This is a genomic window from Marinobacter sp. ANT_B65 (genome assembly GCF_002407605.1).
In the GTDB taxonomy this organism is placed as follows: domain Bacteria; phylum Pseudomonadota; class Gammaproteobacteria; order Pseudomonadales; family Oleiphilaceae; genus Marinobacter.
In genome coordinates, this window is record NZ_NXGV01000001.1 from 57005 (window position 1) to 514953 (window position 457949).

Sequence of the window (457949 nt, forward strand, 5' to 3'; positions counted from 1 at the left end):
AAACTGGTGTGCGAGACCAGTATCACCGGTAACCTCGAGCCGTTTGTCAGTAAACACGCGGTTGTCGCCTGAGGCCAGTGCCGCAAAAGCCAGGGGCCTGCCGCTGATCTCAATAGATGGCTCTTCTGCTGGCTGGCTGTGTACTTGCACGCGTTGTCCGGCGCGGTGCAGAGACAGGGTCAGCGAAACCGGCTCCGTAATGCGGAATTGTACAGGCCCTTCGAGAGCATCCAGCAGCGCCTGTTGCCCGGCGGGGTCCAGTTCCAGCGCCTGGTTCAGTGCCCGTTCTATTATGGCGGTTATCGCCGTAAGCAGGGTCGGGCCGGGGAACATCAGGGTTTGATTCCCACGTGCAGGGCAACAATGCCGCCGGTCATATTGTAGTATTTGCAGTTCACCAGGCCGGCGTCTTCCATCATGCTTTTGAGCGTGTCCTGATCCGGGTGCATGCGAATGGACTCAGCCAGGTATTTGTAACTTTCGCTGTCGCCGGCAATAAGCTTGCCCATTAATGGCAGAGCCTTGAATGAATAGGTGTCGTAGGCTTTGCTGAGCAGCGGGTTGGTGGGCTTGGAAAACTCAAGTACCATCAGCTTGCCTCCGGGCTTCAGCACGCGGGTCATGTCACGTAAAGCCTGATCCTTATCGGTTACGTTACGCAGGCCGAAGGCAATGGACACTGCGTTGAAGTTGTTATCCGGGAAGGGAAGGTGTTCGGCATCCGCCTGCACATATTCAATATTGCCAGCGTAACCGCGATCGGTCAGGCGGCTGCGACCAACCTGCAGCATGGAAGCGTTGATGTCGGCGAGAACCACTTTGCCGTCACGGCCCACCAGATCAGAAAATTTCATGGTCAGGTCGCCGGTTCCGCCGGCAATATCCAGTACCTGATGCCCCGGACGCACACCGGAAAGCTCAATGGTAAAGCGCTTCCACAACCGGTGAACACCCATGGACATGAGGTCGTTCATAAGGTCGTATTTGCCCGCGACACTGTGAAACACCTCAGCCACCTGGTTTGCTTTCTGGCTCTTTGGTACGTTGCTGAAACCGAAATGGGTTATGTCGTCCTGGCCATTGCCGGGGCTGGCCGGTGTTTGTTGCTCGCTCATGGGGCATGTCCTGTCAGAATCTGAACCCCGTATTCTAACGGTTGACGGGGTTGCTACAAGGGTGGCTCGATGTTTAATACCGCCTTACACTGTAAAACCGTTCAATTTTGAAGAGAAAACTGACTCATGTCCGTAATCGATGTACACCGCGCTCACTCTTTTGATAAAGGTCATGCCCGCGAAGCGGCGGAAACGCTTGCCCGCGATCTCTCCAGCCAGTTTGATGTGAATTACCAGTGGGAGGGCGATCATCTGACGTTCAAACGCTCTGGTGCCAAAGGCCATCTGAACATTACCGATGAAGATCTGCACGTGCATCTGGAGCTGGGAATGCTGCTGCGCCCTTTCAAATCGAGGATTGAGCAGGAGATCAACAGTCAGCTTGATCAGATTCTGAAGGCGTGACCTGACGCGCAGGTATTTATTACAGGTCGTCCGGGAGTGAAAAGGGTTCCGGATGACCGTTGATAATATTCTCCATAACCCGCTGCTCCCGTGTTACCAGCCGGTCAATCAGCAGGTCTACCTTATCCATTTTCCGGAACGCGGAATAACCTCTGTGAAGGAAGTCGTGCAGATCGCTGAGGTTGGCCATCTCTGCCGGAGTCCTGCTCATGGATAGCAGCCAGCCCAGTGTGCGATTGCGCACGTAACGGTCGAGTTGCTGCCCCACATCTGCAACCAGTATTACCTGCTTTCTGCGCTGTTCCAGTTTCTTGCTGGCCCGGTATGCCTGGCAATACTGTTCAGTGGTCAGTAATGAGGCTTGTATATCATGCTCTTCAAGACGTTCAGCCAGTTCAAGATCCAGCTGTTGAGTGATCAGGTTCAGTTCTACCAGCCCGGAAAGTGTTTCCAGAAGATGATCGGGTAGCCACTTGACCATCTTCGGGAAGACCCGGTCTATGTTGTCGTCGCGTCGTGTCATGCTGGCAGGGGCGTAAAGGTCAGTGAGCAAAAACTGAAGGCCAGCGTGATAGGCAGGTTGCTGATACAGGTCCTGATGGGTCAGTTTAAGGCGGCTTGCCTGCCAGTCCGCAATACTGAACGTACTGTCGAGCAGCCGGTGACCGGCTTTAGTGTGCCGGAAATCGTGATAATCCAGTAGCAGTTGCTGCAAGCGCCGGGCGCTGTCTGAGCGCACGTCTGTGCTGATAATGCGCTCACGATACATGGGGGCAGCTCCGATAAAACCAGGTCGAGTTTGAATAGCGCTGGCTAGTTTACCGGAGGAAAAGCGCGGGCGCAGTAAACCTGACCACTTGTCGGGTGTCAGCTTGCTGAGTATGCAGGGGGGGGCAGAACCGGGTGTCAGCCCTGGGCAGCGGCTTTCAGTGACTCAAAGCCTGGCAGCCATTCCTTGCTGTCGAGAGTAATAAAGTGGCTGGGAGCCCCGGTCTCTATAATGCGCATGGAGGTCGGGCTCTGCCTTGCGCTGGCGAGCATGGCCGGCCGGTCCAGAATGTGATCCACACCTGGAATCAGGAAGGTACCGTGGCGCACATGGCTATAAATATCAGTATGAGTGCGTGACATCCACTCAAGCAGGTTTTCGATATTGCGGACAATAGTGAGATGGTCGCGGGTAGAGTAAAACAGCTTGCTGAGCAGCTGTTTTTTTCGGGGGTTCATCTTGCCAAAAAAAGTCTGTCCGTATGCGGAAGACGGCGCGCTGTTGATCAGCCGGACTACCCAGGGCCACATGCCATGGCTGACGGGTTCCAGAATGGTTGAGACCAATGGGTAAACCTTACCCTGGGGCAGGGCTGGTGCTTCAAGAACCACTTCTACGTTTTCGTAGAGTTCCGGTCGGTGTTTAATCGCTTCAAGAATAACGGCACCGCCCCGTGAATGGCCGTGAATTCGTATATTCCGGGTGCTGGGCAGATTTACCAGTGCCTGATTCAGGATGCAGGCATCGTATTCAACGGTGCCTTCCAGATGCTTGATCGGCACCTCCCATTCCGGTGTTTCCGGCGTTACACCGTTTACCGGGATATGGTAGTTGCTGCAGGTCAGAAGGATCAGCTCAGTGGTTGGTGCTTCATAGGTCTGGGTGAAATAGCAATGATTTTCCAGAAAGCCATGTACTCCAATTACAGTCTGCTTTGCTTCGCCGCTGTGATTGCGAACAGACACTGCCCCTTCACCCACACGATAGACTCGCCCCGAGAACATCTCGGAGTAGGCGCTGTTGATTGGTTTGATCAGTTTGCGGATGTGGCTCGCTTTCATACTGTTTCCCTCCCAGCCCGGCTATAGTCTTTTATTTTGCGCTGGACCTTGAAGTCTATAGTCAGTATAGGGTTGAGGGGGTGTCGGAGTGTAGTTTTTTTGTAATACATACTGCCGGAGGCCTGGTGGAGCCGGTAATGTATGTCTGGCACAATGCTGATCACACTTTTTTCCATACCACCACTTCCGGGGACGTTCGGGTTTGAGTCACGAGCAAACGCATCCCATGCTTCCTGCGGATTCAGCCTGGCTGGCTCTGGAGAGTCACCGAAACCCTATGGCTATTACCGTCATGATGCGGGTGGATGGCCTGACCGCGCCCCGGCTGCGGGGATTCCTGAGGGTTTATTGGATGGCCTGGGAGCGCTTCCGGTATATGCCGGTCAAACGTGCACCTGGGTGGTGGTGGGAACCGGATCCGGCTTTTGATCTCAGGCACCATCTGGATGTGGTGCTTAACCGTTTTACGGAAGGCGAACTGCAGGACTGGGTTTCTGCCCGCCTGAATCAGCCTCTGCCTTTTTATCGGCCGCTGTGGAAATTCTGGCTGGCACCGAATGCAGAGGGCGGGGCGGTATTGTTGCTTCGGCTGCACCACTGCTATGCAGACGGGGTATCCCTGACAGGTATTTTTGATCGTCTTTGTCCTGTGTCTCCGCAACAGCATCCGGCAGTTTATGGCGCCCGGCAAACCGGCGGATTATCTCCCTGGGTGTCGGCGGCCAGGAGCCATATTGAGCAGTTGGTCGGCGGTGATCTGACGCCGGAATCCGGTACTGACGAACCTCATGCAGAGCCGGGAAGTCAGTGGGATCAGGCGGGCGTGTTGCTGGATCAGCTGGCCCGCAATGGATTGAAACTGGTAAATGAGTTCAGTGATTTTCTGGCCGAGCCAGAAGATACGCCGTCCGACCTCAAGCGCCCACTGTTGGGCCGGCGTCATTGCCGGTGGTCTGAGCCTGTTCCACTGGAACGGTTCCGGTCTGTTGCCAGAGCCGCAAATGTAACCATCAATGATGTCTTGCTCAGCTGTGTGGCTGCGGCGGTTCGTCCGCGCCTTGGCCTTTCGGGTAAAGCTCTGGATGATGCCGTTATGCATGCTGCCGTTCCTGTTGATATCCGCAGCCGCCTGCCGGATGACCTGCGGCCTGAACCGGGTGCGCTGGGGAATTACTTTGGTACGGTGTTTGTTCCTCTGCCGGTAGATGGCGAGAGTGCTCTGGAACGGCTTTATCGCATCAAGCAGGAAACCCGGCGACTGAAAAAGAGCTGGCAGCCAGGAATTGCCTGGAGCTTGTCAGCCTGTTCAACCCTGGTTCCTGAACCCCTGCGCCAGCCGCTTTCAGATATTTTCTACCGCAAGGCCAGTGCTGTCGTTTCGAACGTCCCCGGTACTCCGGAGGTGCGCTATATTGCCGGCTGCCGGATCAAAGAGCAGATGTTTTGGGTGCCTCAGGCCGGTAGTATCGGCTTGGGTATCAGCATTGTCAGCTATGCCGGGCAGGTTCAGTTCGGTGTGGTCGCAGACGAAGCGGTTCTGGCTGATCCGGAAGACTTTCTGCAGGATTGTTTGCAGGAGTTGTCTCAGTTCCCGGAAGGGTCGTAATCCCAAAGTTCTGTTTCGCCTCCCTCCCAAATGAGCACAAAACCAGCCCCCTTGGCTGATTCCCCCCTTCTCCCCGCTAACAGAAGATGAAACTCAGGCGACAGACCACGCCTGGGGTAGCCAGATGCATTGGTACCCCAAACCAGAATTTCAAAAACAATCGGGGGAACTATGAACAACAACAATTTCAGAAAAACAGGCATGGCAATGGCAATGGCCAGTGCTCTGTGTGCCAGTGCGGGAGCAAATGCTGCCGTCGAGTTATACAACCAGGATGGGACGTCCTTTTCTGTGGATGGCTACTTCAACGCGTTTTATGTAAACCGCAGTGAAGACGTTTCTGACACCCGGGATTCCCGTATCAAGATGGGTTTTTTGCCCAACACTATCGGGTTTAATTTCAGTAAGGAAATGGGCGACCTGACCCTGGGCGGCCGTTCCTCCTTCTGGACGACCATCAACGACAGCCTTGACTCTCCAACTGATACTGCCATCGATGTGCGTCAGTTCTACGCCACAGTGGATGGCAGCTTTGGTCAGGTGCTTATCGGTAAGGACTTTGGCCTGTACGCCCGCTCCAATATCTTCCTGGATGAAATCCTCATGGGGTTTGGTTCGCCGGGTGGCAGCCCGGGTGGTGTTTCTTTCGGCAATATCCGGACAGGTTATGCTTACCCGACTCCATCGGCCCAGATCACCTACCGTTCTCCCGATATGAGTGGTTTGCAGATCGCTGTGGGTGCTCTGGATCCGGCCGATACCGTTACGGGCGTGGCCGATGAGAACTCGGCGCCACGATTTGAATCCGAGGTTACTTACAGCACTAACCTGAGTAACGTTGCTCTGACTGGCTGGGTGAATGGTCGCTATCAGTCGGCGGAGAGTGGAGCTACAACAGTTGACAGCACGGCTGTTGGTTATGGCCTGAAAGCTTCAGTTGCCGGCCTGACTGTGGCGGCATCAGCCTTCACATCCAAGGGTGATAACCCTGTACTCATTGTCAACGCTCCTCTGACTGAAGACGATGCCGATGGATTTCTGGTTCAGGGTTCCTATGCCTTCGGGGCCAACCGTGTCGTACTTTCCTATGGCGAAACCGATGCTGAAATTCTTGATATTGAAACTGAAAACACGACCATTGGTTTCTTTCACGACATTAACAGCAATTTCAAAGTTGTTGCCGAGTACAGTATGTATGAGGACAAAAATCGTTCAAGCGGCGTAACTACTACGGATGCGGACACAATCGCACTTGGTGCGATTGTTATGTTCTGATCCTGGTGTGAGGGGTGGCCGGAGCCGTTCTGTGCCGCCCCGAACTCGATCTGTTTGTAGAACTAAAGTGTCGGTTTTGTCGTGTCCAGGACGGACGCGTCATCAACTGTTGATGCGGGAGTAATTTAATCAATGGCTTACGATCACTTTGGCGCTCCGGTGAAAAGCACTGAAGTCGCATTGGCGGGATATCCGGATGCAGTAAAATTACCGGGAAGACCTTTTCCTGTGGAACCTTCCTCTATGCAGTCAGTGATGTCTCAGCCCGCGGTTCGAGTTGCAAGTTCCGGTACTCGTGATCCGGCTATGGCTGCGGCTAGTCTCGCTGACGAGCTCCGGCACCCGTACCTGGGGTTTGTGCTGTTTTTCTGTTCCGCAGAATATGACCTTGCACGCCTTGGCGCTGCACTGGAAAACGAGTTTGCGGGTGTGACTGTTTCAGGGTGTACGTCTGCTGGTGAGATAACCTCCCGTGGTTATGATCGCGGATGCATTTCGGCCATCGGCTTTGACCGTCGTTATTTCTCGATTGATTGCGCACTGATTCGGGAAATGGATCGTTTTACGTTGCAGGATGCCCAGAACGTCATAGACGGATTGTTGTCACATTGCCGTAGCGCGAGACTGGCCCCTATTAAAGGTAACACCTTCGCAATTACGCTTCTGGACGGACTGTCGAGCCGGGAGGAGCTGGTGCTGGCAACTCTTAATGCGGCGCTCGGAAGTATTCCCCAGTTTGGCGGGTCTGCCGGTGACGATGAACGCCTGACCAACACACATGTGTTCCATGGAGGCCGTTTTCACTCAGGGGCGGCAACCGTTCTGCTGGTAAATACCCCTCTGGATTTCCGTGTTTTTTCCACACACCACATGGCTGAGGGCAGAGAAAAGCTGGTTGTCACCAAAGCTTGTGCAGACACCCGGACTGTCTACGAACTCAATGCAGAGCCTGCTGCTGAAGCCTATGCCCGGGCTGTGGGTTCAACGGTTGAGGCGCTGGACAGGGAGATATTTGCGCTCCGGCCTCTGGGCGTAAAAATTGGTGACCATTATTTTATTCGCTCGATACAGCGTGTTAATCCGGACAAAAGCCTGACCTTTTATTGTGCAGTTGAAACCGGAATTGTAATGACCGGAATGGAACCTGGAGCACTGCTTGATACAGTGCGGACCCAGCTCGAAGCCTCGGAACGTGTTGTTGGCCGGCCTCTTGTGACTATTGGCTGTGACTGTTTCCTGCGTCGTCTGGAGGCTGAACTTACCGGAGAGTCAGACGCAGTGTCTGAGTTCCTTCGCTATCACAAGGTTATCGGGTTCAATAGTTACGGGGAGCAGTTCAATGGAATGCATATCAACCAGACGTTTACGGGAGTAGTTATTGGCCAGCCTGATGTCTGTTCCGGGTAAAGACAAATCCCCGGTGAGCTGTCCTCTTGAGCGGCGGCTTGCCGAGCTGGAGGCGGAAAATGATCGCCTTCGGAAGATTCGCGATGCCCTGATTGTCCGGGTTGAATCCGGCGATGCACACAAGCCTGAACCCTATGCGGCTTTTGAACACTCGGTTGTCCTGGCTGAACAGGTGCGTGAGCGTACGGAAGCTCTCAGTCTGGCGATGGATGAGCTGAAAACCAGTAATAAAGCCCTGACCCGTGCCCGGGAAGAAGCAGAGACCTCCCGTCAGCGCCTCAATGATGCAATTGAGAGTATTGCTGATGGTTTCGTGCTTTTTGACCGTCAGCACCAGCTGATTCAGAGCAATAGTCGTTTCCGGAGCTACTGGCGCCATGCTGGTGCCCCTATGCCGGCTCCGGGCGCACATATCAGTGAAGTGCGGGCGTTGGCAGTGGCTTCGGGTTTGATTGTTGAGGAGCACAGTGAGCCGGATTCCGAAGGGGAAGTCTTCCTGCTGTCCAACGACCGCTGGGTACAGATGACTGAACGACCTACCCGTGAAGGTGGTCTGGTGGTGCTGTATTCCGATATTACAGACGTTAAGAACAGCGAGATGGCCCGACGTATCAGAGCGCTTGAGGACAGCGAGCGCTGGATTCGCGTTGTAACGGATCACGTTCCAGCTCTGATTGCTTATGTGGGGGCGGATCTCAGTATCCAGTTTTGTAATCGGGTTTATGCAACCTGGTATGGCCGCAATGGTGAATCACCGCTTGGAAAGAGTCTGGATAAAGTACATCCGCCTGAACTCTACAAGCGCCTTCTGCCACATATTCTCGAGGTATTGTCCGGGCGCAACGTAACCTTTGAATTTGAAGAGGCGGGAGAGATGGGGCAGGAGCGTTATATGTTGCGCTCCTATGTTCCCAACTTTGATGAACAGGGAGATATTGTCGGCTTTTTCGTACTGATCCGTGATATCACCGACAGGCGCAAGACCGCGCTGGCGCTGGAGCAGGCATACGGCAGCCTGGAGCGCCGGGTTAAAGAGCGCACAGCTGCACTGACTGATGCCAATTGCCAGTTGCGTACGGAAATTGAGGAACGCGCTGCGGCAGAAGCTCGCCTGCGTGACGCAAAGCGTGAAGCAGAGCAGGCCAATCTCTCCAAAACCAAGTTTCTGGCAGCTGTCAGTCATGACCTTTTGCAGCCCCTGAACGCGGCAAGGCTCTTCACCAGTGCCTTGCTGGAGCAGTCCTTTGGCCCCAAGGCTGAAGGGCTGGTGCGCTCGGTAAGTACGTCACTTGATGATGTCGAAAATCTCCTGGGCACTCTGGTGGATATTTCCAAACTGGATGCGGGAGTGATTCAGCCGGATGTAACGGCATTTGATTTGCGGGATCTGCTTAATAATATTGCCCGTGAGTTTCGCCAGATGGCCTTGGCGGAAGGGCTTCGGCTCGATTTTGTAGCCAGCTCGGCCATTATTGAATCGGATTCCCAGTTGCTGGCCCGTATTCTCCGGAATTTTCTCACCAACGCTCTTCGCTATACCGAGACAGGTCGTGTCCTGCTGGGGTGCCGGCGGGAAAAAAACTCAATAGTGCTACAGGTGTGGGACACAGGCCCCGGCATTCCCGCGGACAAACTCAAGGAAATATTCCAGGAGTTCAAGCGCATCCAGCCATCGGGAGCTCATTCGGATAAGGGCCTTGGTCTGGGGCTGGCTATTGTTGATAAAATTTCCCGCATGCTGGGCCATGATGTGAGTGTATCGTCGGTAGAAGGCCGGGGGTCAGTGTTCAGTGTCAGGGTGCCTTTGGGGCAACTGAAACCCCGCCTTGAGGCAGTGGAAAGCAACCTGGTGGCAGCGAACGGACAAGGGCTTGGCGGTGCGAAAATCTGGGTTATCGACAATGATCGTGCGATTTGTGAGGGCATGAAGACGTTGCTGGAAGGCTGGGATTGCCAGGTCACGACGGCGGTTTCTCTGGAGGATCTGGAAACGCAGTTAAACCCGGCCCGGAACCCGGTGGATGTGATACTGGCTGATTACCATCTGGACAACGATGAAAACGGAGTTGATGCGGTTTCGGCTATAAATAGCCGACGTCGGAAGCCTGCGCCGGTCGTGATGATTACTGCCAATTACACCAACGAGTTGAAGCAGCATATCCGTGAACTGGGCTACCTGCTTATGAACAAGCCTGTAAGGCCATTGAAGCTACGCAGCGCCCTCAACCATCTGCTCCGCGGCCAGTAAGCATGCAGTGAGCACTGATGCTCTTATCGTTTCAGGTACTGGCTGAAGTCTACATCACCGGCGGCAAGAATGGCCTGCACCCGGTTGTGCACCGAGAGCTTGCGCAGAATTGCTGAAACGTGGGCTTTGACTGTGGTTTCGGCAATATTGAGGTTGTAGGCAATCTGTTTATTGGATTCACCCTTGGACATACGCTCCAGCACAAGCAGCTGGCGGCGTGTCAGAGAGTTCAGAAGCTCCGGAGAAATCGGATTACTGTCATTGCGATGGCGGCGCTGACTTTCCTTGCCGGTCCGGATAATGTCGGATGGCAGGTAGACGTTGCCATTCAGGATCTGCTGTATCGCCTCGGTCATCTGGGCGCGGGGTGAGGATTTGGTAATGAATCCTATGGCCCCGTAGGTGATGGCCTGTAATACCACCTGTTTGTCTTCCTCGGCGGATACAATCACCACCGGAATCGTGGGTGCTTCGTTGCGCAGGGCGATCAGGCCGTTCAGGCCGTGCATCCCGGGCATGTTCAGGTCGAGCAGAATCAGGTCCAGATCGTCGTGCTCCCGGGTCAGCGCAATTGCACTTTCAAGATCCGCAGTTTCGATTACGTCGCTGCCGGCAAAGCCGGATTCGATCACGCTGGTAATGGCTTCCCGGAACAGTGGGTGGTCGTCCGCGATAAGGATTTTGTAGGCTACTTCCGGAGTTTCCGTCATCTGAGGTTCGCTTTGCGCCAGTGGTTGGTTGTCTCTGTCAGCATAGCTTTTTTTCGAGTCGATAGTTGCAGTCAGCATGTATATCCCTCAATTGTTGTTTTGGTGCTGAGCAGTGAATTCAGGCTGTATCGGGTCGGCTGGCTGTGTCGGGAGGCCTGCATTTTGCCAGCTGTCGACGCCATCTTTATACCAGTACAGTGTTTTAAATCCAGATTCGGAAAGGCGTTTTACTGCATTCCAGGAGAGCCAGCAGTCGGACTTGCACAAGACTGCGACCGGCTGATCCTGGTCGTTGTCCGTGAGCTGGCGAACATTGTTGATCAGGTAATCGTGCCAGTCCTTGTTCAGTTCACCTTGCCCGGTGTTGGGTAGCCAGTGAGCTGAGGGCAAGGAGTGGTGAGGTTCTGTCTGCAGGAAACGGTTGTGGCGGAACTCGAGATTAATAACATCGATGATCACCAGTGCCGGCTCATCCTTGATCAGCTCCTCCATAGCTTTGGTGTCGACGGTGACAGCTCCGGTGGCCTGCCCTGGCGTCGGGCTCCGGTATCGGTCCACACGATAGCCCGCATCGGAAAACAGCCCGGCAGATTGCGGGTCAGTACTTGCAGTGGCATTCCCGGCGATGAGCGGCAACAGGAGCGTGAGCGGAATCGACAATGCTAGCTTGACTAAGGGCCTGAACACTGGACTGAACCTCGATTTATTATTGTGATGCTGCCATTACACGGTATGTCGCAGGTCAGGTGAATGAGACCATCGCACCAAAAAAGAAGCACTAAAGTACTATTCTCGCGCGAGGGGTGATGATGGGCGAGAGGCAAGAATCCGGGTGCGCTGAGGCCGGAATCCGGCTGTTGCCAGTGTGGCGAGCACCAGAGTGACTGTTGCGGTAATACCGAATGCCAATGGGTTCCATTGCAGGTAGAGGGCGAACCGGATTGCTTCTACTGCATGGGTAAACGGGTTGAACTGGCATAGCCAGTACAACCAGGGGCTGGCTTCCTGCATTTTCCAGAGTGGATACAGAGCCGAGGACAGAAAGAACATCGGGAAAATGACAAAATTCATCACGCCGGCGAAATTTTCGAGTTGCTTGACCCAGGTTGCAATCAGCAGGCCGAATGCGCCCAGCATCAGCGAAACCAACAGAACCGCTGGCAGCACTGCAAGATAACCCCATGCGGGTGGTTCCACGTCGAGAAGCCGGGCCACCAGAAGGAACAGATACACCTGTGCGACTGATACGATGCCCATGGAGAGTAGTTTGGTGATCAACAGAAAGGGGCGTGGCAATGGGCTCATCAGCAGCACCCGCATGCTGCCCAGTTCGCGGTCGTACACCATGGATAGCGCACCCTGCATGCTGTTGAACAGGATGATCATGCCGCACAGCCCTGGGGCGATATAGGTCTCATAGGTGATGTAGGTCTGGTAGGGCGGAATAATGGAAATCCCCAGAACCGCCCGAAAACCCGCAGCAAAGACCACCAGCCATAACAGTGGCCTGACCAGCGCGCTGAAAAAGCGGGTTCTTTGCTGCCAGAAACGCAGCCATTCCCTGGCCTGAATGCCTACAAAGCAATGCCAGTAATGGGCAGCTTTCATGGTGATCCGGCTCCGGTCAGGGTGTGGAAGGTTTCGGCCAGATCACGGGCACCCTCAGCTTCGCAGATGGCGTGCCCCGTCCCGTCAGCCAGTAACTGCCCCTGGTGCAGGATAAGCACCTGGTCATTCTCATGTACTTCCTCAATCAGGTGTGTGGCCCAAAGCACGGCCAGCCCGTCTTTCTCACATAGCGCCCGTACATGCTCATTAAGGGCCTGGCGGCTGGCAACATCCAGTCCTGCCGTGGGTTCATCCAGTAAAAGCAGCGAAGGTTCATGGAGCAGAGCGCGGGCAATTTCCACGCGCCGGCGATGACCTCCATTGAGTTTACGCACGGCATCGTTTGCGCGATCCAGCAATTCAAATCGCTCCAGTTCCCGGTCACCCCGTACCCGGGCTTCCTTGCGGGATAACCCGTGCAGCGCGGCGTGATACTGCAGGTTCTGACGCACGGTCAGGTCCAGATCAAGGGCATTGTGCTGGAACACCACGCCGATCCTGCGCATGGCTTCGGCTGGCTGCTTCTTCAGGGACTGACCCGCCAGCAGGATATCGCCCTGTTGCAGTGCCAGAAGCCTTGTCAGTAGCCCGAATAACGTGGATTTGCCAGCGCCATTGGGCCCAAGCAGGGCGTGGAAATGACCAGAGGCCAACTCGAAGCTTACGTCCCTGAGCACAGGCTTGTCGCCGTAGCGAAAGCTGATGTTGCTTGCCTGGATGGTCACGACGACGGATCTATGACCACGCCCCAGGGGTAGCGGCCGACCTTGATGGTTTTGATCACCTTCATGGCGTCCACATCAATGACCGATACATCTCCGGACACGCCATTGGTGGTAAACAGGCGTTTCTCGTCCTTGTCCAGATCCAGTTGCCAGACCCGGCTGCCAACAAGCAGATAATCCAGCACCTCATAGGTTTTGGCATCCACCACCGCAACATGGTTGGCTGGTCCAAGGGCCACGAACGCATATTTGCCGTCGGACGTCAGCCTGATACCTACAGGCTGAACACGGTCCTGGTTAACGCCGCGCACCTTGAAAGACATCTCATGGATCTGTTCCAGACTGTCCACATCAATGATGTGCACGGTGCCGCCGATTTCCGAGGAGGCCCAGGCAATCTTGCTGTCTTTGCTGAATTCCACATGTCGGGGGCGTTGCCCGATCACAATGTTTTTCTCTATCTCGAAGGTTTCGGTATTGATCCAGTGCAGCATACTGGTGGTTTCGGACGTATTTACTGCCCATTTACCATCCGGGCTCACAGCCATGCCTTCCGGTTCAATGCCTACATCAATCTGGGCCAGCACATCTTTGTTGGTTACATCCACTACGGTCACGATCGCATCGTCTTCGTTGGCGATGTACAGGTGTTTGTTATTGGGGTGCAGGGAGAACTGCTCCGGGTCTTCACCGGATGGCAGGCTGTCGATGATCTTGCGGGTGGCCAGGTCCAGCACCTGCACTGTGTCATCGTCGCTGGCGCAAATGTAAAGTCTGGTGTGATCCTTGGAGAGCAGAATTCCCCGGGGGCGTGCACCGACATCAATAGTGTCGATCACCTCCATGGATTCGATATCAATAACCGATAGCGTGTTGTCTTTTTCGTTGGACACGTAAGCCAGGCTGGCAAGCGCAGGCGTAGACAGTCCGATCATAGCGGCCAGGGCTGTCTTTTTGAGTAAGGATTTCATGAAATAACTCCTTCTTGTTTTAAGTAACTGCAGTCAAGGCGGTCAGCCGTTAATGCGACAGTTGCTCTCGGGCTTGTCGAAGCCGAGCGTGTCCATGTCAGAATTTGGGTGCAGGAAACCTTCAAACGGTGCCCGGGCTACCAGCCCCCTGGGATGTACCAAAGGCACAGGCTGTCTGAGTTGCCCGTTCCAGTCGCGGTAGTTGAGCTTGCGACCTTTGAAAGCGGCCAACTGGAATCTGTCGCTGTACAGGAAGCTCCGGATTTCGGCTGGGCTCGGGTTGTTGATGCCTGTCACTGCTGTGCCAATCGAGCGGATAGCGGCCCAGGCAGCATAGTCCTCACTGTTCATGTCGCGGCTGGCGAGTTTGCGAAAGCGGCTCTGCAGTTGTGCTGCTCCCCAACTCTCCACTACCCGGTGCCAGGCCACTGGCGACATACCCTGTGTGCCGACCACGGGGCGCGGCAGCCAGGTATTGAAGGGGACGTACTCGCCGAAATCACCGCGAACATCGGCCACCACGACAGCGTCGTAATTGCTGGCCTGGGTAAACAGAGGCAGTTCCTTCGAAGCTGTCCTGCGAAGATCGGCATCGAAAGTCCAGAGTTTGTCCTCAACAATTTTCAGGCCGAAGCGTTTGGCGGAGCGGCGGAAAGCATCGGCCCAGCCTTTGTCGGCATCTGTCGGCCCGCCGATCAGGAAAACCTCATCCCAGCGGCGCTGGTTCAGCCACTGAGCCAGTGCGTCCGTCAGCATGGCGTAGCTTGGCATGGTGTGTAGCAGGTTGAGGTTGCACTCATCGGTGCGAAGTTTGTCGTCCCTGGCTCCAGCGTTGAAGAACAGCGTTGTTTCCTTCGCCCTGGAGGTGATTGTTTCCAGAGTCTGTGCCGGAGCATTTATCACGAACAGCTCGATACCCTTCCCGAGCATGGTTTCGAAGGCTGTTATGGCTTCCTCTTCAGAGTTGGCGCGGGTGCTTTGAAGGGTGTAAGTCTGGCCAAGGAATTTGCCGCTGGCGTTGTTGTCCTGTATGGCCAGCTCAGCGCCTTTCAGGCCAGCGTCCTCCGGTTCCGGGAGGACGTTGGACAGCACAGGCCCCTGGTCTGGGTGCCATTGCACGTAGCCGACGCGAACCTCCAGAGATTCGGCCTGCAGTGGGGCCGCGTTGACTAGCGTTATCAGTATCGCTGTTGCAGCTCTGAACAGGACAGACATGGAATTCTCCGGTTTATTGTTGTGCCTTCAGCTTAGAGAAGGGAAAAAGTCCCGAAAATATCCAGAAAGTAGGAAAGTGGCAGTACTAAAGAACTATTCCTGTCAAAAATGATGCCTTTAGCATGGTTGTAATGGTGGCTGATGCCTCGAACAGGATAAAAACCCATGACGGCGTACCGGAAGATTTCCCTGACAATGCTGACGGTGTTTATCCTTGTTTACCTGCTGGGCGCTGTCTTTTACATCGGACAGGCCCGCCATGATGTGCAGCGTGAACTCATTGGTGTGCATGGCCTGGCTGATAGTCTGGGCAGCCCGGGAAACCTGCCTGCGAGTGTGGTTGAGAACATGCGCCACATGCGGCCATTGGCTGGAACTGCCAGCGCCGCAAAGGCCGGTGACAGCGTGCCCTCCTGGTTTTCATCCATGATTGCGGGGAATGTCTCCTTTGCTCCGGTCAATGGCTGGAGGATTGATCCATCTGATGAGGCAGAAGAAATCTGGGAAGGCTTCCTGTTGATCTCGTTTTCATACGCTGTGGGTATGGTTTTGTGTTTTGCCGCCCTCTATGGTTCTGTCAGGCAGGGATTGCGGCCGCTGGAATCTCTGGCCTCCGGCCTGGAAGCCGTGGCTGGAGGCAAACTGACCTCCAGGCTTCCGCGTCAGGATATCCGGGAACTGGATGCGCTCGCAGGGAGGTTTAATACCATGGCCGTGGCACTGGAGAATGAACAAAAAACCGTTAGCCTCCTGCTGAACGAGTTGCTCCAGTTACAGGACCGTGAGCGGTCGCATATTGCCCGTGTTTTGCACGATGATCTGGGCCAGTATCTCACCGGCATCCGCGCTCAGGCGCGGAGCTGGGTTTATGACCCGGAACTTGACGAGCAACACAAACAGCAAGCCAGAGATATGGCGGGGCATTGCGAAACCCTGCAGCAGCACTTTCGCCATCTGTTGCAGGATCTGCACCCGCTGGTGATGGAGCAACTGGGGCTTGGCAGTGCCATCCGCCACCTTACAGAACAGTGGCAGCAACTGAGTGGGCTGGACTGCCGGCTGGATATGGATGATCGTTTGCCCCAATTGACGGATGAACAGCAGACCCATCTCTATCGTTTTCTCCAGGAGGCTCTCAATAACATCTCCCGCCATGCCAGGGCCAGCTGTGCGACTCTTGCGGTAGCAGGAAACACCCAGGGCTTGCGGGTAGAGATTCGTGATGACGGCGAGGGCAATGACAACCTCCCGGAAAAAGCCGGGCTTGGCCTGCGTTCCATGCGGGAGAGGGCTCGTTGTCTTGGCGGTAAAGTTCAGTTTTTCAGCAAGGCTGGTGAGGGCACCTGCATCTGTCTGGCGGTGCCGCTGCCCAATTCTGGTTCAGGTTCGGGAGGTGCGTTATGAAATTGTTGCTTGTGGACGACCATCAGGTTGTACGTCAGGGAATTGCCAGCCTGTTGCGGTCCATGATCCCGGCCATCGCTATTGTTGAGGTTGAGACCGGGCTGGATGCTGTGGCCCGTTACGGGGATTTACAGCCCGACGTGGTGCTTCTGGACATGGGGTTGCCGGATATTTCCGGGCTGGAAGCCGGGCGTCGGATCCGCCAGCGCTGGCGTGGTGCCGCAATATTGTTTTTCACCATGCATGATGAGCTGCCTATGGTCAGGCAGGCACTGGATGTGGGCGGGCTGGGGTTTGTATCCAAGAGCTGCGCCCCGGAGGAGTTGGCGGAGGCCGTCAAGAGAGTGGCTGCGGGCCAACCTTATATCGAACACCCGATAGCGACCCGGCTGGCTATGAACGTGGAAAGGCCGGTGGATCATCGCCTGCGTGATATCACTCAGCGGGAGATGGAGGTTCTGTTGATGTATGCCCGTGGTGAGAGTATTCCCGGTATTGCCGGGCGTTTGTGCGTCAGTAATAAAACGGTTTCCAATCACCTGGCCGTGCTGAAAAACAAACTGCAGGTATCTTCATCGGTAGAGCTGATTCACCTGGCCGTGGATGCAGGGCTGATTCGCTACGGCCAGCTGGGAGAGGGTCAGCGGGTGTAAACCCGCCAACGGTTACCAGTCAAAAGGGCAGTTTGTGCAGCCTTCCATGAAGGTGCCTACAAAGGTGGCGTAGTGTATCCGGGCTCCTGTCAGATCGGCGTCCGCCAGGTTGGCTCGGCCGAGTTTGGCTTCCTGAAGGTTGGCTCCGAGCAAACTGGCACCTTTCAGGTTGGCTTTCGGCATCCATGAAATTTCAAAACTGGTGAATGCCAGATTGGCGTTTGGCAGTGATGCTCCCGAGAATCTTGAGAAGGCAAAGTTGGCGCCTGTAAGGTCTGCGCCGCTAAAATCCGACCCTTGGGCAAACAGGTATTCGGCCTGCATGCCCTGAAAGTTAACGTTTTTCAGTGACGCTCCCCGCATGCTTGCACGGTACGCCTGCAAACGGTACCCAGTGGCGTTGTCCAGGTTTGCACCATCCAGATTGGCGCCCCTTAGGTTGGTATGGCTGAGGTTGGTTCCCGATAGATTGGCCCCTTTGAAGTCCGCAGAGCTCAGGTCCATATTGGACAGGTCCGCACCCCGCAGGTCCATGCCGGCGCAGCTGGCTTCCTGTTCAAGAACACAGCCGTTAATGACTGGCGCCTTATCCTTGCCTGCAAGGTAGTCACCGGCTAGTACTGGTGAGCACAGCGTAATCATGGAGGCGGCTATAACTGATTTCATGACATTTACTCCCGAACGGATGTTCGAAAACAGGGCCTGGCATAACGCCAGGCCCTGGCCGGAGGCTGGTTATTTCGAGGCCTGTGCCCAGGATGGCATCTTGAAGACCCAGAATGACCCGCCCTGGGAAATGGGCTTGGTCAACTCGGCCATGTCGCCACCCCAGAGTGGCACTGCGCCGCCATAACCGGATGTGACACCGATATACTGTTCACCATCCATTTCCCAGGTGATCGGGGGAGAAATGATTCCCGAGCCAGTCTGGAACTTCCAGAGTTCTTCGCCGGTTTCGGCATCAAATGCCTTGAGGAAGCCGTCACCTGTGCCTGTAAACACCAGGCCGCCTTTGGTGGCGAGAACGCCCGCCCACAGAGGCATGTTTTCCTTGTGCTCCCACTCGATCTCTCCGGTGATCGGGTTCATGGCTCGCAGGATGCCAACATGGTCGTCATACATGCGCTTGATACGGAAGCCCTGGCCCAGATAGGCAGCACCTTTTTTGTAGGTGACTTCCTCAGTCCAGTAGTCCTCTTTCCAATGGTTGGCTGGCACGTAGAACAGGCCGGTGTCCTGGCTATAGGCCATGGGGTTCCAGTTTTTGCCTCCGAGGAAGGGAGGGGAAACCTCAATAGTCTCGCCGCGGGTCTCACCCTCGGCTACTGGTGGTGGCCGCTGCCCTTCTACTTCTATGGGACGGCCGTCTTCGCCGATTCCTTTAGCCCAGGTAATGTTGTCCACGAACGGGAAGCCCTTCTTGAATTCTCCGCTGGTGCGATCAACTACGTAGAAGAAGCCGTTACGGTCAGCATGAGCTGTAGCTTTTACAGTCTTTCCATTCTCGTCGTACTCAAAAAGAACGAGTTCGTTGTTACCGGAGAAATCCCAGGCATCATTAGGTGTGTGCTGGTAGAACCACTTCACTTCCCCTGTGGAGGGGTCAACGCCTACCTGACCAGATGTGTACAGGTTGTCGTAATCAGCCGGGTCACCGCCAGGTGATGTTCGCTTCCAGGTATTCCAGGGAGCCGGGTTGCCGGCGCCGACGATGATTGTGTTGGTCTCGGCATCGAAACTGGCGCTCTGCCAGGGTGCGCCTCCGCCCTGACTCCAGGCTTCAACTTTTCCGGTTTCAGTATTCGGGTCATCGGGCCAGCTTGGCGCGCTGGCGTCACCGGTAGGGGTGCTTTTCTTGCCGTTCAGGCGGCCGTAATGTCCTTCAACAAACGGACGCATCCAGATTTCTTCGCCGGTATCAGGGTCACGGGCAAACAGCTTGCCCACAACGCCGAATTCATCGCCGGAGGAACCGTGAATCAGGAGAACCTTGCCGGTTTTCTGATCTTTAGCCAGGGTGGGTGCTCCGGTCATGGTGTATCCGGCTTCGTGGTCGCCGAACTTTTCCCGCCACACAACTTTCCCTGTGTCCTTGTTCAGGGCAACAATGCCTGCGTCCAGAGTGCCGAAGAAAACTTTATCCCCGAAGATGGCTGCGCCGCGGTTGACGACGTCGCAGCATGGCCGGATACCATCAGGCAGCCGGTGATTGTATTCCCAGAGCTTGTCGCCGGTTTTGGCGTCCAGAGCATAGATGCGCGAATACGAGCCGGTTACATAGACAATGCCATCGTGGATGAGAGCCTGGGACTCCTGGCCACGTTGTTTTTCATCACCGAACGAGAATGACCAGGCAGGGACCAGTCGCTCAACGTTGTCACGGTTGATGGTTGTCATCGGGCTGTAACGCTGTGCTTTGGGGCCGATGCCATAGCCAAGAACGTTTTCTGTTGTTTCCGCATCGTTGGCGATGTCGTCCCAGGTAACTTCTTTTGCCTGGGCCTGCAATGACAATGCGACTGATGAGCTCAGCATCAGGGCCAGGCCTATTCCGCGTACAAGCGGGTGTTTCTCAATGGTGGTTTTCATGGTTTCCCCTTGATTTTTGTTGTGACCACAACGTCCTGCTTCTGACGTCGACGCAATGAGTATTAGCGTTGCAGCCGAGTGTAAGCGACGGAAAAAATCATGATGAATGCGGGAAAATGCCGCTAAAAACCGGGAAAAGTTCCCGGCTGTATCGCTTGTCGCTGAGAAGTAGGAGGTTTTTCGAGAGCGCCTCAGGCTCTCATGCTTTAGCCCTTGCTCTGACCGTCTACTACCAAGGAACTACACCAAAACCCCCAAAGTGGCATTCGGATCAGGCTGCGGGGTTCCTAGACTTGAGACAAGCAGTCTGGTGTTTGATAAACCCTAACGCCTGGGCATCAAGATCCGAACAAAGAGGTACTAACAATGACAACGTCCTTTTCTGTAAAAACACTATTCGCAGCTGCGCTGTTTGGCATGGCTGGACTGGTAATGGCGCACGGTAATGTAACGCCGCAACCCGTAGATACAGGGGACCTGCCAGATCTGGGTACAGAGCCCCTGGCAGAGAATCCGTTTCGGGAGGGCAGTTCCAAGGGTGACCTGAATGCCCAGGCCGTAGCTATCGGTGAGAGCGGTTATGCCGGGAACTGTGCGGGTTGTCATGGTATCCAGGCTATGTCGGGCGGCCTGACACCGGATCTGCGTGAGCTTTCTCCCTGGGACGATGAGTACTTTATCGGTCGTGTCATGAACGGAACTGATCGGGGGATGCCCTCTTTCAAGAGCAACCTGGGGCAGACTGCCATCTGGGCCATCAGAACCTATGTGGAATCTCTTCCTGCACCTGAGTAATCAGTCGTTGGTGAAGGCAGGAACATAATCCTCAAGGCGAATGTCAGAAGGGGTCACAGTGAAAATCACTCGATATTTGATGGCATTGGTGTTGTTTTTTGTCGCTGGCTTTGTGGTCGCTCAGGAGGGTGTGCTCGACCGGCCACCGGAGCGAACCTACGACATCGTAGTGGCCTCAGGGTTCCTGAAAGTAGGTATGTACGAAAATTTCCCGCCTTATTCTTTTGAACAGGATGGTGTTGCCAGGGGCATTGATGCGGATATTGGCAGATATATTGCCAAAGAGCTGGGGGTCGAGTTCCAGCCCCACTGGATCGTGCCGGATGAAACTCTGGGCGATGACCTCCGCAACAATGTTTGGAAAGGCCATTACCTGGCAAAGCGACGTCTGGCAGATGTGATGATGCGTGTGCCCTATGACAAGAAATTCGCCTATATGCAGGATTCCACCGGGGAGTACATGAACGAGCAGGTGGTGCTGTTCGGCCCGTACCAGCAGGAGCAGTGGCAGATCGGATTTAACCCGGAAATGATCCAGGATGTCTCGACCATTGCCCTGTTTCAGTATCACCCGATTGGCGTTGAGATCGATACGCTGCCTGACTTCTATCTCAGCTCGACCCTTGGTGGTCGGTTACGAAATCAGGTTCACCACTTTCCGAACGTGGCGACTGCATTCGATAAGCTGGAAGCTGGAGAGGTCAGTGCTGTGATGGGAATGCGGGCCGAGATTGATTTTGAAATGCAGCAGCGCGCTGGCAGTGGCCTGAAAACAGCATCCAATGGGTTTCCCGGTATTGGCAAGCAAGTCTGGGATGTCGGGGTAGCAGTCAAACATACCCATCGACAACTGGGTTACGCGATAGAGGCCATTATTGACCAGATGGTTCGTAATGGTGAGATGGAGGCTCTGTTCGGTCGCTATGGCCTGAGATACACGATACCCGCCTACTATGATGAGATTCTGGGTGTCCGGGAGGAGTAAATTGCTATGACACAACTCTGGGCAAGAACAGCGCTGCTCGCAGTGCTCGGTATGGGGTGGTCTGCAATTTCGCAGGCTGGAATTCCTGAAGATCCGTTCGACTCTCCAATGTGGACGTACAACCTTAACAAGTATCTGGGTGACAATCTCAGTGTCGTGATCGATCCCAGCGTCCGGCTTGAAGTGCCACCTTTTGCAGAAAATTCAGCCCAGGTGCCTTTGACCCTGAACCTGGAAGCCTTTGCCGGCACTATTCGCAAGGTGGTGGCCTGGGTTGACCTGAACCCGATTCCGCATCTGTTTACCTACGAACCGGGTGAGCGTCTGGCGGAGGTCATTGCGCTGAATTTTCGGGTTCAGCAGGCGACGACTGTCAGAGCGGCGGTGCTCGACAGCGACGGAGTGTGGCATATGGGTGGTGCGTTTGTTGATGCTGCCGGTGGTGGCTGTACGGCACCCAGTATGACCGCCGGTAATCCTGACTGGGAAAAGGAATTCGGCCAGATTCGTAGTGGTGCATTTTCCCGGGCGGACCACATTCGCTTCAAGGTTAATGTCATGCACCCGATGGATTCCGGCATGGTCGGAAACATTCCCGTTTTCCACATAGAGCAGGTGCAGTTGAAGCAGGCAGAGAATACTGTGCCATTGCTTTCAATGAACCTGTCGGAATCAGCATCCGAGAACCCGATGTTCGTTTTTGAGCTGGAAGGCAACGACCCGGACCTGATCCTGTGGATGCGTGACAATAACGGCAATGTCTTTGAGCATAGTCTTGGTGAGAAGACAGGGGGTGCCCAATGAGTGCCTGGCACCGGTTCGCCGCTTTCGCCCTGTTAACCCTCATCTCACTGTTCCCGGTTGTCCATGCGGCGGAGCTCAGGTACGGGCTCAAGCCAGTGGAAATCGCGCCAGGTGTCTGGGTGGTTGAGGGTCGTACTGAGAATTTTTCCCGCATCAACGGTGGCAATATCGTCAATACGGCTTTCGTGATTACCAGTGTCGGCGTTGTTGTCATTGATACAGGGCCATCCCGCCAGTATGGCGAGGAATTGCGTGCTGCGATTGCTGAGCATACCGATCAGCCCGTCACCCACGTGTTGCTGACACACCATCATCCGGATCATGTGTTTGGTAACCAGGCGTTTGACCCCTCGACGTTATATGCACTTCCGGCAACCCGGGAACAACTGGCGTCTGACGGAGAAGCATTCTCTGACAACATGTACCGAATGATCGGTGACTGGATGCGGGGAACAGAAATTGTTCTGCCAACCCGCGAGGCTGTTCCGGGCGAGTTGGTGGTGGGCGATCACCGTTTTCAGTTGATGGCCTTTACCGGACATACAGGTGCCGATCTGGTGGTGTTCGATGAGACCAGCAAGACGCTGTTTGCCTCTGACATGGTGTTCTACAACCGTGCACTCACAACCCCTCAAACCCCGGGCCTGAAAGTCTGGGCTGCAGAGCTGGAGCAGCTTGAGGCGCTTGATTTTGACCGGCTGGTGCCTGGTCATGGTCCGGTTGTTCACGACGGAGTGGCATTTGCCCAGATGAAAGACTACATCACCTGGCTGGACAGCATGATGACTGAATCAGCCCGGCAGGGGCTGACCCTAAGCGAAGTTATGGATCAGCCAGTTCCCCCACGTTTTGATACCGTGGCGGAAAGCCGGTATGAGCTGATACGGACAGCCACACACCTGTACTCCGATTACGAGAAAGCGTCGCTTGGCGCACTGGCCCGATAGCCTGTACAGGGCCTGAGTAATGTTAAAACCCGCAGCCTGCAAGCTGCGGGTTTTTTTATGCCGTAAGAGGATTACTACCAAGTGATTAGAGAAGTTGGTCGGGGGAGCAATTGTTGCGGACTGCGAGACGTCCAAGAATTGGTACAGAGGCGGGAAGATTTCCCGGCTCGCCGCCAAAACTGAAAACAAGAGACTTTGGAGAGCGCAACCATGAGATCGAACAAGATCGGTAAGCAGTTCGCAGCCAGTGCACTTGCCCTGGCTGTTTCGCTAGGTGCCCAAGCGGTCACCGACCAGGACATCCTGAATGACCAGGACACAGCTGATGACGTCGTCAGTTACGGTATGGGTCTGCAGGGGCAGCGTTATAGCCCCATTGATACGCTGAATACCAGTAACGTCAAAAGCCTGCAACCTGTGTGGGCATTTTCGTTTGGTAGCGAAAAAATGCGTGGGCAGGAATCCCAGCCAATGATTAAAGATGGCGTCATGTATGTGAGCGCTTCATATTCCCGGGTCTATGCCATTGATGCGATGACCGGTGAGGAAATCTGGCAGTACGATGCCCGCCTCCCTGACGGCATCATGCCGTGTTGCGATGTGGTCAACCGGGGCGTCGCCCTGTATGGCGATCTGGTGGTCTTTGGCACTCTGGATGCCAAGCTGGTTGCGCTGAACAAAGACACAGGTAAGGTCGTCTGGATCAAAAAGGTAGCGGACTATCAGGCCGGTTATGCCATTACCGCTGCGCCAATCGTCGTCAAAGGCAAAATTATCACCGGTGTCTCCGGCGGTGAATTCGGTATTGTCGGTAAAGTTGAAGCCTATGACGCCAAAACCGGCGACCTGGTCTGGACCCGACCTACGGTAGAAGGCCATATGGGCTATGTCTACAAAGATGGTAAGGCCGTAGAGAACGGTATTTCCGGTGGTCAGGCTGGTCTGACATGGCCCGGTGATATGTGGAAAAACGGTGGTGCGGCAACCTGGCTGGGTGGAACCTACGATGCCGGTACCGATTCGCTGTTCTTCGGTACCGGCAACCCGGCGCCCTGGAACTCGCATCTGCGCCCTGGTGACAACCTCTTCTCATCCTCGCGTCTGGCTATTGATCCGGATGACGGCAGCATAAAATGGCACTTCCAGACCACGCCTCACGACGGTTGGGATTATGACGGTGTCAATGAACTGATTTCTTTCGATTACAAAGAAAATGGCAAGACGGTCAAGGCAGCAGCTACAGCAGACAGGAACGGCTTTTTTTACGTGCTTGACCGTACCAATGGTGAGTTCATTCGAGGGTTCCCGTTTGTAGACAAGATCACCTGGGCTACCGGCCTTGATAAAAATGGCCGCCCGATCTACAACACCAAAGATGGTCGTCCTGGCGATCCATCCAAGGCGGGAGGCGATAAAGGCGAAAGTGTCGTCGCCCAGCCCGCTTTCCTTGGTGGCAAGAACTGGCAGCCCATGGCTTACAGCCAGGACACCGGGTTGTTCTATGTGCCCTCCAATGAGTGGTCCATGGATATCTGGAACGAAGCCGTATCCTACAAGAAGGGAGCAGCCTTCCTGGGCGCGGGTTTCACCATTAAACCGACCAATGACGAGTTCATTGGTGTCTTGCGTGCCATGGATCCTAAAACCGGTAAGGAAGTCTGGCGCTACAATAACCCTGCACCACTTTGGGGTGGGGTCATGACGACGGCGGGCAACCTGGTATTCACTGGGACGCCGGAAGGTTATCTGAAGGCATTTGACGCCAGAACAGGAGAGGAACTGTACAAGTTCAATACCGGCTCGGGTGTAGTCGGTACGCCGGTTACCTGGACCATGAACGGAGAGCAGTACGTTTCGGTTGCATCCGGCTGGGGCGGTGCGGTTCCACTTTGGGGAGGCGAAGTTGCCAAGGTTGTCAAACACTTCAACCAGGGCGGCATGGTCTGGACTTTCAAGCTGCCTGAAGACCGGGTAGTCAGCCGTTAATTATGGCTATCAGCGGGGAGGGTCGCTATGCGGCCTTCTCTGCGCAACGAGTGTAGTTTTTTCATCTAATACCAAATAACGAGTGTTACGCACCGAAGGAATTATTTCAGGAGTGCGTTTTCGGGTCTACAGTTATCGGGTAAACGCTAGAAATGCGTTGTCCAGCGTCAAACACAACAAGAGGTCTAACTCATGATCTACGCACAACCAGGCAAGGACGGATCCGTCGTCTCATTCAAATCCCGTTACGGGAATTACATTGGCGGCGAGTGGGTTGCTCCGGTTAAAGGGCAATACTTTGAGAATATTACCCCTGTGACGGGTGATGTAATCTGTGAAATTCCTCGTTCTACGGCGGAAGATATCGATCTGGCTCTGGATGCGGCGCACAAGGCAGCTCCGGCGTGGGGGCGTACGTCAGCAGCAGAACGCTCCAATATCCTTCTGAAAATTGCTGATCGTATTGAAGCGAACCTTGAAGCACTTGCAGTTGCAGAAACCTGGGATAATGGCAAAGCCATACGCGAGACGCTGAACGCAGATATTCCATTAGCTGCAGACCACTTCCGTTATTTTGCTGGCTGCATTCGTGCCCAGGAAGGGCATATGGGTGAAATTGATCACAATACAGTGGCTTATCATTTCCACGAGCCGCTGGGTGTTGTTGGTCAGATCATTCCCTGGAACTTCCCGATCCTGATGGCTGCATGGAAACTTGGGCCGTGCCTGGCTGCAGGTAACTGCACCGTGTTGAAACCAGCTGAGCAGACACCTGCAAGTATTCTGGTTCTGATGGAGATCATTGGCGATCTGTTGCCGCCGGGTGTTCTTAACATTGTGAATGGTTACGGTATCGAAGCAGGGCAGGCTCTTGCGACCAGCAAGCGCATCGCCAAGATTGCATTTACAGGTTCTACACCCGTTGGCTCCCACATTCTCAAGTGTGCTGCCGAAAACATCATTCCTTCAACAGTAGAGCTGGGTGGCAAGTCCCCGAACATCTATTTCTCTGATGTTATGAAGGCCGAGCCTGAGTTTGTAGACAAATGTGTTGAAGGTCTGGTTCTCGCATTCTTTAACCAGGGGGAGGTCTGCACATGTCCGTCCCGTGCCCTGGTTCAGGAAGATATGTTTGAAGAATTCATGCAGAAGGTTGTTGAACGCACCAAGGCAATCAAGCGTGGTAACCCGCTGGACACCGATGTTCAGGTAGGTGCGCAGGCCAGCAAAGAACAGTTCGACAAGATCATGTCCTATCTCCAGATTGGCAAGGACGAGGGCGCGGTTGTGCTCACCGGTGGTGACCGTGAAGACGTTGGTGACGAATTCAATAACGGCTTCTATATCCAGCCCACGCTGTTCAAGGGCGACAATAACATGCGGGTATTCCAGGAGGAGATCTTTGGCCCGGTTGTTGGTGTGACCACTTTCAAAACCGAGGAAGAAGCGCTCGCGATCGCCAACGATACCGAGTTTGGTCTTGGAGCCGGTGTCTGGACCCGCGATACCAATCGGGCTTATCGCATGGGCCGCAGCATACAGGCTGGCCGGGTGTGGATGAACTGTTATCACGCGTATCCTGCGCATGCTGCTTTTGGCGGCTACAAGAAGTCGGGTATTGGCCGTGAAACCCACAAGCTTGCCCTGGATCACTACCAGCAGACCAAGTGCCTGCTGACCAGCTATGACAGTAACCCGCTAGGCTTTTTCTGATCGAAGTGTTACTGGCCAGCTCCTTCACACAGGCTGGCCAGTGGCCCTGCACGAGGGACGTGCACCTTTGTTTCCTGGGGCTTCCAGGGAACCCTTTGCTGAGAGTCGGGATTGTTGTGTCACTCTCTTTTGGCCCGTTACGGGCCTTTTTTTGTTTTTGTCTTCTCTGCCTGAACTCCTGATTCCGGCTTTGGAATTGATCCCGTTGCCCATACAACTTATGGCCTTGCCAAAACAGTGCGAAAGTACCATATGGCCCCCTGTTGTCTGTCTTTAGGATGGATTGTGGGGCATCGGCAATGCCGCCGATCCACCCTTAATGCACAAATAATCATGACAAAAGAGGTGAGCATTATGTGGACCAAGCCAGCTTACGAAGATCTGCGTATCGGTTTCGAAGTCACTATGTACTTCGCCAACCGCTGAAAGCTGAAACGGCCAGCGTGGTATTGCTGGCCGTTTTACTTCCGGAGCTTCTGCCCATGTATATCCATATTCTTGGTTCTGCTGCTGGAGGCGGTTTTCCGCAGTGGAACTGCAATTGCGCTAACTGTGACGGCTTTCGTAAAGGCACCCTGAATGCCCGTGCACGAACACAGTCCTCCATTGCTGTCAGTGAGGATGGCGAGCGCTGGATACTGTTTAATGCTTCGCCGGACATTCGCGCTCAACTGGCTTCATGTCCTGCCATGCAACCAGCCCGGGCCCTCCGGGATACTGGCATTAACGCAGTTTTGCTGTTTGACAGCCAGGTTGACCACACCACAGGTCTGCTGACCCTGAGAGAAGGGTTGCCACTGGACGTGTGGTGTACCGCTCAAGTGAAAGACGATCTGAGTTCCGGGTTTCCCCTGTTCACTATGTTGAAACACTGGAACGGAGGGCTTAACTGGCGGGAAGTGCAGGCTTCTGAGTCTGCTGCGTTCGCTATTCCCTGTGCGCCATCACTGAATCTGACCGCAATTCCTCTGCTAAGCAACGCGCCACCTTATTCTCCACGCCGTGATAACCCGCATCCCGGTGACAATATTGGTATTTTTATCGAAGACACCCGGACCGGACAGAGCGTGCTATACGCACCTGGCCTTGGGCAGATGGATTCGCGTGTCCTCTCGTGGATGCGAAAGGCCGATGTGTTGCTGGTTGATGGAACTGTGTGGCACGACGATGAAATGATTCGCCAGAAGGTTGGCACCAAAACCGGGCAGGATATGGGCCATCTCGCCCAGAGCGGACCAGGCGGCATGATTGAAGTGCTTGATACTATGCCGGCCAAACGCAAAATTCTGATCCATATAAACAACACCAACCCGATCCTGAATGAAGACTCTCCCGAGCGTGCGACCTTGTCGCAGCATGGCATAGAGGTGGCTTGGGACGGGATGCAGATTGAACTTGTGGGGCAGCCATGAACGCCATTGCAAACACTGTCATGAACCGGTCGGATTTCGAGCAGGCTTTGCGGGATAAAGGGCGCTTCTACCATATCCATCATCCATATCATAAAGCCATGTACAGCGGGCAATGCACCCAGGAACAGATCCGGGGCTGGGTTGCCAATCGCTACTACTACCAGATTATGATCCCGCGAAAAGACGCTGCGATTATGGCGAACTGCCCGGATGCGGGTGTGCGCCAGTTATGGCTACAACGCATTCTTGACCACGATGGCCACGATGGGGATTGCGGTGGTATTGAAGCCTGGTTATGCCTGGCGGAGTCGGTAGGGCTGAGTCGCGAAGAAGTGATTGATCAGCGCCATGTATTGCCTGGAGTAAGGTTCGCGGTAGACGCTTATCTGAATTTTGCCCGGCGGGCGACCTGGCAGGAGGCGGCCTGTTCTTCCCTGACGGAACTGTTTGCGCCCGAAATACACCAGTCCCGGCTTGATAGCTGGCCCCTGCATTATCCCTGGATAGAGGAGGGGGGGTACAGCTACTTCCGTAAGCGGCTATCAGAAGCCCGGCGTGATGTAGAGCATGGCCTGACGATTACGCTGGAGCACTTTACTACTCAAGCCCAGCAGGCCCGGGCCCTCGATATTCTTCAGTTCAAGCTGGATATTCTGTGGTCCATTCTGGATGCCCTCACTATGGCGTATAGCCATGAAACACCACCGTTCCATACAGTTACTGACCAGCAAGTCTGGCACCGGGGGCTTTGATGGAAGTCGACATGGTAAATGTACTTCGCCTCAGGCGCGGTTTCCGGTTTCAGTGGGAGCCCGCGCAGCAGTGCCACGTTCTCCTGTATCCCGAAGGTATGGTAAAGCTGAATGACAGCGCGGGAGCCATTCTCAGCGAAGTGGATGGTAAGCGCAGTGTTGCAGACCTCGTTTCGGTGCTCGAACAGAAGTTCCCGGATGCAGGGGAATTGAAAGATGACGTGTGCGAGTTTCTCGAACATGCATGTAATCAACACTGGCTGGAACTGTCATGACACTTTCTTCCCCGGTCGCAACAGGTAAGGCTGATGTGAGTGTAGGACCTCCGCTGTGGCTGTTGGCGGAGTTGACCTATCGTTGCCCGCTCCAGTGTCCTTACTGCTCAAACCCCCTGGACTTTGCCCAAACGGAACGTGAACTCACTACAGAGCAATGGGTTCAGGTGCTGCGGCAGGGGCGGGAAATGGGAGCGGCACAGCTCGGGTTTTCCGGCGGTGAACCTCTGGTGCGTCAGGATCTGGAAGAGCTTATCGCAGAGGCTCGTTCGCTGGGGTATTACACCAACCTGATTACCTCTGGACTGGGCCTGACAGAAGCAAAAGTACAGGCCTTTGCCGAAGCGGGCCTGGATCATATTCAGGTGAGCTTTCAGGCATCAGACCCTGAGCTCAATAATGCCATAGCCGGCTCGCGAAAAGCATTTGAGCAGAAGCTGAAAATGGCCCGCGCGGTAAAAGACGCGGGTTATCCGATGGTGCTTAACTTTGTGATTCACCGCCATAATATTCACCAGATGAAGGACATAATGGCGTTGTGCGAGCGTCTGGGTGCTGACTTTGTTGAGTTGGCGACCTGCCAGTATTACGGCTGGGCTCTCGAAAATCGCGAAGGGCTGATGCCGTCCAGAGCGCAACTCGAACAGGCAGAGCTTGAGGTGAATGACTACCGCGCCGGGCTTGAGGCTTCGGGCTCGCCTATGAAGCTGATTTTCGTAACGCCGGACTATTATGAAGAGCGCCCTAAAGCCTGTATGAACGGATGGGGGAATCTGTTCCTGACGGTTGCCCCGGATGGCACCGCTTTGCCCTGCCACAGTGCCCGTCTGTTGCCGATCGACTTTCCGAATGTTCGTGACACAAGCCTGAAATCTGTCTGGTACGACAGCCCCGGGTTTAATCATTATCGTGGCGATGCATGGATGCCAGAGCCCTGCCGTTCATGTGATGAGAAGGATAAGGATTTCGGCGGCTGCCGTTGCCAGGCTTTTCTGCTCACGGGTAATGCAGATAACGCAGATCCGGTTTGCAGCAAGTCGTCTTATCACGATCGCATTCTGGCTGCCCGCAAAGCCGCAGACCATGCCTCTGTTGGCATCGCTGAGCTGACCTATCGCAACGCAGAAAACTCCAGACTGTTCTTCAAGAGCTGATTATGCCGGAGGCTCCTGAGTTCCGGGTACTTAGCGCCAGTGAAGCCTGTGAAGGCTACACCCAGCGCGCCAGTCTCGTTGCCTGTGAGGCAGGTCTGTTCTGGCTGCAGAGCGAACCTCATACAGGTACTAACCGGTTATGGCATCTTCCCCTTGGGAATAAAGGATCTGCCCGGCTGCATAATGCCTGTCTCAGTATTCGTAGCCGTGTGAATGGTTATGGTGGTGGCGCTATCGCAGCCTCATTAACGGGCACGTTTGTAGTAAGCGACTGCCAGCGAATTCATTTTGTTCACCACGAAGGTGGTCTTAGCCGGGCACTGACAGACGATGAGGCCGCCTATGGCGGGCTTGTTGCCGACCCGCTGAGAGACCGGGTACTGGCCGTCAGGGAGACTGGTGACGCCGAAGGAAGTTCTGCTCAGGGCCGGCAGGAACTGGTTGCTGTCGGGTTAACGGGCGAGCCTGAGGTGTTGCACTGCGGTGAGGATTTTTATAGCGCACCCGCGCTATCCGCGGATGGTCGCCGTATAGCCTGGGTAAGCTGGCAACTGCCTGACATGCCCTGGTTGCGGACCCGCCTGTGGACGGCAGACATCGGTAGTGACGGAAAGCTGGTCGATTGCCGGGTCCGGGATGCACCCAAAGATGCCTCAGTGCAGCAGCCCGTTTTCGCCGGTCAGACACTTTGGGTGATGTCGGATCATGAAGGCTGGTGGCAGCCCTGGCAGGTTGATCATCAGGCGGTTTCGGGTAGCTGGCTGATTGGCAATCAGGTGCCTCCGCTGGATCATGCAAATGCTCCCTGGCAACTGGGAGAGTCATATCATTGCCCCTTACCTCACTCCCGGTGGGCTCGGGTGTGTTATCGCAATGGTTCCGGTGAGCTGTGGCTTTCAGAACCGGGTGCTGGTGGCGGTGTAAGGGTTGCCGGCAATTTCACTGATTTCCGCTCTTTGTGTGCCGCCGGTGGTTATCTCTATGTGATTGCCAGATCTCCTGTGCAACTGGATGCAGTGCTGGAGGTTGATCCTGACACTGGCCGTGTATGCGTTGTCGCCGGAGGCGAGGAAGCACTGCCGGGATATCAGGTTTCATTGCCCCGGGCGTTTCAGATCCCGGCGTACCACGGTGAATCCCAGCCCCCTGAGGGTTTCTACTATGCTCCGGTTGCCGATGCTGCGAAGGCGCCGCCCCTTATTCTTGTGGCGCATGGAGGTCCAACCTCTGCGGCTTACCCTGTTTTTAATCCGCAGGTCCAGTTCTGGTGCCAGCGAGGCTTTGCGGTAGCTGAAGTAAATTATCGTGGAAGCAGTGGCTTTGGCAGGGAGTTCAGGCTCTCGCTGGCAGGCCGGTGGGGCGAGGCTGATGTAACGGATATGGCGCAGGCTGCAGACTATCTGGTGGCGGCCGGCCTTGCTGATGATCGCCGGTTATTTATTCAGGGCCGCAGTTCCGGAGGCTATACTGCATTAATGGCTCTGGTCGGGAGTTGTCGCTACGCTGGTGGCGCCAGTTTGTATGGTGTTACCGACCCGCTGCAACTCCGGCGCATGACCCACCGTTTTGAATCCGGGTATCTGGATTGGCTGCTCGGGGATCCTCAGCAGTACTTGCAGCGCTGGAACGCCCGCACCCCCAGGCTTCAGGCGACAGCTATAAACACGCCTGTTATCTTTTTTCAGGGGGGCCAGGACAAGGTTGTTGTGCCCGAGCAGACCCGATGTATGGTCGGAGCTATGAAAAAGCTGGGGCAGCTATCCGAACTGCACTGGTTTGAAACCGAGGGGCACGGCTTTGTTCAGCAAATTAACCAGGTGAGAATGCTGGAAGCGAGTTATGGGTTTTACAGGAAGCACGGGCTAAAGCCTAAAGCCGGTGAACCTCCGGAAAACTTGAGTTAAACTGTCGGGTATACCTATAAAAAAATGTAACGACGAGTGCATTCCCATGAGTCATGACGTATCGGAACTGAGAAAGTTCGTTTCGCCGGAGATTGTGTTCGGTGCGGGGGCTCGAAAGTCTGTTGCCAACTTTGCAAGTAATCTTGGCGCAAAGCACGTTTTTCTGGTGTCTGATCCGGGTGTTGCAGCTGCAGGCTGGGTTGGTGAAATAGTTACCTTGCTAACAGACGCGGGCCTGCGTTCAACTGTTTTTACCGGTGTGTCTGCCAATCCTCGTGTGGATGAGGTGATGGCCGGAGCAGAGCTTTATAAAGCCTCGGAATGTGATGTCATCGTCTCCATCGGCGGCGGCAGCCCTATGGATTGCGCTAAAGGCGTCGGGATTATTGCCAGCAATGGCCGTCACATTCTTGATTTCGAAGGCGTCGACACCATTGCTAACCCACCGCCTCCCCTGATCTTCATTCCGACGACAGCGGGCACCTCGGCCGATGTGTCACAGTTCGCCATCATTTCCGACCAGAATCGACGGTTCAAGTTTTCCATAATAAGCAAAGCGGTGGTACCGGATGTTTCGCTGATTGATCCGGAAGTGACCGAAACAATGAGCCCGTTCCTTACGGCCTGTACGGGTGTAGATGCGCTGGTACATGCTATAGAGGCATTTGTTTCTACCGGCAGCGGGCCACTGACAGACTCCCATGCGCTTGAAGCCATACGGTTGATCAACCGTAATCTGGAACCGCTGGTTGATAATACAGCCGATCCGTTCCTGCGCGAGCAGATCATGCTGGCCTCCATGCAGGCGGGGCTTGCTTTCTCCAATGCCATACTCGGTGCCGTCCATGCTATGTCCCATAGTCTTGGCGGCTTTCTGGACCTGCCCCATGGTTTGTGTAATGCGCTGCTTCTGGAACATGTGGTGGCCTACAATTTCCGTTCGGCAGAAGACCGCTTTCGCCGTGTTGCCGAAGCTATGGATATAGACACACGGGGGATGGGCAAGCCTGAAATCCAGAAGCGTCTGATGAACCGCATCGTTCAGCTCAAACGCCGAGTCGGTCTGGCAGACAGTCTGGCTAACCTCGGCGTCAGCGTATCTGATATTCCCTATCTCTCAGGGTTTGCGCTACAGGATCCCTGTATTCTGACCAACCCCCGAAAATCATCACTAAGGGACGTTCAGGTTGTTTATGAAGAAGCCCTCTGATGAACAGGCCGACAGCTATGGAATCGGCGATCTGTTGGGTTTTGGCAGCCAGTCTGTCCGGAAAAACTATTACCCGGCACTTCAGGAGCGTATTGAAGAGCTTGAGCTTGAGCGTAACCGCTATAAGTGGCTGTTTGAAAATGCGTTGCATGGCATTTTTCAGGGCAATTTAAGGGGTGGGTTTCTGGCGTGTAATCCCGCAATGGCGAAAATCTGCGGTTATTCGGGCCCGGAGGATCTGAAGACGCGGGTAATCCGGCTGCGGGAACAGCTCTTTTGCAGTTCCAGTGAGTTCGATAGCCTGCGTCAGGAATTGCTTGATAACGGCAGCCTCAGTGCTCGTGAAATCCGGCTGCGGCGGGCAGACGGAGCTCCGGTTCATGTTGCTATAACGTTGTTGCGCCGCCCGGATCTGGGGCCTGAAGTGGTGGAAGCTTTTGTGGCTGACATTACTGAGAGGGTGCAGTCCCGGGAAAAACTGATGCAGATGAATGCCGATCTTGAGCGCAGGGTTGAAGATCGCACAACAGCACTGCAGGATGCCAATGTTGGTCTGCGTTACCAGATCGAAGAACGCGAGAAAGTGAAGCGCGAGCTGGTGGTTGCGGTGAAGGCCGCACGGGATGCGAACCGCAGCAAAGACAAGTATCTGGCTGCCGCCAGCCACGACCTTCTGCAGCCACTGAATGCAGCCCGGCTCATGGTTTCGGCGCTTCAGGAGAGTGTGCTTCCGGCTGAAGAGAGCCGGATGGTTCAGCAGGTACATCGTGCGCTTGAGGGCGCGGAAGACTTGCTGGCGGATCTGCTGGACATCTCGAAGCTTGACCAGAAAGCCATGCTGCCAGATCTGGCAATGACGGATGTGGCGGCACTGGTTAAAGGGCTTGGTGAGGAATTCGATGCTGTTGCTGCGAATGCCGGGCTTCATTTTCGTGTTCGAACAATACCTGCAGTGGTTAAAACCGACCAGCGCATGCTCACGCGCATTCTCAGAAACCTGCTGAGCAACGCCTTCCGCTACACCTCCCACGGCCGTATCCTGCTGGCCTTGCGTGCCCGGGAAAATGCCCTGCGTATTGAGGTTTGGGATACCGGTCCGGGTATCGAGAAAAGTAAGTTGCGGGAGATTTTTACCGAGTTTCATCAGCTTTTACCCCAGGGTTCCGGTGGCCGTCAGGGTGCCGGGCTTGGTCTTGCTATTGTTGAACGTATGGTTCGGGTACTGGAGTGCCAGATAGATGTTGTTTCCCGTCCTGGTCGAGGGTCGCGGTTTGCAGTGACGCTGCCGATGGAAGCGACGGATAGACAGCACGCTGTCGTGCCTGGAACTGGATCTGCACAAACCTTTTCTCATGGGTTTTCAGGCGCGAATATACTGGTAATCGATAATGACCTGGCGGTTCTCGAGAGCATGAAACTTCTGCTTGAGCGCTGGGATTGCACAGTTGAAACGGCACCGGGTGAAGCGGCTGCTCTTGCGTATCTGGAGCGAGCTGTCAGGCCGCCGGCGGCTGTTCTGGCAGACTACCATCTCGACAATGGGCAGACAGGTCCTGATGCCATTCATGCCATCCGGCAAAGACTGGGGCAAAAGGTGCCCGCAGCCCTGATTACCGCAGATCACAGCGCTGAGATGCGTAAAAAAATGCGGGCGCAGCACCTTCCTGTTCTTAACAAGCCGGTGAAGCCCAATCGCCTGCGTGCCCTGTTAACCAGCCTTTTGTCCTGAGATTTTCCAGGCACTAACCCCTGCAAGTACAGGGCCGCTGGTAGCATGCTGTGGGGCGCTGACCTGCTTATTCTGCTTGTGTGTCATGAACGCCAGTGCTTCGAAGGGCTACACTGGTTACCAACAGGGAAATATTCCGTTGCGTAATCGTGCACACCTTTATGGAGGAATCATGAACGACTTCAGAACAGAAACCGATAGCCTGGGCGAGGTTCGTGTGCCCGCCGGAGCACTCTGGGGCGCTCAGACCCAGCGCGCTGTCGATAACTTTCCGGTCAGTGGTTTGCCCATGCCGCCTGCCTTTATCTCGGCGGTGGCTCTTGTAAAGCAGGCGGCGGCAGAAGCTAATGCCAGCCTGGGGCTTCTCGATAACCGGAGTTGTGAGGCGATCATGGACGCCTGTCGGGAGCTGATTCGTGGAGAATATGCCGATCAGTTCCCGGTAGATCGTTACCAGACAGGTTCGGGAACCAGCACCAACATGAACGTGAACGAAGTGGTTGCTGCCATTGCTGCACGAAAGGGCGTAGAGGTTCATCCTAACGACCATGTGAATATGAGCCAGAGTTCCAACGATGTCATTCCAACGGCCATTCACGTAAGTTCCGTGATCGGAGTGAGGGAGCGGCTTATTCCTGCGTTAACCCATTTGCGCGGGGTGATTTATGAGCGCGAAGCGATTTTTTCCGGGCAGGTCAAAACTGGCCGGACCCATCTTATGGATGCCATGCCGATTACCCTTGGTCAGGAACTGCGCACATGGCGGGAGCAGATACTGGCCGCAGAAAAGAGGCTTGATGCTGCGGCGGATGAACTGCTTGCGCTGCCTCAGGGCGGAACAGCGGTAGGTACAGGGGTAAACGCACTACCTGAGTTCTCTGGCCAGTTTGCAAAATTCCTCAAGTCCAATACTGGGCACCCGTTTCGTTCTATGGAGCACAAATTTACAGGGCAGAGCGCGGTAGATGCTCCGGTTGCACTCTCCTCTCAATTACGTGGGCTGGGTATTGTGCTCACGAAAATCGCCAATGATCTGCGGTGGATGAACAGTGGCCCTATTCATGGACTTGCGGAGATCAGTCTGCCGGCACTGCAGCCGGGCAGCAGTATTATGCCGGGCAAGGTTAACCCGGTTATTCCTGAGTCTGTAGCCATGGTGGGAGCGCAGGTAATGGGCCTGGACGGTGCCAATGCTATCGCGGGACAATCCGGCAATTTCCAGCTTAACGTAATGCTGCCGCTTATTGGTGCCAACCTGCTGGATATGATCGGGCTGCTTGGTAACGTAACCGGCATGCTGGCAGACAAAGCCATCCGGGACTTTACTGTAAATACTGACACACTGAACTCCAGCGTTGGACGCAACCCGGTGTTGGTGACCGCACTGAACCCCGAGATCGGTTACAGCCTGGCTTCAGATATTGCCAAAGAAGCGTATAAAACTGGCCGGCCTGTCATTGATGTTGCCGAGGAAAGAAGCGGCTTGCCCCGTGACCGGCTGGAACAGTTGATGGACCCGCTGAAGCTGACTCGGGGTGGAAACGAGTAGCATAGGCCAATCGGGAGTGCCGGCGATTGCTGATATCCCTGGAGTTGTTTGTGATGCTGGTGCTGGCTAACGGCGCGCCAGTGGTTGCTGCAAAGTTGTCAGGGCACCGCTGGTCAGCGCCGGTAGATGCCGGCCTGAACTGGTTTGACGGTCGCCCCTTGCTGGGAAAAAGCAAGACCTGGCGGGGGATTGCCTCCGGCGCCCTTTGCTGTGTGCTGTTTGCCTGGGTTACAGGGCTGGGTTTCGTATTCGGGCTGCTGTTCGGTTTGCTGGCTCTTGTCGGTGATTTGCTCAGCAGTTTTATCAAGCGTCGGCTCGGGCTTAAATCCAGTGCGCGCATGCCCGGGCTGGATCAGGTGCCGGAGGCGGCTTTTCCGGTATTGCTTGCTTTGGGGTGGGGGCTGACTGAAGTCTGGACTGCTGTGTTTATCGTGGTGTTTTTTACGCTATCAAATATGTGGATATCACCGCTACTCTATCGCCTGGGCATCCGGCGCCATCCTCACTGAGACGGGCCGCGGGTCAGGGTATGAATGGTTACTTCCGGCGGGCAATTAAGACGAACATTAACAACCGACGTACCCGCTCCGGGCGAGGTATACCCCTGCATTCCGTTTGCTTGCCAGTAGCCCCGGCCCAGATGGCGCGGGCAGTCTGCGTCCAGTGTTAACGGAATTCCTCCAGGCAGGCAGATCTGGCCCCCGTGGGTATGGCCACACAGGAACATATCGTAGCCGGCGTGGGAGGCTTCCCTCCAGATCTCAGGCGTATGGCTGAGAAGAAGGCTGATGCCACCGGGGGGAATGTCATCGCCGGCCCGTTGCAGGTTGTGAACCTTGTAAAAATGCGGGTCATCTACTCCAGCGAGGTACAGGCGCTCGCCATTCCGTTCTATCGGAACCATCTCGTTCATCAGCAGGGAGAACCCCATATCTTCCAGGGCGGGCACCATACGTACACTGTCGTGGTTGCCGAGAACTGCGTAGGCTGGCCCCTGAATCGCTTTGCGTAGCCGCGCCATGCCTCCAAGGGCCGCTTCAACCGGCCCCCAGGTCTGTTTGCGATAGTCACCTGTAAGTACGCACAGGTCGTAATTCAGCGGGGATATCTGCTGTATAACTGCCTCAAGATTGGCTTCATCCATATCTACGTGAAGATCCGTCAGGTGCAGGATGCGAAAGCCTTCGAATGATGCAGGCAGATCCGGTAAGTGAAAGCTGTTGTAAGCTGTTTTCAGGCGCCGGCTATTGGCTTGCCCGCGCCCGAGCAGCCCTGAAATTCTCAGGCAGAAGCGAATAAAGGCTGGTGCGGATGTCAGGTTTTCGAGATGAAAAGATGTGTGGTCACGGCCGAATACACGGGCTTCGGCCTCACGCTCAATGCCCAGACGCTGGCGGGCATGAACAGGTCCGAGTCTCAGGCTCAGACGGTACTCCAGAAGTTCATCCTGATGTTCCTGTGTTCGGGCCCGTGAGGTCATCTGTTGTCCTTTGGTTTCAGGCAGGCTCAGTGTATTGTTTCGCCAAGCCTGTCCTCACATTACGATAGGCCGCAGAAGCGATGCAACCTGATTGGCATTTGTTCGTATCTCTCCGTGAGCGCCATTCTTTCCGGTTTGTCGCAGCTGGTTGGAAATATGCTGGTTTTGCGGCCACAATCTGTAGTCTGTCGATATTCATATTCGTAGAAGAGGTCATTATGACATCATCATGCAGCATCCCGGGCCTGAAAGTACCCCGCAGCCGCTTTCCTGAGCCAGAGCAGGATCTGCCCGCCGAAGAGGGGGAACAGAGACTGGTTCTTGCTGGCGGCTGCTTCTGGTGTGTGGAGGCAGTGCTTCTGGCGCTGGATGGTGTAAACCGTGTGGAGTCAGGGTATGCGGGCGGATCTCCGGAGACCGCTAACTACGAAGCTGTGTGCACAGGCACAACCGGGCACGCGGAAGTGGTGGGGGTTTACTACGACCCCGCGCAAATCAGTTTTGGGGAATTGCTGCGGGTATTTTTCTCAGTGGCTCACGATCCGACTCAGCTGAACCGTCAGGGTAATGACCGGGGCACTCAATACCGGTCTGCTGTTTTTTACGAAACCCCCGGGCAGAAGCAGGTTACGGAGGCATACATTCGCCAACTGGATAAGGCTGGAGTCTACCCGGAGCCTATAGTAACCACACTGGAACCGCTGGATGTATTTTACCGGGCCGAGGAGCACCACCAGAACTTTGCGGCGCGTAATCCGTATCAGCCATACATAATGGCGGTGGCCGCTCCGAAAATGGAAAAGCTGATTGACGGTTTTAGTGACCGGCTGAAGCCTGAGTACTCCGGCCCCGACGACAATCTTGCCTGAGGAGATAGCAAAAATGGGTAGTTCCGCTGCAGGTTATGACCTGACACCTCTGACAGAGGCACAAGTTCAAGAGAAGGCTGCCGGGCTGACACCGGAAGAGCGTCAGGTATTGCTGGATCACGGTACAGAGCATCCTTTCTGTGGAACTTTGCTGGATAACAAGCTGGATGGTGTTTATCACTGCCGGCTCTGTGATCTGCCTCTGTTCAGTTCCAGTTCCAAATTTGACTCCGGAACAGGCTGGCCAAGTTTTTTTCAGCCCTTTGATCCCGAGCATATTCGCTATATTGATGACACCAGCCTGGGCATGACCCGTACTGAGGTCAGGTGTCAACGTTGTGATAGCCACCTGGGGCACGTATTCCCGGATGGTCCACCACCAACAGGGCGACGTTACTGCCTGAATTCTGTTGCGCTGGTGTTTCGCGAAAAAGACTGAATCCTTATTGGATTTGAGGTTAAGCGGTGCCTTAAGAATCAGCAATTCTTTCGGGGCGTATGAATAAGCGCCCCGGGAGAATTGTCGGCGAACCTGAGTGGCAGGCTCTGTTGTCAGCTTGTGCTGGCGGCGACAACCGTGGAAAGCAGGTAGCCGGTGTAGGCAACGTAAACCAGCAGCAGAATGGAGCCGTCAAACCGGCTGATGACTTTTCGCCAGCCGGTCATTCCAAAGCCCATAACCAGCAGGCCGAGGGTCAGAGCCAGCATCAGCGTCCAGTCACGGTATAGCACTTCCGGATCCACAGACAGCGGCTGTATGACTGCGGCAAGGCCAACAACGGCGAGAGTGTTGAAGATGCCTGAGCCGAGAATGTTACCCAGAATCAGATCATGTTCGTTTTTGCGGACTGCCGCCAGGGCTGAGGCCAGTTCTGGCAGAGACGTACCAATGGCTACGATGGTCAGACCGATGACCAGATCACTGACGCCAAGGCTTTGGGCTATGGTAACCGCGCCCCAGACCAGGAGGCGGGAGCTGACAACCAGCAGGATAAGGCCAATAATCAGCCACATTACGGCTGTTTTCATCGGCATGAGATCTGAGTCTATCCGGGCACCGGCTTCATCCGCCAGTGGGTCGCCCTTGCTTCGCATGCCCTGAAATATGGACCAGCCCATAACGGCGCTGAATACGCCCAGCAACACCCAGCCATCAAACCGTGAGAGCTCTCCGTCCAGCAATTGGGCGCCGGCAATCAGGGTGAGCACCACAAGTAACGGAAGTTCTTTCCGGATAACCTGGGAATGGACAGCAATGGGGGCAATCACAGCCGTAAGGCCAACAATCAGGGCTATATTGGTGATGTTGGAGCCATAACCGTTACCCAGAGCAAGCCCCGGGTTACCGTCAGCGGCGGCCATGGCGGAGACTGCCAGTTCTGGCGCCGAAGTTCCGAAACCTATAATCACCATGCCGATAAGGAGTGCGGGCATTCCCAGGTGTTTTGCGACCGCGGCCGCCCCTTCCACAAACTTGTCTGCGCTCCATACCAGCAATACAAGGCCGGCGATAATTGCGCCTATAGCCATTACCATAGATAAACCTCAGTCAGGTATCTTCTGCAAAACAGGTGTCTGAACCGCCCGGATAACCGGGGGCGTATACACCGGGAAGGTGTGCAAGATACCGCATAAAGGCCTTTAAGGTCAGCCCCTTTCGGATGAAGTGGTATTATTGGGGCCAAGGTAGGGCATGAGACTAAAGTTGCGGTGATATTGCTTCTGAAAGAGGAGAGAATTTGAAGTCGTCTGTCACTTCAAGACAGACCCGGATGATTACCTATACCCGGTACAAGCCTCTGTTCGTATGCTAATGAAATAACCGCTAGACTAGAGCACAGACCATATACTGATCCGGTATATTTTGTAATCGCAATTTATATTTCTGCGAAAATCCGGATAATTACGCGCACATTCAGAACGGATGCTCACAGCAACGTCTTTTTACCTTGCGACTTGCCGGCATCCGACAGACCTCTCCGCTGATCGTGGGGGGGCGAAAGGTTCAATACTAGCTAAGGTGAAGAACCAATGGCCGTAAAACAGGCAGATGTAGTGTTGGTCGGAGGTGGTGTCATGAGCGCCACACTCGGCATGATGCTAAGGCAGTTGGATCCGTCGTTGAAAATTGTCATGCTGGAGCGTCTTGACCACGTTGCACATGAAAGTACTGACGGATGGAATAATGCAGGAACCGGGCACGCGGGATACTGTGAGCTCAACTATACGCCCGAGACCGACGATGGTGATGTGGCAATTGAGCGTGCGCTCCAGATCAATGCGCAGTTCGAAGTGTCGCTGCAGTTCTGGTCGCATCTGGTAGAGCAGGGCATGCTGCCCGAGCCTTCAAAGTTTATTAATCGCACGCCGCATCAGAGCTTTGTCTGGGGTGAGGACGATGTGGCTTTCCTCAAACGCCGCTATGAGCGCTTGAGCTCCCATCATCTGTTCCGTGATATGGAATATACTGAGTCACCCCGGGATCTGGAAGAGTGGATGCCTCTGATTGTCCAGGGCCGGGATCCGATGCAGCGTGTTGCAGCAACCCGCATACGCCATGGTTCGGATGTGGATTTCGGTTCCCTGACCCGCAACATGGTTGAGTATCTGCAAAGTCAGCCTAACTTCGAGTTGATGCTGGGCTGCCCGGTGCATTACATAGACCAGCGCGATAATGGTCGGTGGAAAGTCCGGGTTAAAAACCAGCACACTGGTGAGCAGACCAAGCTGGAAACGGAATTTGTATTTCTGGGGGCTGGTGGTGGTGCACTGCCAATGCTGCAGAAATCCGGAATTGACGAAGCCCGCGGCTATGGCGGTTTCCCTGTCAGCGGGCAGTGGCTGGTATGTCGCGACCCGGCGGTGGTAAAAAAGCACCACTCCAAGGTATATGGCAAGGCTCCGATTGGTGCGCCGCCCATGTCAGTGCCACATCTGGATACCCGTATCATCAATGGTGAACCGGCCCTTCTGTTTGGCCCGTTTGCAGGATTTACCACCCGTTTCCTCAAACAGGGTTCCATCTTCGATCTGTTTGGCTCCGTGCGCACGAGCAACCTGAAACCCATGTTGTCAGTGAGTAAGAGTAATATGGACCTTACCCGATATCTGATCGGTGAAGTGTTCCAGTCACACAGTGACCGTGTAGAGGCTCTCCGTAACTTCTTCCCGGAAGCCCAGGAAGGTAACTGGGAGCTGCGTAATGCCGGTCAGCGTGTTCAGATCATCAAGCAGGCTGAAGGTGGTGGTGGAAAGCTGGAGTTCGGAACTGAAATAGTGGCATCAAAAGATGGCACTCTGGCTGCTTTGCTTGGGGCCTCTCCAGGTGCGTCTACGGCAGCGAACGCTATGCTCAGTGTGATTGAGCGTTGCTTCCCCAAGAAAATCCAGACGCCCGAGTGGCAGGAACGCATGAAGTTGATGGTGCCTTCGTACGGCCAGTCACTGGTGAACGATGAAGCTCTTTTGACTAAAGTTCGTGAAAGAACACTCTCTACCCTGAAGCTGAACTGATATTTCCGCTTGATCTGAGCAAATCTCAGAAAGCTTTGTGGGTAGCGCTAAAGCACGCTGGGTGCCGGTATTCAAACCAGTGCCCAGCGTGCTTTTGCATTTCTTACCGGATTGATATTTGCGATTCTCATATATCAGCGTAGGGTGGAAACGACACCCTGATGCAAGGAGATAGCCCGTGAGCGAGCACAAATACAATCCTGAGAAGGGGTATGTTGCGCTACTCGGCTGGAGCCTGAACGCTGTAGAGGCTGCTGATAAATTTGATCGCCGATACGTGGTGGTTGCTCCCGACTGGGCTGAGCCCTACTGCAAAGAACATGATATCCCCTACGTACCCTGGAACTTCGAGCGACTTAACGACCGCTCGGTCGAGATCGCCCAGACGCTCAAAGGCATGGGAGTAGATGTAGCCATTCCCCTGTTTGAAGAAACCGTTGAGTGGGCGGGCGCTATCAATTCAGTCCTGATGGATAAGCCGCGACTTTTTGGTCAGGCAATGTTGCTGCGAGACAAGGCACTGATGAAGCGCCGCGCTCAGCTCGGTGGTATCCGGGTGGGCATTTTTGAAGAAGCCCATGACAAGGGCGATGTGATCCGTTTTCTCAAGCGTGTTAACCAGACGCTGCTTAAACTCGATGGCGACCCCAACGATCCAATTCACCTCAAAGCGTTTGATAAAGCCGGCTGCCTTGGCCACAGAGTCATTCGTACCCCTGACGAAGTGGATTCCATCCCGGACGAAGAGTTTCCCGTGCTTATGGAATCGCACCTGGATGGTTGGGAGTTTGCAGTCGAGGCCTGGATTCATAATGGCAAGATTGCTTTCCTGAACATCTCCGAGTACGTCACTCTGGGTTATTCTGTATTCGTTCCTGCAACGCCCGATCTTGAAAAATATCGCGACCAGATCCGCAGCGAAATTGAAAAGCTGATCAAGGCATTTGATATTGATTTCGGATTTATTCATCCGGAATATTTCGTCACCAGCGACAGCACCATGTACTTTGGTGAAGTGGCCTACAGACCACCCGGGTTCAAAGTCTTTGAACTGCTTGAGAAAGCATACGGCTTCAATGCCTATCAGGGTCTGATCCTTTCATTTGATCCCAAAACCACGCCGGAAGAAATCAAGGCGTTCTTCCCGAGAGAGGTTGTGGATGCCAAAGGTTATGCAGGCTGCTTTGGCGTGTACCCAAGGCGGCGGGTGGTCAGCAAGCTGGAAATTCCGGAAGAAACCGAGAACCATGAATATTTCGAATCGCACGAACTGACGCCCCCACTTGAAGAGACCGTCACCAAACGTACGGCATTTGGTACGCACTGGGGCCTGGTGTATTTCTTCGGTGAAGATCCTTATGTCATGCGCGATCTCCTGAAGCACCAGGAAGATCTGGATTTCTATGTATAATCGGGCGATGCACTAACAACTATGGGGTTTGATGCAGGCCCTGAGGAACATCGTTTGAGCGATAACCAATCGGGCAGCACAGTGCCGGCTGTTAATCTGGATAAGCTGGCGCAAAGGCTGGATGATTCGATCCAGGTACTGGAAGAAAGCAGGTCCTTTGCCAAACTGGACAAGCTACCTCGCGTATTTGATCTTGTCCGGAGAATACTGCTGCAGGCGGAAGGCTGTGCAGTCATCGAAGCCCGGGTTGAGCGTTTGGAAAATGCGGGAGTGTTTGCCGGAACAGATTGGGCAGAGCCCGCGATTCTGTTACCTGCACTTACCACCTATTCCCTGCAAAGCCAGAACGCAGACACGGTAATTATTGAAGTGCTCAGTGAGCTCCGGCTATTGGCGGTAGCTCGCGGAGCATACCTGCACCCTTCAGTATCGGCCGAGCAGGCTCACCATTACCTGACGCAGGTTCTTGCGATCAATCTTGGTCTGCTTTTTGGTATGACCGGTGAGGCCGAACGTGAACAGCGCAAACTGGCACTGATCAGTCAGCAGGTTGTGCAGTATGTGGCTCAGCATATTGGTTACGAACATGTAATCGACAGCCTGATTGAAGAAATCTGGCGAATTCTGCAACAGCGGCCCATTCAAGTGGCTGGAGTGCGCAGGATGATCACCCAGATTGCCATTTGCCGCGCCGAGCCCGATGTTGATCTTGGTGGTGCCGGACGCGGAGCGGACAGGCTGATTTCAAGTCTGTACGGTCCGACCCGGGGGTGCAGCGAGGATCCCGGAACTGTGGTTTACCAGCAGCGCCTGGACTCCATGGACTCCCAGACCCTGCAGAATGAAGCTACCGGGTTCGCCCGGTCCATGCACGATACCGGTCTGGTCTCTCCCTACCACGCATCCTTTGTACGCTATATCCTGGAAAGCCATGATAACCTGCTTAGCGAGGCGCTAGGGCTTTCCAGTACAGGGCGCGACTGTCTGATGTGCTATCGCGACCTGGTGTATAACCTGATCACCGAAGGTATTTTCCCTGAAACTGCTCAAGGTATTTATGGCCTGGCGCTCATGCTGGAGCGGGGCATTCTCTATCAGCCTCCTGTAGCACCTGCACTTTGGCGTCAGGCCCGGCTGAACCTTTGTCCGCAAGCGCGTGAGCGCCTGCAGCTTGCCTATGGCTACCAGCCTCAAGCGGGCGCCTGGCTGATTCAGGGCGTGCTGAATATGCTGGGACAGCCGCTGGGGGTTGGCCAGGGAAATAATCCTACCTGCCAGTCTGCCCGGGCTCTTTCCATGTGGGCCTATAACGATCCGGATTATCTGCTGCAAATGGTTGCATGGGCTGCACGGGATAACGAAATCATCATGCACTTTGAGGGGCAGCCTGTTTCCTCGGCGCAAAGCTCCGGGGGGCTGGCATCGGAAGTGACCCTTGATCTGGACCCGGTATCACTGGTTGTAGTGCCTCATCTTGATCGGATATACGGCGAGATGGGCCGCATGTGCATCGGCCGGGAAGGTGATCCGCACAGGTGGATAAACCCGGAATTCCACGGCTGGTCTGCGGGGAGAGGGTTTGCTATCAATGTGGATGTGGCCACCGGCAACCTGGACGATCTGGAAGGTTTTATCCGGCATTTTTACGCCAGTTATCACCCGTATTACAACGGCAACCAGCCGCTCATACACCCTCAGCCTGCCGGCATTGCCGTAACGGACAGAGCTGCGCGCTTTATTGGCTGGCATGCAATAACGATTCTCAGGGTGGCCCTCGACCCGGAGGGTGAAATGCGCGTGTATTTCTATAACCCTAATAACGACAGCGGCCAGAGCTGGGGTAATAATGTACACGTGAACACGGAGGGCTGTGGGGAGCGGTTTGGTGAGGCGTCTCTGCCGTTCGAACAGTTCACATCCCGGTTGTACATATTCCACTTTGACCCGCTTGAACGTGGCGAGCCTGCGGATGTAGGGGTAGACGAACTACAACGGGTAATGGAAGGGGTTTACCAAAGCTGGGGCCAAAACCGTGTTCCCGCCCAGGAACTGCAGGCTCAGAATCCGCAGACGTAAACAGGCCGGCAGGGTGGTAATCCGGGCTGTTACCCGGGCTGGGTGGCGCCTCTAAGCATGGCATGCAAGAGTTCGTCGGCATCGAACTTGGTAAGAGCCTCGTTGGCACCCACCTGGTTGGCGTAGCTCAGGCTCATCTCGCTGTTCAGAGATGTATGCAGAATGATGTAAGGCTGCTTCAGTGCGCCATTATCCCGCACATCGAATGCCAGTTCGTAGCCGTCCAGACCCGGCATCTCGATATCGCTTACCAGAATATCAACAGGTTGTCCGAGCTCGTTGTCCTTCAGGAGGCTTTGCAGCGCGTCATCACCGTTGGTGGTGACCTTGTAGGGGATATCCTTTGCGTCCAGTACATCGCAGAGCTGTTTACGGGCGACACGGGAATCGTCCACCAGCAGAATGTTGAGGGCTTTCAGGGTTTCGCTCTGCACGTCTGTAAGAGCGACATCCCCTGTGTCCAGAGAAGCGGGGTATACGTTTGCCAGTAACAGTTCGACATCCAGCAGCTGAATGATGTCGCCTTCGGCCTCCATCAGGCCGGTTATAAAGGCTCTGTCTCCCAGTGCCGCCGGTGGTGCTTTTACCTTCTTCCAGTCGGCCTCAATGATCTTGTCCACGCCGCGCACCAGAAAGCCGATTTCCTGACGCTGAACATCCGTGATGATGATTGAGGCAGCCCCCAGTTCTTCAGGCGTCAGCCCCCGGTAGCCCACTGCGGCGGCCATATCAATCACTGGAACTGTGGCGCCACGGAAGCTGGTTGTTCCAACAACTGCATGGTGGCTGTGGGGTAATCTGGCCAGTGGTTTGAAGGGGAGTATTTCCCGGATTTTCAGCGTGCCGATGCCGAACAGCCGGGTGCCGGATAAGCGGAACAGAAGGAGTTTCTGGGATTGTTTGGCTTTGCTGGTCATAATCCGGTCCTTGCGAGCATACCCTTCCGGGAAAGCGGGAGGCTTTCCCGGAAGGGTAGTCAAAAACGATATGGACCGAAGATAGCAAGCTTACGGGCTCTTATCATCCGTTACCGTGACAACTTTGGTAACGAATCGTATTCAGCATTGTTGCGTTACCGCCAGGTCAGCAATCAGATTCCGCTATATTAGCAGGGGCAGGTGTCGAGAACCTCGGGTCCAGCATCGACTCCTTAAGTTGAGAAGAGGTCACGCCCGATGAAGCTGGATTTTCAAAGTGAGATAAACCAACCCGTAGATCGGGTGTTCCAGTTTTGCACCTCAAAATCAGGGTTCCTGGCTCACTTTCCATTCAGTGCCAAATGGATCAGCGGCCCGGATGGCTGGAACGGCCCCGGAGAAACTTTGAGCTTTTCGTTTCAATTGTTTGGTATACCTGTCCGTTACACAGCTGAAATAACTGAATTTGAAAAAAACGCACGTTTTGTCGATGTCATGCGAAAAGGGCCTTACAAATTTTTCCGCCATGAACATATTTTCACGCTAATAGGAGACAGGACTCTTTATACGGACCGCCTTGAATTCTCGGGAGGGTTTGGGAATATGGCCGATACCTTGATCAGCGCTCCTTTAACAAGGCGGGTTTTCAAGAAACGTCATGAGCTTATGAGGCAGGCACTGGAAGGATGAATTAACCTTTAACGTCGCTGTCTGGCTTTTCCCTTCAATACCGAAGCCCTTTTTGACCATTTTTGATGCCAGCAGAGAGCCTGGGTTTACTGCTGCGAATACTGGACCCTGGCTACTCTTCAATACTCGCCTGATTAAGCCGCAGGTTCAGTACAACAGTACTTCAGATAGAGGCAACCCGCAGGGGCTTTTTTCCATAGCGGAATCAAGCCTCAGGCAGCCATGGCTAAGCTAGTTATGATCATGAGGAGGAGGTGGCGTCTCGAAGCCTTCGCCTCCAGGAGGAGGGCCTCCACCTGGAGGTCCACCGGCAGCGTGATTGATGGTTGTGCCCATGTAGCAGGTCAGAACTCCGTTCAGCTCGGGTGAGCGGGCGTGGTAATGGTAACCATACCCGTCGGTGGTATGGCCGTTGCACTCGTCCAGGTCGCCGGCCTTGTCCAGGTCTCCGCTCTCAAGAACGCCGTGGATTAAATATCCGTCCATGGCAACCGCAAAGGGTGGCGTCTCTCCATCGGGAGCATCGCCAACTTCACTGCAACCAGTCGCGGCGTGCATATGGTAACCCTCGAATGGGTTAACGTGGCCGCCGCAGTCATCAAATGCGGCGATGGTGTGAGCGCCCAGAATGGCATCCACGGGCGCGGCTGCGTCAATACGGATGCCATTGAAGGTTACGCCGAGTGGTCCTCTGGCGGGGGTGGGGGTACCCTGATGCACCGGGGTGACCGGGATCTGTACAGTAGTCGTGACAGGTTCGCCGCCTTCGAGCCATTCCATGCGCCCTTCAACGCAGTAGTTTTCGTATTCTTCCGCTACATTAGGGCGCGCAGCCGCTTCAAACGCTTCTTTGGTATCGGTTACTCGCACATGGCCCTGGCCGTCGTGGAGCATCCAATGGTCGTCGTTATAGATGGAGGGCAGATCTAGGATGAACTGGCCTGTGACATCATAGAGATTGTCTCCGTCCAGCCAGATACCCACCTCATCCTCGGTCGCCGTCGTAGTCCTTGGGCAAAAAGGACCTACGCCATGATTGGAGGGCGTGCCCGCCACGGTGATTTCATAACAGGACGTTGCCGTGCCATCGGAGAGGGTACATTCCACCGTTGCGACGTCCTTTACCAGCGCATCCGGCATGAAGAAGTCCAGCCAGCCGTGTGTGTGCTCTGGCTCAGAGACTGGTTCGGGCGTATTACTCATGCAATTTGTGAGGACAAGCACCAGAGCCAGTGGGATGGTCACAGAGGTGTATCGCACAGAAGCTGTCTGCCACGGCTTCATAGAAACTCCCCAAAATGTTGGTCTGGCCTGAACCGGGCCGCTTCATAGCTTGTTCGTGTGTATTTCAACTATAACAGCAATTGCGTTTGACGAATTCAGAGTCATCCCTGGAACTTTCAGGGCGATATTGTTCCATCGTTTACCATCATAACTCTGCCACCACACCCCAGGTTCAGCCATATCCACCCCAAAAGCATTCCCTTAATGCTCAAATCGGAAGACTTTGACATGTGACTGGATTTGTACATAACCAATACAAACCCGTTCCAGCGCTTGCTGAAACCCGCATTAGTGAACCGTTGTCAGTAGAACCGATAAAGTCACCAGGTAACCTGGGAAAAGCGGGGCAGGGTGAAAAGATCGAAACGGACGAGGCGTAACAAAAAATACCGTGTAGGAGATCTCTCACACAACCTTAGGTAATGTCCTCTAAAAACCACCACCAGGAACCGTAAGCTGGTACCGAGCTGCTTGGCCAGGAAGGTCAGAGCATACCGCCGGCAAGGAGCCAGGCAAGCGCGACACCTCTAGAGTGGTGTGACTTCAGGGAGAGGTCTGGTAGCGATTTTTGAAGAGGATATATGTGCCGTTCGCAAGGGATTATTGGCGTAAGGGCCATCGCTCCGGTCAATCAAGACTTCGGCTAGGTGCTCGGTCAGGCCCATCTGGCGGTCGACGCAGTCTGGCCTCTGAAAAGTTGGAAGTGAGATAATGTCTGATCACAAAGTAAACAAGCGTGTTCAGCCATCAAAAGACGAGATCAATTCAGGGAAAAAGTATGTCTAATTATTATCTGAACCGCCGTAAGTTCCTTCAAGGCAGCGCTGTTCTGGGCGCCGGTCTTCTTGCGCCGGCCATCTTTTCCAGTGCAGCCAGCGCAACCAGTCCTTGCGATAGGGGTGATGTAACGTATCGAAAACTTATTACGGCTATCGGTGAATCAACTTTCCGAGGTTATTTGGGCGGCACAGACTACCCTTGGTGTTATGATAAAAGCATACCACAGCAAGTGGAAGATGCAGTGCGCGCTAAGGGGTTGAACTATTCAGTGGACAACAGGGCCATATCGTCTACGAAGGTAATTTGTCATGTAGCACCCGGTGCTGCCGGATCAGATGAGGTGTTGGCAGAAACGAATACCAATATAGTCATTCTAAATTTTGGTATCAATGATGCTGTTTACGGGACTGTTGACGAGTTTAAATCTAAATTTTGTGAGTTAATTGAGAACTGCAAAAAGGCAGGAAAGCGTGTCGTGGTTACCCACCCGAATAAAATCAAAATGGATGACCCTGATGACCGTTGGATAGAAGAAACGCTAACGGAAATTAGCGCTGCCATCACAACTATTTGCCAAAACAAAAACGTTGAACTAGTTACTGATGGACTTGTTTACGTCGAACTGGATGACCAGTTTCATCCAGTTGCCGGCGCCGAAGGTTACATCAAAGCCGGGAAAAAACTAGTTGACCATGTTTCGACTATTGCCCCGGTGGTCGCACGTCAAGCTCGTATTGTCGGTGCCTATGTTGCTCTATTTGGCCGAACAGCTGAAAAAGGTGGTTTAGACTATTGGGAATCCCGTCTAGCTAATGAAGATCAAGATGAACTGCTCACCGAGATGGCGAATTATTTGCCTGATTACACCCCCTCAGCTTTTGTCAAAACTGTTTACCAAAACCTTTTCGGTCGTTCCGCTGACCAAGGGGGGCTTAATTTTTGGTCGAAAGTCATTACAGATAACCCCCAGTCCGGAAAAGGGCAAATGCTCAACGGTATAATTGACACGATGCAGAATGGAACATCATCCAGGCAATCGGATATTGATACTTATCGTCACCGCGTGCATTGTGGTATGGCATATGGTGCGGTGTATGGAATAACCGATGTTGCTAGTGACCATAACTTGGCTGTTGTCAATAATACGTGGCAGAGTGTTCGTGCATATACCGAATCTTTATTTTGATATGAGGGGTGCTGTTTTTGGAGCTCCTTTGCAGTTTGAAAGAATTTTCAGAGTTAATTGAGAGCTGCAAAAGGGGAGAAAGCGTGTCGTGGTTGCCAACAGGAACAGCATCAAAAAAATCTGATAGCCATGAGGAAATAGACATGATGTTTTGGCCTGTCCTTCTCAATGTGGCTCTGCATTCGAGTATACCATCCTCAAATGTAACCAACGAATGTTGAGGGTGGGTAGGTCAAATATCGTGTCTAGGTCTATCAGATTAGTCCTTCCTGACGCAGATTTGATTAATTGATTTTCGCTTGCGATATTCTCTGAATAAATGGAATCGCCGTATTCAATTTCTTGATGAGGAGACTCCTTCTCGTCACTAAGTAGCAGTAATCGTTCGATCCAAAGGGGTTGAATATGCGTAGCGAGCAGGTTGTGTCAGTTCCGAATCACTTAAATGTCTACATTCAGAAACTTTCTTTAACTGATACTCACTATCATTGTGTCATACCGCAGAAATGCGTTGGTAGCCGGAGGCATTCACTACTCGACGTTTCTGCTGCATCTGATTACCTGAAACTGCCACCACACACTACGACGGCCATTTTGTCGTCCCCCTCGTCGGTTTCCGTGCCAGGAGTTTGCTATTATCTCTGCCAGACCGAAACCCGCCCTGTTTTCAGGTAGTTCTCTCTTTTAGCTAATTCTGTGTTCGGATCTACCTGACCGCATTCCGGGTCTGTTGAGCTCGTCACCAGCCAATGTGTGTACTTCTGCCCAGTCTGTCCTGATACCATTGTAAGTGGATTAGTGCGCATTATTGTTCAAGAAAATGGAACGCAGGAAAATTGGATTGCTGTCGAAGCTGTGATCTGAAATCCATAGCTTAGATAAGCTGGTGAATATTAAATTGAGCTGCGCCCTGGGAGAGAAGTTAGCGTGTTAGCCGTGAAAATTTGAAGAGTGTCTTTCAGTAGGGCATAAAAAAAGCCCCTGAAGTCAGGGGCTTTTTTCTCTTTGGTTGGTGGAGACGGCGGGAATTGAACCCGCGTCCGCCAGCACTGTGCCTTGAGATCTACATGCTTATGTCCTTCAATTGATTTAACCTCAAGCGACCCGAAGGCCAGGGTGCAAGAGGCGAGTTCTTTAAATCTTAGCCGCTAGCCAGTGAACTCTGGATAACGGAGCATCCCGTAAGCGATGACGTCCTGAGATGTAGCTCTGGGCTACGGGCGACCCAGTCAGGACGACTAGCAGCTTACGCTGCTAGTGCGTAGTTTTCGTCGTTTGCGACTATTGCATTGCAGCTTTGGATTAACGAGATTCGCTGCCATCTCGACATGCACCCAAGGGTTCGCCACCAGCGTCGAAGCCATGTCGTCCCCTTACTCACAGTATATGTGGGCGTCTTGCCCAACTTCAAGGCTTCTTTGTTGCTGTTTTGCACAAGCGGCTCTGTAACCCCGTTAAATGTCAGCCTGTCTTTTGCTTTGTTCTTTTGTGTCTGCCCGCCAGGGCCGCGTGGTTCAGGGCTTTAAAGCTTTCGTGGAAGTAGTTCATTACGGCGTTCGGGTCTGCATGAATAGCTTTGTCGACGGTAATGCCAAACTGAACTGTGCCGGCGTAGCTGAAAATACTCATGCCAATACCGATGTTTCCGCTTTGAGGTACCCAGAACATGGGCTGGGTTACCTTGCTCCCTGCCAGATACAGGGCTTCTTTCGGCCCGGGTACGTTGGTGAGCACGGCAGATGCTTTGTTGCTCAGGAGTTCCAGTGCCCGCCGTTCAAGAATGTCGGGACCACGGCCGAATAAATCAAGGAGGCTGTAGGTAACCTGTGCCTGATACGACTGTTTCAGGCTGTTCATGTTCTCGTGAACCTGCCGGAAGCACATCAGTGGATCCATCACTTCCGCCGGAAGTGTCACCAGTACCATGCCGAACTTGTTCCCCAGGGTTTCTATAGGCTGGTCGAGAGGGCGGAGGTTGAACGGAACGGCAACGCGGATTCCGCGCTCCGGCACGGCCTCCTTATTAGCTGCAAAGTGTCTTTGCAGGGCCCCTGTTACCGTACATAGCAGTACGTCGTTGATGGTGCCGCCCAGAGCCTTTGAGCACGCCTTTACTTCTGCAAGATCCAGCGGATCTGCCCAGGACACCTGCTTGCGGCCTGAGAGGGGCGTCTTTAGTCCGGTTTTCGGCTCGAAGGGGGCAAGGCCCAGTTTTATAAGATCTACAACAAAGCTGCTGGCGGTTGAAGCCAGCTTGATGGGGTAGCTGGGTTCTTCCCGCATGGACTGGATGAACAGGCGGGCCTGACTTGTGGCGGCCTGGGTATTGTCGACCACGCGATGGAGCAGCCGCTGAACCGGGGATCTCTGTTTGGTTTTTGACGCGCGTCTGGGTGCTACCTTTCCCGGTTTTGGGTCTGGAGTTTTGTCTGTGAGGGACAGCATGACCCGAACCAGTGAAATACCGTCAGCAATACAATGATGGATGCGCACCAGCAGGGCGCTGCCGCCATCATAGTTATCGATATAGTGCATTTGCCAGAGCGGTCGGCGGAAATCCAGCGAGGAACTGTTCATATCACTCGCTAGTTTCTGAAGCTCGGCTTTGTCAGCCTTGCCGGGGAGGGCAATCTGGTGGAGGTGATTGTCCAGGTCAAACAGGGGGTCGTCCTGCCAGTAGGTTTTGTCCCCGTTGTCCACAACCCGCTGTCGGAAACGGCTGAAGCGCAGGAACCGCTCCTCAATCGTATGTTTAAGACGGCTCATGGGAATGGGGCGTTCAAGGGTAAGAACGCCGCATATCATCATTGGATTCTCTGGCGTGTCCATTCGCAGCCACGCTCGATCTACGGCCGACATGGGAATTTGAGTTGGTGGTGGCATAGGCCCTCCCTCGATGCTGCACCGGACAGCTGCAGTATATGCAGCATAAAAATGGGTGCATAGAGAGTGAGTATGCGACACAAGTTACCCGCGGCCCATGACGCGGGTCAGGAAAACTGTCTGTTAAATTAACCGTCAGGCGTTGCCGTCACGCAGGATGCGCTGTTTCTGGCGATTCCAGTCCCGCTCTTTCTCGGTGGCGCGTTTATCAAACAGTTTTTTGCCTTTCACCAAGGCGATTTCGCATTTTACTTTGTTCTTTTTCCAATACAGCGCCAGGGGCACGCAGGTTTGGCCTGCCTGGCTCGTTTCCCCAATCAGTTTGGCCAGCTCTTTGGCATGGAGAAGCAGCTTGCGTGTACGGGTGGGGTCGGCAATAACGTGCGTGGAGGCTGCGGTAAGAGGCTGAAAGTGCCCACCCAGCAGGAAGGCCTCACCATCTTTCAGCAAGACATAAGCGTCCGTTATCTGGGCTTTCCCGGCGCGGAGTGATTTCACTTCCCAGCCGAGAAGGACAAGACCCGCCTCAAAGCGTTCTTCTATGTGATATTCGTGCTTCGCCTTCTTGTTCAAGGCGATGGTACTGCTCTGCGTACCAGGTTTTTTCTTGCTCATGAATCAATTATCCGGTTTCGGACGAATGAACGGGCCGACCGCACGCGGGTCGGCAAAAGGCGCATTGTAGCTCAGGAGTGCCAGACTGGTCACGAAATGGCCGTGAAAGGCCTGGTCGGTTCGTACGCGAGGGAGTCCTTCGGCTACACTGTCAGGCCAGACACTTTCCTGAGGCCAGAGGCGAAAATGCCTACGCCATATCAAATACATATCGGGTCATTTACCCGGAAATCAACTTTTTTCTGGGCTGCAGTTGGTGCGACTGTAGGCCTGGCTAACCTGTGGCAGTTTCCCTATCTGGCAAGTCTGCACGGTGGTGGGTTGTTTATTTTGCTGTATCTCGGCTGTTTGTTGCTGGTCACTCTGCCTCTGATGGTTACCGAAGCCTCTATTGGCCGCTATGCGCGCCACGGCATTGTATTGGCAATGGATGGTCTGATTCGCAGTGCGAGAAGCTCAAGAGCCTGGATGGCTGCAGGCCGGTTCAGTATTCTGGCTGCTTTTTTGGTGCTGTCGTTTACTGCGGTGTTTGGGGCAATTGCGCTGGCCTATGTGTTTTTCGGTGCTACGGGTCAGTTTTCAGGCGCTGGTGAGCCTGAAGCGACAGAGGTTCTTGCAGGGCTGGTTTCTGATCCAAGGGCTCACCGGGAGTTTATGGGTTGGCATGCTTTTTTTCTGATTATGGTGCTCTGGGTGTCCGGGCAGGGGGTGGTTGAAGGTCTTGAGCGAGCTTTCAGAATAGTGGTGCCGGGCACGCTTGTACTCCTGCTTGCCTTGTTTGGTCTTGCGACCTGGTATGGTCGAATTGATGGTGCTATCAGCCAGATTCTTGGGATGCATCCGCAGGACCTCACCTGGGATAGCCTGCGTGCAGCACTGTTTCATGCATTTTTTACTTTGGGCCTGGGAATGGGAGTGTGGGCAGTTCTGGGTGCTTACACAACACCGGACACGCGGTTGAAGCGATCCATTCTGGCGGTTGTTCTGATGGACACGCTGGTAGCGATTCTGGCTGGATTGATGATTTTCGCCATGGCTACGGATAACAGTATTTTTGATGGCGAGAGAGGGTTTAGCCTGCTGTTTGTGTCGCTGCCGGTTACGCTTGCTGAGCTTCCTGCAAGCCAGTTCATTATCGCGACTGTTTTTCTTCTGGTGGTAATGATTGTGTGGGCGACCGCCCTGGCTTTGCTGGAGCCGGTTGTCGGCTGGTTTCGTGAATGGACCGGCGCGCCCAGAGAACTGACAGTAATTCTTGTAGGGTTGGCGGTTTGGGTCGCGGGCCTGGCATCTCTGTTCTCATTCAATGTGTGGGCAGACTACAGGCTTGGTGGAGCGACAGTTTTTCGCTGGCTGGAGTTGATAACCGGAGGGTTGATGATTCCTCTGGTGGCGATTCTGATCGCTCTTTTTACTGGCTGGTGCATGACGCGCAACCTCTCAAAAATTATGCTCGGAACAGCGCCAAAACTCTTTGGTGCAATCTGGTTTTGGGTTATGCGCCTGGTGCTGCCCGTAGTCGTTGTCTATATCGGAGTTCACTATACCGCGGCTTCGCTGGTAAACCTGTGCGACAACGGCAGCAGGGCCTTCTGGTGTGAGCCTGCTCCCGGTATGGTTTTACAGGACAAGACGGGTGCGTCTTCTGGAGCGACGGCTGCAGCCGGCCATACTGAAGATAGTAGTGGGGAGAGCACTCTGGCAGGGAAGGAAGCTGATGACAGCTCAGATGAGCCGCGCCCTGCCGGACAGGCACCTGCAAGTGAGCCGGTTGAAGAGCAATCGCCTCCTGAAAATGCCCCTAAAGACGACGATATCCTTTATCATAGTGTCTGATTGCAGTCGTGCTGGGTCTTCATGCGCCTGTCATCATTTTTAAAGCGTGTTTGTAAGCAGGACAACCCGTTCCAATGCCACATCAGATTGATAAGACAGCCCTGGTTATGCACTCTGCCGAGCGCATGTTTCACCTGGTTAATGACGTAGCCCGTTACCCTGAGTTTCTTCCCTGGTGTGCGGGTGCCGAGATTCATCAGCAGAGTCCGGAACAGATTATGGCTTCGTTGGAAATAGCCAAGGGTGGGGTGCGGCACAAGCTTACTACCCGTAATCAACTGCTGATGCCGGAAGCGATAGAAATGAATCTGGTCGATGGGCCATTCCGTAATCTTACGGGGCGCTGGCACTTCAAAGCGCTGGATGAGAATGCCTGTAAAGTGATCCTGACACTGGAGTTTGAGTTCTCGGGCACGCTGTCGCGCATGACATTCGGGCCGGTGTTCAGCCAGGCAGCGACCACCATGGTGGATGCTTTCTGCCGCCGCGCAGATGATATCTACAAGGGGGTGGCAGATGCCGCACGTTGAAGTGGCATACGCCCGTCCAGATAAGCAGGAGATCATTCCTGTCCAGGTTCCGGACGGTACAACCGCTGTTGAGGCGGTCAAGCTGTCAGGTATTGCTGAAATTTTTCCGGAAATTGATGCCGATTCGATTGATATGGGGATATTCGGCAAGGTTATCAAGAAACCTGCGGAGCATGAGTTGCGCGATGGAGATCGGGTAGAGTTGTACCGTCCTCTCCAGATTGACCCGAAACAGGCTCGCCTGAACCGGGCCAAAAAGAAGTCCTGACAGGGTCAGTAAGCCGGAGTTTCTTCCAGAAGCTGGGCTTCGTAATGTGAGTAACGATTGCCATCGTAATAGATGATGATGCGTTGTTCTTCAATATCGCCGCCACTGCGCTGGAACGTGTAAACATAATATTCGCGGGAGCTGTCAACCGGGTTCAGCATAAGAGGGCTGCCGAGCAGCGCCTGAACCTGACTGCGTGGCATGCCTTCGTTAAGTTTGGTGAGCTCTTCATCAGTAACAATGTTGCCTTGTTGGACGTTGATCTTGTAAACGCCCGGGAAGGAACAGCCGGACAGAACCAGAGTGAGAATGAGAGCTGTGAGCTTTTGCATCGCCGGAGGAAATCCTCTATCTTGAAATCGCCTGCCAAGGGCAGGTGTGGCACGGGTTAACCGTTAAATGGCGGCTTCATCATACCGGAAGCCGTGAGGCACACCAAAGAGTGAATAGTAACATGTCATCTGAAAACACCGAATTAAGAAAAGTCGGTCTTAAAGTCACTCTTCCGAGAGTGAAGATCTTCAACATCCTGGAGAACTCCAAGGATCACCATCTCAGTGCAGAGGATGTGTACAAACGACTCTTGGACCAGGGTGATGATGTGGGATTGGCCACCGTTTACCGGGTGCTTACCCAGTTCGAGACAGCGGGTCTGGTGCTGCGCCACAATTTTGAGGGCGGTCACGCGGTTTTCGAGATGGCCGGTGAAGATCATCACGATCACATGGTTTGTACCCAGACCGGGCAAGTGATTGAGTTTGTTGATGAGGTGATTGAAGAGCGCCAGAAGAAAATTGCGAAAGAGCATGGCTATGAAATCGTTGAACACAGCCTTATTCTCTACGTTAAGCCCATCAAGTCGTAATTGAATGGCCGAATAAAAAAAGGGCAGGCCGTGAAGCCTGCCCTAATAGCTCTCAGGGTTGAGAGGGGAAAGTGGAAATCGTGATCACTTCAGTGATGGGTTGCCTGTCCTTTGGAAAACATTTCTGTGGCGTGGGCAAGGGTATGTTCGGTCATATCCACGCCGCCCAGCATTCTTGCCACTTCGCTGATTCTTCCCTGGTCATCCAGAGATTCGATCTTTGAGAAGGTCGCTTCCTGGCGGGTGAACTTGCTGACAAACAGGTGCTGGTGGCACTGAGCCGCAACCTGAGGCAAATGAGTTACGCAGATAACCTGGCCATTGTCTCCCAGTGATCGCAGCAGTTTGCCAACCACCTCGGCCGTGCCTCCTCCAATGCCCACATCGACTTCATCAAAGATCAGGGTCGGGGTTGTGGATGTTTGTGCAACCACCACCTGAATGGCAAGGCTGATGCGTGACAACTCTCCGCCGGAAGCAACCTTGGCCAGTGGTCTTGCGGGTTGACCAGGGTTGGCGCTGACCAGAAACTCTAATTCTTCTGCGCCGTGGGGTGCGGGTTCATCCTGGCTGTTACGATTCAGTTGTGTGATGAACTGTACCGACGGCATGCTCAGCTGAACCAGTTCACCGGCAATACGCTGATCCAGCTCTGCTGCTGCTTTGGACCGGGCTTTGGAAAGCTTGCTGGCGAGTTTGTTGAAGTTTTTGAGCTGGTTTTCCAGCTCCGCTTCCAGCTTTTCCAGGCTTCCCTCTCCGCCATCAAGCTCCGCCAGTTCTGCGCTTAACCGTTGGTGGAATTCCGGTAACTCTTCGGGGTTGATGCGGTGTTTGCGTGCCATTTGGTAAAGAGCGCTAAGTCTTTCTTCAACGTCCGCAAGGCGTGCGGGGTCTGCCTCATAGTCGTCCACAAAATGGCGAAGGTTATCGCCGGCCTCACTGACCTGGATCTGGGCTTCGCTGAGCATCTGAATGGTGTCGGCCAGTGCAGGGACCGCAACAGGAAGCTGCTCAAGCTGTTGCAATGCCTGCCGTATCAGGCCTGCTGCGCTCGTTTCATCTTCAGTGCAAAGCAGGGCAGCCTGATGGCTGTTGTGCAGAATTGCATCCGCCTGGCTTAATTGCGCCTGTTCCTGCTCTAACTGTTCCTGCTCGCCATTTTCTATTGCGAGCCGGTCAAGTTCTTCGACCTGGTAGCGCAGTAGTTGTAGTCTGGCTTCAGACTCTTCGGCGTTCTGCTGCCGTTCGGACAGCTTTGTGCGTATCTGATTCCATGCTTTCCATGCCTCGCGGGTCTGGTTAGCGAGTTCTTCTGCGCCAGCGAATTCGTCAACGAGTTTGCGGTGCGTTTCTTTGCGCAGGAGAGATTGATGCTGGTGCTGACTATGAATATCCATCAGCAATCCGCCAAGGTCTTTCAGGTGGGCAAGGGGACAGGGCTGGCCGTTAATGTAAGCTCGTGATCGTCCGTCTTTGCTGATCGCCCGGCGCAGGATGCAGTCACTGTCGTCATCCAGTTCGTGGGTCTCCAGCCATTGCAGGGCTTCGGGGATGCCGGATACGTCAAATGTGGCGGTTATATCTGCACGCTTGGCTCCGTGGCGGACGGCTCCGGCGTCAGCGCGACCGCCCATGGCGAGTCCCAGTGCGTCCAGTACTATGGATTTGCCGGCGCCTGTTTCTCCGGTGAGAGCTGTCATGCCTTTGCCAAATTGCAGTTCTACCCTTTCGGCAATCGCGTAATTGGAAACTGTGAGCTGTGTGAGCATGCAGATAACCTCCACCGTAAAAGATACTGTTTGTGCATACAGTGACTGTGAATATATACAGTGATTTTCATGTTTGCAAACATATAGGAGAGATTTTCTTCGGTAATGGGGGCTCTGATGGTTGAAACCTGAGCAGTGGGCCCCATATTCGTTCGCAATAACATTCTTCCGGCTCCGTGGGGCTGGAGCCTATGTTCAACTGGCCGCGTTTAAGCCGGTCACCGGAGATCTGGCAGGAGTAGTCATGAGCACCGACGAAAACCGCAATGAGCAGATAGATGAATTGAAAGCGGCCGCTGAGGCAGCTGCCGAAGACTCGCAAGCGAGTGAGCAGGAGACAGAGCCGGGTGAAACTTCCGAGATGGAAGCCCTTAAAGAGCAGGTTAAGGAGTTTCAGGAGCAGGTGTTACGTTCTCAGGCCGAAATGCAGAACGTGCGCCGCCGGGCAGAAATGGATGTTGAAAAGGCGCACAAGTTTGCGCTGGAAAAATTTGTCAAAGAACTGCTTCCGGTAGCCGACAGTCTCGAGAAGGCGGTTGAAAGTACGGAAGGTCAGGAAAATTCCGGTGATTTGGTGGCATCTATTCGTCAGGGTGTCGAAATGACGCTGAACCTGCTCGAATCCAGCCTGAAAAAATTCAATGTTGAGCCGCTGAATCCGATTGGTGAGCCGTTTGATCCCCAGCGGCATGAGGCTATGTCTCTGGTTTCGGCGCCGGATGCCGAGCCGAACAGCGTCGTTGCTGTGGTTCAGAAGGGCTACCTGCTGAACGGGCGCGTGGTTCGCCCGGCAATGGTGATGGTAGCGAAGGCTCAGGATGCACCAAAAATCGATGAGCAGGCTTGAAAAAACAGTTAAAGCGCCAATATATCCATCAAACAGCAGAAGCCGGAATGAGCTTTTCCGGGCAACTATTTAGTACAGTATTCAGAAGAACTGGAGCGATTCAATGAGCAAAATTATCGGTATTGACCTTGGAACAACAAACTCGTGCGTGGCCATCATGGATGGCGACAAAGTCCGGGTTATTGAAAACGCCGAGGGTGACCGCACCACCCCATCCATTATCGCTTACACCGAGGATGGCGAGATTCTGGTTGGCCAGTCGGCCAAGCGCCAGGCGGTTACTAATCCGCACAACACTATTTACGCCATCAAGCGTCTGATCGGCCGTCGTTTTACCGATGATGTTGTTCAGAAAGATATCAAGATGGTTCCCTACAAGATTGCCGGAGCGGATAACGGTGATGCGTGGGTAGAGGTTAAAGGCCAGAAAATGGCGCCGCCTCAGGTGTCTGCAGAAATTCTGAAGAAAATGAAGAAAACTGCGGAAGATTATCTGGGCGAAAAAGTGACTGAAGCCGTTATTACTGTGCCGGCTTACTTCAATGACAGTCAGCGTCAGGCTACCAAAGATGCTGGTAAAATTGCTGGTCTGGAAGTTAAGCGCATTATCAACGAGCCCACTGCAGCAGCCCTGGCCTATGGTCTGGACAGGAAGAGCGGTGACCGTACTGTAGCGGTTTACGATCTGGGTGGCGGTACTTTCGACCTTTCCATTATCGAAATTGCGGATGTGGACGGTGAACACCAGTTTGAAGTGCTGGCAACCAATGGTGATACTTTCCTTGGTGGTGAAGATTTCGATATGAAAATTATCGAGTTCCTTGCTGACCAGTTCAAGAAAGACAGCGGTATCGATCTGCGTGGTGACTCCCTGGCCATGCAGCGTCTGAAAGAAGCTGGTGAGAAGGCCAAGATTGAGCTTTCCAGCAGTCAGCAGACTGATGTTAATCTGCCGTACATTACTGCAGATGCCAGTGGTCCCAAGCACATGAACGTCAAGCTGACCCGTGCCAAGCTTGAGTCGCTGGTGGAAGACCTGGTTCAGCGCAGCCTGGAGCCTTGTAAAGTCGCTCTCAAGGATGCAGGCATGAAGGCCAGTGAAATCGATGAGGTTATCCTTGTTGGTGGCCAGACCCGTATGCCTCTGGTTCAGGAAAAAGTTAAAGATTTCTTTGGCAAAGAAGCCCGGAAAGACGTTAACCCGGACGAAGCTGTTGCCATGGGTGCTGCGATTCAGGCAGCTGTACTTTCAGGCGATGTGAAAGACGTTCTGTTGCTGGACGTGACTCCGTTGACCCTGGGTATTGAAACCATGGGTGGCGTAGCGACTCCGCTGATCGACAAGAACACCACTATCCCGACCAAGAAGTCTCAAACCTTCTCAACAGCGGATGACAGCCAGACTGCTGTAACCATTCACGTGGTTCAGGGTGAGCGTAAACAGGCAGCTCAGAACAAGTCGCTGGGCCGTTTCGATCTGGCGGATATTCCGCCTGCACCGCGCGGCGTGCCGCAGATCGAAGTAACTTTTGATATTGATGCCAACGGTATTCTGAATGTGTCTGCAAAAGACAAGGCTACCGGCAAAGAGCAGTCTATCGTCATCAAGGCTTCTTCTGGTCTGAATGATGAAGAAATCGAGAAAATGGTTCGCGATGCCGAGGCGAATGCTGACGAGGATCGCAAGTTCGAAGAGCTGGTTCAGGCCCGCAACCAGGGCGATGCTATGGTTCACGCGGTACGCAAGACTCTGACAGATGCCGGTGACAAGGTCAGCGACAGCGAAAAAGAGTCGATTGAAGCGTCTATCAAGGAACTGGAAGAGGCGTTGACCGGCTCTGATAAAGACGACATTGAAGCCAAGACCCAGAAGCTGACAGAAGTTTCCGGCGAACTGGCTCAGAAGATGTACGCAGATCAGGATGGCCAGGCCCAGCAGGCCGGTGGTCAGGAAGAAGCGCAGTCTCATGCTGCTGATGACGCGGTTGATGCCGAGTTTGAAGAAGTTAAAGACGACGAGAAGAAGTAATTCCGGCGTACATCAGGTAGTTGGAAAACGCGGAGCTGCTCCGCGTTTTCCTCGTTTAAAAAACAGGGTTTTAAAGCATGGCCAAGCGTGACTATTACGACATTCTCGGAATCTCTCGGGATGCGGATGAGAAAGAAATCAAGCGGGCGTACCGAAAGCTCGCGATGAAGTTTCACCCCGACCGTAACCCGGAAGACAAAGATGCCGAGAACAAGTTCAAGGAAGCCAGCGAAGCCTATGAAATATTGGCTGACCAGTCCAAGCGGGCGGCCTATGATCAATTTGGCCATGCTGGAGTAGATGGCCAGGCCGGTGGTGGCTTCGGGGGTGGTGGTAACTTCTCCGACATCTTCGGCGATGTATTCGGTGATATTTTTGGTGGAGGTGGCGGCGGTCGCGGTCGCAGTACTCGTGGTTCTGATCTGCGATATACCCTGGAACTGGATCTTGAAGAGGCTGTAAGGGGCAAAACTGTCAAAATCACCATTCCGGGACACAAGGAATGTGAGGCCTGTGATGGCAGCGGTGCAGAAAAAGGTTCGCGGCCTGAGACCTGTGGTACCTGTAAAGGTATGGGGCAGGTGCGTATGCAGCAGGGTTTCTTTACTGTTCAGCAGGCCTGTCCTACATGTCGGGGCTCTGGTCAGATAATCAAAAATCCATGCAAGGCCTGTCATGGGCAGGGCAGGGTGCAGGAGGAGAAAACGCTCTCCGTGAAAGTGCCGCCGGGTGTTGACACCGGTGATCGTATCCGGCTCTCCGGTGAGGGTGAGATGGGTACGGATGGTGGGCCTCCTGGTGATCTGTATGTGCAGATGTCAGTGCGGGAGCATTCGATATTTACCCGTGATGGCCGTAATCTTTATTGCGAGGTGCCGATCAGTATCGTGGATGCAGCGCTGGGGGGCGAGTTGGAAGTGCCTACGCTGGATGGTCGGGTGAAACTCCGGATTCCTGCAGAGACCCAGACCGGCAAACTCTTCCGGTTACGTAATAAAGGCGTCAGTCCGGTTCGGGGAGGCCCTTCCGGTGACCTGCTCTGTCGCGTGACGGTAGAAACTCCGGTTAAACTGACCAAGCGCCAGAAAGAGTTGCTCAATGAGTTCCAGGCTACGCTTGATGGTACTGGAGGTACGAATCACGCTCCGAAGAAGACCTCCTGGTTTGAGGGTGTTAAGAGCTTTTTTGACGAAATGAAATTCTGAACAGCTTCATATAGGAAAAGACCATGAGGGTAGCAATCATCGGCGCCGCCGGGCGCATGGGTAAGGTGTTGATTGAGGCGGTTGATGGCACTGAAGGGCTAACGCTTGGTGCCGCTGTCGTCCAGCCGGGTAGCAGTCTTATAGGGGCTGATGCTGGTGAAATGAGCAGTATCGGAAAAACCGGCGTAAAGATGGTGGGTGCCCTGGAGGATGTGAAAGATGATTTTGATGTGCTCATCGATTTCACCTTTCCGGACCTGACCCTGGAGAGTGCGCAATTCTGTAAGGCCAATGGCAAAATGCTCGTCGTCGGAACAACCGGCATGTCAGGCGCTGAAAAAGAGCAGTTGGCTCTGGCCGCAGAGTCTACCCAGGTGGTGTTTGCTCCTAATATGAGTGTGGGCGTGAATGTCGTTCTCAATCTCTTGCGTACTGCGGCAGCGACTCTGGGTGATGACTACGATGTAGAAATCATTGAAGCCCATCATCGCCACAAAAAAGATGCGCCCTCTGGAACAGCTCTGCGTATGGGCGAAGTCGTTGCTGATGCGCTTGGTCGTGATCTCAAGGAGTGCGCGGTCTACGGTCGTGAAGGTTTTACCGGGGAGCGTACCCGCAAAGAAATCGGGTTCGAAACTATCCGTGCCGGTGATGTTGTTGGCGATCACACTGTGCTCTTTGCTACAGAAGGTGAGCGCGTTGAAGTCACTCATAAGGCCAGTAGCCGCATGACATTTGCCAAAGGCGCGATGCGTGCAGCCCTTTGGCTTAAAGATAAACCTGCTGGTTTATACGATATGCAGGATGTCCTGGGGCTGAAGTAGTGCTTGTCAGGCGATTTTGCATGGACATAAAACCGCATACTCCATATAATAAGGCAGTTTAACTGCACCAAGCGTAGGCTTTTAAAAGCTCGGGGACAAAAACCGTTCCCGGATAACAAAAAGCGGGACGGAGTTTTTACTCCCTCTCGCTTTTTTGCGACCTGAATTTGCGCTTGCGTTCCTGTTCGTGACGAACCGATACGCCACTCGATGAGGATACAAGCCTTGAGAACACCCGCAATCCTTGCACTCGCAGACGGAAGCCTGTTTTACGGCACTGCTATTGGCGCTGACGGCGAAACCAGTGGTGAAGTGGTGTTCAACACCGCCATGACTGGCTATCAGGAAATACTGACTGATCCGTCATATGCCCGCCAGCTCGTTACCCTGACATACCCGCACATCGGTAACACCGGTGTGAATGATGAGGATGTAGAATCAGATCGTGTTCAGGCGGCTGGCCTTATCATTCGTGATCTGCCTCTGGTGGCAAGTAATTGGCGTAGTAGCGGGTCGCTGGATGACTATCTGCGAAGCAGTAATGTGGTCGGAATTGCCGATATTGATACCCGGCGCCTTACGCGTATTCTTCGTGATAAAGGCTCGCAGAACGGCGCGATTGTAGCCGGCGCTGACGCCACTGCCGAGCGTGCGCTGGAGTTGGCTAACGCATTCCCCGGGCTCAAAGGCATGGACCTGGCCAAAGAGGTCACTTGTGACAAACCCTATAAGTGGGCTCAGGGTGAGTGGTCGCTTGACTCGGGCTACGCTGAGGCTGGTGAAGCGAAGTTCAGGGTTGTGGCCTGGGATTATGGTGTCAAGTTCAACATCCTGCGTATGCTCGCGTCCCGTGGTTGTGATATTACCGTGGTGCCTGCGCAGACACCGGCCGCAGATGTGCTGGCGATGAACCCTGATGGCATATTTCTTTCCAACGGTCCGGGTGATCCTGAGCCATGCGATTATGCAATCAAGGCGATCCAGGAAGTGCTTGAAACCGAGATTCCCGTATTTGGTATCTGTCTGGGGCACCAGCTTCTTGCGCTGGCCAGCGGAGCAAAAAGCATGAAGATGGGCCACGGTCATCACGGTGCCAATCATCCGGTTCAGAGGATTGATAAGGGTACGGTCATGATCACCAGCCAGAACCACGGTTTTGCTGTTGATGAAGCATCCTTGCCTGCTGTCCTGGAGGTTACCCACAAGTCTCTGTTCGATGGCACTTTGCAGGGTGTTCGCCGTACCGACAAGCCTGCGTTCAGCTTTCAGGGGCACCCCGAGGCGAGCCCTGGGCCAGGTGATGTTGCACACTTATTTGATGAGTTTATCCGTCTGATGGAAGTCTCCAGGGCGTAAGGCCAGCATACGGAGAAATAAGTCTTCCCGGACACGCGCCGCGTTTCTGCGCTGCAAGAATTTAAACGTTGCTGACAGGTTTACCAAGACATGCCAAAACGGACCGACATTAAAAGCATCCTGATTCTGGGCGCAGGCCCGATTGTGATCGGGCAGGCGTGCGAATTTGACTACTCCGGCGCTCAGGCCTGTAAAGCCCTGCGTGAAGAAGGTTATCGGGTAATCCTCGTTAACTCGAACCCGGCCACGATCATGACCGACCCGGTGATGGCGGATGCCACCTACATCGAGCCGATTACCTGGCAGACAGTCGCCAAGATCATTGAAAAAGAAAAGCCGGATGCATTACTGCCCACCATGGGTGGCCAGACTGCGCTTAACTGTGCGCTTGATCTCGAAAAACACGGAGTGCTGGAAGAGCACGGCGTGGAAATGATTGGTGCCAACGCTGATACGATCGATAAAGCGGAAGACAGAAGCCGCTTTGATACTGCCATGAAGGCTATCGGTCTTGAGTGCCCCCGCGCATCGATTGCCCATACCATGGCTGAGGCCTGGGAAGTTGCTGATGACATCGGCTTTCCATGCATTATTCGTCCATCATTCACTATGGGCGGTTCTGGCGGAGGTATTGCTTACAACCGCGATGAGTTTGAAGAAATCTGTACGCGTGGGCTTGATCTCTCTCCAACCAATGAACTGCTCATTGATGAGTCGCTGATCGGCTGGAAAGAGTATGAGATGGAAGTTGTCCGCGATAAGGCGGATAACTGCATTATTGTCTGCGCCATCGAGAATTTCGACGCCATGGGCGTGCATACCGGGGACTCTATCACCGTTGCTCCGGCACAGACGCTGACCGATAAGGAATACCAGATCATGCGCGACGCCTCTCTGGCGGTGCTGCGTGAGATTGGTGTGGAAACCGGCGGTTCCAACGTCCAGTTTGGTATCAACCCGGACACTGGCCGCATGGTCGTCATCGAGATGAATCCCAGGGTTTCCCGTTCATCGGCCCTGGCCTCCAAGGCTACGGGTTTTCCTATAGCCAAGGTGGCGGCCAAGCTGGCTGTGGGCTACACACTCGATGAGCTGCGAAACGAAATCACTGGCGGCGTAACGCCTGCGTCCTTCGAGCCCAGCATCGACTATGTCGTTACCAAGATTCCCCGTTTCACCTTTGAAAAGTTTCCTCAGGCCGATGCCCGCCTGACGACCCAGATGAAGTCTGTGGGTGAGGTCATGGCCATTGGCCGCACATTCCAGGAATCCCTCCAGAAAGCCCTCAGGGGTCTGGAAGTCGGGTCTGACGGTTTCGATGAGCAGCTTGAGGAGTTTACTTCCGAAAGTTCCCGGGAAACGCTCACCCGCGAGCTCAGTGTTCCGGGCGCCGATCGTATCTGGTATATCGGCGATGCATTCCGGGCCGGGCTGACCGTTGATGAGGTGTTTGAGTTCACCAGAGTAGATCCGTGGTATCTGGTACAAATTGAAGATCTTATCCGTGAAGAACAGGCGCTGAAGTCTGCTGGCAAGGCTGGTCTTGATCATGCCACCCTGTTCCGTCTCAAGCGTAAGGGTTTCTCTGATGCCCGTCTGGCCAGTCTGCTGGGCATGGCTGAGTCGAGCCTTCGCAAGGTAAGGCACGATTTGAATATTCGTCCGGTGTACAAGCGGGTGGATACCTGTGCCGCTGAATTTGCCTCCGACACTGCGTATATGTACTCCACCTATGAGGAAGAGTGTGAAGCGGATGCGACCGATCGTGAGAAGATTGTGGTCATTGGCGGCGGCCCTAACAGAATAGGTCAGGGTATCGAGTTCGATTACTGTTGTGTGCACGCGGCTCTCGCCATGCGTGAAGATGGTTATGAAACCATCATGATCAATTGCAATCCGGAGACGGTATCAACCGACTACGATACTTCCGACCGGTTGTACTTTGAGCCGATTACGCTTGAAGACGTGTTGGAAATCATCAATGTCGAGAAGCCCAAGGGCGTGATTGTCCAGTATGGTGGCCAGACACCCTTGAAGCTGGCCCGGGGGCTTGAGGCGGCTGGGGTACCTATTATTGGTACCAGTCCGGATGCTATCGACCGGGCAGAAGATCGTGAGCGGTTCCAGCAGATGATTACCCGTCTGGGACTCAAGCAGCCTGAAAATGCCACTGTGCGCAGCCACGAGGAAGGTATTCTGGCGGCCCGTGAAATCGGTTATCCGTTGGTTGTGCGCCCGTCTTATGTTTTGGGCGGCCGGGCCATGGAAATTGTTTTCGGAGAAGATGAACTGGTGCGCTACATGCGCAGTGCGGTGCTGGTTTCCAACGACAGCCCTGTATTGCTCGACCATTTCCTGAATGCGGCAATCGAGGTGGATATTGATGCCATCTGCGATGGCAAGGATGTGGTTATCGGCGGCATTATGCAGCACATTGAACAGGCGGGTATCCATTCCGGTGATTCCGCCTGCTCGCTGCCGCCTTATACCCTCCCGTCTGACGTTCAGGACGCCATGCGTGAGGCCGTAAGGAAAATGGCGATCGAGCTTGAGGTTGTGGGGCTGATGAATGTGCAGCTGGCCTGGCAGGATAATGAAATATATGTAATTGAGGTTAATCCGCGCGCCTCGCGCACAGTACCTTTTGTGTCCAAGGCTATCGGAGTATCCCTTGCCAAGGTTGCTGCGCGGGTTATGGCTGGTACGTCTCTTGCCGAGCAGGGCTTTACAAAGGAAGTGGTGCCCAGCTATTACGCTGTAAAGGAATCTGTATTCCCGTTCAACAAATTTCCATTGGTTGATCCGATCCTCGGGCCGGAAATGAAGTCTACTGGCGAGGTCATGGGGCTTGGTGACAGTTTTGATGAAGCCTTTGCCAAGGCTTCGCTGGCTATTGGAGAGCGCCTGCCTTCCAGTGGTATTGTGTTTATGTCTGTTCGTGACGTAGACAAGGCCGGTGCTATTCAGGTTGCCCGTGATCTGGTTGATGCAGGTTTCAGGCTTGTTGCTACTACAGGTACCGCGAAAGCTCTTCGTGAGGCGGGTATCGATGTGGAGCGAGTGAACAAGGTGGGCGAGGGTCGGCCTCATATCGTGGACGCCATCAAGAATGGGCAGGTTCAGCTGATTATTAATACAACTGAGGGCCGCAAGGCAGTGTCTGATTCGGCGCAGATTCGCCAGTCAGCTCTGCAGACCAAGGTAGCCTATACAACAACACTGGCGGGCGGCGAAGCCTTCTGTCGGGCCATCAAATTTGGTCCGGAGCGTACAGTACGCCGCCTGCAAGATCTTCACGCAGGGAAGTAAAGTTATGAGCGAAAGAGTACCTATGACAAAAGCGGGCGAGTCCCGTCTCCGTGTGGAGCTTCAGAAGCTGAAATCCGAGGATCGCCCCCGGGTAATCGCTGCTATTTCAGATGCGCGGGAGCATGGTGATCTTAAAGAAAATGCCGAGTATCACGCTGCCCGTGAACAGCAGAGCTTTATTGAAGGTCGTATTCAGGAAATTGAAGGTAAGTTGTCCGCCGCTCAGGTGATTGATGTCACCACTATGGAAAACACCGGCCGGGTTATCTTCGGAACTACTGTTCACCTGATGAACATGGATACAGATGAGCAGGTGGTCTATCAGATCGTTGGCGAAGACGAGGCAGATATCAAGGAAGGCAAGCTTTCCATCTCGTCGCCCATAGCTCGCGCTCTGGTTGGCAAGAGTGAGGGGGATGTTGTTGCTATCCGCGTGCCTTCGGGTACGGTGGAGTACGAAATCGAGCAGGTGGAATACATCTGATTTGCACCGGACTGGAATTCCCTGTCCGCAGGGAACAAAAAAACCGGCTGTGTTTTACACGGCCGGTTTTTTTATGTTCGGGGGTGTCAGTGTTTGTGGCGTAACAGGTTGGATAGTTTTGGGTTGGGCTTCTTTGCCCTGCGCATAATCACCGCAATTTTACCGATGGTTTGTACAATTTCTGCGCCACTGGATGCGCAAAGCGCGCTGATTGCTTCCTGGCGGGCCTCCCGGTCCTGGCTTGCAACTTTGATTTTGATGAGTTCGTGGTCGTTCAAGGCGCGCTCCAGTTCTTCCTGGAGGTTTTCGGTCAGGCCTTTGTCGCCCACAATAATGACGGGTTTCAGGTGGTGGGCAATGGCCCGGTATTCCCGGCGCTGTTCCGGTGAAAGGCTCATGATGTAATCTCTTTATCGGTGCTATTAACAAAAGGTCAGCGGCATATTCGCTGGCAACGTCGTATAATTCGCGGATTGTAGCAGACAACCTTGCACACAGATCACCTTGCAGACGTTGTAATTTCCGAGATGGTGCCCACATATAATGAACATGGGGATTATTCCGGCGTTCAGAAGCGTCTTCAGATTGATCCGCCGCTGCGTTTTTCTGTGGCCGTTACGGGTAGGCCGTTTCTGGTGGATAGACGTACATTTGGTGTAAGGTGTCGATAAAGAGTAGCTTCTTTGCAGACACGCTCTTCAATTCACAGGTGATGATCCTTGAACGATATGGCAAAAAATCTGGTTCTCTGGCTGATAATAGCCGCCGTACTGCTGATGGTGTTTCAGAATTTCTCTCCCACCACCAGCGGGCAGCAAGTCAATTATTCCCAATTCGTTGAAATGGTCCAGCAGGGCCAGGTCAACAAAGTCACCATTGATGGTCTGGAAATCCAGGGCACCCGCGGTGACGGTTCCCAGTTTCAGACGATTCGCCCTCAGGTGGCGGACAACAAACTGATGGACGATCTTCTTGCGAACAAAGTTGAAGTGATCGGTAAGGAGCCTGAGCGCCAGAGTCTGTGGACTCAGTTGCTGGTGGCGGCGTTCCCTATACTGATCATTATTGCCCTGTTTGTTTTCTTCATGCGCCAGATGCAGGGCGGAGGTGGCGGCAAAGGCCCCATGTCGTTCGGCAAGAGCAAAGCGCGCCTGATGAGCGAAGATCAGATCAAGACCACCTTTGCCGATGTGGCTGGTGTGGATGAGGCCAAAGAGGACGTTAAGGAACTGGTGGATTTCCTGCGGGACCCCAGTAAATTCCAGCGCCTTGGTGGCAGTATTCCCAAAGGCGTCTTGATGGTGGGTCAGCCGGGTACCGGTAAAACCCTGCTGGCAAAAGCTATTGCTGGTGAAGCCAAGGTCCCGTTCTTCTCGATTTCCGGTTCCGACTTCGTGGAAATGTTCGTAGGTGTTGGCGCATCGCGTGTGCGGGACATGTTCGAGCAGGCCAAGAAGCAGAGCCCCTGCATTATTTTTATTGATGAAATTGATGCGGTTGGCCGCCATCGTGGTGCGGGCATGGGCGGTGGTCATGATGAGCGCGAGCAGACTCTGAACCAGTTGCTGGTTGAGATGGACGGCTTTGAAGGTAACGAGGGTGTTATTGTCATTGCAGCGACGAACCGTCCGGATGTTCTTGATCCGGCGTTATTGCGCCCTGGTCGTTTTGACCGTCAGGTCGTTGTTGGTTTGCCAGACATTATTGGCCGGGAGCAGATCCTCAAGGTGCACATGAAGAAAGTGCCCCTGGATGAGAATGTTGAGCCTGCGCTGATTGCGCGAGGCACGCCTGGCTTCTCCGGTGCTGATCTTGCGAACCTGGTTAACGAAGCAGCTCTTTTTGCGGCGCGCCGTAATATGCGTCTGGTTTCTATGGAAGAGTTTGAGCTGGCTAAAGATAAAATCATGATGGGCGCTGAGCGCAAGTCCATGGTGATGAGTGAAAAGGAAAAGCTCAATACGGCTTATCACGAGTCTGGCCACGCAATCGTCGGGCGGCTGATGCCAGAACACGATCCGGTCTATAAGGTAAGCATTATTCCCCGTGGTCGGGCCCTGGGTGTGACAATGTTTCTGCCTGAAGAAGACAGGTACAGTCACAGTAAGCGCTTCCTTATCAGCTCTATCTGTAGTCTGTTCGGCGGTCGTATTGCCGAAGAGCTGACTCTTGGTTTTGATGGGGTCACTACCGGCGCTTCGAATGATATTGAGCGCGCTACCAGTCTCGCCCGCAATATGGTCACCCGCTGGGGCTTGTCTGAGAAGCTTGGCCCGCTCCAGTATGATACGGATAGTGAAGAGCCGTTCCTTGGCCGTTCCGCTGGTCAGGCTCAGACGGTTTACTCGCCCGAAACGGCGCAGCGTATTGATGAAGAGGTCCGCAACATCATCGATACCTGTTATGAGAAGGCTACGCAAATTCTGGTCGAAAACCGGGACAAGCTGGATCTCATGACTCAGGCGTTGATGAAGTACGAGACCATCGACCGTCACCAGATTGATGACATAATGGAAGGTCGGATTCCGCGTCCTCCGAAAGGTTGGGACGACCGGGGTTCTGCCGGAGGCGCCAAGACGGACGCCCCGGAGCAGGCTTCCGGATCCAAGCCTTCGGGCGATAACCATCAGTCCGATGTAGGTCGTCCGGCCGGAGAGCACTAGGATTTTCGGTTTCAGGTAATCTGAGTTAACTTGCGCCGCCCTGTTTATGGGCGGCGTTTGTTTTTGCCATGCTTGGATTCTTGCGTGTCTGTCCAGGAAAATTTTGTTATGGAAATGAGCTTTGCCGGGCGAGCGCTGAATATGTCTCGCTGCCATGTAATGGGTGTTCTCAATGTGACGCCGGATTCGTTCTCTGATGGTGGTCGGTTCAACCGTCTGGATGCTGCGCTGCTGAAAGCGCGGCAAATGGTATGCGATGGCGCAGCCTTTATTGATGTGGGTGGGGAATCCACCCGCCCCGGCGCGGCCAGAGTGTCTGTGCAGGAAGAGCTCGACAGGGTTTGTCCCGTGGTAGAGGCGATTTCGCGGGAGCTGGACGTGGTTGTCTCGGTGGATACAAGCACTCCGGAAGTAATGTCTCAGGCGGTCAGCCTTGGTGCCGGGCTGATTAACGATGTGCGGGCTCTTCAGAGAGAGGGCGCGGCATCGGCTGCGGCAAGAGCTGGAGTCCCTGTATGTGTGATGCATATACAGGGAGAGCCTGAAACCATGCAGGACCGGCCGGTGTACGAGAATGTATTGCGTGAGGTCGGTGAGTTTCTGAGCATGCGGGTTCGTGTCGCAGTGAAGGCGGGTGTTTCTGCCCGTAACATAATCCTCGATCCGGGTTTCGGGTTTGGGAAAAACCTTGAGCATAATCTGCGGTTACTGGCGTCGCTGGAGCAGCTGCATGTTCTTGGTCATCCCCTGCTGGTAGGTATGTCGAGAAAGTCCATGCTGGGCCAGATAACGGGCCGGGAGGTAGACGAGAGGTTGTCGGCGAGTCTTGCGGCCGCGACAATATCTGCAATGAAGGGTGCGGGCATTGTTCGCGTGCATGATGTCAGGGAAACCGTGGATGCCGTCAGAGTCGCGACGGCCGTAATGGAGGCAGTTTGATGGCCGGAAGAAAGTATTTTGGAACGGATGGAATACGCGGCAGGGTGGGTGAACACCCGATAACGCCGGAGTTCATGTTGCACCTGGGGTGGGCTGCAGGGCAGGCTTTCAAGAGAAGTGGGCAGCGGAACAGTGTGTTGATTGGCAAGGATACACGGCTATCGGGTTATATGTTCGAGTCTGCACTGGAGGCCGGTTTGTCGGCTGCAGGTGTGGATGTGAAGCTGCTGGGTCCGATGCCAACGCCAGCAATCGCCTACCTGACCCGTACCTTTCGGGCGTCTGCAGGCATTGTTATCAGTGCTTCCCACAACCCCCATCATGATAACGGAATAAAATTCTTTTCTGCCGATGGTACCAAGCTCGATGATGCGCTGGAGGCGGAAATCGAGAGCTGGCTGGATAGGCCTATTGAAGTCTGTGGTCCGGGCGAACTGGGCAAGGCCTCGCGGATAGAAGATGCTCCAGGGCGTTATGTAGAATTCTGCAAGAGCACGGTTCCAAACCAGTTCACACTGGATAATATGAATATTATTCTGGACTGCGCTCATGGCGCGACTTACCACGTTGCTCCGAAAGTTTTCCGCGAACTCGGTGCCAGGGTGTCGGTTATAGGTGCTGAGCCCGACGGGCTTAACATCAATCTTAATGTGGGCTCTACCCATCTTGAAGGGCTGAAAGAGGCTGTTGTCGATAGGGGAGCTGACCTGGGTATAGCTTTTGATGGCGATGGCGACCGGGTGTTGATGGTGGATCGGGATGGTTCCGAGGTAGACGGGGATGAGCTGCTCTACGTTATTGCCTCTCAGCGATTTGCCGAAGGCCGGCTCAGAGGTGGGGTGGTCGGTACTCTGATGACAAATCTGGGTGTTGAGCTCGCGCTAAAAGAGATGGGAATCATGTTCGAGCGCGCCAATGTTGGTGACCGTTATGTTACCGAGCGCTTGCTGGCCAACAATTGGGTGCTCGGCGGCGAGGGGTCCGGGCATATGGTTATCCGCGATTGCACCAGTACCGGCGATGGTATTGTCTCTGCGCTTCAGGTGTTGTTAGCTATCGGAAAATCAGGTAAAACTCTCTCCGAGCTGCGCCGGGGTATGAGCAAGCTGCCTCAGACGATGATCAATGTGCGGGTTGCAAGGCGCTTTGATCCATTTAGCCGCGACGATATTGTTGCGGCAGTAAAGCGCGCCGAATCAGAGCTTGGCAGCTCCGGAAGGATCCTGTTGCGGGCATCAGGGACAGAATCCCTGATCCGTGTAATGGCCGAAGGCCAGAGCGCTGATGGCATCCGTCGTGTCGCTGAAGAGCTTGCGCAGGTCGTGGAAAACTCAACGCCCTGATTTGTTGGATTCAGGCTGTTGTCTGTTGTGGGGGAGTGCTGTATAGTGCGGCCTCCCTAACGTTCGGGAACTGATATGCGTCGCAAGATTGTAGCCGGAAACTGGAAGATGAACGGGTCGAAAGACCTCTCGGAAAAACTGGTTGGCTCGATCCGGTCTGAGGCCGGAACTCTTGATAAAGGTGTGGAGGTTGTTATTATTCCTCCCGCAATTTACATCGGTGATGTATTGGTGCAGGCGGAAAATGCCCTGTCCGTCGGTGTTCAGAACGTTGGGCGGTGGCAGTCAGGTGCCTATACCGGGGAAATTTCGGCCGGTATGGCCAGAGATGCGGGTTGTCGTTATGTGCTCGTTGGCCACTCTGAACGCCGCCAGATTTTCGGCGAAACTGATGAGCTGGTTGCTGAAAAAGTATCTCTTGTGGTTTCCAGTGGTCTGACGGCCATTGTATGTGTCGGCGAAACTCTGGAAGAGCGGGAGTCAGGGCAGGCTGAGGCGGTAGTTGCTGCTCAGGTTCGTGCAGGTCTGGCTTCAGTGCCGGCAGGAAAGTGGCATGATATCGTGGTAGCCTATGAGCCGGTCTGGGCAATTGGTACCGGTAAAACGGCAACCTCGGACGATGCTCAAGCCATGCATGCAGCGGTGCGGAAAGTGCTGAAAGATATGGGCGCTCCATCAGAAAGTATTTCATTGCTTTACGGCGGCAGTGTAAAAGCGGATAATGCTGCGGCGCTTTTTTCAGAACCAGATATAGATGGCGGTTTAATCGGCGGCGCATCATTGGTCGCAAAAGAATTTATGTGCATCTGCCGGTCGTTTCCGGTTGGTGCCGAAAATTAAAGGTTCGCGAGAGTCAATATGGATTGGATGGAAACACTAGTAGTCGTTGTGCACGTCGTGATCGCGGTGGCGCTGGTGGGTCTGGTGCTGATCCAGCAGGGCAAAGGTGCGGATGCGGGTGCAGCCTTCGGTGGTGGTGCTTCCCAGACTGTATTCGGTAGTCAGGGTAGCGGCAGTTTTCTGACCCGCATGACGACCATGCTTGCGATCGTGTTTTTTGTTACAAGTTTTTCGCTGGCAGTATTTGCCAAGCAGCGGGCTGAAGTAGCGGGTGAGGCAGGTATTCCGGTTGTTGAGGAATCCCGCCAGGCTCCGGTTCAGAATGCTGCGGATGGTGAGGCTGGCATTAGCGAAACCGGGAGCGGGGAGTCTGATCTCCCCGAGCTTGAGTAAGAGTGTTGCCCAAGTGGTGGAACTGGTAGACACGCTATCTTGAGGGGGTAGTGGCGAAAGCCGTGCCGGTTCGAGTCCGGCCTTGGGCACCAATTAAGAAGAAAAACGGCTTGGATTTTCCAGGCCGTTTTTTTGCTCAGTCCTTGACCAGTCCGTCCGGCGTCTCTATACTCCGGCGGTTATTGGGGCCAGATATATTTATGTTTTCGGGCTCCTGGCAGGCCAGGTGTCTGTCAGCAGGAGGCGGTATACCGGTTTGCTTCCTGTGAGTTCTTGCAACAAAAGGCCCCAGTTATCGGGGGTTTTTGATTAAGGGGCCTGGCGCAACGGCCCCTGGTGCGTAAAAAGGGCTGATTGACAGCCCTTTTTTTGTTTTTGGTGCCGGTAAATTTCATAACGGAGACAGCCTAACTTGTCAGGCAAGCTTAAACAATTGGAAGACATTCTTCGGCCTGTGGTTGAAGGTTTGGGTTATGAGTTCTGGGGCATTGAGTTTCGCTCCAAGGGCTATCAGTCCATGCTGCGGGTGTTTATAGACCATGCCGAAAACGGCATCGGAATCGATGACTGCGAGAAAGTCAGTCGTCAGATCAGTGGCGTGATGGATGTGGAAGACCCCATTCAGACCGAGTACACACTGGAAGTTTCATCTCCGGGGATGGATCGGCCTCTGTTTCGGCTTGAGCACTATCAGGCATTTGTGGGGCATCAGGTACAAATTCGTTTGCGCATGGCGTTTGAAGGCCGGCGTAAGTTTCAGGGGCTTATCAAAGGTGTAGAAGGTGATGATGTCGTCGTGGTCGTTGATGACCATGAGTATCTGTTACCTTTTGACAGCATTGAAAAAGCCCAAATTGTTCCGGTATTCGAGTGAGCCATTTGAACAACTCAGTAGATGCACAGTTTATTTTCAGGGCAGGGCAATCCAATGAGTAAAGAGATCTTGCTGGTGGTTGAAGCCGTCTCGAACGAGAAAGGTGTCGAGAAGGAAGTGATTTTCGAGGCGATCGAGTTGGCACTCGCTACCGCTGCCAAAAAGCGTTACGAAGATGAAGAGTCGGATGTGCGCGTATCCATTGACCGCCGTACCGGTGAGTACGAAACTTTCCGCCGTTGGCTGGTTGTTGATAACGATGCTGTTCCTGCGCTGGGTACCGAGTTGACGCTTCAGGAGGCAGAAGAAATTGATCCTTCGCTGAAGCCGGGTGACACCTATGAAGAGAAAGCAGAGTCTGTCGCTTTCGGCCGTATTGGCGCTCAGGCAGCCAAGCAGATTATCTTCCAGAAGGTTCGTGAGGCTGAGCGCAGCAAAATCGTCGACAGCTATCGTGACCGTGTAGGTGAACTGGTTTCGGGTACTGTAAAGAAGGTTACCCGCGATAACGTCATAGTCGACCTTGGCGCGAACGCAGAAGCACTGCTGCCCAGAGAGAACCTGATCCCGCGTGAAACCTTCCGTATGGGTGACCGGGTACGTTCGCTGTTGCTCGAAATCCGCACGGATCACCGTGGTCCGCAGCTTATCCTCAGCCGTTCTGATCCACAGATGCTGGTTGAGCTGTTTCGCATTGAAGTGCCTGAGATTGCAGAAGAGTTGATTGAAATTCGGGGCGCGGCCCGTGATTGTGGCTCACGGGCAAAGATTGCCGTGAAGACCAATGACCGTCGTATTGATCCGGTTGGTGCCTGTGTAGGTATGCGCGGTTCCCGCGTGCAGGCTGTTTCCAATGAACTGGGCGGCGAGCGAGTGGATATCGTGTTGTGGGATGATAATCCCGCTCAACTGGTTATCAATGCCATGGCGCCGGCGGAAGTTGCATCCATTGTGATGGATGAAGATCGTCATACCATGGAAGTAGCCGTTGCAGAAGATAATCTGGCGCAGGCTATCGGGCGTAACGGGCAGAACGTGCGCCTGGCTACCGAGCTCACTGGTTGGACACTGAATGTCATGACCGAAGAGGAAGCCGGCGAGCGCCAGGAGCAGGAGTATAATACTCTGGTTGCACACTTTGTTGCCCATCTCGATGTTGATGAAGAGTTTGCGGGTGTGCTGATTGACGAAGGCTTTACTTCTATTGAAGAAGTCGCCTACGTACCCATGGAAGAGATGTTGGCGATTGAAGGTTTTGATGAAGAAACCGTCGGTGAGCTGCGTCGCCGTGCCAAGGATGTCCTGTTAAATCAGGCCTTGGCCAGTGAAGAAGCCCTGGACGGCTCTGAGCCGGCGGAAGATCTTCTGAGTATGGACGGAATGGATCGCACTCTGGCGTTTAAACTCGCAGGAATGGGTGTGCGTACCATGGAAGATCTGGCGGAGCAGTCAGTTGATGACTTGCTTGATATCGAAGGTATGGATGAAGAGCGTGCAGGACAGTTGATTATGACCGCACGCGCCCCCTGGTTTGAAGACCAGGCTTAATTCGGGAGGAGACCAGTATGGCTGAAGTAACGGTAAAACAACTGGCCGAAGATGTAGGCGCTCCCGTGGATCGTTTGCTGAAACAGATCGTGGAAGCTGGCCTGAAAGCCCGCTCAGAAAGCGACGCTGTATCCAGTGATGAGAAGCAGCAGTTGCTGGCTTATCTGAGAAAGACCCACGGTGAAGCAGGCGCTGAGCCGAACAAGATTACTTTGAAGCGTAAAACCACAACCACGCTCAAGGCTGGTAAAGCCAAGACCGTCAATGTGGAAGTGCGCAAGCGACGCACTTATGTAAAACGTGCGGATCAGGCGCCTGAGGCGGAAGTGGAAGCTCCGGAAGAGCTTCAGCAGGAAGTGCCGGTAACAGAACAACCCAAGGCAGAGCCAGTCGAGAACACAGAGACTGTGGAGACACCGCAGGTCAGTGCTGAGGCTGAAGCGCCAAAGGCGGAAGAGCCGGTTGCTGAAGCGGAAGACAAGGCTGAGCCGAAAAAGGCACCTGAGCCAACTCCGGCTCCGGCAGACATGCCTATACCGCCGCCAGAGAGCGATGCCAAAGACCGGAAGCCGAAGAAGAAGAAAGAAAAAGTTCGTGAGCGTGGCGAAGAAGTTGAGGATGGCAAGCCCAAGAAAAAACAGGCTGGTCACCGTGGTCCACGTGGTCGTACTGCAGATGAGCCGCTGGTTATCTCGGAAGATGATGACAGCACATTACGTAAGCCACTGCGTGCGAAAAAGAAACCCAAAGAGAAGCGTCATGGCTTCGAGAGGCCGACCAAACCAATGGTCAGAGAAGTAGAAGTTCCAGAAATTATTACCGTTGGCGATCTAGCCCAGCGGATGGCCGTCAAATCCGGTGATGTCATCAAGACTTTGATGGGCATGGGCGTGATGGCAACTATTAACCAGGCGCTGGACCAGGCGACATCGACTCTGGTCGTTGAAGAGTTGGGCCACAAAGCCAAGCCCATCAGTGATGATGCCTTTGAAGAAGGCGTGCTCAGCGAATTCAACGTTGAGGGTAAGGTAAAGGCCAAGCGTGCACCGGTTGTAAGTGTAATGGGGCATGTTGACCACGGTAAGACATCACTGCTGGACTACATTCGCCGCACCAAGGTTGCCTCGGGAGAATCCGGTGGCATTACCCAGCATATCGGTGCGTACCATGTAGAAACTGATCACGGTATGATTTCGTTCCTGGACACCCCTGGCCACGCGGCTTTTACCGCGATGCGCGCCCGTGGAGCCCAGTGCACCGACATAGTGATCCTGGTGGTAGCGTCTGACGATGGCGTTATGCCGCAAACCAAAGAAGCGGTTGAACATGCCCGCTCTGCCGGTGTTCCTATCGTTGTCGCTATTACCAAAATGGACAAGGAACAGGCAGACCCTGACCGTGTGAAGAACGAGTTGGCGGCGATTGAGGTTATCCCTGAAGACTGGGGCGGTGACATTCAGTTTGTTCCTATCTCTGCTCACACAGGTGAAGGCGTCGACAATCTGCTGGAAGCCGTATTGCTACAGGCAGAGATTCTTGAGTTGCAGGCTTCGCCTGACGCGCCGGCACAAGGTGTTGTGGTTGAGTCCAGTCTTGAGCGCGGCCGTGGTTCTGTAGCCACAGTGCTTGTTCAGAATGGTACCTTGCGCCAGGGCGATATGGTTGTTGCAGGCTCATACTTCGGTAAAGTCCGCGCGATGACCGATGAAGCAGGTAAACAGGTTAAAGAAGCCGGGCCGTCTATTCCGGTCGAGGTTCTTGGTCTGAATGGTACGCCAAATGCCGGCGATGAGTTCTTTGCTGTAGCCGACGAGCGCAAGGCAAAAGAACTGGCTGAATTCCGCCATATTCGTGAACGCGAGCAGCGTTTGCAGCGCCAGCAGGCAGCCAAGCTGGAGAACCTGTTCGAGAACATGGGTAAGGACGAGGTCAAAACCCTCAACGTTGTTCTTAAAACAGATGTTCGCGGTTCGCTGGAAGCTATTACCAAGTCGCTGATGGATCTGGGTAACGATGAAGTTCAGGTCAAGATTGTGTCCTCTGGTGTTGGTGGTATTGCCGAGACAGACGTAAGTCTTGCCATGGCGACAGGCGCGGTTATTTTTGGTTTCAATGTGCGCGCCGATACTGCCTCCAAGCGTCTTGTGGAGCAGGAAGGTCTGGATCTGCGTTACTACAGCATCATCTACAACCTGCTGGACGATGTTAAAGCAGCGCTGACTGGCATGCTGGCACCTGAATTCCGCGAAGACATCATAGGTATTGCCGACGTTCGCGATGTGTTCCGTTCACCGAAGTTTGGCCAGGTTGCAGGCTGTATGGTGATTGAAGGCAACGTATATCGGAACAAGCCGATTCGGGTACTGCGCGACAACGTGGTTATCTTCGAGGGCGAGCTGGAATCCCTGCGTCGCTTTAAAGACGACGTTCCTGAAGTCCGTAATGGCATGGAATGTGGTATCGGGGTTAAAGGCTATGACGTGAAGGTTGGCGACCAGATCGAAGTCTTCGATCGTGTCAGAGTCGAGCGTAAACTCGAATCTACGGGGGCCTGATGCCTAGAGAGTTCAGTCGTATTGATCGCATCGGCGATCAGATGCAGCGTGAGCTTGCTCAGCTGATTCAGCGTGAGGTCAAGGATCCACGGCTGGGGATGGTAACTGTCAATGCAGTCAAGGTCAGTCGCGACCTTGGCTACGCTGACATCTATGTCTCTTTGCTGTCCACTGAGGAGCTCACTGCTGAGTCCCCGGAGGTGAAGGATTCGATTTCGGTGCTGAACAAGGCTGCAGGGTTCCTTCGTGGTCAGGTTGGCCGGGCCATGAAACTGCGGGTTATACCCCAGTTGCGGTTCCACTTTGATGCCCTTCAGGGTTACAGTCGCAGAATGGATAGTCTGATCCGTGAAGCAGTGGGTGATAAGCCAGCTGTTAAAACGGAAGATGACAACCAGAGTGATCCGGAGTCGAACGCTTGAGTCGCAGACGTAAGGGCCGTGAAGTCAATGGCATTCTGGTCATCGACAAGCCGATGGGCATTACATCCAACGGTATTCTGCAAGAGGTCAAACGTCTGTATGGTGCCGCCAAGGCTGGCCATACGGGCGCCCTCGATCCGCTGGCAACGGGAGTCTTGCCCCTTTGCTTTGGTGAGGCGACAAAGTTCTCACAGATGATGCTGGACAGCGACAAGGCATATGTCGCTACAGCCCGGCTCGGTGAACGCACCGAAACCGGCGATAGTGAAGGCTCTGTTGTTGCCACAAAGCCAGTCCCGGAAGGTCTCGTGCCAGAAGTGCTCGAACCGATACTCGAGAAATTCCGTGGCAATATTCAGCAAGTTCCCTCCATGTATTCTGCGCTTAAACACAACGGTCGTCCGCTATACGAATATGCCCGTGAAGGCATTGAGATAGAGCGACCGGCGCGTCCGGTAACCATTTACGATCTCCAGCTCCTCGATGTGCGGGAAAACGAAATGGATATCGCAGTGAAGTGCACCAAAGGTACGTACATTCGCTCACTCGTCGAAGATATCGGCGAAGCACTGGGGTGCGGAGCTCATGTTATTGCGTTGAGGCGCACGTTGGCAGCAGGGTTTACTCTCGCTGATGCCCATGCGGTGCCTGATCTTGAAGCAATACGTGATCGTGGAGAAAGCCTGGATGGCTTATTGGTTGCGCCTGATGCTGCTCTCTCGATGTTCCCTGAGCACCGCCTGTCGGGCCAGCCTTTGGTGTCGATATTGAATGGACAACCGGTTAGAATACCGGGTCTGGCTTATGAAGGTTTCGTACGCATTTATGGCAACGAAGGTTTTGTAGGACTCGCAGAAGCAATGCCTGAAGGCGAGGAAACCAGATTGGTGCCTCGTCGGCTGGTAAGTGACAGTGGTAAACGTTAGGTAAGCCACTGTATAGCCGGGCTGTAGAGATGCGCGGTTCGGCCGGATTTGACAGCATCGCAAACATGAGGTGAGTTATGGCACTTTCTGCCAATGAAAAAGCACAAATCGTTCAAGACTATCAGCAAGCTGATGGAGATACTGGTTCCCCGGAAGTGCAGGTTGCACTGCTGAGCGCCAACATCAACAAGCTGCAGGATCATTTCAAGGTTAACAAGCAGGATCATCATTCCCGCCGTGGCCTGATCCGGATGGTAAACCAGCGTCGTAAACTGCTGGACTACCTCCGTCGGAAAAATGGCGATCGTTACCTGGAGCTGATCAAGCGCCTGGGTCTGCGTCGTTAAATCCGGTCTTATACGACCTGACGGCTGTTCTGGTATTGCACCGGTGGCAGCCACCAGCCGGCGGGTTCCTGAAGGGGCCTGCCGGTTGTGTTTTTTATCACCGCATTGATTATTCAGTGAATCTGAGATTTCCTGTTGGATTGGAAAGCTGAAATTGATAGCAGGTTGTTGAAAGCCCGGGCGGTACGCAATTGCAGCGTACCAGTTGCCTGGCCGGGGTTTTACAACAGCCTGTTAGCTTTCAGGCAGGGCACTTTCAGAGTCACACTTCAATCATTCTGAATAGATAACGCAGGAGTTCGTTGTGGATCTGCAACCGCGTAAAAAATCATTTGAACTGGGTGGCGAAACCGTCACTCTGGAAACGGGCCGTATTGCCCGCCAGGCTACGGGTTCCGTTCTGGTCACCATTGGTGATATTTCGGTTCTGGGTACCGTGGTTGGTGCCAAGGAAGCCAAGCCGGGTCAGCCGTTTTTTCCGCTGACCGTTAACTACTTCGAAAAAACCTATGCCGTTGGTAAAATCCCGGGTGGTTTCTTCAAGCGTGAAGGCCGCCCCTCCGAGAAAGAAACGCTTACATCCCGCCTGATCGACCGTCCGATTCGTCCGCTGTTCCCGAATGGCTACATGAACGAGACTCAGGTTATCTGTACGGTTATGTCGTCCAGTAAGCAACAGGACCCGGATATCGCTGCCATGCTGGCTGCTTCTGCTGCCTTGGCCATTTCCGGTATTCCTTTTGACGGCCCTATCGGCGCCTGTCGTGTTGGTTACACCAACGAGAAGGGTTACTTCGTAAACCCGAGTTTTGAAGATCTGAAGACGTCTTTGCTGGATATGGTCGTTGCCGGAACTGATGAAGCGGTTCTGATGGTTGAATCCGAAGCCAAAGGCCTGACTGAAGACCAGATGCTGGGTGGTGTTCTGTTTGCGCACCAGGAAATGCAGACTGCTGTTACAGCGATCAAGGAATTTGCCGCTGAAAATGGCAAGGCCCGTTGGGACTGGCAGGCACCTGCTGAAAACACTGAATTGCTGGGCGCGATCAAGTCTGAGTTTGCCGGGGCTATCGAAGAAGCCTACGGAATTCATGACAAGATGGCCCGCTATGCCCGTCTTGGCGAAATCAAAACGGCTGCTGTTGAGAAACTGGCAGGCGAAGAGGAAGCCCAGCCTTCCGCTGATGATGTTAAAAAGAACTTTGCAAAAATCGAAAAGTCGGTTGTTCGCCAGCAGGTTATCGATGGTAAGCCGCGTATCGACGGTCGCGACAACAAAACAGTCCGTCCGATCGAAATTGAAGTTGGTATTCTGCCGAGTGTTCACGGGTCTGCACTGTTTACCCGTGGAGAAACCCAGGCGATTGTTACCACGACTCTGGGTACTTCCCGTGACGTTCAGACAATTGACGCTCTGGAAGGCGAGCGCAAGGATCCGTTCCTGTTCCATTACAACTTCCCTCCATACTCCGTAGGTGAAGCTGGCCGTGTCGGTACTCCTGGTCGCCGTGAAGTAGGTCACGGTCGTCTGGCGAAGCGCGGCGTGATGGCGGTTATGCCGACCATGGAAGAGTTCCCGTATGCTATTCGTGCGGTTTCCGAGATTACTGAATCCAATGGCTCCAGCTCCATGGCGTCTGTCTGTGGTTCAAGTCTGGCGCTGATGGATGCCGGTGTTCCTTTGAAGGCCCCGGTAGCCGGTATCGCCATGGGTCTGGTCAAGGAAGGCGACAAGTTTGCGATCCTGACTGACATTCTTGGTGATGAAGATCATCTGGGTGACATGGATTTCAAGGTTGCCGGTACCAAAGACGGTGTGACCGCACTGCAAATGGATATCAAGATCCAGGGTATTACCGACGAGATCATGGAACTTGCTCTGGAACAGGCTCACGCAGCGCGTCAGCATATTCTGGGTGAGATGAACAAGGTTATCTCTGTATCGCGGACTGAGCTTTCACCGCGCGCTCCGAGCATCACAGCTATCAAGATCAACCCAGAGAAGATCCGTGACGTTATCGGTAAGGGCGGTTCCATGATCCGTTCTATCTGTGACGAGACCGGCGCTTCTATTGATCTTGATGACGACGGTAACGTGAAGATTTATGCAGATAACCAGGAAGCAGCCCAGGCGGCGGTTAACCGGGTTAAGGAAATCACTGCAGAAATCGAAGTGGGTGCTATCTACAAAGGTCGCGTTGAGCGCATTGTGGACTTTGGTGCTTTTGTTAACATCCTGCCTGGCAAGGATGGTCTGGTGCACATTTCCCAGATCTCTGATCGCCGGATCGAGAACGTGACTGACGAGCTGAGTGAAGGTCAGGAAGTTCTGGTCAAGGTTCTGGATGTGGACAACCGTGGTCGTGTGAAGCTGTCTATGAAGGAAGTCAAAGAAGGCGAGCAGCCGACGGACTTTTCTGACTGATAGCTAGCAGCTACTGAAAACCCGCCTTTCCTCTGGATTGGCGGGTTTTTTGTTTTCTGGCCTTTAGCCTTGAGGTAACAGGTATCGGGTAGGGCTTTTCAAAACACGCTGTGAATACTTCCCTGTACGCTTGGCTCCGCCATCCATGGCTACGCACAGTTTTGAACAGCCCTCCCCAATACCCGCCGCCTGTAAGCCTAGTTCCTCCCCAGAAAATCCAGCACGGCGTCTCTATAGGCAGGAATTATGAACGTGGCCGCGTGGGGCGTATCCGTTTGCAGGAATTCTTTCGGTTCAGCGGCAGCTTCATAAAGTGCCTGGCCGTGGTGGAAGGGGATGATGCCGTCGCGGACACTGTGGATGATCATAACGGGTACGGGGCTGATGCTGGCAATCAGGTCTATACCTTCGTATTCGTCTGGAATTGTCCAGCTCAGGGGGGCCTGGAGAGCCCAGGTGAGCCAGAAGCTGTCCAGTTTTTCCCGGGCTATGCCGCGGAAGCCGGAGAAGGTTCCATCGAGGATGACGCCGGTGAGTTCCGGTGTCTCACCCCTTTTTTCCCATTCGCTGGCGAGTGCCAGGCCCAGGGCCCCACCAAGGCTCTGGCCGAGAAGGAATACCGGCTTATCTTTTGTGTCAGGTTCAATGACCAGCCAGCGCAGGCCGGTTTCAGCGTCGTGAAGGGCACCTTCTATGTCCGGGGCGCCAGAGGATTCGCCATAGCCCCGGTAGTCGATGGTGAAGACGTTGTAGCCTTCAGCAGGCAACCAGGCGATGTTGAGAAGGTGGCTGCTGATGTTCTGGGCATTGCCGTGCAGGAAGTAAACTGTTCCCAGTGGCTCGCTTTCAGCGGGTAGCCACCAGCCGTGCAGCGTTTCTCCATCTGCAGTGTCGAGGTAGACGTTTTCGTATGTCAGGTTAAGGCGGTCCGGAGTTATATAAGTGGTTCTGTCCGGATAGAAAAACAGACTGCTGCAGCCGCTCTGCAGCAGTACGGTAGCTATGAGAAGCAGAGCCAGTGAGCCAGTTTTCAGCCTGGGCATTTTCAGAAGTATGCGTGAAGTCCGGTTTGCCATGTGCTCTGGTACCTGTCGTAGTGATCTTCCCGGGTGAATTCTGCGAACAGGCTGAACTCACGGCCGATGTGCCAGTTGGCTTTTAGGTATACCTGATCTTGCCGGTGCTGGCTGCTGACGATCCAGGCTTTGGTTTTGGCTCCGGCTGCCAGACTGAAGCGGTTGTTCTGGTGCAGCAGCCCGATATCGGCGCCGGGAGCGGCATCGTATCCACGACGCAGATCGTCGTCGATTTCAAGGTCTGCAGTGGCAATAGCGAAGGCCTGGGTTTTTTCGCCGAGGCTCCAGCTGCCGCCTGCGCCGCCGTCCAGATATGGGGCCAGAACACGGGTTTCGCCGCTATCTGTGCGGCGCCCACCAAAGCCCACTTGCCAGGATAGTGGCGAAAAGAAGGCATCTCTCGGGCTCAGGGAGCGTATTTCTACGGCGGTAAGCTGTTCCAGCTGTAGCTCGTCGTTATCTGTGTAGTAGCGCGCGTCCAGACGGAGAAATTGCAGTTGCGCACCGCTACGGTAACCAGCTGGCGGGTCAAGAATATCGTGATACGCGGGGCGGAATGTGAGTCGGGTAAACTCCCTGTGGGCTTGTTGTCCGGCGCCCAGACTTAAGCGGAATGTGTCGTGGCCCTGATCGTCGCGGACTTCCGGTTCGGGTGGTTGTTCAACTGGTGCAATGCCATCGATTTTACTTCGTTCCCGAAGCAGACTGTGGGAGAGCGGGGCGGCAATCTCTCTTGGCCAGCCATCGGCTTCGCTCTGATAACGCACATAGTCGTAGGTGGCATCCAGCAAATGAGCGCGTTCGCGAAGCGGGAGGGCCCGGACTTCCTCGCTGTCAGGTTTTACATATCCATTGGCAATGGCGGCTGCAAGCGTCTTGTTCGGTTGGGGTAGCGTCGAAAGGCTGTGTGCAACGGCAGTGGCTGCCGATGCACGATAGTGCACATCTTCAACCAGGTCTTTGCCGATTACCCAGCGCACAGTATCGGACGGTATGGCGTGCGTGCTGACCTCACCCAGAAGATCTGTTCCCGGGCGGGCTACGTCGATGAGAGCCAGCAGGCGGTAGGCACAGTTTTCGTCGAAAAAGTAATAGTCGAAATTACGATCCCGGATTTCCCAGGCATGAGCCAGCATGAAATCCACTTCCTGCTGGTTCAGGTTCAGTTTGTATTCCCAGAGATCCCGGTGCTCGATGTCAGAGTAAAGACGGATCTTTTCATAATAGGGTTGAATGGTGGTGATGCCGGGGTAGCCTCCAAAAATCCCCCGGTAGGCGAACAATAGCTCGCTGTCATGGGCCGCGGCATCGGCCGCATAGGAAATCGTGCTGGCGAGCAGCAGGTTGGTCTGCTCATCTTCCTGTGGCGGATCCAGCCGGAGAAATGTATGGCCGAACATGGATGATGGGCTGTTCAGGTATGAGGCTGCAAACACCAGAGTAACGCTTTCAGTGTTAAGTGTTTGTGTCCAGTTCTCGTATTCAGGGCACACGGCGGCTTCTGCGGGGATATCAAGTTTCTCCCGCAGCCAGCTATCCCTGGCCGGAAAGCGACATCGGGCGTGGCTGTCGCCACCTCCCGGCTGCTGTATTGCCTCAAGGGTGGCTTCCAGCTCCGCTTTTGGGGAGGTTTTGCCGTTTTCACTCAGAAAAAAATCAGCATCATCCGCCTGGCTGGTGTAACTGCCACCAAATCTGTCCGGCTGATAATGAATAAGCGTGAGCCAGGCAGGGTCCAGATACAGTGGGGTTTCGGCGATTTGTGTCTGAGCCTGCAGAGGTAAGCTGGTGATGAGCCAAAGCACAGCTGGCCCAATGCGAAGCGAGTTGCCCATGGGTAATGCGGTTTCCGTTAGAGATGATAAAACGGGGAAGTGCGCCATCCTTGGCGCTTTTGCATCCCTGCGGTTCAGCTATCAGGCCGCTACGTATTTGCTCAGCGACTCATTCTTTTCCAGCAGAGCGACAATTGCGTCGACTGCTTCACCAGAGGTGGTGTCGGAGTTAGGGAAAACAGCTGCGAAGTTGTCCTGCAGAACCTGACGGAAAGCACCGCGGTCAGCTTCTTCAACGCCCAGAAGAACGGCCAGGGTTTCCAGGTTTTCACCGTTCCCGCGAGACATGTCACGGGCTACTTTGTCGATGTTGCTGTCCATGTACATAGCCATGGATTGCACAGATTCGTTGGTCTGGCAGCCCAGGGTGCCAGTAGTCATGCCGAAAGTCTGGTTGCCAAATGTACCGTTGGTTGTTGCAGCCAGTACGTGAGGGGCAATGCCGGATTGTCCTTTCCAAATCATGGCGCCAACACCGCAGCCAGGTTGAGCGAAGGCCATAGAGGAAGCGCCCAGAAGAATTGCACCTGCGATCAGTTTTTTCATTATCCACTCCTAGATTTATGTTTTAGCTGTTGTCGCAATATATACATAACCAACTCGGATGTTGAATATGTAGAAACGGCCCTGACGTATTCCTGTAATCAGGTATAAAGACCGTTGCCTAAGTATAGTGCAGATTTAATGACGACAAGTCCATAATTACGTTACCATTTGATTTTAAGTAATTATTTTGCTTTTTGCGGGGAAAAAGAGTAGCTGAAAAGGGCACAAAAAAACCGGAGTAACCTCCGGTTTTTTTGTTCAGGCTGGTAGAACTATCCGCCCAGATACGCGTTCTGCACATCCGGATTTGCGAGGAGGTTCTTGCCCGTGTCGTGCAGCCGAATGTTTCCGGTTTCCAGAACGTAGCCCCGGTCCGCCAGATTCAGTGCCTGGTGAGCGTTCTGCTCAACCAGAAATACGGTAATACCTTCGTCCCGCAGATGGCCGATGATCTCGAATATCTGTTTGATTACCAAGGGGGCAAGCCCCAGTGACGGTTCATCCAGAATAATCATGGTTGGCCGGCTCATCAGGGCCCGGCCAATGGCGAGCATTTGCTGTTCGCCGCCAGACATGGTTCCCGCGCGTTGGTGTTCGCGTTCCTGCAGGCGAGGGAACAGTTCATAGACATGGGCCTGGCTTTTGCGGATCTCGGATTTTGTGTTGAAGAACCCCCCCATGTGCAGGTTTTCTTCAACGGTCAGCCCGGAAAATATTCTCCGGCCTTCGGGTACTATGGCAAGCCCTGAGCGCATGATCTGCGCAGTGGGCTCGTTGGTTATATCACGGCCTTCCAGAATGATGCGCCCGGAACTGGCCTGCGGAGTCCCGCACACAGTCATCAGCAGAGTAGTTTTCCCTGCACCGTTTGCGCCGATCAGGGATACAATTTCGCCCCGGTTCACCTCAACAGAAACCCCGTGCAGGGCTTCAATCTTTCCGTAATGGGTGTGGACGTTTTCTAGTACAAGCATGCTCATATTCAGGCCTCGCCCAGGTAAGCTTTGATCACGTCGTCGTTCTGGCGGATTTCTTCCGGAGTGCCACTGGCCAGGGGGCATCCCTGGTTGATGACGTTGATCCGGTCGGAAATGTCCATTACCAGGCTCATGTCGTGCTCAATCAGCACCACGGAAACGTTGTAGTCCTCTTTCAGACTTATGATAAGTTGATTGAGTTCTTTTGTTTCCGCGGGGTTGAGGCCGGCTGCCGGCTCGTCCAGCATCAGAAGTTTCGGTTCTGTGACCATGCAGCGTGCTATTTCCAGCCGTCTCTGCTGGCCGTATGCGAGGTTGCCCGCATCCCGGTTGGCGAGGTCCAGCAGGCCTACCCGCTCAAGCCAGTAAGCAGCCCGGTCAAGGGCTTTCTGTTCACGCCGCTTGTAGTCGGGAGTACCGAATAACCCGGCTAGCATGTTGGTATTGAGGTGGCGGTGCTGGGCTACAAGCAGGTTTTCCACAACGGACATCTGGGTGAACAGACGAACGTGCTGGAAGGTCCTTACCATGCCCAGCCGGGAAATCTTGTAATCGGGCTTTCCCTGAACCTCTTTGCCTTCAAAAAGGATTTTGCCACCGCTGGGCTTGTAAAAGCCGCTCATGCAGTTGAATACGGTGGTTTTCCCTGCGCCGTTAGGGCCAATAATGGAAACAATCTCCCGTTCCTGAATGTCCAGTGATACGCCGTCTACCGCCAGCAGGCCTCCAAAGCGCATGGACAGATTCTGTACTTCAAGCATCGTCTGTCACTCCTGCCTGTTCAGTTTGATATGAATGCGGCGCATGGGCAGCAGGCCCTGTGGTCGCCATATCATCATAAGGACCATAGCGGCGCCAAAAATCAGCATTCGGTATTCGGAAAACTCTCGTGCGAGCTCCGGCAGAATGGTCACTGCAATGGCGGCCAGAATGACGCCAAGCTGCGAGCCCATGCCGCCCAGAACCACAATCGCAAGGATTATTGCGGACTCAAGAAAGACAAATGACTCGGGGCTGATAAAACCCTGCTTGGAGGCAAATACGGTACCAGCAAAGCCAGCAAAAAAGGCGCCAATGGTGAAGGCTGAAAGTTTGACGGCAGTGCGGCTCAGGCCCAGGGAACGGGCTGCAATTTCATCTTCACGCAAGGCTTCCCAGGCGCGACCCACGGGCATGCGCATAAACCGGCGAATAATCAGCGCAGTAATAACGGCCAGCACCAGTGCGATCAGATACAGGAAGATGACTTTGTGTTCGCCGCTATAGGCAATGCCAAAGGTTTCATGGAACGACGTGTTGCCTTCTTCCTTTACGCGCCGGCCAAACTCCATACCAAACAGAGTCGGTTCGGGAATGCCGCCAATACCGTTGGGGCCACCTGTCAGTGTTGTCCAGTTATTGAGCAGGATGCGGATGATTTCGCCGAAACCGAGGGTGACAATAGCCAGATAGTCCCCGCGCAGTCGCAACACTGGAAAACCCAGCATCAACCCGAACAGGGCGGCAAGCAAAGCGCCGATTGGCAATGCCATCCAGAACGAGATGCCCGTATATTGCGACAGCAGGGCGAAGGTGTAGGCGCCAACTGCGTAGAAGGCCACATACCCGAGGTCCAGCAGGCCAGCAAGGCCGACAACCACGTTAAGGCCAAGTGCCAGCATGATATAGATCAGCACCAGTGTGGCAAGGTCTACGGAGCCCCTCGACACTACGAACGGCCAGAACAATGCAAGCACTACAATGCCTGTGAGTATCCAGGACTCGAGTTTTGCCTTTTTGGCCTGCTCCATGGGTTCCCGGTCGGCAAGAGGGTTGAGCCTGGGTAGCTTGCCGAGCAGACCCGTGAAGGAGTCTCGATATGCCTGGAAGACAAAAACTGCCACAGCCGCCAGAACAACCGCAATGATGGTTGAGGTTTTTGCTCCGGTGAGCGTGATGTTGATGCCCTTGGCTTCAAGGTTAAAGCCGAGAATAGGAAACGAGATAATCAGCGTAACGATCGCGCAGAAGAGCGCGTGTCTGTAATTTTTAGCAGCCATCAGATCTTCTCAACCTCCGGTTTGCCAAGCAGGCCCGTGGGTTTGAACAGCAGAATAAGAATCAGCAGGCCGAAGGAAACAACGTCTTTGTATTCACCGCTGAGATAGCCGGATGTCATACTTTCAGACACGCCAAGGATCAGTCCGCCGAGCATGGCGCCGGGAATGCTGCCGATGCCGCCCAGAACGGCGGCAGTAAAGGCTTTGAGCCCCGCAATGAAACCGAACAACGGGTCGACAGACCCGTAATACATGCCCAGCAGCAGGCCGGCAACAGCAGCCAGTGCGGCACCTATTATGAAGGTTGCGGAAATAATACGGTTGGTATCAATGCCCAGCAGGCTGGCCATACCAAGGTCCTGCGACACTGCCCTGCAGGCACGGCCGGTCCGGGAACGTGAGATGAAAAGCGAGAGAGCCGTCATGCAGACCAGTGTCGTTATAAAAATAGTGATCTGCATGTAAGACAGCGACATTTCGAATGCGCCGTCAGCGCTAAAGTTAAATCCACCTTCGATAAGAGCAGGGAAACCAACGTTGCGGGAGCCCTGGGCCAGGTGCACGTAGTTTTGCAGGAAGATGGACATACCGATTGCAGATATCAGTGGGATCAGGCGGTGGCGGCCACGCACCGGGCGATAGGCCACACGTTCCACGGCCCAGCCCATGGAGCTGGAGACGATCATGGCGCACAGGAGCGCAACGATAAGTATAAGTGGAAGCCAGGCAAGGCCAAGAGCTGTCAGGCCTGTTATGGCGATAAGCGCAGTGTAGGCGCCGATCATATAGATTTCACCATGGGCAAAGTTGATCATGCCGATGATGCCGTAAACCATCGTGTAACCGATGGCGATCAGAGCGTAAGCGCTCCCGATCGTTAGCCCGTTAATGAGCTGTTGAGAGAAATACAGGAGGTCTTGCATTGTTATTTGACTCCAGAGGCCTGCTCCCTCCCCTGGAACGCATCAGGCACGGGATAACCGGGCCGAAATGGAACAGGATCAAGGGGAGCCTAGAAAAACACCTTCTCCCGGATCGCGGTGAGAAGGTGCTCTCATGATTACCGTTAATTAACGATTTGGCTTAGTTTACCGGAGTTTTGCTGCCATCTGAATGCCATTCGTATACAACAAACTCGAATGACTTCATATCGCCGGCTTTGTCATACTGCACAGTGCCGATAGGGGTTTCAAAACTGCCGCTACGCAGTGCTGCAGCAACATCGAACGGGTCTTTTGACTTGGCCGCTTCGATACCTTCAGCAACCAGTTGGACAGCAGCGTAAGAGGTCAGAACGAACGGGCCGGAAGGATCTTCACCTTTGGCCTCAAATGCTTTTACCAGCTCCTGGTTCTCAGCTTTTTCGTCGAAGCTGGGTGGCAGGGTTACCAGCAGCCCTTCTGCGGCTTCACCGGCAATGGTATTGATGTCCTTGTTACCAACGCCTTCCGGGCCCATGAAGATGGCGTCCAGATCTGCCTGGCGTGCCTGACGAAGAATCAGGCCAAGCTCCGGGTGGTAGCCGCCGAAATAGACATAGTCCACATCAGCTTGCTTGAGCTTGGTGACCAGGGATGAGAAATCTTTGTCGCCTGCGGTAACGCCTTCAAACATGGCAATTTCGATGCCTTTGTCTTTCAGCGTATCGCGTACCGCCGTAGCAATACCTTCACCGTACTGCTGCTTGTCATGAACGATTGCGACCCGCTCCGGGTTCTGCGTGGCTATGTAGTTGCCGGCAACGGGGCCCTGCATGCTGTCAAGGCCAATGGTGCGGAACACCAGCTCATAACCCCGCTCGGTAATTTCCGGGCTGGTTGATGCTGGTGTGATCATAAGAATGCCTTCATCCTCATAGATATCTGAGGCGGGCTGGGTCGAGCTGGAGCACAGGTGTCCGATTACATAGCTGACGCCATCGTTCACCAGCCGGTTTGCGACAGTCACCGCTTGCTTGGGGTCACACACGTCATCGTATTCTACAGCGACGAGCTTTTCGCCCATCACGCCACCGTTGGCGTTGATCTGTTCAATGGCCATACGGGCACCGGAGAACTGCATATCGCCGTACTGGGCAACAGGACCGGTCATTGGGCCTGCGATACCAATCTGAATATCCGCAGTGGCATGGCCTGCGGCCATCAGGGCAACGGAAGTGCTAACGGCGGTTACGAGCTTTTTCAGTGTAGTTGTCATTTGTGTCTGTCCTGTTATGTTCAGGGTTATTCTTTGTGTTCTCAGAAGCCTAAACAAACACTACACATCCTGCCTTGTCAAGTTAGCCCCGGGCTTCTTTGATTATTTAACCTTCCCGTGTTCAGGCTTTGGTGTTGTCGAGATGACACAGGAACGCCGATTCCGGGAAACCGCTACTTGCATTTGAGGGGGGCAAGACCTCTAATAGTTAGTGTTGTAAACAAAATATTGAATGGCTGCAGCGGAGCAAGTAACACAGTGCATAATTATGACCATGTTCTGGTAGCGCTCAGGCGTGTTATCCGGGCAACGGATCTTCATTCCAAGCGTTTAAGCAAGAATGCCGGGCTCACTGGCCCGCAACTGTTGATTATGCGGACAATCCGGGATTTGGGCGAGGTTACCATCGGGACCATCGCCGAAAAGGTGAGCCTCAGTCAGGCAACGGTTACGACCATTCTTGATCGTCTGGAGCACCGGCAACTGGTTTACCGTGTCCGCAGCACGCAGGACAAACGTAAAGTGCACGCACATCTGACGGAGGGAGGGGCGGATATACTTTCCCGGGCGCCAAATCCCCTGCAGGAAGATTTTATAAAGAAGTTTCAGAGCCTTCATGAATGGGAGCAGAATATGATTCTCGCGTCCCTTCAGCGGGTTGCCAACATGATGGATGCTGACGACATTGATGCTTCACCGGTGCTGGATGTCGGCCCGGTTCTGAAAGATGATGGCTGGAAAGAAAAGGAAAAGGCGTGAGCCTTTTCCTTTTCTACTGATTCAGTGAACTGACGATCCCTTTCGGGGCTTGCTGCCAAAGCACACCTGGAAAACATCGTTGTAGTTTCGGGCAAAGTTGACGGTCAATCCCTCCCTGAGATAATCCGGAAGCTCTTCATAGTCTCCCCGGTTTGCCTCTGGCAGGATCAGGTTGCTGATTTTCTGGCGGCGTGCTGCGATAACTTTCTCGCGAATGCCGCCAACAGGCAGCACCTGGCCTGTGAGTGTCAGCTCTCCTGTCATCGCTGTATTTTGCTGGGGAGCTTCCCTGCGGGCAATAGACAGCAAAGCCGTTGCCATGGTAACGCCGGCGCTGGGGCCGTCCTTGGGTGTTGCGCCTTCCGGCACATGAAGATGCACGAAAGATTTGTCGAAAAATCCAGGGTCCCCTTTGAACCGCTTGAGGTTTGAGCTGACGTAACTGTAGGCGATTTCGGCTGATTCCCGCATCACATCACCAAGCTGGCCGGTCAGTTTGAAGCCGCGCTGACTGGTATGTATCCGCGAAGCTTCAATGCTGAGCGTTGCGCCTCCCATGGCAGTCCAGGCCAGGCCGGTAACTACCCCGACACCCTTGAGTGACTTTTCTTTCCGGAATGCTGGTTGCCCCAGATATTCCTGCAGGTCGGATACGCCCACCTTCACAGGTTCATCCGGGGATTGCAGCAGTTTTACTATGCCTTTGCGCATGACTTTGTGCAGTAATTTCTCCAGATTCCGGACGCCCGCTTCACGGGCATAGCCTTCGATTATCTGGCGGATGGCAGCATCAGTTATGTTGAATTGCTTTTTAAGCAGTCCTGCCCGTTTCAGCAGGCGCGGCAGCAGGTGATGCTTGGCGATTGCCAGCTTCTCCTCGCCAATATAGCCAGACAGACGGATCACATCCATCCTGTCCAGAAGCGGTCGCGGAATGGTGTCCAGCTGGTTGGCCGTGCAGATGAACAGTACCTTGGACAGGTCCATGCGGACGTCCAGGTAATGATCCAGAAACTCTCTGTTTTGCTCCGGGTCCAGAGTCTCCAGAAGGGCGGAAGCCGGGTCTCCCTGATAGGAGGTGCCAATCTTGTCGATCTCGTCGAGCATAATAACCGGGTTGGCTACTTTGCTGTCTTTCAGGGCTTGTACAAACTTGCCGGGCATGGCGCCAATATAGGTCCGCCGGTGGCCTTTGATTTCAGCCTCATCCCTCATGCCTCCAACGCTGAAGCGATAGAACTTGCGGCCCAGAGCGCTTGCAACAGAATGTCCTATGGACGTTTTACCAACACCCGGCGGGCCAACCAGCAGAAGAATTGAACCACTGATTTCGCCTTTGAATGTGCCCTCTGCCAGGAATTCGATAATCCGGTCTTTTACATCGTCAAGGCCGTCGTGGTCGCGATCCAGTATGCGGCGGCCTTCTGCCAGATCAAAATGATCCTCTGAGTGTTGTCCCCAGGGTACCTGAGTCAGCCAGTCCAGATAGTTGCGGGTAACACCGTATTCTGGCGAACCCTGTTCCAGAATCTGCAGCTTCTGCAATTCTTCTTCAAAGCGCTCTTGTACGGCGTCTGGCGGGTTTAGCTCTGCCATACGGGATTCAAAGCGTTCGGCATCCGCCGTTTTATCGTCTTTCGACATGCCCAGCTCACGCTGGATCACTTTCAGCTGTTCTTTCAGGAAGAAATCCCGCTGGTGCTTCTGCACCGTCTCATTCACTTCTTCGCTGATTTCAGATTGCAGGCGTGCTACTTCCAGTTCCTTGCGCATCAATAACAGCACTTTTTCCATGCGCCTCAGCAAGGGCAGGGTGTCCAGAATGTCCTGGAGTTCGTTGCCCGGGGCGCTGGTCATGGATGCGCCAAAGTCTGTCAACGGGGAGCTGTCTTCCGGACCGAAGCGCGAAAGGTACTGTTTTACCTCTTCGCCATAGAGCGGGTTGGTGCGCAACAACTCTTTGATGGCGCTGATGATCGCCAGCGTGTAGGCCTTGGTTTCATCTGCATCTTCTTCAGGCTCCTGGGGATACTCAACCTCTACGAGATACGGTGGCTTGCGGCGCAGCCACTGAACGATACGAAACCGCTGCAGTCCCTGAGCGATAAACTTAACGTTTCCATCTTTGTTTTGTGCGTGATGTACCCGAACGGCGCAGCCAACGGATGCCAGTTCACTGCTTTCAGGAATATCCTGGCCGGATTGTTGGTCTTCAACAAAACAGATGCCCAGCATTTTATGGTCGGTTTCACCCACGCGCTTGAGTGTCTCCTGCCAGGGGTTCTGGTTGACCATGACCGGTTGCACCTGAGCAGGAAAAAACGGCCGGTTCGAAACGGGCAGAATATACATCCGTTTGGGCAGAGAATGCCGGGGCAAGGCCAGGGCTTTGCTGTGCTCGTTCTTGCCGATGTATTCGGTAACGTCTTCCTCGAATTCTTCCAGCGAGTCTTTTTCGTTGTCGTGATTCATGCCGTACCTGTGTTCCGATAGGAGGAGTGTCTTACCTCTAACTAGAGCCTAAAGTCATATTTTCAAGCATGGCGGCCATGAATACCCTGATCCGGCACTCTTGAATTCCGGGGTGGGGCGCCCCATCTCTACGCATTAATCAAATGAACATTTCAGGTGCCCGACATGAGCAGCTCTCCTTTTATATTTGAAGCCACCATGGAAAACTTTCAGCAGGAGGTTATGGATGCCTCTGCGACAGTGCCTGTCCTTGTGGACGTATGGGCTGAGTGGTGTGCGCCCTGCAAGCAGCTTATGCCCCTGCTGGAAAAGCTGGCGAATGAGTATCAGGGCGCCTTCCGGCTTGCCAAGGTTAATGCGGATGAGCAGGAGCAGCTCACCTCCAGTCTTGGCGTGCGTAATCTGCCAACAGTAATCCTGGTGAAAGATGGCCAGGCCGTTGATGGTTTTAACGGCGCGCTGCCTGAGAGTGAAATTCGCAAGGTGCTGGAAAAGTACGTGGAGTTGCCTGAAGAGCCTCCCTATGAGAAAGCTCACCGCATCTGGGAAGAAGGCGATATCAGTGGAGCAATGGAAATTCTTTCAGAACTGAATAGAGAGGATCCGGAGAACCTTAAGGTGCTGATCGATCTTGCCCAGCTGAAAGCGGAAACCGGCGATATCGAAACTGCCGAGCAGGTTCTTGAAAGCCTGCCGCCGGAAGAGAAGCTGCAGCACCAGGCAAAACAGCTGGCTGCGAGAATAAAGTTTCTGAAACAGTCCGCCGAACTTCCGCCGATGAAGGATCTGGAAATGGCGCTGGAGCAGAACTCGAAAGATCCCAATGCTCTGCATTTGTTGGCATTGCACAAGGTGTTGCAAGAAAAAAATGCAGAAGCGATGGAGTTGCTGATTCGGCTGATGCAGGCAGACAGTAAATATAAAGATGAGATAGCCAAAACCACGTTGGTTGAGCTGTTTGAGAAGTTGGGAAGCAGCAACCCGGATGTGCGCACATATCGTCGCAAGCTATATACGCTGATGCACTGATTTGGTGGCGAGATTTTTGTGAGTGTTCCGCCCTCTCACGTGGCGCTCATGAAAAAGTGGGCTTGTTGGACGTTTTAGGTTTCTATTCTATGCCCTTCTGGTGAGTTGTCAGACTGTGTTTGTGCATGCCTTGAGAAATAAACGTTTCGGCGTTAGATCTGAATGTTCTGCATAACTCGCCAGAGTAATGAGGCTCCGGGTGCTCTGACAGCTCATCGAATACTACGACCATTGCTGCTGGCATGGCTTCGTTGCTCCAGTTGGACGATTTGACGGTTTCTAATAGTCTCCCAGAGATCGTTTGATATATTTCGGCTTTGTCGCTGGCGCCACGCGAGGCCGCAAAATTTGAGCAAAGTGATAAGCCGATGAAAGTTCTTGCTACAGGGAGGAGTCGCCGGTCAACTTCAAAGTGCTCATTTCCAAGTGAGCATGGGGGTGTTAGCGCTGCTACAATGGCCAAGACAAGCAATGATGGTTTGAAGCAATGGTTTCTATATCTCATTATGAGTTTCCAGTGCTGTAACATCTGGCCGTTTGGCCATTCGAAGCGCTACCAGATAACCCGCATGAAGAGCGGGTGTGAATATGAGCCACAAGCAAAGTGTTAAAAAATAGCTTAGTTCAGCGTGAAAATATTGAGCAATCATCGTGGCACTGATAGATAACAAAAAGGCATTAGCCCCAACGCAACGCGCCCAGTAAAGTCGAGTTTTCGGAAGCTCTCTGGTGGCCAGTCCAAGCAAAAGGCTGTAGTACACAAAGACGCCAGAAAGCCCTGTCGCAATCATAATAATCAACATGCTAGAGCTCGCTATAAGCTAGCAGCCCTCGAGCGGCAAGCTCTTTCTTTGCCTTGGCAGATTCGTTTTTGGCCATAATATTTAGGCCAGAAATAACAATAATTGCGGGAACGCTGAGAGCGCCTAGAGTTCCCGCAAGCTGACTCCCTGCACCGAGTTTTCTGGCAACGACTTTAATGAGCTCACTCTCTTTAAGAGCTTGTAGTTGGGCGCTCACATATGCTCTTGGCCCCTTTTGCGACATCAAAAATATTCCAGTAGCAACGGATCCAACCGTAAAGTCAGGAAGAGCTAGAGGGTTAAATTGATTAGTTGTTTTTTCTTTATTGCGAGAGAACCTGAAAAACTCAATTAGCTCTTCATCCGACAGAGACCACATGTACCAGCGGTTCTGCACGCTGAGTTCGCCTATCAACCCCAAAAGTTTCGTTGTGAGGCTGCCGTAAGGAACGTTGTTAATGATTGCACTATTCACCTGTCGGCGTTCAGCTGAAGGAAGATGACGGTAGAGTGCTATGCCATTGAGGATGGGGGCGTACACTTCAGGATTTTTGGCTATCTGAGACTGAAATGCTCCCAGACCCATAAGGTCCGCCAGAGCGACCAGAGGCGCACTTCTGAAGTCGGCGGTAACATATCTTTCTGTAGCAACAATATTGCTCATCAAACACTCCTTGTTTGATTTAAAATCTATTCATCCTTGTTTTAGCCGATAATCGTCGCTAAACCAGCAGTTTCTGTCAACCCCGCGCCAAAAAATGCCCTTTCTCAGGAAGGTAGTCGTCTTTTCAATCCTAGCCTATCCAGGGGGCTATTATGGCGCGAGGTCTGGTTTCATCTATTCGGTTGTAGCGGAATCCTTTGGGCTGTTGGCATGATCAGGCGTCAGCCATTACCCTTTTTCATTTCTTCAAACTCATCTTCAAAGAAGAACTTCTCCTCTCCGAAAGCTGGCTCCAGCTCGTGCAGCCAGGTCGCTGTCTCGCTGTATTTGGCAAAGAACGGGCGCTGAACCCAGTCCGGGTTCCGGCCTTGCAGAAAGCGCAGTACAAAAACCTTCTCGCCATTCACTTCCGCAATCCCCTGGATTTCGACTTTGCCCGGGCCGGCGCTCATGCTGGGGCCTCGTGCGGTGCGTGCCAGGCCGCTGACTTTTTTCATGGCTTCGCGGTATATGTGGAAGGCTTCCGCAAGGGGTACTTCAAAGTAGTTCTTGGCGCCGGTGTCTCGCTCTACAAACATATAGTATGGGATGATTCCCAGCTGCACTTCTTTTTTCCACAGTTTGGCCCATGCGTCCGCATCATCGTTCACATGTTTTATCAACGGGCCTTGTGCCCGGATTTCGGCGCCGGTGGCGCGGATTCGGCGAATGGCCTCCTCGGCTATGTCGGTGGTGATTTCCTGCCAGTGGTTGTAATGCGCCATGATTGCGACATGTTTGCCGGCATCTACCAGCCTGGCGAACAGTTCAATCAGTTCGTCTGAATCCTTGTCGGTCACAAAGCGGTATGGCCAGAAGGTCAGGGCCTTGGTGCCGATGCGGATAGTCTGGATATGGTCGAACTCAGGCTGTAGCAGAGGCTCAAGATACTGGGCCAGGCTCTTGGTTTTCATTACCATGGGATCACCGCCAGTAACCAGTAAATCGGTTACTTCAGTGTGCTCCTGAAGGTAGCCATGCAGTTTGTCTGCCTCGGTGCTCGACATTTTCAGGTCTTTGTCGCCTACGAACTGCGCCCAGCGGAAACAGAAGGTGCAATAAGAGTGGCAGGTCTGCCCCTGGGCCGGGAAGAACAGTACTGTCTCGCGATACTTATGCTGCACGCCGTCGAGAACTTCACCTTCCAGTTCCGGCATGTTCATTTCCATCTGGCCGGCGGGATGAGGGTTCAGTTCATCGCGGATTTCTTTTGCGACGGCCTGAATCTCTTTTTTCTCTGCACCATCTCTGTGCATTCTGGCCATGCGCTCAAAGTGTTCGTCTTTGAGCATTCCTTTTTGCGGAAAAACCAGCTGATAGATGGGGTCGTTGGGTACATTGTCCCAGTTGATCAGTTCATTGATCACATACTCATTTACCCGGAAGGGCAGCACGCTCGCAACCACCTTCATTTCGAACAGGGTGTCTTCAGGGAGGTTCTGTATAACCTCGATCTTGTCTAGCTGCCGGTCTGTGTAAACCTTGAAGCGTCGCTCCTCGAATTCTGTAGTGGGAATCCGGTCTGGAAAAGTGACTATGGAGTTCATGGTTCACCCTCTGTGGTTGCATGTCTGGATTAACAGGAGGGCAAAATTATCGCCGCTCCGATGGTCAAAAATTGGGCAGGCGAGTATACATAAATTGTTGTTTAGTTTCAGGTCTAATTAAAAGGTCTCTGGTGTCTGGGCTTGTTGTCAAGCAGGATGTTATTTAACGCATTGAAAATATTGGTAAATAAATAATGTCTGGCTATGTTTTGATGCATTTATTTCATTTAGCACGGTAACTAAAATGGTGTCTGCATACCCACTAAGACGTTGGTCTGAGTCTGGTTGTCGAGTGATCGAAAAAAGGGCACTATTACGTAACTAATCGAAACTATAGTTGTCGTTTGGTGCGAAGATTCGAGTTTGAGCCAAAATATTTATTTAATTGTAGTAAAAATACTACGGGATTCGAGGCTCAGGCATGTTGGTTCAACCGGCTGCTGGTGTGTGGCTGGTCAATCTTCCGGGTCGGGCGGTAAAAGTAATAAAGCTGTTCTATGCTTGGTGAACGCACGCTACGCCGCTGGCCGGTTAATATTCTGGCGGGTTGTTCATAACTGACGAGGCTGTATTTCGCAGCTCATTGATACCGCGAGCGCGGGGCCGGCCTTGGCACCTGCCGCATTTTTTGAAGTACAAAGGGGGGAGGTTTGATGTACCAGGATGATGATCCCATTGAAACCGGTGAATGGCTTGATGCGCTTGAGTCGCTGATAGAGAACGAAGGTATAGACCGGGTAAAGTATATTCTTGAGCGGCTCTCTGAACGTGCCAGCCGGGATGGCACGGAGTTGCCGTACTCAATTACGACCCCGTTCCGAAATACCATTCCTTTAACCGAGGAAGCCCGGATGCCGGGTGACCTGTTTATGGAGCGACGAATTCGCTCTTTAATCCGCTGGAACGCAATGGCGATGGTTGTGCGGGCCAACAAGCGCCCGGGTGATCTGGGTGGCCATATCTCCACTTTCTCGTCAGCAGCCACGTTGTACGATGTTGGCTTTAATTACTTTTTTCATGGTGGTGACGAGAATCGTGAGTCAGACCTTGTGTATTTTCAGGGTCACGCTGCGCCGGGCATTTATGCCCGCTCTTATCTTGAAGGCCGGTTCGAAGAATCGCAACTGGACAAATACCGCGAGGAAGTCGATGGCGGTGGTTTGTCATCCTACCCTCATCCCTGGCTGATGCCGGACTATTGGCAGTTCCCCACTGTGTCTATGGGGCTGGGGCCGATTCAGGGTATTTATCAGGCGCACATCATGAAGTATCTCGATAGCCGTGAGCTGGTCGAGATGGGGGACAGGAAAGTCTGGTGTTTCCTCGGTGATGGCGAGTGTGACGAGCCTGAAACCCTGGGGTGTATCTCCAAAGCGGGGCGTGAAAAGCTCGACAACCTGGTGTTTGTGGTGAACTGCAACCTGCAGCGCCTGGACGGCCCGGTACGCGGGAATGGCAAAATCATTCAGGAGCTCGAAGGTTCCTTCCGCGGTGCTGGCTGGAACGTAATCAAGGTGGTTTGGGGTCGTATGTGGGACCCGCTGTTCGAGAAAGATGAAGACGGCACCATGCAGCGTGCCATGGATGAAGTGGTCGACGGTGAGCTGCAAAGTTTTACTAACGCTGGCCCTGCGGCGACGCGAAAGCAGTTCTTTGGCAAATATCCCAAGCTCGCCAAGATGGTTGAGAACTGGACTGACGATGATATCAACAAGCTTAACCGTGGTGGCCACGACCCATACAAAGTCTACGCCGCCTATAAGAAGGCAGCTACCGAAGCGAATGGCCGGCCCACTGTTATTCTGGCCCACACTATCAAAGGCTATGGCTTTGGCGCGGCAGGAGAAGCCACCAATACGGCTCACTCACTGAAGAAACTGGATACTGAAACTCTGAAATCTTTCCGTGATCGTTTTGCGATTCCGCTGAAAGATGAAGAGCTTGACGAAGTGCCATACTACCGTCCGGCGCCGGACAGCCCTGAGCTGGTGTATATGAAGAAGCGCCGGCAGGACCTGGGTGGATTCTATCCCAAGCGCCGTAAAGACAGTCAGCCGCTGAAAATTCCTGACCTGGATATTTTCAAGCAGGTTCTGGAAGGCTCCAACGACCGTGAAATTTCTACCACTATGTCGTTTGTGCGTATTCTGAGTGCGCTGGTAAAAGACAAGCGCGTGGGTAAGCGGGTTGTGCCGATTGTTCCTGATGAGGCCCGTACTTTTGGCATGGAAGGAATGTTCCGCCAGCTGGGTATCTATACCTCGGAAGGGCAGAAATATGTGCCGCAGGACCGTGATCAGATCATGTATTACCGTGAAGATAAAAAGGGTCAGATTCTGCAGGAAGGCATCAACGAAGGCGGCTCAATGGCGGCCTGGATTGCAGCTGCAACATCTTACAGCACTAATAATTTCCCGCTGATACCCTTTTACGCGTTTTACTCGATGTTCGGTTTTCAGCGGGTTGGCGATCTGGCATGGGCGGCTGGGGACATACAGGCCCGAGGCTTCCTGATTGGTGGTACCGCCGGGCGCACCACGCTGAACGGTGAGGGTTTGCAGCATCAGGATGGTCACAGCCATATTCTGGCCAATACCATTCCCAACTGTAAAGCCTACGACCCTGCTTATGCCTACGAGATGGCGGTGGTTATCCACCACGGTATGAAGGAAATGTACGAAGACAACAAGAATGTCTACTACTACCTGACTATGGAAAACGAGAACTACGTGCAGCCGCCAATGCCTGAAGGGTGTGAAGAAGGCATTATCAAGGGCATGTACAAGTTCAACTCGGTTGAGGCAAAAGGCAAAACCAAGTTGCGGGTTCAGCTGTTGGGCTCCGGCGCCATCATGAACGAAGTGACTGCGGCGGCTGAACTGTTGAAAGACGATTGGGGTGTCAGCTCTGATGTATGGAGTGTTACCAGCTTCAACGAACTGGCCCGTGACGGGCAGCACGTAGAGCGCTGGAACCTGATGCATCCGGATGACAAGGGCCGCAAGGCTTACGTTACCCAATGTCTGGAAAATCAGGTTGGCCCGGTGGTGTCGTCTACCGACTACGTTAAGTTGCACTCGGAACAGTTGCGGGCATTTATTCCTAAAACTTTCCTGACGCTGGGTACGGATGGTTTTGGCCGCAGCGATACCCGTGAAAAACTGCGTGATTTCTTTGAGGTTGATCGTTACCACGTTGCCGTAGCGGCGTTGTCCGCTCTGGCTAAAGACGGTGAGGTCAAGCACGAGCAGGTTCTTGAGGCCATGCGCAAGTACGGAATCGATCGCAATAAACCGAACCCCGCGCACCGCTAAGGAGACCGCTATGAGTGAACAGGAAATCAGGGTCCCGGATCTTGGCGGGGCAGACGAAGTTGAGGTTATTGAACTTCTGGTAAGTGCCGGAGATTCGGTTGAGGCAGAAGATCCGATTCTGACAGTTGAAACAGACAAGGCCTCTGTAGAGTTGCCGTCCCCCGGCGCCGGCAAGATCATCAAGCTCACCGTCAAGGTAGGTGACAAGGTCAAGGAAGGCGACGTTGTGGGTACCATGGAGTCCAGTGGCGATTCAGCTGGCGCTACTGAAGGCTCAGGCAGCCAGCCTGAACAGAAACCCGAAGAGGCGCCGGAGGCCAGGCAGGAAAGCAAGCCTGCACCGAAGAAGCAGTCTGGTGGTTCCCGGAAGGAAACCGTGCTTGTTCCGCCGCTGGATGGTATGGAAAAGGTTCCGGTTATCGAAATCAACGTGTCTGAAGGCGATGTCATTGAGGCAGATGATGCCTTGGTGACTGTTGAATCCGATAAAGCGTCCATGGAAATTCCGTCACCATACGGCGGCAAAGTGGTCAAGATTCTGGTGGCTGAAGGCGATAAGCTGTCTGAAGGCGACAAGCTGCTTGAGCTTATGATTGAAGGCGGCGAAGGCGAAGATCAAGACGAAGAACCCGATGGCGTGTCTGAGGCTGTTCCCGCTCAGGATGAAAAATCTGAAGCCAAAGCTGACGAGAAGGTACAGGGTAAAGAGCCTGCGCCACAGTCTCAGGGCTCAGTTTATGAGCCGCCAGGATCTGGCTCCAAGGTTCATGCTGGCCCTGCGGTGCGCAAGCTGGCCCGGGAGTTGGGTGCGGACATGACGCGCATCAAAGGCTCTGGTCCAAAAGGCCGGATCCTGAAGGACGATGTTCAGACCTATGTGAAGAGCCAGTTACAGCAGGCTCAGCAGAGTGGTTCAGTAGCTAGTGGCTCCGGTATCCCGGGCGTTAAGCTGCCGGACTTCAGTCAGTTTGGTGACATTCAGAAAGAAACCATGTCGCGGATGATGGCTGTAACAGCTGCCAACATGCAGCGTAGCTGGTTGAATGTGCCCCACGTAACCCAGTTTGAGGACGCGGACATCACCGATATGGAAGCGTTCCGCAAATCGCAGAAAGCTGCCGGTGAGAAGAAAGGCGTGAAGATGACGCCTCTGCCATTCCTGCTGAAGGCCTGTGCAACGGCACTTGCGGAGCTGCCCCAGTTCAATGTGTCTCTGGATATGGAGCGTAAAGAGGTTATCCGGAAACAGTACATCCATATTGGTATTGCTGTTGATACGCCAAATGGATTGATGGTCCCGGTGATTCGCGATGTGGACAAGAAGGGTCTCTGGGAGCTGGCGGCAGAAAGTGCAGAGCTTGCCCAGAAAGCCCGGGACAAGAAGCTGAAACCCGCAGAAATGCAGGGAGCCTGTTTCACTATCACAAGCCTGGGTGGTATCGGTGGCACAGCGTTTACGCCTATCGTGAATGCGCCGGAAGTAGCAATTCTCGGTGTCTCCAGGGCGGCGATGAAGCCGGTCTGGGACGGCAGTGAATTTCAGCCAAGGCTGATGTTGCCGCTGTCGCTGTCCTACGATCACAGGGCGGTGAACGGGGCTGACGCAGCGCGATTCACATCGTTGCTTGGTCAGCTTCTTGGAGATATTCGCACCTTGTTGCTGTAAGGAGTTGATGCTGGTTTCTGATCCGGCTCAACAAGCGTTGGCTGAAACCCGTTAAACTCGTAATCTTAAAAAGGATCAGGGGGTGCAGAGCAATCTGCACCCCCTTTTCTGTCGTGTCAGCAAAGAGCAGGCAGGGTTTTCCTGTCGGGAGTCCATATGAGCAGTGAGCTGAACCTCGCAGCGATTATCTACGATAACGATGACCAGCCCGTCGATGCCTTGTTGCATACGCTTGCTGCCAACCTTAACCAACGTGGTCGCAGGGTGGCCGGATTGGCTATGGCAATAAATGAGCAGGGCCTGCGGCGTGAGCCTATGGCATTGCAGGATCTGGAAACCGGATGTGAATATTCCATTGCGCAGAACCTGGGGGCAGAATCACAGTCCTGCTGTCTTGATCCTTATGGTCTTGCAGAGGCGACTGGTGTGCTGCGCTCCCTGCTGAATAATCCTCCCGGGCTGGCTATCGTGAACCGGTTTGGGCAGCAGGAGATAGATGGCAAAGGCTGTCGTGCTGAGTTTCTTCAGTTACTTGATGCGGGCATACCTGTGCTGACTGTGGTGAGGCGCAAATTTCTGCATCAGTGGCAGGAGTTTTGTGGCGGGGAAGCGGTTGATCTTCCGTTTTCTGAAACGGCGGTGCAGCAGTGGTGTGATGAGGTTTTGAAAAAGTAAGGCCAGAAACAGATACGCCCCGGAAGACCGGGGCGTATCTGTACTAGCTAGCTGAACAGTACGATTTAGAAGTTGTACTGAGCTGCGAACAGCAGGCGGCTTGCGTCGCCGTCGTCACCATTCTGAACTTCGCGCATACCATACTGGTATTCAACGCCCATCATGACGTTTTTGACCGGAGTCCATTTGTAGTTTGCCATAACAGCTGATACTGATTCAGTGTCGCCAGCAGTGATCGCGCCGCCTGAGTCTGCAACAGCGTCGTCCAGATCTACTTCAACCATACCGTAGCCGATGTTGATGCTGCGGCCATTGCCGATGTTGAAGCCTGCACCAATGCTGCCGCCGTAGCCGGAGATGGCTTCTACATCGCCACTGCCGTCAACGTAAGCACTGGCGGTGCCAGAGCGGTACAGGTAGCTGCTTGCGCCATCTGTGTAGCTCAGGGTGCCTTGCAGGGTGATCATGTCTGAAACCGCGATTTTACCAGCTACGAAGGTTGCGAAACCCATAGTGCTGTCATCGGTTGTTCCAGTGTCATAGCCTACTTGCTGGGCCAGGACGGCTGCAGAGTAAGACATTCCGCCAGAGCTATCTTCGATACGCGCAGTCAGAGCTGGCATGCCATCTTTTTTCGCGCCGCCAGCAAGTGAGTTCTGCGGTTGCTCTGCAGAGAAAGAGAAAGGTCCGGTGGTATAACGCAGCTGCGCGGTACGAGACTGGTAACCAGCCAGGCCGGGCAGTGAGTCAAAGTCCAGGGTAGAGGTGCTGCCGACAAAGCTGGTGAAGTTAGACCAGGTCTGACCCGCCAGAACGCCGTTGTATGAACCGTAGGCATGGCGCAGACGCAGAGAACCGCCGCCGCTGCCACGGAAATCGCCTTCAACGTTGAAAGTAACGCCTTCAGTGCTGGTTGTTTTCACGCCGATACGGCTTTGAAACGCGTCAGCGCCGAAATAGCCAGTTGGCTCGTTGTTTTCAGCAGCGCCCACGTTAATGGCGTTGTAGTTGAATGACCGGGTTGATGATGCGGCATTCTCATCAATATCATAGCTTGCTTTAAGGCTTGCGTAACCGTAGATGCTGGTGTTCCAGCCGCCTGCGTCAAAGCTTACAGCGCTTGCGTGACCAGCCATACCAAATACTGCCACGGCCGCGGTCGCACGAATGGCCATTCTCAATTTGTTGCTTTGCATTGTTGTTGTCTCCACACATTAGACATTTTTTTTGTAGGACCCACGGACAAGATAGTTACCATTGCATGACAATTCAAATAAATTTGCATCACGCTTAGACAAAGGTCTATGAAAGCTTTCTGTTTCTATACAGTTATCTGCGCGCTTTTTCGGGTATTAACCTGGGTTCATGGCACGTGAAAAACTGTGCTTTAGTGCAATTTATATTCGCATTTTCCGATATTGAGGCTACCAAAGGCAGTTCGTTCCACGGCCGGATTAACGAAATCGGCACCCGCTTCTGGCCTGGCGGATGTGCTCGGGCCGTGAGTGGCGTGTTATAGTCAATCGATCCGCACACCTACGTACTTGCCCCCGCTGGCAACTCTACTATTTTGTAGGTTTAACTGCTTTCCTGAGAGAGACCCATGAACAAAGAACCTGTCAGCCGCGAACTTTTTGATGAAGTCATGGTGCCCAACTACGCCCCCGGATCGATTATTCCGGTGCGAGGCGAGGGTTCCCGGATATGGGATCAGGACGGCCGTGAGTTCATAGATCTGCAGGGTGGCATTGCCGTGAACTGTCTCGGGCATGCACATCCAGGGCTGGTTGGGGCGCTGCAGGATCAGTCGCAGAAAATCTGGCACCTGTCCAATGTGATGACCAATGAACCAGCTTTGCGGCTGGCGAAAACCCTGTGCGACCTGACGTTTGCTGAACGCATATTTTTTGCCAACTCCGGAGGCGAGGCTAATGAAGCTGCCTTCAAGCTTGCGCGCCGTTACAGCTGGGAACACACAGGGCCGGAAAAGCACGAGATTATCTCCTTTAAAAATGCATTTCATGGACGCACTCTGTTCACTGTAGCCGTCGGCGGTCAGCCGAAATACCTTGAAGGCTTCGAACCCGCGCCGGGCGGTATTCACCATGCAGACTTCAACGATCTCGAATCAGTCAGGAAACTGATTTCGAAAGAGAAGACCTGCGCTGTGGTTGTAGAGCCAATTCAGGGCGAAAGCGGGGTAGTCCCTGCAGACCCGGAATTCCTGAAGGGGCTGCGCAAGCTTTGCGACGATAACGATGCGCTGCTGATTTTTGATGAGGTCCAGTCTGGCGTAGGCCGTACAGGTTATCTTTATGCCTACGAAATGTACGGTGTGGTGCCTGACATTCTAACCAGTGCCAAGGGGCTGGGTGGTGGCTTCCCCGTTTCGGCGATGCTGACCACAGCGAAAGTTGCAGCCAGCCTTGAAGTGGGTACGCACGGCAGCACATACGGAGGTAATGCGCTTGCCTGTGCTGTGGCTCAGAAGGTCATGGATACGGTAAGTCAGCCAGAAATACTCAAAGGCGTGAAAGCCCGTTCTGAGCATCTGCGTAAAGGTATGATGGATATCGGGGAGCGTTACGGGATTTTCAGTGAGGTTCGCGGGGCAGGGCTTCTGCTGGGCTGTGTGCTGACTGACAAGTGGCAGGGCAAGGCCAAGGATTTCCTGAACGCAGGTCTGGATGAAGGTGTGATGGTGCTGATTGCAGGTGCCAATGTGATCAGGCTCGCGCCTTCGCTGATTATTCCGGATACAGATATTGATGAGGCGCTTGAACGTTTTGAAGCGGCGGTGAAGAAACTCACTGCCTAGGAGTTTATATGTGGCTGGTACGTCCGGCGTTGCCGGATGACGTGGACCAGATACTTGATATTGCGGGCGCGGCTGGTTCTGAAACGGCCCGCCTTTCCTCCACGTTACCCAGGCAACGCGATGTTCTTGCGGAAAAAATAAATTATTCAATGGCTTCGCTCGCCGGCAATGTCACTACGGAGGCTGGCCGGCCAAAGCGGTTTTTGTTTGTACTGCAGAGCACGTCTACGGGCAGGATTCATGGCACTGCCGGCATAGATGCCCGGGCGGGTAATAGTCAGCCGTTCTATAACTACCGCCGTGACGCACTGATTCATGCCTCCCACGAACTTGGTGTTTCCAGCCGGGTCGATGTCCTTTACCCCAGTCATGCGCTGACTGATCAGACTTTGCTTTGCTCATTCTCCATTACGTCCGAACTGCGTAACACTGAAGCGTTTGAGCTTCTGTCCAGAGCCCGGATACTCTTCATTGCCGGGCACCGCGACTGGTTCACCTCGACTATTGCGGTCGAGATCCAGGGTGTTCAGCTGGAGGATGGCAGCGTTCCATTCTGGGACAGCCTGGGGCGCCATTTTTTCAATATGGATTTCGAAACCGCCGATCAGTATTCGGGCCTGCTCAGCAAAACCTTTATCGCTGAGCTCATGCCCCCTAACCCTGTGTATGTAACCCTGCTTTCAGAAGCTGCTCAGGCGTCAATTGGTCAACCCCATGAGCTGACTGTGCCGAATCTTGAACTCTTGCAGCGTGAAGGGTTTCGTGCCGGCAGCTACCTTGATATTTTCGACGGTGGCCCCGTTCTTGAGGCGCGCACGGATGCTTTGCGCACACTGGTCACCAGTCAGCCAAAAACGCTTCATGGTACGTTTGAAGATTGTGGTGATACCTGGCTGATCTCTGCGGGAGAGGGTTCCGGGTTCCGGTGCACCCTGGCCAAAGTATCGAATACGCTTGAAGGCACGCTCAAAGTGCCGGTGGGCGTCTGGAAGCTGCTGGGTAAGACGGCTGGTGATGAAGTGAGGATAGCGCCATGCTGGTAATCCGCCCGCTCCAGGAAACTGACCTTGAAGATCTTTATTGCATGGCACAGAAGGCTGGCAAGGGGTTGACGACACTGCCAGCCGATCGGGACCTGTTGCAACGCAAGATCAGTTCCGCCCGGGAAACTTTTAACCAACGCTGCGCTCCGGAGGCGGGTCTGTACCTGTTTGCTCTGGAAGATACGGAAGCAGGGAAAATCGTAGGCATCAGTGGTATTCAGGCGCGAGTGGGCCTGGATGAGGTGTTCTATAATTACAGGCTCAGCGTGACGGTAAATGCTTCCAAAGAGCTGGGCGTTCACGTGCGTACGCCAACGCTGCATCTCACAAACGACATGACCGATACCAGCGAGATATGCTCCCTGCTCCTGTCCGATGACTATCAGGGCGGGGGGAACGGGTTGCTGCTCTCACGCTGCCGCTTCATGTACATGGATGAGTTCCGCAAGTATTTCTCGGAAAAGGTGTTTGCGGAAATGCGCGGGGTTTCTGACGAGCAGGGGCTGAGCCCTTTGTGGGATGCTTTGGGTCGCAAGTTTTTTGATATGAAGTTTACGGAAGCGGACATGCTTTCCGGGCTTGGTAATAAAGCTTTCATTGCAGAACTTATGCCTAAGTTCCCTATTTATTTGCCCATGCTCCCGGATTCGGCGCGCGAGGTTATCGGCCAGGTTCATGGTAATACGGCGCCTGCACTGAAGATGTTGCAGGCCGAAGGGTTTAACTTTAATGGTCTGGTGGACATCTTTGATGGCGGTCCGGTGGTTGAAGCATTTGTGCGCACTATCCGCACAGTACGCGACAGCAGAAACCGGTATGCCATGATCACCAGCAAGGCGGTCGATCTGGACGTGCCGGCGGCTGAACGGGTGATGGTGTCCAATCGCTCGTTCCGTAATTTCCGTGTAACGACAGTGCCCGCCAGCTGCGTCCGCACAGATACTGTCAGCCTGCCTCCGGCTGTGGCGGAAGCCTTGCAGATTGAATCGGGTGATCTGGTCCGGCTGGCCCCCCTGAAAGACAGAGTCAAAACATCGGCAAGGGCGGCAGGCTGAAATCTTTGCAATTCGAGTAACGGGAGGTGTAGTGATATGGCAAACCTGACAGGCGAACTGTTTATCGGGGGGCTTTGGCTTCAGGGGCACGGCGCAGCATTTGAGTCGGTTCAGCCCGTTACCGGCGATACCGTATGGGAGGGCAGCGGTGCCAGCTTTGCGGATGTTGATGCAGCGGTACGTGGTGCCCGGACCAGCTTTCTGAAATGGCGCCGGAAAAGCTTTGCCGAGCGCCAGGCGGTTATTGAGGCCTTTGGTGAGTTACTCGAAACCAACAAGGAAAAACTTGCCTGTCAGATCGGGCTGGAAACCGGCAAGCCGTTATGGGAATCCCGCACAGAAGTCGCGGCGATGATTGGCAAGATAGGTATTTCCGTCAAAGCCTATAATGATCGCACCGGGTATTCCGAATCTGATGTAGCTGGAGGTCATGCGGTACTCCGGCACCGGCCCCACGGAGTTGTTGCGGTGTTTGGGCCCTATAACTTCCCCGGTCATCTTCCGAATGGTCATATTGTGCCAGCTTTGCTGGCTGGAAATACGGTCGTATTCAAGCCCAGCGAACTGACCCCTGGTGTGGCAGAGCTCACGGTTAAGCTCTGGGAAAAAGCCGGCTTGCCGGAAGGTGTTATTAATCTGGTTCAGGGTGCTTCCGATACCGGGAGGTCACTTGCAGGTCATCCGATGATTGATGGCCTGTTTTTTACCGGTAGTTCCACTGTGGGCCATTTATTGCACCAGCAGCTTGGCGGGCAACCCGAGAAAATTCTTGCCCTGGAAATGGGTGGCAACAACCCACTGATCGTTCAGGATGTCTCGGATCTTGACGGCGCTGTACATCATGCCCTGCAATCGGCGTTTCTGTCCGCCGGTCAGCGTTGCACCTGCGCCCGCAGATTACTGGTACCCAAAGGTAAAAAAGGCGATGAGTTTCTGGACCGGCTGGCGACCGTGTCTGCACGTATTCAGGTGGGGGAGTTCGATGCCACGCCCCAGCCCTTCATGGGGTCGGTTATTTCGGTGCAGGCCGCGGAAAAACTGCTGGCTGCCCAGTCCTCCATGCTGGAGAAAGGTGCGAAGTCCCTGTTGGAAATGAAACAGGTGAAGCCAGGCACCGGCCTTCTATCACCCGGCATTGTCGATGTGACCGGACTGGAGATGCCTGATGAAGAGTTCTTTGGGCCGCTGCTGACAGTCTATCGCTACAAGAGTTTTGATGATGCTCTGGAGTTGGCTAACAATACCCGCTACGGGCTTTCAGCCGGCATTCTTTCCGACGATCGCAAGCTGTACGAGCGCTTTCGGGAAGAGATACGGGCCGGAATTGTCAACTGGAACCGCCCCTTGACCGGGGCCAGCAGCGCAGCGCCCTTTGGTGGTGTGGGCGCCAGCGGTAATCACCGGGCGAGCGCTTATTATGCGGCAGATTACTGTGCGTGGCCCATGGCGTCCCTTGAAGCCGGTAAAAGCGAGGTGCCGGACAATCTGGCACCAGGCCTGAATTTTGAAGCCTGAATGTACGGAACCCGAAGCCATGACAAGACATGCGGTAGAAGCAAATTTTGATGGACTGGTTGGCCCCACACACAATTATGCAGGGCTGTCCTGGGGCAATGTGGCGTCAAAATCCAATGTGAATGCGGTGTCCAACCCCAGGGAAGCAGCGCTTCAGGGACTGGCAAAAATGAAACGCCTGGCTGACCGGGGTTATGTTCAGGGTGTTCTTCCTCCCCATGAACGTCCTCATGTTCCGTCGCTCAAGGCTCTGGGATTCAGGGGTACAGATGCACAGATTCTGGAGCAGGCCGCTGAATCCAGCCCGGCTATTCTGGCTGCCGTGTCTTCTGCATCCTCAATGTGGACAGCGAATGCCGCAACCGTTTCGCCCAGTGCTGATACTTCGGATCACAGGGTGCATTTCACTCCGGCTAACCTGAACGCCAAGTTTCACCGTTCTATTGAACATACCGTGACAGGTCGGTCACTGAAGTCCATTTTTGCGGATGAGGGATATTTTGCTCATCACCCGGCGCTACCCTCGGTCAGTCATTTTGGCGATGAGGGCGCGGCCAATCACACCCGGCTTTGTGGCCATTATGGCGAGCCTGGTGTGGAGTTGTTTGTGTATGGTCAGGCTGCGTTTGATGAGCAGGCGCCGGCGCCGGTAAAGTACCCGGCCCGGCAGACTCTTGAGGCCTCGCAGGCTATCGCCCGTTTGCACGGTCTTAAAGATGTTAACCGGGTGTTTGCCCAACAGAACCCGGCCGCCATTGATGCGGGCGTGTTTCATAACGACGTCATTGCTGTGGGTAATGGCAATACTCTCTTCTATCACGAAATGGCTTTTCTGAATGAAGAGAAGGTGCTGACAGATATCCGTGCACGCCTGACCGGGGCTGAGCTTGAGGCTGTTCGTGTAAGTAGTGCAGAGGTGCCGCTTGAGGATGCAGTGGCTTCGTACCTGTTCAACAGCCAGTTACTGAATACGCCTGATGGAATGTTGCTGGCAGTTCCGGGTGAGTGCAGGGAAGTGGCGTCTGTAAGCCGGTATCTGGACAAGCTGCTTGCTGCGAACGGGCCGGTTACGGCGGTGGAGGTGTTTGATGTGAAACAGTCCATGCGTAATGGCGGTGGCCCTGCGTGCCTGCGTCTGCGTGTGGTTCTGAGTGATGATGAGCTGCAGGCCATGCATCGCGGCGTTATTCTTACCGGTGAATTATACGAGCGCCTGACTCTCTGGGTTGAAACCCATTACCGCGATGAGCTTGCGCGGGAAGATCTGGCTGATCCGATGTTGCTGGATGAAGTGCGCAAAGCTCTGGATGAGCTGACCGGGATTCTGGGGCTGGGTTCGATCTATGACTTCCAGCTTTAAATGTTCTTGAAGCCTCTCAGGAGGCAGCGAGCGACGAACTCAGCATGTCCATCGTATGGCGGATAAGGCTCTCGGCGGGGAAACTGTCCTGGTTCCCGCTCGTTTCCGACTGGCATAGCAGGATGGTTCCATGTAGCGCCCCGCGTAGATAAAGAGCGGTTTGCTCCGGGTTTTTTATGCGTTGTCGGCTCATGGTTCCGTCTTCAAGTCCCAGGTTGATGGCCTCTGTCATCAGCTTCATAAGTTCTGATTTAGAGCATAGCATTTCCATTGTCTGGGCCTCATCTGCCTCTGCCATGGCGGTTGAGGCTGTGGTGAGTGCCGAGAAGTAGTCTGGCTCCTCCATATAAAAACGGTAGTAGGATTCTCCCATCGCCCTTATTTGTGCCAGCCCTGTGTCGGCAGTTTTTCTGGCAGCCCGGAAGCGCTCAGAAAGACTGTAGCCAGCTCTCAGCATGATACCCCGCTGAATAGCGGCCTTATCCTTGAAATAGACATACAGAAGCGCCCGGCTCAGGCTGGCGGTTCGTGCAATATCGTCCATGGATGTGCGCTCATAACCCTTTTCAGAGAAGACACGCTCCGCAGCGTCGAGAATGGTGTCGTAGCGGGCCTGTTTTTCCTGTTCGCGGCGTGTTTTCAGTGGTTCAGTCATCTGGAGCTCTCATCAGGGGATTCTGTACTATATTGACATAATGTCAAAGAATGACATTATGTCGCAACCAATAAGCCGGATTTCCGCAGGATGCGGTATCGACAAAACACAAGCATGGATGAAAGGACACTCTATGACCTCATTCCGTATCCCTGTTGCCGTTATTTTTATCGCTGTTTCCGGCCTTTTTCTTTCTGGCTGCAAGGCCGGGGACGCGCCGGTGGCCTCAGCCGGGCACGGGGTATCAGTGCGTGTTTCCGAAGTTACCGGGGGGCAGGCTCAGGAAATAACTCTGCGTTTTTCCGGTGTTGTGCGATCAACCCAGAGAGCGACGCTGACATTTCAGGTCAGCGGCACTCTGAAAGAGCGTGCGGTTGAGCTGGGCCAGACCGTTGCAGCCGGTGATGTACTTGCCCGTGCTTACAATCCGGCACTGGAGCCGGCGCGGGATTCCGCCAAAGCAAAACTGGACGAACTGATAACCGGATACGAGCAGGCCAAACGGGAATGGGATCGCTCCAGCCGCTTGCATGAGAGAGGCGTGGTTTCCGAACAGAGTCTGGAGCAGCTGGCAGCCCGTCGCGACTCCCTTGAAGCCAGCGTTGCCACAGCCAGGGCCTCACTCGCAGAGGCCACTCAGCTGCTGCAAGAGAGTACGCTGCGTGCACCATTTTCCGGTCGGGTGGAAGCTCTTCTGGTAGAAAAGGACGAGTTTGTAGCTGCTGGTCAGCCGGTTATGCGATTGTCTTCCCCTGTAGGTAGGGAAGTAGAGGTCCGGGTGCCAGCTTATCTGCTGGCCCATGTTTCCCTGGGTCAGAATCTGCCGGTGTGGTCTGTTCGCAATCGCAATGGGGCTCCGGTGACGGGTTCCGTTGTCGAAATTGCCCAGGCCGGCTCGATCCGTGGGGAGCTGCACCCGGTTCTGGTCAGTCTGCCGAAAGACACACTTGATGCCGGTGAGCCGGTTGAAGTCGGTATTACGCCGCTCAGAGACTCAGCAATCACTGTTCCCCTGTTATCGGTCATCCGTGGCGCCGGAGGCATGTCGGTATTCCGGGTACGCGATGGCATAGCCCGGCGTGTCCCTATCGAGGTTGAGCGTGTGGTAGGTGAGCGGGTTGTAGTGCGTACCGGCGAGCTGGAGCCTGGTGATCAGGTAGTTTATTCCGGGATAACCCGGCTTGCAGACGGTGATGCCGTGGAGGTGCGTTGATGACGCGCCGGCTGCTCAATTTTCAGCGTTTACTGGGCATGGTGGTTACCATGCTTTGTCTGCTGGGTATTGCGGCATACAGTACCATGCCGCGTCAGGAAGACCCCTCGTTTCCCTACCGGGCCGGTCTGATAAGCGTGAATTATCCGGGCGCAAGTGCTGATGCTGTAGAGCGGTTGGTGCTCAGGCCTCTGACCGATGAGCTGCGTCAGGTGGAAGAAGTAGACTTTTCTCAAGGTACCGCCCGAACCGGTGTAGCGTTGGTCAGGTTGCGCCTCAAAGACAACATTTATGATACAGATCCCGCCTGGGATCGAATTCGCCAGGCGATGGAGCGTGCACAGCAGGATTTCCCTGGTGACGTTGGCTCGATGGTTCTGGATGACAGGCTGATTGACAACCCGGCCATTGTGCTGGCAATTGGTGGGGCTCCGTCGGTGAGCGAGCTGTCTGATGTGGCGGAACGACTCAAACAGAATCTATCCGATCTTGCGGGTGTGTCCCGCATTGAGCTGGAAGGAGACGCCGATGAACAGATTACCCTGGCTCTGGATGATGCCGCACTTTACCGGCTGGGTATCTCGCCGGCGCGGATTCTGGAAACCCTGGCCCAGCGCAATCAGACCACTCCTGGTGGATTTGTGGTGGTGGACGGGCGCCGGTTATCTGTACTTCCCAATACAGAATTCGCCGATATTGAAGCTATTCGTGCGACGCCTATTGAACTTCCGGATGGCTCTCAGGTGCCGCTGGCAGCGGCTGCGGATGTATGGCGTGGCCCGGTCGAGCCACGTCAGCCAGAAACCTGGTTTGATGGAGAAAGGGTCGTATTGCTTTCGCTGATCATGGAAGAGGGTACGACTGACGCCATTCGCTTTGGTGAGCGGGTGCGGGAGCGGATCGCGCAGATTCAACCGGACTTTGAGCCCTACGAAATCCGTGAGATGTTCTTTCAGCCGGATAAAGTCTCGGAGCGGCTGGATAATCTTGCCTGGAGTCTGGTGCTCTCTGTTCTGATTATTGTGGCTGTAGTGTTTACTGGCATGGGCATCCGGATGGGCTTGCTGGTGGCATCAATTCTGCCGATGGTGGCACTGATCAGCGTTGGGCTTTACGATCTCGGCGGCGGCGTTCTCCACCAGATAGCTGTGATCGGTATGGTGATTTCCCTGGGCATTCTGATCGACAACGCTATTGTGATCGTTGAAAACATACAGGGCCATCTGGACGAGGGTATGCGTCGGATGGACGCCTTGCGCAAGGCTGTCAGCGAACTTGCAGGGCCACTCGGTGCATCCACCGGCACCACGCTTGCAGCCTTCGCTCCCATGCTACTTGCAAAAGGGGGCGCCGCTGATTTCACCCGGGGAGTGCCGGTGATGATCATGCTCACCCTGTCTGTCAGTTACCTGCTTGCGATCTCGGTGGTTCCTCTGCTGGCGGCACGGTTCCTGAAACCCCGTCGCAATGCTGAGGCTGATCGGTTGATCGGACTGGCACGGTTTCTGGGCGGTCTGGTTTACCGTCATCCGCGCCGCCTGATTGCGGCTGGCACTTTGCTGGTTGCCATCAGCCTGGCGATGACGCCGTTTATGGCACAGCAGTTTTTTCCTGATGCCGACAGGCCTCGGGTCGTTGTGGAAATCTTTATGCCTGAAGGCACGGATCAGGTGCGTACAGCCGAAGCTGCCGCGAATCTGGAGCGGGCGATACGCACCCGTGCTGAAGCACTTGAAATTCACCGGTTCGTCGGATTTACCGGCCCTACTTTCTATTACAATCTCCAGCGTGCACCCCAGGCGCCGAATCGTGGCCGGCTGGTGGTGACCACGCCAACGCTTGAGCACACAACAGAAATGATTCACTGGATCCGTGCTCACGTGAATGAACAGATGCCGGAGCTGGATATAAGTGTTGGCGTTCTCGGGCAGGGGCCGCCGAGGATCGCCCCGGTAGAGGTGCGTGTATATCACGCAGATGATCAGGTTCGTACCCAGGCGGTGGAGCAGCTTTTTGTCGCTCTGCGCCAGGTTGAAGGCACGGTGGATGTTCGTCATGATCTGGACATCGGGGTGCCCAGTATTGCGATCAACGTAGATGATGCGACTGCTGCAAGATATGGATTAACCCGTGCGGATGTGGCTCAGAGCCTCTATGGCCAGAGCTTCGGTGTTGTTGCTGAGCGTTATCGACAGGAAAAAGACCCGATACCGATGGTGCTGCGCTCCCAGGAAGGAACATCCTTGCCTCTGGAGCGCCTTCTCTCTGTAAATATCTATAATGATCGTGGTGAGGCGATTCCTCTTTCTGCTGTTGCCAGCGTGGAAACCACTTGGGAGCCCGCGGCGCGCTATTTGCGTAACGGAACCCGGCTTAATACCGTTACTGCGAACCTGCTTACGGGTTATAGCTTCAGTCAGGCGTTGGATGGCCTGAAAAACGCCCTGGAGGAGAATCCTCTGCCAGAGGGTACCCGCCTGGAAATGGGTGGCGATGCAGAGGGCTCCGGTGATGCCAACGGTGCGCTGTTAACTGCTGCACCTATTGGTGTACTTTTGCTTCTCTTTTTCCTGCTGCTGCAGTTCAATTCGTTCCGGCGTGTTGGCATCATCCTGCTGACAGTTCCACTGGCGACGGTGGGTATTTTCCCGGGGCTGGTGCTTTCGGGTTCACCCTTCGGGTTTCAGTCGTTGCTGGGAGTAATCGCACTGGTCGGCATTGTTGTGAACAACGCCATAGTGCTGCTCGATGTGATGGACAGAGAGTTGGAGCTAGGTGAGAGCATTCACGAAGCCATGCGCAAAGCGGTTGTGCAGCGAACCCGTCCAATCCTGCTGACCACGGCGACTACAGTAGCTGGCCTGCTTCCATTAGCATTCTCAAGTTCCACGCTCTGGCCACCTATGGCCTGGGCGATAATCTCAGGGCTTCTTGCGTCCACAGTGCTGACCTTGCTGGTGATTCCGGCTGTGTGCACTCAGCTGATCAGGGCCCGGGTTGCAGAACCGGAAAATGCACCTGCATAGGCCAGCTTGGCTTTTGGTGAACAGGCATACTACGTCCTCTGCCCAAAGGCATCGTCAATTGGAGCAAATTTTGCTGACAGGGGTGTTTAAAGATGTCTTCTAAGCTAAAAAGGACATTGTTTACTATATTTGCCTGTCTGGTTATTAGTCTGCCAGCCAAAAGCAATACCATGAGAGCGAGTCTGCAAGGCGTAGAAGAACAAGACCCTCAACTTACAATTCTTCGGTTGCCAGGTTATCAGATAAACTTGTATACGCTCCCATTGGAAGAGAAGGTGCTTCTGTTTTCGGAAGAACCGAGAGTAGTGGGCTGCAAAAAAGTCGAATACAGTGTAGTTCAGTTGCAGGGCTTTGAAGAATCAGGAGATGGTTATCTTAGGTTTGAGCACTTTATAGTTTTTTCGCAAAATGACGAAAAATACGTAAAGCATTTCAGGTTTTCTGAATCTGATTTAAATAAAAACAATCTTCTGGACGAAGCCGGGGCAGTCACTGAAAGATTATGTCGGTTTATTGGTCATCATTCCAAGTACCAGTCTTCTATAGTTGAGCGGGATACATCCAGTGACTTGTATCTGGCGGAGCTTGTGCATATAGAAGGGCGAAATTATTTTCTGTACTTTCCTAACTTCAAAAATATAAAAGTCACTGTAGAGGCTGATGGCGGGGCAGAGGTTTCACTACTGGAAAAGCAACAGATTACTTGCCAGGGTGATAGTTGGTTAGTCGTTCCTGTACAGTTTACCTTCAGTTCTTTGGAAGGTAAGCGCCTATACCGATATTACCTGTTCGAAGCTCAAGAAGAGTCTCTCTCTTCGCCAAATGTCAGTGTCAGCTCAAATAAACTTTCTACTACGCAGTTATGCGAAAAGATAAGTAGTTTGTAACATGCATCTCCTTGGTGCAAAAGCGGCGAGGAGATCCTCAGGCTTGCCGGGCCCTGATCATCAGGCCCACTCTTTGACCAACCGGTACATCCCTGTTGGGAAATACAATTGCCTGAGGTGAGAGCTCAACTTTGTAGCAGGTATCATCATCCTCCCAGATGACGGTGCCTGTAGGGTATTCGGTGAAATTGGCTACGTCATCCGGAATATGAAAGCGGAAGTTTTTCCCGGTATTGAGGATCTCATGCACCACCTCAAAGACTGTGAAGTGCTCAAGCTGAGGCAGCTTTTCCGGGCGCGGCTCGCCACAAAAACGTCTCCGCAAAGCCTTTTTGATTCCCTCAAAACGCGCCAGATCATTCTCGCCAAAAGGCCGGACCTTGCCCAGTTCTATGGTGAAGCTCTCTGCGCCGAGTACAGAGGATGAAAACGAAGAAAATGTAGTGCCAACCTTATGCTGAAGCAACAAGGTGCCCACCTCTGCTTCCAGCAGAAGATCACACTGGTCCTCCGGCACCTGCCGGCCCTCCACAAACGGATAAAGCGCAAACTTCTCTCGCCTGGACGGCTTTATAGCCGTATGCAAGTCGTAGTGGGACAGGGCCTGTGGATGCATCGTGGCAAACTGACGGCATGCCTCCTCCAGGAACTTTGCGCGGGCTGCCTCAGGTAGCTCATCATATTCCGGTCTGTTATGGGCACAGTTAAACAGCCGGTTAAGATTTGCTTCCAGAAACCGCTTCCCGGCCACCATAGCCGGCGGGTTCCCCAGAATCAGCAAAAGCGGACAGGCGAGCTCCCACTCTTCGTTAAGCAGTTCACTGACCAGCGCGTTCAGTACTTCAATGGGTGCGGTTTCATTACCGTGAATGCCGGCGGAGATAATCAACGCCTCCTGATTAGGATTGGCGCGACCGGCTGGAGGGGTTAGGTGTAAAACACCAACAGCCTTGCGGCTTATGCGAGTTCCGTCAGAAAGCGTGATGTTAGACCCCGTGGGGTTCGATGTGGCCTTGGCAAGCGTGTGCGACAGCCAATCAGGGTTGGTATCAAATAAGTGTATTGGTGCGTGTTCTGTCATGAAGGCTCCCCGAAAAGATCGAAGGGCGGGCGGTTATAGCCTTTCCGGGAGTGACTGAAGCCATGGATGGCTTCAGCCAAGCGCACATGGATGTGCTCGTAGCGTCTCCCGGAAGGTGATGCCCTGCCAGACCTTGCGCAGACATAGAAGCCTGATGATCGATGAAAACTCAGGAACCCACAGGCCGCTGATGCCGCAATAAATGATTCTCAAGTTTGCGGAACGCAAACACCAGAATAAACGTCAGCACCATGTAGCAAAGTGCCACAAAGATAAACGCATCAAACGGTGCATAGAATCGTGAATAGATATTCCGCGCAGCACCCGTCAGATCAACAATGGTTACCACACTCGCAATCGCACTGGAGTGCAACATGAAAATAACCTCATTGGAATACGCCTGAACCGCGCGGCGCGCGGCGCTTGGCAGTACAATACGGCGCATCCGCATAAACCAGTTCATGCCATAGGCTTTTGCTGCCTCAATCTCACCGTGAGGGGTCGAAATAATCGCACCCCGAATAATTTCCGTGGTATAGGCGCAAGTGTTCAGGGCAAAAGCCAGCAGGGCAGGGTAGAAGGGCTCCCGGAAAACCTCCCACCAAAACGTCTCCTGAATGCCGGGGATCTGGGCCACGCCATAGTAGATGATATAGAGTTGAATCAGCAGCGGTGTGCCACGGAACAGATAGGTGTAAAGCCAGATAGGCCCGGATACGAACGGGTTTTTGACCGTGCGCAGAATGGCAAGTGGGACAGCACACACAAGCCCGATGATCAGACTCACGAATACCAGTTGTACGGTTGTAACCGCTCCATCCCAGTATTCCATGATAGTCATGGCATTGAATATGTCGTTCTGGTCGAGCCAGGCAGCGAGGAAATCAGGCATCATCCATTCTCCTGAATCACGCCGACATTGGCTCGCTTATCGAGCCATTTGATGAAAAGTTCTGAGCCTGCAGTTAGTGCAAGATACACGCAAGCCACTGGAACAAAGAAGTGAAAAGGCATGCGTTCTGCCTTGGCCGCCTCTTCCGCCACCCGGACCATATCCGTGAGGCCGATAATAGAAACCAGGGCTGTGGTTTTAAGCAGCACCTGCCAGTTGTTGCCGATACCTGGCAGGGCGTGGCGCAGCATTTGCGGAACCATCACTCTGCGGAAAGTGTGCCAGCTACTGAAGCCGTAGGCCCGCGCAGCTTCGATCTGGCCAGTCTCAACCGCCAGAAAGGCACCGCGGAAGGTTTCCGTCATATAGGCGCCAAAAATCAGCCCGATGGTTGCGACACCGGAAATGAACGGATCAAACTGAAAGAAAAAATCGACCTCGTAGGTCTCCCAGATATAATCCGAGAGCATGTTCACACCTACCTGACCGCCATAATAAAACAGCAGCATCATCACCAGATCGGGAACACCACGAATCAGGGTAGTGTAGGAAGTAGCAATTCCGACGGCTATCCGGTTGTTTGACAACTTGGCAGCCGCGCCGATCAACCCGAGGGTCAATGCAAGGGCAAGAGACAGGAAGGCGAGTTCTATGGTGACAACTGCCCCGTTCAGCAGGGCCGGCCCATAGCCTTTCAGATCAAACATGGGAGTGTCCGGTGATCAGGGGCTACCGTTGAGGCGGCCCCTGAGGCTCGTGTTATCAGACCTTGACGTCGTAAGCGAAGTACTTCTTCATGATGGCGTCGTAGGTGCCATCTTCTTTAAGCTTGCGCAGCGCCGCGTTCACTTCGTCGGCAATGTCTTTGTCGCGTTTGCGCATTGCCACGCCAACGCCTTCACCCAGTTTGACTGGCTTGCCAATTTCTTTGAAGCCATCTTTGGTCAGAACAGTCTGTTCGCCAACAGGATAGTCTACAAATACTGCGTCCAGACGCTGTCCTTCCAGATCCAGAACCATGTCGTCAGCGGTGGTATAGCGCTTGATCGTTACAATGTCGGCCATTTCCTCGGTCACGAAAGTGTCCATGGTGGTGCCACGCTGAACGCCCACCGTTTTGCCTTTCATGGAGTCCATATCGGTAACGTCAGCTTTGAAACCTTCAGGGCCGAACCAGCCGCCTGGTGTGTTGTAGTATGGCTCGGAGAAGAGTACGCGTTCTGCCCGCTCCGCTGTGATTGACATGGAAGACATGATCAGATCGAATTTGCGAGCCAGAAGACCGGGGATCATTCCGTCCCACGCCTGAATGACAAACTCGCAGTCTGCCTTCATTTCTTCGCACATGGCCGTAGCCAGATCCACTTCGAAACCGGTCAGGTTACCGTTTTCATCTTTATATTCGAACGGTTCGTAAGGTACATCGAAAGCAATGCGCAGGTTACGTTCTTCCGCCTGGGCACCGCTGGCGAGCATAGCCAATGCACAACTCGCGGCAATCATCAGCTTCTTCATGAGTCACTTCTCCAGTATGTCGCCTCTATGGGCGTTATTATTTAGGACGTTGTATGTCCAACACCAGTTACGATAGCACTGGATGTCAGAACTTGGGAGCCAGAAACTGCTTCATGCGCTCCGAGTCCGGATGATCAAACACCTTTTCGGGTGTGCCCTGCTCTTCGATAACGCCCTGGTGCAGAAACAGCACCTGGGTCGACACATCCTTTGCAAACGCCATTTCGTGGGTTACCACGATCATCGTTCTGCCTTCCTCTGCAAGGCTTTGCATTACTCTAAGGACTTCTCCGACCAGTTCCGGGTCCAGTGCTGAGGTGGGTTCATCAAACAGCATGACTTCCGGTTCCATGGCCAGGGCTCTGGCAATCGCCGCCCGTTGTTGCTGGCCGCCAGACATCTGTGCCGGGTAGTAGTCCTTGCGCTCGTATATGCCGACTTTGTTCAGGTACGCCTCGGCCCGCTCAATGGCTTCCTTTTTGGGAACTTTGAGTACGTTGACCGGAGCTTCAATAATGTTTTCCAGCACAGTCATGTGTGACCAGAGGTTAAAACCCTGAAACACCATGGAGAGCTTGGCGCGGATCAGTTCTACCTGCCTGTTGTCTGCAGGAATTCGATCGCCTTTGCGGTTGTTTGTAAACCGGATAGGATCCCCGTGAACAATGATGTCACCGGATGTAGGTGTTTCCAGCAGATTGATACAGCGCAGAAAAGTGCTTTTACCGGAACCGGAGCTGCCGATCAGGGAAACGACATCGCCTTTACGAGTCTCCAGTGAAATACCTTTGAGAACCTCTAGCTGAGCAAAGGTTTTGTGTATGTCCCTGCAGATCAAAGGCGCTTGGTCCGCCATGGGTGTGGCTCCTGAGGCTGTCGTTCAAAGGCGATTGTTTTACGGACTGTGGAAGTGGAAATCAATACCTTATATACACAGTTTTACGATTTTTTAGTATCGATATCCGCAAGTTATTGTGGCGTAATGAATGCTCAATGCAAGCATTTTGCCGGTTTCAGCTGTGTGTGCCCGAGTGGTCGCCCGAGGTCACCTGTTCAACCGGAACACGGATCAGAGTGCTGCCATCTTTCTCCATATCGCGCATGGCTTTACTGACAAAGCGTACATGGGCCATGGCAACCTTCTGGGCGCTGGCCGGCCGGCCAGAAGTGATGGCCTCATACAGCTGCCGGTGCTGCAGAACAATTTTCTTGCGCATCTCTGCGCGCGGGTTGAGGTTGGCCACCGACGCCTGCACGGTCATCAGCATCATGTTCTTGAGACTATTGAGCACGTGAACAAGAATCGGATTGTGGGATGCCTCCACAATTGCCTGGTGAAAGCTGTGGTCCGGCCGGGCGTTGCTCAAAGGGTCGGTTTCCTCCAGAGCGCGGAAGGCTTTTGTTATCCGGTGCCGGTCCAGGCTGGTTGCCCGCTGCGCGGCCAGGAAGGCGGCCTGGCCTTCCAGTTGCTCCCGGACCTCAAGCAAGTCATAGAGTGTTCGTGGGTGCCCTTCAAACAGGTGCATCAGGGGGCCTTGCGCACTGATGTCAGCTGACCCCGGTACCATGGTGGATACAAAGGAGCCTTTGCCATGCCGGGTTTCGATCACGCCGCGGCCCTGCAACTCATGGAGCGCTTCGCGGATAACCGATCGCGACACCCGCAGGCGCTCGGCAAGTTGCCGTTCCGAAGGTATTTTTTGCTCCGGAGCCAAGCCCCCATCGAGGATCATACGCTCCAGCCGGTAAGAGATTTCCTGGGAAATAGCCATCAGGGTGCCTTTGAGTGCGCACTGGTCTGACCAGTGTTTGCTGTATTTATTGTTAGCCAGTTTTGGCTTTTGAACGCGCTTCAGCCCTGTAAATATGGCCTATTCAGGGAAGTTCGTCCATTTTTCTGAATTTAAAAACTGGTCTGACCAGTACCTTGCCAGCTGGACTAAACCGGAACTGCCCACGAATATCTTGGGGATGCTGGGTAATTATGCCCGTGTTGCTCTGAACTCTATAAAAACAATTTCAGTGGAGACGTTTCGATGAAACCGAGCAAAAATAAAACAAATACCCGGGAAACCGGTGCTGACTCGCCCCGCAGGCGCTTTCTGAAGACCGCAGCTATCGGCACTGCCATTGCCGGGGCGTTGATGATGGGGGCTGGCCAGGCACACGCTGCGACCACATGGAAGATTCAGTCCGTCTGGGATGCTGGTACCGTCGGTTACGATCTGTTTGAAGAGTGGTGCGAGAGCATTGAAGAGAAGAGTGGTGGAGAGCTTGTTTTCAAACCCTTCCCTGCCAAGGCCGTTGCCGCTGATAACAATGCGTTGTTTGAGGCCGTTCGGAATGGTGTGTTGCAGGGCATGAATCCGTTTACTCTTTACTGGTCAGGAAAGATCCCGGCATCGGTGTTCCTGTCTTCTTATCCTGCGGGCCCGGACCAGCCACATCAGTGGGATACAATGTTCTATTCTCTGGGCATGCTGGAGAAAACCCGGGAAATCTATAAAAAATACGGCCTGTTTTATGTGGGGCCAATCCAGCACGACGCCAACATCATCCATTCCAAAAAACCGGTTAACAGTCTTGATGACCTCAAGGGCATGAAGATGCGTGTGCCAGGCGGTATGGTTGCGGAAGTATTCCAGCAGTTCGGAGTATCTACGGTCAGCCTGCCAGGCTCTGATATTTTCCCAGCGCTGGAAAAAGGCACTATTGATGCGGCGGACTATGTGGGACCGGCGGTTAACTACGAACTGGGCTTCTCTCAGGTTACCGACTACATCATGTTCGGCCCCCCAGGCGTCATGTCTATCTATCAGCCGGTGGACCTGATGGATCTCACCGTTAACCTGCGGAACTGGAACAATCTGGATCCGAAACTGCAGAAGCTGGTGGAAGAGGAGGTCCGTAATTACTCTCAGCGTCATTACCTCACCATTCAGAAACGTAATATCGAAGCTATGGAGAAGTTCAGGAGCGATGGCGATACGGTGACCCGGCTCAGCCAGGCTGATCTTGTAGAGTTCCGTCGTGCAGCTATTCCCATCTGGTACAAGTGGGCCAATAAAGATGAGGACGCACGTGCAATATTCGATATGCAGCTGAAATACATGATGAACGATACCGTTGGTTATGTGACAGAAGCTGATCTTGAAGGCGTGGAAGGCAAGTAAGCCTGCGTTATCTGACAATAATAAAAACACAGCGGGGAAGGGCAGGGAATGCTCCGGAAAAGGGGCCTCCTCCTTCCCCCGTTTTGTGGCTGAGGTAGTAACAACATGTCTGAACTAGAAGGCTTCGGATTTGTAATGCCGCACTGGTTTTACTGGGGATGGCTGGCGGTGATGCCGCTGATAATGATGGCTTGGGACCGGTGGGCCCAGGCCCGTGCGGGAGAGCCCGTAGTGCCGGGAAAGACTCCTGGTGAACTTCAGGCTGAAGAGGATGATCCTCTGATTTACCTGAAGTTTGAGGGCAACTGGTTCACTCGGGCTATTGACTGGACGAGCGAAAAATCCGGCGAGTTTGTGTCCTTCTGGACGATCAATGCGGTCGTTTTCTACTTTTTTGAAGTGGTCATGCGTTATGTGTTTAACCAGCCAACCATATGGGTACATGAAGCCAGCTTTCTGCTGCTGGGCATGCAGTACCTGCTGGCGGGGGCGTTTGCAATGCTCCATGGAGCCCACGTGCGTGTTGATGTGATGTACAACCTCTTACCGGTACGCGGCAGGATTGGCATGGACATTTTCACCTCTATGTTCTTTTTCGTGTTTGCCCTGGTGCTGATGCATACCTCATGGACCTTTTTCGAGAACTCTTATGGTATGAATGAAACCACGGTTGAGACCTGGGGCATTCAGTACTGGCCTGTCAAAGGCATGATGCTGGTTGGTTCCACTCTGCTTTTACTTGCAGGTATTTCGAAACTCATAAAAGACATTGTTCTCTTCGTTCGTCTGGGACAGGAGCGTGTCGCATGACTGTCAGTACAGCAACCGCGTCAGGCCCGAACATGGCGGGCAAGCTTGGCACCTGGCTGATGATCCTGGCCACGGTGGGATTCGGGTTTGTTATCTGTGTTGAGATGATCAACATTCTTTTCTACGACCCGTTCAGTGATGAAAAATTCCTGTTCAAACTGGCAGGCAGCCTGGCCAGTGTAGACATAGGTCCGTTGACCTATCTGATGTTCGGCTCACTCCTGTTAGCTCTGATGATGGGCTTGCCGCTGGCCTTCGTAACAGGTGGGCTTGGAGTGTTGTTTGTCTATCTGGTTGGCGATGCGATGATGCTCAACATCGTGCCGAGCCGGATCTTCCCCATGATGACAAACTCCGATCTGGCGGCAATTCCCCTGTTCATCTTTATGGCGTCCATGCTGGAACGGGCTGGTCTGATAGAGGAAATGTTCAGCGTGGTCTACAAATGGATGGGCGGGCTCAGCGGCGGTCTGGCAACCGCGACTATTCTGGCGTCTACCCTTCTGGCTGCCATGGTCGGGGTTATTGGTGCAGCGGTTGTGACCATGGGCATCATTGCGCTGCCTGCCATGCTAAAACGGGGCTATGACCACAAGATTGCCATTGGCTCGATTATGGCTGGTGGCACCCTGGGTATTCTGATTCCGCCATCTATTCTCGCCATTCTGTATGCCGTTGTGGCGCAACAGTCTGTGGGCGAGTTGTATCTGGGTTCTGTGATACCCGGGCTTATGCTGTCCAGCCTGTATATCGCCTATGTACTTATCCGGAGCTGGCTCAACCCAAGTCTGGGGCCACCTGTTCCCGAAGAGGAGCGTATTTCTTTACGGGAAAAGCTGCTTCTCCTCAAAGGTCTCATTGCGCCCCTGATTCTCGTAGGCCTGGTTCTTGGCCTGCTGTTTGGCGGTATCGCGACACCGGTTGAAGCTGCGGGAATTGGTTCGTTCGGCGCCATTATTGTTGCCATGATGCATGGAAGGTTCTCGATTGGCGGCCTGCGTGAAGCCTCGGTAACCACGGCTAAAGCCTCTGCCATGGTGCTCTGGATCATGTTCGGTGCATCGGTGTTTGTCGGATTTTATATCCTCCAGGGCGGCCAGCAGTTTGTGACAGACGCCATTCTTGGTACGGGAATGTCTTCCTATGGCATCCTGTTTCTGCTGATGGTATTGCTGGTTGTGCTAGGGATGTTCCTGGACTGGGTCGGCATTCTCCTGCTGGCAGTTCCGATCTTCATTCCGATCGTCAAGGCGCTGACGTTCGATGGGCTTTTTGGTTTCCCACCGGTAAACGGTGACGATGTGGTGCTCTGGTTTGGCGTCTTGTATCTGGTCAACATGCAGATGTCCTTCCTCAGTCCACCCTTCGGCTATGCACTGTTTTACATTCGTGGTGTGTGTCCGCCCGAGATATCCATGGGCACCATTTTCAAATCTTCCCTGGTGTTCCTCGCCATTCAGGCTTTTGGCCTGATGGTCTGCATCCTTATTCCGGGTGTGGTGACCTGGTTGCCAGGGCTTGTTTACGGCTGATTTTCTGGAGGTAAATAGTATGTTGACGATAAAGAGGCTTGATCTTGCCGAGGCGCGGTTACTGATTGAAGGTGCTGCTGCCAAAGCGCGGGATATTGGTGTTCCCATGTGTATCGCCATTGTGGATGAGTCTGGCAACCTGATTGCGTTCGAGCGCATGAATGGCGGCAAGACCAGCAGTGTTACAATTGCTCAGGACAAAGCGTTTACAGCGGCTGCGGCAAAAAAAGCTACCCATGATTACAATTCGGTGAATGTGCCGGGAAGCCTGGCGTTTGGCATTCACACCGAAGTGGGGGGGCGCATAAGTTCCGTTGGAGGCGGCCTGCCGGTGATTGTTGATGGCGAGGTCGTAGGCGGCATAGGGCTGAGTTCCGGCACGCCGCAGCAGGATATGGACTGTGCCCAGGCGGGGATAGACCATTTCGAAACTCAACGTGGTTGAGAGAGGCGTTATGACAACCAAGCCAAGGATCAGCAAAGCAGAACTGGCTGATCAGTTCCGGACCTTTATTGATCCGGACTACGTCATTACAGACGACGAAACAATAAAGCCCTACGAATGCGACGGCATGTCGATGTACTGCGAAATGCCATTGCTGGTGGTGCTGCCGGAAACCGTTACTCAGGTGCAGCGGGTAATGCGTATCTGTCACGAACACGGGGTTCCTGTTGTTGCCCGGGGCGCAGGTACCGGCCTGAGCGCGGGAGCTATGCCGAACAAAGAGGGCATAGTGCTCTCGCTGGCCAAATTCAATCGGATTCTGAACATTGACCCGCTGGCACGGACGGCCAGGCTTCAGCCTGGTGTCCGTAACCTTGCCATCAGCGAAGAGGCAGCGCAGTACGGCCTTTACTACGGGCCCGATCCCTCGTCGCAGATTGCCTGCACAATTGGCGGAAATGTGGCGGAAAACTCGGGCGGCGTTCATTGCCTCAAGTACGGGCTGACTGTGCACAATATTCTCAGCGTCGAAATAGTCACAGCTGAGGGTGATGTGGTTACCATTGGCAGCGATGGCCTGGATGGCTGCGGTATGGATCTGCTTGCCGTGTTTACTGGTTCGGAAGGTCTGCTGGGTGTTGTGACAGAAGTGAAGGTAAAACTACTGACCAAACCTGAAGTCGCACGGGTGGTGATGGCCGGCTTTGACAGTGTTCAGAAAGCCGGTGATGCGGTTGGCGGGATTATCTCTCACGGCATTATTCCCGGTGGGCTGGAGATGATGGATGGCCATGCCATTGTCGCCGCCGATGATTTCGCCGGTGCAGGCTACCCCCGCGAGGCCAAAGCTTTGCTGCTATGTGAAGTGGATGGTACGGAAGAGGAGGTGCATGAGCATATTGCCGAGGCTGAGGCTGTTTTCCGTAAACTCGGAGCTACTTCTGTCCGCACATCCCAAAGCGAACAGGAGAGAACGCTGCTCTGGCTGGGCCGGAAGTCCGCCTTCCCGGCGGTTGGGCGTATTTCTCCGGATTACTATTGCATGGACGGTACGATTCCTCGTCGCCATATCGCCCAGGTACTGACAGACATGCAGAAGCTGTCTGAAGAGTTTGGTTTGCGTGTGGCAAACGTCTTCCATGCCGGTGATGGCAACCTGCACCCTTTGATCCTTTTCGATGCCAACGTGCCGGGAGAGTTTGAACGTACAGAGGCTTTCGGCGCCTCCATTCTGAAAATGTGTGTTGATGTCGGTGGGTGTATTACGGGTGAGCACGGTGTGGGCGTGGAGAAAATCCGTCAGATGGCTGTTCAGTTCAGCGACCAGGAACTCCAGCAGTTTCATGATTTAAAGGCCGCTTTCGATCCAACGGGCATTCTCAACCCGGGTAAAGCCGTGCCCGCCCTGAAATTCTGTCAGGAATATCGCTCGCTCGAGCACAAACAACACAAGCACGAACATACGGAAGCCGCACATGGCTGATATCTCACAAAAACTTCAGGAGCAAGTGCTCCAGGCCCGCACAAGCGGAGAGAAACTCAACATCGTTGGTGGTGGCAGTAAAACTTTTATAGGCCGGGAAGCAAACGCCGATGCCGGCACTCTGGACATTAGCGGACATACAGGGATCGTGGATTATCATCCTGTTGAACTGGTAATGACGGTTCGTGCGGGCACGCCTCTGATCGACATTGAAACCGCGCTCGCGGAACAAGGCCAGGCGCTGCACTTTGAACCTCCGCATTTTGGCCCGGGTTCTACCATTGGCGGCACACTTGCCTGCAACCTCTCCGGACCTGCAAGACCCTGGGCAGGGTCAGTCCGGGATCAGGTGCTGGGTATACGTCTGATCAATGGTAAAGGCGAACACCTGCGCTTTGGCGGTGAAGTCATGAAAAACGTTGCTGGCTACGACGTTTCCCGGCTTCAGGCCGGCGCCTTGGGTACATTGGGTGTAATGACTGAAATCAGCCTGAAAGTCATGCCCGGCCCGGCAGCGAGCCTGACTCTGGTGCAGGACATGGCAATAGATGAAGTGCTGCACTACATGAATAGCCGAGCTGCTGAGCCTAAGCCAATTACTGCTGCCTGCTGGTTCGACGGTAAGGTCTACCTGCGTCTCTCTGGCGCAAAAACAGCCGTTGAAGCAACCGCTGAAAAGTGGAGTGGCGACATCATGGCAAATGGCGAGGCTTTCTGGCGCTCGGTTCAGGACATGCAACATGAATTCTTCGCAGACCAGAGTGCGCCGCTCTGGCGCTTCTCGGTGGGTTCCACGGCAACTAACCCGGGCCTGGATGGTGAGTGGTTTATCGACTGGGCCGGCTCCCAGCGCTGGTTCCGGGGAGCTGGAGAACTCGGCGACATGGAGCCACTGGCTCGCGCCGCTGGCGGGCAGGTAAGCCTGTTCCGTGGAGGCGATCGCACTGGTGAGGTAATGCATAGCCAACCCAATGCCCTTAAAACGATCCAGCAGCGAGTGAAAAGCTCGTTTGATCCCGATGGGATATTTAATCCCGGTCGACTGTATAGCTGGATGTAAGCTCGCCAAGGTCAGATGAGTGATCAGGCAGATGTGTCTCTGAAACTGTGCGAAGCCATGGATGGCTTCGCCAAGTGGACAGGGAAGTATTCACAGCGTGTTTCAGAGACACATCTGCCTGATCGCGACACCACCGAACAAGATTCTTTAGCAGGTAAAACATGCAAACTAACCTGGTTCAACAATTTGCCAATACAACAGAAGGGCAGGAGGCAGAAGCCATCCTCAGAGCATGCGTTCACTGCGGCTTCTGCACCGCAACCTGCCCGACCTATCAGGAGCTGAACGATGAGCGAGACGGTCCCCGTGGCCGCATTTACCTCATGAAAATGTTCCTTGAAGGCGCCGAAGTTACTGAAAAAACCCGAGAGCATCTTGATCGTTGCCTCACCTGTCGCAGCTGCGAAACCACCTGTCCTTCCGGGGTGCAGTACGGCCGCCTGGTGGACATCAGCCGAAACCTCATCGATAAAGAGCTGCCCCGGGCTCCGAAAGACAAATGGATGCGCTGGGCTCTGGCACGGGTGCTTCCCAACCGTGCGCTTTTCGGTTTCATGCTACGCCTCGGGCAGGCATTCACGCCCATACTGCCTGGTAAACTGCGTGCCAAAGTACCTCCCAAAAAACAGGCAAGCCCCTGGCCGGCGGCAAGCCATAACCGGATTGTTCTGGCTCTGGCCGGCTGCGTGCAGCCATCTGCAACGCCGAACACTAACGCGGCGGCGGCCCGGGTTCTGGACAGGCTCGGTATTACCATGGTGGAAGCGCCGGAAGCTGGCTGCTGCGGTGCGGTGAATTATCACCTTTCCGAGCATGAAAAAGGCCTGGAACGTATGCGTCAGAATATTGATGCCTGGTGGCCTGCCATCGACGCTGGCGCAGAGGCTCTGGTGATGACTGCGTCTGGTTGCGGAGCCATGGTTCAGGACTATGGGCACCTGTTGAGAGATGACCCTGTGTATGCGGCAAAAGCTCAGAAGGTCAGTGAGCTGTGTACAGATCTTGGCGCCTTCCTGCTGAAACAGGATCTTGAGCCACTCAAGGTCAAGCAGAGTCCCGGGAAAGTAGCTTTCCATTGCCCATGTTCATTGCAGCACGCCATGAAACAGAGCGGCGTCGTAGAGCAGGTCCTGACCAGGGCGGGCGTTAATCTCGCTATTACCAAAGACAAGCATTTGTGTTGTGGTTCGGCAGGCACTTACTCAGTACTGCAGCCAGAGCTTAGCCAGAAGTTGCTGGGTAACAAGCTCAAGGCCCTGACCATTGATGATCCTGATCGTATTGTAACGGCCAATATCGGTTGTCAGATGCATCTTGAAACGAAATCACAGGTGCCGGTACAGCACTGGATAGAGTTGCTCGACCAGTAAATATTACGGCACCATGTGCCGGCTTCTGCGATGCCTCATGCCATTCTCTGTTGTGCGCGTTATACTGCTTCAGCAATTAACGTCACCACAGGGAGTGGATGCTCGTGCCAGGGATTATGGCTTTAGCGATTCTGATGTTGGTATTCTCTTTGCCGGCTGTTGCCGGTATTTATACCTGGACAGATGCCGAGGGTGTGGTCCATTTTACGGACAACCCGCCATCTGACAAAAGCCATCGGCCCATTGATGTTGCTGCGCCAGTGACTGTGCCCATGGTGGTTAACCTGCAGCAGCACAAGCGGGTTTCAGGAATCCACCGGCAGGTTCAGGGAATGCTCTCATCTGACCGTAAACGCGATTCAGAGCCTGGCAAGGCAAAAGCGAAAGCCGTTGCCAGGCAGGAAGACGCCTGCGCCGGTTACCGGCGAAAACTGAAGCAGATCCAGTCCCAGCTTCGTGCAGGTTACGGAAACAGTAAAGGCAACAGGCTGCGCGATAAACGCCGCAATATCAGCCAGGCTTTAAGTCGGGAGTGTATTTTGCGTTGAAGTTGTAGCCTGGCTGCCTGGTAAATACCCTGACAAAGTAAGGTTTTCCATGTTCAGTCTGATCATTCCTGTTCAACTTTCAGTTCGAATAGCGCTTTGAAAACAACACCCTTATCCCATCTTCAGCTGGCCATCCTTCTGGGTATGACCGTTGCGCTTGGCCCGCTTGCACTTGACGCATACCTGCCTGCCTTTCCCCTTATTGCTGATGAGCTGGGTGTTGGCCATGGAAGTGTCGGGCTGACGCTCAGCGCATATGTCGGTGCCCTCGGGCTTGCGCAGTTGCTGGGCGGCCCCTTGTCTGATCGTTATGGACGACAGCAGGTTCTGCTAACCGGGCTGGCAGTGTTCTCCTGTGCTGCCTTCATGATTGCGCAGGCACAAACGCTGCCGGAGATGCTTGGTTGGCGTATTTTACAGGGTGTTGGCGGGGCATTTTGTGCGGTGTCTGTCCCCGCTATTGTCCGGGACCAGACCCACGGGCAGGACGCTGCGCGTCTGTTCGGGCTGATTGGTCTTGTGATGTTCATAGCTCCAGCGGCGGCACCCTCAATTGGCACCCTGCTGCTGTATCTGAGCGAGTGGCATGCGATCTTTATAGCGCTGGCCTGCTATGGCGTGCTCCTGGCGGTTGTTCTTCACTTCGTACTGTTCCGGCGGTTGCCCCCCCGACAAAAGGAACAGACGCCCCTGTCTACTCTGGTTACCAACTATGGGCTGGTTCTCCGCCACAGTGTAACCATGCGGTTTGTGGGCTTGCAGGCGCTGTGTTTCAGTTCCATGCTTGTGTTTATCACCCACGCATCGTTTATTTATCAGAAATGGTTCGGGCTCTCAAACGCCACATTTTCCACGCTGTTTGCCGCCAATATTGTCGCAATGGCAGGCCTGAACCTGTTGAACCGTCGACTGCTTAAGCGGTATCAATCGGTGCGGATACTCAGAGCCTGCGTGTTTCTGCAGGCTATTGCTGTCAGCGTATTGGTGGTCTGCGCCTGGGCTGGCGCTCCCTACTGGGTTGTCGCTATCTGCATCATTATGTCGGTTGGTTTCATGGGGGCAATTGTTCCCAACAATATGGCCAATGCGCTGGAGTTCTTTCCCCATCTTGGGGGCACTGCTGCGGCGATGCTCGGGGCGGCGCAGTTCACAATCGCTGGCGCCATAAGCGCATTATCGACTTCTCTGGCTGGCGGATCGCTGCTGCCTATTGTGATGGTGATGGCTGTCTGTGTGTATGGCGCAGCCATACTGGCCGCAGGCGGGCCAGGGGCAGTTGAGCGGGAAAGCCGGGCGTAGTCAGAGCATCATTTCTGGCGCCGTCGGGTTTTTGCGGCATTACTTTGTCTGGCGATTGAAGCCCGGGAGCTGATGCCCTGATCAATGTACAGCACGGCATCAGTTATCTGGGGGAACATGTGCTCATTCAGCAAATACTCCCGCAATGCCGCTGAGTGTGTGAGAGTGTCACGAACCGGGCCAATCAGGCTCACAAGGTAAAACTGGATGCCCTGTCCCTGCAGGTTTTCGATCACGCTTTCCAGCATGATCAGCGAGGTGCTGTCGATACTGCTGACGGCCTGTGCATCCAGTATTACGGCCTTCAGTGAACCCTCGGGACGCTGCTTTATCATGTTGTACAGCCGCGACTTGAAATAGTCCTTGTTGGCAAAATACAACGGCGCATCAAAGCGAAAAATCAGCAGATCCTTACGTACACTGACACTTTCGAAACGGTGGATGTTCCGGTAGAGATCCTCTCCATCGATCTTGCCAAGCTCTGTGATGTGTGGGGTTGTGCTGTTGTAGATAACCAGCAACAGCGATACTGCCACGCCCACGAGCAATCCCTGCTGAACACCCAGCAACAATGTGATCAGGAAAGTGACCATCAGGATCCCGAATTCTTTTCTGTCCTGCTGGAACAGAGCTTTCATTTCCTTGTACTTGAACAGCCCCAGTACCGACATCACGATGATTGCTGCCAGAACGGCCTTTGGTAAGGGGTAGTCGGTAAACAGTGGCGTAAGAAAGACGACTGTGACGCCAATCAGGCCAGAAGAAACGATTGCAGATACCTGGGTCAATGCCCCGGCCTCCCGCAAAGCAGCACTGCGTGAAAAGCTGGCGGATACCGGAAAGCTGCGGAACATCGCGCCCAGGGCATTGGCCAGACCAAGCGCGACCAGCTCCTGGTTAGGCTGTACGCTATGTCTGTCCTGCGGCGACTCCTGCGATTTGCAGATGGACATAGTGCCCACGAATCCCATAAAAGCCACTGTAAACGCCACTGGTAGTAACTCTCCAAGCTTCGCAAAACTGATATCAGGTATCTGAAGTGCCGGGAAGCCCTTTGGTACAGAATTGATTACCTCTACCCCCGCCTGTCCCGCATGAAAAAGCCCGGAGAGCAACATGGTGCCGACAAGCAGCATCAGAGCGTTAGGGAATTTTGGCAGGTGGCGTTTGCAGAAAAAAATAAATAGCAGGCTTGCCACTGCGATGCCCACGGTGATCGGGTGCCAGTGGCTTATGTTTGTTAATAGTTGCCAGCAGAGGTCCAGCACATTTGCGCTGTCTATATGAAAACCGGTCAGATTCTGGAGCTGGCTGCCAATGATGATAATAGCTGCCGCTGAGGTATAACCAACGACAACCGGGTAGGAGAGGAAGTTCACTATAAAACCAAACCGGAGAAGTCCGAACAGGAACTGGATCAGACCCACCAGCAGGGTCAGCTCTATTGCAAGCTGAAGGTACTGGTCTGATCCGGGCTCGGCCAGCACGCTGAGGCCGGAGAGGATCAGTATGGCATCCAGAGCTACCGGCCCGACGGAGATCTTGTTGGAGGTTCCCAGTAAGGCGTATAAAAGTGGTGGGAAGATTGAGGCGTAGAGCCCGAACTCCGGTGGCAAGCCTGCGAGCACCGCATAGCCCATGCTTTGCGGAATCAACATGACGCCAATGGCGAGGCCTGATATCACATCCTGTCTTAGCGTATGGGTTGTGTATCCCTGCAACCAAAGCAGACCGGGCAGCAATTTATAGAGCATAAAAGCAGTTTTCGTTTGAGGGCGGGCCGGTCTGCAAGTGTGTGGAAATCAAAAGGCTGAATCAAGAGATATCAGCCTTCTGCTTTGCCACCCTCTGGTTTCCGGTAGCTCAATAAGCTCCCCGGATCAGATTAATTCCCGGTGTCAGCACTTCTTTCCACGCGTTTTCGAGTTCTTTGGTGTACTGGGGGTCATGGCGGCGCACGGTTTTCATCAGTGCATCAAGCCACAGTGAGTACCATTCAGGCTGAATGTTATAGTTTGAGCGGTTATGGCTTTCACCAAGTGCCTTGAGTTTGCGGTCTGGCATTCCTCGTGCTGTCAGGATCAGCTGCAGTACCCCGTTGCGCAACAGGTGCCTCTGTGCGGCCATATCAGTGTTCACAAAGCGTTTTTTGATAGCCTCTGAACTTGACATGAAATACTCATAAAAATCGACAAAAAACTCATCACGGTTACAGCACCGTCCATAACTTTGAAAAACCAGATCTGTGTTATTCATGTGCAGTAAGTGTCCTTGCGAAATATAGGGTCTTTGGATAAAGGGGGCCAGAATAGAGGTTGCATTTGATGCCTTCAGTTCGATTTTGTAAACGATACCTTCCTCTATAGCCGCCAATGAGTGGGGCGCTCATGCCTGGCGGTCACTGAGATTACCCATCCAGCTTTCAAGACTGCCTGGTCCGGCTACTGGTTGAGGTTCTGTTCAATAACGGCTTTTAAATGCTATTAATTACGATTATCACTCGCCTGGCGCTATAAGACGCCAACACTTTGTTCGAGCCCGCACTATGTCTCCTAGCACTTTCCCTCTTCGCCGGCGCCTGAAGGGCATAGGTTCTGCAGCATCCATAGCCTGGCTGGGCGCTGTGCCTGTTGCCATGGCGCAGACCCTCGATAACCAGCCCGAGTTACTCAGCCCGCTTGTTGTAACCGGCACTGCACTCAAAGTGGAGGCACCTATTGTTGAAACGCCTCCGGGCGGGGTTATAAACGCGATTAGCAAGCGCCCCACAGAGGACCGGCAGGGGGAAGTTATTATCGAAGGTGGCACGAATGACCACCAAAAATGCGGTTGAACTGCCAGCGTGAGAGGCCACAACGTTCTGCCAGTGCAGGCACAGCCAGCGGCTTATCCAGGTTGTGATGGACGTGGTCAAGCACCTGCTGAATTCTGGACAGCTGTAACCGCCGGTTACCCATCATTTAACCTCGTGTACTGCTGTTCAGAAATGTTCAGAGGCTGAACGCATATGGTGTAGCGACCAAGTGATCACCAATGGCATTGTACGGTTTTCCTCCACTACAACAAAACGACTGGCTCCGCCGACTGCCCGAATCCGCTCTGGTTCATCTCATTGGCACAGAACCGTGCAGTATCTGTCTCAGTTTGGTGCGTTTCACTTCCTGGTTTAAGTGAATTCCGCAAACTGTCGGCTTTTCCTACAGGCTGTGCCCGCTATCAGCGCCCCCTGCCAAAAACTGAACTCTTGGCCAGCTTTTTGCAAAAGACCTTTTGAAGCATTTTCACTTCAGAAACTATCTGAGATGCAATCCGCAAGGAGAAGTTCGATGACACTCAAGTCTGGTCTGGTGCTCGCTGCGATACTGACGCTGCCCACATCTGCTATGGCAGATGACCCTACGAAAGTTGGTTTTGTCTATGTTGGTCCTATCGGGGATCACGGCTGGAGTTATCAGCATGATCAGGGCCGCCTTGCTCTGGAGGATCATTTCGGTGAAAAAGTTGCAACCACCTATGTGGAAAATGTAAGTGAAGGCGCTGATGCTGAACGCACAATAAGGCGTCTTGCACAGGCAGGTAACGAGATCATCTTCACAACGTCTTTTGGTTTCATGAACCCCACTTTACGGGTCGCAAAAGAGTATCCGGACATAACATTCCTGCATGCTACCGGGTACAAGAGAGACGAAAATCTGGGTACCTACCTGTCTGTTACCTATGAGGGCCGTTATGCAACAGGTGTGGCCGCAGGTCTGGCAACAGAGACAGATACCCTTGGCTATATTGCGTCTTTCCCGATTCCTGAAGTCATCCGTGATATCAATGCTGTGTATCTCGGTGCCAAGGAAGTGAACCCGGATATTGAGTTAAAAGTTATCTGGGTCAATACATGGTTTGATCCCGCTAAAGAGGCCGATGCTGCCAATGCTTTGATGGATCAGGGCGCAGACGTCATTGTTCAGCATACAGATAGCCCGGCTCCCCTGATTGCTGCCGACAAACGCGGAAAATGGGGCGTAGGTCAGGCCTCTGATATGCGCGGGTTTGGCGGAGACGCGCACCTGTTATCCGTTGTGAATAACTGGGGGCCTTATTACATCGAGACCGTGCAGTCTGTTATGGATGGTACCTGGGAGCCTGCAGATTACTGGGGTGGAATGTCTGAGGGTACCGTTGAGGTTGTAGGATTGAGTGAACGTCTCTCTGCGGAGCAGCAGGAGAAGGTCAATTCGGTGATTGATGCCTTGACCAACGACGAGTTCCATCCATTTACCGGGCCGCTCAAAGATCAGTCGGGTGAGTTGCGTGTTCCTGCAGGCGTTTCCATGACGAATGAGGAACTGGCAGGTATGGACTGGTACGTGGAAGGGATGACTGCCACCTTGTCCAAATAAGGCTGGTTGTTAACGGGCTATCCGGGCCGGCGGGAGCGTATCCTGCCGGCTTTTTGCGTTTTGCTTGTCAGGCTTCGCGTAATAGCCGGGAAACACAGTCCTGAACGTTTCGGGTCAGTTCGGATTCATCCAGCCCATTTACCTGGCCTCCTGTTACTATCTGCCGCCCCTGCACGAAGCTGTCCCGCACGTGCACAGGTTCACCGCACATAAGTGGCGCCATCAGAGGGCTGTGGACACCAGCGAAACGGGGTTGGTCAATGTCATACAGAACCAGATCGGCGGCCTTGCCAACGTCCAGAGTGCCGGTGTCATGCAGCCCCAGCATCTGAGCGCCATTGCGGCTGCCCCATTTAAGTACCTGTTCCAGTGTGGTGGCCCTTGGCCCTTTCATCGCACGGTGGATCAGCCAGGCAAGGTTGAGTTCCTGGAGCATGGAGCCCGACTCTGCTGACGCCGAACCGTCCACACCCAGAGTTATCTGGATGCCCGCAGCCTCCATATCAATGGCCGGAGCTACGCCACTGCCCAGCCGACAGTTTGATGTAGGGCAGTGGGCAATGCCCGTACCTGTAGCTGCAAGACGTTTTATGGCATGGGGATCACTGTGTACCAGGTGGGCATACCAGACGTCAGGCCCCACCCATTCGCAGGATTCCGCGTAGTCGATGGCACTCATTCCGTATTTGCTCTGGGCCTGGTTTTCGTCAAAGCTCACCTCGAGCAGATGGGAGTGCATTTTCAGATCGTTTTCCCTGGCCCACCGGGCCTGGGCTTTAAGCCCTTCCGGCGAGCTTGAATGAATCAGGCTGGTAGGAGCGACCACCAGTTTCTTCATGGCGTCAGGGCTGGTCTGATGGTGCTTCTTCCGAGTGGCATCAAGGCGGTCAATGATCTGCTCTATGCTTTCCGGTGCAACCCCGTGCTCGATCATGCCTTCATGAGACCCTGCCTCTGTCGCGCTGCCGCGGCAGAGAACCATACGAATTCCCAGTTCCTCTGCGGCCTGCCAGACCGCCTCTTCAAGCTCGGGGCTGGTGGTGCTGTGGTACAGATAATGGTGGTCAGCACAGGTTGTGGCGCCGGACCGGATCAGCTCATACAGGCCGAGGCGTGCAGCGTGATACATCATGTCGGGCGTTACCTTTGGCCAATAACGAAACGGCACGCTGCTCAGCCATTCGCCCAGGTTGTGGTTGAGCCCTTCCGGGACACCTTTCATGATGGATTGGGCAAGGTGGTGGTGAGTGTTGACCAGGCCTGGCCATATGACGCAGCCGGAAGCATCAACAAGGGTTTCCGGGCTCTCCGGCGTCGGGGCCAGATTGAGCCCCATTTCGACAATGTAGCCGTCGCGAATACGTATATCCCGGGCGTCCGGGGCTGTGTCGGACGCTATGGCTTTGGCGTTCTGAATCAGATAGTTCAATGGTTGCTCCTTCATGTTACCAAGAGCAATGTCCCGAGGCTGGCGCTTGTCTGCAGCGCCTCTGACAGCTTCTACTCTTTTGCTGGGTGTTTGGCTCTGATTCGGATGCAAGAACTCTTCCATTTATTGACCGTATGGTCAGGGCAATGGTTCTGGCCAGGCAAACTGTGTTGGAGGGTGCTGTATTGGGGCAGAAATCCGGGGCTTGCCCTTAATTGGTTCGTTTTGATGTTCAGTAGGAGGCGGGTTATCTGCCGGGTTGGCGGTGCGAGGGAAGTTATGGGGGGAGTTTTAAAGTAAGTATGCTGGCATGGATCCTGCTGCATTTCCGGAGTTAAGGCAGGCTGCAGATTGATAGCCTGCCACTCTGAGTAGAAGCTGTCAGGGATCCTCTGTAAAAGGGGTTTCGGGTCATTGCTCAGTCGCTGATCGGATGCGCAACAGGCGTGATTGGCGGCGACGGCTATGAGTTTGCCTGACCGCCCGGTTTTCACACCAGTTTGCCTCCGGACACTGTTTATCTTCTGATGTTATGCCCGGGAGGCTCAATGACTAATCCTCAAGAAAAATACGCACTCAAAGAACTGAACCTGGAAACTACCTTCGGTGGTATGGGGAAGGAAATTGAGTGTGACGTCCCCGTAATTGACCTGACTGACTTCGAACTGCGCCGGGAAGAAATTACCGATCAATTGTGGCAGGCCGCTACGGAAGTCGGTTTTTTCCAGCTGTCAGGACATGGTCTGGATCTGGCGTTGATAAAGCAGGCCTTCGGCCTGTCTGAACAATTTTTCGCGTTACCTGAGCCAGAGAAACAGCGCTACCCACTCAAAAAGGGCCTCAACTCTGGCTGGGAGTTCAGGTCACAGGTGCGGCCTTCAACCGGTACGGCCGATGACAAGGAATCCTTCCAGATTACTCTGCCGCACATGGATGATCTCTGGCCAAACCAGACTGTGGTGCCGGAGTTTCAGAGGGTCATGCTGGATTTTGAACACAATGCCTGGCAACTGGGTATGAAGGTCTTGTCGTGTTTTGCCGAGAGGCTGGGTTTCGAACGGGAGTTCTTCACCCATGCCCATGACCGGAGCTCGGCAGAGTATCAGAGCACGCTGCGTCTTTTGCATTACCTGCCATTGGCTGAAGACTCAACTCTGGATGCATCGATCTGGCGGGCGGGGGCGCATACCGATTTTGACTGCCTTACCATGGTCTTTCAGCAGGAGAATCAGGGCGGTTTGCAGGTAAGCCCGGGTAAGAACGCAGAAGATAAAGGCGATGAGCGTGAATGGTTCACTGTTACTCCGAAGGAAGAGCGCATAACCTGTAATATCGGCGACATGCTCATGCGCTGGAGTGATGACCGTCTGAAATCCACCCTGCACAGAGTGCGGATGCCGAAGCCGGGTGACTATAATGGTCCCCGCTACAGCATGGCGTTCTTCTGCCAGGCCAACAAGGACAAGATCATCCAGGGCCCGGAGAAGAAGTATCCCCCGATTTCAGCCCGTGATTACCTCTTGCAGCGTATTCAGGCCAACTTCGATGCGGCGGAGAAAACAGCCAAAGCGATGAAGCAGCAATAACCATGAAGTAAAACCATTATCCTAGGCCTCCTGTTGGAGGCCTTTTTATTTTGCCTGTTTACTCCGGCTTGTTGCTCATCAGCCATTGTCCAAGTTGCTGGCGCTCCTCGTCGGTCATACCGGTAACATTGCCCAGGGGCATGTAATGGGAGTCAACGGCCACTTGCCGAACCTTGCCTGCGTGATTAGCCAGCAGTGACAGTTCATCAAACATAATACCTGCTGGCGGCGACTGGAATGCCGGATGGCTGGGGGCACTGGAATGGCAGGCCACACAGTGAGTGCTTATGATTGCACTGGCGGTTTCGTCGCTTACAGCCTGACCATCGGCAGTTTCTGATGTGACCGGAGCAGGGGCGATAGCCCAGATCAGAGTGGCGGTGAGAAAGGCAGCAACAACCAGTATCCATGGCTGGTTGATGTCTCTGTGTCGCAAATTGAAATAATGCCGGGCAAAAGCGGCAATAAATCCAATCGAGGCAAGAACGGCCCAGCCGTAGGAGTGTCCATACAGTAAAGGGTAGTGGTTGCTGATCATGATCAGCAAAACCGGCAGGGTGAGGTAGTTGTTGTGAGTGGACCGCAGCTTGGCAAGCATAGCCAGGCGGGCCACACGAGCACCCGGATCGCCACCTTTCTCGATGGCATTTACCAGCGCCCGCTGGGAGGGAACAATCCCCAGGAAGACATTGGCCACCATGATGGTTCCTATTATGGCGCCCACATGAATGTAAGCACCCCTCCCGGTGAACACCTGGAACAGGCCCCAGTCTGCCAGTACCAGAATGGCGAACAGTATCAGGCCGAAGGCCTTGCCGTTGTCTGCCAGCGGGCTGCGAATCAGCGCTTCGTATATGGCCAGCACGACAGCGATGGTGCCCAGGCCAATGGCTATGGCGGTGCCGATACTGATGTCTGCTTTCGATGGATCTATCAGGTAACCGGGTGAACCCATGTAGTAGACAACAAACAGCAGAGACAAGCCGCTTAACAGTGTCGCGTAAGCCTCCCATTTGAACCAGTGGAGTTCCTTGGGCATTTCCCTGGGACTGAGCTCGTACTTGGCGATTTCATAGATGCCACCACCATGGATGGCCCAAAGGTCACCCTTGATGCCTTCCTGCTTTTTCCATTCCGGAGGTTCCCGAAGGTGGTTATCCAGCCAGACAAAGTAGAATGAGGCACCGATCCAGGCGACTCCGGCAATAACATGAAACCAGCGAACGAGAAGGGATAGCCATTCGCTCAGATATGCTTCCATGGGTCAGGCTCCTTGCGTGTGAGAATGGGTGGGCGAAGTTCCGGATTGAGGCAGCGCGGGCCGCAGGTATCGCACCTGACCGGCCACAACCGTTGCGGCGATGGCGCGGTCATCCCCGAGGATCATCAGGTTGAAAAGTGTTTCCGAAAGGTTGTTGATGTAGGGCTCCTTCATGGCAAGCATCGGCGAGGCGTGATGATCTAGCACGACAAAATCGGCGATTTTTCCCGGCTCGAAGTTGCCACTATCTTCATCCCGGTGCAGTACCCGGGCGTTACCAAGAGTGGCCAGGTAAAACGCCTGCCAGGGCGTCATGGTTTGCCCGCGCAGGCGGCAGACCTTGTAGGCTTCGGCCATGGTGGCGAGCATAGAAAGGCTGGTGCCGCCGCCGACATCCGAGGCGAGACCTACGGCCACGCCCGCATCGCGGGCTGCGCGGAAATCAAACAGGCCGCTACCAAGAAAGGTGTTGGATGTGGGGCAGAAGGCAACCCTGCTGCCTGTGTCTGCAAGTCGCTGGCGGTCCTCATCATTGATGTGGATGCCGTGGGCCAGCACGGTATGATCTCCGAGCAGACCATAATGATCGTAGATGTCGAGGTAGCTTGTGCGCTCGGGGAAGAGTTCGCCGACCCATTTGATCTCCCCGGTGTTTTCGGCCCAATGGGTCTGAACCATGGCATCCGGGTACTCTTCAGCCAGCTGTCCTGCGAGAGCTAACTGCTCCGGCGTGGAGGTGGCGGCAAAGCGGGGCGTAATGGCGTAACGCTGGCGGCCACGGCGGTGCCACTTTTTCAGCAATGCCAGGCTGTCAGTGTAGCTCCCGGAGGTGGTGTCTTTGAGATTCGCCGGTGCGTACCTGTCCATCATTACCTTGCCGGCGGTCAGCCCCATGCCGCGTTCTTCGGCGGCCTCGAACAAAGCGTCCACCGATTCCGGGTGTGAAGTGCAGAACACCAGTGCCGATGTAGTGCCGTGACACAACAGCAGATCGGCAAACCGGCGGGCTTCGACTCCGGCCCAGTCGACATCGCTGAAACGCGCCTCGTGGGGAAAGGTGTAGGTTTCCAGCCAGTCGAGCAGTTGTGTGCCGTAGCTGGCCATAACGCCGAGTTGTGGCATATGGACGTGTGTGTCGATGAAACCGGGAACAATCAGGCCATCCGGCCAGCAGGTAACCTGAGTGGTGGCGGCCAACCGTGGGAGCCATTCGCTGGCTGTGCCTGCGGCAAGCACCTTGCCCTGATGCAGAACAAGCAGGCCGTCCTCAAAATACGCCACGCTGTTCGGCCTGGGTTCAGGATCATTGCCGGGATCATCCAGGAAATGCAGCAGGGTTCCACGATGCGCTTCGCAGCCATGGGGCAGTGTTGTGTCGGAGAATGTGCTCATCAGCTTCCCCGGTAGGTTGAGAAGCCCCACTGGTTCAGCAGTAGTGGGACGTGGTAGTGGGTGTCCGGGTCACTGACCTGGAAATCCAGGCAGACCTCGGGGAAGAAGGTGTCCAGGCCACGGGACTGATACCACTCGCCGGTGGCGAACCGGAGCCGGTAATGGCCGGTTGCGATGGGAGTGTCGAACCAGCTCATCACGCGTCCGTCACCGTCGGTAGTGCCCTGGGCGACGGGAGTCTCGTTCTGGCCATTGATCCGGTACAGTGCAACGTTCACCCCGGCTGCAGGAGTCCCACTCCCCAGGTCCAGAATGTGCGTAGTCACGGGGCTCTTCTGGCTCATAGCAGTTTCTCCAGTCGTAGTTCGGTGATTTTTGCCTGTTCGGCGGCGGCGGTGGCTATTTCCTGGGCCCGGGTCTGAGTCAGGCGAGCTTCCAGAAGCTCCAGCATTTCCCCGGCGGATTTGCCGGTCGCGCACACAATGAAGATAAAGCCGAATTTCTCCTGATAGGCGTCGTTGCCGGCCTTCAGGCGCTGCAGAATGTCCTCCGGGGCCTGGCGGGCACCTGCCTGTTCACCGCTGGCCATTGCCCGGGTGCTGGCGTATTTCGCTCGCAGACTGTCGATATCGCCTATTTTCGGGTGTGCGCTGAAGGCCTGAAGCCAGTCCTGTTCTGTCAGCTTTGGCCACAGGTCACGGCTTTGAGTGATCAGGGCACTTTTGTCACGATAGGGTAGGCCTTCCAGCATGCCCTCCACCCAGGTTTCAGCGGCACAACAGTTTCGCAGCTGGGCTTCTGCTTCATCCCGGGGCAGGGTATTGAGTGTTTCTGCGGTCATTCGGAGATGTCTCCTGTCTCAGTGTTTTTGATCAGTCCCTTGAGCTCCTTCCAGGGCAGACCCCGGCGAGCTGGTGTTGTCTGAGAAGGCGAGACGGCCAGGGTGAGGAGTTCGGCACTGATAGAAACAGCGACCTCCATCGGGCGTTTTCCAGGTACATCGGTGCGCCCGACGGGGCAGCGAATGCTGTTAATGTCGGCGGCACTGAAGCCCCTGTGGTCCAGTCGTTTGCGGAACCGCTCGGCCTTGGTGTCCGAGCCGATCAGGCCAATGCCTGCGCAGTCCCCGCTGGTCAGCAGGATACGGCAGAGATCGAAGTCCAGCTGGTGGTTGTGGGTCAGAATCAGCACTTGCTTGCCGGCACATAGTGCCGGTGCATCACCGACAGGATCATCCGTATGGTGAATGCGGACATTGCCCGGGCACTCTGCCGGAAACTGGTCGGCACGTTCATCTACCCAGGTTATTCTCCAGGGCAATCCGCCGAGAATTGTCACCAGGGCTTTAGCTACATGGCCAGCGCCAAAAATAACCAGTTCCTGTTCGCACCCCGGGTTAGCCTCCAGGAGAACCGAGACGCTTCCGCCGCAACACTGACCAAGGCTCGCGCCCAGAGGGAAATTGGCCATTTCGCTGGTAAAGTCCTGCCTCGCCAGGTGCTCCCTTGCCTGCTGGCAGATCCGGTATTCCAGGTGTCCGCCACCAATGGTGTCGTAGCTCTGCGTGCCCGTGACCACCATCTTGCTGGAGGGCTCGCGGGGCACTGAACCTGTAACTCCCAGTACCGTCACCAGAACATAGGGCTCGCCCTGGTCTTCACACAGAGCAACGGCCTGGTACCAGTTAAGCCGGCGATCCATCAGGCAGTCTCCTTATGCTGTTCCTGCGATGCCTGACACGCGGTGATCGCAGCCAGTACCCGCTCTGGCGTTGCAGGCGTGTCCAGTGGCGGGCTGAAGCGATAGCCGGTGACGCTGGAAACCGCGTCGCGGAGCGCGCTCCATACAGCTATACCGAGCATCAGCGGTGGTTCGCCCACGGCCTTGGAATGAAATACCGTGGCTTCGCGGTTCGGGCTGTCTGGCAGCAACCCGACGCGCAGATCCGGCGGGCAGTCTGATACCGCAGGAATTTTGTAATTGGCGGGGCCGTTGGTCAGCAGCCTGCCATCATTGCTGTAAACCAGTTCCTCGGTGGTGAGCCAGCCCATACCCTGAACAAAACCACCTTCAATCTGGCCAATATCGATCTCCGGATTCAGCGAACGTCCGGCGTCGAAAAGGATGTCGGTGCGCATTACCCGGTATTCCCCGGTTAATGTATCCACCACTACTTCGGAACAGGCAGCGCAGTTTGAGTAGTACAGAAACGGGTGCCCCGTACCTGTTTTGGGATCGTAGTGGATCTTTGGTGTGGCGTAGAAACCGGATGATGAAAGGGGAATCCGGTTCATGTAGGCGGCCTGGATAAAGGTTTCCCAGGGCATTGTCAGGTCGTTGATGTGTACCTGATTGTCCGCAAATGTCACGTCTTCGGGTGTAGCGGACCAGTGGGTGGCCGCAAATTCCGTCAGGCCGGCCATAAGCTTCTCGCAGGCATCCAGTGCTGCCATGCCGTTCAGGTCGGAGCCCGATGATGCCGCAGTAGGTGAGGTGTTGGGCACCTTGTCGGTACGGGTTGCGGATACCTTTACGCGTTCAATGTCGACCTGGAAGGCCGATGCCACAACTTGCGCCACCTTGATGTAAAGGCCTTGCCCCATCTCGGTACCGCCATGGTTTACCTGAATACTTCCATCTGTATAGATGTTTACCAGAGCGCCCGCCTGGTTCAGGTGCTTGGCGGTGAACGATATCCCGAATTTAACCGGCGTCAGAGCCAGACCACGCTTGAGTATCGGGCTGGACTGGTTGAAGGCAGTAATGTCACTGCGCCTTTTGCGGTAGTCGGAGCTGGCCTCGAGTTTCCCGAGAAGTTCCGGGAGTACGTGCTGCTCAATTGTCTGGCCGTAGTGGGTCGTATCCCGTCCCGGCCGGTAGAGGTTGAGTTTGCGGATGTCGAGCGGGTCCTGGCCGAGATGGCGGGCAATATCGTCCATGGCGTGCTCGATGATCATCATGCCCTGCGGGCCGCCGAACCCCCGGAATGCCGTATTGGATACAGTGTGGGTTTTACAGCGGTGACCTGTCACCCTTGCCTGGTCCAGGTAGTAGGCGTTGTCAGCGTGGAACATGGCCCGGTCAACTATGGCGTCAGACAGGTCCGGGGAATTGCCGCAACGCCCGGCAACCATAAGGTCAGCGCCGAGGATCAGGCCATCGTCATCAAAGCCTATGTCGTAGGTGTTGTAAAAGTCGTGTCGTTTGCCGGTCTGGATCATGTCATCCGGGCGGGACAAACGGTATTTCACCGGTCGGTTGGTGGCATTGGCAAGCAGTGCCGCGATACAGGCCACAGGTGCGGCCTGGGTTTCCTTGCCACCAAAACCTCCACCCATTCTGCGCACCTCAGCATGAACTTCGTGGATGGGCAGCCCCAGTACTTCAGCCACCAGCTTCTGAACTTCAGAAGGGTGCTGGCTTGAGGTATGAACGAACATGCCCCGGTCTTCGGTAGGCTCGGCCAGCGATGCCTGGCCTTCGAGATAAAAGTGTTCCTGACCACCTACGAACTGTTCTCCGCTGAGACGGTTAGGCGCCTGTGCCAGCGCCAGGTCAGGCTGGCCTCGTTGTTGTGTCTGGCTGGGGCGAACAAAGAACTCTTTGTTGAGCGCCTGGGTAACGGTTACGACGGCATCAAGGGCCTCGTACTCAATCTTTGCCAGCTTCGCTGCCTTGCGGGCCGCTTCATGGGAAGTTGCGGCGACGGCGAAGACCGGCTGGCCGATGTATTCAACAATTCCGTCAGCCAGTACCGGGTCGCCCGGAAAAACCGGCCCGATATCCAGGTGCCCGGGCACGTCTTTGGCGGTAATGACTGCAATAACACCGGGGTATTGGCGAACTGCGTCCAGGTCCATGGACACTATGCGGGCATGTGCCTGTTCGCTGTGGCCCACAGCTGCGTGGAGGATGCCCTCAGGCGTGGGCATGTCATCAATATAGCGCGCCTGGCCACTGACGTGTTTCCAGGCACTGTCGTGCTTGACGCTGTGACCAGCCAGTCCGCGGGCGCTGTGCGCCGGAGCTGGCGTGTTCAGGGGTAGTTTACGCATAGTCGGTCACCATCAGTTGTTCGCCGGGCAGAGAGGTAGACGCCAGTAAGGTGCGTCGTAACAGGTTTCCCGCAACCTGCAGCCGGTAGGTGGAGGAGGCACGAACATCGCTCAGCGGCGAGAAATCACTGGCCAGGGCCGCTATTACGGTCTGCAGGGATTCTTCGTTCCAGGGTTGGCCGGTCAGGGCGGCTTCTGCCTGGGCGGCCCGCGCAGGGATGGCTGCCATGCCACCGAAGGCGAGACGGCAGGCACGGACAACACCGTTATCGACCGTCAGGCGGAAGGCTCCCAGAACCGCCGAAATATCATCATCCAGGCGTTTGGAGACCTTGTAGATGTAGAGCGCCTCGTTGGCTTCGGGTACTGGTACCCGCACAGAGTGAATGAACTCGCCGGGCTGGAGACTGGTTTGTTTATAGCCCTGGAAAAAGGCTTCCAGTGGCAGGCGGCGCTCGCCTTCGGGGCCGTCCAGTACCAGTGTCGCACCGAGGGCGATCAGGGGCGGCGGCATGTCACCAACAGGCGATGCGTTGGCGATGTTGCCCCCCAGCGTGCCCCGGTTGCGGATCTGGAGAGATCCCAGTCGGTCCAGCATGGAGTCAAAGGCCGGCCAGAGTTCGCACAGGGAAGCCCGGAACTGCTGGTAAGTTGCAGCGGCGCCGATCACAAGTTCATTGCCGTCCAGCGTGCAACCCTGCAGTTCGGGTATGCGCTCCAGGCTTATCAGGTGGTCCAGGGTTCTGAGCTGCTGGGTAATCTCCAGCATCAGATCGGTGCCTCCGGCCACCAGCCGTGAATCGGGCGCTTCGCGGCGCAGGGCGCGGAGTTCTTCCAGGCTCACAGGGGAGTCATAGCGGGCGCCCAGGGGTGTCGTCAGGGTAAAACTGTCCTGATGAATCCCCGCCAGCTCCGTTGCCGGGAGCCCGTTGGCCATTGCTGCTGCGGGATGATCTGAACCCGGCTTCCATTCCTCAACCATGGCCTGATGGCCTGCCTCAATAATAGGCCGGTAGCCGGTACACCGGCACAGGTTGCCAGACAGAGCTTCAAGAATCTGGCTGTTGCCGGTTTCACCTTCTTTTCGATTGGCGTGCAGGGCTGCCAGGGACATAACAATGCCTGGTGTGCAGAAACCGCACTGGGCACCGTGCTTTTCTACCATATTGCTCTGAACGGGATGCCCTGGCTCCTGCTGGAAAGCCTCTATGGTGATCAGCTCCTTGCCGTGAAGACTGCCCAGAAGGGTGATGCAACTGTTTATTGCCTGATAGCGGGTGTTCCCGTCCGGGCCAGGTGCACCGGTAATGACAGTGCAGGCGCCACAGTCACCGGAAGCACATCCCTCTTTGGTGCCGGTAAGTCGCATTTTGGTGCGTAACCATTCCAGGATGCTCAAATTTGGGTCGATCTGGTCAAGTTTTTCAATTTGACCATTTAGAAGGAATTCGATCACAGCTCTCTCCGCTAGCAGTCTGTTTGCGGTGTTTCGGGGTGTCCTGCCTTTGGCTACAGGCAGGCTGCTCAATGTTTCATGGAGGGTTTCTGCAAAAAGCTGACCAATTGGTTTATTTCGTTGTTTTTTACTGTTCATTAATTTTTGGCAAGCATATTGCTGGTATCCAAAATGTTGATTGTTTGGTCAGTTTATGAATTTGGCTGCCAGATACATTCGAATGAACATGGGATTGTGTATGACTGCGGCGATACGCCTGAAACTGGAAAACATCGTCAAGGAATACCCGGGGTGCCGGGCCAATGACGGCATTGACCTCACAGTGGGCGCGGGAGAGATTCACGCGCTACTGGGTGAGAACGGTGCTGGCAAGAGCACTCTGATGAAGGTGATCTATGGCGTGATCCAGCCGGATCAGGGGCGGATTGTCTGGAATGGCCATGAAGTGCGGGTGGATAACCCCGCCCAGGCTCGCCGTATGGGTATTGGTATGGTGTTTCAGCACTTCTCACTGTTCGAGACTCTGACCGTAGCTGAAAACATTGCGCTCAGCCTTCCGGCAGACGAAGCCCGCAACCGCAACAAACTGAACCAGCGTATACGCGAGGTTTCCGAGCGCTACGGAATGGCTCTGGACCCCCGGCGCTACGTGAGTACTTTGTCTGTCGGGGAACGTCAGCGCGTGGAAATTGTTCGTTGCCTGATTCAGGAAACGACCCTGCTGATTCTGGATGAGCCCACATCGGTGCTCACTCCCCAGGAAGTTTTCTCCCTGTTTGCGACGCTGCGAACGTTGTCGAAAGAAGGCTGCAGCATTCTGTTTATCAGTCACAAACTCGAAGAGGTACGCAGTCTGTGTCACACAGCTACAGTGTTGCGCCAGGGGCGGGTTAGCGGTGATTGTCAGCCTGCAGATATATCGGCCTCCGACATCGCGCGGCTGATGGTAGGTGACGATACTCCGATTTCTACCCAGGTTGCTGCTGCGAAACCGGGACCTACCCTGGTGGAAATCAGAGGGCTTGGTTGGAAGAGCAAGGATCCCTTCGGAACCAGTCTCAGCAATGTGAATCTGGATTTACACAAAGGGGAGATCGTTGGTATTGCCGGAGTCGCCGGTAATGGTCAGGACGAGCTACTTAAAGCCTTGTCCGGCGAAATCCGCTCCGGAACCGGAACTATCTGCCTGGATGGGGTGAATATCGCAAGCCTGTTTCCGGATCAGCGCCGGAAGCTCGGCGTGGCAATTGTGCCCGAGGAGCGCCTTGGGCGAGGGGCTGTGCCTGATATGTCTCTCGCTGATAACGCCCTGTTGACCGCTTCCGGTCAGGGACTGGTAAGCCGGGGACTGATTCGCGCGGGCCGGGTCCGGGAGTTTTCCCGTGAGGTAATCCGTCGGTTTGGCGTTCGCTGCACCAGTGAAAACAACACCGCCGGGAGTCTGTCCGGTGGCAATCTGCAAAAATACATTATTGGCCGGGAAGCTCTGCAGAGCCCCCGTCTTCTGGTGGCATCTCACCCCACCTGGGGCGTTGATGTCGGCTCAGCCGTCGCTATCCATGAATCACTGGTACGGCTGCGGGATGAAGGTGCCTCTATTCTGTTGATTTCTGAAGATCTGGATGAACTCTACCAACTGTGTAATCGCCTGGGCGCACTTTGCGATGGCCGCTTGTCTCCAATGGCTCCCACGTCGGAACTGAACATCGAGCAGCTCGGGCAGTGGATGGCCGGGGGTTTTGAATCCGGGGAGCTTGCCCATGCTGTTGCTTGAACGCCGCCCTGTTGCATCCTCACTGATGCGTTGGGCTTCGCCGCTGCTGGCCCTGATTCTGACCATCATTACCGGCTTTGTGCTGTTCCTGGTGATGGGAAAAGATCCGGTGGAAGGCCTGAAGTTCTTCTTTATAACGCCAGTCAGTGACCTGTCAGGACTCTCGGAACTGGGCCTGAAAATGGCGCCGTTGTTATTATGCGCTGCCGGTCTGACTGTTTGTTATCGTGCCAGGGTGTGGAACATTGGTGCCGAAGGCCATTTCCTGATGGGTGCTCTGGGCGCCAGTGCGATGGCCATACAACTCTCGGAATCCAGTGGGTTCTGGGTGCTTCCCCTTGTACTGCTGACAGGTGTTCTCGCTGGCATGCTCTGGGCGGCGATTGCAGCCGGGTTGAAAACCCATCTGCACTGCAATGAAATTCTTACCACCATCATGCTCAATTACATCGCATTGAATCTTCTGTTGTTCACTGTGCATGGGCCTCTCAAGGATCCCTTCGGGTTCGGCTTTCCTCAATCAGTCATGTTTTCCGACTCGGCACTGCTGCCGGCCCTGATTCCGGGTACCCGTTTGCACCTGGGGCTGGCATTCGGCTTGCTGGCGGCGGTGGCGGTGTGGGTCCTGTTTGCCCGCAGCTTTATTGGTTTTCAGTTGAATGTCGCTGGTCAGGACCACCGGGCGGCAGCGTTCGCCGGCTTTGGTGTACGTCGCCTGACCTGGTTTGCCTTTCTGGTTGGCGGCGCCACTGCGGGACTGGCTGGAGCTTCGGAGGTAACAGGCCCTATTGGTCAGTTGGTACCGCAGGTGTCCCCCGGCTACGGCTATACCGCGATCATTGTTGTGTTCCTGGGGCGAATGAATGCTTTGGGTATTGTTGCCGCCAGTGCCTTGCTGGCGCTGACCTTCATCGGCGGAGAAATGCTGCAGATTGCCATGCATATGCCGAAGGCTGTGACGGGATTGTTTCAGGGGCTATTGCTGTTTTATCTGCTCACATGCGATGCCTTTATCCATTACCGGATCCGGCGCAGGAAAACGGCACTGCAACCCCTAAGTGCGGCAGTCACGACTGCGCCGCAGGAGGCTTGAAATGGAACTGATTATTAATGTGCTGGCCGCAACCGTGGTTGCCGGAACCCCTCTCTTGCTGGTGGCCCTGGGCGAACTGATCTGTGAACGTTCAGGGGTCCTCAATCTGGGTCAGGAAGGCATGATGCTGATGGGAGCAGTGGCTGGCTTTGCTGCAGCACTGTCCAGCGGGAGTCTGCTCGTAGGCGTCGCCGCAGCCATTGTGGCCGGTATTGGTATGTCTCTGCTGTTTGCGTTCATGGCGGTCACTCTGGCAGCGAACCAATACGCAGCAGGGCTGGCACTGACCATATTCGGCACAGGCCTGAGTGCATTTCTCGGAGCTGGGTTTGTCGGCTCATCCATTGAGGGTTTTTCCCGGGTGGCCATTCCGTTGCTGAGTGATATCCCCGTATTGGGTCGCGTGTTTTTTGATCAGGATCCGCTGGTTTACGTTTCTTTTGTTGCTTTTGCAGGTGTAGCGCTGTTTCTGCGTTACAGCCGGGGAGGCCTGTTGTTAAGAGCTATTGGCGAGGATCCGGAAGCGGCTAACGCCAACGGTCTTCAGGTGTTGCTGGTGAGATACCTGGCGGTGGCTTTTGGCGGTGGTATGGCTGGGCTTGCAGGTGCATATCTGTCTCTGGCCTATACCCCGCTCTGGACCGAAAACATGACAGCCGGGCGTGGCTGGATTGCCCTGGCTCTGGTGGTATTCGCCACCTGGCGGCCGGAGCGTTTGATTCTGGGGGCCTACCTGTTTGGTGCGGCCAGTATCCTGCACCTGGTGCTACAGGGCCTGGGCTGGAAGAGCTCCACGGAGTTACTGGCCATGCTGCCTTATCTGGTCACTATTCTGATGCTGATTCTGCTGTCCTGGAACCCGGCCCGAACCCGACTTAATACTCCACTTTCCCTTGGTCAGCCATACCGGCCGGGGTGCTAACAATAATGATCTGAAGAGTTCCAACCCTAACGTAATAAAGAAAGTAACCTTAGAGGATTTACCATGAATGCACTTCGTAAAACACTGATTGCAAGCTGTGTAGCTGCCGCATCTTTCGCTCCTGCGGCCCACGCTGAGAAGTTCTTCGGAGGATCCAGTGTCTCCATACTGCACAGTAACCAGTATCAGGGTGTCCAGTTCGACGCAGGCGGTAATGGTGGTTTTGAATACGAAGCGACTTACTTCACCTTCGAAAATGCCACTGCCCATAACTGGGGCAGCACCTTCTTCTTCATCGACCGTGACCAGGGTCAGGGTTCAGTGGAAGGGTCAGATAACGTCTACGGGGAATTTGCGCCCAACGTGAGTGGCAGCTGGCTGACTGGTGCAGATCTCAGCTTTGGTCCGATCAAGGATGTAAGCCTGGCGGCTCAGTACGAGTTTGGTGGCGGTACCCAGGTAAATAACTATATGGGCGGTATCGGTCTGGCATGGGATGTTCCTGGCTTCATGTATTTCAATACCAGTGTTTACTATGTCGACAATGATCAGATCGCTGATGAGAAGCAGCTGACCGTAACCTGGGCATATCCGTTCGGTATTGGTGCCGCCAAATTCCTCATTGATGGGTATATCGACTGGACCACCGCCGAATCCGATCACAAGTCCGAGTTCCAGTTCACCCCGCAGGTCAAGATGGACGTGGGTAACTTCTGGGGCGCGCCTGGTGTTCTTTACGCCGGTGTCGAGTACCAGTACTGGAACAACAAGTATGGTCTGGGTGACACTTTGATGGACGATCAGAGTTCTGTCAGTGCTCTGGTGAAATTCCACTTCTGATCCGGTGCAGGAGTCCGGCAGAATTATTCTGGCGGACTCCTGAACAAATGGATAACAAGTGAGAGGCTCATGACTAACAACTCAGTTGCAGACAGTGTTGCTTCAGACAGGGCGGGTGAAGGCACTAAAGGCAGAAAATATCGGCCGGGAAGGATTCGGGAGCGCAACAGGGAGAAAATTCTGGCTGCTGCCGAGGAGGAGTTTGCTCTTAACGGCTACAAAGGCGCTACGATCCAGAGTATTGCCGAGCGGGCAGGGCTGCCCAAGTCCAACGTTCTGTATTACTTCAGTAACAAGACACGAATGTATAGCGCCATGTTTGATGACATTCTGGCGCGCTGGAACAGGGTATTTACGGAAATCCGGCCAGAGGATGATCCGGCTGAGGCGTTGGCCACTTTCATCCGGACCAAAGTCGAAATGTCACGAAAGTACCCTTTGTCTTCCCGTCTGTTTGCCATGGAGATCATCCAGGGCGCGCCTTTTCTTATGGATCATCTGCGCACCAATATGCGTGAGTGGGTCCGGGGCCGGGCTGAGGTCATGCAGTCATGGATAGACGATGGCCGTATGGCGCCGGTGGATCCGGTGCAGTTGATTTTCCTGATCTGGTCATCCACACAACATTATGCCGACTTCCAGGTTCAGATCCTGATGGTTGAGAACAAGGCCGAATATGAGAAGCGTGACTTTGACCGCGCGGCTGACTTCCTGACTGGCGTGATTCTGCGGGGGTGCGGCCTTGAGAGCCCGACATGAATGAGAACGTCTCATACCCGAGAGATATGCGTGGTTACGGGGAGCATCCTCCCCATGCCCGCTGGCCCGGAAACGCCCGGGTAGCTGTTCAGTTTGTACTTAATTATGAAGAAGGCGGAGAGAACTGCGTACTTCACGGCGACGAACACTCCGAGACGTTCCTCTCCGACATCATTGGTGCCGAAGCCTACAGAGGGCGGCACATGAGCATGGAGTCCCTCTACGAATACGGGTCTCGTGCGGGTGTCTGGCGCGTCCTGCGTGAGTTTCGCAAGCGTCAGTTACCCCTGACAGTATTCGGGGTGACTATGGCTCTTTCCAGAAACCCGGAAGTGGTGCAGGCATTTATTGATGATGGCCACGAGATTGCCTGCCATGGCCAGCGCTGGATTCACTATCAGGATATGGCAGAGGCCGAGGAACGCCGCTGTATGGAGCTGGCACTGGAGCAGCACGCCCGGTTGACCGGAGCACCTGCGCTGGGCTGGTATACCGGCCGCGACAGCCCGAATACCCGCCGTCTGGTTGTAGAGCATGGCGGACTGGAATACGACAGTGATTACTACGGTGATGACCTTCCTTTCTGGACCACGGTTGAAACCCGGGACGGCGAACACAAACCCCATCTGGTTGTTCCCTACACCCTTGAAGCCAACGATATGCGCTTCTGTTCGCCCCAGGGATTTAACTCGGGAGAGCAGTTCTTTCAGTACCTGAAAGACAGTTTTGATGTGTTGTACGAAGAAGGTGCAGATACCCCCAAGATGATGTCCGTTGGCCTGCATTGCCGGGTCGTTGGCCGTCCAGGCCGCTTCAGGGCTTTACAGAGGTTCCTGGATTATATCCAGAAGCATGAGCAGGTATGGGTGTGCCGGCGTATTGATATTGCCCGCCACTGGAAACAGGAACACCCCTTTCAGGCGACTGACGCCGGAGTAGAAGAATGACTGATGCAATAGTGGCCCCCATCGTTGAGGGGCCGGAGTTTACCCGTAAAGGCCTGAACCTGGCCAATGGTAGCCTGGGAGCCGAAGTGACTCAGGTGACTGATGAATTTTTTGCGTCCCGTGAGCGCATGCTGAACCCTGATCAGCCGGTGTTTTACCCCGACCGTTTTGATGACAACGGCAAATGGATGGACGGATGGGAAACCCGCCGTCGCCGTACCACTGGTCATGACTGGTGCGTTGTTCGCCTGGCGACACCTGGTATTTTGATGGGCGTGGATTTTGATACCAGTTTCTTCACCGGAAACTTTCCCCCGGCGGCCTCGCTGGAGGCCTGTTACTGCCCGGATGGGGAGCCCGGCGAAGGCACCCGCTGGCAGACACTGGTGCCAGCTATCGAATTGCAGGGTAATGACCACTGCTTCTGCGAAATCGCTTCGGATCAGCCCTGGAGCCACGTGAGGGTACACATTTTTCCCGATGGCGGTCTGGCGCGCCTTCGGATTTACGGCAAACCATTCTGTGACTGGTCCGCATTACTGAACAGTGGCCCTGTGAACCTGCTTGCTCTGGAACATGGTGGTGATCAGGTGGCCTGGAGTGATGCTCACTATGGTGAGCCCCGCAAGCTGCTGCAACCTGGCCGGGGTATCAACATGGGGGATGGCTGGGAGACCCGCCGCAGGCGTGAGCCGGGTAATGACTGGTGCATTCTGGTCCTGGGTCATAAGGGTATTGCCGAGCGTATCGAAGTGGATACAGCGCACTTCAAGGGAAATTTTCCTGCGGCCTGTTCTATACAGGCGGCCTGTGTCGAGGCAGGAGAGAGTACTGCCCAGTCTCTCATCACCCAGAGTATGTTCTGGCACACGTTGATGGATGACCAGCCGCTGACTGCAGATGCTATCCACCAGTTTACTGATCTGAAGGGGCTGGGTGCGATTACCCATATCCGTTTCAATATGATTCCCGATGGTGGTGTCAGCCGGGTGAGGCTGTTCGGAACGCCAGTGTCATGAGTCAGCCCCGGACAATCGTCCGGGAATGGTACGGCCCATAACACCGGTACTGCCGGCCAGCCAATGTTTTGCCAATGCCTGATGTTCTCCCTCAAATAAAAACTATAGGGAAATCAAGAGTGGGTGTGACGCTGAATGTCTGATCACCCACATGACCTTATGTATGGAGAGAGTGCATGACGACCAAGACAGTATCTTTTGCAACGAAGGCACGACGCCCCGGTCGGGTAGCGACTATGTTGATGGCAGCGGGGCTGGCCGTACTGGCAGCGCCCGGTTCCGTGTGGGCAGACGACCTTGAGAAGGTGACCTTCCGCACCAACTGGTTCCCCCAGGCCGAACATGGAGGTTGGTACCACGCGGATTCGCAGGGCACCTATGAGGACTATGGGCTTGATGTGGACATGGCTCCCGGCGGCCCTCAGGTCAACAACCTGCAATTACTGTTGGGTGGCCAGGCTGATTTTGTGATGCTTCATTCCAGCGGCCAGATTCTCAATGCTGTGGAGGAAGGTTTACCTGTGGTGGCGCTGGCGGCGTTCTACCAGAAAGACCCGCAGATCATCATGACTCACCCGGGTGTCGGGAACGACAGGCTGGAAGATCTCAAAGGCAAGTCGATCCTGCTGTCCCAGGATGCTCACCAGTCATTCTGGCCGTGGCTGAAGCAGAAATATGGCTATACCGATGAACAGGTTCGCCCGTATACCTTCCAGATGGGGCCGTTCATTGCCGGGCCTCAGGTTATCCAGCAGGCCTATGTCACCTCGGAAACGTTTGTAGTGAAACAGGCGGGTATCGAACCCAACGTGTTTCTGCTGTCGGATAATGGCTGGGAGTCATACTCCACCATGATCGTTACCACTCGCAAAACCCTGGAAGAGCGACCTGAAGTTGCCCGCAAGTTTGTGGAAGCGACCATCGAGGGCTGGTACCAGTACCTGCAGGACCCGGCAGCCACCAATGAATACATTCATGGCCTCAACGAGAATCAGGGCCCGGACCAGCTTGCCCATTCTCTCAGGGAGATGGATGAGCGCGGCATTGTCCTGTCTGGCGACGCCCTGACCGGTGGCATAGGCATCATGACCGACAAACGTTGGCAGGATATCTATAAGCAGTTGGTTAGTCTGGATCTGATTGATGAATCCGTCGATCCCACCAAGGGCTATACCACAGAGTTTGTTGGTACTGAGGCTATTCACGACATTATGGCCCGGTATCCGGATGTGTCCGGTGCAGGCAGCGACTGAGTGGAGCCGGTGAACAACGAAGTTACCGAACGGCAGGCGGTCCGGGTTATGCGCCCGGAGTCGCCCCGTCAGGCTGTCAGTTTCGCCAAACGGTTCCAGGCACCTTACATCGCTGGTGGCACCTGGCTGCAGCCGTCCTGTGAACGCAGCAGGCAGTGGCCCGCGCAGCTCGTAGCGCTGAACCCTGACTGGCCGGAATTTCGTGGCATTCAGGAGACGGAAGCTGGGCTCAGCATTGGAGCGCTGACAACGCTGGACGAGCTGGCCGGCCATCCTTTGACGGCTCTGTACCTACCTCCATTGAGCGGTTTGCTTAATCGGGTAGCAGGTCCCGGAGTGCGTCATCTGGGTACGGTTGGTGGCAATCTGCTTGCTGGTGGAGACCTGTCAGCACTGGCCTTTGCTCTGGACGCTGATGTGACCGTTGTGGGGGGTAAAGGGAGTAACCGCCAGCCTTTGGTCCGGTGGTTGCAGGATCGGCCGGCTGGCGATCTGCTCAGGTCTGTCACCGTACCGGACTGCCGTGGCTGGAGAGTCTCTCTGGAAAAACTTGGCTATCGGGAGCGTTTTAGTCCTACCCGTGCCACCGTGGTTTGTGTTCATGATGGTTATCAGGTGCAGCTGGCGGTGTGCGGTGAAGGGGGCCCCGGCCGGCTGATGGTTACCGAAGCCATGCTGAGAGATGAGGGCATTCGTGAGCTCACGGACCTGGAGATAGTGGTAGACAGTGAGCTCGAAACTCTGGGCTGGTATGACCCCCGCTTAAGACTGGCAGTGCGACGTATGCTGGAGTCTGGACTGATGGAGGTGACCCGTGACCCATGAAAATTCACAGGGGGGCGTCAGAAATCTGGTGACCCTGGACGGGGACGCGATCCGCAGGGCAACCTCCGGGATGAACCTGGCTCAGCGTATTGAAGGCCGCCTGGCTTATACCACTGATCAGCGCCACCTCTCCGGGTTGCTGCATGGTGCCATCCTTCGCAGTGCCTGCGCTCATGCGCTGATTACCCGGGTAGACATCTCCAGGGCTCTTGAGATGTCCGGTGTGCACGCAGTGATCAAGGCGGACGATGTGCCGGGCCTGAATCGCTTCGGCATAGTGATCCGGGACCAGCCGGTGTTTTGTGATGAGCGGGTTCGTTATGAAGGGGATGCCATAGCTGCCGTGGCGGCGGACACCCCGGAGCAGGCAAGAGCAGCGCTGAATGCAATCGAGGTGGATTATCAGCCACTTCCGGTGGTCAGTGATGCTGCGTTAGCCGAACAGCAGCCTGCCCTCCACGACTCCCGGGAAACACACGGTGGCAGCAATCTTCTGGCCCGGGAAACACTTGAACGCGGTGACCTTGACGACGCCTTCTCCCGTTGTGCTGTGATCGTTGAACATCATTATCAGACCCCCCGTCAGATGCATGCGTTTATGGAAACTGAAGGCGGTGTGGCCATTCCTGATGGCAAAGGCGGTGTGTTATTCCGGGCAGGCTGCCAGTCTGGCCATCGGGATGCGGAACAACTGGCGGATATTCTTGGTGTCGCCCGTGAACAGGTGACAGTTGAGTCCACTGCCACCGGTGGCGCCTTTGGTGGTAAGGATGAACTCACAGTGCAGCCGGCTGCCGGGTTGCTCGCGTTGAAAACCGGGCGCCCGGTGATGATTCATCTGGACCGGTTCGAGTCCTGCCGGACGGGCATGAAGCGCCACCCGGTGGCGGTAAAAATGACTACCGGGTGTGATGCCGGAGGTCGTTTGCTGGCCCACAAGGCAGAGGCGATTCTGGACACAGGTGCCTACGCCAGTCTGGGGCCTGCAGTGCTGGAAAACTATCTGGATCACGCCACGGCACCCCTGTACCGGATAGAGGCATATCGTGTTTCCGGCCGCCTGGTTTATACCAATAACGGTGTATGTGGAGCCTTCCGGGGTTTTGGCGGAAATCAGGCCACTTTTGCAGTGGAATCGCAGCTGGATGAGCTTGCCCACGGTCTTGGTATTGAGCCTGCGATTCTCCGCCGGATCAATTTGAGGTCCCCGGGCGATGCCGGTAGCCGCAATCAGACTGTTCGCTGGACTGCGCCGCCCGCCTGTGTGCTGGCAGCAGCTCTGGACTCCCCTCTTTGGTCTCGCTCTGACACGGACACTGGTCGCTGGCTGACCGGCACAGGTATGGCTATGGGTGCTCAGGGCAATGGTCTGGGAGATGGTTTGCCTGACAGTGGTGGTGGTCGTATCAGCCTGTCACCGGCTGGTCGTATCTGTGTGGAGTTCGGATTCTCGGACTATGGACAGAACATTGTTGAGTCCATTACCCGGTCTGTCTGTAAGGGGGTGGGTTGCCGGGAGGCTGACGTGGAAGTTGTACTTGGTCGCTCCCGGGGGCCGGATTCCGGGCCCACCAGCGCCTCTCGAAGCTCTGTACTGGTGCACGGCGTACTGGCCAGTATTCTGCCCCGCTGGATGAGTGCTGTGCGCCGATTTGCAGCCCGCTTGAGCGGTCTCCCGGAAGAAGCGCTGGAGTTTGGTCCGGAGGGCATGTTTTTCAATGGTGGTCAGGTGTTGAGTTATAGGGAGCTGGCCGGGAGCGCCAGCCCTGATGAAATGACAGCCAGCGCCAGTCAGGATTTCCCGGTGGCACCGGACAGCGGTCAACCCGTGGGCCGTTATCTGCAACTGCAGATAGCGACTGTAGCCCGGGTAGAGGTGGATCGTCTCACCGGTCGGGTCCGGGTGACGGATCTTCATCACGTCACGGCAGCCGGACGTGTGATCTACCCGCCCGGTTATCTGGGGCAGATCGAGGGTGCCGCTGTGATGGGGCAGGGCATGGTACTGACTGAAGATATGACAACTCATGACGGCTGCTATCAGGCGGACAATCTGGACCAGTACCTGATCCCCACATTTCACGATGCCCCTGTCCAGCGGGTCGATGTTCTGGACGATACACCAGAAGACGATCCGTACCCGGTAAGGGGCGTGGGTGAGCTGGGTATCGAGGCTGTAGCACCAGCTATTACCGCTGCGATCGAGGCTGCGACCAGTGTCCGGGTCCGGCGACTGCCGGTAGATCCCGGAGACTTGCTGGTGGCGATGGCTGCACAGGAACAAAACCTATGAGTGATCATTATCAGGTACCGGAAACACCGGCACAGGAAAACATCAGTTTCGAGCTGAATGGAGCGGCGGTTACCCGGTCAGTGCCGGCTGCCGGGACCTTGCTTGACATCCTGCGGGAATCTGGCCAGATCACTTCCGCCCGCCCCGGGTGCCGTGTAGGTCGATGCGGTGCCTGCCAGGTACTGCTGGATGGTCGTGCTGTGCCCTCTTGTCTGGTGATGTCATGGCAACTGCCAGGACATTATGTGCAGACCGTAGAGGGGCTGAACAAGGATCCCGATTTTCTCGCTGTACGTGACGCACTGGCAAGTGAGAGTGCCTTGCAGTGTGGCTACTGCACACCGGGTTTTGCGGTCTCTCTGGTTTCGGGCATCAGGCAGCGCCGGCAGGGAAGTACGGCGGATCTTACGGAATCTGTTGCTGGCAATCTCTGCCGTTGTACCGGTTATGGCGGCATTCGGCGTGCCATTGATCAACTTTCTGCCCCTGGCTGTCCGGATGAATCGGATGACCGGAGCGCCTTACTATCGGAAAAACAATGATGACTACGACCTTTGCCAGTAAACGCCGGCTCCTGCTATGCGCGGACGCCGTGCTGCCCATGACTGCTGGCAATCCCATAATCCAGGACGGTGCAGTGCTGGTGACGGGTGAAACCATTGAAGCTGTTGGCCCCCGTTCGAGGTTGCTGGAACGTGCTCCGGATGCTGAGGTCCGGGATTACGGGCGCGCGGTGCTGATGCCGGGGCTGATCAATACCCACAGTCATTCCGGCCTCCTGCGGGGCACCGCAGAGGAATTGCCTGTGTGGGAGTGGCTGCAGCAGTATATCGATCCGATGCACCGTGTACTCAGGCCAGAAGAGGCGGAGGCAGCCTCCTGGCTGTGTTATGCGGAAAGTCTGCTGGCCGGCACTACCACTTCGGTGGATATGTGGCGCTATATGGCTGGCTCTGCCCGGGCGGCAGAAGGTCTGGGGAATCGTGTGGTCATGGTGCCCTACGTAGGTGAAGCGCCGGGTTACGATTATTTCGATACTTTGGATGACAACGAGGCCCTGATTTCACAATGGCATGGCGGGGCTGGTGGCCGGGTCAACGTATGGGTGGGTCTGGAGCACCAGTACTACGCTACAGAAGCTGCGTGTCGTCGGGCGGTGGATCTTTGCGATCATTACAGCACCGGGTTTCATACCCACTCGAACGAAAGCCAGAGCGAAATCCCCGAGGCCATGCGCAGGCATGGCATGAGCCCTGTCCGGGCTCTGGAGAAGCTGGGCCTGCTGTCGCCAGAACGGGTATTGCTGGCCCATTGTGTCTGGCTTGATGATGACGAACTCCAGTTGCTGGCAGCCAACAACATAGGCGTTGCTCACAATCCCTCAAGCAATATGAAGCTGGCCAGCGGTCCGGCGCCTGTGGAAGCCATGATCGCCGCCGGTATCGCAGTGGGTATTGGCACAGATGGTGAGAAGGAAAACAACAATCTGGACATGTTTGAGGAAATGAAAATCGCTTCTCTGCTGGCCAAGTTGCGGGCCATGGATGCTGCAGCCTGGAAATCCTGGGATGTTCTGCGGGCGGCTACCATCGACGGTGCCAGGGCATTGGGCATGGATCGTGAAATTGGTTCTCTGGAGCCGGGCAAGCAAGCGGATGTGATTGCCGTGCGTGCCGATACGGCCAGGATGACGCCGTTTATTCCCTCTGGGGCATTGCAGAACCTGCATCACAATCTTGTGCATTCCGTGCTGGGCGGAGATGTTGCAATGACAATGGTAGCGGGAAGGATACTGGCCGAGAATCAGATATTGCTCAGTGGTGATATGGGTGAATATATCGACCACGCCAACCAGGCGGCTGACCGGCTGCTCACGCGCCGTGACCGGTGGCTTGCCTCGAACAGGAAGGGAGTGGCGACGCCGGTATAAACTCTTGCAGAGCAGGGAGGGCGTTTAAACGCCCTCCCGGTTTATTCCTTTCAGTAACGGGCTTTCTCAGACCGAAAGCAGGACGAAGTCATCCTTGGTAACCAGACACTCCGGGCACACCCAATCATCCGGGATGTCATCAAATGGCGTTCCTGGCGGAATGCCTGAGTCCGGGTCACCTACCGTCTCATCATAGATCCAGCCGCACACCTGACACACCCATTGGGGAGCTGCGCCTTCACTGGCCTGGGCAGGCGGTTGTCCGGTGGAATCGTTGGCTGCTTGTTCGCGGATTGCACCAAGGCGGCGTTCGAATGCCAGCCGGCCCTTCTGTTCCAGCTCAAATGCCCGCAAGACCCTCGCTTCAACGCGCGCCTGCCGGTCCTGGGTGGTGGCGTAGCGGTGTACGGTCATACGCCCCAGAGAAACATGGAACTTCTCATCAGGAATGATCTTCTGAAGCATCGCGCGGGTGCTTTCGGGGATTCGCGGCAGCAGTCCCTCGAAGGCGTCCATGGCGCCCAGTTCTCCGGTGATATTATGGGCCGCTACCCGTTCCAGGGTATCGTCGCCGCTGGCGTAAAATTCGCTGACCCACTCAACCCATTCGGGTTCCGGTGACCAGCCCTCCATGGATGTCCCCAGAGACTGCAGGTGGGACAGGATCAGCTTGTAGTGTTTGCCTTCGTCGGCGACTTGCTGGCACAGTCCAATAAACACCTCTGGTTCCGGGGTGTCCCGGAGCCACGAACCAATAAATCCAGCGGCTTCCTGTTCATACCAGCACTGGAATTTAAGCCATTCAAGCAGTTCAGCCCGATCCAGTGGCTGGTAGCCGCCAAAACTCTTTTCCGGCTCGGAGAGAGCGTCCCGGCGCTGTTCAAGGGTTCTTACCAGATCATCATAGAAAACTTTCGGGTCGACAGCGGGTTTCTGCATGGCGGTAGCGCTACTCATACAGCCTCCTTCAGTTCTGCGGTCTGCTTCTGGTCGTGAATAGCGTCATACCACTTGCCGTTACGCAGGCATCCCACCGCTCGCAGTCGACGCTGGGCAACGATTTCCTCATTGCCGTCGGACAGAGTGCAAGGACCTTCCTCGATATCCAGCACGCTGACTTCAGCCGGCCGCCCGATACTCAGCGAGCCATAGGTGTCCTGCTTGTTGATGGCGCGGGCCGGGTTAATGGTGGTCATGGCGATGACCTGATCCAGTGGTACGTCGAGAGCCCAGATTTTGGACATGGTGGTGGACAGCGAATACACCGGCCCGTCCACGTTGAACACGTTCAGGTCGGTAGAGATAGTGGTCGGGGGATAACCCCGTTCGATCAGCCTCCGTGCTGTGCGGAAGTGGAAGTCCCCGGCGGAATGACCGATGTCCATGAGCACGCCCCGCTCGTAGGCATCCTTGTAGGCTTTGGTCGGCTCGCCGTTCTGGTCGAGCTGGCCACCGCCGCCGCGGCAGGCGTGGGTGATCATGTCGCCCTTACGAAGCTTGTAAAGCAGCTTTTCCGTGTCCAGTACCGGTGTGTGCGGGAAGGCGCCTAGGTGGATCATGACGGGCAGGTCCGGAGCAATCTGGTGGGCAGCTTCCAGAAATGGCGACCGGTCCGGGTCATCGGTAATGGTTGCCCGCACCTTGAAGCCGACGATGACATCGCGGTTGTCATCCACCACTTTTTTTGCAGATTCAACATCGATATTGCGCTCATCATCTGCAATGCGCAGGTAGTGGCAGACGAATGTTTTGTTGGCCAGGTAGATCTGCGAAGGGTCGAGAAGAGCGAATATTTTGGTTTTGGTGTCAGGGTGGTCAATGATGCCCTTGCGGGCGAGCCCGAAAATGGTGCTGCTGGTGGTCCCTGCGTCGACCATGATTGGCACCCCTGAATCGACCCCCATGAGATCCGTTGGCAGACAGAAGTCGCCCAGCCCGGTGTAGCAGTGGGTATGTAGATCGATCAGGCCGGGAGTCACAACCTTGTTGGTCATGTCCAGAACCCGGGCGTCTGCGTATTGCAGGCCGGCATCCGGTCCAACGGCAATAATGGTGTCACCCTTGGTGACGACGTCGGCAATGCCGTCGAACCCGTTAGCGGGGTCGATAACCCGGCCGCCTTTCAATACCTGCACATCGTTTTGCGCGGAAGGCATAGCATTCCTCCAGAATCTCTCGAGAACCGTACGCCGGAGAGGCGTTATGACAGAGGAATGTCATCTTGACTCAGGAGTCTGATCCAGGAGGTTCTCTCGGCCCGGAAATTCCCTGAGAAAGGCCAAGCAGGATATATGCCAGCGATTCCGGAGGCGTCGTTAATGGCCGGAACATCAGGTAATTAATGATCAGATGGTCAATAAAGCTGTTTGTTTATGGTGCAAGTTGAAGCGAAATGAGCGCTTGCGGTGCATCTGGAAGCCAGATTCAGGGTGCTCACTGACGACGGGCAAGGTCTGAGGCGTGGCATAGCGATTGCTTTTAAAAACTGATCAATTGGTCAGAAAGTATCAGGAGTCAGTATGTCCAGTTTTGCAATCTGCCATGCCGCGATATTCACTGTTGATCCTCGCGATCGGGTGATTCCGGCTGGCACCCTGGTGGTGCAGGACGGCATCATTACCCAGATAGGCGATGACAGAGAGGTAAACATCCCGGAAGGCTGTGAGGTGATTGATGCCCGGGGGCACGCCCTATTGCCGGGGCTGATCGACTGCCACTCCCATTCCAGCCTGATGCGGGGTGTCACGGAAAACATGCCGCTGATGGAGTGGCTGCCATGGTACCAACTGGAACACCGGGCGATGACAGAAGAGTTCGCCTACCATTCCGCCCGCCTGTGCTATCTGGAAGCTCTGCAGTCCGGCACTACCTGTGTTATGGACATGTTCCGTTTCATGGATCGCTGCGCTGATGCGGCTGCCGAGCTGGGCCTGAGGGTTCAGCTGGCGCCTTATGTGGCAGACAAGCCTGGTAAGGATTTTTTCTCTACCCGGGAAGAAAACCGCCGGCTGATCCATAGCCATCATGAATCCCGGAACGGTCGCATCCGTGTATGGATGGGGCTGGAACATCTGTTTTACTGTACCGAAGACGCCTATCGCGAGGCGGCTCAGCTGAGTCGGGAATATGGCGTGGGCATTCATACCCATTGCAGCGAGCAGAAAGAGGAAGAACAGGCGGTCACCGCCGAGCTGGGTCGCCGGTCACTGGCGATGCTGGATCACTACGGAATTCTGGGTGAACGGACTCTGTTGGCCCATTGTGTCTGGCTGAACGATGACGAAATCGCCCGGGTAGCGGGCACTGGTACCAGCATTGCCCATTGCCCGGTAAGTAACGCAAAACTGGCCAGCGGTGTGGCGCGAGTGCCGGAAATGCTTGCGGCCGGCGTAACGGTGGGACTCGGCACCGATGGTCCTGTCTGCAATAACAGCCTGAACATGTTTGAGGAAATGAAGTTCGCCTCCCTCATTCAGAAGGCTACCCGACTCGACGCCACCACCATGCCCGCCGACCAGATCCTGCGCATGGCTACCATAAACGGAGCAAGAGCACTGGGGCTGGACCAGGAGATAGGTTCTCTGGAGGTGGGCAAAAAGGCTGATTTACTATTGCTGGACCTTATGACGGCTAACATGACGCCGGTCAGCGTGAATGAAGCTGGCGGCAGTCTGTTGTGGAATCTGGTGTTTTCTGCAGGTAGCACGAATGTGGCCGGAGTCTGGGTGGATGGCGTTCGCCTGATTGAAAACGGCGAAGCTACTCAGGTTTGCCAGTCCTCAGTCATTGTCGCGGCCCAGCGCCAGGGCCTGGCCCTGCATGAAGCCGGGCAGAAGTTTTCGCATACCCTAACCACCATGATTTGATGATATCTGCGACTCTGGAACAACACTATGTCTTCATTACCTGTTATTTCCCTGAAGGGCTTGCGCAGCAGCAACCTTCAAGAGCGCCTGGCCACTGCGGCGGAACTGGGCCATGCATGCCGTGACGTCGGTTTTTTCTACGTGACCGATCACGATATTCCCCTGGCAGTCTGCAAAGGTGCCTTTGATCTCGCCAGGCAAGTCTTCGCATTACCAGCGGACGACAAGGCAGCCATGTCGATCAGGCGTTCACCTCATAATCGTGGCTATGTGGCCATGGCCGACGAGAAGCTGAACCCGGAATCGGGTGCAGACATGAAGGAGGCGTTCAATATCGGGACAGACTTCCCTGAAGGTCACCCTGATGTTCTGGCTGGCAAACCCTTTCGGGGTGTCAATTTCTGGCCACCAATCGAGGGCTGGAGGGAGCAGGCCCTGAACTATTTTGATCACTGCCTGGAACTGGGAAGGACAATTCATCGTGGCTTCAGCCTCGATCTTGGGTTGAGCGAAGATTTTTTTGCGCAGCATCTGACCCTGCCCATTGCGACTTTGCGAATGCTCCGTTATCCGCCGACTGCCGGAAGCACGGATCGCGAAGATGGGGGCGCAGGTACCCACTCGGACTATGGCAATATCACCATCCTCGCAACGGATGAGGTGGCAGGACTGGAGGTTCTCAATCGAAAAGGGGAATGGATTCAGGCGCCTCATGTGCCTGGAGCCTTTGTCTGCAATATCGGTGACTGCCTGATGCGCTGGAGCAACGATGTATATGTCTCCACTCCCCACAGGGTCAGGCCGCCGGCCAGGGAACGTTACGCGATTGCTTTCTTTCTCGAAGTGAATCCTGCGTCAGTGATAGACCCAAGGGATGTTATGCCGGACCAGGTGCCGAAATATGAGCCGGTGACATGCGCTGAATATCTGGCTGCGCGACTCAACGCCACCTACGATCACCGTCAGGCCGAAACCTGAAGGGTGAAGGCCGGGCTCACAGGCCCGGCTGGCGTATGTTGGTTTTTGCTTTGCTCAGTTTCGTAATGCTTTGTCGGGGTCACGATGAATGGCGTAGGGGCCCCATGACTGACGAACAGGTACCATTTCCACCCGGTTGATATTGATGTGATCGGGCAGATTGGCAATGTGGGCGACCTGGTCAGCCACATCGCTGGCAGACAGGGGCACAGTTCCTTTGTAGACCGAATCGGAAGCGGCCTGATCGCCACTGTTCCGCACGAGTGAAAATTCCGTTTCGGCAATGCCTGGAGACAGGTCTGTTACTCGCACGCCTGTACCTGGCAGATCACACCTGAGGTTGTATGAAAACTGCTTGATGAAGGCTTTGCTGGCGCCGTACACGTGGCTGCCCGGGTAAGGCCATTCACCGGCGGTTGAACCTATGTTGATGATGTTGGCTCCAGCACCGGTCCGGATTAATGTGGGAAGCAGTGCATGGGTAACATTGACCACGCCGGTGATGTTGGTATTGATCATGGTGTGCAGATCAGCCAGCTCCACATCCTGCATGGCTGCAGGTGCCAGAGCCAGCCCTGCATTGTTGACCAGTGTATGGATGTTACGAAAGCTGGCGGGCAGGGATTCAATGCCCTGTCGCACCGCACTGGCATCCTGCACATCCAGTTTTAACGGGTGAACCTGAGTTATTTCACCCAGCTCATCGGCCAGAATATACAGGCGCTCCGTGCGCCGCCCGCAGATGACCAGGTTCCAGCCGTCCCGCGCGAACCTGCGTGCGATGGCCGCCCCGAAGCCGGACGTGGCACCGGTCACAAATAGGGTTTTGTTCAATGTTCTCTCCTGGGTTGGTTGGGGAGTGGGTCAGGTACGTTCTTCCCGGATAAAGGGGGCTCCCAGAGCTCCCGGTTGACTGCTGATATCCCGCTTCGACGCGGCCACCCAGATCATTACGCCAAGAGTAATGGCATAGGGCGCCATGAATACGAAGTACTGGGGTAGTTTGATGCCCGATGCCGCCAGCTGGGGTATCAGTGCTTCAATACAGCCAAACAGGAGGGCTCCGGCGAGTGCTTTCCACGGGGACCAGCGGGCGAAAATAACCAGAGCGACAGCTATCCAGCCCCGGCCGGCGGTCATATTGGATATCCAGAGTTTGTTGCTGAGTACAGCGATGAAAGCGCCAGCAAGACCGATCAGGGCGGCGCCAATCATGATCGCCGCCAAACGATAACCCAGCACTGATATGCCGGCGGCATCTGCAGCCTGTGGGTTCTCGCCAACTGCCCGCAGCCGCAGGCCGGGGGTTGTTCTGTTCAGGGCCCAGACAGCGACCACGAAGATCACCGGGACGAGGTACACCACAACATTCTGTATGAAGAAGCGTCCCACATATGGCAGCTCGGATAGCGGCCAGAGTGCTATGGCTCCCAGCCCGGAAACCGGCTGATTGGTCCAGCCCATCAGTGTGCCTGTCAATGTGGTCAGCCCCTGGCAGAAAAACACCAGAACCAGCCCGGAAATGACCTGGTTGATGCGCATAACCAGCACCATCAGGGCAAATAGAAGAGAGACCACGCTGGCCGCAATCATGGCTATCGCTAAAGCGACAGCCGTATTGTCAAAGGTAAGGGCGGCGCCGACACCGATAACGGCGCCAACCAGCATCAGCCCTTCAGCACCGAGTGCCAGCACGCCGGATTTCTCGGTGATGATCAGCCCGAGGGCGGCCAGTGCAAAAGGAACAGCGAATTCAGGAATGTTACCCATCCAGCTGGTAATCAGGTCCATGGTCAGTCTCCCCCCTGAACGCGACGGATACGATGACGGATAAAGAAGTCCGAAGATGCAACGCAGATCACCAGCACGGCCTGGATAAGCTGCACCATGGCAAATGGAATCTGGTAGAACACCTGCAGACTGCGGCCCGATACGAACAGAGTGGCAATCAGCAGAGCAGCACAGGTGGCCGCGATGGGGTTGTTACGTGCGAGAAACGCGATGAGAATCCCGGAAAAACCATAACCTGCATAGAATGAGTGTGTAAGGCGGCCTTCCTGTCCTGCGGCTACCATCAGGCCAGCCAGCCCGGCAAGAGCACCGGAGAAGAGAACCGCAATCAAAATGGTTTTTGCCACAGGAACCCCGACAGCCCCTGCTACTTTTGGGCTTTTGTCCACAAAGCGAAGATACAGGCCGGCGCGGGAGATATTGACGAACCAGAGTACGATCAGTGCAATCACAATGGCGATAGGGATCGAAAGGCTGAGGCCGTTGCCAAGTTCTGGCAGGAGCTCAAAGCTGTCGTACTTGGGCGAATAGGGAAAGGCGTCCTTTGGGTCCTTCCAGGGACCATACATCAGGTGCAGCAGGACATTGATTGCGATGTAGTTCAGCATCAATGTGGAGACAATCTCGTTAACCTGCAGTTTGAGTTTCAGCAACACAGGTGCAACTGCCCAGAGCAGCCCACACACCATGGCTACGGCCATCATCAGGGGCAAGCGCATGCCCGGGCTGCCGATGTCCCAAATAGTGACGGCTGTTGCGCCTATAGCCCCGAATATCATCTGGCCTTCGAGCCCCAGATTCCAGAATCTGGCCCGGAATGCCAGGCAGCCAGCCAGGCCGACCATAATCAGTGGTGATGCCTGAAACAGCACAGACTTCAGGCTTTGGGCATCAAACAGTGTGAGAATGACAAATTCGTTCAGTAGCTCTCCGGCAGGTACGCCCGCCAATACCAGTATGATGCCGGACAACAATAGTCCCAGAATCATTGATGCCCCGAGGATCAGAGCCTGCCAGGGCCACGCCATCTGTTGGCGGACTTCCAGAGTGTATCTGCGGTTCAGCAGGGGGCGCCTTAATGCAAAGTCAGACATGGTTCACCATTGCTTGCCCGATGGCCTGGCGGTCAGCCGGCTGTGAAAATTCGGCCACGATGCGGCCGGCGGACATGACGCCAATCCGGTCTGCCATGGCCATGACTTCATCCAGGTCCTCACTGATCAGGAGCACCGCTGCGCCGTCATCCCGCGCTGCCCGCAACCTGTCGCGGACAGCTTCTGTGGCCTTTACATCCAGGCCGCGACTCGGGCTATGGGCAAGCACCAGTCTGGGTGGGTGGTTGAATTCCCGGGCTATGACCAGCTTCTGGGCATTCCCCCCGGAAAGCAGGGCGGCTTTCTGTTTCAGGGACCGGACGCCCTGGACATCAAACTGCCGTACCGCTTCTGCAGCATCCGCTTCAATCGCCCGGGTTTTCAGGTACCAGAAGGGGCCATAACGGCCGGAGTGAATATCACCAAGAGCAAAGTTGTCGGCTATAGAAAGAGGGCCGGCCAGCGCAGCGCCATAGCGGTCAGCTGGTATGGAGGCAATGCCAATATCGCGCCTTCTGGCTGCGTCGAAATCCGCAAGGTCGCCTTCGCCGACTATTTCCATTTGTCCTTCTACCGGTTCGGGAATACCCATCAGGGCGTTGGCCAGTTCACTCTGGCCATTACCACCGACCCCCGCAAGCCCATAGATCTCGCCCTGGTTCAGGGTGAGGTCCAGACTGTTGAGTGCGCGTAGCGCGCCCGTGCTGGTAAGGCCTTTTACCTGCAGGTAGGGTGCCCCAGGCGCGCGTTTCTCAGTTGGGGCTGACTGGTCGGGGGCGGATTCACCCACGGTGAGTCTGATCAACTCATCTACAGACACAGAATCCGGTTTGAGGCTTTTGACTGTCTGGCCTGCCCGCATGATGGTGACCTGGTCTGCGTAGCGCAGGACATCGTTCATCTTGTGCGTCACCAGAATGACGGCTGCGCCCTCCCGGGCAAAGCCCTGCACTGTGGTCAGCAGCCGCTCGGCTTCTTCTTCGGTGAGTACCGCTGTCGGTTCGTCCAGGATCAACACCTTGGCTCCGGCCAGCAGTACTTTAAGAATCTCTACCCGCTGCTGTTCAGCTATGGATAGCTGGTCAACACGAGTATCGGGATTGATCTCAAATCCAATGCGCCTGGCCATGGCACGGATGTCATCAGACACCCGGCGCAGGCGTTCCCGGTAAAGCCCCGAAGTCTGGATATGCCCCAGGTTCAGGAGAATATTTTCAGCAACAGTAAAAGGCATGACCAGTTTGAAGTGCTGGTGGACCATGCCAATGCCCAGCTTCGCTGCTTCTTTGGGGCCTTTGAGTTTTACCGGGTTATCATCAATGAACAGCGATCCGCCTTCGGGGCCATACAAGCCGGCCACAATGTTCATCAGGGATGACTTTCCGGCGCCGTTTTCCCCCAGCAGGGCATGCACCTCTCCCCACTTGGCGGTAAAGTCAGCGTCAGACAAGGCCTTGAAACCATCAAAGGTCTTGCTGACACCGCTCAGCTGGATCGCGTTCTGTTTATTCATTGCTGTGTAATAACCCCATCAACAAACCAGTCCATCTGCCATAGATCGCCATCAGATACGACTTCGCCTGCGGCGGCGCGAACCGTGCCGTTCTGGTCAGTCAGCGGGCCGGCATAGACTTGCAGTTCGCCATTCATCAGTTTCTCGCGGGCAGCCATGATCCTGGCTTCTTCTTCGTCATCAATGTTCGGTCCACAGCAGGCGATGTCAGTACCACCTTCTTCCATGGAAAGAAGCGCGCCGTGTGGTGCAGGTACCCAGTTTCCGGCGATGATTTTTTCCAGCTCGGTTTTCAGGAAGCGATCCCAGACCCACACTGATGAACAAATGGTGGCTTCCGGAGCAAACTCACGGAAATCACGATGGTGCCCTGTGCCGTAGACGCCATTTTCCTGGGCAACCAGTTGCGGTGTCGGAGTGTCTACGTGCTGGCCGATGACATCAGCACCCTGATCGATCAGGGCCTTGGTTGCTGAGCGTTCTTTGGTGGGGTCGTTCCAGGCGCCGGTATAGACGACGGTGACGGTCGCGTCCGGGTTCATTTCCCGGGCACCCATGGCGTAGGCGTTGATCGTCCAGTTCACCACGCCGAACGGGTTAGCGGCGACGAAACCGAGCTTGCCGGATTCAGATGCTGCGCCGGCTGCCATGCCACAAAGGTACTGGCTTTCGTAAGTACGACCATAGAACGACAGCAGGTTGGGACCGTTGGTGGTGCCGGAACCGTTCAGGAAGGCTACGTCCGGATAGTCTTCGGACAGAGATTTGAACGTATCGGAGTAACCGAATGCTGTACCGATAATGATGTTGGCGCCACGCTTGATAAAGCGTTCGACGGCTGGCCGGATAGCAGAGGCGGATTCAGGAACGCTTTCCACGTACTGGATTTTGATATCCAGCTCCTTTTCCAGGCGCTGGCGCGCTTCATCGAAGGCCTGGGTCCAGCCGCCGTCATTGGTTGGGGAAATATACAGCATGGCGATCTTTGGCGGCTCGTCGAGAGTCAGACCCTCGGCATTAGCAATGTTCATAAGGCCAAAGAAGCTGGCCAGTGCAAAACCGGCACTGAGTATTAGCTTTTTCATCGAGTTATTTCCTTTGGGTTGGTAAGGCGCAGTTACATCATGTAGTTGATTCGAAAAACGTTACCTTCAGGGTCCAGGAGCACTGCCTGATACCAGTTGTAGTAGGTTTTGTAGGGTTCCTTGATGATGGTGGCACCTGCGGCCAGAGCCTTGGGCACGAACTCGTCAACTTCTTCCTGGCTGTCGACATCTATGTTGAGAAGAAACTTGCAGCCTTTAGTGTCCGAATACTCGTCCAGTTTCAGAAGCTCATAGGCGTCTGTCGCGTTAAAGCCGATGCAGGAGCGACCTGTGTCCAGCCCACGGAAAATGGGCGAGCGGATTTCAGGAATTTCCTTGAATCCGAACAGGTCCCGGTAAAAAACGCTCAGGCCCTCAATGTCGTCGGCAAAGATGTTTACATAAGAAAGCGTGCTCATTTCAGGCAACCTCCTGGGTACCACCAAAAGTGGTCTGTTTAACGAACTTGGATTTGAGGTGATCGCCGGAACTGACCGGGGGGTAGGTTGCCTTGCCATTTTCGTCCAGGCAGCTTGGCAGGCATTCGATCATGGCGTCGTAGTTGGGCTGATGGAAAAAAACGATGGACTGGCGTGGGTGAGCCGTACTTGCATCCAGCGGCGGGTTGACGACACGGTGCAGGGTAGAAATCCACTGGTCGTTGGTCCAGCGCATCATGAGATCGCCGATATTGACCGCGAAGCTGTCCTCTGCGTAAGGCACACTCACCCAGTCCCCGTTCCGGTTACATACCTGGAGGCCGCCTGGAGAGTTATCCGGTTTGACAATAGTCAGGCTGCCATAGTCGGTGTGGGCGCCAGCACGCATCTGGCCTTCCTCTATATTGGAGCCCATGTTGGGGTAACTGAGGGTCCTGAGCATGCTGATTTCTTTGTCGATCTTGTCGTCGAAGAAATGCTCATCAAGCTTCAGGGAGAGAGCAAAAATGCGCATCAGCGAACGGGCCAGGCTGCTCATGGCGTCGAAATACTCGGCGTAGGCTGCCTTGAAGCCTTCGATGGTTTCGGGCCAGACGTTCGGGGCAAAGTGGGGGCCTGCAGCGGCTCCTCGATGGTAATCATCTTCGGGCACATCGGTAGGCCCTATAGAAAATGACTCCTTCAGGTCCCCGGGAGCTGCTTCTTCCATAGAGTAGGACAGGCTTTCTTCTGCTACTGCGCTATAACCGCGCACCATATCGGGGCTGGGGCGGTCTACTTTGCGTTTTTCAGCCATGGGCAGCTGGAAAAATTTCTGGCTCAGAGAGTAAACGCGCTCCACCAGATCCCTGGGGATGCCATGGTTGGTAATTACCAGGAAGCCGATATCCTTACAGGCCCTGTCGATTTCTTTTGCCACCTGCTCTTTGCCTTCAGGGGTACCCTCGAAATACGGGGCAAGGTCAATCGTTGGTACGTGTTGTAACTGCATGGTACACACCCTCCTTTCAGTACTGTTGTGGCGAGAAGGGCCTGGCGTTGGCCAGAAAAACGGATTCTCGCTTGCTGAAAGACTCAGCAGCAAGTGTGCCAGTTTATTAAATTACATAAAAAACAGCGTCTTAGGTTTTTAGCGAGGTTTTATGCGGATCAAATGGTCTGGATTAGAGTGCATGGTTCTGAGTTAGGCTCAAAGATAGGCACAAAATGGGGGCGGGAGGTTTCCCTGATACAGATCAGGTGGTTTTTCGAGGGGTTACACCATTCAGGATGATCGTTTCGAGACTGATCAGCGTTTCTTTAAAGAAGCCGGGGTCGTCCAGAGTCTTCCCGGCGACGGCTTCGACCTGAACGCGAAAGTCTGCGTAGTGCTGGGTTGTTGCCCAAAGCGAGAAAATCAGGTGATAGGGTTCTACGGCGGTCAGTTTGCCCTGGTCAATCCACGTCTGAATAACTGCAATTTTGTTCTCCACCAGGTCGTGAAGTGGCTGTTGCAGTTCTGTCAGCATCAGTGGGGCTCCCTGCATGACTTCCATGCAGAAAAGGCGGGATTCCGCCGGGTGGTCACGGGAGAATTCCAGCTTGACCCTGAGATAGTCCCGTATGGCTTCTATCGGGTCCCGGTCTTCCGTAAAGGATCTGAGCGGCTTGAGCCACAGGTCCAGAAGGCTTCGTAGTACGCTGACATAAAGCTCTTCTTTATTGTTGAAATAATAGAAAAGGTTGGTTTTCGATACATCTGCCAGCGAGGCTATCTGTTCGATGCTTGCTCCGTGCAGTCCGTACTTTGAGAAGGTTGCCAGTGCGGCTTCAAGTATAACCGCGCGTTTTCTTTCACTGTTGCGAAGTCTTCTGTTAAGTGATGCAGCAGACGGCACCCGCTGTTGCTTGCGTGAAGGCTGTCGGGCTGGTTCCTTGCCTTTAATGCTGGCACTCACATGACTCTCCGCTGTTTGAATCCGGGGCTCATTCTAGCACCGGAATCTGCAATGAATAGGTCCTTTGATCGTTTCATTGACCTTGCCCCAAAAACGAACGTGGTGCACAAACCAAGTGCTCTAAAGCAGACCATATGGTCTGAACCTTCTCTTGTTTATTTCCTACTTCACTGAAAATAAAGAATAAAACAACTTATGGCCGGTATTGTGCTGAAGCTTGACTCAAGAGTGGTGTTTCTAGCGTCACCATAAAACCGGAACCGTGAGGTGAAACAGATGAGCGAACAGATGAATATCGGGGTCTTCATTCCTATCGGCAACAATGGATGGTTGATTTCAAAGAACTCGCCGCAGTACATGCCGACCTTTGAGTTGAACAAAGAGATCACCCAGAAAGCTGAAAGCTATGGCTTTGACTTTGCACTGTCGATGATCAAATTGCGCGGTTTTGGGGGAGAAACGGAGTTCTGGGAGCATAACCTGGAGTCTTTTACCCTGATGGCCGGCCTGGCAGCGGTCACCAGCAAGATCCAACTGTTCGCTACTGCAGCCACACTTACCATGCCTCCGGCAATTGTTGCCCGTATGGCCTCCACCATCGATTCCATTTCGGATGGCCGTTTCGGGGTTAATCTGGTAACCGGGTGGCAGAAACCTGAATACTCCCAGATGGGCCTGTGGCCAGGGGATGAGTTCTTTGGTTCCCGTTACGAATATCTGGGTGAGTATGCACAGGTATTGAGGGATCTCTGGGCCACTGGCCGCAGTGATTTCAAGGGTGAGCATTTCCAGATGGACGACTGCCGGGTAAGCCCCCTTCCCAAGGCAGATATGAAGGTTATCTGCGCCGGCCAGAGCGAGGCTGGCATGGCGTTTACGGCCAAATATGCCGACTACAACTTCTGTTTTGGCAAGGGCGTGAATACCCCGACTGCCTTTGCACCGACAGTGGAACGCCTGGTAGAGGCTATCGAAACATCCGGCCGTGATGTCAGCTCTGTTGCCCTGTTTATGATTATTGCTGACAAAACCGATGAGGCCGCGCGTGCGCGTTGGGAATTCTACAAGGAAGGTGTCGATGAGGAAGCTGTGGCCTGGCTGGGTACTCAGGGCGCGGCAGACAAGACGTCGAAATCTGATACCAACATTCGCCAGATGGCAGACCCTACTTCTGCAGTAAATATCAACATGGGCACACTGGTTGGTTCCTATGAGAACGTTGCCCGGATGCTGGATGAAGTGTCCACCGTGGATGGTGTCAGCGGTGTCATGCTCACCTTTGATGACTTTGTTCAGGGCATTGAAGACTTTGGTAAATACATCCAGCCACTGATGACGAGTCGTGTCCACGTAACGGGTCAGGTGGAGGAGGCCGTATGAATATCGCAACCGAAAAGTCAGGTTACGCCCTTTGTACCGGTGGCGAAGCAGTACTTGAGCTGCCGGGTAGGCCAGAGCCGCTGCACATGCGTGCCAGTGAAACAGCACTGATTGTCGTTGATATGCAGAATGCTTACTCCACCATTGGCGGCTATCTGGATAAAGCCGGTTTTGATGTGTCTGCGACTGGCCCGGTTATCCAGCAAATCAAACGGGCCATTTGCGCGGCAAGAGCAGCCGGTATACCTGTGATCTTCTTCCAGAATGGCTGGGACCCGCAGTACGTTGAGGCGGGCGGCCCGGGCTCTCCGAACTGGTACAAGTCCAATGCCCTGAAGGCTATGCGCAAGGAACCAGAGCTTAATGGCAGTCTCCTTGCCAAGGGTACATGGGACTACGATCTGGTAGACGAACTGCAGCCGCAGGCGGGCGATATAGTTATACCAAAGCCCCGTTACAGTGGCTTTTTCAATACTGCCTTTGACAGCATCCTGCGCAGTCGTGGTATCCGCAATCTGGTGTTTACCGGTATTGCTACCAACGTTTGTGTTGAATCCACCCTGCGTGATGGCTTCTTTCTGGAGTACTTCGGAGTGGTTCTTGCCGATGCCACCTACCAGGCCGGGCCTGAGTTCATTCAGCAGGCGGCTCTGTACAACATTGAAACCTTCTTTGGCTGGGTATCCAGTACCGACGATTTCTGCAATACGTTTGGCTCTTCAAGCGAAACAGCAACATCCACCCAGTCTCAAACCAGCCCTGTATAAACAACGGAGATTTATCATGCCTAAAACATCCATTATTCCAGAAGGTACCGGCAAGCCGCTGGCACCCTATGTACCTGGCTCCATGGCTAACGATGTACTTTATGTTTCCGGAACCCTGCCGTTCGACAAGGACAATAACGTAGTTCATGTGGGTGATGCTGAAGCCCAGACCCGGCACGTGCTGGAGGCTATCAAAGGCGTTGTTGAAGCGGCGAATGGCACCATGGATGACGTTACTTTCAACATGATTATGGTGACGGACTGGGACAACTATGACGCAGTCAACAAGGTCTATGCCGAATACTTTCCGGGTGAAAAACCTGCCCGTTATTGTATCAAGTGCGGTCTGGTCAAGCCGGATGCTCTGGTGGAAATCGCCAGTATTGCGCACGTAGGAAAATGATGAACGGTACAGCCGGTGCACTCTACTGGGAGACCTGTGGCCCGGAAGACGGTGAAACGGTCGTGTTGAGTGCCGGTCTGGGAGGTTCAGGTAAATACTGGGCTTCCCAGATACCGGCACTCGCTGAGCGCTACCGGGTTCTGGTTTATGACCAGTTTGGCACTGGTCGCAGCCCGGGTGAGGTGCCGGAACTCTATACTGTTGCAGATATGGCGGCAGAGCTCGATGTGCTCCTCGCAGAAACTACCGCCGGCCCGGTGCACTTTGTAGGCCATGCACTTGGCGGGCTGATAGGCCTTGAGCTGGCGCGGCTCTCACCGGAACGGGTAGGAAGCCTGCTGCTGATAAATGCCTGGGCAGAGCCTAATGCCTATTCCAGCCGTTGTTTCTCTGTTCGTCGCAAACTGTTGATAAGTGAGGGGCCAGAGGCGTATCTGGAGGCCCAGCCTCTGTTTCTCTACCCCCCGGTGTGGATTGCGGAGAACAGCGACTGGCTTGAGCAGGAAACTGCTCACCAGCTTGCAGGCTTTCCGCCGCCGGAGAATCTGTTACATCGCCTGCGGGCCCTGCAAGCCTGGAAAATAGCTCCTGAGGAGCTGGCGGAGGTGCAGGCAGGCTCCCTCGTTCTGGCCACCAGGGATGACGCCCTTGTGCCCTGGAATTGTTCCCAGAAACTGGCCGCAGGATTGCCGTGCTCCAGCGTACAGCTTTTACCGGCGGGCGGACATGCGATCAATGTCACTGAGCCGGAACGGTTTAATGCGCTGATGCTCAACCATCTCCGGAAATACCGCCTGCCCACGGCAACCATAACGACTCAGGAGGCTTCATGAGCCAACAACTGGAAACCAGAGCTCTCGACCAACTGTTTTCCGAGGCCCGCACCCATAATGGCTGGCAGAGCCAGCCGGTAACCGATGAGACCCTGCGTCAGCTCTACGAGCTGGTAAAAATGGGGCCTACGTCGGCCAACTGCAGCCCGGCCCGGTTTGAGTTTATTTGTAGTGACGATGGCAAGAAGAAGCTGGAGCCGTGTCTGTCCAGTGGCAATCGGGAAAAGACAATGACGGCGCCGGTAACGGTCATAGTGGCATATGACGAAGAATTCTATGAACGCCTGCCAGAGCTGTTTCCCCACGGTGATGCCCGCAGCTGGTTTACCAGCAGCCCGGAAATGGCACATGAAACGGCCTTCCGGAACAGCTCCATGCAGGCGGCTTATCTGATTCTGGCGGCACGCTCTCTGGGCCTGGACACTGGCCCAATGTCTGGTTTCGATCCCGGGAAAGTGAATGAGGCTTTTTTCGCCGGTACCAGCTGGAAAGTGAATCTTCTGATCAATCTGGGCTATGGCGACCCGGAGAAACTCTACGACAGATTAATGCGGCTTGAATTCGATGACGCCTGTCGCCTGTCCTGAAAGGAGAAAACCATGAAACCACAGCAGCAACTTCGTGAGGTTATGGCCATGCCACCCCAGGTGGACAAGCAGACATTCCGGGACGCCATGTCGACACTGGCTGCAGCCGTGAATATTGTGACTACGGACGGGCCAGGTGGTCGCGCGGGGTTTACCGCAACGGCAGTCTGCAGTGTCTGCGATGAGCCCCCCACGTTACTGGTCTGCCTGAATCGGGGTGCCTCGGTTTACGATGCATTCAGCGACAGTCAGAACCTGTGCGTTAATACTCTTGCAAATAGTCAGTCTGACTTGTCAGGCATATTTGGAGGGAAGTCTGAGATGGAGCAGAGATTTGCGGCTGCAGACTGGACTACGGCGGTTACGGGTGCACCTGTGCTGGAAGGTGCCCTTATCAGTTTTGATTGTACGATCAGTAAACGGGTAAGCGTAGGAACCCACGATATCCTGTTTTGTGAAGTTGCCAGTGTCAGACAGCAGGAAGAGGTTGGCAGTCTGGTTTATTTCGATCGTGGTTATCACCAACTGAAATCCAGTCGATAAGTAGCAGATACAGCCAGGCCAGAGCCCGGCTGCATTGTTGTTCATCTGAGTAAATAGTTATGCAGGGGGTGTCTGCATCACACTGACGTGAGCGGCCACCACCTTCCAGCCTTCAGCGAATCGGACCCAGGTCTGCATCTGGCGGCCCAGATTGTCTGTTTCGCCATCCCGGAACTGAGTGCTGACGGTGGCGAAGGTGTCACCAAAGGTAGTTACCACCGTGCCATGAAGGGTCCGGCCCGGCCCTACTGGCTGGCATTGCCGCCTATAAGCTTCGATAGCGTCGGCGCCGTAGAGATTTTCGGCAACGCCAAAGCGGACCGTGAATTCAGAACTCCAGAAATAGCCGTCAAGTACCTCCAGTTTGTTATCGAGCAGGGCCTTTTCATAGGTCTCGAAGGCATAGGTGACGCTGGCAACTGCGTCGGGTGCATTGACGATCAGGTCAGTCATTATGGATCTCCGGGGATGCTGGGGTAGATGCGGAGGAAGGCTTGGCCATGTACTGGCGCCAGCCTCCTGTAGCACTGATATCTGTGGCGCCTTCTATGCCGCAGGGTTCGCAGATAAAGCCGGTACACCAGGAACCATCTTCAAGCTCCAGCTGGCCGATGCCCAGAGGGTGAGGGATACCGGCTACAAACGTGCCAAACCTGTCTTCCGGTACCCGCCATACTTCTACCTCAATGGAGAAACCTGTGTCCTCAGATCTCACCAGTCCAGGTCGATACGGTGGGCCTCCTGCCAGTGCATAGAAGCGGTAGCGGGGGGCTGTGCGGGTTTGTCTGACCAGAACTGCGTCGCGTTCGGTTAACTGGCTGTTCAAAGGGTACCCTTCCAGGTGGGCGCCGCAGACTGCAACATCCAGTGTGTTCGGGATTCCGGACAGGCTCTCCTTTGGCAGCGGGTCAGTGGTTGCACCAACTGTTTCTGTAACCCGTTGGTGGAGCTCGTTGGCCAGACTGCTTAGTACGGTATCGCTCCAGGCTGGGCCAAACAGGGTGACACCCCACGGCATGTTGTTAGCCAGGGATCCAGCAGGAACGGACACTGCCGCGTAGTCCAGCAGATTCATGAAGTTGGTAAATGCGCCGAGGCGGGCATTGAGTGCTATGGGGTCGGCGATCATGTCGGCTATGGTGCAGGGGCCGGGGCAGGTGGGTGTAATGATTGTGTCCACCCCTGCCAGGATACGGTCGGCCTCTTGTTTCAGTGTCGCGAGCCGGTACTGGGCACGAAATGCGTCGCTGGCGGAAAGCTTGTCGCCATTGGCCACGATATCGCGGACCACAGGGTTGATCATCGCAGGATTGTCTACGAGTTCGCTGATAGCCAGTTGTCGCTCTGTAACCCAGGGGCCATCATAGAGTAACTCTGCGGCCTCGGAGAAAGGGCGAAAGTCGATTTCCACAGCTTTCCCGCCAAGGGCTTCGAGATGTTCGACAGCGGCTTCGAAAAGCCCTTTTGCTTCCTGGTATTCCACCAGTCCAAGTTGATCCGCAGGGGGTATACCGAACGTAAAGGATTCGCCGATCAGGCGGCTGGGTGGTTGGCGATTTTTTTGCCAGGGGTCGTCCGGGTTATGTGTGTCCGCCAGAGTCAGAACCTGATTGGCCTGAACCATGGTGCGAGCGAAGATCGATACGCAATCAAGGGTCTGGCAAGCAGGCACAACCCCTTCAACGCTCAGCCGTCCCAGGGTGGGCTTGAGACCGGCGATATGGTTGAGTGCTGCCGGTACCCGGCCAGAGCCTGCGGTATCGGTACCCAGAGCAAAGCTCACCATGCCCAGTGCCACGGCCACTGAAGAACCTGCTGACGACCCGCCGGAGACCCAGTCTCCATCAAAGGCATTACCACAGGGTCCGAAGTCAGAGCGGGTGCCGTTGAGCCCGGTAGCGAACTGATCCAGGTTGGTCTTGCCCACGGGGATGGCCCCTGCGGCCAATAACTGTCTGACTACGAACGCGCTGTCCTCCGGAAGAATGTTCACATGCCGGTTTGCCACGGTAGTCGGGATCCCCTTCAGGTGGATATTGTCCTTGATGGCAAAAGGTACGCCATACAGTGGTAATGATTCCGGTGCTTTGCCATCAAGGAATTGCAGAAAGGGTTCACGCTCTTCCGGTGTCAGGTAGTGAATCCAGATATTGCGGTCGCGGAAAGCCTCCTGATAGTCGTCGAGCTTCGCCAGCAGTGCTCTGGGAGTCATGTCTCCGGAGCGGTACAGGTGTTGGAGATGATCAATGTCGAGCCTTACAGGTGGTGTAAATCGTTGGTTCATAACGCCTCCAGTCGTTGGAGCAAGCTTTCGGAATCAGTAACGGCACCGAAGACGCCGCCCTGCATCTGGATCATCTTGATAGCATGGTCGTGATTCGCCGGATCTGTCGCGCCGCAGCAGTCTTCTACCAGCACACACTCGAAGCCCCTGTCATTGGCATCGCGCATGGTAGTGTGAACGCAGACATCGGTGGTGATGCCGGTCAGTACCAGGTTCTGGATACCCCGGGTCTTGAGGATCAGGTCCAGATCGGTGGCATAAAAAGAGCCTTTGCCGGGTTTGTCGATGATCGGTTCGCCTGCAAGGGGAGCCAGTTCCGGAATGATTTCCCAGCCGGGTTCGCCCCGAACCAGAATGCGCCCGCATGGGCCAGGGTCACCAATTCCTGCGCCGATCTGCCGGGAACGCCAGCGCTTGTTGGCCGGCAGGTCGCTGAGGTCGGGGCGATGCCCCTCACGGGTATGGATCACTGGCATGGCCAGGGCACGAAAGCGGGCCAGGAGTTGGCGGATGGGATTGATAGGAGCCCGGGTAAGGGAGAGGTCATAGCCCATGGTGTCGACATAGCCGCCCTTGCCGCAGAAATCTGTCTGCATATCGATAATGACCAGGGCGGTGTTGGTCTTGCCCAGGTTGTTGTCCCAGGGCCAGGCATAAGGGCGGGAATTCAGTGTTGTGGTCATGGCTGATGGCTCCATAATTGGTCAAACGGTTGAAAGGGCTTCAAGGAGTTGTCCGGAGGTCGCCGTAGCACCGAACAGCCCACCCTGCATTTCTGTCATGGTGAATATGGCGTCCCGGTGCCGGGTTTCGGTGGCGGCGGTGCAGTCCCGCAGAATCAGTGTCTCAAGTCCCCGGTCGTTGGCATCACGGATGGTGGTGTGTACGCACACATCGGTGGTCAGGCCAACGACGATGAGGTGAGTAATGCCTCGCAACCGCAGAATGTGATCCAGATCGGTAGCGTAGAAGGCGCCCTTGCCTGGTTTGTCGATTACGATTTCACCAGGGGCGGGCGCCAGTTCCGGAATGATTTCCCAGCCGGGTTCGCCGCGCACCAGAATTCTGCCCAGCGGGCCGGCATTGCCGATACCGGGACAGACCTGTTCGCTGCGCCATTGCTTGTTGGCAGGCAGGTCCACCAGCTCCGGTCGATGACCTTCACGGGTGTGGATGACCAGCGCCTCCGGCAGCTTTCGGAAAGCTGCCAACACGCGCTGAATGGGATCAATGGTTGCTCTCGCGGGAGTCAGATCGACCCCCTGGGAGTCGATGTAACCTCCCGGAGCGCAGAAGTCTTTCTGCATATCGATAACGATCAGCGCCAGTTTCCGAGGCTCTACCGGTGCTATGCAAGGCCACGCATATGGCCTTGCATCTGCTACCGTGAAGGTTGCCGCTTCGCTCACTTAAGCCGCCCCTGTACGCCTTGCACCAGGAAGTCCATCTTCTCGGTTTCTTCAAGGGTCATGGTGTCACCTTCCTTGACGATCACTTTCCCATCCTGACCAAACACCGGGCCGGCCCAGACCTGAAGCTCTTCATTCATGATTGCTTCCCGACGATCCAGTACGGTCTGTTGGTCCTCTTCGCTGACGGCACTGCCGAAATCGCTAAGCTTGGCGGCCTCGGTCAGCAGGTCGCCGCGCAGGTGCTCGGATTTCCAGCTGCCGTCTTTAGCAGAATTGACGATATTTACCATCATCGGGCCCCAGTTCCAGATGGCGCCAACCAGCCAGCCTTTCGGTGCGAACTGGCTCGCGTCGGCATGGTAGCCCACGGAGTAGACACCCCGGCGCTCAGCTACCTGAACATAGTTAATGGGGGAGTCCACATGGCCGGTCAGTACATCGGCACCGCCGCTGATCAGGGCTTCTGCTGCTTCAGCTTCCCGGGTCGGGTCCGACCAGCTGGAAGTCCAGATCACGGAAGTGGTGACCTCTGGATTCACGCTCTGGGCGCCCCGGGTGAAGGCATTGATGTTACGCAGTACCTGCGGGATCGGGTGCGCGGCGATAAAGCCAAGTTGGTTGGTCCCGGTGGTCAGGCCAGCAGCGACACCCGCCAGGTACATGGCCTGGTCGATCTCGGCAAAGTAGGTCATCAGGTTATCGGAGGTCTTGAGGCCACCGGAGTGGGCAAAGTGAACGTCGGGATACTTCTCGGCAACCTTCAGCGCGTGGTCAAGGTAGCCGTAGCTGGTAGGGAAGACCACCTCCACGCCGGAACGGACCATGCGTTCCATAACGCGCTGAACATCTGCGTTCTCCGGAATGTTCTCGAAGTACACAGTTTCCACGTCGTCCATGTGTTCTTCCAGGTAAAGCCGGCCCTGTTCCTGAGCATAGTTGTAGCCATAGTCAGACTTCGGGCCAACGTAAATAAAACCAACCTTGGTCTCTGCGGCGGCCTGGACGCTGATTGCCAGGATAGAAGTAGCGAGTAGAGTGCGGATTACTTTTTTCATGGAGATTCTCCGTTTGATAATGTCTGGTTGGTTATCGGGCATTTTGGAATACCACCCTGAGACCGGCTGGCATGCCGCCACCGCTTGCCTTGAGGCCGCGATAGCTGAGCATCAGCACGCTCAGGGGGATCATGTAAGGGAGGGTTGCCAGCAGGTAGGGAGAAATATTCACGCCCCAGGACTGCAGTTTCAGGTTGAGGGCTTCGGAGGCGCCAAACAGCAGGGCCGCTGGTAATGCGTACCAGGGGTTCCAGCGGGCAACAATTACCAGGCCGACAGCAACCAGCCCCCGGCCTGCGGTCATGCCTTCGACCCAGTTGGCGGTGTAGTCCACCGCCAGTGCAGCGCCGGCAAAACCTGACATCAGACCACCAAAGGCAATGGCTGCCAGTTGATAGTGCATCGGGTTGTGCCCGAGGTTGCGGGTGATGTCCTGGGATTCACCGGTGGAGCGCCAGCGCAGGCCGGTGCGGGTCCGGAACAGGAAAATGGAGATAACCGGGATCGCGAGCAGGGTGAGCAGCACAGTTGGAGTGATGGGGCCAAGAAACTGGCCGAGCAGCGGAATATCGCTGACGAACGTATGGTTCAGATTGCCCAGGGTGTCGATCTTGTCGCCTACGAAAGGCGTGCCATAGTAGGCACTGAGACCACTGCCGAGAACCAGTACCGCAACGCCGCTGGCAATCTGGTTGGCGCCACACCCGAGTACAAGTATGGCGTGCACCATTGATAGTGCGATGCCGGCAAAGCAGGCGGCCATAACGCCCAGCCAGGGATCGCCGGTCACGGACGCTACCGCGAAGCCGGTCATTGCGCCCAGCAACATCTGACCTTCTACTCCAAGGTTGATAACACCACTGCGCTGGGTCATGGCCTCGCCAAGCACCACGGCGAGCACCGGTGTGGCACTGCGCAAGGCAGCAAACAGAAGGGTAAGGAGTTCAGTTGTAAAGTATTCCATACAGGATCCTTTGGATTGCTATCGGGCTATGGGCCGCTCAGGTGTTACGGCGCCGGCCCCACAGGCTTGCTACGGCGAGCACGATGATGAACAGCAGTGCCTGAAGAATGTCGGCGCTGGCTTTGGGAAGCTGGGCATACAGTTGCAGAGAGTCTGCGGAGGCCAGCAGGCCGCCCATCAGCACCGATAACGGAATGATTCGCAGGAAATGCTGGCCGGCGAGCCATGCCACCAGAAAGCCGGTCATGCCATAGCCACTGGCCAGACCATCCTGCAGGCGATTCTGGATCACAGAAGCTTCGGCGATACCGGCGAGGCCAGCCAGTAATCCGCCCACGGCCATGACAATAAGTACGTTGCGCTCGTAGGAAATACCGGCAGTCGCGCCGACCCGAGGGTTGCTGCGGCTGACCTGAAGGCCAAGGCCCCAACGGCTTCGGGTTACCAGTATGTGCAGGATGACGGCGGCTACAATGCCGAACACCAGCCCCATGTGGACCCGGGTGTCGAAGAATTGCGGCAGGATCGCCCCGGCCGGAAACTCAATAGTGGCAGGCCATCCGAGAGAGTTAGGGTTTTTCCAGGGGCCATGGACCACAAAGCTCACCAACAGGATTCCCACGTAGTTCAGCAACAGGGTGGATATGGTTTCATTGACCCCGAGACGGGTCTTGAGCAGCCCGGGGATTACTCCCCAGAGCGCGCCACCAGCCATGGCGCCGGTAAGCATCAGCGGCATCAGTATCCAGCCGGGCTGATCCACCGCGGCCAGCACGGCCCCGGTGCCAAACAGGGCGCCCAGGTAGAGTTGCCCTTCGCCACCAACACTGATCAGTCCAAGCCGGGCAGGCAGGGCAACTGCCAGGGCAGTCAGCAGAATGGGAGCGGTTTTAACCAGGGTCTCGCTGAAGGAATAGCTGTCGCCGAAGGCGCCCATGACCATTTCCTGGAACAGGGATACTGCTTCACGGCCATTGATGGCAAAGAACGCCAGGGTTGCCACCACGAAAATGATAGCCATGACCAGAACGGCGCCGGCCGGGCCCGCCAACAGTCGCAGCCCAGGTTTTAAAACAGGTTGGGTGGCGTTTGTCATGATGCGGCCCTCGCGTGTGAGTCAGCGGGTTTCTGTCCGGTTGGTATTTGGGGGTTGGCAGGCTGATGTTCGCCAGTCATGGCCCTGCCTATATCCAGCCGGTCGCACTCCCGCGGGTCGAAAATCCCGGATATCCGGCCTCCCTGCAGCACAGCAATGCGATGGGCGTAAGACATGAGGTCGTCCAGGTCTTCCGAAATCCACAACACCGCAGCACCGTCATTAGCTTTGGCAAACAGGGCCTGGTAAATGTCGTGGGCGGCGCCGGCATCCAGCCCCATGGTGGGGTAGGCGGCGACGATCAGATCTTTATCTCCTTCCAGTTCTCTGCCCACAACCAGTTTCTGAAGGTTGCCGCCAGACAGTTGGCCTGCCGCCAGCGCCGGGTTATCGGGGCGTACCTGGTAGCGTTGGATAATGTCCCGGGTCAGTTGCTCTTCCGGCGCCCAGGCAGGGAAGAAGCTCAAGTGCCGGAAATGAGCGAGGGCTACATTGGTTGTCAGCGACAGATCTGCCGCGACCGCGTTAACCGCCGGTTGTTCCGGTATATAGGACACCCGGTCTGAAGTGCTCGGGGGGCGGCTGGCGGACTGCAGGATATGACCATCAATGATGACTTCTCCCCTGGCTAGTGGCGTCAGGCCTACCAGTGCGTCTGCCAATAAGTGCTGGCCATTGCCGGAAACTCCGGCAACTCCGAGAATCTCGCCGGGTGCAATATCCAGTCGGATGTTCTCCACTGACTGGACTCCGTGACGGGCACTGAGGTCCCGGATCGAAATCCGGGGCGGCCGGTTGGCGAAGGCTTCACGGGGCGTGACCTCAATGGCGGAGCGCTGGTTGCTGTCCCCCATCATAAGGCTCACCAGAGAGGATTCTGTGCACTGTTTACGATCCAGTGTCTGAACCACCTGGCCGGCCCGCATCACGACAACCCGGTGAGCACAAGCCATCACGTCCTGCATTTTGTGGGTGATAAGCACCACGCTGCGGCCAGCCTCTGACAGTTTCCGGATAAGTGCCCAGAGGCGTTCTGCTTCCTGGGGTGGAAGCACTGATGTGGGCTCATCCAGAATCAGAACCTTTGCGTCCAGATTCAGAACCTTGACCAGTTCAAGCAGTTGCCGTTGTCCCACGGAAAGGTCTCGCACCAGTGTGTCCGGTGTCAGACCCGGGGCCAGCTCCTGCAGATAGGTGAGTACGGCCTTGCGAGGAGACGTGCGGAAAAGCCGGCGAAAGGTCCAGAAGGGCGGTTTCGGGTAGGCCAGTAGCAGGTTGTCCAGTACGGACAGGGCGGGTACCAGGTTGAACTGCTGGAATACCATGCCAATACCCAGAGACATTGCTTTCTGGGGCGACTCAATGGTGGTTTCTTTGTCGTCAATGAGAATGGCGCCGTCATCCGGAGGATACAGCCCAAACAGCATCTTCATGAGGGTGCTTTTACCCGCGCCGTTCTCTCCGAGCAGTGCGACCACCTCTCCGGTACAAATGTCCAGAGAGATTCCGTCATTTGCCGTAACGTCGCCGAAGCGTTTGGTGATGTTGTAAAGCTGGATGTTCATGACAACGACTCTTTTCGTTTATTTCTGTTGTATACAAGATTGCATGGATCATGCCAGATGAGGTCCGGGCGTATGGTTAAGGTGCCTGTATTCCATTGAGCTTAATAACTGTCAGAAATAACGAGAAAAATAATACGGTTGGTGTTTTATTTTGGTGCGGAAAGTCTGTATCTGCACAGAATAAGTGCGCTAACAGAGGTGTGGAATGGATTGAAAAGTCTTCCTCTATAGTTAATGATGTATGCAACAAAGAGTAGGAGCGAGACATGACTGAATTAACACGGAAGTGGACCGCTGACCGCATCTACGACGAGCTGCGTCAGGGGATTATGACTCTTGATCTGTATCCGGGGAGTCGGGTCACGGAAACTGAGCTGGCGCAACGGTTCAGCGTCAGCCGGACACCGGTCAGGGAGGCGCTTCAGCGCTTGGCTGTAGAAGGATATCTGACTATTCGCCCCAAGCATGGTTGCTACATTCGCCAGCTTGATGTTTTTGAACTGGCGGAATACTACGACGTGCGGGTTGGTCTTGAACTGGAGGGAGTGGCGCTTACAAGTCAGCGGGTGCCCTACCGGGAACTGGCGCAGCTTGCGGATGACTGGGACCCGCGGAAGCTGATGTACGGTTCCGAAGGAACGGAATGTTTCAAGGATGCCGAAGAGGCCTTTCATATCCGGCTCGCCAGCCTCAGCGGCAATATGGTGCTGGTGCAGTACCTGAAGGGTGTGAATGACCATATCAGGATTGTTCGGCGCCTGGGGCTGCCCGATACGGAAAGCGTGATAAAAACCTACGAAGAACATCATGAGATCTGTCAGAGAATTCTCGCCAACGACCTGGCTGCGGCCACGAATGTACTTCGGGCTCATATTCACGAGAGCCAGACCAAGAGTCGTGAGGTGACTCTGGTTCAGCTCGAAGCCCGCCGGCGTTTGAGGGAAGAGGAAGGCTAGTTCGGTCGGACGCCCAGCCTGATGGCATGGTTCCTGCTCCATAGTTTTCATTCCGAATGACACCGACAAGACTGGAGGCAGTATGAGTGGACTAGGTGGGTTGAATAAATCTCCCAATGGCGTTGTGATAGGTCTGGTTCAGCTGCAGCTGCCAGATGTGTCTACGCCAGAGCAGCTGGCGAGTCAGACCCGCCGCGTGTGTGAGTTGGTAGGCAAGGCTCGCCGCCAGTCACCAGTCATGGATCTTGTGGTGTTTCCCGAGTATTGCCTGCACGGTCTCTCCATGAGCATCGACCCGGCCATCATGTGTGACCGCGACGGCCCGGAAATGGCGGCGTTTCAGGCCGCCTGCCGGGAGCACGACATCTGGGGGTGTTTTTCCATCATGGAGAGCAACCCTGAAGGCAACCCCTATAACACTGGTGTGATTATCGATAACACTGGTGAATTACGGCTGTTCTATCGCAAGTTGCACCCATGGGTGCCAGTGGAGCCATGGGAGCCAGGTAACCTTGGCATTCCCGTCTGCGATGGCCCTAATGGCAGCCGTCTGTCACTGGCCATCTGTCATGATGGCATGTTCCCGGAAGTCGCTCGCGAGTGCGCCTACAAAGGCGCCAATATCATGCTGCGCACAGCTGGCTACACAGCGCCGATCCGACATTCCTGGAAAATCACCAATCAAGCCAATGCATTCTGTAACCTGATGGTGACCGCCAATGTTTGCCTGGCGGGGAGTGACGGCACCTTTAACTCCATGGGCGAAGGTATGGTGGTTAATTTTGATGGTGAGCCGATGGTAGAAGGTAATGGCTTTGCCGATGAAATCATCACTGCAGAAGTGCGCCCTGACCTGGTAGATGAGGCCCGTATCCACTGGGGCGTCGAGAATAATATCTATCAGCTTGGACACCGTGGCTATGTAGCGGTGAAAGGCGGCGCCAGCGATTGTCCGTACACATTCATGCAGGATATGGTGCGTGGCCAGTACAGGCTGCCCTGGGATGATGATGTGAAAGTGGTGGATGGCAGGGGCTTTGGTTTTGAACCGCCGGAACGTGAATACAAGCCTGGCTGATGGCAGGTGAGCAGGATTGCCAGGAGGGCATGTGCCCTCCTGATTTTGTGTTGTTCAGATCCCCACTAACTGCGAAGCCATCCGGTTCTGCTCTTCAATGATGTGCGTTAGTGACCGGCTCCGAAGATGGCCGTCTTCAATAACGATCCGACCATTGATGATGCTCCAGTGCACCCGTGGCGGTGTGCAGAAAACCAGAGAGGCAAGCGGGTCACTCTGGCCTCCGGCCATGCCGATGTCATCTGTGCGGAAAGCGACTATATCAGCGCAGTAACCAGGCTGAATGCGGCCAAGAGCGTCGCCTCTTCCCAGAACTTCGGCACCACCACGAGTGGCGATACGCAGTGCTTCGCGGGCAGTCATGGCTCCGGGTTGCTGATCCCTTACCCGTGCGGACAACATGGCCAGCCGGGCTTCATCGAGAAGATTTCCGCTGTCATTGGACGCGCTGCCGTCTACACCCAGGCTTACCTTGACTCCGGCATCCAGCATTTGCCTTACAGGTGCAATGCCTGAAGCCAGCCGCATATTGGAGCAGGGGCAGTGGGCAACTCCGGTACCTGTGCGGGCAAACAGTTCAATACCTGGTGCATCAAGATGTACGCAGTGCGCATGCCATACATCTTCGCCCACCCAGCCTACATCTTCGGAGAATTCCGTAGGTGTCATGCCGTAGCGTTCCATACTGAACGCCAGGTCTTTCCAGTTTTCCGCTGTATGGGTATGCAGCCCCACCTTCAGTGATCTTGCCATGGTGGCTGCTTCGCGCATCAGGTCTTTGGTGACAGTGAAGGGTGAGCAGGGTGCCAGCGCTACCCGGATCATGGCATCCGGGCTGTAGTCGTGGTGAGTCTCAACCGCTCGCTGCATGTCCCTGAGAATCGCGTGTTCGTCTGCTTCCACCAGTTCATCCGGTGGCAGGCCGCCCTGACTCTGGCCGAGGCTCATAGCTCCTCTCGCGGCGTGAAAACGGATCCCCATTTCAATGGCTGCCTGAACACTGTCATCCAGAGTGATGCCGTTCACATACAGGTAGGCGTGATCGGCAGCTGTAGTGCACCCGGACAACATGAGTTCGGCCATGGCGGTACGGCTTGCCGCCCGTTGCATTTCCGGTGTGATGTTGCGCCAGACGGGGAACAGGGCACTGAGCCAGTCGAACAGCTCCCCGTTCTGGGCAGCAGGTAAAGCCCGGGTCAGGGACTGGAACATGTGGTGGTGAGTGTTGATGAGGCCTGGAATCACTACATGGCCACTAAGATCGATTGTGCGGCTGGCATCCTCTGGGCATTCATCGGATGTCCCAACGGCTTCAATGCGGTTGTCGCGGACAAGTATGTAGCCATTTTCAATTTCACGCTCTTCGTCGTCCATGGTGGCGATGACCCGGGCGTTCTTCAGTAACAGTGTGTCTGTCATTGCTGGCATGTTCCCGTTGCGAAAGTTTGTAGTCAGTTTACATGCAATAGTGGTGCCTTATTTAAATGCCTGAAAGGTTGACGAAATGGTCAGAAAATGGGGCGCCTGCACTTTTTTGATGCAGAGAATTACTGTGTATCCCTTGTATGCCATGGTTTTCGGGCTTTTTTATATGGCACGCCTGTTGCAAATATATTGACCAGATGGGTAGTTAATTATTAATGCAACAGGAGAGATCATGGCGGATGAGGGACTGGAAATACCTGTAATTGATTTTGATCCGTTCCTGAATGGAACTGAGGCAGATCGTAAGGCAGTGGCGGCGCAGATGCGGCAGGCCAGCCAGGAATGGGGCTTCTTTTATTTGTCCGGCTGCGGCATGCCGGAAGAAAAGCTGACGGAGGCATTCGCTACGTCAACGGCATTCTTTGGCCTGCCACTTGAAATGAAGCAGCAGGTGGCCTGGCAGAATGCCGAGAGCAACCGGGGCTATGTTGGAGTCAAGCGAGAGAAGCTGGACCCCACTCGCCCGGGGGATCTGAAAGAAGCTTTCAATCTGGCGCCGGAGCGTTCAGGCCCGGAAGCGATTAAAAATCTCTGGCCAGCTGGTCAGCCTCAGTTTGAGGCAGTAATGAGAGGGTTCCTTGCGGAATGTACTCAGACCGCGGGTAACGTGCTGGAAGCATTTGCCCTTGCTCTGGATCTGCCAGCAGACTTTTTTGTAGACGCCCACAACGAGCATGATCATACGTTGCGATTACTGCACTACCCGCCTCTTCCTGAAGGGTTTGAGCCTGAAGGTGGAGAAAGCCGGGCGGGAGCTCATACCGATTACGGAAGTATTACCTTGTTGTTCCAGGATTCGGTAGGCGGTCTGGAAGTCCGTACCCGTGGTGGAGAGTGGCTAAGGGCCACACCGATACCCGGAACTGTTGTGGTCAATACCGGTGACCTGATGCACAGGTGGACCAACCATGTATTTTGCTCAACGCCTCACCGGGTGAATGTGGCTCCGGAAAACCGTTTCAAAGACCGGTATTCCATCGCCTTTTTCTGTCACCCCAATAAATCGGCGGAAATAGCCTGCATTGATAGCTGCGCAACGGCAGAAAATCCGCCGATCTACGGCCCGATTTCGGCAGGTCAGCACCTGCATGAAAAGCTTACCAATACCTATGGGGCATCCAGCCCAGCAACTGAGGAATCACTATGAACAAACTCAAAAACCTGGCGGCCGGTATCACCTTGTCGCTCAGCACCATTTCCGGTGTTGCTTATGCAGAAGACCTCATCCCGGTTACCGTGTCTACCACCTGGTATGCCCAGGCGGAGCACGGTGGATTTTATGCAGCCAAAGCCATGGGGCTCTACGAAGAGCAGGGCCTGGACGTCACCATCAAGATGGGTGGTCCTCAGGTGAACAATGTGCAGTTGCTAATGGGCGGCAAGATGGATTTCATCATGGGGTACAGCCTGCAGTCATTTAATGCTGTGAAGGAAGATATTCCATTGGTAACAGTGGCGGCTTTCTTCCAGAAAGATCCGCAAACTCTCGTGGTACATAAAGGTGCAGGGAACGACTCACTGGAGGATCTGAAAGGTAAATCCATGCGCGTGCCTACGGCCGGTCGTGTGGCTTACTGGCCCTGGCTGAAAACCGAATACGGTTATAGCGATGAGCAGCTTCAGGCTTATGACTACAGCTTTGCACCGTTTATCAGAGACGAACAGGCTATTCAGCAGGGCTACGTGACCAACGATGGCTTCTTCCTTGAACAGGCGGGTGTTGAAGGCAAGAGTCTGTTGCTGGCTAACTATGGCTGGAAAGCCTACGCAGCTACGCTGGATACCACCCGTGAGATGATTGAGGAAAATCCGGAAGTCGTGCAGAAAATGGTGACGGCAACCGCACTGGGCTGGAAGGCTTACTTCGAAAATCCTGAGCCGGCCAATGCGCTGATCAAGGCAGACAACCCGGAAATGCAGGATGAGCTGCTCGCATACACCTACGCAAAAATGCAGGAAGAAAACATGTTGCTTTCTGATGCTGCCGAGGGTGGGCGCTATGGCATGATGACCGTTGAACGCTGGAAGGCATTCTTTGACGACATGGTTGCTGCGGAAACCCTGCCGGAAGATCTGGACTGGGAGAAGGCGTTTGATACTTCGTTTATCGAAGCGGTCTATGCAGACTGAGTTTTAAGGGTATGGATAAAAAGGGCGGCCTGGAGGTCGCCCTTTTTGTTTGTCTAGCCCGATACAAATTCTGCAAGGGCGTCGGCTACGGCCTCGGGTGCCGCTACCTGGGGAACGTGGCCTGTATTCAGGGAGACAACCCTGGCACCGGGTACAAGTTGCTGCATGCGTCGTTGCACTGGCAATACTACGGAACGGTCCTGCAGGGCTTCGACATAGAGCCGCGGTAGCTGTCCGAAACGGGCCTGTGTCCAGCGGGGCACCAGTGCCCGGCTGCCCTCGGCCTGAGGGTTGAACCGGCCAATGGCTTGCTCTGCTACCTGTTCACTGACGTCTTGCAGGAAAATGTTCCGGATAGCTGATGGCTGCACCCGGGATACCTGACCATCGGACTCCCATTCCAGAAAAGGACCAATCCCTGAGGCTTCAGGGAAGTCCTTTATCATTTCGCTGACCAGGTCACCGAAGCCAGTGCCTGACGGCAACATCATACCTGCCAGATACGCAACGCCGATTACCCGCTCGGCTATGGATTCGGCGAGTTGGGTGGCCACGGCGCCACCGCCGGAGTGGCCGACCAGCAACAATGGACCTTCGATTTCTTCGAGCTGTTTTTTCAGATCCTCGACACACAGGTCAATAGATGCCTCAGCCGGGTTTCCCAGTCGTGGGCCGCATCCGGGCAAGTCCGGCGCCAGAACCCTGAACCCGTGTTTTTCAAGATGAGGTGTGAAGGTTTCCCATACCCAGCCTCCGGCCCAGGCGCCATGAATCAGAACCGCGGTAATTTGTGTATCAGGCATAAGTTCTCCGGTACATATCCATCAGGTGGGCTTCCACGGTTGTGGGCGGGTAGTGGGGTTGGTCGCCCTCTGCCAGACAAGTAGGCAGACAGCTGACCTGGTGGTCGGGATTGCCGCTGTAGAAGAAGGGTACCGAGTAGCGCTCGGCCCCGGAGGTATTGATCACGCGGTGCAGGGTGGATCTATAGCGGTCGTTGGTCCAGCGCGCAATCATGTCACCAAGGTTAACGACAAAAGTACCCGGAACCGGGTCCGCATTGATCCAGCGGTCGCCTTTAATGTCCCAGACCTGCAGCCCGGGTTTGTCGTCCAGCAGCAGCACAGTGATGCCGCCAAAGTCTGTGTGGGCCCCGCAACCTTTCTCCCCTGGGGCCGGGTTTGGTGGCTGGGGTGGGTAGTGCAGCAGGCGCAGGATAGACAGGGGCTGACGGCAAAAATTCTCGAAGAAATCATGGCCGAGCCCAAGCGACAGGGCCAGAGCCTCCATGATCCGGCTACTGAGCTCATTCAGGGCCTCGAAGTATTCCGTCATGGTGTCGCGGAATGCAGGCAGGGACTGGGGCCACTGATTCGCTCCCTGATTGAAGCGACCGGCTATTACCCGGGGATCTGATTCATCCAGCTCCTGGCCAATATAGAAACCTTCTTTAAGATCTGGTGGAGAGCCGGGTTCCAGAGTCTGTCCCTTCAGAGGTTCGTATCCCCGGTTGGCCTTGGAGAGGCTCTTGTTGATGGATTCTTTCTCTGACTCGGGCAGATTGAACAGGGCCCGGGATTCCTCGAATACCCGGCTGATCAGTGCCTCGGGAATGCCGTGGCCGCTGGCATAGAAAAAGCCAGTGTGCAGGCAGACGTCAGCCAGGGATCGGGCCAGCTGCTGTCGTTGCTGATCGGTTCCGGTTAGTAACGACATGTCGATAACAGGTAGCGAAGCCCCTGATTCGTTAATGGTGCTCATGATGTGACTCCAGGTTCATTAATAATGCTGTCCATGTGGTCAGTAATTCACGAAGCGTGCCAGTGATAAGCCAGGGCTCAATGACGTGTAAATCGCGCGTGCACTGATGCCTGAGGGGTCCAGGAATTGTTGGTCGCGGGCCTAAGGCCTCAAATAGGGGCACTGCGCGGGATTTTGCACTGGATTCGGGCGTGATTCCTCATTGAAAAGCGGGTGTTTCCGGGTGTAGTGCCTTCTGCTCCTGTGCCGGCATGAAAGCCCGAGTTGGCCCGTTAATTGACGCCTGTTCAGAGGTGAGAGCCAATTATGGTTACGTTTGTTGTGCCTGGATTGGCAAGCTGGCCTGGCCTTTGCTTTGTCTAATAAAACCTGACCGAATGATCAAAAAATTCAGAGCATAAACCTTAGAAGGGGAAAGCAAATGCATAAACGTATCACTCGTTCGTTTCTGATTGCAGCATCATTGGCTGGCGGTCTTTTGAGCCAGTCGGCCCTGGCCGCTGATAAAGTTGTCTACCAGTTGGACTGGTTGCCCGGCGGTGACAAGTCTCCGGTTTATCTTGGGGTGCAGGAAGGATTCTTTGCAGACGAAGGGCTGGAGGTCCGCATTGCCAGTGGCCGTGGCTCAACCGATGCGATAACCAAGATTGCGACCGGGCAAGCCGACATAGGTAGCGCTGATATTGGTGCCTTGATGGCCGCCAAAGCCCAGGACGACAGCCTGCCAGTGAAAGCTGTTTACAGTATCTTCAATCGTGCTCCTCACGCCTTTTTCACACTTGAAAGCAGTGGTATCAGCAAGGTGACGGACATCGAGGGTAAGAAAGTTGCAACCTCGCCGTTCACTTCTTCGAATGCGTTTCTTCCTCTGGTACTGAAGGATAACGGGCTGGCAGATGACGCTGTTCAGCTCACCAAGGCGGACCCGGGTGCCCTCGGCCCAATGTTGATGAACGGTGGTACTGACGCCATTATCGCCTGGGTCACCAATATCGCCCTCTTCGACAGCCAGGCCAAAATAACGGGTAACAAGCTGGTGGTTTTGCCATGGTCTGATGCCGGGCTCGAACTTTACTCATCCTCAGTTGTTGCTGCTGATAAATTCCTTAGCGAACGTCCGGACGTGGCCAAGCGTTTCATGCGCGCCTACGACAAATCCCTGAAACTCACCCATGACGATCCGACTAAAGCCGCCGAAGCCCTGCATACCATGGTGCCTGAGGTGGATGTTGATGTGGCCGTTGCCCAGATTGGCGATTCCATGAAGCTGATTGTTAACGATGTCAGCGAACGTGATGGCCTGGGAGCGCTCACAGAAGAACGTGTGGCTCTGACATGGAGCCGTGTGGCTCAGGCAGAAAAGCTGGCCGGGGATGCCCTGGACCCGGAAACCGTTATCGATCGTACTTTGCTCGAGGCGCTGTAAGTATGACCGGAACCGCCACCAACCGCTCTTTTGTCCGGCTCTCCGGAGTCGGGCACAGGTACGACCCGGACCCGTCGACGCCAATGGCGGTGACCGGCGTCGATCTGGATATTCAGAGGCATGAGTTCGTAGCGGTCGTCGGCCCTTCCGGGTGCGGAAAGTCGACCCTGTTGAGGATGATTGCCGGCTTGCTGAAACCGACAGAGGGAGAAGTCTCTGTTTTTGGCCGGCCAGTGGATGGCCCAAGGGATGATGTAGGTATCGTTTTCCAGAAACCCACGCTGCTGCCTTGGCTGAATGTCCGCAAGAATGTGCTCTTCCCGCTTAAACACAAGTATGGCCGCTACAGCCATGAAGATGAGAAGCGGGCGGATGAGTTGCTTGAGATGGCGGGGCTGGAAAGCTTTGCCGGGAAAATGCCTGACGAATTGTCGGGCGGTATGCAGCAGCGGGTCGGGATTGTCCGGGCGCTGTTGCTCAACCCGGATATCCTTTTGATGGATGAGCCTTTCTCCGCACTTGATGCCATGACCCGGGAACAGATTGGTTTTGATTTGCTGAAAATCTGGGAGGAAAACCCCAAGACGGTGCTGTTCATTACTCATTCGATTGCGGAGGCGGTACTGCTGGCAGACCGTGTCCTGGTGATGAGCAAACGCCCCGGAACCCTGCTGGAGATGCTGGATGTTGATCTGCCCCGTCCACGGACCCGGCATACCATTTCCGAACCTCGGTTCGCGGAACTTACAGAACGTCTGAGGAAGCACATTTATGAGCCTGAAGCAGCCTGATCCCAAAACCAGGCGCCTTGTGCTTGCAGCTGCGCCCTGGTTGTTTTTTATTGCCCTGATCCTGCTGTGGGAGTTGGTGTGCCGGGTTTTCTCACTGCCTGAGTATGTGTTGCCGGCACCGTCAGCTATTGTTGACGCCTTCTTCAAGGTTGAGTTCAGCCGCTGGATGACGCACTTGTGGGCGACCCTGAGAGTGGCTTTGATGGGATTCGTGGTTTCCATTGTGGTCGCTATTCCCATCGCGATTGCCATGATGCGGTCAGAATTGCTGACCCGTACCCTCTATCCCTTGCTGGTGGTTATCCAGTCCACACCTGTTGTGGCCGTAGCGCCGTTGATCATCGTTCTGATGGGGTCTGACGATCCATCGAGAGTGTTGATTACCTGCCTGCTGACCTTCTTCCCACTGGTGGTATCTACGGCTACGGGAATTAACGAGACACCTCCGGAGTTGATAGAACTGAGCCGGTCACTGGATGCACCTACTCGCCGCGAGACATGGCAAATCCGTATTCCTTATGCCATTCCGCACATTTTCACCGGGCTGAGGGTGGCGATCACTCTGGCTATTATCGGTGCCGTGGTTGCGGAGTTCGTTGCGGCAGAAGAGGGGCTGGGTTACTTCATTCAGTTCTCTACCTCGTTTTTCCGGATTCCTCAGGCGTTCGCCGGCCTGTTCTTCCTTGCAGTAGTCAGCCTGTTGCTCTTCAAGTCTGTGCAGTGGACGCAGCAAATTTTCTTCCCCTGGAGCCTGCCTAAAAAATAAGGCTACGGGGTATAAATCAGGATTAATGATATGTCTGAACTGGAAAAACTGAACGATACCGACCTGGCTATGATGCACAAGGTGATTGGGCTGGCCGATAAACTGGCGACAGAGGGAATTCACCCCTTCGCAGCCATACTGGCGGACGGCGAAGGGAATGTTCTTATGGAGCAGGGCAATGCCTACCTGCCAGATCAGGATATGACCGGGCATGCTGAGCGGGTACTGATGACCCGGGCGAGCAAAACCTGGCGTCCGGATTTTCTTGCCGGCTGCACCATGTATGTTTCCGCCGAGCCCTGCTGCATGTGTGCCGGTGCGGCTTACTGGGCCGGATTGGGCCGCCTGGTCTACGGGGTCAGCGAGCATCAGCTGAAGATGATTACCGGTAATCATCCCGAAAACCCGACTCTGGATCTGCCCTGCCGACAGGTGTTTGCGTCTGGCCAGCGGGACGTTGAAGTTATTGGGCCGGTACTGGAAGACGAAGCTGCGCAAGTACACCAAACCTTTTGGCAGAACCACGGAGCATAAAGACGCTATGACTCAAAGCCGTGTAACCGTGATTGTTGATTCCCGCTATGGGAGCACTCTGGCTCTGGCGCGGGCTATTGCCGATGGTGTTGTTTCGCAAGGTGCGGAGGTTCGTCTGTGCCGGGTCTCGATTGTCGAGCCGGAGTTCAGTGTAGATGTGGAACGGCCTGACTTTGTTGCCGCCCAGAAGGAATACAGAGAGCTGCCCCGGGCTACAGCTGCAGATCTCGAGTGGGCTCAGGGAATTATCTGGGGATCACCTACCCGCTACGGGCTTATGAGCACGCCGCTTCGTGCGTTTATCGATGAGGTGGCACCGCTGTGGCGACAGGGAGCACTGATAGGAAAAGTCGGAGCGGCATTTACCTCCAGTGGCGGCATGCATTCCGGTAACGAAGTCACCTTGCTGACTCTTCTGTTGCCTTTTTTGCAACACGGCATGGTCTTGGCGGGTGTGCCCCATAGTGTTCCGGAATTGGTGCATACCGATAAGGGAGGGTCCCCTTATGGTGCCACCACAGTGACGGGCTTCGATGGCACCCGTGGCGTAGATGAAAATGAGCGGGCAATAGCCCGGGCCCTTGGTGCCCGGGTGGCCCGGCTGGCCGGCTGGGTCAAACCTGAGCCGGCATCCGTAGAGCTTGCTGCCTATTCAGTCTGATGCCCAGGCACCGGTAAGATTCTGAGAGTTATGTTGTGTCCCTTTGCCGCCTTCGGGCGGCTTTTCTTTTGCCTTTTTGTTTTGCCGGGGCCCTTGGCGCGGGATGGGTTCTGACACGCACAAAACCAGAGCAGTTGGCTGAAAACAGGTCCAATGTGGTGCGCCTCAAGACCTTTTGTGGCTTCTCAACCTACTGAAAACAGGGAGTTTTCATTTAAATTCCTGAGTGGCATGAGGGTTGCTTTAAAAAGTTGATCAAGTGGTCAATTAAATAGATATCGTCCTCGAACTCAGGAGAGTACCCATGAAGCGTAAATTCAAAGCAGCCTCTGCTGGCTCCCTCTTAATAGCTGGACTGGTCGCTTTCTCCCCGGTATCCGCTGAGGAACTGGACAAGGTAGTGTTTGGAACCAACTGGTACGCCCAGGCCGAACACGGCGGTTTCTACCAGGCACTAGCCACCGGCATTTATGAAAACTATGGCCTGGATGTGGAAATCAAGATGGGAGGGCCGCAGGTAAACGGAACCCAGCTATTGGTAAGCGGGCGCTACGATCTGCTTATGGGTTATCCGATCGGCAATATAAATGCTGTAGAGAAGGGCTTGCCTGTGAAAACGGTAGCGGCCTCGATGCAGGGTGATCCCCAGTCTCTGATTGCGCATCCACACGTTGAATCCTTAGAGCAGATCAAGGAAGAGGGCCTGCCTGTCTATCTGGCGACTTTTGCACACTCTACGTTCTGGCCGTGGCTGAAAGCTGAGTACGGCTTCGAAGATGATGTGGTTCACGCATACACCTTCAGTGTAGTGCCGTTTCTGACTGACGAGAACATTGTGCAGCAGGGATACCTGTCTTCTGAGCCGTTTGCCATCGAGAAAGGCGGCATAGAGCCTAACGTCTTTCTTTTGTCTGACTATGGTTACCCTCCCTATGCAACCACCATTGAAACCACCACGGACATGATCGAGGAGCGTCCGGATGTGGTCAAACGCTTCGTTCAGGCCAGTATGGAAGGCTGGAAAAGCTACCTTGAGTCCCCGGCCAAGGGTAATGAGCTGATCATGCAGGAGAACCCGGAAATGACACCGGAGCAGCTCGCTTACGGTCTGGAAAAAATGAAGGAGTATGAGCTTGTTACCAGTGGCGATGCGCAAACCAAGGGCATTGGTGTGATGACTGACGAGCGCTGGGCCAGGATCAAGAATTTCATGGTAGAGGCTGGGCTGGCATCTGCCGATCTCGACATGAGCGATGTTTACACGCTTGAGTTCCTGCCTGAGACGCCGGTGCTGCCATAAGCATCTGTTAGCCCTATACCCCTGATGCCGGGCGGAAAACAAGCCCGGCTGTCCACGGAGAAATTACGATGACAGCTACCAAGGTTACACCGCTGAATCCGGCGCCGGAACCGGAATCCAGTGTTGCTGAGGCAGGAGCCTCTTCCCGTCCGATCCTGCAGGTGGAAGGCGTTAATAAGGTATATGCCAATGGCACTGTAGCCCTGAAAGGGGCCGGCCTGACAGTAAAGCAGGGAGAGTTTGTCAGTCTGCTAGGCCCTTCAGGCTGTGGTAAAAGCACCCTGCTACGCATCATGGCCGGATTGGGTGAAGTGACTACCGGCACTGTGAAATGGTGGGAGCAGGATTACGATGTAGTTGGCAGCAAAGGCTGCAAGCTGGCCTTTGTTTTTCAGAATGCCACGCTGATGCCCTGGGCACGGGTACGCAAGAATGTAAGTCTGCCACTGGACCTGGAGCATGAGAACAACGCGGAGTCGGAAAAGAAAGTTGATGACGCGCTCGAGATGGTGGGGCTTAAGGGTTTTGACGAGAGCTTTCCTCGGGAACTTTCAGGGGGGATGCAGATGCGCGCTTCCATCGCCCGGGCAATGGTTACCGAGCCTGATCTGTTATTGATGGATGAGCCATTTGGCGCCCTTGATGAGATGACCCGGAACAAACTCAACGACGATGTCCTGAAACTCAAAAAAGAGAACGGCTGGACTATCGTATTTGTTACCCACAGCGTCTATGAGGCGGTTTATCTGTCCAGTCGGGTGGTTGTGATGGCCGCACGCCCGGGTCGGATAGTGGATGACATCAAGATTGACAAGCCTTATCCCAGATCTCCGGATTTCCGGATATCAACGGAATTCGCCGGCTACTGCCGGCAGGTATCGCAGGCTCTTGAACGTGCCAGCGGAATGGGTGAGAGCAAGGAGAATTGCTGATGAGTACGCCACTGATACGGAATGAACGTTTTGTCCAGATTGCTGCACCCCTGGTGGTAGGCGTTCTGGTTCTGCTGCTTTGGCAGATCAGTGTTATGGCTTTCGATGTACCGAAATATCTGGTGCCCAGCCCTGTAGATATTGCTGAATCCCTGGTAACGGATTTCAGTTCCCTGTTTGGTGCCTTGTTGATGACCTTGAAGGTTACCTTTCTGGCTTTCGTGATATCTGTGATAGCAGGTGTTGCGGCATCCCTCTTGTTTGTACAAAGCAAATGGATTGAGGTCAGTCTGTTTCCTTACGCGGTATTGATGCAGGTAACGCCGGTTGTGGCCATTGCGCCCCTGATCATCATCTGGGTAGACGACACGACCTGGGCGCTGACCATCTGTGCCGTGATCGTTGCCATCTTTCCGATCATATCCAATACCACGCTTGGACTGCGCAGTGTTGATCCCAACCTGCTGAGCATGTTCCGTATGTACCGGACCAGCCGCTGGCAGGAACTGGTACGCCTGCGGATTCCCGGTGCCTTGCCGTACTTCTTTGGGGGCCTGAGGATCAGCTCCGGGCTGGCCCTGATTGGAGCGGTGGTTGCAGAGTTTGTTGCAGGTACCGGTGGTGCCAAAGCAGGGCTTGCCTACATGATCCTGCAGTCCGGCTACAACCTGCAGATCCCCAAGATGTTTGCGGCACTGATTCTGATCACGCTAACCGGGATTATTCTGTTTGCAGCCATGGTCTGGATGTCTGACCGGGCTCTTCGTAACTGGCATGAAAGTGCACTCAAGGTTGAACACTGAGCATGTCGCGCCTCGCCGAATCCATGCCTGCGGCGGGCGCGGGCTACGCCTGGCGTAACGGGTACCTGCTGCTGGCGTTCACCGCTCTGACCTGGGGAATCAACTTCCCCATTATGAAAATGGGGCTCGAATACAGCCCGCCGCTCCTGTATACGACTCTTCGGATGACTATCGGGACGATTACCATGTTCGTGATTGCCGGCGCCATGGGGATTCTCCGTTTGCCGCACCGTGCAGATATGCCCGTAGTGTTTTCCGTGGGAATTCTCCAGAACATGGGGTTTATCACCCTGGTCACCATGGGAATGCAGTTTATGCCGGCGGGCAGGGCGGCCATACTGGCCTACACTTCGCCAATCTGGGTGGTTCCGGCGGCTGCGATATTTCTGGGCGAGAGGCTGACCGCACCGAGAGTGGTCGGTACAGCTCTTGGTCTGGTAGGGCTGATGAGTATTTTCAACCCTCTGGATGTGGACTGGAGTTCCGAAGGCACTTTGTTCGGAGGGTCACTGATTGTGCTGGCGACACTGGTCTGGACAGCCGGGCTGATACACGTTCGCAAACACCGCTGGCATGGCAATGTCCTGTCGCTCATTTCCTGGCAGCTGCTGTCTTCCCTGGTCTTTCTCGTACCCTTGTCCCTGATTATGGAAGACACGGCCAGCATACGCTGGGAGCCTGGTTTTCTGGTTAATATCCTGTTCAGCGGTGCTCTGGCCTCCGGCGTCTGCGTAGCTGCACAAGTCGGGGCCATCCGGTCCTTGCCTGCAGTTACCATGTCGCTGAGTTCCGCAGCAGTTCCGGCAGTGGGGCTTATTTCTTCAGCCATTCTTCTGGGGGAAATGCCGGGTTATCACGATGTGTTCGGGTTCCTGATGATTGGCCTGGGAATCGTCCTTGTGGGGCTGACCGACTGGCGGCTGGCACGAATGCGGGCCTCAGGTATACCGAGGTGATATGAAGTTGCCCGCAAGGCCCGTATGGAATGGGTGTTACTCCTTACGCTGGTGAAGAACCCTCCGGTGCTATAATCGGAGGGTACGAACCAACAGCCAATGGAGAAGATTACGATGGCGAAAAAGAAAGCGAAGCCCACTCAGCACAGCGCTGTGCAGCGGGACCTCAGAACACCGAAATACCAGATGCGTGTGGTTGAAGATAAAAGCAAATACCGCCGCAACCGCGACAAGAGTGTACGGATGGAGGATTTTCGCAAAGCTGCCTGAGAGGCTGTTTTACGAAAATCCTTCATTTGTGTTGCTGCTCTTATACCGCTAAGGCTGTGAAGTTGAATGCTCCGGCTGGCTTGGTTCAGTTGTCACGGCTGATGTTTTGAAGCGCTGTTTCATATTCATCTTTTAGCGTTGCAGCAGTCTGTGCAACGGTTGTTAGTTCTGAGATTCCTCCAACGCCCTGACCTGCGCCCCAGATGTCACGCCAGGCCTTGCTCTTGCTGCTGCCTTTCGAACCAAACGACATTTTGCTTTTGTCAGAAGATGGCAGGTTGTCTGGGTCAAGCCCGGCGTTCTCAATACTGCCCCGCAGATAGTTGCCGTGAACCCCGGTAAACAGATTGCTGTAAACAACGTCAGACGCTGAGGACTGCACGATCATGTCTTTATAGGCCTGGTCGGCATTGGCCTCTTGAGTGGCAATGAACCGTGTGCCCATGTAAGCCAGATCTGCACCCATCACCCTGGCACTCAGTATATGGTTACCTTTGGTGATAGAGCCGCCCAGAATGACCGGACCATCAAAGAAGCTGCGAACCTCGGACAAAAGGGCAAAGGGGCTTAATGTGCCAGCGTGGCCTCCGGCCCCCGCGGTTACCAGAATCAGACCGTCAACCCCCGCAGCCAGCGCCTTCTTTGCATGCCGCACGTTGATTACATCGTGAAACACCAGGCCTCCGTAGCTGTGCGCTGCCTCTATCACCATAGACGATGCCTGCAGGCTGGTAATAATGATCGGCACCTTGTGTTTTACGCAGACCTCCATGTCATGCTCAAGCCGGTCATTGGAGCCATGGGCAATCTGGTTGACGGCATAGGGGCCGACTTTGGCGTCCGGGTTTTCCGCCTGGTAGGCAGCCAGCTCGGTTTCAATTTCAGTTAACCACTCATCCAGCTTCTCTGCAGGCCTCGCATTCAACGCCGGAAACGATCCCACAAGGCCGGCCTTACACTGTTCGATAACGAGCCTGGGGGTGGAAATTATAAACAGCGGTGAGCAGATCACCGGCAGCGCTAATTTATCTCTGAGGCTATCTGGAAGGCTCATTTTCCTGAACTCCTGTTTTTGTATTAAATGAACTGCTGTTTGATCTTTTTCTTGGAGATCTTTCCGTTATCGTCTCTGGCAATGCTGTCGACGATATTGATTGTCCGGGGTACTTTGTATTTTGCGAGCCGGTTTTCCAGATGGGTCCTGATTTCAGCGACTGTATCGCTAGTAGGGTTGTGGAATTTAACCAGCCCGACAAGCGATTCGCCATATTCCTGATCCGGAATTCCGATTACTGCGCAGTCCTGAACGCCCTCAAGTTCCAGCAGTACGTTTTCGATTTCAGCCGGGTAGATATTGACGCCCCCCGAAATGACCATGTCTGAGATTCGGTCACATACATACAGATAGCCATCATTGTCGAAATAGCCCATGTCACCTACGGTTACCAGACGGCCGAGCGCGGCTTTATCTCTTGCTGGCTGGTTATTCTGGTATGTGAAGTCCGGGTAAGCGGGCTGCCGTCCGTAGATGACTCCAACGTCGCCGGCAGGGCATTCGTTGCCTTCCTCATTAATGATTTTTACCTCGGCACCCAGCGCCGGCTTGCCAACACTTCCCGGCTTGTTGAGTGCATCTTTGGGGTGCTGGATGGTGAGCATTCCGGTTTCACTGGAGGCGTATGTTTCGTGAATGACGGCTCCCCACCATTCAATCATGGATGCTTTCAACTCGGGTGCGCAGGGCGAACCGGTAGAGGCAACGAATGTCACCGATGATATGTCGTATCGCTGCTTTACCTCTTGTGGCAGGCGCAGGAGCCTCACGTACATGATCGGGACGAGGTACACCGTTGTAATTTTGTGCTGCTCTATGAGGCGCAGAATATTTTCCGCATCAAAGCCTTGAGTCAGTACCAGCAATTCGCCGTATAACAAAGCCTGCAGTGTCATGTTGTTGGGCGCACTATGATAAAGCGGTGCCGGCATTAGTGTTCTTGCGCCGGGTATAACGCCCCAGGCTTTTTCTGCAAGCTCTCTCATCAATGGCAGGAAGGAAGGGTCGAGGGGCAGGCGGCGAACCCCTTTCGGGTTCCCTGTGGTGCCAGAGGTATAAGGCATCATGCCCCTGGGGCTTCTCTCGGGACCGCTGTAGACAGGTTGTTTGCTCAGCCAGTCCTCGTAGTTTGTGTGAGTTCCACCGTGAGAATCTATAACCAGAACGGGTATGCCTTCCGGAATGACGGATTCAATTTCCTCCAGGAATTCCGACTGGATTATCAAGGCTTTGGCATCGGAATCGGTCATGATATGGCGCGCTTCGCCGGCCTTGAAATGCCAGTTGATCGCGCAGTGATATATGCCTATCGTGCGACATGCCACCATGATGTCCATAAACGCCGGGTGGTTTCTCGTCATGACAGCAACAACGTCACCCTCATTCAGCCCCAGTTCTGTCAGCCCGCCGGCAAGTTTCAGCCCACGTAAGTCAATATCAGATCCTGAGCGGCGTATGTCTTCAAAGATGAGTGCAGCAGTCATTTGATTTCCTGTTGTTTTTGATAGTCCGCCAATGCATTCGCATTGCGGCCAGAGTAGAGGTTTAGAGTAGCGACACTTTAGGGCACGATTCTGAATCTCGACAATGCATCAAATTAACCCCAAACTGTTTCCAAATCAGCAACAATAAGGGCTATCTATTGGATATCAAAGACTTGGAGGCATTAGTGGCCATCGTTGAGTCGGGCAGTATGAGTTCTGCAGCCCTTCGGATGAACACCAGCCGCTCAAATATCAGTCGCCGGTTAAAAAAACTGGAGTCGGATCTTCGTGTGCAGCTACTCAGGCGAACGACACGTCAGCTGGAGCCAACTCAAATTGGTTGGGCTATGTATGAGCATGCAGTGAAAGTCACACAGGAGCTGTTGGCGCTCCAGGCTACCGTTCAGGATATGGGGCGGAATATAAGAGGCCATGTGAGGGTGAGTATGCCAATCGGCCTTGGGCAACTGACTCTGGGGCCAGCCTTGCTGGAGTTCTGCAAGCTGCACCCAGGGGTGACCATGCAGATAACCTTCAATAACCAGATTCTGGATCTGCTGGAGGAAGAGGTGGATATCTCTATTCGCGTTGCCAACGCTCCTCCGGAAAACTACGTGGCCAGAGAGCTGTCAGTAATCGAGTGGGTTCCCTGTATTTCTCCTGGTTATATTGAGCAGTATGGCAGCCCAAAAGTGCCTGCTGATCTGTCTGAGCACTACCTGGTGACGCCGCCGGTAAGACACAACCGGCTTATCTGGAGCTTTTTCTCCCAGCATTCAGAGCAACGGCATGTAGTCGAGGTGATGCCGAAACTGCAGTGTGCTGACATGAACTTCCTGAAACAGTCCGTTATCCTGGGGAATGGTATTGGCGTTCTTCCGTATTATCTGATCAGTGAAGAGTTGAAGAGTGGGGTTTTGCTCAGGGCACTGAAGGGGTTTGATTCGGATCCGAAAATGTGGGGCGACAAGATGTTTCTGATAACAGCCCCCAGCTTGTACCCATCGCAAACGGTGAGGACGCTCCTGGACTTTATCAAAGAGTCATTTTCGGAAGAGGGTGTTGTGGGCAAGGTGATGAAGGGGCAGTTTGGAGGTTCTGTTTGAGTCTGTCCGTAACGGAATACGCCGGCCAGGAGCTCCTGTTCGAACTTGGAGTCCATTCCACCTATTTTGGTCTCGCAGCTTCGGCATATAGCCCGGGGGGCGAGGGCAACTCGTCAAGCTCGCCTATACAGCCCCGAACCTCAGATATGAAGCCGATGAAGGTGGAGCCGCGTCGATCGGGCCAGCCACAGGTGTCTGGTTCCCCGTCCAGAGGAACTGGCACGTCCAATTCCGCACGCCGTAATCAAGCCGCTATAAATTCAAGCCTGAATCTGTGCAAATTCTGGAGTGCTGAGTATAAGAAAGACGGGGCATCGCAGAGTAAGGCTCATCGAAATTCTGCCTGTAAACGCTACGAACGCCTTTCAGGCCGGGACAGTAGCAACATAGTTGCCTTGGCAAGTTCCCAGGCGGCAAAACCTACCTATCAAAAACAAAGACAACTCGAAGAGGGGGAGCGGCAAGAGAGGCGTGAGACTGAAGAAAAACGAGAACACGAGCTGTATTGTGATCGAGTACGAGATCGCATTGATCACTACGACTCTTTACTCCGGGCAGGAGGAAAAGCGCATTATGTGAACCGGTTGAGGCGAGAGCGTAGAGAAATCAGCCTGGAATACTCGCGCAAATGCCTATTGGGGCAATGACGCTATCAAACCACTGACATCAGGGTTTTTAACCCGTGTCATAACCACCTCACTGAACCACATTCTTTCACAGTCAATCACTTGCCGACATTAACGGGCCACTGAGTGCCGCATGGAACCACAGATGGGTGGATACTGCGTTGACACCTAGAGGCTGGTGTTAGTCTTTGTCTTTAGATGACAAGTCCCGAATGTTCCGGTTTCTGATAATCACTGTCACCAAATACAACACCTTTGGTGCCCGCGATGTCCCTCTCTATCATGGAGCAAACCGAACCAACTCGGATATTAAACTCACGATGATGTATAGCCATCTTTCGCCACAATTCATGCAGAAAGTTGTCGAGATCAATCCTTTAACTATCGGCTATGGTTGTTGGGCATTCAAAAAAGAAGGAGTGATTTATGAGCAATGCCGCTATGCATGAGAAGTGGAATGAAAAATGTCATTTGGCGCGAAAGGCCCAGGGAAGGTACAACCAGGATCCTAGCCCTACGAACTATTCAAAGCTGCAAAATGCTCTCTATGAGAAAGCCCTTTTTGAGGAAGTAGCGGGCCCAAACGCGTTAGTCACACATACAGGTCAGGGCCATAATTGCGGGTGGACACTTTGTGGATGCCAGAAACAACAAAGCCCGCACAAGGCGGGCTTTATCTGAACCGAATATGACCTGCACCTGCTTTCACTTCAACTGAGTCGTTTCTGTGGGGTAAGTCCAGTCTACTCATGACCTCGATTATTATCTGGGTGTGATTACACCCAAGCAGCCAAGAGCTCAATCCAGCATTCCAACGCATTGAACCGGTCTGGCCACATAGGAGGGGCCACGTACCACGGCAGCAATATGTAAAAATACCATTCCGATCATCATTTAATCGGTCGGCTCTAAATTGAGGGCAGTTGCTAATTATCGAGGCGGGCTCCAATTTCAACCGTCACGCAATGGAGGTTGTCGTGGCGAGTGGATGTATAGTGCCATCCGATCTGCTGACTGAGCTTTGTCGTCAGTTCCAGTCCGAGCCCGTAACCAGTATTTGCTGCTGTTTTTGTGGACCCAATAGCCCCTTCTAACTCTACGGGATTGCTGATCGAAATACGGCTCCCCTGTTGTTCGATAACGACAGTGCCTTCCCAACAGTGTTGATAGGCATTCCGAATCAAATTGCCCAGAATAATTCGTGCTGGCACCAGAGGTACCGTGCAACTAAGTGGGGTGGTGCTAATCTCCATGGTTACGGGCTTCCCTGCCAAAAGATACAACATTTCACCAGCCAGTTCCCGTATCAGCGCAGGCAAATCGACAGCCTCGGACTGAAGCGGTGTATCTGGCTCATGATTCAGCCAGAGCAGCGTTTCAGTTAGATGCTTCATAGTCAGACTGGCGCGGTCTATACGATCGACGATGCTTTGCTCGTCCGCTAACTTTTCTCGCGTTTGAGTTAGCTTTCGGTGTAGCTCGATGTTCGAGCGGATGGTGCTGATCGGTGTCCGGAGTTCATGGCTTGCGTGTCTGAGAAAGCGCCGCTCACGGTCTACCGCTTGCTGCACCGAGGAGAGGCTGTTTCGGATAAGTTCCGCCATTTCATTCAGCTCAGGATAAGAAAAATCCGGCACTGGGTCTGAGAGTTTGTCGTTGTCGAGGGAATGAGTCCAGGCGCGCAACGCTGTCATAGGGCGAGACACGTGCCAGAGGAGCAGCCAGCCAACGATAGAAATAAAACCAATCACCAGTATACTGACGGTCAGCGTGAACACTCGGTTTTGCCGGGAGGCTTGAGGTAGCACCCCCGAGGCTTGTCGAGGTGTCACTTTCTGACTCAGGTAAAGTGGGCCGTGAGCGGTATCGTCGCGCATCGCAAAGATGATCGACCTCGGGCGGCTGAGCCAGGCGCTGTCTGCTTGCTTAAGCAACTGGCCTGATTGGCCCGGCCCACTCGGGAAAGCAGCAAGAGCATAATCCGGCATGTCAGCCCATTGTGTTGCAACGTCAAAACCGCTGAACTCTCTGACCTGCTCGCTTTCCCCTGCGCCAATCACCTCACTGAATGTTCGGGCGGCTTTTTCCATATTGCCTGCCATCGCCGCATCCAGCCCCCGGATAAAATGCTCCTTGGCGACCAGAGTATAAGCCGCGACCAGAATGAGCCCCAAAGCGACAAAAGAAGCGATCAGAACGGCTCTGAGGCTAATCCTGTATCTAAACATTTATTTTATCTGCGCAGGGAGGTCTCAGAGCAAAGCCGGCTCCGCTGATGGTGTGCAGCAGCGGTTCGGCAAAGGGGCCATCAATGGCCTTGCGCAGGTTGTAAATATGAACCTTGAGGCTGTTGCTATCGGGGTGGTCATCCCCCCAGGCCGAATCCATTAATTCTTCACGAGATACCGGGGACGGTGAGGCACGCATCAGGCGTTCGAGCAGGCGCCAGCTCGTGGGCGACAGTTTCAGGGCCTGACCGTTTCGCTGCACGCTCTTCTCACTGAGGTTCATCTGCAGATCACCGCAGGTGAGCTTCTGGATCTGACCGCTGCGCCTGTGTGAAAGCGCTCGGACTCTGGCCAACAGCTCCTCCATTTCAAAGGGTTTGACCAGATAATCATCGGTGCCGGCGTTGAAGCCCTGCAACTTATCGTCAAGCTGGTCGCGGGCTGTCAGCATCAGTACGGGGGTATCGTTGCCCTGCTCCCGCAAACGCTGGCAAAGGCCAAGGCCGTCCAGGCGAGGCATGTTAATATCCAGCAACAGCACGTCGTAGCTGTTTTGTTCGATCAGATTGAGCCCTGCAATACCGTTGCTGACATGGTCACAGATGAACCCCTCCAGCTCCAGGTATTGCACCAACGTCTGAGCCAGGTCGAGATCGTCTTCGGCCAATAACAATTTCAGCATGGATCGGACTCTTGTTTACCTGGCCTCACAGTAAACCAGCGGCGAATATCTGTGAACCTTTCGGTCACGTCGTGCTGAATAGCGACCAGTACAGGTATCAGAATGAGGGTGATGACGGTTGCGAACATAATCCCGTATCCCAACGCCACGGCGGCCGGTATCAGAAACTGTGCCTGCGCTGATGTTTCGGACAGCAGAGGCGCAAGGCCGGCGAAGGTTGTGAACGACGTCAAAAGAACCGCACGCAGACGGCTCCTGCAGGCTTTACTGATCGCTTCGATCTGATGGTCTGCATCGGGTTTCAGTTCATTGTAACGAGACACCAGCAAAAGACTGTCATTCACGACAACACCACTGAGCGCAATAATACCATTGAGCGATAGAATGCTGATGGAAAGATCGTTCATCCAGTGCCCCAGGATGGCTCCGACGATTCCGAATGGAATGGCGGTCATGATCAGAACGGGCTGAATGTAGGATTTCAGGGGAATTGCCAGCAGCATGTAGATGACCAGCATGGCGATCATGAACACCTGCACCATCGAGTTCTGTGTTTCTGCCTGTTCCTCCGCTTCACCGGCAAAATTGATATCCAACCCCGGGTATTGCCGCTCCAGTGTCGGAACCAGATCCTTCTGCAGGTTGGCGACCAGTTCGGAAGCCGACAACATATCCTTGTCCACTTCAGCAGAGAGATAAAGCGCCCGCTTGCCGTCAATACGGGTAATGGTATCCCTGGAATAACCGTAGGTGACTGTAGCGACACTGGACAGGGGTAGCACTGTGCCGTCGTCTGTCCGGATGTTGGCACTCAGTACGTCCGTAGGGTTTTCCCGGGCACCTTCCGGGTAGCGGACTTTAACCTCTACTTCGTCGTTATTGCGCTGAAAGCGTTGTACCACCTGACCACTGAAAGCCTGAAGCACCTGCTGGGCCAGCGTATCCGTGCTCAACCCCAGGGCTTTGCCCTGCGCGTTAAGTTCCAGGAACAGGCGGGGCTGGCTGGCTTCGATGTTGTCTTCAATGCCACTGATCGCCGGGATGGTTGCGAGCTGTTCCTTGATATCCCGTCCGGCTGCTGTCAGCAATTCATCGTCAGAAGCCCTCAGCTCAATACGAAGTGCGTCTACCGTTCCGCGCCGGCTGGCGACACTGAGGGTGCGCACACCTTCCGGCAGGCCAGCGATGCGTTTCCATTGGTTGGAAAAGGTATTGATATCGTACGGGGAGTCCGATGCCAGTTCTACCGTGACTGTGCCGGACTGGTCACTCCCGGAAAGTACCTGCAGGTTGGCAATGCCGGTTTCTGCGTCGACGTTGGCGCGCTTGATGAGCTGCTCATCCACTTGATGAGCTTTTTGCTCAAGAGCAAGCAGGGCGGAGTGAGTCAGGCCAAAACTGGCGTCGGTTTCCATGCTGACGCTCGCCTGGACTGTGTCGCCAGGTATGTTCGGAAAAAAACTGGTCTTGACGGTACCGTTAAAAGGCATCGCCATAACCAGTGCAAACAGCGCAAGGAATAAAACCAGAACGGCATACCGGTAAGCAAGAGCCCAATCGATAACGGTTTTATAGATCCGGTCGTTGAACCACTGAAGACCGGAATCGGCTCCATGCTGGATACGTTGCCAGATTTCAAGGAGCGGGTTCTTGCTGGCTCTGCGGTGGGTATTCAGGTGTGCGAGGTGGGCCGGCAGAATGAGTTTCGACTCGACGATGGACAACAGCAGACAAATAGTGACGACGGTAGCGAACTGGGCGTATATCTGCCCAAGCCTGCCGCTGAGATTCGACAGGGAATAAAAGGCCACTACGGTGGTAAACACGCCGAAGAGTGTCGGTACCGCCACTCGCAGGGTGCCTCGAATCGTGTTGCGAAGGGTGTCGCCTTCCTGTTTGCGCACGGTGTAAACGCTTTCACCCACAACCACGGCATCATCCACCACAATTCCCAACGCCATGATAAAACCAAAGGTGGTGAACTCGTTCAGTGAAAGACCGGCAAACCGGTCGCCCATGAAATACAGGGTTCCGAAGAAGATAAATGGCAGCCCCATGGATACCCAGAACGCCACCGTCAGGTTCAGAAACAGCGCCAGAAGAACGAACACCATCAAAATGCCGGTCAGTGCGTTGGTGACGAGCAGGTCCAGCCGTTCACTGATAGAGGTGCTCCGGTCGTACCAGCTGGTAAGCTCTACGCCCTGTGGCAGAGCTCCGTTGCCGTGCCATTCTTCGACTACCTGCCTGGCCGCTTCAACCGTCTCGGTGATGTCGTCCAGGCCGGTGGTGATCACTTGCAGAGCAATGCTGTTTTCGCCGGCAAAGCGGGACAGCACCGCGGTATCATCATCGTAGGTGTCGTTAATGAAAGCGAGATCACCCAGGGCGACAATCGCACCATCGCTGCTGGTGATCAGAGGAATGGCTGCAAATTCTTCTTTCAGATAAGCCTGTTGCGAGGCTTTCAGTTGCAGATAGACCTGTTCATTTTTCAGAACCGCCGTCATGGTGCTGGAGGAGCCCTGATTGATCGCATCCTCGACATCCGACAGGGACAAACCGTAGGCCTGTAAACGCCCCTCATCAATCTCTATCGACATCATGGGGTCAAGCCAACCGGATTTGCCGACCCGGCTGATGTCAGTCTTTGCCAGCAGGTCAGATTTCAGTTCTTCGGCCAGTTGCTGCAGGGTGTGACGGTCGGTTTCGCCATGGAGCTGCAACCAGAGCGAGTGCTCCTCACGTTCCGCTTTTTCAATAACCGGGCTCTTGGCATCGGCCGGGAAGGTGGAAATCGCATCCACTTTGTTTTTTACGTCCCGCAGCAACACATCCAGGTCGTAATCACTTTTCTTTTCGATTGTGACTTTTGTGCCGCTGGAGGTAGACGTACTGGTGATGTCGGCAATGCCGTTAACATCTTCCAGCTGTTCTTCGATCTTGATAGCCAGCCCTTCTTCCGACTGCTGTGCTGAGCCACTGTTATAGGTGACCGAGACAGAAATGCTGTCTGGTTCTATGCTCGGAAATGCTTCTTTGCGAAGGTCTCCAACCTGGAGAACGCCAAGGCCGATCACCAGGATCAGCAGAAGGTTGGCCGCAACCGGGTTATTGGCAAACCAGGGTATGATGCCTTTGTTCCAGCTTTGATCAGTCATCGGACGCCTCCACCGGATGAACAGCCATGCCTGGCAGATAGGTGCTCAATGGATGCGTCAGCACGTTCACAGTTTGGCCGGAAAGCGAGGCCGGTGGACGGATATAGATGGCCTGCTCATCACTGGCAACCGGGTCTGCGGAGAATCTGGCCAGAACGCCATCGTTTACGTACCAGACTTCCCCTCGCTGGCTGAGTGAGGACGAAGGCAGGCGCCAGAGATCGCTCAGTTCACGGCCTTCGATTTCCGCCCTGAGGAATGTGCCGGGCGCCAGCATGCTGGCCTGCTCCAGCGGCCGATCTAAAGCTGCGATCACTGACTGCTGTCGGTTTGTCTCATCCAGGTGCAGTTGCGTGCGTTGGATATAACCTTGCCATTGCTGTCCGGTTTCAACAGAAACCAGCTTTACCGGCCATTCACCGTTATCCAGAACTTCGATATCCGGCAGCTTCTGCCAGTCGAGTTGAGATAAAGGCAAAGAGATCTCGACTCGGTCCGCACTGTAGAGTTCAGCTATGTCGTTACCGGCCTGCAAATAGCTGCCCGGTGAAACTGAGCGGCTGACAACCAGCGCGTCAAAAGGCGCTTTAACACGGGTTTGTGCCAGATCTTTTTTGGCACTGATTACCGCAGCTTCGGCGTTAGCGACTGCCGCCCGTGCTTGTTTTACCTGAGGTTCACGCAGCACCAATGGAGAGTCAGGCTCGCCGGTCATTCCGGAAGCCTTCCACTCCAGAACGGCCTGCTCTGCTTCTCTTTCGGCCTCGAGAAGATCTACCTGCGCACTGGCCAGATCGTTTTCTGCACTGGCAAGCGCTGCACGATAATCGCTGTCTTCCAATGCCAAAAGGAGGTCGCCCTTGCTGACGATACGTCCGGATTCAAACGCGCTTGCCAGTTCAGAGACCTGGCCGGAAACCTGGGCAGTGAGAGTTATCTCATATCGCGATCTGGCCGCACCAAAAGCTTCAACGTTGACGGCATGAGATCCTGTTATTACCGGAATAACACCGACATCCGGTGCAATACCACCATCCTCTTTCGCGGGCAGTGATCGACTTTCCTGTTCCTGAAGCTTCTGACCGTTATAAAGGAATACGGTGATCAGCACGCCAACGGCGGCCAACAAAACAAGCCATTTTGCGTATGGTCGGATCATGACTGATCGGTCTCCTTGATGCCCAGCCCCAGTGCAAGCCCGAGTGTGATTCGGTTGCTCAGACGCTCGTAGATTAAGTCGTTAAGTTGTGATTCCAGATCAAAGGTCTGCCGTTGCACTTCGAGTAGGTCGAGTACAGAAACCAGACCATTCCGGTATTTCTGCTGGTACTGCTCATAGTTGCGGCGGGCACTCAGCAATGCGCTGTCTATCTGCTGTTGCTGTTTGGCCAGGCTTGATTCCTGGCCGATTGCATTTTCAACTTCCTGCACTGCGTTCAGTAAGGTTTCCCGGTATGCCTGATAGCTCCTGGCTGTGGTCAGTTCGGCGGCTTCCGCATTGGCTTTCAGCTCACCGCCACGAAACAAAGGCGCCGTTAATTGACCGAGCAATGACCAAACCGGGTTTTTCAACAGAGCCTCGCCTGGTGATGTGCCTGTGTCGCTCAGAGCCGCTCCCAGGCTGATCGATGGCAGCATTTCTTTGTAGGCAACAGACGTACGAAAGTCGCTTGCTTCTATGGCCAGATAGGCCGCTTTAAGGTCTGGTCGGCGCTGTAACGTCTGGTCGGCCAGGCCGGCAAGGGGCAAAAGAACTTGCGGGTAGTCGGCGGCAATGGCCGTGCTGCCATAACTCCGGCCGAGCAACAGGTTCAAAGCTCTTTGTTGCTGCTGCAGGGATTCCTGAGTGGCAAACAGCGTCGCTCTGGCACTGGCTGCCGAGCTTTGGGCACTGTCGAGGTCCTCAAGGTCACCCAATCCGGATCGGTAGCGCTGAAGAATCCACTGTTCGTTTTTTTCAAGCAGTTCCACGCGTTGTTCTGCGATAGCAACAGATCGATTCAGATTAACCAGCTTCAGCCAGCCCTGCATAACCTCGGCTGCGAGCGTATCCCGGGCAGCCTGGTAGAGAGCCAGCTGTTCGGCGACATCGCTCTCAGCTGCCGACGCCTTATCAGAGATCTTCGCCCACAAATCCAGTTCCCAGCTGACGCTGATGCTGCCGGTGTAGGAAGTATCGAGGTCTTCCGTTTTATTGGCGCCGAAGCCAGCATCGACCTCGGGCAGCTGGTCAGCCCGAGTCGCCCGGTATTGAGCCTGGAGAATTTCGAGGGAAAGCAGCGTTTGCCCCAGATCCGGGTTAGCTTCGCGCGCTTCGGCAATCAGCGCGCTCAGAGCATCGCTATTGACCAGATCATCCAGGTAGGCGGTTTCGGAACCCTCGTCCAGCTCAGACCAGGAGACAAGGTTCTGATGGTCAGAATCGGCCTGAGCCAGATAATCCGGGCTTGTGGAGAACGAACTGCAGCCGGCAGCAGCCAGCCAGAACAGGACAATCGGTAATGCTTTCAAGCAGGGGAAGCGACACATAAACAAAATCCAATCTAGCGCAGTTGAACCTGCGGTAAGCAACTGGATTCAGACTATCTGTAGGCGGGTTAATGGAGGGTTAAGGTCTTCATGGTCTTGCTTCAAATTCATCATGCGAAATCGCTGCTTGGCCCCATTGCAGGCGGCAAACTCTACAACGAGCCATCAGAAATGGAGAGGTTTTGGACCGGGAGCATTGGGCTTGATCCCTCCGTCTATGCCACTCACTCGATGAGACGCAGAAAAACAATGTTGATGATCTGCTCGTCTGAAGATCGCTTTTTCATGTTCATCGTCCTCTACTGTGATGAACATTACTAAGCTGAAAACGGTTAAGCTAGAGGGGAGCAGGTCAGTCAGGGAATAAATCCCGCGCGGGTATCGGAAGCCAGAAAGCATTTTGAAGTTCAGGAATTGATCACCGTGTCCAAGGAAGGCAAAGCGATAAAAATCCACCGGAATGATCCGATTCTTGATTAACCCTCCCCTCTGATAGTTCGGAAATCCAACCGAACTATCTTTTTTCCTCATCTGGAAGTTCGGAATTATTCGGTTCGATAGTTCGGGAAAGCGAATAACCGGAATCCTTTGTGTCCCAAAGGTTTTGGTACCGAGGATGTTTTTTGTTCGGTTCGGTGGTTCGGTGTCCCGCAATGTTCGTTCGGTGCCCCCCCCCCTTTAGGGGTACCGAACATGCGAACCGTACAGAACTACCCGGTGGTTAAGAGCTGAATTGTGGTGCTATAGAGTTTATGAAAATAACCGAATACCGCGCTCAGCGATCCCCGCGGTGACGAATTACTGGTGGGAAGGACCCGGCCAAGCCGTCAACCGTGGTCTGAAATTAGACGCTCACAGATACTGAGGTATCAGCGGAGACATAGGTTTCTACTTCACTGTAAATGTCGACACTGTTCTCCGGCACTTCCAGCGAAACAATTAAAGAATACCGAGTACTGTAGCGCCAGCGATCCTGAGCCTTTCGGTACTTCCACCACCCAGAAACTGGGTAGACTGCGAGCGTGTGTCGGCGTGCCAAAGCAGCCGCTGAGCCTTCCCATGTATCGCAGTGTATTGATCCTCGGGATCTCATACGAGGCCCAAACAACCAGCCGCCATCGTCCCCTTCCGGCCCATCATAGTTTGTATCTTTTGCGTTATCGTTAATCATAGCCCTGAAATTCGCCTCAGTTTGTTGCGGGCGTATGACCGCGAACCGTAAACCAAAAGATTGATACCTGAACTTGGATCGAAAACCCCTTCGTCCTGGATTCGGCTCGATAAAATAGGACAGTGTGACCTTCATTCTCACGGGAGTTTCTGGCGGCAACTCAGCTAATTTTGCTTTCGGCCAAGGAAGTTTTATAAGTTGCATCTCGTTGAGGCCAGGATCATCGCTAGGACGTGCGCCATCTTTTTTTCGAAAAGGCTGAATCTTATTCTCTGTGATAAGCGTCAGGTAATTATTTGCACTCGATATCGCTTTTTCTAAGTTAGGTGCTCCATTCCCCACCATCCTGAGCATCTCTTCTTTAGCTTCTGATGGCGTATTTGTAGTCCTCAGTGCCTCATATCTGGCCCACATCTTGCCCGTCCATTCGGCGGAATGAACTAACAAGCCCCTTATAGTCTCCGGCCAAAATTCGGGATACATCGCCCATAGGTGAGCTGCGTAGTTTGTTACTAGTGCGGAAGCTGCGCTCGTGTCGCCATGATAGTCAAAAAGAGGCCCCGAGGATCTGCCGGATGTGGTCAGCAAAGCTACCGTATTTGCTGCGTCCGTCTGGGTTTTGCAAGGTGACAATAGATAGTTACCACCTTCAGCCACCATGTCGGGCTTGAAAGGAGCTTGGTCAACCCAGTCCCAGCAGACCGAGCCGCGACTTTGGGGCGCGATATCGCCTATAGAGGCCAGCGGTGTCCAGCCTTCAAACATTGGGTCGGAGTTTGTTTGGTTCTCAGTAAATGCGCCGACCGTAATCGCATTCCAAGCTTGGGCGGGATCCTCAATGGGATTGTCTCGTACTTGTTCCCAATGGTCAGGCATTGGTGCAACTGACGTTCCGTTGCCTGCGCTCACGATAAAAAGGCGTTGTACGCCATCCTCAATGCCAGACGAGAAACTATCGATTTCGGCGGACCAAGAAGAAGGTTGTCCGGTAACGGGTTCTGGAGCTCCGGTCACCGCTAGGGAAAAGACTCGATTGCGATTTGGTCGTTCAATTTCAAGCTTAAGCGCAGTACCACGTGTTATAGCTCCATAAAGATCAGGCTTGTTTTGACCAGTTGGCGGCAGAATCCGAGCCGATTCAAGATCGAATGGTACAGAGATAGAATGTCGACTTGCCAAAACTTCGCGAAGATCCCCGAAAATAGCCAAACCCGCCTGCAGTGACCCATGCGGATGCCACGGACCTGGAGGGTTGTAGTCGTCATACTTCGGCCATTCCGGTTTCCAAACCGCGCTCTTTTCTGCATTACTGAACGGACTCAATAATGGGTGATTATAGTTTACGCCAGTATCTAAGATGGTCGCGGTGGTTTTTCCGAAATCATTTGGCGCCTCCAACCGTTCCAATAGATCAGTTGCCCACTCTTGTTGCTCTTGATTTGTCAGCTCTACCCAAAACGTCGCAGGCTGTTTTGCCAGTCTTAATTCCTCTAAACTGCCAAATAGAGTCACGGCCCGCTCGAGCTCGTGCATCGATGCGTGAATCAGGAAAACAGTAGTGTCGAAAAAATTTAACTGTTGATCACTTATCGTTATGTCCGTGTTTTCGTCAAGGTAAGATTTAACGATTTCCGCGTTACTGGTATTGGGCAGGACTTTCAGCCATAACTCGAGCCATTGCTTTTCGTTCGGGTCAGCTGGGAAGGTGCCCGCTGAATCTGTCCAAAAGCTTTGGATATTCGCTAATCGAACTGAATCGATGCTGTCAATTAACGCTTGGTTGGCAGGTTTTCCTCGGGTATCTTTTCGACGGTCTAGGTATTTTTCAATTTTTTTTGTAAACGCATGTCTTCGGTTTTCGGGAACAAAAACTAACGCTATTTCCTGATTTTCCTCGGTACGAAGTTGGCGAAGATCGAAATCTCTATTGTCTAATTTATCAACAGGTAAGGATTGATTGTCGTAGCCTCGGATTTCTAAATAGATTCCTGGCATTTCGTCGAGAAACGGTGGCTCATCCGAGCGTCGCTCAGTGTACTCGGCGTATGAATCAAGAACACTTCTCAGGATTCTATCCCCATGCTGAGCTCTGTTTTTCCTAGGCACGCCTTTTGTGGGGACTTGAGCTCGCTTGGAGAAAGGTTCAGAAAAAGAGTGGCGAGTTACCAATAGATGGCGTTTTCGTTCTGCCATGGGGCTACTACCTTATTTGAGGTGCCGCTGCTGAAGGGCCTGCAAAATATGCTCAATCCTAAGCTTTCCATCGCACTCAAGTATGGCGGTTTTCGCTGCTTCGTCGCAGGCTTGCACAATCTCTGATGAGCTAAGACCAAGAGCATTCGTGATTATTTTGTCCCAGTCAACTTCGTTGAGTGGGAATCTGGAGAGGCGATTACTTATCAGCAGCTGAATCTCTCTGTCGCTTGGTGGTGTAAAAACGATTAAATCATCGAATCGACGAAATAGCGCGTCGTCTAAAAGAGATGGATGATTCGTCGCCGCAATGATTAGGCTCTCTGAATTATCTTTTTCGAGAAACTGAAGAAAGGAATTTAGTATTCGCCGTACTTCACCTACGTCATTATCTGAGTCTCTTTTGCTCCCTATAGCATCGAACTCGTCAAATAGAAAAACTGCTCTTGTCGAGGAAACGAAATCGAAAACCTTTCGAAGCTTGGCTGACGTTTCGCCAAGGTAGCGGGTGATTAAACCGTCTAAGAGTACGGTATAGAGCGGTAGCTTTAATTCTGTGGCGAGAACTGAGGCAGTCATGGTTTTACCCGTTCCTGGGCGACCGCAGAATAGCAGCTTTCGTTTGGGTGAAAGCCCGTAGTTTCTAAGCTTGTCTCGCTGTCTTTGTTCAAGCAAGATGCGACTGATACGAGAGCTCGACTGCTCAGATAGGATAAGTTCAGAAAGGCGAGTTACTTGATTCGACTTCTCAAGAAGTAAACCAAGATCATTTGGAGTCTGAGTTAATGGCGTTGGCTTGTGAAAAAGCTCCGGTTCAGACTGAGTTTGTGTCTGAAGCTTTTCAACTAGAGACTTTATTTCGGACGCAAGTTTCTGGTGGCCTTTTCGGGCTTCGTTAGCAGCGACCTGTAGCATAACAGCATAAAAGCGATCATCGTCATCGTCAGCGTGACTGCGAAGCAGGGCTTTTAGCTGTGAGGAGTTGGCCATTATTGTGTTCCCAGTTTGGGCAATGCCGAGTCTGAGGGCAGCCTTTGCTTAAAGTGCTAACCGAAATCGTAACCGCTATTCTAGGTTTTGTACAAAACAAGTACGCCATTTTGCGGGCAGTGCCAAGAACCCGTGAAATTGCTTACATATTGCTTACAAATCGGACTTCCAGAAACAACAAAGCCCGCACGGAGCGGGCTAAGTCATTGAATTCTAATGGTGCCCGGAGGCGGAATCGAACCACCGACACGAGGATTTTCAATCCTCTGCTCTACCGACTGAGCTATCCGGGCAAGTTGCAAGACTGCTGTGCAACGGGGCGCTATTAAACCGGTTTCGGTGTGGTGAGTCAAGGCCGGCCCGGAAAAAATCCTGAATCTTTTCAGGGTTGGTCAGGCTTTGATCAAACTGGAGTCATTGTTCCGGTGGTACATAGCCTTCAGCTTTTTCGAAAGGCTCGTTGTTGAAGTAATGCTCCATTTGCGCCTGCAGGTATTTTCGGGTGTTGGGGTCCATCAGGCTCAGGTGCTTTTCGTTGATCAGCATGGTCTGTTGGTTTTGCCATTCTTCCCAGGCTTGTCTGGATACATTTTCGAAAATGTCCTGGCCTTTCGCTCCAGGCATGGGAGGGAAGTCGAGGCCTTCCAGTTCTTTCTGGTATTTGCGGCAGAAAACGGTGCGGCTCATGATTGCTCCTGTTTGGATAAATAAGTGGTCGGATTTGTGAGTAGAGTGCGGATAGGCGCTGGCAGGCCCAGGGTCAGTGCTTCGTGCCGGTGCAGCCATTTCTGTTGAGCGTCATCTCTCACGTTGTTTTGTCCGGTTACATTCAGGCGTGCGGGCTGAATGTGCAGGTGGTAATGGGAAAAGGTGTGCCGGAAGCCGCCGATGAGTTCTGGTTCTTCGCAGGCAAGCCCCAGGCTCCGCTCGCACGCCTCCTGAAGTTCGTCAGCGCCATAGGCTGGGTCCAGTTCGGGGAGGCTCCAGAGGCCGCCCCAGATGCCACTGGGTGGGCGCCGCTCCAGCAGGATGCGGCCTTCCTTGTCCTCCAGTATGACCATCCAGGTTGTTTTCTCTGGCTTGGCTTTTTTTGGTTTGGAGCCCGGGTAGAGGCTCACTTCTTCTCTTGCGTAGGCTGCGCAGCCTCGCTGCAGTGGGCAACTGATGCAAATGGGGCGGCTGCGGGTGCATACGGTTGCGCCCAGATCCATTATGCCCTGGGTGTAATCCCGAACGCGCTCATCCGGTGTGTGGGCTTCGGCATGTTCCCAGAGCTGTTTCAATACAGAGGTCTGTCCTGGCCAGCCGGGAACAGCGTGGTACCGTGCCAGTACCCGTTTTACATTGCCGTCAAGAATTGCAGCGCGCTTGCCAAATGCCTGAGCAATGATCGCGGCAGCGGTGGAGCGGCCTATGCCCGTGAGGGTTTCCAGCTCTTCCTGGGTGTCAGGAAACAGGCCGCCAAAGTCGTTTACAACGGATTGGGCGGCTTTCTGGAGGTTGCGGGCACGGGCATAATAGCCAAGCCCCGACCAGTGGCTCAGCACGTCGTCAACCGGAGCCTCCGCAAGAGACTGGACATCGGGGAACCGTTCCATGAAAGCCTGGAAGTAGGGGATAACGGTTGCCACCTGGGTTTGCTGAAGCATGATCTCGGAAACCCACACCCGGTAGGCGGTGCGGTCATGATGCCACGGCAGGTTGTGCCTGCCGTGCTGGTCGTACCATGTCAGAAGGTTTTCGGCGAAATTGCCTGCTGTCACTTGAACAGACCTTTGAGGGCATCTTTTACTTTCGCGCCTTCCTCTTCACCAAACTTTTCCTTCAGCTTTTCGTTGATTTTGTCTTTAGCTTTGTCCTTTACCTTGTCGACTTCTTCCGTGGCTTTTATGCGTGCAGCATTTTCTGCAATGGTTTTCAGTGTGTCGCGGAAACGGGAGCCGTCAAAGGAACACAGGCTGGCTGCACCCGCCGAGAAATCACCGCGGCATTCCACTGGAATAACTACGTTTTCCACGTATTCGGTCACCCGGCAGGCGTTGTCACGGTGGATCTCCCCAACAATTCTCAGGCCGAGTTCGTAATCAACGAGGGTCTGTTTCAGGTCGACAGTACCATTGCCTTCCAGCTTCATGCCCGCCAGTGAGGCGACCAGATCGGTGTTGTCGAAGACATTGCCATTGATGTCCAGCGTACCGTGCATGTCGTTGAATGGTGTGGTTTCGCCCCAGTCGGTAGTTGTCAGCTGGTCCTGATTGGCCAGTGCAATTCCCTGGCAGGCCATGCGGGTCAGGTTCATGTTGCGGAATTCACCTTCGGCAAGGTTGAAGCTGATCTGACCATCGGCGTTTTCTCTCAGTACAGAGATACGGTTGCCGGAGGTGGTCGCATTGACCTTGAGATTGGCGCCACCAGCAAGCATGGTGACTTCTGCGAGGTCGGCAAGGAGTGGCAGAGCCTGAACGTTGCTTACATCTGAGCTGACTGTCCACTTCGGAGTGTCGGTACGGGCATCAATGGTGACATTGGCCCCAAAGCTTCCTTCATAAAGTTTGCCGCTGAATTCATCCACTTTCAGAAGGCCTTTGCTGGCGGTTGTGCTGGCCTTGATGTCATTGATGGTCAGATTGCTTGCGATCAGCTCTTCCAGCCCGAAATCAATGTCCAGAAGCAGGCTGCGCAGGGTTTCCAGTGGCAGAAGGTCGCCTTCAGGGCCGGTTCCGGCAGTTTGTGCCGGGGCATCGTTTGCTGCTTCAGTAGCGTCGCCCTCGGTTGCGGGCGGCAGGTAACGATCGGCGTTGAGTTTGTCGCCCTGAAGTTCGAACACAATGCCGCCGTTGTCGAGGTTATAACTGCCCGAACCTTTGAACGTGGTGTCATCCAGTTTGATTACGAGGTCAGACAGTGCTGGCTTGCCGGCGGCGCCGCTGATGCTGGTGGAAAATGCGATGGCCTGAAGAACGGCTTCATCTGTTGTCTCAATGGCAGGCTGCCCCAGATTTTCCATCAGTTCTTTGAGAGAAAATTCATCAATGGCTACCTGGCCTTTGAGCGTAGGTTTATCTCCGAAGCCATTAACATCAAGATGGGTAGTCAGGATCAGGTTTGCGAGGCTGGCGGTGAAGTCACTCAGTGTGGCGGTTTCATTTTCCAGGTTGGCTTTGGCAGAGCCTTCAAGTTTCGCTGTTACTGATTTTCCACCAAAGGGTTCGCCGTTCATTTCAAATATGGCTTCCAGACCGGAAACCGTAAAATCGTTGAGTGCTTCGTTGGCTGCCAGGCGGACGTCTATGTTTCCGTCGACAGCAAGTTGTGGCTGTGCGGTCTCTACGCGAAAGCCGATTTCCAGCGGAAATTCGGAGCCCAGAGTAATGTTGCTGGCATTGACCGTGAAGTCTTCAAGGGTGACTGTCTGGCCAGTACGCTGGTCACTGTAGTGCACCTGCGCATTGCTGATCTGGATGTTTTCGACATTAAAGTTCAGGGCTTCGCCGCCGGCTTGTTCACTTTCCGGCGTTGCTGCCCCGGAATTGCTGGCAACATCCTGTTTGTCCTTTTGTTCATCGCCGGCTACAGGTTCTGGCATAATGTGCGTCCAGTTGCCTTCTCCCTGCTCGTTAATGCTGAGGTGAGCATCCAGCCCATCCAGCACAAAGGTGCTGACCTGTGGTGACATGGCAAGCAGGGACCAGAAGTCAACCTGGGCAACCAGTTGCGTCAGCGCGATGAAGCGTTCACCATCCAGAGTGGCTTCTACATCATTCAGCTCCAGCCCGAGAGGGACAAAAGACCAGCCGATATCGCCGTCCAGAACGAGGTTGAGGTTGGTTTGATCCTCAACAACCTGTTTGATCTGCGGTTTGTAGTCGTTCGGGTCTATGACGGCCATGGCAATGGCTATCGCGACAATGGCAAGAACGACTAGTGCAACTATGGCGACCAGCGCATAACGTATGGCTTTCATGATTCAGACGTCCTTTCTTTTGCGGTAGCTTTCAGGATTCAGGGTGAATCCGGGCGCGAATAAGTTAAAGGATAACGCAGGGTTAATAAATTAACAGGGCGGGAGTATGACAATGCCGTAGTGTTGGGCCAAAATACATTTATTATTTTTCCGCTTTATTGTTACGTATAAGCATAAAAAGGAGTTCGCTGTGGCTATTACTGTTTCGATTGAGCTGAGCCGGGAGCTTGAAATTCCAGCCAGTTACGACGAGGTGTTTGAGTTGCTGGCTGATGTGCCCCGCTCTGCGAGCTATTTTCCTAAGGTAGATAAGCTGGCGGATCTGGAGGGCAACATCTACCGATGGGAAATGGAAAAAGTCGGTGTCGATAAGTACGCTATCCAGGCGATTTATGCATGCCAGTACGTTTCAGATAAAGATGCCGGAAAAATTATCTGGGAGCCGGTAAAGGGAGAGGGTAACGGAGTAGTCCATGGGTCCTGGGCGTTGACGGCGAAAGGCGACAAAGCTACGGCTCTGAAGTTTCATACCTGCGCCGAGCTGACATTGCCGCTGCCCAGCCTGCTTAAGCTTGCCATCAGCCCTGTCATCAAACATGAATTCAATGGTTTGGTGGATACGTATATGAAAAATCTGAAGAATGCTTTCTGAATAATTTGTGTTCAGTCTCACACTATCGTGCCGATTAACCCGGCTATGGGACTCCTGCAGGCATAAAAGGTATAATCCGCGAATCAAGTTTTCCGGCGTTGTGCCACCTAAATCTGCTACGGAGTCCCCATGGCCGAACGTAAGGCTCGGGTAGAACGAAATACCCTTGAAACCCAGATCACCGTTGAGATCAATCTCGACGGTACCGGTAAATCCAGTTTCGAGACTGGAGTCCCGTTCCTTGATCACATGATGGAACAGATATCCCGTCATGGGATGGTCGATCTGAACATTGTCTCCAAAGGCGACCTGCACATAGATGACCACCACACTGTAGAAGATATCGGCATCACCCTCGGTCAGGCCTTTAAACAGGCTGTAGGTGATAAGAAAGGTATTCGCCGGTATGGTCACGCCTACGTACCTCTGGATGAGGCGCTTTCCCGCGTGGTTATTGATCTCTCAGGCCGCCCAGGCCTGATTATGGAGGTGCCCTATACCCGGGGCATGGTAGGCGGGTTTGATGTCGATTTGTTTGAAGAGTTTTTCCGTGGGTTCATCAACCACGCGATGGTGACCATGCACATCGATAACCTTCGCGGCAAAAATACTCACCACCAGATCGAAACTGTGTTCAAAGCATTCGGCCGCGCCTTGCGTATGGCTGTTGAAATGGATGAGCGCATGGCGGGTGTTACTCCGTCTACCAAAGGCCTGTTGTAAACCGCCACTCAAGGACCTGCACTAACCATGAAAACCGTTGCCATCATCGACTACGGCATGGGGAACCTTCACTCTGCCCGTAAAGCGGTAGAGCATGTGGCCCCGGATACCAGAGTTCTGGTAACCGATAACGCTGATCTGATTCGTGAAGCCGACCGGGTGATTTTGCCCGGTGTCGGCGCAATCCGTGACTGTATGGCTGAGATGCGTCGCCATGGGGTGGATGAGCTGGTGCGGGAAGTCTCCCGTGATCGTCCATTTCTGGGTATTTGTGTCGGCATGCAGGCGCTTATGTCCCGCAGCGAAGAAAACGGTGGCGTTGACGGCATCAACCTCTTCCCTTCTGAAGTACGTTTCTTCGGTGAGAATCTTGTAGAAAATGGCGAGCGCCTGAAGGTGCCTCACATGGGCTGGAACGAGGTGTATCACACCAAAGAACACCCGCTTTGGCAGGGTATTCCTGATGGAGACCGCTTCTACTTTGTGCACAGTTACTACGCAGAGGCAGAAGGCAATGCGGATATCGCCGGGCGCAGCCATTACGGCGTTGATCTGGCGGCTGCAGTGGCTCGGGATAATATTTTTGCTGTGCAGTTTCACCCGGAGAAAAGTGCCCGGGCAGGACTGCAACTTCTCAAGAACTTTACTGACTGGAACGGAACATGCTGATTATTCCCGCCATTGATCTCAAAGACGGAAAGTGTGTGCGCTTGCGCCAGGGCCGGATGGACGATTCCACCGTTTTTGGTGGTGATCCTGTTGATATGGCCACCCGTTGGGTGGAGGCCGGAGCCCGCCGGTTGCACCTTGTGGACCTGAATGGCGCATTTGCAGGTGAGCCGGTTAACGGGGAGATCGTCCAGGCCATCGCTCGTAAATACCCCGATTTGCCAATACAGATTGGCGGCGGTATTCGTACTGCAGAAACTATTGAGGCTTATCTCAAAGCCGGTGTGCAGTGGGTAATTATCGGGACCAAAGCGGTGAAAGAGCCGGAATTTGTGACTGAAATGTGTAAGCGCTTCCCTGGCCATATTATCGTAGGCCTGGACGCCAAAGATGGCCGCGTAGCTACAGATGGCTGGGCCGAAGTGTCCGAAGTTATGGCGACTGATCTTGCGAAGCGGTATGCCAATGATGGCGTTGAGGCGATTGTTTATACCGACATCAACCGTGACGGCATGATGCAGGGCGTAAACGTTGAAGCTACAGCGGCCCTGGCCGAAGAGGGTGGTATACCCGTTATTGCTTCCGGTGGTGTTACCAACATGGATGATCTCGAACGCCTGGCGCCCGTTGCCAGCAAGGGCATCATTGGCGCTATTACCGGCCGGGCTATATACGAAGGCACCCTGGATGTTGCGGAAGCCCAGGCATTCTGTGACTCTCTGAAAGGCTGAACAAGGTAGATTTATGGCACTGGCAAAACGCATTATTCCCTGTCTGGATGTGGACAAAGGGCGTGTTGTAAAAGGCGTGAACTTTGTGGATATCCGGGATGCCGGCGACCCCGTGGAAGTGGCGCGTCGCTATAACGAGCAGGGTGCTGACGAGATCACCTTTCTGGATATTACAGCAAGCCACGAAAGTCGTGACACGACCTATGAAACAGTTGAGCGGATGGCGGCGGAAGTTTTCATTCCGCTGACGGTCGGTGGGGGTGTTCGTACGGTCGATGATATCCGTAAGCTGTTAAACGCCGGTGCAGACAAGGTTGCGATTAATACAGCGGCGGTATTCAACCCGGAGTTTGTGCAGGAAGCTGCAGAACGCTTTGGTAGTCAGTGCATTGTGGTGGCGATTGATGCCAAGCAGGTCAGCGCTGAAGGCGAAACGCCGCGCTGGGAGATCTTTACCCATGGAGGCCGAAAGCCAACAGGGCTGGATGCCGTGGAATGGGCGCGCAAAATGGTGGAAATGGGTGCCGGCGAACTGTTGCTGACAAGTATGGACAGAGATGGCACCAAGGTCGGGTTTGATCTTGGTCTGACCCGTGCGGTCAGCGATGCCGTAATCGTTCCTGTGATTGCCTCAGGTGGTGTGGGTGAGCTTCAGCATCTGGCGGATGGCGTTACCATGGGAGGCGCAGATGCAGTGCTCGCAGCGTCTATTTTCCATTTTGGTGAGCACACAATCCCCGAAGCCAAGGCCTTCATGAAGGCTCAGGGAATCGAAGTCCGGGATTAATCCTTCCTGGCAAAGGCAGGCCTTATGGCCTGCTTTTCCCCTTCTGCAAACATCTTCTGGTTGTTGTTACGGATAGCCCAGAGACCGCTTACTGTGGCAATGGCAACGCCTTGCTCATCCAGCAGCGGAAGATGCTTTTCGAGATAATCGATGGTCACAGTATGTGGATGGCCAATGCCAATCGCGCTTCCGTTTTTCTTGGCCCGCCGCACCAGTTCCCTGAATTGCTGGTCTATAAACTCTTCAGTTTGCTCGTGGTCCAGAAACACGTCCCGTGTCATGGTGGGTATCTGATAAGCCTCGGCAACATCGCCCGCTACTGATGAAGCTATAGTCCGGCTATCGATAAAATAAACCGGATAGCGGTAGAGTTCTTTCATCACCCAGTCCATGGGTTCGAGTTGCTGGGTCAGCAGGCTGCCCATATGGTTGTTCACGCCTTGTACATAGGGGATGGATTTCAGAGCGCGGCGCAGTGTGGCAGTCACACTCCGCTCATCCATATCTGACGTTAACCCTCCAGGACCAAGGCTGAAGTTCCGTGTGTTGGCCATGGGCGCGTGCAGCATGATCTCTTTGTTACGACTGTGCGCCAGACGAGCAAGAGTATCTGTGTGCCGCCGATAGGGCAGGAATGCCAGGGTCAAGGGTTGATCGATGTTGGCGAGGCGTTCCCCCTCATGCAGGTTGTGCCCCACGTCATCGATAATGATAGCAATGGTTGGCGGAACAGAACCTGTTACGGGTTCCGCGGCTACTGCGCCGGCAGCCAGGCTGGCCAAGGCTGCCAGGATAAGCACCCTTGGTGTCAGGCCAGACATAGACTTCACTGTACTGAATCAGCTCTTTGGGGGGTAAGAATGTGCAGCCCTTTCAGCAGATTGAGTGCTGAGCGTAGCTGGTAGTCGCGGTCTGTTACAGAGCCCGCCTGACTTTCTGCTTCTGAGTGCTCATTGCCAGCTTCTGAGCCAACAGCTTTCTCATCCTGGCCAATGAGGTGGCCGCTCAGGTCCGCTTCGGTAAAGAATGGACGGCTGTCCAGCTCCTTGAGTTCCGCTGGCCGTACCTCGATGTCCGGCTCAATCCCCGTGGCTTGTATGGAGCGGCCATCTGGAGTGTAGTAGCGGGCGGTTGTCATTTTGATAGCGTGGGTTTCATCAAGCGGGATAACCGTCTGGACACTGCCCTTGCCAAAGGACTGTGTACCCATGATCACGGCCCGCTTATGGTCTTGCAACGCACCTGCAAGGATTTCGGAAGCGGATGCCGAGCCGCCGTTAATCAGAACAACAATGGGGGTGCCAGCCATCACGTCGCCGTCCTGAGCGCTGAAACGAAGGCGCGAGCTCTGGATTCTGCCCTCGGTATATACAATCAGCCCTTCATCCAGCAGTGCGTCAGCCGTTGCTACCGCCGCCTGCAGCACGCCGCCCGGGTTGTTGCGCAGGTCAAGCACCAAGCCGTCGAGATCGCCGCCATTATCTTCTTTGAGCTTTTTCAGGGCTTTGGTGAACTGTTCTCCAGTCTCCGCCTGGAACTGGGTCAGGCGCACGTATCCGTAGCCGTTTTCAATCATGCGGCTCTTTACGCTGGTAACCTTGATAACATCCCGTTCAACGTCGATCTCGACCGGAGCATTATCTCCTTCACGCATAACGGTCAGAGTGAGTATGGTGCCAGGCTTGCCGCGCATCAGCTGAACAGCTTCATCCAGGCTCATGCCTTTTACCGGCTTTTCATCAAGCTTGATGATCAGATCACCAGCCCGGACGCCGGCCTGCTGAGCCGGAGTGTCGTCAATCGGAGCTATAACTTTCACAAAGCCGTTTTCCATGCCTACTTCAATGCCCAGGCCGCCAAATTCACCAGAGGTGCTTTCCTCCAGCTTTTCGTAGTCTTTGGGGGCGAGATAGGTGGAATGTGGATCCAGGTCTGAAAGCATACCTTTGATGGCGCTTTCCAGTAGCTGGCGGTCGTCTACGTCTTCAACATAGGCCGCCTTGATACGGGCAAAAACTTCTGTGAATTTGCGCAGATCATCCAGAGGCAGCTGTTTCTCCGGATCGGGCAGGGTGATTTCAACACGTTCGCCATTCTGGATGCCTTCCAGAATCTGCGAGTTGTCTGGTGAGCTGTCCTGGGCGATGGCCAACCCAGGAAATGCAATGAAACAGGCCGCAAGGATGGCTGAGCGCAAAGGTAAGGCTTGGAGTGTACTTCGGACCCGTTTCATTCACATATCCCGTGGTTATTCCGGTAGTTAAACTGAGATCTGAGCTGAGAGTCGAGCAAAACAGCCGGCTGAATTCTCCGCTCCGACAGTATGGCGTCAGCGGGCGCATTTGTCAGCCCTGCTACGGGTGCTCACTTGCCCAGCCAGCGCCCTGGATTATCTGGTTTTCCATTATGGCGCACCTCAAAATACAGCGCCGGGTTTTCTGTGCCACCCGTGCGGCCTGCCAGGGCAATGGCCTCTCCGGCTGCGACCCAGTCGCCAGGGCTGGTAAAGAGGCTGCTGCTATGGCCATAGAGTGTCATGTAGCCATCGCCGTGATCAATAATTGTTATCAACCCGAATCCTCTGAGCCAGTTGGCGAAAACAACTCTGCCATAGTGGATGGCTTTTACTTCCGCACCTTCGGAGGTCTGAATAAGCAAGCCGTTCCTGCTGAGTTTGCCATTTGCGTATTTCTCGCCAAACCGGCTGGTGACCTTGCCTTGTGCGGGCCATGGAAGCTTGTTTCTGAGCGATGAGAAGGGCTGGGATTCGTTCGGGGAAGGAATGTTTGCAATAGCTTGCTGTACTTCCGAAAGCAGCTTTTCCAGGCGTTCGCGATCGGATTCCAGCTCGTCTTTTTCGCCACGACGGTTATGGATGTCCTGCTTGAGGGCTGCCAGTGTTTTCTCGCGTTCCTGGAGGGAGGCTTTAAGCTGCTGCTGGCGTTTAATGACGCCTTCTTCGGTTTTTGCGAGTTCGGCCCGGGTACTTTGAGCCGCAGCCTGTGTATCTTTCAGTTCTCGCAGGTTTTTGTGGAAGGTTTCCAGGCGTCCCAGGGTGTCGCGGCTGAGGTATTCGTAGTAAGTCATGGTCCGGGCGATGTTGTCCGGATCTATCTCGTTAAGCAGTATTTTGACTGCAGGGGCGTCGCCTTCCATCCAGGCAGTGCGGATCTGTTTTTTCAGGCTTTCGCGCTGCTTCTCCAGGGTTCGTGTCAGCTCCCGCTCGTCGCTCTGGAGCCTGGAGAGACGCTGCTGTTGCGCTTTTACCTGTTCGCGTAGAGATCGTCGCTCCTGGGTCAGGCGGCTGATTGAGCGTTCGGAGGCAGCAAGTTGCTGCTCAAGAGATGAACGGTCCTTCTCTGCGTCGGCCAGCCAGTCGTCGATATCCTCAATGCGTTCCTTGAGGGCTTCAATCTGGGCGGGTGTAACCTCCTGCTCCGATGCTGCTGGCGCTGCACTCAGTACAAACGTGAGTGCGAGCGCAGCTACTGCAGTCAGTCGCAAGGGTATGGCCTGTTTCCGGATCAACCGATTTTGACCAGACTGTGCCCGGTCATTTCCTTCGGTTGATCAAGGCCCATCAAGGTGAGCAGGGATGGTGCCACATCGCTCAGACTGCCGCCGTCCTTCAGGCATATCTGGCGGCTACCCGTGTAGACAAGGGGAACCGGGCCAATAGTGTGAGCGGTGTGAACCTGGCCAGAGCTGGGGTCTGTCATCTGCTCGCAGTTGCCGTGGTCGGCGGTTATCAGCGCCTGGCCATCCACTTCGTCCAGTGCTTCGACTACGCGTTGCACACACTTGTCCAGGCATTCTGCGGCCTTGATGGCAGCATCCAGTTTGCCGGTATGACCAACCATGTCTCCGTTGGCATAGTTGCACACCACCAGGTCGTATTTGCCGCTCTTGATGGCTTCCACCAGCTTGTCGGTGACTTCCGGAGCGCTCATTTCAGGTTGAAGATCGTAGGTGGCTACCTTGGGAGAGGGCACCAGAATCCGGTCTTCGCCGGCAAAGGGTGTCTCCAGGCCGCCATTAAAGAAGAAGGTAACGTGTGCGTACTTTTCCGTTTCTGCAATGCGAAGCTGGGTTTTGCCCAGTCCGGCCATATACTCGCCCAGGCCGTTGACCAGTTGCTCGGGGGGGTAGGCACATGAGGCCTTGATATCTGCGGCATATTCGGTAAGCGTGACAAAGTCGGCAAGTTCCGGGTGTTTCTGGCGCTTGAACCCGTCGAAGTCCACGTCTACGAAAGCGCGAGTCATCTCCCGGGCGCGATCGGCACGGAAGTTCATGAACAATACCGCGTCGCCATCATTGATGGTGCCGGCGGGTTCGCCAGCACTCTGCATATGGGTCGGTTTTACAAACTCGTCGTTTTCGCCGCGCTCATAGGCCTGCTCCAGACCTGCAACGGGATCTGTTGCGGTGAATTCTGATTCACCCAGAGTCATCAGGTTATAGGCAGTTTCGACTCTGTCCCAGCGGTTGTCCCTGTCCATGGCAAAGTAACGGCCTACAATCGATGCTACGCGGCCTACGCCCAGGCTTTTGAGCTTTGCTGAGGCTTTTTCCAGTGAGGGGCGAGCGCTGCGAGGCGGCATGTCGCGGCCATCGAGGAACGCGTGAATATAGACTTCTTTTGCGCCCCGTGCGGCCGCAAGTTCCGCAGCTGCGAGAACGTGGTCCTCATGGCAGTGCACTCCGCCCGGTGAAAGCAGGCCCATGAGGTGAACAGCCCCACCATTGTTTATGGCTTTATCGATTGCAGAGCAGAGAGCCTTGTTTTCGTTAAAGGTACCCTCTTCCAGATCCTTGTCGATGCGCGTCAGGCTCTGATACACCACACGACCTGCGCCCAGATTCATGTGCCCGACTTCCGAATTGCCCATTTGGCCCTGAGGCAGGCCGACAAACATACCGGATGTGTTTATGAGTGTTTTGGGCCTGGTTTCCCAGAGCTTGTCCCAGAAGGGAGTATTGGCGTTGCTGATGGCGTTGTCGGCGGCGGGGTCACGATGGCCCCAGCCGTCCAGAATTATCAGTGCTGTCGGCTTGCGCAATGCTGTCATCATTCAGTCCGGAAGTAGAGTGGTGATAAGTTTTCTGAAGTAGGGGTGAAGCTTATCCATTTTTGCACTTTGAGGCCACAGTCATCGCCTGCAAGGTCACCTTCTGTCTGGCGAGCAGGCTGTGTATAATCCGCCCAAACTTATTTTCAGGGTTACCTCATGGATCGGTTGTTTGAATTTGTCGTTAACCACTACATTCTGGCCTCGCTGTTTGTGGCCTTTCTGGTCGCTATTCTGATTCTGGAGTCCCGGCGTGGTGGTGCTAAAATCTCTGCCCAGGCTGCGGTAAGCCTGATTAACCGGGATGAAGCCATAGTGGTTGATATCCGTGACCGTAAAGAGTTTGGCGAGGGGCGCATCACAGGTTCGGTCAATATTCCTCTGAACAGCCTGAAGAGCCGCGCCTCTGAACTGAAGAAGCATCAGGACAAGCGGATCATCGTAGCAGACAAGATGGGCCAGCATTCCGCCATGGCGGTCAAGCAGCTCAACGCCGAGGGTTATGCTAATGTGGTGCGCCTGAATGGGGGCGTTGCCGACTGGAGAGCCAGCAATCTGCCGCTGGTGAAAAAATAGCAGGTGCTGCCGCAGAGCTTGATCTGAGCGTCTATCTGCCGCACTGTTTTGGATTAGGCGCCCCGCCAGACAGAAGACTGTTCCGGCAAATGCAAATATATAATGGGCTATTGGCCCACTCTAAGACTCGCTACAAAAACCGAAAGGATTGAACATGGCTGAGAATCAGCAAGCCGCCGCAGGCAATGAAAACCAGAACCAAGCCCAGTTTGCGCTTCAGCGTATTTATGTGAAGGATCTCTCTTTTGAGTCCCCGAACTCTCCTATGGTATTTCAGGAACAGTGGAAGCCACAGGTAAGTCTGGACCTGAACACTGCTCATACAAAAGTCAGTGATAATCAGTATGAAGTAGTGCTGTCCCTGACCGTTACAACGAAAATAGACGAGAAAGTTGCTTATCTTGTTGAGATTCAGCAGGCCGGTGTGTTTGTCGTATCTGGCATTGAAGGGCCACAACTCGGGCAGATGCTGGGTGCATACTGCCCGACTATTTTGTTCCCCTACGCCCGTGAAGCAATCGACGGTGTGGTTAACAAAGGCAGCTTCCCGGCGTTGATGCTGGCACCGGTTAATTTCGATGCGATCTATGCCCAGGCGCTTCAGCGTAAGCAGGAAGAGGCTGCTGGTGAAGCAGGAGAAGAGCAAAAGACTCACTGATTGCTCGCACCAAGCTTGCTCTCCACACAGCCCGGCATCGCCGGGCTGTTCTGTTTCTGGGCCGTTATTTTCCCGGTTTATCCTTTCTGTGCTATTCCTTTCCTTCAACTAAGAATAAAACTCATTATCAAAAGCTTGATTTAAGTTAATAAATAAATAAGAATCTGTCGCATTCGTATTAATGTTTGCGAGGTTCGCTTTGATATCTTCTGCTTTTCGATTGCCGGCTTCTGGCATGTGCTCACTTGTGTTGTTCTCCATGGCCATGGGCCCCGAGGCCGCCTATGCCACCAGTTATCTGGATGAGCTGGTGGTGACCGGAACGCGCAGTGAGCGAACGGTTCTCGACACCCCCGTGCGTACTGAAGTTGTTACTGACAGAGAGATAGAAAGCACCCACGCCCGCAATCTTAAAGAAGCTTTGATTAACGTGCCGGGCCTGCAGTTGCGGGAAATACATGGTAAGCCAGGTTATGAAGTGTGGCTGCAGGGTATTGATGCCGACCGTGTGCTCGTGCTGGTGGATGGCATGCCCCTGAGCGCAACGACTGGCTCTGCTATAGATGTAAGCCAGCTTGCAGTGCTGGATATCGAGCGGATTGAGGTGGTGAAAGGCGCAGTTTCGGCTCAGTACGGCAGTGCAGCTATGGGCGGGGTTGTTAATGTAATTACCCGTGGTGTGGACTCCGGAGTCAAAGGAACCTTCTCTGCTGATGCCGGTACTTACGGTGACCAGAATCCCTCCGGAGAGAAATGGGATGCTGCCCGCTACAGCGGCCGCGCGGCGGTCTCTGCCGGTAATGAACAGTGGGGCGTGCGGGTGTCCGGTTCATCGCAGCACTCTGATGGCATCGACCCGGAGCCGGAAACCTGGGACCGCCCCGGGGATGAGTACGATCGCAACGACGCGACGGTACGAGTGGATTGGCAGCCGGCAGAGAACAACAGGCTTTCCTGGTCAGGTTCGGTATTTGATGAGAATTCCAGTTCCCGGTACAGCACGCTTCCCGGGGGCACCATCAATCAGGGTAAAGACGAAGAAGTGCGTCGTCTCAGAACTACCCTGACTGGCGATCATAGTGATGGCAATGGATTGCGCGGGCATTGGGCATTGCTGCATGAGCAGCTGAGTGATGATACCTCCAAGTATTCTGTCGCTGGCACCTTTGATCAGCGTGAGGCAGATATTTCCATCTCCCAGGCTTCCGGACATGTCGAATCTGCGGTGGGCGACACACACAGTGTCCAGGTTGGCGCAGACCTGAGGCATGAAACGCTTGAACAGTACAAGGACGGTGTCTCAGAGCTTGCCAGCAACGAAGAATTTTCCAGGAAGGGGTATGAACTTTGGGCACAGGATACCTGGTTTGTGTTGGACAACCTGGAGATCGTCAGCGGCCTGCGTGGGCAGCGGGATTCGGACTTTGGTAATCATCTGGCTCCCAAGATCAATGCCCGTCTTGGTTTTGAAGATGGCGTGGGGTTTGACAGTTTTCTGCGAGCAGGTGTGGGTTCAGGCTATCGTGTTCCCAACCTGAAAGAGCGTCACTACCGTTTTGACCACAGTGAGTTGGGGTACATCGTTAATGGTAACCCCGACCTGGAAGCCGAATCATCTGTTAGCTATCAACTGGGTATTGGCGGCCATTATGAAAAGAAGATTTGGTTTGATGTAAACGGTTTTTTCAATGATATCGATGAGCTGATTCAAACCGGTGCAGACCAGGAGGCAACGGATGCGCGCACGGACAATGTTCAGGTCTACAGCTACAGCAACGTTGATCAGGCCCGTACATGGGGCGTTGAGTCGACAGTAGGTTGGGAAATCTCCGAAGGCTGGTGCATATCTGCCGGGTATACCTGGACCGAAACAGAAGATGTGGCAACGGGCTATGACCTCAATAACCGCCCAAAACACCAGCTGCAGGTTTCTATAGATGGCCTGACAGGTTTGCAGGGCTTGTCATGGTCTGTAAGAGCCCGTAACCAGAGCTCTGAATACGTTGATGCCTCTCAGGATAGAAAATCCCCCGCTTATAGCTCTGTCGATTTCAAGCTCAATTACCGGCTCATCCCTGAACTAAAGTTGTTTGCGGGCATAGACAACCTTACTGACACCCAGCGCGACTTTTCCGATCCTGACGACTTCCAGCCCATTGCCGGTAGATTTCTCTATACCGGTTTCTCTATGACTCTTGGCAGCCAATGACTGCCACCCTTATTTCAGCAAAAAGGAACCATGATATGGCTCAGCACAAACTGAAGTACCTGGCGCCCGCCCTTGGTCTGATGATGACCGCGTGTGGCGGTGGCAGTGAAAACAAGATGGCCGGAGAAACAGGCGAAGGGGGGGCGGAAGATAAGGATTACAGTCAGCAAGTGATTGATGCAATGACTGAAACCCGGTATCTGAACCTGGCAACCGGAGAGACGGTTGCCAGTGATGGCGATTGGCACCTGGCCTTCAATCGCACCAGCGTGTTGCTTAACTCCGGGGATTCTGGGAATGGCAGTGTTGCGGGCGCTGTGGGGGATGAGCAGGCGGAGTTTTACGATGTCGCCGGTGACCCGGATCTTAACAAGTTTATTGGCGCAACAGCGGATGGCGAGCTTGATCATCTCAAGGATTCATTTCCTGTGCCCGAAAGCTGGACGTCTGATGGCGTGGTCTATGCGTTTGGAGATGGCTGGTCGGTATATGGAGAGGGAGGCGTTATTTCAGAGGTTCCCGATATAGGGTATCTGGTTCGTTCCGCTGAAGGGGACAGCTATGCCCGAATGCGGATTATGGATTTTAATTTTCCGACCAGATCCGGTGGTGGTATTGAGAGCTTCGACCTGGAATTTGAAGTTCAGAGTGCTGGAACCACGCAACTCTCAGGTACAACGATACATTTCAATGAGCCGCAAGGGTATGACGGCGGCGATGCCTGTTTCGATTTCGACGCCAATGCAGCGGTCGACTGTTCAACTTCGGATACCTGGGATGTTCTGGTCGGTTTTTCTGATCGTGAGTGGTATCTCAAAACCAACAGTGGGCCGTCCGGGTCTGGGCAGGGTGGAGCACTTGGCCCGATTCCCTGGTCAGAGTTATCAGCATACACGAGCGCAACGATTGACAATGCAACAGGTGAATCTCTTGCCCAGGCCTACTCATCAGACTCTACGGGCGGCCTGTTCACAGATAACGGCTGGTACGCCTATAACCTTCAGGGAGCCCATAAACTATGGCCCAACTTCCGTGTATATCTCATCGACAGTGACTCCGAAGATGCTTCGGCGCCGGTATACGCAGTGCAGATTATCAATTACTACGGGGCTGACGGTAACAGTGGCCAGCCTGAAATCCGTTGGAAAGAAATCAGCCTGACAACCGGGGAGAATTGAGATGGAAGCACTGGCGACTCAATCTGAAATGTCTCTTGCCCAGCGCTGGCAGCAACTGCTTGAGGAGCAGCCCGGCCTGCGTATTCGTAACGCAGCTGAAGCTCTCGGTGTCAGCGAACTGGAGCTCTTGTTCAGTCGCAGCGATGGCGTACAGCCATTGAAGCGGGAGTTCGGAGCGCTGATGTCGGCAATGGATGATGTGGGTGATGTGATGATTCTTACCCGCAACAACCAGGTTGTGCATGAAGTAACCGCTACGTTCAAAAAGTTCACGGTGGCCGGAAAAGGGGCCATGGGGCTTGCGGTGGGGGATATTGATATACGGGTATTTCTTAACCAGTGGGCGCACGGCTATCTGGTGACAGAACGTACCGGTAAAACTACCCGGGAAAGCCTGCAGTTTTTCAGCGATCACGGGGCCGCTCTGCACAAGATCTATAAAACGGGCACAACAAATACAGATGCCTGGGATCTTCTTTTGCGAAGCTATCTCGACAACGAACAGCCGTTTCCGGAGCTCTTGGCTGCGCCGGTGCGTGAGCCGCGGGCTGATGCCGGAACGGTCGATGTTGCTGCCCTGAGCAAAGACTGGTCGGAACTCAAAGACGTTCATCATTTCCATGCAATGCTCAAACGCAACAAGGTAGACCGCCTGACGGCGGTTGAGCTGATTGGCGCGGAGTGGGTAACCCGTCTGAAAACCTCCCCCCCGGAGACCCATTCGCCTCTGGATCAGATTCTGGAACAGGTCAGATCCAGCCGCTGTCCGATAATGGTGTTTGTGGGCAACCCCGGGATTGTCCAGATTTTCACCGGGACAGTAGATAACCTGAAGCGCACTGGCCCCTGGATGAATGTACTGGACAAGAGTTTCAACCTGCACGCCAATACCCATGGCATTTGCGACTGGTACGTTGTTCGCAGGCCGTCGGCAGATGGCATGGTGACATCGGTGGAAGGCTATAACGCACAGGGTGACATAGTGATCACCTTGTTTGGAAAGCGTAAACCGGGACAGCCGGAGTCCAAAGACTGGCAGAGGGAAGTTGACAGGCTGGAGACTGCGCTATGCGAATGAATACCCTGGTAGCTTTTTTTGCTGCCTGCCTGTCGTTTTCCATGATGGCGCAAGCCGGACAGCCGAGAATTGTCAGTGCTGACGGCAGTATCACGGAAACGGTCTACGCCTTGGGGGCGGAGGAAAGTCTGGTGGGTGTGGATACTACCAGTAACTATCCGCCGGAGGTGCGGTCGCAGCCACGGGTGGGCTATTTGAGAGCTTTGCCATTTGAGGGTGTACTGGCATTGCGCCCGGATGTACTCCTTACAACTATGGAGGCTGCTCCGGACAGAACCCTTGAGCGGCTGAAGCAGGCCGGGGTGGAGGTGATCCAGCTACCTGTTGCACGTTCGCCTCAGGACACCATGGCGCGTATTCGTGAGGTTGGCCGGGTTCTTGGCAAGGGCCCGGAGGCAGGAGCCATGGCTGCGGATATTCAGAAAAGAATTGAGCGCATTGGCATCAATACTCAAGGCAAGCCAGCGCAAGTGTTGTTTCTTATGGCGGCGGGGAATCACGGCGTGATGATTGCCGGCCAGGATACGGCTGCCAGTGCTCTTCTTGATGCTCTTGGGGCAGGCAATGCAATGGGCGATATGAGTGGTTATAAACCGGCAAATCGAGAGGCTCTGCTTGCCTCCCGTCCGGATGCCATTGTTGTTGCGGAATCCCGCCCTGGTCAGTTTGATATAGCTCAGTGGCCCCAGTTGGCGGCACTGGATGCGTGGAAGCAGGGCCGGTATTACGTAGGAGACAGCATGTTGCTACTCGGCTTTGGCCCCCGGCTGCCACAGGCTATGGAAGAGGTTGCGGGTGTATTGACTGAAGCCAGGCCGGTTGCCAGTGCCAGTGATTGATGGTGCTGGCCGGCTGGCACAGGGGCCGGCTTTACTGATGATCCTTGGGGCCGCGCTTGCGGTCTCTGTGGTTTCAGTTACCAGTGGCGCCTACCCTCTCTCTACGGTCGATATTCTGGGGCTGCTGCAAGGTGATCTTGATGACGAGATTGCCCGCATGGTGCTTTTCGATGTGCGCTTACCCCGTCTGATTCTTGGTTTTCTGGTGGGCGCCGTACTGGCGGTTTCAGGTGCGATCCTGCAAGGTCTGTTCCGCAATCCGCTTGCAGACCCCGGGCTTATAGGAGTCTCTGCGGGGGCATCCCTGGCGGCGGTTGCCGTCATTGTGCTTGGCGGAACCTGGCTGGGTGGATGGCTGGATCTGGCCGGCGTGTGGGCTCTCCCGATAGCAGCGTTTGCTGGAGGTAGCGGTACGGTTTTTCTGGCCTGGCGCATTGCCCGGAGAGCGGGCCGGACATCTGTAGCTACCCTGCTGCTGGCGGGGATTGCCATCAATGCTATTGCAGGCGCGGGTACGGGCTTGCTGACCTTTTATTCGTCGGATGAAGAGCTGCGCTCACTGACCTTCTGGACAATGGGAAGTCTGGGGCATGCAGCCTGGGATGATGTGGCCATGGCTGGCCCCTGGCTTTTGCTGTCATTGTGCGCTGCACCTTTTCTGGCCAGGCCACTGGATGCTTTTCTGCTTGGCGAACACGTGGTTGGCCACCTGGGTTACAACGCAGACTGGGCCAAGCGCGCCGCCGTGCTGATTGCAGGGCTTGGCGTGGGTGCGGCAGTGGCTGTCAGCGGTCTGATTGGTTTTGTAGGGCTGGTTGTGCCCCACCTGGTGCGGCAGGCACTGGGTGCAGGGCATCGGATTGTAATACCCGCAAGTGCTCTTGCCGGTGGAACATTGCTGGTGGGCGCGGATTGCCTGGCGCGGGTTGTTGTGGCTCCGGCGGAACTGCCTATCGGTTTAATGATGGCATTGATCGGTGGCCCGTTTTTCCTGTTGTTGCTACTGAGAACGAGGATAACCTGATGCTTTTGCAGGTCGACGATCTGGGTATTCATCTGTCCGGCAAGCCGATTGTTGAAAGGCTTGGCTTTAAACTGGATGCCGGGGAATTACTTGTAGTGCTCGGCCCGAATGGCGCGGGAAAATCTACGCTGCTTAAAGGGCTGGCGGGTGAACACAAGCTTGCTGCAGGGCAGGTGATGTTTGCCGGGAGGCCTATGACAAACTGGTCGAACCGGGATCTGGCGAGGCAGAGGGCTGTTATGCCCCAGAGGGTTGAGGTGAATTTCCCTCTGACGGTAGAGGAGGTTGTTCGTCTTGGCCGCCCACCCGAACCCCTGTCGCTGAGTATGCCTGTGCTTGCGGAGCTGATGGAATTGCTGGACATAGCCCATCTGCAGCACCGCCTGGTACCTGGCCTTTCCGGCGGGGAACAGCAGCGGGTTCAGCTTGCACGGGTTCTGGCGCAGATATGGGACGCAAAGGGCCCTGTGTTGCTGCTGCTGGATGAGTGCACTTCGGCACTGGACCCGGCCCATCAGCAACAGGTGTTTTCATTGCTTCGACGACTGGCGCGTCAGAGAGGATTTGCCGTGCTGGCCGTTGCTCACGATCTTAATCTGGCCGCCAGGTTTGCTGACCGGTTGATGTTGCTTCATCAGGGGCAAGTTCATATCGATGGACTGCCTTCGGAGGTGTTAACCGAAGGTGTGTTGGCGAAGGTTTACGGCCTGTCTGCGAGAATCCTGGAACTGGAGGAGGGCTATCCGCTGGTCATCCCACGGGACGATTCGCACAAGCCCGGTTACTCCTGGCCTTCGTTATCAAGGTTGGCGCCGGGAAATCCGAGCTGTCGCCAGGCTTCGTAAACTACCAGAGCGGTGGTGTTCGACAGGTTCAGGCTGCGACTCTCGGGGCGCATCGGAACTTTCAGGCAGTGCTCTGCGGATAATCCCTCACGTACATCTGCCGGCAGCCCTCGGGTCTCCGGGCCAAACATCAGGTAGTCATCCTCCTGATAAGCTACCTGATGATAGTAGCGGCGACCTTTTGTGGTGAGGCCGAACAGGCGCCCGGGCCGTTCGCTGTCGAGAAAGGCCTGGTAGCTCTTGTGTACCGTTACCGAGGCATACTCGCTGTAGTCCAGTCCGGCCCGCCGCATCTGCTTGTCTTCCAGGGTAAAACCCAGGGGCTCAATCAGATGCAGCCGGCAACCGGTGTTGGCGCACAGCCGGATGATATTGCCTGTGTTAGGCGGTATTTCCGGCTCGTAAAGCACCACATTCAGCATTCTGTTTTAGCGCTCCACGGCCAGGGCGACGCCCATGCCGCCGCCGATACACAAGGTCGCCAGACCTTTGCGAGCATCGCGACGAACCATTTCGTGCAGCAGTGACACCAGAATACGACAGCCGGAAGCACCAATAGGGTGGCCAAGGGCAATAGCGCCGCCGTTCACGTTGACTTTGCCGGTATCCCAGCCCATGTCGCGGTTGACCGAGATGGCCTGGGCCGCAAATGCCTCATTGGCTTCCACGAGGTCCAGATCGTCAGTGCTCCAGTCAGCCAGTTTCAGGCAACGCTGGCTCGCAGGAATCGGGCCGGTGCCCATAACAGACGGGTCAACTCCGGCACTGGCGTGAGCCTTGATTGTTGCCAGCGGGGTCAGGCCCAGTTCTTTGGCTTTCTCCGCGCTGCACACCATAACAGCCGCTGCGCCATCGTTCAGTGAGGAGGCATTGCCTGCTGTTACGGTACCGTCTTTCTTGAAAGCGGGACGCAGCTTGCCGAGGCCTTCACTGGTCACGCCATCGCGTGGGCCTTCGTCTTTACTGACGACAATCGGATCGCCTTTACGCTGGGGAATGGAAACCGGAACTATCTCGCCATCGAAGCGCCCGGATTCACGGGCATCAACGGCTTTTTTCTGCGAGGCTGCGGAGAATGCGTCCTGTTCTTCGCGGCTGATGCCGTATTTTTCAACAATATTTTCGGCCGTTATACCCATGTGGTAATCGTTAAAGGCATCCCACAGGCCGTCCGTGATCATGGTGTCGATCATGGTCCAGTTGCCCATGCGCTGGCCATTTCGGCTGTTGGGCAGAACGTGAGGGGCCAGGCTCATGCTTTCCTGGCCGCCCGCAATAATCATGTCTGCATCGCCGCAGCGGATGGCCTGAGCTGCCATATGTACTGCTTTGAGACCAGAGCCACAAACCTTGTTGATGGTCATGGCTGGCACAGAAGCCGGAATGCCCGCGTTGATGGCTGACTGGCGGGCAGGGTTCTGGCCTGAGCCTGCTGTGAGAACCTGACCAAGAATCACTTCATTGATCTGGTCGCCGGCAACACCGGTTTCCTCCAGCAGGGCCTTGATGACTGCAGTACCAAGTTGGTCTGCACGGAGGCTGGAAAGGCCTCCGCCAAATGTTCCGATAGCCGTGCGTCGGGCGGCAACAATAACGACATCGCGCATGGTGTTTCTCCGGTTAGGTGGTTGTGCTGTAAGGGAGTGGCAAGCCGGGAACTGCCCTTACAGCATCAGAAGATGGCGCATATTGTACGCTGGAAAGGCCTTCCCGGCCAAAATGATGAGGAAGGAGTAACTGCGAAAGCACTCAGTGGTGGTCTGGATACCTGTTCTGGTTACATATTCAGACTTCGCCCGCCATCTACCGAAATGGTCTGGCCGGTAATAAACGGAGCCTCAGTCAGCAGAAATACAATTGTGCGGGCGATATCTTCGGGGGTACCTGTGCGTTTCAACGGAGTTTTGTCCAGAATTCTGCTCTGGTAGCCAACATCAACCGCCGCATCGCCATCTGGCCAGAGAATCGCCCCGGGAGAAACACCATTCACCCGCACTTGCGGCGCAAGATCTTTTGCCCATGAGCGGGTGAGGGCAGCGAGGCCTGCCTTGCTGGCGCAGTAAAGGGGGTGCTCTGGCAGTGGTTTTTCGCTGTAGATATCAATCAGGTTGACGACGCTGCCCATGCTTTTCTGGAGCGCCGGAAGGCAAGCCTGCAGAAGAAAGAAGGGCGCTTTGAGGTTGGTATGCATGATGCTGTTCCAGTCGTCTTCTGTAGCCTCGCAAGTGGGATTTGGGTAAAACACCGATGCGTTGTTCACCAGCGCATCCAGTCGCCCCCAATGAGCGATTGCCCCCTGGCCGAGTTGCGTAGTGTCTGCCATCAGATTCAGATCGGCCTGTAGGGCAACCGCGGAGTTCTGGCGCTGCTGATTCATAGTTTCCACAAGGTTTCTGGCTTGCTCTTCACGGCTCCGGTAATGAATAACCAGATTCCAGCCCCGTTCGTGGAGTCGTTGTGCCGTGTGTGCGCCAAGGCGATGCGCGGAACCGGTAATCAGGGCAACGGGAGTATGTGCCGGCATGCTTGATCCTCAAAAAGATGGGCGGGACACTGCCTGGGTTATACGGGACAGGCGTTCCGACCGGATTGCCTGGCCCAGCTCTTTACCCGAAAAGCCGCGCGCCATCAGAGTTTTAGGATCGACGCCATAGGCAGAGTCTGCGGCACTTTTGAGCGGTTTCAGCCGTTCACGGTCATCAGATCCAAGGGCACACTCAAGTACTCTGGTCAGGCTCGAAAAACGCTCGGGTCGCCGCCAGACGTCCGCTTTTTCAAGTAATTCGAGTAAAGTGCCGGCATCCGGCTGCGCTGGATCGAGTTGCCTGATGACCGGGATAAAAGCCACTGTCAGCCAGGCAAGTTGCTGGCAGTCATTAGGTGCTTTCAGTGCTTTCGCTCTTGCAGTACAGGTGGGCTCGTCAAGTGTGCAAAACAGTGCGGCGAGGCGCTCGGCTGTTGAACCTTCGGTTGCGTGGATGCATTGCAAGGCATCGAGGGCCGCGTTGAAGTCGGCGTCGGGGGACAGTTCGGGAATTAACACAGCGAGTGCGCCGCAGTCCCGTAATACCTGAAAAAAGGTAGCCGGAGACTGTTCGTGCAGGGCCCGTTGAATTTCCTGCCACACCCGCTCGGGTACAAGGTGCTCTACCTCGCCTTCGGCAACCATGTCATGCATCAATGCCATTGTTTCTGTGCAAACGCTAAAACCGAGAGGCTGGAAACGGGCTGCGAACCGGGCCGTCCTCATAATCCGCAGAGGGTCTTCTTTGAAGGCCTCCGAAACGTGGCGCAGTTTTCGTGCTTCCAGATCGGCTTGACCGTTAAACGGATCGGTCAGTTCGCCTTGCTCCGAGCGCGCAATGGCATTAATGGTCAGGTCCCGGCGTAACAGGTCTTCTTCAAGCGTCACATCCGGTGCGCTGTAAACACTGAAACCGTGATAACCGTGTCCCTGTTTGCGTTCGGTGCGGGCGAGGGCGTATTCCTCCCGGGTTTTTGGGTGCAGAAACACCGGGAAGTCGGACCCTACCTGGGTAAATCCCCGGGCAAGCATCTGCTCCGGGGTTGCGCCCACTACAACCCAGTCCCGGTCTTTGACCTTCAGGCCCAATAATTCATCGCGAACGGCACCGCCAACCAGATAGGTCTGCATGAAGCGTAAGATTCCTTTCGGAGAAGTTTCCGGGGATTATCCGTTTCCCGGGCGGGTCAGGCAAACCCGGGTTTTCTGGTGTGCCCGCATGATGCCAGTAATTCAGGGGCAGGTTTTTGCCGGTTTTACATTCCGGTTTATGAAAATATGAGAGAAGTCTCTATAAGTCAGCATGTTAACAAAACTGGCGTGAATCTTTCATGGGCTGGAGGAAACGATCTCTGGAGACAAGAACATGATTATTCGCTGGATAGTAATCCTTTTTCTGGCATTCACCCTGGCGGCCTGTACTTTATTTGGCGGAGACCAGAACAGCGATAAGAGCAGAGCGCAATTTGAAGGAAAGTTTGAACCCATCACAGTGCGGGTCAGCGGTTTCGGAACCTATGAAGATGTCAGTGCTGACAGGCTTAATACCCGCAAGCGCCTGATGGCTCGCAGAGCATCCCAGATGGACGCATACCGGAATCTGGCAGAGCGGGTGTATGGCACTGTCATCTACGGCAGCGCAACGGTGAACGACTTTGTTCTTCGTAATGACTCGTTCCGTACATATGTGGATAGCTACATCCGTGGCGCAAAAATGGTTGCTGTAAATGAACACAGCGACGGGGTTGTTGAGACTGTCATGGAATTGCGCCTGGAGCCACGCTTCCGCGCCTGCGTGTCCAGGGTTTCGGATGATCGGGTGCAGGACCTTTGCCCTATACCCATGCCTGGATACAACGACAGTGTCGGAGACGTTCAGAGTAAGAATGTAGACTCGCTGTACTATCTAGACTGATTTCAAGCCCGGCAGATTCTGAGGCACTGAAAATTGAACGAAAAAACGGGTAGGAAACAATGCGCAGGTTTATAACGGGGTTCGTGCGACTGTCGCTTTGGTCTGTACTGGTGAAGTTGATGCTGGTTGCGAGCGCTCACGCGGTTACTCTGGAAGGTGTAGGCCATGCCAGTATACATAATGATGATCTGGCTTCAGCGCGGTCTGAAGCCCGCAACGCGGCCATGCGTGATCTCGCGCTGCAGTACGAAGCACAGGTAAGTACCAGAGATACGATGGAAAACGGTGTCTTGACCGAATCCAGCATGCGCCTTGCTTCCAGCGCCAGAGCAAGGAACGTAGAAGTCATTGATGAGCATCGCAGAGGTAACCTTCTGCGTGTAACCGTACGAGGCGAAATCTCTGCCGGGCAGGCCAGTTGTGACGGTGGAGCGAGCGGCCGGTTGAAAAAGCGGGTGGCTATAACCGGGTTTCCGCTTCTGTACCCGGAGCAGGCCCGTTTAGGGCGCATAGATGATGCCGGCGAAATCCTGCCGCAGCACCTTCAGCAAGGTCTTCGCGAAGCCGGTCACCTGCAGGTATTTTCTGCCACAACATCGCGCTTGTTTCCTGATCTGTTGAACGCACCGACGGTGCAGCAGAATGACAACAGACTAACCAATGTGATCCAGCTGGCCAGGGAAATGGGTGTGCAGTTCGTAGTGGCTGGTGTTATCAGGGATATTGGCGTTGCTGACCCGGCAGCATGGGGCACTTCTGTTCTGGACAAGATGCGGCGTGGTATGGGTTCTACTGATATGCGTCGGCGGTTGGCGGTAGATGTGGTGGTTCTGGATGGCTTCAGTGGCTCGCCCATTTTTCAGCAGCGCTTTGAAACTGCAGCCGACTGGAATGCCAGCCCTGGCAGCTCAGCTGGTTTTGGTTCCGAGGGTTTTCGTAAAACTCACTATGGCCAGGCTGTCGCTGGTGTAATCGGGGATATGGCCCGGGCAGTAACCGAAGCACTTGCCTGTCAGCCTTTTATGACACGCATTACCCGGGTAGATGGACAGCTGGTTACCCTGGCGTCAGGCGCAACAGCAGGTTTGCGGCCGGGGGATGAACTTCACCTTTACCGCAGTGCCCGTTATTTCGATTCTCTGGGCGGCACGCCGGAGCTCAGCGATAGTCAGATGAAAGTGACGCTTGATAACGTCCATCCTGATTTCAGCAACGGTACCATGCCCAGGGTTGGTGGGCAGGTGAATATTCAACGGGACGATATTGCCATTATCTGGTAGCTCACAGTAAACCTGTGAGCTGATCAGGCAGCTGTTTTTGCCGCGGCTATATCGCGAATCTTTCCTACCATGGCCCGCAGCCCGTTTCCGCGGGTCGGGGAAATATGCCGGAACAGATCGAGGCGTTCAAACAGTTCGTCGATATCGGTTGCCAGTAAATCTCTTGGCGACTTGCCATTCAAGGCAACCAGAATCATCGCCGCCAGGCCACGAACGATCATGGCGTCAGAGTCAATCAGCAGGTAGAGTTTGTCGCTGGTCTCATCGTAGTAAGAGATCAGCCACACCTGACTCTGGCAGCCATGAACATAGTTTTCTTCTGTCCGGGCATCTTCTGGAAAGGCAGGCAACTGTTTGCCGAGATCTATAATAAATGCGTATCTGTCTTCCCAGTCGTCCAGGAACTCGAAGCCGTCGAGCACGTCTTCAAGGCTCGGGTTTTTTCCGAGTGGGTTGTCCAGAAAATCCTGTTCCGTAGCAGCCATTTACAACATTCCCAATTCGAGCTTGGCTTCGTCTGTGAGCATGTCATTGTTCCAGGGCGGATCAAAGGTAAGTTCTACGGTTACCTTGTCCACATTGGGCACGTGCTCAACTTTAACCTTCACATCTTCAGTAATGACCGGCCCCATACCGCAGCCTGCGGCAGTCAGCGTCATCAGTATGAAAACCTGATTGCCGTCCTCTGTGCCGTTTTCGATCCGGCATTCGTAGATCAGGCCCAGATCGACCACATTAACGGGAATCTCAGGGTCGTAGCAGTTACGCAGGGCTTCCCAGATCTGGTTCTCGTTAATGCTTCCATCAGCAGGGGTCTCGAAACTGCTTTCCAGCGGCTTCTTGCCCAGGGCATCGGCGTTGTGGCCTTCAATGCGGGCAAGATTACCATTGACTGCCACGGTAAAGGTACCACCCAGTGACTGTGTGATCGTCACAAAGCTGTCGACCGGGATCATTATTTCCGTTCCGCTGGGAACAAGGCGGGCTTCCACCTCGCGTTTGGTCAGGACGACTTCACGTTCTTGCATGCCTGGTTAAACCTCATTTCATGCGGAGAGGGGGAAGGATCAAGCTACTGTAAAGCTCTCACCGCATCCGCACTCGGCGGTTGCGTTAGGGTTGCGGAACTGGAACATGGAGTTCACACCCTCGGTGACAAAATCGATTTCGATTCCGTTTACCAGAGGCAGGTGTTCTTCCTTCACAAACACATCAACGCCATCAATGTTGAACACTCTGTCGTCAGATGAGACTTCATCTACCCACTGGGTTTCATATTTGAAGCCGGAGCATCCGCTTTTTCTGATCGCCAGCCGGATACCTTTGGCATCGCTCTTTTTGTCGAGCTGCTTGCGCACGTGTTTGACGGCACTTGGCGTCATGGTAACGCCTACGATCGGAGTAAAGATTTCAGCTGTCATTGTGCCACCTCCATCAGGTAAACAGACGTTGGACTTTCTGCAAGGCGGTAAACAACTGATCCACCTCGTCCAGTGTATTGTAGAACGCAAAAGAAGCCCGGGCTGTACCGGGAACTCCGTAGAAATCCATCAATGGCATTGCGCAGTGATGGCCGGTACGAATGGCAATGCCCTGCTGATCCAGCAAGGTGCCTATGTCGCTGGGGTGCAGACCCTCGATTTTAAACGACATGACAGGCACTTTTTGCTTTGCGGTACCGATAATTGCCATGCCAGGAACAGTTTCAACCAGTTGGTTGGCGCGTTCCAGTAAGGCGTTCTCTGCCGCTTCCATTGCTTCTCTGTCGAAGCTGTTGAGGTACTTTATCGCCGCACCGAGGCCGACCGCTTCAGCGATCGCCGGCGTGCCTGCCTCAAACTTGTAGGGCAGGACGTTCCATGTTGTACGTTCGAAAGAAACCCGCTCGATCATCTCGCCACCGCCCTGATATGGAGGCATTGCCTCCAGCATCGCGGTTTTTCCGTAGAGCACGCCAATGCCAGTGGGGCCAAACAGTTTGTGGGATGAGAAAGCGTAGAAGTCGCAGTCCAGAGCCTGTACGTCCGGCTGAAAGTGGGGGACTGCCTGTGCGCCATCGAGCAGGGTGATGATGCCGCGGGCTTTAGCCTGGCTTACCATTTCTGCTACCGGGTTGACTGTGCCCAGAACGTTGGATGCGTGAGTGATGGCAAGTACCCGGGTACGATCGTTTAACAGGCTGTTGAACGATTCCATGTCCAGCTCACCCTGGGGTGTGATCTGGATTGGTACCACCTTTGCGCCAGTTCGCTCGGCAATCATCTGCCAGGGCACGATGTTGGCGTGGTGCTCCATGTGGCTCACCAGAATCTCGTCACCGGCCTTGAGGCGTGGTGCCAGGCCATTTGCCACCAGATTAATGGCTTCGGTGGTGCCACGGGTCCAGATGATTTCCTGCGTGCTGCGTGCATTCAGAAAACTGCGAACGGTTTCCCGGGCTCCTTCAAAGGCTGCTGTTGCGCGGTCCCCCAGGGTGTGAGCGCCCCGGTGTACATTGGAATGCATTTCCCGGTAGTAGTGGTCCATGGCATCCAGAACGGCGGTTGGCTTCTGCGCCGATGCACCGTTGTCCAGATATACCAGCGGCTTCCCGTTTATCTGTTGGGAAAGGATAGGGAAGTCCTGACGAATCGCCTGTACATCAAACGATTTGCAGGTAGCCGTATTTGCCAAGGACAGGTCACTCATGCCGCTCAGGCCTCCTGGAATGCTTTGTCAAAGAACTGATTGAGACGGGACTGAACAGTTTCTCTTACAGCTTCCACCGGAATCTGGCTTACCAGTTCATTGATGAATGCCATAGTCAGCAGCACATTCGCTTCCCGGCGGCCAATGCCGCGGGATACCAGGTAGAACAGAGATTCTTCATCGAGCTGGCCAATGGTTGCACCATGGGCGCACTTGACGTCGTCTGCGTAGATTTCCAGTTCCGGTTTGGTATCGATTTCAGCGCCAGTGGTGAGCAACAGGTTCTTGTTGTTCATATTCGCGTTGGACTTCTGGGCGTCCTGATGAATATAAATCCGACCGTTGAACACTGCGTGGGATTTGTCTGCTGCGATGTTGCGATAGGTTTCTTCACTATCGCAATGGGCCGCTACATGCTCGATGGTGGTGTGGTTATCGTAATGCTGGGTGCCTTGGGTAACCACTACACCGTTCAGCTTGCACTCCGCCCCTTCACCTTCCAGTCGCACCTGCAGGTCATGGCGGCGGAGGGGGCCGCCAAAGCCAACGCAGTGGCTTTCAAAGCGTGAGCTGCGTTGTTGTAATACGCCAGTGGCTCCAATGTGCTGTACGTTCTCGCCGTCCATGCTCAGGCGGATGTTTGTAACCCTCGCACCTTCTGCAAGAGTGAATTCGGTGACGGCATTAACCAGGACGGCTTCCTGCCCGCCGGAAATGTATTCTTCAACCAGGGTGATCTGGCTGTTGCGGCCCGCATCCACAAAAATCCGCGGAAAGGCGGACCCGCTGGCATCTGCAGTTACTTCATGAATGATGAACAATGGTTGATCAAGGACGGCATTCGGCTTTAGACGAATTACCAGACCATCTTCAAAACGTGCAGAGTTTATACCTGCAAACTGCACCGTTTTATTGTCCAGAGTACTGTCCAGACGTTCCGCCAGTTCACCGGCTTCTGCTTCTGAAAGATCACCAAAACGCTGGATAAGTATGTCGGCAAGATCCGGATACTCGCTGGCTTCCGGCATCATCACGCCATTGTTGAAAACCACTTTGTAGCCGGGAACCGCCAACGCACTGCCGGCCTTGCCCGCTGTTGGCAGTGAGATGGCCATCTCGTCAGTCAGCTTCAGGTACTTGCTGGAGTATTTCCAGTTTTCCGTTTTTCGCGTTGGCAGCGGCATATCTACCAGAGCGGCTCCACGTTGCTTGCGCAACGCAAGTAAGGGCTCAGGTAATGCCTGGCCGGCCGGGTGCAGGAACGCGGTGGAAAGGGTGGATGCTGGTTTCATTCCGCGATCTCCTTAATTGGCTTGGCTGGCTGCAGTTGCTTCATCCTTGATGCCAAGCCAGCCGTAGCCGCGTTCTTCCAGCTCCAGTGCCAGTTCTCGACCACCGGATTTGATAATCCGGCCGCCGGCAAGTACGTGTACGTAATCAGGCACGATGTGATCCAGCAGGCGCTGATAGTGAGTCACCATCAGAATTGCGCGGTCTTTTGAGCGAAGGGCGTTAACGCCGTCTGCGACTACTTTCAGAGCATCGATATCAAGCCCGGAATCGGTTTCATCCAGAATAGCCAGCTTCGGCTGCAGCAATAGTGCCTGCATGATCTCATTGCGCTTTTTCTCACCACCGGAGAAGCCTTCGTTGACACCGCGCTTGAGGAACGCCGGGTCCAGATCCACTTGCTTCGATACTTCCCGTGCCAGCTTCATGAACTCAGCCGCGTTCATTTCCGGCTCGCCATTGTGGTGACGCATGGCGTTAACGGCTGTGCGCATAAACTGGAGGTTGCTGACACCAGGAATTTCTACCGGGTACTGAAATGCGAGAAATACACCATCCCGAGCCCGGGCTTCGGTTGTTTTTTCAAGCAGGTTTTCGCCGTTCAGCGTGACTTCACCAGAGGTAACTTCAAACGCGTCGTTGCCTGCGAGCACCTGGGAAAGGGTACTTTTGCCCGACCCGTTCGGGCCCATAATGGCATGTACTTCCCCGGCTTTGATCTCCAGGTTTATGCCCTTGAGGATTTCTTTGCCCTCAACGGATGCGTGCAGGTTTTTGATGCTCAGCATTTGTAGGCTTCTCTCTGTTTAAACTGTTTTAACCGTCTGAATCCGGTTTGCTTGCAAGATGCTTCGGGTTCGCGCCGGCTTAGCCGACAGAACCTTCCAGGCTCACTTCCAGAAGCTTGCCGGCCTCAACCGCAAACTCCATGGGCAGCTCCTTGAAAACTTCTTTACAGAACCCGTTCACAATCATGGAGACGGCCTGTTCCGGGTCAATACCACGCTGACGGCAAAGAAACATCTGCTCGTCGCTGACCTTGGATGTGGTCGCTTCGTGTTCAACGATTGCGGTTTTATTCAGGCTCTCGATGTAAGGGAAAGTATGCGCACCACAGCGGTCGCCAATTAATAACGAATCACACTGGGTAAAGTTGCGCGCACCCTCGGCTCGGGGGCCGAACTTCACCAGACCACGATAGGCATTGGAGCTTTTGCCGGCCGAAATACCCTTCGAGATGATGGTGCTGGACGTGTTTTTGCCCAGGTGAATCATCTTGGTGCCGGTATCGGCCTGCTGGTAATTGTGGGTGAGTGCGACTGAATAAAATTCACCGACACTGTTTTCTCCGCGAAGAATACAGCTGGGGTATTTCCAGGTAATGGCCGAACCTGTCTCAACCTGGGTCCAGGAAACCTTGGAGTTTTTCCCGATACAGGCTGCACGTTTGGTTACGAAGTTATAGATGCCGCCTTTGCCGTTTTCGTCGCCGGGATACCAGTTCTGTACTGTGGAGTACTTGATCTGGGCATCGTCAAGAGCGATCAGTTCTACCACTGCAGCGTGCAGCTGGTTTTCATCGCGCATAGGGGCTGTGCAGCCTTCCAGGTAGCTCACATAGCTGCCTTCGTCGGCAATGATCAGCGTGCGCTCAAACTGGCCGGTATTTGCTGCGTTGATACGGAAGTAGGTCGACAGCTCCATGGGACAGCGAACGCCCTTGGGAACATAAACAAAGGTCCCGTCGGAGAAAACTGCAGAGTTGAGTCCTGCAAAGTAGTTATCAGTATGTGGCACAACCGTGCCCAGATACTTTTTGACCAGTTCCGGGTGATCACGCATGGCTTCAGAAATCGAGCAGAATATAACGCCCGCTTTTGCCAGAGGCTCTTTGAAAGTCGTGGCAACCGATACGGAGTCGAAAACCGCATCCACGGCCACACCGGCAAGCTTTGCACGCTCGTGCAGGGGGATACCGAGTTTTTCGTAGGTTTTGAGGAGCTCGGGATCGACATCATCGAGGCTCTGGGGCATGTCTTCTTTGCGCTTGGGCGCCGAATAGTAAGAAATCGAGTTGTAATCGATTTTCGGGTAACCCACATGCGCCCAGTCGGGCTCTTTCATTTCGAGCCAGCGACGATAGGCCTTCAGGCGCCATTCCAGCATAAACTCCGGCTCTTTCTTGATTGCAGAAAGGCGGGCGATAACGTCTTCATTCAAACCGGCTTCGAACGTATCAGTCTCGATTTCTGTAACGAAACCGTGTTCGTATTCCCGTTTGATCAGTTCGTTCACCTCTTGGTCGGTGGTCGCCATGATCGTCGCTCCGTATTCTCTCATCGGGGGCTCTCGGGCCCTTTAATTTGCCGGCAACCAGAGTGGGTTGCGGGGGCTGATCTGTTGCTTCTTGCTCGTGATTGTACAATACCATACTAAATTAGTCAGGTATTAAATTGCGGGAAAGTCGATTATAGCGTAATACACCTGCCAGAGGCTAAATCTGGCAGGTGTTGCGGCTTTGGTGTGAGCTTATACGGAGCTTGGGCCTGGCTCGATCTCAGGTCCCGGATGGCAGTATGCGAGTGAGGTAGCTGTGTTCCAGCGAATCGGGAGTCCGGGCCGGCCGGGGGATGCGGACAATGTGCCCACTGCCCGGTGCATAGTCCATGGCTTTGCCATTCTGGTTTTCCATGGTGTGTGCCGAAAAGCAAAGGTTGCCGAGTGGAGTGATCAGTTCAAGCTGGTCGCCGGGGGCGAACTTGTTTTTTACGTCAACGGTCAGCCAGTCGCCGTCGGCATTGCTGATGGTTCCGACTACTTGTTGGGTGCCGAGATAGGAGGAGCCCTGTTCGTAAGTCTGGTATTCCTGTGGCATATGCCGGCGGAGGAAGCCTTCGGTGTAGCCACGGTTAGACAGAGCTTCCAGCTCATTCATCAGACTCATGTCAAAAGGTTTGCCCTGTGTCGCTTCGTCTATGGCTCGGCGGTAAACCTGTGTGGTGCGGGCTACATAATAGGTGCTTTTGGTGCGTCCCTCTATTTTCAGGGAGTGCACGCCCATGGCGGCCAGTTCAGCGACGTGCTGAACCGCGCGGAGGTCTCTGGAGTTCATGATGTAAGTGCCGTGCTCGTCTTCGTAAGCCGGGATAAAGCTGCCAGGGCGGTTAGGTTCTTCCAGCAGGATTTCTCTGGGCTCGCATGACTGTACTGCATCGGCGGATGTTGCGATCAGATCGTTGGTCTGGTCGTGACTGTGTTGTACCGGCTTGTAATTCCAGCGACAGGCATTTGTGCAGGCTCCCTGATTGGCGTCCCGGTGATTCATGTAGCCAGAGAGCAGGCAACGCCCGGAGTAGGCCATGCACAGCGCGCCGTGCACGAACACTTCCAGTTCCATTTGTGGAACCCGTTCGCGAATGTCGCGGATTTCACCCAGCGCGAGTTCGCGTGAGAGGATCACCCGGCTGATGCCCTGGCGCCGCCAGAATTCAACGGTTGCCCAGTTTACTGCGTTAGCCTGCACCGACAGGTGAATGGGTTGATCCGGCCACTTTTCTTTCACCAGCATGATCAGGCCGGGGTCCGACATAATCAGGGCATCCGGCTTGTATTCGAGTACTGGCTCCAGGTCTCTCAGGTAGGAGCGTACCTTGTCATTGTGTGGAGCTATGTTCGAGACCAGATAGAACTGTTTGCCCAGGGTGTGGGCTCTCTGTATACCGGCCCCCAAAGCAGCAGTGTCTTTAAAGCTGTTATTTCGTACCCGCAGTGAGTAACGTGGTTGTCCGGCGTACACGGCATCCGCGCCATAGGCAAATGCAGTTTCAAGGTGCTCAGGGGTGCCGGCAGGTGCCAGTAGTTCCGGGATAATCATGGGGGCTCCGGTTAAATCGGTGGTGGGGTATTCTGCCGCAGGCTGGAGTGCTTTCCCTTGATCCTGCTCAAACGTCTTATTGATTATTTTCAGCTAACATGTGTACGCTGCAACCCGGAATGAGAGAGTTGGTAACCATAAGAAAGGAGGATCGAGGGTGGTATCAGAGCCTTTGAGCCCGGAAGTTGTGCGGGTTTCGTTGAGTAGCAGAGTGAGTTCACTGATCAGCATACAGCTTGCCCGTGGCAAGGTGGGAGTTGAGGTGGTGGCGTCACAGCTGCACATGAGCCGCTATACGCTTCATAAAAAACTCAAGCGAGAGGGATTAACCTTTGCCCGCTTGCTGGAGGATGTGCGCCGTAAGCAGGCGCTGACTTACATGCAGGATAAAACCAAGCCGCTGGTGGAAATTGCCGAGCAGCTCGGGTTTTCGGAACTTAGCGCATTCAGCCGGGCATTCAAGCGCTGGATGGGCACTTCCCCGGCTGAATATCGCTCTGTCAGACGTTCCTGACTTGCGTTAGTGCTTCTTGAAAACCAGCGTTGCGTTGGTGCCACCGAAGCCAAAGCTGTTGCTCATGACCAGATCCAGGTTCTGGTTGTCCATGCGTTCGCGCACGATCGGGTAGCCTTCGGCCCCCTCATCGAGGTTCTCGATATTGGCTGAAGGTGCGATAAAGCCTTCCCGCTGCATAATGATGCTGTAGATGGCTTCATGAACGCCGGCTGCACCCAGAGCGTGACCACAGAGAGGCTTGGTAGAGCTCAGTGGCGGAATGTTATCGCCGAAGGTCTGCTTCAGAGCCGTCAGCTCAGTCACGTCGCCTGCAGGTGTACTGGTGCCGTGGGTGTTAATGTAGCTGATCTCTCCATCCAGGCTTTTCATGGCCTGTTGCATGCAGCGCACAGCGCCTTCGCCGCTGGGGGCAACCATATCTGCGCCATCGGAAGTAGCACCGAAGCCAACCAGTTCTGCAAGAATGGTCGCTCCACGTGCTTCAGCGTGTTCCAGTGCTTCGAGCACCAAAGTGCCGCCGCCGCCGGAAATAACAAAGCCATCCCGGTCTTTGTCGTAGGTGCGCGATGCCTTCTCGGGGGTATCGTTGTACTTGGTTGAGAGCGCGCCCATGGCATCAAACATCAGGCTCAGGGTCCAGTGAATGTCTTCGCCGCCGCCGGCAAGCATGACATCCTGGCGCCCCAGAGCAATCTGATCAGCCGCATGGCCAATGGCGTGAGCGCTGGTGGCGCAAGCTGAGGTAATGCCGTAGTTAATACCGGTGATGCCAAATGCCGTAGCTATGGTTGCGTTGATTGAGCTGCCCATGGTCCGGGGCACGCGATAAGGCCCGACCCGACGGATGCCTTTAGCGCGGTGGGTATCTATCGCATCCAGCAACTCGACGGTTGACGCTCCGCCGGTACCAAACACTGCACCGGTGCTGTTGGCTGTGAGGTGGTCTTTAGTCAGTCCAGCCTGCTCGATGGCTTCGCAGGCGGCAAGATATGTGTAAGCCGCAGCCGGGCACATGAAGCGCAGAAGCTTGCGATCAATAAGTTCCGGCAGGTTCAGGTCGATCTGACCACAAACATGGCTGCGTAACCCATTGTCACGGGCTTCTTCGCTGAAACCGATGCCGGGCACAGACTCCTTCAGGGAGTGGGTGACTTCTTTCTGATTGGTTCCAAGGCTGGAGACAATCCCCATGCCGGTGATTACAACACGCCGCATCTTGCTAGCTCCTAAAAATCATCAGTGGAAGTGAATACGCCAACCCGCAGGTCTTTAGCCGTGTAGATTTCCTTGCCATCCACTTCCATGCGTCCATCGGCAATGGCCAGCGTAAGTTTACGCTTGATCACACGCTTGATATCGAGGTAGTAACGCACTTTTTTGTTGGTGGGAAGGACCTGTCCGGTGAATTTCACTTCTCCGGCACCCAGTGCACGGCCCTTGCCTTCGCTGCCGCCCCAGGCAAGATAAAAACCTACCAGCTGCCACATGGCATCAAGGCCGAGGCAGCCGGGCATGACAGGGTCGTCTACGAAGTGCACTTTGAAAAACCAGAGGTCCGGATGGATATCCAGCTCCGCTACCAGGCTGCCTTTACCGTAAAGGCCGTCGTCCGTGCCTATGTGGGTGACACGGTCAACCATCAACATCTCATCAATGGGCAGCCGCGTGGCGCCCGGGAAAAGTTTGCCATGACCGCATTTAATCAGGTCTTCTTTGTCAAAATGGTCCGGGTTCATAGTGCCATCGTCTCTGTTACAGAATGATTTACTGGTACTTTAGCTGCTTTTTCGCGAGTCGCTATTGACCATTAGTTGATAATTAACGTTAAAACGATGCAGTTGCAAGTTGCGGGAGGCCTTCGGGAGGTATAGCAGAATAAAAAAGGGCAGGCTCCCCACGAACCTGCCCCCCTTCAAACTGCACGAGCCCCGTCAGCCTGTGCGGCCATCAGGTCTGGGGCTTGCGAGTATTTTTACATAGCGCACCAGAAACATGCCGTAGGCGAAAATCCAGAGAAGGGTGCTGCTGCCAATGCCGGGGTGCCAGGGAATGATATCGAATGCGGTAAACACGCGGACCAGCGCGGCCAGTTGAATAGCTATAAACGCGAGAACCATGCCTTTGGGTAACACCAGCGGGCGGCCTGTGTGGCCCAGTGTCACTCGGGCAATGACTCCCAGAATAAGGCTGCTGACGGCACCTGTGCCCGCAGCATGGCTCCAGGCATTGGAGGGCCAGCCAGCGAAAAGTGTGCCTGCAAGAAGGTACAGGGCAACGGGCACCCAAAGGATGGACAGGTGCAAAACCCATAACAGCGGTTCTTTGCGAGCCAGCCAGCCTTTCCAGTTAGCCAGTCGGATCAGCATGAGCGTGCCGGCAATGATTGCCAGAATGCCGGTAACAGTTTGCCAGCCGGTAACCAGAGATGCGGTTAGCAGGATCATGGAAAACAGTGTGGCCATGTCCAGCGCCGGAATGGTTTTTACTGCGTTGGCATCAAGCCCCCGCTGGCGTAACCAGCCTGTTGTAAATGCGGGTGTTATACGTCCGCCGACGATGCTGATCAGTGCCATAGCCGCGATCAGTGCACCATGGCTGAAGGCCATATCCAGGCGGGTGACAAACCCGATCTGCATTAACCATAAAAGGCCCAGTACCACCAGAATCATGAGCTGGCGCATTTGCCTGGCATGCCAGATGCGCCAGCCCGCATCCAGCATGACCAGCGGCAGGAAAGCCAGGTTGACGCTCTGCACCAGCCAGTCTGGCACATTGGCTCCCAGGGCCAGAAGCAGCCGCCCGGCCAGCCATACACCCCAGAGCAACACCAGCCGGAAACCATGAGTGCGTTCGGTTTGAGTCCACACGCAGGCAGCCGTTAGCAAAAAACCGGCGATGGCTGCAGACAAAAAACCAAACAACATCTCGTGCTGGTGCCAGAAAAGTCCGGGCAACGCCAGAGGAAGGGTGATGACACCGGTTACCTGAAAAACCCAGAGAGGGATAACCAGAAGAGCCAGCAATGTCATCGACAGAAAGAAAATACGGAATGGATAACTGAACAGCTGGCTGAAGCTGGCGCTATCTGCGCTAACGGATGTCGGGATGGCCTGCATGCTGGTTCCTGCTAATACATATATGTGGAGTATATGTTATACGTGTAGGGCCAGAAATAACATACCCGGTTGGTGGTATCTTTGCGTACAATGCCGCTATCGCTTTGAATCCTAATGGAATGATCTATGAGTACGTACGTGATCCTGAAACACCTTCACATGACCGCAGCTTACCTCACCATCACCTTGTTCATGCTGCGGCTCCTGCTCGACCTGGTGGGGCGACCTGGTTGGCGTCAGACCCCTCTGCGCTGGATTCCCCACGCTAACGACACAGTGTTGCTTGTTGCGGCCATCAGCCTTCTGTTTGCAGGCGGCTGGAATCCCCTGGAGCAGAGCTGGTTGATGGCCAAGATCCTGTTGTTGCTGGGCTACATCGCCGCAGGGCTGTTTGCACTGAAGGTCACTATATCAAGCCCGGTTCGTGTTGCTGCTGCTGCTCTGGCGCTGCTTCAGGTGTCATTCATCTTCTACCTTGCGATGAGCAAGCCCGTTCTTTTCTGATCTGGTGTGGCTGATCAGCTCTGCAAGCTGGCCCTGCACCTCACGAAGCTGGCGTGTAATTTCATCACGCTCATCGTGAGCCTGCTGGGCCTGCCTGGCGTTCTGTTCCTCGCTCATCACTTCCAGAATCGCGCCAATCATCATGTTCAGAAAAACGAACGCCGTCAGAAAAATAAATGTCAGGTAATAGATCCAGCTTAATGGATACTGATCCATGGTCGCATACATCACATCTGTCCAGTCCTCAAATGTGGCCACCCGGAAAAGAGTCAGCATCGAAATAGCCACATCGCCCCAGAGAGTCTCGTCTACGCGGGCGAAGAACATGGAGCCCATGGCTGCATAGATGTAGAAGATGATAAACATCAGAAGAGCGATGTAGCCCATACGGGGAATGGCTTTGAGCAGCGAGTTGATGAGAAATCGCAGCTCAGGCACTACCGAGATCAGGCGGAGCACCCGGAATACCCGCAGCAACCGTCCGAGCAGGACTGCCTCTGAGTTGTCCAGAGGAATCAGGCTTCCGATCACCACCAGAGTGTCAAACAGATTCCAGCCATCCATCAGGAAGCGCCGTTTTGCCGGGCTGGCAGCAAAGCGGAACAGGATTTCGATCAGGAAAAACAGCGTGATGGCGTTGTCCATCACGCTCAGAGCCTGCTCTACGAGAGGCGGAAGGTCGTATGTCTTGGCGCCGATAGTAAGGGCCGACAGTATGATAATGGCGATAACTACGCCCTGAAAGAGTGTGCTGGACTCAATTCGGCGCAATTGGGTGAAGCCGGTAGCGGGCGATAGTTCCAGGGACATGGTCTTTACTGCTCCAGATGAAAACGGGTTGTGCGGATTCTAATAGCCCGGCTCGAACTGGAACAGTGTTGTTACATAGATTTCAATAAAAGCCCGTCACCCTCCTCCTTTTACTTTGTTGGGCTTTTAACGCTGGATTTGCGGTTTACTGGATAAAACAGTTGTGGCGATGCCAGTTCGGGCAAATCAGTCTGTTCCTGGTTTGCTGCCCATTCAACCCGTTCGGCGGAGCGGATGGCGTAGTGCATCCAGGCCAGTGCAGCGGCCGCAATAACAAACATCAGCATAAAGCAGCTCTGCCAGATGCCTGTCACATCACTCAGTACGCCAAAGGTCAGCGGCATAATAAATCCTCCAAGCCCGCCAATCATGCCCACAACACCACCAACGGCGCCCACGTGCATGGGGTAGTACACGGGTATGTGTTTGTAGACAGCGGCTTTGCCGAGGGACATGAAGAAGCCCAGGGTGAAAATCAACGCCACGAATGCGGGAAGGCTCATTTCCATCGTGAAGCGAATATCACCATCAATGCCGTGAACCACATATTCTGTGGGAGGGTAGCTGAGCAGGAAAGTGCAGACGACGGAGGCGATAAACGTCCAGTACATCACTCGTCGTGCGCCGAAACGGTCAGACATCCAGCCACCAAGGATGCGGAACAGGGATGCCGGTATGGTGTAGAGCGCCGCAATCATGCCAGCCGTTCGGATGTCCAGACCGTAAACCCCAATCAGGTAGTGGGGTAGCCATAAGGCAAGAGCGACAAAAGCCCCGAATACGAAAAAGTAGTAAAGAGCAAAGCGCCAGACTCTAAGGTCTTTTAGCGGCTCCATCTGCTCCATGAATGATCGCTGCTGTTCTCCATCCTTGCGGCCGGCGGAAATCGGGTCCTCTTTTGCCAGAAGAATAAACACAACGCCCATAACGGCAAGTACAGACGCGTAGACCTGTGCGGTAGTTTCCCAGCCAAAGGCTACCAGCAGAAAAGGGGCGCCGAAGTTGGTTACCGCGGAGCCGACGTTACCCGCGCCGAAGATGCCCAGAGCTGTGCCCTGACGCGCAGGCTCAAACCACGCGGCGGTGTAGGCCACGCCTACGATGAATGCGCCACCAGCAAGACCAACCCCCAGAGCACCGACCAGAAGCATCGGATAGGTAGTGGCAAAGGTCAGCAGGTAAACACAGGCGGCCGTGGTCAGCATGAGTATGCCGAACACCCAGCGCCCGCCATACCTGTCCGTCCAGATGCCAAGAAACAACCGGCTGATTGAGCCAGTCAGAATTGGCGTAGCCATGAGCAGGCCAAGTTGTGTGTCCGATAGCCCCAGATCCTCAGCGATGCGAATGCCGATGATGGAGAAGATTGTCCACACGGCGAAGCAGAGCGTGAATGCCAGGGTGGAAAGCCCCAGTGCTCGGTGCTGTTGCGGTTTGCTTGGTGTGATCATTTTGGGGGCCTCAGAAGTCTGTACTGCCGGCTTGTGTTGACAGTTTTCCTGACTTTATCAAATCCTGGTTTTTCTAGGTGAGGGCATTGGAGGTACCTCTTGCAGGGTGCATGAGTGGCAGCCGCTGGCAGGTTGTGCGCAAGTTCTACTTGATGAGGTTTTGCAATGTGGTTTTCTGCAAGAAATACGGTTTAATTCAGTTTTTCACGGAATAGCGTATGCGTGGCTGCCTCAGGGTAGTAAGGCCTGAGACAAGTAAAGCCTGAGACAAGTAAAGCCGGGCGGCCTTTATGAGGCGTACCCGGCATTCAGGCTTGCAGGCTTACAGGTACCCGAGATCGGTCAGGTAGCTCTTCAGCATGTCCAGGGCTTTTTGCGTCCTGTCGCTGCGCTTGCCTTCTTCATCCCACATACGTTGGGCTGTTTTAACAAGGCGCTCCTGAACGTCATCGGGCAATGTAGTAATCCTGACGCCGTCTTCGGCGATCGCTTTGGCGAGGGTAACTCGTTCTTTATACTGGTATTCGTTAGTGCGTACCCAGAAATGCTCTTCCAGTGTCTTTTTGACAGTCTGCTGCATGTCTTCCGGAAGTTTATCCAGGGCTTTCTGGCTGACGATGATGGCATCAGTACCGGCTATGGTCAGACTTGGTTTGACGTGATACTTGGTTACTTCGTAAAGGCCCATGCTGGCTGCGCCCTGAGCTGCTCCCCAATGGGCACCGTCAATGATGCCTGAGTCAAGTGCAGAGTACAGCTCACTACCCGGGATATAAGACGCGGCAGCGCCAGCTTCAGTCAGGAATCTCTGCAGCGTACCCGTGGAGCGAATCTTCAGCCGGGAAAAGTCCTCCTGGCTATTGATGGGTCTTAACCACCATCTCGGTTGGGTAGGCCTTTTCGGTAGACCAGTAAACGCCGTGTTCTGCCGCTTCGTCCCGCAACATCTGCTCGAACCCAAGGCTCTGAAGGAAATATGAGGCTTCCCAGACATTCCGGAAGGCAAACGGCAAGCCTGAAGCAATACCAGCAAGGCTCATTGAGGCCTGGGCATACGATGCGTTAATGGTGCCCATCTCGAGAACGCCGCGACTGACGGCTTTAAAGGTCTCGCGGGCTTTGAACAGTGCTCCGGATTCGTAAAGTTCGAGCTGAAGGCGGCCATCTGTGCGCTCTGCAAGTACATTTTTAAGGCGTACAAGACTGTCCTCAAAGGAGCTGCTGGAGCCTGGCCAGTGAGACTGTACCTTCCAGGTAACGGTTTCCTGTGCGGCTGCGGGGCTGGCGATCAGAGCGGCAGAAACACCGAGTGTAATGGCGGATGCATATACGGCGAGTTTTTTGCGATAGCGAGTAAGTATCTTCAAAGTATGACCTCTTGTTTTTATGGCTTTTTGTGAAGTTTTCAGATTTTATTGTTGTTTCGCTCTGCGGTATCATGAATTGCATAGCAAATCGAGACTATATGAATTTAGCATGAGATTTTGCATTTACAATAAATTATGTAGGGGGCTTATATTTCAGGTAGGATTTTGTATTCGCAGTTTCACTGTGTTGCCGATAAAGTTCCGGGCCAGCTAATCGCGACTGGAATAGCTTGGCATCAATTGCCGGGACCGGAACCTGTAATCGTGGAGTGTGCCTTTGGGCCTGCCAGTAGTGCCTGAGTTGTAAGTGATATTGAAGGTGGCTTCTCAGGTGACCTCCGCGGGTACGACCTGCGCCAGTCATCCAGACAGGCGCCGCTGTAATCGCCCCGTCTACGGGTTCTTGATGTACGCACCCTTGCGCAGGTAGAACCACCAGTTCACAACCAGACACAGAGCGTAAAATACTGCGAAGCCATACATTGCGACTTCCGGGGTTCCCGCCTGAATCTGCTGTCCGAGAAGCTTGGGCGCGATGAAGGCGCCATAGGCTGCGATGGCGCTGGTCCAGCCCAGTACGGGGCCCTTCTGCTGCTGATCAAAAATGTAGCCAATGCTGCGGAAGGTGGAGCCGTTGCCGATACCGCTGGCGGCGAACATCACGATGAACAGGATAAGGAACAGTGCGAAGTAGCTGTTGGGATCTGTAGAGTTATAGGCCAGCATCATCACGTAGCCGGTTGCTACCGAGGCAACAACCATCACCACAGATATGATCTGGGTAACGATAGAGCCGCCCATTTTGTCGGAAATCCAGCCGCCCACAGGGCGAATCAGTGCGCCAACGAATGGTCCCATCCAGGCCCAGGTCAGTGCGCTTGGAGCATCCGGGTTAACAACGCGGGTTACCGTGCCATCTGCAGCAACGTCCATCATGTTGCCGAAAATAACGCTGATGGACAGCGGCAGAGCCGCCGAGAAGCCAATGAATGAGCCAAAGGTCAGAATGTACAGCACAGTCATGGACCAGGTGTGCTTGTTGCTGAAAATCGCAAACTGATTTTTGATGTTGGGTTTGATATCGCCGGGGATCAGGCGCAACAGAACGACGGTCAGAATGATGGTCAACGGCAGCGCCAGCCACATGTTCATGACGCTGAGCGCCCAGACGCCGGCAACGGAGGTAAGAATGCCGACGCCGTATAGTCCGAGAATTTTTCCGAAAGCCGACATGGGGTTGCCTGGGTTCGGAGTAACCACCCTAAGGTTGTTCATACCGAACCATCCGGCGAATGCCAGTGGAACAAGAAAAACCAGCCAGATGAATCCAGCATTCTGAATCCAGGTGTCTGTGCCCGCCTCAATGCGGCCAATCAGCGTGCCGCTTGGGCTCTGCAGCTGCATCGGATCACCTGCCAGAGCACCAAAAACGCCAACTGTCATCACCAGCGGAATCAGAACCTGCATGGTGGTAACGCCAAAGTTACCGAGGCCGGCGTTCATACCCAGGCCGTAGCCCTGTTTACTCTTGGGATAAAACGAGCTGATGTTGCTCATGGAGCAGGCAAAGTTGCCGCCACCGATACCGGAAAGCAACGCCAGAGCCTGGAACACAATGAATGGTGTGTCCGGGTTCATCAGAGCGATGCCAGTGCCTGCGGCAGGGATCATCAGCAGGGCTGTAGTCAGGAAAACCGTATTACGCCCGCCGGCAATCTTGATCATGAACGATGCGGGAATCCGCAGGGTGGCACCGGATAAACCGGCAATTGCCGAGAGAGTAAACAGCTGTTCTATGCTGAAAGAGAACCCCAGGTTCTTCATTTGGGTGGTGATCATTCCCCACATCAGCCAGACAGCAAAACCCATCAGCAGGCTGGGAATGGATATCCACAGGTTACGGGAAGCAATACGCTTGCCTTCCCTTTCCCAGAACTCGTCACTTTCGACATCCCAGTGTTCAATGTCGGCGTTGGTTTTAGCCATAACAGTACTCCCTAAGTTAGCCTGCCCGGAACCGCTTGGTTTGCTGTTTTCGGGCTTCTTGACGCCATTGTGCAAAGCCTGGTGCGGGTTAATTCATGACATAAGTCAAGGAAAAGTCCTGGCGAATAGGGGTGTGTTCGGAGCTTCCTGGAAGGTTGTGGTTTTTTGTGTTTAACTTATTGTTATATAAGTAAAATGTTGCATATGTATCACTAAGTGGGTAATGATTTTTGGGGGAGGCGCAGGAGAGGTAGCCCCTCATTTCCCGAGGTTTTTGGGGTGTTGGGCCAGAATGCATAGCCTGAAAGCTACCCACAGGTAGGCGAGCGCCCACAAGCTGGCGGACAGCCACAGTAGCCCGGGCTCGCTGAAGGGTGACTCACCGGCCAGAAACCGGCTGACTGCCGCTGCAGACAGGATTGCTGCGATCGGGAAAACTTCACCTGCGGCAGGAGGTTTCCGGTGACTTCTTTGCCAGGCCAGCCGGAGCATGACGCTGGTGGAGAGAATGCCTAGTGCTCCGACAGTAATCAGGTGCAGGGATGGAATCAGTGCTGTACCACATAACAGCGCCAGCCCGGTTGCCAATGCGCCGATGGCGAGCCATCCATATCCTGCCATCAATACCAGTAAATCCGGGCGCTCCCGGCACAGCCATGGCTTCCATCTCAGGATCCGCAGAGTTATCAGCCCTGATGCAAGAATCAGCAGGCAGCCTGTGATCGGGTTCATCACCGGGAAGGCTGTCAGGAAAACCGAACATCCCAATACTACAATCAGCATTCCTTCAATGCGTGGCTGCACGCGGGCTTCGAGAGGAATGCCTTTTTTCTCCAGCGTGCCGGCAACCGCTGGCGCGATGATCCTGCCACCCATAAAAGTCATCAGTAGCAGCAATCCTGTAATCGCGGAATGCATAAGTCTGAATGGGCCTGGTAGCCAGGGCTCATCAGGCAGACTCAGTGCCCCGGATAGTCCGAAGACAACAGCAAGCAGGCAAATTAACAAAATCAGCGGCCCCACCATACGGTTTCGCCATTTTTTTGCTGCATGGAAGCGGGGCACAACATGCCAGGCAAGCGCCAGAGCGAAGATGGGGCTCAGGAGCTGGGCTGAAAAACTATCGGGTAAAAGAAGCCAGCTCAACCGGGCCGCCAGCCAGAGGCCCAGAAGCGGATAGAGCAGGGATGCAGGCTGGGGGCCGAGGGTGTAACCGGCTACGAGTGCCAGGGCAAAGCCAAAAATCAGTTCATGGCCATGGCCTGCGCCAAGCAGCCCTGCCGGCCATCCTGTGCCAGACCACACTGCCCACACAGAGAGCGGTACAGCGATGGCTGCCAGCAGGCTTGCTGCGGGGAAAAACAGCCAGAAGGCATGAACTTTGCGCGGGTGCCTGTTGACTGACTTGTTCAAGATCATCCAGCTCAATTGACGGTTTGGGCAGGGGCGCCTAAAAAGAATAATTAAAAGCCATCATAATATTGCAGACGCTGTCCCGTGAGGCAAATGCGCTTGCTTGAGAACAAGGAGAACTACCATGAATGTTTCAGGCATGCTTAAACTTCCGTTTTCCAGTAATGGAGGCTGGGGTGAACTCGAACGCAGGCAGCTATCGATTCCCATGCTTGCATGGTTTGTTGTTGTCCCCATGTCGCTTCTGCCTCCAGTGCTGCTTTACTACGCAGGTACCCATTACGGCGATGATTTTATTGCCGGGTTTGGGGGCAAGGAATGGCGTTTTATCACCACCATTCTCTTTCTCGCTGAGCTGTTGACGTTCTTTGTTATGGGCTGGCTTATTCACTCTGTAGTAGAAGGCCATAAGCTGGAGATCAGCTACAACAACGCTTATCTGCTGGCGGCTATTGCGCCCCTGCCGCTCTGGCTGTCATCACTGGCGCTGCTGGTGCCGGTAGTGACTGTCAGTGTGATTACGGTTCTGGCTGCAATGGCATTGTCCTGCACCCTTGTGTATCAGGGCCTGAGGTCATTGTGCCACCGCAGCCCTGATGATGTGATCACCATGTCGGCCACCTACACCGTGATGGCAGCATCATTGCTGGCGTGGGGTGTGTTGATGGCTATGGTGTGGGCGTTTTGAAATATTGTATTGAGTGCTGATATTGTTATTTCTTCACCGCCCCGGTTTTAAGCCGGGAGAATGTTGCAGGTACAACGCCCAGCCATGAAGCCAGCTGGTTGTCAGGCACCCGCCTTGCCAGTTCCGGATACTCTTCAAGCAGAAGCTGATAACGCTCCTTTGCCGGCATGGTGAGCTTGCGAAATTCCCGCATGCTGGTCAGTTCTGCCAGTTCTTCGGTCAGGACCATTGCAAACTGGGGCCAGAGACCCTCTCCATGGGACTGGATGGCCGCCCGAAAGGCAGCAAAATCGGCAACCCATACAGTAGTGGGTGTTACGGTAGTCAGGCACAGGGTGTTGCGCACTGTGCGGCTGCGGCCGAAAACGGGCCAGACCATGTCGCCCTCGGTAAAGAAATGGTGCACTGCAACCTTGCCGCTGGGAGCCTCCCGGAACAGGCGCATAATGCCATACTGAATCAGGTAGACGTTGCTCCAGGGCGTGTCGTGCTTTTCCATCTGGGCTTCGGAATCGACCCGGCGTTGGTGAAACAGCCGGGTGAGGTCTCTCAAAAACCGGGCGTCAGGAGTGTCCTGTTTTTCGCTCAACCTTATTCCGAATACGCGGCTCAGGCCGTTGAGTAGCGCCACTGATTGCGGTGCTGCATCATGATGGATAATGTCCGGGTTATTCTCCCCCAGCATGCAGGGAGAGGAGGACATGTCTGGCCTGTGAGTGCGGGTCATAGGGTTTTTGCCGTTGAGATATCTGTCAATTATCCTAACAGAAAGATGTTTTGGGAAATGACTTAAATCATTAAGGCTTTTTCACCCGCTCGATATAGGCTCAGTGGCTTGTACCTTCCTCGTAGTTGATTTTGTTCCAGACGTTGTACTTTCCCGACGGTTTGTTCATGGGTATCCGTTTTTCCTCCTCCAGTGTATCTGCGTTGTAGACGATCACTGCGCCATCTTCATCCCAGATGCTCAGCAGGAGCTTTTTTCCGTAGCGGTCAAACTCGACATGGGCGGCTACTTTTCCGGGAGCGGGTTGCAGGGTTTTGACGATTTCCAGCGTCTGTTTGTCGATAACATGAACTTTGTCTTTGTTTGGTCCAAAGAAAACGTCTACCCAGGCGTAGCGTGAGTTTTCGTGGCTGCGCATGAAGAAGCCCGGGCCGGCTGTTTCAAGGGTTTTTATAACTTCCCAGGTGTTCATATCGATGATGGAAACTGCGTTGGTGCGAAAGTGGGGTGTGGCCATTACGCGTGAGCCCTTGTAGTCCCAGGTTATTCCGGAACCCAGGTGGGGCATGCCAGGCAACGGCAGGTTAGCAATGGTTTTTCCTGTGTCCATGTCGATGACCAGGCCGTGCTTGCCGTCGCGGGCAGCGCCGATGAGGTGTTCGTAACCCGGGTCGAAGAAGAAATCATCAAGCCAGGTATCGGTTTTCATTCTGCGCACCCTGGCCCGGTTGTTTTCAACTGTAATTTCCCAGGCTTCGGGTATGTCCTTCAGTGCAGCTATAAAACTGCCCCTTGGCGGGGCGGCATAAACGGCGCTGACCCTTGAACTCTCTCCGGCGTCGTTTTCAACGGGGATGATTTCCAGCAGATCGAGATTGTTCGAATCGAACAGAACCAGAGTGTGAGGCAGATAGTTGGCTGCCAGCAGGTGGTCTCCGTCAGCAGAAACGGCGATGTTACGCATGTTGATGCCAGCCCGTACTTCGGCAACCACCTTGAGGTTGTACAAGTCGTACTTTGTAATCCAGCCGTCTCTGGAACCGAAGTAGACGAAGCGGCCGTCAGGGCTGTATTTTGGGCCGCCGTGCAGGGCGTAGCGGCTGGCAAAACGGTGGATAGGTGCCATGCTGTCACCGTCAAGCAGAGTGACATGGTGATCGCCGATTTCTACTACAAGGAACAGGTTCATCATGTCTGCGTCGTAGGCAGGTTTGTCGGGCAGGGTGCTGACAGGGTGAGGCAACAGATGGCTGGCGATGATTTCGGCCTTGCCCCATACGGGCTTTTTAGCTGGCGGCTGATAGATGAATTCCGCCAGAGCGCTAACAGACTCGGCGCTCAGAGTGTCGGCAAAGGCCGGCATCTGAGTTGCTGCACTGCCTGTCAGAATAGCTTGCTCGGCCTGGTTTTTTTTCAGGCGGGCAAGGTTTTCCGGTAACAGGGCAGGCCCCATCCCGCCAAGGCGATCGCTGCCATGACAGCTTGCGCAGTGCTCCTGATACAGGGCTTCAGTCTGCACATGTGTGCTGGCGGTTATCAGAGGTGACACCAGCAGGCCTGCGGTCAGCATCAGGGTTTTCAGAGACTGTTGCATCGTGCTTCCTGATTTGAATGTTGGTAGTGGTTCCAGCCTGCCTGAGTTGGTTGCGCAAGCTTCTCTGCCAGTTGAACTACCTCTCCCACGATAATCAGCGTGGGTGGCTGAAAGCCTTCCGTCTGAATGGTTTTTTCCAGCTTATGGAGGGTGGTCACTGCCATATGCTGTTGCGGCGTGGTGCCGCGCTCTACCAGTGCTACCGGGCAGTCACCAGACAGGCCATGAGCTGTCAGCTCCCGGACAATAGTAGGGGCATTGTGCAGGCCCATATAAAACACGCGGGTCTGGCCCGGGGCTGCCAGAACCTTCCAGTTCAGCTCAAAGGCATGATCGGCTTTACGGTGCCCGGTAACGAAAGTCACGCTTTGTGCGTAATCCCGATGGGTAAGGGGGATGCCACAGTAGGAGGCGCAGCCGGCTGCAGAGGTAATGCCGGGCACCACCAGAAAGTCGATGTTGTTTTCCACCAGGAATTCGGCTTCTTCGCCGCCGCGACCAAAAATGTATGGGTCGCCTCCTTTCAGGCGTACCACCCGGCGCAGTTTCATGGCTAGCTGAACCAGAAGCTCGTTTGTATCTTCCTGGGGCACATAGTGGCAACCGCTGGCTTTTCCCACGTGGATCCGCTCCGCACGGGGGTTCACCAGTTCCATGATCTGGGGGGATACCAGGCGGTCATAAACAATGGCGTCCGCCTGCTGAATCAGCATCAGCGCCCTGAGTGTGAGCAGTCCGGGATCGCCCGGGCCTGCGCCTACGATGGCAACGTCCCCCGGTCGTAAGGGCTGTTCTGCCAGCTGGAATTCCACCAGGCACTTCTTTCTCTGGCTGATTGTCATGATGCTTTCCTTAGAGATTGTGAACCGGGATTTCGACGACCGGAGTGGCGACGCGCCGGGGCATGTCGACAATGCCTATCTCTTCGTTGGTGAGGTAACAGCCGGGGTCTTCTTCCCAGAAATCACCGGAAATATTGTGGGCGCGTACCCTCGTATTGCCATTGCAGATGGCCAGATACTGACACTCTGCACACCGGCCTTTAACAGGGCGTGGGGTCTGGCGAAAGCCCACCATCAACTCATCATTTGCCTCTGACCAGATCCGGGAAAACGGTTTTTCGCGGACGTTGCCCAGGTTGTAGTCCCACCAGAAGGTATCCGGGTGAACGACGCCGAGGTTATCTATGTTGGAAATGTTTACGCCGGAGGAGTTGCCACCCCAGTTGACCAGTCGTTGCTCCAGAGCTGGCACCTGATCGGGATAGTGTTCCGCGGCCCATTGCAGCAGGAAAGGGGCGTCGGCGTCGTTGTTGCCTGTGACGTATTCCCGCTCAATTCCGCGTTTGAGTTCTTCGTGGCAGTGGTTGAATAACAGGTTCATGGAATCTCTGGTCATGTCATACCACGCATCACGCTTGCGGTTGCGGCCACCACGGCCAGAATAATTCAGGTGGGAGAGATAGAACTTGTCGATGTCGTGCTCGTCGAGGAGCCTGAGCATGTCTGGCAACTGGGGCGCGTTGTCCTGTGTGAGGGTGAAGCGCAGGCCGACTTTGATGCCTGCGTCCTTGCATAGTTTGACTGCTTTCATGGAGGCTGCGAAGGCGCCTTTCTTCTGGCGGAATTCGTCGTGAGTCTGCTCCAGTCCATCAATGCTGATGCCTACGTAATCGTAGCCAGCATCGGCGATCTGCTTTATGTTGTCATCGGTAATCAGGGTACCGTTGCTGGACAGGCCTACGTAAAACCCCATGTCTTTTGCTCGGCGTGAAATGTCGAATATATCCGGCCGCATAAGCGGTTCGCCGCCAGAAAGGATCAGTACCGGTACACCGAAGGATTTGAGATCGTCCATCACGGTATAGACTTCGCCGGTACTCAGTTCACCTTTGAAATCGATATCCGCAGAAATCGAATAACAGTGTTTGCAGGTAAGGTTGCAGCGGCGGATCAGGTTCCAGATAACGACCGGGCCGGAAGGCTTGGGGATGGCTCTCACCGGGGCCGGATTCATCAGGCTTTTTACGTAGCGGGTCATTCTGAACATAGTGCTTCCCCTTGTGTTATCTGCGCAGCCGCAAGCCGGTTTTCTTCAGGATGGCCGAGCTGTAAAGAATGGTGTGCTGCTGACAGGCATCGCCCAACAGGGCACGGATCTGCGAGGCTTTGTCTTCTACTGCTTCCCGGGTAGTGCCGTGCACCATGGCAAACAGGTTGAACGACCAGTACGGCAAATGACGTGGCCGGCGATAACAGTGGCTCACGAAAGGCAGTTCACCAACGGCGGTGCCCAGATCTGTAATGCGGTCATCATTTACATCCCACACAGTCATGCCGTTGTAGCGGTAACCCAAACGGTAGTGGTCGGGTACTGCTGCGACTCTTCGTATTACGCCGGCTTCCTGCAAAGCCTGGAAGCGGGCAAGTACATTGTCGGCGCTCAGGTTCAGTTGCCTGCCCAGCTCGGCCCAGGGGTCGGAGACCAGAGGCAATCCTGCCTGGGTGGCAAGGATCAGCTTTCGATCGAGCTCTGTGATAGAGGCCTCAGACAGGGAAGTGGAGGTGGACATGGAACTCCTGCTCTTTTGGCATGTTGTAAACCGGATACCCGGTGTTTTTTTCAATGGCGGCAATGGTTTTCTCAATGGCATCCCGGGTTTCCGTTGCCAGTACAAACCACATGTTCAGTTCGTGTTCGCGGCGGTAGTTGTGGGCGACTTCGTCAAATTCATTGACCAGTGCGGCAACTCGCTCAAAATCCGGATCCGGGATTCGCATGGCCGCCAGGGTGAGACCGCCGCCAAGCTCGCCGGCGTGAAACATGGGGCCGAAGCGCGTCAGTACGCCTTCAGCAAGAAGTTTTTTAATGGAGTCCAGCACCTGCTGTTCATTCAGGTTGAGCTCTTCTGCGACAGCTGCATAAGGGTGCCGCACCAGCGGCAAACCCTGCTGCAAACGATTGATAAGTATCTTCTCCACAGGGCTCAGGATGGCTGCCGGCACCTGGAGGCGGGCCTCAGTCGTGGCTGACATAGCGCCCTCCCCGTTGCCGGTAGGCTTTATTGCTGAACAGCACAGAATGTTTCACATCCTGCAGGTTGTGTTCTGTAATCAGGCTGTCCAGCTGCGCCAGTACACGCTCTCGGTTTGTGCCGTGAATCATGCAGAACAGGTTGTAGGGCCAGTCCGGGAGCCGCCGGGGCCGCTGGTAGCACAGGGTAATAAAGGGTATGCCGGCCATGATGTTACCCACAGCCCGTACCTGTTCATCGGGTATATTCCACACCACCATGGCGTTAGCTGTGTAGCCGAGGGTGCGGTGCTTGACCACAAGCCCGAAGCGTTTGATAAGCCCCTGCTCCTGCCATTGGATGATGGCGTTTATAACCTCTTGTTCGGAAAGGCCTGTACGCTCTGCAAGTGCCTGATAGGGCCGGGCAGCAAGCGGCAGCCCCCGCTCCAGTTGTTTCCGGAGCCGCAGTAGCCCCCAGGCGCTTACAGCACGGGGTTCTTCTGTCATGGTGCGCAGGCTATCGGGTGATACGCAGTGGCTCATGGCAGGGACTCCCAATCGATGTCGAATCCCAGGTCAATGTGATAGCCCTCTACCATGGGTAGACGCAGCATGGGTAATTTCAGTTCCTGTTCCAGTTCATCGAGATGTTCTTCCAGTAATTCGCTATACGGAGCAGTCATGACAAACCAGAGGTTGTAGGTGTGCTCCCGGGCGTAGTTGTGATTCACCCCGGGCGTACGGTTTATGCGGGCGGCTACCAGATCAATCTGTTCCTCCGGCGCTGCCACAGCAGCCAGCAGGCTTGCGCCAGCTTGGCTATGCTCAAACACCGGTCCGACCCGGCCGACGACATCGCGAGACTGCAACGACTGCAACCGTTCAATAACGTCCTTCTCGGAGATGCCCAGTTGCCGGGACATTTCCAGGTACGGCCTCTCACACACTGGCAGATGCCGTTGGAAGTGGTTGATCAGTTGCTGATCTGTATGATCCAGTCTCATCGGTTGTCTCCTTCGGGTCGGTGCGACACAGATCTCTCTAGTAGACGTCGTGCTGAGTGTTATAGACGTTGAACTTGCCGGTAGGAGTGATCAGGCGTTCGTCGTCGATAACCTTTTTCAGCTTGCGGGTCTTGTCGTCCACCACCACGATGGCTGATCTGTGTTCTTTGCCATTCCACACAGAGAACCAGACTTCGTCGCCTGCAACGTTGTACTCAGGCTGAACAACTCGCTTGGGGCCTTCTCCCAGATTTGCCCATTCGGCGATTGGCAATACCTCATAGCCGCTTTCGAGGTTCTCGATGTCATACACGGCGACACTCTGGCTGACGGATTCCGCAGGGTTCAGAGCCGTATCCACGTACAGGTTTTTGGACTTCGGGTGAGTTTTGATGAACAGTGAACCGCCGCCCTGACCATTGAGAGTGCGAACCACCTTCCAGGCTTTATCCGGATGGCCTTCGGGGTCTGTGCCGATCATCTGTATGGTTGGATCACCCAGGTGACTGGTTGCCCAGACCGGGCCATGCTCAGGATCAACAAAGTTGGCACCACGGCCGGGATGGGGGATTTTTCCCACGTCTACCAGGGCTTCCAGTTCACGGTCTTTGGAGTCAACAACGGCGATTTTGTTGGACTGATTCGCAGCCGTCATGAAGTAACGCATGCTGCTGTCCCAGCCGCCATCGTGCAGGAACCGCGCGGCGTCTATGGTGGTGCTGTTGAGGTTTTCCAGGTTTTCGTAGTTGACCAGCATGATCTTGCCGGTTTCTTTTACGTTAACAATGAACTCGGGGTGCTCATGGGACGCGACGATGGCAGCAACCCGTGGTTCCGGGTGATACTCCTGGGTATCCACGGTCATACCGCGGGTGCCCACGATTTTCTTCGGCTCCAGAGTTTCCCCGTCCATGATGACAAACTGCGGTGGCCAGTAGGCACCTGCAACCGCGTACCTGTCTTCATAGCCTTTGTACTTGGATGTTTCTACCGAGCGGGCTTCCAGACCAATTTTGATCTTGGCAACTGTGTCCGGGTGCTCCATCCACAGGTCAACCATGTTGATCGCTGCATCGCGGCCAATCACGAACAGGTAACGTCCGGAGGCTGACATGCGGGAAATGTGTACTGCATAACCCGTTCTGATGATTTCAACAATTTCTTTGGATTTGCCATCGATCAGGGCAATCTCTCCGGCATCTCGCAGAGTAACGCTGAACAGGTTTTCCAGATCCAGGTTGTTCAGTTTCTTTTTCGGCCGATCCTCGGGCGCCACAAGCACTTCCCAGGTCGCCATCATATCGGCCAGGCCCCACTCCGGTGGGGCGGGTGGCTCATGCATCAGGTATTTGGCCATCAATTCGACTTCATCTTCGGAAAGTTCCCCGGACGTGCCCCAGTTAGGCATGCCAGCTGGAGATCCAAAGGTGATGAAAGTTTTAAGGTAATCAATGCCTTGTGCCTGGGTGATATCCGGGGTCAGTGGTTTGCCGGTTGCACCTTTACGCAGTACACCGTGGCAGCCGGCGCAGCGCTCAAAGAATATCTTCTTGGCTTTTTCAAACTCTGCATCGGTCAGGTCCGGAGCACCAGGTGAGCGGACAACTTTGGCGGACTTGGGCGAGATAGGGCTGGAAGTACCCTCGTAGGCGGCCCCGGCCGGGTCGCCATTCTTCGGGGTCGCGGTCGCGGTCATAACGCCAAACGACGCGATTGCCACGGCCACTGCCAGTGGTTTAAGAAATGGATTGCTTGCTCTCATCAGGTTCTCTCCTTGGATTTAAGAGTGTTGTTAGGGTTCGCCTCTTTGCCCTGATGAACATTGATTAAAATCAGATGTATGTTCTGTGTCCAGTGAGTACCCAACCATAGGTATGCCTAAAGAGTTGTTGTGGCAGGGCCCATTTTTAACGAATATCAAAGATGCGTTTTTAGAGTGGCGCCACCATGGTGAAGACCCTGGAAAACTTATGGGAGAAAGCGAGCGGTGAACAGTTCCGGAAGGAATAAAGCATGGCAGAAAGTAAGTGCCGTTCTGTTGTTGATGCTCTGTTTTGCGTCTCCGGCAATGCTGGCTGATGAACCGAGACGCAGCTCAAATGACCTTGAAAACCTTGTGGTTCAGGACTGTGGTTCCTGTCATGGGCTGACCCTAAAGGGCGGGCTTGGCCCGCCGCTGCGGCCGGAAAATCTGAATCATCTGCCGGAGGCAGCGGTCACTGCGATTATCAGTGAAGGTGTTCCGGGCACGGCAATGCCGCCCTGGAAACCCCTGCTGGCACCCGCCGATATTGAATGGATCAGTCATCAACTTAAAGCTGGCGCGCTGGTCTTACCCTGACCTATAGCCTGGAGGAATTACTGCATGGTCTGGATACCCGGTTTTGCGAAACCATTGTTAACGCTGGTGCTGTTTTCTGCACTGGTGAGCGGTTGTCAGGCGCTCCCTGGAGGAGGTTCAGGTGACAGTCTGATGGGTACCGGTGATATGGGCCTGGTTGTAGAGCGGGCATCCGGTTCTTTACTGGTCATCAACACGACCAGCCATAGTGTAATTGGCCGCATCGAAGGACTGGGTGACCTGTCTCACGCGTCTATTGTTTACTCCCGGGATGCGCGTTACGGCTTTGTGTTTGGTCGTGACGGTGGTCTTACCAAGGTTGATCTGCTCACACAATCCATTGTTGGCAGGGTGATTCAGTCCGGCAACAGCATTGGAGGTGCTATCTCCCAGGATGGCCGTTACGTTGCTGTGTCCAATTATGAGCCGGGAGGGGTGAAGGTTTTTGATAGTGGGACCCTGGAGCTGGTGGCCGACATTCCTGCCACCTACATCCGTGATAGCGGTGTAAAAGCGCAGTCCAAAACCGTGGGTCTGGTGGATGCACCGGGTAATCGTTTTGTTTTCAGTCTGTTTGATGCCGGGCAGATCTGGATTCTGGATATGCCTGATGGTGTGACTGGAAATCAACCTGAACTGACACGGTTTGATGCAGGTAAGGCGCCTTACGATTCCATGATCACGCCAGACGGACGTTACTACATCGCGGGCCTGTTTGGTGAAGACGGCCTGTCTATGCTGGATCTCTGGAATACCGATGCAGGCGTTACCGAAATTCTGCCCGGTTATGGTAAGGGCGAACAACAACTACCGGTATACAAAATGCCGCATCTGGAGGGCTGGACGGTCGCCGATGGCAGAGCCTTTGTTCCGGCAGTAGGACACCACCAGGTTTTGGTGGCGGATATGAATGACTGGTCTCTGGTGGACAGGATTCCGGTACAGGGCCAGCCGGTTTTCGTGATGGCGAGCCCGGACAACCGTCGAATCTGGGTGAGCTTCGCACATCCGAAAAACGATGTAGTTCAGGTGATCGATTCCCAGACCCGTAAGATCATCCGCACACTTGAGCCCGGTAAGGCTGTGCTGCACATGGAGTTTACGCCACGGGGGGAGGAAGTCTGGATCTCGTCCCGGGACAGCAACAGGATCACGGTTTACAACACTCACACACTTGAGCCTGTTGCCGAACTGGACGCACAAAACCCCAGCGGTATTTTCTTTACCAGCCGGGCCCATGTACTCGGGCTTTGAATTCAAGCCAGTCGCAAAGGATTTCTGCAGATGACGTTTTACCAGCCTGTAGGTAATGAAATAGAGCTGTTCCATGCCGCCGCTGACAACGGCCTGCCTGTTCTGATCAAGGGGCCTACCGGTTGCGGTAAAACCCGCTTTGTCCGCTACATGGCCGAGAAACTGAACCGTCCGGTTTATACGGTTGCGTGCCATGATGACCTTACCGCCGCTGATCTGGTTGGACGACACCTGATCGGTCCGGAGGGCACATACTGGCAGGATGGTCCATTAACCCGTGCGGTGCGTGAAGGTGGTATTTGCTATCTGGATGAAGTAGTTGAAGCCCGCAAAGATACAACCGTGGTACTGCATCCGCTGGCGGACGACAGGCGTGAGTTACCCATAGAGCGTACCGGAGAACTGCTGACAGCCGCGCCGGGCTTTATGCTGGTGGTCTCCTACAATCCGGGATACCAGAGCCTGCTCAAAGGTATGAAACCCAGCACCCGCCAGAGATTTGTTTCGTTACGGTTTGATTACCCCTCTGAAGAGGCGGAGCAAACTATCGTTGTTGAAGAATCCGGTTGTGACCGGGATCTCGCGCAGCAACTGGTAAGCCTTGCAACAGCGTTGCGCAACCTGAAAGACCACGACCTGGAAGAGGCTGCCTCAACGCGCCTGTTGATACACGCAGCCCTCTTGATACGCGCCGGGGTGCCCACGGAGGCAGCCTGTCGCGCGGGCATGATTGAGCCGCTCTCAGACGACGAAGCAACAGTCAGTTCACTAATGGAGGTGGTATATGCAGTATTCGGGCGCCCGGAAGAAACCCGCTAGCGGGGCGGTTGTACCGGTTATCTGGTACCTGCTGAATTTACTGGCAATTCCTGTTGTCGGCTTTGCCGTATTGCTCTGGCTGTTTGTCCAAAGCTCAGGGGTTAACGAACTGCGTAGGGCTCATACCCGTGCTGCTCTGTTCATGTCGTTGACCGGTTTTGTCCTGATCAGTTCGGGCGTTGCCTTTAGCTGGATGTTCTTTGGTGATTTGGGCCATTTCGGTACATTCGCTCTGGTTTGGGCAATCGCGTTACACACTGGGTTTGTGTTGTGGGGCATGATTTCGCTTGCCCAGGCAATGTCTGATAAGCCGCCTGTATTCCCGGCTAAGTGGTTGTAGTTTGGAGTGCTAGTGTTTTGTCTGGTTAATTCGTTGATCTCTGTTTGTTATAATAGAAGTCATTGATCAGCAATAAAGGTTTCCATTGCGCCCAAACCCGTAGCGCCGCGCTGGCAAGTGCATCAGATTTGGAAAGCCGCTGACCTGAAGCCGCACCGGCTGAAAACCTGCAAAATATGCAATGATCCGGACTTTGCTGAAAAAGTGTGTGATGTTATTGGGCTCTATATGAATCCCCCCCCGATAATGCACTTATTCTGTCTGTTGACGAAAAGACTCAGATTCAGGCTCTTGATCGGACCCAGCCGAAATTGCAGCTTCGCCCGGGACAAGTTGAGCGACAGATACATGATTCCCAGCGTCATGGCTAAATGCGGTCGAAGGGTGGTTTGGTCAACTGGAACGACGAGCACTTTATCGAGGTATTTTCACCAGCGTCGGCGAATTGAAATCTGCGATTAAAAAGTTCATCAAGGTTCACAATCAACAACTGGCAAAGCCATTCCGATGGCATAAAAACGCAGAGTCCATTATGACGACAATGGCGCGGGTAAAGCTGAGTTTAATTGACAATAAGTGAGTGAATTAACCGTACGGCATGCTAGCTAATATAGATGGATTAATTGGGAGGGCTGGCTACCCGGTGATTGCATCGGGTTACCCCCCCTTCCCGTTTGAAACAATTGACAGCTGAACCTAACCCGAACGAAAATAAAGTCAGTTAGACTTGGATGTCATTACATATCGCATGGAGGCTTTTGTGAGTAGTCCTGCTGTCGCATCTCGTTACGTTACCGCTGATTTTAAAAATGCCCCTTTGATCGCCTTGGCCGGTCTGATGGGCCTTAAGAATTATATAGCTGAAATCTCCAAAGCTCCGGAGGCTTATTCGCCGATCCTTTCGGGGATTGCGGTTTATCGGCACCTCCCTCCTGCTGAGCGCAAAAGTATTAACAATGCAATTTTAAACGACATTCCTCGCAGCAATCTTACGAGTCGTTTAATGGGACTAGTGAGTGATCAGAGTGTGCAACCTTATTGGTACATGTGGTCTCTCTCAGACGAGGAGGTGAAGGATTTTTTCACATACAGCTCAGCCACGGCAGCCATTACCGGTCAGTTTAATCCTCTGTCCGCCCCCGAAGCGACAGTCGCTACCTTAGCGGGTGCCGTCTACGCCATAGCTAAAGGAGGCCCGAGTGCCATTGTTTCCCAAGCGGTTGCATCGTTAAAAAGAAGCGAGCTTGTTATGGCTGTAGCGCGGCGCTTTGGCTTGGGCCCAGACGCCGTTAGGACCCTCGGTATTGCGGCTGTACCCGCGCTTATCGTGATTTCGGGCCTTAACATAATGGCGAAGAAACAATCTGTGCAAGCCAGGCGAGAGTTGGCTGCACGAGGACTCCTTGTTTATAGCGATCTATAGCATGCTGGTCGTTCTTTTGCTGAGTGGCTTTGGCGGTTCTTTCCTTTACTACGCCATGTTAAGGGGTATTCAAGTGGGGACCCTCACGAAGAGCCTGATACTCTGGTCACGATGCGTTGCTGCGTGTGCTTTGATCTTTGCTGCATGTGCCAGCGTCATCGTCCAGTATTTTTTTGATGATGTATCGTACTTCCTGATTTTAGCGTTTTGGCCAGTATTCATACTCGCTCTTCAACCTGCCTACCATCTCATTGGTAGCGGCGTTCCTTCGGAGAAATTAGAGGAAAAACAGGAATGAAAGTTGGCCTCAGTATTTCATTCCATAGTTTGCAGTTTCCCCGATCCGGCCGGCTCATCTTAGTTCTTGGAGGCTTACTTGCTTCTTTTGTGTCAGCAGCAACTGAGCCAAAGCTACCCTATGACGAACGATTGCTTCCGATAGCCACAACATTTTTGGACCTACAGCTATGCTCCAATTTCGCCGTCGAGTTTGAAGAAAATGAGAAGCTGGGTGGCCGCTACAGCTCAGCTGCTTGGGCCTTATATGATTACACTATTGAGCGGGGATGGAGCGAGGATCTGTTTTCGTCGGCTATGGTAGTCGCACACGAGGCGAAATCTTTGCTTGAAGTTGCTAAGAGTGAAACAAGGGAAAGTTTTAATCGACGTAATTACTCGGGCAAGCCGTGTGATCAGGCGATGGAGCGAGCTGAAAACTACATTGAGAATAGTCGCTAAATAGAACTTCCTCCTGGGTGGCATAGCAAGAGTTAAAGAAAAACAAAGCGATTCATGTCACCGTATGAAACCCCGCAACTGCAACAATCACCACCGGCGCCCAGAACTGTGCTATCAGCCTCCAGGCGCGCGGTGCGTGTTTCATTTCCATGAAGTGATCTACCAGCAGTAACGACTTCACGATGACCATTCCAAATACCAGCCAGGCCAGAAACTCAGGGCTTATGCCGGCCTCTAGGGCAATCACCGGCAGGGCGGTGCAAATCATCAGTGCAAAATAAACCGTCAGCATCGTCAGTTCTCCCTAAGCCACCACATAAAGCATTGGAAACATAAGTAACCAGACCAGGTCCACCATGTGCCAGTACGAAGCACCCGATTCCATACCGTTCATATCCGAGCCGTCATAGTCCCCGTTACCTACTTTTACAGCAATCACGATCAGTACAACCTGCCCAAGAATCACATGCATGAAATGAAAAAATGTCAGGAAGAAATAAAACATGAAGAAGGTGTCTGTACCGAGGTTATAGCCCTGACTGTAAAGGTTCACGTATTCATAGAGCTTCCCCACCGTGTAAATGCAAGAAACTGCAACCGCCAGCCAAAGGTGCCACTGCACGCCTGGGCGCCTCTCGCGAAGCTGGTGAACTGCAGTAGCAACCAGATAGCTGGCGGTGATCAGTGCAGCGGTGTTCAGCAATCCGATCAAGGGATGCAGAACTTCTTTGCCGGCGTGAAAGGTGGCTGGGTCCATACTGCGGGCGACCGCGAAACCAATAAACATGATGCCGAACACGGCCAGCTCGGCGAAAATGAAGATCCATACGGCGATATCGCCGGGGAGCTGGCGGGGGTGGGGTTCCGGGAAAAGGTTCTGTTTAGTCATATCGCTCATATCAGTGCGTCAGGTTCAGATAGAGTTTTGGAAGTTGCAACGGCAGCTGTGCCGGATCGCGGATCACCACGAAGTTGCTGCTGCCGAATACATAGGGCAGGTATTCGCTGGCGTCATCATCAATGGTGACGCAAAACGGTGTCAGTCCGGCTTTTTGGGCTTCCAGTACGGCCATGCGGGTGTCTTCCACGCCGTATCGACCTTCGTAGATGTCCAGGTCATTCGGCTTGCCATCAGTTAGCAGCAGCAGAATTTTCTGGTGTTCGTGGCGCGCCTCTAGCAGCTTGGTTGCCTGGCGAATAGCAGCACCCATACGGGTATAGAAACCCGGTTCCAGTGCCTGAATGCGGCCCCGGGTGATGCTGGTGTAGGCCTCATCAAAGCCTTTCAGGTGATGAAATCGCACGTGGTCACGACGACGGGATGAAAACGCAAACAGCGCGAAGGGGTCGCGGCTGGCCTGAAGGGCTTCGCTGAGTAGTTGCAGGCCATCCCGGGCTACGTCGATGACCCGCTGATGGTTGTTGATATAGGTCTCGGTGGAGAGCGACACATCCGCCAGTACCAGACAAGCAAGGTCACGCTGGCTTTGCTGGCAACGGCGGAACAGTTTCTGGTCGATCACTCCCTGGCCTTGCCGGTGTTGTACTTCCCGCTCAAGGCAGGCGTCAAGATCCAGCTCGTCACCGTCCAGCTGCCGCTTTTGCCATTGCTTGAGAGGTTTCAGGGCACTGAATTGACGCTGCAGCTGTTTGGCTGGTCGGCGCAGTGCCTCGGGCAGTTCTGCAGGCGTCGCGTCCTTTGCCAGCAGGGGTTGCAGACAGCAAAAGGCTTCGCGGTAGCTTTGGCTACGCCAATCCCATTCCGGTAAATGAATGCCCGGGCCGAGGCGCAGGTCGTCGTGCTCTTCCGAGGGCAGGTCCAGATCAAACTTGATCGCTGATGACGTTTCCTTGCGGTCGTTGGAAACGGAGATCATGTCCATATCATCTGCAACGGCTTCGGCATCCTCCTCGTCGGTATCGTCGCCTGCCCGATCAACCGGAATGAAGTCGGTCCATGAGAACAGGCTTTCCAGACGGAAGATCATCAAGCCCTGATTGCGATCAAAGGCCTCCCCCCGCTCTGCCTGTTTGCGCTTGTTCTTCTTGGTAAGACCGCCTGGGCTGGACTGTGTCTCGTCATCGCCGGTGACCTGTCCGCTGGCTTTTCCTTGTTCCAGCGCCGGGTATAACCAGAGGATGACCGGCCAGGGATCGGTGTCGGCAGCGGGTAGGGCAGGGACGCTTCCTGGATGGATAAGCGCCTGGCGGATAGCCAGTTCGCGAGTGGCTTCCTGAGCGGTCAGACTTTCTGGTTCGGGGCGCCAGAACAAAACCTGTTGGACCAGGCGCTGGTAAACCTCTTCCAAACCTGGCCAGCGTGCGAGCACATCCTGCACCAGGGTCTGATTGCCGGTGAACCAATTGCGGTCAGGCGGAATCGGCGAAGCCGCGAGTGCAGCAAGCCAGATATAGAGGTCGCGGTTCAGCTGTCTGGAAGGGAATCGAGCAACTCGTTCCGGCAACCGCAGGTTTTGGTCGTCCCGCCAAGCCAGTTCAAACTTGCGATGTGTTCCTGCGAGTTTGTGCAAAAACTTCCGGCGCAGGCGAAAATGGCGGGGTTCTGCAGTCACCAGGCTGAGTGCCGGGTCGCCTCCGAATGCTCGAAACACTATGCCCAGGCTGCGGGCTTCGTCCTTTAGGTAAACGGCGTGCTCGGGGAATTCGCCCAGAGCCTGGCGGGTTATGTACTCATGCCATTTGTAGCCGACCCATTCTTCCATCTCGAACTCCTTCAGGTCCGCTGTAGAGCGGATTTTCTGGCAAGCTGGTGGCTGGTCATTAATTGGTGGACAGGAATGAGAATGGTTTGCCGGCCGGGCTCGCCAGGTTGCCAGTGCGGCAGGCTGCTTTCCGGGTTGTCTTTTTGCACCTCACGGCAAGTGCTTGCACGTTGAAGGCACTGAGTACACGAAAATTCTGCGCGCTTGTGGCTGCGAGTGATCAGACGTTTGCTCTGGAGAGTACCCTTGGGGTTCGCTTGCTGCACGGTCACAATTCAGGTCCGGGTAGGCAGGGCCGGAAACGGATTCCGGCCCTGTGGGGTTGCGATTGCTGGCTTATGCGTCTTCGATAGTAGCGCTGCGAACTTCCTCGTCAAAAGACGCTTGTCCCTTGATACAGAAGCTGCCGAAGTACACTACAAGCCCGGCCATAAAGAAGCAGCCGGCAATCATGCGTGCCCAGTAGAACAGTGCGATGTTGTCCTGGGTAGCCATGAACGATAGCGCTTCACCGCTCTCCGGAATGCGCTGAAGCCAGATTTGCAGGATGCCAGCACCGGTCAGGAACAGCGTGATGAAGACCATGGAAATGGTCATCAGCCAGAAGCCCCACATTTCCACAACCTGGGCGGTATTGCTGTTGCCGTATGGTCGGCCACGCATGATTGGCATAGCGTAGGAAATGATGGTGAGCACGATCATCACATAGGCACCGTAGAAAGCCATATGGCCATGGGCCGCTGTGAGCTGGGTGCCGTGGGTGTAATAGTTTATCGGTGCGAGTGTGTGCAGAAAGCCCCACACGCCTGCGCCGAGGAATGCCATTACAGCGGTACCCATGGCCCAAAGCATGGCTGCCTTGTTTGGGTGGTTGCGCTTGCGTCGGTTGATCATGGTGAAGGCAAACAGCACCATCATGAAGAACGGCAAGGGTTCCAGTGCCGAGAACACGGAGCCCAACCACAACCAGTACTCCGGTGGTCCAATCCAGAAGAAGTGGTGACCGGTACCGATGATGCCGGTAATCAGCGCCATGGCGATGATGATGTACAGCCACTTCTCGATCACTTCCCGGTCTACACCGGTGATCTTGATCAGCACGTAAGCCAGAATGGCGGCCATGATCAATTCCCACACGCCTTCAACCCACAGGTGCACTACAAACCACCAGAAGTACTTGTCGGTGGTGAGGTTGCTGGGGTTGTAGAAGGCGAACATCCAGAGTACTGCCAAGCCGATCAGGCCAGTGATCAGTACAATGTTAACCACGGTCTTGCGCCCCTTCAGGGCGGTCATCATGATATTGAACAGGAAGCCGACCACCACCAGGGCTATGCCTATCTTGGTAATCGTGGGTTGCTCAAGAAACTCCCGGCCCATGGTGGGCAAGAGTTTATTCATGGTGATATCTGCCAAAGTGGCGTAATCCACAAACAGATAACCAAGAATGGTCAGTGTGCCGGCAACGGCAAAGACCCAGAACAGGACCCAGGCAAGCAGCGGGCTGTACAGCTCGGTTTGCGCTTCTTCCGGCACCAGATAGTAGGTTGCACCCATAAAGCCGAAAAGCAGCCACACGATCAGCAGATTGGTATGAACCATCCGCGCAACGTTAAAGGGAATTTCCGGGAACAGAAAATCACCTACAACGTATTGCAGGCCCATAACCAGGCCGAACACGATCTGGCCGGCAAACAGGATCAGGGCGAAGATAAAGTAGGGCATGGCAACCCTTTGAGATTCGTATTTCATGTCTACCCCCTTAGCCTTCGATGTTTGGTGGCCAGCCGTTATCGTCGATCTTGGACGTCCACTCGAGGAACGATGCGAGATCTTCGATTTCCTGGTCGGTCAGGTTGAATTGTGGCATTTGCCTGCGTCCCGGCACGTTTGTGGGCATGGCGTTCATCCAGCCCTTCATGTACGCCTTGAAGACTTCGCTGTCTGCCCCTCCCCGGCGATCGAACACGTTGGCAAGCTCTGGTGCAAAGTAAGCACCTTCACCCATGAGGGAGTGGCAGCCGACGCAGTTGTTGTTTTCCCAGACATGTTTGCCCCGGACTACCTGCTCGGTCAGTTGGTCCCTGTTATCCCTTTCGGGCATAGCTCTTGATTGAGTATCAAAAGTCAGGACCAGAAACAGCAGGACGAAGAAGGTGCTTCCCCCCAGATATATGTTTCTGGCCATGCTTTTGGTAAAGCGTTCGGCCATTGATCTCTCTCCTTGGTCGTTATGGAATACCTGACTGCCCTACTAGGATATAAAGATGTATTTGTAATGCTGTTGATGATTATCAATGATGCGGTGAAATCACACTATTGCGCCGGGGAGTTACCTCCAGAGGGGTAGGTGGTAGACTTCGCTCCCGGTTTTTCTTCAATTTGTCTGTTCGGAGTTGTCATGGCCGCGGCGCTGGCATTGTTTATCAAGCTGCTTCCTCTTTATGTCACCGTTGCCCTTGGCTGGGTAGCGGGTCGCTATCTCGACGCCAGCGGAAAACACATTGCGGGCATCATGCTCTACATTGTTACGCCGTCAGTTGTCTTCTCTGGAGTGATGGCAGCCCCTCTGTCTGCTGAAGTTATCTTCTTGCCCTTCCTGGTGTTCGGGCTGTCTTCGGTGCTGGGAATACTTCAGCTGAAACTGGCCCGGCGCGTGATTACTGATGGCAGTGCCAGCATCATTCCTTTGTGCGTGGGCTCCGGTAATACAGGTTATTTCGGTGTGCCAGTGGCTTTGCTGCTGTTCGGTGAGGAGGGGCTTGGGCTTTATATCGTCTGTATGCTGGGCACCACCCTGTTTGAGAACTCGGTGGGTTTTTATCTGGCGGCCCGTGGGCGATATGATCTGAAAGAATCTTTGTGGCGGGTTGTAAAGCTGCCTTCGGTATACGCTTTTCTGGCGGCTGTTACCCTTAATCTTTCGGGATTCAGTATCCCCGATGTGTTTGTGCCGCTTTTCGACAACCTGCGCGGGGCATACAGCATTCTGGGGATGATGATCATTGGTATGAGCATTACCAGTTTCCGCGGCCTGGCTGGCAACATGCGGTTTACGGCTCTGGCATTTTTCGGAAAATTTGTGATCTGGCCGCTGGTGGCAACGGCCTTCTGGTGGCTGGACTCACAGGTTCTGGGCATTTATGACCCGGCGGTACACCAGGCTATCTTCCTTATATCCATTACCCCAATAGCGGCAAATACCGTTGTTATCGCAACCTTGCTGGACACCTCTCCACGGCAGGCGGCTGGAACTGTAATGCTGACCACACTCTTTGCGCTGGCGTTTATTCCAGTAATGATTTCACTGGCCTTTTAGTGGTACAGGCACTGCTGCCGCTCAGGGGCTTTCGGCCCTGGCAGCATTGCTGATCCGGCTTCGGGCTTCAGAAATGTCCTTGCGGGCATGGCGCACTACGCTGATTCCTGCTGTGACTGCCAGAGTTCCCATGATGGCGGCGACTATCAGGTCCGGCCAGGCGCTGTTTGTACCAAAAACGCCCAGGGCTGCGGCCATTACCGCCAGGTTGCTGATGGCATCGTTACGACTGCATAGCCACACCGAACGCATGTCCGAGTCACCACTGCGAAACCGGAACAGCATAACTGCAACACTGACGTTGGCAACCAGTGCCAGCATGCCAATCGTTCCCATGGTCAGGGGTTCCGGAATGGTGCCTTGCTCCATTACCCAGATGGCCCGGGCCCAGACGGCTATTCCGAAGGCTGTCATGGTAACGCCTTTCACCATGGCGGCGCGGCCCCTCCAGAGCATGCCCATCGAGAGTACAGAAAGCGAAAGAATGTAGTTGGCACTGTCACCAAAGAAGTCGATGGCATCAGCCATCAGCGATACAGAGCCGGATTGCAGACTGGCGATGCCCTCTACAAAAAACATGGCCAGGTTTACCAGCAATGCTATCCAGAGTGCGCGACGAAAACCCGGAGCCGGGAATTGCGGCTCGGGGCCGGAGCAACTGCATGCCATAAACATCTCCTCAACAGGTAGGTCTGTATTAAAAACCCTATAGTAACTACAGGGTCAACACATGGATGGGGATGTTTTAGCGGCGCCTCAGGTTTTACCCGGCCGGTGGGTACCTGGAACGTGATTTTCATGGTTGGTGTGCCTGGATTTCAGACCCTTTATTTCGGTGTTGAGCCCATCCAGAATGCCGCACTCTTCAACAGTTCCTGCATCCGAGCAGGCTTTTTGCAGTTGTTGCAGCGTTATTTCCAGGGTTGCCAGTTCCTTCAACCGGTCACGCACGTGGTTCAGGTGGCGGGCCAGAAGATCGTCTACTTCCTGACAGTCGGCTTCCGGGGATTCCGATAGCCGGATCAGTTCGCGTATTTCACCCTGTGCCATGTCGAGGCTGCGGCAGCGCTTGATGAACAAAAGGCGGTCCAGATGCGAGGTACGGTAAGTCCGGTAACCATTGGTGTTGCGATCCGGCTCAGGGAGTAGGCCGATTTTTTCGTAGTACCGAATGGTTTCCGCGGGAACGCCCGAGATTTTTGCGAGTTCTCCGATTTTCACGTTCAGTTGCCTCTGTAGATGCCCGGGTAATGTTCAGGTTCGTCTCACAACGGGGTGGTGCATGTGGTAGCGTAAGGCTTTCGGAGATCTTTTCACAAGAAACGGAGGTTCATGTGCTGGAACGGCTGCAACGTCGGTTGGGATTGCAGACCATACCGGGGGTGTTTTTCACGTCGGCCGGGATCGCAGCCTTGTTTGTAGCCTTGGCGGTTCCATTTGATGAAGCTGTTGCCAACAGCTTTGGACTGCTGACTGGCTGGGTAGCCAGAAATCTTGGGTGGTTCTATATTCTTGCAGTCAGCGCCCTGCTGGTCTTCCTGCTTGGTCTGGCTGTGAGCCGCTATGGCGATATTCGTCTGGGGGCCGACGATAGCCGTCCCGATTATTCCAATCTTACCTGGTTCACTATGCTGTTCGCCGCTGGCATAGGCACCATTCTGATGTTCTGGGGGGTTGCGGAACCCATATCTCACTTTTCCAACCCACCCTTTGACGGTGTTCAGGCTGGCTCTGAACAGGCAGCCAGCGATGCTATGACGATCGCGCTCTATCACTTTGGTCTGCATACCTGGACCATCTTTGCCTTGCCGGGCCTGGCCATTGGTTACTTTGCCTATCGGCATAACCTGCCCATGCGTATCAGCAGCCTGTTCTATCCGATCCTTGGGGACCGGGTGTTCGGGCCCTGGGGCTGGGCGGTGGATGTTATTGCAGTGCTGGGTACTCTGTTTGGTGTAGCGACCTCCCTCGGGCTGGGGACGCTGCAGTTGAACAGTGGCCTGAATTATCTGTTTGGCACGCCGTCCTCTGGTCTGGTCCAGGTGGTGTTGATTGCAATCATTACCAGCATCGCCGCTACATCTGTGGCACTGGGGCTGGACAAGGGTGTGCGCCGGCTGTCTCAGCTCAATATCCTGTTAGCCATGGCTCTGCTCGTATTTGTATTCGTTGCGGGCCCCACGGTGTTTATTGCTGAGGGGATGGTGCAGAGCGTGGGGGACTATCTCGATGCCTTGCCGTGGCTGGCATTCTGGACTGAAACCTATAAGGAAACGGGCTGGCAGCGTCAGTGGACCCTGTTCTATTGGGCGTGGACGATTTCCTGGGCACCTTATGTGGGAATTTTCATCGCCCGGATTTCCCGGGGGCGAACCATTCGTGAATTTGTTGCCGGTGTTCTGTTTGCCCCTACGGCCTTCACTCTGGTGTGGTTCGGAGTCTTCGGTTTGTCCGCAATTAATGTCGAGATGAGTGGTGAAATCGCACTGGCGGAGCAGGTGCGACTGGATCCTTCGGTGGCCATTTTCGCCTTTCTGGAGGCCTTGCCTTTTTCCGGCGTTGCATCCGCGTTGAGTGTGGCCATTATCGTGGTCTTTTTCACCACCTCCTCTGATTCCGCTTCCCTGGTAATCGATATGCTGACCCGGCGGGACGATCAACCGTCTCTGGTACGTCAGCGTATCTTCTGGGCAGTAGCTCAGGGTGTTATAGCGTCTACCCTGCTGTTGGCGGGTGGGCTGGATGCCTTGCAGAACGTGATTACTTCCCTCGGTTTGCCTTTTTGCATCCTTCTGATTTTCATGGCCGTGGCGTTGTTCAGAGCGCTTCGTGCAGATTACCGTGGCTACAGCATGAACGAACTGGTCCACGGCCGAGCCTTCCCGGAAGTGGAAGCCGCCACTGAATCCAGACAGGAGAACGAGTATGTACCGGAAACTGTTGATCGCCATTGATCCTGAAGACGATGGCGAAGGCAAACGTGCTCTGGAAGCAGCCCTTGGCTTGCTGGCCGAGGACGGAGAGCTTCACCTTGCCAGCGTATATAATCCTGGTGGAGGCGGGTTTTTCCCGCACGTAACCGAGGACTCTCCCGCAGAGAAAGAAACCGAGGTTCACGATGTGCTGGACCTGCTCGCACGAAAATATCTGCCCATGAACCGCAGTGCCACCCTGCATGTGGTAGCAGGAAACACTGGCGAGAAACTGGTGGGCATGGCCGGCCAGCTAGGGGCGGATCTGATGATACTGGTATCCCGGGGAGGTAGTGGCCACTGGCCTATGCGCAAGGCGACCGTAGAGTATGTTTCGGTCAATTCACCTTGTCCGGTGCTTGTGCTGCCCTCATTGGCAAAAGTTGAGTCTGAAAGCGTTGAAGAGTAATTTCTGACTGTCACGGCAGTCCGTAAAAAGCCCCGGGCATCCGACTGGCTGTGGCAACGAACCGTAATCGTGAGTTTCTCGATACGGAGCTCAAGGCGGCTGATGAAGGGTGCTGGCAGCCAAGCGCGCGGGTATGACGTCTGTATTCTTTCATGGCGCGCAGTGGGATTTACCCTGGCTGAACCGGATATTCCCGGGAACGCATAAACATCCGGATAGGCCTGATGTGGTGGTGAATGATTTTTCTGAATTCTGGGCACTGATTCTGGCATGCGAGATAGGGCCGCCCTGATACCAGGTTTCAGAGATCGTCCAGATGTTCCAGCAGATAGCCGGCCCTTTGCAGCAATGCTTCGCGTTTTTCCGGATTTTGTTTGTCCCAGTTCCGGTACATCATGCTCATGCGAGGATTGCGTTCGAAATCTGCCCGGTGCCGGTCAATGAAGTGCCAGTAAAGTGAGTTGAAGGGGCAGGCATCTGGCTCGGTGCTCTTGCTGACGTTGTAGTGACAGTTGGTGCAGTGGTCGGACATGCGCTGAATGTACTTACCACTCGCGGCATAGGGCTTTGAACCCAGGTAGCCGCCGTCGGCATGCATTACCATGCCCAGTACGTTGGGTAGCTCTACCCAGTCATAGGCGTCTGCATAGACTGCCAGATACCAGTCGCAGATTTCCTCCGGTTTTACACCTGCCAGCAGCCCGAAGTTACCCGTGACCATCAGCCTTTGGATGTGATGAGCGTAAGCGTTGCGACGGGTGGCATCGATAGCGTTGTGCATGCAGTGCATTTTCGTGTCGCCGGTCCAGTAAAACCAGGGTAGGGCGCGGGTGTTGCCCAGGCGGTTTTCTTTTGCGTAGTCTGGCATATGGAGCCAATAGATACCCCGCACAAATTCGCGCCAACCCAGGATCTGGCGGATAAAACCCTCTACTGCATTGATGGGGGCCTGCCCGGCATACCAGGCTCTGGCTGCCGTTTCACATACGGAGAGAGGATCCAGCAGGCCGCAGTTAATGTAGGGAGAAAGAATCGAGTGGAACAGCCAGTCTTCATTGTCAGATATTGCATCCTGATAGTCGCCGAAACAAGGCAGAGCAAACTCGATAAAGTAGTCCAGAGCTTCCTGAGCATCTGTTTGAGTGACTGCAAAATGAAAATCGTCGGTGGTGCCGAAGTGATCAGAAAAATGTTGTTCGACCAGGTCTATAACATTGCTGGTTATGGCGTCCGGCTCGACCCGAAATGGTGCCGGTGCGGCTGGTTTTCCGCTCCATTTGCGCCGGTTGTCGGAATCGAAGTTTCAGCTGCCACCTTCCGGTTTTTCTTCCGGCGTCATCAGCAGGCCGGTTTTTCGGCGCATTTCCCGGTAGAAGAATTCCATGCGCAGCTGCTTGCGGCCTTCGGCCCAGTCGGCAAACTCACGCTTACTGGCAAGAAACCGGGTATCCGTGCGGATTTCTACCGGAATGCCCAAATCCGCGTGCCATCGGGAAATCTGGTCATGCAGGCGCCACTCGCCGCATTCGGTAGTGATGATCTTTTTCGGGAGAATCTCGTTAAGGAGTGATGATAAAACGCCTTTGAGACTTTGGTGTTCGTTATCGGGGTGATATTGCTGATAGTGAACCTGCCAGCCATCTTTCTGCAATTGTTGTGCAAAATGACGCATGGCACTGAACAGCAGGACCAGTTTTTTCTTGTGATGGTTGGTGTAGCTGGCTTCCTCATGCACCTCCGCCATAACAATCCGGTCATGCTTCGGATCAGCTCCCGTAAGAGCGCTGATGTCGGTTGTCAGCTGGTCACCAAGGATCAGTATCAGGTTAGTCATATAGATGATGGGCTCCGGTGTCTGGCAGATTTTGCTCTTTATTACCCCAAGGAGGTATCAGAAGTACGCAATCTGCATAAGGGTAGTTCCGGCGCCAGGCTGATAAAATCCGGATATTCGTCAAGATGACGCGTATCAAGATGCGCACAGCTGACCTGGCATACAATGCCTCGCATCTCGGATGACCCTCCACATCACACGTTCAGAGTTTTTATTATGGCTTCCAACTCCGCACCGCAGACTGTTGAATCCACTCTTCCGGAATTCATCTGGGATGACGCGTTGATCAAACGCTATGATCTCAGCGGGCCACGCTACACCTCATATCCAACAGCAGTGGAGTTCAACCAGAGCTACCCGGTGGCGGAGATGATGGAGGCTGCAGCACGCAGCAAGGCCAGTGACCGTCCACTTTCTCTGTATACCCATCTGCCGTTCTGCGCACATCTCTGTTACTACTGCGCCTGCAACAAGGTGATTACCAAGAAGCGCGACAAGGCCATGCCCTATGTGGAGCGGCTATTGAAAGAAGCGGCCATGCAGTCGAAGCTGTTTGGCGCGGATCGCCCGGTAAAGCAGTTGCACTGGGGCGGAGGTACACCGACTTTTTTGCCTAAAGATGTCATGCAGCACCTGATGGAGGGCTACGCTGAGCTGTTCAATCTGCAAAGCGGTGATGAGCGTGATTACAGTGTAGAGATTGACCCGCGAGAAGTGGACCAGGATACGTTACCGACACTCTGGCAGCTTGGTTTCAACCGGATCAGTCTGGGGGTTCAGGATGTAAATCCTGAGGTTCAGAAAGCCGTTAACCGTATCCAGCCCCGGGAAATGACCGAAGAGGTGCTGAGCGAGGCCCGGCACCTCGGGTTCCGTTCCATCAACCTCGATCTGATTTATGGTTTGCCGCATCAGACGCCGGAGAGTTTTGCCGAGACTCTGGAAGCAGTGATTGAAATGTCGCCAGACAGACTGTCTGTATTCAGTTATGCGCACCTGCCAGACCGTTTTTATCCGCAAACCCGGATCAAGAACGATACTCTGCCATCGCCCCAGCAAAAACTGGCGATTCTGCATAACACCATCAACAGGCTACTTGAAGCCGGTTACGAATACATTGGTATGGACCATTTTGCCAAGCCAGACGACAGCCTTGCTGTGGCCCAGCGGGCAGGGCGTTTACACCGGAATTTTCAGGGTTACACCACTCACTCTGATTGCGATCTGGTCTCTCTGGGTGTTTCTGCCATAGGCCAGACTGATGATGCCTACTTTCAGAACAACCACGACCTGCCCGCCTGGGAGGCGTCCATTGATGCTGGTCAGCTGGCGATTACCAAAGGCGTAAACCTGAGCCGGGATGACCGCATTCGTCGCTGGGTTATAGGCCAGCTGATTTGCCAGTTCCGGTTGGACAAACAGCAGTTTTCGGCGGAGTGGCAGGAAGACTTTGACAGTTATTTTGCAGACGAACTGGGGCGTCTCAAGCCAATGATGGCCGATGAGTTGATCGGTGATGATGGTCGGGTACTGCAGGTAGAGCCAGCGGGTCGATTGCTGATCCGCGCTATTTGTCAGATCTTCGATTTCTACCGCAAAGAAGGCGCCAGCCAGCGGTTCTCCCGCATTATCTGACGCCTCTCCCGGCGCAGGTCACCCCGGGGCTTTCCGGCCCCGGCAGTTCTTTTCTGGCGTCAGTTTTTAATGAAAGTGTGTTCAGGCTGCGGGAACCTTGAACTCGTTAGCCAGGTCCTGCAGCTGTCGGGCCAGGCGGGCCTGCTCACCGGTAACATGGGAAATTTCCTGGGAACCGGTCAGTGTCAGCATGGCAGCGTCACTTACGGCTTCCATGTTTACGGCCAGCTCCCTCGTTACGGCAACCTGCTGCTCGGATGCGGCGGCGATTTGTGTGGCCATGTCAGAGATGCTGTTTACATCTCCGAGGATGTCGGCAAACGTCTGCTCAAGTTCTGACGACTGCTCGCTGGTCTCATTGGCCAGCTCGTGGCTGGCAGTGATAGAGCGGCTGGCGTTTTCGGTAATCACCTGGAAACCATTTACGATACTTTCAATCTGGGTGGTCGATTCATGTGTCTGTCGGGCCAGAGTGCGAACTTCGTCGGCTACCACGGCAAACCCACGGCCATGCTCACCTGCCCGCGCAGCTTCAATGGCCGCGTTCAGGGCAAGAAGGTTAGTCTGGTCTGCAACCTTGCGTATAACATCCATCACTTCCACGATGCTGCCGCTACGCTTTTCCAGCTCTTCAATAACGTCGTTTACATCTTTCACCGAGTCCGCCAGAGAACGTATGCGCTGAACGCTGTTCTGCAGAACTTCTTCGCCTGCGCGGCTTCTTTCCATAACCTTGCTGGCCGAGTCGGCAACCTGCTGGGTATTCTGGGAAATCTGCTCTGAGGTTGTGGACATTTCTTCGGTAGCAGCAGCGACCTGCTCTATCTGTTCCTGCTGACTTTTGGTTTGCGTGGCATTCTGATCAGCTGTTGAGCTTGTCTCTTCGGTAGCGGTTGCAAGCTGTATACTGGCTCTGTCGATATGCCGGAGAGCCCCCCCGAACCGGTTGAAAAGCTCATTGATTTCCTGCCCGATGATACCTATCTCGTCTTTACTGGATATGTGAATCTTCTGTGTAAGATCCTTGTTCTCCATGGCAAAACGTACACCGTCGAGAAGGCTTTTTATCTGGCGGTTGATAGCGCCGACCATGAGCAGCATCAGTGTGAAAACGATGATGATTGCTGCCGCAGCTATCCCCGATTTCACGAAAAGCTCATGGCGGGAGTCGGCTACGCCGAGGGTTGAGGAGGCTGACGTGTTGTCGAGTAGTTCTTTGCGCACGCTGTTCAGCTTGCCAAGCCGTTGGGTGGTGATATCGAACCACTCCAGTGAATCCAGTGCGTACAGACCTGAAGGGCTGCTGAACAGTGTGTCGCGTTTTTCCTGCAGGTCACGGCTTTCAGCGGTCACGGTAAAGTTTTCCAGTGCTGCGAGTATTTCCGAGCCTGGATTCAGCATGGCGCTAGCCTCCCGAATGAAAGCCTCCTGATGGCCTGCTAACGCAGCGATTTTCTGGACGATGGGAAGGTCAAACTTCCCGCTGGTGATCAGCGCAGCTCCTGCCGCTCGCTCTTTTCCTGCCGCCTCAGCCGCTTCTGCCAGGGCATAGTAGGCGTTGATGTCGCGGGTCAGTTCCGGGTCAGTGGAGTGGGAGATGAGCAGAGGGATGCGGTCAAGTAATTCGGTAATCAGCTGCGTGTAACGAGCTCCGGCTTCGCTGCCATTGACAGAGCGGTTGTCGATGTCGCTGCGCAGTTGTCCCAGTGAGGCCAGCTTCCTTTCTGCGGACTGGATACTGTCGCTGACATCAGGCCCGAAGCTGGCTTCCTGTGTGAGTCTGGCTGTACGGGTACGATACTCCGCGAGTCGCGTATCGGTTTGTTGGCGCTGTGTGGTTAATGCCTGTTCTGCCTGCTGGGTGGCGTCGCGATTCGAGCCGCTTGAAAGCAGTACGGCTGATCGTCCGCGCTCTTTTTGCAGTGTCTCAATCAAAGGGTCACCGATGTTGGCGAGCTGAACCAGTGAGTGTAGCTGGCGCATGTCGCCGAGTTTCCCCGTGCTTATCGCAAGGCTTTCAGCCGCAAAGTAGACAATCACCAGCAGGGCTGGCACCACAAGTGTAATCAGCTTTCCGCGCATGGATAGATTATTGATTAAATTTTTCATAGGCCCCGCATTGAGTGAATTGCATCATCGGTATCGATTGTGGGCCTGTGTAGTTGCGCACACCATATTCATTATGGGGTACCTGTCGGGGCCGGTCGATATTGGTAATGGTAACGCACTGTTATTCAATGTTAACCCCCCGGTTTCCAATAGAAATACCCGGCATTGCAGGCTCCGGTGACAAAGATCAATGCCCGGGGAGGGTCCGCGGCGTATGGTCTGCGTAACGTTAATGTGGAGGCAGCCATGGAACTTGTTTGCCCGGCCGGTAGTTTGCCGGCATTGAAAACAGCGGTGGATAACGGTGCCGACGCCGTGTATCTGGGGTTTAAAGACAGTACCAATGCCCGCCAGTTCGCCGGGCTTAACTTTAATGACAAGCGCGCAGGCGAGGGTATCGAGTACGCCCACAGCAAAGGCGCCAGAGTATTCTGTGCCATCAACACATACCCGCAACCGGATGGCTGGGAAATCTGGAAATCCGCCGTTGACCGGGCTGCTGCTTTGGGTGTGGATGCGGTTATTCTGGCAGACATGGGTTTGTTGGAATATGCAGCCAACAGGCATCCGCAGGTTCACCGGCATCTTTCAGTTCAAGGTTCTGCGACCAGCTACGAAGCCCTGCGTTTTTATAAAGACAACTTTGACATACGCCGAGCCGTATTGCCCCGGGTTTTATCTATAGATCAGGTGCGCGGGGTTGCAGAACACAGCCCGGTAGAACTGGAGGTTTTTGCCTTTGGCAGTTTGTGCATCATGGCGGAGGGGCGGTGTTATCTTTCTTCTTACCTGACCGACGAATCCCCTAACACCCGCGGTGCATGCTCTCCAGCCAAGGCTGTGCGCTGGCAGGAAACACCCGATGGCCTGGAATCCCGCCTCAACGGTGTGCTTATCGATCGATACGGTAAAGGAGAATCCGCGGGCTATCCCACGCTGTGCAAAGGCCGCTTTGACGTGGAAGGCAGCGTTTATCATGCCATCGAAGAGCCGGTCAGCCTGAATACGCTGGATCTGTTACCGGAACTGAAAGAGCTGGGCATCAGTGCCGTGAAGATTGAAGGCCGGCAGCGCAGCCCTGCCTATATTGCAGATGTTGCCCGCACCTGGCGCCAGGCGCTCGACAAACTTGATGCGGGCTCCGGTGATTTCCATGTTGATCCGGTCTGGAACAGCACGCTGGCAGGCTTGTCTGAGGGTGGCCTGACTACCATCGGCGCTTATCACCGAAAATGGAAATGAGGGTGAACAACCATGATGAAGCTTTCTCTGGGTCCGATTCTCTGGTTCTGGTCCAAACAAGCCGTATTTGAATTTTACGCCAAGGCAGCTGAATGGCCGGTTGATACGGTGTATCTGGGAGAAACCGTATGTTCCCGGCGGCGCGAGCTGAAGCTGGCGGACTGGCTGGAAATTGCTGGTGTGCTGAAAGATTCCGGCAAGCAAGTAGTGCTCTCAACACAGACATTGATTGAGTCTGAGGCGGATTTGCGGTCGCTGCGCAGAATATGCAGCCAGCAGGAGTACCTGATAGAGGCCAATGATCAGAGTGCTTTGCAACTGGCCACTCAGAACAATCTGCCGTTTGTGACTGGCCCTTCCATGAATATATACAACAGCGCAACCTTGAAGCTGCTTGCAAAACAAGGGTTGAAAGGCTGGAGCCTGCCGGTAGAGCTGGGCCGTGAAACGCTCCGGCAACTGATTGGTGAGCTGGAAGCGGAGGGGCTGGATTTACCTGCGGAGGTGTTTGCCTGGGGGTTTCTGCCCCTGGCCTGGTCGTCCCGGTGTTTTACGGCCCGGCACTACAACCTTCCGAAAGATAACTGCGAATTCCGTTGTCTGCAGCATCCCGAAGGCCTGGCGCTGCGCTCCCGGGAGTCCCGGGAACTGTTCCGGCTGAACGGTACATCCACACTCTCTGGCGCTCGTTATGATCTGATGCGACAAATGCCGGATATGGCGCAAATGGGAGTGTCCACCGTACGCCTTAGCCCGGAACACAAGGGTATGGATGAAGTGGTTCGCCGTTTTGACCAGACCCGTCGTGGTGAAGCTCCGGCAACTGATCCGCTACAGTTGGTAGAGGCGCCGCCTTGCAACGGTTATTGGTTTGGAAATCCGGGGATGGACCAGCTTCATATCTGAAGTAATGCGAATAAACAGTAGATGGAGGTACCCGTCAAGGGTGCTTTCGTTTAGCCAGCTATCGGGCCGTACAACCGCTTTTCCCAGTCTTCAATGCCCCCGGTTTCCAGGCGCTTTGTTGCGAGTTGGCGAAGATTGGGGGATAGCTCCGTGAGTCCTGCCATGGTGGTGAGCGCCTGCTGGTCCATTGTATTTTCATAAAGTACAGACAGTATCCGGCTCAGGGGCCAGTCTTCTTGGGGGCGTTCCTTTAGTCTCAGCGTGTCTTCTCTTCTGACCAGGCCGGGTTGCAATACACGATAGTACCAGCCTGTCCGCAGAGTGTTTTGTAATCGCCGGGACATATCCGGGATTCCAAAGCGCAGATTCAGTCGCCAGCAGGGTTGCCGCGGTTGGGAAATCTGCACCAGCGCATCGCCAAACTGATAGACATCGCCTACGCAGACGCTGCCTTCTGACATGCCATGGGTAACGAGATTTTCCCCGAACGCGCCCGGTGTACAATGGCTGGCGGCTGGTTCCGGGAGTTGCGGCCGGAGCAGAGCGTAGTGCTCACTGGCGTATTGGTGAAGAGCCTTTTCCAGGCCGCCGTGGTGTCGTTTGTCTCCGTGACAGTCGTGTTCAAGGCCGGATTCACTGAGGTATGAAGATGTGATGCAGGTTTTGAATATACCTGTTTGAACCCGTTCGCTCCCAAGGTTTCGCAAGCGACCAGTACGTAACTGCATTAAAGTTATGGGGTGATCCATTCACATGCTCCAACCGGTCAGAGTTTTTCAGCAACAGCTATAGCGCTGGATTACTGTACCTTCTCTCTGCCCACAAAAGGGTTTACTTTTTTGGGGGTATAAGCCCTCGCAGCGAAATGGACCACTCAAGAGAATCCAGAAGGTTTTTCAGTGCCAGGCCTAGTTCGGTATCGCCTTCTATCACCAGCTTGCGCTGGAAAAACAACTGGTCAGGGTCCTGCTTGCGTTCAGCCAGAGTTTTGAAAGCGGCCAGTGAGCCCCGGATAGTCGCTTCCGCTTCCCCGTCAAGGAGACGCAGCCGGTTTGCCCAGAAACCCAAAGTGATACCAGGCTGGCCACCGTTTACCTCCAGGCGGATACGGCGTCCTTCAAATTCGTCAAACTCACCGTCGGCAATCGCGGGTGCAAAGATCCGGTTGAGCGGTTCTTCCGCTATGAGTTGTTTTACCGGCACAGGGATGGAACGGTCGATAAGGCTCAGCAAAGGCGAGGGTGACGGCAGATATTCGGAAAGCAACGCCAGAAAATCGCTGGCCAGCGGGGTGGTGTGCTGTAGCAGGGCGGCAGGCAGGGCCATAATCAACTCCGGGCAGTGAATTCAGTCTGCCCAGAGTAACCAAAACCTGCTTTACTTGATTTGATATAGCTCAGCCCTTGTGCAGGCCTTCCTCCACAGCCCAGACCGCAACCTCGACCCGCGAGCGCAGACTGAGTTTTTTCAGCAGGTGCTTCACGTGTACTTTCACTGTCCCGTCACTGATATCCAGCTTGCGGCCGATCATCTTGTTGGAGAGACCTTCGGCAATCAGTCGCAGAATGTCTTTTTCCCTTGGTGTCAGGCTGTCGAAGTCCGGTCGTGATGTCTGCTGTGGTTTGTTGGAGCGCAGAGCCTCTGCCAGTAATGTAGTCAGCCTGTCACTGATAACCATTTTGCCCACTGCTGCCTGGTGCAATTGGGCGATCATGTCTTCCGGCTCCATGTCTTTCAGAAGGTAGCCATCAGCGCCGGCCCGCAGGGCGGCGACGACGTCGTCTTCCTGGTCAGAAACCGTAAATATTACGATACGGGAGCTTATGTTCAGTTCCCGCAGCTTTTTCAGTGCATCAATCCCGCTGACTTCCGGCATGTTGAGATCCATCAGGATGAGGTCGGGCTCAATCTCAGTTGCCAGACGAATCCCGTCTGTGGCATTGCTGGCTTCGCCAGCCACCACCATGTCATTTTCCATCTCGACGAGTTGCTTTATGCCTTGGCGCAGCAGTGGGTGATCGTCGATCAGCAATATGCTTGCAGGTGTATCAGATGGTGTGTCAGACATAGTGCTTTGCATCCTCTCTCGATTGCGTAACTGCGTAGCAGGTGTGTCGCTTGCTTTTATAATCAGGTGCCCGAGGTTTCGGTCGGAATCAGGTGTCGGCTCTTGGGTACGAACGTCAGGCCGACTTCAACACCGCCTTGATCATGATTTTGTACTGCAACCTGTCCGCCCAGTGTCCGGGCGCGATCCTGTATGATAATCAGGCCGTAGTGATTCAACGGCTGACCACCTTCAGGCAGACCTTTGCCATTATCCCGTATTTTCACTTTCACTTGGGGCGATTCAAACACCACTTCCACAAAAATTTCTGTGGCGTCGGCATGCTTGACCGCATTCGCAAGGCCTTCACGCACAATCTGCAGCGTGTGAATTTCCTCGTTGGGTGATAGCGTCTGGGGCGGCAGGTTGAATTCCAGCTTTACGGGTTTGCCCAGCCGCCCGGAAAATTCCTCAATCGTTTTGCGCAGAGCCGTGACCAGGTCCGGCGTGTCCAGTTTCAGGCGGAATGTGGCGAGCAACTCTCGTAGCTGTCGGTAGGCGCTGTTAAGGCCTGTGCTCAGCTCATCCAGTATGGCTTCGTGGGCGTTTTTCTGTTCACCGTCTATGTTCAGCCTGCGCAGGCGTGCTACCTGCATTTTCAGGTAGGACAACGACTGAGCCAGCGAATCATGTAGTTCCCGGGCGATTACTGTGCGCTCTTCGGCCAGAGTGAGTTGTTGTTCCTCGGTAATCTGCCGTTCAAGGAAGATGGCTGTGGCTAACTGGTCGCTCAGGGTTTCCAGAAGGCGGCGGGCAGTATCCGAAAGACCTTTGTCTGCGGGGTACCATACCTCCAGAGTACCCAGCAGATTGCCCGGAGTGCGGATAGGAAGTAGCAGCCTGCGCCCATCGTGTTCTTCTGTTGGCAGCTCATCGTAAACTTCCGGAGTCACCAGGCATGCGTGGCAATGGTGGTCGCGGCAATAGAAGGGGCGCTCTGTGGAAGACGTTGTAACCACCTGGACAGGTTCAGTGGATTCCTTGTCGTGAAGATAAAGTCGAATCGGGCCTATGCCCAGCAGTTGTTCAAGCTCTTGCAGCATGGGAACCGCGCCACTGCACAGATCGTGATTGGCGAACAGGTTGCGGCTGGCAGCATGAAGCAGCTGGAGCGCTGAATGGCTTTTTTCCAGCTCTTCGGTTTTATTGCGAACGCGTTCCTCAAGCTCATAGTAGGTCAGCGCCAGTTCACTGCTCATCTGGTCAAACGCACTGCCAAGCTGAGCCAGTTCATCGCTTCCCTTGAGGTTTGCTTTGCGGCTGAAGTCCTGTTCTCCCACCGCAGTTGCAATATTCACCAGTTTGCGCAGAGGTTTGAGTACCCGGTCTCTCAGATCAACAAACAGGGCAATGATGATCAGAATTGAAAACACCATGCTGATTATCTGAATAAGGTGCAGCAGGTCAATCCGTGCTTCGGTTCGCTGTTCAAGCATACTGACGAGCTGGTTTACAGAGCCTGCATAGTGTTCAGTCGCTGCAAGCATGTCCAGACTGATAGGTTCTCCCTGCGCGTGGTTTTGCAGAGCCGGACGCAGGGTCTGTTGCCAGTAGGCTGTGATATACCGGTACTGTGTCGCGAGCGGGTGGTCTTCAGTGAGGGGGATCGCCCGGGTAATGTTGTTGTCTTTAAGACTGAGCTCATACTGGGAGGCGAGGTTCCTGATGTTGTTCCCGCCGTTATTACTCACTCCCGGGCTGGCAACATGAGACAGCAACCTGAACGCGCCCATGCGCAGAGCTCCCGCCAGATTGATAGCTGTTGCGTTACCTTCAATGCTTTTTGAAACTGCAAGCGTTGTGGTCATGCTGACAATAGACGTCAGTACAACGGCGCATACAACGATAGCAATCCGGTTAACAAGAGGGCTTCTGGATTTCATTGAATCTCGTCTTTGCAGTCGCGAGGCTTTGATACCTCCTTGAGGATAGTCAATTACCCCAAAGGTTGTTCTCCCATCATAGTCTTTGACCTGCGTCAGGGCAAAAGCTGAAACTGAAATGCAGCTTTAGGATTGTTCAAAAGGCGTCACCAGATGGGATCAGATGCGGATATGGAGGATGAGCGGCTGGCATCGCTTGCTGTGATTCTGCCGCTTGCAGTAACCGGGTTTGTTATCGCGGCGGGCTGTTGGACACTGTTTGCTGTTATAGGAATACACCTTCGGGCTGAGTTAAGCCTGAGTAACCTGCAGTTCGGGTTGCTGCTTGCCATGCCCATGGCTGTCAGCGCCTTGCTGGCAGTGCCTGCGGGGCTCGCAGCCAGAAAATTCGGTGCCCGCCGCATCATGCTTATCTGTCTTGCCGGGCTTGCGGCCTGCATGGTGGTTCTGCTGGTAACGGATACTTTTTCTGGCTACCTTCTGGCTGCGGGAGGTTTGGGGTTGGCCGGCGGGTTTTACAGTGCCGGTTTGCAGTTTGTAACCAGCAACTGCGAGCGTAAACACCTCGGGCTTGTTCTTGGCATATTTGGCGCAGGTGTTACCGGAGCGGGGTTCACCTATTATCTGGTCCCCCTGTTTCATGAAGCCTTCTCCTGGCATGGCGTTCCGCTTGCCTACCTGATTGTTCTGCTGCTTGTTATCGCACTTCTTTTGCTGCTCACCGTCCCGGAAGATACAACGGCTGATCCGGACTCCTGGACCTCCATAACCATATTGCCCGAGAGCTTCAGGCATCGGGGAATCTGGCAGTTGGGCGCCTACTTCGGAGTTGTTGCAGGAAGTTTTTTTTCCCTTGCGCTCTGGCTTCCGGACTATTTTTCCTCGCAGTTTCAACTGCAGGTGGAGACCGGTGCCAGACTGGCGCAGTGGTTCGTTATCCCTGGTGCGCTGGCGCAGATCGCTGGTGGTGGTCTGTCTGACCGCTTTGGTAGCCAGAAGGTTGTCAACCGGTCACTCCTTACAGGTCTGGTGGCACTGGTGGTTTTGTCCTATCCACCCATGACTCTGTTTATAAGTGGCGTGGAGGCAACCATTACCGTCGAATTTGCTTTGCCAGTGTCTGCTGAAAGTGTGTTCATTGTTGCACTCGGACTGGCTCTTGGATGCGCCATGGGCAGCTTGCAGAGAATGGTCATTCTTGAAAGTCGCGAGCATGCCGCGTTTGTTGCCGGGTTGTTGCTGGTGAGTGCCTGCACTGTGGCTTTCCTTTTGCCTATTGTTTTCGGGGCTGTAAATCACTGGCTGGGTGTCCGCAGTGCTGTGTTCATGATCCTGTTTTTGCTGCTTTGTATCTGTCAGGTCACATTCTCTTTCTTTTGTCGCCGTAACGAGCGCCAGAACCTCCTCTATCCCCTTGATATAAGCAGCCTACCACCTCGGTGGTAGGCCGTGGTTTTGTGGTAGTAACCATGCAGATTTCAGGGTTGTTCTCCCACACAATGGTCTTAAATCGGAAAACGATCCGGTAGACGGGTAGATGGAGAGTGAGACCATGAGTCATTTGATCGACAAGCTGAGTTACTTCAGCAAAAAGCGCGAATCCTTCGCAAACGGCCACGGCGAAACCCATGATGTAAATCGTGACTGGGAAGACAGCTATCGCCAGCGCTGGCAGCATGACAAGATTGTGCGCTCCACCCATGGCGTAAACTGTACCGGCTCCTGCAGCTGGAAAATCTACGTCAAGAACGGCCTGGTCACCTGGGAAACCCAGCAGACAGACTATCCCCGTACCCGTCCGGATCTTCCCAACCACGAACCCCGGGGCTGCCCGCGCGGTGCCAGTTACTCCTGGTACATGTACAGCGCTAACCGCCTGAAGTACCCGCTGATGCGTAAGCACCTGATGAAGCTTTGGCGCGCTGCCCGCATGCAGTTCAACGACCCCGTTGAAGCCTGGGCCTCCATTGTGGAGGACCCGAAGAAAACCGCCGAGTACAAACCCCGCCGTGGTATGGGCGGCTTTGTGCGTTCCGACTGGAATGAAGTCAACGAACTGATCGGTGCGGCGAACGTATACACCGCAAAAAAACACGGGCCGGATCGCATCTTTGGCTTCTCGCCGATTCCTGCCATGTCCATGGTGTCTTACGCAGCCGGTAGCCGTTATCTGTCGCTGATTGGCGGCGTATGCCTGAGCTTCTACGACTGGTACTGCGATTTGCCGCCAGCCTCTCCGCAAACCTGGGGTGAGCAGACTGATGTTCCTGAATCTGCAGACTGGTACAACTCAGGCTACATCATTGCCTGGGGTTCCAACGTACCCCAGACCCGTACTCCGGACGCCCACTTCTTCACCGAAGTTCGCTACAAAGGCACCAAAACTGTTGCTATTACGCCGGATTATGCCGAAGTCTCCAAGCTTTCAGACGAGTGGCTGAACCCCAAGCAGGGCACTGATGCTGCTCTCGGCATGGCCATGGGGCATGTCATTCTGAAAGAATTTCACATCGACAACCCCAGTGAGTACTTCACCGACTACGTACGCCGTTACACCGATATGCCGTACCTGGTGAAGCTGGACAAAATGGAAGACGGCCGTTACGTACCCGGCAGGTTCCTGCGTGCCAGTGATCTCGTGGGCGGCCTGGGTGAAGAAAATAATCCCGAATGGAAAACCATTGCCATTGATGAAACCACTAACCAGCTGACAGCACCTAACGGTTCTATCGGTTATCGCTGGGGTGAGAAGGGCAAGTGGAACCTGAAGCAGACTGCGAAAACTGAAGATGTAAATCTGCAGCTGTCGATGGTGGAAAAACATGATGAAGTTGTCGATGTTGCCTTCCCGTACTTCGGTGGCATCAAGCATGACCACTTCAAATCGGTTGAAGTCAGTGACACCCTTACCCATAAACTGGGCAGCCGCAAAGTAGAGCTGGCTGACGGTGGCGAAACGCTTGTGGTAACCGTGTACGACCTTATGGTGGCCAACTACGGTATCAGCCGTGGTCTGGGTGAGGATGACGGAGCTACTGCTTACGATCAGGTAAAACCTTACACCCCGGCCTGGCAGGAAAAAATCACCGGCGTTCCCGCTGAAAAGGTTATTCGTATTGCCCGTGAGTTTGGTGAGAATGCCCACAAAACCAAGGGCCGCTCCATGATCATTGTCGGTGCCGGTATGAACCACTGGTATCACATGGACATGAATTACCGGGCGCTGATCAACATGCTGGTCATGTGTGGCTGCATCGGCCAGAGCGGCGGTGGCTGGGCCCACTACGTCGGCCAGGAAAAACTTCGCCCTCAGACCGGCTGGCAGCCGCTGGCATTCGGTCTGGACTGGCAGCGCCCGCCGCGCCAGATGAACGGTTCATCATTCTTCTACGCGCACTCTGGCCAGTGGCGATACGAGAAACTCGGTGTAGATGAAATTCTGTCCCCGCTGGCAGATAAATCCAAATTCGGTGGCAGCCTGATCGACTATAACGTGCGCGCAGAGCGTATGGGCTGGTTACCATCGGCTCCGCAGCTGAACCGCAACCCACTGGGGATTGCTGCCGAAGCCGAAAAAGCTGGAATGGATGTGCCCGCCTACGTGACCCAGTCCATGAAGGACGGTTCACTGGCGTTTGCAGCTGAAGATCCGGAAGCTCCGGAGAATCATCCACGCAATATGTTTATCTGGCGTTCCAACCTTCTGGGCTCTTCCGGTAAGGGCCATGAATACATGCTGAAGTATCTGCTGGGCACCACCAGTGGTGTACAGGGGAAAGACCTGGGTCACGACGGAGGTCTCAAGCCTCAGGAAGTGAAATGGCATGATGAGGCGCCGGAAGGCAAGCTCGACCTGCTGGTTACCCTGGACTTCCGGATGTCTACCACCTGCCTGTATTCAGACATAGTTCTGCCGACCGCAACCTGGTATGAGAAGAACGATCTGAACACTTCAGACATGCACCCGTTCATTCATCCGCTGACGGCTGCCACCGATCCTGCGTGGGAAGCCCGCAGTGACTGGGATATCTACAAAGGTATTGCCAAGTCCTTCTCCAAGGCGGCGGAAGGACACCTGGGTGTAGAGAAAGACGTGGTCACCCAGCCACTGATGCACGATGCGCCCGCCGAACTGGGCCAGCCGTTTGATGTGAAAGACTGGAAGCGTGGAGAGTGTGACCTTATTCCCGGTAAAACTGCGCCAAGCTTTATTACCGTAGAGCGGGATTACCCGAACACCTACGCTCGCTTTACCTCACTGGGACCTCTGCTGGATACGCTGGGCAATGGTGGCAAGGGTATTAACTGGAATACCGAGAAGGAAGTGAGCTTCCTGAAGAACCTGAACTATACCCATCTTGAAGGTGCTAACGCGGGCCGGCCGAAGATTGAAAGCGCTATTGATGCGGCTGAAGTAATACTGACTCTGGCACCTGAAACCAACGGCCAGGTTGCCGTTAAGGCATGGGCTGCACTGTCTGAGTTCACCGGGCTGGATCACTCCCACCTGGCGCTGAACAAGGAAGACGAAAAAATACGTTTCCGCGACATAGTAGCGCAGCCGCGCAAGATCATCTCCAGCCCGACATGGTCCGGCCTGGAAGATGAACATGTGTCCTATAACGCCGGCTACACCAACGTACACGAGCTGATTCCCTGGCGCACACTGACCGGCCGGCAGCAGTTCTATCTTGATCATGAGTGGATGCGAGCCTTTGGCGAAAGCCTGCTGGTGTATCGCCCGCCCATTAACACCAAGGCGGCTGCGCCACTGCTGAATGCCAAGCCTAACGGTAACCCGGAAAAAGCGCTGAACTTCCTGACACCGCACCAGAAGTGGGGTATCCACAGCACCTACAGCGACAACCTGCTGATGCTGACCCTGTCTCGCGGCGGCCCCATTGTATGGCTGAGTGAAGACGATGCCCGCGATGTGGGTGTGGAAGACAACGACTGGGTCGAAGTCTTCAACGCCAACGGTGCTCTGGCCGCGCGTGCAGTGGTCAGCCAGCGGGTTATGCCTGGCATGATGATGATGTACCACGCCCAGGAACGGATTGTGAACATCCCCGGCTCGGAAGTAACCGGCAGCCGTGGAGGTATTCATAACTCGGTTACCAGAGTATGCCCCAAGCCCACTCATATGATTGGTGGTTATGCGCAGTTCTCCTACGGCTTCAATTACTACGGCACCGTAGGTTCCAACCGCGACGAATTTGTTGTGGTGCGCAAAATGAAGAACGTTGACTGGCTTGATGGCGAAGGCAACGACACTGTTCAGGAGGCTGTAAAATGAAGATCCGTTCCCAAGTAGGCATGGTGCTGAACCTGGACAAGTGCATTGGTTGCCATACCTGTTCAGTGACCTGCAAAAATGTATGGACCAGCCGGGAAGGCATGGAGTACGCCTGGTTCAATAACGTCGAAACCAAACCCGGTATTGGCTACCCGAAAGAGTGGGAAAACCAGGACAAGTGGAAAGGCGGCTGGATGCGGGAAGCAAACGGCAAAATCCGCCCCCGCATCGGTGGCCGCTTCCGGGTTCTGGCGAACATTTTCGCTAACCCGGACCTGCCTGAAATTGACGACTACTACGAGCCGTTCGATTTTGATTACCAGCATCTGCATACCGCAGGCGACAGCAAGCATCAGCCGGTTGCACGGCCACGCTCGCTGATCTCGGGCAAGCGTATGCAGAAAATCGAATGGGGTCCAAACTGGGAAGAAATTCTGGGCACCGAGTTTGCCAAGCGCCGGAAGGACAAGAACTTCGATCAGATTCAGGCTGATATCTACGGCCAGTTTGAAAGTACGTTCATGATGTATCTGCCCCGCCTGTGCGAGCACTGCCTGAACCCTGCATGTGTAGCAAGCTGCCCTAGTGGCGCCATCTATAAACGCGAAGAAGACGGCATCGTACTGATCGACCAGGACAAGTGTCGTGGCTGGCGGATGTGTGTATCCGGCTGCCCCTACAAGAAGATCTACTTCAACTGGAAAACCGGCAAGTCCGAGAAGTGTATTTTCTGCTACCCGCGCATCGAAGCCGGTATGCCGACGGTCTGTTCAGAAACCTGTGTTGGCCGGATTCGCTATCTGGGTGTGTTGCTATACGACGCTGACCGCATTGAAGAAGTCGCCAGCACTCCGGGCGAGCACGAACTTTACGAGAAACAGCTGGAGATCTTCCTCGACCCGAACGATCCGAAAGTAATCGAGCAGGCCACGAAAGACGGCGTGCCCATGAACGTGATCCAGGCCGCTCAGCGCAGCCCGGTCTACAAGATGGCGGTGGACTGGAAACTGGCCCTGCCTCTGCACCCGGAATACCGCACTTTGCCAATGGTCTGGTACGTACCTCCTCTGAGTCCTATCCAGTCTGCGGCAGAAGCGGGCAAGGTTGAGTTCGACGGTGTTTTGCCGAAGATCGAAAGCCTGCGTATTCCTGTGAAGTATCTGGCCAACCTGCTTACCGCAGGGGATGAAAAACCCATCGTTCGTGCGCTCAAACGCATTATGGCGATGCGTCTGTACAAGCGTGCAGAAACCGTTGACGGCGTTGAAGATCTGCGGGCACTGGAAGAAGCCGGCCTTACCAAGGCCCAGGCTGATGAAATGTACCGCTATCTGGCCATTGCCAACTACGAAGACCGCTTTGTTATCCCTACAAGCCATCGTGAACTGGCGAAGGAAGCCTTTCCTGATGCACTTGGTGAACGCGGCGGTTGTGGATTCAGTTTCGGCAACGGCTGCAGTGGTGGAGACAGCGAATTCAGCATGTTTGGCGGTCGTAAAAATACGTCCACCATGGTGCAGAAGCTGACTACCGTTAAGCAGATCGATCCGAAACAGCTGCAGGAATAAGGAGGCCAAGATGAAGCTATTAAAAGTACTGGCAAGAATTCTGGAGTATCCGTCTGTTGAACTTCAGGCCTCCAAAGACTCCATGGTTGCTGCTGTTCTGGAGGACAGCCGGCTGCCACGGAAAAACAAGGAGCAACTGCTCCAGTGTATCGACCGTTTGTGTGGCAGTGATCTGCTGGATCTTGAAGAGGCCTATACAGGCACTTTCGACAAAGGCCGCGCAACTTCATTGCTGTTATTTGAACACGTGCACGGTGAATCCCGGGATCGCGGCCAGGCCATGGTGGACCTGATGGAACAGTACCGCGCCAACGGGCTGGAAATCGACGCCAGAGAACTGCCGGATTATCTGCCGCTGTTTCTGGAATATCTGTCGACCCGCCCCTGGGAAGAAATCCAGAACTGGCTGGAAGATATCCATCACATTCTTGGCCTTCTGGGTGAGCGGTTGTACCAGCGTGAGAGCTTTTATCACGTGGCGATGGACTCACTGCTGGAGCTGTCTGGCCGCACTACAGACCGCAGGGAACTGGCGCAGATCGTGGCCTCGGAAGAGCGCGATGACACGCCTGAAGCTCTGGACAAGGTCTGGGAAGAAGAAATGGTGAAGTTCGTGGACGATCAGGGCAGCTCGTGCAGTACCGGCGGCGTTGTTGGCCAGCGCCGTCGCGAGCTGGAACAGACCCAGACCATCCACCTCAGTGATCATCTGATGACGGATGTAACGCCCGCTCAGGCGCGTGCCGCCGCGAGAGACGCCTGAGGGCGCAGGAGGAGACCAAGATGATGTCTTATCTTAATACACTGATTTTCGGGATTTATCCGTACATCGCTCTGGTGGTGCTGTTTGTTGGCACCTGGGCAAGATACGACCATGGGCAGTTTACCTGGCGGGCGCAGTCCAGCCAGATACTGAGCAAGAAAAACATGGTAATGGCCAGTGTGCTGTTTCATGTGGGCATTCTGGTGATTTTCTTTGGCCATCTGGTGGGCCTTCTGACGCCGCACTTTATGTACGCACCCTTCATGAGCGCGGGCACCAAACAGGTGATGGCGATTGTCGTGGGCGGCATTGCCGGGGTGATGTGTCTGGTGGGCGGCGTCATGCTGGCCTATCGCAGGCTGACAGATCCAAGGGTACAGGCCAGCAGCACCTTTGCCGATAACATGATAATCATTGTTCTGGTGGTACAGGTGGCACTGGGTCTGCTGACGATTCTGCCAACGCTGGGCCACCTGGATGGCGGCACCATGATGCGATTGGCAAGCTGGGCACAAAGTATCCTCACCTTTCAGGGTGGAGCGGCTGAGTACATGGTCGGTGTTCACTGGATCTACAAGCTCCATATGTTCCTTGGCCTGACCATCTTTGTGCTCTTCCCGTTTACTCGCCTGGTGCACATGCTGAGTGTGCCCCTGGAATACTTCGGACGGAAGTATCAGGTAGTGCGTAAGAGGGCGTAACAGAAATACTGCCCCCTTCCACAAAGGGTAGGGGGCAATGAAGACATTTACGGAGACTTGTCATGCAACTGATCCCCACCGGTGTAGCCGAAAAACCCAGAAACCAGTTTCCACCGGTTTATGTGGGTGAAACCCTGATATCTGAAGAGGATATCGCCCGGGAAATGCAACACCACCCGGCTGAAGAAGTCGTTGAAGCCTGGCACGATGCCGCCAAAAGCCTTGTTATCCGTGAGCTTCTGTTGCAGCAGGCCAGAGTACTGAAACTGCCGGAAGAGCTGGATGAGGAATCCGCTATTGCCCGGGTGCTAGAGCTGGAACTTGATGTGCCTGAGCCCAGTGAGGAGGATTGCGAGCGCTTTCATGCTGCAAACCCGGGTCGTTTCCGCAGCCCGACGCTGATGGCCGTCAGTCATATTCTGCTGGCTGCCGCGCCGGATGATGTGCAGGAGCGTATGCGCCAGGAGGAGGTCGGCCAGCAGCTGTTGTCCTCCCTGCTTGAAGGTCGTGCCCAGTTTGCTCCGCTTGCCAGGCAATACTCTGCGTGTGAATCCCGCCATCAGGGCGGCAGCCTTGGCCAGATCAGCAAGGGACAGACGGTTGAAGAGTTTGAACGGCCGGTTCTCAGGCTCCAGGAAGGCCTTAATCCGGAACTGATTGAAAGCCGGTATGGCTGGCACCTTGTTCGCGTGGATCAGCGGATCGATGGTGAACAGCTGCCTTATGAGCATGTGAAGCCGAAAATCCGCCAATACCTGAGCGAGAGCGTAACCCGGCGGGCATTCCGGCAGTATCTGCAGGTTCTGGCTGCGGAGGCAGGCGTCAAGGGGATAGATCTTGAACTCCCGGATTCACCGTTGATGCAGTGATGCATTTACGTTAGCGCATGGGCGGCACTGCGAAAGTAGTTGGCAGTGCTAACTATTGCGTTAAGTCAAATCCCCGGGATTAACCATGATTATACCCCCATGGAGGGAGGGATTTTTCAGGGTTGATCCCCTATCATTTAAAGCATGATTTCGGATACATGATTAAAAAGGGATATGACAATGGTGGCTATGCAATCTGCAGAAACCCGCTACACCAAGCCGGTTCTGGTAGCGGTCAACACACTGACGGAAGATGAAAGCGGACTGGAGCCATTGCGCAATCATGCCCTGTTTAATGCTCTCAGTGCGGTGGATCTGCAAAACCTTATCTTGCAGTCGCGTCGCCTTCGCCTGGGGCATCATCAGCTGCTTTACCGGCAGGATATGCCCGCGCATCACTTCTTCTTTGTTATATCCGGCCGCTTGCGGCTATACCGGCTGGATTCATCCGGCGTTGACCGGACGCTCGACAGTATCGCTCCCGGTGACTGTTTTGCTGAAGTCATGATTTATGCCGATCCGGCCCGCTATGCCTGCTATGCGGAAGCTCTGAAATCCAGCGAGGTTCTGATGATCCCGGTCAGGGCCTACCAGGAACTGCTGGACAGTAACCCTGAATACGCTCATGCAGCGCTCCGGCACTATGCCATGCGCGCTGTGTCCCGGTTTCATGATCTTGAGATCATGACCGTTCAGAATGCCCGCGATCGCCTGATTCGCTATCTGATTGATCTGCTGCCCAATGGCGCGGCAGAAGGCGGTGAAGTCGAGTTGCCTTTGCCTAAGTGTCTGGTTGCATCCAGGCTGGCTATGCAACCGGAAACCTTCTCCCGGATTCTGGCAGATCTCAAGTCCAATGGGCTGATCCGCGTTAACCGGAGCAAGTTGTTCATCTCTGACCCCAAGCGATTGATCGAAATCAGCCAGTAATCCAGCTGGCAGCTCGTTCAATCGGCAATCGGGCCTCCAGACTCTGCAAAAGGAGGATGTATGAAAGCAAGAAAACAGCGACCCCTGATCTATTCCTGTTCCGGCTGTTCCGACGTGGCGCAGCTTGCAAACAATACGGCGGTAAAGCTGGATCACGCCGGTGAGTTTGAGATGTCCTGCATTTCCGGTGTTGGCGGTAAGGTGCCTTCTCTGGTGAATACTGCACGTTCGGGACGCTCTATTACCGTGATTGATGGCTGCCCTCTGCACTGTGCCCGGACATGCCTCGAAAATATCGGAGTAGAGGCAGATGAGCATGTGCGTCTGTACGAGTTCGGCTTCAGGAAGCATTACGGCCAGAGTTATGGTGACGAAGCCATAGAAGAAGTCTGCGAAGAGGTTCTCCGGCGCAGAGACGCCCAATTACTGATTGCCCGCCAGGCGTAACCAGCGCTTGTCAGCTATTTCTGAGGATATTGCATTCATGATCAGCCATTACAGCGATCTGATTAAAGCTGCCGAAATCGAGCATGAGCCCCAGCGTCTGCTATTTGTTTTTTGTCGGGCAGAATTGCCGGACGACGCCTCTGCAGAAGAAACAGCTGCGTTTGAGAGCGGTGAGGGCGGTGCACTTACTCCTGTTATCTGTGTGGATAAAACCCCGCAGGAAGTCCCTGAGTTTTCCTTGCTGGCAGAAGAATCCCGAAGCACTGGGCAGGCATGGGACGTTGTGTTTGTTGCCGCAATGTCAGGCCGTGAGGGCACGCCTCCATCTTCGGATGAAGCCCGGCAACCGATGACCATGATGGTGGAATCAATCCGTCTGGGGCATATCAGTAATTATCTTCCTCTGGACAAGAGCGGAAACGCAGTAAGCCTGGGCTGACGCCATTCACCTCTCTGGCTTTCCGGCAGGAAGGTATATCCATATAGAGGTATTTGATTTATTTATAAACTGCCTAGACTGTGCGGTTCTCATTCAGGTGATTCGTTGCTGCTGTAGAGGGCTGGCTTTGAACGTTTTTTCCCGCACTTTGTTTTGTTTTTTTGCTTTCCTCATGTCCGTTGCCCCTTCGGTTCAGGCCCAACCAGTGAGTCAGTATGAGCCGGTCGCCGGGCGTCAGGTTATCCAGAAAGCCTTTCCAGACGTTACTCGCCTTGAGTCCCTGGAAGGTAACCGGGCTATTCAGGAACTGTATGCTGGTGATGAACTCAAAGGCTACGCCTATCAGTCTCTGGATTTCGTACAGACCCCGGCCTATTCCGGAAAACCTCTGAACGCAGTGGTGGTTCTTGATACGGAAGGCACCATCCGCTTTGCCAAAGTCATTCAGCATCATGAGCCCATACTTCTGGTGGGTATTCCTGAAAGCAAACTTCACGACTTTACCGACCAGTACGCAGGCCTGAAGGCCGATCAGCGAGTCACAGTGGGCGGAACGTCTTCTGAGCGAAAGGTGGCTGTCGACGGTCTCTCGGGAGCAACAGTGACCGTGATGGTGGTTAACGAAGTGATTATGCGCACAGCTCACCGCGTAGGGGTTGAGCTGGGCCTGGTCGAAGGCAGTGGCACCAAACGCCCGCCCAACGCAGAAGTTATTGAAGATGGCTTTCAGCCGCGCACCTGGGAAGATCTGACGGGCGATGGCTCAATTCGCCGCCTGCTGCTCACCAAAGGCCAGGTTGATGATTCATTCAAGGGCACTGATGCTGAGGGGATAGAAACCGCTGCGCCCGATGAGCGTGATGAGGCGCTCATTGACCTCTATGCGGCTTACCTTGATGCACCCTCTATTGGCCGTAACCTTCTTGGTGAGAAACAGTACGAGTGGCTTGCTTCCGAGTTGCTGGAAGGGGAGCAGGCCATTGCTGTTATGGCCAACGGCGAGTACTCATTTAAAGGCTCTGGTTACGTGCGTGGTGGTATTTTCGACCGGGTTCAGATCCGTCAGTACGGAGATACTTTCAACTTCCGCGATCTGGATTTTTACCGGCTCAGCGATGTCTACGCCCAGGGCATGCCCGAGTTCAGGGAAATGGCCATTTTTATTATCCGGCAGCAGCACAACTTTGATCCGGGTGCACCCTGGACTCTTGAGCTGACCGTGAAACGCCAGACCGGTCCTCTGGACAGTGAGTTTCAGGTATTTCCTCTGGAGTATCAGCTCCCGGATCAGTATTACACCCGGGCCGAGACGGTACTTACCGAAGAAGAATGGCTTGAAGAACAGCCTCTGTGGGTGCAGGTGTGGTACCAGCGCCAGTTTCAGGTGATCGTTCTGGGCGTGGGTATTCTGGTGCTCCTGCTGATTCTGTTCTTCCAGGACTGGCTGGTAAAGAAACCCGGAATTACACGCTGGATCCGCCACGCATTTCTGACCTATACGCTGTTCTTTATCGGCTGGTTTGCGCTGGGTCAGCTATCCATTGTTAACGTTCTGGCTTTTGTGCACAGCCTGGTGAGCGGTTTCACCTGGGAAACCTTCCTGATTGATCCGATTGTGTTTGTACTCTGGGCCGCCGTGGCGGGCATCGTGCTGCTATGGGGACGGGCTGTTTATTGCGGCTGGCTCTGCCCCTTTGGCGCCCTGCAGGAATTGATCAACGAGATCGCGCGCAAGTTCAAAGTGCCTCAGTACACGGTGCCCTGGGCCATCCATGAGCGCCTGTGGGCTGTGAAATACATTGTCCTGCTGGTGCTTTTCGGCGTGTCGCTGGACTCCCTGGCAACTGCAGAAAAGATGGCGGAAATTGAACCATTCAAAACCGCGATAACCCTTCACTTTGACCGTAGCTGGCCATTTGTAACTTACGCAGCCCTGCTGCTGTTTGTGAATCTTTTCACCCGTAAAGTGTTTTGCCGCTATATGTGCCCGCTGGGGGCTGCGCTTGCGTTACCTACAAAACTGCGTGTTTTTGACTGGTTAAAGCGCCGCAAGGAGTGTGGTAACCCTTGCAGGCTGTGCGACAAAGAATGCGAAGTGCAGGCCATTCATCCTGACGGCACCATCAACTATCAGGAATGCCATTACTGTCTTGATTGCCAGATGACCTATTTCGATGACCATAAATGTCCTCCGTTGATCGTCAAGCGCCGGGGCAAGCGTCGTGGTCATAACGCACCGGGCCATCCGGAGGAGATTCCGGTGGTTCAGATAACCTAGCAGTACAAAATCAAAAAAATGAAAAATAAAACGCCATTACCAATAACGGAGTTGGATGCTATGAAAAAGACAGATGAGTGCGAAAAGGACGTGCCCGAAAATGGCGAAAGCGGCCTGAGCCGTCGCCGCTTCCTTGGCGCCACTGCGCTGGCTGGAGCTGTTGGTGCCGCTGGCCTTGGTGGTACAGTCATGACCCGTGAAGCCTTTGCAGCTGCCGCCAAAGAAGCCCAGAACAAGATCCACGTTGGCCCGGGTGAACTGGACGAGTACTACGGTTTCTGGAGTGGCGGTCACCAGGGCGAGGTGCGTGTTCTTGGCGTACCGTCCATGCGTGAGCTGATGCGTATTCCTGTGTTTAACGTTGACCCAGCAACAGGCTGGGGGATAACCAACGAAAGTAAAGATGTTCTTGGCCACGACAACAAGTTCCTGAACGGCGACTGTCACCATCCGCACGTTTCCATGACCGATGGTCGTTATGACGGTAAATATCTGTTCATTAACGACAAAGCCAATACTCGTGTTGCGCGTATCCGCCTGGATATCATGAAGTGCGACAAGATCACTCACATTCCGAACGTACAGGCCATTCATGGTCTGCGCCTGCAGAAAGTGCCACACACCAAGTATGTGTTCTGTAATGCCGAATATGTAATTCCTCACCCGAATGACGGCAGCGACTTTTCCATGGAGAACAGCTACACCATGTTTAACGCACTGGATGCGGAAACCATGGAAGTCGCCTGGCAGGTGATTGTAGACGGCAACCTGGATAACACAGATGCTGATTACACGGGCAAGTATGCGGCTTCTACCTGCTACAACTCTGAGAAGGCTTCGGATCTCGCCGGTACCATGCGTAACGATCGCGACTGGGTTGTGGTGTTCAACGTGGAGCGCATAGAAGCCGCTGTGAAAAACGGTGACTTCAGGACTCTGGGTGATTCCAAAGTGCCAGTGGTGGATGGACGCTCCGGCTCAAAGCTGACTCGCTATATTCCTGTGCCGAAGAACCCGCACGGTGTGAACACCTCTCCGGATGGCAAGTATTTTATTGCTGCCGGTAAGCTGTCGCCCACGTGTACGGTTATTGCGATCGATAAGCTGGACGATGTGTTTGACGACAAAATCGAACTTCGTGATGTGGTTGTTGCTGAACCTGAACTGGGTCTTGGGCCTCTGCATACGACCTATGATGGCCGTGGCAACGCATACACCACACTGTTTATCGATAGCCAGGTGGCCAAGTGGAATATCGCTGATGCCATCAGGCATTACAACGGCGAGAAAGTTAACTATCTGCGCCAGAAGCTGGATGTGCACTACCAGCCGGGCCATAACCATGCATCACTGACGGAATCCCGGGATGCTGATGGCAAGTGGCTGGTTGTGTTGTCCAAGTTCTCGAAAGACCGTTTCCTGCCAGTAGGTCCTCTGCATCCGGAGAACGATCAGCTGATCGATATTTCCGGCGATGAGATGAAGCTGGTTCATGATGGTCCTACCTTTGCCGAGCCACACGACTGCATTATGGTCCGTCGTGATCAGATCAAGACCAAGAAGGTCTATACCCGCGATGATCCATACTTCGCAAGTGCCCGTGCACAGGCAGAGAAGGATGGTATTACTCTGGAATTCGACAACAAGGTAATCCGTGACGGTAACAAAGTCCGCGTTTACATGACGTCGGTTGCGCCCATGTATGGCCTTACTGAGTTCAAGGTGAAGCAGGGTGATGAGGTGACTGTGTATGTTACCAACCAGGACACCATTGAGGACGTGACCCATGGTTTCTCTATGGTAAACCACGGTGTGAGTATGGAAATCAGTCCTCAGCAGACTTCTTCGGTGACGTTTGTTGCGGATAAGCCTGGTGTTCACTGGTACTACTGCAACTGGTTCTGTCACGCTCTGCACATGGAGATGACTGGCCGGATGCTGGTGGAGAAGGTCTGATTCAGTAGGTATTACCGGGGCCCTTTGTTGGGCTCCGGTTTTGCTTACTTTTGAGAAGCAATACACAGGATGAGTCTCTACCAAAACACGCTGTGAATACGTCCTTGTACGCTTGGCTCCGCCATCCATGGCTCCGCACAGTTTTGGTAGAGACTCTTCCTGTGTATTGCCCGATTTTGGCAGTAGCTTTCTTCGAGAACTCATGTGATGCACCAGATTTTGCGTTTAGGGGTGGCCCTGACAGTCGCCTTTCTATCGCTGAGCGCCCGGGCCGATGTACAGCAGCAGCTGGATGATCTGGAACCCGGAGTTACCTTCGAGCTTCCTCCCGGAAACCTTTCGTCGCTGGCTATCAGGGTGCCGGGGGTGACTGTTGCCTGTGCTCCGGAAACCTTGATTGACGGAGGCGGCAAGGGCAATGCTGTTGAGATTCAGGCGGAGGGTGTGACCTTGTCTGGCTGTCGTATCCGGAACTGGGGTACGGATCTGAACACGTTGAATGCTGGCGTTTTCGTTCAGCGGGAGGCCCGTGGCGCGACGGTGGAGAACAGCGATCTTCAGGGTACTGCGTTTGGTATCTGGCTGGATGCGACGCCGGGTGTGACGGTGAAGAACAATACTATTCGTGGTGATGCGACGGTTCGTCCGAACGATCGGGGTAATGGAATCCATCTGTTCAATACCACCGGAGCGTTGATTGAAGGGAATGATATTCGTCAGACGCGGGATGCGATTTATATAGAGACGGCGAACGGGAACAGGATTCGCAATAACACCATGGCGGATCTGCGCTACGGGATTCACTACATGTACTCCATGGATAATCTCCTGGAAGGCAATGTGACCCAGGGAACCCGGACGGGTTATGCGTTGATGCAGAGTAAGCGTCTTACGGTAATTAATAACCGCTCCGAGAATGATGAGAACTACGGCATTCTGATGAACTTTATTACCCAGTCGGTGCTGCGGGGGAATGTGGTTTCAGGTGTATCGCAAGGCCAGACTGCCGGGGTGTCCGTTTCCGGGGCAGAGGGTAAGGCCGTTTTCATTTATAACTCTTTGTACAATACCTTTGAAAACAATGTGTTCCGGGACAGCGGTGTGGGCATTCATCTCACCGCAGGCTCGGAAGATAATGAGGTGGTTCGTAATGCGTTTATCAACAATCAGCGCCAGGTCAAGTATGTAGCCCTGCGGACACAGGAGTGGTCGAAGGACGGTGTGGGCAATTACTGGAGCGATTACCTGGGCTGGGACCGTAACCAGGATGGGGTTGGTGATGTGCCTTATGAGCCTAACGATAATGTTGATCGTTTGTTGTGGACCTACCCTGAAGCAAAAATTCTGATGTTCAGCCCGGCGGTGGATACGTTGCGCTGGGTTCAGGAGGCGTTTCCTGTTGTTAAGGCCGCGGGTGTGACCGATTCACACCCGCTGATGAGCCCCCCTACAATGTTAAAACCGGAGTCCTGATGAGCTGCTTTCATCTTGAGAATGTAAGCTACCGGTACGATAAGGCACTGGTATTGAATGGCGTTGATCTGCGTCTTGAGCCCGGAGAGATTCTCGGGCTGTTTGGTCACAACGGAGCGGGCAAAACCACCAGTATCAAACTGATTCTGGGGCTTATGAGGCCGACCGGGGGCCGGGTGTCTGTGCTGCATGGCGAGGCGGGTGACTCCGGAGTCAGCCAGCACATAGGTTACCTGCCAGAGAATGTGATGTTCTATCCGCAGCTTACCGGCCGGGAAATTCTCACTCATTTTGCCCGGCTCAAAGGCGCGGACCTGCGCCAGGTTCCGAAGCTTCTGGGACAGGTGGGGCTGGACGATGCCATGGATACCCGGGTTAAAACCTACTCCAAAGGCATGCGCCAGCGGCTTGGCCTTGCCCAGGCATTGCTCGGAAAACCCCGGCTGCTGATGCTGGACGAGCCCACTGTCGGGCTGGATCCGGTAGCGACAGCTGATCTATACAGGTTGCTACGCAAGTTGCGTGATGAGGGTACAGGTATCGTGCTCTGTTCCCATGTACTTCCCGGGGTGGAACCTTATATCGACAGAGCCGCGATTCTCACCAATGGCAGTCTGAAAGCTGTTGGCGACCTTGGCGCTCTGCGCCGGCAGGCAAACATGCCGGTAACCCTTTCTCTTGAACCCGAAAACAGCGTGGAAGCGCTGGAAGTCGCTGTAAACAATGCACAGGCTTCTGCGGGTCTGATGGTGCACCATGACAACGGCCGGTTGCATGTGGATGTCCAGCCATCCGCAAAAATGGCGCTGGTCAAAGCTCTGATGGCATCCGGCGAGGTGCGTGACATGGGCATCTATCAGCCCACGCTGGAGGATGTCTATGTGCACTTTATTGGCTCGGGCGGACTCGCCCACCGTGGAGGTGCCCAATGAACAGCATCTGGACCATCGCCCGCAAGGAACTCAGCGATAGTTTTCGAAACCGCTGGCTGATTGCGATCGCACTGGTGTTCGCAATACTTGCGCTGGGCATTGCCTGGTTTGGAGCAGCGGCATCCGGGCAGGTGGGTTACGCATCCACGCCGGCAACGATAGCCAGCCTGGCCAGCCTGGGTATTTTTCTTATCCCGCTTATTGCACTGCTGCTGGCCTACGATGCCATCGTAGGGGAAGAAGAGGGCGGCACACTCCTTCTGTTGATGACCTATCCTCTGAGTCGTGGGCAACTGCTGTTCGGCAAGTTTCTTGGTCATGGGTTAACTCTTGCACTGGCCACACTGGCTGGCTTTGGTGTGGCCGGTATAGCTATCGCCTTGCTGGTAGACGACATTGCGGTTGGCGCGCTCGCTATTGCCATGTTGCGCTTTATTGCGTCAACCACACTGCTTGGTTGGGGCTTCATTGCATTGGCATATGTGGTCAGTGTGCGGGTGGGTGAGAAACCCGTTGCTGCAGGACTGGCGCTTGCGATCTGGTTCTTCTTTGTTCTGGTTTTTGATCTGCTGTTGCTTGGTGTTCTGGTTGCAAGTCAGGGCGAATTCAATCCCGATTTACTGCCCTGGCTTTTGTTGCTGAACCCTACGGATATATATCGTTTGCTCAACATTGTTGCTTTCAGTGATGGCGCGCAGCTCAGTGGTGTTCTCAGCCTGGGCTCTGATTTGCCTGTCGGCCCCGCCGGGCTCTGGCTGGCACTGGTTCTTTGGTTTGTTATTCCCTTAACCGGCGCATGGGCTCTGTTCCGTAACCGTCGTATCTGATCTGGAGATTTTCATGAAACCTGTTCGTTCAGTATTTTTGCCCGCTATGCTGATGTTTACGGCATTCCTGTCAGGGTGTTCCGGAGAGACAGAAGCGGTCGCCGAAAAGCCTGCACCTGTGCATATTGAATCCGGCGATGAGTGCCACGTGTGCGGGATGGCGATAACCCGTTTTCCCGGACCCAAAGGCGAAGTGATTACCGAAAAGGAACAGGCCGTTCACAAGTTCTGCTCCACCCGTGACATGTTCTCCTGGGTACTGCAGCCTGAGAACGTAAATCGCAACCATACTCTGTATGTGCATGATATGAGCCAGACTGAATGGGATAGCCCGGCAGATACAGCTCTGATTGACGCCCGCGACGCCTTCTATGTGGTTGGCTCTGAACGTAAAGGCGCTATGGGTCCGACTCTCGCATCTTTCTCAACGGAAGCGGCTGCCCAGGGTTTCATGATGAAGCACGGTGGTGAAGTGGTGAGGTACGAAGCTATTACCCTGGAGCACCTGAACGCTGAGATGCCCATGGGTAATATGCATGGAAGTATGCATGGGAGTATGCACCACTAAGGCCGCACTTTTCTCCAAAGGGCGCGGCCTACAATCCTCACCTTGTCCCGGGTTTCCATCCGGCCAAGGTTTGTTTTGACTACGCCCTTGGTAAATCGTGTCGATTTGGAATAATCGATGCGCACGTCCACCAGAACCGGACGCCCTGCGGCTGATTTTTGCAGGGCGGTTGCCATACTTTCAGAAATGTCCTGATTTCCCGCCATTGATACAAACTCAACGCCACAGGCCCTGGCAAAAGCTTCATAGTCCACTGTGCCGAGTACTGTGCAGGTTTTCTGATTGTAAGGAATCTGTTGCGCCTGGGCGATCTGTGAAAGTTCCCCATCGTTGAATACGAATATCATGACTCCCGTTTGAAGGCGTGCGGCTGTTACCAGTTCCATACCTGTCATCAGCAATGCGCCGTCACCTACAATACCAACAACCTGCCGCTCCGGGTTCGCCAGTTTGGCGCCGATGGCACCTGGAACGCAGTAGCCCATGGCATTGAAGTCGCTGGGCGACATGTAATTCCTTGGCCCCAGGATGGGCATCAGCTCGGCTACCAGGAAGGTATGGTTGCCATCATCTGCGACGATGATTGCATCGTCCTTCAGTTGTTCGCGCAGGTGGCTGAAAAACAGTTCCGGGTTTACGCGATCGCCGCTGTCGTGATCCCGCCATTCTTTCTTGTAAGCGGCTTTGTCTCTGGCAATCTGTTCCCGGATACCGGTATTGGCAGGAGCAGATTTTATTGCTTTTACCGCTTTCAGGAGCGCGGGCAGGGTAACTCTGGCATCGCCCTCAATCGTGTGGCTGGCGGGGTAGTTGGCATTGAAAACCTCAGGGTTGATGTCCAGATGAATCAGGCTTTCAGGAGGGTTGATGCCATAGCTGCCAGTGGGAATTTCGGAGAATCGGGTGCCGATGGCCAGCAGGCAGTCCACTTTGGCAAAGGCATTGGTTGCCGCCGGCACTGCATAGTTACCCATGCCCATTCCCGTGTGCAACGGGTGGTTTCCCGGGAAAGCGCTGAGTCCCTGAAGTGTGGTTGCAACCGGTGCGTCCAGCAGTTCGGCCAGTTCGATCAGGTCTGCTTGCGCGTCGACAGAGCCCCAGCCAGCAAAAATGCCCGGCTGCCGGGCATCTGCGAGAGCCTGTGCGGCAGCATCAACCAGTGCCTGTTCCGGTTGCTTCGGCGCCGGTGGAGCCTGGTAAAGGGGCATGTCATCTACGTCACCCAGAAAATTACTGATATTGAATGGGATTTCGATAAAGACCGGGCCAGGCTCGCCCCCCGTGGCTGTGTCATAGGCTTCGTAGAGCGTAGGTATGATCTGGCGGTGGCTGGTAATGCGCCAGGTTTTCTTGGTGATCGGCTTGAGCAGGCTGTGCTGATCCATCTCATGGAGCTGGTAACGGTGCCCCGACTCAGAATGGATTCCGCCAGAAATAATCAGCATGGGAATGCCATCAATGCCGGCCTCTCCGATGCCACTGGCCGCATGCGTAACACCTGCGGCGGGAACAATAAGCATAGTGCCCAATTCAGCACCGGTGCGGCTTACGGCATCTGCCATGAACGCGCCACCACCTTCATGGGTGACAAGTGTTGGCTCGATGCTTTCAGAGCGGTTCAGCTCGTCATAAATTTCGGTGGTGTGTACGCCCGGAATGCCAAAAGTACGGCGGATGCCGAGCTGTTCCAGTGCATGGCGAACAAGGGTGGCGCCGGATTTCTTCATGGATATGCCCTGATATTTATTATTGTGGATGCATGGTGGTCTTCACAGGCGGCCGGCAATGCTTTGAGCTGCCCGTCTGCCGTTAAGAATACAGTTGGAGAGAAACGTGCCCTCCAGAGATCTTATACCGGAGATTCCGCCGCCGCCAAACCCTGTGGCTTCGCCTGCGGCATAGAGCCCGGGAATGGCGTTTCCGGTGTGGCTGAGTACGCGGGAGTGAGTGTCTGTTTGCATACCACCCATGCTTTTCCGGCTGATCAGCTGTTCACGAATAGCAATCAGCGGGCCCGCCCCCGGGTCCAGAACAGGTTGCAGGTTGCAGGTGCGAAACCTGTCTGGCAGCCAGTTTCTCAGCTGTACCAGCCTGCGTATCTGGTCGTCGTTCTGCAGTCTTTTACCCCGGGCTATATTGCTGTCATAGGTGCGGATATCGTTAATCATGTCGTCTGCGTGAACATCCTGATTGCCTGCGGCATGGTTCATCTTCCCCGCAAGTTCCTCAGGTGAGTTAGCGCTGACAACATCCGGACAGCAGTTCAGAAGCCAGTCCACCAGGGCAGGATCTCCGCCGCGCAGGGTGTTCCAGATTACGCGATGCAGTTTGCCATCGCGAAAATCCGGATTGGTGTCGGTGCCCGACACGGCAAGTTCCCGCACGGCAATCCGATAGTTCATCACCTGCCAGGAAATCTGGCCGGGGAGGTTGCCTATCTGTTTGCAGAGATCGTGTGTATCGAAACCGGTAATCAGCGGCATGGGCCCAATCCGGCGGCCATGGCGATCCATCCAGAGTGCGGATCGTGGAGGTATAAGGCTCAGGCCGTGGTCCGGGAAGGCGGGTTCCGGATGACGAACGCCTGCTGCGTAATTCCACATCTGGTTGAGATTGACGACACGCCCGCCCGCTCTGGTAACTTCATCGTGCATGGCGCCGTCTGCATCCGGGCTGGAGCCACTAAGCAGGTTGTCTGGAGCCGGGCCATAGCAGGGGTCCCAGTGCTGGCGAACCTTGTCGAGGTTGCCGTTTATTCCGCCGGTACAGACCACAGTATGGGTAGCGGAAACAGAGAAAGTGCGAGGTTCATTGCTGATGCTGCCCTGGCACCCGGTAATCTTTCCATCACTCTGGTCAAGGGTATTAACCCTGTGATTATGAAGAAGAGTGAGTTGCTTTCGGTTGGGGTGAGATTCCAGTTGCTGCAACAAGGTTTGCACCACCCCCCGGCCGCAGCCCCAGGCTATGTGGTAGCGGGGGACACTGTTGCCGTTGCCATACAAGCCTCGTTCAACCCACTGCACGGAGGGGAAGAAGCGGATGCCTCGTTGTTTCAGCCAGTCATAGATCGCAGGCCGGTTCTGCTCTGCATAGAGCTCAGCCCAGAGCCTTGGCCAATGGTCTTCGGCGCTGAAGCAGGCCGCATTGTGCCAGTCAGAAAGTAGCAGTTCCGGGGAGTCTTTGATTTTGTTTCGGGCCTGCTCAGGTGTGCTGCTCAGCAGCATGCCACCGAAGGCATCATTGGCCTGGCCTCCGGGTTTGCCGCCAGGTGCACCATCCAGCAGTACTACCGGTATGTTGAAATCCAGGAGTTCCAGCGTCGTGGCTATTCCAGCGAGGCCCGCACCAATTACTGCAACTTCGGTTTTATAGGTATGCATGGCTCGTTATCGGCTCATTTTTATTGTTTGTTTGTATCAGAGCTTAATGCCTGGCTCTCCATCAAACCAGCACAATGACAGAGGTCAGAAGTGGGGATCAGCCTCCCGTCATATTCATGAATCGAAGAATCTGGACGTCGCCGTTTGCGGAAAAGTGGTGGCGCTCAGGCTTGAGGTCCATGGAGTCGATAATGGTTTGCCGGAGTTTGTCGTCTGTTACCGGGTGGCTGCGCAGAACCCGGCGCAGGTCAACAGAATGCTCATTCCCCAGGCAGAGAAGTAAACGGCCCTCAACGGTCAATCTCACACGGTTACAGGTGGAACAGAAGTTGTGGGAGTGGGGTGAAATAAAGCCCACTTTGGTGGTGCTGTCTGACATCCGGTAATAACGGGCCGGGCCACCGGAGTCTTCAGGTGTCGGAATCAGGTCGTGCTTCTGGCGGACAATGTCGCGCACTTCTTCACTGGTACACAGAGCCTGCCCACGATCGTGCTCTGAAATGTTACCCAGGGGCATCTCTTCTATGAAGGTAATGTCGATATTTTTTTTGCGGGCAAACTCTACAAGGTCCGGAATCTCATGGTCGTTCCCGCCTTTCATCACGACAGTGTTCAGTTTGATGCCTTTGAATCCGGCGTCTCTGGCAGCGTCTATACCCTCAAGCACACGGGACAGTTTCCCGGTACGGGTGATACTTGCGAACTTTTCCGGATCCAGGGAGTCCAGGCTGATATTCAGCCGCTTCAGACCTGCTTTACGAAGGGGTTCCGCCATGGTGGGCAGTTGGCTGCCATTGGTGGTCATGGCGAAGTCACGCAGGCCGTAGGTGCCGATCTCTTTCACCAGTTCGATAATATCTTTGCGAACCAGCGGCTCACCGCCTGTAAGACGGATTTTTTCCGTACCCAGAGAAACGAATGTTCTGGCCACCCGAGCGATTTCCTCAAGTGTCAGGACCTGTTGCCTCGGCAAAAAGGTCATCTCCTCCGCCATACAGTATACGCAACGGAAGTCGCAGCGGTCGGTAACGGACAGGCGTACGTAATTGACGGTTCTGCCAAAACGGTCTGTCAGTTTGCTCTGGGACATCTGTTTGTTTCCTGTAACTGCTGATTATGCGTTTACGGATTGATGATAGCGCAAGTATCGCAGAATAAAACGGTGAATCCGATACCCCTCGCGGGGTAAACCAACCGGGTCGGGTTGTTTGAATCGTCTTGCAAGACCTGTTCATTGAATAGAGGTATACTGGATGAAGGATTAAACAAAGCTGAGGTGTGCGCTATGGTCGCGCAATCCGGTAAAATGGGTTTCAGAATTCTTGCGTATATATCATTGGGACTCGCGGCAATCGGTGTAGTTCTGCCTTTGTTGCCGACTACTCCTTTTGTCCTTTTGGCGGCTTTTTTTGCCAGTAAGGGATCGCCGGCATTCGCCAGCTGGCTTGAAGAACATCCCTCGTTCGGGCCCGCCATCAGAGACTGGCGCCGGAACCGGGTCATACCGGTAAAGGCCAAAGTGCTCGCTTGCAGCATGATGGCGCTGAGCTGGGGGCTTCTCTTCGTTGCCGGAGCCGCTGCAATGGTGCTTGCCGCCTCGGGAATATTTCTGCTTGGCGTAGCGGGCTATTTGCTGACCCGACCTTCGTACTGACGGTTTTACTGAACAACTGGAGTTTTGAATGCACATTACCCGTTACACGGATTACTCTCTGCGCGTGCTTATTTATCTGGCAGGGCAGGGTGATGGCCTGTCCACAATTCAGGAAATTGCAGACAGCTACGATATTTCCAAGAACCATCTTATGAAGGTGGTGCATCAGCTCAACAAGAAAGGCTATATCGAAACGGTACGAGGGAAAAAAGGTGGAATGAGGCTGCAGATGGCGCCGGAAGATATCAATGTGGGGGTTCTTGTGCGGGAAACCGAGCATGATCTCAGTATCGTTGAATGTCACTCGTCCCAGAATACCTGCAAAATCACTCCGGTTTGTGGCCTTAAATCTATGTTCGGAGAAGCCTTGCAGGCGTTCCTGTCGGTGCTCGACAAGTACACCCTGCAAGATGTCATAAAGGACCAGTACCAGCCTCAGCTACTGAGGCTGTTGCAGATCGCCTGACCGTCCCTGGCCGCGGGCCTTACTGGTATGGCTTCGGGCTCATACTGTTCCGCTTTTGTTTGCCCGCACTTTTTTGGGTTTTGGCTTGGGCGGAAGAATCAGTTTTTCCAGGTCGTCCAGCGCCTCGCCGGTATAAACAGCCAGTTTTTGCATGCTGGGCAAGGTGTCCCGGCACCCGGTGAATCCGAAGTTCAGAGATCCCGCATAGCTCAGGCAGGTGATGTTCAGAGCTCCGCCGTGGGCGATCAGCGAAACCGGATACATGGCCTCAAGCCTGGCACCTTCGTAATACAGTGTTCTCTGGGGCCCGGGCACGTTGGATATGGTCACGTTGAACACAGGCCGCATGCGCCCGCCAAGACCGGACATCAGCTGAAGGATATAAGGCGACATCAGCAGCATGGTGTACTGGTTCAGAGCGCTCTTTGGAAGTTTCTGAAGGTGTTCCTTCGCCCGACGGCTGGATGATTTTATGTTCTGTAAACGGGTAAGAGGGTCTGCCTCGTCTGTGGCAAGGGAGGCAATCATGAAGCTGATCTGTGTGCCTGTGCCCTGATCATCCGCCGGCCGGATGTTGACAGGAATGCCTGCTGTCAACGGAGTATCCGGAAGATCGTCCTGCTCCAGCAGGAAGCGCCTCAGCGCTGTACCGCAGAGGTAGAGAACAATGTCGTTCATCGAGGCGCCGGATACGCGTGCCAGTTCTTTCAGACGTTCAAGTTCATAATGCTGAGTGGCCAGCCGGCGCTGACCGGTTACCCTGTGGTTGATTTTCGAGACGGGCCCGGTGAATGGCGCGGTCAGTCCGTCTTCCGGGTGTCGCACAGAGTGTACGAGCCGGCTTCCTGCCCGCCAGAGAGTCGGGGCCATATCAGCCTGCACTTTGAGAGCATCCAGAGCCTGGGAGAACGCTGCAGGAACGGTGGCTTCTGAATCAGTTTTGCTTCCTCGCCGGCTTTGTGGCTTTACCGACCAGGGGGGAGGCATATCCCGTTCGTCCGGACTGGTGCTCAGGACTCGTTGCAGCAGGCGTACGCCGCTGATGCCGTCAATCATTGAGTGGTGCATCTTGGTGTATAGCGCAAACCGGTTGTTCTCCAGCCCTTCAATGACGTGGCATTCCCAGAGAGGCCTGGAAAAATCAAGAGGGTTGGAGTGCAGGCGGGAGACCAGTATACCGAGCTCCCGCTCCCCTCCCGGTTTGGGCAGAGCAGAGTGGCGCACGTGGTAGTCCAGGTCGATGCTCTTGTCGATTTTCCAGGACGGGACCAGCAGCCGGCCGAGGAAACCGGACCATGCCAGTTTGTAACTCCAGGGCGGGGCGACATCCCCGGTTTCTTTCATGCTGTTGACCATGTCACGCAGGAAAGTATCAGGGGCGCCTTCCGGCAATGAAAAAATCTGCAGGGTGCCCACATGCATCGGCGTATCTTCTGATTCTACAGCCAGCCACGAGGCATCAAGTGTTCCCAGGCGTTTCATTCCATTTGTACCTCTTTCCGGTTTGTGCGTGAAAGTGGGACTTTATAATTATTGATTGAAAGTATACGGGGTACTGTCTTTGCAAACGATCACCGATGTAAAAAATATCGGAACAGCAGGTGGCGGTTGTGCTAGGTTCAGGACAATGAATTAACAAAAACAACAACATCCGGAGGCTCTGTGGAATCCAGCCCGCTTATCTCTGCAGGACTGCCAATCGCGCTGTTTATCATCATGATTGGTATAGGAATGACTCTGACCGTACGTGACTTTCGTCAGGTGGCGGTTTATCCCAAAGGCATGATTGTCGGTACTGTCGCCCAGATTGTTTTGATGCCTCTGGTGGCTTTTGCCCTGGCGTCTATGCTGGCGGTGCCGCCGGCCATTGCAGTTGGTCTGGTTATCATAGCGGCATGCCCTGGAGGAACCACTTCAAACCTGTTCGTTCTGCTTGCCAGGGGCAATATTGCCTTGTCTATTGTGCTGACAGTAAGTGCCAGCCTGATTACTATTCTCACTCTGCCCCTGTATACCAATGTCGCGCTTCAGTTCTATATGGGTACGGAAGAGAATATTGTGCTCCCGGTGTGGAAAACCATCGGTATGCTGACTGGTATTGTGCTCTTCCCGGTAACGGTCGGCATGTTCGTGCGGGCCCGTAAGCCTGAGTTAGCGCGCAAGGCGGAGAGTGCCGTCAGCGTGTTTGGCGGTGTTGTACTGGCGCTGTTGATTGCGGTGCTCGTATACGGCGTCCGGGATCAGTTCTGGGAGTTGCTGAAGCAGGCCGGGCCGGCAACTCTTTTGTTGAACGCAGCCGGTATTTTTATTGGCTTGCTTGCCGGCAGGGCCACTGGATTGACGCAGAGAGAGTCCCTTGCGGTTGCAGTAGAGCTCGGGGTAAAAAACGGTACCATTGCCCTGATGGTGACACTGACGTTGCTGGAATCCAGCTCCATGTCCATACCTGCTGCCGTATACGGTGTTCTGATGTTTCCGATCGGGTTTCTGCTCGCCATGTACGGCCGGCGAATTATTCCAAAAGCCAGCTCTGCTGTTGTTAAATGATGGGAGGAAAGGTTCATGCAGTTTCTCAACGGAATCACCCTGCTGCTGGTATATCAGCTGGCAGGGGAGATTATCGTGCGCCTGTTAGGGTTGCCGATTCCCGGGCCTGTGTTGGGTATGGTGATGCTGTTTGTCACCATGATGGTCCGGGGGCGGGCGGCAGAACCTGTTGAACAAGCCTCTACAGCGTTACTCAGCCATTTGTCATTGCTGTTTGTTCCCGCCGGTGTGGGCATGATGACGCACTTTGGCCGGATCGCGGAAGAATGGCTGCCGATTACACTCGCCCTGTTGTTCAGCACAGTGATTACGATGGTTGCCACGGCCCTGATCATGCAGCAGACCAGTCGCTGGTTTGTAAAACCATCGGCGGCGAAGGGGCAAAGCGATGAATAACCCCGGGTTGCAGGATATATGGGTTTATCTTTCGGCAACCCCTTTGCTGGGACTGACTGTCACGCTGGTCGCGTACGGGCTGGCGTACCGGTTCTACCTGAAAACCGGGGGCAGCCCACTGGCTAATCCTGTGGTTACGTCGGTGGCCATGCTGATCGCGCTGTTGCTTGTATCCGGTGTCTCCTATGAGGATTACTTTGCTGGTGGGCAGTTTGTGCACTTCCTGCTCGGGCCTGCCACCGTGGCTTTAGCCGTGCCGCTTTATCAGCAGTTTTCAAGATTACGGCAACTGTGGCTGCCGGTTCTTGTATCGCTGATTTGTGGCGTTGGAATCGCGGCAGGCAGCTCGGTTTTGCTGGCGCGACTCCTGGGTGGGTCTCTGGAGATACAGATGTCTCTGGCCCCGAAATCAGCTACTGCGCCTGTGGCCATGGGCATTTCCGAAAAAATCGGAGGCCTGCCCTCGCTGACAGCTGTATTGGTGGTGACCACCGGGATTATCGGCGCTGTTCTGGGTACAAAACTGTTTGAGTGGATTGGCGTAAAAGATGATGCCGTCAAAGGTATTGCCATGGGCGTTTCTGCCCATGGCATAGGCACTGCGCGGGCGTTTCAGGTAAGCAGTCGCATGGGTGCCTTCTCCGGGCTGGCTATGGCGCTGTCCGCATTTGCGACTGCACTTATAGTGCCCTGGATGGTGGATTGGATTGAGGTGCTGTTTTAATCCACCTTGGTGGGTTCCATGCTGCCGGTACGGAAATCGATTTCCAGTTCCCGACCGTCGGCATTGTCGCCTTCCACTTCAACTTCGCCATTGGCGCTGACCTGGATTTCCTCGATCCGGTTCAAGCCCTGGTCTGCACTGGCATCAATATAGCCCAGGGTTTCGGCGGAAGACATGCCCCAGGGGCCGTCTTTGCGCTTGCGGCGTTCTTCCTTGCGGATGGTTCCATCGCTGTTAACGTCGAGTTCTACATACCACTCCCCATCGACCCAGCCTTCAATTTCCATGCTTCCGTCATCACTGCGGTCATCTTCCAGTTCAACGCTGTGGAAGTGCGAAATACCATAGTCCGATCCGATCTGGACGGCACGCCTGGCGTCGTCAATGGTTCCGGATGCCTGGGCCAGAGGGGCTGCAATAAGGGCGGCTGTGAGTGCGGTTACAGTGATCATTTTCATGGTTATTTCTCCTGAACTTCCGTTCTTTCGGTATAAATTCCTGATTACTTGCATACGTCCCTTGGGGCATGCTTTCAGATGAGCCACCCCGGACGTTGAGAGCATCTTATGCAAGGGCGGCTTGCAGGAGGGTGAGTGTTTCGTTCATGGTTCATTCATGTTGGCTCTGACAGAATGAATCCATGAAAAGTCTTCCCTGCTATCTGTTCAAACTGGTTATCCCCACCTCCGCATTCATCGCGGTGGCGTTTGTGGCCGCCCTGTGCTTTTTTGCAGCTGCGCCGGCATCTGCTGACGACGACTGGCGCAAACTCCATGAGGAAGTTCAGGCGGGCAGAATAAAACCCCTTGGAGACATTCTGGATAGCCTGCTACGCGACTGGGAGGGGCAGGTAATCGATGTGGATTTTGAGGAAGATGATGGCCGGAGATTGTATGAGATCGAGTTGCTCGGGCCAGAAGGGCAGGTGGTTGAGTTTGAAGTGGATGCGGTAACCGGGGAACTTATCGGTATTGAGGGTAACGATATCAACGGAATGAAACGCCAATGAAGATTCTGTTGGTCGAAGACGATAAGCCGCTTGCACTCGGGCTTGCTTCGTCGCTTGAAGATGCCGGTCTGCTGGTGGAAATTGCGGGTGATGGCCGCACGGCAGATTTTCTGGTCAGTACCGAACGCTATGATGCGGTTGTACTGGATCTGGGGTTGCCTGATGGCAATGGTACTCAATGGTTGTCTTCCTGGCGTGAGCAGGGTATCGAATTGCCAGTGCTGATTCTGACGGCTCGGGAGCGTTGGTCAGATAAAGCCGCCGGGTTTTCTGCCGGGGCCGACGACTATGTCACCAAGCCTTTCGAAACCGCAGAAATCCTGTTCCGGTTGAGGGCGCTGGTACGCCGTGCCCATGGCCACGCTCACCCGGTTATCCGGGTGGGTGATATTTCTCTTGATACCCACAGCGCCCAGGTGACCCGGGCTGGTATGCCGGTTTCCCTGACGGCTCAGGAACTCCGGCTGCTTTCCCATCTTGTCCATGCTGCACCGCGTGTGGTCAGCCGTGCAGAGCTGACCGAGCATGTGTATGACGGCGACGCGGAACCGGATTCCAATGTAATTGATGTTCAGGTCAGCCGCCTGCGGCGAAAGCTGGGCAGCAAAAGCATTGAAACCCTGCGTGGACAGGGATACCGGATGGCGGCGGATAACGAGGCCTCATGAGACTGACAGAACGGTTGCGCCGGCTCCCTATTGCTACGCGTATGCTGGTATCGGCGCTGGTTCTGGTGTTGTTGGTTTTACCCGCAGCCGGGGTTCTTTTATCGTGGAATTTCAGGGAGGCGGTGAATACGGCCTTCAACGAACGGCTGGAATCCCTGCTCAATGTTGTGATTGCCGGGGTCAGTTACGATGTCCGGCAGGATGCTCTGGTGACTAGCCGGCAGCTGGGCGATTCACGCTTTGACCAGGTGTTCTCGGGATGGTACTGGCAGGTCAGTGATGGCAGTGAGCGGGTACTTACTTCGCGCTCACTCTGGGATCAGAGGCTCGTGGTCTCCAATGAGCCCGGTATGGCTTTTCGCAGGATTACCGGCCCCAGGGACAAGCCCTTACAGTTGCTGGAGCGGGATATCCGGCTTCCCGGGTTTGATGGTGTTCTGCATGTGCAGGTTGCCGCTGATCTGGGTGAAGTAGAGGCGCAGGTTGCCCGGTTCCAGACTTTGTTGTGGCTGTCGATGATGACTCTCGGCGGCTTGCTCATCGTTCTTACCGGATTGCAGATCCGCTGGGGGCTGGCACCCTTGCGCCGTATTGAACAAAGCCTGAAGGCGGTTGAGCAGGGCCGGCAGTCATCTGTGGAAACCGGCTTGCCCAGCGAACTAAACCGGTTGGCTGAAGCGATCAATACCGTACTGGAAAGGGATCAGCGTTTGATTGCACGGGGCAGGACTGCAGCTGGTAATCTGGCTCATGCTATGAAAACACCGGTTGCAGTGCTGACCACCCTTGCGGAACGCTTGCCGGAAGAACAGCAAATGGCAATGCGGTCAGAGCTGAAGCGTCTGGACGAAGCGGTAAGGCACCATCTTGCCCGTGCTTCTGCGGCAGGGCCTGTAGCCCTGGGAGCCGAGCAGGATATTGTGGCGGTGCTCAAGCCAGTAATTGAGGGTGTCCGGCGCCTGGCCGGCAGGCGAAATCTGGTATTTCGAAGTGAATTGCCGCCGCTGCTCCGGGTAAGGATCGACGCTCAGGACTTGCAGGAAATTGTGGGAAATCTGCTGGAAAATGCGATCAACTGGGCCCAAAGCTCCTTTAGCCTGACGGGTACTGTTGAAGGCAGCCTGCTGTTGCTCAGTGTATCTGACGACGGGCCGGGCATGTCGCCGGAAACCCGCCAGGAGGCACTGAGCCGGGGAGGTCGCCTGGATGAAGCAAGATCCGGTTCCGGGCTGGGGCTGGCAATTGTCGCAGAACTGGCCGCTTTGCACGGTGGCAGCCTGAGGCTGGACAGCAGCACTGAAGGCGGTTTGCTTGCCGAGGTCACTATACCTCTGACACGACCGCCATCAGGAGGCTGACGGCGGTTTCTGCGGGCAGTGGTACTCGCCCTTCAGTGTGCCTTCGTCGACGCTTTCAAGATGCACATCAAAGCCCCAAAGCCTGTGCGCATGGCGCAGAACTTCTTCCGTATCCTTGCCCAGTGGCACCCTGTCTACGGGAACATGCCTGAGCGTCAGCGAGCGATCTCCGCGCACATCCACGTTCCACACCTGAATGTTGGGGTCCCGGTAGCTGAGATTGTACTGGCGGGCCAGCTTCTCCCGAAGCTCCCGATAACCCGGCTCATCGTGGATGGCGCTTACCTTGTAACTGTCTTCCTGATCATCGTCCTCAATGGCAAACAGTTTCAGATCACGCATGACTTTTGGTGACAGGAACTGCTGGATAAAGCTCTCGTCCTTGAAGTTGCCCATGGCAAAATGCAGGGTTTTTAGCCAGTCAGAGCCGGCAATGTCGGGGAACCACTCGCGATCTTCGTCGGTGGGTGACTCACAGATCCGGCGCAGGTCGGTGAAGATGGAGAACCCCAGAGTGTATGGATTGATACCGGAATACCATGGGCTGTTAAACGGAGGCTGATACACCACGGCGGTATGGCTTTGCAGGAACTCCAGCATGAAGCCGTCTGTTACCAGGCCTTTCTCATACATCCTGTTGAGCAGGGTGTAGTGCCAGAAAGTGGCCCATCCTTCGTTCATTACCTGTGTCTGGCGCTGCGGATAGAAGTACTGGGCCAGCTTGCGCACAATCCGGATGACCTCCCTTTGCCAGGTCTCTAGCAGGGGGGCATTTTTCTCCATGAAATACAGAATGTTTTCCTGGGGTTCTTCCGGGTAGCGTTGCTTGCGGTTTGCAGGGTCTTCGTCGTTGTCTGGTTTAGGAATGGTGCGCCAGAGATCGTTCACCCGGCGCTGCAGGTATTCCTCCCGTTCCTCCTGACGCAGTGCCTCCTTTTCCGCAGAAATCGGAGCGGGTCGTTTGTAGCGGTCAACGCCGTGATTCATCAGCGCATGACAGGAGTCCAGTATTTCCTCAACCGCATCTACACCATGGCGTTGCTCACAGTCAGAAATATAATTCCGGGCAAACACCAGATAATCGATAATGGCGCTGGCATCTGTCCAGGTGCGGAACAGGTAATTGCCTTTGAAGAACGAGTTGTGACCATAGCATGCGTGGGCAATGACCAGAGCCTGCATTGGCAGGGTGTTCTCTTCCATCAGATAGGCAATGCAGGGGTCGGAGTTGATTACGATTTCATAGGCAAGGCCCATCTGCCCGCGCTGATAACCTTTGGAAGTGCTGAGGAACTGCTTGCCGAACGACCAGTGGTTATAGCCTACTGGCATGCCAACAGAGCTGTAGGCGTCCATCATCTGCTCGGCACTGATCACTTCAACCTGATTCGGGTAGGTATCCAGACCGAACTCGGCCGCGCATTTTGCAATTTCCTCATCGTACTGGCGGATCAGATCGAACGTCCATTCCGAGCCAGTGGATACGGGTACACGTGGCGCAGGGACCTGGCTGCCCTGAGTGGCAGAATGACCGGGTATATTGCTCATGCGGCTTTCCTCTCAAAAAGCTGCCGGAATACCGGATAGATTTCGCTGGGATCAGCTATCTGCTGCTGAGCGAAGCTCTCTGGGAAACGTGCCTGCACCTGTTCATATTCGTGCCAGAGCATCTGGTGATCCTGAGGCGTAATCTCCACATAGGCGAAATACTGCACCAGAGGCAGAATGCTTTCGGTAAGCAGCTTGCCACACACCGGAGAGTCGTCGTTCCAGTTGTCGCCATCGGAGGCCTGAGCCGCGTAGATGTTCCACTCCGCCGGAGAGTAGCGGGATTCGATGATTCTGTGCATCAGCTTCAGCGCGCTGGACACAATGGTTCCGCCGGTTTCCCGGGAATAGAAAAATTCCTCTTCGTCCACTTCCTTGGCACTGGTGTGGTGACGTATGAAAACCACGTCGATTTTTTTATAGTTCTTTTTCAGGAACAGGTACAGCAACAGGAAAAAGCGCTTGGCTGTATCTTTGTGCATCTGGGTCATGGAGCCGGATACGTCCATCAGGCAAAACATAACAGCGCTGGTTGCCGGTTTGGGCTGCTTCAGGTGCTGGCGGTAGCGCAGATCAATTTCATCGATGAACGGAATTCGCTTCACATTAGCTTTCAGCCGCGCTATTTCGTCTTCCAGTGCCTTGATCTGGTCTTCATGACTGAATGCCGCATCCAGTTCCTCAGGTGCCGCTTTGAGGGCTGCGAGCTGTTCCTCCATCTCGCGTATTTTCTTCCTGCGAGCTCCACCCAGGCCCAGGCGGCGGGCGTGGGCACCGCGTAATGAACGCACTACGTCCAGTTTGGCGGGCACTCCCTGGGTACTGAACCCGGAACGTACATAGTTAAAGGTTTCTGTGTCCTTGAGCTTTTTACGGACGAGGTTCGGGAGTTCCAGATCATCAAACAGAAAATTCAGAAACTCTTCCTGAGTAATCTGGAAGGCAAACTCATCCATGCCTTCACCATCCGGGCTGGCCTGCCCTTGCCCCTGGCCCTGGCCGCCACCACCTTCGGGCCTGGGTAGCCGGTCGCCAGCTACAAATTCCTGATTGCCCGGGTGCACCATTTCACGATGCCCACCCTGGCCGTGATGGAATACAGGCTCATCAATATCCCGTGAAGGAATACTGACCTTTTCCCCATGTTCGAGATCGGTTATCGAACGCCGGTGTACCGCATCCGAAACCGCCTTTTTGATATGGTGCCGGTAGCGGCGTAAAAACCGCTCCCGGTTCACCGCACTCTTGTTTTTTCCGTTCAGCCGTCGGTCGACGATGTGGGTCATGCCCATAATTTATACTCCTGCAAATCCGGGTTCTGCTAGTGAGACTTGCGAACTCGCAGGTACCACTCTGCCAGCAGACGCACCTGCTTCTCTGTGTAACCCCGGTCGACCATGCGTTCAACGAACTGTTTGTGCTTGTTCTGATCTTCCTGGCTGGCTTTGGGGTTGAATGAAATAACCGGCAGCAGGTCTTCCGTATTGGAGAACATTTTCTTCTCGATCACGCTGCGCAGTTTTTCGTAGCTCAGCCAGGACGGATTCTGGCCCTGGTTGTTAGCCCTGGCCCGCAGCACAAAGTTGACCACCTCGTTGCGGAAGTCCTTGGGATTGCTGATGCCAGCCGGCTTTTCGATTTTCTCAAGCTCTTCATTGATTGAAGACCTGTCAAGAATTTCACCGGTTTCCGGATCCCTGAACTCCTGATCCTGAATCCACAGATCAGCATAGGTTACGTAGCGGTCGAACAGGTTCTGGCCGTATTCGCTGTAGCTTTCCAGATAGGCTGTCTGGATTTCCTTGCCGATGAACTGAACATAGTGCGGCGCCAGAAATTCTTTGATGAAGCGCAGATAACGCTCCTGGATTTCCGGAGCAAACTGCTCCTGCTCAATCTGCTTTTCAATCACGTAAAGCAGATGCACAGGGTTGGCGGCCACTTCTGTTGTATCAAAGTTGAACACCTTGGAGAGAATCTTGAACGCAAACCGGGTAGATAACCCGTCCATGCCTTCATTAACCCCAGCGGCGTCCCTGTACTCCTGAATGGATTTGGCTTTGGGATCTGTGTCTTTTATGTTCTGGCCATCGTAGACCCGCATTTTGGAGAAAATACTGGAGTTTTCCGGTTCCTTGATGCGTGAAAGCACCGAAAACTGGGCCAGCATGTCGAGTGTGTCCGGAGCACAGGGTGAACCAGCCAGAGAGCTGTTTTTCAGCAGCTTTTTGTAGATCTCGATTTCTTCCGTCACGCGCACGCAATAGGGAACCTTGACGATATAAACCCGGTCAAGGAATGCCTCGTTGTGCTTGTTGTTGCGGAAGGTCTGCCATTCCGATTCGTTGGAGTGGGCAAGAATCACGCCGTCAAACGGTACAGATCCCATGCCCTCTGTGGTGTTGTAGTTACCTTCCTGAGTAGCCGTCAGCAGGGGGTGCAGCACCTTGATGGGCGCTTTGAACATTTCCACAAACTCCATCAGCCCCTGATTGGCTTTGCACAGGCCGCCACTGAAACTGTAGGCATCCGGGTCATCCTGGGAATAGTCTTCCAGCATGCGGATGTTTACCTTGCCCACCAGAGCCGAAATATCCTGGTTGTTGTCGTCCCCCGGCTCGGTTTTGGATACAGCTATCTGATCCAGAACCGAGGGATATTTTTTTACAACCCGGAACTGGCTGATGTCGCCGCCATATTCATGCAGGCGCTTTACGGCCCAGGGCGACATGATGGATTTCAGGTAGCGGGAGGCAATGCCAAATTCTTCTTCCAGAATGGCTGCGTCTTCGCCGGGATCAAAAAGTGCCAGAGGTGATTCGTTTACCGGAGAACCCTTGATCGCGTAGAAGGGTACCTTCTGCATCAGGTACTTGAGCTTTTCTGCCAGTGACGACTTGCCACCGCCAACAGGCCCCAGCAGGTATAGAATCTGTTTCTTTTCTTCCAGGCCCTGGGCTGCATGCCGGTAAAACGACACTATATTCTCCACGGCTTCTTCCATGCCGTAGAATTCTGCAAACTCCGGGTATCGTTTGATGATTTTGTTGGAAAATATGCGTGACAGGCGGGTGTCACGGGAGGTATCGACAAGTTCGGGTTCGCCGATGGCAATCAGTAATCGTTCTGCGGCCGTTGCGTAGGCCGTGGGATCCTTTTTACAGATATCGAGGTATTCTTCGAGACTGTACTCTTCTTCCTGGGTGCTTTCATACCGGTTTTTGAACTGCTGCAGTATGTTCATGGGTAGCCCCTCGCTCGCTGCTATTCAGTTTTTCAGTACACGCAATATCCCCGTTAAAGATACGGTCGCCATGCAGGCGAATCGCTTGTTGGTTAATGGGTGGAATGGTTTTTTCAGCCAGTCACGATCTGTGTCGGATTCCGGCCTGTTCAATCTGAGCTTAGTTCACGGTCATCAGATTGGACAGGCAGCGAATGGTTAAGGTTCATTAAATAATGTTACCGGCCGGGCTCCGGAACTAGCGTTTTGTGAGCCGGAATACGCTCTCTGTAGCGCCGATCAGGCCTTTGCGTTTAGTGAACATGTGATCACTGGGGAGGGTGTTGGTAAGGATGTGCTCAATATCATAGTCAGCAGAATAGAGCTCCCGGACTTCTTCATCGCTGACGTTGAACGGCGGTGGCGTGATTCTGGTTTTGTAGTCCAGAGTAATAAGCAGGATTCTGGTGCCCTCGGGAAGAATTGCCGTAAGATGCTCTACGTAATCTTTGCGCATGGGCTGGGGAAGGGCGATGAGAGCCGCCCGGTCATACACCAGACGGATATGTTTGAGATCATCGGGGGCCAGTTGGAAGAAGTCGCCGGACCAGAGTTCCAGGTTATCATGCCGGAATGTTGTGAAAGGCTCGCCCGGATGAACCATGGCTTTTTCGCCAGCTTCTTCAAAGAAATCCTTGCAGGCGATTTCGCTCAGTTCCACGCCCAGGACAGGGTGCCCGCGGTCATTCAGCCACCACATATCGTGAGCTTTACCGCATAGCGGGACAAATACGCTTTCAGTGCCACCGCCGGACAGTTCTGGCCAGTGGTCATGAAGATACTGATTGACGGTGCCTTCGTGGAAGCCAATTTCTTTTTTGCTCCAGCGCTCGTGCCAGAATTCGTGTTCCATGTTTCCGCTCTCTTGTATTTGGACGTTTAATTCAGTCTACCTTAATCTCGTGCAGTATTGATGAAGGAGAAAAGTATGAAAGCTGTGTTTCTTGATACGGCCACGCTTGGCCAGGATATTGATCTTGCTCCGCTTGAGAGTGTTACCGGCACCCTGGTGAAATATGATGCAACCTCAGCAGACCAGGTAGCGGAGCGGATTCGTGGCTTTGATACCCTGCTGGTTAACAAGGTTGTACTTGGACGGGAGCATTTTGAGAATTGCCCGGAGCTGAAAACCATTGCTGTGGTGGCCACAGGACTGAACAATATCGATCAGGCGGCGGCGAAAGAGCACGGCATCCGCGTGCTGAATGTGCTGAATTACGGCCGCTCAACGGTGGCGCAGCACACTATGGCTCTGATGCTGGCACTGGCAACCCGTCTGCTGGATTACGATCGTGATGTCCGGGCCGGGCGCTGGGCTGAAAGTGACATGTTCTGCCTGATGAATCACCCGATCATGGAGCTGGAAGGCCGCACTCTGGGTATTGTCGGTTACGGAGATCTCGGTCAGGGTGTTGCCGAAAGGGCCAGGGCCTTCGGCATGAACATACTGCTGGGCGCCCGCCCGGGGCAGGAGCCGGGAGAGGTGGGCGGATATCCCAGAATCCCGCTGGATGAGCTTTTGCCGCAGGTGGATGTTCTTTCTCTCCATTGTCTGCTTACAGATGAAACCCGCAACATGATCAGTACCCGAGAGTTGCAGATGATGAAACCGGACGCTCTGCTGATTAATACCAGCCGTGGTGGGCTGGTGGATGAAGATGCCCTTGCAACGGCACTGCGCGCAGGCATTATTGGTGGTGCGGGGTTTGATGTGCTGACTGAAGAACCTCCGCGCAGGGGCAACCCTCTGCTGGCAGGTGATATCCCGAACCTCATCATTACCCCGCACTCTGCCTGGGCAAGCCGTGAGGCGAGGCAGCGGATTGTGGAAATTACAGCGCGAAATCTTGCTTCTGTTTCCTGATGTGTCAGTGAGGAGCCCCTGGCAGAGGATGCCGGTTTGCAAGGAACTGTAGTTTGAAAAAAAACTGGAATGTGATTTTTGCAGCGATCTCGGTGATCCTTATCTCCGGGTGTTCGTCGTTCCAGCAGCGTGACCAGCTGGCCTCGTTTAATTCAGCTTACACAAGTGGTGACTACAATTCCGCGCTGAAGGCCATGAGCTTCGGCGGGTCTGAGAAGAAGCCGGTCGATTCCCGCAAACACTTGCTTGAATTACTGCATCAGGGTGAAATGTACCTGCTGACGGGTCGTTATGATGACGCTGTTAAAGCGTATGACCTGGCCGAAGAGGGTATGAAATACCTGGATACTGAAGGGGCCCTTGCGAGTGCTACGGAAGGCTTGATGTCCGTTATGGTTAATGATTCAGTGCGGGACTATGAAGCGCTGATGTCTGAGGCTGTTCTGGTGAATACCTACAAAGGGCTGGCGTTTCTGGCTTCGGGCAATACGGAATACGCCCGGGTAGAGTTTAACCGGGCCGACGACCGGACCCGTCGCGCTGTTGATTTTTTCCGCAAGGAAATCGAAGAACAGCAGGCTGCCCTGAAACGGGATGCCCGGAGCGGGAACCAGAAAGCCCTGATGGTTCGCAACAGCCTTGACAACCGCAGTCTCCAGTCCGCTGTTAACAGTCAGTACGGCGCGCTTTCAGGCTGGTCTGTTTTCCCTGAATTCATCGTGCCTTCAAGTACCTATCTTCACGGTATCTACTTTCTTGCCAATGCTGAAGATAGCGCTGATTATGAACGGGCGGCCACATCACTTTCCCGCGCTGCACAGATGACCCCGGAAAGCAGGGTACTGCAGGCTGATGCAGAACTGGCGACCCGTCTCGCCTCTGGCACACAGATACTGAAGGACCTGCCTCCCCAGGTATGGATTATTTATGAAAATGGCCTGGGGCCAGTACTGAAGGAGGTGCGGCTGGACGTACCCCTGTTCATTGTGCGTGGAACCCGGCAGGCGCCAGCTTATGTTGGTATCGCATTACCGGAGTATACTGAGCGCTCCGCTGTGCCTGGTGGTCTCGGTGTGGCCGATGCCTCCGGTCAGGTGGTGCAGACTGAGAAAATCTCGGATATGGGCAAGGTTATCCGTACTGAGATGCAAGAGAGGTTTACGGGCATACTCGCGAGGGCTGTGGCGTCTGCGATAAGCAAAGCGATTCTCCAAAGCGAGGCTGCGGATCAGTTTGGCCCCTGGGGGCAGTTGTTTGCAGCGGCCTATGCTGCAGCAACAACCCAGGCTGATCTGCGCAGTTGGCAGGGACTTCCTGACCACTGGGAGGCAACGCGCATCAGTCGTCCGGAGAACGGAAAGATAACCTTGCTGGATCACCGGGGAGACGTATTGGGTAACCTGGATATACCACAACAAGCATTCACACTGGTTTATGTTAAGCGCCCGACGCTGAAGGCCCCGGCCACGGTGATCATGCTGGATTTGCAGGGGAAAACCGAAGCTACATTAACGCGCATGCCCGAATGAGGTGAGAAAACAGGTTGTTTACAGATTTTATCGTCAACATAGCTAGAGGCAGGACACACATTATGAAAATACTTCTGTTGGCCAGCTTGCTGGTTCTTGGCCTGGCCGGTTGTGCCTCACAGCCGGAAACCCGCTCGTTGAGCGAGAGACAAAACCTGAAGGTAGATCCGGAAGTGGTCTACACCATGGCGGTTACCGAGCTCTTTGAGGAACGCCTGGTGCAATCCGACGGGAACAGCCTGCTGCATGTCCAGTTTGCGGTGGAAGCAAGATCAGACGCCGAGCTTGCGTGGAAAGTGACCTGGTTTGATGACAGTGGCATGGTTGTTAAAAGCGTTGGTGAGGGTTACCGGAAAGCAACTCTGCTGACCGGACAGGTGCGTTACTTCAGTGCCACGGCCCCGCATGCCCGCGTAACCAGTTACCAGTTGCACCTCCGTGAACCCAAATAGAAGGACGCTCCAATGTTGATACGTGCCATTGCCATTTCGGCCAGCCTTGCTGTTATCGCCGGCTGTGCTGCCCCCGCCCGTTATATTGATCCGGCCGCCGATGATGGCCCGGTCGCCATGACCATGGATTACAGGGATTTTGAAAAAGCGGCCTCGGATGCGGTTGAAGACATGCTGGCCAGCGGTGCGGTGAATAACCCGGACGGCGGTCGTTACGTCATGGTGGTCAGTCGTATTACCAACGACACCATGCAACGCATCGATACCGATCAGCTCACCAAGAAAATCCGCGTATCCCTTCTGCAGTCAGGAAAGGTTGTGACCACTACAGCGGTAGGCCTCAATGGCGCAGAAGATGAAATGACCATGAAGGCACGTGAATTGCGTGATTCCGGGGAATTTGACCAGTCTGGTGTGCAGCGCAAAGGTACACTTCAGGCGCCTGACCTGAGTCTTTCCGGGAAAATTCTGCAGCGTAATCACAAGGTGGGTAAAGAACAGCAGGTAGAATATTACATCCAGTTGTCGCTGACAGATCTGGCATCCGGTCTGGCTGTCTGGGAAGGTGAAACGCCCATCATCAAACGTGGCCCTGACAGCTCCGTTTCCTGGTAGTCAGGGAAGAAGCTGTCAGCACTTTGTGTTAACCGGTGCGATCAGAACGCCCAGCCCAGGCTGGCGGAAGCACCAACCTGATACATTTCCAGGCTGATTGTCTGGTCTGGAGCCAGCGGGTTGGTGCCGGTAACGGTTTTTGCCGGTGAGAAGAAGGCCATTCCCGACAGTTCCAGGTTCTCGCTGAACCCGTGGGTAAAACCGCCTGTGAAGTGCCATTCCTGAACACCCGGGGCAAGGATGTTGAGCAAAACATCCTCGCTGGAGATCGGGCTTTCTCCGTAGCTGACTCCAGCTCTCCAGGCGTGGTCAGGAGACTGTTGCCACTGCCATCCCAGCTTTACGATGGTCATGTCGTCCCAGCCGAACCCGGCACCTTGGTCTGTTCCCAGAGATCCGGGTGTGATGGGCATTACAGGGTTGCCGACACTGTTGATTTCACTGTATCGGATATGCTGGATATCCAGCAGGATCCAGTGATTCTGAATACCTGACCAGGCAATGCCGGCATTGAACATTTGTGGAATGTCGAAATCACCCTGCTCGGCGAACAGTCCCTGGTACTTGTCGAACTCTCCCATTTCCACGATGTTACGCCAGCTGATGCCGCCACGAAGTGTGTCTGTGATTTCACCCTGCCAGCCGATCTGGTAGCCATAACCCCAGGCATCATCGGTGCCGTTGCCTGAAAGGGCGCTGGCATCGGACGAAAATGGAGCAAAGCTTTGCAGGCCCTCAGCAGAAAAACGCTGGTAGGCAATGATCGGCGAAATGCCGATGGCCTGATTGTCAGCAAACTCCCAGGCCACAGTTGGAGCTATGAACAATTGTTCAAGGTTAACGCCGGCGCGGCCACCATAGAAGGTGCCGCCGTTATCGCCGGAATAATCTGTGTTCATGCCCCCGTTGGCAAACACGGAAACACCGAAGGCAGTTGTGTCCGAGAGTTCACGGTTAAAACCGAAGTGGGGGATGAGAAAGCCGTTCTTGCTGCTTTCATAAGTGCCTGGCTGAAGAGAAAACGCGGGCGGCGGCGACAGGGGGCCATCAACTGAATATTCTCTCCTTGGAGAAAATACCTCGATGCCACCGTCAATCCGGTTGCCCACAAAAACCATACCTGCCGGGTTGGTAGCTGCAGCCATGCTGTCCTGGGATAAAGCTGAACCCGCACCCGCCATGCCCATGCTGATGGTGCCGTAACCGTGGCTCAGGTAGCCATTGGTTGCCAGTGCGGTGGTTGGAGCGAGTGTGGCGAGAGCGAATACTCCCAGAGCCAGATTGATGCGCATGTAAAACCCATTCAGTTAAGCGTCATATCGTTGATAGCTGTCTTTTTACAGGTCTTTGGTTATAAGAGGAAGTAACAAATATCCATATGGTTATATTGAGTGCGTCGCCTCGCAAAAAGCTGTTAATCAGTCATACTTGGCGTATATCGGATATCTAACTGATAATCTGAACAAAACAGGAACAACAGGATCTAAAGTGGCTTCCTTCCAATTCAAAGAGCGGCTTCAGGCTGCAGAAACCTGGATTCTTGCAAACCCGAACCCGCCAAAGACCTGGCCCTGGACCTGGCTTTACAAGGTAGGGCGCTCCGCATACGCACTGATGCGTGACGTGATCAGTGGGCAGCTGACCCTGCATGCCATGAGCCTGGTTTACACCACGTTGCTCAGTATTGTGCCTTTGCTGGCACTGAGTTTCTCAGTACTGAAAGCTCTGGGTGTTCACCAGCGCATGGAACCTTTTCTGTTCCAGTTCTTCCAGCCCATGGGCCCGGAAGGCGTTGAAATGGCCGAACGTATCCTTGGCTTTGTGGACAATATGAAAGTGGGGGTTCTGGGCTCGGTAGGCCTGGCTTTACTGGTTTACACCGTGGTTTCGCTGGTACAGAAAATCGAGCGGTCGTTCAACATGATCTGGCGGGTGCCGGAGATGCGTTCAGTCGCTCAGAGGTTCAGTAACTATCTGAGCGTTATCATGGTCGGGCCACTGCTGATGGTGTCGGCCATTGGTGCCAGCGCGACGATATTTTCATCGTCCTTTGTTCAGGCTCTCATAGCCATAGAGCCATTCGGGTCACTGATTCTGGTGGCGAGTCGTTTTACACCCTTTTTTCTCGTGGTAGGTGCCTTCACCTTCGTTTATGTGTTCATGCCCAACACCCGGGTGAAACTGAGGTATGCCTTTATTGGCGGCCTGGTTGCCGGCGTTTCATGGCAGGCAGGTGGAATGCTGTTCGCGTCTTTTGTGGCGGGTTCAGCCAAGTACGCCGCCATTTATTCCAGTTTTGCGATTGGTATTATCATGCTGATCTGGATCTACCTGAACTGGATGATTCTTCTTCTGGGCGCAAGCCTGGCGTTCTACCTGCAAAACCCTGGCGCGGTGGCTAAGCGCACCCATGTTCAGTTGGCCCCGGAGCTGCAGGAAAAAGTTGCTTTGGCTATGGTCTGGCTGGTGGCACGTCCCTTCAGTGAAGGCGCGAAAGCACCACAGCAGGAAGCTCTGGAGCAGGCGTTGCGGGTGCCAGGTGAAGTTACACGGGGTGTCAGTGACAAGTTGATTCGGGCGGGCCTGCTTTCACTGGCAGGCAAGCAGGGCGATCAGCTTGTGCCGGGGCGCTCTCTGGATCTTATTACGATAGGTGATGTGCTTCAGGCGGTGCGCCGCGATGAGGACCGGGTTGTTGACAGGTTGCCTCCCGTGTTTCCTGCCGAGTTGCTGGAGGGAGATCGCAAGAACGAACTTACGACCTTCGCGAGACTCCTTAAAGGCAGCCCGGACTCAGAGGTCAGCTCCGGGCTCCCTCGCTGAGAACAGCTTTCAGAGCTTTACGTACATGGTCGATCTGTTCCTGGGTCAGGTGGACGATTTTAGCAATATCTTCCTCAGGCAGATTTCTCTGGTGAGCGTGGCGTAATACTTCACGGGTGCCAATAACCATGCCGTCACTCAGGGTTGTCTGCACCTGATCCGGGGCGGGGCGCTCTGCTTCCATTAGATAAGCGTGGTACTTGGGAGGCAGGTTCCACTCACTTGCGATCAGCTGGCAGGCCATCCACTGATATCGTGTGAGTGCCTTGGTAATCAGCGTAGTGTCAGGGTCGCCAGTACCACGCTGGGCCCGGCAAATGTGCTGAAGTTCCCTGCTGATTGTTATGTAGGACAGTGCCGGCAGTAACCCGGTAGTAAAGAGTGCGCTTGTGTCCTCTTTACGGAGTTTGCCTATAAACTCGGCAGCACGGGCGCAAGTGAGACCCCAGCGCCAGGCTCGCTGTGCAAACAATGCCTCCCGGCTGTTACGCGCGGCCATCATCGGGCGCATAACCGCGGCAGCAATCACACTCCGGATGCCATTCATTCCGAGAACAAATACGGCCTGGTCGACGGACTCAATAGTATGTTCACCAGTCCGGAAATAGGGGCTGTTGGCAACCTGCAGAATCTGGTCCGTCAGCGCGGGGTCGCCAAGAATAATTTCAGTCAGCTTCTGGCGGTCAGCCCCTTCATCAGAGAGTACTCTCATCAGCATGGGCAGTGTCATGGGCCGCCTGGGGACTTCTTCCATGGTGTTGTTTATAAGACGGGAATGCAGCTCATCAAGAGCAGTGCTCGATGAAGGCCGCTCCGTGTTCAGTTTGGAAGGCTCAGTATCCAGAAGCCAGCAGAAAAGGTTTTCTTCAAGCTGCAGTGTCAGGGTCTGTGCAACGTCTGGAGTTTCGCCTGGCTCTGAAGTTTTCGCAGGATTGAATAACCTCGCCTCAGAAACCGGAGGAGGAGATGGTTTTTCTGTTTTGAAAAAGCCTGTAATCCAGGAAAAGAAACCTGGCATCCGTTGCCTCCGGGTCAGCCAGTCGTGAAAAGGTACGTGTCCACGAAAACTTTAGTATAGATGTCCGCCGCAGGCTTGCACAGACTAAACCGGCTGCGGCCAGTAAACTATTCAGAACAGTGCGCCGCCGAATACGAAGACGAGCTGGCAGACACCTGCCGCAAACCCCAGAGTTGCGCCAACCAGGATCAGCTTGACCTCATCTTCCTGAAAACAGGGGCGAAGCAGTTCCTGGAACTCTTCGGAAGAAAGCGCAACCATGCGCTCCACCATAATAGACTCAACAGCGCGGGCACGATCTGTCTCAAACACCGGGCTATTAAAGGAGGTTTTTGACAGTGCTACGGCCTTCTCCCCAACCTGATTCTTGAGTGCGGCAAAACCGGCCGGGCCAATGGCTACCTGGGTAAGCGCTTTACCTATGCCGGCAGTTTCATCTACGAGCGGTTTGATGTGTTTTCTTACCATGCTACGGGCGCGCTCACCTTCAGGGCCTTCCAGTATGGCGCTGATGATATTGCCCACCGTGAGGATTTCATGGGTCACTATGTGACAGAAAGATTCCGCAACTTCAGGTTGCCGCTTCAGAAACAGGCCCTGAATGCAGAAGCTTCCGATTTTTTTGGGGTGCAGGGGGCGGAAGATAACGTTCAGCGCAATCCAGTTGGTTGCCCAGCCAACCAGGAGGCCGAAGACAGGCAGTACCCACCAGTTCTGATAAAAGTACCAGGCAGCCATTTGAATCAGACCAAACAGGAAGCCGAAGTAGAAGCCGGAATTCACGATAAAGCGGAACTCGGCTTCGCCGCATTCCAGGAAAATCCGGTTCAGCAGCTGTTTGTCGGCGGCGAGACGTTCAATCACCATGCCTTTGATATCAAGAAGGTCTTCAACGTTGTCCGCGATGTCGTCAATCAGGTTGTCGACCAGTCTTGGCGTGGATTTCCGTACCCGTTCGTAGATCAGCCTCCGGCCGGAGGCCGGGAGATTTTCCCATAATGTTGGATGCTCTTTGAGCATCAGTTCGTCGACGTATTCTTCTATACGAGGGTCGACAGAGTAGACGATGTGGGTAGCGAGGACCTTGGGGTCAATCTGCTGGAAGATTTCCCGTACGGTGCCGATCTTTGAGATGGTCGCATCCACGCTGATAGCGGCCATCTTGCTGGCCTTGGAGGGAATAATACCCTGCCAGCCCAGCAAAGGAGGCTTGCCTACGAACTCCAGAGGGTAGAAGGTCATTTTGATGGCAAGCCAGTTGGTGGTCCAGCCAATGAATGCGGCAATAACGGGGATGCTGAGGTATTGCCAGAATTCCGGGTTGGAGAGCAGATCGGTCATTCCCGGCTCCCGATATCTCCCCACAACCACTGGCAAAGAGCCAGCGTGGCTACCGGTGCGGTTTCAGTTCTCAGCACTCTTGGGCCCAGAGCGACAGGCATGAACCCCTCCTTCTCCGCGCGGGCAATTTCCTCTGCAGTGAGGCCGCCTTCGGGCCCAATCATCAGTGCGACATGTGCCGGTTTGTCCATGGACGCCAGCGACTGTTCAGTGCGGTGATGCAGGACGAGGCGCAGGTCGCAGTCACGGCTGTGCCCAAACCACTGTTCCAGGTTCATAACCGGCATGACCTCAGGTACCCGTGCCCGGCCGCACTGTTCTGCGGCGCTCACTGCAATGGATTGCCAGTGGCGCAGACGCTTGTCTTCACGGTCACCCTTGAGTTTTACCTCACAGCGTTCAGTGGTTAGCGGCACTATGCACGATACGCCCATCTCCACAGCTTTCTGAATGGCGTAATCCATACGATCACCCTTGGAGAGCGTCTGGCCAAGGGTGACCTGTAAGGGGGATTCCGTGTGCTTGGCTTCAGGTGCTCCTACAAGAACTTCTACGCGCTTCTTGCCCGCTTCGGTGATTGTGGCCGGGTAATCCTGACCGTCGCCGTTGAACAGCTTCAGTGCCTGTCCGGGCTGCATGCGCAATACGCGGCCAACATGCTGGGCTGCGTTTTCATCCAGATCTGCGTGGTTTCCTTCGCTCAGTGGCGAATCGGTATAAATTCTGGGGATGCGCATGCGTGTTTACCTTGATCAGTCCCTAACAGCGATGTTGATACCTTCTGTCGCGACCTGGGCCAGATGACGAATCTGGTCTTCGGTGATGACGTAAGGTGGCATGAAGTAAACCACATTACCCAGGGGTCTAAGCAAGGCCTCCCGGGTCAGAGAATGCTGATAGACCCGAACTCCACGACGCTCCTGCCAGGGAAAGGGGGTTTTGGACGCCTTGTCTTTGACCATTTCCACCGCGAGGGTCATGCCGTGCTGGCGGATATCCCCCACGTTGGGGTGGTCGGCAAGGTGAGCGACGGATTCGGCCAGGCAGGCCGAGAGCCGGCGATTGTTCTCGATGACATTGTCATCCCGGAAGATGTCGAGAGTCGCCAGTGCGACAGCACAACCTATCGGGTTGCCAGTGTAACTATGGCTGTGCAGAAAGGCCTTCAGGGTTTCGTAGTCATCGTAAAAAGCGTTATAAACCTCGTTGGTGGTAAGCACCACTGACAGCGGCAGGTAGCCTGCCGTCAGGCCTTTGGACAGGCACATGAAGTCTGGTGTGATGCCGGACTGCTCGCAGGCAAACAGAGTGCCTGTACGGCCAAACCCGACGGCAATTTCGTCTGCAATCAGATGCACACCGTAGCGATCACAGGCCTGGCGCAGTTTTGTGTGGTAAACCGGATGGTGCATGCGCATGCCACCCGCGCACTGGATCAGTGGTTCTACCACAACGGCACAGATTTCTTCGTGTTTCTCTGCCAGCAGCTTTTCCATAGCCTCAAACTGACGCAGGGCATAGGCCTCGTCGGTTTCACCTTCTTCCTTGTTGTAAGCATCCGGAGAGGGTGCGGTGAGAACTTCCATCAATAAGGGCTGATAGGTTTCCTTGTACAAAGCCACGTCGCCCAGTGCCAGAGCACCCAGAGTTTCTCCGTGGTAACTGTTGCTCAGGTTTACGAAGTTCTTTTTGCCGGGGTATCCCTGATTCCTCCAGTAGTGGAAGCTCATTTTCAGCGCAGCTTCAATCGCCGACGAGCCATTGTCGGCGTAGAAGCACTTGTTCAGACCTTCAGGGGTTACTTCGATGAGCCGCTCAGACAGATTTACCACAGGCTCGTGGGTAAAACCCGCCAGAATGACGTGCTCCAGCTCGCCGATCTGCTTCTGGATTGCTGCATTGATTCTGGGATTGGCGTGGCCGAACAGATTGACCCACCAGGAGCTGACCGCATCGATGTACCTGTTATTTTCAAAATCCTCCAGCCAGACGCCTTTGCCTCGTCTGATCGGAACCAGAGGCAGGGTTTCGTGGTCTTTCATCTGGGTACAGGGATGCCATACGGATTTCAGGCCGCGGGCGACAAGGTCAGCATTGCGCATGGTGGGGCTCCGGTAAGACGATGGTTCTGCAATGAATAAATCTGGCTGTTAACCTTTTTGGATATTACAGTTAACAGCGGTATGTGGCTATGGGTTCTGCTTCGGTGGCTATCAGGAACTGATACTCCACCGGTAGTCTCTGTGCCCGTAGCGGCACTGTTCGTATCTGCCGGAGCTATTACAGACACACTACAGAAATGCTACATAAGTTTTGTTTATTTATGCGTATCGTTTAGTCGTTAAGTATACATTGCCCGAAAATCGCGAATAGCTATGCGCGATTTGACTAAAAAATAAACAAAAAGATGAGCAGGCAGGTCGTATATGTATCCCGTTAAAGTTGGAAAACTAAGTGTGCTCGTTGTTTTTCTGTTGATGGCAGTTCTGCTCGCCGGCTGCAATGATGTCAGCCCCAAAGCCGCCGCAGTAGAAGCTCCCGCCCCTGAACCAAAGGTTTACAAACTGCGTCTGGCCCAGACCTGGGCTGAGAACGCCCCTGTTTTTGCCGAGACCACCGCCAATCTGGCGCAGATGGTAAACCAGCTGTCAGATGGTCAGCTACAAATCGAAGTGGTTTCAGCTGATCAGCACAAGAAGCCTTTCGGCGTTTTCGATATGGTGAAATCCGGCGAGTACGATATGGGGCACTCAGCCTCTTATTACTGGAAAGACGTCGATTTCAATATGTTGTTTTTCACCACGGTTCCCTTCGGAATGCTGCCCCAGGAGCAGTACGCGTGGTTTTACCATGGTGGAGGGTTGGAACTGACGCAGAAGGTGTACAGTAAACACAACATGCTGTCGTTCCCTGGAGGAAACACCGGCAATCAGATGGGAGGCTGGTTCCGAAAGGAAATTAATACACTTGAGGATCTCAAGGGGTTAAGGATGCGGGTTCCGGGCTTTGCAGGGGCAGTTCTGCAGGAGCTTGGAGTAGAACCCATTAACTTGCCGCCGGGCGAATTATACCAGGCCATGAATGAAGGGCGCATCGATGCCCTTGAATGGGTTGGGCCTTCTCTGGATCTGGGTATGCGGTTCCATGAAATCGCCCGTTTTTATTATACGGGCTGGCATGAGCCCGCCACCGAATTGCAGTTCCTGATCAATCAGGACAGCTGGAAGCGTCTACCTGAGCGGCTTCAGCAGGTGCTTCAGATTGCCATGCGTACGTCAGCATACGATATGTATATACAATCAACGTACGAGAGCGCTCAGAACTGGTCGACCATCCAGGTTGAGTATCCCGGCGTTCAGATTCGTACGTTTTCTCCCGAGATTCTCCAGGCGTTGTATGACGTGACTGAGGAGCAGTTGAAAGCCCGGGCCAACGAAGACCCGCTTGCCAGAGAGGTATTGGATTCACAGTCCAGATTCCTGTGGAAAGCACGTCGCTGGACCCGGATATCAGATCAGGCTTACCTGAACAGCCATCCCCGTGGCGGGCTACGTAAGTAAATGAAGTAATGCCTCGGCCAGCTCCCGAACATGCCAGTCTGTGGGTACTGAACGCGGCTATTGAAGCCGCGCGGGTCGGGAGTATGGCCGAGGATTTACCGTTATTGCAGATGAAGTCAGACTGCTGTCAGTCGTCTCAGGATATAGTTAGGGCCAGACTCGCTTGTCTGGTTCACAATGTGAACCAGATGACTTTGTCAAAGTGTACAGGCGGTATAAGATATATGTATCACTGCCGGAGCCTGAGTTGGTGATTCATTGGCACCTAACTCCAAACCCAAGCACTCCTCGCACCCGCGCGTGATTGTAGCCGGTTCTGCCTCTGTAATGATTAATTGCATGCCCACAGCTGTGGCCGGTAGCAAGATTTCCTGTAGTGGTGTGACTATTGGCTCGGGGTTAGTGGGTATTGGTAATTGATATTTCGTCGTTACATACTGATCGAAAATACAAGCTCCGAAGGTAAAAAAAGACAGGGGTTTGACTGTGTTGGCTTTCGGCGCGGCGCCAACCTCAAGATTAATAGGCTGCCAGAATACATGCTTTCCTAGAAAGGGCGTATGAGATACGGTTGAACCCTATTATTCACGCTATCGAGTAGTGTTTTGGTTATCTACGTGTAAGAAAAAGGACTCCCGCACCTGTGTCGAGCAGTCAATCGCCAGAAGTAGAGATAGTTGAGGTTTTGCGCCGCTCGGAGCACGGCATGACTAAACCATTTATCTGCAGGGGCGAGGATGGTGAAGTTTACTTTGTTAAAGGCACCGGGGCCGGCCGGATTAGCCAGATCAACGAATGGGTTTCCGGGAATCTCGCCCTTGCTTTTGGTATTCCTGTGGCGCCGTTCAGAATAGTTCAGGTTCCTGAAGAGTTGGCTGAGGTATTATCAGTGAAACATGCGGTTGCACTTGGCTATGGCCCCGCATTCGGGTCAAAAGAGCAACAGATTACTGAGCTGGCATACTCTCAAGTTTCTGATGTGCCTATCGAGATGCGCTGCTCCCTGTTTGTGTTTGACTGGTGGATATCCAATGGTGACCGAATGTTGACTGAGAACGGAGGCAATCCCAATTTGTTTTGGGAGGCGGAATCCCAGCGGCTGGTTGTCATCGATCACAATCAATCTTTCGATCCGGACTTTGATTCTGAAAAGTTCTTCAAATACCACGCCTTCAAAGACATTGCACCGAGAGTGTTCGATGATTTGATTGAGCGAGAGCACTACACTTCAAAGATGGAGAATGCCATAGAGGGGTGGGAAGAGTTAGTGCGGGCAATTCCCGAAGAGTGGCTGTATAGAGACCCAGAGATGACAATGAAACTTGATCTCGAACTGAATTCATTGTTAAGACATTTGCAGCGCTTTCGCAACGATAGTTTTTGGAGTCCGAAATGAGCAGGTTAGCGTGCCAGTACGCCATCGTGCGTTTCATGCCTTATATCGAGACTGGCGAGTTCGCCAATGTTGGTATTTTGCTGTGGGTGCCGAAAACCCGTTATCTTGGTTTTAAATTGCTGCGCAAGAAGCATGCCCGGATCACGCAGTTCTTTGGCGAGCTGGAAAGGGGCGTCTACTTAAAAACAATGGCTAACTTTGAGATTGAGCTGCGTAGGGTGCAGGGCATGCTCGCAAATTACATCACTGACTTTGAAGACGGTGATCGGGAGTACGGGTTTCACAACGGCCTGTTTCAAGAATTGATTCGACCCCGTGAAACCATTGTCCGATTTAGCGAGCAGCGAGTGGCTCTTACGGAAAATCCTGGGCAAACCTTGACCGAGCTTTACGACTATTACGTTGGCAGGAACTTCGTCACCAAGGAGTATCAGGAAGCCATCTTGGAAAAAGGTATCAAGCAACTGCTGGAACAACGTGACCTTGCACGGCAGTATACAAAACGTCGAATTGAGGACAAGGTATATGGCGTTACCTTTCCGTTTGTAGAGCAGAATGAGGGGCGTGCAGTCAGGGCAATCAAGCCTTTGTTTCTCGGTCAATCTGACTCTACGGCAATTATCGAACATGGCGGCAGGTGGAAATTGAAAGTTGAGCAGCTGCGAAAGCGTCACCTGCTGAATGGCCCGGTGTTGTTCCCGGTTAAAGGCCCTGGTATTGATGACAGTCAAGATATCAGGCGAGAGGCTTTTGAGGAGACTCTTGCTAGCCTGACTGGTGATGGTATTGAGGTCGCTCTATATACTGAGCAAGATAAAATTATTGAGTTTGCTACCCACTAATTTTGCAGCGAAGCCGTGAAAAGCCCCCGTTAAGGGGGCTCCAGTCAGAGCCTTAGTGCGACAGAACCCTCGACAGAAACGCCTGAGTGCGCTCGTTCTGGGGGTTGTCGAATACATCGTCTGGCTTGCCCTGTTCTACAATCTGGCCTTCGTGAATGTAAATCACGCGGTCAGCTACTTCCCGGGCGAAGCCCATCTCGTGGGTGACGACCATCATGGTCATGCCTTCTTTGGCCAGTTCCCGCATTACGTCCAGCACTTCACCGATCATTTCCGGGTCCAGTGCAGAGGTGGGCTCATCAAACAGCATCAGTCGCGGTTCCATGGCCAGGGCGCGGGCTATGGCAACCCGTTGCTGCTGGCCGCCGGAAAGGTGGCCGGGGTATTTATCGGCCTGGCTGCCGATTCCCACTCGCTCCAGCAGGCGTTCTGCAGTGGCGTTGGCCACAGGCTGGGGCGCGTTTTTGACTTTCTGGGGCGCCAGCATGATGTTCTTTTTCACCGTAAGGTGAGGGAACAGGTTGAACTGCTGGAACACCATGCCCACTTCTTTGCGAATCTGTGCGAGAGCCTGCTGGTTGCCGCCATGCGGAGCGAGTTCCTGACCTTCGACTTCAAGGTGGCCGGATTCGAACTCTTCAAGCCCGTTCACACAGCGGATCAGGGTGGATTTGCCCGAGCCGCTGGCACCGATAATGACAACTACCTCGCCTTGTTCCACTGTTAAATCAATATCTTTGAGGACATGCACCTTGCCAAAGTACTTGTTCATGCCCTTCATTTTTACAATCTGAGTCATGGGTCAGGTTCCTTCAGACAGAGGCCAGTCCACGCCGTTCAACCAGGCGAAGAATCATTGACAGGGAGAGGGTGATGGCCAGATACATGATCGCGACCACAAAATACACCTCAAAGGCGGTGAAGGTGCTGGCAATGTAAACCTGGCCCTGGCGGACAAGTTCGCCGACGCCAATAACCGAGAACAGTGAGGTGTCCTTGATGCTGACAATGGCCTGGTTTCCAAGCGGCGGGATCATGCGCCGGAAGGCCTGGGGCCATACGATGGACCAGAATGTCTGAGTACGGGAAAGGCCCAGGGAAAGCCCGGCTTCGGTCTGTCCCTTGGCGATGGACTGAACGCCACCACGTACCACTTCAGAAATATAGGCACCCGAGTTCAGGGCGATCGCGGCAATACCCGCGGTCAGAGGATCAATAGGGCCGCCGATCAGATCGGGCAGGCCGTAAAAGATAAACAGAACCTGAACCAGAATCGGGGTACCACGAAAGATTTCTATATAGGCCGTTGCAGGCCATTTCAGGAACCACTTTTTGTTGATGCTCAACAGGCCAAAAAGGATGCCGAGGGCAAAGCCGATAATCAGGCCGCCAAAAGAAATCATCAGGGTGTAAGGTATTCCCTTGATCAGGAAGGGAATAGAGTCGATGGCTGCTTGCCAGTCAAATTGGAACTGGGATTCCACAGTGTGCGTCTCCGCAGGGGTTGGAGTCAGAAGCTGCCGGGGTGGGCTTCACCCCGGCGCAACAAGAGGAATGGGCCCTGGAGGCCCTTCGGCTGTTACTTGCCTTCAGGCATCGGGCCAAACCACTTTTCGTAGATGGTTTTGTAGGTTCCGTCTTCTTTCATGGAGGCGAGAGCTTCATTCACTTCGTCAACCCACTCACTGCCATTTTTCAGCGCGATGCCATACTGCTGGCCTTCGTAAAGTGTGCCAACGGTTTTGACTTTACCTTCACCCTTTGTACGGGCGAAATAGCCAACGTTCGGGGCGTCGTAGAATACTGCGTCGACTGCACGGGACATCAGAGCCATATACATGTCAGAGCTGCCTGGGTAGGGCGTTACGCCGTCGTTCTTGTCCAGGTTTTTCTTCAGGAAGTCGTAACTGGTACTGCCGATTTTTGAGCCGATCTTCAGGCCTTCAAGATCGGATATTTCCGTTACTTCATTGTTGTCCTGACGAACCAGAATCCGCAAGCCGGAATCGTAGTAGGGGTCAGAGAAATCAACGATTTTTTCACGCTCGTCGGTAATGGTAATACCGGCAATGGCGATATCCACGTTGCCTGTTTGCAGGGCGGGGATGATGCCGTTGAAATCCATGGTATTCACGTCGTATTCAAAGCCGGCGCGCTGAGCGACTTCAGCGATTATTTCCATGTCGAAACCGATCATCTCTCCGGTTTCCTGGTCCAGCATTTCGAACGGAACGAAGCTTGGGTCTGTAGCTACTCGCAGGGTTTCAGCGCTAACCGTGCTGACGGCGACGGTAAGTGCCAGGCCAGTGCCCAGTGTTTTCAGCCATTTCGTGCTCATGCTTTCTCCTTCTCTTTTTTTATGATGCCCCGTTTGCCCGGTAAGGCAGGCCGGAAGATTCACTGCTGATGACTGCGATCTCCGGGGAGCGTTAGTGGAACTGCACCACGTACACTTTAGACTATTACTCAGGAGCGCACCCAATATCAAATGCGGGGCATAAATCGTGTAGCGGATGATGGGAAATCAGGAGGCCGGGTTATGGCCTTGTGGTATAACCCGGCAAAGTTCCGGTTCCTCTGAGATGTAATCAGAATGCGATTTTTTCGCGCTCACTGATCCCAAGGTTTTTCCAGATGCTGATGCTGGGTTCAGCCTGGTTCAGAGTGTAAAAATGCAGCCCCGGGGCGCCGGCTTCCAGCAGTTTTTCACACATGCGGGTGATCACTTCCTCGCCGAACTTGCGGATGCTGACACTGTCATCTCCGTAGGCCTCCAGCTGCTTGCGGATCCAGCGGGGGATTTCCGAGCCACACATGTCCGAGAACCGGACCAGGCTGGAGAAATTGACGATGGGCATGATGCCCGGCACCACCGGAATGGTGACCCCCATCTTTTCCAGCCGGTCAATAAAGTAGAAGTAGCTTTCCGGGTTGAAGAAGTACTGGGTAATGGCGCTGTTGGCGCCGGCTTCTACCTTGCGGGCGAAGTTTTTCAGATCTTCTTCGGCATTGCGGGCCTGGGGATGGAACTCCGGGTAGGCCGCTACTTCCAGGTTGAAATGGTCGCCACTGTGCTCGCGGATGAATTCAACCAACTCATTGGCATAACGCATTTCGCCAGATGCACCCATACCGGAAGGCATGTCACCCCGAAGGGCGACAATCCGGTTGATACCATTCTCTTTATACAGATCCAGAAGCTCCGATATCTCTTCCCGCGTACCACCGACGCAGGAGAGATGAGGTGCAGTAGAAATGCCCTGCTGGTGCAGGTTGAGCACGGTTTCAATGGTGCGATCCCGGGTGGAACCGCCCGCACCGAAGGTGACCGAGAAAAAATCCGGATTCACCCCGGCAAGCTGATCACGCACCACCTGGAGTTTTTCCTTGCCCTGGTCTGTCTTGGGTGGAAAGAACTCAAAGCTGAAACGGCGCTTGAACTGTTTTTGGGATTGCATGGTCTTACCTGATCAGTATTTGTAGCTTTCTGGCTTGTACGGGCCTTCGACCGGTACGCCAATGTATTGTGCCTGTTCCGGGGTCATCCTGGTGATCACACCGCTGAATCCCTCAACCATGGCACGGGCCACTTCTTCATCCAGGTGCTTGGGCAGAACCTGCACATAAACACCTTTGGCTCGGGCTTCTTCCGGCAGATCTGCGAACTTGCGCTCGAACAGGTACATCTGAGCCAGAACCTGGTTGGCAAAAGAGCCGTCCATGATCCGTGAGGGGTGGCCAGTGGCATTGCCCAGGTTCACCAGACGGCCTTCGGAAAGCAGAATCAGGTGATCGTTAACGGCCTTGTCGCGATAGATAACGTGAACCTGAGGCTTAACTTCGTCCCATTCCCAGTTCTTGCGCATATAGGCGGTATCGATTTCATTGTCGAAGTGGCCGATGTTGCAGACAACTGCGCCGGATTTCAGAGCCTTGAGCATGTGCGCGTCGCACACATTCATGTTGCCGGTAGTGGTGACGATCAGATCAGTGGTCTGAAGCAGAGCTTTGTCTATGGAGGCTTCAGTACCTGTGTTGATACCGTTGATGTATGGAGAAACCACTTCGTAACCGTCCATACAGGCCTGCATGGCACAAATAGGGTCGGCTTCTGTGACTTTCACAATCATGCCTTCCTGGCGCAGGGAGGCGGCAGAACCTTTCCCTACATCACCGTAGCCAATAACCAGCGCTTTCTTGCCGGCCAGCAGGTGATCGGTGCCGCGCTTGATCGCGTCGTTAAGGCTGTGACGACATCCGTACTTGTTGTCGTTCTTCGATTTGGTAACCGCATCGTTTACGTTGATGGCCGGTACCTTCAGGGTGCCTTCGCGCAGCATTTCCTGCAGGCGGTGGACGCCGGTGGTGGTTTCTTCGGTCACACCGTGGCAGTTGGCCAGAATTTCCGGGTGTTTTTCATGGAGCAGGGCTGTCAGATCGCCGCCGTCATCCAGAATCATGTTGGGTTCCCAACCTTCTACGTCGGCGCCGATAGTGCGCTCAAGGCACCAGTCGTATTCTTCGTCGGTCTCACCTTTCCATGCAAACACCGGAATGTTCTGGGCCGCGATGGCTGCAGCAGCCTGGTCCTGGGTGGAGAAGATGTTGCAGGATGACCAGCGCACATCCGCTCCCAGCTCGATCAGTGTTTCGATCAGTACAGCTGTCTGGATCGTCATGTGGATGCAGCCCATGATATTGGCGCCTTTCAGCGGCTGCTCAGCTTTGTACTTTTCACGCAGCGCCATCAGGGCGGGCATTTCGCCTTCGGCAATCTTGATTTCTTTACGGCCCCAGTCTGCCAGGGAAATATCACGGACTTTATAGTCTTCGAAGTTGCTCATTCTGGTGTTCTCCGATTAGTTCAAACTTTGGGCGCATGAGGTCATTCATACGCCTGAAAATTGTTCAGATACCTGCAGCGTCTTTCAGAGCTGCTGCGCGGTCGGTTTTTTCCCACGGGAAAGCCGTGAAAGTCTTACCGCCTACGGTCATCTCATGTGGCTCGCGACCGAAGTGGCCATAGGCTGCTGTCGCCCGGTACATGGGGTGCAGCAGGTCGAGCATGTTGGTAATTGCGTAAGGACGCAGGTCAAAGTGCTGGCGGACCAGTTCAATGATCTTGTCGTCGCCAATTTTCCCGGTACCGAAGGTGTTTACGGAAATAGATGTTGGTTGTGCCACGCCGATGGCGTAGGAAACCTGAATCTCGCACTTGTCAGCCAGGCCAGCAGCGACGATATTCTTGGCCACGTAACGGCCAGCGTAGGCAGCCGAGCGGTCAACCTTCGAGGGGTCTTTGCCCGAGAAAGCACCGCCGCCGTGACGGGCCATGCCGCCGTAGGTGTCGACGATGATCTTGCGGCCAGTAAGACCGCAGTCACCAACCGGGCCGCCGATAACAAACTTGCCCGTGGGGTTGATGTGGAACTGAGTGCCCTTGTGCAGAAGCTCTGCAGGCAGCACGTTTTTCACAACCAGTTCCATAATGGCTTCTTTCAGATCAGCCTGGCTGACATCGGGGTCGTGCTGGGTTGAGAGCACAACCGCGTCGATACCTACAACCTTGCCGTTTTCATAGCGGCAGGTTACCTGGCTTTTCGCATCCGGCCGCAGCCACGGCAGCACACCGTTTTTACGGGCTTCTGCCTGGCGCTCTACCAGACGGTGGGCGAAGGTGATCGGTGCAGGCATCAGCACTTCGGTTTCGTTGCTGGCGTAGCCGAACATCAGGCCCTGGTCGCCGGCACCCTGGTCTTCCGGCTTCTGGCGATCAACGCCCTGGGCAATATCCACGGACTGTTTGCCGATGATATTGATAATGCCGCAGGTGTCGCCGTCGAAGCCGACGTCTGAAGAGGTATAGCCAATGTCCTTGATTACACCGCGAACCAGGTCTTCCAGATCTACCCATGCGCTGGTAGTGATTTCACCACCAACAATGGCTACACCGGTTTTTACCATGGTTTCGCAAGCCACGCGGGCGTGCGGGTCTTCCATGAGGATGGAATCCAGAACTGCGTCGGAGATCTGGTCGGCCAGTTTGTCCGGATGGCCCTCGGAGACCGATTCGGAGGTGAAAATGTTGTAGTCGGACATAGGTTGCTCCTCTGTGAGCGTTTCGAAATCTTGTGGGTTGGTGTGTAAGTAGTACTACTTACAACAATATCAAAGTTTTTGAATATTCCCCGGGAGGCGTTGCTGTCTCAGGGTTCCATCATCTCAATGGCAATTGGGTTTTCCAGAATTCTCTGACCTGGATCTGGAAACCGTTACGCAACCCGATAAATAGTTGCTCACCAGATTTGAGGCCCGCTGCTACTGCCCAGGCGGTTAGCTCTTCCGGCTCGAAACCAAGCCAGAGGTCGCCGCAGTTATCTTTTGCCCAGTTCTGATCGTGGCTGCACAGGTCGCTGATCACCAGACAACCGCCGTTATTCATCAACGCCGCTGCATCCAGAAAAATATCTGCAGGACTGGGTACGTGGTGCAGCACCATATTGGCCACTACCAGATCAAACGCGTCCCCGCGGGCCAGCAGTGTGTCGGTTATTCCTTCTATCAGATCGACATTGTTAAGGCGCTGGTCAATGCAGGTCCGGGTGGCCTTGGCCAGCATGTCCCGACTGTTATCCAGTGCGACAACATGGTCACTAAGCTCGGATAACACGGGCAGGAAACCACCTTCACCCGGCCCGATTTCCAGAGCTGTCTGCCACTGGTGTTTGCGTGTCCGCTTCCGGATCATGTCGGCCACTGGCACTGCGTAGAGATCAAATGCAGCGATCAGCTCCTGCTGCTCCCGGAACTGATCTGAATGCCGGGAGAAAAATGCCTGCGACTGATCCGCACGCTGGTTGCGGATAGATTCAATTTTTTCCTGCAGATGCGCGGGTAAAGGTGCGCGGTCTACGGCTTCAAAAATCTGGCGGATAGTCAGATCTGTCGGCTTGTCGTTATCCAGGTGCAGCGGGCGGCGGTAAAAAATTGAGTTGCCTTCGCGCTGCGGCTCTACCAGACCTGCCTTGTGCATTACCTTCAGGTGGTGGCTCATGCCCGACTGGCGCATATCGAACAGCTGGCTGAGCTCCAGCACACCAAATGTATCGCGCCGCAGCACACGCAAAATCTCCAGGCGCAGAGGATCACCGCTTGCCTTGAAGATAGGGGCAAGGACGTCCACGGAGGATATTTGGTTAGCGTGTGCATTCAAACTTGTCATGGTTGCGGAGTTTAAGTGGGTTTGGGTGATCAATCAATAGCCATATCAAAATATTTTGATATAGAATTATCACTCTTTGAAATCAACCTCTTCGGGAATCCACGCCAGGATATTTACACAGAAGTCTCATCATGATTTGCCCCGGCACACCCTAATCGGCGAAAATACGCGCCTTATTTTTGAGCAGCTTTTTATCGCTCCATTAAAAGCCCTGGGTTGCTCCCTACTTTCCCTGAAAAACATTGGAGAAACGTTAATGCCCTCTCGTAAAGATCTCGCCAACGCCATTCGCGCGCTGAGCATGGATGCGGTTCAGAAAGCCAAATCCGGCCACCCGGGTGCGCCCATGGGCATGGCTGATATCGCCGAGGTACTGTGGAACGATTACCTGAGCCACAACCCTGCTAATCCACAGTGGGCCAACCGCGACCGTTTTGTACTATCCAACGGCCACGGTTCCATGCTGCAGTACTCGCTGTTGCACCTGAGCGGCTACGACGTTTCCATCGACGACCTGAAAAACTTCCGCCAACTGCACTCTAAAACACCGGGCCACCCGGAATACGGTTACACCCCGGGTGTAGAAACCACCACCGGCCCGCTGGGGCAGGGCATTGCCAACGCAGTGGGTTTCGCACTGGCAGAGAAAACCCTGGCGGCGCAGTTCAACCGCTCCGGCCATGAGGTTGTTGATCACTACACCTACGCATTCCTGGGCGATGGCTGCCTCATGGAAGGCATCTCTCACGAAGTATGTTCACTGGCGGGCACTCTGGGCCTGGGCAAGCTGATCATGTTCTACGACGACAACGGCATCTCCATTGATGGCGAAGTTGAAGGCTGGTTTACCGACAACACACCGCAGCGCTTCGAATCCTACGGCTGGCAGGTAATCCCCAAGGTTGACGGCCATGATGCCGACGCCATCCGTGCCGCTGTTGAGGCTGGCCGTGCCAACACCGAACAGCCCACACTGATCTGCTGCAAAACCATCATCGGCTTCGGTTCACCCAATAAACAGGGTAAAGAAGATTGCCACGGCGCCCCGCTGGGTGATGATGAAATTGCACTGACCCGCGAAGCCCTGGGCTGGACTTACGGCCCGTTTGAGATTCCTGCCGACATCTACGAAGCCTGGAATGCTAAAGATAAGGGCGCCAGCGCCGAAAGCGCCTGGAACGAAACCTTTGCAGCATACGAAAAAGCCGAGCCGGAGCTGGCTGCTGAACTGAAGCGCCGCATGGCTGGTGATCTGCCTGCAGATTTCTCTGAAAAAGCTCAGGCTTACATTCAGGAATGTCAGGACAACAGCGAAACCATCGCCAGCCGCAAGGCTTCCCAGAACACCCTGAATGCCTACGGCCCGCTGCTGCCGGAACTGCTTGGCGGCTCTGCCGACCTGGCCGGTTCCAACCTCACTATCTGGAGTGGATGCAAAGGCGTGAGTAAAAACGATGCCAGCGGCAATTACATCTATTACGGTGTGCGTGAGTTCGGCATGGCAGCCATCATGAACGGCATCGCCCTGCACGGCGGTTTTGTACCATACGGCGCGACCTTCCTGATCTTTATGGAATACTGCCGTAACGCCGTGCGCATGGCCGCACTGATGAAGCAGCGTTCCATCTATGTTTTCACTCACGACTCTATTGGCCTGGGTGAAGATGGCCCGACTCACCAGCCGGTTGAACAGCTGGCCAGCCTGCGCACCACGCCGAACATGAGCACCTGGCGCCCGGCCGACGCCGTAGAATCTGCCGTTGCCTGGAAAAGCGCTCTGGAACGCAAAGACGGCCCCACGGCCATGATCTTCTCCCGCCAGAACCTGCCTGCCCAGGCCCGTGACGCGCAACAGTTGGCGGATGTGGCTAAAGGCGCCTACGTGCTGAGCGACAGCGAAGGCACACCGGATCTCATCCTGATTGCCACCGGCTCGGAAATAGGCCTGGCACAGGACAGCGCTGCCAAACTGCGGGAGCAGGGCAAGAAAGTTCGCGTTGTATCCATGCCATCTACTGATGTATTCGATGCCCAGAGCGCCGAGTACAAGCAGCAGGTGCTGCCCCTGGAAGTTACCAACCGTATCGCCGTCGAAGCCTCGATTGCAGATTACTGGTACAAGTATGTGGGCCTGGACGGTCGCGTTGTGGGCATGACCACCTTTGGTGAATCTGCTCCTGCCGGCGAGCTGTTCAAAGAGTTCGGCTTTACCGTAGAGAACATCCTTGAAGTGGCTGCGGAACTGCTGGACGCCTGATGACAGCACCTGCGCCCTTTCGCATTGCGATCAACGGGTATGGCCGGATTGGCCAGTGCGTGTTGCGTGCTCTGTACGAAAACGGTTTTCGCGATCACCTCCAGGTGGTCGCGATTAACGAGCTTTCCGATATAGACACGATTGCACACCTGACCCGCTACGACTCTACCCATGGCCGGTTCTCCGGAAGCATCGCAGTGCAGGGGCAGGATCTGATCATCAACGGTGATCCCATTCGCGTGCTCAGCCAATCAGACCCGGCGGAGTTGCCGTGGAATGAACTGGACATTGATCTGGTACTTGAATGCTCCGGCTCCTACTCCGACCGGGCCACGGCTGAGCGACACCTTCAGGCGGGGGCAAAACGACTGCTGTTTTCCCAGCCTGCTGAATCGGATGTGGATCGCACGGTGGTATACGGCATCAACGAGACAGAAATCACAGAAGCCGATCGCATAGTGGCTGCAGGTTCCTGCACCACCAACTGCCTGGTGCCGGTGATCTGTGTGCTCGATAAAGCCTTTGGTGTGGAGCAGGGCAGTACCACCACCATTCACGCCGCCATGAATGACCAGCCAGTCATAGACGCCTACCATCAGCAGGACCTGCGCCTCACCCGCAGTGCGCTCCACAACATAGTCCCGGTAGATACAGGGTTGGCGCGCGGTGTTGAGCGACTGCTTCCGCACATGGAAGGGCGCTTCAGCTCCGTGGCTTTGCGCGTACCCACCATGAACGTGTCCGCCATTGATATGGTGTTCAACGTGAGAGAAACCACCGATGTGGCCGCCGTAAACCGGGTGCTGAAGGAAGCCGCAAACGGCCCTCTGAAAGGCATTCTTGGCTACACCGATGAACTGCTGGCCAGTTCCGACTTCAACCACGATGCCCATTCCGGTGTTGTGGACGGCGGCCAGACCCGGGTAACCCGGGGGAACATGGTAAAGCTGCTGGTCTGGTTTGATAACGAATGGGGATTTGCCAACCGGATGCTGGATGTAAGCCAGAGCTGGCTGGGGAAAACCGCAGAGGTTCAAGAGTGAAAAGAGGCCTGGCCAGAATGCCTGCCTCCATCTTCATGATTTAAACGTTAAGGATATTAGTGTTATGGCCATCAAAAAAATGACCGACCTGAACCTCGCTGGCAAGCGGGTTCTGATCCGCGAAGACCTCAACGTGCCGGTAAAAAACGGCGTGATTTCCAGCGATGCCCGCATTCGCGCATCCCTGCCGACCATCAAGGCAGCCAGAGATGCCGGTGCCAAAGTTATGCTGATGTCCCATCTGGGCCGCCCGGAAGAAGGCGTATACGACGAAGCCTCCTCCATGAAGCCGGTTGCTGATTACCTCACCGGAGTGCTGGGCCAGGAAGTGCGCCTGATTAAAGATTACCTCGGTGGCGTTGACGTTGCCGACGGCGAAGTTGTGCTGTTCGAGAATGTTCGCTTCAACAAAGGTGAAAAGAAAGACGATGAAACCCTGGCAAAGCAATACGCTGCCCTGTGCAACATCTACGTGATGGACGCCTTCGGCACAGCCCACCGTGCCCAGGCATCTACCCACGGCGTAGCCCGCTTTGCACCGGAAGCCTGCGCAGGCCCACTGCTGGCTGCGGAACTGGAAGCCCTGGGCAAAGCCCTGGATAACCCGGCCAAACCGGTTGTGGCCATTGTTGGTGGCGCCAAAGTCTCTACCAAACTCGACGTGCTCAACGCCCTCGAAAAAGTGTGTGACCAGATCATCGTAGGCGGCGGCATCGCCAACACCTTCCTGGCTGCAGCTGGCCACCCCGTTGGCAAATCCCTGTGCGAACACGAACTGCTGGATACAGCCAGGGACATCGCCTCCCGGGTTAACATCCCGCTGCCGGTCGACGTAGTGGTTGCCAGCGAATTTGCGGAAAATGCCACAGCCACCATCCGGAACATCTCCGACGTGACTGAAGACGATATGATCCTCGACGTAGGCCCGGAAACCGCAGGCCAGTTCGCGGAACTGCTCAAGAACGCCAAAACCATTCTGTGGAATGGCCCCGTAGGCGTGTTTGAGTTTGATCAGTTTGGCAACGGCACTAAAACCCTGGCCGAAGCCATCGCCGAGAGCGATGCTTTTTCTCTGGCTGGCGGCGGCGACACAGTTGCAGCCGTTGACAAATACGGCATAGCTGACAAGATCTCTTATATTTCCACTGGTGGTGGAGCCTTCCTGGAATTTGTGGAAGGTAAAGTCCTGCCGGCCGTTGCCGTGCTGGAAGAACGCGGCGCGTAGAGCGCTCAGATTAAAACAGAATCGCAAGGGGCCGGGGCAGCAGGCTCCGGGACTGTCGGCAGCAAGGATGCTGCCGTCAAGCTTACAGGGATGTATTCACAGCGTGTCCCGGAGACTGCTGCTGCCCCGGCCAAGGTAGACTTACAAGTTTGCAGTTTGAATTTAAATTAATTAATCACGATTGCCCCTAACCGAGGAGACAACCAAATGGCCCTGATTTCGATGCGGCAAATGCTGGACCACGCCGCCGAGCATGGTTACGGTGTGCCAGCCTTTAACGTAAACAACCTGGAACAGATGCGCGCCATCATGGAAGCCGCCGACAAAACCGATTCCCCGGTTATTGTCCAGGCCTCTGCAGGTGCCCGTAAATACGCCGGAGCCCCCTTCCTGCGCCACCTGATCCTTGCGGCCATTGAAGAGTTTCCGCATATCCCGGTAGTTATGCACCAGGATCACGGCACCAGCCCGGCCATCTGCCAGCGCTCCATCCAGCTGGGCTTCAGCTCCGTAATGATGGACGGCTCCCTGGGCGAAGACGGCAAAACACCTATGGACTACGAATACAACGTAGACGTAACCCGCCGTACCGTAGAAATGGCACACGCCTGTGGCGTATCTGTAGAAGGCGAACTGGGTTGCCTGGGCTCCCTGGAAACCGGCCAGGCCGGTGAAGAAGACGGCATTGGCGCCGAAGGCACTCTGGACATGAGCCAGATGCTGACCGACCCGGAAGAAGCCGCCGACTTCGTGAAAAAGACCCACGTAGACGCACTGGCCATCGCTATCGGCACCAGCCACGGCGCCTACAAGTTTACCCGCCCACCCACAGGCGACATCCTGGCCATTGAGCAGATCAAAGCCATTCACAAACGCATTCCGGATACCCATCTGGTTATGCACGGCTCCAGCTCTGTACCCCAGGAATGGCTGAAAGTTATCAACGAATTTGGCGGTGAGATTCCCGAAACCTACGGTGTACCGGTTGAGGAAATCGTGGAAGGCATCAAGTACGGTGTGCGTAAAGTAAACATCGATACCGACCTGCGCCTCGCCAGTACCGGCGCTGTACGTCGCTTCCTGGCCCAGAATCCGGCCGAGTTTGACCCGCGCAAATTCCTGCAGGCTACCATGGTTGCCATGACCGATATCTGCATCGCCCGCTACGAAGCCTTCGGCTGCGCCGGCAATGCCAGTAAGATCAAGCCAATCAACCTTGAGCGCATGTTTGAGCGCTACGAGTCTGGCGAGCTGGATCCGAAAGTTAAGTAAGACCGTAGTAAGCAACCCCGGGCGCGCCTTGCCCGGGGTTGTGAAATCCCCTCTGAATTCCCTTCCCGATAGCCTCGCTGACGTTCTGATCGCCCCATAAACAGACAGCAAAACCCTATTGCTGAATCAAAGCATTAATCTGGCGATGCGCTGGGCCTGTTCTTAAATTCAGGCGGCCATCGGATATGTTTACCTGTTTTGTGGAGTTTTTGGCCCCAGCCCGAACGCTAATTCGTAATATATCGTTCGACTAGCCTATCGAGTTCCTCGCTATGGTAAAAATCAATACATTTCTTTGTGTTGAACTCAACTGGGGCTTTTCCGTGATATTTCTTTTTCAGGAATTCGCGCCCCATTAAAGTAGCCTCTGTATAGGCTTCAATAGGGCCCGTTCCAAATTCAAGGAAACCAGCAGCGGTAGCGCTGGCATCCTTCCTTAATTCGGCATCTTCGAACGCATCGGCAAGACAGGTGCTCAAGGCGTAGTTTTTAAAAATTGTTTCCGGAGGGTAGGTTGGGGTGCTGGGGCGATCAGCACTCGCACACGCGTTCTGAGCAAAAACAGCACAAAGTAATAAAGCCTTTTTCATTTTAATTCCCAGAACAATGCTCTTTGCGCTCTTGGAAAGTAACCGCTGTCTTTGAGTAGATGTTTGATGGACACTCGATCAAAATAAACCGTACCTCGTGTGCATGGAGCGATCAATGACCACGTTAGCGACAGTAAATCTGCTGGAGTGAAATAGCAGACTAACACTCTCCCTCGTACTGGAAACGGTGCTTGATAATTAGCGCCAGCGCCATCATATTTTATCCAAGTGGGCGCAAAGCAAAGAAAAACAACGGTAGGGCGCCAGTGCATGTTGGGGCAGGCGGTTGGTGCATTGAGGCAGTTACGTGCAGCTCTAACCATCGCATTAAATTCTTTTTGGGCCGAAGGCCCTTATTGGACGCCCTTGTCAGAGCACCGTTTTATGCAGGCGCTATATGTATGAATAAAAATACCCTGATCACAGTCCTGGTCACGATAGTGAGCGCCATCATCTTCTGGAATGTATTGGCGGAGATGGTTGTGTATTACGAGATGGCGGCAACCGGAGCGGAAACCAGGGCTGAGTTGGCAGATGATCTGGGCTTGGGAATTCTACTGTTTGCGGTCGTCCCACCAGGTACGCTGGCTCTTTCTTTAGTTACGGCCTGTATAACGCGGGGTCTACTGAAGCGACACGGACAGTGAAAGGTTGCCAGGTTATGGATCTAGACAAGCTCACCAGACTGCATCGATATGCGGCTTTTATGGCAGGCTTGTTTTTTGTGGCCGGCTTTATAAAGGCGTCTTTCCACGGCGGAGACGCTGATATTGCCGCCGACGTCTGGTTATTCGGCTTTTCGGTTTATTTGCCTTTCTATGTTCTGTATTCGGAGGGTACAGGGATTATCAGCGGGCCTTATGTCGGAGAGATTCAAAAGGAAACTGGGATGGTTGGTTTTCGCCTTCTTCAGTGTCTGTATTTAGTTGTGGCAATCACGTTTTTCTTGCTGACCGTGGGAAACATCACATAACACTCGGCTGTTGCTGGATGCTCTTGCACTACCCAATCCGGCGCCCCTCATGCCTCTCAATGTGTTCCCAGGCTCAGGGTCAGAACGCCCGATTGTTGAGAGAAGTTAAGCTGTCCAAGTACACTCATACCCAGCAGAACCATGTCCGGGTCCATGTCCGGGCTGATGGTGCCGGGTACATTATTGAATGTGATATCGCCCAGGCGGAGTTCTGGAATGGTTGTATTCCAGACACGTACTGTGCCAGCAGCAGTGCGTGCAAGGCTAGGCTGCATCCGGACAAGGCCTGCTTTTTCGGCGATGTGTTCTGAGACAGACACGGTTGTCGCACCCGTATCCAGAATGAAGGTTACGTTTTGGTTGTTGATGGTACCGTTTGCCAGATAATGGCCCTGGCGGTTGGCCTGCAGTTTGATTTCGGTGGTGCCGTCGCGAGAGTGACTGACCAGTTGCTGGTTAGGGTTGGTTTTGTGGGACTCCCAGCTACCGAGTAAATAGGTCGCAGCGGAGAGGAACACAATCCAGAAAACAGCGAAGTAAAGAAGGTATCGGGTTTCGGGTCTGATGATGCCAGGTTTACTCATTCTGTTCCTTTTAGTGGGGCGTCCGACAGGCTGTTTGAAGTCTAACCCATTCCGGGCACAAGAGCAGGGAGGCAGGTAGATTACAGATGTTTGAACGCACTACCATAAAGGTGCCCCAGCTGATTTTCAGCGCGGAATTATGCAGTTGTCGGGCATCGGTTTTGCAGAGCTGCAAGTGTTAAGGCTATAGAAAAAGGAGAAGATGTAAATGGATGAGTCTAAGCAAAAAATTGCACTGTTCATCGATGCGGACAATGCCCCTGCTGGCAAGTTTGAGGATGTTCTCAGTGAAGTCGCCAAATATGGTGTTGTAACCATAAGAAAAGCCTATGGAAACTGGAAAAAAGCTTCCTTGAAAGGCTGGGAGGACCTTCTGCATGAATATGCTATTCAGCCAGTGCAGCAGTACGACCTCTCGAAAGGAAAGAATGCATCGGATATCGCGCTGGTTATTGATGCCATGGATGTGATGTACACCAAGGATATAGACGTGATGTGTTTCGTGTCGTCTGACTGTGACTTCACGCCAATGGTTACCCGTGCCCTGGCCGAGGGTAAGGTGGTTCTAGGCTTTGGCGAACGGAAGACACCCTCGCCATTTGTTAACGCGTGCTCCAAGTTTTTGTTTCTGGACCAGGGACCAGCTAAGAATGATGCAGAAGAAACCATAACGAAAAATATAAAATCAGATACAAAGCTGATCAGTCTGCTTCGTCAGGCAATTGAAGCGACGGAAGAGGATGATGGCTGGGCAGCCTTGGGGCCTGTCGGGTCGCACATTTCAAATAAGACCTCGTTTGATACCAGAAACTACGGCTATAGAAATCTGAGTAGTCTCATCAAGGCAATAGATCTGTTTGAGCTGAAGCGTGGCCCGGGTAATTCCTATCTGGTGAGGGATGTCCGGAAGAAAAAAACGGCGTAATGAACCAGCAACTCAGTGGAGTAAGCCCTAACCACCCTTCCGGCCAAGCTTCTCCAGCACCATCAGCGTATCTGTGTAGTTCACAAGCCGGTTCAGGTACTCGGGGGACAGCTTCTGCATCTCCGCAATAGCCCGGCTTACCAGCCTGTGTGCATTCATCGGGCCGGCATCTTTTGGTGTGCTTTCGATAGCCTGTTGAATGCGGTCATGCAGGGCGTGAGTGCTCTGGTCCGCTTTGGCTCTGGCCATGGCTTTCAGGGGTTGGGGGGTGCCTGTGCCTGATGCTGATGAGGGTTCCTCTGTTGCCCCGAAAATTCTCTGCTCAAGGGCAGAGCGGGGCGTTGTGGCGGGTGCTTCTGCTGGCTGGTTCAGGGCATTCAGTAAGGTCGACAGAGGCGAAGGTTCGGGGGGCGCAGAGGCAGGCTCAGGTTGCTCTGAGGTTTTGAGTCTGGCCTGGTATTCGGATACCGCCTGTTCCAGTTTTTGCCAGTGCGGGCCGTTTTGCAGGTCTTTACCGCGAAGGCGTTGTTCGCAGGCTTCCAGGTAGCGGAAGCGGACAGGGTCAAACCGGTTGGCACCTGAATGCCTGAGTTCTTCCAGCGTTAAATGCAGGACCGAGTCTGCAGTCATCAGTCGCCAGCCTCGCCTTCTTGTTCATCTGTCGTGGATGGTGCCCGTGGCACTGTGCTGATTTCTACCCGCCGGTTCTGAGCCCGGGATTCTGAGTCTGTATTGGGCACAGCCGGGTGATGCGGGCCGAAAGCGGCGGCAAACACGCGGTCGTTGGGCAGGCCCAGGCTGGTGAGGGTTCGGGTAACTGTCAGCGCCCGTTGGGCTGACAACCCCCAGTTATCTCCATAACGGCTGCCGGGATGCATGGGCAGGTCATCGGTAAAACCGCTCACCATCAGCAATTCATCATGCTGTTCAAGATAGGTTTCCAGGGGCGGGACCAGTGATTCCAGCACTTCCTCACCTTCGGCCTGGAGCTGGTCGGAATTGAGCTCAAACAGCACGTTGCCGCTGATGCCAATGCGGCCATCATGGAAGGTTACCAGCCCTTTGGTAAGCGGGTCTTCCAGGGCCTGCTCCAGAGCCATCCGGCGTTGCTCTTCGGCTTCCCGTTTTTCAATTTCCTGGTCCAGCGACTGGCTGAGTTCCAGCTGGATACCGATTACCCACACAAGCATCAGCGCCAGAATGCCCACCAACGCAGCCATCAGGTCCGAGAATATCGCCCAGACTGGTGCGGATTGTTGTTCGCCGCCTTCCAGCTGTTCCATCAGCCGGCCTCGCTGGTGCCAGCCTGGCGCAGTGCTGCGGCGGCATCAATGACATCTTGCTGGGAGCTGACACTCAGGTCGATGATTTCCCGCGCCTGGGCCACGTAGTAGGCCAGTTGTTCGTCGTGACGGCTTCCGGCCTTGTCCAGTGCCTTCTGGATGTCTGACAGGCTGGCGACCACCTGTTGGTTGGACTGGCTGAACAGTTCAATGGCTTGTGCGAAGGCATCGCTCAGGGCGCCCACTTCCTGGCTGCTGCCGGTGATGTCGTTCCCCAGTCTGCCCAGTTGCTGGCTTTGTTCCTGAATCAAGGTGTTGAAGCGCTCGCTGATGTCTGTGAGGGTTTCTTTGGCGCCGTTGATGAGTGAGTCAACCGCACTCTGCTGGCTGTCGGCGCTGTTGCGCTGGCTTTCCAGCAGGCTGTCCAGCTCCTGTACCAGTCGCTGGCGTTCTTCCAGCAGTTCGTTTTCCCGTTCGCTGTTACGGGCAATTTCCGTCTGCAGCTGGCGGATAACCTCGGCTGCGGCTTTCGGGGTTTCGGAGGCGGTTTCAATCAGGCGGGTCATGGGTGTTTCCAGCGCTGTGCCCAGTTCCGCCAGGTGCCTGGCTGCTGTGGCTTCCAGGCTCTCCAGGCGGGTGGCGGCTGATTCTGCCCGCGCGGCTTCCTGATCCCTCAGTCCGGAAAGCTGTTGGCCTATGGTGGATATCAGCTCGTCTATGCCGGTTTTCTGGCTGTTCACCAGGTCTGCGCTGTTGCGCTGGAGGTGTTCCTGATACCCGGTCAGTGACTGCTGCAGGCTGGCAATGAGTTCCCGGGACTGGACCTGCAATCTGGCGAGGTGTTGCTCGCTGTGTTCCTGCAGTCTGGCATGATGCTTTTCACTGTGTTCCTGCAGTGCCCGGGCAGAAGTTGTACTGGTTTTTTGCTGTTCAGACAGGCTCTGCTGCCAGCGTTCGCCAGCCTCTTCTGTGGTTTTCTGGAAACGGGATGTGAGTTCCGCAAGTTGCTGGCGGGCATCATCAGACCAGGCTTGATGCACTGTGTGAGTTTCTTTTTGCAGTTGTTCCATGGCACTGATAACAATGGGCTCTACCCGTTCAGCCGCCTGCTTCGAACTGTCATCCAGCGCCTTGGTCAGCGACTGTGCGACCGAGTCGGCCAGAGTCTGGTAGTGGCTGCCGACTGTGCTGTGGAATTCCTGCTGGTTGCGGGTAAGGGACTGTTCCAGTTGCTGACCGAGCTGTTCCATTCGCGAGGTCATGCGCTCCATGGCCGATGCCATTTCCGGCAGTGCCAGTGCCTGGGTTTCCAGGGCATGGAAAGCCTGCTGGCGCTGATGGTCTGCAGACAGGTGGTGCAGTTTTTCCCGCAGGGTTGAATCAAGCGTCCGGGATTCCTGTAGCCGGTCCCGGCGGCTGAGGGTTGATGCCAGCCCCAGCATGGCTGAGGCAGCAACACCGGCTATGGATGTACCGAAAGCCAGGCTCAGCCCTGCGATGGGTGCGGCCAACGCACTGCGGATGGCACTGAGTTCCGTACTGTTGTCCAGTGCCGAGGCAGCGCCTCCCAGGGTTACGATCATGCCGGCGAATGTGCCTAGCAAGCCCAGCATCACCAGCAGGCCGGTCAGGTAGGGTGTCATTTGGGGCGCGGGCAGGCCTGCGGCATGGCCTTCAATCCGGCGCTGTACGGGAAACTGCATGGGCTGGGGCAGGGCGCCCAGCCAGGCGGTTATCTGGTCATGGGTTTCGGGGAGCTGGTTAACTTTTTCTGCGAGCTGGCGGGTTTGCCGGCGGAAATTCACCAGCTCACCAAAGCCCAGGCAATACACCAGAGCAATAATGCCGGTGAACGCCAGGGCCAGCCTATCGGAACCAATAAAACCTGCGCCGACCCAGCACACCGCCGCAAGGCCGATGGCGAAAGCCAGGGTAAAAAACAGTCTACTCATCATGGGGTCTTGTTAACCTCGTTGTGGCAGGCTTCAAGCAAACCAAGCACCGGCTCCAGCCGAACATCCAGTTCAGCAAGTAACATAATCTGCGTTTCCTCGCAGTAACGGTGGAACCAGTTTTCAGGGGGCTGGCCTGATTCCTGGGTTTGCTCAGAGGGTGTCTGTAAGGCCTGGAAATGCTGTTCCAGTACCCGGGAAATTTGAGAAAAACACTGGCTGGTGTAGCCAGCCATGGTGTGGTCGAACACCGCATCCAGTTCGGCCAACCGGGCCAGAGTCTGCCCCTGGATTTTCATGGACTTGCGTACCTTGTCCCGGAGTTGTCGGCTGTTCGCGGTGATTCTGCGCCTTAGTGCGAGCCAGGCATTCTGCACTGGCTCAAATTCCGGCTCGCCTTCAAATTCCAGCTCATCGGCCCATTCCTGAATGCGGCGAATCAGGGCCCGGCGGGTAGTGGCCAGCTCGTCGGTCAGCGTGTTTACCATCGCTTCCTGCACTTCGCCCGGCTGCCGTGTACGGTAAGCGGTCGCGGCATCCAGGTTCATGGTGTCACCCAGCCCGAAAAGACGGCCGAGCCGTTCGGAAAGGCATGGTAACTGGCTGTGTTCAGGCAGCACGGCGGTATTGGCCAGTTGCTGCAACAGTCTGTCCCTGGGGCCTGTCTGTGCCAGAGGTGCGGATGGCATTGGGCGTGTTCTCACTCGGGTTTCCGGGCAGGTAGCATGCAAGGGCGCTATTCTACTGGCTAAGGGGTTTGAATGATAATGACCTTACTGTGAGGAAATGCGTGCTTTCGGAAGGCAGCGATTGCCAAAGTTACACCAAAACCGGGTAGGCTAGGTTCTGAGAAAAATAATTCAGATTTTTCAGGGAGATTGGATTGTGCGCTTGCGAATACTGTCGGATTTGCATGTTGAGTGTTTTCAGGAAGGTCGTGATCTGCCGGATGTAGCTGCAGATGTGGTTATTCTTGCCGGGGACATTCACCGTACAGGGGAAGGCCTTGCCTGGGCAGCGGAACAGTTTGCCGGGCAGGAGATCATCTACGTTCCGGGTAACCATGAGTTTTACGGTACAAGCATGCCCGATGCGCGTAAGGCCATGGCTGCCGAGGCGGGGCGCCTGGGCATTCACCTGCTGGATAACAACACGGTGGATATTGGCAAGGTGCGCTTTCACGGCACCACACTTTGGACAGATTTTCGTCTGTATGCCGGCCAGCCTGATTATGATCCATCGCAGACGGAAGAGCGCGCGCTCGCCTTTATGCCCGATTTCCGCATTATCGAGCAGCCGGAGGGTGAGGTTTACACTACGGCAGAAAGCCAGAGGCTGCATGCAGAAGCCATTGCCTGGCTTGAGGCGGAGCTGAGCGAACCCTGCTCGGGGCCGCGAGTGGTGATCAGCCACCATGCGCCGTTACCTGAGTGTATTCCGCCGAAATACAAGGGGGATTCGTTATCTCCAGCCTTCGCTTCGGACTTGCGGGCAATGATGGGGAAAATGGACCTGTGGGTTCACGGCCATGTTCACGAACCCGTTGATCTGCAGGTTGCCGGCACCCGGATATTTGCCAACCCGGGTGCTTACCCGAAGGAATATGAGCCACCACTGTTTGTTGCAGACAGAATCGTCGAGGTCTGAGCCCTTGAGGCAAATGGAGAACTTAATGAATGAAACCAGGCGCCCTGTTAATTCTCACAAGGCTTACCATGCACACGTATATTTTGAGAAAGAGACATTGTCTTTTGCGACGTCTTTGTGTGAGCAGGCTGGTAAAAAATTCGGCCTGAAAGTTGGTCGAGTGCATCAGAAGATGGTTGGGCCGCACCCAAAGTGGAGCTGCCAGATTACATTTGGATCTCAGCATTTTGATGATTTTGTTACCTGGCTTGAATTACACAGAGAAGGGCTTACGATTCTGATACATGCTCTATCCGGCAATGATCTGGAAGACCATACAATATACGCGTACTGGTTAGGAGGCAGTGTTGAGCTCGATTTATCCATGTTTGAGCAGGCAATATGACCGCCGTTAAACCACTCTGAGGCTTGTTGTGACACTTTCTTGTGCTGATAACTTTGTTGAAGTGACCACTGCTGAAGCAGCGGTTGATCGTCTCGCCACCCTTTATGGGCAGGCAACCAGCGCACTGCGCGCGGCTCTGAAACAGTATATTAGCGATCGCCAGCTGCCGGAGGATGCCCGGACCGCCTTTCGTTACCCGGAACTGCGCCTGACGTACCGCGCCCAGGGAGAGATGCCCAGCAGTATGCGTGCCTACGCACGGCTGCAGGTACCCGGTGTTTACAGCATCACGGTGACTCAGCCAGAGGCCTTCAGGCGTTATCTGGAGAGCCAGTTGGGGCACATGATGAGGGATTTCGCAGTAGTTGTTGAGGTGGGTTCGAGCCAGGTCGACATTCCCTATCCCTATGTTGTTGAGCAGGGGGACGAGCTTGGTGCTTCGGGTGTTACCGCCAGTGAACTGGCGCGGGTATTTCCCAGCACGGATCTGTCTGCCACCAACGATGGCACCGCCGATGGCCTGTACGACTGGCAAGAGCTGGAGCAAATGCCGCTGGCCCTGTTTGATGCGGCGCGCACGGATTTTTCATTACGCCGGCTGGTGCATTACACCGGCAGCGACTGGCAGCATGTGCAGCCCTGGATATTGCTGACTAACTACCACCGGTACGTTGACCAGTTTATCCGTCACGGGTTGGATATGCTGCAGGGCGACTCGCGCTTTCAGAGCATGGTATTGCCCGGTAATGTGGTGATTGAGCGGGGGATGGCCGAAGGTGAGATGCAGGCGATTATCGACTCTGTGGTCTGGCATCAGTTCCAGATGCCGGCTTATCACCTGAAGGCGGTTGAACCTGAACAGGGCATTACTTTGGTAAATATTGGCGTAGGGCCGTCCAACGCCAAGAACATAACTGATCACCTTGCCGTACTGCGCCCGCACTGCTGGCTGATGATTGGTCATTGCGGTGGGCTGCGGCAGTCGCAGGTAATTGGTGACTATGTACTGGCCCATGCCTATATGCGCCGGGATGGCATCCTTGATCGGGTATTGCCGCCGTACATTCCTTTACCGGCTCTGGCCGAAGTTCAGCAAGTGCTTCAGCAGGCAGCTGCTGAGATTACCGGCGAGGAAGGTGAGACACTCCGGCGCCGGCTTCGTACCGGCACAGTATTAACCTACGATGATCGTAACTGGGAGTTGCGCTGGGCTCAGGAGCGGCCGCAGATTAACCTCGCCCGTGCCATTGCGGTTGATATGGAGAGCGGCACGGTAGCAGCGCAGGGTTATCGGTTGCGTGTACCTTACGGCACCTTGTTGTGCGTCTCCGACAAGCCACTGCACAGCGAGATCAAACTCCCCGGGGCCGCAGGAGCCTTTTACGAGAGAGCAGTTGCCCAGCATTTGCATATTGGCATCCGCGCACTGGAACTGATGCGCAGCGAGCGTTACACCTTGCACTCGCGCAAACTGCGTAGCTTTGATGAGCCGCCGTTCCGTTGAGCCTGGCCAGGCATCGGTTTCATTTTTATGCGTTCATGTTTGCAATTAATGCTAGTCCCAGCGGCATATGCTGAAAGCGCCATGAGAAAAGTCTGGGTGCTCATAATTGTCGAATGCAAACTCAATTTCAGGTGTGGTCAGATCGCAATTCAGTGTTCCTAGCCGCTCGGTAATTGCCCGGGATGGCCCGGCTTCACCGGTCAAGTACCAGAGCAGGTATTTTTCGCCTTCATAGACCAAGCCTACTACTTGCCGGATTCTCGTTTCGTCGAAGAGTTTCCCGGGGCGTCGGGATTTGATCACTTTTTCCGGGAAGCTGAACCGACCATTTGAGTCGGTTCTGACTCTATCGACGTACTCTTTGTCGTAATCAAGAGTTCGGTAGACCTCAATGTTTTCCAGAGGGGTTCCGTTGTTACGGACACTCCCATGTACCTCCGGGGACAGATGGACATCGTATTGCTTAAAGTACTGCTTTATCTGATCAAACATACCTGCATTGGCCTCATGAGGAATAACAAGAACGGTTGCACATAGCAGCAAGGCCATAATGGATTGGAGAAGCAGTGAGTATGATTTTCCGGGCATGGCTATTACCAGCAATGTGCGCCTTGATCTCGGTTTAATCGGAGGAATATTTGGCAAGAGACTGGCTTTTCAGCGCGTAAGCGTCAGGCAGCTTTCGGAGAGGGAGCGAGAGAGGGCGGGTTTCAGGGCAGTTCATCGGCAACATATCCTATGTTGAATTACGCCGCGCGAGCAGGCGAGTCATCCTTGTCAGCACGATTGGAGTGCTAAGATACTTGAGCCAAGACAGAGTCTCAAGCCTCTGATTGATTCTGTATGCGCGTCCGTAGGTGCAATTAATGCTAGTCCCAGCGACATATCGTGGCTGCAGCGTGATTGAAATCTGGAAATTCAAGATTCTTGAATACAACCACCGTTTCCGGTGTGGTCAGATCGCAATTCTGAATCGCCCCTAGTTTCATAGACACCTCCAGGCCTTATAATCAAGGTATCCAGGAGGTTCAATGAGCAACCCACGCTACACCGAAGAATTCAAAATTGAAGCCGTCAAACAGGTGGCTGACCGAGATCATTCCGTTGCCGAGGTCGCTGCTCGATTAGGCGTGTCAGGGCACAGTCTTTATCAGTGGATCAAACGCTATTCCAAGCCCGCCGATCAGCGTCAGCATGACGATGAGCTTCAGGCTGAGAATCGTCGGTTAAAGGCCGAGCTGAAACGCGTATCGGAAGAGCGAGATATATTAAAAAAGGCCACCGCGTACTTCGCCAGAGAGTCCGATTGAGGTACGCGTTTATTCAGAGCCAAGTGGACCAGTACCCGGTGCGACGACTGTGCAAAATGATGTCCGTGCACCCCAGCGGTTACTATGCCTGGTGCGGCAACAAGCTATCTGATCGGGCCCGGGAAGATCAACGTTTGCTGGGTCAGATTAAACACTCATGGCTTGAAAGCGGTGGTGTGTATGGCTATCGCAAAATTCATCTGGATCTTCGTGAAGCTGGTGAGGCTTGCGGCAAGCACAGAGTGGCCCGTCTTATGCGCAGCGAGGGACTGCGTTCACAGACCGGTTATCGCCGCCGCCCAATGTTGCCTGGGTGACTGATATAACTTACATCCGCACCTACAAAGGCTGGCTGTATTTGTCCGTGGTTATCGATCTGTTCTCTCGGCAGGTCGTCGGCTGGTCGATGAAGCCGCGCATGACCTCTGATCTTGGCGCTGGACACACTGTTAGCAGCGGTCTGGCGGCGCAAGCCACAAGGGAATGTCATGGTTCATTCGGACCAAGGCAGCCAGTTTAGTAGTGGTGATTGGCAGAGCTTCCTGAAAGCGAATCATCTGGTGGGCCGCATGAGTCGCCACGGTAACTGCCATGACAATGCAGTCGCCGAAAGCTTCTTCCAACTACTAAAAAGAGAGAGAATTAAACGGCAGATCTACCCGACACGCGAAGCTGCGAGGCAGGACGTGTTCAATTATATTGAAATGTTTTATAACCCAAGGCGCCGGCACGGCACGAGTGGTGACCTGTCACCGGTCGAGTTCGAAAAGCGTCATTACCAGAGTCTGGCGAGTGTCTAGAATACTGGGGGCGATTCAAAGGGATCTGGATAACGTTTCTCGTGACTCTGGATGTATAATAATTGGTTGTGTTTCAGGTGAGTATATAAACGGTCCCTACAAGGTGGATCAGTTATGAATAATTTAAGTGCGGATATTTCTGATCTATTGTATACCTCAAAAGACGGTAGTTTTCATGATTCCTTTGAAATGAGTCTTTTAGAAGATGACGAAATTCCATTTGAAAGGGTGCCGAAGTTAAAAGGTCTAATTGTTGACTCTGAATCTTCGGAAGTTCTTTCAATGTCCCTTTGTGTCGCTAGGTTGTTGTGTTCGTGGGGAGATGAGTTTGGTCTTGAATTTATGGAAAGGCTTGTTGATTCCCGTATAGATAAACGATTTAATTTGAACCCCCATAGGCTCAGAAATTATGACACAACTTACGAAGAGATATTGGATTCCGCAATCTGTTTTTGGGTACGGTACTCCGATCGAGGCATAGAAAAGGGAATATGGGCAAGGGAAAGGGTGAAAAGTCTTGTAAAAAAATTGATCCAACTTTCAAGTGATCTGCCATTTGAAATTAAAGCCCTCTATGATCAGGTGAGTCGAAGTTCATGGCCGGAAATTGTTGAAGATGTAAAAACGCATTTGAGTTTAATTCTGAGTGATGAAAATCAAAGTCTTTGGAAGGTGGTAGATGCTATAGATTTTGTTGATAGGTATGATTCGGATTTTGTTGATCGGTTGCTTTGTGAACATGGTAAAAGTCGAAAGGATTTTTCTAAAAATTAGGGAGGGTCTGATTTGCGGCTGAATCGTTTTTGAATTCGAAAAAAGACCATTCAAAGCCGATTCATGCGTAATCTTCCTCTCTGGTTGTTCGTTTTTTGCCCGTTTCCCGCCATTTCGGCAAAATTCAGGCGCACGGGCCCTATGCCACCAAGTATTTTTCACCGATCAGCAGGTTGCTGAACGCAGCCAGCAAATGCAGCCGGTTACTGTTCTTAGCCAGGCCGCGATAGCGAACCTTGCTGTAGCCAAACACCTGCTTGATGTACCGAAAGGGATGTTCCACTTTTGAGTGAATGCTGGCTTTGATTTTTTCAGTTTGTCCTCATCCAGCCCTTTCCGGGCACTGGGACGCCTGGCGATGAACCAAGATGGTCCAGTTTCAGGCCAGCGAACTGACGCATGGACTCTATCTCGTGCAGGGCGTCTTCCATCGCGGGGTCACTGAGGTTATAGAACAACTGCATGCAGTGAACTCGGAGCATGGCAGACAACGGATAAGGAGGCCGTCCGTTCTCGCCCTTGGGGTAATAACGAGCCACCTTCTTCTCCAGCTGCTTCCACGGAATCAGCTTGTCCATTCGCTCCAGAAAAATCTAGCGACGGGTTTTGCGTTTTTTGATCTGGTACTCGGCTTCGGAGAAGGTGATCTGATCCACGGTGGCAACGATCCTATGCGGTTGACGATGACCGTATTATCGCTGATTTTTGCGACTTGTTCAGAGTCTCCGTAGTGAGTGATGGTTATCTCGGGGAGATAGATTGAGATGAAGTTTATAAAGGTAAATTCGGATACTATCTTTGAGGGAGACATTGAAAAAATGAACAGGCTGAGTACTTTTGTAAATATTGAAGGTAGGATAGTTGTTGTTGATTTGAATAACCTCGAAAGGATAGAGAAAGTTCCTGGCGGCTCCGTAGCCGCTGATTATATAGCTAATAGTCTAAAATTTGGTGTCTCCGATTTTATGGGGAAAAGGATTTATAGCGGAAGGAAGAAAGGGTTGAGGCTATATTGCGTACCTATAGACTCTGAACGTATTCAGGAATATCTGGTCCTCTCATTTGGAGAATTTCAGCCGGGCCGTTTTCTTTGTATCGAAGAGGGGATATTTTCTATGTTATTGTGATTGTGATTGTGATTGTGATTGTGATTGTGATTGTGAGTGTTGAGGATCAGTTCTAATCCTGGATTGGGTGTGTCCAGCGCTCGGAGCTCCTTCAGTATACCGGTGTACGGCTTGGGCAAACGCCAGTACGATGCCCTGGGTGCAGAAGTCCGGATCACCGGCCAAACCAGCGAGCACTACCCGCTACCTGTGCATAAGGACGTACTGCTGGGAGAACAGAACCCCAGAGGCCATTGGCAGTGGTACCTCCGTGACCCGCAAACCGACGAACCCCTGCTCACCCTGATCGACGGCCAGCCTTACTACTACGAACTGGACCACCGGATGATGCCCGTCCGCTTGTGGGATCAGAACGGCCAGAAGGTCTGGCAGGGCAACGCCGATGCCTGGGGCAACTGCCAGCCTGAAACACTCAACAACGCCATTCACCAGCCCCTCAGATTACCGGGGCAGTTTGAGGATGAACTGACAGGCATCGTCCAGAACCGGTTCCGGGATTACGATCCCGCCACCGGCCGGTATCTGACGCCGGATCCACTGGGCCTCCACGGTGGACTCAACAGCTATCGCTACACCCAAAACCCAGTTGATTACATTGATCCGCTAGGGCTTTGTGATGAACAGCAAGCGCAGAAAGGGTTGCTCGCATCGCTCTGGAGCGGCACCATCGATGCGCTGGCCTGGGTGGACGAAAAAACCACCATCCCGGCCTTGGCCGACCTCCAGACCAGTATGCTGGACGGGCTGGATGAGATGGGGGCCAGAGCCCATGCCAGCGGCAACAGCTGGGCTGTCCCGCTTCTTGGGGTGACCTACGCCGCCACCTATACACTGATGCCAACAAGCGCCCTTGATGTTGTGCCGGTTGGTAAGGCGGGTAAGCTGGGAAAACTGGGGGAAAGTGCGGCGGATGCTGGGCAGACGGTAAGACGGACGGATGTTCCAAAGACCATACCGCTGAGAAACCAGGTGGCTGATTTGTCAGCATCTGATCGAGCATTAGTTGAGAGTATTGAAACATTTCGAGCTCATGGTATATCAAATGCCGATGCATTAGATTACATTCAGAATACTCCGGAAGGTCGAAAACTATTTGATATGACATTACAGTCTGCTGGGCCCGATGCTGATTTAGATATAGTGATAAGTAGAGCGGTTGGGTATGTTGAGACGGGCGTTGATATGCCGATACTGAGGGAAATAAACTCGCCTCTGGTTAAAATAGTGCCCTCGGGCGGTGAGTTATCCATATACTCTCCATATTTTACAAGTCAGAAGCAGCTAGATTTGGCGAGGAAAAGCGGAAGGCCGCTGTCGGATGTGTTTGGGTTGCCAGCGATAAACGATAGTGCCAGATATGGTGTGTTCGAAATAGTTCCTTTGAATCCTACTACTGTGTTTGAGTCAGTAATTGCTCCTACAAGTGAGCTAGGTGGAAAACTGACTACTAAAGGAGGAGGTGTGCAGTATATTGTTCCTGATAGATCACAATATTCTCTTCCTAAATTTGTTGAGGTGATTGATGATAATTCATAGGGTTTATGGTTATGGATCAGCAAAAGATTAGACAGCTCGCTGTAGAGTTTGAAGCGGTTGCTAGTAAATATGTATATGACCCAAGTGTCGATATGCTCATGAAGTCCATGAAAGAAATAGTCGAAAATGCAAAGTCTGGCTCGATAGCTGATGTTGTTGAGTATGTGCCTGGCTCCTATTATTTTCAAGAGAAAGGGTTGTCTAAATATTCTGATTTGGAAACTTCATATTCGAAGCTGAAACTGGCTTTAATAACAGAAAAAAAACAATACGATGATTTGAAGGAGTGGGCAGAAAAAAGGAAGCGGGAATTATTTGGTAAAAAGTAGGTTGTGGCTGTTTTTTGCTAATCAATAAGCACTGTCGGATTTCCAGCGATTACCCTGCCACCAAGAGTCGTTTCATCACTCATCTGGGTAACGGCTTTGTCATTGATAAAAACACCAGTTGAGCCGCCTGTGATGGCACCGGATGGCCTTGTACGTACAAGCTTGTCACCTTGGAGGGCGACTGGCAGTGGTACCTCCGTGACCCGCAAACCGACGAACCCCTGCTCACCCTGATCGACGGCCAGCCATACTTCTACGAACTGGACCACCGGATGATGCCCGTCCGTTTGTGGGACCAGAACGGACAGAAGGTCTGGCAGGGCAACGCCGATGCCTGGGGCAACTGCCAGCCAGAAACACTCAACAACACTATTCACCAGCCCCTCAGATTACCGGGGCAGTTTGAGGATGAACTGACAGGCATCGTCCAGAACCGGTTCCGGGATTACGATCCCGCCACCGGACGGTATCTGACGCCGGACCCCTATGGGATAAAGGGTGGGCTCAACAGTTATCGCTATACGCCGAATCCGGTCGATTATGTAGATCCTTTGGGGCTGGACTTTCAGCCCTGTGTCACAGCCTCTAATGCTGACAAGGCTGATGCTGCGCCAGTTTCTGAAAACGTACCCGCGGCCCAAGAAACAGCTGCTGAGGAGGGATTTGGGGCATTTGTTCTTGGCGGGGCTCGAGAGTTTTTGCATGATACTCTGGTTTCTGCCCACTCCTATATGACAGGATTAACGCCGGAAGAAATTGGGGATCCAATGGGCTTGTCGCCAAAAGATGGTGCGCAGGCAGCCGGGGCACAAGCGTACAAAGACAACGCTTTAGCGATAAACCTGGCGACAGCATTTATTCCGGGGCGGCACCAGAAGATTGCGCACGATATTGCTGACAGTATAGCCGAGGGTGTTCCTCACAAGATTTATTCAGAGGGCTTGGCCTATCGTACTGACTTACGTGAGCATTTGGCTGGCCCTCATGGGTTTAAAAAGAATGGTACTTTACATGGAACCCATAACCTGAATAATGCTATTGAAGCACTAGTTCAGAAAGGAGCAACTTATGAATTGACTCCGACTGGGGTTAAGGGTATTTCTGAACTTAATTATAAATATTTTAATGAGTCGAAGGGGAAGTATGTTAGTGGTCGCAAGACCGTTTATGATCCATCTATATATTCTGATGATGAGATTTTAAATATGTCGCAGAGTGTTGGTGAGCAAGCGTTTGAGATGTATAAGTCTGGAAATGTTCAGAATTTTTATGATATATCTAGTGGTGGTGTCAATTTTAGGGCGTATATTAATTTTGACCCTGATACAGGTGTTCCATTTGTTGGGAATGTTCATCCTATAAATTAGGAAGAAGCTCTAATGGACTTTTTTGAAAAAGCTTTTAATTGTAAGTTTGAGCCGAATAAAGATAAAGATGCAGCAATAAAATTTATATTAAATATTTTAATTGTTAATGGAAGCGTGGATCAGCTTGTTTCTCTGTTAGATCTATCCCAGAAAGTTGGATGTATAGAGGGAGACCCCGGATGGGAGTTAGAAAGAATTGAAGATAAAGATAGAGAGTTGCCTGGGTATGCAGAGTGGCCAAGTTGGGCATATTTCAGGGCGTATGTAGACCCAAGTTGCTTTGAGTTGGCGGTTCCAGAATCTTATTATGATTCTGAAGATTTTAAGGTTTTTCTTCGTCAAGCGATAACGGCATGCACGGATGCTGATGTAAGCTTAGGTAAATTGGCGGAACTGGTTGATGGTATTTAAATATGTAATATAAGATCTAATTTTGTGATTTGATATGCAAATAATTTTAAGTGGTCTCTTTTATGTATAGGTGGGTATTTTAAAATATATTATTTTGTGGGCTTTGGTGGAGTTTAATAAACTTTTGTATTATCTGGATTTTCTGTCATTTTTGTTGATTAAAAATATTAATTATGTGTGTTTGACGTTTGTGATAGGTTTTGCTATTGCTGATTGTGATCGCCTTGGTCAAACATTAATTTTATTGGCTTTAGGGACTCTGAATAAGCCCCCAAAATCAGCGATAGTACGGCCATCGTCAATCTCCCAGGATTCATAGCCACCATGGAGCGGATCACCTTCTTTGAAGCCGAATACCAGGTCAAAAAACGCAAAACACGCCGCGCGACAACTTTCTGAAACGAATAGACATGCTGATTCCCTAGAAGCCGCTGGAGAAGAAATCAACCAAGCCCCTTTTTAGGTCCCGTCAGAATTTGGTTTAGCGGCAAAACAAGTTGGGAGAGCCGCAGCCACTTCTAACCGATAAGCTCCGTGGGGTTACCAACAACAGTTTTGCCACCATGGGTAGCTTCATCACTCATCCGGGCAACGGCTTTGCCATTGATCAAAACGCTGGTTGAGCCGCCGGTAATGGTGTCGGTGGACCTGTACAGACAAGTTTGTCCCTCTGGAGTGCGACTGGCAGTGGTACCTCCGTGACCCGCAGACCGACGAGCCTCTGATTACCCTGATTGACGGCCAGCCCTACTACTACGAACTGGACCACCGGATGATGCCCGTCCGTTTGTGGGATCAGAACGGCCAGCAGGTCTGGCAGGGCAACGCAGATGCCTGGGGTAACTGCCAGCCAGAAACACTCAACAACGCCATTCACCAGCCACTCAGATTACCGGGACAGTTTGAGGATGAACTGACAGGCATCGTCCAGAACCGGTTCCGGGATTACGATCCCGCTACCGGCCGGTATCTGACGCCGGACCCATATGGGATAAAGGGTGGGCTCAACAGTTACCGGTATACACCGAATCCGGTGGATTATGTTGATCCTTTGGGGCTGGATTTTGAGCCCTGTGTCACAGCCTCTAATGTTAACAAGGCTGATGCTGCGCCAGTTTCTGAAAACGTACCCGCGGCCCAAGAAACAGCTGCTGAGGAGGGATTTGGGGCATTTGTTCTTGGCGGGGCTCGAGAGTTTTTGCATGATACTCTGGTTTCCGCCCATTCCTATATGACAGGGTTAACGCCCGAAGAAATCGGAGATCCAATGGGTTTGTCGCCAAACGGTGGTGCGCAAGCAGCCGGATCGCAAGCTTACAAAGACAACGCTTTGGCGATAAATCTGGCGACAGCATTTATTCCGGGACGGCAGCAGAAGGTAGCGCGTGACATAGGAGATAAGTTAATTGTTGCTCAACGAGTAGCAGAGCTTGACCTTGAAGGGCATGCTGTAGTTAGACATGGGGGCCCAAGTCGGGTTACGGACCTCCAACTAGAAGATCGAGCAGTGAGAGGGATTGACCCGGCATCAGGGACAACGTTTGACGCATTTAACTCAGCTAGAGATGGCAGCCCAAAACTTCACAAAGTAGGTAGAAATGCAACAGCGTTTACTAGTGATGACGCTTTGGTGCATGCTGATGACGTTGCTCGAAGCTCTAGGCAGTTTGAAGAAAATATCGCTACCGCTCGAGCGAATGGAGATATGTTTGTCGACCCGGTTGAACTTCCCTTGACGGACGTTTTTGGAGACAACTATAAAAGTAATGTACGCGGTGTCACTCGCTTGGGTAGTAAAAAAAATCCAACTGGACATGTAGATACTGACTTTACAGGTGGCTCAGTTAAGGCCATATACCGACTTGATCAAAATGGTAGTGTTAACTTGCACACCTTGTACCCGAACCCAAAGCCTTAAGAGGGAAAGATGAGTGATATAAAAGAGCCACTACGAACGGTGTTGAGAAAGTATTGCCACGTTGAGTGCTACGACCCCCAGTTAATAAAAGAAGCGATAAAAAACGGGGAGGGGTTCCCTTACAATGTGGATTTGCTTAAAAATCAGCTACGGGAAGCTATTGACAAAAAATTAATTTCGCCAAATGAATATGAAGACCTGACTGAGGAGGACTTTGACTCGCAAGAGGATTTGCAGGCTTGGTTGGAGGAGTTTCTGGCAGAGCTTCCGTGAACACCCCGGCCTCTGGGCACAACGCACAGAGCGAGAGCCCGCTGGCCGGGTACTGACCCAGACCAGCCAGGGCAAAGACCGCAAAGCCGCCACCCGCCAATACCGCTACGACGCCTTTGGCCGTCGCACCCACGGCAGTTGTGCCGACCGCAAACTACATTGGGCCTATAACAACCTCGGCCAGATTGCCGAACACCATCAGGACCAGCACAAGACCACCTACAGTTACGGCCCCGGTGGCCGGATTGAGCAGATACAGCTTCCTGACGGCACCCGCGTCCGTTACGGCTATGACCCGCAGGGCCGCTGGCACACCCTGAGCGTGAATGGCGATACCCTGATCCGGCGCAGCTTCGACAGCCAGAGCCGGGAAACCACCCGTACTGCCGGCGCCAACAGCCAAAGCCAGCTGCACGACCGCTACGGCTGCCTGATCAAACGCAAATGGCAGGGCCAGCAAAGCGCCATCCGTCGTTACCGCTGGGATGCTGAAAACCGCCTGGAAGCCACCGAAGACAGCCTGACCGGCAACACCGAATACCAACGGGATGGCCAGGGCCAGCTGATCCGGGAAAACGACACAGAGTTCCACTACGACCTGGGCGGCAACCGGGTACCCGAAGGTGGTCAACTCCAGCAGGACCGACTGGTCGCCACCGCTGAAGGCAAACGCCAGTACGATGCCCTGGGTGCAGAAGTCCGGATCACCGGCCAAACCACCGAGCACCGCACCTTCGACGCCGAAGGCCAGCTGATCGAACTCAAACGCCCCGGCCTGCACATCACCTACAGCTACGACGCACTGGGTAGGCGAGCCTGGCGAAAAACCGACGCAGGCACCACCCGCTACCTGTGGCACAACGACGTACTGCTGGGGGAGCAGAACCCCAGAGGCGACTGGCAGTGGTACCTCCGTGACCCACAAACCGACGAACCTCTGCTCACCCTGATCGACGGCCAGCCCTACTTCTACGAACTGGACCACCGGATGATGCCCGTCCGTTTGTGGGATCAGAACGGCCAGAAGGTCTGGCAGGGCAACGCCGATGCCTGGGGCAACTGCCAGCCTGAAACACTCAACAACGCCATTCACCAGCCCCTAAGATTACCGGGCCAGTTTGAGGATGAACTGACAGGCATCGTCCATAACCGGTTCCGGGAATACGATCCCGCCACCGGCCGGTATCTGACGCCGGATCCATATGGGATAAAGGGTGGGCTAAATGCCTACCGCTACACCAAAAATCCGATAGATTTTGTGGACCCGTTGGGATTGGAGTTTAAGGCGGTTGTCACCTCAGATAATGCCCATAAGGGGGAGGACGCACCGGTTCTGGATAACCTGGAACCGATGCAGGAAGTCCCTGTACCGGAAAGCCAGCTGTCACAACAATACCTTCACGAGACCGTGGGGCTGGATACGGTTGTTGTCGGACCTGATGGCCACGGTGAAACCATCGGCGCCCTGTATAGCAAAGTCTATGATCCCGAAGGCAANCAACTACCCGGCGTCGATAACCAAGCCGTTGAGGCGTTCAACGACGCCTACCGGCAAGCTGAGAGAATCAGTGAAANCCGGGNTGAAGGGTATACAATGGCCGCACAGGATGCTGCTTTGGGCATGGCGGCTGGGCCTGTTGCAGGTGTAGCGGCTGGAGCTGCGAAGAAGGCTGCTGGCCCATTGGTTAACAAAGCTAAGAGTGCTTTTCCGGGGCTGCATAGGGCAGACGTTACAATCTACAGCCAGTTGAATCGCGGGGAAACACTCCGCCAAAAATATAGCCATCTTTCAAGCACCGAACGAAGAGCGATTATTAATGAGAGGTTGGAAGAGTCTGCTGCGAACAGGCTAGCGGCATTAGAGCGATCTATTCCAAGGGCCCATTTTAAAGGTAGGCACGGAGCCCAAACAACATTAAGTGATCAGTTTGAGCGTGCTGTATATGGTATTGACCCTGTTACACAGAGGGCACGCTACCGTAGAGATGGAAGTTTGGTTACTCCAAATTCAACAAGGTTTTTAAGTCATAGAGACCAATATAATGCCATTAAAAGAGCCGAAACTATTTACAAAAATACTGGTAGTAGGGTTCTGGCAGAGCGACCAATTAAATTTGGATCGCAGGCTGGTGAAGGATTTTACGGAGGCACTGGAGTATATGATACTTCATATAGTGTGCAAGTTTGGTTTAAGCAAAGTGCAGAACCAATAACCGCGTTCCCTATTCTTGGGAAGTAATGAAAGGTTTGAATTTATGTCTAGAAGATTAGATGTATCGGCAGTGGTTAGTTTGATTAAAAATCTCGATACTGAAATGCTTAATGATGACGAATGGAATAGACTTAAAGAAGTTGACCCTAATCAAGAAGAGAAAATGCTAAAGGTGTTTGAAGAGTTCATTGTTTCTGATTATGAGGGTATGGATTCGAGGTCCAAGAGTTTGATAAGGGATGGCTTGAAAAGTATTCTATCTTCATATGAATTTGATTTTTCGTGTGTTTTGCAATTTATCGAGATGCCGTTTGAGCCGATAGATAAGCCAAGGAATTTTTTTTTATTGTTGTGGTATTCGCTTTTTAAAGAGCGGTTTTGGGATGATTTGGTTGTTTAAAATAATACTCCCAGCATTGCTAGGGAGACTCTGAGCTCTAATGGTACGAAGGTAAGCTAGCATCATGTATAATGTAGAATCTGTTCGCCAAGATTAATGTATTATCTTGAAGAGATTTGTCCGGTATGTGATGAGGGGGTGCTGGGCTTCCTCAGATGTAGTGACGGGAAAAAAATAATAATAATGTGTGAAGAGTGTAGCTCCGTTTGGTTGACCCCAGATGAAGTGGGCAAGCAGAATCCAATATACCCAGAAGCGCCTGACTTTTTGCTTCCTGACACTACTAGCATATCCATTAGTGGTGGTGATTCAGGGTGGGCCTCTCTCGAAGAGATAAAATTGGCGAGAATGTGCAGCTATGCTTCTGAGAACAGGAGTTATGAGCCGTAGTCAGAATTCGCTGACTATTGCTCCAAGAAGATGAGCAAAAAAACATGCCGATATGGAGCTATCTCCCGTCCAGTCAATGGCTTTTCCGTTGATGGAAACACTGACTGAACCACCGGTGATGGTGTCGGGGGGGGCTGCACAGACAAGCTTGTCGCCCTGGAGGGCAGCTGGTAGTGGTACCTCCGTGATCCACAAACCGACAAACCCATACTCACCCTGATCGACGGCCAGCCCTACTTCTACGAACTGGACCACCGGATGATGCCCGTTCGGTTGTGGGATACGAATGGTCAGAAGGTCTGGCAGGGCAACGCCGATGCCTGGGGCAACTGCCAGCCTGAAACGCTCAACAACGCCATTCACCAGCCCCTCAGATTACCGGGGCAGTTTGAGGATGAACTGACCGGGATCGTTCAGAACCGGTTTCGGGATTACGACCCCTCCACCGGAAGGTATCTGACACCGGATCCATACGGGATAAAGGGTGGGCTGAATGCCTACCGCTACACTAAAAACCCATTGGATTATGTAGACCCGCTGGGGTTGGAGTTTCAGGCGGTTGTCACCGCAGACAATGCCCATGCGGGGGAAGACGCACCGGTTCTGGGTAACCTGGAACCGATGCAAGAAGTCCCTGTACCGGAAAGTCAGCTGTCACAACAATACCTTCACGAGACCGTGGGGCTGGATACGGTTGTTGTCGGACCTGATGGCCACGGTGAAACCATCGGCGCCCTGTATAGCAAAGTCTATGATCCCGAAGGCAACCAACTACCCGGCGTCGATAACCAAGCCGTTGAGGCGTTCAACGACGCCTACCGGCAAGCTGAGAGCATCAGTGAAACCCGGGCTGAAGGGTATACAATGGCCGCACAGGATGTCGCTGTGGGAGTGGCGGCCGGGCCAGTTGCAGGTGTAGTGGCTGGGGCTGCGAAGACGGCAGCGGGAACGTTGGTTAACAAAGCTAAGAGTGCTCTTGGACTACTGAGAAAGACAGCTGTCCCAGATAGTAAATCTTTGATTAAACGTGAAAGTGGAGGGACGCTTGTCTTCCACGAAAATCTTGGTGGTCATACCATTAGGAAACATGTTGGGAGAACCGATCAGCAGCTGCTACAGCGGTTTGAGGCTGAGCCAGATATCTTAGGCTCATCTACCTATCCCGACATTGAAACAGCGCAAAGAGTAATAGGTGATGTGCTTTCAAGAAACCAGAGTAATATCCAAGATTGGTTAACAAACAGTCCTAAGCCAAGGCTCTCACTAAATGAAACGCTTGAATATGAAATTGGTCGAGTAATTCCACAAGGAGATACGCTTTCTCAGTCTTCCAATAAGTCATTTGTTCTATTGATTAAAGATCCTTTGACTCCCAAAGGTTATCGGGTTCATACATCATTTCCAAAGGCTAACGATTAGTGGTATCACATGAGTGAGATATTAGAATATTTCTTTGATGCATATTTTCATCAAGATTGGCGAGAGGATTATGCTTCGTCATTTAAGGCAGTTGAAGATTTTGCTAAATTTGAATCAATCGAGTCGAAGGCTAAGCTGGTCGGCGCTCTAAATGACTTGTTAAAAAAAGAAGATTTACCACAAAATACGATTAATAAACTTGGTGGAAACTTTAAGCCTGAATCTGAGGGTATGGAAGTTCGCGAATGGATAATCAGGGTGTTGGAGATACTTTGTAGATAGTATTCTGTACCGCTACGGCGGCCTTGGGCCGCCGGGCCTGGCGCAAAACCGAAGCGGGCACCACCCGCTACCTGTGGCACAACGACGTACTGCTGGGGGAACAGAATCCCAAAGGCGACTGGCAGTGGTACCTCCGTGATCCCCAAACCGACGAACCTCTGCTCACCCTGATCGACGGCCAGCCATACTTCTACGAACTGGACCACCGGATGATGCCCGTCCGTTTGTGGGATCAGAACGGCCAGAAGGTCTGGCAGGGCAACGCCGATGCCTGGGGCAACTGCCAGCCTGAAACACTCAACAACGCCATTCACCAGCCCCTCAGATTACCGGGGCAGTTTGAGGATGAACTGACAGGCATCGTTCAGAACCGGTTTCGGGATTATGATCCCGCCACCGGCCGGTATCTGACGCCGGATCCGTTGGGGCTAAAAGGCGGCCTCAACAGTTATCGCTACACTCAGAACCCTGTGGATTACATTGACCCGCTAGGACTGTGTGATCAGCAGGAGGTCAGCAAAGGCGTCTTCGCTTCCCTCACGGACGGAGCTCTTAATGCGCTGGCCTGGGTGGACGAAAAAACCACCATCCCGGCCTTGGCCGACCTCCAGACCAGTATGCTGGACGGGCTGGATGACATGGGAGCCAGAGCACACGCCAGTGGCAACAGTTGGGCGGCTCCGCTTCTTGGGGTGACCTACGCCGCCACCTATACCCTGATGCCGACCAGTGCTCTGGATATTGTGCCGGGTGGCAAAGCGGGTAAGCTGGGCAAGGTTGCCAAGAACGGTGACGAGGCAGCGGAGGCTAGCAGCAAGATTGCACAGCACTCGAACGCTACGCCAACAACAGCGTTAACATCCTCTCCTGTATCCCGAAAGACACCGGACGACTTCAACGGAGTCCACAAATCGGCTAACCATCGAAAAGCGGCTGCAGGTGAGTACAATGCCCACGCCTTGATGGTAGAAAAAGGCTTCAAACCGCTGGGCAATACCACCGGCGAGTATAAGCCGGGCAAGAACGGCATTGATGGGATATACGCCCACCCCAACCCACCGCCGGACTATGTGATTACCGAAGCCAAGTACAACAAAGCGCGCATGTGCAAGACGGCGGATGGGCGCCAGATGTGTGATGACTGGGTGTCGGACAAGCGGCTTGAAGAGGCAGGGCTGAGTCGTTCAGAAAGGCGGCAGGTACTGCGAGGACTTAACAGAGAGGATGGCACTGTAGAAAAATACCTAGTTCGCACCAAGCCAGATGGCACTATAACTACCCGGACGCTTAACAAAAAAGGTTATCTATCCGGCACACCCGATGGATTTTAACAGGAGCGCATGATGGTTAGAGATCCCATAAAATCCAAAGAATATTTTAATGACAACATTGCATTTCGGTTGGAGTGTCTGAGCGAAGATAAGGCCGATCTTGCAAATCCAGAGATCTTAAAGCCGACAGTTAGAGTGAACATATCAGTAGGAGTGATAGGCGACACCTTGATTTTACTCGAACTCCGCTATTCCCGCGGCGATGCCATTGCCGACATGAAAGAAGACGTTCAGCAATTGCTGACTTACCGCCGTTTACAAGCGGCGCATGCCGATGCCTTGCCAGAAGAGGATCAGTCGGATCGTATCATGTGGGAGCGGTTGACCCAGGATCGTTACGAACTGTTCCTGCAATGGCTGGCCTTCGCCGTGGGTGTAGGCATGGATGCTGCTTATATCAAAGAGACAATCGGTTTCATGGACAATCAGGGACTGGATGCTCTGTTTGATCGAATCTGTATCCAACTGGGCGATACCAACCGACCGGTGGCGGACAAACTGCTGTACAAAAAACACTACGCCCCCCTGCTCAAGGTTCTGGATGCCGAGCCTTCCGATCGACCGGCTCTGATGAAAAACTTTCTGGATGGCTGGTACAAGAATCGAAAAGATCGACCGGGATACGATGCGCATACCCGTGATAACGATGGATACTACGGCTACTGGTGCTATGAGGCAGCTCTGGTAACCCGCTTGTTTGATATTGACGACAGCTGCTATCGGGATCACCGCTATTACCCGGCCGCTCTGGTTCACGGAGACTGATATGTTTCGCGACACCCGCCGCAGCCGCGAGTATTTTGAAGAGCTCTTGCCGGAGTTTGAAGAAGGGATTGAAGGCACCCAGCAAGGGCTCGACGACGGTGACTTCGCTCTGCCGGATGAACGGGTAGACGCTGCCCAGCAGTTGTATGAACTCGCTATCTTAAGGTGCATAGCCCATTACTCCAACGGAGCATCCCGAGAACAGCTAGCCCCTCTGGTGGCCGCTATCCTGCCGCTGCGCCGGCAACTGAAAACCGAAGCCGATGGCTTGCCCGTCAATCAACAGGTATACCGCAAGCCGTTTGAGCAGTTCGGAGAGCAGGGGACAGCTTGTGGCTCCCCGAACCTCAATCGGTATGTGTATGCCCTGTGGTGGCTGTCCTTGTTGGTCGCCACGGGCTTGGACCAGAACCACCGGGAAGAGGCGTTAGCGCTGATTGACAATGAAGGAAAAGACGCGCTTCTGGATACCCTGAGCCAGTACCTAAAGAGATCCGATGGCCCTGTGTCAGGCCAGTTGCTCTACCCCGAACTCTATCAGCCCTTACTGGACTGCTTCCGGAGCACTCCAGACGCCCGGCCAGGGCTGATCCGTAACTTTCTGGATGGCTGGTACGACCAACTCAAGGAGGCCGATTGGTACGAAAACCACCGGTGCGAACTGGAGTGTGTGTACACGGAGTATTACGTAGGGTATTGGAGCTTGGAAGCGGTATTGGTGGTTAACCTGCTGGACATTGATGACGCTCTCTTCAGAGATCACATGTACTACCCGGCGGCTCTGAGGATCTGATGTCTCTCATCGCAGGAGTGTAAGGGAGCTATAAGTTGGCGGTAAAAACGAGAAACCATAGAATCCGATGGCCGTAGCCACCGCTGGCACTACAACGACCTGGGCTTCTGCATAAAACCGCAGCGGGCACCACCCGCTACCTGTGGCACAACGACGTATTGCTGGGAGAACAGAACCCCAGAGGCGACTGGCAGTGGTACCTCCGTGATCCCCAAACCGACGAACCCCTGCTCACCCTGATCGACGGCCAGCCATACTTCTACGAACTGGACCACCGGATGATGCCCGTCCGTTTGTGGGATCAGAACGGCCAGAAGGTCTGGCAGGGCAACGCCGATGCCTGGGGCAACTGCCAGCCTGAAACACTCAACAACGCCATTCACCAGCCACTCAGATTACCGGGCCAGTTTGAGGATGAACTGACAGGCATCGTCCAGAACCGGTTCCGGGATTACGATCCTGCCACCGGCCGGTATCTGACGCCGGACCCATATGGGATAAAGGGTGGGCTCAACAGTTATCGCTACACTCAGAACCCTGTTGATTACATTGACCCGTTAGGGCTTTGTGATGAACAGCAAGCGCAGAAAGGGTTGCTTGCATCACTCTGGAGCGGCACCATCGATACGCTGGCCTGGGTGGATGAAAAAACCAGGATCCCGGCCTTGGCAGATCTTCAGACCAGCATCCTGGAAGGGCTGGATGACATGGGAGCCAGGGCCCATGCCAGCGGCAACAGCTGGGCTGTCCCGCTTCTTGGGGTGACCTACGCAGCCACCTATACTCTGATGCCGGTCAGTGCTTTGGATGTGGTGCCAGGTGGTAAGGCGGGTAAGCTGGGAAAATTGGGGGAAAGTGCGGCGGATGCTGGGCAGGCGGCGAGACGGGTTGATGTTCCAAGCAAAGTAGAACCGGGTGTTCCAACATATTAAACTCCTTTTAGCCCTCTAACAAAGGCTCAGAGAATAGATCTGAAAGCCAAGTTGGCGTTGAGGAAAATAACGAAGGATGAGTTCCGGCGATTAGAATGGGATAGACGATTTGCTAATCGAAGAGCAACAGGAGTTCGCAAATTCTGGGCCGAAGAACGGGCCAGATTGAGAGCCGGTGAATCTGGGACTAGAAATTGGACTACTGAACAAAAAGACGCAATATTGTCTGGAAAGAGACCGCAATATAATGGGGAAACTATACAGGGGCATCATAAATACAATGCTCTGGACCATCCTCAGATGGCTAATGATCCCACAAATATCTATCCTGCAACTAAAACGGAGCATTTCGAGCGATGGCATGGTGGAGACTGGCGAAATGATACGTTTGGCGAACCGTCCAATCCACTATTCTTGGAGGAATTTTAAGTGTCTAATATTGTCGTGGTTGTAAATGAAAAGAATGTCGATGTGTCAGTGTTGAAAGAGTTGCACAAAATATTGGGCGGATCTTTAACAAAGATTCGTACTGAAATAAGTAAGGGGCTTCCAATTATAGAAATGGAGATTTTTGACAGCCAATATGAAGAGAAGGCCAGCTTGCTAAGAAGATTGATTTTTTTGATTAGTTGTACCGGGTTGAAAGTTAGGGTATATGAACTTCCTGAAGGAGACTCGTTCGAAACTAGCAGTGTGCGAAATGAGTCGTTAATTAGCATAGAGACTCTTGAAAACATACTTGGTTCTTCAGATGATGAGATGAATAGACAATTGGATATGTAAATCGGTTGTTCCAACCAAGATTTTTTGTATTTTTCACGCGTTGTCAAGAAGCCAGTTCAAAAGCTTTTCGCAAGTTGTTAGCGAAAATGTAGAGGTTTAATGATTCCGGACACCAACGTAGGTATTTGGGTCGCAATAATAAGCGAGATGTCCGATGACCAGAAAGCGACGTTCATTTCCTCCTGAGTTCAAGGAAGCCGCCAGTTTGGTGGTGATCTAGGCCTGCACGATTCCACAGGTAATATGATCTTTAGGGGGGGGGGGAGAAGCACGATCTTGGCCGCCCCGCCTTTTTATTTTTAGTCAGAAACTTTGGTGTGGCTCAAAAAATGAGGCAGTGCTCTTTTAACCAATAAGCACCGTCGGATTACCAGCCACGATCTTGCCGCCATGGGGGGTACTATCACCCATCCGGGCAACGGCTTTGCCATTGTGACCTGCCCCCAGTCTTTAATCCAACTGCTCCCTAGTAATGTCCGTTATTTTTGGATCAGTTTTTCCAAGTCGGAGAGCGGAGGCAAACTCCAGAGGTGTCCGATACCCCAAGGATGAATGCGGACGCTGCTCATTGTAATCCTGTCACCAATTACTGATTTTCTCCCGGGCATGAGCAAGGTCACGGAACCAGTGCTCATTCAGGCACTCGTCCCGGAATTTCCCGTTGAAGCTCTCGATGTAACCATTCTGCATCGGCTTTCCCGGCTGAATCAGCTTCAGTTCAACACCGTGGCGGTAGGCCCATTGATCGAGTGCTTTGCCAGTGAATTCCGGGCCCTGGTCAGTTCTGACGGCTTTGGGGTAACCTCGGAAGGCCGCAATGCCATCCAGGGTACGGACTACCTGTTCACCTGAGATGCCCATTGCCACGGGAATGTCGAGACATTCCTTGGTGAAATCATCCACGATCGTCAGGCATTTGATCCTGCGCCCGTTGGCCAGGGAATCCATCACGAAGTCCATGGACCACGTATGATTCGGTGCCCCTGGCAACACCAGGGGCTGACGTTCCACCATCACGCCTTTGCGTCGCTTGCGTTTGCGGACAGCCAGGCCGGCCTCCCGGTAAAGCCGATAAACCTTCTTGTGATTCACCTCCGTACCCTCTCGACGCAGCAACTGGTGAACACGCCGATACCCAAACCTTCGGCGTTCGAACGCGATGGCTTTGATACGTTCCGTCAGTTCGCGATCTTCTGGAGAACGCTGAGACTGATAACGCATGGTTGCGCGGGATAACCCGACGAGTGAACAGGCTTTGCGCTCAGATATCGTTGTCTCTGACAGCATGGTGCGCACCGCCTCGCGCTTGTTCCCGACGGTCAGTACTTTCGGTTGAGAGCCGCCTTCAGAGCTTCTGCATCAAGCATGGACTCGGCCAGCAATTTCTTGAGCCGGGCATTCTCTTCCTCCAGGGCCTTCAGCCGACGTGCTTCAGAGACTTCCAGGCCGCCATATTTCTTGCGCCAGGTGTAAAAGGTTGCGTCTGAGATGTTGTACTTCCGGCACAGCTCTTTGACCGGCAGGCCAGCCTCGGCTTCCTTCAGAATGGGTATGATCTGTTCTTCGGTGAATCGCTTCTTCATGTTCATCGTCCTCTCTGGTGATGAACATTACTAAGATCACGATGGATTAGAAAGTTGGGAGCAGGTCAAGCCACCTGTTTGACGGCTTCAATTTTGAATTCTTCGGTGTAGCGTGGGTTGCTCATTGAACCTCCTGGATACCTTGATTATAAGGCCTGGAGGTGTCTATGAAACTAGGGGCGATTCAGAATGCCGTGGAGGGCTGGTTTGGTCAGTTGGAACGCCGCGCTTTATACCGTGGAATTTTTACCAGTGTCCGCGAACTGAAGAAGGCGATTCGCCGCTTTATCCAAATTCATAATGAGAAGCTGGCAAAGCCGTTCCGCTGGCACAAAAGCGCGGAATCGATTATGACGTCAGTGACGCGAGCAAAGCTGAGCGCGATTGATAATAAACAAATGGATTACCCAGATGGAACGCTAGTCCCAGCGGCATATACTGAAAGCGGCGTGGGAAAAGCTAGGGTGTTCGTAATTGCTGAACGCAAACTCCATTTCAGGTGTGGTCAGATCACAATTTAGCGCCGCTAACTTCTCGGCAACCGCTCGGTGCGGCCCAAATTCATCGGTTAAGTACCAAAGCAAGTATTTCTCGCCTTCGTAGACCAAACTGATGACTTGGCGAATTCTTGTTTCGTCAAAGAGCTGTCCTGGGCGTCTGGATTTGATGACTTTTTCTGGAAAACTGAACTGGCCGTTAGAGTCAGTTCGGGTTGTTTCTCCATAATTTTTGTCGTAATCGAGACTTCGGTATACCTCAACGTTTTCCAGAGGAACTCCGTTATTGCGGACACTTCCGTGCACCTCCGGGGAAAGGTGAACATCGTATTTCTTAAAAAATTGCGTTATCAGATCAAACATACCTGCATTGGCCTCGTGAGGAATAACAATGCTTGCGAGAAACAGCAAAGCTATAGCGGGAGGGAGAAGCAACGAGTGTGGTTTTATCGACATGCTTACTACCAGTGGTGAACGCCTTGATTTCTGTCTAATCGGCGTGATACTCGGCATTGATATCAGAAAGGCTATAGGTTGGTGAACGCAATTTGATTTTGAGGTCTTCGTCAAAACAGAGTAGTGGCGAGCGTGACCAGACACGAACCGCCCACTTACCAGTTAGCACAAATGACCCCTGACATTGTGTGTACCCGTTGGCTTGGAAACTCTGAGACCAGAGAGTGTTTCCGATATAGCGCCCCATAAATACGCATAAAACACCTAATACAATCAAGGTACTAAGAGGCTTTAGCCAATGCCGGTCAAACTGAGTGCTTCTCCGGCCAATTACACCAATCCAAATGCCATAAAGGCCAAATACAAAGAGCGCTACTAGCAGCAAAGGAACACCGTAAAATGCAGAAATACCGGTATCCTCCACTAATATTGCTGCATTTTCGGCCAGCCAGATGTCGTATTGTTGATGGGTCTCCGCTATTCCCCATATCGCAAAAATAACTAATGCAATGGTTAATGAAAGGAAAAATAGGCCGCCAAGAAAGGCGACCTTCCGATCTGTTCGCGGCTGCTGTTGATCAGGTTTCACAGTTCTTTGAGAGCCTGTTTCACAACGCGGTAAAGCACGTTTTTGGTTTGGTCAAACACCCATTTGATAAATTGGTAAGTGAGGCTCACAACATCGACCGTTAACTTCCCAGCGAACACCAGCATATGCCCCAGCAATCCGGCAGTCTGCTCGGCAAAGCGAACAGATGCCTTGGCGACTTCCTCCAACGTGCGAGCAACTAAGTCGTAAAAGGTAAGGGTTGTACCAATGCCAGCCTGAACAAGAACTATATGGTAGTAACCCGCATCTTTTAGCAGTGTTATTAACGCCGCGCCGATCTTGTCGGCCCACAAGGTGCTAAAAGAAGCTTGGTAGCGGTCTTGGTATTTTAGTCGGACGGGTTGATTGAGAAAGTTGTTAGAGCTCTTCTGTAAACCCTTCCAGCCATTGCTTTTAGCTGTATTTCGATAGCCCGGATTTGCATCTAGCCCCATGCCATGTGCATGTTTGCTGATGCCTTGGCCTCCGTCGAGCCGGAATTCGCTGCCATTGTTCGGCGCATGGGTAAATGGCCAGAGCGGGACTTTGGGGACCGGGTCTGCACCATGGGTGCAGCGGTAAATTTTCTCGCATCCGAAAGTCGACTTTTCGGCAAAACCGTTCAGGCCTACGCGCGGCGCTCCAAACGTATATAATTTAACAGATTTTTTATAGCGTATTCGAACCCATTCCGCAGCCAATCCTGCCAGGGCTCCGCCCAGACTATGGCCTACGCAATGCACTGTGCCGTGGCCTGTGTTGCTGATTCTCGGTGTTAAGATTCTTTCCAGGGCTGGCTTCATGCTTTCGAAGGTATCGTTGAAGCCTGCGTGAACCGTCGAGCCGTTGTAGCCTACAGACACCCCGACGTTTCCATTTGTAAGCCAGTCTTGTGCGGTTCGGGTTCCACGAACGGCAATTACATGATCATTTTTGAATGCAGCATTTTTACCTTCTCCAACCAAAGCAAAGCCTGAGGATTTCTGGAAGAATCCAAAAAAGCCTCCCGAAACCCCATGGATAGGGCCACGAGAAAGATCGAAATCGAAGACGTTGTCGACTTCCATGCCACCAGTAAACAGCCGATAGTCGCCCGCGATGTTTGCTTCCCGGATCTGGTAAACCAAATCTGCCAGTTCAGAGGCAATTCTCGGAGATAGTGTTGCCATATAAGTTCCTTTTATATGCGTTCATGTGTCTGATTAATGCTAGTCCCAGCGACATATCGTGGCAGCAGCATGATTGAAATCTGGATGTTCAAGGTTTTTGAAGACAACCACCGTTTCAGGTGTGGTCAGATCGCAATTCAGTGTTCCTAGCCGCTCGGTAATTGCCTGGGATGGCCCGGCTTCACCGGTCAAGTACCAGAGCAGGTATTTTTCGCCTTCATAGGTCAACCCTACTATTTGCCGGATTCTCGTTTCGTCGAAGAGTTTCCCGGGGCGTCTGGATTTGATCACTTTTTCCGGGAAGCTGAACCGACCATTTGAGTCGGTTCTGACTCTATCGACGTACTCTTTGTCGTAATCAAGAGTTCGGTAGACCTCAATGTTTTCCAGAGGAATTCCGTTGTTGCTGACACTTCCGTGCACCTCCGGGGACAGATGGACATCGTATTTCTTAAAGTATTGCGTTATCTGATCAAACATACCTGCATTAGCCTCATGAGGAATAACAAAGCTTGCAAATAGCAGCAAAGCTATAGCGGGACGGAGAAGCAATGAGTGTGATTTTGTCGACATGCTTACTACCAGCTGTGAACGCCTTAATCTCTGTCTGGTTGGCGTGATACTCGGCTAGGTACTGGTTTTTCAATGCTTGGAGATCGGAGCGTTTCCCGAAGAGGGAGCACGGATATAATGGAGAGGGATTTCGGGCAGTTCATCGGCAACATATCCTATGTTGAATTTTGCCACACTTGAAAGCGGGCCATCCTTGAAAGCACGTTGGGAATGCTTAGTCGAGATCAAGCTACTTGAAATAAAAAAGAATCTCAACACCCCAATTGGCTCTGTGCATACCGGGAATATGCCTTGGAAAAGGCATCGGGTAAATCCTGCCTAATCAGCCCACTGCCACGGCGGCGCATCCAACAGTCCTTGTCCCTGAATGATGGTTTCACCAAGCTCCTTGTTCAGCGCAATAGAATTACACTCACTGTCTTCTTCCAGCGTGGCCACCAGTCTTGGGGCATGGGATACCACCCAAACCTGAGTCTCTCGCGATGCGCGGATAATCAGGCGACCGAGGGCTGGCAGAAGATCCGGGTGCAGACTGGTTTCGGGCTCGTTTAATACCAGCAGGGAAGGGGGCCGGGGCGTGAGCAAGGCGGCTACCAGAAGCAGGTAACGAAGCGTACCATCCGAAAGCTCAGCCTGGTTCAGGGGGCGCAAAAGTCCGTCCTGCAGTAACTGCAATACGAAGCGGTTTCCGGCGTCTGCGGTAAAGTTAATTGTTGCTCCCGGAAACGCATCTTCAATCGCGTCGTATAACGCCTGACGGTCGCCAATTTCATGGATGGTCCGCAATGCTGCGACCAGGCTGTGGCCGTCATGATCAAGCACCGGAGTGCGTGTTCCTATCTGCGGTGTGCGGATGATGGATTGCGGGTCGGTCCGGAACTGATCGTAGAAGCGCCAGTTGCGGATGGTTTGTCGAACGGCATGCACCTCTGGCACCGCTACCGGGTCGCTGATTTCGTTCAAGATGCTTTCGTACGAATTAAGGTGCGCGTTGTACACCTCCCACGTTCGGCCGGAGCGTACTTTCACCACGGGGCCTACGCGGTCGATCAAGTAGCTACTGGGTCTGCAAACATCGCCAACCCAAATGCACTCGCGCTTTATCTCCGGGTCGAATTGAAACATGGAGGGGTCTTGGTAGCCTGCAAACCCCTGTGGTGCTGGCATCCCAAGCGATATGGCGTAACCGAAGTCTTCGCCTACAAAACCTAATCTCAGGCGAGGGTTTTGTTTTTTGGCGGAGCCTTGAACGGGTGCAGAACCCTCCTTCATGCCTTTGGTGAGTTGATCCGGCCCGGCCCAGAATGTGTAATCCAAACCGCCCTCTTGAGCAATCGATGAGATAAGGTTGCCTTTCGCGGTTTCTGCGAGTAACCGAAGCGACTTGTACAGGTTGGATTTGCCACAACCGTTGGGCCCGGTAACTACATTGAGCCCCGCCAGGGGCGAGACAATACTCTTCAGGCTGCGGTAGTTGGATACTGCAAATGCTTTGATCATACGCCCGAACTCAATGATGGCTGACTGAGCATGAAAGCGCCTTCATACTCCGGTAGGGGGTAATGTTACGCGAAAAACGATCAGGCGACGGCCCTTCGCTTTTGCATCTATTGGCGTGCTGTAATCCCCCCCCAGAAAATAATCGAGGTTTTGAGTAGAGATTTTTACAATGATCGCAAAAGGAGCGACAGATGAAGAAGTCTCGATTCAGCGACAGCTAAATCATGGCAACCTTGAAGCAGTACGAAGCCGGGGTTCCGGTTGCCGAGCTGGCTTGAGCGCTTCAACCGCACAGCATGAATGGTTGGATCTGCACCAGTTCAACAGCGTTCCCCATGCCCGGTTATTAGCCACGCAATGGCTGTGGCAATACAATAACGAACGACCAAATATAGCGATTGGAGGCATCCTTCCAGCCAGGCGGCGAAAGGCAGCTTAACCCTCTGCTCAAAAGGGTGGTTAAAATGGGGGGATTACACAACATACCCGCGTCAACCAGTCACGTCGCTGTATGGTAAGCAATCAAAGTACACCAGATGGAGTTTTCGTGATTCCGTGTCAAAAACAACTGCCCATGATTCTGGCTTTTGGCTGGATGTCGGTTGCCAGCGCTGATGAAGATTGTCTGGCGTCAGCCCAGACGGACCTGGAACGTATTTACTGTGAGGTTGTGGCGCGTGGTGGTGCGGGCCTGCCTTCTATGATGGATTTCAGGCGTAATGATTCAAGGGTGCAGGCGCTCTTGTTGCGTCAGCCGGCCAGGAGTCTGGGGCTGACATTGCCTGAGGTTTCCGCCATTCCTGAACCAGAGGTGGCCAGGCAAACAGAGGAGCCCGCGAAAGAATCCGGCTCTGAGCTTGCGATTACCCGAGTGTTGGCGGGTTGCCAATTGCAGGAAGAACTCATTCAGTGTCCGGGCGTGGCCTATGAACTGGCAGCTAATCGTTCACTGGAAACATTGGACGACGGCGTTCTGGAACCGGGTAATCGCCTTGGAATAGTGCCTTTCGATGGTGAGCGTAATGATGATGAAGCCGTACGAACCTATCTTTCGGCCGCCTATGATCGTTACATTCCCCAAATGCTGGCCATTGGCCTTGGCGCGAATACCATGAGCTTTACGGCGTTTCACAACGCCTTTCATACTCTGGAAAGCGGCGGCGTTGATTTTTCCGAGCGCATGGAAAAGACCTACGAGCTGCTCAAACAGGATCGAAAAACTCTGGGCTTGAAGGCCCGTTATCACAATGAGTTGCCAGAAAGCCTGTCTCTGTGTGAAACCATCAATCGCGACGTTATTGTGTGCGACAACGTTAGGACCAACTGGGTTTTTGTCCGGGCGGATTAATAGTCCCTGAGCAGTTCTATAACGTTGTGGAGATTTCGATGAACGGTTTGCCTTACACCATCCGGTAGCGCCGTTCCGGCCTGCCAATGCTGCCATAGCTGACTTCGGCCACTAGCGTGCCGGTTCCGGTCATGTATTCGAGATAGCGTCTTGCGGTCGTGCGCGATGCACCCATAGCGCTGCCCACTTCCTCTGCACTCCAGGGTTTGCCGTCGGCAATTAACTCCCGGATCTTGTCCAGGGTAATGACATCAATGCCCTTTGGCAGCCGGTGATGGCTGTCGTTGCCTGTGTCGCCGGCCTTGCGCGGGAGCAGGGCGTCTACTTCGTCCTGTCCCAGGTGTTTGAGTGCTGACAGGCGCGCAAGGTGATCACTGTAGCGGTTGATGGCTTCTTCCAGGCGCTCGAACACCAGCGGCTTCAGAATGTAGTCAAACACTCCGCCACGCAGGGCTGTGCGCAGTGTTTCCACCTCTTTGGCGGCGGTAATCAGAATCACGTCGCTGGTGTTGTTGCCGGCTCGCAGTTCGCGCAATAAATCCAGACCGCTGCCGTCGGGGAAATACACATCCAGAAGGATCAGGTCCGGTTGCAGCACCTCGGCCTGCTCCCGGGCGTCGGCCAGGGTGTGTGCAATGCCGCAAAGTTCCACCTGGTCCAGGCGCTGGATAAAGCGGCGCTGGATTTCCGCAATCTGGCGGTCGTCTTCGGCGATCATCAGTCGGATGGGGGGCACGGTTGGCTCCTGCCTGTGGGTGTTTTCGGTAAGTATAGAGTAAAGCGGCTGCCGCCTGCCTCGCCCAGATTTTCCACTGTTATCGAGCCGCCCCAGCTGTCCAGAAACTGGCGCACGAGATGTAGCCCGAACCCGTGTTCGTGGCCGGACTTGCTGGTTACGCCTTTTTCGAAAATCCGGTTCTGCAGCTCCGGTGCCACACCCGGGCCCTGATCTTCCACTTCGAAAATCAGTTCCTGGCCAAGATCGGTCATCGACAGTTGTACGTGGCCGTTTGCACCGGTGTGGCGACGGGTGGCTTCCAATGCGTTATCAATGAGGTTGCCCAGCACGCTTACCAGTTGATCCCGCGGCAGGTTATCGGGCAGGTCGACCATCTGGCTGCCAGGGTCTATGTCCAGATGAAGGCCCATTTCCCGGGCCCGGTTGTGCTTGCCGAGCAGGCAGCCGGCAATGATGGGGTCTGGTACCGCTTCGAGCAACAGGTGAATCAGCGCCTGATGGCTGCTGACTTCATTGCCGATGAGCTTCAGCGCGTCCTTGTAGGCACCGAGCTGGATCAGCCCGGCAATGGTGTGCAATTTGTTGGAGTATTCGTGTGTCTGGCTGCGCAGAGTGTCAGCGTATTGCTGGATGTGAGTCAGTTGCTGACTGACCTGATCCAGCTCGTTGCGCAGGCGGAAACTGGCCACCACGCCAATAATGTCGTTGCCCTGGCGCATGGGCAGCCGGTTGACCACCATCTGGCGGTTGCGCAGCCACACCTCGCGGTCGAAATCCGGGGTGCCGGTGGTCAGGACCGACATAAGGTCGCTTTCCGGAAGCACGTCCAGAATAGGGCGCCCCGCAATCTCAGTGTCTGTACTCAGATCCAGAGTGGTCAGAGCGGCACGGTTTACGGTGGTAATAATGCCGTGGCGGTTGATGGCAATAATACCCTCACGTACCGATTGCAGTGTGGCGTCGCGTTCCTGGAACAGACCGGCGATTTCTTCCGGTTCCAGGCCAAAAATAGCTCGCTTGAAATGGCCGGCGATAAATACTGCTGCCAGAATGCTGACCAGCAATACCACGCCCAGAACGCCGTACAGCACAAAATTATAGCGCTGCACCGTCGCTTCCACCTGGAGCAGGCTGTAGCCCACCGACACAATGCCAATAATGTCGCCGCTGTCAGGCGCGAATACAGGCGCTTTACCACGCATGGATTCGCCCAGATTGCCCAGCGCAAGTGCTACGTAGCCCTCTCCGTCTACCAATGCGCGGCGGCCATAATCTCCGTCGTCATCCGCCATTGAGTGACCGATGCGCTCGGCCGAAGGGTGGGCGAGGCGAATAGAGTTGTGGTCACCAATAACGATAAACAGGGCTTCGTTTGTGGTGGCCATTGTGCGGGTAAGGGCGTTGAGGGCCTCAGTGTCCCGTTGCTGTATCCCGCGGATAATGGCAGGGCTGGCAGCAACGGTTTTGGCCACCATCAGCGCGCGCTGGCCAATTTCGTTGTACAGGGATTCGCTGAGGTAATAGCCGGCAAATATCCCGATAAAGGCCGCTTGTAATGCGCTCACCAGACCCAGAGTGAGAATCATGCGGGTTTTGAGTTTTGTGCGTCGTTTTGCAGGCATAGGTTTCAGCCAGAGTCGTCCATCGTTGGAATGGGTAAAGGGTAGGGTACCGATGGCGGGTTTGCCCGTGAACTTTATGAACAAAAAAAACAATAGTTTTTTTAAATGCGTTACGCCCGCAAACTTCAGCAACTACGCATTGCATTTTACTCTGCTTGTTCAAACAACAAGTGAGGCAATGTATATGTTTCTCAAAACAACAATGGCATTTGCGGCTGCGGCCACCTTCAGCATGTCGGCCATGGCCTGGCAGCCCAGCGGCAAAGTTGAGTGTCTGGCACCTGCCGATCCGGGCGGCGGTTGGGATTTTACCTGCCGCAGCGTGGGCAATGTAATGCAGCAGCTGGACCTCGTAGAGGGGTCGGTACAAACCGTGAATATGGCTGGCGCCGGTGGCGGCGTGGCCTACGCGCACACCGTCAGCAAGCGTAAAAACGACGACAAACTGATCGTCGCGGCGTCTACTGCCACTACCACCCGGCTGGCGCAGAAGCAGTTTCCCGGTATGGATGCCTCCATGGTCAAGTGGATCGGCGCACTGGGTGCAGACTACGGCATCATCGCTGTTGGTAAAGATTCCAAATATGAAAACCTGACCCAGTTGATGGATGCACTGAAAGCAGATCCTCGCTCGGTCAAATTTGCCGGCGGCAGTGCCCGTGGCGGTTGGGATCACCTCAAGGTGTTGATTGCGGCGAAGGCCGCTGGTGCGGAAAAACTGCCATCCATTCCTTACTTGTCTTACAACAACGGCGGCGAAGCCATGACCCAGGTTGTGGGCGGCCAGGTTGATGCCTTCACCGGTGATGTGTCGGAAGCCACAGGCTTTATGGAATCCGGTGATCTGCGTGTGCTGGCGGTACTTTCAGAAGAACGGCTGCCGGGTAAGTTTGGTGATATTCCTACCGCCCGTGAACAGGGTGTTGATGCGCTTGGTCCGAACTGGCGTGGATTCTATATGCCGAAAGATACGCCTGAAGAAGCTCAGCAATATTGGGTAGATGCCATCGACACTCTTTACGCCAGCGAAGAGTGGAAAGCGGTGATGAAAAGCAACGGTCTGATCCCCTTCCACCCCAAAGCCGCTGAATTCGAAAGCTTTGTTACCAACCAGGTTCAGGAAATCGAAGATCTGTCCCGGGAAATAGGGCTGCTGAGATGACCGGCATGGGTGATCGTATTCTGGGCCTGTTCCTGCTGGTGCTGGCGGTTGCCTATGGCTGGGTGGCGCAGCAATGGCCTGAGCCCTTCGGTGGTTCCGAGGGTGTCGGGCCGGAAACCTTCCCCACCATGCTGGCGATCGTGCTGGTGGTGGGCAGCCTGTATCTGATGATCAAGCCAGATGCCGATGCCAAGTGGCCTGTGGGCAAGTCAGCCCTGGAACTGGTGATTTCGATCATTGTGCTGGTGGTTTACGCGATTCTGCTGGAGCCGTTGGGCTTTATTATCTCCACCACCCTGGCCGTTGGTGCCTTGAGCTGGCGCATGGGCGCCCCGGCATCCAGGTCGTTTGTAACTGGCCTGATCAGCGCCGTTGTGGTGTTTGGACTGTTTAACTATGGGTTGTCGTTAAGCCTGCCCAATGGCTTGCTGGGAGGCTTTTAACCATGGAAACCTTAGGCTTTCTGATGGACGGGTTTGCGGTGGCGTTAACGCCGTACAACCTTATGTTTGCACTGTTTGGTGCCTTTGTGGGCACCTTGATTGGCTGTCTGCCCGGCCTGGGCCCGGCGAATGGCGTTGCCATTCTGATACCGCTGGCCTTCACTCTGGGGCTGCCACCTGAAACTGCAATGATCCTGCTCACATCGGTATACGCCGGTGCCATGTATGGTGGTCGTATTTCGTCGATCCTGTTGAATATTCCGGGCGACGAGCCGGCCATGATGACCTGCCTCGACGGCTATCCCATGGCCCAAAAAGGCCGCGCCGCAGATGCTCTGGCTATTTCGGCGATTGCGTCCTTTGCAGGGAGCCTGATCGGGACCATAGGGCTTATCATGCTGGCGCCCATACTGGCGCGCTTTGCGCTCACCTTTGGGCCGGCAGAATACTTTGCGCTGTTTTTGCTGGCCTTCGCCACCCTGGGAGGCATAACCGGCAAAAACCCGATGAAGACGGTTATTGCGGCAACCCTGGGCATTATGATCTCTACTGTCGGTATCGACATATCCACCGGCACCCAGCGCTACACAGGTGGTGTGCTGGAACTGTATGAGGGTATCGACTTCATTCTGGCGATTGTGGGCCTGTTTGCCATCTCCGAGTTGCTGTTTTTTGTAGAAGCACGAATGGGCAAAGGCCGCAGCAAAGTGAATGTGGGCAAGCTGACGCTAAGCTTTAAAGAGGTAGTGTCGACAATTCCGACCCAACTGCGTGGTGGTCTGCTGGGCTTTATTGCCGGTGTGTTGCCGGGTGCCGGTGCGTCGCTGGGCAGTTTTATCAGTTATACCCTGGAAAAGTCGGTACTGGGTAAAAAAGGCCGCTTTGGCGAAGGTGACATTCGTGGCGTAGTGGCGCCGGAGGCAGGCAACAATGGTGCTGCGTCTGGTGCTTTGGTGCCAATGCTGACTCTGGGTGTGCCTGGCAGTGGTACCACAGCGGTTTTGCTGGCGATGCTGATTTCCCTGAATATCACCCCGGGGCCACTGATGTTCACCCAGAACGCTGACATTGTGTGGGGTGTGATTGCTGCCTTGCTGATCGGTAACGTATTGCTGCTGGTACTGAACATTCCGATGATCGGAGTGTTTGTGCGGCTGCTATCCGTACCGCCGATGTACCTGCTGCCGATTGTGACCATGGTGGCGTTTGTGGGTATTTACTCCATAAGCCACAGCACCTTTGATCTGTACTTCATGATCGTTTTCGGGGTTGGCGGGTTCCTTCTGCGCAAACTGGAAATCCCCATGGTGCCCATTATTCTGGGCCTGCTGTTGGGGCCGGAAATGGAGAAGAACCTTGGCCACGCGCTGATTCTGTCTGATGGCGACTGGACAACACTCTGGTCCAGCCCTCTGTCTATAGGTTTGTGGCTGGTCGCCGGACTTGGACTGGTGTTGCCGACCTTGTTCGGTCCTGTGTTGCGACGGCGCATGCGCACAGCCATCAAGGAGGGGCCAGTGAGCGATTAAGCGTTTGAATACGCTGTTCTGGCAGAAATATAAATGAATCTGCACCGGGCTTTGCCCGGTGTTTTTTTTGGAAAACCGTTACACTTGGACAAATTTCTCACGCCGCTCAGGACGTTATGTCAGATCTTTCTCTAATTCAGTATGCCCTGATCGCACTCATTTTTATCTGGAGTGGTTTTGTGCGCTCCGGGCTGGGCTTTGGCGGGGCAGTGTTGTCGCTGCCATTTTTGCTGCTGGTGAAAGACGATCCGTTGGTGTTCCTGCCGATAATCGCAGTGCATCTGCTGGTGTTTTCATCCTTGACCATCTGGATGAACAATCGCAGTTCTCCTGATAAAAAGGCCCGCAAAAACCGCCAGAAATTAACCGGTTTTGGGCCGGAGGTTGCCGTAAATGCGCCGGAAGGCACGGTGGACTGGCCCTACTTGTGGCGAATGCTGCGGATTATGATCGTGCCCAAACTGATCGGTGTATTTGGTTTGTTTACGTTGCCGGCAAATGTGCTGAGCGCGATTATTTTTGTGATTGTCGCGGTTTATTCAGTGTCATACATCCTTAACCGGCCGTTTCGCAGCAAGAACAAAAACGTGGATGTGGCCCTGCTGATGGCTGGTGGCTACATCAGCGGCACCTCGCTGATAGGCGCCCCTCTGGTTATTGCCGTTGCCGCGCAGCACCTGGCTCGGGAGAAACTGCGGGATACACTGTTTGGCCTCTGGTTCATTCTGGTGCTGATCAAACTGGTGGCGTTTATCTGGGTAGGGCTTGATCTGCAGCTTATTCATCACCTGTGGCTGCTGCCCTGCGCTGCCATAGGGCATGTGATAGGCCTGCGTTTTCACGAGCGTATTGTGAAGGCGGAAACGCCGGTATTTTTCCGGTTGCTGGGTGTGGTGCTTCTGGTGGTCAGTAGTGTGGGGATGGTCAGCGTGTTGTTTTGATCTCAGAGGAAAACCTGTTGCGCACTCAATGAAGTTAATTTATTTTAATAAACTTCCACTATAAGGAAGTGTAATACGATGCAGGATTTTATCGATAAGCTGGACATCAACCAATACCTTCCCGCCGCTCTGGACTGGGCAACCAACATCCTTCTGGCCCTGGTCATCCTGGTAATTGGCTTCTGGGTTGCTGGCAAAGCCTACAAGTCAGTTGTTCATATCTCTGCAAATTACGATCAACTCGACGACACCCTGTTCAAGTTTTTTGGCAGTGTTGTTCGCTATACCATCCTGGCGTTTGTCGGTATTGCCGTACTGAACCGCTTTGGCGTTCAGACTGCCTCCATCATTGCCTTGTTGGGTGCTGCTGGCCTGGCCGTGGGTCTGGCGTTGCAGGGTACCCTGTCGAATCTGGCGGCGGGCGTAATGCTGCTGATCTTCCGCCCTTACAAGGTGGGTGATTTTATTGATGCTGCCGGCAAGTTCGGGAATGTCACGGAGGTGGATATGTTCACCACTATCCTGCAAACCTTCGACAACCAGCAGATCATCATTCCCAACAGTCAGATCTGGGGGCAGCAGATTACCAACCATTCCCACCATCCGGTGCGGGGTGTGGATATGCATTTCGGTATTGCCTACAACGAAAGCATCGATGAAGCCCGCAAGGTAATCGACAGCGTTCTGGCCAGTCATCCTCACATTCTGGCTGATCCGGCACCATTCGTTGAAGTTGAAACCCTGAATAACAGTTCTGTGGACTTTCTGGTCAGGCCTTTCTGCGAAGGTGAACACTATTTCAGTGTGTTGTACTCGGTTCCTGAGCAGATCAAGAAAGCCCTCGATGAGGCAGGCATAGAAATTCCGTTTCCCCACCGGAAAGTTATTCTGGTGCACGAAAAGGAATAACTGAAGAACACGGAATACGCCAGGGCGGTAATCGGGGGATGTCGAAGCCCCGATTACCGGTTTTCTGAATCAGAGCCTGCCGAAAGCTGTGTCGAAATCCTTGGCCGCGGCATCTGTAAACTCGAAGTTTGTGCGGATATACGCCAGCGTAGCCTTTTCGGTTTCGGTCACGCTGGTGCCGTCCTGAGCAGATTTGAAGAGGTCGGCCACCTCATCTTTGGACAACTTGCCTTCTCCCTGCCCGGTAGTATGTTTGCGGGCCAGATCCAGTAGTTCCTTTTCGTACTTTTGACCATCAATTGTTTCATAAGCCATAACAAAGCCAACTCCATTTAACAGTGATTCCTGACCGCCTGAGACCGGGTGGTCCCGCTGCGGGTAGATGAGTGAACGGCTAAGCCATCCAGCTGATCTGTCTCATTTATACAAGCACAGGATATGGAATTGCGCAATGCGGCGCATCAGGCCGTAGTCGTTGGCCCAGAATGCCTGGCCAGTTGCTTAATTGTATCGGACAGTGCCTCGGGCGGCGCTGGCCTGCCTAACAGGTAGCCTTGCAAGGTATTGCAGCCTAGTCGGGTCAGAAGCTCCTGTTGGCCTGTTGTTTCAACACCTTCTGCAACAATCTTCATGCCCAGCGTTTTACCCAGAGCAATGATTGCCTGAATGATGGCTTCATCATCGTTGCCCTGAGCCAGCTCGGTAATGAAACCCCGGTCGATCTTAAGCTCGTTGGCGGGCAGGCGTTTCAGATACAGCAGGCTTGAGTAGCCTGTGCCGAAATCATCAATGGAAATAGATACGCCAAGTGCAGACAGTTTGTTCAGTACTTCAAGGCTTGCCTCTGCATCGCGCATGGCTGTGGATTCAGTAACTTCAAGCATGAGATGTGAAGGCGCCAGTGAGTTTTGCATTAATGCCGAACGGACAACGTCTACCAGACTGTCGTGTTCCAGTTGCACAGCGGAGAGATTCACCGCCACACTCCAGTCGCTATGCCCCTCGTCGTGCCAGACTTTCATTTGCCGGCAGGCCTCGTTAATAACCCAGTTACCAATGGGTACGATCAGCCCCGAGCTCTCGGCCAGGGGCAAAAAGCGGTCTGGTGACAGGAGGCCGTGCTCAGGGCTTTGCCACCGCAGTAGTGCTTCCAGCCCGGTTACGGGGCCGTTTGGTGCGATCAGTTTGGGCTGATAGTGCAACACCAGCTCATTACGTTCAGCCGCGTGTCGCAGGTTCTGTTGCATTTGCATTTGCAGATGCACATTGGTGTTCATGCTGCGTTCAAAAAAGCAGTAGCCGTTGCGCCCCTGTTTTTTGGCGTGATACATGGCAGCGTCTGCGTTGACCATCAGCTCATGCTCGGTCTGGCCATCCTGGGAATAAATGGCAATACCGATGCTCGTTGATATCTGGATGTGATGATTTGCAACCTCATAAGGCTGCCCGATTTTATCAATTAACCGCTGGGCAAAAATGGCTGAGTTTCCCGGTGTGCCAGGCTCAAGAAGAACGACAAATTCATCCCCTCCAAGCCTTGCAGCCGTGTCTCCCTCCCGCTTGCTCCCCAGAAGGCGCCGGGAGACTTCCTGTAGCAAAAGGTCTCCCACATGGTGCCCGTGGATATCATTAATAGCTTTGAAACCGTCCAGGTCCAGAAAGAGCACTGCGAACTCACTGTTGCTTCGCTCGGCCCTGTATATCGCCTGTTCCAGCCGGTCATTCAGCAGGACACGGTTTGGCAAGTGGGTCAGGTTGTCATGCAGGGCCAGCTTGATCAGCTCATTGTTGGCGCTATCAAGCGAATCTGACAGTCGGTTCGTACGTACATCGAGCATCGACACAATAAGTGCGATGGCAAAGACCGCGAGGCTTACAATGATGACCAGAGTGGCCAGCCATTTGGTATCGATGCCACTGTTGGCGGCGCCACAGAAACTATTGAGCGGGAACCTGGATGCGGCCATTCCGGTGTAATGCATGCCGATGATGGCGCAGCCCATAACAAGCGCCGCACCCATGCGGCCAAATGTGGCTTGTCTGTCTTCTTCGCGCAGGCGGAAAGCAAGCCAGAGTGCACCCACGGAGGCGGCTATGGCGATAATGATAGACAGCCCTACCAGGGAAGGGACATAAAAAATCTGGGGGTTCATGAGCATGGCATCCATGCCGACATAGTGCATGGACGCTATGCCCAGCCCCATCAGGATGCCACCCGAGACAAGGCGAAACAAAGGCAGCTTCTCCTGGCAGACCAGATAAAGTGCGAGCGCAGAGGAGGCTATGGCAATGAGTAGCGAAAGCACCGTCAGGGGAACGTCGTATCCCAGATCAATGGGCAGGCTGAAGGCAAGCATCCCGATAAAGTGCATTGACCAGATGCCAAACCCCATGGCGAAGGATCCGCCAAACAGCCACAACACAGCAGCCTGGCCTGAGGCGCTGGATACCCGGCTGGTCATGTTCAGGGCGGTGTATGATGCGAGGATTGCAACTATTATGGAACAGGCAACCAGCACTTCATTGTAACTGCTTACTAGCATCTTGAGCCTATGGAATATTGAGGTGGCAGGTGCCGGCAGACACAACAAAAGCTGCTTGTCCAACGCTTAGTTTATTGAGCGTATGTTATTGCAAAAAAAACCTGCTTTGATAGTGGTGATATGTTTTATTGCGTGAAGAGAATGTATATTTTGAATGACATTTCACATGGCAGTTGTGCGCCTAGCAGTCCAGGCGCTTCGTTTCTCCGCTTTGCACATCAAGGTATTCAATCTTCGCCGTTTTAAAGTTCAGTTCCACGAACAGGTGGCAGTAATAATCGCCATGGCGCCAGGCCATGGCGACACTGGAGTCGTTTGAGTAGTTCAGCTCGAACCGGCCGTCGAATGCCGGGTAGTTGCTGCGGAACTTCATCAGGCTCAGAAGGCGTTGCACCACTGGTTTCTGCACCTCCTGATCCACTTCTTCCAGACTGTAATAATGCCGGTTAATGTCGCGCAGTTCTCCGGTTTGTTCCATCAGTTCCTGGTCGTTGCAACCGGCCAGCAGCCCCACGTAATAGACCTGAGGAATGCCCGGGGTGAAGAACTGGATAGCCCGGGCCGCAATGTAGGCGTCATCGTTCTGCATCAGTGCATCGTAAAAGGTGCAGGTAAGCTGGTATATGGCGCCAACGCTGTGAATATTGGCCGCCGAACGGCGCAGAATCGGGTCTGCACTGCGGGCGTCGATGTTATGAATCAGTTCTTTGATCCTGTCATCCGGGAGTACCCCTTCAACATCCGGTATGCAGATACCATCGTGTGTGTCCAGAACCGTCACCATGTTGCGCGGGCACATGCGCAGCCAGTTCTTCAGGTAAACGCTGTTGGCGTCGAGCAGTGAGTAAAGCATAAGGGGGGGAAGGGCAAAGCCGTAGGGGTGCATGTTCCGTCGGCTGATGGCGTACTGATAACTGGTGTGGTCGTGCACCTCCGGCAGGCATTCGGCGCCGTGCTTCAGGGCAACCTGGTTGATCCAGTCGAGAATACGGTACACCTCTGGCTCTACCAGAAAGCAGCTGGTGCCTATGCGTTTGGTGGTGTAGCCAAAGGCATCGAGGCGGAGGAGGTTTACGCCCTTGGATGTGAGGAAGCCGATATAGCTTTCCATGAGTCTGTAGGCCAGATCTGAATCGTAATTCAGGTCGACCTGTTGTTCGGTGAAGGTACACCACACCCTCGTTTTGGTGCCATCGGCCAGGGTCACTTCCCGAAAGGGTTCTTTTTCCTTACGGATGTGGATCTTGGCCATGTCGTCCGGGGAGATGTCACCGAATTTATCCATGTGTACGAACAGGTCGGCGTGTTCGGAATCGAATCCGTTGGCGATGAAGTCCCGGAATTCCGGGGACTCATCAGATATATGGTTCACCGTCAGATCCACACACAGATCGTATTTCCGGGTGAAGGCTTCGATGTCGTCCCAGGTTCCGAATGCCGGGTCTACTTCCTTGTGAGTCAGTGGCGAGAACCCGCTGTCTGCATTGGACGGAAAAAACGGGAGGATGTGCAGCCCGCCGATGGCGTCTGAAAGATATTTCTCCACCACCGTGTGAAGGTCCTTCAGATCTTTGCCAATCCGGTCCGGATAGCAGATCAGCTGTACTGCGTTTTTGAGCAGCATGGCTCGGCTCCTGCGTTATCAGTTTTTGGGTGAGTGCTGATCAGGCCGCGCTCTGGCCCAGAGATACGACTTTTTTCAGTTTGCTGATGCGTCGCAGCTCTACTGCGTCGATGAACTCCTTGCCCCAGTAGCCGATGTCGTAGCGACATACTATTTCGAAGGCTTCGCTTAACCGGTTTCGGGCTTCTTCCGGGGCCATGGCCAGTGCGTAGTAACAGGTATCCGCCAGGTCCTGCGGGTGGTGAGGATTGGCGAGAATGGCTCCCCGGAGTTCGGCGGCGGCCCCTGCAAACTCTGAAAGCACCAGTACGCCACAGCCCTTGGTAAGCCCTTGTGTTGCAATGTATTCCTTGGCAACCAGGTTCAGGCCATCCCGCAGAGGCGTAATCCACATCACATCTGCCATGGTGTAGTAGGCCACCAGTTCCTCGAAGGGCAGGGCGCGGAAGAAGAACTGCACCGGCGTCCAGCCAACCTGAGCAAACTGGCCGTTAATGCTGCCCACAGTCTGTTCAATCTGGGACAGCAACTCCTCGTAGATAGTCATGCCTTTTGCAGCGGGCACGCACACCAGCATAAGGGTGACTTTGGTCTTCAGTTCAGGATGCTCTGTCAGCATGCGCTCATAGGCGTGCAACTTTTCCAGAATGCCTTTGGTGAAGTCGAGACGTTCTACAGAAAGTATCAGCCGGACACCTGCCAGCTCCTCCCGGAGGCTTTCCATACGGGCGATAACATCAGTATCGGAGAGGGCATTACGAACGCGGCTCAGGTCCAGTCCGACCGGGTGCGCGCCAAGGCCGATTCTGCGTTCGTTCACTTTGATCTCGGTGCTCATTTCGTCCAGACCCACGGCGCAACCATAGGTCAGGAAACGGGGAGCACACCCGGCTCTGCGGGTGACTTCCAGCGGTGTAACACCCCGGGCCACATCGACGAAATTCTCGGCCTGCCGGGGAATATGGAACCCTATGTAGTCGCATTGAAGCAGGCTACTGATGATTTCCCTGCGCCAGGGCAGCACGTTGAACACATCGGCAGACGGAAAATAGGTGTGATGGAAAAAGGCGATGGTTACGTCCGGGCGCAGCTCGCGCAGATATGCCGGCACCATCCACAGGTTATAGTCGTGAATCCAGACCACTGCGTTGTCTGCCGCTTCTGCAGCCGTGCGCTCGGCAAAGAGCTTGTTAACCTTGAGAAATACCTGCCAGTGGTCGTCCCGGAAGGTAGCTCTTTCCCAGAAGGTGTGCAGTGTTGGCCAGAAAGCCTCCTTGGAGAAACGTTTGTAGAAGATGTCGACTTCTTCCTCACTTAACTTTACCCGAGCAGCCACCAGCTTTTCATAGCGGCTGGTGTCTACTTCGGTATGAGTCTGGAAGGGCCCCAGCTCGGGACTGTCAATTGACCAGGCGACCCAGGAACCGGCCTTGCCATCGGCAAAGAAGCTCAACAGAGTGGGGATGATGCCGTTCGGAGACCGGGGCCGGCGGCGGATCAGTTCGCCATTCTCCACTACCTCTTCATAGGGGAGGCGATGGTAAACGATAACCAGATCAGATTTACCCGGTCGCATGGTGTCCGGGATCTCCGCGTCTATACCGGCATGGCCCAGAAAACCGAAATGTTCAAAGGCTTCCAGAATTCCCCCACAGCCAGTTGCTTCGGCATGGAATACCCGAGCCTGGTGTTCGGTTTCTTCCAGCAGGCGGGGCTCGGAGGCGCCGACACACACACCTTTGAAACACTGCTGGTACATGGACAGATCATTAATAGTATCGCCAGCCACCATTACCGCTTCCGGGTCAGCGCCCAGGTGTTCAATCAGCCGGGTCAGCGTGCTTCCCTTGTTGACGCCACGGGGCAAAATGTCCAGATACTTGCCGCCTGAGAACAGAACATCGCAGGAAAGGGCTGCAGCTTTGGCTTTCAGGCCATCGCCCACTGCTGTGCTGTGGCAGAAGTAGGAAACGCGGCGCTCCTGAGGGACTTCCTGGCGCTGCAGGCCTTCGAACGACACCAGCGCCGCTTCGATGACCTGCTCGCCGGGCCAGAGCTCGTCAATTTCACCCTGTAGCGGCTGTATGGGTTGCTGGGAATCCCCGTGCACCACAGTGCAGCCAACATCACAGATGATGTAGTCAGGTTGTGGAATGGTGGGGTCAGAGAGCAGTGGCAGTACAGATTCAAGCCCTCGACCGGTTACAAACACCAGCTGGATTTCCGGGTGGGCGGCAATCAGTTGGTATAGCCGGATGCGATTTTCCGGATCACCTGCGAGAAAGGTTCCGTCAAGATCCGTGGCAAGTAACATGATAGTGCACTCCTGTCTGGCCTGTTTCCTTATGCTGCCTGCAGGATTTGTACCGGGCCGTTGTGTGAAGGCACGGATTTGGTGCATGAACTAACTGAATAGTTGCATAAAAACAACGAACTGGGCTCTGCCGGAAAATACCCGGGTTGTTGAATAAAACGGGCCAGGGTGATCGTGAAATGGTGCAGCCTGGTGCGGGGTGCGTTAATTCGGGGCTTCGTCCAGGCTATTCATTTAATCCCATGTTCTCTTGAGTGTGCTAAGTTTAAGGTGATGTATTGGCCGACGAACTGGGGCAGAAACGTCGAGCCCGTTCCGGGACGGAAAGGGGGAAATGGCATGCCAGGGATAAGCTACCCGCACAACATTGCTGTTACGGATTCGCAGGGAATCTACAGTACTATCATCAGCCGTATTGGCTTGGTGGTCATCGTAGTCAGTGCTCTGGTTCTTATGGCATGGGTTTTCGATGTCCAGATGGGCAAGCGTGTGCTGCCCGCCCTGGAAACAATGAAGTTCAATACGGCACTCTGCTTTCTCGTCTGTGGTTTCCTTTTCTGGCGCCAGCCATACTTCGGCAAGTCATCCGCCGGGGTGGCTATCATTGTGTCTCTGGCACTCGTCCTGTTCGTGGTGTCTGGCCTCACGCTTCTAGAGTATGGGGCAGGCTGGCAGCTGGGCATCGATAATTTTGTGATTCCGGATACGGCAACGCTTCCAGAAAACTGGCCGGGGCGTATGTCGGCTGGTACAGCGGCTTGTTTCAGCCTTATGGGCATCGCGTGGCTGGCCAATGTTACGACGTTGCGCCGATCTACAGTCGTATTGCAACTCCTGGCCCTGGCTGTGATCGTCATCAGCGGCGCGGCTCTGATCGGGTATATATTCGGCGTACGACAGTTCAGGTTGCCCGTTTTTTCTACCATGGCTCTGCACACGGCAGCGTTGTTCGTGCTCTGCGGTACCGGCATGCTTCTGATCCGGCCTCACGAGGGCCTGATGAGCTCCGCTGCAAGCTCCTGCATTGGCGGACGCTCTCTACGGCGCCTTCTGCCATTTATTATTGTGACTCCGGTGCTAATGGGCTGGCTCAGTATGCTGGGCGTGGCAGCCGGTTATTATGCTGAGGCATTCGGCTTCGCACTGAGCAGCCTGTCCAGCATTCTGGTGCTGGTCTTTGTCGGCTGGCTCGGCGCCGATGCGCTTAACCGGGAGGAAGAGCGCTTCCGGTCGACAGTGGATTCTTCCCCGGTAGCCACGCTCATGATTGACGGAAATGGCACCATTCAGATGGCTAACCGGCTCGCGCACTCCATGTTTCTCTGCCCGGAAGGTCAGCTGGTTGGCACGCAGATAGAGCATCTTATGCCTGTCCGGCTCCGTGGGAGCTATATGGATTTCCGACGCAAGTATCTGGAGTGCCCGGAAAAACGGGTAATGGGGGATAGTGAGGACCTGTTCGCCCTGCGTCGGGACGGCACTGAGTTCCGGGCCGAGATTGCTCTGAACCCTGTGCAGACCGCCGATGGTCGCTACGTTATCGCGGCGATTCTCGATATAACCCAACGTGTAGAGGCTGAGCTGAAAATTCTTCGTCTCAACCGCATTCATAAAGTTCTGAGCGGGATCAATACGCTGATCGTTCGTGCGCAGACCCTCGATGCACTGTATGAAGAGGTCACGTGGATAACGGTGGAAGAAGGTGGTCTGCCCGCAGCACTGGTTGTGGAACACGACAGGGGCTCGGGCCTGCTCACGATTCTCCACGCCCATACTAACGACAAGCAATTCCAGGTGCGGCAGCTATCCGGTTTCGAAACGGATGCTGTCCATGAATGCCTGCAGGCGCACAATGTTGTTACCCGGAATAACCTCGCAGAGGAGCATGGAAACCCTGATCTGATGGATCTGGTTGATCACGGAATACAGGCGATGGCCAGTTTCCCGCTGACGGCAAGAGGCAAAACCATGGACGCGGCTCTGGTGCTTTACCGGTGCGAGCCGTTTTCATTCGATAATGCCGAAATGAAGCTTCTGTATGAGATTGCCGATGACATCTCGTTTGCTATTGCTAACCTTCAGAAAAATCAGCAACTGGAGTACCTGACGCATTTCGACAAGATCACAGACCTGCCTAACCGGCTGTTGCTGACCGACCGGCTGCAGCAGGCCATATTTCAGGCCGACAGGCAGCAGGATATCGTCAGCATCCTGTATGCAGATATTGACCGCTTCAAACAGATTAATGGCAGCTTTGGGCACTCCGGTGGCGATGAAGTGCTCTGGCAGGTGGCGCAGAGGATTAGCGCATGCATCGGCAGGGACGATACCGTATCCCGTTGGGGCGGCGACGAGTTTATTGTTCTGCTTCCTGGTAAGGGCGCAGCACACGCCGCCGGGGTCGCTGACCGCATAGCCGGTGCGCTGCAGTCGGTGATCCTGCTGGAAGACGGTCGGGATCTGTTTGTTTCATGCAGTATGGGCATCGCAGAGTATCCCCGCGACGGCCTGGAGCCTGACCTCATAATCAATACCGCCAGAAAAGCTTCCCGACAGACAGGCTGAGAATCTGTACCCGGAGAAGCTGCTATCTATTCTTATCTGTCGCCCGCTACGCACCATGTTGGGGCGGCCAGTTTTATGCCGCACCATTTTAGACCAGTGTCGCCAGAAATAAGCCGTCTCATGTTGTCTGTTTTATCTGTAACAATATGAAATATATAGGGGATTTTAAAGTTTGGAACGGCTCGTGCAGAGCAGGGGTGTGTTACTGACGAACTGCGCAACCCACTAGAATGCAAAGGATGACGACATGGGAATCAACAAGAACGTTAAGCTGGGCCTTTCTGCACTGGCAGTCTCTATATCTCTTAGTATCTCTCTTAATGCTGTTGCCGCCGAAGATCCTATTAAAGTCGGTATCCTGCACTCCCTTTCCGGCACCATGGCGATCAGTGAATCCACCCTGAAAGACACCATGCTGATGCTGATCGAAAAACAGAACGCAGCCGGCGGTGTGCTGGGTCGTCAGCTGGAACCGGTGGTTGTAGACCCGGCCTCCAACTGGCCGCTGTTTGCAGAAAAGGCGCGTGAGCTTCTTGCAAAAGAAAAAGTTGACGTAATCTTCGGCAACTGGACGTCGGTTTCCCGCAAGTCGGTACTGCCGGTTATAGAAGAACTCAACGGACTGCTGTTTTATCCGGTTCAGTACGAAGGCGAAGAGTCCTCCGAAAATGTGTTCTATACCGGGGCAGCGCCCAACCAGCAGGCCATTCCTGCCGTTGATTACCTGATGAACGATATTGGCGTTGAACGCTGGGTTCTGGCAGGTACAGATTATGTTTATCCACGCACTACCAACAAGATCCTGGAGACTTATCTCAAGGATAAGGGCGTGGCGGCAGAAGACATTATGATCAACTACACGCCTTTTGGTCATTCCAACTGGCAGACCATCGTTTCCGATATCAAGGCATTTGGCAGCGCTGGCAAGAAGACTGCCGTGGTTTCAACCATCAACGGCGATGCCAACGTTCCCTTCTACCGCGAGCTTGGTAACCAGGGTATCGATGCTGCAGACATTCCTGTAGTTGCCTTTTCTGTAGGCGAGCAGGAATTGTCTGGTATAGACACGGCTCCTCTGGTGGGACATCTGGCGGCATGGAACTACTTCATGAGCGTTGATAGTGACGCCAACTACGACTTCATCGATGCCTGGACTGAATATACCGATAACGAAGACGCAGTGACCAACGACCCGATGGAAGCCCATTACATCGGCTTCAATATGTACATTGAAGCGGTCAGGAAGGCCGGCACTGCTGAGGTAGACGCGGTGAAAGACGCCATCATCGGTGTAGCCGTTCCCAACCTTACCGGTGGTTACGCCACCATGATGCCTAACCACCACATCACCAAGCCCGTACTCATTGGCGAGATTCAGGACAACGGCCAGTTCTCCGTAGTCTGGGAAACCGCATCTACCGTGGCTGGCGATGCATGGTCTGACTTCCTTCCGGGTTCCAAGGACCTGATCAGTGACTGGCGCAAGCCGATGTTCTGCGGAAACTTCAATGTGGTTACCGGCACTTGCGGTGGCCAGGAAAAAGCCGCTACGGAGTAAAGTTTTTAAAGGTTAATACTGTTTTGCGGGCGGGGGTCTTTTCCTCGTCCGCTTTTTTAACCTGACTGTTTCAGCGTAACCCCATACCTACCAGGACAGGACGCAATCATGGGCATCTCCAGACTGCTCAACCACCTTCTGCTCACCTTCCTTTTGTTGTGCCCCGGCATTTCCCAGGCACAGGTAGATGATCCGCAAGCACTGCAAATGTTTACCGCACTGGGAAACTCCTCGGTTGTGGAAAAAATAAAGGCTGTCAATCAGATTGCCAGTAGTGGCGACGAGCGCGCACGTGGCTGGCTGGAAGCTTTTGCCAGCAACAAGCTGGCCTACATCGAATCCAGAGGGCAATTCGTTATCGTGCTGAAAAACCGGGGCCGGAACTGGACCGTGGAAAACGCACTCACCGGCGAAAACCTGGGTGAAATCTCCCGCCGCGACATAGATACCCTTCGGGTCAACAACGCATTGCGTAATGAGCTGGCAAGCATTCTGTCGGTTATTGACCTGAAAAGTCCGGATGAGGACAACCGTTTATCCGCCGCCCGCGCCCTCAAAGGCAGCGTGGATGGCCCTCTGGCAGAGCGACTGCCGGAACTGATTGAAACCGAAGAGAGTAAGCCGGTTCAGGCTGCCCTTACAGAAGCTCTGGCCATCTACAAAGTGGAAGAGCAGGGCGATGTTGCAGCTGTGGCAACTCTGTCTGGTAGCCTCAACTCAGAAGCACGCGCTGCGCTGCAGCAGGCCATGCGCAGCGACGATCCTGTGCTGGTGGCTGCTGCTACCAGGGCCATGGCGAGTATTGAACAGAAACTGAAGGTGAACAGCGCCGTCGAGACCCTGTATTTCGGGTTGTCTCTTGGTTCTGTGCTGGTGCTGGCGGCTATCGGCCTTGCCATCACCTTCGGCGTGATGGGCGTTATCAACATGGCCCACGGCGAACTCATTATGCTGGGTGCATACACCACCTGGGGCATGCAGCAACTGCTACCGGGCCAGCCGGGCCTGGCGCTGATCCTGTCTATCCCCGCCGGATTTCTGGTGTCGGCACTGGCGGGCATCGCAATAGAGCGTAGCGTTATCCAGCACCTGAAAGGCCGCCCCCTTGAAACCCTGCTGGCTACCTTTGGTGTCAGCCTGATCCTGCAGCAACTGGTGCGCACGCTTATCTCGCCGCTTAACCGGACTGTTATCACACCTGACTGGATGAGTGGTTCGCTGATGATCAACGAAGCATTGTCTTTAACCCTTAACCGCCTGTACGTGATTGGCTTTGCGCTTGTAGTGTTCGCAGGCCTGATGCTGATCATGCGCAAGACCCGGCTTGGGCTGGAAGTGCGCGCAGTAACCCAGAACCGTGCCATGGCTCGTTCCATGGGCATTAAAGCGACCAGAGTGGATATCCTTACCTTCGCTCTTGGTTCCGGGGTGGCAGGCCTGGCTGGTGTTGCTCTCTCCCAGATCACCAACGTTGGCCCCAACCTTGGCCAGAGCTACATCATCGATTCATTCATGGTTGTGGTGTTTGGCGGTGTCGGCAACCTCTGGGGCACTCTGCTGGCGGGTATGGCGCTGGGTACTCTCAATCAGTTGCTGGAACCCTGGGCCGGCGCAGTGCTGGCCAAAATCATGGTGCTGGTTTTCATCATTCTTTTCATCCAGAAACGCCCCCGGGGACTCTTTCCCCAAAAGGGCCGTGCGGCGGAGGGTTAAGTTATGTGGTTAACAAGACCTCTGCAGGAACGCTCGACGCAGGTTTTTCTGGGCGTGCTCTTTGCCGCCCTGGCGATTGTCAGTGTGCTGCATGTGTTCATGCCCCAGGACAGCGCCCTGTATGTAAGCTCCTACACGGTCACGCTGCTGGGTAAGTACCTGTGCTACGCGCTGCTGGCCGTGGCGGTGGACCTGGTTTGGGGCTATCTCGGTATTCTCAGCCTCGGGCACGGTGCCTTCTTCGCCCTGGGTGGCTATGCCATGGGCATGTACCTGATGCGCCAGATTGGTGATCGTGGAGTCTATGGCGATCCGGTCCTGCCGGATTTCATGGTGTTCCTGAACTGGCACGAGCTGCCCTGGTACTGGCTGGGCTTCGATATGGCCTGGTTTGCTTTCATCATGGTGCTGCTGGCGCCGGGGCTTCTTGCCCTGGTGTTTGGGTTTCTGGCTTTCCGCTCACGAGTGACCGGGGTGTACCTGTCCATAATCACCCAGGCGCTGACCTTTGCACTGATGCTGGCCTTTTTCCGTAACGAGATGGGTTTTGGTGGCAACAACGGCCTGACCGATTTCAAAGACATTCTGGGCTTTGACCTGCGCACAGATGCTACCCGGCTCGGGCTGTTTATCGCCACGGGTATCGCTCTGGCGATTGGCTACGTGATCTGCCGCGGTATTGTTACCAGCAAACTTGGCCGTGTAAGCATTGCCTGCCGGGATGCCGAGGCGCGCACTCGCTTTCTGGGTTACCGGGTAGAACGGGTGCAACTGTTTGTGTTTGTGGTTTCCGCCATGCTGGCCGGTGTGGCAGGGGCGCTCTATGTGCCTCAGGTAGGAATCATCAACCCCGGTGAGTTCTCGCCATTGTTCTCCATCGAAGTGGTGGTCTGGGTGGCTCTTGGAGGCCGTGCCACGCTATACGGCGCTGTTATTGGTGCCATACTGGTGAACTACGGCAAAACGGTATTCACCGGCATCATGCCGGATGCCTGGCTGTTTGCTCTTGGCGGCCTGTTTGTTCTGGTGACCGTGTTCCTGCCCAAGGGCATCGCTGGCCTGGTATTCAAACCAGCAAAAGCGGGGAACAGTGGTAACACACCCTCAGAGCAGGAGACTGCCGCATGAGCTTTCTTCAGGAAATGACCAACAGGGACCGGGTTTTTGAGTTTCTCGCGCCGGCAAAGTCCCCCGTGGATGTGCGGCACGGCCCCATTCTTTACCTGGAAGACGTAAACGTAAGTTTTGACGGCTTCAAGGCCATCAACAACCTGAACCTGACGATCGACGACGGCGAACTGCGCTGCATTATCGGCCCGAACGGGGCAGGTAAAACCACCATGATGGACATAATCACCGGCAAAACCCGCCCGGATTCCGGCTCTGTATGGTTTGGTAGCCGCCATAACCTGCTCACCCTGAGCGAGCCGGACATTGCCTCTCTGGGCATTGGCCGTAAGTTCCAGAAGCCGACGGTATTTGAAGCCCTGACGGTATTCGAAAACCTGGAACTGGCCATGGCCACAGACAAACGGGTGTTTCCTACACTCACGGCACTGATGACCCCGGAATACAGGGATCGCATTGATGAAGTGCTGGAGATGATCGGCCTCAAGGCATTGCGCCAGGCCCTTGCGGGCATCCTCTCCCACGGCCAGAAACAGTGGCTGGAAATCGGCATGCTGCTGATGCAGAAGCCGCGCCTGCTGCTGGTGGATGAACCGGTTGCCGGCATGACAGAACAGGAAATGGAGCGAACCGCCGAATTGCTCACAGGCCTTGCCGGCAAGCAGTCTGTGGTGGTGGTTGAACACGATATGGGCTTCGTGCGTTCTATAGCCCGCAAGGTCACCGTTCTGCATCAGGGCAGCGTGCTTGCGGAAGGCACCATGGACCAGGTGTCTGCTGATCCGGAAGTGATCAAGGTGTATCTCGGGGAGGAAGCCTGATGCCAGTTGAAAACCTGATGCTGAAAGTCGACAAGCTCAACCAGTATTACGGTGAAAGCCACACCCTCTGGGATCTGGATCTGGACGTACCACAGGGCCAGTGCACCTGCGTGATGGGCCGTAACGGCGTAGGCAAGACCACCCTGATGAAATGCATCATGGGTGAGGAAAGCGTAAAAAACGGCAGCCTTGCCTTTGCTGATGGCATTGAACTCACCAGAAAGAAAATCGAAGACCGCTCCCGCCTGGGTATTGGATATGTACCCCAGGGACGGCAGATCTTTCCGCTGCTCACCGTGGAAGAAAACCTGCGCACGGGCCTGGCAGTGAGAAAGGATGGCAGCAAGAAAATCCCCGAACGCATCTACGAACTCTTCCCGGTGCTCAAGGAAATGAAGCACCGCCGGGGCGGTGACCTTTCCGGTGGTCAGCAACAGCAACTCGCCATTGGCCGGGCGCTGGTGATAGAGCCTCGCCTGCTGATTCTGGACGAACCGGGGGAAGGCATTCAGCCCAACATAGTGGCCCAGATTGGCGAGGTTATCCGCAAACTGATTGAGGAAGACGGTCTCACCGTGTTGCTGGTTGAGCAGAAGCTGCCATTTGCCCGCAAATACGCTGACCGCTTTGCCATTCTTGATCGTGGCCGTCGCGTGGCGGAAGGTGAAATCGCCGGCCTGACTGATGAACTTATCAAGAAGCACCTGACGGTATGACAGTACTTCAGCGAATGGAGCCATTCCAGCAACCTGCGCGCGCTTCAGGCCACCGGTTTGATCTGGAGCGGCATTGGGCAGCCGGCCTGTCTCTTGGCTTTGAAGCGAGAGACAAAGACAAGGGCGTTCCGGTTACCCGCCTGGTGCGCCGCAAACACCATGGCCCCTTAAGAGTCCAGCGGCCTTTCTACCCGGAAGGGCGACATGGCTGCTGCCACGTATACCTGTTGCACCCGCCCGGCGGGCTGGTCAGCGGTGACGAACTCCGAATTGAAGCCTCGGTGGGTGAGGGTGCTCACGCGCTGCTGACCACACCGGCTGCCGCCAAGCTCTATAAAGCCGACAGCCACGGTGTTGCCTGGGGCCAGCATACCCACCTGCAGGTGGCAAGAAACGGCATTCTCGAATACCTGCCCCAGGAAACCCTCGCTTTTGACGGCTCCCGGGGCAAACAGAGCACCACCATAGAACTGGAAACCGGCGCCAGATGTATCGGCTGGGAAATCCTCGCTCTTGGGCGCCCGGCCAGCAACCTGCCGTTTGTTTCCGGGCATCTGGAGCAGAGTTTCCGGTTGCAGATGAATGGCCGCCCGCTGTGGCTGGAACGCCAGCCCATGGACCCCACGCACAGCCGTTTCAAAGGCCATTGGGGCCAGGGTGGTGCCACAGTACAGGCCACCCTTTGGGTTGTCGGGCTGGAAGACGAAGCCGCTGCCATTGAAAAACTCCGGGAGCGCCTGCCGGCCAACCACCGGTGGGCTGTTACCCGGCGCCGCGGCGTTTTGCTGCTGCGCTATCTTGGGCAGGAACGAAACGAAGCCTGGGCGTTATGCCAGCAAGCCTGGGAACTGCTCAGGCCAGAACTAACCGGCCAGCCAGCCAGCGTTCCCCGCATCTGGCTGACCTGAAAACCCTTTGAATTGAGTAGCGATAACCGGAGCGATACACCATGGAATTAACGCCCAGAGACAAAGACAAACTGATGCTGTTTACCGCCGCCCTGCTGGCTGAACGCCGCAAGGCCCGGGGCCTGAAACTGAACTACCCGGAAGCCATCGCCCTGATCAGCGCTGAAATCATGGAAGGCGCCAGAGCCGGAATGTCCGTTGCCGAGCTGATGAGCAGCGGAGCGGAGATTCTGACCCGTGAAGACGTGATGGACGGAATAGCCGAAATGATTCCGGAAGTGCAGGTGGAAGCTACCTTCCCGGACGGCACCAAGCTCGTCACCGTCCACAACCCCATCGTTTAAAAGGCCAATGAGAAGCTACCTGCCTCGCCAACGCTTCTCACCGGCCTTTAAAGGAGGCTATTTATGATTCCCGGAGAGTACAAACTCAAAGACGGCGACATAGAACTCTGCGCAGGTCGCCCGCGCATCACGCTGGACGTTGCCAACACAGGCGATCGCCCGGTTCAGATTGGTTCTCACTACCACTTTGCCGAAGCCAATCCGGCCCTCACGTTTGATCGTGATCAGGCAAAAGGCTACCGGCTGGACGTAGCCGCAGGCACGGCCATTCGTTTCGAGCCGGGCCAGTCGCGGCAGGTCACTCTGATTCCCTTTGCCGGCGGACGTGAGATCTACGGTTTTCGGGGCGATGTGATGGGTAAACTGGAGGCGCAGAAATGAAGATTACAAGGCAGGCATACGCCGACATGTACGGCCCCACTGTTGGCGACCGCGTAAGGCTGGGCGATACAGAACTGTGGATTGAAGTCGAAAAAGACCACACCCATTACGGCGACGAGGTTAAATTCGGCGGCGGTAAAGTTATCCGCGACGGCATGGGCCAGAGCCAGCGTTGCGACGATGCGGTGATGGATACTGTCATCACCAACGCCCTGATTCTTGACTGGTGGGGCATCGTAAAAGCAGACGTGGGCATCCAGAAAGGCCGCATCGCCGCCATTGGCAAATCCGGCAACCCGGACACCCAGCCAGACGTCGATATAGTGATCGGCCCGGGCACTGAAATCATCGCGGGCGAGGGCAAAATCCTCACCGCCGGCGGCGTTGACCCCCATATTCACTTCATCTGCCCGCAGCAGGTGGAAGAAGCCCTCATGAGCGGCATCACCACCATGCTGGGTGGCGGCACCGGCCCGGCAACCGGCACCAACGCAACCACCTGCACACCCGGGGCCTGGCACATGGGTAAGATGCTGCAGGCGGTAGACAGCCTGCCCATGAACATTGGCTTTCTGGGCAAGGGCAACGCCAGCCTGCCAGAAGCACTGGAAGTGCAGATAAAAGCAGGTGCCATCGGCCTCAAACTGCACGAAGACTGGGGCACCACCCCGGCCAGTATCGACAACTGCCTGACAGTGGCGGATAAGTACGACGTACAGGTTGCCATCCACACCGACACATTGAACGAATCCGGCTTTGTGGAAGATACGCTGGCCGCGTTCAAAGAGCGCTGCATTCACACCTTCCATACCGAAGGTGCAGGCGGCGGCCACGCGCCGGATATCATCACCGCCTGCTCCAAACCCTATGTGCTGCCGTCATCCACCAATCCCACTCGCCCGTATACGGTGAACACCATCGACGAGCACCTGGATATGTTGATGGTATGCCACCACCTGGACCCCAACATTCCGGAAGATGTGGCTTTCGCAGATTCCCGTATTCGCCGGGAAACCATAGCGGCGGAAGACATTCTTCACGACATGGGCGTGATCTCCATGATCTCTTCCGACTCACAGGCCATGGGCCGGGTAGGAGAGGTTGTCTGCCGCACCTGGCAAACCGCCCACAAGATGAAAGTACAGCGCGGCCTGCTGCCGCAAGACGAAGAGCTGGGTGCCGACAACTTCCGCGCCAAGCGCTACATTGCCAAGTACACCATCAACTCTGCCATTACCCACGGCATTGCCCACGATGTGGGTTCGGTGGAAGTGGGCAAGCTGGCGGATCTGGTGCTCTGGAGCCCGGCATTCTTTGGTGTGAAGCCTGCCTGCATTATCAAGGGGGGCATGATTGCCGCTGCGCCCATGGGCGATCCCAATGCTTCCATCCCCACGCCTCAGCCCGTGCACTATCGCCGCATGTTCGGTGCCTTTGGTAAAGCCGCCAGTGCCACCCGCCTGACCTTTGTCAGCAAGGCCGCGCTGGAAGCCGGAATCGACAAGGAACTGGGTCTGGACAGCCCGCTCTCTGCCTGCACCAACGTACGGCAAGTCCGCAAGAGCGATATGAAACTGAACGACGCCTGCCCGCACATAACAGTAGACCCGCAAACCTACGAAGTGCACGCAGACGGCGAACTGCTGACCTGCGAACCGGCCTCTGAACTGCCGCTGGCCCAGCGCTACCACCTATTCTGAGCCGGATACCGGAGAACCCTATGCTGGAACTTACTAAACGCATTTCCCACGTGGAAAGCGCCGAAATCTTCGACAACCTTACCTTGCCCTACGAACTGCGCATGCGAGGCCGGTTACGCTCCACCACAGAAACCAGCCAGGACGTTGGCCTGTTTCTGGACCGTGGCCCGGTATTGCGGGACGGCGATCTGCTGCAGGCCAAAACCGGCGAGATCATCCGCATCCGTGCAGCGGAAGAGCCGGTAGTAACCGCTTACATCGAAGCCGGCCTGCCGCTGGCGCGGTTGTGCTATCACCTGGGCAACCGCCACGTGTCCCTCGCCATTGGCCAGAACGAACAGGGTGGCTGGGTGCGATTCCCGCCTGACCATGTTCTGGAAGAACTGGCGGAGCACCTGGGAGCAAAGGTTGTTCACCACACGGCATCCTTTGATCCTGAACCGGGTGCTTATGCGCAGACCGGAAAAGCCGATAGCGGCCACAGCCACAGCCATGGGCACGGCCATCGTCATGCTCACTCCCACTGACACTCCGGCTGCTGCATCGGGCGACCTGGCCTTGCTGGGCCTGATGCAACTGGTAAGCCCCGCGCTGCCCATTGGTGCGTTTGCCTGGTCCCAGGGGCTGGAAAGCGCCTTTGAGTTGGGCTGGGTAGAAAACGAAGCAGACTTGCAGGAATGGCTGGAAGGCGTTCTTGAAGACGGCCTTAGCCGCTGCGAACTGCCTTTGCTTGTGCGCCTGCAAACAGCCTGGGCTGCCGAAGATGCTGGTGCCATTGCACAGTGGAACGACTGGCTGCACGCCACCCGGGAAACCGCAGAACTGAGTGATGAAGACACCCGCCTTGGCGCGGCTCTTGTCACCCTCCTGCGCAGCCTTGGCCTGCTGCCGGAAGCGAACCTGATTCCAGATGAACCCGGATACATAACCATGTTCGCCTGGGTGGCCCATTACCGGAATGTACCTGAGCGCCAGACACTGCTCGGTTTTGCCTGGGCCTGGCTGGAAAACCAACTGGCGGTTGCCTGCAAAGCACTGCCCCTTGGCCACACCGCAGCCCAGCGCGTAACCGAACACATGCGCCCCTTATTGGTAACCGCTGTAGAGATTGCCCTGCAGCGGAGTGACGAGGAGCTTGGCCCCATTCTGCCCGGCCTGGCTCTTGGCAGCGCCTTACACGAAACCCAGTATTCGCGGCTTTTCAGAAGCTGAAACATAAAGACATGCACTCCGAAACAAGGAGCGGCGGTCAGTAAGTCCTTCCGGGACTGTCTGCAGCACGGATGCTGCAGACAAGCGTACAGGGATGTATTTACAGCGTGTCCCGGAAGGACTTACTGACCGCAGCAGGCCCGGAGTCTGATGATTAAGAGGATATAGCCATGAAACATTGTTTGAGAGTTGGAGTCGGCGGCCCGGTTGGTTCCGGAAAAACCGCCCTCTTGCGCCAGTTGTGCAAGGCCCTGAAAGACCACTACGACATAGCCGTAGTAACCAACGACATCTACACCCGTGAAGACGCCGACTTCCTGCTGAAGCACGACGCCCTGCCTGCCGACCGCATTCTCGGCGTAGAAACCGGCGGCTGCCCGCACACCGCTATCCGCGAAGATGCCTCCATGAACCTGGCGGCCATCGACGACCTGCAAAGCCGGCACCCGAACCTTGAACTGGTGATGGTGGAATCCGGTGGTGACAACCTGTCTGCCACCTTCAGCCCGGAACTGAGCGATCTCACCCTTTATGTGATCGACGTATCAGCCGGAGACAAGATCCCCCGCAAAGGCGGCCCCGGCATTACCAAATCCGACCTGCTGATCATCAACAAGATCGACATTGCCGAACAGGTACATGCCTCCCTCGACGTGATGGAGCGGGACAGCAAGAAAATGCGTGGCGAACGGCCCTTCGTGTTCACCAACCTGTACGACGGAGTAGGGCTGGAAACCATTATCAGCTTTGTACTGGAGCGCGGAATGCTGCCAGAACGACGCCCTGAAAAACTTGCCGAGACTGCCTGAAGGCCCGGTGAACAGAACCAATTGAAAACCAGGAGACACACTATGAAAGCAATTACCCGAGTACTCATGGCCACCGGCCTGATGGTTACCGCCACAGCCGCCTCCGCCCACGCCGGCCACGACGCAGGCACCGGATTCGCCAGCGGCCTCCTGCACCCCATGTTGGGCCTGGACCACCTGCTGGCTATGGCCGCGATCGGTTTCTGGAGCGTACGCCAGTCCGCCACTATGAAAAACAGCACACCCCTGTTCGTAATCGGCGGCATGATCCTCGGTGCAGCCATTGCCTGGGGCGGCATGAGCCTGCCTGGCGTTGAAACCGGCATCGCTCTCTCTGTGCTGCTGGCCGGTATACTGATCGCCACCATGGCCAAACTCCCAACCGCTGTAGGCGGAACACTGGTCGCGGCCTTTATGGTGTTTCATGGCTTTGCGCACGGTACTGAAATGCCGGCTGGTGCGGCGTTGGTGGCTTATCTGGCTGGGTTCTCCATTGCCACATTGGCACTTACGTTTGTGGGCCGGGGGCTTGGTGCTTTGATGCAGAAAACCGATAACCGCTTCGGCCGGGTGTTGGGTGGTTTGGTTGCAGCTACGGGAGCTTTTTTGGCTGCTGCGTAATGGCTTTGGCTTAGAAAACAGAGTTGAAAGATAAAGCTGTGCGGGATGACCGCGCAGCTTTTTTTTGGCATAACAATATGTATTTCTGTAATAGGGGCAGACAGGATGTGCTGAGATGGTTTATCTTCAGTAGTAAAACAAGACAGAAAGAAGCACCAACTGTTATGGATAACGGCCAATGGATACCCCAGTACTGACACCGCATTTTTTTGATTTTTCGTATTTTATGCCGCTTGTTCTGTTGGTGATTATCCTCTGTGCGCGCTGCTTTTACCGCAATCCGGAAGGGTTGATTGTTAGGGTTTCTTCGAGCCTGCTTTTCAGGAGAAAGTCAGACGAGGTAAGGGGGAAAACGACGTCAGCGCTTCGTTATTGCAATAATGAAGGCGTCAAATTATTACAGGTTGCACAATATGCGCATTAATATAAGTATTTGATTTTAATTGATAAAGTTAAAAATTTTACATTTGGGTATGCGCGTTTCATGGCGGTCAGTTTTTCGGTAATAACGAAGTGCACTATCTAATCATTGTTAGCTTCCAGATCAAGGATCGAGAATGAAAATAGAGTCAGTACGAATTCAGAACTTCCGTACATTCAAGGACGAGACGATATTCTTCGATGATTACTGTTGTTTCGTCGGCCCAAATGGATCTGGAAAATCCACTGTAATGAATGCACTTAACGTGTTCTTCCGTCAGTACAAGGATAGTAAAACTGATTTAAGTAAGCTTTCAATTGACGATTTTCATCATAAAAATGTTAAGGAACCAATTTCCATAACGGTCACATTTAAAGAGCTTTCTGATCGGGCGAAAGTTGACCTAGCCGATTATGTTAGACAAGAGCGCCTAATTGTTACAGCAAAGGCAGAGTTTGACGAAGGTACTGAAAGAGCAGAAGTGAAGCAATTTGGTAATCGCCTTGGAATGACTGAATTCAGGGCCTGGTTCGAAGCAGAAAAGTCTAAACAGCCTGCTTCTGAGCTAAAGAAAATCTTTTCGGACTTACAGGCAAAGTGGCCGGAGATCACTAAAGCTACGTCAAAAGCTGACATGTCGAGTTCACTTAATGATTTTGAGTCTTTACATCAAGATCTATGTAGTTTGATTCCAAGTGAGGACCAGTTCTATGGGGTTTCTAAAGGAGCTAATCGGCTCGCGCCACACTTACAATGGGTTTTTGTATCTGCATCCAAGGACTTTTCTGAGGAAGCAGAGGAGAGTAAGCATTCAGCTTTAGGGCAACTGCTTTCGAGAGCAATCCGAGCAAAGGTTAACTTTTCAGATAAAGTAACGGGTCTTCGGGATGGTTTAAGGCAAAGTTATCAAGAAATGCTGGAGGAGGAGCAAGGGGTTCTTTCGAGTATTTCTGAATCTCTGCAGAATAAGCTAAAACTTTGGGCGAACCCTAGTGCTACGGCAAAGGTTCTTTGGAAGAACGACGCTGAGAAATCAATCAAGATAGAAGAGCCACTTGCGCATATTCAAATAGGTGAAAAGGGTTTTGAAAGTGAGTTGGCTCGTTTTGGGCATGGCATGCAGAGGTCGTATCTTCTAACCCTTTTGCAAGAGCTAGCTGATATTGAGGATGAAAATGCACCTACCCTTGCAATGGCAATCGAAGAGCCTGAGCTATATCAGCATCCTCCACAAGCAAGGTATTTGTCTGAAGTATTGCAAGATTTAGCTAACGAAAATTCACAAATAATTGTATGTTCTCATAGCCCTTACTTTATTCCCGGTGATGACTTTCATAGCGTTCGCTTAGTTCGGGAGTTTGGTGCCCCATCTTGCTCGAATGTGACTTCACTAACTTATGCTGAGCTATCAAAAGAACTTACCGATGCAGGTGACAAAGCAGTTAAAGAAACTGGGATGATTGCAAAGCTATATCCAACATTGCGTCCAGAAATCAGCGAAATGTTTTTTAGTCGGAAACTGATATTAGTAGAAGGAATAGAAGACGTTGCCTATTTAACATCCTACATTCAGCTCATGGGCAAGCTTTCAGACTTTAGACGGTCAGGCTATCACATCATTCCGGTAGGCGGTAAAAATGAGTTGTTAAAGCCTTTGGCAATTGCCAAGCTATTAAATATTGAGGTATTTGTCGTCTGTGACGCTGACACAAACAAGACAAGACAAGATGAAATCAATAAACATAAAAAGGATAATGCTGCAATCTTACATCTGTTAGGCCATGATAAAACCGAAAACTGGCCTGAAGCAGATATTAAAAAGCCCAATTTGAGAATGTGGAAGACAAATATCACCGATACTGTCGGCCCAGAGTTTGGTGAGGATTGGAAGAAGCATGAAGATCAGGCAGCTGCATATTATGGAAATGCAGGTGGCTTAAAGAAAAATCCTTTGGCAGTATCTCGCGCATTGGAATCAGCTTGGAATGAGGGCTTAAAGTCCACAACATTACAGGAGCTGGTCGATAGCCTTCTCGCTCAAAAGACATAAGAAGCTAAAAAGTCAATGCAGCCGACCGCTAACGCGGTGGCTGATTGAGGCCTTAGAATTTCTCAGGGAGTCAGAGTTTGAAGTTAAAAAAGGAATTATCTATATCCCTTCTATTGGCAGCGGTCCCAGTTTTTTTCGCATACGCTAGCGGCGATGTCGAGTTGCTGACCGAGCTTACTAAAAGCATGATGACTCACAAGTGGCTGATGATTTACAGCATGGTGGGATTCGGGCTTTTCATCTTGGTCTCATACCTTGAGTGGCGAATTCTTTTTCATAGCAATGCCTTGCGTAAATTTCACAGATTCGTGTCTGAGGTGCTTTACGAAATGGCTTCATCCTTTCTCGGTATCTTGCGGATAACAGCAGGTATATTTATCTCTTTGTTCATGATATGGCTAGTTTTTGACTACAGCCAAGAAATGCTTTGGAGCTTCACCATGATTCTAGTATTCGGGGTTGTCGCACTGGTTGAGGCGTGTTGGATCAGGGCAACGCTGGAGTATGCACAGAGAACTTGGTTGATTAAAAATTCTAATCAATAGTTCCAGTTCGTTCTGTACTTCCCCCAATGTAATGGATATGCATTGATAACTCCTGGAATTCCAAGACGATAAATAGGATAAAGCATGGAAGAAATAACATCGGCAGGTGATGCCATCGTCGTAATCGTCGCCGTTCTTTTGATCTTTATTCCGGCCTTGATTTCCTGGCTTTTTCGACGTAGCCGGAACGCTATGAAGGAAAAGCTCGCCGACGCGATGCAGCGTTTGAAGCAGGCTGAAAAGAAAAGGAAGGATGCAGAGCAATACTGCGCAGACCTCAAGGCCAAGTACAAACCGATTACCGATATGGAGGCGCATGCGCGGCTGTTAATCGGTAAAGCGGAGAGAAAAGCGGAAGCTGTCAGGAGTGAAGCGGAAGGTGTGTATTTGGAGGCTGAGGCAAAGCTGGCAGAGGCTAAAGACGAAGCGAACCAAATCAGTGCTGAAGCAAAGGCCGCTATCAAAGAGGCAAAGTTAAAGGCTGAGCAAATTGAGGCAGATGGTCGAGCAGAGGCGGAGAGAGTTCTTGATTTCGCGGGACGGCGGGCTGAGGAAATAGCGGGAGATGCACTGGCGGCCAAGGGGAAAGCTGATCTATATGAAGCCACTGTGGTGGCCATGCGCAATACCATTCAGGGTTATAAAGACGACTATATCGTCCCTAATCATGCGGTTTTGGATGAGCTTGCCGAAGAATACAGCCATAAGGAGGCTGGCGAACAATTGAAGCGGGCTCGTAAGCGCGTTCGGGACATGGTCAAAAATGGTAACGCGGGCGCGTGTGATTATGCAGAGGCAAACCGGCGAGCCTTTGCAATACACTTCGCGGTGGATGCCTTCAACGGTAAGGTTGATTCGGCGTTGGCTAAGGTCAAACACGACAACTTCGGCAAGATCAAACAGGAAATTAAGGATGCCTTTGCCCTCGTGAATCACAATGGCATGCCCTTTAGAAATGCTCGTATTAACCAAGAATATCTTGAAGCTCGTTTGGACGAACTCCAATGGGCGGTTGCCACTCATGAACTAAGGCAGATAGAACGGGAAGAGCAGCGAGCTATTAGGGAACAAATGCGTGAGGAGGAAAGAGCGCGCCGAGAGATTGAAAAGGCTATTAAAGAGGCCGAGAAAGAAGAGCGGATGTTGCAAAAAGCCCTGGAAACGGCCCGGAAAGAACTGGCATCCGCACACGGAGATCAACGCCAGCAATACGAAACCCAGCTTGCGGAACTTGAAGCCAAGTTAGCTGAAGCCGAGACAAGGGGTGAACGGGCGCTTTCTATGGCACAGCAAACAAGACGTGGCCATGTTTATGTCATCAGTAATATCGGGAGCTTTGGTGAGAACGTCTTCAAGATTGGTATGACGCGCAGGCTCGAGCCTATGGATCGAGTGAAAGAGTTAGGCGACGCTTCTGTTCCATTTGATTTTGATGTCCACGCCATGATTTACAGCGATGATGCTCCAGCATTGGAAAAAGAGCTGCATCGTCGGTTTGATGATGCGTCGGTAAATAAAGTGAATTTCCGGAAGGAGTTCTTTAACCTGAATCTTGCCGAAATTCGCCAGGCTGTCGAACAGCAGGGTATGAACGAAATACACTGGACAATGAAAGCGGAAGCGGCGGAATATCGGGAGTCTTTGAGTATCTCTAAACAGCAGGCTTTAGAAGCGCCGGTTACGGCATAGTCCCTAGTTTTTTGATGGGTTATTGTGGCCTTTTAGGTTGGCGTTTGTTGTTCGATGATTCTGGTGAGCCTCATGCGGAATTTGCCTCGTAAAAGCTGGGGGAAAATTCTGGTTTGGTTATACAAGTGACATTCAGCCTTTATAGTTCGGTCTAGCGTACTCCATGAGATTTCTATGAAATTCCTGATCCTAGCCATTTTCGCCGCCATCGCCGCATTCCTAATCTGGCGCAGCAAACAAAACGCCGACCCCACCGAGCATGCCTGTGCCATCGAAATTTGCAAACTTCTTAAAGCCAACCCTGATGCTTCGCCGCAGGTCATTGCCGATGAATTCATGAAGCACGGCATTGATCCTTCGCGCTGCAAAAACGTGGGCGCGATGGTGATGCCGCAGTTGCGCAAAAATGGCCTAAAACCGGAAGATGCTCGCATTGTGATGGGGCAGGTGAGGGCGGCTTATTCTCTCGTTCGCTAGGCCGCTGTTCGGGAAAAACGGGACATATTTATTTTTGAACCGACATAGGAAGTTGAGTAATGAAATGGGCTTTCATCGACTACGAGAACGTAGGCAATCTCGGAAAGGTCAATCTCTCAGAGTATGAGCGGGTCATCGTGTTCCTTGGTGCAAAGCAGCCCAAGCTGGACTTTACGGACACGAAGTACGACGAGCCGATCAACATGGTGGTCGTTCAGTTGAAGGCCACTCAGGCGAATAACCTCGATTTCCATCTTGCCTACTACCTCGGAAAGTTCGATGCCCAGGCCGATCGAGCGGTGGCGTTTGAGGTGGTTAGTAATGATTCGGGCTTTTCGCCGCTGATTGCCCACATCAAGTCCAGTGGACGGGTGTGCAAGCAGGTGAAAATTGCCGGGGCGTCTGGTGACACTCAAAAGCTGATCAAAAACCTGTCGGCAAAGCCAAAAGAGAAACGTCCTCAGAAGGTCACTGGCCTTCGTAACCATATTGCTTCCCACCTACGGCTCCAGGGAAACGAGGTAGCCATTCAGAAAGCCCTCAACCAGTTGGTACACGCCAAATTTCTTAAGGTGTCTGATACCGGTGTGGAGTATTTGGCTTGAGGGGAAAGTCAGGACAGATTTATTTTCGCGAAAACATTTAAAGAATCATTGCAACAGGAAGAGCAGTAATGCCAGATTACAAACGGATGGCGGGAGAGAAGCAGGAATCGCAGGTTTCGTACTTCCTCGACCGATACTTTGGCAGTAACGATAACTACAGAATCCTCAACAACCTTGAGATTGAGGTGAATGGTTTTAAATCTCAGATTGATCATCTGATCATTTACAAAGCCGGCTTCATCGTCGTTGAAAGCAAGAGCATTCAGGGGGCGGTGCGGGTAAATTCCCTGGGTGAATGGGAACGATCTTACAAAGATGAATGGTTCGGTATTCCCTCTCCAGTACAGCAGGCCGCGGTGCAGATTGATAACCTCAAGGCTCTTCTTAGGGAGAATGACTCCCAGCTTCTCGGGAAGCTTCTGGGTCTGCAAAAAGGCTTTGGTGGACGCCAATACAAAACAGTGATCGCGATTTCCAGCTCGGCGCGGCTGGATCGTGACAATATCCCTGCTGACATCTCACAACATATCGTTAAAACCGAGTTTCTTGTCGATAAGATCAAAGACCTCACGAAAGCAGCGAATAATGGGCTGAAAAGCTTTGCCAAGACTGAGGCGCGATTTACAGATGATGAGATGGATCGGATCTACGCGTTCTTGAAAAGCTACCAGCGGGCCGGCGAACCAGCACTTAAACAGGAGGCAAAGCCAGCTGTTAAGCACTCTGAAGTGCAGGCCGCCCCTGTCGAAGGGCCCGTGACGGTGAGTTGTAAAAAATGTGGTGAGACGGAAGCGCTCTCGGCGCAATATGGTCGCTTTGGTTACTATGTTCAATGTGCCAAATGCTCAACAAACACGGCCCTTAAGCATACCTGCCCAGCCTGTGGTTCAGGTTCCACCAGGACCCGTAAATCGAAATCCGATATGTACCTGGATTGCCAGTCTTGCAACAAGAGCACCCCATTTGCGGTTAAATGGGGTGCTGCCGCTTCCAGCTAGGAAATCCGGGGCAGGTCTCTTTTGGCTTCAACATGGCCTATCTACCAATGATGGGCCAGATAAACAAATATATGAAAAATAGACGGAAAATAAATCTGGCCCTGTTTTCGGTATGGCCAGGTAATAGCTTTGAGCTAGCAATCTTCAATGTTCATTCCGCCTACTGAATTCAGGTTTATGCCGTCAGGGTCAGCTGTTATTTCGTCAGCATGCTAAAGATTAGTGCCCCGAGTGCTGCTCCTGCGAGAATCTGGCCGACCTCATTTTTCTGCTCTTGAGCTTTAGCTGTGTTACCCCTCACTGGCTGAATTACCTTGATGCCATTGTCTTGCAGTTGCTGAATGTTCTGGATCAGACGCATGTTCAATTCTTCAAAACTAATGCCCAAGGCATTAGCCGATTGGAACATTTGGTCCACTGAGAACGTGGACTTCCCGCTTTCAAGCCGGCTGTAGCTTGGTTGTGAAAGTCCCATCCGTTCTGCCATCTCCCCTTGTTCGATGTTCATGCTTTTCCTGAGGTTCGAGAGAACAACGCCCAGTACTGCCGAGTACGAGGTTTTTCCATTTTCCATGGGAGCCTCTTCTATTTTGATGTCGAGGGTTGACTTACAGGAAATAAAATTATAATTTGAATACACATGCGTTAAACGTAAAAAACTATGGATTTATAAATATGTATTCTAGCTTGATGGTTGGTGATTTGCTATATCGGAATAAAGGCGTCGTAGGGCACGCCGGCGTGTATCTAGGGTCAGATGAAGTGTTGCACATTCAACCGGGTGGCCGGCCGGTCAGAGTTCCGTTTGAGCAATACTCGAATGGTAAATTTGTGTCGGTTAAGCGCCAGAAAATAGACCCCCAAGGTTTCACTAAAAGGCTGGCTGATATAAATAAAAGTAGTGAGGTATACAGTCTCATTTCGAATAACTGCGAACACACCGCATATTATCTGAGCACGGGCAACCGCATGAGTCCCCAACTCCAAGTTGCGCTCGGGTGTGGTTTTGTAGGTGGGTTGCTAGCTTCAAGGGGGGGAGCAGGCAGGTTTGCCACAGCCGCCGGCTGTATTGGGTTGGCAGCCCTCATGGTGTCAAATGCGAATCGGCACCATGATTTCGTTGTCGGCCCGAAACGACTGCAGGAAAAGGGGATAGACTGATTTTATGCAGAGGGTGGGTGCTCCGTGAGTCGATGGCTGTTTTGGGCGGGGCGGACTACGCTTTGGATATTATTCTCAAATTGAGGTTGCCCAAGGTAGACGCTTATATGGTGCGTAAGATGAACCACGAGAAATAGACCCATGCGCACACTATTCTTCGGCCTGGAGATCCCCGCTCAGATCAAAGCCCACCCGCCATATCTTTTGAGCTGGGGGTTACGCGAGAAACCGGGACAGATCTATTTTTCCAGCTCCGGTTCCTCATCTTGGGCTTTCAGCTCACCATCAGCTTTCGATATTTTGGGGGGCGGCGGACTCCAGGCCTTCAACAACTGGCCTGCTTCTTGGTAAAAATGTGGTACTGCTTTTTCCAGCTCCTCTACAAATATCTTCCGGCCGCTGAACTTTCCTGCAAGATCTACCTCGTAAACGACATCCAGAGTCGTGGCGGCACTGTTGGACGTATCCGATTCCAGCAACTCCGGCGAATTTCGCAAGTCTTTTAGCGCCTGGTAGGTCGTTTCCGCCTTACCGGGCCTGTTGGCGCGAATGAAGAACCCGGTTGGTTCGGTTTTCTTTAGTTGCCGCAGGAGCCAGTTAACCCGGGCTTTAGTGCTTTGCTTGTCCTTTGGCGCGGTAAGGCGCATTGAGCAGTAAATCATTCGCCGTTGGAGGTCAGCTGTCACTTCCAGATCCGCCGCCGAATTGATGATGTTGAGAGCGCAGTACAGTACCGGTGCTTTACAAAACGCATCTGCGTCATCCTTCAAACGCATGGAAGGATCGAGGCGGTGGCCGTTTTTCAATTTCAGGGAAACGTCGCTGCCCGTTAGTCGAGACATGATCAAGCAAAGGTCCCGTTGCTCCTGGTACCAAGCGGCGATGGTGTTCTGAACCTCATCGCTGTTTTTAGCGATAGGCGCGTTGCTCTTCACTTTGTTGACGACATCTTTCCATTCGGCATTCATCTGGTCGAAATGGCTGATGCCCGAGCGATCGCTTTCAAGATACCGCAGTATTTCGCTAAGAATGAATACCTGATCCTCGTCTTCAATTCCATCGTTCTTGAGCAGAAGCTGGCACTGGGTCCGGATAAATGCCCATGACCAATGATAGAGAGCCACTGATTTGGTGGCGGTCTTCGGGAGTTTTACCGGGTGATGGGTTGGCAGTGCTACAAACTGATTGGTAATGGTGATCACGGCATCCAGTTTGTGGGTTTTAGCTTGTTGCAGGTATCGTGATATCTGGTCTTCACCAATGGTGTCGTTGTTGACTTTGGCTTCAATCAACGCTCGCCATTCACGTCGGCCCGTTCGGAGGATCAGGAGGCCGTCCGGTCGATCCTTCTGTTTAACGGCCTTCTTGTCTTCGTTCTGAAAAACTACTTCTGTCCAGGCTTCCAAGGTAGCACTGGTTCCGACTCGCACATTCAGGGATTTCAGCAGAGACTGTCGCAACTCGAGCACGGAGCGAAGACCTGCGAGAAGAACGGAGACGGATTTCTGTTCTCTTGCGCTGTCTGCGGTTATCGGAATCAGTCGCGCAGGTTCGCCTCCGATGAGGAAATCAGGACGGTTTTTCACAGATAGCTCCATGCTTTTTTTAGATTTAGTTTCCTAACTAAGGGTAGCAGCGATCTAGTGTTATGCCTGTAAACTAAGTAAGGAAATGTAAAATACTGGCAGGGAAAAACCGGGACAGATTTATTTTCATGGCTTCTCTGATGGCTTGGAGTTGACTTGAGGCACTACCAATCCAACCCACTCCGAACTTCGGTTAATATCGGGTGCCCGCGCACAGAATGGATTCTGTGCTTCAAACGCAAGGAGACGCTGATGCCAAGACAGGCCAGGGTGATTGTGCCCGGTTTCTCCCACCAAAATTTTCAACGTGGTCGTAACCGCCACTGGGCATGCCTTTGGTTAGAGGGTTTTCTGGTAAAGCCAACTCGGACTTGTGGGAAGTCCACAGTGATCTATCAGGCGGTGCGGATTGCACGAGTCATATTTACGATGTTTCGCGGCGAGATGGTGCTGTTAAACGGCTTTATCAAGAAGACTCAGAAAACACCGGATCAAGAGTTGGCAAAGGCGAGAGACCGAAGGAAGAATCTTGTTTGAATGGGAGCAAGAAAATGACACAGCACAAACACGTTGGCAGCTCTCTCGATGACCTGCTTGAGGCTGACGGCACACTTGAGCAAGTAGAAGCTGAGGCGCTGAAGCGGGTAATTGTCTGGCAGATTCAGCAGGCAATGGGGCAAACTGGCGTGAACAAGTCTTAACTTGCTCAAAAAATGCATACCAGCCGCACAGTGGTTAACCGTCTTCTTGATGAGAAGGACACTGGTGTAACCATCACAACTCTTGTCAAAGCCGGGCGGGCTTTGGGTATGACCTGGACTTTGCAGGCTGGTGAGGGTAATGGATCGCCTCACGCGGCTTGAATAAAGCCGGGAGGGTTTTTTTCTGATGCTTTGCGCAGGATCTGGTTTGAACAATGGCCGGCGGTTTTTGGCAATACTGCTCGTGCTTATTTCGCTAGCGGCTTACGGAGTGGAGATGAATAATCTGGGCGACTATCAATGGAAGAACCGGCTGATCCTGGTTCAGGCAGCGCCAGAAACGGAGGGTGCTGTTGATAGCCTTAGAGATGCCCATGCCGAACTCGATGACCGTGACATTATCTGGTTCGTGAACACCGGGTCGGGTCTGGTTTCAAATCAGGCAAGGGTGTCTGATGGTGTTGAGAATGACGTCAACGAACTGCTTGCAAAGGTCCGTCCTGACGAGCGGGTGCTGCTGATCGGAAAAGACGGCGGGATCAAAAGCCGCGAGCCCCGTCTCGACCTTGACGCTATTTTCCGCCGGACCGACGCCATGCCGATGCGCATGCGTGAGATGCACACCGATTGAGCTAATTGCCAGCGCCGGCCTTAGTGAATTTTTAGCAGTGCATCTTCGATGTTGCTGCTGTCTTGATGTCCGCCTGAGCACCCTGGCAGATTCCGCACCAGTTGGTGCCGAATTCGATCACCATTGGGCCTGTGCTCTGGTCCAGCTCATCCCGGCTCAGGGTTTCGGGTGTATATTGGCTGGCGTACGACATGGTGTCTCCTTGTTGGGTTATCCGGCTGGAATATAGATCCGTCCCGGTATTCCAATAGCGTTGAGTTACAAAAATCCTAAGGCACCGAACCAAAGACTGATTTATGTTCCACGCTGGGTTGGTTCAGGATTGCACAACATGGATGTCTGAGAAATGGATTTGAGTCCGGCTTTCCAGCCCCTTATTACTGCACTTTATTATCTGTTAGCTTTTTCCATCATTGCAGGCCTGCTCAGATCACCCTGGTTCAAGGGTAAGTTTGGGGAGTTCCTGGTCAATTTCTCCGCGCGGAGATACCTGGATAAATCCCGCTACCATCTCATTAAGAATGTGACCCTCCCCACGGAAGATGGCACCACGCAGATCGACCACGTTTTGGTTTCGGTGTTTGGCGTATTCGTTGTCGAGACCAAAAACATGAAAGGCTGGATCTTCGGTGGCCCTCATCAGCGTTCCTGGACTCAGAAGATTTACCGTTCCAATCACAAATTCCAGAACCCGCTGCATCAGAACTACAAGCATGTGAAAACTCTGCAGACCCTGCTTGGGCTAGACGATCACCAGATACACTCATTGGTGGTGTTTGTGGGGGACAGCACATTCAAAACGCCCATGCCGGAAAATGTCACGCAAGGTTTGGGGTATGTCCGTTATATCAAGTCGAAAACGGATCCTGTTCTAACCCAGCAGGAAGTGGAAGAGGTCAGGGAAAAGATCGCCTCCGGCCGCCTCAAGGCATCATTCGCCACCGACCAGGCGCATGCCCGCTACGTGAGGGGGTTGGTGGCCGAGCGTAGTGGTAGTGTGCCCCGTAGCCGGGGACCTGGGCTTCTCAAACCTCTGGTTTTTATAGCATTGATGCTGGGAGCCGGTACGATTGTATTGAACGCGTATTCGGATTTCGTTTCAGGTGCGTTGGCGACTGGCACTAAAAGGAACACTGAACAACGGGGTGAAGGCGTATCGCAGCGCATTCCTCACCAATCGGAAAGCGAACTCAAAATAGATTCGAGCCCTGTTACGCAAGCGTCTTCCTCAGGGATAGTTGCTCCGGATATTCACCAACCGCGTTCTGAGTTGTTTTTGGCAAGGCAGGAATGTAACGCTCTTATTGCTGCCGCTATCGGCAATCAGGATCCGCGCGTTTTGAGAGACAGAGATAAGGCATGTGCCCGGTATAAGACCCTGCAAGGAGAAGTGAATTGAATCAGAAAGGAGTTCTCACTGTCTGGGATGATGCCAAGGGGTTTGGATTCATCACTCCGGAAGACGGTGGTGAGCGGGTTTTTGCTCATATCAGCAGTTATGCAGGCCGGGGGCGGCCTGTTTCTGATCGCAAGGTGACTTACAGCATCTCGAAGGATGATCAGGGTCGGCTGAGGGCTGGGCGGTTTCAGTATGCGGGAGCGGCAAAGATTGGCGCCAGTATTGCTCCGGGAGTCTGGGTGGCGGCTGTTGTTGTGCTTGCGTTTTTCACCACTCTTGCAGGCCTGTTTCATCGGGGTTATATGCCTGTTTCTATCCCGGCTGCCTATGGCGGGGTGAGTCTGGTGTTATTTGTGATGTACTGGTCTGATAAGCGGGCGGCTCAACGGGGAGCACAGCGTACGCCTGAGAACAGGCTGCACTTCTTTGAACTTTGCTGTGGCTGGCCAGGTGCACTAATGGCGCAACAGGTTTTTCGGCATAAAACGCGAAAGGTGAGCTATCAGTTCGTTTTCTGGCTGGCGGTTCTCGCTAATCTGAGCGCTCTTGGCTGGCTGCTTGTCGCCCCGGAGGCGGCCAGTTTGCGGCAGCAATTAGACCTTGATTTGTTGAATTCTTTGCGGCCGCTTATCTGGTAGCTGGGCAATGAAAATAAATCTGTCCCGGTTTTCTCTATTCCTTAAGCCGGACAAGCAACCGGCCATCCTCAACCTGGATATAATCCACACCCGCTGCAAAGGATTGCCAGAATCCCGGGTTGGCGCCGAACTCGTTAACCAGGTCCACATTTTTGAGGTTACCCAGCCAGGCGTTCGGAATGGGTACGCCCATGAGGCTGACGCCCTTTAACTTGACCAGGGGGCGACCGTTGGCAAAGGACAATTCCACACCGGCATTTACTCGCAGGGTTCTGCCGCCGAGTACAGGGAAGTCCTCTTCAAGAGGCACCAGAAGAAGGGCGCTCAGCAGATCGTCCGAAAGGTCGACTGCGAGTCTCTGAGCCAGGTCGGTGTTATTGGCCAGCATGCCGTTGAGTTCCCGCTCGCTGAAACGTACCTCCCGGCTGGCGCCTTCTTCACTGTAGGGTACCGGCTGCAACGGGCGGCCGGTTTCTCCGCCTTGGGTATCAATACCCAGACTACTCAGCTTGTTGTTAAGTGAATCCTGTTCACTGGCATTCAGGGTTACGGGCTCGAAGTTCTCAGGAAACACATAGTGGCTCAACCACCAGTAACCGACGCCGGCGGTGGCAACGATGGTGAGCAGCACAATGCCAAAGACATGCAAGCCACTGAAGCCCTTCTTTGCGGGCGGCGTTGCTGGTGCTGTTTTGTGCTCGGTTGCCATACTCATTGCCAGTGTGAACCTCAAATAGCCAGTCCGGTTGCGCTTTGTTTAGCAGCCTGGATGGGGTTCTGTGAACATAAACTTGTCCCGGTTTTAGCTTAGTGGCATCAACAGGAGTTTATGCGGACGCTCGGTCGTTTTCTGTGGTTTCCAGTTTCACTCGAAAACCACAGGCTGCGGCGTACTTGCTGAGTGTTCCCCAGCTAGGGTTTCCCCGGCCACGCTCAAGTCTGGAGATATTGCTTTTGCTTGTCCGCAGCTTCTTTGCAAGATCCTCTTGGGTAAGGCCCGCTTTTGTTCTCATGGTGATCAATTGGTCGATCAGGCTGAATTCTTCCTGAAGGGCATCGTACTCTTTACGCACTTCAGGATTTTCGAGTGCCTTCTGCTTAAACTTATTGAAGTTCATGATTTTTTGACCTCCCTTAAACGCTCTTTTGCTAGCTCTAGGTCTTTCTTCGGTATTTTCTGATCTTTTTTCACAAAGACATGGAGAATGATGATTTTCCTATCCTGCATATAGCAGAAAATACCTCTCCCAATGCCTTCTTTAGCTTTTGCGCGGATCTCGAACAACTCATCACCAAGTGACTTGGTGTGTGGCTCCCCAAGGTTCGCTCCATGCTTTGCCATCAATTCCATTAGCCGGATCATTCTCGCCTGAATCTTGGGCGGCATCCCGGCCAATTCTTCGTCTACCTTCCTGTAGAATTCAATGTCCCAGTCCATGGGCGCTCCGTATTTTTAGGTTATCATATATGATAACTTCAGTTGTGGGAAATATCTTGAAAGACCGGGACAGATTTATTTACAGGTAATTTGGTCCATAGAAAACCTCATGTGCTTCGCCATAGACATTCCAAAGTAGCCTCGCTACCATTCCTCCTGAATCAACGGCATCCAACCAAAATGACTTAAGGAACGAGTCTATGCCCGATGTTTTCTTCGCCCAAAAACCGACTTCCGCTTCTGCCCTGGTCGGCGACGCCCCCGGTACCTTTGAAGCTTTCCTACGCAGCAACGGCCTCACCGAAAGAGAAACGATATAGCCCGGACGTGCCTATTCTCTTGCGACTGATGAAATCTTTACCCTATCCACATCGCGTAATTGAACTCCTTGCCAATGCCGGAGCGCATGGACACCGTCAGCAGAGTTCTGAACAACACAGGGCGCCTTGCGATAGCGTTTGATGCAGGTTTTCGTGCAAATAAAGTCCATACGACCTATGAATGTGGGGGAGACTGGATGCGGGAATCGGCTGTTCTAATGACGGGGTTTGGAACCGCTGGTGTAGTTGGTGGCCTGACTGGTAAATATGCGGTTATCGGCGGCACCGCGTTAGCTGCACAAGCGGGGCTCATTGTTGCGGGGCCAGTTGGTTGGGCTGTCCTTGGAGTTGTGGTAACTGTTGGCGTCCTCGCCGGTTTAGGAGCAGGGCTCTATGCTGATCAAAAGGGGCAAAATTTTGCTTCTATGCTCTGGGATAGATAAAAATGTTTGATAACACAATAGAAGGCTGGTACTACACCTTCTTCGGTTTGCTTTTGATTATCACTTTTATTTCCTGGTTGGGTTTTGCGCGCTTTTCGATGGCGCGAATTGAGCGGCAGATGCAGAAAGATGGGCTTTCCCGTCCGTCTTCGTGGGACGGGGTGGGGCTTCGAGCGCTTTGGTATGCTTCTGCTATTGCTTTTCCTGTGGGGATATTTAACCGGGCTGAGGATCCATTGATCGACGTGCCGACTGTACGCCGGTATTCCACATCGTCCGATCGGGTTCTCGGGTGGATTTTGATGGTTTCGGGTTTTTTATTGGTGGCAATAACTCTATCAGGAGTATTTTTCGATATTGATTGACTTGACCATATGTAGTGGTCAACTAATCCCGGACAGTATTTTAAGGTTTTCCTCAGCAGCAGCGGCCTCAACGAAAGAGAAATGATACAGCCCCGACGTGCCTATTCTCTTGCGAATGACGACGTCTTTACCCTATCTACATTGCGTAGACTAAACTCCTTGCCATTGCCGGAGCGCATGTGCATGGCGCGCAGTGCAGAGGCCATGGGTGAGGACGCTCATATTTTGAAGGTGTTTTTCGAGCCTCACCTTTCACCTGAAAAGATACAAGAGATTAACGGGCTGGTTGGGGCGGGAACCACGGCAGCATTTGCTCGACTGAATGGCTTTCAGCAGGCGTTGGCAAAGTACCAGGAAGCCTTGCTCAACCTTACAAGGGCTCATAAATCCGGTGGCCCCCGGGGTGGGGCAGGATCCATTGCTGACAAGCGGGGTCGGAATATTGCAGCCGGCATCAGGGACAGGAGTTGATTTAGATGTTAGATGGTACACCGGAAGGTTGGTACTACTTCATACTGCTGATTGTGTTCGCGATTATGGCGGCAGCGTGGATAGGGTTTGCCCGTTTCTCAATGGCCAGAATCGAGCGTCAGATGAAGAGGGACGGGGTGACACGCCAACCTTCATGGGACGGTGTGGGGCTTCGGGTACTCTGGTACGCCTCTGCCATTGCTTTTCCTGTGGGCATTTTCAATCAAGCAAATGATCCGCTCATAGATGTGCCTACAGTGCGCAGTTACTCAACTCGCTTTGACCGTTATTTGGGGTGGGCATTGATGATTTCCGGCTTAATCTTCCTTGCTATCGTGCTTTTAGGTGGGTTTTTTTTCAATCTTGATTGAGTAGCAAAAGGTCGGCTTTTCGGGGTCCACTTCAGTTATCGGCGGTACCGCGTTAGCTGCAAAAGCGGGGCAGGTCTGGTTTCAAATCAGGCAAAGGTGTCCGCCGGATCGATGCCATGCCGATGCGCATTCGTGAGGTGCGCACCGATTGAGTTAATCTGATCGGTAACTACTGAATGAGAACCCCTTATGAAACTGATCCTTTTGCTCGCCGCTGTATTGGTTGTTGGTCTGTTGGTGACTCAGCAACTGAACAAGGGTAAGGAAGCCAACGCTGAACAGGCCGCGGAAATGGGCGCCGATAAGCTGCCAAAGGTTCCGACGAACCCGGGTGATGTGCCGAAGTTTGAAGACGACATGAAGAAGTTTATGGAGGACGAGGCGGCCAGGCAGGCGGAAATGATTGACCAGGCCACCCAGTGAAGGCGGGCAAGTCGTTAAAGTACAGAACCAAAACCGGGGCAGATCTATTTTTGGGGAAAACCGGGACAGACTTATTTCGTGCACACTGGTTCTTTGTCTTGGGCTGTCTTTGTCGAAAATGGTGTTCAGCAATCCGTTAGGGCTTCTGATTTTTTGACGTTATCAGCCCATTTCGAAAAATATCTATCAAACACGAGCTATCAGGCAATCATGACGAGAAAGACATTAGGTTTAACCCGAAAACGAACTAAAGACGCTAAGCCAGTGGCTGAGGAAGCCGAAGCTATGGTTGAGGTGGAAGGTGAGGTCGATCCACAAAAACGCTTTTTAAATGCTGCGGCTATCAATCCAGCGCCGGGGATTCGCTTGGAGTCGGGTTCAGAAAAACTCACGGTGCGCGCGATGGATTTGATCACGCCGATTGGAATGGGGCAGCGGGGTTTGATAGTTGCGCCGCCGGGGTCTGGAAAGTCGACGATTTTGAAACATATTTGCCAGGCGGTGGGAAAAGCGTATCCCGAGATTAAACTTTACGCGTTATTGGTAGATGAGCGCCCCGAAGAGGTCACTGATTTCAGGCGCAGCGTCCCGGCTGAGGTACACGCTTCTTCTTCGGATGAAAGCTATGCTCATCACGTCCGCGTTGCCAATGAGCTTCTTGATATCGCCCGCCAGCAAGCAGGCGAGGGTCACAACGTCATGATTGTGATTGATTCTCTTACGAGGCTTTCGCGTGTGCATAATGCGGAGCGAAAGAGCAGCGGTCGTACTATGTCTGGCGGGATGGATGCTCGGGCGATGGAGATTCCGCGGAGGTTGTTTGGCGCTGCACGAAACATTGAGAATGGCGGCTCGCTGACCATTTTGGCAACCGTTTTGGTGGATACCGGCAGCCGTATGGACCAGGTTATCTTTGAGGAATTTAAGGGTACGGGGAACATGGAGCTGGTTTTATCGAGAGACGTGGCGAATCAGCGAATCTTTCCCGCGCTGGATATTTCGAAAAGCAGTACACGCCGTGAAGAGTTGCTGTTGGATCCAAAAGATTTAGACAAAATAAGAGCATTGCGCCGGGCGCTTGGCGGTCTTAAACCGCTAGAGGGCACAAAAAAGCTGGTTGAGCTGCTTGAGAAGTACCCCACAAATGCCGAGCTTCTGAAAAACATCCCCGGGCCAGGATGATGATGCGTGTGAGTGATGACCTCGGGAAAACCGGGGCAGATCTATTTTTAGGCTTCTCTGATGGCTAGTGTTATGCATAGGGCGAGATTGTGTTGAGAAAACTGTTCGAAGAAAAAATATACGTAAAGATTTCGCGGAATCGCTTCGAGATCATGAAGGTGTCCGGTGAGCCTGTTGTCGAAATCGTTTGTTCTCCGGAACCGTTCAGCACATCCCGCCTACTGATCGGAGAATTCGTAAGAGCCGAGTATGAATTGCTCAATGGCATAAAGAAGGTACTTCCGAAAAAACTTATAAAACGAAGCCCGGCTGTACTAATGCACCCTGTTGAAATGACGGAGGGCGGGCTGTCTGAGGTTGAAGTAAAAGTTCTTCGGGAAGTTGCTTATGGGGCTGGGGCTCACCGGGTCGAGCTTTGGGAAGGGGAGGCGTTATCTCCTCAGCAAGCCTGTGAAAAATTAGAGAGCGCATAACCAGTGCATGCGACGCACACTGGATTGAGGTTTTCCCCGGACTGCCCCGCCAAGTAAAACAGGTCTGCACCGGTTTTCCAGTGGCTATGTGGGGCACCGCAACACCCAGTTCAGCGAAAAACAGGGACAGGTGTGTTTTTTAGGGCTACCATGGGGCGAATTGCACACCTGCCTGTATGGTCACGGAGGCGCAATCTGACCCCGCTTCATCGATCGTTTCCTGTTCCAGACAATTATTTCCTGTTTCGAATATCACAAATGTTTGAAGTTGGTTAATAAATCGCCAGTTAACTTGGAGAATATAATGAGCAAGAGTCCCGGAAAAGAAACATTAACTGCTGCCATGATTGAGAAGCAGACTGCTGCTTTTTTAAAGTCCGGCGGAGCTGTTGAGTATGTGGGCAAAGGTAAAAGCGGTCAGTACGCCTCTACAGGTTCAAAGCAGATTAGCCTGAAAGCTCGCTGAAAACCTGGACAGATTTTTTTCCCGGCTTTATCTCGAGAAGGCACAGGTAAGTGCCTTAACACCGCGGTGGAACAGTTCTGCACAGAAAAACGAATGTTCCCCTGGCTGCTCAGCTACCAATAGTTGGCCACCGGATTCTCGGATACCGCCTTCAATCATCAGGTTGTCACTCAGCTCAAAGTCCTCGATGGTATGGCCCATGTGGTCCTGGCTGGTTGCACCTGCCCGTTCCCGGTAGGGCCGGCTGTCCAGGGTGAATCCGAATGCGGGCTTGCCCTTTAGTTCCGGTTCTTGCGGGTCCGTAAATAACGCCGGACACAGACGTAAAGAATCAGAAGAGCGTAGATATAGAACACCCACATACCCAGCCTTTGGAATACGGCCCAGGTAATGACCGCGATAATGAGGCCTGTGATCAGTAGCGCAAGATCATCCTTGATTTTGGTTTTTGCCATCAGGAGTACTCGAAAAGTGTGTGCTGGTACCTGGCTTTAGTAGCAAAGGCTTTACGATTGGAGTGGTTCACATCGTAGACTTCGGGGTGCTGGATAAAGAATTCCTTATACCCCTTGAATTGCAGGTCATTTTTTTAGATGTAACTGATCACGTCAATCATGCGAGTGCCGCAGCCCAGACTGCGACCTGTGGCTACCGCTGCGCTGCCAACTGCAGCTCCTGCGTACCCGACAAGCAGCAGACCACCGCCGATGACCAGTTTCTCTGCAGTGAAGGTTGCGCCCGCGAGTGTGCGTAACCCAATCTGAGCGCCAAATTTGTCGGTCAACTCGACAGACGCCGTGGCTATCCCGAGATATTTCAGGAAGACAAGCAAATATTGACGATGCACTTGTTTTTCGGTCTACTGATGCCCACTGCAGGATGCAATCAACGATAAAGGACTTTCGCTCATGCCCCAATCCCTCGCGGTTACCGCGGACGAGGAAAGCTTCCTCGCCAACGGGAATCTCGAAGCCTTCTGGTTTAGCAGATTAAAAAAACGCGATCCCGTGGCAAGAATAGGCTACGCGCTTTGGATATCGGATACTGACAAGCTCAAAGCTGCAATCCGCTCGGGCGATCCCGCTTTCTGGAATCAGAAGGGTTTCGCGTACTGGGAGCTCTTGGCCAGATCTACGGTGGTAAATCTTGCAACTGGCTTGGAACGGGCAGGGCAACTCCGATGATGGCACTTCGTACTCTCTCGCCCGTACTGGCTCTATGTGCTGGCTGCGCACCTGCCATGGACAACAGCAGAAGCACTGAACATACAGATTGCTTGCTCAATCGATACCAGCTATCAGAGTTAAGCCATCCGGTTGAACAGGACGGAAACTTTGACACCAAGGACAATCTTTACGGGATGAGGGTAGAGATACCGGCGACCACCGTAGCCAATCAGATATCGGGTTATAAAGCTGAGGTAACGGTAGGCTCAAGTACGCAACCACAGTTTCTATACCTGACCTTCTCAGAGCCCTACAAAACCATTCGCTTTGAAAGCGTCCAGGCCGAGCCTATCGAAGAAAGCGGAGGGCTCTTTAGGGTACCCGGGGATAGCCAGTATCACTGGGACCTCGCAAAGCAAACGGAAGATGGCCTTGTGCTATGGGGCTCCTGTTCTGATAACTTCCAAGGCAGCTTTGACTGCATGATGCACCTCCCAGTCAATGGCGTGGCCGTCAACTACGAACTGGACCAGGCAAACCTGCCAGTTTACCGGGAGGTTGAAGAATTCATTCGTAATCAGATGGCGATCTGCGGTTTTGAGTACGAGGGATAAACCTGCACTTGCGTGGTCAAAGGTGAGCTCCAGGAGACGTCCTTCCATGGGCGAGGATCAGGCCTTATAAAAAGCTACTCCCAAACCTGTTTTACATAGGGAATAAGATTCTTTTGATCCTGCCCTAGAATTTAGGTCCATCTAAAACTGGAAAATCCGGCATGATAGAGCCCTCAGCAGGAGATCATGCCATGAAGCGATCCCGTTAGTAAGTGTCCGGCCATCACACCTTGTCAGAGACCCCCTCTGGCAGGATAGTTGGCACTACTTAATTTTTAATCAGTTGGGCGGTGCAGGTGTTGATAGTGGGCGGTCTCCAGCTCCAAGTGCAACACCCGGGTTAATGAACGCCTGATGGAGTACCCTGCTTTCATAAAAAATTCCGGTAATAGCCTGTGTCAAATTCGAAAAAAACATCAGAGGACCCCAATAAAACTGTAGGGGAACGCTTGAATATTCTATTCTTTATAGCGGCTATTACCTTGGTTGTGCTTGTGATTCTTTATCTTCGGGGCCAGGAATTTTTAGTCAATATTTACAGATTGCGTGAGCACAGTATTGCTGTAGAGGTATCAAATTGGGACGTGCCAATGTTTTTGGCTGTCCCTTGCTTTGTCAGTATTATTGTTGGTCTGGTTCTGCGTTTGACTGATTGGGATAGGGATAAACGAATCCAGCGCTGTGTTGGTGTTGCGTTGATTTTCGCTTTTCTATCGATTGCTGTGCGAATCCCTTATGGTTTTGCCGTCAGGTCCTACATGGAATCACTGGGTTACAGTTCATGTTGGCAATTGTCATCGCCAGCAATAATGTCTCCAACGGTTTGGGTAAGAAATCCCGGGTATTGTATTGAAAATGTTGGCAGTGTCAGGAATCCGCTGCTGGAATGGATGTCTCTCCAGCCTAATGGTGGCGCTGATGTTGCTCCCAACGAAGTGAGGGCCAAGGCGGAAGAGCTTCTGGCTATTTATGATCACAGTCAGAAAATGAAATATCCCGAGATATTTCAGGAAGACAAGCGATGAATGGCAATCTGACCAGGAGGTCAGGGGCTCGGTTGCTCACCTTGGGCCTGGGTTGTTCTGAATCAGGGAGACTTCCCTGCTTTATCCCGAAAGAGTATGGGCAAGCAGCTGAACACAGCGCTGAAACAGTTCTGCACAGAAAAACGAATGTTCCCCTGGCTGCTCAGCCACCAATAGTTGACCACCGGATTCTCGGATACCGCCTTCAATCATCAGGTTGTCACTCAGCTCAAAGTCCTCGATGGTATGGCCCATGTGGTCCTGGCCGGTAGCACCTGCCCGTTCCCGGTAGGGCCGGCTGTCCAGGGTGAATCCGAATGCGGGCTTGCCCTGACCAATCATGTAACCCACCTCATACACGGTACCCGGGTCTGCGCTTATGCCGCGAAAGGGTGTCAGGTTGGCGATGATGGCGTCGCAGCTGTCCATCAGTTCACGGTTGGCCTTGTAGATTCCATGCCCGCGATCGGGTTTTGTCTGGTTATCTGAAAACACCAGTTCGGTATCCAGTGGGTCTACGCCTTCAAACCCGTACTCCTGAAGGAGGCGTTTTTTCTCGGCCACGATGAGCTGGTGTTCGCTGGCTGGGAAGAAGACTTCCGGGCCGGCGAGGTAGATGCGTTTTGGCTTTGCCATAGGGGCCTCTTAAGGCTGGTTGTATATAATGGGCACAAATCTGTCTGCCAGTCTGAATGGTAACAGCTGTCCATGGTAGACCCGGGTACGGCTTCTTTTCCCTTTTCCGGATGCTCAAAACTATGCCCAGACTTTTCTTCGGCCTGGAGATCCCCGCTCACATCAAGGCCCGCCTGTTGAAGGTGAGGGCAGAGGTGCCCGGTGCCAGATGGCAAAGTGCTGAGCAGATGCACATCACTTTGCTGTTCCTTGGTGACGTTGAGGAAGAGCGCCTGCCCGCAGTGTGCGAGGCTGCCTGCCATATTCCCCTGGCACCTTTTGAACTGAGCGTTACGGGGTTGGGGTGTTTTGGCCAGTCTTGCGCGCCCCGGAACCTCTGGGCAGGTGTCCAGCCTGTGGCGCCTGTTGCCAGCCTCCATGGTGTAATTAAAGGCCAGATGGCGAGCCTCGGGTTTACAACGGAAAGCCGGGCGTTCCGCCCCCATATCACTCTGTCCAGATTCCGGCGCCAGCCCGGTTCGGTTGAGGGCTTGCTGGCTGAGTATGAGGGGGCGGTTTTCGGGTCGTTTCAGGTGGATGAGTTTGTGCTCTTTGAGAGCGAACCGGGTGCCAATGGTTCTGTGTACACGGTGATAGAGCGCTTTCTTTATTGATGTTGTGGTTCAAACGCAAGAAAGTCAGATTCCAATTTGATCAGCTTGACGGTTTAAGCAATTCGGCTTCAGACTTTCAGGATGCCCATTTTGGGTATAAAATTACCCAAAATGGGTTTTAAGAGTGCCATCAATATGCCAGCAGTAAAAACATCGAAATGCACTGGATTGGCAGATGCCCTGTTTTCACAAACCCGCCAAAAGGTACTGCGGTTGTTTTTCGCGCGTGGAGAAAGGGACTTTTCTCTCAAGGAACTCATTGAGCATGCGGAAGCCGGTTCGGGGGCTGTGCAGCGGGAACTGGCGCGTCTGGTGGATAGTGGCCTGGTGCAGGTGACATTGCAGGGGCGGCAGAAACGATACAAAGCCAACCCGGACTCCCCCGTATTTCCGGAACTGTCCTCTCTTGTTTCAAAACTCCTCGGTCCGGAACAACAGATTGAAGATGCTCTCAGCTTGATTGACGAGAAAATCGATATGGCGCTCATATATGGCTCGGTGGCGAAGAAGACCGATCATGCCAACAGCGATATCGATCTCATGTTGGTGTCGGACTCTCTCACTCTGGAGGAGGTCTTTGATGCGCTGGCGCCTGCAGAAACCAGCCTTTCGCGCATCATCAACCCGACCCTCTACACGCGAGAAGAGTTCGAGAAGCGTCTGGCCAACAATAACCCGTTTTTGAGGAAGGTCCTGGAAGGACAACACATATTGTTGAAAGGAAGCATCAATGGATAAAGAAGCACTGGAGAACCTGGCGCGGATACACAAACTCCACCACGAGACGGCAGATATCAATGAGGTTCAGGGGCTTATCCAGTCCGGTAGTGTTCGATTAAAGGATGCGGGTCTGGCAACACTTAGCCTGGAGAGCCGTTTTGATTTGTCGTACAACGCAGCTCACGCGCTTTCTTTGGCGGCACTTCGTCACTTTGGTTATCGGTCAGACAATCGATACCTGGTATTTCAATGTTTACAGCATACGCTCGACCTGCCGCCATCCAAATGGCGGGTTCTTGATCAGGCCCATCGTAAGCG

Annotated in this window: 431 protein-coding genes, 2 tRNA genes, 1 other RNA gene and 10 pseudogenes (2 of these 444 running past the window's edge); 257 read left to right on the top strand and 187 right to left on the bottom strand. The window is 54.1% G+C overall.

Annotated elements, in window-relative coordinates:
• Both CPA50_RS00275 and ubiE read right to left on the bottom strand, forming a co-directional pair.
• Positions 1–333, bottom strand: partial view of an SCP2 domain-containing protein gene (locus tag CPA50_RS00275; protein WP_096780512.1) — the 5' portion only. The gene continues 309 nt to the left of window position 1, outside the view; 333 of the gene's 642 nt are visible here — the first part of the coding sequence; the start codon lies at positions 331–333; the stop codon falls past the left edge of the window.
• The gene (ubiE, locus tag CPA50_RS00280) at positions 333–1115 is read right to left on the bottom strand and encodes a bifunctional demethylmenaquinone methyltransferase/2-methoxy-6-polyprenyl-1,4-benzoquinol methylase UbiE (protein WP_096780513.1); all 783 of its coding nucleotides are present in this window, start codon (positions 1113–1115) and stop codon (positions 333–335) included. Before ubiE ends, CPA50_RS00275 begins: the two co-directional genes overlap by 1 nt.
• Before the next feature lie 126 nt (positions 1116–1241).
• Here ubiE and CPA50_RS00285 point away from each other — a divergent pair, with 126 nt between their 5' ends.
• Positions 1242–1520, top strand: a complete 279-nt coding sequence (locus CPA50_RS00285; protein WP_096780514.1) for a polyhydroxyalkanoic acid system family protein — start codon at positions 1242–1244, stop codon at positions 1518–1520.
• A gap of 19 nt (positions 1521–1539) precedes the next feature.
• Here the strand turns inward: CPA50_RS00285 and CPA50_RS00290 are convergent, their stop codons facing one another.
• The gene (locus tag CPA50_RS00290; RefSeq protein WP_096780515.1) at positions 1540–2289 is read right to left on the bottom strand and encodes an FFLEELY motif protein; all 750 of its coding nucleotides are present in this window, start codon (positions 2287–2289) and stop codon (positions 1540–1542) included.
• Positions 2290–2426: 137 nt separating this feature from the next.
• Complete coding sequence (locus CPA50_RS00295; protein WP_096780516.1) at positions 2427–3350, bottom strand: alpha/beta hydrolase; 924 nt, start codon at positions 3348–3350, stop codon at positions 2427–2429.
• Between the two features lie 202 nt (positions 3351–3552).
• Between CPA50_RS00295 and CPA50_RS00305 the strand changes: the two genes are divergently transcribed.
• The 4 genes from CPA50_RS00305 (at position 3553) to CPA50_RS00320 (ending at position 9886) form a co-directional block, all read left to right on the top strand.
• Positions 3553–4956, top strand: coding sequence for a WS/DGAT domain-containing protein (locus tag CPA50_RS00305; RefSeq protein WP_096780518.1), 1404 nt, complete (start codon positions 3553–3555; stop codon positions 4954–4956).
• A gap of 171 nt (positions 4957–5127) precedes the next feature.
• Positions 5128–6231 carry a porin gene (locus CPA50_RS00310; RefSeq protein ID WP_096780519.1) on the top strand — a complete coding sequence of 368 codons (1104 nt, stop codon included), beginning with the start codon at positions 5128–5130 and terminating at the stop codon, positions 6229–6231.
• Between the two features lie 243 nt (positions 6232–6474).
• Entirely contained in the window at positions 6475–7638 is a 1164-nt protein-coding gene (gene nosP / locus CPA50_RS00315; RefSeq protein ID WP_413772147.1) for a nitric oxide-sensing protein NosP, read from the top strand.
• On the top strand, positions 7622–9886 hold the full coding sequence (locus tag CPA50_RS00320; RefSeq protein WP_096782257.1) for a NahK/ErcS family hybrid sensor histidine kinase/response regulator: 2265 nt from the start codon (positions 7622–7624) through the stop codon (positions 9884–9886). Before nosP ends, CPA50_RS00320 begins: the two co-directional genes overlap by 17 nt.
• 23 nt (positions 9887–9909) lie before the next feature.
• Here the strand turns inward: CPA50_RS00320 and CPA50_RS00325 are convergent, their stop codons facing one another.
• The 6 genes from CPA50_RS00325 to CPA50_RS00350 form a co-directional block, all read right to left on the bottom strand.
• Positions 9910–10596: a response regulator gene (locus tag CPA50_RS00325; RefSeq protein WP_096782258.1), complete on the bottom strand. Its 687-nt coding sequence runs from the start codon at positions 10594–10596 to the stop codon at positions 9910–9912.
• Between the two features lie 87 nt (positions 10597–10683).
• Positions 10684–11283, bottom strand: a complete 600-nt coding sequence (locus tag CPA50_RS00330) for a rhodanese-like domain-containing protein (protein WP_096780521.1) — start codon at positions 11281–11283, stop codon at positions 10684–10686.
• A gap of 99 nt (positions 11284–11382) precedes the next feature.
• Positions 11383–12204 carry an ABC transporter permease gene (locus CPA50_RS00335; RefSeq protein WP_096780522.1) on the bottom strand — a complete coding sequence of 274 codons (822 nt, stop codon included), beginning with the start codon at positions 12202–12204 and terminating at the stop codon, positions 11383–11385.
• Positions 12201–12929 (bottom strand): ATP-binding cassette domain-containing protein, encoded by a 729-nt coding sequence (locus CPA50_RS00340; RefSeq protein ID WP_096780523.1) that lies wholly within the window; start codon positions 12927–12929, stop codon positions 12201–12203. The genes CPA50_RS00335 and CPA50_RS00340 overlap by 4 nt, the downstream gene beginning before the upstream one ends.
• On the bottom strand, positions 12926–13900 hold the full coding sequence (locus CPA50_RS00345) for a YVTN family beta-propeller repeat protein (protein WP_096780524.1): 975 nt from the start codon (positions 13898–13900) through the stop codon (positions 12926–12928). Before CPA50_RS00345 ends, CPA50_RS00340 begins: the two co-directional genes overlap by 4 nt.
• A gap of 42 nt (positions 13901–13942) precedes the next feature.
• On the bottom strand, positions 13943–15115 hold the full coding sequence (locus CPA50_RS00350; protein ID WP_096780525.1) for an ABC transporter substrate-binding protein: 1173 nt from the start codon (positions 15113–15115) through the stop codon (positions 13943–13945).
• Positions 15116–15280: 165 nt separating this feature from the next.
• On the opposite strand from CPA50_RS00350, the gene CPA50_RS00355 reads away from it, so the two are divergent.
• Together CPA50_RS00355 and CPA50_RS00360 are read left to right on the top strand one after the other, a co-directional pair.
• The gene (locus CPA50_RS00355; protein ID WP_096780526.1) at positions 15281–16519 is read left to right on the top strand and encodes a histidine kinase; all 1239 of its coding nucleotides are present in this window, start codon (positions 15281–15283) and stop codon (positions 16517–16519) included.
• On the top strand, positions 16516–17172 hold the full coding sequence (locus CPA50_RS00360; RefSeq protein ID WP_096780527.1) for a response regulator transcription factor: 657 nt from the start codon (positions 16516–16518) through the stop codon (positions 17170–17172). The genes CPA50_RS00355 and CPA50_RS00360 overlap by 4 nt, the downstream gene beginning before the upstream one ends.
• Positions 17173–17184: 12 nt before the next feature.
• Here CPA50_RS00360 and CPA50_RS19830 read toward each other — a convergent pair whose 3' ends face one another.
• Both CPA50_RS19830 and CPA50_RS00370 read right to left on the bottom strand, forming a co-directional pair.
• Entirely contained in the window at positions 17185–17838 is a 654-nt protein-coding gene (locus CPA50_RS19830; protein ID WP_096780528.1) for a pentapeptide repeat-containing protein, read from the bottom strand.
• A gap of 69 nt (positions 17839–17907) precedes the next feature.
• Positions 17908–19707, bottom strand: a complete 1800-nt coding sequence (locus tag CPA50_RS00370) for a methanol/ethanol family PQQ-dependent dehydrogenase (protein ID WP_179397183.1) — start codon at positions 19705–19707, stop codon at positions 17908–17910.
• Positions 19708–20127: 420 nt separating this feature from the next.
• On the opposite strand from CPA50_RS00370, the gene pedF reads away from it, so the two are divergent.
• From pedF to CPA50_RS00450, 16 genes are all read left to right on the top strand, one after another.
• Entirely contained in the window at positions 20128–20556 is a 429-nt protein-coding gene (gene pedF, locus CPA50_RS00375; RefSeq protein ID WP_096780530.1) for a cytochrome c-550 PedF, read from the top strand.
• Positions 20557–20614: 58 nt separating this feature from the next.
• Positions 20615–21541 carry a substrate-binding periplasmic protein gene (locus CPA50_RS00380; protein WP_227519432.1) on the top strand — a complete coding sequence of 309 codons (927 nt, stop codon included), beginning with the start codon at positions 20615–20617 and terminating at the stop codon, positions 21539–21541.
• A gap of 6 nt (positions 21542–21547) precedes the next feature.
• Entirely contained in the window at positions 21548–22345 is a 798-nt protein-coding gene (locus CPA50_RS00385) for a quinoprotein dehydrogenase-associated SoxYZ-like carrier (RefSeq protein WP_096780532.1), read from the top strand.
• The gene (locus CPA50_RS00390) at positions 22342–23292 is read left to right on the top strand and encodes a quinoprotein relay system zinc metallohydrolase 1 (protein ID WP_096780533.1); all 951 of its coding nucleotides are present in this window, start codon (positions 22342–22344) and stop codon (positions 23290–23292) included. The genes CPA50_RS00385 and CPA50_RS00390 overlap by 4 nt, the downstream gene beginning before the upstream one ends.
• A 210-nt stretch (positions 23293–23502) precedes the next feature.
• Entirely contained in the window at positions 23503–25278 is a 1776-nt protein-coding gene (locus CPA50_RS00395; RefSeq protein ID WP_096780534.1) for a PQQ-dependent methanol/ethanol family dehydrogenase, read from the top strand.
• A 192-nt stretch (positions 25279–25470) separates the two neighbouring features.
• A complete protein-coding gene (locus CPA50_RS00400) occupies positions 25471–26991 on the top strand; it encodes an aldehyde dehydrogenase family protein (RefSeq protein WP_096780535.1) in 1521 nt (506 codons plus the stop codon).
• A 354-nt stretch (positions 26992–27345) separates the two neighbouring features.
• Positions 27346–27417, top strand: coding sequence for a pyrroloquinoline quinone precursor peptide PqqA (gene pqqA, locus CPA50_RS00405; protein WP_007153157.1), 72 nt, complete (start codon positions 27346–27348; stop codon positions 27415–27417).
• Between the two features lie 56 nt (positions 27418–27473).
• Complete coding sequence (pqqB, locus tag CPA50_RS00410) at positions 27474–28403, top strand: pyrroloquinoline quinone biosynthesis protein PqqB (protein WP_096780536.1); 930 nt, start codon at positions 27474–27476, stop codon at positions 28401–28403.
• Positions 28400–29155 carry a pyrroloquinoline-quinone synthase PqqC gene (pqqC, locus tag CPA50_RS00415; RefSeq protein ID WP_096780537.1) on the top strand — a complete coding sequence of 252 codons (756 nt, stop codon included), beginning with the start codon at positions 28400–28402 and terminating at the stop codon, positions 29153–29155. Before pqqB ends, pqqC begins: the two co-directional genes overlap by 4 nt.
• Entirely contained in the window at positions 29152–29430 is a 279-nt protein-coding gene (pqqD, locus tag CPA50_RS00420) for a pyrroloquinoline quinone biosynthesis peptide chaperone PqqD (RefSeq protein WP_179397123.1), read from the top strand. Before pqqC ends, pqqD begins: the two co-directional genes overlap by 4 nt.
• Positions 29427–30584 carry a pyrroloquinoline quinone biosynthesis protein PqqE gene (pqqE, locus tag CPA50_RS00425; RefSeq protein ID WP_096780539.1) on the top strand — a complete coding sequence of 386 codons (1158 nt, stop codon included), beginning with the start codon at positions 29427–29429 and terminating at the stop codon, positions 30582–30584. The genes pqqD and pqqE overlap by 4 nt, the downstream gene beginning before the upstream one ends.
• A 2-nt stretch (positions 30585–30586) precedes the next feature.
• Entirely contained in the window at positions 30587–32488 is a 1902-nt protein-coding gene (locus tag CPA50_RS00430) for a prolyl oligopeptidase family serine peptidase (RefSeq protein ID WP_096780540.1), read from the top strand.
• Between the two features lie 46 nt (positions 32489–32534).
• Positions 32535–33698, top strand: coding sequence for an alcohol dehydrogenase-like regulatory protein ErcA (ercA, locus tag CPA50_RS00435; RefSeq protein WP_096780541.1), 1164 nt, complete (start codon positions 32535–32537; stop codon positions 33696–33698).
• Positions 33682–35427: a NahK/ErcS family hybrid sensor histidine kinase/response regulator gene (locus CPA50_RS00440; RefSeq protein WP_096780542.1), complete on the top strand. Its 1746-nt coding sequence runs from the start codon at positions 33682–33684 to the stop codon at positions 35425–35427. The genes ercA and CPA50_RS00440 overlap by 17 nt, the downstream gene beginning before the upstream one ends.
• Before the next feature lie 172 nt (positions 35428–35599).
• A complete protein-coding gene (locus tag CPA50_RS00445; protein ID WP_096780543.1) occupies positions 35600–36976 on the top strand; it encodes a class II fumarate hydratase in 1377 nt (458 codons plus the stop codon).
• A gap of 26 nt (positions 36977–37002) precedes the next feature.
• The gene (locus tag CPA50_RS00450; protein ID WP_096780544.1) at positions 37003–37485 is read left to right on the top strand and encodes a CDP-archaeol synthase; all 483 of its coding nucleotides are present in this window, start codon (positions 37003–37005) and stop codon (positions 37483–37485) included.
• On the opposite strand, the gene CPA50_RS00455 is transcribed toward CPA50_RS00450, so the two are convergent.
• The gene (locus CPA50_RS00455) at positions 37479–38456 is read right to left on the bottom strand and encodes a metallophosphoesterase (RefSeq protein ID WP_096780545.1); all 978 of its coding nucleotides are present in this window, start codon (positions 38454–38456) and stop codon (positions 37479–37481) included. The genes CPA50_RS00450 and CPA50_RS00455 overlap by 7 nt on opposite strands.
• A 218-nt stretch (positions 38457–38674) precedes the next feature.
• Here CPA50_RS00455 and msrA point away from each other — a divergent pair, with 218 nt between their 5' ends.
• Both msrA and msrB read left to right on the top strand, forming a co-directional pair.
• Positions 38675–39325: a peptide-methionine (S)-S-oxide reductase MsrA gene (gene msrA, locus CPA50_RS00460; RefSeq protein WP_096780546.1), complete on the top strand. Its 651-nt coding sequence runs from the start codon at positions 38675–38677 to the stop codon at positions 39323–39325.
• A 13-nt stretch (positions 39326–39338) separates the two neighbouring features.
• The gene (msrB, locus tag CPA50_RS00465) at positions 39339–39764 is read left to right on the top strand and encodes a peptide-methionine (R)-S-oxide reductase MsrB (RefSeq protein WP_096780547.1); all 426 of its coding nucleotides are present in this window, start codon (positions 39339–39341) and stop codon (positions 39762–39764) included.
• 113 nt (positions 39765–39877) lie between these two features.
• On the opposite strand, the gene CPA50_RS00470 is transcribed toward msrB, so the two are convergent.
• The gene (locus tag CPA50_RS00470) at positions 39878–40861 is read right to left on the bottom strand and encodes a calcium/sodium antiporter (RefSeq protein WP_179397124.1); all 984 of its coding nucleotides are present in this window, start codon (positions 40859–40861) and stop codon (positions 39878–39880) included.
• Between the two features lie 495 nt (positions 40862–41356).
• Here CPA50_RS00470 and mqo point away from each other — a divergent pair, with 495 nt between their 5' ends.
• The 3 genes from mqo (at position 41357) to CPA50_RS00485 (ending at position 46325) form a co-directional block, all read left to right on the top strand.
• On the top strand, positions 41357–42838 hold the full coding sequence (gene mqo / locus CPA50_RS00475; protein ID WP_096780548.1) for a malate dehydrogenase (quinone): 1482 nt from the start codon (positions 41357–41359) through the stop codon (positions 42836–42838).
• A gap of 178 nt (positions 42839–43016) precedes the next feature.
• A complete protein-coding gene (locus CPA50_RS00480; RefSeq protein ID WP_096780549.1) occupies positions 43017–44249 on the top strand; it encodes an ATP-grasp domain-containing protein in 1233 nt (410 codons plus the stop codon).
• 54 nt (positions 44250–44303) lie between these two features.
• A complete protein-coding gene (locus CPA50_RS00485) occupies positions 44304–46325 on the top strand; it encodes a hypothetical protein (RefSeq protein WP_096782260.1) in 2022 nt (673 codons plus the stop codon).
• 29 nt (positions 46326–46354) lie between these two features.
• Here the strand turns inward: CPA50_RS00485 and CPA50_RS00490 are convergent, their stop codons facing one another.
• Complete coding sequence (locus tag CPA50_RS00490; protein WP_096780550.1) at positions 46355–47242, bottom strand: chemotaxis protein; 888 nt, start codon at positions 47240–47242, stop codon at positions 46355–46357.
• Between the two features lie 258 nt (positions 47243–47500).
• Here CPA50_RS00490 and CPA50_RS19385 point away from each other — a divergent pair, with 258 nt between their 5' ends.
• Positions 47501–47932 carry an SRPBCC family protein gene (locus tag CPA50_RS19385; RefSeq protein ID WP_096780551.1) on the top strand — a complete coding sequence of 144 codons (432 nt, stop codon included), beginning with the start codon at positions 47501–47503 and terminating at the stop codon, positions 47930–47932.
• A 231-nt stretch (positions 47933–48163) separates the two neighbouring features.
• Here CPA50_RS19385 and CPA50_RS00500 read toward each other — a convergent pair whose 3' ends face one another.
• On the bottom strand, positions 48164–49216 hold the full coding sequence (locus CPA50_RS00500) for a YHYH protein (protein ID WP_096780552.1): 1053 nt from the start codon (positions 49214–49216) through the stop codon (positions 48164–48166).
• Positions 49217–49994: 778 nt separating this feature from the next.
• Here CPA50_RS00500 and CPA50_RS00510 point away from each other — a divergent pair.
• Complete coding sequence (locus tag CPA50_RS00510; protein WP_096780553.1) at positions 49995–51182, top strand: DUF4214 domain-containing protein; 1188 nt, start codon at positions 49995–49997, stop codon at positions 51180–51182.
• Between the two features lie 1010 nt (positions 51183–52192).
• Here CPA50_RS00510 and ssrA read toward each other — a convergent pair.
• The 3 genes from ssrA to smpB form a co-directional block, all read right to left on the bottom strand.
• Positions 52193–52555: a transfer-messenger RNA gene (gene ssrA / locus CPA50_RS00515) on the bottom strand.
• Between the two features lie 88 nt (positions 52556–52643).
• On the bottom strand, positions 52644–54065 hold the full coding sequence (locus tag CPA50_RS00520; RefSeq protein ID WP_096780554.1) for a WS/DGAT/MGAT family O-acyltransferase: 1422 nt from the start codon (positions 54063–54065) through the stop codon (positions 52644–52646).
• Positions 54066–54200: 135 nt separating this feature from the next.
• On the bottom strand, positions 54201–54680 hold the full coding sequence (gene smpB, locus CPA50_RS00525; RefSeq protein WP_096780555.1) for an SsrA-binding protein SmpB: 480 nt from the start codon (positions 54678–54680) through the stop codon (positions 54201–54203).
• Between the two features lie 186 nt (positions 54681–54866).
• On the opposite strand from smpB, the gene CPA50_RS00530 reads away from it, so the two are divergent.
• The 3 genes from CPA50_RS00530 (at position 54867) to CPA50_RS00540 (ending at position 57314) form a co-directional block, all read left to right on the top strand.
• Entirely contained in the window at positions 54867–56516 is a 1650-nt protein-coding gene (locus tag CPA50_RS00530) for a sodium-dependent transporter (protein WP_096782261.1), read from the top strand.
• Positions 56517–56590: 74 nt separating this feature from the next.
• Positions 56591–57046, top strand: coding sequence for a type II toxin-antitoxin system RatA family toxin (locus CPA50_RS00535; protein WP_096780556.1), 456 nt, complete (start codon positions 56591–56593; stop codon positions 57044–57046).
• Complete coding sequence (locus CPA50_RS00540) at positions 57033–57314, top strand: RnfH family protein (RefSeq protein ID WP_096780557.1); 282 nt, start codon at positions 57033–57035, stop codon at positions 57312–57314. Before CPA50_RS00535 ends, CPA50_RS00540 begins: the two co-directional genes overlap by 14 nt.
• Positions 57315–57319: 5 nt before the next feature.
• Here CPA50_RS00540 and CPA50_RS00545 read toward each other — a convergent pair whose 3' ends face one another.
• Positions 57320–57646, bottom strand: coding sequence for an outer membrane protein assembly factor BamE (locus tag CPA50_RS00545; RefSeq protein ID WP_096780558.1), 327 nt, complete (start codon positions 57644–57646; stop codon positions 57320–57322).
• Between the two features lie 122 nt (positions 57647–57768).
• On the opposite strand from CPA50_RS00545, the gene fur reads away from it, so the two are divergent.
• On the top strand, positions 57769–58179 hold the full coding sequence (gene fur, locus CPA50_RS00550; RefSeq protein WP_096780559.1) for a ferric iron uptake transcriptional regulator: 411 nt from the start codon (positions 57769–57771) through the stop codon (positions 58177–58179).
• A gap of 89 nt (positions 58180–58268) precedes the next feature.
• On the opposite strand, the gene recN is transcribed toward fur, so the two are convergent.
• Positions 58269–59948, bottom strand: coding sequence for a DNA repair protein RecN (recN, locus tag CPA50_RS00555; protein ID WP_096780560.1), 1680 nt, complete (start codon positions 59946–59948; stop codon positions 58269–58271).
• A 244-nt stretch (positions 59949–60192) separates the two neighbouring features.
• On the opposite strand from recN, the gene grpE reads away from it, so the two are divergent.
• The 7 genes from grpE to greA all read left to right on the top strand — a co-directional run bounded on the left by grpE (position 60193) and on the right by greA (position 70002).
• Positions 60193–60795: a nucleotide exchange factor GrpE gene (grpE, locus tag CPA50_RS00560; protein WP_096780561.1), complete on the top strand. Its 603-nt coding sequence runs from the start codon at positions 60193–60195 to the stop codon at positions 60793–60795.
• A 103-nt stretch (positions 60796–60898) separates the two neighbouring features.
• Entirely contained in the window at positions 60899–62824 is a 1926-nt protein-coding gene (dnaK, locus tag CPA50_RS00565) for a molecular chaperone DnaK (RefSeq protein WP_096780562.1), read from the top strand.
• Positions 62825–62901: 77 nt separating this feature from the next.
• A complete protein-coding gene (gene dnaJ / locus CPA50_RS00570) occupies positions 62902–64029 on the top strand; it encodes a molecular chaperone DnaJ (RefSeq protein ID WP_096780563.1) in 1128 nt (375 codons plus the stop codon).
• 23 nt (positions 64030–64052) lie between these two features.
• Positions 64053–64853: a 4-hydroxy-tetrahydrodipicolinate reductase gene (gene dapB, locus CPA50_RS00575; RefSeq protein ID WP_096780564.1), complete on the top strand. Its 801-nt coding sequence runs from the start codon at positions 64053–64055 to the stop codon at positions 64851–64853.
• A 225-nt stretch (positions 64854–65078) separates the two neighbouring features.
• Positions 65079–66209, top strand: a complete 1131-nt coding sequence (gene carA, locus CPA50_RS00580) for a glutamine-hydrolyzing carbamoyl-phosphate synthase small subunit (RefSeq protein ID WP_096780565.1) — start codon at positions 65079–65081, stop codon at positions 66207–66209.
• Positions 66210–66299: 90 nt separating this feature from the next.
• Entirely contained in the window at positions 66300–69518 is a 3219-nt protein-coding gene (gene carB / locus CPA50_RS00585; protein ID WP_096780566.1) for a carbamoyl-phosphate synthase large subunit, read from the top strand.
• 4 nt (positions 69519–69522) lie between these two features.
• The gene (greA, locus tag CPA50_RS00590; protein WP_096780567.1) at positions 69523–70002 is read left to right on the top strand and encodes a transcription elongation factor GreA; all 480 of its coding nucleotides are present in this window, start codon (positions 69523–69525) and stop codon (positions 70000–70002) included.
• Between the two features lie 86 nt (positions 70003–70088).
• Here the strand turns inward: greA and yhbY are convergent, their stop codons facing one another.
• On the bottom strand, positions 70089–70400 hold the full coding sequence (gene yhbY, locus CPA50_RS00595; RefSeq protein WP_096780568.1) for a ribosome assembly RNA-binding protein YhbY: 312 nt from the start codon (positions 70398–70400) through the stop codon (positions 70089–70091).
• Positions 70401–70721: 321 nt separating this feature from the next.
• Here yhbY and ftsH point away from each other — a divergent pair, with 321 nt between their 5' ends.
• The 13 genes from ftsH to pnp all read left to right on the top strand — a co-directional run bounded on the left by ftsH (position 70722) and on the right by pnp (position 85277).
• Entirely contained in the window at positions 70722–72665 is a 1944-nt protein-coding gene (ftsH, locus tag CPA50_RS00600) for an ATP-dependent zinc metalloprotease FtsH (protein ID WP_179397125.1), read from the top strand.
• 108 nt (positions 72666–72773) lie between these two features.
• Positions 72774–73604 carry a dihydropteroate synthase gene (gene folP, locus CPA50_RS00605; RefSeq protein WP_096780569.1) on the top strand — a complete coding sequence of 277 codons (831 nt, stop codon included), beginning with the start codon at positions 72774–72776 and terminating at the stop codon, positions 73602–73604.
• Positions 73604–74947 carry a phosphoglucosamine mutase gene (glmM, locus tag CPA50_RS00610; protein ID WP_096780570.1) on the top strand — a complete coding sequence of 448 codons (1344 nt, stop codon included), beginning with the start codon at positions 73604–73606 and terminating at the stop codon, positions 74945–74947. The genes folP and glmM overlap by 1 nt, the downstream gene beginning before the upstream one ends.
• Positions 74948–75022: 75 nt before the next feature.
• Entirely contained in the window at positions 75023–75787 is a 765-nt protein-coding gene (tpiA, locus tag CPA50_RS00615) for a triose-phosphate isomerase (RefSeq protein WP_096780571.1), read from the top strand.
• An 18-nt stretch (positions 75788–75805) separates the two neighbouring features.
• Entirely contained in the window at positions 75806–76180 is a 375-nt protein-coding gene (gene secG, locus CPA50_RS00620; RefSeq protein ID WP_096780572.1) for a preprotein translocase subunit SecG, read from the top strand.
• A 7-nt stretch (positions 76181–76187) separates the two neighbouring features.
• Positions 76188–76272 (top strand) — tRNA-Leu (locus tag CPA50_RS00625).
• Between the two features lie 320 nt (positions 76273–76592).
• Entirely contained in the window at positions 76593–77054 is a 462-nt protein-coding gene (gene rimP, locus CPA50_RS00630) for a ribosome maturation factor RimP (protein ID WP_096780573.1), read from the top strand.
• Between the two features lie 54 nt (positions 77055–77108).
• The gene (gene nusA / locus CPA50_RS00635; protein ID WP_096780574.1) at positions 77109–78602 is read left to right on the top strand and encodes a transcription termination factor NusA; all 1494 of its coding nucleotides are present in this window, start codon (positions 77109–77111) and stop codon (positions 78600–78602) included.
• A 17-nt stretch (positions 78603–78619) separates the two neighbouring features.
• Entirely contained in the window at positions 78620–81157 is a 2538-nt protein-coding gene (infB, locus tag CPA50_RS00640; protein WP_096780575.1) for a translation initiation factor IF-2, read from the top strand.
• On the top strand, positions 81157–81579 hold the full coding sequence (gene rbfA, locus CPA50_RS00645) for a 30S ribosome-binding factor RbfA (RefSeq protein WP_096780576.1): 423 nt from the start codon (positions 81157–81159) through the stop codon (positions 81577–81579). Before infB ends, rbfA begins: the two co-directional genes overlap by 1 nt.
• The gene (gene truB / locus CPA50_RS00650) at positions 81576–82505 is read left to right on the top strand and encodes a tRNA pseudouridine(55) synthase TruB (protein WP_096780577.1); all 930 of its coding nucleotides are present in this window, start codon (positions 81576–81578) and stop codon (positions 82503–82505) included. The genes rbfA and truB overlap by 4 nt, the downstream gene beginning before the upstream one ends.
• A gap of 77 nt (positions 82506–82582) precedes the next feature.
• Positions 82583–82852 carry a 30S ribosomal protein S15 gene (gene rpsO / locus CPA50_RS00655; protein ID WP_096780578.1) on the top strand — a complete coding sequence of 90 codons (270 nt, stop codon included), beginning with the start codon at positions 82583–82585 and terminating at the stop codon, positions 82850–82852.
• 310 nt (positions 82853–83162) lie between these two features.
• Positions 83163–85277 (top strand): polyribonucleotide nucleotidyltransferase, encoded by a 2115-nt coding sequence (gene pnp, locus CPA50_RS00660; RefSeq protein ID WP_227519556.1) that lies wholly within the window; start codon positions 83163–83165, stop codon positions 85275–85277.
• A gap of 197 nt (positions 85278–85474) precedes the next feature.
• Here pnp and CPA50_RS00665 read toward each other — a convergent pair whose 3' ends face one another.
• The 8 genes from CPA50_RS00665 to CPA50_RS00700 all read right to left on the bottom strand — a co-directional run bounded on the left by CPA50_RS00665 (position 85475) and on the right by CPA50_RS00700 (position 93946).
• Positions 85475–86353: an alpha/beta hydrolase gene (locus CPA50_RS00665; RefSeq protein ID WP_096780580.1), complete on the bottom strand. Its 879-nt coding sequence runs from the start codon at positions 86351–86353 to the stop codon at positions 85475–85477.
• Positions 86323–88188, bottom strand: coding sequence for a DUF4105 domain-containing protein (locus CPA50_RS00670; protein ID WP_096780581.1), 1866 nt, complete (start codon positions 88186–88188; stop codon positions 86323–86325). Before CPA50_RS00670 ends, CPA50_RS00665 begins: the two co-directional genes overlap by 31 nt.
• Before the next feature lie 81 nt (positions 88189–88269).
• Complete coding sequence (locus CPA50_RS00675) at positions 88270–88734, bottom strand: DUF3015 domain-containing protein (RefSeq protein WP_096780582.1); 465 nt, start codon at positions 88732–88734, stop codon at positions 88270–88272.
• A 272-nt stretch (positions 88735–89006) separates the two neighbouring features.
• Positions 89007–89708 (bottom strand): ABC transporter ATP-binding protein, encoded by a 702-nt coding sequence (locus CPA50_RS00680; RefSeq protein WP_096782263.1) that lies wholly within the window; start codon positions 89706–89708, stop codon positions 89007–89009.
• Between the two features lie 8 nt (positions 89709–89716).
• The gene (livG, locus tag CPA50_RS00685; protein WP_096780583.1) at positions 89717–90472 is read right to left on the bottom strand and encodes a high-affinity branched-chain amino acid ABC transporter ATP-binding protein LivG; all 756 of its coding nucleotides are present in this window, start codon (positions 90470–90472) and stop codon (positions 89717–89719) included.
• A 6-nt stretch (positions 90473–90478) separates the two neighbouring features.
• A complete protein-coding gene (locus tag CPA50_RS00690; protein WP_096780584.1) occupies positions 90479–91750 on the bottom strand; it encodes a high-affinity branched-chain amino acid ABC transporter permease LivM in 1272 nt (423 codons plus the stop codon).
• Complete coding sequence (gene livH / locus CPA50_RS00695; RefSeq protein ID WP_096780585.1) at positions 91750–92673, bottom strand: high-affinity branched-chain amino acid ABC transporter permease LivH; 924 nt, start codon at positions 92671–92673, stop codon at positions 91750–91752. The genes CPA50_RS00690 and livH overlap by 1 nt, the downstream gene beginning before the upstream one ends.
• Positions 92674–92833: 160 nt before the next feature.
• Complete coding sequence (locus CPA50_RS00700; RefSeq protein ID WP_096780586.1) at positions 92834–93946, bottom strand: branched-chain amino acid ABC transporter substrate-binding protein; 1113 nt, start codon at positions 93944–93946, stop codon at positions 92834–92836.
• Positions 93947–94204: 258 nt separating this feature from the next.
• On the opposite strand from CPA50_RS00700, the gene CPA50_RS00705 reads away from it, so the two are divergent.
• Positions 94205–94705, top strand: coding sequence for a MarR family winged helix-turn-helix transcriptional regulator (locus tag CPA50_RS00705; RefSeq protein WP_096780587.1), 501 nt, complete (start codon positions 94205–94207; stop codon positions 94703–94705).
• 21 nt (positions 94706–94726) lie between these two features.
• Here CPA50_RS00705 and lon read toward each other — a convergent pair whose 3' ends face one another.
• Entirely contained in the window at positions 94727–97177 is a 2451-nt protein-coding gene (lon, locus tag CPA50_RS00710) for an endopeptidase La (protein ID WP_096780588.1), read from the bottom strand.
• 165 nt (positions 97178–97342) lie between these two features.
• Between lon and CPA50_RS00715 the strand changes: the two genes are divergently transcribed.
• Complete coding sequence (locus tag CPA50_RS00715; RefSeq protein ID WP_096780589.1) at positions 97343–98206, top strand: thioredoxin family protein; 864 nt, start codon at positions 97343–97345, stop codon at positions 98204–98206.
• Positions 98207–98700: 494 nt separating this feature from the next.
• Here the strand turns inward: CPA50_RS00715 and CPA50_RS00720 are convergent, their stop codons facing one another.
• The 3 genes from CPA50_RS00720 to CPA50_RS00730 form a co-directional block, all read right to left on the bottom strand.
• Positions 98701–99009, bottom strand: coding sequence for a hypothetical protein (locus tag CPA50_RS00720; protein WP_096780590.1), 309 nt, complete (start codon positions 99007–99009; stop codon positions 98701–98703).
• Position 99010: 1 nt separating this feature from the next.
• Entirely contained in the window at positions 99011–99673 is a 663-nt protein-coding gene (locus tag CPA50_RS00725; protein ID WP_096780591.1) for a hypothetical protein, read from the bottom strand.
• Positions 99674–99894: 221 nt separating this feature from the next.
• On the bottom strand, positions 99895–101259 hold the full coding sequence (locus CPA50_RS00730) for a KamA family radical SAM protein (RefSeq protein ID WP_096780592.1): 1365 nt from the start codon (positions 101257–101259) through the stop codon (positions 99895–99897).
• 653 nt (positions 101260–101912) lie between these two features.
• Here CPA50_RS00730 and aceE point away from each other — a divergent pair.
• The 3 genes from aceE (at position 101913) to CPA50_RS00745 (ending at position 106914) form a co-directional block, all read left to right on the top strand.
• Positions 101913–104573, top strand: coding sequence for a pyruvate dehydrogenase (acetyl-transferring), homodimeric type (gene aceE / locus CPA50_RS00735; protein WP_096780593.1), 2661 nt, complete (start codon positions 101913–101915; stop codon positions 104571–104573).
• Between the two features lie 10 nt (positions 104574–104583).
• Positions 104584–106239 carry a dihydrolipoyllysine-residue acetyltransferase gene (aceF, locus tag CPA50_RS00740; RefSeq protein ID WP_096780594.1) on the top strand — a complete coding sequence of 552 codons (1656 nt, stop codon included), beginning with the start codon at positions 104584–104586 and terminating at the stop codon, positions 106237–106239.
• A 156-nt stretch (positions 106240–106395) separates the two neighbouring features.
• Positions 106396–106914 carry a DUF2478 domain-containing protein gene (locus CPA50_RS00745; protein ID WP_096780595.1) on the top strand — a complete coding sequence of 173 codons (519 nt, stop codon included), beginning with the start codon at positions 106396–106398 and terminating at the stop codon, positions 106912–106914.
• Positions 106915–106979: 65 nt separating this feature from the next.
• Here the strand turns inward: CPA50_RS00745 and CPA50_RS00750 are convergent, their stop codons facing one another.
• Positions 106980–108110 carry a DcaP family trimeric outer membrane transporter gene (locus tag CPA50_RS00750; protein WP_096780596.1) on the bottom strand — a complete coding sequence of 377 codons (1131 nt, stop codon included), beginning with the start codon at positions 108108–108110 and terminating at the stop codon, positions 106980–106982.
• A gap of 407 nt (positions 108111–108517) precedes the next feature.
• On the opposite strand from CPA50_RS00750, the gene CPA50_RS00755 reads away from it, so the two are divergent.
• The 5 genes from CPA50_RS00755 to astB are packed head-to-tail and all read left to right on the top strand — an operon-like array spanning position 108518 to position 114705.
• Complete coding sequence (locus CPA50_RS00755) at positions 108518–109732, top strand: aspartate aminotransferase family protein (RefSeq protein WP_096780597.1); 1215 nt, start codon at positions 108518–108520, stop codon at positions 109730–109732.
• Between the two features lie 8 nt (positions 109733–109740).
• A complete protein-coding gene (locus CPA50_RS00760) occupies positions 109741–110775 on the top strand; it encodes an arginine N-succinyltransferase (RefSeq protein ID WP_096780598.1) in 1035 nt (344 codons plus the stop codon).
• Positions 110766–111830, top strand: a complete 1065-nt coding sequence (gene astA, locus CPA50_RS00765) for an arginine N-succinyltransferase (protein WP_096780599.1) — start codon at positions 110766–110768, stop codon at positions 111828–111830. Before CPA50_RS00760 ends, astA begins: the two co-directional genes overlap by 10 nt.
• Before the next feature lie 36 nt (positions 111831–111866).
• Positions 111867–113345, top strand: coding sequence for a succinylglutamate-semialdehyde dehydrogenase (gene astD / locus CPA50_RS00770; RefSeq protein WP_096780600.1), 1479 nt, complete (start codon positions 111867–111869; stop codon positions 113343–113345).
• 19 nt (positions 113346–113364) lie between these two features.
• Positions 113365–114705 (top strand): N-succinylarginine dihydrolase, encoded by a 1341-nt coding sequence (gene astB, locus CPA50_RS00775; protein ID WP_096780601.1) that lies wholly within the window; start codon positions 113365–113367, stop codon positions 114703–114705.
• Positions 114706–114721: 16 nt separating this feature from the next.
• Here the strand turns inward: astB and CPA50_RS00780 are convergent, their stop codons facing one another.
• On the bottom strand, positions 114722–115360 hold the full coding sequence (locus CPA50_RS00780) for a TetR/AcrR family transcriptional regulator (protein WP_096780602.1): 639 nt from the start codon (positions 115358–115360) through the stop codon (positions 114722–114724).
• Between the two features lie 133 nt (positions 115361–115493).
• On the opposite strand from CPA50_RS00780, the gene CPA50_RS00785 reads away from it, so the two are divergent.
• The 3 genes from CPA50_RS00785 (at position 115494) to CPA50_RS00795 (ending at position 120486) form a co-directional block, all read left to right on the top strand.
• Complete coding sequence (locus CPA50_RS00785; RefSeq protein ID WP_096780603.1) at positions 115494–116573, top strand: efflux RND transporter periplasmic adaptor subunit; 1080 nt, start codon at positions 115494–115496, stop codon at positions 116571–116573.
• Entirely contained in the window at positions 116573–119599 is a 3027-nt protein-coding gene (locus CPA50_RS00790; protein ID WP_096780604.1) for an efflux RND transporter permease subunit, read from the top strand. The genes CPA50_RS00785 and CPA50_RS00790 overlap by 1 nt, the downstream gene beginning before the upstream one ends.
• 92 nt (positions 119600–119691) lie before the next feature.
• Entirely contained in the window at positions 119692–120486 is a 795-nt protein-coding gene (locus tag CPA50_RS00795) for a hypothetical protein (RefSeq protein WP_096780605.1), read from the top strand.
• A 37-nt stretch (positions 120487–120523) separates the two neighbouring features.
• Here CPA50_RS00795 and CPA50_RS00800 read toward each other — a convergent pair whose 3' ends face one another.
• The 6 genes from CPA50_RS00800 to CPA50_RS00825 form a co-directional block, all read right to left on the bottom strand.
• Positions 120524–121567 carry a succinylglutamate desuccinylase gene (locus CPA50_RS00800; RefSeq protein WP_096780606.1) on the bottom strand — a complete coding sequence of 348 codons (1044 nt, stop codon included), beginning with the start codon at positions 121565–121567 and terminating at the stop codon, positions 120524–120526.
• A 169-nt stretch (positions 121568–121736) separates the two neighbouring features.
• A complete protein-coding gene (locus tag CPA50_RS00805) occupies positions 121737–122459 on the bottom strand; it encodes an ABC transporter permease (RefSeq protein ID WP_096782264.1) in 723 nt (240 codons plus the stop codon).
• Positions 122459–123166 (bottom strand): ABC transporter permease, encoded by a 708-nt coding sequence (locus CPA50_RS00810; protein WP_096780607.1) that lies wholly within the window; start codon positions 123164–123166, stop codon positions 122459–122461. Before CPA50_RS00810 ends, CPA50_RS00805 begins: the two co-directional genes overlap by 1 nt.
• Positions 123167–123221: 55 nt before the next feature.
• A complete protein-coding gene (locus CPA50_RS00815) occupies positions 123222–123974 on the bottom strand; it encodes a transporter substrate-binding domain-containing protein (RefSeq protein WP_096780608.1) in 753 nt (250 codons plus the stop codon).
• Positions 123975–124059: 85 nt separating this feature from the next.
• Complete coding sequence (locus CPA50_RS00820) at positions 124060–124830, bottom strand: ABC transporter ATP-binding protein (protein ID WP_096780609.1); 771 nt, start codon at positions 124828–124830, stop codon at positions 124060–124062.
• A gap of 157 nt (positions 124831–124987) precedes the next feature.
• Positions 124988–125746 (bottom strand): FCD domain-containing protein, encoded by a 759-nt coding sequence (locus CPA50_RS00825; protein WP_096780610.1) that lies wholly within the window; start codon positions 125744–125746, stop codon positions 124988–124990.
• Between the two features lie 375 nt (positions 125747–126121).
• Here CPA50_RS00825 and dctP (CPA50_RS00830) point away from each other — a divergent pair, with 375 nt between their 5' ends.
• From dctP (CPA50_RS00830) to CPA50_RS00870, 9 genes are all read left to right on the top strand, one after another.
• Positions 126122–127147, top strand: a complete 1026-nt coding sequence (dctP, locus tag CPA50_RS00830; protein ID WP_413772148.1) for a TRAP transporter substrate-binding protein DctP — start codon at positions 126122–126124, stop codon at positions 127145–127147.
• A 105-nt stretch (positions 127148–127252) separates the two neighbouring features.
• Positions 127253–127957, top strand: a complete 705-nt coding sequence (locus tag CPA50_RS00835; RefSeq protein WP_096780612.1) for a TRAP transporter small permease subunit — start codon at positions 127253–127255, stop codon at positions 127955–127957.
• Positions 127954–129489, top strand: a complete 1536-nt coding sequence (locus CPA50_RS00840; RefSeq protein ID WP_096780613.1) for a TRAP transporter large permease — start codon at positions 127954–127956, stop codon at positions 129487–129489. Before CPA50_RS00835 ends, CPA50_RS00840 begins: the two co-directional genes overlap by 4 nt.
• 19 nt (positions 129490–129508) lie before the next feature.
• Positions 129509–129934: a GlcG/HbpS family heme-binding protein gene (locus CPA50_RS00845; RefSeq protein ID WP_096780614.1), complete on the top strand. Its 426-nt coding sequence runs from the start codon at positions 129509–129511 to the stop codon at positions 129932–129934.
• Positions 129935–129944: 10 nt separating this feature from the next.
• Positions 129945–131417 carry an FAD-linked oxidase C-terminal domain-containing protein gene (locus CPA50_RS00850; RefSeq protein ID WP_096782265.1) on the top strand — a complete coding sequence of 491 codons (1473 nt, stop codon included), beginning with the start codon at positions 129945–129947 and terminating at the stop codon, positions 131415–131417.
• A complete protein-coding gene (glcE, locus tag CPA50_RS00855) occupies positions 131410–132477 on the top strand; it encodes a glycolate oxidase subunit GlcE (protein ID WP_096780615.1) in 1068 nt (355 codons plus the stop codon). Before CPA50_RS00850 ends, glcE begins: the two co-directional genes overlap by 8 nt.
• 161 nt (positions 132478–132638) lie before the next feature.
• Complete coding sequence (glcF, locus tag CPA50_RS00860) at positions 132639–133847, top strand: glycolate oxidase subunit GlcF (RefSeq protein ID WP_096780616.1); 1209 nt, start codon at positions 132639–132641, stop codon at positions 133845–133847.
• 98 nt (positions 133848–133945) lie between these two features.
• Entirely contained in the window at positions 133946–134395 is a 450-nt protein-coding gene (locus tag CPA50_RS00865) for a DUF4124 domain-containing protein (RefSeq protein ID WP_264753978.1), read from the top strand.
• A gap of 96 nt (positions 134396–134491) precedes the next feature.
• Positions 134492–135694: a multidrug effflux MFS transporter gene (locus tag CPA50_RS00870; protein WP_227519434.1), complete on the top strand. Its 1203-nt coding sequence runs from the start codon at positions 134492–134494 to the stop codon at positions 135692–135694.
• Positions 135695–135702: 8 nt separating this feature from the next.
• Here the strand turns inward: CPA50_RS00870 and CPA50_RS00875 are convergent, their stop codons facing one another.
• Both CPA50_RS00875 and CPA50_RS00880 read right to left on the bottom strand, forming a co-directional pair.
• On the bottom strand, positions 135703–137448 hold the full coding sequence (locus CPA50_RS00875; protein WP_096780618.1) for a SulP family inorganic anion transporter: 1746 nt from the start codon (positions 137446–137448) through the stop codon (positions 135703–135705).
• Between the two features lie 109 nt (positions 137449–137557).
• Positions 137558–137950, bottom strand: a complete 393-nt coding sequence (locus CPA50_RS00880) for a globin (RefSeq protein WP_096782267.1) — start codon at positions 137948–137950, stop codon at positions 137558–137560.
• Positions 137951–138239: 289 nt separating this feature from the next.
• Between CPA50_RS00880 and CPA50_RS00885 the strand changes: the two genes are divergently transcribed.
• Both CPA50_RS00885 and CPA50_RS00890 read left to right on the top strand, forming a co-directional pair.
• Positions 138240–138527: a hypothetical protein gene (locus tag CPA50_RS00885; protein ID WP_096780619.1), complete on the top strand. Its 288-nt coding sequence runs from the start codon at positions 138240–138242 to the stop codon at positions 138525–138527.
• 493 nt (positions 138528–139020) lie between these two features.
• A complete protein-coding gene (locus CPA50_RS00890) occupies positions 139021–140088 on the top strand; it encodes a BMP family ABC transporter substrate-binding protein (protein ID WP_096780620.1) in 1068 nt (355 codons plus the stop codon).
• Positions 140089–140155: 67 nt separating this feature from the next.
• Here CPA50_RS00890 and CPA50_RS00895 read toward each other — a convergent pair whose 3' ends face one another.
• The gene (locus tag CPA50_RS00895; protein ID WP_227519435.1) at positions 140156–141640 is read right to left on the bottom strand and encodes an amidohydrolase family protein; all 1485 of its coding nucleotides are present in this window, start codon (positions 141638–141640) and stop codon (positions 140156–140158) included.
• Between the two features lie 425 nt (positions 141641–142065).
• Between CPA50_RS00895 and CPA50_RS00900 the strand changes: the two genes are divergently transcribed.
• Positions 142066–143103, top strand: a complete 1038-nt coding sequence (locus CPA50_RS00900; protein WP_096780621.1) for an isopenicillin N synthase family dioxygenase — start codon at positions 142066–142068, stop codon at positions 143101–143103.
• Between the two features lie 58 nt (positions 143104–143161).
• Here the strand turns inward: CPA50_RS00900 and CPA50_RS00905 are convergent, their stop codons facing one another.
• The 7 genes from CPA50_RS00905 to xdhA are packed head-to-tail and all read right to left on the bottom strand — an operon-like array spanning position 143162 to position 151267.
• The gene (locus CPA50_RS00905) at positions 143162–144364 is read right to left on the bottom strand and encodes a urate hydroxylase PuuD (protein ID WP_096780622.1); all 1203 of its coding nucleotides are present in this window, start codon (positions 144362–144364) and stop codon (positions 143162–143164) included.
• Positions 144365–144367: 3 nt separating this feature from the next.
• Positions 144368–145756, bottom strand: coding sequence for a guanine deaminase (guaD, locus tag CPA50_RS00910; protein ID WP_096780623.1), 1389 nt, complete (start codon positions 145754–145756; stop codon positions 144368–144370).
• A complete protein-coding gene (gene uraH / locus CPA50_RS00915) occupies positions 145756–146100 on the bottom strand; it encodes a hydroxyisourate hydrolase (RefSeq protein ID WP_096780624.1) in 345 nt (114 codons plus the stop codon). The genes guaD and uraH overlap by 1 nt, the downstream gene beginning before the upstream one ends.
• Positions 146097–146597, bottom strand: coding sequence for a 2-oxo-4-hydroxy-4-carboxy-5-ureidoimidazoline decarboxylase (gene uraD, locus CPA50_RS00920; protein WP_096780625.1), 501 nt, complete (start codon positions 146595–146597; stop codon positions 146097–146099). Before uraD ends, uraH begins: the two co-directional genes overlap by 4 nt.
• On the bottom strand, positions 146594–147457 hold the full coding sequence (gene xdhC, locus CPA50_RS00925; protein WP_096780626.1) for a xanthine dehydrogenase accessory protein XdhC: 864 nt from the start codon (positions 147455–147457) through the stop codon (positions 146594–146596). The genes uraD and xdhC overlap by 4 nt, the downstream gene beginning before the upstream one ends.
• Complete coding sequence (gene xdhB, locus CPA50_RS00930; protein ID WP_096780627.1) at positions 147457–149811, bottom strand: xanthine dehydrogenase molybdopterin binding subunit; 2355 nt, start codon at positions 149809–149811, stop codon at positions 147457–147459. Before xdhB ends, xdhC begins: the two co-directional genes overlap by 1 nt.
• Complete coding sequence (xdhA, locus tag CPA50_RS00935) at positions 149804–151267, bottom strand: xanthine dehydrogenase small subunit (RefSeq protein ID WP_096782269.1); 1464 nt, start codon at positions 151265–151267, stop codon at positions 149804–149806. Before xdhA ends, xdhB begins: the two co-directional genes overlap by 8 nt.
• 238 nt (positions 151268–151505) lie before the next feature.
• On the opposite strand from xdhA, the gene CPA50_RS00940 reads away from it, so the two are divergent.
• From CPA50_RS00940 to CPA50_RS00995, 12 genes are all read left to right on the top strand, one after another.
• On the top strand, positions 151506–153041 hold the full coding sequence (locus CPA50_RS00940; protein WP_096780628.1) for an ABC transporter ATP-binding protein: 1536 nt from the start codon (positions 151506–151508) through the stop codon (positions 153039–153041).
• Complete coding sequence (locus CPA50_RS00945; protein WP_096780629.1) at positions 153028–154134, top strand: ABC transporter permease; 1107 nt, start codon at positions 153028–153030, stop codon at positions 154132–154134. Before CPA50_RS00940 ends, CPA50_RS00945 begins: the two co-directional genes overlap by 14 nt.
• Before the next feature lies 1 nt (position 154135).
• On the top strand, positions 154136–155056 hold the full coding sequence (locus tag CPA50_RS00950) for an ABC transporter permease (RefSeq protein WP_096780630.1): 921 nt from the start codon (positions 154136–154138) through the stop codon (positions 155054–155056).
• Positions 155057–155119: 63 nt separating this feature from the next.
• Entirely contained in the window at positions 155120–155896 is a 777-nt protein-coding gene (locus CPA50_RS00955; RefSeq protein ID WP_096780631.1) for an outer membrane protein OmpK, read from the top strand.
• Positions 155897–155965: 69 nt separating this feature from the next.
• Complete coding sequence (locus CPA50_RS00960) at positions 155966–156655, top strand: TetR/AcrR family transcriptional regulator (protein WP_096780632.1); 690 nt, start codon at positions 155966–155968, stop codon at positions 156653–156655.
• Positions 156652–157602 (top strand): allantoinase PuuE, encoded by a 951-nt coding sequence (puuE, locus tag CPA50_RS00965; RefSeq protein WP_096780633.1) that lies wholly within the window; start codon positions 156652–156654, stop codon positions 157600–157602. Before CPA50_RS00960 ends, puuE begins: the two co-directional genes overlap by 4 nt.
• Positions 157599–158621, top strand: coding sequence for an allantoicase (gene alc, locus CPA50_RS00970; protein ID WP_096780634.1), 1023 nt, complete (start codon positions 157599–157601; stop codon positions 158619–158621). The genes puuE and alc overlap by 4 nt, the downstream gene beginning before the upstream one ends.
• Positions 158622–158797: 176 nt before the next feature.
• Positions 158798–159874: an ABC transporter substrate-binding protein gene (locus CPA50_RS00975; protein ID WP_096780635.1), complete on the top strand. Its 1077-nt coding sequence runs from the start codon at positions 158798–158800 to the stop codon at positions 159872–159874.
• A gap of 9 nt (positions 159875–159883) precedes the next feature.
• Positions 159884–160699 (top strand): FAD binding domain-containing protein, encoded by an 816-nt coding sequence (locus CPA50_RS00980; protein WP_143750712.1) that lies wholly within the window; start codon positions 159884–159886, stop codon positions 160697–160699.
• Positions 160689–162992 carry a xanthine dehydrogenase family protein molybdopterin-binding subunit gene (locus CPA50_RS00985; RefSeq protein ID WP_096780637.1) on the top strand — a complete coding sequence of 768 codons (2304 nt, stop codon included), beginning with the start codon at positions 160689–160691 and terminating at the stop codon, positions 162990–162992. Before CPA50_RS00980 ends, CPA50_RS00985 begins: the two co-directional genes overlap by 11 nt.
• The gene (locus tag CPA50_RS00990; RefSeq protein ID WP_096780638.1) at positions 162989–163534 is read left to right on the top strand and encodes a (2Fe-2S)-binding protein; all 546 of its coding nucleotides are present in this window, start codon (positions 162989–162991) and stop codon (positions 163532–163534) included. Before CPA50_RS00985 ends, CPA50_RS00990 begins: the two co-directional genes overlap by 4 nt.
• Positions 163531–164922, top strand: a complete 1392-nt coding sequence (locus CPA50_RS00995) for an amidohydrolase family protein (RefSeq protein ID WP_227519436.1) — start codon at positions 163531–163533, stop codon at positions 164920–164922. The genes CPA50_RS00990 and CPA50_RS00995 overlap by 4 nt, the downstream gene beginning before the upstream one ends.
• A gap of 66 nt (positions 164923–164988) precedes the next feature.
• Here CPA50_RS00995 and CPA50_RS19860 read toward each other — a convergent pair whose 3' ends face one another.
• Both CPA50_RS19860 and CPA50_RS01005 read right to left on the bottom strand, forming a co-directional pair.
• The gene (locus CPA50_RS19860; protein WP_413772138.1) at positions 164989–165879 is read right to left on the bottom strand and encodes a rubredoxin; all 891 of its coding nucleotides are present in this window, start codon (positions 165877–165879) and stop codon (positions 164989–164991) included.
• Positions 165876–167078 (bottom strand): amidohydrolase/deacetylase family metallohydrolase, encoded by a 1203-nt coding sequence (locus CPA50_RS01005; protein WP_096780640.1) that lies wholly within the window; start codon positions 167076–167078, stop codon positions 165876–165878. Before CPA50_RS01005 ends, CPA50_RS19860 begins: the two co-directional genes overlap by 4 nt.
• A gap of 363 nt (positions 167079–167441) precedes the next feature.
• On the opposite strand from CPA50_RS01005, the gene CPA50_RS01010 reads away from it, so the two are divergent.
• Positions 167442–168788: an amidohydrolase family protein gene (locus CPA50_RS01010; protein WP_096780641.1), complete on the top strand. Its 1347-nt coding sequence runs from the start codon at positions 167442–167444 to the stop codon at positions 168786–168788.
• Positions 168789–168815: 27 nt separating this feature from the next.
• On the top strand, positions 168816–169766 hold the full coding sequence (locus CPA50_RS01015; RefSeq protein ID WP_096780642.1) for an isopenicillin N synthase family dioxygenase: 951 nt from the start codon (positions 168816–168818) through the stop codon (positions 169764–169766).
• Positions 169767–169820: 54 nt separating this feature from the next.
• Here CPA50_RS01015 and CPA50_RS01020 read toward each other — a convergent pair whose 3' ends face one another.
• The 8 genes from CPA50_RS01020 to rutR all read right to left on the bottom strand — a co-directional run bounded on the left by CPA50_RS01020 (position 169821) and on the right by rutR (position 177626).
• Positions 169821–170600, bottom strand: coding sequence for an SDR family NAD(P)-dependent oxidoreductase (locus CPA50_RS01020; RefSeq protein ID WP_096780643.1), 780 nt, complete (start codon positions 170598–170600; stop codon positions 169821–169823).
• A 30-nt stretch (positions 170601–170630) separates the two neighbouring features.
• Positions 170631–171557 carry an ABC transporter permease gene (locus CPA50_RS01025; RefSeq protein WP_096780644.1) on the bottom strand — a complete coding sequence of 309 codons (927 nt, stop codon included), beginning with the start codon at positions 171555–171557 and terminating at the stop codon, positions 170631–170633.
• Between the two features lie 2 nt (positions 171558–171559).
• Entirely contained in the window at positions 171560–172651 is a 1092-nt protein-coding gene (locus CPA50_RS01030) for an ABC transporter permease (RefSeq protein ID WP_096780645.1), read from the bottom strand.
• The gene (locus CPA50_RS01035; protein ID WP_096780646.1) at positions 172644–174164 is read right to left on the bottom strand and encodes an ABC transporter ATP-binding protein; all 1521 of its coding nucleotides are present in this window, start codon (positions 174162–174164) and stop codon (positions 172644–172646) included. Before CPA50_RS01035 ends, CPA50_RS01030 begins: the two co-directional genes overlap by 8 nt.
• A complete protein-coding gene (locus CPA50_RS01040; RefSeq protein ID WP_096780647.1) occupies positions 174161–175249 on the bottom strand; it encodes a BMP family ABC transporter substrate-binding protein in 1089 nt (362 codons plus the stop codon). Before CPA50_RS01040 ends, CPA50_RS01035 begins: the two co-directional genes overlap by 4 nt.
• A gap of 32 nt (positions 175250–175281) precedes the next feature.
• Positions 175282–175668: a VOC family protein gene (locus CPA50_RS01045; RefSeq protein ID WP_096780648.1), complete on the bottom strand. Its 387-nt coding sequence runs from the start codon at positions 175666–175668 to the stop codon at positions 175282–175284.
• A 1-nt stretch (position 175669) separates the two neighbouring features.
• Positions 175670–176680, bottom strand: coding sequence for an isopenicillin N synthase family dioxygenase (locus tag CPA50_RS01050; RefSeq protein WP_096780649.1), 1011 nt, complete (start codon positions 176678–176680; stop codon positions 175670–175672).
• A 244-nt stretch (positions 176681–176924) separates the two neighbouring features.
• Complete coding sequence (gene rutR / locus CPA50_RS01055) at positions 176925–177626, bottom strand: HTH-type transcriptional regulator RutR (protein ID WP_227519437.1); 702 nt, start codon at positions 177624–177626, stop codon at positions 176925–176927.
• Positions 177627–177914: 288 nt separating this feature from the next.
• Between rutR and rutA the strand changes: the two genes are divergently transcribed.
• Genes rutA through rutF form a run of 6 tightly spaced genes read left to right on the top strand, consistent with a single transcriptional unit; the run spans position 177915 to position 182139 of the window.
• On the top strand, positions 177915–179006 hold the full coding sequence (rutA, locus tag CPA50_RS01060) for a pyrimidine utilization protein A (protein ID WP_096782271.1): 1092 nt from the start codon (positions 177915–177917) through the stop codon (positions 179004–179006).
• Positions 179003–179773, top strand: a complete 771-nt coding sequence (gene rutB / locus CPA50_RS01065; protein WP_096780650.1) for a pyrimidine utilization protein B — start codon at positions 179003–179005, stop codon at positions 179771–179773. Before rutA ends, rutB begins: the two co-directional genes overlap by 4 nt.
• A 16-nt stretch (positions 179774–179789) precedes the next feature.
• Positions 179790–180176, top strand: coding sequence for a pyrimidine utilization protein C (rutC, locus tag CPA50_RS01070; protein WP_096780651.1), 387 nt, complete (start codon positions 179790–179792; stop codon positions 180174–180176).
• A complete protein-coding gene (gene rutD, locus CPA50_RS01075) occupies positions 180173–181009 on the top strand; it encodes a pyrimidine utilization protein D (protein WP_413772139.1) in 837 nt (278 codons plus the stop codon). The genes rutC and rutD overlap by 4 nt, the downstream gene beginning before the upstream one ends.
• Positions 181006–181596: a malonic semialdehyde reductase gene (locus CPA50_RS01080; RefSeq protein WP_096780653.1), complete on the top strand. Its 591-nt coding sequence runs from the start codon at positions 181006–181008 to the stop codon at positions 181594–181596. The genes rutD and CPA50_RS01080 overlap by 4 nt, the downstream gene beginning before the upstream one ends.
• Positions 181597–181608: 12 nt before the next feature.
• Positions 181609–182139 (top strand): NADH-dependent FMN reductase RutF, encoded by a 531-nt coding sequence (rutF, locus tag CPA50_RS01085; RefSeq protein ID WP_202971726.1) that lies wholly within the window; start codon positions 181609–181611, stop codon positions 182137–182139.
• A 57-nt stretch (positions 182140–182196) separates the two neighbouring features.
• Here the strand turns inward: rutF and hpxZ are convergent, their stop codons facing one another.
• The 8 genes from hpxZ to CPA50_RS01125 are packed head-to-tail and all read right to left on the bottom strand — an operon-like array spanning position 182197 to position 190515.
• On the bottom strand, positions 182197–182592 hold the full coding sequence (gene hpxZ / locus CPA50_RS01090; RefSeq protein WP_202971727.1) for an oxalurate catabolism protein HpxZ: 396 nt from the start codon (positions 182590–182592) through the stop codon (positions 182197–182199).
• The gene (atzF, locus tag CPA50_RS01095; RefSeq protein WP_096780654.1) at positions 182585–184423 is read right to left on the bottom strand and encodes an allophanate hydrolase; all 1839 of its coding nucleotides are present in this window, start codon (positions 184421–184423) and stop codon (positions 182585–182587) included. The genes hpxZ and atzF overlap by 8 nt, the downstream gene beginning before the upstream one ends.
• Positions 184420–185106: a cysteine hydrolase family protein gene (locus CPA50_RS01100; RefSeq protein ID WP_096780655.1), complete on the bottom strand. Its 687-nt coding sequence runs from the start codon at positions 185104–185106 to the stop codon at positions 184420–184422. The genes atzF and CPA50_RS01100 overlap by 4 nt, the downstream gene beginning before the upstream one ends.
• Positions 185107–185127: 21 nt before the next feature.
• Positions 185128–185832, bottom strand: a complete 705-nt coding sequence (locus CPA50_RS01105; RefSeq protein ID WP_202971728.1) for an isochorismatase family cysteine hydrolase — start codon at positions 185830–185832, stop codon at positions 185128–185130.
• Entirely contained in the window at positions 185829–186890 is a 1062-nt protein-coding gene (locus tag CPA50_RS01110) for a BMP family ABC transporter substrate-binding protein (protein WP_179397126.1), read from the bottom strand. Before CPA50_RS01110 ends, CPA50_RS01105 begins: the two co-directional genes overlap by 4 nt.
• 31 nt (positions 186891–186921) lie before the next feature.
• The gene (locus CPA50_RS01115; RefSeq protein ID WP_096780657.1) at positions 186922–187854 is read right to left on the bottom strand and encodes an ABC transporter permease; all 933 of its coding nucleotides are present in this window, start codon (positions 187852–187854) and stop codon (positions 186922–186924) included.
• Between the two features lie 37 nt (positions 187855–187891).
• Positions 187892–188950, bottom strand: coding sequence for an ABC transporter permease (locus CPA50_RS01120; RefSeq protein WP_096780658.1), 1059 nt, complete (start codon positions 188948–188950; stop codon positions 187892–187894).
• Positions 188947–190515 carry an ABC transporter ATP-binding protein gene (locus tag CPA50_RS01125; protein ID WP_096780659.1) on the bottom strand — a complete coding sequence of 523 codons (1569 nt, stop codon included), beginning with the start codon at positions 190513–190515 and terminating at the stop codon, positions 188947–188949. Before CPA50_RS01125 ends, CPA50_RS01120 begins: the two co-directional genes overlap by 4 nt.
• A 266-nt stretch (positions 190516–190781) precedes the next feature.
• Here CPA50_RS01125 and CPA50_RS01130 point away from each other — a divergent pair, with 266 nt between their 5' ends.
• Together CPA50_RS01130 and CPA50_RS01135 are read left to right on the top strand one after the other, a co-directional pair.
• Positions 190782–191471, top strand: a complete 690-nt coding sequence (locus tag CPA50_RS01130; RefSeq protein WP_096780660.1) for a GntR family transcriptional regulator — start codon at positions 190782–190784, stop codon at positions 191469–191471.
• Positions 191472–191553: 82 nt separating this feature from the next.
• Entirely contained in the window at positions 191554–192549 is a 996-nt protein-coding gene (locus CPA50_RS01135; RefSeq protein WP_096780661.1) for a formamidase, read from the top strand.
• 54 nt (positions 192550–192603) lie between these two features.
• Here the strand turns inward: CPA50_RS01135 and CPA50_RS01140 are convergent, their stop codons facing one another.
• A complete protein-coding gene (locus tag CPA50_RS01140; protein ID WP_096780662.1) occupies positions 192604–193968 on the bottom strand; it encodes an 8-oxoguanine deaminase in 1365 nt (454 codons plus the stop codon).
• 238 nt (positions 193969–194206) lie between these two features.
• Here CPA50_RS01140 and CPA50_RS01145 point away from each other — a divergent pair, with 238 nt between their 5' ends.
• On the top strand, positions 194207–195181 hold the full coding sequence (locus tag CPA50_RS01145; protein WP_096780663.1) for an isopenicillin N synthase family dioxygenase: 975 nt from the start codon (positions 194207–194209) through the stop codon (positions 195179–195181).
• Entirely contained in the window at positions 195178–196164 is a 987-nt protein-coding gene (locus tag CPA50_RS01150; protein ID WP_096780664.1) for an ABC transporter substrate-binding protein, read from the top strand. The genes CPA50_RS01145 and CPA50_RS01150 overlap by 4 nt, the downstream gene beginning before the upstream one ends.
• A gap of 53 nt (positions 196165–196217) precedes the next feature.
• Here the strand turns inward: CPA50_RS01150 and CPA50_RS01155 are convergent, their stop codons facing one another.
• Positions 196218–196967 carry an alpha/beta fold hydrolase gene (locus CPA50_RS01155; RefSeq protein ID WP_096780665.1) on the bottom strand — a complete coding sequence of 250 codons (750 nt, stop codon included), beginning with the start codon at positions 196965–196967 and terminating at the stop codon, positions 196218–196220.
• Positions 196960–197916, bottom strand: a complete 957-nt coding sequence (locus CPA50_RS01160; RefSeq protein ID WP_413772149.1) for an isopenicillin N synthase family dioxygenase — start codon at positions 197914–197916, stop codon at positions 196960–196962. Before CPA50_RS01160 ends, CPA50_RS01155 begins: the two co-directional genes overlap by 8 nt.
• Before the next feature lie 430 nt (positions 197917–198346).
• On the opposite strand from CPA50_RS01160, the gene CPA50_RS01165 reads away from it, so the two are divergent.
• The 10 genes from CPA50_RS01165 to CPA50_RS19395 all read left to right on the top strand — a co-directional run bounded on the left by CPA50_RS01165 (position 198347) and on the right by CPA50_RS19395 (position 206364).
• Positions 198347–199351 carry an ABC transporter substrate-binding protein gene (locus tag CPA50_RS01165; protein WP_096780667.1) on the top strand — a complete coding sequence of 335 codons (1005 nt, stop codon included), beginning with the start codon at positions 198347–198349 and terminating at the stop codon, positions 199349–199351.
• A gap of 2 nt (positions 199352–199353) precedes the next feature.
• Positions 199354–200142 carry an ABC transporter ATP-binding protein gene (locus CPA50_RS01170; RefSeq protein ID WP_179397127.1) on the top strand — a complete coding sequence of 263 codons (789 nt, stop codon included), beginning with the start codon at positions 199354–199356 and terminating at the stop codon, positions 200140–200142.
• Positions 200123–200908: an ABC transporter permease gene (locus CPA50_RS01175; protein WP_096780668.1), complete on the top strand. Its 786-nt coding sequence runs from the start codon at positions 200123–200125 to the stop codon at positions 200906–200908. Before CPA50_RS01170 ends, CPA50_RS01175 begins: the two co-directional genes overlap by 20 nt.
• A 69-nt stretch (positions 200909–200977) precedes the next feature.
• Positions 200978–201442 carry a nucleoside deaminase gene (locus CPA50_RS01180; RefSeq protein ID WP_202971748.1) on the top strand — a complete coding sequence of 155 codons (465 nt, stop codon included), beginning with the start codon at positions 200978–200980 and terminating at the stop codon, positions 201440–201442.
• 7 nt (positions 201443–201449) lie between these two features.
• Positions 201450–202103 carry an NAD(P)H:quinone oxidoreductase gene (gene wrbA / locus CPA50_RS01185; protein ID WP_096780669.1) on the top strand — a complete coding sequence of 218 codons (654 nt, stop codon included), beginning with the start codon at positions 201450–201452 and terminating at the stop codon, positions 202101–202103.
• Between the two features lie 304 nt (positions 202104–202407).
• Positions 202408–203403 carry an ABC transporter substrate-binding protein gene (locus CPA50_RS01190; RefSeq protein WP_096780670.1) on the top strand — a complete coding sequence of 332 codons (996 nt, stop codon included), beginning with the start codon at positions 202408–202410 and terminating at the stop codon, positions 203401–203403.
• Between the two features lie 68 nt (positions 203404–203471).
• Positions 203472–204335 carry an ABC transporter ATP-binding protein gene (locus CPA50_RS01195; protein ID WP_096780671.1) on the top strand — a complete coding sequence of 288 codons (864 nt, stop codon included), beginning with the start codon at positions 203472–203474 and terminating at the stop codon, positions 204333–204335.
• On the top strand, positions 204335–205138 hold the full coding sequence (locus CPA50_RS01200) for an ABC transporter permease (RefSeq protein WP_096780672.1): 804 nt from the start codon (positions 204335–204337) through the stop codon (positions 205136–205138). The genes CPA50_RS01195 and CPA50_RS01200 overlap by 1 nt, the downstream gene beginning before the upstream one ends.
• A gap of 2 nt (positions 205139–205140) precedes the next feature.
• The gene (locus tag CPA50_RS01205; RefSeq protein WP_096780673.1) at positions 205141–206094 is read left to right on the top strand and encodes a DMT family transporter; all 954 of its coding nucleotides are present in this window, start codon (positions 205141–205143) and stop codon (positions 206092–206094) included.
• Positions 206095–206208: 114 nt separating this feature from the next.
• Entirely contained in the window at positions 206209–206364 is a 156-nt protein-coding gene (locus tag CPA50_RS19395) for a hypothetical protein (protein ID WP_179397128.1), read from the top strand.
• Positions 206365–206449: 85 nt separating this feature from the next.
• Here CPA50_RS19395 and CPA50_RS01210 read toward each other — a convergent pair whose 3' ends face one another.
• Together CPA50_RS01210 and CPA50_RS01215 are read right to left on the bottom strand one after the other, a co-directional pair.
• Entirely contained in the window at positions 206450–207418 is a 969-nt protein-coding gene (locus CPA50_RS01210; RefSeq protein WP_096780674.1) for an NAD(P)H-dependent flavin oxidoreductase, read from the bottom strand.
• Positions 207419–207441: 23 nt separating this feature from the next.
• Positions 207442–208902, bottom strand: a complete 1461-nt coding sequence (locus CPA50_RS01215; protein ID WP_096780675.1) for an AMP-binding protein — start codon at positions 208900–208902, stop codon at positions 207442–207444.
• 158 nt (positions 208903–209060) lie between these two features.
• On the opposite strand from CPA50_RS01215, the gene CPA50_RS01220 reads away from it, so the two are divergent.
• Together CPA50_RS01220 and CPA50_RS19300 are read left to right on the top strand one after the other, a co-directional pair.
• Positions 209061–210008 carry a LysR family transcriptional regulator gene (locus CPA50_RS01220; protein WP_096780676.1) on the top strand — a complete coding sequence of 316 codons (948 nt, stop codon included), beginning with the start codon at positions 209061–209063 and terminating at the stop codon, positions 210006–210008.
• Between the two features lie 814 nt (positions 210009–210822).
• Positions 210823–211083: a hypothetical protein gene (locus tag CPA50_RS19300; RefSeq protein ID WP_143750713.1), complete on the top strand. Its 261-nt coding sequence runs from the start codon at positions 210823–210825 to the stop codon at positions 211081–211083.
• A 477-nt stretch (positions 211084–211560) separates the two neighbouring features.
• On the opposite strand, the gene CPA50_RS01235 is transcribed toward CPA50_RS19300, so the two are convergent.
• The 11 genes from CPA50_RS01235 to CPA50_RS01290 form a co-directional block, all read right to left on the bottom strand.
• Entirely contained in the window at positions 211561–212736 is a 1176-nt protein-coding gene (locus tag CPA50_RS01235) for a sensor histidine kinase (protein WP_179397129.1), read from the bottom strand.
• A gap of 118 nt (positions 212737–212854) precedes the next feature.
• Positions 212855–213544: a response regulator transcription factor gene (locus CPA50_RS01240; protein ID WP_096780680.1), complete on the bottom strand. Its 690-nt coding sequence runs from the start codon at positions 213542–213544 to the stop codon at positions 212855–212857.
• On the bottom strand, positions 213538–216705 hold the full coding sequence (locus CPA50_RS01245) for an efflux RND transporter permease subunit (protein ID WP_096780681.1): 3168 nt from the start codon (positions 216703–216705) through the stop codon (positions 213538–213540). The genes CPA50_RS01240 and CPA50_RS01245 overlap by 7 nt, the downstream gene beginning before the upstream one ends.
• Positions 216698–217864: an efflux RND transporter periplasmic adaptor subunit gene (locus CPA50_RS01250; protein WP_096780682.1), complete on the bottom strand. Its 1167-nt coding sequence runs from the start codon at positions 217862–217864 to the stop codon at positions 216698–216700. The genes CPA50_RS01245 and CPA50_RS01250 overlap by 8 nt, the downstream gene beginning before the upstream one ends.
• Positions 217861–219234, bottom strand: a complete 1374-nt coding sequence (locus tag CPA50_RS01255) for a TolC family protein (RefSeq protein WP_096780683.1) — start codon at positions 219232–219234, stop codon at positions 217861–217863. Before CPA50_RS01255 ends, CPA50_RS01250 begins: the two co-directional genes overlap by 4 nt.
• Before the next feature lie 844 nt (positions 219235–220078).
• Positions 220079–222598 (bottom strand): S8 family peptidase, encoded by a 2520-nt coding sequence (locus CPA50_RS01265; protein ID WP_096780685.1) that lies wholly within the window; start codon positions 222596–222598, stop codon positions 220079–220081.
• 12 nt (positions 222599–222610) lie between these two features.
• On the bottom strand, positions 222611–223588 hold the full coding sequence (locus CPA50_RS01270; RefSeq protein WP_096780686.1) for an AAA family ATPase: 978 nt from the start codon (positions 223586–223588) through the stop codon (positions 222611–222613).
• Positions 223589–223805: 217 nt separating this feature from the next.
• Positions 223806–223881, bottom strand: a tRNA-Phe gene (locus CPA50_RS01275).
• Between the two features lie 121 nt (positions 223882–224002).
• Entirely contained in the window at positions 224003–224275 is a 273-nt protein-coding gene (locus tag CPA50_RS01280) for an oxidative damage protection protein (RefSeq protein WP_096780687.1), read from the bottom strand.
• Positions 224272–225351: an A/G-specific adenine glycosylase gene (gene mutY / locus CPA50_RS01285; RefSeq protein ID WP_096780688.1), complete on the bottom strand. Its 1080-nt coding sequence runs from the start codon at positions 225349–225351 to the stop codon at positions 224272–224274. Before mutY ends, CPA50_RS01280 begins: the two co-directional genes overlap by 4 nt.
• Complete coding sequence (locus CPA50_RS01290; protein WP_096780689.1) at positions 225348–227552, bottom strand: AsmA family protein; 2205 nt, start codon at positions 227550–227552, stop codon at positions 225348–225350. The genes mutY and CPA50_RS01290 overlap by 4 nt, the downstream gene beginning before the upstream one ends.
• Before the next feature lie 190 nt (positions 227553–227742).
• Between CPA50_RS01290 and CPA50_RS01295 the strand changes: the two genes are divergently transcribed.
• From CPA50_RS01295 to hisF, 5 genes are all read left to right on the top strand, one after another.
• The gene (locus CPA50_RS01295) at positions 227743–228204 is read left to right on the top strand and encodes an SRPBCC family protein (RefSeq protein ID WP_096780690.1); all 462 of its coding nucleotides are present in this window, start codon (positions 227743–227745) and stop codon (positions 228202–228204) included.
• Between the two features lie 129 nt (positions 228205–228333).
• The gene (hisB, locus tag CPA50_RS01300) at positions 228334–228927 is read left to right on the top strand and encodes an imidazoleglycerol-phosphate dehydratase HisB (RefSeq protein WP_096780691.1); all 594 of its coding nucleotides are present in this window, start codon (positions 228334–228336) and stop codon (positions 228925–228927) included.
• A gap of 27 nt (positions 228928–228954) precedes the next feature.
• Positions 228955–229596 carry an imidazole glycerol phosphate synthase subunit HisH gene (gene hisH, locus CPA50_RS01305; protein WP_096780692.1) on the top strand — a complete coding sequence of 214 codons (642 nt, stop codon included), beginning with the start codon at positions 228955–228957 and terminating at the stop codon, positions 229594–229596.
• Complete coding sequence (hisA, locus tag CPA50_RS01310; protein ID WP_096780693.1) at positions 229590–230327, top strand: 1-(5-phosphoribosyl)-5-[(5-phosphoribosylamino)methylideneamino]imidazole-4-carboxamide isomerase; 738 nt, start codon at positions 229590–229592, stop codon at positions 230325–230327. The genes hisH and hisA overlap by 7 nt, the downstream gene beginning before the upstream one ends.
• A 13-nt stretch (positions 230328–230340) precedes the next feature.
• On the top strand, positions 230341–231114 hold the full coding sequence (hisF, locus tag CPA50_RS01315) for an imidazole glycerol phosphate synthase subunit HisF (protein ID WP_096780694.1): 774 nt from the start codon (positions 230341–230343) through the stop codon (positions 231112–231114).
• On the opposite strand, the gene CPA50_RS01320 is transcribed toward hisF, so the two are convergent.
• From CPA50_RS01320 to gpmI, 4 genes are all read right to left on the bottom strand, one after another.
• A complete protein-coding gene (locus CPA50_RS01320; RefSeq protein ID WP_096780695.1) occupies positions 231111–231935 on the bottom strand; it encodes a divergent polysaccharide deacetylase family protein in 825 nt (274 codons plus the stop codon). The two genes, hisF and CPA50_RS01320, sit on opposite strands and share 4 nt — an antisense overlap.
• 5 nt (positions 231936–231940) lie before the next feature.
• Positions 231941–233347 (bottom strand): S41 family peptidase, encoded by a 1407-nt coding sequence (locus CPA50_RS01325; RefSeq protein ID WP_096780696.1) that lies wholly within the window; start codon positions 233345–233347, stop codon positions 231941–231943.
• 131 nt (positions 233348–233478) lie between these two features.
• Positions 233479–234618: a murein hydrolase activator EnvC family protein gene (locus CPA50_RS01330; protein WP_096782277.1), complete on the bottom strand. Its 1140-nt coding sequence runs from the start codon at positions 234616–234618 to the stop codon at positions 233479–233481.
• Between the two features lie 20 nt (positions 234619–234638).
• Positions 234639–236186 carry a 2,3-bisphosphoglycerate-independent phosphoglycerate mutase gene (gene gpmI, locus CPA50_RS01335; RefSeq protein ID WP_096780697.1) on the bottom strand — a complete coding sequence of 516 codons (1548 nt, stop codon included), beginning with the start codon at positions 236184–236186 and terminating at the stop codon, positions 234639–234641.
• A 159-nt stretch (positions 236187–236345) separates the two neighbouring features.
• On the opposite strand from gpmI, the gene CPA50_RS01340 reads away from it, so the two are divergent.
• The 8 genes from CPA50_RS01340 to CPA50_RS01375 all read left to right on the top strand — a co-directional run bounded on the left by CPA50_RS01340 (position 236346) and on the right by CPA50_RS01375 (position 244593).
• The gene (locus CPA50_RS01340) at positions 236346–236762 is read left to right on the top strand and encodes a rhodanese-like domain-containing protein (RefSeq protein WP_096780698.1); all 417 of its coding nucleotides are present in this window, start codon (positions 236346–236348) and stop codon (positions 236760–236762) included.
• Positions 236763–236916: 154 nt separating this feature from the next.
• Complete coding sequence (gene secB / locus CPA50_RS01345; RefSeq protein WP_096780699.1) at positions 236917–237420, top strand: protein-export chaperone SecB; 504 nt, start codon at positions 236917–236919, stop codon at positions 237418–237420.
• A gap of 235 nt (positions 237421–237655) precedes the next feature.
• A complete protein-coding gene (locus CPA50_RS01350) occupies positions 237656–239629 on the top strand; it encodes a TonB-dependent receptor plug domain-containing protein (RefSeq protein ID WP_096780700.1) in 1974 nt (657 codons plus the stop codon).
• Positions 239630–239664: 35 nt separating this feature from the next.
• On the top strand, positions 239665–240807 hold the full coding sequence (locus CPA50_RS01355) for an HmuY family protein (protein WP_096780701.1): 1143 nt from the start codon (positions 239665–239667) through the stop codon (positions 240805–240807).
• A gap of 1 nt (position 240808) precedes the next feature.
• Positions 240809–241885, top strand: coding sequence for a hemin-degrading factor (locus tag CPA50_RS01360; protein ID WP_096780702.1), 1077 nt, complete (start codon positions 240809–240811; stop codon positions 241883–241885).
• Positions 241876–242724 (top strand): heme/hemin ABC transporter substrate-binding protein, encoded by an 849-nt coding sequence (locus CPA50_RS01365; RefSeq protein WP_227519438.1) that lies wholly within the window; start codon positions 241876–241878, stop codon positions 242722–242724. Before CPA50_RS01360 ends, CPA50_RS01365 begins: the two co-directional genes overlap by 10 nt.
• A gap of 37 nt (positions 242725–242761) precedes the next feature.
• A complete protein-coding gene (locus tag CPA50_RS01370) occupies positions 242762–243748 on the top strand; it encodes a FecCD family ABC transporter permease (protein WP_096782279.1) in 987 nt (328 codons plus the stop codon).
• Positions 243748–244593, top strand: coding sequence for a heme ABC transporter ATP-binding protein (locus CPA50_RS01375; protein WP_096780703.1), 846 nt, complete (start codon positions 243748–243750; stop codon positions 244591–244593). The genes CPA50_RS01370 and CPA50_RS01375 overlap by 1 nt, the downstream gene beginning before the upstream one ends.
• Here the strand turns inward: CPA50_RS01375 and trmL are convergent.
• The 4 genes from trmL to CPA50_RS01395 form a co-directional block, all read right to left on the bottom strand.
• Positions 244530–245015: a tRNA (uridine(34)/cytosine(34)/5-carboxymethylaminomethyluridine(34)-2'-O)-methyltransferase TrmL gene (gene trmL / locus CPA50_RS01380; protein ID WP_096780704.1), complete on the bottom strand. Its 486-nt coding sequence runs from the start codon at positions 245013–245015 to the stop codon at positions 244530–244532. The two genes, CPA50_RS01375 and trmL, sit on opposite strands and share 64 nt — an antisense overlap.
• 6 nt (positions 245016–245021) lie before the next feature.
• Positions 245022–246200: an acetyl-CoA C-acetyltransferase gene (locus tag CPA50_RS01385; RefSeq protein ID WP_096780705.1), complete on the bottom strand. Its 1179-nt coding sequence runs from the start codon at positions 246198–246200 to the stop codon at positions 245022–245024.
• Between the two features lie 170 nt (positions 246201–246370).
• Positions 246371–247117, bottom strand: a complete 747-nt coding sequence (locus CPA50_RS01390) for a pteridine reductase (protein ID WP_096780706.1) — start codon at positions 247115–247117, stop codon at positions 246371–246373.
• A 9-nt stretch (positions 247118–247126) separates the two neighbouring features.
• Positions 247127–248248, bottom strand: coding sequence for a multifunctional CCA tRNA nucleotidyl transferase/2'3'-cyclic phosphodiesterase/2'nucleotidase/phosphatase (locus CPA50_RS01395; RefSeq protein WP_096780707.1), 1122 nt, complete (start codon positions 248246–248248; stop codon positions 247127–247129).
• On the opposite strand from CPA50_RS01395, the gene CPA50_RS19400 reads away from it, so the two are divergent.
• From CPA50_RS19400 to CPA50_RS01405, 3 genes are all read left to right on the top strand, one after another.
• Positions 248247–248399: a hypothetical protein gene (locus tag CPA50_RS19400; protein ID WP_179397130.1), complete on the top strand. Its 153-nt coding sequence runs from the start codon at positions 248247–248249 to the stop codon at positions 248397–248399. The two genes, CPA50_RS01395 and CPA50_RS19400, sit on opposite strands and share 2 nt — an antisense overlap.
• Before the next feature lie 84 nt (positions 248400–248483).
• A complete protein-coding gene (locus tag CPA50_RS01400) occupies positions 248484–249032 on the top strand; it encodes an LPP20 family lipoprotein (protein WP_096780708.1) in 549 nt (182 codons plus the stop codon).
• Positions 249033–249091: 59 nt separating this feature from the next.
• Positions 249092–250312 (top strand): flagellar assembly protein T N-terminal domain-containing protein, encoded by a 1221-nt coding sequence (locus tag CPA50_RS01405; protein ID WP_096780709.1) that lies wholly within the window; start codon positions 249092–249094, stop codon positions 250310–250312.
• Positions 250313–250335: 23 nt separating this feature from the next.
• Here the strand turns inward: CPA50_RS01405 and CPA50_RS01410 are convergent, their stop codons facing one another.
• The 8 genes from CPA50_RS01410 to yegQ all read right to left on the bottom strand — a co-directional run bounded on the left by CPA50_RS01410 (position 250336) and on the right by yegQ (position 258164).
• Entirely contained in the window at positions 250336–250797 is a 462-nt protein-coding gene (locus tag CPA50_RS01410) for a SufE family protein (RefSeq protein ID WP_096780710.1), read from the bottom strand.
• Positions 250798–251340 carry a putative Fe-S cluster assembly protein SufT gene (gene sufT / locus CPA50_RS01415; protein WP_096780711.1) on the bottom strand — a complete coding sequence of 181 codons (543 nt, stop codon included), beginning with the start codon at positions 251338–251340 and terminating at the stop codon, positions 250798–250800.
• A 39-nt stretch (positions 251341–251379) separates the two neighbouring features.
• The gene (locus tag CPA50_RS01420) at positions 251380–251733 is read right to left on the bottom strand and encodes a HesB/IscA family protein (protein ID WP_096780712.1); all 354 of its coding nucleotides are present in this window, start codon (positions 251731–251733) and stop codon (positions 251380–251382) included.
• A 13-nt stretch (positions 251734–251746) separates the two neighbouring features.
• Positions 251747–253000, bottom strand: coding sequence for an aminotransferase class V-fold PLP-dependent enzyme (locus CPA50_RS01425; RefSeq protein ID WP_096780713.1), 1254 nt, complete (start codon positions 252998–253000; stop codon positions 251747–251749).
• A gap of 5 nt (positions 253001–253005) precedes the next feature.
• On the bottom strand, positions 253006–254292 hold the full coding sequence (gene sufD, locus CPA50_RS01430; protein ID WP_096780714.1) for a Fe-S cluster assembly protein SufD: 1287 nt from the start codon (positions 254290–254292) through the stop codon (positions 253006–253008).
• Positions 254293–254304: 12 nt separating this feature from the next.
• The gene (sufC, locus tag CPA50_RS01435) at positions 254305–255078 is read right to left on the bottom strand and encodes a Fe-S cluster assembly ATPase SufC (protein WP_096780715.1); all 774 of its coding nucleotides are present in this window, start codon (positions 255076–255078) and stop codon (positions 254305–254307) included.
• Between the two features lie 79 nt (positions 255079–255157).
• Positions 255158–256606 (bottom strand): Fe-S cluster assembly protein SufB, encoded by a 1449-nt coding sequence (gene sufB, locus CPA50_RS01440; protein ID WP_096780716.1) that lies wholly within the window; start codon positions 256604–256606, stop codon positions 255158–255160.
• 241 nt (positions 256607–256847) lie between these two features.
• Positions 256848–258164, bottom strand: a complete 1317-nt coding sequence (gene yegQ / locus CPA50_RS01445; protein WP_096780717.1) for a tRNA 5-hydroxyuridine modification protein YegQ — start codon at positions 258162–258164, stop codon at positions 256848–256850.
• A 157-nt stretch (positions 258165–258321) separates the two neighbouring features.
• On the opposite strand from yegQ, the gene CPA50_RS01450 reads away from it, so the two are divergent.
• Positions 258322–258678 carry a helix-turn-helix transcriptional regulator gene (locus CPA50_RS01450; RefSeq protein WP_096780718.1) on the top strand — a complete coding sequence of 119 codons (357 nt, stop codon included), beginning with the start codon at positions 258322–258324 and terminating at the stop codon, positions 258676–258678.
• Positions 258679–258684: 6 nt separating this feature from the next.
• Here the strand turns inward: CPA50_RS01450 and fabB are convergent, their stop codons facing one another.
• The 3 genes from fabB to CPA50_RS01465 all read right to left on the bottom strand — a co-directional run bounded on the left by fabB (position 258685) and on the right by CPA50_RS01465 (position 261797).
• A complete protein-coding gene (gene fabB, locus CPA50_RS01455) occupies positions 258685–259896 on the bottom strand; it encodes a beta-ketoacyl-ACP synthase I (protein WP_096780719.1) in 1212 nt (403 codons plus the stop codon).
• Positions 259897–259907: 11 nt separating this feature from the next.
• Positions 259908–260417: a bifunctional 3-hydroxydecanoyl-ACP dehydratase/trans-2-decenoyl-ACP isomerase gene (gene fabA, locus CPA50_RS01460; protein WP_096780720.1), complete on the bottom strand. Its 510-nt coding sequence runs from the start codon at positions 260415–260417 to the stop codon at positions 259908–259910.
• Between the two features lie 195 nt (positions 260418–260612).
• The gene (locus CPA50_RS01465; RefSeq protein WP_096780721.1) at positions 260613–261797 is read right to left on the bottom strand and encodes an NnrS family protein; all 1185 of its coding nucleotides are present in this window, start codon (positions 261795–261797) and stop codon (positions 260613–260615) included.
• A 126-nt stretch (positions 261798–261923) separates the two neighbouring features.
• On the opposite strand from CPA50_RS01465, the gene CPA50_RS01470 reads away from it, so the two are divergent.
• The gene (locus CPA50_RS01470) at positions 261924–262301 is read left to right on the top strand and encodes a SirB2 family protein (RefSeq protein ID WP_096780722.1); all 378 of its coding nucleotides are present in this window, start codon (positions 261924–261926) and stop codon (positions 262299–262301) included.
• On the opposite strand, the gene CPA50_RS01475 is transcribed toward CPA50_RS01470, so the two are convergent.
• The 5 genes and pseudogenes from CPA50_RS01475 to CPA50_RS01495 all read right to left on the bottom strand — a co-directional run bounded on the left by CPA50_RS01475 (position 262257) and on the right by CPA50_RS01495 (position 269328).
• On the bottom strand, positions 262257–263111 hold the full coding sequence (locus tag CPA50_RS01475) for an ion transporter (RefSeq protein WP_096780723.1): 855 nt from the start codon (positions 263109–263111) through the stop codon (positions 262257–262259). The two genes, CPA50_RS01470 and CPA50_RS01475, sit on opposite strands and share 45 nt — an antisense overlap.
• Positions 263112–263221: 110 nt before the next feature.
• A complete protein-coding gene (locus tag CPA50_RS01480) occupies positions 263222–264562 on the bottom strand; it encodes an MFS transporter (RefSeq protein WP_096780724.1) in 1341 nt (446 codons plus the stop codon).
• Positions 264563–264884: 322 nt separating this feature from the next.
• Positions 264885–265929: pseudogene (dctP, locus tag CPA50_RS19865) on the bottom strand (TRAP transporter substrate-binding protein DctP).
• Positions 265930–266322: 393 nt separating this feature from the next.
• Positions 266323–267915 carry an antiporter gene (locus tag CPA50_RS01490; RefSeq protein WP_096780725.1) on the bottom strand — a complete coding sequence of 531 codons (1593 nt, stop codon included), beginning with the start codon at positions 267913–267915 and terminating at the stop codon, positions 266323–266325.
• A 258-nt stretch (positions 267916–268173) separates the two neighbouring features.
• On the bottom strand, positions 268174–269328 hold the full coding sequence (locus CPA50_RS01495; protein WP_227519440.1) for an NnrS family protein: 1155 nt from the start codon (positions 269326–269328) through the stop codon (positions 268174–268176).
• A 124-nt stretch (positions 269329–269452) separates the two neighbouring features.
• On the opposite strand from CPA50_RS01495, the gene CPA50_RS01500 reads away from it, so the two are divergent.
• Complete coding sequence (locus tag CPA50_RS01500) at positions 269453–270016, top strand: Yip1 family protein (protein ID WP_096780727.1); 564 nt, start codon at positions 269453–269455, stop codon at positions 270014–270016.
• A gap of 25 nt (positions 270017–270041) precedes the next feature.
• Here the strand turns inward: CPA50_RS01500 and CPA50_RS01505 are convergent, their stop codons facing one another.
• The 9 genes from CPA50_RS01505 to CPA50_RS01545 all read right to left on the bottom strand — a co-directional run bounded on the left by CPA50_RS01505 (position 270042) and on the right by CPA50_RS01545 (position 278118).
• Positions 270042–270743 carry a Crp/Fnr family transcriptional regulator gene (locus CPA50_RS01505; protein WP_096780728.1) on the bottom strand — a complete coding sequence of 234 codons (702 nt, stop codon included), beginning with the start codon at positions 270741–270743 and terminating at the stop codon, positions 270042–270044.
• Between the two features lie 100 nt (positions 270744–270843).
• Positions 270844–272337: a nitrite reductase gene (locus CPA50_RS01510; RefSeq protein WP_096780729.1), complete on the bottom strand. Its 1494-nt coding sequence runs from the start codon at positions 272335–272337 to the stop codon at positions 270844–270846.
• Positions 272322–273179: a uroporphyrinogen-III C-methyltransferase gene (cobA, locus tag CPA50_RS01515; RefSeq protein ID WP_096780730.1), complete on the bottom strand. Its 858-nt coding sequence runs from the start codon at positions 273177–273179 to the stop codon at positions 272322–272324. The genes CPA50_RS01510 and cobA overlap by 16 nt, the downstream gene beginning before the upstream one ends.
• A 10-nt stretch (positions 273180–273189) precedes the next feature.
• Complete coding sequence (gene nirJ / locus CPA50_RS01520; protein ID WP_096780731.1) at positions 273190–274386, bottom strand: heme d1 biosynthesis radical SAM protein NirJ; 1197 nt, start codon at positions 274384–274386, stop codon at positions 273190–273192.
• Between the two features lie 16 nt (positions 274387–274402).
• Positions 274403–274909 (bottom strand): Lrp/AsnC family transcriptional regulator, encoded by a 507-nt coding sequence (locus CPA50_RS01525; protein WP_096780732.1) that lies wholly within the window; start codon positions 274907–274909, stop codon positions 274403–274405.
• Complete coding sequence (locus CPA50_RS01530; protein WP_096782280.1) at positions 274884–275327, bottom strand: Lrp/AsnC family transcriptional regulator; 444 nt, start codon at positions 275325–275327, stop codon at positions 274884–274886. Before CPA50_RS01530 ends, CPA50_RS01525 begins: the two co-directional genes overlap by 26 nt.
• A gap of 28 nt (positions 275328–275355) precedes the next feature.
• On the bottom strand, positions 275356–275859 hold the full coding sequence (locus tag CPA50_RS01535; protein WP_096780733.1) for an Lrp/AsnC family transcriptional regulator: 504 nt from the start codon (positions 275857–275859) through the stop codon (positions 275356–275358).
• A 32-nt stretch (positions 275860–275891) separates the two neighbouring features.
• Positions 275892–276356 (bottom strand): AsnC family transcriptional regulator, encoded by a 465-nt coding sequence (locus tag CPA50_RS01540; RefSeq protein WP_096780734.1) that lies wholly within the window; start codon positions 276354–276356, stop codon positions 275892–275894.
• A 37-nt stretch (positions 276357–276393) separates the two neighbouring features.
• Entirely contained in the window at positions 276394–278118 is a 1725-nt protein-coding gene (locus CPA50_RS01545; RefSeq protein ID WP_096780735.1) for a nitrite reductase, read from the bottom strand.
• A 225-nt stretch (positions 278119–278343) separates the two neighbouring features.
• Between CPA50_RS01545 and CPA50_RS01550 the strand changes: the two genes are divergently transcribed.
• The 8 genes and pseudogenes from CPA50_RS01550 (at position 278344) to CPA50_RS01585 (ending at position 283271) form a co-directional block, all read left to right on the top strand.
• Positions 278344–278697, top strand: a complete 354-nt coding sequence (locus CPA50_RS01550; RefSeq protein WP_227519441.1) for a c-type cytochrome — start codon at positions 278344–278346, stop codon at positions 278695–278697.
• A gap of 24 nt (positions 278698–278721) precedes the next feature.
• Entirely contained in the window at positions 278722–279951 is a 1230-nt protein-coding gene (locus CPA50_RS01555; protein ID WP_096780736.1) for a cytochrome D1 domain-containing protein, read from the top strand.
• A 30-nt stretch (positions 279952–279981) separates the two neighbouring features.
• Positions 279982–280770, top strand: coding sequence for a CbbQ/NirQ/NorQ/GpvN family protein (locus CPA50_RS01560; RefSeq protein WP_096780737.1), 789 nt, complete (start codon positions 279982–279984; stop codon positions 280768–280770).
• Positions 280736–281110: a hypothetical protein gene (locus tag CPA50_RS01565; protein ID WP_096780738.1), complete on the top strand. Its 375-nt coding sequence runs from the start codon at positions 280736–280738 to the stop codon at positions 281108–281110. Before CPA50_RS01560 ends, CPA50_RS01565 begins: the two co-directional genes overlap by 35 nt.
• A 111-nt stretch (positions 281111–281221) precedes the next feature.
• Positions 281222–281690: pseudogene (locus tag CPA50_RS01570) on the top strand (IS630 family transposase); the annotation flags it as partial.
• A 180-nt stretch (positions 281691–281870) separates the two neighbouring features.
• The gene (locus CPA50_RS01575; protein ID WP_096780739.1) at positions 281871–282533 is read left to right on the top strand and encodes a hypothetical protein; all 663 of its coding nucleotides are present in this window, start codon (positions 281871–281873) and stop codon (positions 282531–282533) included.
• 1 nt (position 282534) lies between these two features.
• Positions 282535–282831 carry a hypothetical protein gene (locus tag CPA50_RS01580; RefSeq protein WP_096780740.1) on the top strand — a complete coding sequence of 99 codons (297 nt, stop codon included), beginning with the start codon at positions 282535–282537 and terminating at the stop codon, positions 282829–282831.
• Positions 282828–283271, top strand: a complete 444-nt coding sequence (locus CPA50_RS01585) for a hypothetical protein (protein WP_096780741.1) — start codon at positions 282828–282830, stop codon at positions 283269–283271. The genes CPA50_RS01580 and CPA50_RS01585 overlap by 4 nt, the downstream gene beginning before the upstream one ends.
• A gap of 52 nt (positions 283272–283323) precedes the next feature.
• On the opposite strand, the gene CPA50_RS01590 is transcribed toward CPA50_RS01585, so the two are convergent.
• The 5 genes from CPA50_RS01590 to CPA50_RS01615 form a co-directional block, all read right to left on the bottom strand.
• Positions 283324–283563 carry a cytochrome C oxidase subunit IV family protein gene (locus tag CPA50_RS01590; RefSeq protein ID WP_096780742.1) on the bottom strand — a complete coding sequence of 80 codons (240 nt, stop codon included), beginning with the start codon at positions 283561–283563 and terminating at the stop codon, positions 283324–283326.
• 12 nt (positions 283564–283575) lie between these two features.
• Positions 283576–284169, bottom strand: coding sequence for a cytochrome c oxidase subunit 3 (locus CPA50_RS01595; protein ID WP_227519442.1), 594 nt, complete (start codon positions 284167–284169; stop codon positions 283576–283578).
• Between the two features lies 1 nt (position 284170).
• Positions 284171–285994: a nitric oxide reductase activation protein NorD gene (locus CPA50_RS01600; protein ID WP_096780743.1), complete on the bottom strand. Its 1824-nt coding sequence runs from the start codon at positions 285992–285994 to the stop codon at positions 284171–284173.
• Positions 285995–286330: 336 nt separating this feature from the next.
• Positions 286331–287746: a cbb3-type cytochrome c oxidase subunit I gene (locus tag CPA50_RS01610; RefSeq protein ID WP_096780744.1), complete on the bottom strand. Its 1416-nt coding sequence runs from the start codon at positions 287744–287746 to the stop codon at positions 286331–286333.
• A gap of 10 nt (positions 287747–287756) precedes the next feature.
• Positions 287757–288206, bottom strand: a complete 450-nt coding sequence (locus CPA50_RS01615) for a c-type cytochrome (RefSeq protein WP_096780745.1) — start codon at positions 288204–288206, stop codon at positions 287757–287759.
• A gap of 189 nt (positions 288207–288395) precedes the next feature.
• Here CPA50_RS01615 and CPA50_RS01620 point away from each other — a divergent pair, with 189 nt between their 5' ends.
• Positions 288396–289313, top strand: coding sequence for an AEC family transporter (locus tag CPA50_RS01620; RefSeq protein ID WP_096780746.1), 918 nt, complete (start codon positions 288396–288398; stop codon positions 289311–289313).
• 21 nt (positions 289314–289334) lie between these two features.
• Here CPA50_RS01620 and CPA50_RS01625 read toward each other — a convergent pair whose 3' ends face one another.
• A complete protein-coding gene (locus CPA50_RS01625; protein WP_096780747.1) occupies positions 289335–289982 on the bottom strand; it encodes a cation diffusion facilitator family transporter in 648 nt (215 codons plus the stop codon).
• An 87-nt stretch (positions 289983–290069) separates the two neighbouring features.
• On the bottom strand, positions 290070–290534 hold the full coding sequence (cadR, locus tag CPA50_RS01630; RefSeq protein ID WP_096780748.1) for a Cd(II)/Pb(II)-responsive transcriptional regulator: 465 nt from the start codon (positions 290532–290534) through the stop codon (positions 290070–290072).
• 113 nt (positions 290535–290647) lie between these two features.
• Here cadR and CPA50_RS01635 point away from each other — a divergent pair, with 113 nt between their 5' ends.
• From CPA50_RS01635 to CPA50_RS01645, 3 genes are all read left to right on the top strand, one after another.
• Positions 290648–292267: a BCCT family transporter gene (locus tag CPA50_RS01635; protein ID WP_096780749.1), complete on the top strand. Its 1620-nt coding sequence runs from the start codon at positions 290648–290650 to the stop codon at positions 292265–292267.
• On the top strand, positions 292239–292694 hold the full coding sequence (locus CPA50_RS01640) for a universal stress protein (protein WP_096780750.1): 456 nt from the start codon (positions 292239–292241) through the stop codon (positions 292692–292694). The genes CPA50_RS01635 and CPA50_RS01640 overlap by 29 nt, the downstream gene beginning before the upstream one ends.
• 133 nt (positions 292695–292827) lie before the next feature.
• Entirely contained in the window at positions 292828–292986 is a 159-nt protein-coding gene (locus CPA50_RS01645; protein WP_227519444.1) for a hypothetical protein, read from the top strand.
• Positions 292987–292995: 9 nt separating this feature from the next.
• Here the strand turns inward: CPA50_RS01645 and CPA50_RS01650 are convergent.
• A pseudogene (locus tag CPA50_RS01650) lies at positions 292996–294528 on the bottom strand (cryptochrome/photolyase family protein).
• Positions 294529–294744: 216 nt separating this feature from the next.
• Here CPA50_RS01650 and hemN point away from each other — a divergent pair.
• Positions 294745–296163: an oxygen-independent coproporphyrinogen III oxidase gene (gene hemN, locus CPA50_RS01655; RefSeq protein ID WP_096782283.1), complete on the top strand. Its 1419-nt coding sequence runs from the start codon at positions 294745–294747 to the stop codon at positions 296161–296163.
• An 81-nt stretch (positions 296164–296244) separates the two neighbouring features.
• Here the strand turns inward: hemN and CPA50_RS01660 are convergent, their stop codons facing one another.
• Positions 296245–298272 (bottom strand): methyl-accepting chemotaxis protein, encoded by a 2028-nt coding sequence (locus CPA50_RS01660; protein WP_227519445.1) that lies wholly within the window; start codon positions 298270–298272, stop codon positions 296245–296247.
• A gap of 246 nt (positions 298273–298518) precedes the next feature.
• Here CPA50_RS01660 and ubiU point away from each other — a divergent pair, with 246 nt between their 5' ends.
• Together ubiU and CPA50_RS01670 are read left to right on the top strand one after the other, a co-directional pair.
• Positions 298519–299514 carry a ubiquinone anaerobic biosynthesis protein UbiU gene (gene ubiU / locus CPA50_RS01665; RefSeq protein WP_096780751.1) on the top strand — a complete coding sequence of 332 codons (996 nt, stop codon included), beginning with the start codon at positions 298519–298521 and terminating at the stop codon, positions 299512–299514.
• A 12-nt stretch (positions 299515–299526) separates the two neighbouring features.
• Positions 299527–300420: a U32 family peptidase gene (locus tag CPA50_RS01670; RefSeq protein WP_096780752.1), complete on the top strand. Its 894-nt coding sequence runs from the start codon at positions 299527–299529 to the stop codon at positions 300418–300420.
• Between the two features lie 50 nt (positions 300421–300470).
• Here the strand turns inward: CPA50_RS01670 and CPA50_RS01675 are convergent, their stop codons facing one another.
• From CPA50_RS01675 to CPA50_RS01690, 4 genes are all read right to left on the bottom strand, one after another.
• Complete coding sequence (locus CPA50_RS01675; RefSeq protein ID WP_096780753.1) at positions 300471–301169, bottom strand: MOSC domain-containing protein; 699 nt, start codon at positions 301167–301169, stop codon at positions 300471–300473.
• Between the two features lie 82 nt (positions 301170–301251).
• Positions 301252–301746, bottom strand: a complete 495-nt coding sequence (gene ubiT, locus CPA50_RS01680) for a ubiquinone anaerobic biosynthesis accessory factor UbiT (protein WP_096780754.1) — start codon at positions 301744–301746, stop codon at positions 301252–301254.
• Positions 301747–301816: 70 nt separating this feature from the next.
• Positions 301817–302488 carry a two-component system response regulator NarL gene (gene narL, locus CPA50_RS01685; RefSeq protein WP_096780755.1) on the bottom strand — a complete coding sequence of 224 codons (672 nt, stop codon included), beginning with the start codon at positions 302486–302488 and terminating at the stop codon, positions 301817–301819.
• A 62-nt stretch (positions 302489–302550) separates the two neighbouring features.
• Complete coding sequence (locus CPA50_RS01690; RefSeq protein WP_096780756.1) at positions 302551–304410, bottom strand: histidine kinase; 1860 nt, start codon at positions 304408–304410, stop codon at positions 302551–302553.
• Positions 304411–304563: 153 nt separating this feature from the next.
• On the opposite strand from CPA50_RS01690, the gene CPA50_RS01695 reads away from it, so the two are divergent.
• From CPA50_RS01695 to CPA50_RS01765, 15 genes are all read left to right on the top strand, one after another.
• Complete coding sequence (locus CPA50_RS01695) at positions 304564–305856, top strand: MFS transporter (protein WP_096780757.1); 1293 nt, start codon at positions 304564–304566, stop codon at positions 305854–305856.
• Positions 305857–305962: 106 nt separating this feature from the next.
• On the top strand, positions 305963–309706 hold the full coding sequence (locus tag CPA50_RS01700; RefSeq protein ID WP_096780758.1) for a nitrate reductase subunit alpha: 3744 nt from the start codon (positions 305963–305965) through the stop codon (positions 309704–309706).
• Entirely contained in the window at positions 309703–311274 is a 1572-nt protein-coding gene (narH, locus tag CPA50_RS01705) for a nitrate reductase subunit beta (RefSeq protein ID WP_096780759.1), read from the top strand. The genes CPA50_RS01700 and narH overlap by 4 nt, the downstream gene beginning before the upstream one ends.
• Before the next feature lie 10 nt (positions 311275–311284).
• Entirely contained in the window at positions 311285–312037 is a 753-nt protein-coding gene (gene narJ, locus CPA50_RS01710; RefSeq protein ID WP_096780760.1) for a nitrate reductase molybdenum cofactor assembly chaperone, read from the top strand.
• A 23-nt stretch (positions 312038–312060) separates the two neighbouring features.
• Positions 312061–312738, top strand: coding sequence for a respiratory nitrate reductase subunit gamma (gene narI / locus CPA50_RS01715; RefSeq protein WP_096782285.1), 678 nt, complete (start codon positions 312061–312063; stop codon positions 312736–312738).
• Positions 312739–312800: 62 nt separating this feature from the next.
• Positions 312801–313607 (top strand): peptidylprolyl isomerase, encoded by an 807-nt coding sequence (locus CPA50_RS01720; protein WP_096780761.1) that lies wholly within the window; start codon positions 312801–312803, stop codon positions 313605–313607.
• Positions 313608–313787: 180 nt separating this feature from the next.
• Positions 313788–314537: a Crp/Fnr family transcriptional regulator gene (locus CPA50_RS01725; RefSeq protein WP_096780762.1), complete on the top strand. Its 750-nt coding sequence runs from the start codon at positions 313788–313790 to the stop codon at positions 314535–314537.
• Between the two features lie 60 nt (positions 314538–314597).
• Positions 314598–314984 carry a putative zinc-binding protein gene (locus CPA50_RS01730; RefSeq protein WP_096780763.1) on the top strand — a complete coding sequence of 129 codons (387 nt, stop codon included), beginning with the start codon at positions 314598–314600 and terminating at the stop codon, positions 314982–314984.
• Positions 314985–315021: 37 nt separating this feature from the next.
• Positions 315022–315423, top strand: a complete 402-nt coding sequence (locus CPA50_RS01735) for a ribonucleotide reductase subunit alpha (RefSeq protein ID WP_096782286.1) — start codon at positions 315022–315024, stop codon at positions 315421–315423.
• Between the two features lie 172 nt (positions 315424–315595).
• On the top strand, positions 315596–317701 hold the full coding sequence (gene nosR / locus CPA50_RS01740; RefSeq protein ID WP_096782287.1) for a transcriptional regulator NosR: 2106 nt from the start codon (positions 315596–315598) through the stop codon (positions 317699–317701).
• Between the two features lie 60 nt (positions 317702–317761).
• Entirely contained in the window at positions 317762–319657 is a 1896-nt protein-coding gene (gene nosZ / locus CPA50_RS01745) for a TAT-dependent nitrous-oxide reductase (RefSeq protein WP_096780764.1), read from the top strand.
• Positions 319658–319864: 207 nt separating this feature from the next.
• Positions 319865–321130 (top strand): nitrous oxide reductase family maturation protein NosD, encoded by a 1266-nt coding sequence (locus tag CPA50_RS01750; protein ID WP_096780765.1) that lies wholly within the window; start codon positions 319865–319867, stop codon positions 321128–321130.
• Positions 321130–322062: an ATP-binding cassette domain-containing protein gene (locus tag CPA50_RS01755; protein ID WP_096780766.1), complete on the top strand. Its 933-nt coding sequence runs from the start codon at positions 321130–321132 to the stop codon at positions 322060–322062. Before CPA50_RS01750 ends, CPA50_RS01755 begins: the two co-directional genes overlap by 1 nt.
• The gene (locus CPA50_RS01760; protein ID WP_096780767.1) at positions 322059–322889 is read left to right on the top strand and encodes an ABC transporter permease; all 831 of its coding nucleotides are present in this window, start codon (positions 322059–322061) and stop codon (positions 322887–322889) included. Before CPA50_RS01755 ends, CPA50_RS01760 begins: the two co-directional genes overlap by 4 nt.
• A 13-nt stretch (positions 322890–322902) precedes the next feature.
• Positions 322903–323457, top strand: a complete 555-nt coding sequence (locus tag CPA50_RS01765; protein ID WP_096780768.1) for a nitrous oxide reductase accessory protein NosL — start codon at positions 322903–322905, stop codon at positions 323455–323457.
• On the opposite strand, the gene CPA50_RS01770 is transcribed toward CPA50_RS01765, so the two are convergent.
• From CPA50_RS01770 to moaA, 3 genes are all read right to left on the bottom strand, one after another.
• Entirely contained in the window at positions 323454–325184 is a 1731-nt protein-coding gene (locus tag CPA50_RS01770; protein ID WP_096780769.1) for a thiamine pyrophosphate-binding protein, read from the bottom strand. The genes CPA50_RS01765 and CPA50_RS01770 overlap by 4 nt on opposite strands.
• Positions 325185–325226: 42 nt before the next feature.
• Positions 325227–326840, bottom strand: coding sequence for an FAD-dependent oxidoreductase (locus tag CPA50_RS01775; RefSeq protein WP_096780770.1), 1614 nt, complete (start codon positions 326838–326840; stop codon positions 325227–325229).
• A 97-nt stretch (positions 326841–326937) separates the two neighbouring features.
• Positions 326938–327930 (bottom strand): GTP 3',8-cyclase MoaA, encoded by a 993-nt coding sequence (gene moaA, locus CPA50_RS01780; protein ID WP_096780771.1) that lies wholly within the window; start codon positions 327928–327930, stop codon positions 326938–326940.
• Positions 327931–328125: 195 nt separating this feature from the next.
• On the opposite strand from moaA, the gene CPA50_RS01785 reads away from it, so the two are divergent.
• Positions 328126–328494 (top strand): YbaN family protein, encoded by a 369-nt coding sequence (locus CPA50_RS01785; protein ID WP_096780772.1) that lies wholly within the window; start codon positions 328126–328128, stop codon positions 328492–328494.
• 28 nt (positions 328495–328522) lie between these two features.
• Positions 328523–328960, top strand: a complete 438-nt coding sequence (locus tag CPA50_RS01790) for an RrF2 family transcriptional regulator (RefSeq protein ID WP_096780773.1) — start codon at positions 328523–328525, stop codon at positions 328958–328960.
• 39 nt (positions 328961–328999) lie between these two features.
• Here CPA50_RS01790 and CPA50_RS01795 read toward each other — a convergent pair whose 3' ends face one another.
• Positions 329000–330442, bottom strand: coding sequence for a WS/DGAT/MGAT family O-acyltransferase (locus CPA50_RS01795; protein ID WP_096780774.1), 1443 nt, complete (start codon positions 330440–330442; stop codon positions 329000–329002).
• Positions 330443–330622: 180 nt separating this feature from the next.
• On the opposite strand from CPA50_RS01795, the gene CPA50_RS01800 reads away from it, so the two are divergent.
• From CPA50_RS01800 to CPA50_RS01810, 3 genes are read left to right on the top strand one after another with little or no spacing between them, the layout of a single operon-like run.
• Positions 330623–331507, top strand: coding sequence for a bile acid:sodium symporter family protein (locus CPA50_RS01800; protein ID WP_096780775.1), 885 nt, complete (start codon positions 330623–330625; stop codon positions 331505–331507).
• Between the two features lie 15 nt (positions 331508–331522).
• Positions 331523–331903, top strand: a complete 381-nt coding sequence (locus CPA50_RS01805; RefSeq protein ID WP_096780776.1) for a CidA/LrgA family protein — start codon at positions 331523–331525, stop codon at positions 331901–331903.
• Entirely contained in the window at positions 331896–332627 is a 732-nt protein-coding gene (locus CPA50_RS01810) for an LrgB family protein (protein WP_096780777.1), read from the top strand. Before CPA50_RS01805 ends, CPA50_RS01810 begins: the two co-directional genes overlap by 8 nt.
• On the opposite strand, the gene CPA50_RS01815 is transcribed toward CPA50_RS01810, so the two are convergent.
• Complete coding sequence (locus CPA50_RS01815) at positions 332624–333085, bottom strand: hypothetical protein (protein ID WP_096780778.1); 462 nt, start codon at positions 333083–333085, stop codon at positions 332624–332626. The two genes, CPA50_RS01810 and CPA50_RS01815, sit on opposite strands and share 4 nt — an antisense overlap.
• A gap of 182 nt (positions 333086–333267) precedes the next feature.
• On the opposite strand from CPA50_RS01815, the gene CPA50_RS01820 reads away from it, so the two are divergent.
• Genes CPA50_RS01820 through CPA50_RS01830 form a run of 3 tightly spaced genes read left to right on the top strand, consistent with a single transcriptional unit; the run spans position 333268 to position 335662 of the window.
• Positions 333268–333636, top strand: a complete 369-nt coding sequence (locus CPA50_RS01820) for a PepSY domain-containing protein (RefSeq protein WP_096780779.1) — start codon at positions 333268–333270, stop codon at positions 333634–333636.
• A complete protein-coding gene (locus tag CPA50_RS01825; RefSeq protein ID WP_096780780.1) occupies positions 333633–334304 on the top strand; it encodes a response regulator transcription factor in 672 nt (223 codons plus the stop codon). The genes CPA50_RS01820 and CPA50_RS01825 overlap by 4 nt, the downstream gene beginning before the upstream one ends.
• Entirely contained in the window at positions 334301–335662 is a 1362-nt protein-coding gene (locus CPA50_RS01830) for a sensor histidine kinase (protein WP_179397131.1), read from the top strand. The genes CPA50_RS01825 and CPA50_RS01830 overlap by 4 nt, the downstream gene beginning before the upstream one ends.
• On the opposite strand, the gene CPA50_RS01835 is transcribed toward CPA50_RS01830, so the two are convergent.
• From CPA50_RS01835 to tmpT, 4 genes are all read right to left on the bottom strand, one after another.
• Positions 335651–337210: a SpoVR family protein gene (locus tag CPA50_RS01835; RefSeq protein WP_096780781.1), complete on the bottom strand. Its 1560-nt coding sequence runs from the start codon at positions 337208–337210 to the stop codon at positions 335651–335653. The genes CPA50_RS01830 and CPA50_RS01835 overlap by 12 nt on opposite strands.
• Positions 337207–338502, bottom strand: a complete 1296-nt coding sequence (locus tag CPA50_RS01840) for a YeaH/YhbH family protein (RefSeq protein ID WP_096780782.1) — start codon at positions 338500–338502, stop codon at positions 337207–337209. Before CPA50_RS01840 ends, CPA50_RS01835 begins: the two co-directional genes overlap by 4 nt.
• A 29-nt stretch (positions 338503–338531) precedes the next feature.
• A complete protein-coding gene (locus CPA50_RS01845; RefSeq protein WP_096780783.1) occupies positions 338532–340454 on the bottom strand; it encodes a PrkA family serine protein kinase in 1923 nt (640 codons plus the stop codon).
• A gap of 238 nt (positions 340455–340692) precedes the next feature.
• Positions 340693–341346 (bottom strand): thiopurine S-methyltransferase, encoded by a 654-nt coding sequence (tmpT, locus tag CPA50_RS01855; RefSeq protein ID WP_096780785.1) that lies wholly within the window; start codon positions 341344–341346, stop codon positions 340693–340695.
• Positions 341347–341421: 75 nt separating this feature from the next.
• Between tmpT and CPA50_RS01860 the strand changes: the two genes are divergently transcribed.
• The 4 genes from CPA50_RS01860 (at position 341422) to lpoB (ending at position 344953) form a co-directional block, all read left to right on the top strand.
• The gene (locus tag CPA50_RS01860; protein WP_096780786.1) at positions 341422–342357 is read left to right on the top strand and encodes a D-2-hydroxyacid dehydrogenase; all 936 of its coding nucleotides are present in this window, start codon (positions 341422–341424) and stop codon (positions 342355–342357) included.
• Positions 342358–342410: 53 nt separating this feature from the next.
• Positions 342411–343886 (top strand): COG3014 family protein, encoded by a 1476-nt coding sequence (locus CPA50_RS01865; protein ID WP_096780787.1) that lies wholly within the window; start codon positions 342411–342413, stop codon positions 343884–343886.
• 62 nt (positions 343887–343948) lie between these two features.
• Positions 343949–344338 (top strand): YcfL family protein, encoded by a 390-nt coding sequence (locus tag CPA50_RS01870; protein WP_096780788.1) that lies wholly within the window; start codon positions 343949–343951, stop codon positions 344336–344338.
• Between the two features lie 12 nt (positions 344339–344350).
• Positions 344351–344953, top strand: a complete 603-nt coding sequence (lpoB, locus tag CPA50_RS01875; RefSeq protein ID WP_096780789.1) for a penicillin-binding protein activator LpoB — start codon at positions 344351–344353, stop codon at positions 344951–344953.
• A gap of 41 nt (positions 344954–344994) precedes the next feature.
• Here the strand turns inward: lpoB and CPA50_RS01880 are convergent, their stop codons facing one another.
• A complete protein-coding gene (locus tag CPA50_RS01880) occupies positions 344995–346245 on the bottom strand; it encodes an OmpP1/FadL family transporter (protein WP_096780790.1) in 1251 nt (416 codons plus the stop codon).
• 196 nt (positions 346246–346441) lie between these two features.
• Here CPA50_RS01880 and CPA50_RS01885 point away from each other — a divergent pair, with 196 nt between their 5' ends.
• On the top strand, positions 346442–347776 hold the full coding sequence (locus CPA50_RS01885) for a YihY/virulence factor BrkB family protein (RefSeq protein WP_096780791.1): 1335 nt from the start codon (positions 346442–346444) through the stop codon (positions 347774–347776).
• Here the strand turns inward: CPA50_RS01885 and CPA50_RS01890 are convergent.
• From CPA50_RS01890 to CPA50_RS01905, 4 genes are all read right to left on the bottom strand, one after another.
• A complete protein-coding gene (locus tag CPA50_RS01890; protein ID WP_096780792.1) occupies positions 347754–348794 on the bottom strand; it encodes an HDOD domain-containing protein in 1041 nt (346 codons plus the stop codon). The two genes, CPA50_RS01885 and CPA50_RS01890, sit on opposite strands and share 23 nt — an antisense overlap.
• Before the next feature lie 111 nt (positions 348795–348905).
• Positions 348906–350135 (bottom strand): DUF445 domain-containing protein, encoded by a 1230-nt coding sequence (locus CPA50_RS01895; RefSeq protein ID WP_096780793.1) that lies wholly within the window; start codon positions 350133–350135, stop codon positions 348906–348908.
• A complete protein-coding gene (locus CPA50_RS01900) occupies positions 350132–350872 on the bottom strand; it encodes a 16S rRNA (uracil(1498)-N(3))-methyltransferase (RefSeq protein WP_096780794.1) in 741 nt (246 codons plus the stop codon). Before CPA50_RS01900 ends, CPA50_RS01895 begins: the two co-directional genes overlap by 4 nt.
• Positions 350873–350887: 15 nt before the next feature.
• Positions 350888–352237 carry an adenosylmethionine--8-amino-7-oxononanoate transaminase gene (locus CPA50_RS01905; protein ID WP_096780795.1) on the bottom strand — a complete coding sequence of 450 codons (1350 nt, stop codon included), beginning with the start codon at positions 352235–352237 and terminating at the stop codon, positions 350888–350890.
• Between the two features lie 324 nt (positions 352238–352561).
• Between CPA50_RS01905 and CPA50_RS01910 the strand changes: the two genes are divergently transcribed.
• The 3 genes from CPA50_RS01910 (at position 352562) to CPA50_RS01920 (ending at position 355933) form a co-directional block, all read left to right on the top strand.
• Positions 352562–353695: a TRAP transporter substrate-binding protein gene (locus tag CPA50_RS01910; RefSeq protein WP_096780796.1), complete on the top strand. Its 1134-nt coding sequence runs from the start codon at positions 352562–352564 to the stop codon at positions 353693–353695.
• Between the two features lie 685 nt (positions 353696–354380).
• The gene (locus tag CPA50_RS01915) at positions 354381–355091 is read left to right on the top strand and encodes a HipA domain-containing protein (RefSeq protein ID WP_227519448.1); all 711 of its coding nucleotides are present in this window, start codon (positions 354381–354383) and stop codon (positions 355089–355091) included.
• A complete protein-coding gene (locus CPA50_RS01920; protein ID WP_227519449.1) occupies positions 355088–355933 on the top strand; it encodes a DUF3037 domain-containing protein in 846 nt (281 codons plus the stop codon). The genes CPA50_RS01915 and CPA50_RS01920 overlap by 4 nt, the downstream gene beginning before the upstream one ends.
• A 52-nt stretch (positions 355934–355985) precedes the next feature.
• On the opposite strand, the gene CPA50_RS01925 is transcribed toward CPA50_RS01920, so the two are convergent.
• The 7 genes from CPA50_RS01925 to CPA50_RS01955 all read right to left on the bottom strand — a co-directional run bounded on the left by CPA50_RS01925 (position 355986) and on the right by CPA50_RS01955 (position 363155).
• Positions 355986–356732 carry an amino acid ABC transporter ATP-binding protein gene (locus CPA50_RS01925; protein ID WP_096780798.1) on the bottom strand — a complete coding sequence of 249 codons (747 nt, stop codon included), beginning with the start codon at positions 356730–356732 and terminating at the stop codon, positions 355986–355988.
• Between the two features lie 13 nt (positions 356733–356745).
• Entirely contained in the window at positions 356746–357417 is a 672-nt protein-coding gene (locus tag CPA50_RS01930; RefSeq protein WP_096780799.1) for an amino acid ABC transporter permease, read from the bottom strand.
• 95 nt (positions 357418–357512) lie between these two features.
• Entirely contained in the window at positions 357513–358271 is a 759-nt protein-coding gene (locus tag CPA50_RS01935; protein WP_096780800.1) for a transporter substrate-binding domain-containing protein, read from the bottom strand.
• A 250-nt stretch (positions 358272–358521) separates the two neighbouring features.
• Positions 358522–359391, bottom strand: coding sequence for a methylenetetrahydrofolate reductase [NAD(P)H] (metF, locus tag CPA50_RS01940; RefSeq protein ID WP_096780801.1), 870 nt, complete (start codon positions 359389–359391; stop codon positions 358522–358524).
• Between the two features lie 12 nt (positions 359392–359403).
• Positions 359404–360777 carry an adenosylhomocysteinase gene (ahcY, locus tag CPA50_RS01945; protein ID WP_096780802.1) on the bottom strand — a complete coding sequence of 458 codons (1374 nt, stop codon included), beginning with the start codon at positions 360775–360777 and terminating at the stop codon, positions 359404–359406.
• Positions 360778–360841: 64 nt separating this feature from the next.
• Positions 360842–362032 (bottom strand): methionine adenosyltransferase, encoded by a 1191-nt coding sequence (metK, locus tag CPA50_RS01950; RefSeq protein WP_096780803.1) that lies wholly within the window; start codon positions 362030–362032, stop codon positions 360842–360844.
• Between the two features lie 118 nt (positions 362033–362150).
• Positions 362151–363155, bottom strand: a complete 1005-nt coding sequence (locus CPA50_RS01955) for a metalloregulator ArsR/SmtB family transcription factor (RefSeq protein ID WP_096780804.1) — start codon at positions 363153–363155, stop codon at positions 362151–362153.
• Between the two features lie 256 nt (positions 363156–363411).
• Between CPA50_RS01955 and tkt the strand changes: the two genes are divergently transcribed.
• The 4 genes from tkt to fba all read left to right on the top strand — a co-directional run bounded on the left by tkt (position 363412) and on the right by fba (position 368952).
• Entirely contained in the window at positions 363412–365412 is a 2001-nt protein-coding gene (gene tkt, locus CPA50_RS01960) for a transketolase (RefSeq protein ID WP_096782290.1), read from the top strand.
• Positions 365412–366455, top strand: a complete 1044-nt coding sequence (locus CPA50_RS01965) for a type I glyceraldehyde-3-phosphate dehydrogenase (RefSeq protein WP_096780805.1) — start codon at positions 365412–365414, stop codon at positions 366453–366455. The genes tkt and CPA50_RS01965 overlap by 1 nt, the downstream gene beginning before the upstream one ends.
• A gap of 64 nt (positions 366456–366519) precedes the next feature.
• A complete protein-coding gene (locus tag CPA50_RS01970; RefSeq protein ID WP_096780806.1) occupies positions 366520–367680 on the top strand; it encodes a phosphoglycerate kinase in 1161 nt (386 codons plus the stop codon).
• Positions 367681–367887: 207 nt separating this feature from the next.
• Complete coding sequence (gene fba / locus CPA50_RS01975) at positions 367888–368952, top strand: class II fructose-bisphosphate aldolase (RefSeq protein WP_096780807.1); 1065 nt, start codon at positions 367888–367890, stop codon at positions 368950–368952.
• A 227-nt stretch (positions 368953–369179) separates the two neighbouring features.
• Here fba and CPA50_RS01980 read toward each other — a convergent pair whose 3' ends face one another.
• Positions 369180–369542, bottom strand: coding sequence for a T6SS amidase immunity protein Tai4 family protein (locus CPA50_RS01980; protein WP_096780808.1), 363 nt, complete (start codon positions 369540–369542; stop codon positions 369180–369182).
• Positions 369543–369943: 401 nt separating this feature from the next.
• Between CPA50_RS01980 and CPA50_RS01985 the strand changes: the two genes are divergently transcribed.
• Complete coding sequence (locus CPA50_RS01985) at positions 369944–370189, top strand: hypothetical protein (RefSeq protein WP_096780809.1); 246 nt, start codon at positions 369944–369946, stop codon at positions 370187–370189.
• Positions 370190–370203: 14 nt separating this feature from the next.
• On the top strand, positions 370204–370515 hold the full coding sequence (locus tag CPA50_RS01990; RefSeq protein WP_096780810.1) for a hypothetical protein: 312 nt from the start codon (positions 370204–370206) through the stop codon (positions 370513–370515).
• Between the two features lie 56 nt (positions 370516–370571).
• On the opposite strand, the gene CPA50_RS01995 is transcribed toward CPA50_RS01990, so the two are convergent.
• The gene (locus CPA50_RS01995; RefSeq protein ID WP_096780811.1) at positions 370572–371099 is read right to left on the bottom strand and encodes a TIGR02281 family clan AA aspartic protease; all 528 of its coding nucleotides are present in this window, start codon (positions 371097–371099) and stop codon (positions 370572–370574) included.
• Between the two features lie 208 nt (positions 371100–371307).
• Between CPA50_RS01995 and CPA50_RS02000 the strand changes: the two genes are divergently transcribed.
• Entirely contained in the window at positions 371308–372024 is a 717-nt protein-coding gene (locus CPA50_RS02000; RefSeq protein ID WP_096780812.1) for an NYN domain-containing protein, read from the top strand.
• A gap of 27 nt (positions 372025–372051) precedes the next feature.
• On the opposite strand, the gene CPA50_RS02005 is transcribed toward CPA50_RS02000, so the two are convergent.
• The 4 genes from CPA50_RS02005 to CPA50_RS02020 are packed head-to-tail and all read right to left on the bottom strand — an operon-like array spanning position 372052 to position 375963.
• Entirely contained in the window at positions 372052–372654 is a 603-nt protein-coding gene (locus CPA50_RS02005; protein ID WP_096780813.1) for a DUF2894 domain-containing protein, read from the bottom strand.
• Positions 372654–373307 (bottom strand): OmpA family protein, encoded by a 654-nt coding sequence (locus tag CPA50_RS02010; RefSeq protein ID WP_096780814.1) that lies wholly within the window; start codon positions 373305–373307, stop codon positions 372654–372656. The genes CPA50_RS02005 and CPA50_RS02010 overlap by 1 nt, the downstream gene beginning before the upstream one ends.
• A complete protein-coding gene (locus tag CPA50_RS02015; RefSeq protein ID WP_096780815.1) occupies positions 373307–375259 on the bottom strand; it encodes a DUF802 domain-containing protein in 1953 nt (650 codons plus the stop codon). Before CPA50_RS02015 ends, CPA50_RS02010 begins: the two co-directional genes overlap by 1 nt.
• A complete protein-coding gene (locus CPA50_RS02020) occupies positions 375259–375963 on the bottom strand; it encodes a DUF3348 family protein (RefSeq protein WP_227519450.1) in 705 nt (234 codons plus the stop codon). Before CPA50_RS02020 ends, CPA50_RS02015 begins: the two co-directional genes overlap by 1 nt.
• A 181-nt stretch (positions 375964–376144) precedes the next feature.
• Between CPA50_RS02020 and CPA50_RS02025 the strand changes: the two genes are divergently transcribed.
• The 3 genes from CPA50_RS02025 to amn are packed head-to-tail and all read left to right on the top strand — an operon-like array spanning position 376145 to position 378795.
• Positions 376145–376906, top strand: coding sequence for a metallophosphoesterase (locus tag CPA50_RS02025; protein ID WP_096780817.1), 762 nt, complete (start codon positions 376145–376147; stop codon positions 376904–376906).
• 25 nt (positions 376907–376931) lie between these two features.
• Positions 376932–377291, top strand: coding sequence for a DOPA 4,5-dioxygenase family protein (locus CPA50_RS02030; protein ID WP_096780818.1), 360 nt, complete (start codon positions 376932–376934; stop codon positions 377289–377291).
• Positions 377292–377319: 28 nt separating this feature from the next.
• Positions 377320–378795 carry an AMP nucleosidase gene (amn, locus tag CPA50_RS02035; protein WP_202971730.1) on the top strand — a complete coding sequence of 492 codons (1476 nt, stop codon included), beginning with the start codon at positions 377320–377322 and terminating at the stop codon, positions 378793–378795.
• A 51-nt stretch (positions 378796–378846) separates the two neighbouring features.
• Here the strand turns inward: amn and CPA50_RS02040 are convergent, their stop codons facing one another.
• Complete coding sequence (locus tag CPA50_RS02040; RefSeq protein WP_227519451.1) at positions 378847–379383, bottom strand: carboxypeptidase-like regulatory domain-containing protein; 537 nt, start codon at positions 379381–379383, stop codon at positions 378847–378849.
• A gap of 443 nt (positions 379384–379826) precedes the next feature.
• On the opposite strand from CPA50_RS02040, the pseudogene CPA50_RS02050 reads away from it, so the two are divergent.
• Both CPA50_RS02050 and CPA50_RS02055 read left to right on the top strand, forming a co-directional pair.
• A pseudogene (locus CPA50_RS02050) lies at positions 379827–380905 on the top strand (IS3 family transposase).
• Positions 380906–381019: 114 nt separating this feature from the next.
• A complete protein-coding gene (locus CPA50_RS02055; protein WP_096780821.1) occupies positions 381020–381679 on the top strand; it encodes a hypothetical protein in 660 nt (219 codons plus the stop codon).
• A gap of 139 nt (positions 381680–381818) precedes the next feature.
• On the opposite strand, the gene CPA50_RS19870 is transcribed toward CPA50_RS02055, so the two are convergent.
• Together CPA50_RS19870 and CPA50_RS19875 are read right to left on the bottom strand one after the other, a co-directional pair.
• Complete coding sequence (locus CPA50_RS19870) at positions 381819–381962, bottom strand: transposase (RefSeq protein WP_413772140.1); 144 nt, start codon at positions 381960–381962, stop codon at positions 381819–381821.
• Between the two features lie 88 nt (positions 381963–382050).
• Positions 382051–382335: pseudogene (locus CPA50_RS19875) on the bottom strand (transposase); the annotation flags it as partial.
• A gap of 108 nt (positions 382336–382443) precedes the next feature.
• Here CPA50_RS19875 and CPA50_RS02065 point away from each other — a divergent pair.
• From CPA50_RS02065 to CPA50_RS02075, 3 genes are all read left to right on the top strand, one after another.
• A complete protein-coding gene (locus tag CPA50_RS02065; protein ID WP_096780822.1) occupies positions 382444–382806 on the top strand; it encodes a hypothetical protein in 363 nt (120 codons plus the stop codon).
• Positions 382807–382917: 111 nt separating this feature from the next.
• Positions 382918–384342, top strand: coding sequence for an RHS repeat-associated core domain-containing protein (locus CPA50_RS02070; RefSeq protein WP_143750714.1), 1425 nt, complete (start codon positions 382918–382920; stop codon positions 384340–384342).
• 11 nt (positions 384343–384353) lie between these two features.
• A complete protein-coding gene (locus CPA50_RS02075; protein ID WP_143750715.1) occupies positions 384354–384671 on the top strand; it encodes a hypothetical protein in 318 nt (105 codons plus the stop codon).
• 17 nt (positions 384672–384688) lie between these two features.
• Here CPA50_RS02075 and CPA50_RS02080 read toward each other — a convergent pair whose 3' ends face one another.
• A complete protein-coding gene (locus CPA50_RS02080) occupies positions 384689–384940 on the bottom strand; it encodes a PAAR domain-containing protein (protein WP_096780825.1) in 252 nt (83 codons plus the stop codon).
• Between the two features lie 3 nt (positions 384941–384943).
• On the opposite strand from CPA50_RS02080, the gene CPA50_RS02085 reads away from it, so the two are divergent.
• Together CPA50_RS02085 and CPA50_RS02090 are read left to right on the top strand one after the other, a co-directional pair.
• On the top strand, positions 384944–386038 hold the full coding sequence (locus tag CPA50_RS02085) for an RHS repeat-associated core domain-containing protein (RefSeq protein WP_096780826.1): 1095 nt from the start codon (positions 384944–384946) through the stop codon (positions 386036–386038).
• A 12-nt stretch (positions 386039–386050) separates the two neighbouring features.
• A complete protein-coding gene (locus CPA50_RS02090) occupies positions 386051–386449 on the top strand; it encodes a hypothetical protein (protein WP_096780827.1) in 399 nt (132 codons plus the stop codon).
• Between the two features lie 518 nt (positions 386450–386967).
• Here the strand turns inward: CPA50_RS02090 and CPA50_RS19880 are convergent.
• Positions 386968–387135, bottom strand: a pseudogene (locus tag CPA50_RS19880) (PAAR domain-containing protein); the annotation flags it as partial.
• Positions 387136–387209: 74 nt separating this feature from the next.
• Between CPA50_RS19880 and CPA50_RS02100 the strand changes: the two are divergent.
• From CPA50_RS02100 to CPA50_RS02115, 4 genes are all read left to right on the top strand, one after another.
• A complete protein-coding gene (locus CPA50_RS02100) occupies positions 387210–388367 on the top strand; it encodes an RHS repeat-associated core domain-containing protein (protein WP_227519565.1) in 1158 nt (385 codons plus the stop codon).
• 9 nt (positions 388368–388376) lie between these two features.
• Positions 388377–388640: a hypothetical protein gene (locus CPA50_RS02105; protein ID WP_096780829.1), complete on the top strand. Its 264-nt coding sequence runs from the start codon at positions 388377–388379 to the stop codon at positions 388638–388640.
• On the top strand, positions 388582–390879 hold the full coding sequence (locus CPA50_RS02110; protein ID WP_096780830.1) for an RHS repeat domain-containing protein: 2298 nt from the start codon (positions 388582–388584) through the stop codon (positions 390877–390879). The genes CPA50_RS02105 and CPA50_RS02110 overlap by 59 nt, the downstream gene beginning before the upstream one ends.
• Positions 390880–390895: 16 nt before the next feature.
• Positions 390896–391252 (top strand): hypothetical protein, encoded by a 357-nt coding sequence (locus tag CPA50_RS02115; RefSeq protein WP_096780831.1) that lies wholly within the window; start codon positions 390896–390898, stop codon positions 391250–391252.
• A 390-nt stretch (positions 391253–391642) separates the two neighbouring features.
• On the opposite strand, the gene CPA50_RS19585 is transcribed toward CPA50_RS02115, so the two are convergent.
• On the bottom strand, positions 391643–391897 hold the full coding sequence (locus tag CPA50_RS19585) for a hypothetical protein (protein WP_227519453.1): 255 nt from the start codon (positions 391895–391897) through the stop codon (positions 391643–391645).
• A gap of 3 nt (positions 391898–391900) precedes the next feature.
• Here CPA50_RS19585 and CPA50_RS02125 point away from each other — a divergent pair, with 3 nt between their 5' ends.
• The 8 genes from CPA50_RS02125 (at position 391901) to CPA50_RS02160 (ending at position 397947) form a co-directional block, all read left to right on the top strand.
• Entirely contained in the window at positions 391901–393061 is a 1161-nt protein-coding gene (locus CPA50_RS02125; protein ID WP_096780832.1) for an RNase A-like domain-containing protein, read from the top strand.
• Positions 393062–393070: 9 nt separating this feature from the next.
• Positions 393071–393343: a contact-dependent growth inhibition system immunity protein gene (locus CPA50_RS02130; protein ID WP_096780833.1), complete on the top strand. Its 273-nt coding sequence runs from the start codon at positions 393071–393073 to the stop codon at positions 393341–393343.
• Positions 393344–393366: 23 nt separating this feature from the next.
• Positions 393367–394674, top strand: coding sequence for an RHS repeat-associated core domain-containing protein (locus CPA50_RS02135; RefSeq protein ID WP_096780834.1), 1308 nt, complete (start codon positions 393367–393369; stop codon positions 394672–394674).
• Positions 394675–394686: 12 nt separating this feature from the next.
• Complete coding sequence (locus CPA50_RS02140) at positions 394687–395439, top strand: PoNe immunity protein domain-containing protein (RefSeq protein ID WP_179397133.1); 753 nt, start codon at positions 394687–394689, stop codon at positions 395437–395439.
• Between the two features lies 1 nt (position 395440).
• Positions 395441–396232 carry a PoNe immunity protein domain-containing protein gene (locus CPA50_RS02145; protein ID WP_096780836.1) on the top strand — a complete coding sequence of 264 codons (792 nt, stop codon included), beginning with the start codon at positions 395441–395443 and terminating at the stop codon, positions 396230–396232.
• A 158-nt stretch (positions 396233–396390) separates the two neighbouring features.
• Positions 396391–397164 carry an RHS repeat-associated core domain-containing protein gene (locus CPA50_RS02150; RefSeq protein ID WP_096780837.1) on the top strand — a complete coding sequence of 258 codons (774 nt, stop codon included), beginning with the start codon at positions 396391–396393 and terminating at the stop codon, positions 397162–397164.
• 57 nt (positions 397165–397221) lie between these two features.
• A complete protein-coding gene (locus CPA50_RS02155) occupies positions 397222–397593 on the top strand; it encodes a hypothetical protein (protein WP_227519567.1) in 372 nt (123 codons plus the stop codon).
• Positions 397594–397947: a hypothetical protein gene (locus tag CPA50_RS02160; protein WP_096780839.1), complete on the top strand. Its 354-nt coding sequence runs from the start codon at positions 397594–397596 to the stop codon at positions 397945–397947.
• Positions 397948–398397: 450 nt separating this feature from the next.
• Here CPA50_RS02160 and CPA50_RS02170 read toward each other — a convergent pair.
• Positions 398398–399530 (bottom strand): annotated as a pseudogene (locus CPA50_RS02170) (IS3 family transposase).
• A 188-nt stretch (positions 399531–399718) separates the two neighbouring features.
• Between CPA50_RS02170 and CPA50_RS02175 the strand changes: the two are divergent.
• Positions 399719–399934: pseudogene (locus CPA50_RS02175) on the top strand (IS630 family transposase); the annotation flags it as partial.
• A 15-nt stretch (positions 399935–399949) separates the two neighbouring features.
• On the opposite strand, the gene CPA50_RS19885 reads toward CPA50_RS02175, so the two are convergent.
• The 5 genes from CPA50_RS19885 to CPA50_RS02200 form a co-directional block, all read right to left on the bottom strand.
• A complete protein-coding gene (locus tag CPA50_RS19885; RefSeq protein WP_413772141.1) occupies positions 399950–400540 on the bottom strand; it encodes a DUF6795 domain-containing protein in 591 nt (196 codons plus the stop codon).
• Complete coding sequence (locus CPA50_RS02185) at positions 400518–401072, bottom strand: hypothetical protein (protein ID WP_096780840.1); 555 nt, start codon at positions 401070–401072, stop codon at positions 400518–400520. Before CPA50_RS02185 ends, CPA50_RS19885 begins: the two co-directional genes overlap by 23 nt.
• Positions 401069–402241, bottom strand: coding sequence for a lipase family protein (locus CPA50_RS02190; RefSeq protein ID WP_096780841.1), 1173 nt, complete (start codon positions 402239–402241; stop codon positions 401069–401071). The genes CPA50_RS02185 and CPA50_RS02190 overlap by 4 nt, the downstream gene beginning before the upstream one ends.
• Before the next feature lie 39 nt (positions 402242–402280).
• Entirely contained in the window at positions 402281–402814 is a 534-nt protein-coding gene (locus CPA50_RS02195; protein ID WP_227519454.1) for a DUF6795 domain-containing protein, read from the bottom strand.
• 318 nt (positions 402815–403132) lie between these two features.
• The gene (locus CPA50_RS02200; RefSeq protein WP_096780843.1) at positions 403133–404314 is read right to left on the bottom strand and encodes an AAA family ATPase; all 1182 of its coding nucleotides are present in this window, start codon (positions 404312–404314) and stop codon (positions 403133–403135) included.
• Positions 404315–404600: 286 nt separating this feature from the next.
• On the opposite strand from CPA50_RS02200, the pseudogene CPA50_RS02205 reads away from it, so the two are divergent.
• Positions 404601–404753: pseudogene (locus tag CPA50_RS02205) on the top strand (integrase core domain-containing protein); the annotation flags it as partial.
• A 108-nt stretch (positions 404754–404861) separates the two neighbouring features.
• Positions 404862–405662: a hypothetical protein gene (locus CPA50_RS02210; RefSeq protein WP_227519455.1), complete on the top strand. Its 801-nt coding sequence runs from the start codon at positions 404862–404864 to the stop codon at positions 405660–405662.
• A gap of 52 nt (positions 405663–405714) precedes the next feature.
• Here the strand turns inward: CPA50_RS02210 and CPA50_RS02215 are convergent, their stop codons facing one another.
• Both CPA50_RS02215 and CPA50_RS02220 read right to left on the bottom strand, forming a co-directional pair.
• Complete coding sequence (locus CPA50_RS02215; protein ID WP_096780844.1) at positions 405715–406398, bottom strand: response regulator; 684 nt, start codon at positions 406396–406398, stop codon at positions 405715–405717.
• On the bottom strand, positions 406380–408023 hold the full coding sequence (locus CPA50_RS02220; protein ID WP_096780845.1) for a sensor histidine kinase: 1644 nt from the start codon (positions 408021–408023) through the stop codon (positions 406380–406382). Before CPA50_RS02220 ends, CPA50_RS02215 begins: the two co-directional genes overlap by 19 nt.
• Before the next feature lie 184 nt (positions 408024–408207).
• Between CPA50_RS02220 and CPA50_RS02225 the strand changes: the two genes are divergently transcribed.
• The 5 genes from CPA50_RS02225 to CPA50_RS02245 all read left to right on the top strand — a co-directional run bounded on the left by CPA50_RS02225 (position 408208) and on the right by CPA50_RS02245 (position 413007).
• Positions 408208–409185, top strand: coding sequence for a Bug family tripartite tricarboxylate transporter substrate binding protein (locus CPA50_RS02225; RefSeq protein WP_096782294.1), 978 nt, complete (start codon positions 408208–408210; stop codon positions 409183–409185).
• Positions 409182–409628 carry a tripartite tricarboxylate transporter TctB family protein gene (locus CPA50_RS02230; protein WP_096780846.1) on the top strand — a complete coding sequence of 149 codons (447 nt, stop codon included), beginning with the start codon at positions 409182–409184 and terminating at the stop codon, positions 409626–409628. The genes CPA50_RS02225 and CPA50_RS02230 overlap by 4 nt, the downstream gene beginning before the upstream one ends.
• A gap of 2 nt (positions 409629–409630) precedes the next feature.
• Entirely contained in the window at positions 409631–411157 is a 1527-nt protein-coding gene (locus tag CPA50_RS02235) for a tripartite tricarboxylate transporter permease (RefSeq protein WP_096780847.1), read from the top strand.
• Positions 411158–411273: 116 nt separating this feature from the next.
• Complete coding sequence (locus tag CPA50_RS02240) at positions 411274–412098, top strand: sulfite exporter TauE/SafE family protein (RefSeq protein WP_096780848.1); 825 nt, start codon at positions 411274–411276, stop codon at positions 412096–412098.
• 78 nt (positions 412099–412176) lie between these two features.
• Complete coding sequence (locus tag CPA50_RS02245) at positions 412177–413007, top strand: mechanosensitive ion channel family protein (RefSeq protein ID WP_096780849.1); 831 nt, start codon at positions 412177–412179, stop codon at positions 413005–413007.
• A 69-nt stretch (positions 413008–413076) separates the two neighbouring features.
• On the opposite strand, the gene CPA50_RS02250 is transcribed toward CPA50_RS02245, so the two are convergent.
• From CPA50_RS02250 to ggpS, 4 genes are all read right to left on the bottom strand, one after another.
• On the bottom strand, positions 413077–413322 hold the full coding sequence (locus tag CPA50_RS02250) for a hypothetical protein (RefSeq protein ID WP_096780850.1): 246 nt from the start codon (positions 413320–413322) through the stop codon (positions 413077–413079).
• A gap of 146 nt (positions 413323–413468) precedes the next feature.
• A complete protein-coding gene (locus tag CPA50_RS02255; protein ID WP_096780851.1) occupies positions 413469–415550 on the bottom strand; it encodes a putative bifunctional diguanylate cyclase/phosphodiesterase in 2082 nt (693 codons plus the stop codon).
• A gap of 181 nt (positions 415551–415731) precedes the next feature.
• Entirely contained in the window at positions 415732–417174 is a 1443-nt protein-coding gene (gtfA, locus tag CPA50_RS02260) for a sucrose phosphorylase (protein ID WP_096780852.1), read from the bottom strand.
• A gap of 40 nt (positions 417175–417214) precedes the next feature.
• On the bottom strand, positions 417215–419488 hold the full coding sequence (gene ggpS / locus CPA50_RS02265; RefSeq protein ID WP_096780853.1) for a glucosylglycerol-phosphate synthase: 2274 nt from the start codon (positions 419486–419488) through the stop codon (positions 417215–417217).
• Positions 419489–419827: 339 nt separating this feature from the next.
• On the opposite strand from ggpS, the gene CPA50_RS02270 reads away from it, so the two are divergent.
• The 20 genes from CPA50_RS02270 (at position 419828) to CPA50_RS02365 (ending at position 440749) form a co-directional block, all read left to right on the top strand.
• Entirely contained in the window at positions 419828–422053 is a 2226-nt protein-coding gene (locus CPA50_RS02270; protein WP_096780854.1) for a diguanylate cyclase domain-containing protein, read from the top strand.
• 247 nt (positions 422054–422300) lie between these two features.
• The gene (gene urtA, locus CPA50_RS02275; protein WP_096780855.1) at positions 422301–423611 is read left to right on the top strand and encodes an urea ABC transporter substrate-binding protein; all 1311 of its coding nucleotides are present in this window, start codon (positions 422301–422303) and stop codon (positions 423609–423611) included.
• Positions 423612–423719: 108 nt separating this feature from the next.
• Positions 423720–425324 carry an urea ABC transporter permease subunit UrtB gene (urtB, locus tag CPA50_RS02280; RefSeq protein ID WP_096780856.1) on the top strand — a complete coding sequence of 535 codons (1605 nt, stop codon included), beginning with the start codon at positions 423720–423722 and terminating at the stop codon, positions 425322–425324.
• A 3-nt stretch (positions 425325–425327) separates the two neighbouring features.
• Positions 425328–426452, top strand: a complete 1125-nt coding sequence (gene urtC, locus CPA50_RS02285) for an urea ABC transporter permease subunit UrtC (protein ID WP_096780857.1) — start codon at positions 425328–425330, stop codon at positions 426450–426452.
• 14 nt (positions 426453–426466) lie between these two features.
• A complete protein-coding gene (gene urtD / locus CPA50_RS02290) occupies positions 426467–427273 on the top strand; it encodes an urea ABC transporter ATP-binding protein UrtD (RefSeq protein ID WP_227519568.1) in 807 nt (268 codons plus the stop codon).
• Positions 427274–427290: 17 nt separating this feature from the next.
• Positions 427291–427989, top strand: coding sequence for an urea ABC transporter ATP-binding subunit UrtE (gene urtE, locus CPA50_RS02295; protein WP_096782295.1), 699 nt, complete (start codon positions 427291–427293; stop codon positions 427987–427989).
• Entirely contained in the window at positions 427986–428897 is a 912-nt protein-coding gene (locus tag CPA50_RS02300) for an urease accessory protein UreD (protein WP_096780859.1), read from the top strand. The genes urtE and CPA50_RS02300 overlap by 4 nt, the downstream gene beginning before the upstream one ends.
• 41 nt (positions 428898–428938) lie before the next feature.
• Complete coding sequence (gene ureA, locus CPA50_RS02305; RefSeq protein ID WP_096780860.1) at positions 428939–429241, top strand: urease subunit gamma; 303 nt, start codon at positions 428939–428941, stop codon at positions 429239–429241.
• Between the two features lie 63 nt (positions 429242–429304).
• Complete coding sequence (locus CPA50_RS02310; protein WP_096780861.1) at positions 429305–429622, top strand: urease subunit beta; 318 nt, start codon at positions 429305–429307, stop codon at positions 429620–429622.
• Positions 429619–431322 carry an urease subunit alpha gene (gene ureC, locus CPA50_RS02315; protein ID WP_096780862.1) on the top strand — a complete coding sequence of 568 codons (1704 nt, stop codon included), beginning with the start codon at positions 429619–429621 and terminating at the stop codon, positions 431320–431322. Before CPA50_RS02310 ends, ureC begins: the two co-directional genes overlap by 4 nt.
• A gap of 20 nt (positions 431323–431342) precedes the next feature.
• Entirely contained in the window at positions 431343–431849 is a 507-nt protein-coding gene (gene ureE, locus CPA50_RS02320) for an urease accessory protein UreE (RefSeq protein ID WP_096780863.1), read from the top strand.
• Positions 431815–432534 (top strand): urease accessory protein UreF, encoded by a 720-nt coding sequence (locus CPA50_RS02325; protein WP_413772150.1) that lies wholly within the window; start codon positions 431815–431817, stop codon positions 432532–432534. Before ureE ends, CPA50_RS02325 begins: the two co-directional genes overlap by 35 nt.
• A 170-nt stretch (positions 432535–432704) precedes the next feature.
• Positions 432705–433343, top strand: coding sequence for an urease accessory protein UreG (ureG, locus tag CPA50_RS02330; RefSeq protein ID WP_096780864.1), 639 nt, complete (start codon positions 432705–432707; stop codon positions 433341–433343).
• Positions 433344–433385: 42 nt separating this feature from the next.
• Positions 433386–433964: a HupE/UreJ family protein gene (locus CPA50_RS02335; protein ID WP_096780865.1), complete on the top strand. Its 579-nt coding sequence runs from the start codon at positions 433386–433388 to the stop codon at positions 433962–433964.
• 557 nt (positions 433965–434521) lie between these two features.
• On the top strand, positions 434522–436435 hold the full coding sequence (locus tag CPA50_RS02340; RefSeq protein ID WP_096780866.1) for an AAA family ATPase: 1914 nt from the start codon (positions 434522–434524) through the stop codon (positions 436433–436435).
• 77 nt (positions 436436–436512) lie between these two features.
• Positions 436513–436980, top strand: coding sequence for a hypothetical protein (locus CPA50_RS02345; RefSeq protein WP_096780867.1), 468 nt, complete (start codon positions 436513–436515; stop codon positions 436978–436980).
• A gap of 84 nt (positions 436981–437064) precedes the next feature.
• Positions 437065–438669: a DUF4041 domain-containing protein gene (locus CPA50_RS02350; protein ID WP_096780868.1), complete on the top strand. Its 1605-nt coding sequence runs from the start codon at positions 437065–437067 to the stop codon at positions 438667–438669.
• A gap of 174 nt (positions 438670–438843) precedes the next feature.
• Positions 438844–439146 (top strand): hypothetical protein, encoded by a 303-nt coding sequence (locus CPA50_RS02355; protein WP_096780869.1) that lies wholly within the window; start codon positions 438844–438846, stop codon positions 439144–439146.
• A gap of 59 nt (positions 439147–439205) precedes the next feature.
• Positions 439206–439751: a PIN domain-containing protein gene (locus tag CPA50_RS02360; RefSeq protein WP_096780870.1), complete on the top strand. Its 546-nt coding sequence runs from the start codon at positions 439206–439208 to the stop codon at positions 439749–439751.
• Between the two features lie 68 nt (positions 439752–439819).
• Positions 439820–440749, top strand: a complete 930-nt coding sequence (locus tag CPA50_RS02365) for a nuclease-related domain-containing protein (protein WP_096780871.1) — start codon at positions 439820–439822, stop codon at positions 440747–440749.
• A gap of 196 nt (positions 440750–440945) precedes the next feature.
• On the opposite strand, the gene CPA50_RS02370 is transcribed toward CPA50_RS02365, so the two are convergent.
• Positions 440946–441323, bottom strand: a complete 378-nt coding sequence (locus CPA50_RS02370) for a helix-turn-helix domain-containing protein (RefSeq protein ID WP_096780872.1) — start codon at positions 441321–441323, stop codon at positions 440946–440948.
• 56 nt (positions 441324–441379) lie between these two features.
• On the opposite strand from CPA50_RS02370, the gene CPA50_RS19890 reads away from it, so the two are divergent.
• Entirely contained in the window at positions 441380–441910 is a 531-nt protein-coding gene (locus CPA50_RS19890; RefSeq protein ID WP_143750716.1) for an NlpC/P60 family protein, read from the top strand.
• 239 nt (positions 441911–442149) lie between these two features.
• Here the strand turns inward: CPA50_RS19890 and CPA50_RS02380 are convergent, their stop codons facing one another.
• Entirely contained in the window at positions 442150–443496 is a 1347-nt protein-coding gene (locus CPA50_RS02380; RefSeq protein WP_227519458.1) for a hypothetical protein, read from the bottom strand.
• A gap of 252 nt (positions 443497–443748) precedes the next feature.
• On the opposite strand from CPA50_RS02380, the gene CPA50_RS02385 reads away from it, so the two are divergent.
• The 3 genes and pseudogenes from CPA50_RS02385 to CPA50_RS02395 all read left to right on the top strand — a co-directional run bounded on the left by CPA50_RS02385 (position 443749) and on the right by CPA50_RS02395 (position 444828).
• Positions 443749–444033: a type II toxin-antitoxin system RelE/ParE family toxin gene (locus tag CPA50_RS02385; RefSeq protein ID WP_227519459.1), complete on the top strand. Its 285-nt coding sequence runs from the start codon at positions 443749–443751 to the stop codon at positions 444031–444033.
• A 14-nt stretch (positions 444034–444047) separates the two neighbouring features.
• Positions 444048–444359 (top strand): annotated as a pseudogene (locus CPA50_RS02390) (helix-turn-helix domain-containing protein).
• 115 nt (positions 444360–444474) lie between these two features.
• Positions 444475–444828, top strand: a complete 354-nt coding sequence (locus tag CPA50_RS02395; protein ID WP_227519460.1) for a DUF4174 domain-containing protein — start codon at positions 444475–444477, stop codon at positions 444826–444828.
• Positions 444829–444859: 31 nt separating this feature from the next.
• Here the strand turns inward: CPA50_RS02395 and CPA50_RS02400 are convergent, their stop codons facing one another.
• Positions 444860–445021 (bottom strand): hypothetical protein, encoded by a 162-nt coding sequence (locus CPA50_RS02400; RefSeq protein WP_179397135.1) that lies wholly within the window; start codon positions 445019–445021, stop codon positions 444860–444862.
• A 153-nt stretch (positions 445022–445174) separates the two neighbouring features.
• Between CPA50_RS02400 and CPA50_RS02405 the strand changes: the two genes are divergently transcribed.
• Together CPA50_RS02405 and CPA50_RS02410 are read left to right on the top strand one after the other, a co-directional pair.
• Positions 445175–446227 (top strand): nuclease-related domain-containing protein, encoded by a 1053-nt coding sequence (locus tag CPA50_RS02405; RefSeq protein ID WP_096780875.1) that lies wholly within the window; start codon positions 445175–445177, stop codon positions 446225–446227.
• The gene (locus tag CPA50_RS02410) at positions 446224–446865 is read left to right on the top strand and encodes a DUF1294 domain-containing protein (RefSeq protein WP_096780876.1); all 642 of its coding nucleotides are present in this window, start codon (positions 446224–446226) and stop codon (positions 446863–446865) included. Before CPA50_RS02405 ends, CPA50_RS02410 begins: the two co-directional genes overlap by 4 nt.
• Positions 446866–446899: 34 nt before the next feature.
• Here the strand turns inward: CPA50_RS02410 and CPA50_RS02415 are convergent, their stop codons facing one another.
• The 3 genes from CPA50_RS02415 to CPA50_RS02425 form a co-directional block, all read right to left on the bottom strand.
• Positions 446900–447580: an arginine N-succinyltransferase gene (locus CPA50_RS02415; protein WP_096780877.1), complete on the bottom strand. Its 681-nt coding sequence runs from the start codon at positions 447578–447580 to the stop codon at positions 446900–446902.
• Positions 447581–447692: 112 nt separating this feature from the next.
• The gene (locus CPA50_RS02420) at positions 447693–447983 is read right to left on the bottom strand and encodes a helix-turn-helix domain-containing protein (RefSeq protein WP_096780878.1); all 291 of its coding nucleotides are present in this window, start codon (positions 447981–447983) and stop codon (positions 447693–447695) included.
• Positions 447980–448303 (bottom strand): type II toxin-antitoxin system RelE/ParE family toxin, encoded by a 324-nt coding sequence (locus CPA50_RS02425; RefSeq protein WP_096780879.1) that lies wholly within the window; start codon positions 448301–448303, stop codon positions 447980–447982. The genes CPA50_RS02420 and CPA50_RS02425 overlap by 4 nt, the downstream gene beginning before the upstream one ends.
• 406 nt (positions 448304–448709) lie before the next feature.
• On the opposite strand from CPA50_RS02425, the gene CPA50_RS02430 reads away from it, so the two are divergent.
• The 8 genes from CPA50_RS02430 to CPA50_RS19405 all read left to right on the top strand — a co-directional run bounded on the left by CPA50_RS02430 (position 448710) and on the right by CPA50_RS19405 (position 452817).
• Complete coding sequence (locus tag CPA50_RS02430) at positions 448710–449066, top strand: hypothetical protein (protein ID WP_096780880.1); 357 nt, start codon at positions 448710–448712, stop codon at positions 449064–449066.
• Positions 449067–449068: 2 nt separating this feature from the next.
• On the top strand, positions 449069–449431 hold the full coding sequence (locus tag CPA50_RS02435) for a hypothetical protein (protein WP_096780881.1): 363 nt from the start codon (positions 449069–449071) through the stop codon (positions 449429–449431).
• 183 nt (positions 449432–449614) lie between these two features.
• Positions 449615–449902, top strand: coding sequence for a hypothetical protein (locus tag CPA50_RS02440; protein ID WP_096780882.1), 288 nt, complete (start codon positions 449615–449617; stop codon positions 449900–449902).
• A gap of 5 nt (positions 449903–449907) precedes the next feature.
• Positions 449908–450273: a hypothetical protein gene (locus CPA50_RS02445; RefSeq protein ID WP_096780883.1), complete on the top strand. Its 366-nt coding sequence runs from the start codon at positions 449908–449910 to the stop codon at positions 450271–450273.
• 189 nt (positions 450274–450462) lie between these two features.
• Complete coding sequence (locus CPA50_RS02450) at positions 450463–450696, top strand: hypothetical protein (protein WP_096780884.1); 234 nt, start codon at positions 450463–450465, stop codon at positions 450694–450696.
• Positions 450697–450774: 78 nt separating this feature from the next.
• A complete protein-coding gene (rho, locus tag CPA50_RS02455) occupies positions 450775–451878 on the top strand; it encodes a transcription termination factor Rho (RefSeq protein ID WP_227519461.1) in 1104 nt (367 codons plus the stop codon).
• Between the two features lie 89 nt (positions 451879–451967).
• Positions 451968–452351 (top strand): hypothetical protein, encoded by a 384-nt coding sequence (locus CPA50_RS02460; RefSeq protein ID WP_096780886.1) that lies wholly within the window; start codon positions 451968–451970, stop codon positions 452349–452351.
• 304 nt (positions 452352–452655) lie between these two features.
• Positions 452656–452817, top strand: coding sequence for a hypothetical protein (locus CPA50_RS19405; protein WP_179397136.1), 162 nt, complete (start codon positions 452656–452658; stop codon positions 452815–452817).
• Positions 452818–452844: 27 nt separating this feature from the next.
• Here CPA50_RS19405 and CPA50_RS02465 read toward each other — a convergent pair whose 3' ends face one another.
• From CPA50_RS02465 to CPA50_RS02470, 3 genes are all read right to left on the bottom strand, one after another.
• Complete coding sequence (locus CPA50_RS02465) at positions 452845–453018, bottom strand: hypothetical protein (RefSeq protein ID WP_227519462.1); 174 nt, start codon at positions 453016–453018, stop codon at positions 452845–452847.
• Between the two features lie 77 nt (positions 453019–453095).
• Positions 453096–453272: a hypothetical protein gene (locus CPA50_RS19410; protein WP_179397121.1), complete on the bottom strand. Its 177-nt coding sequence runs from the start codon at positions 453270–453272 to the stop codon at positions 453096–453098.
• A 134-nt stretch (positions 453273–453406) separates the two neighbouring features.
• Positions 453407–453601: a hypothetical protein gene (locus CPA50_RS02470; protein ID WP_096780887.1), complete on the bottom strand. Its 195-nt coding sequence runs from the start codon at positions 453599–453601 to the stop codon at positions 453407–453409.
• A 124-nt stretch (positions 453602–453725) separates the two neighbouring features.
• Between CPA50_RS02470 and CPA50_RS02475 the strand changes: the two genes are divergently transcribed.
• The 3 genes from CPA50_RS02475 (at position 453726) to CPA50_RS02485 (ending at position 455622) form a co-directional block, all read left to right on the top strand.
• On the top strand, positions 453726–454001 hold the full coding sequence (locus CPA50_RS02475; RefSeq protein ID WP_096780888.1) for a hypothetical protein: 276 nt from the start codon (positions 453726–453728) through the stop codon (positions 453999–454001).
• Entirely contained in the window at positions 453998–454597 is a 600-nt protein-coding gene (locus tag CPA50_RS02480; RefSeq protein WP_096780889.1) for a hypothetical protein, read from the top strand. The genes CPA50_RS02475 and CPA50_RS02480 overlap by 4 nt, the downstream gene beginning before the upstream one ends.
• Before the next feature lie 395 nt (positions 454598–454992).
• Positions 454993–455622 (top strand): hypothetical protein, encoded by a 630-nt coding sequence (locus tag CPA50_RS02485; RefSeq protein WP_096780890.1) that lies wholly within the window; start codon positions 454993–454995, stop codon positions 455620–455622.
• An 81-nt stretch (positions 455623–455703) separates the two neighbouring features.
• On the opposite strand, the gene CPA50_RS02490 is transcribed toward CPA50_RS02485, so the two are convergent.
• The gene (locus CPA50_RS02490) at positions 455704–456258 is read right to left on the bottom strand and encodes a nucleoside 2-deoxyribosyltransferase (protein WP_096780891.1); all 555 of its coding nucleotides are present in this window, start codon (positions 456256–456258) and stop codon (positions 455704–455706) included.
• A gap of 122 nt (positions 456259–456380) precedes the next feature.
• Between CPA50_RS02490 and thpR the strand changes: the two genes are divergently transcribed.
• The 3 genes from thpR to CPA50_RS02505 all read left to right on the top strand — a co-directional run.
• Positions 456381–456911 carry an RNA 2',3'-cyclic phosphodiesterase gene (thpR, locus tag CPA50_RS02495; protein WP_096780892.1) on the top strand — a complete coding sequence of 177 codons (531 nt, stop codon included), beginning with the start codon at positions 456381–456383 and terminating at the stop codon, positions 456909–456911.
• Between the two features lie 81 nt (positions 456912–456992).
• Positions 456993–457649 carry a nucleotidyltransferase domain-containing protein gene (locus CPA50_RS02500; protein ID WP_096780893.1) on the top strand — a complete coding sequence of 219 codons (657 nt, stop codon included), beginning with the start codon at positions 456993–456995 and terminating at the stop codon, positions 457647–457649.
• On the top strand, positions 457642–457949 hold the 5' portion of the coding sequence (locus tag CPA50_RS02505; RefSeq protein WP_179397137.1) for a hypothetical protein. Its footprint extends 112 nt past the window's final position; 308 of the gene's 420 nt are visible here — the first part of the coding sequence; the start codon lies at positions 457642–457644; its stop codon lies off the right edge, out of view. The genes CPA50_RS02500 and CPA50_RS02505 overlap by 8 nt, the downstream gene beginning before the upstream one ends.

Coding starts and splice junctions, on each gene's coding strand:
- ubiE (WP_096780513.1), bottom strand. CDS start 1,115: ATGAGCGAGCAACAAACACCGGCCAGCCCCGGCAATGGCCAGGACGAC.
- CPA50_RS00285 (WP_096780514.1), top strand. CDS start 1,242: ATGTCCGTAATCGATGTACACCGCGCTCACTCTTTTGATAAAGGTCAT.
- CPA50_RS00290 (WP_096780515.1), bottom strand. CDS start 2,289: ATGTATCGTGAGCGCATTATCAGCACAGACGTGCGCTCAGACAGCGCC.
- CPA50_RS00295 (WP_096780516.1), bottom strand. CDS start 3,350: ATGAAAGCGAGCCACATCCGCAAACTGATCAAACCAATCAACAGCGCC.
- CPA50_RS00310 (WP_096780519.1), top strand. CDS start 5,128: ATGAACAACAACAATTTCAGAAAAACAGGCATGGCAATGGCAATGGCC.
- nosP (WP_413772147.1), top strand. CDS start 6,475: ATGCAGTCAGTGATGTCTCAGCCCGCGGTTCGAGTTGCAAGTTCCGGT.
- CPA50_RS00320 (WP_096782257.1), top strand. CDS start 7,622: ATGTCTGTTCCGGGTAAAGACAAATCCCCGGTGAGCTGTCCTCTTGAG.
- CPA50_RS00325 (WP_096782258.1), bottom strand. CDS start 10,596: ATGACGGAAACTCCGGAAGTAGCCTACAAAATCCTTATCGCGGACGAC.
- CPA50_RS00335 (WP_096780522.1), bottom strand. CDS start 12,204: ATGAAAGCTGCCCATTACTGGCATTGCTTTGTAGGCATTCAGGCCAGG.
- CPA50_RS00345 (WP_096780524.1), bottom strand. CDS start 13,900: ATGAAATCCTTACTCAAAAAGACAGCCCTGGCCGCTATGATCGGACTG.
- CPA50_RS00350 (WP_096780525.1), bottom strand. CDS start 15,115: ATGTCTGTCCTGTTCAGAGCTGCAACAGCGATACTGATAACGCTAGTC.
- CPA50_RS00355 (WP_096780526.1), top strand. CDS start 15,281: ATGACGGCGTACCGGAAGATTTCCCTGACAATGCTGACGGTGTTTATC.
- CPA50_RS00360 (WP_096780527.1), top strand. CDS start 16,516: ATGAAATTGTTGCTTGTGGACGACCATCAGGTTGTACGTCAGGGAATT.
- CPA50_RS19830 (WP_096780528.1), bottom strand. CDS start 17,838: ATGAAATCAGTTATAGCCGCCTCCATGATTACGCTGTGCTCACCAGTA.
- CPA50_RS00370 (WP_179397183.1), bottom strand. CDS start 19,707: ATGCTGAGCTCATCAGTCGCATTGTCATTGCAGGCCCAGGCAAAAGAA.
- pedF (WP_096780530.1), top strand. CDS start 20,128: ATGACAACGTCCTTTTCTGTAAAAACACTATTCGCAGCTGCGCTGTTT.
- CPA50_RS00385 (WP_096780532.1), top strand. CDS start 21,548: ATGACACAACTCTGGGCAAGAACAGCGCTGCTCGCAGTGCTCGGTATG.
- CPA50_RS00390 (WP_096780533.1), top strand. CDS start 22,342: ATGAGTGCCTGGCACCGGTTCGCCGCTTTCGCCCTGTTAACCCTCATC.
- CPA50_RS00395 (WP_096780534.1), top strand. CDS start 23,503: ATGAGATCGAACAAGATCGGTAAGCAGTTCGCAGCCAGTGCACTTGCC.
- CPA50_RS00400 (WP_096780535.1), top strand. CDS start 25,471: ATGATCTACGCACAACCAGGCAAGGACGGATCCGTCGTCTCATTCAAA.
- pqqB (WP_096780536.1), top strand. CDS start 27,474: ATGTATATCCATATTCTTGGTTCTGCTGCTGGAGGCGGTTTTCCGCAG.
- pqqC (WP_096780537.1), top strand. CDS start 28,400: ATGAACGCCATTGCAAACACTGTCATGAACCGGTCGGATTTCGAGCAG.
- pqqE (WP_096780539.1), top strand. CDS start 29,427: ATGACACTTTCTTCCCCGGTCGCAACAGGTAAGGCTGATGTGAGTGTA.
- CPA50_RS00430 (WP_096780540.1), top strand. CDS start 30,587: ATGCCGGAGGCTCCTGAGTTCCGGGTACTTAGCGCCAGTGAAGCCTGT.
- ercA (WP_096780541.1), top strand. CDS start 32,535: ATGAGTCATGACGTATCGGAACTGAGAAAGTTCGTTTCGCCGGAGATT.
- CPA50_RS00440 (WP_096780542.1), top strand. CDS start 33,682: ATGAAGAAGCCCTCTGATGAACAGGCCGACAGCTATGGAATCGGCGAT.
- CPA50_RS00445 (WP_096780543.1), top strand. CDS start 35,600: ATGAACGACTTCAGAACAGAAACCGATAGCCTGGGCGAGGTTCGTGTG.
- CPA50_RS00455 (WP_096780545.1), bottom strand. CDS start 38,456: ATGACCTCACGGGCCCGAACACAGGAACATCAGGATGAACTTCTGGAG.
- msrA (WP_096780546.1), top strand. CDS start 38,675: ATGACATCATCATGCAGCATCCCGGGCCTGAAAGTACCCCGCAGCCGC.
- msrB (WP_096780547.1), top strand. CDS start 39,339: ATGGGTAGTTCCGCTGCAGGTTATGACCTGACACCTCTGACAGAGGCA.
- CPA50_RS00470 (WP_179397124.1), bottom strand. CDS start 40,861: ATGGTAATGGCTATAGGCGCAATTATCGCCGGCCTTGTATTGCTGGTA.
- mqo (WP_096780548.1), top strand. CDS start 41,357: ATGGCCGTAAAACAGGCAGATGTAGTGTTGGTCGGAGGTGGTGTCATG.
- CPA50_RS00490 (WP_096780550.1), bottom strand. CDS start 47,242: ATGACCAGCAAAGCCAAACAATCCCAGAAACTCCTTCTGTTCCGCTTA.
- CPA50_RS19385 (WP_096780551.1), top strand. CDS start 47,501: ATGAAGCTGGATTTTCAAAGTGAGATAAACCAACCCGTAGATCGGGTG.
- CPA50_RS00500 (WP_096780552.1), bottom strand. CDS start 49,216: ATGAAGCCGTGGCAGACAGCTTCTGTGCGATACACCTCTGTGACCATC.
- CPA50_RS00510 (WP_096780553.1), top strand. CDS start 49,995: ATGTCTAATTATTATCTGAACCGCCGTAAGTTCCTTCAAGGCAGCGCT.
- CPA50_RS00520 (WP_096780554.1), bottom strand. CDS start 54,065: ATGCCACCACCAACTCAAATTCCCATGTCGGCCGTAGATCGAGCGTGG.
- smpB (WP_096780555.1), bottom strand. CDS start 54,680: ATGAGCAAGAAAAAACCTGGTACGCAGAGCAGTACCATCGCCTTGAAC.
- CPA50_RS00530 (WP_096782261.1), top strand. CDS start 54,867: ATGCCTACGCCATATCAAATACATATCGGGTCATTTACCCGGAAATCA.
- CPA50_RS00535 (WP_096780556.1), top strand. CDS start 56,591: ATGCCACATCAGATTGATAAGACAGCCCTGGTTATGCACTCTGCCGAG.
- CPA50_RS00540 (WP_096780557.1), top strand. CDS start 57,033: ATGCCGCACGTTGAAGTGGCATACGCCCGTCCAGATAAGCAGGAGATC.
- CPA50_RS00545 (WP_096780558.1), bottom strand. CDS start 57,646: ATGCAAAAGCTCACAGCTCTCATTCTCACTCTGGTTCTGTCCGGCTGT.
- fur (WP_096780559.1), top strand. CDS start 57,769: ATGTCATCTGAAAACACCGAATTAAGAAAAGTCGGTCTTAAAGTCACT.
- recN (WP_096780560.1), bottom strand. CDS start 59,948: ATGCTCACACAGCTCACAGTTTCCAATTACGCGATTGCCGAAAGGGTA.
- grpE (WP_096780561.1), top strand. CDS start 60,193: ATGAGCACCGACGAAAACCGCAATGAGCAGATAGATGAATTGAAAGCG.
- dnaK (WP_096780562.1), top strand. CDS start 60,899: ATGAGCAAAATTATCGGTATTGACCTTGGAACAACAAACTCGTGCGTG.
- dnaJ (WP_096780563.1), top strand. CDS start 62,902: ATGGCCAAGCGTGACTATTACGACATTCTCGGAATCTCTCGGGATGCG.
- dapB (WP_096780564.1), top strand. CDS start 64,053: ATGAGGGTAGCAATCATCGGCGCCGCCGGGCGCATGGGTAAGGTGTTG.
- carB (WP_096780566.1), top strand. CDS start 66,300: ATGCCAAAACGGACCGACATTAAAAGCATCCTGATTCTGGGCGCAGGC.
- greA (WP_096780567.1), top strand. CDS start 69,523: ATGAGCGAAAGAGTACCTATGACAAAAGCGGGCGAGTCCCGTCTCCGT.
- yhbY (WP_096780568.1), bottom strand. CDS start 70,400: ATGAGCCTTTCACCGGAACAGCGCCGGGAATACCGGGCCATTGCCCAC.
- folP (WP_096780569.1), top strand. CDS start 72,774: ATGGAAATGAGCTTTGCCGGGCGAGCGCTGAATATGTCTCGCTGCCAT.
- glmM (WP_096780570.1), top strand. CDS start 73,604: ATGGCCGGAAGAAAGTATTTTGGAACGGATGGAATACGCGGCAGGGTG.
- tpiA (WP_096780571.1), top strand. CDS start 75,023: ATGCGTCGCAAGATTGTAGCCGGAAACTGGAAGATGAACGGGTCGAAA.
- secG (WP_096780572.1), top strand. CDS start 75,806: ATGGATTGGATGGAAACACTAGTAGTCGTTGTGCACGTCGTGATCGCG.
- nusA (WP_096780574.1), top strand. CDS start 77,109: ATGAGTAAAGAGATCTTGCTGGTGGTTGAAGCCGTCTCGAACGAGAAA.
- infB (WP_096780575.1), top strand. CDS start 78,620: ATGGCTGAAGTAACGGTAAAACAACTGGCCGAAGATGTAGGCGCTCCC.
- rbfA (WP_096780576.1), top strand. CDS start 81,157: ATGCCTAGAGAGTTCAGTCGTATTGATCGCATCGGCGATCAGATGCAG.
- rpsO (WP_096780578.1), top strand. CDS start 82,583: ATGGCACTTTCTGCCAATGAAAAAGCACAAATCGTTCAAGACTATCAG.
- CPA50_RS00665 (WP_096780580.1), bottom strand. CDS start 86,353: ATGGCAAACCGGACTTCACGCATACTTCTGAAAATGCCCAGGCTGAAA.
- CPA50_RS00670 (WP_096780581.1), bottom strand. CDS start 88,188: ATGGGCAACTCGCTTCGCATTGGGCCAGCTGTGCTTTGGCTCATCACC.
- CPA50_RS00675 (WP_096780582.1), bottom strand. CDS start 88,734: ATGAAAAAACTGATCGCAGGTGCAATTCTTCTGGGCGCTTCCTCTATG.
- CPA50_RS00680 (WP_096782263.1), bottom strand. CDS start 89,708: ATGCTTGTACTAGAAAACGTCCACACCCATTACGGAAAGATTGAAGCC.
- livG (WP_096780583.1), bottom strand. CDS start 90,472: ATGCTTGAAGTACAGAATCTGTCCATGCGCTTTGGAGGCCTGCTGGCG.
- CPA50_RS00690 (WP_096780584.1), bottom strand. CDS start 91,750: ATGGCTGCTAAAAATTACAGACACGCGCTCTTCTGCGCGATCGTTACG.
- livH (WP_096780585.1), bottom strand. CDS start 92,673: ATGCAAGACCTCCTGTATTTCTCTCAACAGCTCATTAACGGGCTAACG.
- CPA50_RS00700 (WP_096780586.1), bottom strand. CDS start 93,946: ATGACAACTACACTGAAAAAGCTCGTAACCGCCGTTAGCACTTCCGTT.
- lon (WP_096780588.1), bottom strand. CDS start 97,177: ATGAATCACGACAACGAAAAAGACTCGCTGGAAGAATTCGAGGAAGAC.
- CPA50_RS00715 (WP_096780589.1), top strand. CDS start 97,343: ATGAGCAGCTCTCCTTTTATATTTGAAGCCACCATGGAAAACTTTCAG.
- CPA50_RS00720 (WP_096780590.1), bottom strand. CDS start 99,009: ATGTTGATTATTATGATTGCGACAGGGCTTTCTGGCGTCTTTGTGTAC.
- CPA50_RS00725 (WP_096780591.1), bottom strand. CDS start 99,673: ATGAGCAATATTGTTGCTACAGAAAGATATGTTACCGCCGACTTCAGA.
- CPA50_RS00730 (WP_096780592.1), bottom strand. CDS start 101,259: ATGAACTCCATAGTCACTTTTCCAGACCGGATTCCCACTACAGAATTC.
- aceE (WP_096780593.1), top strand. CDS start 101,913: ATGTACCAGGATGATGATCCCATTGAAACCGGTGAATGGCTTGATGCG.
- aceF (WP_096780594.1), top strand. CDS start 104,584: ATGAGTGAACAGGAAATCAGGGTCCCGGATCTTGGCGGGGCAGACGAA.
- CPA50_RS00745 (WP_096780595.1), top strand. CDS start 106,396: ATGAGCAGTGAGCTGAACCTCGCAGCGATTATCTACGATAACGATGAC.
- CPA50_RS00750 (WP_096780596.1), bottom strand. CDS start 108,110: ATGCAAAGCAACAAATTGAGAATGGCCATTCGTGCGACCGCGGCCGTG.
- CPA50_RS00755 (WP_096780597.1), top strand. CDS start 108,518: ATGAACAAAGAACCTGTCAGCCGCGAACTTTTTGATGAAGTCATGGTG.
- CPA50_RS00760 (WP_096780598.1), top strand. CDS start 109,741: ATGTGGCTGGTACGTCCGGCGTTGCCGGATGACGTGGACCAGATACTT.
- astA (WP_096780599.1), top strand. CDS start 110,766: ATGCTGGTAATCCGCCCGCTCCAGGAAACTGACCTTGAAGATCTTTAT.
- astD (WP_096780600.1), top strand. CDS start 111,867: ATGGCAAACCTGACAGGCGAACTGTTTATCGGGGGGCTTTGGCTTCAG.
- astB (WP_096780601.1), top strand. CDS start 113,365: ATGACAAGACATGCGGTAGAAGCAAATTTTGATGGACTGGTTGGCCCC.
- CPA50_RS00780 (WP_096780602.1), bottom strand. CDS start 115,360: ATGACTGAACCACTGAAAACACGCCGCGAACAGGAAAAACAGGCCCGC.
- CPA50_RS00785 (WP_096780603.1), top strand. CDS start 115,494: ATGACCTCATTCCGTATCCCTGTTGCCGTTATTTTTATCGCTGTTTCC.
- CPA50_RS00790 (WP_096780604.1), top strand. CDS start 116,573: ATGACGCGCCGGCTGCTCAATTTTCAGCGTTTACTGGGCATGGTGGTT.
- CPA50_RS00795 (WP_096780605.1), top strand. CDS start 119,692: ATGTCTTCTAAGCTAAAAAGGACATTGTTTACTATATTTGCCTGTCTG.
- CPA50_RS00800 (WP_096780606.1), bottom strand. CDS start 121,567: ATGACAGAACACGCACCAATACACTTATTTGATACCAACCCTGATTGG.
- CPA50_RS00805 (WP_096782264.1), bottom strand. CDS start 122,459: ATGCCTGATTTCCTCGCTGCCTGGCTCGACCAGAACGACATATTCAAT.
- CPA50_RS00810 (WP_096780607.1), bottom strand. CDS start 123,166: ATGTTTGATCTGAAAGGCTATGGGCCGGCCCTGCTGAACGGGGCAGTT.
- CPA50_RS00815 (WP_096780608.1), bottom strand. CDS start 123,974: ATGAAGAAGCTGATGATTGCCGCGAGTTGTGCATTGGCTATGCTCGCC.
- CPA50_RS00820 (WP_096780609.1), bottom strand. CDS start 124,830: ATGGCGGACCAAGCGCCTTTGATCTGCAGGGACATACACAAAACCTTT.
- CPA50_RS00825 (WP_096780610.1), bottom strand. CDS start 125,746: ATGGCTATTTCCCAGGAAATCTCTTACCGGCTGGAGCGTATGATCCTC.
- dctP (WP_413772148.1), top strand. CDS start 126,122: ATGGGGGCTGGCCAGGCACACGCTGCGACCACATGGAAGATTCAGTCC.
- CPA50_RS00835 (WP_096780612.1), top strand. CDS start 127,253: ATGTCTGAACTAGAAGGCTTCGGATTTGTAATGCCGCACTGGTTTTAC.
- CPA50_RS00840 (WP_096780613.1), top strand. CDS start 127,954: ATGACTGTCAGTACAGCAACCGCGTCAGGCCCGAACATGGCGGGCAAG.
- CPA50_RS00845 (WP_096780614.1), top strand. CDS start 129,509: ATGTTGACGATAAAGAGGCTTGATCTTGCCGAGGCGCGGTTACTGATT.
- CPA50_RS00850 (WP_096782265.1), top strand. CDS start 129,945: ATGACAACCAAGCCAAGGATCAGCAAAGCAGAACTGGCTGATCAGTTC.
- glcE (WP_096780615.1), top strand. CDS start 131,410: ATGGCTGATATCTCACAAAAACTTCAGGAGCAAGTGCTCCAGGCCCGC.
- glcF (WP_096780616.1), top strand. CDS start 132,639: ATGCAAACTAACCTGGTTCAACAATTTGCCAATACAACAGAAGGGCAG.
- CPA50_RS00865 (WP_264753978.1), top strand. CDS start 133,946: ATGCTCGTGCCAGGGATTATGGCTTTAGCGATTCTGATGTTGGTATTC.
- CPA50_RS00875 (WP_096780618.1), bottom strand. CDS start 137,448: ATGCTCTATAAATTGCTGCCCGGTCTGCTTTGGTTGCAGGGATACACA.
- CPA50_RS00880 (WP_096782267.1), bottom strand. CDS start 137,950: ATGAATAACACAGATCTGGTTTTTCAAAGTTATGGACGGTGCTGTAAC.
- CPA50_RS00885 (WP_096780619.1), top strand. CDS start 138,240: ATGTCTCCTAGCACTTTCCCTCTTCGCCGGCGCCTGAAGGGCATAGGT.
- CPA50_RS00890 (WP_096780620.1), top strand. CDS start 139,021: ATGACACTCAAGTCTGGTCTGGTGCTCGCTGCGATACTGACGCTGCCC.
- CPA50_RS00895 (WP_227519435.1), bottom strand. CDS start 141,640: ATGGAAGAGTTCTTGCATCCGAATCAGAGCCAAACACCCAGCAAAAGA.
- CPA50_RS00900 (WP_096780621.1), top strand. CDS start 142,066: ATGACTAATCCTCAAGAAAAATACGCACTCAAAGAACTGAACCTGGAA.
- CPA50_RS00905 (WP_096780622.1), bottom strand. CDS start 144,364: ATGGAAGCATATCTGAGCGAATGGCTATCCCTTCTCGTTCGCTGGTTT.
- guaD (WP_096780623.1), bottom strand. CDS start 145,756: ATGAGCACATTCTCCGACACAACACTGCCCCATGGCTGCGAAGCGCAT.
- uraH (WP_096780624.1), bottom strand. CDS start 146,100: ATGAGCCAGAAGAGCCCCGTGACTACGCACATTCTGGACCTGGGGAGT.
- uraD (WP_096780625.1), bottom strand. CDS start 146,597: ATGACCGCAGAAACACTCAATACCCTGCCCCGGGATGAAGCAGAAGCC.
- xdhC (WP_096780626.1), bottom strand. CDS start 147,457: ATGGATCGCCGGCTTAACTGGTACCAGGCCGTTGCTCTGTGTGAAGAC.
- xdhB (WP_096780627.1), bottom strand. CDS start 149,811: ATGCGTAAACTACCCCTGAACACGCCAGCTCCGGCGCACAGCGCCCGC.
- CPA50_RS00940 (WP_096780628.1), top strand. CDS start 151,506: ATGACTGCGGCGATACGCCTGAAACTGGAAAACATCGTCAAGGAATAC.
- CPA50_RS00945 (WP_096780629.1), top strand. CDS start 153,028: ATGCTGTTGCTTGAACGCCGCCCTGTTGCATCCTCACTGATGCGTTGG.
- CPA50_RS00950 (WP_096780630.1), top strand. CDS start 154,136: ATGGAACTGATTATTAATGTGCTGGCCGCAACCGTGGTTGCCGGAACC.
- CPA50_RS00955 (WP_096780631.1), top strand. CDS start 155,120: ATGAATGCACTTCGTAAAACACTGATTGCAAGCTGTGTAGCTGCCGCA.
- CPA50_RS00960 (WP_096780632.1), top strand. CDS start 155,966: ATGACTAACAACTCAGTTGCAGACAGTGTTGCTTCAGACAGGGCGGGT.
- puuE (WP_096780633.1), top strand. CDS start 156,652: ATGAATGAGAACGTCTCATACCCGAGAGATATGCGTGGTTACGGGGAG.
- alc (WP_096780634.1), top strand. CDS start 157,599: ATGACTGATGCAATAGTGGCCCCCATCGTTGAGGGGCCGGAGTTTACC.
- CPA50_RS00975 (WP_096780635.1), top strand. CDS start 158,798: ATGACGACCAAGACAGTATCTTTTGCAACGAAGGCACGACGCCCCGGT.
- CPA50_RS00990 (WP_096780638.1), top strand. CDS start 162,989: ATGAGTGATCATTATCAGGTACCGGAAACACCGGCACAGGAAAACATC.
- CPA50_RS00995 (WP_227519436.1), top strand. CDS start 163,531: ATGATGACTACGACCTTTGCCAGTAAACGCCGGCTCCTGCTATGCGCG.
- CPA50_RS19860 (WP_413772138.1), bottom strand. CDS start 165,879: ATGAGTAGCGCTACCGCCATGCAGAAACCCGCTGTCGACCCGAAAGTT.
- CPA50_RS01005 (WP_096780640.1), bottom strand. CDS start 167,078: ATGCCTTCCGCGCAAAACGATGTGCAGGTATTGAAAGGCGGCCGGGTT.
- CPA50_RS01010 (WP_096780641.1), top strand. CDS start 167,442: ATGTCCAGTTTTGCAATCTGCCATGCCGCGATATTCACTGTTGATCCT.
- CPA50_RS01015 (WP_096780642.1), top strand. CDS start 168,816: ATGTCTTCATTACCTGTTATTTCCCTGAAGGGCTTGCGCAGCAGCAAC.
- CPA50_RS01025 (WP_096780644.1), bottom strand. CDS start 171,557: ATGGACCTGATTACCAGCTGGATGGGTAACATTCCTGAATTCGCTGTT.
- CPA50_RS01030 (WP_096780645.1), bottom strand. CDS start 172,651: ATGTCTGACTTTGCATTAAGGCGCCCCCTGCTGAACCGCAGATACACT.
- CPA50_RS01035 (WP_096780646.1), bottom strand. CDS start 174,164: ATGAATAAACAGAACGCGATCCAGCTGAGCGGTGTCAGCAAGACCTTT.
- CPA50_RS01040 (WP_096780647.1), bottom strand. CDS start 175,249: ATGAAAAAGCTAATACTCAGTGCCGGTTTTGCACTGGCCAGCTTCTTT.
- CPA50_RS01045 (WP_096780648.1), bottom strand. CDS start 175,668: ATGAGCACGCTTTCTTATGTAAACATCTTTGCCGACGACATTGAGGGC.
- CPA50_RS01050 (WP_096780649.1), bottom strand. CDS start 176,680: ATGCAGTTACAACACGTACCAACGATTGACCTTGCCCCGTATTTCGAG.
- rutA (WP_096782271.1), top strand. CDS start 177,915: ATGAATATCGGGGTCTTCATTCCTATCGGCAACAATGGATGGTTGATT.
- rutB (WP_096780650.1), top strand. CDS start 179,003: ATGAATATCGCAACCGAAAAGTCAGGTTACGCCCTTTGTACCGGTGGC.
- rutC (WP_096780651.1), top strand. CDS start 179,790: ATGCCTAAAACATCCATTATTCCAGAAGGTACCGGCAAGCCGCTGGCA.
- rutD (WP_413772139.1), top strand. CDS start 180,173: ATGATGAACGGTACAGCCGGTGCACTCTACTGGGAGACCTGTGGCCCG.
- CPA50_RS01080 (WP_096780653.1), top strand. CDS start 181,006: ATGAGCCAACAACTGGAAACCAGAGCTCTCGACCAACTGTTTTCCGAG.
- rutF (WP_202971726.1), top strand. CDS start 181,609: ATGAAACCACAGCAGCAACTTCGTGAGGTTATGGCCATGCCACCCCAG.
- hpxZ (WP_202971727.1), bottom strand. CDS start 182,592: ATGACTGACCTGATCGTCAATGCACCCGACGCAGTTGCCAGCGTCACC.
- atzF (WP_096780654.1), bottom strand. CDS start 184,423: ATGAACCAACGATTTACACCACCTGTAAGGCTCGACATTGATCATCTC.
- CPA50_RS01100 (WP_096780655.1), bottom strand. CDS start 185,106: ATGACCACAACACTGAATTCCCGCCCTTATGCCTGGCCCTGGGACAAC.
- CPA50_RS01110 (WP_179397126.1), bottom strand. CDS start 186,890: ATGAAAAAAGTAATCCGCACTCTACTCGCTACTTCTATCCTGGCAATC.
- CPA50_RS01115 (WP_096780657.1), bottom strand. CDS start 187,854: ATGGAATACTTTACAACTGAACTCCTTACCCTTCTGTTTGCTGCCTTG.
- CPA50_RS01120 (WP_096780658.1), bottom strand. CDS start 188,950: ATGACAAACGCCACCCAACCTGTTTTAAAACCTGGGCTGCGACTGTTG.
- CPA50_RS01125 (WP_096780659.1), bottom strand. CDS start 190,515: ATGAACATCCAGCTTTACAACATCACCAAACGCTTCGGCGACGTTACG.
- CPA50_RS01130 (WP_096780660.1), top strand. CDS start 190,782: ATGACTGAATTAACACGGAAGTGGACCGCTGACCGCATCTACGACGAG.
- CPA50_RS01135 (WP_096780661.1), top strand. CDS start 191,554: ATGAGTGGACTAGGTGGGTTGAATAAATCTCCCAATGGCGTTGTGATA.
- CPA50_RS01140 (WP_096780662.1), bottom strand. CDS start 193,968: ATGACAGACACACTGTTACTGAAGAACGCCCGGGTCATCGCCACCATG.
- CPA50_RS01145 (WP_096780663.1), top strand. CDS start 194,207: ATGGCGGATGAGGGACTGGAAATACCTGTAATTGATTTTGATCCGTTC.
- CPA50_RS01150 (WP_096780664.1), top strand. CDS start 195,178: ATGAACAAACTCAAAAACCTGGCGGCCGGTATCACCTTGTCGCTCAGC.
- CPA50_RS01155 (WP_096780665.1), bottom strand. CDS start 196,967: ATGCCTGATACACAAATTACCGCGGTTCTGATTCATGGCGCCTGGGCC.
- CPA50_RS01165 (WP_096780667.1), top strand. CDS start 198,347: ATGCATAAACGTATCACTCGTTCGTTTCTGATTGCAGCATCATTGGCT.
- CPA50_RS01170 (WP_179397127.1), top strand. CDS start 199,354: ATGACCGGAACCGCCACCAACCGCTCTTTTGTCCGGCTCTCCGGAGTC.
- CPA50_RS01175 (WP_096780668.1), top strand. CDS start 200,123: ATGAGCCTGAAGCAGCCTGATCCCAAAACCAGGCGCCTTGTGCTTGCA.
- CPA50_RS01180 (WP_202971748.1), top strand. CDS start 200,978: ATGATGCACAAGGTGATTGGGCTGGCCGATAAACTGGCGACAGAGGGA.
- wrbA (WP_096780669.1), top strand. CDS start 201,450: ATGACTCAAAGCCGTGTAACCGTGATTGTTGATTCCCGCTATGGGAGC.
- CPA50_RS01190 (WP_096780670.1), top strand. CDS start 202,408: ATGAAGCGTAAATTCAAAGCAGCCTCTGCTGGCTCCCTCTTAATAGCT.
- CPA50_RS01195 (WP_096780671.1), top strand. CDS start 203,472: ATGACAGCTACCAAGGTTACACCGCTGAATCCGGCGCCGGAACCGGAA.
- CPA50_RS01200 (WP_096780672.1), top strand. CDS start 204,335: ATGAGTACGCCACTGATACGGAATGAACGTTTTGTCCAGATTGCTGCA.
- CPA50_RS01205 (WP_096780673.1), top strand. CDS start 205,141: ATGTCGCGCCTCGCCGAATCCATGCCTGCGGCGGGCGCGGGCTACGCC.
- CPA50_RS19395 (WP_179397128.1), top strand. CDS start 206,209: ATGGCGAAAAAGAAAGCGAAGCCCACTCAGCACAGCGCTGTGCAGCGG.
- CPA50_RS01210 (WP_096780674.1), bottom strand. CDS start 207,418: ATGAGCCTTCCAGATAGCCTCAGAGATAAATTAGCGCTGCCGGTGATC.
- CPA50_RS01215 (WP_096780675.1), bottom strand. CDS start 208,902: ATGACTGCTGCACTCATCTTTGAAGACATACGCCGCTCAGGATCTGAT.
- CPA50_RS01235 (WP_179397129.1), bottom strand. CDS start 212,736: ATGGCAGGCAATATGGAAAAAGCCGCCCGAACATTCAGTGAGGTGATT.
- CPA50_RS01240 (WP_096780680.1), bottom strand. CDS start 213,544: ATGCTGAAATTGTTATTGGCCGAAGACGATCTCGACCTGGCTCAGACG.
- CPA50_RS01245 (WP_096780681.1), bottom strand. CDS start 216,705: ATGACTGATCAAAGCTGGAACAAAGGCATCATACCCTGGTTTGCCAAT.
- CPA50_RS01250 (WP_096780682.1), bottom strand. CDS start 217,864: ATGATCCGACCATACGCAAAATGGCTTGTTTTGTTGGCCGCCGTTGGC.
- CPA50_RS01255 (WP_096780683.1), bottom strand. CDS start 219,234: ATGTGTCGCTTCCCCTGCTTGAAAGCATTACCGATTGTCCTGTTCTGG.
- CPA50_RS01265 (WP_096780685.1), bottom strand. CDS start 222,598: ATGGCAGAACGAAAACGCCATCTATTGGTAACTCGCCACTCTTTTTCT.
- CPA50_RS01270 (WP_096780686.1), bottom strand. CDS start 223,588: ATGGCCAACTCCTCACAGCTAAAAGCCCTGCTTCGCAGTCACGCTGAC.
- CPA50_RS01280 (WP_096780687.1), bottom strand. CDS start 224,275: ATGAGCCGCACCGTTTTCTGCCGCAAATACCAGAAAGAACTGGAAGGC.
- CPA50_RS01290 (WP_096780689.1), bottom strand. CDS start 227,552: ATGAAAGCCATACGTTATGCGCTGGTCGCCATAGTTGCACTAGTCGTT.
- hisB (WP_096780691.1), top strand. CDS start 228,334: ATGGCCGAACGTAAGGCTCGGGTAGAACGAAATACCCTTGAAACCCAG.
- hisH (WP_096780692.1), top strand. CDS start 228,955: ATGAAAACCGTTGCCATCATCGACTACGGCATGGGGAACCTTCACTCT.
- hisA (WP_096780693.1), top strand. CDS start 229,590: ATGCTGATTATTCCCGCCATTGATCTCAAAGACGGAAAGTGTGTGCGC.
- hisF (WP_096780694.1), top strand. CDS start 230,341: ATGGCACTGGCAAAACGCATTATTCCCTGTCTGGATGTGGACAAAGGG.
- CPA50_RS01320 (WP_096780695.1), bottom strand. CDS start 231,935: ATGTCTGGCCTGACACCAAGGGTGCTTATCCTGGCAGCCTTGGCCAGC.
- CPA50_RS01325 (WP_096780696.1), bottom strand. CDS start 233,347: ATGAAACGGGTCCGAAGTACACTCCAAGCCTTACCTTTGCGCTCAGCC.
- gpmI (WP_096780697.1), bottom strand. CDS start 236,186: ATGACAGCATTGCGCAAGCCGACAGCACTGATAATTCTGGACGGCTGG.
- CPA50_RS01340 (WP_096780698.1), top strand. CDS start 236,346: ATGGATCGGTTGTTTGAATTTGTCGTTAACCACTACATTCTGGCCTCG.
- secB (WP_096780699.1), top strand. CDS start 236,917: ATGGCTGAGAATCAGCAAGCCGCCGCAGGCAATGAAAACCAGAACCAA.
- CPA50_RS01350 (WP_096780700.1), top strand. CDS start 237,656: ATGTGCTCACTTGTGTTGTTCTCCATGGCCATGGGCCCCGAGGCCGCC.
- CPA50_RS01355 (WP_096780701.1), top strand. CDS start 239,665: ATGGCTCAGCACAAACTGAAGTACCTGGCGCCCGCCCTTGGTCTGATG.
- CPA50_RS01360 (WP_096780702.1), top strand. CDS start 240,809: ATGGAAGCACTGGCGACTCAATCTGAAATGTCTCTTGCCCAGCGCTGG.
- CPA50_RS01365 (WP_227519438.1), top strand. CDS start 241,876: ATGCGAATGAATACCCTGGTAGCTTTTTTTGCTGCCTGCCTGTCGTTT.
- CPA50_RS01370 (WP_096782279.1), top strand. CDS start 242,762: ATGATCCTTGGGGCCGCGCTTGCGGTCTCTGTGGTTTCAGTTACCAGT.
- CPA50_RS01375 (WP_096780703.1), top strand. CDS start 243,748: ATGCTTTTGCAGGTCGACGATCTGGGTATTCATCTGTCCGGCAAGCCG.
- trmL (WP_096780704.1), bottom strand. CDS start 245,015: ATGCTGAATGTGGTGCTTTACGAGCCGGAAATACCGCCTAACACAGGC.
- CPA50_RS01385 (WP_096780705.1), bottom strand. CDS start 246,200: ATGCGCGATGTCGTTATTGTTGCCGCCCGACGCACGGCTATCGGAACA.
- CPA50_RS01390 (WP_096780706.1), bottom strand. CDS start 247,117: ATGCCGGCACATACTCCCGTTGCCCTGATTACCGGTTCCGCGCATCGC.
- CPA50_RS19400 (WP_179397130.1), top strand. CDS start 248,247: ATGAAGCGTAAGATTCCTTTCGGAGAAGTTTCCGGGGATTATCCGTTT.
- CPA50_RS01395 (WP_096780707.1), bottom strand. CDS start 248,248: ATGCAGACCTATCTGGTTGGCGGTGCCGTTCGCGATGAATTATTGGGC.
- CPA50_RS01400 (WP_096780708.1), top strand. CDS start 248,484: ATGATTATTCGCTGGATAGTAATCCTTTTTCTGGCATTCACCCTGGCG.
- CPA50_RS01405 (WP_096780709.1), top strand. CDS start 249,092: ATGCGCAGGTTTATAACGGGGTTCGTGCGACTGTCGCTTTGGTCTGTA.
- CPA50_RS01410 (WP_096780710.1), bottom strand. CDS start 250,797: ATGGCTGCTACGGAACAGGATTTTCTGGACAACCCACTCGGAAAAAAC.
- sufT (WP_096780711.1), bottom strand. CDS start 251,340: ATGCAAGAACGTGAAGTCGTCCTGACCAAACGCGAGGTGGAAGCCCGC.
- CPA50_RS01420 (WP_096780712.1), bottom strand. CDS start 251,733: ATGACAGCTGAAATCTTTACTCCGATCGTAGGCGTTACCATGACGCCA.
- CPA50_RS01425 (WP_096780713.1), bottom strand. CDS start 253,000: ATGAGTGACCTGTCCTTGGCAAATACGGCTACCTGCAAATCGTTTGAT.
- sufD (WP_096780714.1), bottom strand. CDS start 254,292: ATGAAACCAGCATCCACCCTTTCCACCGCGTTCCTGCACCCGGCCGGC.
- sufC (WP_096780715.1), bottom strand. CDS start 255,078: ATGCTGAGCATCAAAAACCTGCACGCATCCGTTGAGGGCAAAGAAATC.
- sufB (WP_096780716.1), bottom strand. CDS start 256,606: ATGGCGACCACCGACCAAGAGGTGAACGAACTGATCAAACGGGAATAC.
- yegQ (WP_096780717.1), bottom strand. CDS start 258,164: ATGATTATCCCGGAACTACTGGCACCTGCCGGCACCCCTGAGCACCTT.
- fabB (WP_096780719.1), bottom strand. CDS start 259,896: ATGCGGCGTGTTGTAATCACCGGCATGGGGATTGTCTCCAGCCTTGGA.
- fabA (WP_096780720.1), bottom strand. CDS start 260,417: ATGAACCCGGACCATTTTGACAAAGAAGACCTGATTAAATGCGGTCAT.
- CPA50_RS01465 (WP_096780721.1), bottom strand. CDS start 261,797: ATGCAGGCCATCCCGACATCCGTTAGCGCAGATAGCGCCAGCTTCAGC.
- CPA50_RS01470 (WP_096780722.1), top strand. CDS start 261,924: ATGAGTACGTACGTGATCCTGAAACACCTTCACATGACCGCAGCTTAC.
- CPA50_RS01475 (WP_096780723.1), bottom strand. CDS start 263,111: ATGTCCCTGGAACTATCGCCCGCTACCGGCTTCACCCAATTGCGCCGA.
- CPA50_RS01480 (WP_096780724.1), bottom strand. CDS start 264,562: ATGATCACACCAAGCAAACCGCAACAGCACCGAGCACTGGGGCTTTCC.
- CPA50_RS01490 (WP_096780725.1), bottom strand. CDS start 267,915: ATGGCTAAAACCAACGCCGACATTGAACACTGGGATGTCGAAAGTGAC.
- CPA50_RS01500 (WP_096780727.1), top strand. CDS start 269,453: ATGAATGTTTCAGGCATGCTTAAACTTCCGTTTTCCAGTAATGGAGGC.
- CPA50_RS01505 (WP_096780728.1), bottom strand. CDS start 270,743: ATGACCCGCACTCACAGGCCAGACATGTCCTCCTCTCCCTGCATGCTG.
- CPA50_RS01510 (WP_096780729.1), bottom strand. CDS start 272,337: ATGCAACAGTCTCTGAAAACCCTGATGCTGACCGCAGGCCTGCTGGTG.
- cobA (WP_096780730.1), bottom strand. CDS start 273,179: ATGACAATCAGCCAGAGAAAGAAGTGCCTGGTGGAATTCCAGCTGGCA.
- nirJ (WP_096780731.1), bottom strand. CDS start 274,386: ATGTTCAGAATGACCCGCTACGTAAAAAGCCTGATGAATCCGGCCCCG.
- CPA50_RS01525 (WP_096780732.1), bottom strand. CDS start 274,909: ATGTCCACCTCCACTTCCCTGTCTGAGGCCTCTATCACAGAGCTCGAT.
- CPA50_RS01535 (WP_096780733.1), bottom strand. CDS start 275,859: ATGACAGAAGAACCCCGTGCTGTAAGCGCCTGGGGGCTACTGCGGCTC.
- CPA50_RS01540 (WP_096780734.1), bottom strand. CDS start 276,356: ATGAGACTGGATCATACAGATCAGCAACTGATCAACCACTTCCAACGG.
- CPA50_RS01545 (WP_096780735.1), bottom strand. CDS start 278,118: ATGAGAGCAAGCAATCCATTTCTTAAACCACTGGCAGTGGCCGTGGCA.
- CPA50_RS01555 (WP_096780736.1), top strand. CDS start 278,722: ATGGTCTGGATACCCGGTTTTGCGAAACCATTGTTAACGCTGGTGCTG.
- CPA50_RS01560 (WP_096780737.1), top strand. CDS start 279,982: ATGACGTTTTACCAGCCTGTAGGTAATGAAATAGAGCTGTTCCATGCC.
- CPA50_RS01565 (WP_096780738.1), top strand. CDS start 280,736: ATGCAGTATTCGGGCGCCCGGAAGAAACCCGCTAGCGGGGCGGTTGTA.
- CPA50_RS01580 (WP_096780740.1), top strand. CDS start 282,535: ATGCTGGTCGTTCTTTTGCTGAGTGGCTTTGGCGGTTCTTTCCTTTAC.
- CPA50_RS01585 (WP_096780741.1), top strand. CDS start 282,828: ATGAAAGTTGGCCTCAGTATTTCATTCCATAGTTTGCAGTTTCCCCGA.
- CPA50_RS01590 (WP_096780742.1), bottom strand. CDS start 283,563: ATGCTGACGGTTTATTTTGCACTGATGATTTGCACCGCCCTGCCGGTG.
- CPA50_RS01595 (WP_227519442.1), bottom strand. CDS start 284,169: ATGAGCGATATGACTAAACAGAACCTTTTCCCGGAACCCCACCCCCGC.
- CPA50_RS01600 (WP_096780743.1), bottom strand. CDS start 285,994: ATGGAAGAATGGGTCGGCTACAAATGGCATGAGTACATAACCCGCCAG.
- CPA50_RS01610 (WP_096780744.1), bottom strand. CDS start 287,746: ATGAAATACGAATCTCAAAGGGTTGCCATGCCCTACTTTATCTTCGCC.
- CPA50_RS01615 (WP_096780745.1), bottom strand. CDS start 288,206: ATGGCCGAACGCTTTACCAAAAGCATGGCCAGAAACATATATCTGGGG.
- CPA50_RS01620 (WP_096780746.1), top strand. CDS start 288,396: ATGGCCGCGGCGCTGGCATTGTTTATCAAGCTGCTTCCTCTTTATGTC.
- CPA50_RS01625 (WP_096780747.1), bottom strand. CDS start 289,982: ATGGCATGCAGTTGCTCCGGCCCCGAGCCGCAATTCCCGGCTCCGGGT.
- CPA50_RS01640 (WP_096780750.1), top strand. CDS start 292,239: ATGTACCGGAAACTGTTGATCGCCATTGATCCTGAAGACGATGGCGAA.
- CPA50_RS01645 (WP_227519444.1), top strand. CDS start 292,828: ATGACGTCTGTATTCTTTCATGGCGCGCAGTGGGATTTACCCTGGCTG.
- hemN (WP_096782283.1), top strand. CDS start 294,745: ATGGCTTCCAACTCCGCACCGCAGACTGTTGAATCCACTCTTCCGGAA.
- CPA50_RS01660 (WP_227519445.1), bottom strand. CDS start 298,272: ATGAAAAATTTAATCAATAATCTATCCATGCGCGGAAAGCTGATTACA.
- ubiU (WP_096780751.1), top strand. CDS start 298,519: ATGGAACTTGTTTGCCCGGCCGGTAGTTTGCCGGCATTGAAAACAGCG.
- CPA50_RS01670 (WP_096780752.1), top strand. CDS start 299,527: ATGATGAAGCTTTCTCTGGGTCCGATTCTCTGGTTCTGGTCCAAACAA.
- CPA50_RS01675 (WP_096780753.1), bottom strand. CDS start 301,169: ATGGATCACCCCATAACTTTAATGCAGTTACGTACTGGTCGCTTGCGA.
- ubiT (WP_096780754.1), bottom strand. CDS start 301,746: ATGGCCCTGCCTGCCGCCCTGCTACAGCACACCACCCCGCTGGCCAGC.
- narL (WP_096780755.1), bottom strand. CDS start 302,488: ATGTCTGACACACCATCTGATACACCTGCAAGCATATTGCTGATCGAC.
- CPA50_RS01690 (WP_096780756.1), bottom strand. CDS start 304,410: ATGAAATCCAGAAGCCCTCTTGTTAACCGGATTGCTATCGTTGTATGC.
- CPA50_RS01695 (WP_096780757.1), top strand. CDS start 304,564: ATGGGATCAGATGCGGATATGGAGGATGAGCGGCTGGCATCGCTTGCT.
- CPA50_RS01700 (WP_096780758.1), top strand. CDS start 305,963: ATGAGTCATTTGATCGACAAGCTGAGTTACTTCAGCAAAAAGCGCGAA.
- narH (WP_096780759.1), top strand. CDS start 309,703: ATGAAGATCCGTTCCCAAGTAGGCATGGTGCTGAACCTGGACAAGTGC.
- narJ (WP_096780760.1), top strand. CDS start 311,285: ATGAAGCTATTAAAAGTACTGGCAAGAATTCTGGAGTATCCGTCTGTT.
- narI (WP_096782285.1), top strand. CDS start 312,061: ATGTCTTATCTTAATACACTGATTTTCGGGATTTATCCGTACATCGCT.
- CPA50_RS01720 (WP_096780761.1), top strand. CDS start 312,801: ATGCAACTGATCCCCACCGGTGTAGCCGAAAAACCCAGAAACCAGTTT.
- CPA50_RS01725 (WP_096780762.1), top strand. CDS start 313,788: ATGGTGGCTATGCAATCTGCAGAAACCCGCTACACCAAGCCGGTTCTG.
- CPA50_RS01730 (WP_096780763.1), top strand. CDS start 314,598: ATGAAAGCAAGAAAACAGCGACCCCTGATCTATTCCTGTTCCGGCTGT.
- CPA50_RS01735 (WP_096782286.1), top strand. CDS start 315,022: ATGATCAGCCATTACAGCGATCTGATTAAAGCTGCCGAAATCGAGCAT.
- nosR (WP_096782287.1), top strand. CDS start 315,596: ATGTCCGTTGCCCCTTCGGTTCAGGCCCAACCAGTGAGTCAGTATGAG.
- nosZ (WP_096780764.1), top strand. CDS start 317,762: ATGAAAAAGACAGATGAGTGCGAAAAGGACGTGCCCGAAAATGGCGAA.
- CPA50_RS01750 (WP_096780765.1), top strand. CDS start 319,865: ATGCACCAGATTTTGCGTTTAGGGGTGGCCCTGACAGTCGCCTTTCTA.
- CPA50_RS01755 (WP_096780766.1), top strand. CDS start 321,130: ATGAGCTGCTTTCATCTTGAGAATGTAAGCTACCGGTACGATAAGGCA.
- CPA50_RS01760 (WP_096780767.1), top strand. CDS start 322,059: ATGAACAGCATCTGGACCATCGCCCGCAAGGAACTCAGCGATAGTTTT.
- CPA50_RS01765 (WP_096780768.1), top strand. CDS start 322,903: ATGAAACCTGTTCGTTCAGTATTTTTGCCCGCTATGCTGATGTTTACG.
- CPA50_RS01770 (WP_096780769.1), bottom strand. CDS start 325,184: ATGAAGAAATCCGGCGCCACCCTTGTTCGCCATGCACTGGAACAGCTC.
- CPA50_RS01775 (WP_096780770.1), bottom strand. CDS start 326,840: ATGCATACCTATAAAACCGAAGTTGCAGTAATTGGTGCGGGCCTCGCT.
- moaA (WP_096780771.1), bottom strand. CDS start 327,930: ATGTCCCAGAGCAAACTGACAGACCGTTTTGGCAGAACCGTCAATTAC.
- CPA50_RS01785 (WP_096780772.1), top strand. CDS start 328,126: ATGGTCGCGCAATCCGGTAAAATGGGTTTCAGAATTCTTGCGTATATA.
- CPA50_RS01790 (WP_096780773.1), top strand. CDS start 328,523: ATGCACATTACCCGTTACACGGATTACTCTCTGCGCGTGCTTATTTAT.
- CPA50_RS01795 (WP_096780774.1), bottom strand. CDS start 330,442: ATGAAACGCCTGGGAACACTTGATGCCTCGTGGCTGGCTGTAGAATCA.
- CPA50_RS01805 (WP_096780776.1), top strand. CDS start 331,523: ATGCAGTTTCTCAACGGAATCACCCTGCTGCTGGTATATCAGCTGGCA.
- CPA50_RS01810 (WP_096780777.1), top strand. CDS start 331,896: ATGAATAACCCCGGGTTGCAGGATATATGGGTTTATCTTTCGGCAACC.
- CPA50_RS01815 (WP_096780778.1), bottom strand. CDS start 333,085: ATGAAAATGATCACTGTAACCGCACTCACAGCCGCCCTTATTGCAGCC.
- CPA50_RS01820 (WP_096780779.1), top strand. CDS start 333,268: ATGAAAAGTCTTCCCTGCTATCTGTTCAAACTGGTTATCCCCACCTCC.
- CPA50_RS01825 (WP_096780780.1), top strand. CDS start 333,633: ATGAAGATTCTGTTGGTCGAAGACGATAAGCCGCTTGCACTCGGGCTT.
- CPA50_RS01830 (WP_179397131.1), top strand. CDS start 334,301: ATGAGACTGACAGAACGGTTGCGCCGGCTCCCTATTGCTACGCGTATG.
- CPA50_RS01835 (WP_096780781.1), bottom strand. CDS start 337,210: ATGAGCAATATACCCGGTCATTCTGCCACTCAGGGCAGCCAGGTCCCT.
- CPA50_RS01840 (WP_096780782.1), bottom strand. CDS start 338,502: ATGGGCATGACCCACATCGTCGACCGACGGCTGAACGGAAAAAACAAG.
- CPA50_RS01845 (WP_096780783.1), bottom strand. CDS start 340,454: ATGAACATACTGCAGCAGTTCAAAAACCGGTATGAAAGCACCCAGGAA.
- tmpT (WP_096780785.1), bottom strand. CDS start 341,346: ATGGAACACGAATTCTGGCACGAGCGCTGGAGCAAAAAAGAAATTGGC.
- CPA50_RS01860 (WP_096780786.1), top strand. CDS start 341,422: ATGAAAGCTGTGTTTCTTGATACGGCCACGCTTGGCCAGGATATTGAT.
- CPA50_RS01870 (WP_096780788.1), top strand. CDS start 343,949: ATGAAAATACTTCTGTTGGCCAGCTTGCTGGTTCTTGGCCTGGCCGGT.
- lpoB (WP_096780789.1), top strand. CDS start 344,351: ATGTTGATACGTGCCATTGCCATTTCGGCCAGCCTTGCTGTTATCGCC.
- CPA50_RS01880 (WP_096780790.1), bottom strand. CDS start 346,245: ATGCGCATCAATCTGGCTCTGGGAGTATTCGCTCTCGCCACACTCGCT.
- CPA50_RS01890 (WP_096780792.1), bottom strand. CDS start 348,794: ATGCCAGGTTTCTTTTCCTGGATTACAGGCTTTTTCAAAACAGAAAAA.
- CPA50_RS01895 (WP_096780793.1), bottom strand. CDS start 350,135: ATGACCGATCTGCTCTCCAACCCGGAATTCTGGCAATACCTCAGCATC.
- CPA50_RS01900 (WP_096780794.1), bottom strand. CDS start 350,872: ATGCGCATCCCCAGAATTTATACCGATTCGCCACTGAGCGAAGGAAAC.
- CPA50_RS01905 (WP_096780795.1), bottom strand. CDS start 352,237: ATGCGCAATGCTGACCTTGTCGCCCGCGGCCTGAAATCCGTATGGCAT.
- CPA50_RS01910 (WP_096780796.1), top strand. CDS start 352,562: ATGTATCCCGTTAAAGTTGGAAAACTAAGTGTGCTCGTTGTTTTTCTG.
- CPA50_RS01920 (WP_227519449.1), top strand. CDS start 355,088: ATGAGCAGGTTAGCGTGCCAGTACGCCATCGTGCGTTTCATGCCTTAT.
- CPA50_RS01925 (WP_096780798.1), bottom strand. CDS start 356,732: ATGACTCAGATTGTAAAAATGAAGGGCATGAACAAGTACTTTGGCAAG.
- CPA50_RS01935 (WP_096780800.1), bottom strand. CDS start 358,271: ATGAGCACGAAATGGCTGAAAACACTGGGCACTGGCCTGGCACTTACC.
- metF (WP_096780801.1), bottom strand. CDS start 359,391: ATGCAATCCCAAAAACAGTTCAAGCGCCGTTTCAGCTTTGAGTTCTTT.
- ahcY (WP_096780802.1), bottom strand. CDS start 360,777: ATGAGCAACTTCGAAGACTATAAAGTCCGTGATATTTCCCTGGCAGAC.
- metK (WP_096780803.1), bottom strand. CDS start 362,032: ATGTCCGACTACAACATTTTCACCTCCGAATCGGTCTCCGAGGGCCAT.
- CPA50_RS01955 (WP_096780804.1), bottom strand. CDS start 363,155: ATGACAAGTTTGAATGCACACGCTAACCAAATATCCTCCGTGGACGTC.
- tkt (WP_096782290.1), top strand. CDS start 363,412: ATGCCCTCTCGTAAAGATCTCGCCAACGCCATTCGCGCGCTGAGCATG.
- CPA50_RS01965 (WP_096780805.1), top strand. CDS start 365,412: ATGACAGCACCTGCGCCCTTTCGCATTGCGATCAACGGGTATGGCCGG.
- CPA50_RS01970 (WP_096780806.1), top strand. CDS start 366,520: ATGGCCATCAAAAAAATGACCGACCTGAACCTCGCTGGCAAGCGGGTT.
- fba (WP_096780807.1), top strand. CDS start 367,888: ATGGCCCTGATTTCGATGCGGCAAATGCTGGACCACGCCGCCGAGCAT.
- CPA50_RS01980 (WP_096780808.1), bottom strand. CDS start 369,542: ATGAAAAAGGCTTTATTACTTTGTGCTGTTTTTGCTCAGAACGCGTGT.
- CPA50_RS01985 (WP_096780809.1), top strand. CDS start 369,944: ATGAATAAAAATACCCTGATCACAGTCCTGGTCACGATAGTGAGCGCC.
- CPA50_RS01990 (WP_096780810.1), top strand. CDS start 370,204: ATGGATCTAGACAAGCTCACCAGACTGCATCGATATGCGGCTTTTATG.
- CPA50_RS01995 (WP_096780811.1), bottom strand. CDS start 371,099: ATGAGTAAACCTGGCATCATCAGACCCGAAACCCGATACCTTCTTTAC.
- CPA50_RS02000 (WP_096780812.1), top strand. CDS start 371,308: ATGGATGAGTCTAAGCAAAAAATTGCACTGTTCATCGATGCGGACAAT.
- CPA50_RS02005 (WP_096780813.1), bottom strand. CDS start 372,654: ATGACTGCAGACTCGGTCCTGCATTTAACGCTGGAAGAACTCAGGCAT.
- CPA50_RS02010 (WP_096780814.1), bottom strand. CDS start 373,307: ATGGAACAGCTGGAAGGCGGCGAACAACAATCCGCACCAGTCTGGGCG.
- CPA50_RS02015 (WP_096780815.1), bottom strand. CDS start 375,259: ATGAGTAGACTGTTTTTTACCCTGGCTTTCGCCATCGGCCTTGCGGCG.
- CPA50_RS02030 (WP_096780818.1), top strand. CDS start 376,932: ATGAATGAAACCAGGCGCCCTGTTAATTCTCACAAGGCTTACCATGCA.
- CPA50_RS02040 (WP_227519451.1), bottom strand. CDS start 379,383: ATGCCCGGAAAATCATACTCACTGCTTCTCCAATCCATTATGGCCTTG.
- CPA50_RS02055 (WP_096780821.1), top strand. CDS start 381,020: ATGAATAATTTAAGTGCGGATATTTCTGATCTATTGTATACCTCAAAA.
- CPA50_RS02065 (WP_096780822.1), top strand. CDS start 382,444: ATGAAGTTTATAAAGGTAAATTCGGATACTATCTTTGAGGGAGACATT.
- CPA50_RS02075 (WP_143750715.1), top strand. CDS start 384,354: ATGGATCAGCAAAAGATTAGACAGCTCGCTGTAGAGTTTGAAGCGGTT.
- CPA50_RS02085 (WP_096780826.1), top strand. CDS start 384,944: ATGATGCCCGTCCGTTTGTGGGACCAGAACGGACAGAAGGTCTGGCAG.
- CPA50_RS02090 (WP_096780827.1), top strand. CDS start 386,051: ATGGACTTTTTTGAAAAAGCTTTTAATTGTAAGTTTGAGCCGAATAAA.
- CPA50_RS02105 (WP_096780829.1), top strand. CDS start 388,377: ATGAGTGATATAAAAGAGCCACTACGAACGGTGTTGAGAAAGTATTGC.
- CPA50_RS02115 (WP_096780831.1), top strand. CDS start 390,896: ATGTCTAGAAGATTAGATGTATCGGCAGTGGTTAGTTTGATTAAAAAT.
- CPA50_RS02125 (WP_096780832.1), top strand. CDS start 391,901: ATGATGCCCGTTCGGTTGTGGGATACGAATGGTCAGAAGGTCTGGCAG.
- CPA50_RS02130 (WP_096780833.1), top strand. CDS start 393,071: ATGAGTGAGATATTAGAATATTTCTTTGATGCATATTTTCATCAAGAT.
- CPA50_RS02140 (WP_179397133.1), top strand. CDS start 394,687: ATGGTTAGAGATCCCATAAAATCCAAAGAATATTTTAATGACAACATT.
- CPA50_RS02145 (WP_096780836.1), top strand. CDS start 395,441: ATGTTTCGCGACACCCGCCGCAGCCGCGAGTATTTTGAAGAGCTCTTG.
- CPA50_RS19885 (WP_413772141.1), bottom strand. CDS start 400,540: ATGCCGAGTATCACGCCGATTAGACAGAAATCAAGGCGTTCACCACTG.
- CPA50_RS02190 (WP_096780841.1), bottom strand. CDS start 402,241: ATGGCAACACTATCTCCGAGAATTGCCTCTGAACTGGCAGATTTGGTT.
- CPA50_RS02195 (WP_227519454.1), bottom strand. CDS start 402,814: ATGTCGACAAAATCACACTCATTGCTTCTCCGTCCCGCTATAGCTTTG.
- CPA50_RS02200 (WP_096780843.1), bottom strand. CDS start 404,314: ATGATCAAAGCATTTGCAGTATCCAACTACCGCAGCCTGAAGAGTATT.
- CPA50_RS02220 (WP_096780845.1), bottom strand. CDS start 408,023: ATGCCTGCAAAACGACGCACAAAACTCAAAACCCGCATGATTCTCACT.
- CPA50_RS02225 (WP_096782294.1), top strand. CDS start 408,208: ATGTTTCTCAAAACAACAATGGCATTTGCGGCTGCGGCCACCTTCAGC.
- CPA50_RS02230 (WP_096780846.1), top strand. CDS start 409,182: ATGACCGGCATGGGTGATCGTATTCTGGGCCTGTTCCTGCTGGTGCTG.
- CPA50_RS02235 (WP_096780847.1), top strand. CDS start 409,631: ATGGAAACCTTAGGCTTTCTGATGGACGGGTTTGCGGTGGCGTTAACG.
- CPA50_RS02240 (WP_096780848.1), top strand. CDS start 411,274: ATGTCAGATCTTTCTCTAATTCAGTATGCCCTGATCGCACTCATTTTT.
- CPA50_RS02245 (WP_096780849.1), top strand. CDS start 412,177: ATGCAGGATTTTATCGATAAGCTGGACATCAACCAATACCTTCCCGCC.
- CPA50_RS02250 (WP_096780850.1), bottom strand. CDS start 413,322: ATGGCTTATGAAACAATTGATGGTCAAAAGTACGAAAAGGAACTACTG.
- CPA50_RS02255 (WP_096780851.1), bottom strand. CDS start 415,550: ATGCTAGTAAGCAGTTACAATGAAGTGCTGGTTGCCTGTTCCATAATA.
- gtfA (WP_096780852.1), bottom strand. CDS start 417,174: ATGCTGCTCAAAAACGCAGTACAGCTGATCTGCTATCCGGACCGGATT.
- ggpS (WP_096780853.1), bottom strand. CDS start 419,488: ATGTTACTTGCCACGGATCTTGACGGAACCTTTCTCGCAGGTGATCCG.
- CPA50_RS02270 (WP_096780854.1), top strand. CDS start 419,828: ATGCCAGGGATAAGCTACCCGCACAACATTGCTGTTACGGATTCGCAG.
- urtA (WP_096780855.1), top strand. CDS start 422,301: ATGGGAATCAACAAGAACGTTAAGCTGGGCCTTTCTGCACTGGCAGTC.
- urtB (WP_096780856.1), top strand. CDS start 423,720: ATGGGCATCTCCAGACTGCTCAACCACCTTCTGCTCACCTTCCTTTTG.
- urtC (WP_096780857.1), top strand. CDS start 425,328: ATGTGGTTAACAAGACCTCTGCAGGAACGCTCGACGCAGGTTTTTCTG.
- urtD (WP_227519568.1), top strand. CDS start 426,467: ATGACCAACAGGGACCGGGTTTTTGAGTTTCTCGCGCCGGCAAAGTCC.
- urtE (WP_096782295.1), top strand. CDS start 427,291: ATGCTGAAAGTCGACAAGCTCAACCAGTATTACGGTGAAAGCCACACC.
- CPA50_RS02300 (WP_096780859.1), top strand. CDS start 427,986: ATGACAGTACTTCAGCGAATGGAGCCATTCCAGCAACCTGCGCGCGCT.
- ureA (WP_096780860.1), top strand. CDS start 428,939: ATGGAATTAACGCCCAGAGACAAAGACAAACTGATGCTGTTTACCGCC.
- CPA50_RS02310 (WP_096780861.1), top strand. CDS start 429,305: ATGATTCCCGGAGAGTACAAACTCAAAGACGGCGACATAGAACTCTGC.
- ureC (WP_096780862.1), top strand. CDS start 429,619: ATGAAGATTACAAGGCAGGCATACGCCGACATGTACGGCCCCACTGTT.
- ureE (WP_096780863.1), top strand. CDS start 431,343: ATGCTGGAACTTACTAAACGCATTTCCCACGTGGAAAGCGCCGAAATC.
- CPA50_RS02325 (WP_413772150.1), top strand. CDS start 431,815: ATGGGCACGGCCATCGTCATGCTCACTCCCACTGACACTCCGGCTGCT.
- ureG (WP_096780864.1), top strand. CDS start 432,705: ATGAAACATTGTTTGAGAGTTGGAGTCGGCGGCCCGGTTGGTTCCGGA.
- CPA50_RS02335 (WP_096780865.1), top strand. CDS start 433,386: ATGAAAGCAATTACCCGAGTACTCATGGCCACCGGCCTGATGGTTACC.
- CPA50_RS02340 (WP_096780866.1), top strand. CDS start 434,522: ATGAAAATAGAGTCAGTACGAATTCAGAACTTCCGTACATTCAAGGAC.
- CPA50_RS02350 (WP_096780868.1), top strand. CDS start 437,065: ATGGAAGAAATAACATCGGCAGGTGATGCCATCGTCGTAATCGTCGCC.
- CPA50_RS02355 (WP_096780869.1), top strand. CDS start 438,844: ATGAAATTCCTGATCCTAGCCATTTTCGCCGCCATCGCCGCATTCCTA.
- CPA50_RS02360 (WP_096780870.1), top strand. CDS start 439,206: ATGAAATGGGCTTTCATCGACTACGAGAACGTAGGCAATCTCGGAAAG.
- CPA50_RS02365 (WP_096780871.1), top strand. CDS start 439,820: ATGCCAGATTACAAACGGATGGCGGGAGAGAAGCAGGAATCGCAGGTT.
- CPA50_RS02370 (WP_096780872.1), bottom strand. CDS start 441,323: ATGGAAAATGGAAAAACCTCGTACTCGGCAGTACTGGGCGTTGTTCTC.
- CPA50_RS02385 (WP_227519459.1), top strand. CDS start 443,749: ATGCCAAGACAGGCCAGGGTGATTGTGCCCGGTTTCTCCCACCAAAAT.
- CPA50_RS02395 (WP_227519460.1), top strand. CDS start 444,475: ATGAATAATCTGGGCGACTATCAATGGAAGAACCGGCTGATCCTGGTT.
- CPA50_RS02400 (WP_179397135.1), bottom strand. CDS start 445,021: ATGTCGTACGCCAGCCAATATACACCCGAAACCCTGAGCCGGGATGAG.
- CPA50_RS02405 (WP_096780875.1), top strand. CDS start 445,175: ATGGATTTGAGTCCGGCTTTCCAGCCCCTTATTACTGCACTTTATTAT.
- CPA50_RS02415 (WP_096780877.1), bottom strand. CDS start 447,580: ATGAGTATGGCAACCGAGCACAAAACAGCACCAGCAACGCCGCCCGCA.
- CPA50_RS02420 (WP_096780878.1), bottom strand. CDS start 447,983: ATGAACTTCAATAAGTTTAAGCAGAAGGCACTCGAAAATCCTGAAGTG.
- CPA50_RS02425 (WP_096780879.1), bottom strand. CDS start 448,303: ATGGACTGGGACATTGAATTCTACAGGAAGGTAGACGAAGAATTGGCC.
- CPA50_RS02430 (WP_096780880.1), top strand. CDS start 448,710: ATGGACACCGTCAGCAGAGTTCTGAACAACACAGGGCGCCTTGCGATA.
- CPA50_RS02435 (WP_096780881.1), top strand. CDS start 449,069: ATGTTTGATAACACAATAGAAGGCTGGTACTACACCTTCTTCGGTTTG.
- CPA50_RS02440 (WP_096780882.1), top strand. CDS start 449,615: ATGGCGCGCAGTGCAGAGGCCATGGGTGAGGACGCTCATATTTTGAAG.
- CPA50_RS02445 (WP_096780883.1), top strand. CDS start 449,908: ATGTTAGATGGTACACCGGAAGGTTGGTACTACTTCATACTGCTGATT.
- CPA50_RS02450 (WP_096780884.1), top strand. CDS start 450,463: ATGAAACTGATCCTTTTGCTCGCCGCTGTATTGGTTGTTGGTCTGTTG.
- CPA50_RS19405 (WP_179397136.1), top strand. CDS start 452,656: ATGAGCAAGAGTCCCGGAAAAGAAACATTAACTGCTGCCATGATTGAG.
- CPA50_RS02465 (WP_227519462.1), bottom strand. CDS start 453,018: ATGGGCCATACCATCGAGGACTTTGAGCTGAGTGACAACCTGATGATT.
- CPA50_RS19410 (WP_179397121.1), bottom strand. CDS start 453,272: ATGGCAAAAACCAAAATCAAGGATGATCTTGCGCTACTGATCACAGGC.
- CPA50_RS02475 (WP_096780888.1), top strand. CDS start 453,726: ATGCCCCAATCCCTCGCGGTTACCGCGGACGAGGAAAGCTTCCTCGCC.
- CPA50_RS02480 (WP_096780889.1), top strand. CDS start 453,998: ATGATGGCACTTCGTACTCTCTCGCCCGTACTGGCTCTATGTGCTGGC.
- CPA50_RS02490 (WP_096780891.1), bottom strand. CDS start 456,258: ATGGCAAAGCCAAAACGCATCTACCTCGCCGGCCCGGAAGTCTTCTTC.
- thpR (WP_096780892.1), top strand. CDS start 456,381: ATGCCCAGACTTTTCTTCGGCCTGGAGATCCCCGCTCACATCAAGGCC.
- CPA50_RS02500 (WP_096780893.1), top strand. CDS start 456,993: ATGCCCATTTTGGGTATAAAATTACCCAAAATGGGTTTTAAGAGTGCC.